Annotated in this window: 330 protein-coding genes, 5 tRNA genes, 8 pseudogenes and 2 riboswitches (2 of these 345 running past the window's edge); of the genes and pseudogenes, 125 read left to right on the plus strand and 218 right to left on the minus strand. The window is 71.0% G+C overall.

Annotation, left to right across the window (positions count from 1 at the left end; genetic code table 11):
* The 4 genes from secA to GTY58_RS13465 form a co-directional block, all read right to left on the minus strand.
* Positions 1-1,078, minus strand: partial view of a preprotein translocase subunit SecA gene (gene secA / locus GTY58_RS13450; RefSeq protein ID WP_010984001.1) — the 5' portion only. It extends 1,685 nt beyond the left edge of the window; only the first 1,078 of its 2,763 coding nucleotides appear in the window; it begins with the start codon at positions 1,076-1,078; its stop codon lies off the left edge, out of view.
* 97 nt (positions 1,079-1,175) lie between these two features.
* Positions 1,176-1,544 carry a hypothetical protein gene (locus GTY58_RS13455; RefSeq protein ID WP_042493018.1) on the minus strand — a complete coding sequence of 123 codons (369 nt, stop codon included), beginning with the start codon at positions 1,542-1,544 and terminating at the stop codon, positions 1,176-1,178.
* Between the two features lie 219 nt (positions 1,545-1,763).
* Positions 1,764-3,695 carry an acyl-CoA dehydrogenase family protein gene (locus GTY58_RS13460; protein ID WP_037652084.1) on the minus strand — a complete coding sequence of 644 codons (1,932 nt, stop codon included), beginning with the start codon at positions 3,693-3,695 and terminating at the stop codon, positions 1,764-1,766.
* Between the two features lie 136 nt (positions 3,696-3,831).
* On the minus strand, positions 3,832-4,641 hold the full coding sequence (locus GTY58_RS13465) for an endo-1,4-beta-glucanase (RefSeq protein ID WP_010984004.1): 810 nt from the start codon (positions 4,639-4,641) through the stop codon (positions 3,832-3,834).
* Positions 4,642-4,865: 224 nt separating this feature from the next.
* Here GTY58_RS13465 and GTY58_RS13470 point away from each other — a divergent pair, with 224 nt between their 5' ends.
* Together GTY58_RS13470 and GTY58_RS13475 are read left to right on the plus strand one after the other, a co-directional pair.
* Positions 4,866-5,879, plus strand: coding sequence for a LacI family DNA-binding transcriptional regulator (locus tag GTY58_RS13470; RefSeq protein ID WP_010984005.1), 1,014 nt, complete (start codon positions 4,866-4,868; stop codon positions 5,877-5,879).
* Between the two features lie 215 nt (positions 5,880-6,094).
* On the plus strand, positions 6,095-8,137 hold the full coding sequence (locus GTY58_RS13475; RefSeq protein ID WP_037652051.1) for a glycoside hydrolase family 31 protein: 2,043 nt from the start codon (positions 6,095-6,097) through the stop codon (positions 8,135-8,137).
* Positions 8,138-8,192: 55 nt separating this feature from the next.
* On the opposite strand, the gene GTY58_RS13480 is transcribed toward GTY58_RS13475, so the two are convergent.
* From GTY58_RS13480 to GTY58_RS13510, 7 genes are all read right to left on the minus strand, one after another.
* Positions 8,193-8,906, minus strand: a complete 714-nt coding sequence (locus tag GTY58_RS13480) for a hypothetical protein (RefSeq protein ID WP_010984007.1) — start codon at positions 8,904-8,906, stop codon at positions 8,193-8,195.
* 35 nt (positions 8,907-8,941) lie between these two features.
* The gene (locus GTY58_RS13485) at positions 8,942-11,140 is read right to left on the minus strand and encodes a glycoside hydrolase N-terminal domain-containing protein (RefSeq protein ID WP_010984008.1); all 2,199 of its coding nucleotides are present in this window, start codon (positions 11,138-11,140) and stop codon (positions 8,942-8,944) included.
* Complete coding sequence (locus GTY58_RS13490; RefSeq protein ID WP_010984009.1) at positions 11,137-13,116, minus strand: beta-galactosidase; 1,980 nt, start codon at positions 13,114-13,116, stop codon at positions 11,137-11,139. Before GTY58_RS13490 ends, GTY58_RS13485 begins: the two co-directional genes overlap by 4 nt.
* On the minus strand, positions 13,116-15,335 hold the full coding sequence (locus tag GTY58_RS13495; RefSeq protein ID WP_010984010.1) for a sialidase family protein: 2,220 nt from the start codon (positions 15,333-15,335) through the stop codon (positions 13,116-13,118). Before GTY58_RS13495 ends, GTY58_RS13490 begins: the two co-directional genes overlap by 1 nt.
* 170 nt (positions 15,336-15,505) lie before the next feature.
* Complete coding sequence (locus GTY58_RS13500; RefSeq protein ID WP_010984011.1) at positions 15,506-16,441, minus strand: carbohydrate ABC transporter permease; 936 nt, start codon at positions 16,439-16,441, stop codon at positions 15,506-15,508.
* Positions 16,438-17,523: an ABC transporter permease subunit gene (locus GTY58_RS13505; RefSeq protein ID WP_010984012.1), complete on the minus strand. Its 1,086-nt coding sequence runs from the start codon at positions 17,521-17,523 to the stop codon at positions 16,438-16,440. Before GTY58_RS13505 ends, GTY58_RS13500 begins: the two co-directional genes overlap by 4 nt.
* 4 nt (positions 17,524-17,527) lie before the next feature.
* Positions 17,528-19,210, minus strand: coding sequence for an extracellular solute-binding protein (locus GTY58_RS13510; RefSeq protein ID WP_010984013.1), 1,683 nt, complete (start codon positions 19,208-19,210; stop codon positions 17,528-17,530).
* 366 nt (positions 19,211-19,576) lie between these two features.
* Here GTY58_RS13510 and GTY58_RS13515 point away from each other — a divergent pair, with 366 nt between their 5' ends.
* Positions 19,577-22,441: a glycoside hydrolase family 3 C-terminal domain-containing protein gene (locus tag GTY58_RS13515; RefSeq protein WP_010984014.1), complete on the plus strand. Its 2,865-nt coding sequence runs from the start codon at positions 19,577-19,579 to the stop codon at positions 22,439-22,441.
* 187 nt (positions 22,442-22,628) lie between these two features.
* Here the strand turns inward: GTY58_RS13515 and GTY58_RS13520 are convergent, their stop codons facing one another.
* The 3 genes and pseudogenes from GTY58_RS13520 to GTY58_RS13530 all read right to left on the minus strand — a co-directional run bounded on the left by GTY58_RS13520 (position 22,629) and on the right by GTY58_RS13530 (position 28,477).
* Positions 22,629-24,074, minus strand: coding sequence for an aldehyde dehydrogenase family protein (locus GTY58_RS13520; RefSeq protein WP_010984015.1), 1,446 nt, complete (start codon positions 24,072-24,074; stop codon positions 22,629-22,631).
* A 209-nt stretch (positions 24,075-24,283) separates the two neighbouring features.
* Positions 24,284-25,953, minus strand: a pseudogene (locus tag GTY58_RS13525) (PucR family transcriptional regulator).
* Positions 25,954-26,068: 115 nt separating this feature from the next.
* Positions 26,069-28,477 carry an ATP/GTP-binding protein gene (locus GTY58_RS13530; protein ID WP_037652056.1) on the minus strand — a complete coding sequence of 803 codons (2,409 nt, stop codon included), beginning with the start codon at positions 28,475-28,477 and terminating at the stop codon, positions 26,069-26,071.
* Positions 28,478-28,792: 315 nt separating this feature from the next.
* Between GTY58_RS13530 and gabT the strand changes: the two genes are divergently transcribed.
* Both gabT and GTY58_RS13540 read left to right on the plus strand, forming a co-directional pair.
* Positions 28,793-30,127: a 4-aminobutyrate--2-oxoglutarate transaminase gene (gene gabT, locus GTY58_RS13535; protein ID WP_010984019.1), complete on the plus strand. Its 1,335-nt coding sequence runs from the start codon at positions 28,793-28,795 to the stop codon at positions 30,125-30,127.
* A gap of 147 nt (positions 30,128-30,274) precedes the next feature.
* Positions 30,275-31,129, plus strand: coding sequence for a phosphatase PAP2 family protein (locus tag GTY58_RS13540; protein WP_078234459.1), 855 nt, complete (start codon positions 30,275-30,277; stop codon positions 31,127-31,129).
* On the opposite strand, the gene GTY58_RS13545 is transcribed toward GTY58_RS13540, so the two are convergent.
* From GTY58_RS13545 to GTY58_RS13575, 8 genes and pseudogenes are all read right to left on the minus strand, one after another.
* On the minus strand, positions 31,068-32,810 hold the full coding sequence (locus GTY58_RS13545; RefSeq protein WP_107082999.1) for a glycoside hydrolase family 18 protein: 1,743 nt from the start codon (positions 32,808-32,810) through the stop codon (positions 31,068-31,070). The genes GTY58_RS13540 and GTY58_RS13545 overlap by 62 nt on opposite strands.
* A gap of 271 nt (positions 32,811-33,081) precedes the next feature.
* Complete coding sequence (locus GTY58_RS41625) at positions 33,082-33,564, minus strand: hypothetical protein (RefSeq protein WP_338059019.1); 483 nt, start codon at positions 33,562-33,564, stop codon at positions 33,082-33,084.
* Positions 33,464-34,501, minus strand: a pseudogene (locus tag GTY58_RS13550) (FAD-dependent oxidoreductase); the annotation flags it as partial. The pseudogene GTY58_RS13550 and the gene GTY58_RS41625, both read right to left, overlap by 101 nt.
* Before the next feature lie 28 nt (positions 34,502-34,529).
* Complete coding sequence (locus GTY58_RS13555; RefSeq protein WP_010984024.1) at positions 34,530-35,330, minus strand: ABC transporter permease; 801 nt, start codon at positions 35,328-35,330, stop codon at positions 34,530-34,532.
* The gene (locus GTY58_RS13560) at positions 35,331-36,272 is read right to left on the minus strand and encodes an ABC transporter permease (protein ID WP_037652061.1); all 942 of its coding nucleotides are present in this window, start codon (positions 36,270-36,272) and stop codon (positions 35,331-35,333) included.
* Positions 36,272-37,435, minus strand: coding sequence for an ABC transporter ATP-binding protein (locus tag GTY58_RS13565; RefSeq protein ID WP_010984026.1), 1,164 nt, complete (start codon positions 37,433-37,435; stop codon positions 36,272-36,274). The genes GTY58_RS13560 and GTY58_RS13565 overlap by 1 nt, the downstream gene beginning before the upstream one ends.
* Complete coding sequence (locus GTY58_RS13570) at positions 37,432-38,679, minus strand: spermidine/putrescine ABC transporter substrate-binding protein (RefSeq protein WP_010984027.1); 1,248 nt, start codon at positions 38,677-38,679, stop codon at positions 37,432-37,434. The genes GTY58_RS13565 and GTY58_RS13570 overlap by 4 nt, the downstream gene beginning before the upstream one ends.
* A gap of 79 nt (positions 38,680-38,758) precedes the next feature.
* The gene (locus GTY58_RS13575) at positions 38,759-40,282 is read right to left on the minus strand and encodes a gamma-aminobutyraldehyde dehydrogenase (protein ID WP_010984028.1); all 1,524 of its coding nucleotides are present in this window, start codon (positions 40,280-40,282) and stop codon (positions 38,759-38,761) included.
* A gap of 207 nt (positions 40,283-40,489) precedes the next feature.
* Here GTY58_RS13575 and GTY58_RS13580 point away from each other — a divergent pair, with 207 nt between their 5' ends.
* On the plus strand, positions 40,490-41,053 hold the full coding sequence (locus GTY58_RS13580; RefSeq protein WP_171033195.1) for an NADAR family protein: 564 nt from the start codon (positions 40,490-40,492) through the stop codon (positions 41,051-41,053).
* A gap of 22 nt (positions 41,054-41,075) precedes the next feature.
* Here the strand turns inward: GTY58_RS13580 and GTY58_RS40645 are convergent, their stop codons facing one another.
* The gene (locus tag GTY58_RS40645; RefSeq protein WP_010984030.1) at positions 41,076-41,402 is read right to left on the minus strand and encodes a DUF4190 domain-containing protein; all 327 of its coding nucleotides are present in this window, start codon (positions 41,400-41,402) and stop codon (positions 41,076-41,078) included.
* Positions 41,403-41,661: 259 nt separating this feature from the next.
* On the opposite strand from GTY58_RS40645, the gene GTY58_RS41330 reads away from it, so the two are divergent.
* The 3 genes and pseudogenes from GTY58_RS41330 to GTY58_RS13595 all read left to right on the plus strand — a co-directional run bounded on the left by GTY58_RS41330 (position 41,662) and on the right by GTY58_RS13595 (position 44,342).
* Positions 41,662-41,790 (plus strand): hypothetical protein, encoded by a 129-nt coding sequence (locus tag GTY58_RS41330; protein WP_261172585.1) that lies wholly within the window; start codon positions 41,662-41,664, stop codon positions 41,788-41,790.
* Positions 41,791-42,496: 706 nt separating this feature from the next.
* Positions 42,497-43,629: pseudogene (locus tag GTY58_RS13590) on the plus strand (adenosine deaminase).
* A 32-nt stretch (positions 43,630-43,661) separates the two neighbouring features.
* The gene (locus GTY58_RS13595; protein WP_010984032.1) at positions 43,662-44,342 is read left to right on the plus strand and encodes a glycerophosphodiester phosphodiesterase; all 681 of its coding nucleotides are present in this window, start codon (positions 43,662-43,664) and stop codon (positions 44,340-44,342) included.
* Positions 44,343-44,461: 119 nt separating this feature from the next.
* Here GTY58_RS13595 and GTY58_RS13600 read toward each other — a convergent pair whose 3' ends face one another.
* Both GTY58_RS13600 and GTY58_RS13605 read right to left on the minus strand, forming a co-directional pair.
* On the minus strand, positions 44,462-46,135 hold the full coding sequence (locus GTY58_RS13600) for a sigma-70 family RNA polymerase sigma factor (protein ID WP_037652065.1): 1,674 nt from the start codon (positions 46,133-46,135) through the stop codon (positions 44,462-44,464).
* A 273-nt stretch (positions 46,136-46,408) separates the two neighbouring features.
* A complete protein-coding gene (locus tag GTY58_RS13605) occupies positions 46,409-46,936 on the minus strand; it encodes a hypothetical protein (RefSeq protein ID WP_037652067.1) in 528 nt (175 codons plus the stop codon).
* 123 nt (positions 46,937-47,059) lie between these two features.
* Here GTY58_RS13605 and GTY58_RS13610 point away from each other — a divergent pair, with 123 nt between their 5' ends.
* The 4 genes from GTY58_RS13610 to GTY58_RS13625 all read left to right on the plus strand — a co-directional run bounded on the left by GTY58_RS13610 (position 47,060) and on the right by GTY58_RS13625 (position 51,643).
* The gene (locus GTY58_RS13610; RefSeq protein ID WP_037652091.1) at positions 47,060-47,524 is read left to right on the plus strand and encodes a hypothetical protein; all 465 of its coding nucleotides are present in this window, start codon (positions 47,060-47,062) and stop codon (positions 47,522-47,524) included.
* Between the two features lie 95 nt (positions 47,525-47,619).
* Complete coding sequence (locus tag GTY58_RS13615) at positions 47,620-50,148, plus strand: ATP-dependent Clp protease ATP-binding subunit (RefSeq protein WP_010984036.1); 2,529 nt, start codon at positions 47,620-47,622, stop codon at positions 50,146-50,148.
* Positions 50,149-50,390: 242 nt separating this feature from the next.
* Positions 50,391-50,975, plus strand: coding sequence for a PadR family transcriptional regulator (locus GTY58_RS13620; protein WP_078234493.1), 585 nt, complete (start codon positions 50,391-50,393; stop codon positions 50,973-50,975).
* A gap of 230 nt (positions 50,976-51,205) precedes the next feature.
* Positions 51,206-51,643, plus strand: coding sequence for an OsmC family protein (locus GTY58_RS13625; protein WP_010984038.1), 438 nt, complete (start codon positions 51,206-51,208; stop codon positions 51,641-51,643).
* A 270-nt stretch (positions 51,644-51,913) separates the two neighbouring features.
* On the opposite strand, the gene GTY58_RS13630 is transcribed toward GTY58_RS13625, so the two are convergent.
* Positions 51,914-53,104: an MFS transporter gene (locus GTY58_RS13630; RefSeq protein WP_037649786.1), complete on the minus strand. Its 1,191-nt coding sequence runs from the start codon at positions 53,102-53,104 to the stop codon at positions 51,914-51,916.
* 203 nt (positions 53,105-53,307) lie between these two features.
* Here GTY58_RS13630 and GTY58_RS13635 point away from each other — a divergent pair, with 203 nt between their 5' ends.
* Together GTY58_RS13635 and GTY58_RS13640 are read left to right on the plus strand one after the other, a co-directional pair.
* Complete coding sequence (locus GTY58_RS13635; RefSeq protein WP_010984040.1) at positions 53,308-56,103, plus strand: hypothetical protein; 2,796 nt, start codon at positions 53,308-53,310, stop codon at positions 56,101-56,103.
* A 133-nt stretch (positions 56,104-56,236) separates the two neighbouring features.
* On the plus strand, positions 56,237-57,199 hold the full coding sequence (locus GTY58_RS13640) for a nitronate monooxygenase (protein ID WP_037649705.1): 963 nt from the start codon (positions 56,237-56,239) through the stop codon (positions 57,197-57,199).
* Positions 57,200-57,401: 202 nt separating this feature from the next.
* On the opposite strand, the pseudogene GTY58_RS13645 reads toward GTY58_RS13640, so the two are convergent.
* Positions 57,402-58,283 (minus strand): annotated as a pseudogene (locus tag GTY58_RS13645) (SulP family inorganic anion transporter); the annotation flags it as partial.
* A gap of 658 nt (positions 58,284-58,941) precedes the next feature.
* Here GTY58_RS13645 and GTY58_RS13650 point away from each other — a divergent pair.
* Positions 58,942-59,469, plus strand: a pseudogene (locus GTY58_RS13650) (transposase); the annotation flags it as partial.
* Here GTY58_RS13650 and GTY58_RS39595 read toward each other — a convergent pair.
* The 3 genes from GTY58_RS39595 to GTY58_RS13660 form a co-directional block, all read right to left on the minus strand.
* Positions 59,355-59,669 carry a hypothetical protein gene (locus tag GTY58_RS39595; protein ID WP_037649709.1) on the minus strand — a complete coding sequence of 105 codons (315 nt, stop codon included), beginning with the start codon at positions 59,667-59,669 and terminating at the stop codon, positions 59,355-59,357. The pseudogene GTY58_RS13650 and the gene GTY58_RS39595 sit on opposite strands and share 115 nt — an antisense overlap.
* 339 nt (positions 59,670-60,008) lie before the next feature.
* Positions 60,009-61,199 carry an extracellular solute-binding protein gene (locus tag GTY58_RS13655; RefSeq protein WP_010984045.1) on the minus strand — a complete coding sequence of 397 codons (1,191 nt, stop codon included), beginning with the start codon at positions 61,197-61,199 and terminating at the stop codon, positions 60,009-60,011.
* Between the two features lie 250 nt (positions 61,200-61,449).
* Complete coding sequence (locus GTY58_RS13660) at positions 61,450-62,889, minus strand: gamma-aminobutyraldehyde dehydrogenase (RefSeq protein ID WP_010984046.1); 1,440 nt, start codon at positions 62,887-62,889, stop codon at positions 61,450-61,452.
* 174 nt (positions 62,890-63,063) lie between these two features.
* On the opposite strand from GTY58_RS13660, the gene GTY58_RS13665 reads away from it, so the two are divergent.
* From GTY58_RS13665 to GTY58_RS13695, 7 genes are all read left to right on the plus strand, one after another.
* Complete coding sequence (locus GTY58_RS13665) at positions 63,064-63,579, plus strand: Lrp/AsnC family transcriptional regulator (protein ID WP_037649711.1); 516 nt, start codon at positions 63,064-63,066, stop codon at positions 63,577-63,579.
* Positions 63,564-64,943 (plus strand): aspartate aminotransferase family protein, encoded by a 1,380-nt coding sequence (locus GTY58_RS13670; protein WP_010984048.1) that lies wholly within the window; start codon positions 63,564-63,566, stop codon positions 64,941-64,943. Before GTY58_RS13665 ends, GTY58_RS13670 begins: the two co-directional genes overlap by 16 nt.
* A gap of 258 nt (positions 64,944-65,201) precedes the next feature.
* A complete protein-coding gene (locus tag GTY58_RS13675; protein WP_010984049.1) occupies positions 65,202-65,939 on the plus strand; it encodes an ATP-binding cassette domain-containing protein in 738 nt (245 codons plus the stop codon).
* On the plus strand, positions 65,921-67,315 hold the full coding sequence (locus tag GTY58_RS13680; protein ID WP_010984050.1) for a hypothetical protein: 1,395 nt from the start codon (positions 65,921-65,923) through the stop codon (positions 67,313-67,315). Before GTY58_RS13675 ends, GTY58_RS13680 begins: the two co-directional genes overlap by 19 nt.
* 90 nt (positions 67,316-67,405) lie before the next feature.
* Entirely contained in the window at positions 67,406-67,813 is a 408-nt protein-coding gene (locus GTY58_RS13685; protein WP_010984051.1) for a VOC family protein, read from the plus strand.
* Between the two features lie 26 nt (positions 67,814-67,839).
* Positions 67,840-68,958 (plus strand): LOG family protein, encoded by a 1,119-nt coding sequence (locus tag GTY58_RS13690; protein ID WP_010984052.1) that lies wholly within the window; start codon positions 67,840-67,842, stop codon positions 68,956-68,958.
* Between the two features lie 177 nt (positions 68,959-69,135).
* The gene (locus tag GTY58_RS13695; protein WP_242432151.1) at positions 69,136-69,780 is read left to right on the plus strand and encodes an LAETG motif-containing sortase-dependent surface protein; all 645 of its coding nucleotides are present in this window, start codon (positions 69,136-69,138) and stop codon (positions 69,778-69,780) included.
* Between the two features lie 120 nt (positions 69,781-69,900).
* Here GTY58_RS13695 and GTY58_RS13700 read toward each other — a convergent pair whose 3' ends face one another.
* The 10 genes from GTY58_RS13700 to rpsB all read right to left on the minus strand — a co-directional run bounded on the left by GTY58_RS13700 (position 69,901) and on the right by rpsB (position 80,666).
* On the minus strand, positions 69,901-70,938 hold the full coding sequence (locus GTY58_RS13700; RefSeq protein WP_010984054.1) for an ABC transporter ATP-binding protein: 1,038 nt from the start codon (positions 70,936-70,938) through the stop codon (positions 69,901-69,903).
* Positions 70,939-72,627, minus strand: coding sequence for an iron ABC transporter permease (locus GTY58_RS13705; RefSeq protein WP_078234458.1), 1,689 nt, complete (start codon positions 72,625-72,627; stop codon positions 70,939-70,941).
* The gene (locus tag GTY58_RS13710) at positions 72,603-73,688 is read right to left on the minus strand and encodes a thiamine ABC transporter substrate-binding protein (RefSeq protein ID WP_010984056.1); all 1,086 of its coding nucleotides are present in this window, start codon (positions 73,686-73,688) and stop codon (positions 72,603-72,605) included. The genes GTY58_RS13705 and GTY58_RS13710 overlap by 25 nt, the downstream gene beginning before the upstream one ends.
* A gap of 80 nt (positions 73,689-73,768) precedes the next feature.
* Positions 73,769-73,874: riboswitch (TPP riboswitch) on the minus strand.
* Between the two features lie 24 nt (positions 73,875-73,898).
* Positions 73,899-75,005: a 23S rRNA (adenine(2503)-C(2))-methyltransferase RlmN gene (gene rlmN, locus GTY58_RS13715; protein WP_010984057.1), complete on the minus strand. Its 1,107-nt coding sequence runs from the start codon at positions 75,003-75,005 to the stop codon at positions 73,899-73,901.
* Between the two features lie 285 nt (positions 75,006-75,290).
* The gene (locus GTY58_RS13720; protein ID WP_010984058.1) at positions 75,291-75,701 is read right to left on the minus strand and encodes a hypothetical protein; all 411 of its coding nucleotides are present in this window, start codon (positions 75,699-75,701) and stop codon (positions 75,291-75,293) included.
* Between the two features lie 257 nt (positions 75,702-75,958).
* Positions 75,959-77,137, minus strand: coding sequence for a phosphatidate cytidylyltransferase (locus tag GTY58_RS13725; protein ID WP_010984059.1), 1,179 nt, complete (start codon positions 77,135-77,137; stop codon positions 75,959-75,961).
* Positions 77,137-77,694, minus strand: a complete 558-nt coding sequence (gene frr / locus GTY58_RS13730) for a ribosome recycling factor (RefSeq protein WP_010984060.1) — start codon at positions 77,692-77,694, stop codon at positions 77,137-77,139. Before frr ends, GTY58_RS13725 begins: the two co-directional genes overlap by 1 nt.
* 153 nt (positions 77,695-77,847) lie before the next feature.
* Positions 77,848-78,606, minus strand: coding sequence for a UMP kinase (pyrH, locus tag GTY58_RS13735; RefSeq protein WP_010984061.1), 759 nt, complete (start codon positions 78,604-78,606; stop codon positions 77,848-77,850).
* 200 nt (positions 78,607-78,806) lie between these two features.
* Positions 78,807-79,643 carry a translation elongation factor Ts gene (gene tsf / locus GTY58_RS13740; RefSeq protein WP_010984062.1) on the minus strand — a complete coding sequence of 279 codons (837 nt, stop codon included), beginning with the start codon at positions 79,641-79,643 and terminating at the stop codon, positions 78,807-78,809.
* Between the two features lie 96 nt (positions 79,644-79,739).
* Positions 79,740-80,666 carry a 30S ribosomal protein S2 gene (gene rpsB, locus GTY58_RS13745; RefSeq protein WP_010984063.1) on the minus strand — a complete coding sequence of 309 codons (927 nt, stop codon included), beginning with the start codon at positions 80,664-80,666 and terminating at the stop codon, positions 79,740-79,742.
* A gap of 280 nt (positions 80,667-80,946) precedes the next feature.
* Between rpsB and GTY58_RS13750 the strand changes: the two genes are divergently transcribed.
* Entirely contained in the window at positions 80,947-81,627 is a 681-nt protein-coding gene (locus GTY58_RS13750; protein ID WP_237528783.1) for a M23 family metallopeptidase, read from the plus strand.
* Between the two features lie 114 nt (positions 81,628-81,741).
* Here GTY58_RS13750 and GTY58_RS13755 read toward each other — a convergent pair whose 3' ends face one another.
* The 18 genes and pseudogenes from GTY58_RS13755 to proS form a co-directional block, all read right to left on the minus strand.
* Positions 81,742-82,299, minus strand: a complete 558-nt coding sequence (locus tag GTY58_RS13755; protein ID WP_037649722.1) for a TetR/AcrR family transcriptional regulator — start codon at positions 82,297-82,299, stop codon at positions 81,742-81,744.
* Between the two features lie 186 nt (positions 82,300-82,485).
* Positions 82,486-83,328: an RNA polymerase sigma factor WhiG gene (gene whiG, locus GTY58_RS13760; RefSeq protein ID WP_010984066.1), complete on the minus strand. Its 843-nt coding sequence runs from the start codon at positions 83,326-83,328 to the stop codon at positions 82,486-82,488.
* A gap of 272 nt (positions 83,329-83,600) precedes the next feature.
* Positions 83,601-84,746, minus strand: a complete 1,146-nt coding sequence (gene dprA, locus GTY58_RS13765) for a DNA-processing protein DprA (protein WP_010984067.1) — start codon at positions 84,744-84,746, stop codon at positions 83,601-83,603.
* The gene (locus GTY58_RS13770; protein WP_010984068.1) at positions 84,743-86,368 is read right to left on the minus strand and encodes a YifB family Mg chelatase-like AAA ATPase; all 1,626 of its coding nucleotides are present in this window, start codon (positions 86,366-86,368) and stop codon (positions 84,743-84,745) included. Before GTY58_RS13770 ends, dprA begins: the two co-directional genes overlap by 4 nt.
* Entirely contained in the window at positions 86,368-86,814 is a 447-nt protein-coding gene (locus GTY58_RS13775) for a YraN family protein (protein ID WP_048894316.1), read from the minus strand. The genes GTY58_RS13770 and GTY58_RS13775 overlap by 1 nt, the downstream gene beginning before the upstream one ends.
* Before the next feature lie 107 nt (positions 86,815-86,921).
* Complete coding sequence (locus GTY58_RS13780; protein WP_003965949.1) at positions 86,922-87,230, minus strand: DUF2469 domain-containing protein; 309 nt, start codon at positions 87,228-87,230, stop codon at positions 86,922-86,924.
* Positions 87,231-87,285: 55 nt separating this feature from the next.
* Positions 87,286-87,761 (minus strand): annotated as a pseudogene (locus tag GTY58_RS13785) (NUDIX hydrolase).
* A gap of 103 nt (positions 87,762-87,864) precedes the next feature.
* Entirely contained in the window at positions 87,865-88,608 is a 744-nt protein-coding gene (gene lepB, locus GTY58_RS13790) for a signal peptidase I (RefSeq protein WP_010984071.1), read from the minus strand.
* A gap of 79 nt (positions 88,609-88,687) precedes the next feature.
* Positions 88,688-89,650 carry a signal peptidase I gene (gene lepB, locus GTY58_RS13795; protein WP_107083033.1) on the minus strand — a complete coding sequence of 321 codons (963 nt, stop codon included), beginning with the start codon at positions 89,648-89,650 and terminating at the stop codon, positions 88,688-88,690.
* Positions 89,535-90,617, minus strand: coding sequence for a signal peptidase I (lepB, locus tag GTY58_RS13800; RefSeq protein WP_010984073.1), 1,083 nt, complete (start codon positions 90,615-90,617; stop codon positions 89,535-89,537). The genes lepB (GTY58_RS13795) and lepB (GTY58_RS13800) overlap by 116 nt, the downstream gene beginning before the upstream one ends.
* Entirely contained in the window at positions 90,610-91,326 is a 717-nt protein-coding gene (gene lepB / locus GTY58_RS13805; protein ID WP_010984074.1) for a signal peptidase I, read from the minus strand. The genes lepB (GTY58_RS13800) and lepB (GTY58_RS13805) overlap by 8 nt, the downstream gene beginning before the upstream one ends.
* Before the next feature lie 45 nt (positions 91,327-91,371).
* Positions 91,372-91,722 (minus strand): 50S ribosomal protein L19, encoded by a 351-nt coding sequence (rplS, locus tag GTY58_RS13810; protein WP_010984075.1) that lies wholly within the window; start codon positions 91,720-91,722, stop codon positions 91,372-91,374.
* A 135-nt stretch (positions 91,723-91,857) separates the two neighbouring features.
* Positions 91,858-92,706: a tRNA (guanosine(37)-N1)-methyltransferase TrmD gene (gene trmD / locus GTY58_RS13815; RefSeq protein ID WP_010984076.1), complete on the minus strand. Its 849-nt coding sequence runs from the start codon at positions 92,704-92,706 to the stop codon at positions 91,858-91,860.
* Positions 92,706-93,266 (minus strand): ribosome maturation factor RimM, encoded by a 561-nt coding sequence (gene rimM, locus GTY58_RS13820; RefSeq protein WP_010984077.1) that lies wholly within the window; start codon positions 93,264-93,266, stop codon positions 92,706-92,708. The genes trmD and rimM overlap by 1 nt, the downstream gene beginning before the upstream one ends.
* 108 nt (positions 93,267-93,374) lie before the next feature.
* Positions 93,375-93,614, minus strand: a complete 240-nt coding sequence (locus GTY58_RS13825; protein ID WP_005479813.1) for an RNA-binding protein — start codon at positions 93,612-93,614, stop codon at positions 93,375-93,377.
* Between the two features lie 2 nt (positions 93,615-93,616).
* On the minus strand, positions 93,617-94,045 hold the full coding sequence (rpsP, locus tag GTY58_RS13830; protein ID WP_010984078.1) for a 30S ribosomal protein S16: 429 nt from the start codon (positions 94,043-94,045) through the stop codon (positions 93,617-93,619).
* A 282-nt stretch (positions 94,046-94,327) separates the two neighbouring features.
* On the minus strand, positions 94,328-94,924 hold the full coding sequence (locus tag GTY58_RS13835; protein ID WP_010984079.1) for a hypothetical protein: 597 nt from the start codon (positions 94,922-94,924) through the stop codon (positions 94,328-94,330).
* A gap of 261 nt (positions 94,925-95,185) precedes the next feature.
* On the minus strand, positions 95,186-96,601 hold the full coding sequence (gene proS, locus GTY58_RS13840; RefSeq protein WP_010984080.1) for a proline--tRNA ligase: 1,416 nt from the start codon (positions 96,599-96,601) through the stop codon (positions 95,186-95,188).
* Between the two features lie 232 nt (positions 96,602-96,833).
* On the opposite strand from proS, the gene GTY58_RS13845 reads away from it, so the two are divergent.
* A complete protein-coding gene (locus tag GTY58_RS13845) occupies positions 96,834-97,697 on the plus strand; it encodes a methyltransferase type 11 (RefSeq protein WP_010984081.1) in 864 nt (287 codons plus the stop codon).
* Positions 97,698-97,782: 85 nt separating this feature from the next.
* Here GTY58_RS13845 and ffh read toward each other — a convergent pair whose 3' ends face one another.
* The 5 genes and pseudogenes from ffh to GTY58_RS13870 all read right to left on the minus strand — a co-directional run bounded on the left by ffh (position 97,783) and on the right by GTY58_RS13870 (position 105,445).
* Positions 97,783-99,333: a signal recognition particle protein gene (ffh, locus tag GTY58_RS13850; protein WP_010984082.1), complete on the minus strand. Its 1,551-nt coding sequence runs from the start codon at positions 99,331-99,333 to the stop codon at positions 97,783-97,785.
* A gap of 140 nt (positions 99,334-99,473) precedes the next feature.
* Positions 99,474-101,929, minus strand: a pseudogene (locus tag GTY58_RS13855) ([protein-PII] uridylyltransferase).
* Between the two features lie 26 nt (positions 101,930-101,955).
* Positions 101,956-102,294 (minus strand): P-II family nitrogen regulator, encoded by a 339-nt coding sequence (locus GTY58_RS13860; protein WP_010984084.1) that lies wholly within the window; start codon positions 102,292-102,294, stop codon positions 101,956-101,958.
* On the minus strand, positions 102,291-103,631 hold the full coding sequence (locus tag GTY58_RS13865) for an ammonium transporter (protein ID WP_010984085.1): 1,341 nt from the start codon (positions 103,629-103,631) through the stop codon (positions 102,291-102,293). The genes GTY58_RS13860 and GTY58_RS13865 overlap by 4 nt, the downstream gene beginning before the upstream one ends.
* Positions 103,632-103,969: 338 nt before the next feature.
* Positions 103,970-105,445 carry a hypothetical protein gene (locus GTY58_RS13870; RefSeq protein WP_010984086.1) on the minus strand — a complete coding sequence of 492 codons (1,476 nt, stop codon included), beginning with the start codon at positions 105,443-105,445 and terminating at the stop codon, positions 103,970-103,972.
* 448 nt (positions 105,446-105,893) lie between these two features.
* On the opposite strand from GTY58_RS13870, the gene GTY58_RS13875 reads away from it, so the two are divergent.
* Positions 105,894-106,556 carry a bifunctional DNA primase/polymerase gene (locus tag GTY58_RS13875; protein WP_010984087.1) on the plus strand — a complete coding sequence of 221 codons (663 nt, stop codon included), beginning with the start codon at positions 105,894-105,896 and terminating at the stop codon, positions 106,554-106,556.
* A gap of 89 nt (positions 106,557-106,645) precedes the next feature.
* On the opposite strand, the gene ftsY is transcribed toward GTY58_RS13875, so the two are convergent.
* Entirely contained in the window at positions 106,646-107,854 is a 1,209-nt protein-coding gene (gene ftsY / locus GTY58_RS13880; RefSeq protein ID WP_037649727.1) for a signal recognition particle-docking protein FtsY, read from the minus strand.
* A gap of 109 nt (positions 107,855-107,963) precedes the next feature.
* Here ftsY and GTY58_RS13885 point away from each other — a divergent pair, with 109 nt between their 5' ends.
* Together GTY58_RS13885 and GTY58_RS13890 are read left to right on the plus strand one after the other, a co-directional pair.
* Positions 107,964-109,436 carry a cytosine permease gene (locus tag GTY58_RS13885; RefSeq protein WP_010984089.1) on the plus strand — a complete coding sequence of 491 codons (1,473 nt, stop codon included), beginning with the start codon at positions 107,964-107,966 and terminating at the stop codon, positions 109,434-109,436.
* A 46-nt stretch (positions 109,437-109,482) separates the two neighbouring features.
* Positions 109,483-110,463 (plus strand): LLM class flavin-dependent oxidoreductase, encoded by a 981-nt coding sequence (locus GTY58_RS13890; protein ID WP_010984090.1) that lies wholly within the window; start codon positions 109,483-109,485, stop codon positions 110,461-110,463.
* An 86-nt stretch (positions 110,464-110,549) separates the two neighbouring features.
* On the opposite strand, the gene GTY58_RS13895 is transcribed toward GTY58_RS13890, so the two are convergent.
* The 4 genes from GTY58_RS13895 to GTY58_RS13910 form a co-directional block, all read right to left on the minus strand.
* Positions 110,550-111,962, minus strand: a complete 1,413-nt coding sequence (locus tag GTY58_RS13895) for a sugar porter family MFS transporter (protein WP_010984091.1) — start codon at positions 111,960-111,962, stop codon at positions 110,550-110,552.
* A 262-nt stretch (positions 111,963-112,224) separates the two neighbouring features.
* Positions 112,225-115,833 (minus strand): chromosome segregation protein SMC, encoded by a 3,609-nt coding sequence (smc, locus tag GTY58_RS13900; RefSeq protein ID WP_010984092.1) that lies wholly within the window; start codon positions 115,831-115,833, stop codon positions 112,225-112,227.
* A gap of 208 nt (positions 115,834-116,041) precedes the next feature.
* Positions 116,042-116,245: a hypothetical protein gene (locus tag GTY58_RS13905; RefSeq protein ID WP_037649730.1), complete on the minus strand. Its 204-nt coding sequence runs from the start codon at positions 116,243-116,245 to the stop codon at positions 116,042-116,044.
* A 380-nt stretch (positions 116,246-116,625) separates the two neighbouring features.
* Positions 116,626-116,907 (minus strand): acylphosphatase, encoded by a 282-nt coding sequence (locus tag GTY58_RS13910; protein ID WP_010984093.1) that lies wholly within the window; start codon positions 116,905-116,907, stop codon positions 116,626-116,628.
* A 150-nt stretch (positions 116,908-117,057) separates the two neighbouring features.
* Here GTY58_RS13910 and GTY58_RS13915 point away from each other — a divergent pair, with 150 nt between their 5' ends.
* Positions 117,058-117,993: a CAP domain-containing protein gene (locus GTY58_RS13915; RefSeq protein WP_010984094.1), complete on the plus strand. Its 936-nt coding sequence runs from the start codon at positions 117,058-117,060 to the stop codon at positions 117,991-117,993.
* A 178-nt stretch (positions 117,994-118,171) separates the two neighbouring features.
* Here the strand turns inward: GTY58_RS13915 and GTY58_RS13920 are convergent, their stop codons facing one another.
* Positions 118,172-118,756 carry a flavodoxin family protein gene (locus GTY58_RS13920; RefSeq protein WP_037649732.1) on the minus strand — a complete coding sequence of 195 codons (585 nt, stop codon included), beginning with the start codon at positions 118,754-118,756 and terminating at the stop codon, positions 118,172-118,174.
* Between the two features lie 134 nt (positions 118,757-118,890).
* Between GTY58_RS13920 and GTY58_RS13925 the strand changes: the two genes are divergently transcribed.
* The gene (locus GTY58_RS13925) at positions 118,891-119,304 is read left to right on the plus strand and encodes a helix-turn-helix domain-containing protein (RefSeq protein WP_010984096.1); all 414 of its coding nucleotides are present in this window, start codon (positions 118,891-118,893) and stop codon (positions 119,302-119,304) included.
* A 21-nt stretch (positions 119,305-119,325) separates the two neighbouring features.
* Here the strand turns inward: GTY58_RS13925 and GTY58_RS13930 are convergent, their stop codons facing one another.
* The 9 genes from GTY58_RS13930 to GTY58_RS13970 form a co-directional block, all read right to left on the minus strand.
* On the minus strand, positions 119,326-120,603 hold the full coding sequence (locus GTY58_RS13930; protein WP_037649733.1) for a serine hydrolase domain-containing protein: 1,278 nt from the start codon (positions 120,601-120,603) through the stop codon (positions 119,326-119,328).
* 137 nt (positions 120,604-120,740) lie between these two features.
* Positions 120,741-121,601, minus strand: a complete 861-nt coding sequence (mutM, locus tag GTY58_RS13935) for a bifunctional DNA-formamidopyrimidine glycosylase/DNA-(apurinic or apyrimidinic site) lyase (protein WP_010984098.1) — start codon at positions 121,599-121,601, stop codon at positions 120,741-120,743.
* Positions 121,602-121,661: 60 nt separating this feature from the next.
* On the minus strand, positions 121,662-122,492 hold the full coding sequence (rnc, locus tag GTY58_RS13940) for a ribonuclease III (protein WP_010984099.1): 831 nt from the start codon (positions 122,490-122,492) through the stop codon (positions 121,662-121,664).
* Positions 122,493-122,511: 19 nt separating this feature from the next.
* Entirely contained in the window at positions 122,512-122,685 is a 174-nt protein-coding gene (gene rpmF / locus GTY58_RS13945; RefSeq protein WP_007493396.1) for a 50S ribosomal protein L32, read from the minus strand.
* Positions 122,686-122,687: 2 nt separating this feature from the next.
* Entirely contained in the window at positions 122,688-123,341 is a 654-nt protein-coding gene (locus GTY58_RS13950) for a YceD family protein (RefSeq protein ID WP_010984100.1), read from the minus strand.
* Positions 123,342-123,481: 140 nt separating this feature from the next.
* Positions 123,482-124,573, minus strand: a complete 1,092-nt coding sequence (locus GTY58_RS13955; protein WP_010984101.1) for an ATP synthase F0 subunit B — start codon at positions 124,571-124,573, stop codon at positions 123,482-123,484.
* A 149-nt stretch (positions 124,574-124,722) separates the two neighbouring features.
* Positions 124,723-125,202 (minus strand): pantetheine-phosphate adenylyltransferase, encoded by a 480-nt coding sequence (coaD, locus tag GTY58_RS13960; RefSeq protein ID WP_010984102.1) that lies wholly within the window; start codon positions 125,200-125,202, stop codon positions 124,723-124,725.
* Between the two features lie 26 nt (positions 125,203-125,228).
* Positions 125,229-125,816, minus strand: coding sequence for a 16S rRNA (guanine(966)-N(2))-methyltransferase RsmD (gene rsmD, locus GTY58_RS13965; RefSeq protein WP_010984103.1), 588 nt, complete (start codon positions 125,814-125,816; stop codon positions 125,229-125,231).
* 39 nt (positions 125,817-125,855) lie between these two features.
* Positions 125,856-129,083, minus strand: a complete 3,228-nt coding sequence (locus tag GTY58_RS13970; RefSeq protein ID WP_010984104.1) for a helicase-related protein — start codon at positions 129,081-129,083, stop codon at positions 125,856-125,858.
* Positions 129,084-129,469: 386 nt separating this feature from the next.
* Between GTY58_RS13970 and GTY58_RS13975 the strand changes: the two genes are divergently transcribed.
* Positions 129,470-131,308 carry an HSP90 family protein gene (locus GTY58_RS13975; RefSeq protein ID WP_010984105.1) on the plus strand — a complete coding sequence of 613 codons (1,839 nt, stop codon included), beginning with the start codon at positions 129,470-129,472 and terminating at the stop codon, positions 131,306-131,308.
* A complete protein-coding gene (locus tag GTY58_RS13980; RefSeq protein ID WP_171033192.1) occupies positions 131,305-134,241 on the plus strand; it encodes a tetratricopeptide repeat protein in 2,937 nt (978 codons plus the stop codon). The genes GTY58_RS13975 and GTY58_RS13980 overlap by 4 nt, the downstream gene beginning before the upstream one ends.
* 150 nt (positions 134,242-134,391) lie before the next feature.
* Here the strand turns inward: GTY58_RS13980 and GTY58_RS13985 are convergent, their stop codons facing one another.
* Complete coding sequence (locus GTY58_RS13985; protein ID WP_010984107.1) at positions 134,392-136,107, minus strand: DAK2 domain-containing protein; 1,716 nt, start codon at positions 136,105-136,107, stop codon at positions 134,392-134,394.
* 387 nt (positions 136,108-136,494) lie between these two features.
* Here GTY58_RS13985 and rpmB point away from each other — a divergent pair, with 387 nt between their 5' ends.
* Entirely contained in the window at positions 136,495-136,680 is a 186-nt protein-coding gene (gene rpmB, locus GTY58_RS13990; protein WP_004924906.1) for a 50S ribosomal protein L28, read from the plus strand.
* A gap of 139 nt (positions 136,681-136,819) precedes the next feature.
* Here the strand turns inward: rpmB and GTY58_RS13995 are convergent, their stop codons facing one another.
* Entirely contained in the window at positions 136,820-137,782 is a 963-nt protein-coding gene (locus GTY58_RS13995) for a thiamine-phosphate kinase (protein ID WP_010984108.1), read from the minus strand.
* Positions 137,783-138,027: 245 nt separating this feature from the next.
* Between GTY58_RS13995 and GTY58_RS14000 the strand changes: the two genes are divergently transcribed.
* Positions 138,028-138,261: an Lrp/AsnC ligand binding domain-containing protein gene (locus GTY58_RS14000; protein ID WP_010984109.1), complete on the plus strand. Its 234-nt coding sequence runs from the start codon at positions 138,028-138,030 to the stop codon at positions 138,259-138,261.
* A 20-nt stretch (positions 138,262-138,281) separates the two neighbouring features.
* A complete protein-coding gene (locus GTY58_RS14005) occupies positions 138,282-138,773 on the plus strand; it encodes a DUF3515 domain-containing protein (protein ID WP_010984110.1) in 492 nt (163 codons plus the stop codon).
* 15 nt (positions 138,774-138,788) lie between these two features.
* Here the strand turns inward: GTY58_RS14005 and GTY58_RS14010 are convergent, their stop codons facing one another.
* The 3 genes from GTY58_RS14010 to GTY58_RS14020 form a co-directional block, all read right to left on the minus strand.
* Positions 138,789-139,946, minus strand: coding sequence for a D-alanine--D-alanine ligase family protein (locus GTY58_RS14010; RefSeq protein WP_010984111.1), 1,158 nt, complete (start codon positions 139,944-139,946; stop codon positions 138,789-138,791).
* A gap of 137 nt (positions 139,947-140,083) precedes the next feature.
* A complete protein-coding gene (locus GTY58_RS14015; protein ID WP_010984112.1) occupies positions 140,084-141,094 on the minus strand; it encodes an NAD(P)H-dependent glycerol-3-phosphate dehydrogenase in 1,011 nt (336 codons plus the stop codon).
* Positions 141,091-141,891: a lysophospholipid acyltransferase family protein gene (locus GTY58_RS14020; RefSeq protein WP_010984113.1), complete on the minus strand. Its 801-nt coding sequence runs from the start codon at positions 141,889-141,891 to the stop codon at positions 141,091-141,093. The genes GTY58_RS14015 and GTY58_RS14020 overlap by 4 nt, the downstream gene beginning before the upstream one ends.
* A 144-nt stretch (positions 141,892-142,035) precedes the next feature.
* Between GTY58_RS14020 and cofC the strand changes: the two genes are divergently transcribed.
* Together cofC and GTY58_RS14030 are read left to right on the plus strand one after the other, a co-directional pair.
* Entirely contained in the window at positions 142,036-142,686 is a 651-nt protein-coding gene (gene cofC, locus GTY58_RS14025) for a 2-phospho-L-lactate guanylyltransferase (protein ID WP_010984114.1), read from the plus strand.
* Between the two features lie 9 nt (positions 142,687-142,695).
* Complete coding sequence (locus GTY58_RS14030; protein ID WP_010984115.1) at positions 142,696-142,899, plus strand: hypothetical protein; 204 nt, start codon at positions 142,696-142,698, stop codon at positions 142,897-142,899.
* Between the two features lie 86 nt (positions 142,900-142,985).
* Here the strand turns inward: GTY58_RS14030 and GTY58_RS14035 are convergent, their stop codons facing one another.
* From GTY58_RS14035 to leuC, 4 genes are all read right to left on the minus strand, one after another.
* A complete protein-coding gene (locus GTY58_RS14035) occupies positions 142,986-143,639 on the minus strand; it encodes an HU family DNA-binding protein (protein WP_010984116.1) in 654 nt (217 codons plus the stop codon).
* A gap of 137 nt (positions 143,640-143,776) precedes the next feature.
* On the minus strand, positions 143,777-144,007 hold the full coding sequence (locus tag GTY58_RS14040; protein WP_037649738.1) for a hypothetical protein: 231 nt from the start codon (positions 144,005-144,007) through the stop codon (positions 143,777-143,779).
* A 287-nt stretch (positions 144,008-144,294) separates the two neighbouring features.
* On the minus strand, positions 144,295-144,888 hold the full coding sequence (gene leuD, locus GTY58_RS14045) for a 3-isopropylmalate dehydratase small subunit (RefSeq protein WP_010984117.1): 594 nt from the start codon (positions 144,886-144,888) through the stop codon (positions 144,295-144,297).
* Between the two features lie 6 nt (positions 144,889-144,894).
* Positions 144,895-146,328 (minus strand): 3-isopropylmalate dehydratase large subunit, encoded by a 1,434-nt coding sequence (gene leuC, locus GTY58_RS14050; protein WP_010984118.1) that lies wholly within the window; start codon positions 146,326-146,328, stop codon positions 144,895-144,897.
* A 191-nt stretch (positions 146,329-146,519) separates the two neighbouring features.
* Between leuC and ndgR the strand changes: the two genes are divergently transcribed.
* The gene (ndgR, locus tag GTY58_RS14055) at positions 146,520-147,236 is read left to right on the plus strand and encodes an IclR family transcriptional regulator NdgR (protein ID WP_010984119.1); all 717 of its coding nucleotides are present in this window, start codon (positions 146,520-146,522) and stop codon (positions 147,234-147,236) included.
* Between the two features lie 73 nt (positions 147,237-147,309).
* Here ndgR and GTY58_RS14060 read toward each other — a convergent pair whose 3' ends face one another.
* Positions 147,310-147,807, minus strand: a complete 498-nt coding sequence (locus GTY58_RS14060) for a DUF4188 domain-containing protein (RefSeq protein ID WP_010984120.1) — start codon at positions 147,805-147,807, stop codon at positions 147,310-147,312.
* A gap of 81 nt (positions 147,808-147,888) precedes the next feature.
* Here GTY58_RS14060 and GTY58_RS14065 point away from each other — a divergent pair, with 81 nt between their 5' ends.
* The gene (locus GTY58_RS14065; protein WP_010984121.1) at positions 147,889-148,533 is read left to right on the plus strand and encodes a MerR family transcriptional regulator; all 645 of its coding nucleotides are present in this window, start codon (positions 147,889-147,891) and stop codon (positions 148,531-148,533) included.
* Between the two features lie 49 nt (positions 148,534-148,582).
* On the opposite strand, the gene GTY58_RS14070 is transcribed toward GTY58_RS14065, so the two are convergent.
* From GTY58_RS14070 to GTY58_RS14110, 9 genes are all read right to left on the minus strand, one after another.
* Positions 148,583-148,655: transfer RNA gene (locus GTY58_RS14070), tRNA-Glu, on the minus strand.
* A gap of 20 nt (positions 148,656-148,675) precedes the next feature.
* Positions 148,676-148,747: transfer RNA gene (locus GTY58_RS14075), tRNA-Gln, on the minus strand.
* A 21-nt stretch (positions 148,748-148,768) separates the two neighbouring features.
* Positions 148,769-148,841, minus strand: a tRNA-Glu gene (locus tag GTY58_RS14080).
* Between the two features lie 62 nt (positions 148,842-148,903).
* Positions 148,904-148,976: transfer RNA gene (locus GTY58_RS14085), tRNA-Glu, on the minus strand.
* Positions 148,977-149,018: 42 nt separating this feature from the next.
* Positions 149,019-149,090: transfer RNA gene (locus GTY58_RS14090), tRNA-Gln, on the minus strand.
* A 91-nt stretch (positions 149,091-149,181) separates the two neighbouring features.
* The gene (locus tag GTY58_RS14095) at positions 149,182-149,916 is read right to left on the minus strand and encodes an HAD family hydrolase (protein WP_037649795.1); all 735 of its coding nucleotides are present in this window, start codon (positions 149,914-149,916) and stop codon (positions 149,182-149,184) included.
* Positions 149,917-150,450: 534 nt separating this feature from the next.
* Positions 150,451-151,965: a glutamate--tRNA ligase gene (gltX, locus tag GTY58_RS14100; RefSeq protein ID WP_010984123.1), complete on the minus strand. Its 1,515-nt coding sequence runs from the start codon at positions 151,963-151,965 to the stop codon at positions 150,451-150,453.
* The gene (locus GTY58_RS14105; RefSeq protein ID WP_010984124.1) at positions 151,958-152,734 is read right to left on the minus strand and encodes a fumarylacetoacetate hydrolase family protein; all 777 of its coding nucleotides are present in this window, start codon (positions 152,732-152,734) and stop codon (positions 151,958-151,960) included. The genes gltX and GTY58_RS14105 overlap by 8 nt, the downstream gene beginning before the upstream one ends.
* A 165-nt stretch (positions 152,735-152,899) precedes the next feature.
* Positions 152,900-153,088: a hypothetical protein gene (locus GTY58_RS14110; RefSeq protein WP_037649747.1), complete on the minus strand. Its 189-nt coding sequence runs from the start codon at positions 153,086-153,088 to the stop codon at positions 152,900-152,902.
* A 601-nt stretch (positions 153,089-153,689) separates the two neighbouring features.
* Here GTY58_RS14110 and GTY58_RS14115 point away from each other — a divergent pair.
* From GTY58_RS14115 to GTY58_RS14150, 8 genes are all read left to right on the plus strand, one after another.
* Positions 153,690-157,526 carry a nitrate- and nitrite sensing domain-containing protein gene (locus tag GTY58_RS14115; protein ID WP_010984126.1) on the plus strand — a complete coding sequence of 1,279 codons (3,837 nt, stop codon included), beginning with the start codon at positions 153,690-153,692 and terminating at the stop codon, positions 157,524-157,526.
* A gap of 9 nt (positions 157,527-157,535) precedes the next feature.
* Complete coding sequence (locus tag GTY58_RS14120; protein WP_010984127.1) at positions 157,536-157,949, plus strand: roadblock/LC7 domain-containing protein; 414 nt, start codon at positions 157,536-157,538, stop codon at positions 157,947-157,949.
* Between the two features lie 111 nt (positions 157,950-158,060).
* Entirely contained in the window at positions 158,061-158,459 is a 399-nt protein-coding gene (locus GTY58_RS14125) for a DUF742 domain-containing protein (RefSeq protein WP_010984128.1), read from the plus strand.
* Complete coding sequence (locus tag GTY58_RS14130; RefSeq protein WP_010984129.1) at positions 158,440-159,018, plus strand: ATP/GTP-binding protein; 579 nt, start codon at positions 158,440-158,442, stop codon at positions 159,016-159,018. Before GTY58_RS14125 ends, GTY58_RS14130 begins: the two co-directional genes overlap by 20 nt.
* Positions 159,019-159,415: 397 nt before the next feature.
* On the plus strand, positions 159,416-162,661 hold the full coding sequence (locus GTY58_RS14135; RefSeq protein WP_010984130.1) for a nitrate- and nitrite sensing domain-containing protein: 3,246 nt from the start codon (positions 159,416-159,418) through the stop codon (positions 162,659-162,661).
* 10 nt (positions 162,662-162,671) lie between these two features.
* Positions 162,672-163,085 carry a roadblock/LC7 domain-containing protein gene (locus GTY58_RS14140; protein ID WP_010984131.1) on the plus strand — a complete coding sequence of 138 codons (414 nt, stop codon included), beginning with the start codon at positions 162,672-162,674 and terminating at the stop codon, positions 163,083-163,085.
* Positions 163,086-163,181: 96 nt separating this feature from the next.
* Positions 163,182-163,766: a DUF742 domain-containing protein gene (locus GTY58_RS14145; protein WP_010984132.1), complete on the plus strand. Its 585-nt coding sequence runs from the start codon at positions 163,182-163,184 to the stop codon at positions 163,764-163,766.
* Positions 163,747-164,328: an ATP/GTP-binding protein gene (locus tag GTY58_RS14150; protein ID WP_026248371.1), complete on the plus strand. Its 582-nt coding sequence runs from the start codon at positions 163,747-163,749 to the stop codon at positions 164,326-164,328. Before GTY58_RS14145 ends, GTY58_RS14150 begins: the two co-directional genes overlap by 20 nt.
* Positions 164,329-164,746: 418 nt before the next feature.
* Here GTY58_RS14150 and GTY58_RS14155 read toward each other — a convergent pair whose 3' ends face one another.
* From GTY58_RS14155 to GTY58_RS14170, 4 genes are all read right to left on the minus strand, one after another.
* A complete protein-coding gene (locus tag GTY58_RS14155) occupies positions 164,747-164,941 on the minus strand; it encodes an acyl-CoA carboxylase subunit epsilon (RefSeq protein WP_010984134.1) in 195 nt (64 codons plus the stop codon).
* A 57-nt stretch (positions 164,942-164,998) separates the two neighbouring features.
* A complete protein-coding gene (locus GTY58_RS14160; protein ID WP_171033235.1) occupies positions 164,999-166,531 on the minus strand; it encodes an acyl-CoA carboxylase subunit beta in 1,533 nt (510 codons plus the stop codon).
* A gap of 217 nt (positions 166,532-166,748) precedes the next feature.
* Entirely contained in the window at positions 166,749-169,070 is a 2,322-nt protein-coding gene (locus tag GTY58_RS14165; RefSeq protein ID WP_037649800.1) for a polysaccharide lyase 8 family protein, read from the minus strand.
* Between the two features lie 73 nt (positions 169,071-169,143).
* Positions 169,144-169,653, minus strand: coding sequence for a hypothetical protein (locus tag GTY58_RS14170; protein ID WP_010984137.1), 510 nt, complete (start codon positions 169,651-169,653; stop codon positions 169,144-169,146).
* 237 nt (positions 169,654-169,890) lie between these two features.
* Here GTY58_RS14170 and GTY58_RS14175 point away from each other — a divergent pair, with 237 nt between their 5' ends.
* On the plus strand, positions 169,891-170,511 hold the full coding sequence (locus tag GTY58_RS14175) for a YceI family protein (protein ID WP_010984138.1): 621 nt from the start codon (positions 169,891-169,893) through the stop codon (positions 170,509-170,511).
* A 109-nt stretch (positions 170,512-170,620) separates the two neighbouring features.
* Here GTY58_RS14175 and GTY58_RS14180 read toward each other — a convergent pair whose 3' ends face one another.
* Together GTY58_RS14180 and GTY58_RS14185 are read right to left on the minus strand one after the other, a co-directional pair.
* Positions 170,621-171,991, minus strand: coding sequence for a hypothetical protein (locus GTY58_RS14180; protein ID WP_010984139.1), 1,371 nt, complete (start codon positions 171,989-171,991; stop codon positions 170,621-170,623).
* Positions 171,992-172,096: 105 nt separating this feature from the next.
* Positions 172,097-175,132, minus strand: coding sequence for a glycoside hydrolase family 3 N-terminal domain-containing protein (locus GTY58_RS14185; protein WP_010984140.1), 3,036 nt, complete (start codon positions 175,130-175,132; stop codon positions 172,097-172,099).
* 236 nt (positions 175,133-175,368) lie between these two features.
* Between GTY58_RS14185 and GTY58_RS14190 the strand changes: the two genes are divergently transcribed.
* Entirely contained in the window at positions 175,369-177,237 is a 1,869-nt protein-coding gene (locus GTY58_RS14190) for a ricin-type beta-trefoil lectin domain protein (RefSeq protein WP_037649748.1), read from the plus strand.
* 7 nt (positions 177,238-177,244) lie between these two features.
* On the opposite strand, the gene cimA is transcribed toward GTY58_RS14190, so the two are convergent.
* The 9 genes from cimA to GTY58_RS14235 form a co-directional block, all read right to left on the minus strand.
* Positions 177,245-178,849: a citramalate synthase gene (gene cimA, locus GTY58_RS14195; RefSeq protein WP_010984142.1), complete on the minus strand. Its 1,605-nt coding sequence runs from the start codon at positions 178,847-178,849 to the stop codon at positions 177,245-177,247.
* Between the two features lie 288 nt (positions 178,850-179,137).
* Positions 179,138-180,460, minus strand: a complete 1,323-nt coding sequence (locus tag GTY58_RS14200) for an MFS transporter (protein ID WP_037649802.1) — start codon at positions 180,458-180,460, stop codon at positions 179,138-179,140.
* Between the two features lie 72 nt (positions 180,461-180,532).
* Positions 180,533-181,762, minus strand: coding sequence for a PD40 domain-containing protein (locus tag GTY58_RS14205; RefSeq protein WP_107083029.1), 1,230 nt, complete (start codon positions 181,760-181,762; stop codon positions 180,533-180,535).
* Between the two features lie 549 nt (positions 181,763-182,311).
* Positions 182,312-182,932, minus strand: a complete 621-nt coding sequence (locus GTY58_RS14210; RefSeq protein ID WP_010984145.1) for a TetR/AcrR family transcriptional regulator — start codon at positions 182,930-182,932, stop codon at positions 182,312-182,314.
* Positions 182,933-182,943: 11 nt separating this feature from the next.
* Positions 182,944-183,984: an agmatine deiminase family protein gene (locus GTY58_RS14215; RefSeq protein WP_010984146.1), complete on the minus strand. Its 1,041-nt coding sequence runs from the start codon at positions 183,982-183,984 to the stop codon at positions 182,944-182,946.
* Between the two features lie 9 nt (positions 183,985-183,993).
* Positions 183,994-185,664, minus strand: a complete 1,671-nt coding sequence (locus GTY58_RS14220; RefSeq protein ID WP_010984147.1) for an urease subunit alpha — start codon at positions 185,662-185,664, stop codon at positions 183,994-183,996.
* Positions 185,661-186,344, minus strand: coding sequence for an urease subunit gamma (ureA, locus tag GTY58_RS14225; protein ID WP_010984148.1), 684 nt, complete (start codon positions 186,342-186,344; stop codon positions 185,661-185,663). The genes GTY58_RS14220 and ureA overlap by 4 nt, the downstream gene beginning before the upstream one ends.
* Positions 186,345-186,581: 237 nt before the next feature.
* The gene (locus GTY58_RS14230; protein ID WP_010984149.1) at positions 186,582-187,670 is read right to left on the minus strand and encodes a branched-chain amino acid aminotransferase; all 1,089 of its coding nucleotides are present in this window, start codon (positions 187,668-187,670) and stop codon (positions 186,582-186,584) included.
* 266 nt (positions 187,671-187,936) lie between these two features.
* A complete protein-coding gene (locus GTY58_RS14235) occupies positions 187,937-188,980 on the minus strand; it encodes a 3-isopropylmalate dehydrogenase (RefSeq protein ID WP_010984150.1) in 1,044 nt (347 codons plus the stop codon).
* A 153-nt stretch (positions 188,981-189,133) separates the two neighbouring features.
* Between GTY58_RS14235 and GTY58_RS14240 the strand changes: the two genes are divergently transcribed.
* Complete coding sequence (locus tag GTY58_RS14240) at positions 189,134-190,693, plus strand: metallophosphoesterase family protein (RefSeq protein ID WP_037649752.1); 1,560 nt, start codon at positions 189,134-189,136, stop codon at positions 190,691-190,693.
* Between the two features lie 105 nt (positions 190,694-190,798).
* Here GTY58_RS14240 and GTY58_RS41335 read toward each other — a convergent pair whose 3' ends face one another.
* Both GTY58_RS41335 and GTY58_RS14245 read right to left on the minus strand, forming a co-directional pair.
* On the minus strand, positions 190,799-190,930 hold the full coding sequence (locus GTY58_RS41335) for a hypothetical protein (protein ID WP_010984152.1): 132 nt from the start codon (positions 190,928-190,930) through the stop codon (positions 190,799-190,801).
* A 418-nt stretch (positions 190,931-191,348) separates the two neighbouring features.
* Positions 191,349-191,888 carry a GNAT family N-acetyltransferase gene (locus tag GTY58_RS14245; protein ID WP_037649754.1) on the minus strand — a complete coding sequence of 180 codons (540 nt, stop codon included), beginning with the start codon at positions 191,886-191,888 and terminating at the stop codon, positions 191,349-191,351.
* Between the two features lie 122 nt (positions 191,889-192,010).
* On the opposite strand from GTY58_RS14245, the gene GTY58_RS14250 reads away from it, so the two are divergent.
* The gene (locus GTY58_RS14250; RefSeq protein WP_010984154.1) at positions 192,011-192,880 is read left to right on the plus strand and encodes an alpha/beta hydrolase; all 870 of its coding nucleotides are present in this window, start codon (positions 192,011-192,013) and stop codon (positions 192,878-192,880) included.
* Between the two features lie 7 nt (positions 192,881-192,887).
* On the opposite strand, the gene pruA is transcribed toward GTY58_RS14250, so the two are convergent.
* Positions 192,888-194,519: an L-glutamate gamma-semialdehyde dehydrogenase gene (gene pruA, locus GTY58_RS14255; RefSeq protein ID WP_010984155.1), complete on the minus strand. Its 1,632-nt coding sequence runs from the start codon at positions 194,517-194,519 to the stop codon at positions 192,888-192,890.
* A 145-nt stretch (positions 194,520-194,664) separates the two neighbouring features.
* Positions 194,665-195,591 (minus strand): proline dehydrogenase family protein, encoded by a 927-nt coding sequence (locus tag GTY58_RS14260; RefSeq protein WP_010984156.1) that lies wholly within the window; start codon positions 195,589-195,591, stop codon positions 194,665-194,667.
* Between the two features lie 165 nt (positions 195,592-195,756).
* Here GTY58_RS14260 and GTY58_RS14265 point away from each other — a divergent pair, with 165 nt between their 5' ends.
* Positions 195,757-196,956: a helix-turn-helix domain-containing protein gene (locus GTY58_RS14265; RefSeq protein WP_010984157.1), complete on the plus strand. Its 1,200-nt coding sequence runs from the start codon at positions 195,757-195,759 to the stop codon at positions 196,954-196,956.
* A gap of 56 nt (positions 196,957-197,012) precedes the next feature.
* On the opposite strand, the gene GTY58_RS14270 is transcribed toward GTY58_RS14265, so the two are convergent.
* Positions 197,013-198,491, minus strand: coding sequence for a hypothetical protein (locus tag GTY58_RS14270; protein WP_237528787.1), 1,479 nt, complete (start codon positions 198,489-198,491; stop codon positions 197,013-197,015).
* Between the two features lie 130 nt (positions 198,492-198,621).
* A complete protein-coding gene (locus GTY58_RS14275; protein ID WP_010984159.1) occupies positions 198,622-199,212 on the minus strand; it encodes a TetR/AcrR family transcriptional regulator in 591 nt (196 codons plus the stop codon).
* Between the two features lie 97 nt (positions 199,213-199,309).
* On the opposite strand from GTY58_RS14275, the gene GTY58_RS14280 reads away from it, so the two are divergent.
* On the plus strand, positions 199,310-200,869 hold the full coding sequence (locus GTY58_RS14280; RefSeq protein WP_037649759.1) for an MFS transporter: 1,560 nt from the start codon (positions 199,310-199,312) through the stop codon (positions 200,867-200,869).
* A 241-nt stretch (positions 200,870-201,110) separates the two neighbouring features.
* Complete coding sequence (locus tag GTY58_RS14285) at positions 201,111-204,125, plus strand: helix-turn-helix transcriptional regulator (RefSeq protein WP_010984161.1); 3,015 nt, start codon at positions 201,111-201,113, stop codon at positions 204,123-204,125.
* A 112-nt stretch (positions 204,126-204,237) separates the two neighbouring features.
* On the opposite strand, the gene serA is transcribed toward GTY58_RS14285, so the two are convergent.
* The 6 genes from serA to GTY58_RS14315 form a co-directional block, all read right to left on the minus strand.
* Entirely contained in the window at positions 204,238-205,827 is a 1,590-nt protein-coding gene (gene serA / locus GTY58_RS14290) for a phosphoglycerate dehydrogenase (RefSeq protein ID WP_010984162.1), read from the minus strand.
* Between the two features lie 267 nt (positions 205,828-206,094).
* The gene (gene ilvC, locus GTY58_RS14295) at positions 206,095-207,096 is read right to left on the minus strand and encodes a ketol-acid reductoisomerase (RefSeq protein ID WP_010984163.1); all 1,002 of its coding nucleotides are present in this window, start codon (positions 207,094-207,096) and stop codon (positions 206,095-206,097) included.
* Between the two features lie 119 nt (positions 207,097-207,215).
* A complete protein-coding gene (gene ilvN, locus GTY58_RS14300; protein ID WP_010984164.1) occupies positions 207,216-207,743 on the minus strand; it encodes an acetolactate synthase small subunit in 528 nt (175 codons plus the stop codon).
* A gap of 20 nt (positions 207,744-207,763) precedes the next feature.
* Entirely contained in the window at positions 207,764-209,620 is a 1,857-nt protein-coding gene (locus GTY58_RS14305) for an acetolactate synthase large subunit (RefSeq protein ID WP_037649761.1), read from the minus strand.
* Between the two features lie 225 nt (positions 209,621-209,845).
* Entirely contained in the window at positions 209,846-212,812 is a 2,967-nt protein-coding gene (locus tag GTY58_RS14310; RefSeq protein WP_042494376.1) for an EAL domain-containing protein, read from the minus strand.
* A gap of 402 nt (positions 212,813-213,214) precedes the next feature.
* Positions 213,215-214,156, minus strand: a complete 942-nt coding sequence (locus GTY58_RS14315; RefSeq protein WP_010984167.1) for a 2-hydroxyacid dehydrogenase — start codon at positions 214,154-214,156, stop codon at positions 213,215-213,217.
* Between the two features lie 75 nt (positions 214,157-214,231).
* Between GTY58_RS14315 and GTY58_RS14320 the strand changes: the two genes are divergently transcribed.
* A complete protein-coding gene (locus GTY58_RS14320; RefSeq protein ID WP_037649762.1) occupies positions 214,232-215,230 on the plus strand; it encodes an aldo/keto reductase in 999 nt (332 codons plus the stop codon).
* 269 nt (positions 215,231-215,499) lie between these two features.
* Positions 215,500-216,663: a PQQ-dependent sugar dehydrogenase gene (locus GTY58_RS14325; protein WP_010984169.1), complete on the plus strand. Its 1,164-nt coding sequence runs from the start codon at positions 215,500-215,502 to the stop codon at positions 216,661-216,663.
* Between the two features lie 16 nt (positions 216,664-216,679).
* Here GTY58_RS14325 and GTY58_RS14330 read toward each other — a convergent pair whose 3' ends face one another.
* The 14 genes from GTY58_RS14330 to GTY58_RS14395 form a co-directional block, all read right to left on the minus strand.
* The gene (locus GTY58_RS14330; RefSeq protein ID WP_137951387.1) at positions 216,680-216,901 is read right to left on the minus strand and encodes a DUF6191 domain-containing protein; all 222 of its coding nucleotides are present in this window, start codon (positions 216,899-216,901) and stop codon (positions 216,680-216,682) included.
* Between the two features lie 47 nt (positions 216,902-216,948).
* On the minus strand, positions 216,949-220,035 hold the full coding sequence (locus GTY58_RS14335) for a helix-turn-helix transcriptional regulator (protein WP_037649804.1): 3,087 nt from the start codon (positions 220,033-220,035) through the stop codon (positions 216,949-216,951).
* A 383-nt stretch (positions 220,036-220,418) separates the two neighbouring features.
* Positions 220,419-220,622 carry a hypothetical protein gene (locus GTY58_RS14340; RefSeq protein ID WP_037649766.1) on the minus strand — a complete coding sequence of 68 codons (204 nt, stop codon included), beginning with the start codon at positions 220,620-220,622 and terminating at the stop codon, positions 220,419-220,421.
* Positions 220,623-220,823: 201 nt separating this feature from the next.
* Positions 220,824-221,435, minus strand: coding sequence for a hypothetical protein (locus GTY58_RS14345; RefSeq protein ID WP_010984173.1), 612 nt, complete (start codon positions 221,433-221,435; stop codon positions 220,824-220,826).
* 35 nt (positions 221,436-221,470) lie between these two features.
* Positions 221,471-222,046 (minus strand): GNAT family protein, encoded by a 576-nt coding sequence (locus tag GTY58_RS14350; protein ID WP_010984174.1) that lies wholly within the window; start codon positions 222,044-222,046, stop codon positions 221,471-221,473.
* 343 nt (positions 222,047-222,389) lie between these two features.
* Positions 222,390-223,907, minus strand: a complete 1,518-nt coding sequence (gatB, locus tag GTY58_RS14355) for an Asp-tRNA(Asn)/Glu-tRNA(Gln) amidotransferase subunit GatB (RefSeq protein WP_010984175.1) — start codon at positions 223,905-223,907, stop codon at positions 222,390-222,392.
* A gap of 16 nt (positions 223,908-223,923) precedes the next feature.
* Positions 223,924-224,166 (minus strand): hypothetical protein, encoded by a 243-nt coding sequence (locus GTY58_RS14360; protein ID WP_010984176.1) that lies wholly within the window; start codon positions 224,164-224,166, stop codon positions 223,924-223,926.
* A complete protein-coding gene (gene gatA, locus GTY58_RS14365; protein WP_010984177.1) occupies positions 224,163-225,668 on the minus strand; it encodes an Asp-tRNA(Asn)/Glu-tRNA(Gln) amidotransferase subunit GatA in 1,506 nt (501 codons plus the stop codon). Before gatA ends, GTY58_RS14360 begins: the two co-directional genes overlap by 4 nt.
* 5 nt (positions 225,669-225,673) lie before the next feature.
* Positions 225,674-225,970 carry an Asp-tRNA(Asn)/Glu-tRNA(Gln) amidotransferase subunit GatC gene (gene gatC, locus GTY58_RS14370; RefSeq protein ID WP_010984178.1) on the minus strand — a complete coding sequence of 99 codons (297 nt, stop codon included), beginning with the start codon at positions 225,968-225,970 and terminating at the stop codon, positions 225,674-225,676.
* Positions 225,971-226,280: 310 nt separating this feature from the next.
* Complete coding sequence (locus GTY58_RS14375) at positions 226,281-228,617, minus strand: bifunctional diguanylate cyclase/phosphodiesterase (protein ID WP_010984179.1); 2,337 nt, start codon at positions 228,615-228,617, stop codon at positions 226,281-226,283.
* A 236-nt stretch (positions 228,618-228,853) separates the two neighbouring features.
* Positions 228,854-231,046, minus strand: a complete 2,193-nt coding sequence (ligA, locus tag GTY58_RS14380; RefSeq protein WP_010984180.1) for an NAD-dependent DNA ligase LigA — start codon at positions 231,044-231,046, stop codon at positions 228,854-228,856.
* 15 nt (positions 231,047-231,061) lie between these two features.
* Positions 231,062-232,069, minus strand: a complete 1,008-nt coding sequence (locus tag GTY58_RS14385) for a methionine synthase (protein WP_010984181.1) — start codon at positions 232,067-232,069, stop codon at positions 231,062-231,064.
* 106 nt (positions 232,070-232,175) lie between these two features.
* The gene (locus GTY58_RS14390; protein WP_010984182.1) at positions 232,176-232,874 is read right to left on the minus strand and encodes an SDR family oxidoreductase; all 699 of its coding nucleotides are present in this window, start codon (positions 232,872-232,874) and stop codon (positions 232,176-232,178) included.
* A gap of 7 nt (positions 232,875-232,881) precedes the next feature.
* Positions 232,882-233,421: a TIGR00730 family Rossman fold protein gene (locus GTY58_RS14395; RefSeq protein WP_010984183.1), complete on the minus strand. Its 540-nt coding sequence runs from the start codon at positions 233,419-233,421 to the stop codon at positions 232,882-232,884.
* 51 nt (positions 233,422-233,472) lie between these two features.
* Between GTY58_RS14395 and GTY58_RS14400 the strand changes: the two genes are divergently transcribed.
* Positions 233,473-233,796 carry a DUF427 domain-containing protein gene (locus GTY58_RS14400; protein WP_010984184.1) on the plus strand — a complete coding sequence of 108 codons (324 nt, stop codon included), beginning with the start codon at positions 233,473-233,475 and terminating at the stop codon, positions 233,794-233,796.
* Between the two features lie 142 nt (positions 233,797-233,938).
* Here GTY58_RS14400 and mnmA read toward each other — a convergent pair whose 3' ends face one another.
* Positions 233,939-235,069, minus strand: a complete 1,131-nt coding sequence (gene mnmA, locus GTY58_RS14405; protein WP_010984185.1) for a tRNA 2-thiouridine(34) synthase MnmA — start codon at positions 235,067-235,069, stop codon at positions 233,939-233,941.
* A 60-nt stretch (positions 235,070-235,129) separates the two neighbouring features.
* Between mnmA and GTY58_RS14410 the strand changes: the two genes are divergently transcribed.
* Both GTY58_RS14410 and GTY58_RS14415 read left to right on the plus strand, forming a co-directional pair.
* Positions 235,130-235,786 (plus strand): N-acetylmuramoyl-L-alanine amidase, encoded by a 657-nt coding sequence (locus GTY58_RS14410; protein WP_010984186.1) that lies wholly within the window; start codon positions 235,130-235,132, stop codon positions 235,784-235,786.
* Between the two features lie 298 nt (positions 235,787-236,084).
* Positions 236,085-237,581 (plus strand): multicopper oxidase domain-containing protein, encoded by a 1,497-nt coding sequence (locus tag GTY58_RS14415; protein WP_078234454.1) that lies wholly within the window; start codon positions 236,085-236,087, stop codon positions 237,579-237,581.
* A gap of 65 nt (positions 237,582-237,646) precedes the next feature.
* Here the strand turns inward: GTY58_RS14415 and GTY58_RS14420 are convergent, their stop codons facing one another.
* The 3 genes from GTY58_RS14420 to GTY58_RS39600 form a co-directional block, all read right to left on the minus strand.
* The gene (locus GTY58_RS14420) at positions 237,647-238,816 is read right to left on the minus strand and encodes a cysteine desulfurase family protein (RefSeq protein ID WP_010984188.1); all 1,170 of its coding nucleotides are present in this window, start codon (positions 238,814-238,816) and stop codon (positions 237,647-237,649) included.
* Positions 238,817-239,030: 214 nt separating this feature from the next.
* Positions 239,031-239,297, minus strand: a complete 267-nt coding sequence (locus GTY58_RS14425; protein ID WP_010984189.1) for a hypothetical protein — start codon at positions 239,295-239,297, stop codon at positions 239,031-239,033.
* A 39-nt stretch (positions 239,298-239,336) separates the two neighbouring features.
* Complete coding sequence (locus GTY58_RS39600; RefSeq protein ID WP_010984190.1) at positions 239,337-239,504, minus strand: hypothetical protein; 168 nt, start codon at positions 239,502-239,504, stop codon at positions 239,337-239,339.
* 134 nt (positions 239,505-239,638) lie between these two features.
* Here GTY58_RS39600 and GTY58_RS14430 point away from each other — a divergent pair, with 134 nt between their 5' ends.
* Positions 239,639-240,265, plus strand: coding sequence for a TetR family transcriptional regulator (locus GTY58_RS14430; protein WP_010984191.1), 627 nt, complete (start codon positions 239,639-239,641; stop codon positions 240,263-240,265).
* A gap of 136 nt (positions 240,266-240,401) precedes the next feature.
* Here the strand turns inward: GTY58_RS14430 and GTY58_RS14435 are convergent, their stop codons facing one another.
* Together GTY58_RS14435 and GTY58_RS14440 are read right to left on the minus strand one after the other, a co-directional pair.
* Positions 240,402-240,767: a hypothetical protein gene (locus tag GTY58_RS14435; protein ID WP_042493059.1), complete on the minus strand. Its 366-nt coding sequence runs from the start codon at positions 240,765-240,767 to the stop codon at positions 240,402-240,404.
* A 158-nt stretch (positions 240,768-240,925) separates the two neighbouring features.
* Entirely contained in the window at positions 240,926-241,882 is a 957-nt protein-coding gene (locus tag GTY58_RS14440; RefSeq protein ID WP_010984192.1) for a YafY family protein, read from the minus strand.
* A 114-nt stretch (positions 241,883-241,996) separates the two neighbouring features.
* Between GTY58_RS14440 and GTY58_RS14445 the strand changes: the two genes are divergently transcribed.
* Complete coding sequence (locus GTY58_RS14445; RefSeq protein WP_010984193.1) at positions 241,997-242,581, plus strand: TIGR03086 family metal-binding protein; 585 nt, start codon at positions 241,997-241,999, stop codon at positions 242,579-242,581.
* Here GTY58_RS14445 and GTY58_RS14450 read toward each other — a convergent pair.
* The 11 genes from GTY58_RS14450 to GTY58_RS14500 form a co-directional block, all read right to left on the minus strand.
* Positions 242,568-243,428 (minus strand): thioesterase family protein, encoded by an 861-nt coding sequence (locus GTY58_RS14450; RefSeq protein ID WP_010984194.1) that lies wholly within the window; start codon positions 243,426-243,428, stop codon positions 242,568-242,570. The genes GTY58_RS14445 and GTY58_RS14450 overlap by 14 nt on opposite strands.
* A gap of 97 nt (positions 243,429-243,525) precedes the next feature.
* Complete coding sequence (locus GTY58_RS14455) at positions 243,526-244,182, minus strand: trimeric intracellular cation channel family protein (protein ID WP_010984195.1); 657 nt, start codon at positions 244,180-244,182, stop codon at positions 243,526-243,528.
* A gap of 47 nt (positions 244,183-244,229) precedes the next feature.
* A complete protein-coding gene (locus GTY58_RS14460) occupies positions 244,230-245,621 on the minus strand; it encodes a M1 family metallopeptidase (RefSeq protein WP_010984196.1) in 1,392 nt (463 codons plus the stop codon).
* Positions 245,622-245,717: 96 nt separating this feature from the next.
* Entirely contained in the window at positions 245,718-247,244 is a 1,527-nt protein-coding gene (locus GTY58_RS14465) for a dipeptide ABC transporter ATP-binding protein (RefSeq protein WP_010984197.1), read from the minus strand.
* Positions 247,241-248,338, minus strand: coding sequence for an ABC transporter ATP-binding protein (locus GTY58_RS14470; RefSeq protein WP_010984198.1), 1,098 nt, complete (start codon positions 248,336-248,338; stop codon positions 247,241-247,243). The genes GTY58_RS14465 and GTY58_RS14470 overlap by 4 nt, the downstream gene beginning before the upstream one ends.
* A complete protein-coding gene (locus GTY58_RS14475) occupies positions 248,335-249,342 on the minus strand; it encodes an ABC transporter permease (RefSeq protein ID WP_010984199.1) in 1,008 nt (335 codons plus the stop codon). The genes GTY58_RS14470 and GTY58_RS14475 overlap by 4 nt, the downstream gene beginning before the upstream one ends.
* 69 nt (positions 249,343-249,411) lie before the next feature.
* Complete coding sequence (locus GTY58_RS14480) at positions 249,412-251,163, minus strand: ABC transporter substrate-binding protein (RefSeq protein WP_237528788.1); 1,752 nt, start codon at positions 251,161-251,163, stop codon at positions 249,412-249,414.
* Between the two features lie 57 nt (positions 251,164-251,220).
* Positions 251,221-252,219, minus strand: a complete 999-nt coding sequence (locus tag GTY58_RS14485; protein ID WP_010984201.1) for an ABC transporter permease — start codon at positions 252,217-252,219, stop codon at positions 251,221-251,223.
* A gap of 393 nt (positions 252,220-252,612) precedes the next feature.
* Complete coding sequence (locus tag GTY58_RS14490; protein ID WP_010984202.1) at positions 252,613-253,419, minus strand: enhanced serine sensitivity protein SseB C-terminal domain-containing protein; 807 nt, start codon at positions 253,417-253,419, stop codon at positions 252,613-252,615.
* A gap of 144 nt (positions 253,420-253,563) precedes the next feature.
* Complete coding sequence (locus GTY58_RS14495; protein WP_010984203.1) at positions 253,564-254,346, minus strand: enhanced serine sensitivity protein SseB; 783 nt, start codon at positions 254,344-254,346, stop codon at positions 253,564-253,566.
* 152 nt (positions 254,347-254,498) lie between these two features.
* Complete coding sequence (locus tag GTY58_RS14500; RefSeq protein WP_037649769.1) at positions 254,499-255,191, minus strand: AAA family ATPase; 693 nt, start codon at positions 255,189-255,191, stop codon at positions 254,499-254,501.
* A 170-nt stretch (positions 255,192-255,361) separates the two neighbouring features.
* Positions 255,362-255,458: riboswitch (glycine riboswitch) on the plus strand.
* 142 nt (positions 255,459-255,600) lie between these two features.
* Here GTY58_RS14500 and gcvT point away from each other — a divergent pair.
* From gcvT to GTY58_RS14530, 6 genes are all read left to right on the plus strand, one after another.
* A complete protein-coding gene (gcvT, locus tag GTY58_RS14505) occupies positions 255,601-256,719 on the plus strand; it encodes a glycine cleavage system aminomethyltransferase GcvT (protein WP_010984205.1) in 1,119 nt (372 codons plus the stop codon).
* A 145-nt stretch (positions 256,720-256,864) separates the two neighbouring features.
* Entirely contained in the window at positions 256,865-257,242 is a 378-nt protein-coding gene (gene gcvH, locus GTY58_RS14510; protein ID WP_010984206.1) for a glycine cleavage system protein GcvH, read from the plus strand.
* 13 nt (positions 257,243-257,255) lie between these two features.
* Entirely contained in the window at positions 257,256-258,518 is a 1,263-nt protein-coding gene (gene glyA, locus GTY58_RS14515) for a serine hydroxymethyltransferase (RefSeq protein ID WP_010984207.1), read from the plus strand.
* Positions 258,519-258,625: 107 nt separating this feature from the next.
* Entirely contained in the window at positions 258,626-259,993 is a 1,368-nt protein-coding gene (locus GTY58_RS14520) for an L-serine ammonia-lyase (RefSeq protein WP_010984208.1), read from the plus strand.
* A 119-nt stretch (positions 259,994-260,112) separates the two neighbouring features.
* Positions 260,113-260,667 carry a glycoside hydrolase family 25 protein gene (locus GTY58_RS14525; RefSeq protein WP_010984209.1) on the plus strand — a complete coding sequence of 185 codons (555 nt, stop codon included), beginning with the start codon at positions 260,113-260,115 and terminating at the stop codon, positions 260,665-260,667.
* A gap of 10 nt (positions 260,668-260,677) precedes the next feature.
* The gene (locus GTY58_RS14530) at positions 260,678-261,217 is read left to right on the plus strand and encodes an MOSC domain-containing protein (protein WP_078234453.1); all 540 of its coding nucleotides are present in this window, start codon (positions 260,678-260,680) and stop codon (positions 261,215-261,217) included.
* A 52-nt stretch (positions 261,218-261,269) separates the two neighbouring features.
* On the opposite strand, the gene GTY58_RS14535 is transcribed toward GTY58_RS14530, so the two are convergent.
* From GTY58_RS14535 to GTY58_RS14545, 3 genes are all read right to left on the minus strand, one after another.
* Complete coding sequence (locus GTY58_RS14535) at positions 261,270-261,932, minus strand: NAD(P)-binding domain-containing protein (RefSeq protein WP_010984211.1); 663 nt, start codon at positions 261,930-261,932, stop codon at positions 261,270-261,272.
* A gap of 229 nt (positions 261,933-262,161) precedes the next feature.
* On the minus strand, positions 262,162-262,374 hold the full coding sequence (locus tag GTY58_RS14540; protein WP_010984212.1) for an EF-hand domain-containing protein: 213 nt from the start codon (positions 262,372-262,374) through the stop codon (positions 262,162-262,164).
* A gap of 50 nt (positions 262,375-262,424) precedes the next feature.
* A complete protein-coding gene (locus tag GTY58_RS14545; RefSeq protein ID WP_010984213.1) occupies positions 262,425-263,351 on the minus strand; it encodes a MerR family transcriptional regulator in 927 nt (308 codons plus the stop codon).
* Between the two features lie 56 nt (positions 263,352-263,407).
* Here GTY58_RS14545 and GTY58_RS14550 point away from each other — a divergent pair, with 56 nt between their 5' ends.
* The gene (locus GTY58_RS14550) at positions 263,408-264,124 is read left to right on the plus strand and encodes a GNAT family N-acetyltransferase (protein WP_010984214.1); all 717 of its coding nucleotides are present in this window, start codon (positions 263,408-263,410) and stop codon (positions 264,122-264,124) included.
* Here the strand turns inward: GTY58_RS14550 and GTY58_RS14555 are convergent.
* The 6 genes from GTY58_RS14555 to GTY58_RS14580 all read right to left on the minus strand — a co-directional run bounded on the left by GTY58_RS14555 (position 264,091) and on the right by GTY58_RS14580 (position 270,838).
* Complete coding sequence (locus GTY58_RS14555; RefSeq protein WP_010984215.1) at positions 264,091-265,287, minus strand: YncE family protein; 1,197 nt, start codon at positions 265,285-265,287, stop codon at positions 264,091-264,093. The two genes, GTY58_RS14550 and GTY58_RS14555, sit on opposite strands and share 34 nt — an antisense overlap.
* A complete protein-coding gene (locus GTY58_RS14560) occupies positions 265,287-266,108 on the minus strand; it encodes a polysaccharide deacetylase family protein (RefSeq protein ID WP_244905205.1) in 822 nt (273 codons plus the stop codon). Before GTY58_RS14560 ends, GTY58_RS14555 begins: the two co-directional genes overlap by 1 nt.
* A 362-nt stretch (positions 266,109-266,470) precedes the next feature.
* A complete protein-coding gene (locus tag GTY58_RS14565; RefSeq protein ID WP_161271975.1) occupies positions 266,471-267,055 on the minus strand; it encodes an ATP-binding protein in 585 nt (194 codons plus the stop codon).
* Positions 267,056-267,328: 273 nt separating this feature from the next.
* Positions 267,329-268,096, minus strand: a complete 768-nt coding sequence (locus GTY58_RS14570) for an enoyl-CoA hydratase/isomerase family protein (protein ID WP_010984218.1) — start codon at positions 268,094-268,096, stop codon at positions 267,329-267,331.
* An 80-nt stretch (positions 268,097-268,176) separates the two neighbouring features.
* On the minus strand, positions 268,177-269,418 hold the full coding sequence (locus GTY58_RS14575; RefSeq protein WP_010984219.1) for an Ig-like domain-containing protein: 1,242 nt from the start codon (positions 269,416-269,418) through the stop codon (positions 268,177-268,179).
* A gap of 190 nt (positions 269,419-269,608) precedes the next feature.
* Complete coding sequence (locus GTY58_RS14580) at positions 269,609-270,838, minus strand: Ig-like domain-containing protein (protein WP_010984220.1); 1,230 nt, start codon at positions 270,836-270,838, stop codon at positions 269,609-269,611.
* A 156-nt stretch (positions 270,839-270,994) separates the two neighbouring features.
* Here GTY58_RS14580 and glgX point away from each other — a divergent pair, with 156 nt between their 5' ends.
* The 8 genes from glgX to GTY58_RS14620 all read left to right on the plus strand — a co-directional run bounded on the left by glgX (position 270,995) and on the right by GTY58_RS14620 (position 285,653).
* The gene (gene glgX, locus GTY58_RS14585; protein ID WP_010984221.1) at positions 270,995-273,244 is read left to right on the plus strand and encodes a glycogen debranching protein GlgX; all 2,250 of its coding nucleotides are present in this window, start codon (positions 270,995-270,997) and stop codon (positions 273,242-273,244) included.
* 180 nt (positions 273,245-273,424) lie between these two features.
* On the plus strand, positions 273,425-275,272 hold the full coding sequence (locus GTY58_RS14590; RefSeq protein ID WP_037649778.1) for an ABC transporter ATP-binding protein: 1,848 nt from the start codon (positions 273,425-273,427) through the stop codon (positions 275,270-275,272).
* Entirely contained in the window at positions 275,269-277,131 is a 1,863-nt protein-coding gene (locus tag GTY58_RS14595) for an ABC transporter ATP-binding protein (RefSeq protein ID WP_010984223.1), read from the plus strand. The genes GTY58_RS14590 and GTY58_RS14595 overlap by 4 nt, the downstream gene beginning before the upstream one ends.
* Before the next feature lie 21 nt (positions 277,132-277,152).
* Complete coding sequence (locus GTY58_RS14600) at positions 277,153-278,874, plus strand: ABC transporter ATP-binding protein (protein ID WP_010984224.1); 1,722 nt, start codon at positions 277,153-277,155, stop codon at positions 278,872-278,874.
* Complete coding sequence (locus tag GTY58_RS14605; protein ID WP_010984225.1) at positions 278,871-280,637, plus strand: ABC transporter ATP-binding protein; 1,767 nt, start codon at positions 278,871-278,873, stop codon at positions 280,635-280,637. The genes GTY58_RS14600 and GTY58_RS14605 overlap by 4 nt, the downstream gene beginning before the upstream one ends.
* 402 nt (positions 280,638-281,039) lie before the next feature.
* Positions 281,040-283,082 carry a M4 family metallopeptidase gene (locus GTY58_RS14610; protein ID WP_037649779.1) on the plus strand — a complete coding sequence of 681 codons (2,043 nt, stop codon included), beginning with the start codon at positions 281,040-281,042 and terminating at the stop codon, positions 283,080-283,082.
* Between the two features lie 297 nt (positions 283,083-283,379).
* Positions 283,380-285,044 carry a M4 family metallopeptidase gene (locus GTY58_RS14615; protein WP_010984227.1) on the plus strand — a complete coding sequence of 555 codons (1,665 nt, stop codon included), beginning with the start codon at positions 283,380-283,382 and terminating at the stop codon, positions 285,042-285,044.
* 102 nt (positions 285,045-285,146) lie between these two features.
* Entirely contained in the window at positions 285,147-285,653 is a 507-nt protein-coding gene (locus GTY58_RS14620) for a DUF1990 domain-containing protein (RefSeq protein ID WP_010984228.1), read from the plus strand.
* An 18-nt stretch (positions 285,654-285,671) separates the two neighbouring features.
* Here the strand turns inward: GTY58_RS14620 and GTY58_RS14625 are convergent, their stop codons facing one another.
* Positions 285,672-286,142, minus strand: a complete 471-nt coding sequence (locus GTY58_RS14625) for an ATP-binding protein (protein WP_037649781.1) — start codon at positions 286,140-286,142, stop codon at positions 285,672-285,674.
* Between the two features lie 223 nt (positions 286,143-286,365).
* Here GTY58_RS14625 and GTY58_RS14630 point away from each other — a divergent pair, with 223 nt between their 5' ends.
* Positions 286,366-287,220, plus strand: coding sequence for a helix-turn-helix transcriptional regulator (locus GTY58_RS14630; RefSeq protein WP_010984230.1), 855 nt, complete (start codon positions 286,366-286,368; stop codon positions 287,218-287,220).
* A gap of 11 nt (positions 287,221-287,231) precedes the next feature.
* Complete coding sequence (locus GTY58_RS14635) at positions 287,232-287,420, plus strand: DUF397 domain-containing protein (RefSeq protein ID WP_010984231.1); 189 nt, start codon at positions 287,232-287,234, stop codon at positions 287,418-287,420.
* 100 nt (positions 287,421-287,520) lie between these two features.
* On the opposite strand, the gene GTY58_RS14640 is transcribed toward GTY58_RS14635, so the two are convergent.
* Together GTY58_RS14640 and GTY58_RS14645 are read right to left on the minus strand one after the other, a co-directional pair.
* Positions 287,521-288,024 carry a hypothetical protein gene (locus GTY58_RS14640; RefSeq protein ID WP_137865251.1) on the minus strand — a complete coding sequence of 168 codons (504 nt, stop codon included), beginning with the start codon at positions 288,022-288,024 and terminating at the stop codon, positions 287,521-287,523.
* Positions 288,025-288,207: 183 nt separating this feature from the next.
* Positions 288,208-290,844, minus strand: coding sequence for a glycosyltransferase family 1 protein (locus tag GTY58_RS14645; protein ID WP_010984232.1), 2,637 nt, complete (start codon positions 290,842-290,844; stop codon positions 288,208-288,210).
* 466 nt (positions 290,845-291,310) lie between these two features.
* Between GTY58_RS14645 and GTY58_RS14650 the strand changes: the two genes are divergently transcribed.
* From GTY58_RS14650 to glgB, 5 genes are all read left to right on the plus strand, one after another.
* Positions 291,311-292,519, plus strand: a complete 1,209-nt coding sequence (locus GTY58_RS14650; protein WP_010984233.1) for a S8 family peptidase — start codon at positions 291,311-291,313, stop codon at positions 292,517-292,519.
* Between the two features lie 246 nt (positions 292,520-292,765).
* Positions 292,766-294,871 carry an alpha-1,4-glucan--maltose-1-phosphate maltosyltransferase gene (locus GTY58_RS14655; RefSeq protein WP_010984234.1) on the plus strand — a complete coding sequence of 702 codons (2,106 nt, stop codon included), beginning with the start codon at positions 292,766-292,768 and terminating at the stop codon, positions 294,869-294,871.
* Positions 294,868-296,586, plus strand: coding sequence for a maltose alpha-D-glucosyltransferase (treS, locus tag GTY58_RS14660; RefSeq protein ID WP_010984235.1), 1,719 nt, complete (start codon positions 294,868-294,870; stop codon positions 296,584-296,586). Before GTY58_RS14655 ends, treS begins: the two co-directional genes overlap by 4 nt.
* Before the next feature lie 100 nt (positions 296,587-296,686).
* Entirely contained in the window at positions 296,687-298,087 is a 1,401-nt protein-coding gene (locus GTY58_RS14665; RefSeq protein WP_010984236.1) for a hypothetical protein, read from the plus strand.
* Positions 298,088-298,139: 52 nt separating this feature from the next.
* Complete coding sequence (glgB, locus tag GTY58_RS14670) at positions 298,140-300,656, plus strand: 1,4-alpha-glucan branching enzyme (protein ID WP_010984237.1); 2,517 nt, start codon at positions 298,140-298,142, stop codon at positions 300,654-300,656.
* Here glgB and GTY58_RS14675 read toward each other — a convergent pair.
* From GTY58_RS14675 to GTY58_RS14695, 5 genes are all read right to left on the minus strand, one after another.
* Positions 300,653-302,071, minus strand: coding sequence for a cytochrome P450 (locus GTY58_RS14675; RefSeq protein ID WP_037651521.1), 1,419 nt, complete (start codon positions 302,069-302,071; stop codon positions 300,653-300,655). The two genes, glgB and GTY58_RS14675, sit on opposite strands and share 4 nt — an antisense overlap.
* Positions 302,072-302,125: 54 nt before the next feature.
* Positions 302,126-304,390: an AAA family ATPase gene (locus tag GTY58_RS14680; protein ID WP_042493072.1), complete on the minus strand. Its 2,265-nt coding sequence runs from the start codon at positions 304,388-304,390 to the stop codon at positions 302,126-302,128.
* 201 nt (positions 304,391-304,591) lie between these two features.
* Positions 304,592-304,906, minus strand: coding sequence for a thioredoxin domain-containing protein (locus GTY58_RS14685; protein ID WP_010984240.1), 315 nt, complete (start codon positions 304,904-304,906; stop codon positions 304,592-304,594).
* Positions 304,907-304,920: 14 nt separating this feature from the next.
* Positions 304,921-305,349, minus strand: coding sequence for a MerR family transcriptional regulator (locus GTY58_RS14690; RefSeq protein WP_010984241.1), 429 nt, complete (start codon positions 305,347-305,349; stop codon positions 304,921-304,923).
* A gap of 43 nt (positions 305,350-305,392) precedes the next feature.
* Positions 305,393-305,908 (minus strand): Lrp/AsnC family transcriptional regulator, encoded by a 516-nt coding sequence (locus GTY58_RS14695; protein WP_171033190.1) that lies wholly within the window; start codon positions 305,906-305,908, stop codon positions 305,393-305,395.
* 118 nt (positions 305,909-306,026) lie between these two features.
* On the opposite strand from GTY58_RS14695, the gene GTY58_RS14700 reads away from it, so the two are divergent.
* Both GTY58_RS14700 and prcB read left to right on the plus strand, forming a co-directional pair.
* A complete protein-coding gene (locus GTY58_RS14700) occupies positions 306,027-306,923 on the plus strand; it encodes an SDR family oxidoreductase (protein ID WP_010984243.1) in 897 nt (298 codons plus the stop codon).
* 227 nt (positions 306,924-307,150) lie between these two features.
* Positions 307,151-308,005: a proteasome subunit beta gene (gene prcB, locus GTY58_RS14705; protein WP_010984244.1), complete on the plus strand. Its 855-nt coding sequence runs from the start codon at positions 307,151-307,153 to the stop codon at positions 308,003-308,005.
* 138 nt (positions 308,006-308,143) lie between these two features.
* Here prcB and GTY58_RS14710 read toward each other — a convergent pair whose 3' ends face one another.
* Positions 308,144-309,871, minus strand: a complete 1,728-nt coding sequence (locus GTY58_RS14710; RefSeq protein WP_010984245.1) for an MFS transporter — start codon at positions 309,869-309,871, stop codon at positions 308,144-308,146.
* Between the two features lie 149 nt (positions 309,872-310,020).
* Between GTY58_RS14710 and GTY58_RS14715 the strand changes: the two genes are divergently transcribed.
* Positions 310,021-310,638, plus strand: a complete 618-nt coding sequence (locus GTY58_RS14715) for a TetR/AcrR family transcriptional regulator (protein WP_010984246.1) — start codon at positions 310,021-310,023, stop codon at positions 310,636-310,638.
* A 78-nt stretch (positions 310,639-310,716) separates the two neighbouring features.
* Here the strand turns inward: GTY58_RS14715 and GTY58_RS14720 are convergent, their stop codons facing one another.
* Complete coding sequence (locus GTY58_RS14720; protein ID WP_037651564.1) at positions 310,717-312,126, minus strand: cation:dicarboxylase symporter family transporter; 1,410 nt, start codon at positions 312,124-312,126, stop codon at positions 310,717-310,719.
* Between the two features lie 172 nt (positions 312,127-312,298).
* Here GTY58_RS14720 and GTY58_RS14725 point away from each other — a divergent pair, with 172 nt between their 5' ends.
* The 6 genes from GTY58_RS14725 (at position 312,299) to GTY58_RS14750 (ending at position 319,391) form a co-directional block, all read left to right on the plus strand.
* Positions 312,299-313,996 carry a sensor histidine kinase gene (locus GTY58_RS14725; protein ID WP_010984248.1) on the plus strand — a complete coding sequence of 566 codons (1,698 nt, stop codon included), beginning with the start codon at positions 312,299-312,301 and terminating at the stop codon, positions 313,994-313,996.
* Positions 313,993-314,670 (plus strand): response regulator, encoded by a 678-nt coding sequence (locus tag GTY58_RS14730; RefSeq protein WP_010984249.1) that lies wholly within the window; start codon positions 313,993-313,995, stop codon positions 314,668-314,670. The genes GTY58_RS14725 and GTY58_RS14730 overlap by 4 nt, the downstream gene beginning before the upstream one ends.
* Positions 314,671-315,100: 430 nt before the next feature.
* Positions 315,101-316,438, plus strand: a complete 1,338-nt coding sequence (locus GTY58_RS14735; protein ID WP_107082916.1) for an extracellular solute-binding protein — start codon at positions 315,101-315,103, stop codon at positions 316,436-316,438.
* Between the two features lie 32 nt (positions 316,439-316,470).
* Positions 316,471-317,364: a sugar ABC transporter permease gene (locus tag GTY58_RS14740; RefSeq protein ID WP_042494377.1), complete on the plus strand. Its 894-nt coding sequence runs from the start codon at positions 316,471-316,473 to the stop codon at positions 317,362-317,364.
* 1 nt (position 317,365) lies between these two features.
* Positions 317,366-318,205 (plus strand): carbohydrate ABC transporter permease, encoded by an 840-nt coding sequence (locus GTY58_RS14745; RefSeq protein WP_010984252.1) that lies wholly within the window; start codon positions 317,366-317,368, stop codon positions 318,203-318,205.
* Between the two features lie 553 nt (positions 318,206-318,758).
* Positions 318,759-319,391, plus strand: a complete 633-nt coding sequence (locus GTY58_RS14750) for a hypothetical protein (protein ID WP_037651570.1) — start codon at positions 318,759-318,761, stop codon at positions 319,389-319,391.
* A 42-nt stretch (positions 319,392-319,433) separates the two neighbouring features.
* Here GTY58_RS14750 and GTY58_RS14755 read toward each other — a convergent pair whose 3' ends face one another.
* On the minus strand, positions 319,434-320,459 hold the full coding sequence (locus GTY58_RS14755; protein ID WP_010984254.1) for an ATP-dependent 6-phosphofructokinase: 1,026 nt from the start codon (positions 320,457-320,459) through the stop codon (positions 319,434-319,436).
* A 196-nt stretch (positions 320,460-320,655) separates the two neighbouring features.
* Here GTY58_RS14755 and pta point away from each other — a divergent pair, with 196 nt between their 5' ends.
* From pta to pyk, 3 genes are all read left to right on the plus strand, one after another.
* Positions 320,656-322,746: a phosphate acetyltransferase gene (gene pta / locus GTY58_RS14760; protein WP_010984255.1), complete on the plus strand. Its 2,091-nt coding sequence runs from the start codon at positions 320,656-320,658 to the stop codon at positions 322,744-322,746.
* Positions 322,743-323,960 (plus strand): acetate kinase, encoded by a 1,218-nt coding sequence (locus GTY58_RS14765; protein WP_010984256.1) that lies wholly within the window; start codon positions 322,743-322,745, stop codon positions 323,958-323,960. The genes pta and GTY58_RS14765 overlap by 4 nt, the downstream gene beginning before the upstream one ends.
* A 73-nt stretch (positions 323,961-324,033) precedes the next feature.
* Positions 324,034-325,464, plus strand: a complete 1,431-nt coding sequence (pyk, locus tag GTY58_RS14770; protein WP_010984257.1) for a pyruvate kinase — start codon at positions 324,034-324,036, stop codon at positions 325,462-325,464.
* A 186-nt stretch (positions 325,465-325,650) separates the two neighbouring features.
* Here the strand turns inward: pyk and GTY58_RS14775 are convergent, their stop codons facing one another.
* The 4 genes from GTY58_RS14775 to GTY58_RS14790 all read right to left on the minus strand — a co-directional run bounded on the left by GTY58_RS14775 (position 325,651) and on the right by GTY58_RS14790 (position 329,955).
* Positions 325,651-326,844 (minus strand): hypothetical protein, encoded by a 1,194-nt coding sequence (locus GTY58_RS14775; protein ID WP_237528792.1) that lies wholly within the window; start codon positions 326,842-326,844, stop codon positions 325,651-325,653.
* 94 nt (positions 326,845-326,938) lie between these two features.
* A complete protein-coding gene (locus tag GTY58_RS14780; protein ID WP_010984259.1) occupies positions 326,939-327,505 on the minus strand; it encodes a DUF6114 domain-containing protein in 567 nt (188 codons plus the stop codon).
* Between the two features lie 194 nt (positions 327,506-327,699).
* A complete protein-coding gene (locus tag GTY58_RS14785; protein ID WP_010984260.1) occupies positions 327,700-328,344 on the minus strand; it encodes a DUF6230 family protein in 645 nt (214 codons plus the stop codon).
* Between the two features lie 624 nt (positions 328,345-328,968).
* Positions 328,969-329,955 carry a tetratricopeptide repeat protein gene (locus GTY58_RS14790; RefSeq protein ID WP_010984262.1) on the minus strand — a complete coding sequence of 329 codons (987 nt, stop codon included), beginning with the start codon at positions 329,953-329,955 and terminating at the stop codon, positions 328,969-328,971.
* A gap of 236 nt (positions 329,956-330,191) precedes the next feature.
* Here GTY58_RS14790 and GTY58_RS14795 point away from each other — a divergent pair, with 236 nt between their 5' ends.
* Positions 330,192-330,827 carry a TetR/AcrR family transcriptional regulator gene (locus tag GTY58_RS14795; protein ID WP_010984263.1) on the plus strand — a complete coding sequence of 212 codons (636 nt, stop codon included), beginning with the start codon at positions 330,192-330,194 and terminating at the stop codon, positions 330,825-330,827.
* 161 nt (positions 330,828-330,988) lie between these two features.
* Here the strand turns inward: GTY58_RS14795 and GTY58_RS14800 are convergent, their stop codons facing one another.
* The 4 genes from GTY58_RS14800 to GTY58_RS14815 form a co-directional block, all read right to left on the minus strand.
* Entirely contained in the window at positions 330,989-332,689 is a 1,701-nt protein-coding gene (locus tag GTY58_RS14800) for a methylmalonyl-CoA mutase family protein (protein WP_010984264.1), read from the minus strand.
* Positions 332,690-332,765: 76 nt separating this feature from the next.
* A complete protein-coding gene (locus tag GTY58_RS14805) occupies positions 332,766-333,104 on the minus strand; it encodes a DUF3817 domain-containing protein (protein ID WP_010984265.1) in 339 nt (112 codons plus the stop codon).
* 65 nt (positions 333,105-333,169) lie between these two features.
* On the minus strand, positions 333,170-333,679 hold the full coding sequence (locus GTY58_RS14810) for a MarR family transcriptional regulator (protein ID WP_037651531.1): 510 nt from the start codon (positions 333,677-333,679) through the stop codon (positions 333,170-333,172).
* A gap of 249 nt (positions 333,680-333,928) precedes the next feature.
* Positions 333,929-335,572 carry an FAD-dependent monooxygenase gene (locus GTY58_RS14815; protein WP_037651533.1) on the minus strand — a complete coding sequence of 548 codons (1,644 nt, stop codon included), beginning with the start codon at positions 335,570-335,572 and terminating at the stop codon, positions 333,929-333,931.
* A 352-nt stretch (positions 335,573-335,924) separates the two neighbouring features.
* Between GTY58_RS14815 and GTY58_RS14820 the strand changes: the two genes are divergently transcribed.
* From GTY58_RS14820 to GTY58_RS14850, 7 genes are all read left to right on the plus strand, one after another.
* Positions 335,925-337,049: a SchA/CurD-like domain-containing protein gene (locus tag GTY58_RS14820; RefSeq protein WP_010984268.1), complete on the plus strand. Its 1,125-nt coding sequence runs from the start codon at positions 335,925-335,927 to the stop codon at positions 337,047-337,049.
* Positions 337,050-337,122: 73 nt separating this feature from the next.
* The gene (locus tag GTY58_RS14825; protein ID WP_010984269.1) at positions 337,123-337,566 is read left to right on the plus strand and encodes a cupin domain-containing protein; all 444 of its coding nucleotides are present in this window, start codon (positions 337,123-337,125) and stop codon (positions 337,564-337,566) included.
* Positions 337,563-338,828, plus strand: a complete 1,266-nt coding sequence (locus GTY58_RS14830) for a beta-ketoacyl-[acyl-carrier-protein] synthase family protein (protein WP_010984270.1) — start codon at positions 337,563-337,565, stop codon at positions 338,826-338,828. Before GTY58_RS14825 ends, GTY58_RS14830 begins: the two co-directional genes overlap by 4 nt.
* Positions 338,828-340,078, plus strand: coding sequence for a ketosynthase chain-length factor (locus tag GTY58_RS14835; RefSeq protein WP_010984271.1), 1,251 nt, complete (start codon positions 338,828-338,830; stop codon positions 340,076-340,078). Before GTY58_RS14830 ends, GTY58_RS14835 begins: the two co-directional genes overlap by 1 nt.
* Before the next feature lie 13 nt (positions 340,079-340,091).
* A complete protein-coding gene (locus GTY58_RS14840; protein ID WP_037651535.1) occupies positions 340,092-340,349 on the plus strand; it encodes an acyl carrier protein in 258 nt (85 codons plus the stop codon).
* Position 340,350: 1 nt separating this feature from the next.
* A complete protein-coding gene (locus GTY58_RS14845) occupies positions 340,351-340,830 on the plus strand; it encodes an SRPBCC family protein (RefSeq protein WP_010984273.1) in 480 nt (159 codons plus the stop codon).
* 79 nt (positions 340,831-340,909) lie between these two features.
* Entirely contained in the window at positions 340,910-341,236 is a 327-nt protein-coding gene (locus GTY58_RS14850; RefSeq protein WP_010984274.1) for a TcmI family type II polyketide cyclase, read from the plus strand.
* A 94-nt stretch (positions 341,237-341,330) separates the two neighbouring features.
* Here the strand turns inward: GTY58_RS14850 and GTY58_RS14855 are convergent, their stop codons facing one another.
* From GTY58_RS14855 to GTY58_RS14885, 7 genes are all read right to left on the minus strand, one after another.
* The gene (locus tag GTY58_RS14855) at positions 341,331-342,365 is read right to left on the minus strand and encodes a methyltransferase (RefSeq protein ID WP_042493082.1); all 1,035 of its coding nucleotides are present in this window, start codon (positions 342,363-342,365) and stop codon (positions 341,331-341,333) included.
* Positions 342,366-342,411: 46 nt separating this feature from the next.
* Entirely contained in the window at positions 342,412-343,470 is a 1,059-nt protein-coding gene (locus tag GTY58_RS14860) for a right-handed parallel beta-helix repeat-containing protein (RefSeq protein ID WP_010984276.1), read from the minus strand.
* 245 nt (positions 343,471-343,715) lie between these two features.
* The gene (locus GTY58_RS14865; RefSeq protein ID WP_010984277.1) at positions 343,716-344,348 is read right to left on the minus strand and encodes a TetR/AcrR family transcriptional regulator; all 633 of its coding nucleotides are present in this window, start codon (positions 344,346-344,348) and stop codon (positions 343,716-343,718) included.
* Positions 344,345-345,025 (minus strand): DUF4166 domain-containing protein, encoded by a 681-nt coding sequence (locus GTY58_RS14870; protein WP_010984278.1) that lies wholly within the window; start codon positions 345,023-345,025, stop codon positions 344,345-344,347. The genes GTY58_RS14865 and GTY58_RS14870 overlap by 4 nt, the downstream gene beginning before the upstream one ends.
* On the minus strand, positions 345,022-345,774 hold the full coding sequence (locus GTY58_RS14875) for a hypothetical protein (RefSeq protein WP_010984279.1): 753 nt from the start codon (positions 345,772-345,774) through the stop codon (positions 345,022-345,024). Before GTY58_RS14875 ends, GTY58_RS14870 begins: the two co-directional genes overlap by 4 nt.
* 165 nt (positions 345,775-345,939) lie before the next feature.
* Positions 345,940-346,233, minus strand: a complete 294-nt coding sequence (locus GTY58_RS14880) for an MTH1187 family thiamine-binding protein (protein ID WP_010984280.1) — start codon at positions 346,231-346,233, stop codon at positions 345,940-345,942.
* Positions 346,230-346,574, minus strand: coding sequence for a DUF3817 domain-containing protein (locus GTY58_RS14885; RefSeq protein WP_010984281.1), 345 nt, complete (start codon positions 346,572-346,574; stop codon positions 346,230-346,232). Before GTY58_RS14885 ends, GTY58_RS14880 begins: the two co-directional genes overlap by 4 nt.
* Before the next feature lie 176 nt (positions 346,575-346,750).
* On the opposite strand from GTY58_RS14885, the gene GTY58_RS14890 reads away from it, so the two are divergent.
* The 4 genes from GTY58_RS14890 to GTY58_RS14905 all read left to right on the plus strand — a co-directional run bounded on the left by GTY58_RS14890 (position 346,751) and on the right by GTY58_RS14905 (position 349,398).
* A complete protein-coding gene (locus GTY58_RS14890; protein ID WP_010984282.1) occupies positions 346,751-347,383 on the plus strand; it encodes an AIM24 family protein in 633 nt (210 codons plus the stop codon).
* A gap of 1 nt (position 347,384) precedes the next feature.
* On the plus strand, positions 347,385-348,035 hold the full coding sequence (locus tag GTY58_RS14895) for an AIM24 family protein (protein WP_037651538.1): 651 nt from the start codon (positions 347,385-347,387) through the stop codon (positions 348,033-348,035).
* Positions 348,032-348,829, plus strand: a complete 798-nt coding sequence (locus tag GTY58_RS14900) for an AIM24 family protein (RefSeq protein WP_010984284.1) — start codon at positions 348,032-348,034, stop codon at positions 348,827-348,829. Before GTY58_RS14895 ends, GTY58_RS14900 begins: the two co-directional genes overlap by 4 nt.
* 92 nt (positions 348,830-348,921) lie before the next feature.
* The gene (locus GTY58_RS14905; RefSeq protein ID WP_010984285.1) at positions 348,922-349,398 is read left to right on the plus strand and encodes a MarR family transcriptional regulator; all 477 of its coding nucleotides are present in this window, start codon (positions 348,922-348,924) and stop codon (positions 349,396-349,398) included.
* Positions 349,399-349,510: 112 nt separating this feature from the next.
* Here GTY58_RS14905 and GTY58_RS14910 read toward each other — a convergent pair.
* The 3 genes and pseudogenes from GTY58_RS14910 to GTY58_RS14920 all read right to left on the minus strand — a co-directional run bounded on the left by GTY58_RS14910 (position 349,511) and on the right by GTY58_RS14920 (position 353,172).
* A pseudogene (locus GTY58_RS14910) lies at positions 349,511-350,760 on the minus strand (MFS transporter).
* A gap of 182 nt (positions 350,761-350,942) precedes the next feature.
* The gene (meaB, locus tag GTY58_RS14915) at positions 350,943-351,899 is read right to left on the minus strand and encodes a methylmalonyl Co-A mutase-associated GTPase MeaB (RefSeq protein ID WP_010984287.1); all 957 of its coding nucleotides are present in this window, start codon (positions 351,897-351,899) and stop codon (positions 350,943-350,945) included.
* A gap of 70 nt (positions 351,900-351,969) precedes the next feature.
* Positions 351,970-353,172, minus strand: a complete 1,203-nt coding sequence (locus tag GTY58_RS14920) for an acetyl-CoA C-acetyltransferase (RefSeq protein ID WP_010984288.1) — start codon at positions 353,170-353,172, stop codon at positions 351,970-351,972.
* A 148-nt stretch (positions 353,173-353,320) separates the two neighbouring features.
* Here GTY58_RS14920 and mce point away from each other — a divergent pair, with 148 nt between their 5' ends.
* From mce to GTY58_RS14955, 7 genes are all read left to right on the plus strand, one after another.
* Positions 353,321-353,761: a methylmalonyl-CoA epimerase gene (gene mce, locus GTY58_RS14925; RefSeq protein WP_037651540.1), complete on the plus strand. Its 441-nt coding sequence runs from the start codon at positions 353,321-353,323 to the stop codon at positions 353,759-353,761.
* A 255-nt stretch (positions 353,762-354,016) separates the two neighbouring features.
* Positions 354,017-357,865 (plus strand): polarized growth protein Scy, encoded by a 3,849-nt coding sequence (scy, locus tag GTY58_RS14930; protein WP_037651542.1) that lies wholly within the window; start codon positions 354,017-354,019, stop codon positions 357,863-357,865.
* A 182-nt stretch (positions 357,866-358,047) separates the two neighbouring features.
* Positions 358,048-358,986 carry a cellulose-binding protein gene (locus GTY58_RS14935; protein ID WP_010984291.1) on the plus strand — a complete coding sequence of 313 codons (939 nt, stop codon included), beginning with the start codon at positions 358,048-358,050 and terminating at the stop codon, positions 358,984-358,986.
* An 88-nt stretch (positions 358,987-359,074) separates the two neighbouring features.
* Positions 359,075-360,025 carry an ATP-binding cassette domain-containing protein gene (locus GTY58_RS14940; protein WP_010984292.1) on the plus strand — a complete coding sequence of 317 codons (951 nt, stop codon included), beginning with the start codon at positions 359,075-359,077 and terminating at the stop codon, positions 360,023-360,025.
* A 2-nt stretch (positions 360,026-360,027) separates the two neighbouring features.
* Entirely contained in the window at positions 360,028-360,798 is a 771-nt protein-coding gene (locus tag GTY58_RS14945) for an ABC transporter permease (RefSeq protein WP_010984293.1), read from the plus strand.
* Between the two features lie 180 nt (positions 360,799-360,978).
* Positions 360,979-362,310, plus strand: coding sequence for an ABC transporter ATP-binding protein (locus tag GTY58_RS14950; protein ID WP_010984294.1), 1,332 nt, complete (start codon positions 360,979-360,981; stop codon positions 362,308-362,310).
* A 25-nt stretch (positions 362,311-362,335) separates the two neighbouring features.
* Complete coding sequence (locus GTY58_RS14955; RefSeq protein ID WP_010984295.1) at positions 362,336-363,205, plus strand: ABC transporter permease subunit; 870 nt, start codon at positions 362,336-362,338, stop codon at positions 363,203-363,205.
* 29 nt (positions 363,206-363,234) lie between these two features.
* On the opposite strand, the gene GTY58_RS14960 is transcribed toward GTY58_RS14955, so the two are convergent.
* The gene (locus GTY58_RS14960) at positions 363,235-363,567 is read right to left on the minus strand and encodes a hypothetical protein (RefSeq protein WP_010984296.1); all 333 of its coding nucleotides are present in this window, start codon (positions 363,565-363,567) and stop codon (positions 363,235-363,237) included.
* Positions 363,568-363,787: 220 nt separating this feature from the next.
* Between GTY58_RS14960 and GTY58_RS14965 the strand changes: the two genes are divergently transcribed.
* Positions 363,788-364,816: an LLM class flavin-dependent oxidoreductase gene (locus GTY58_RS14965; RefSeq protein ID WP_010984297.1), complete on the plus strand. Its 1,029-nt coding sequence runs from the start codon at positions 363,788-363,790 to the stop codon at positions 364,814-364,816.
* A 96-nt stretch (positions 364,817-364,912) separates the two neighbouring features.
* On the opposite strand, the gene GTY58_RS14970 is transcribed toward GTY58_RS14965, so the two are convergent.
* Complete coding sequence (locus GTY58_RS14970) at positions 364,913-365,305, minus strand: SCO5389 family protein (protein ID WP_010984298.1); 393 nt, start codon at positions 365,303-365,305, stop codon at positions 364,913-364,915.
* A 243-nt stretch (positions 365,306-365,548) separates the two neighbouring features.
* Here GTY58_RS14970 and nucS point away from each other — a divergent pair, with 243 nt between their 5' ends.
* Positions 365,549-366,220 (plus strand): endonuclease NucS, encoded by a 672-nt coding sequence (gene nucS, locus GTY58_RS14975; protein ID WP_010984299.1) that lies wholly within the window; start codon positions 365,549-365,551, stop codon positions 366,218-366,220.
* Between the two features lie 127 nt (positions 366,221-366,347).
* On the opposite strand, the gene GTY58_RS14980 is transcribed toward nucS, so the two are convergent.
* The 4 genes from GTY58_RS14980 to GTY58_RS14995 all read right to left on the minus strand — a co-directional run bounded on the left by GTY58_RS14980 (position 366,348) and on the right by GTY58_RS14995 (position 371,421).
* The gene (locus GTY58_RS14980) at positions 366,348-368,891 is read right to left on the minus strand and encodes an ATP-binding protein (protein ID WP_010984300.1); all 2,544 of its coding nucleotides are present in this window, start codon (positions 368,889-368,891) and stop codon (positions 366,348-366,350) included.
* A gap of 403 nt (positions 368,892-369,294) precedes the next feature.
* On the minus strand, positions 369,295-369,618 hold the full coding sequence (locus tag GTY58_RS14985; RefSeq protein WP_010984301.1) for an STAS domain-containing protein: 324 nt from the start codon (positions 369,616-369,618) through the stop codon (positions 369,295-369,297).
* A 145-nt stretch (positions 369,619-369,763) separates the two neighbouring features.
* On the minus strand, positions 369,764-370,612 hold the full coding sequence (locus tag GTY58_RS14990) for a 3-hydroxyacyl-CoA dehydrogenase family protein (protein ID WP_010984302.1): 849 nt from the start codon (positions 370,610-370,612) through the stop codon (positions 369,764-369,766).
* A 167-nt stretch (positions 370,613-370,779) separates the two neighbouring features.
* Positions 370,780-371,421: a TetR/AcrR family transcriptional regulator gene (locus tag GTY58_RS14995; RefSeq protein ID WP_010984303.1), complete on the minus strand. Its 642-nt coding sequence runs from the start codon at positions 371,419-371,421 to the stop codon at positions 370,780-370,782.
* 80 nt (positions 371,422-371,501) lie between these two features.
* Here GTY58_RS14995 and GTY58_RS15000 point away from each other — a divergent pair, with 80 nt between their 5' ends.
* The 3 genes from GTY58_RS15000 to GTY58_RS15010 are packed head-to-tail and all read left to right on the plus strand — an operon-like array spanning position 371,502 to position 373,651.
* Positions 371,502-372,284 carry an ATP-binding cassette domain-containing protein gene (locus GTY58_RS15000; RefSeq protein ID WP_010984304.1) on the plus strand — a complete coding sequence of 261 codons (783 nt, stop codon included), beginning with the start codon at positions 371,502-371,504 and terminating at the stop codon, positions 372,282-372,284.
* Between the two features lie 31 nt (positions 372,285-372,315).
* A complete protein-coding gene (locus GTY58_RS15005) occupies positions 372,316-373,065 on the plus strand; it encodes an ABC transporter permease (RefSeq protein WP_010984305.1) in 750 nt (249 codons plus the stop codon).
* A gap of 13 nt (positions 373,066-373,078) precedes the next feature.
* Complete coding sequence (locus tag GTY58_RS15010) at positions 373,079-373,651, plus strand: cob(I)yrinic acid a,c-diamide adenosyltransferase (protein WP_010984306.1); 573 nt, start codon at positions 373,079-373,081, stop codon at positions 373,649-373,651.
* Here GTY58_RS15010 and GTY58_RS15015 read toward each other — a convergent pair.
* Positions 373,648-374,193 carry a hypothetical protein gene (locus GTY58_RS15015; protein WP_037651550.1) on the minus strand — a complete coding sequence of 182 codons (546 nt, stop codon included), beginning with the start codon at positions 374,191-374,193 and terminating at the stop codon, positions 373,648-373,650. The genes GTY58_RS15010 and GTY58_RS15015 overlap by 4 nt on opposite strands.
* Positions 374,194-374,345: 152 nt before the next feature.
* Between GTY58_RS15015 and GTY58_RS15020 the strand changes: the two genes are divergently transcribed.
* The 3 genes from GTY58_RS15020 (at position 374,346) to GTY58_RS15030 (ending at position 378,133) form a co-directional block, all read left to right on the plus strand.
* Positions 374,346-375,530, plus strand: a complete 1,185-nt coding sequence (locus GTY58_RS15020) for a histidine kinase (protein WP_010984308.1) — start codon at positions 374,346-374,348, stop codon at positions 375,528-375,530.
* Positions 375,527-376,168 (plus strand): response regulator transcription factor, encoded by a 642-nt coding sequence (locus GTY58_RS15025; protein ID WP_010984309.1) that lies wholly within the window; start codon positions 375,527-375,529, stop codon positions 376,166-376,168. Before GTY58_RS15020 ends, GTY58_RS15025 begins: the two co-directional genes overlap by 4 nt.
* 141 nt (positions 376,169-376,309) lie before the next feature.
* Positions 376,310-378,133, plus strand: a complete 1,824-nt coding sequence (locus GTY58_RS15030) for a glycoside hydrolase family 18 chitinase (protein ID WP_010984310.1) — start codon at positions 376,310-376,312, stop codon at positions 378,131-378,133.
* A gap of 72 nt (positions 378,134-378,205) precedes the next feature.
* On the opposite strand, the gene GTY58_RS15035 is transcribed toward GTY58_RS15030, so the two are convergent.
* The 13 genes from GTY58_RS15035 to GTY58_RS15095 form a co-directional block, all read right to left on the minus strand.
* Entirely contained in the window at positions 378,206-378,652 is a 447-nt protein-coding gene (locus GTY58_RS15035) for a DUF2550 domain-containing protein (protein ID WP_037651552.1), read from the minus strand.
* Positions 378,653-378,790: 138 nt separating this feature from the next.
* Positions 378,791-379,165, minus strand: coding sequence for a F0F1 ATP synthase subunit epsilon (locus GTY58_RS15040; RefSeq protein ID WP_010984312.1), 375 nt, complete (start codon positions 379,163-379,165; stop codon positions 378,791-378,793).
* 110 nt (positions 379,166-379,275) lie between these two features.
* Entirely contained in the window at positions 379,276-380,712 is a 1,437-nt protein-coding gene (atpD, locus tag GTY58_RS15045; protein ID WP_010984313.1) for a F0F1 ATP synthase subunit beta, read from the minus strand.
* Positions 380,712-381,629 (minus strand): F0F1 ATP synthase subunit gamma, encoded by a 918-nt coding sequence (locus tag GTY58_RS15050; RefSeq protein WP_010984314.1) that lies wholly within the window; start codon positions 381,627-381,629, stop codon positions 380,712-380,714. Before GTY58_RS15050 ends, atpD begins: the two co-directional genes overlap by 1 nt.
* A gap of 21 nt (positions 381,630-381,650) precedes the next feature.
* A complete protein-coding gene (gene atpA / locus GTY58_RS15055) occupies positions 381,651-383,240 on the minus strand; it encodes a F0F1 ATP synthase subunit alpha (RefSeq protein WP_010984315.1) in 1,590 nt (529 codons plus the stop codon).
* A gap of 129 nt (positions 383,241-383,369) precedes the next feature.
* A complete protein-coding gene (locus tag GTY58_RS15060; protein WP_010984316.1) occupies positions 383,370-384,191 on the minus strand; it encodes a F0F1 ATP synthase subunit delta in 822 nt (273 codons plus the stop codon).
* Positions 384,188-384,730: a F0F1 ATP synthase subunit B gene (locus GTY58_RS15065; protein WP_037651554.1), complete on the minus strand. Its 543-nt coding sequence runs from the start codon at positions 384,728-384,730 to the stop codon at positions 384,188-384,190. The genes GTY58_RS15060 and GTY58_RS15065 overlap by 4 nt, the downstream gene beginning before the upstream one ends.
* 39 nt (positions 384,731-384,769) lie before the next feature.
* Positions 384,770-385,012 carry an ATP synthase subunit C gene (locus GTY58_RS15070; RefSeq protein WP_010984318.1) on the minus strand — a complete coding sequence of 81 codons (243 nt, stop codon included), beginning with the start codon at positions 385,010-385,012 and terminating at the stop codon, positions 384,770-384,772.
* A gap of 68 nt (positions 385,013-385,080) precedes the next feature.
* Complete coding sequence (gene atpB, locus GTY58_RS15075) at positions 385,081-385,890, minus strand: F0F1 ATP synthase subunit A (RefSeq protein WP_010984319.1); 810 nt, start codon at positions 385,888-385,890, stop codon at positions 385,081-385,083.
* A 222-nt stretch (positions 385,891-386,112) separates the two neighbouring features.
* On the minus strand, positions 386,113-386,526 hold the full coding sequence (locus GTY58_RS15080; RefSeq protein ID WP_010984320.1) for a hypothetical protein: 414 nt from the start codon (positions 386,524-386,526) through the stop codon (positions 386,113-386,115).
* A 290-nt stretch (positions 386,527-386,816) separates the two neighbouring features.
* Positions 386,817-387,764, minus strand: a complete 948-nt coding sequence (locus tag GTY58_RS15085) for a 3-hydroxybutyryl-CoA dehydrogenase (RefSeq protein WP_078234449.1) — start codon at positions 387,762-387,764, stop codon at positions 386,817-386,819.
* A 91-nt stretch (positions 387,765-387,855) separates the two neighbouring features.
* Positions 387,856-389,208, minus strand: coding sequence for a crotonyl-CoA carboxylase/reductase (gene ccrA / locus GTY58_RS15090; RefSeq protein ID WP_010984322.1), 1,353 nt, complete (start codon positions 389,206-389,208; stop codon positions 387,856-387,858).
* A 140-nt stretch (positions 389,209-389,348) separates the two neighbouring features.
* On the minus strand, positions 389,349-389,852 hold the full coding sequence (locus tag GTY58_RS15095) for a hypothetical protein (RefSeq protein WP_010984323.1): 504 nt from the start codon (positions 389,850-389,852) through the stop codon (positions 389,349-389,351).
* 205 nt (positions 389,853-390,057) lie between these two features.
* Between GTY58_RS15095 and GTY58_RS15100 the strand changes: the two genes are divergently transcribed.
* The 3 genes from GTY58_RS15100 to GTY58_RS15110 all read left to right on the plus strand — a co-directional run bounded on the left by GTY58_RS15100 (position 390,058) and on the right by GTY58_RS15110 (position 409,291).
* A complete protein-coding gene (locus GTY58_RS15100) occupies positions 390,058-402,009 on the plus strand; it encodes a type I polyketide synthase (RefSeq protein WP_079121367.1) in 11,952 nt (3,983 codons plus the stop codon).
* Between the two features lie 148 nt (positions 402,010-402,157).
* Positions 402,158-407,881, plus strand: coding sequence for a type I polyketide synthase (locus tag GTY58_RS15105; RefSeq protein WP_010984325.1), 5,724 nt, complete (start codon positions 402,158-402,160; stop codon positions 407,879-407,881).
* 195 nt (positions 407,882-408,076) lie between these two features.
* The gene (locus GTY58_RS15110; RefSeq protein WP_010984326.1) at positions 408,077-409,291 is read left to right on the plus strand and encodes a cytochrome P450; all 1,215 of its coding nucleotides are present in this window, start codon (positions 408,077-408,079) and stop codon (positions 409,289-409,291) included.
* A gap of 470 nt (positions 409,292-409,761) precedes the next feature.
* Here GTY58_RS15110 and GTY58_RS41340 read toward each other — a convergent pair whose 3' ends face one another.
* The 5 genes from GTY58_RS41340 to GTY58_RS39610 form a co-directional block, all read right to left on the minus strand.
* Complete coding sequence (locus GTY58_RS41340) at positions 409,762-420,603, minus strand: type I polyketide synthase (RefSeq protein WP_010984327.1); 10,842 nt, start codon at positions 420,601-420,603, stop codon at positions 409,762-409,764.
* 58 nt (positions 420,604-420,661) lie between these two features.
* Positions 420,662-434,719 carry a type I polyketide synthase gene (locus tag GTY58_RS15120; protein WP_010984328.1) on the minus strand — a complete coding sequence of 4,686 codons (14,058 nt, stop codon included), beginning with the start codon at positions 434,717-434,719 and terminating at the stop codon, positions 420,662-420,664.
* Positions 434,720-434,864: 145 nt separating this feature from the next.
* Positions 434,865-446,684 carry a type I polyketide synthase gene (locus tag GTY58_RS39605; protein ID WP_010984329.1) on the minus strand — a complete coding sequence of 3,940 codons (11,820 nt, stop codon included), beginning with the start codon at positions 446,682-446,684 and terminating at the stop codon, positions 434,865-434,867.
* Between the two features lie 5 nt (positions 446,685-446,689).
* The gene (locus GTY58_RS15155; protein WP_042493092.1) at positions 446,690-461,215 is read right to left on the minus strand and encodes a type I polyketide synthase; all 14,526 of its coding nucleotides are present in this window, start codon (positions 461,213-461,215) and stop codon (positions 446,690-446,692) included.
* 22 nt (positions 461,216-461,237) lie between these two features.
* Positions 461,238-461,373 carry the 3' portion of a type I polyketide synthase gene (locus GTY58_RS39610; protein ID WP_193427513.1) on the minus strand. Its footprint extends 18,311 nt past the window's final position, so the window shows 136 of its 18,447 coding nt (coding positions 18,312-18,447); the start codon falls outside the window, past its right edge; the stop codon is at positions 461,238-461,240.

Consider the following 461,373-nt stretch of genomic DNA (forward strand, 5'->3'; position numbering starts at 1 on the left):
CCTCGTTGTAGCGGCGGCCGGCCAGGATGCGGCCCGTGTGCTCGTCGACGATCAGTACCTCGCCGTCCACGACGACGTAGTCCTTGTCCTTCCTGAAGTGCTCCTTGGCCTTGAGGGCGTTGTTGAGATGCCCGATCAGCGAGGTGTGCTCGGACTCGTACAGGCTCTCGATGCCGAGCTGGTCCTGGAGGTACTCGACACCGCGGTCCAGGATCGCCACGGTGCGCTTCTTCGGGTCGTACTCGTAGTCGTGGGTGGTCCGCAGATGGGCGAGGCGGTCCTTGTCGGCCGGGGTGACGAACTGCTCCTCCTGGACCCGTACGCCCCGCATCCGCGTGACCAGCTTGGCGAAGGCCCCGTACCACTGGGTGGGCTGGTCGGCCGGGCCCGAGATGATCAGGGGCGTGCGGGCCTCGTCGATGAGGATCGAGTCGGCCTCGTCGACGATGGCGAAGTGGTGGCCGCGCTGGACGAGTTCGTCCTGCGACCAGGCCATGTTGTCGCGCAGATAGTCGAAGCCGAACTCGGTGTTGGTGCCGTAGGTGATGTCGCAGGCGTACTGCGCGCGCCGCTCGGCGGGCGTCGACTGTGACTTGATGACGCCGACGGTCAGGCCCAGGAAGCGGTACGCCCGTCCCATCCACTCGGCGTCGCGCTCGGCGAGGTAGTCGTTGACCGTGACGAGGTGGACCCCCTTGCCGGTCAGGGCGTTCAGATAGACGGGCAGGGTGCCGACCAGGGTTTTGCCCTCGCCGGTCTGCATCTCCGCGATGTTGCCGAAGTGGAGCGCCGCGCCGCCCATGAGCTGGACGTCGAAGTGACGCATGCCGAGGGTGCGCCGGGCCGCCTCGCGCATCGTGGCGAAGGCCTCGGGCAGCAGGTCGTCGAGGCTCTCGCCGTCGGCGTGGCGCCGGGTGAACTCGGGAGTGAGTGCCTGGAGTTCCTCGTCGGTCAGCGCCTTGAATTCTTCCTCCAGGGAGTTCACCTGTGCCGCGATGCGCTGCAAACGGCGCAGGATTCGCCCTTCACCGGCCCGCATGATCCTGCCGGTGATGTTGTCGAGACCGAGAACCGGCATCGGAATTACCCCCACTGACCACTCATGACCGCTCGATAAGCGCTCGATAATCACCCGGCAACCGCTCGACAAACGCTCGACAAACGCTGGACAAGCTCTAGATCGAGTCCGCCAGCATCCGGATCCAGTGGTTGGCCCGCTGGAGAATGTGGACGCCCTGCTGATTCGCCTTGATCACCTCGCGCAGTACCGGGTCCTTCGCGTACGCCACGGAGCCGCGGAACAGCTGCTGGATGACGGGCCGTTCGCCCGGCCGGCCCGCGTCCAGCAGGGCGTCGACGTCCCGCAGGTCGATCCGCCGCACCGGCATCGGGTCGAAGGTGGCGACGGGCGGCCTCGGTTCCTCGTCGACCAGGGCGAGCGCGCAGTCGTTCAGGAGGACGGCGAGCGCGTCCCGGTGCGCCTCGAAGGTCTCCGGTGCCGTCTGGCGCAGTTTCTCCGCCAGGGGCACGACCTCGTTGCGCACGGTCCGCAGGGCCTTTACCAGATCTGTCGCGTCGAGCTGGTGGCGCGCGTCCCCCCGGGCACGCGTCAGCTGTACGGAAATTCCATGACTGTGTTCTTCCCCGACACCTTGGCGCATCTGCTGTCCCCGTTCGCCATTCTGCTCATTGTTGACGCACAACTCCGGTGCGGCAAGCGGCAGAATGACGGACGGGACGACAGTTCACGGGCGGGGAAAAGGTCAGCGAATGGGGCGGTGGACGTTTTCCCGTTTCGCCGCTCCCGGGGTCGCGTCCGCGATCCACGGGCCTTCGCCGGACGGGTCGATGACCCCTTCCTCCAGCCATGCGTAGGTGCCCGACAGGACGCCCTCGACCACCTTGCGGTCGAGGTCGTCGGTGTTGGACCACAGACGGCCGAAGAGCTCCTCGACGCGGATCCGGGACTGGCGGCAGAAGGCGTCGGCGAGCTGGTACGCCTCGCGGCCGTGGTCCCCCTCCTTGCGCAGGAGTTCGGCGCGTACGCACGCCGCGCTCATCGCGAAGAGTTCCGCGCCGATGTCGACGATCCGACCGAGGAAGCCCTGTTTGGTCTCCATACGGCCCTGCCAGCGCGACATGGCGTAGAAGGTGGAGCGGGCCAGCTTGCGCGCGCCGCGTTCGACGTAGCGCAGATGCGGCGACAGGTCGACCTCGCGGCGGAACTCGCCGTACGCACCCGGGATCTGCCCCTGTCCCGCGACCAGCTTCGGCAGCCACTTGGCGTAGAACACCCCGGCGTTCGCGCCGGCCTTCGCCTTGTCGGACAGGGACTTGTCCGGGTCGATCAGATCGCCGGCCACCGAGAGATGGGCGTCCACGGCCTCGCGGGCGATCAGCAGATGCATGATCTCCGTCGAGCCCTCGAAGATGCGGTTGATGCGCAGGTCGCGCAGGATCTGCTCGGCGGGGACCGCGCGCTCGCCCCGGGCCGCGAGCGACTCGGCGGTCTCGAAGCCGCGGCCGCCGCGGATCTGGACCAGTTCGTCGGCCATCAGGCAGCCCATCTCGGAGCCGTACAGCTTGGCGAGGGCCGCCTCGATGCGGATGTCGTTGCGGTTCTCGTCCGCCATCTGCGAGGACAGGTCGACGACGGCCTCCAGCGCGAACGTCGTCGCCGCGATGAAGGAGATCTTCGCGCCGACCGCCTCGTGGAAGGCCACCGGCTTGCCCCACTGCTCGCGCGCCGCCGACCACTCGCGGGCGATCTTCAGACACCACTTGCCGGCGCCGACGCACATCGCGGGCAGGGAGAGACGGCCGGTGTTCAGCGTGGTCAGGGCGATCTTCAGGCCCGCGCCTTCCGGGCCGATGCGGTTCGCGGCCGGGACGCGGACCTGGTGGAAGCGGGTGACGCCGTTCTCGAGGCCGCGCAGGCCCATGAACGCGTTGCGGTTCTCGACCGTGATGCCCTCGGACCCGGCCTCGACGACGAAGGCGGTGATGCCGCCCTTGTGGCCCTCGGACTTCGGTACGCGGGCCATGACGACGAGCAGGTCGGCGACCACGCCGTTCGTGGTCCACAGCTTCACTCCGTCGAGCACGTAGTCGTCACCGTCCGGGACCGCGGTGGTCGCGAGCCGCGCCGGGTCGGAGCCCACGTCCGGCTCGGTCAGCAGGAAGGCGGAGATGTCGGTGCGGGCGCAGCGCGGCAGGTACGTGTCCTTCTGCTCCTGGGTGCCGAAGAGTTTCAGCGGCTGCGGTACTCCGATCGACTGATGCGCGGACAGCAGCGCGCCGAGCGCCGGGTTCGCCGAGCCGACCAGGGCGAGCGCCTTGTTGTAGTACACCTGCGTGAGGCCGAGGCCGCCGTACTTGGTGTCGATCTTCATGCCGAGGGCGCCGAGCTCCTTGAGCCCGTTGACGGTCTCGTCGGGGATCCGCGCCTCGCGCTCGATCCGGGCCGAGTCGATCTCCGTCTCGCAGAAGTCGCGCAGCTTGGCGAGGAACTCCTCGCCGCGCTGCGCGTCCTCGTCGGCGGGCATCGGGTGCGGATGGATCAGGTCGAGCCGGAAGCGGCCGAGGAACAGCTCCTTGGCGAAGCTGGGCTTGCGCCAGTCCTGTTCACGCGCGGCCTCGGCGACCTGACGCGCCTCACGTTCAGTGACCGTTGGCTGGTGGGGTGTGGCGGACATGAGGCTCACCTCGCCGCGAATAGGGATCTTGGGCGTGTTCGTTACCGACCGGTGCTACTCGATCGTATGTACCCGATTACGGGCTGCCCCACCAGTCTTCGCGCAGCGTTCGCCGGATGCGCGCCGACTACGCCAGTCAGCCGATGTCCACCGAGTACGCCTTGGTGTCCAGTCGGCCCGCGCCCTTGAAGACCTCGGTGCCCGCCTCGATGCCGGAGACGTACTTGTCGTCGCTCAGCAGCTTGCGGCGGACCAGGGCCTGGGTGAAGTCGTCCAGGTCGAGCGTGGCCTTGGTGGTGTTCGTACGCCGTACGAAGGAGTACACCTTCCAGCCGATGTCGCCCTGGTAGATGTCCCACATCGCGCCGCCGAGGCTGACGCTGCCGTACTTGGTGCCCAGCGGGCCCGCGCCGCCCTGGCGGTTGAGCCAGACCATGATCTCGTCGGTGGGCTGGTCCTGCCAGTCCGCGTTGTTCTTGGCGTGCAGCCACAGGTCGTACGCGACGTTCATCGTGCCGGGACCGGCGCCGACCGAGAAGTCCCAGGTGGTCCTCACGCTCTTGCGGTCGCCCACCCGGACGGGCAGACCCGTCGCCGCCTTGTCCGCCTTCCAGCCCCAGTGCCAGCCGAGGACACTGCTCGCGTAGGACTTCACGTCGTAGTCGTGCCCGGCGGAGTTGTTGGCCCAGGAGTAGTCCGTGCCCCAGGAGATCGTGGAGCCGGACCGGGAGTCGTCCCAGACGCACTGGGTGCCGGTGGCCTTGTCCTGGCCCCAGAGGTTGTTGTTCACGTAGTACTTGCCGAGCGTGATCGTGTCGAAGGCCGCGCACTTCTTGCCGGTCTCGCCCGCCTGGGCGACGGTGACGCCGGCGGCGGCCGCGAGGACGACCGTGGTGGCGACCAGGGCCCTCGCCTTCTTGGACAGGCGCGGTCTGCGATGCTGCATCAGGGGTCCTTCCGGGGGACGGTCTGCTTACGCCCCTCAGTGGCCGCCGGATCTTCCGGAGGTTGCCACGGCCGGCGTGGAAATTGTGCCCGGAATTAATTGTCGAAGCGCTTCGACAGCCTATGGACAGCCCTTCCTCGCCGAGCTACTGTCGAGCCACCCTCACTCCCCTTATCCGCAATGCGCGCACTGTCGAAGCGCTTCACACAAGCTTGGAGAGCTGGATGGTCACCCTCGCCGAGGTCGCCCAGCACGCCGGAGTCTCGGCGAGCACGGTGAGCTATGTCCTCAGCGGCAAGCGGTCCATCTCCGTGGGCACCCGCCGGCGGGTCGAGCAGAGCATCCAGGAGCTCGGCTACCACCCGAACGCGGGGGCCCGCGCCCTGGCGAGCAGCAGGTCGAACATCATCGCGCTGATGATCCCGCTCCGCACGGACATGTACGTCCCCGTGATGATGGAGATCGCCATCGCGGTGGCGACCAGCGCCCGCACCCACGGGTACGACGTGCTGCTGCTCACCGGCGAGGAGGGTCCCGACGCGGTGCGCCGGGTCACGGGCAGCGGGCTCGCCGACGCGATGATCCTGATGGACGTCGAGCTCGACGACGAGCGGCTGCCGCTGCTGCGCAGCACCGACCAGCCGTCCGTGCTCATCGGACTGCCCGCCGACACCTCCGGACTGACCTGCGTCGACCTGGACTTCGGCGCGACGGGCGCCCTGTGCGCCGGGCATCTGGCGACGCTCGGCCACCGTGACATCGCTGTCATCGGCGAGGCGCCCGCGGTCTACGAACGGCACACGGGCTTCGCCGAGCGCACCCTCGACGGGCTCCGCTCCCGCTCGCGGGAGCTGGGCCTGCGCGTGCTGCACCGGCCGTGCGAGGGCGGCTACGACGCGATGGCCCTGACGCTCGCCCGGATCTTCGACGAGCGCCCGAGCACCACGGGGTTCGTCGTGCAGAACGAGTCCGCCGTGGAACCGCTGCTCGCGCTGCTGCGCCGGCAGGGACGGGCCGTACCCGAGGACGTCTCCGTGATCGCCATCTGCCCGGACCAGGTCGCCACGCAGGCCTCGGTGCGGCTGACGTCCGTGGCCATCCCGGCCCAGGAGATGGGACGGCACGCGGTGGAGCACCTGGTCGCGAAGCTGAACGGGCACGGCGAGGACGAAGTCGTGCTGATCGCACCCGAGCTGACGGTACGGGCGAGCACGGGACCGGCACCGACCGCCGCCTGACCCGCCACCGCCCCGCTCGACCGCCGCGCCTCACACCCGACCGCCTCCTCCCTCACCCACCGCCGCCCCACTCGACCGCGCGCCCCCACCTGACCGCCCGACCGCCGCGCCCCCGCCTGACCGCCGCGTCTCCAGCCTGACCGCCGCGTCTCCAGCCTGACCGCCGCGCCACTCCAGGGCACCCCCATGTCTGCACTCGTTCAGGAGCACTCCACGTGAATCAGCCTGCCGAAAACCAGCCCCAGGTCAGCCTTGCCCAGTCCTCCCCGACCGTCGGCACGTTCCGCGAGCGGGACGGCGCGCTGGAGTGGAGCGGCCGCACGGAGACCGTGCGCGTCGAGCCCTGGGGCCCGGACGCGGTCCGGGTCCGCACCCGGCTCGGCGGCCCGGTCCTGGAGGGGCTGCCGGGCGCCCTCCTCGACGAGCGGCCGTCGACGCCGTACACCCTCAAGATCGAGGACGGGCGGGGGACGCTGACCGTCGGCGCGCTGACCGTCGAGGTCGACGCCGAGGGCCTGCTCCGCTTCGTGCGCACGGACGACGGTGGAGAACTCCTCGCCGAGGAGCGGGCCCACTTCTGGTGGCCGGGCTCGCGGCTGTACACCCCGGCCGGCGGCGGCCGGCACCGCCTGGAACAGCGCTTCGCCGCCTACGAGGGTGAGCGGCTGTACGGCCTGGGCCAGCACCAGCACGGGCTGTTCGACCAGAAGGGCGCGGTGCTCGACCTGGTGCAGCGCAACGCCGAGGTGACCATCCCGGTGCTGACCTCCAGCCGCGGCTACACCTTCCTGTGGAACAGCCCGGCCATCGGCCGCGTGGAGCTGGCGGGCAACGGCACGCGCTGGGTGGCGGACTCGGCCCGGCAGATCGACTACTGGATCACCGCGGGCGACCCGGCCGACGCCCAGCGCCGCTACAGCGCGGTGACCGGCCGTACGCCGATGCTGCCGGAGTGGGCGGCCGGCTTCTGGCAGTGCAAGCTGCGCTACCGCACCCAGGACGAACTCCTCGCGGTGGCGCGGGAGTACAAGCGGCGCGGCCTGCCCCTCGACGTCATTGTCTGCGATTTCTTCCACTGGACCCACCTGGGCGAGTGGAAGTTCGACCTCGATCAGTGGCCGGACCCGGCGGCGATGGTGGCGGAGCTGGCGGAACTCGGCGTCGAACTGGTGGTGAGCGTCTGGCCGTCGGTCTCGCCACTGAGCGAGAACCACCAGCTCATGGAGCAGCGCGGCTACTTCATCGGCACCGAGTACGGCCCCATGGCCCATGCCGACTGGCCCGACAAGGGAGTCGCGTCGACGGTCCAGGTGGCCTTCTACGACGCCACGAACCCCGAAGCGCGCGAGTTCGTGTGGTCGAAGGTGCGGGACAACTACCTGAAGCCGTACGGCATCAGGTCGTTCTGGCTGGACGCCTGCGAGCCGGAGCTGAAGCCGGGCTTCCAGGAGAACCTGCGCTACTACGCGGGGCCCGGTCCGGAGACGGGCAACCTGTATCCGCGCGAGAACTCCCGCACCTTCTACGAGGGCATGCTCGCCGCCGGCGAGACCGAGGTCGTCACCCTCAACCGCTCGGCGTGGGCGGGCAGTCAGCGCTACGGCGCCGCCCTGTGGTCCGGCGACATCGGCACCGACTTCGCGACTCTGCGCCGCCAGATCGCGGCCGGTCTCAACACGGCCCTGTCCGGCATCCCCTGGTGGAACACGGACATCGGCGGCTTCCACGGCGGTGACCCGGACGATCCGGCGTACCGCGAGGTCATGGTGCGCTGGTTCCAGTTCGGCGCGCTGTCCCCGCTGATGCGCCTGCACGGCTTCCGCGACCCGGGCACGCCGCTCGGACCCGGGATGACCGGCGGCCCCAACGAGGTGTGGTCGTACGGCGAGGAGGCCGGCGCGATCCTGGAGAAGTACCTGCGGCTGCGCGAGCGGCTGAAGCCGTACGTCCTCGACGTCATGCGCGCCGCGCACGAGGAGGGCCTGCCCGTGATGCGGCCGCTGTTCCTGGAGTTCCCCGAGGACCGGGCCGCCTGGTCGGTGGACGACGCCTATCTCTTCGGACCCGATCTCCTGGTCGCGCCGGTCCTCACGGCGGGCGCGACGTCCCGGACCGCGTACCTCCCGGCGGGCGCGTGGTGGACGGACGCGTGGACGGGTCAGGAGTACGAGGGCGGCACGGCCGTGACCGTCGACGCTCCGCTGGACCGCATCCCGCTGTTCCTGCGGGACGGGGCGCGGCTGCCGGTGGCGGAGTGACGCGTGTGGCCGGTCCCACGGGGGGACCGGCCACTCCTTCATGCTCTCCGGGGGATCAGCTGCTGCTGACGCTCAGACTGTTGGTGGTGAAGTCCAGGCCGCCCGACGAGGACGTGATCTCGAAGCCGAACTGCACGTCACCGATGGTCACATTGCCGAACCAGCCCTTGGTGTCCTTGATCCACTTCAGGATCGGGAGGACGTTCACGGTGCCGGAGGACGAGTCCGAGGTGCGCAGGAACGAGAAGACGTCGTTCGAGCCGTTGTTGCCCTTGTAGACGGTCCAGGTGTGACCGCCCAGCGTCAGGTTGCCCTGGGAGGTGCCGAGCGCGCCGACGGCTCCGTTGTAGTTCACCCAGAGCATGACCTCGTACTTGTAGGCCGTGTCCCAGATGTCGTACGACGTGTTGTACGCGCCGGAGGACGGGACCGTGACGTTGTAGCTGCTGCTGAGCGATCCGAGTGAGGTGATCGACTTGTTGATCACCTTCTTGGCGTTCGGGTAGGACTTGATGCCGCCAGTGTTCGGGTGGTTGGCGTTGACGCCCCAGTTGGTGCCGGAGTTGGCCCAGATGCACTGGCTGCCCGCGCCGGAGCCCCAGATGTTGTTGTAGAGCGTGTAGCCGTTCAGGGTCGTGTTGCCCCACTGGTCGCAGGAGCTCCAGACCGCTGCCTGGGCGGGGGCGGAGGCGAGGCCGATGGTCGCGCCGAGCGCGAGCGCGGGGGCGATCAGGGCTTTGGTGACCTTGCTGAGCGTGCGTGGTGCCATGGTGTCCCTTCCATGGGTGGGGGGAGTGCCTGGTGCTACTGCGGCCCCAGGGTGAGGACGCAGTCCTCTCCGGCGACGAGATCGAGGGGTCGTGCGCCGGAGGAAGTCCTGAGGTCGACGCGCAGGGTGCGCGTCGGGCGGATGACGGCCGTGCGCTCCCCGGGGCCCCAGGTCAGGTCGACCTCGGCGCCGAAGCGGGTGCGGACGCCGCGCAATCGGCCCGTCGGATACGCGGTCGGCAGGGCGGGAAAGAGGACGAGCCGCCCGGGCGTGGACTGGATCAGCGCCTCGATGATCACGGCGGGCAGCGTGTGGGCGGCGTCCGCGTTGTAGACGTGGCGGTTCGGGTAGTGCCCGCTCATCAGGGAGACATGGAAGAAGTCCCCGGCCAGTACGTTGCCGAGGGCGCCCGCCACCCGGTCGGCGTCGCGCAGCCGGGCCGCGATCAGGGCGTGGTGGAGGTGGCCGTGCGCGGAGTCGTTCTCGGCGCCGCGCAGTTCGAGGGCGCGATGGGCGGCGGCGGCGAGTTCGGGGGTGTCGTACGGGTTGATCTCGTCGAGGGGCCAGACCCCGTAGAGGTGGCTCAGGTGCCGGTGGTCGTAGGTGTCGTCGAGACCGGGCCAGGCCCACTCGGCGAGGGCGCCGTCGGCGTTGACGCGGTGCGGGGGCAGCCGGTCGGCGAGCGCGCGCAGGCGCTCGGCGTCGGGTCCCGGGTGGTAGTGGGCCGCCGTGAGGAGGGCGTGCCGCGCCGCCGAGAGGTCCATGGCGGCGTTGAGGGTGATCCAGCTCGCGTTCGCGGGACGGTTCTCCGGGGAGTACGACGGCACGACGACGAGATGACCGTTCTTGTCGGTCCGGGTGAGGAAGTCCTCGTAGAAGTACGCCACTTCGGCGAGCGCGACCGCCAGCCGCGGGTCGCGCGCCCCGCTCGTCTCGTCATGGTCCACGAGGGGCTTCAGGAGCCAGTCGGCGCCCGCGGTCCACACATGCAGGGGGTACTCGCGGCTGAGGTGGTAGATGTGCCCGGACTCACCGTCGGTGTGCGCGGGGGCGACGACGCCACGGGTACCGAAGATCGCCCGGGCGTTGTCGCGCCAGTGCGGCAACTGGCCGTGCACCAGGGCGGCATGAGCCTCGGAGACCTCCGGGAGGGCGGCTGCGGCGGCCGACGCCGTCTGCAGATTGACATTGGCGTCGGTGGTGAAGGCCCCCGCCCACGCGGTGTCCCAGTCCCCGGTCCACAGGCCGGTCAGCCGTGGGGGAAGCATCCCGGCGGAGGACAGGAGGTGGTAGCGGCCGGCCGCGAAGAGGCGTTCGAGGAGGGCGGGGCTCTTCGGGCGGCGGACCAACTCCGAACCAGGGAGGGCGCGTTCGGTGGGGTCGGCGCCGAGGTCCAGACCCGCGCGGAGGTAGGCGGTGCGGTGGAGGGCGGTGTGGCGGGCCAGGAGGTGGGGGTACGCGTCCTCCTCGTCACCGGGCAGCAGGGCGCGCAGTTCCCTGGCCTCGGCCAGGACGTCCAGCTCCCCGGTGTGCCGCCGTACGCGGGTGAGCAGGAGCAGCGAGGCCGCCCCCTCGACCCGCAGACCGGGCAGCGCCGTCCGGGTCCGGCCGCCGCTCACCACGGCGAGCGTCACGCCCGTGTACGCCAGGTCGCCGCCGGGGTAGCGGGCCCGCAGGGTGAGGAGGGCGCCCTCGGAGGTGAGGACGGCGCCGTGCCCCACCGCCAGGTCCCTCGGCGCGCCCGGCAGCCGGTGGTCCAGCGTCACGTCGAGGGTGAGGCCGGGTCCGGTCACGCGCTGGACCACGACGTCGTCGGCGCGGGAGACGAAGACCTCGCTGCGGCCGCCGCCGTCGGCGCCGACGACTCCGGTGGTGAAGTCGACATGGCGCCGGTACGAGCGCCGCTCGGGGGCCGGGCGGCGCAGCCGTATCCGGAACGCCGGGTGGAAGGGCCGCACCCACAGCAGCGGCCGACCGTCGGTGAAGTCCTCGCCGGCCGTGGTGTCGCCCGCCAGCAAGCGGTCCTGGAGGCCGGGGAGCCGGTCCGCCAGCGCGGGCGGGCCGGCGTCCGCGCTGCCGTTGGGGCGGATCAGGGTGTGATGATTGACGATGACACGGTCATCGTTCGGATCACCGAACACCATGACGCCATGGCGGCCGTTGCCACTCAGGAAGGCGTCCTCCCAGCGGGTGGCGGGGGCGGCCTCCCAGGTGCCGTGCACGGGCTCGCTCATGGCGCCGCCTCCAGTACCGCCGCGCCGTACCGCCCCAGCTCCACGGCATCGACGACGTCCTCGCCGGTCAGCAGGTCGCGGTGGCGTCCGGGTACCGGCACGGTCACCGTGTCCCGCCCGTGGTGGAGCAGGAACAGTAGCTCGCCCCGGCGTACCGCCTCCACGCCCGCCGGGAGGTGGTCGAGCGCCGGCCGTACGCCCGCGTCCTCGGCGATCCCGGCGAGCAGCGGCCACAGCGCCGCCGGCTCGGGAAGGGTGGACAGGTACCAGGCGCGGCCCTTGCGCAGTACGGCCGGAAGACCGTCCAGCTCGCCCCCCTTGTAGGGGATGACGGCGTAGGCCTCGTCCGCGGCCTCGATCTCCTCGGACCACAGAGTGCCGCGGAAGCCCTCTACGCCGACCTTCTCGTCGGCGTCGAGCGGCCACCATTCGTGCAGGGTGCGGATGCCGAAGAGCTTCCGCAACCGCTCGTCCATGCCGCCCTGGCGCACCCGGTCGTCCTGGTCGGCGACGCCGGTCAGGAAGCCGGAGACCACGGTGCCGCCACCCCGTACGTATGCGACGAGGTTGTCGATCGCCGTGTCCGTCAGGAGATACAGCTGCGGGAGGACGACCAGCTTGTACGCGGACAGGTCGTGCTCGGGGTGGGCGAAGGAGGCGGTGACGTTCGCTTCCCACAGGGCGCGGTGCCAGGCGCGTACGACCGCGGGGTAGTCGACCTCGCCGGACAGCCGACCGTCCTGCCCGCTCGCCCACCAGGCGTTCCAGTCGAGCAGTACGGCGACATCGGCACCCGTGACCCGAGTGTCCGCCACCTTCTCGCTCAGCAGGGCGAGTTCCGCCCCGATGCGCTTGACCTCCTGGAAGGTGCGGCCCCGCTCCCCCGCGTGGCTGACCATTCCGGAGTGGAACTTCTCGGCGCCCTGCCGGGACTGTCGCCACTGGAAGTAGCAGACGGCGTCGGCGCCGCGGGCCACGGCCTGGAGCGACCAGAGACGGTTGAGGCCGGGCGGCTTGGGGTGGTTGACCCCGCGCCAGTTGACCGGGCCCGCCGCCTGCTCCATGACCATCCAGGGGCCGCCGCGGGCCTGCGAGCGGGTCATGTCGTGGATGAGCGCACCGTACTGACCGCCCAGCGGATCGCGCGGGTCCGGATAGCTGTCGACCGAGACGACGTCCTCCCGGCCGGCCCACGCCCAGGCGTCCTGGCCCTGCCAGAACGGCATGAAGTTGCTGGTCACGGGGATGTTCGGGGTGTGCCGGGCGACGATGTCACGTTCGGCGACGAAGCACTCCATGAGTGCGTCGGAGGTGAAGCGCTTGAAGTCGAGCACCTGGGTGGGGTTGTTCATGTAGTGGGCGTGGCGCGGCGGGAGGATGCCTTCCCAGTCGTCGTAGCCCTGGCTCCAGAAGGCCGTGCCCCAGGCCGTGTTGAGTGCGTCGAGCGTGCCGTACCTGCCCTGGAGCCAGCGGCGGAAGGCGGTGGCCGCCTCGTCGCCCCAGTCGTAGGTGCAGTACTCGTTGTTGATGTGCCACATCGTGAGGGCGGGATGGCCGCCGTAGCGGGCGGCGAGGTCCTCGGTGATGGCGGCGGCGTAGCGCCGGTAGACGGCACTGGAGTGGGCGAAGTGCTGGCGGCCGCCCCACCACTCGATGCGGCCGTCCTCGTCGCGGGGCAGGGTCTCGGGGTGCAGGCGCCCCATCCAGGGCGGGGGCGAGGCGGTGGGGGTGGCCAGGACGACGCCGATGCCGTTCTCGTGCATCAGGTCCATGAGCCGGTCGAGCCAGCCGAACTCCCTCGCCCCCGGGGTGGGTTCGAGCTCGGCCCAGGAGAAGACGCCGACGGTGACGGAGTTGACGCCGGCCTCCTTCATGAGGCGTACGTCCTCCTGCCAGACCTCCTCGGGCCACTGCTCGGGGTTGTAGTCGCCACCGAACAGGATGCGGCCCCGGGTGGCATCCGTGAGCCCGGGCATCAGACCGGCTCCCCGTACTGGATGCCGCGCCCGTTGGTGGCGAGGTAGACCCGGCCGTGGATGCGCGGGTCACCGACGACGGCCTCGCCGATCCACCCCCACTGGTGGGCGTCGTCGTTGATCCGGACCCATGTCCTGGCGGCGTCGTCGGAGCGGTAGACGGCGGTGATGGTCTCCGTCGAGCCGACCTGGTAGATCGCCGGGTAGTCGGCGCCGTCGGCCGCCTTGCCGAAGCCGAGGGTGTACGAGGCCCAGCAGCTGTCGATCCTGGCGAAGGTGTCCCCGCCGTCGGTGGACCGGTAGAGCCCGTTCCATTTGGCGGAGAGCCACAGGTCGCCGCTTCGTCCCGGCGCCGCGACCAGCTTGAACTGGCTGTCGCCGGAGGGCAGTCCGCCCGCACGGGCCGTGAACGAACGGCCACTGTCAGTGCTGGCGTATAGCGTTCCATTGTCGAAGTCGTAGGCGTAGAAGCGCGTCGGATCGGCCGGGTCGGCGACCGGTGTGGCGCCCTTCGGGAAGGAGGAGACCTCGGACCAGCTCGCGCCGTTGTCCGTCGAGCGGTGGGCCGCGTACGTCGTGCCGTCCCAGTGCACGAAGGACCACAGCAGTGTGCCGCCGTCGGCACTGGTGGCGATCGGTCCCGGTGCGTCCTTGGCGATGTCGGGCTGGGCCTCGAAGGGCGCCCAGGTCCGCCCGCCGTCGTGGGAGTACGCGCCGTTGCCGTGGTCGCCCCAGCCCGTGCGGACGACATACGCCGGCCTGGCCGCGGCCTGCGCGAGTCCCGTCGCCGACCCGAACACGGGGTTCGTCGCCATGCCGCGCGACGGAGACGCCGTGAGCCGCTCGTGGTACATCACACCGATGTCCCCGAGTCCGCTGATCAGGTGTGCCTCCCCGACCGGGGGCGAGATCAGTTGGCGCACGGCGCTCTCCTCCAGGCCGCGGATCCGCGGTGCCCAGCGCTTGAGGTCGCGGGTGCCGTAGAGGGTCGCGCCGGTCCCGTACACGACGTGCTGGGAGTCGTACGGGTCGACCGCGAGCGCCTGGATCCACCAGCCGAACTTCGGCTTGTCGTCGCCCCAGTCGAGGAAGGGAGTCTCGGACACGTCGAACACGGCGGCGTCCTTGAGGGACGTCCAGGTACGGCCGCCGTCCGTGGACCGGAAGACCGTGTCGCCGTCGGCCCAGCGGTTGTTGGTGGAGACGACGAGGGTGCCGGGGCGGCGGGCGTCGACGGCGACCCCGCCGTAGGCGAAGGTGTCCGCCGAGCCGTCGCTCGTCGTCCCGCCCGGCTTCACCGGGGTGACCTCGGTCCACGTCCCCGTGGCGGTACGCAGCTTGTGCACGCTGCCGTCGGACTGGCCGCCCGGGCCGGGTGCGTCGCCGTACGTCACGTACAGCTCGCGGGTGTGCGTGTCGTACGCGGCGCGGAGCGGGACCTTGGCGGAGGTGCCGGAGGGCCGGCCGGGGACGGCCCCCCAGGTCGTGCCGTCGGCCGTGCGGTACAGGTTCGCCGTGCCCGAGGTGCCGTCGCCGTCACCCCAGCCGGCGTAGACGGTGCGCCCGGCGGCGACGAGGAACACGACTCCCTGCCCGGAGGAGTTCGCCTTCGCCGGGAAGGCGGTCGCGGCTGCCCAAGTGGCGCCCCGGTCGGTCGACTTGAGCAGCCCGTCGTGCCGCGTGCCCAGCCAGAGGGTGTCGCTGTCGCGCGGGTCGACGAGGAGTCGCTCACCGGCGCCGCGGCCGTCCTCGTTGCCGCCGAGCTTCACGGTCAGGTCGGTGCGGGTCCAGGTGGCGCCGCGGTCCTCGGAGCGCAGGACCGCGCCGTTGCCCGCCCACGACTGGGCGTAGGTGCCCACGGCGAGGTAGAGCCGGTCCGGGTGCGTGGGGTCGACGGCCATCGCCTCGACGCCGAGGAGGTTCCAGTCGTCCCAGCCGAGGTGGTCGATGAGCGGGGTCCAGCGGGCGCCGCGGTCGTCCCAGCGGTAGGCGCCGCCGATGTCGGTCCGGGCGTAGGCGAGACCGCGTACGGAGGGGTGGAAGAGCACGCCGGTGACGAAGCCGGTGCCCCCGATGACGGCGTTGCGCCAGCGGTACGACGGGCCGGCGGTGGTTTCGGCGGCGTGCGCCTGGGACCCCACGGCGGGGACGGCCGTGAGCGCGGCGGCCGCGGCGGTCCCGGCGAGGACGGTTCGTCTGCTCGGGCGGGGCGTGCGCATGACATACCTCGTTCTGGGAGAGGGGAGTTCTGGAGAGGCGGGGGGAGCGCCCCTTCTCTCAGGGGCTCGAGGCTGTGACATCGTGCGGCTCCGCCGCGTGGGCGCGACCAGCCACCCACTGCCCGCGGTGAACGGACGCCCCGCGGCTCCCCGGCACTTCCAACCGGGCGTCAGCCCTTCACCGCGCCGGTCAGCATGCCCTTCTTGAAGTGCCGCTGGACGAAGGGCGAGAGAACGGCGACCGGCAGCAGGGCCAGCACCATGACGGCCATCTGGACGGCGAGTGCGGACACCTGGCCCGTCTTGATGGCCTGGCCCATGCCGACCGGTGGCTCCTGCTTCTGGACGAGCTGGATCATGACGTTCTGCAGCGGCATCATGTCCTGGTCGCTCAGGTAGATCGACGCGTTGAACCAGGCGCTCCAGTAGCCGACGGCGTAGAAGAGCGTGATCACGGCGATGACCGCGCGGGACAGCGGCATCACGATCTGCCAGAGGATCCGCCAGTCCCCCGCGCCGTCGATCCGCGCGCTGTCGACGAGCTCCTGCGAGATACCCATGAAGAACCCGCGCAGCACCAGGATGTTGAAGACACTGATGGCGCTCGGCAGGATGAGCGCGAGATACGTGTCCGTCAGGCCCAACGACTGCACCAGCAGATACGTGGGGATGAGGCCTGCGCCGAAGAACATCGTGGCGAGCAGGGTCATCAGGAACCAGCGGTGCCCGACCGACCCGATGCGGGACAGCCCGTACGCCGCTAGGACGGACACCGTCATCGAGAACAGCGTGCCGACGAGGGTGACGCCCAGGCTGACGAGGGTGGCGCAGGTGACCTGACCGCCGCTCAGCAGCTCCTGGTAGGCAATGAAGCTGATGCCCTTGGGGATGACCACCAGGCCGCCGGCGTCGGAGATGACCTTCTTCGAGGACAGGCTGGTGACGATGACGATCCACAGCGGGAACAGGACGCCGAGGCAGGCACCGGCCAGGGCAATGCCCTTGCCCGCGAGCCCGGCCTTGCCGGGCTCCTCCTCCCAGACGGGCCTCGGCGGGGCGGCCCAGCGGCCGGGGGCCTTCGGCCGTTGTTCGGTCACGGTGCTCACTTCTTGTACACCCCCTGCTCGCCCATGAGATGGGCGACCTTGTTCGCGGCGAGGACAAGGCCGAGGCTGACCACGCCCTTGATCAGGCCCGCCGCCGCCGCGTAACTGAAGTCCTGGTTACGGACGCCGTTCCACCACACGAAGGTGTCGAGGACGTCCGACGCGCCCGGCCCGACCGCGTCGCGTTGCAGCAGGATCTGCTCGAAGCCGACCGTGAGCGCGTCACCGACGCGCAGCACCAGCAGCAGGGCGATCACCGGGCGCAGCGCGGGCAGCGTGACGTGCCACATCCGGCGCCATCGCCCGGCCCCGTCCATCGCCGCGGCCTCGTACAGGTCGGGACTGACGGAAGCCAGCGCGGCGAGGAAGACGATGATGCCCCAGCCCGCGTCTTTCCAGACTCCCTCGGACGTCACCAGGAATTTGAAGATCCCCGGGTCGGTCATGAGGTCGAAGCCCTCATACCCGTGCTGCCGCAGGGTCTGCGCGATGATGCCGGCGCCACCGAAGATCTGCTGGAAGACGGTGATGACCAGCACCCAGGAGAAGAAGTGCGGCAGGTAGAGGATCGCCTGCGACACCGCCCGCACCCGGGGCCTGATCACGCTGTTGATGAGCAGCGCGAGCAGGATCGGGATGGGGAAGAAGAGCAACAGCTGGAGGGAGAACAGGACGAAGGTGTTCTGGACGGCGTTCCAGAACGCCGAGTCATCGAGGATCCGGGTGAACTGCTCGAAGCCCACCCAGGGGCTCTCGAAGATGGCGACGAAGCCGTTGTCGCTGATGTACGGGTCGTACTCCTGGAAGGCGACGACGTTGCCCAGGATCGGTATGTAGTTGAAGACCAGGACCAGCAGGACGGCCGGCAGGGTCATCAGGATCAGCGTGCGGTCCCGCTTGAGACGGGTCCTGAGAGTGCCGCCCTCCGAGGCCTTCTTCAAGGCTTTCTTCGACGCCTTGGAGACAGCGGCGGGCCTGGCGGCCTTGGCGGACCCGCTCCCGCCGTCGGACGGCTCGGCGGTGTCCGTCGCCGAGGACGGATCGGTGCGCGCGGCGGCGCCCGGCGTGGTGCTGTGTGCCACGTCGTCACCCCTGCGCGGATCCGCTGTCGTCCAGCAGCTTCTTGTACCAGTCCCGCAGCTTGTCGCCGCCCTGGCTCTTCCAGTCCGACACCGCCTGCTGCATGTCGCTGATCTTCTTGCGGCCGCGGACGACGTCGTCCTCCAGATCCTCGAAGTCGTTGGAGAGGTTGGTGTAGCGAGCCGGTTCGGTGACCTGGAGTCCGAAGAAGGAGGACTTCTTGGTGAAGGCGCCCATCCGCTGCTGCCACTCCACCTGTTCCTTGGCGATGTCCGGGAAGTCGGGGTGCGCGATGGTCGGGGCGGGGCTGGCGAGCATGACGTAGGCGTTCAGGACCTCCAAGTTGCCCTGGTCGGTCTTGACCGGCATGCCGTCCTTGACGGTGTAGTGCGTGCCCTCCACCCCGTAGTTGGTGAGCATGTACTCCTTGGTGCCGTACGGGGCGGCGGTGACGTTCGCGGCGGCCAGCACATCGTGGATCACGGCCTTCGACGCCTTCTTGTTGATGAAGGCGAAGATGCCCGCGGGCGACCCGCACCACAACTGGGGATCGCCCCCGTCGTGGCCGAAGATGTCCATGCCCGCGATGCGGAAGTCCTTGTTCTGGGTGGCCTGTTCGGCCATCTTGCCCCACCAGTCCGAGATGTTCTGGTTGTACATCAGGACCTGGCCGTCGGTGAAACGCTGGCCCGCGTTGCCCTGGTTCTTCGCCTTGGCATCGGGGTGGACGACACCCGCGGCGTACAGCTTGCGCGTCCACTCCAGCGCTTCGAGGTACTCGTCGGTCTCGACGCGGTAGATCAGTTTGCCGTCGACGAGGTTCCAGCCGAGCGGCTTCTCGCTTCCGGAGAGCACACCGAAGATGCCGAAGGCCGTCCACTTCATGTCGTCGCAGGCCCACACCTTCGCCTTGGCGTCGGTGATCTCCTTGGCGAGGGCCAGGAACGCGTCGGCGGTGGTGGGGAGTTCGTACCCCTTGTCGTCGAAGACGTCCTTGCGGTAGAAGGGCACGATGCCCGGGACGGTGGGCGCGGGCTGGGGCAGGCCGCGCAGCTTGCCGCCGAAGATGGAGTACTGCCAGGCGTCGCTCGGGATGGCGGCGAGGTTCGGGTAGTCCTTGATCTTGTCGCCGGAGAGGTACGGGCCGAGGTCGGCCATCTTGCTGATGATGGCGCTGGGTATCTTGCCGCCCATGTTCCAACTGGGGATCACCACGACGTCCGGCATGTCGCTGGAGGCGAGGACCGCGCCCAGCTTCTCGTCGTACGTGTTGCCGTCCTGGTTCTGCCAGACGATGTTGGCGCCGATCTTCGCGTTCATCGCCGAGTAGTAGGGGTTGCTGCTCTTCGGCGGCGAGCCCCAGAACGGTGACATGATCTTGATGGTGCTGCCCTTGCCGAGCTTCCGAGGCACTGAGGTCTTCAGGTCTGCGAGCGAAAGCTCGCTGGTGAAGCCGAGGGCGGAGCCGTTCTTCGACGCGATGTCCGGCGTCACCACGTTCTGCGCCACGAAGGCGGGAAGGATCTTCTGCGCACCCTTGCCCGAGGTCGTGCCCTCCTTGGAGCCGCTGTCCGACCCGCCGCAGGCGGCGAGCAGCGGCATCCCTCCGGCGACCGCCGCGGCGGCGACCGCCGTGGAAGCGAGGAAGCTTCTCCGGCTGGGGGCGGAGGTGGCGGAGTTCGGCGTCATTGCGTCAACCCTTCATGGCGCACCAGGACACCCGGCGGAAGAGCCGTCGGCTGCGGTGTCTTGAGTGGAACTGCTGGCTGAGCGGAAGCGGTGGACATCGGAGGGATGTGAGCACGCGAGGCGTTCTCCCCGAGTCGAAGCGCTTCGATGTTGCTGCGAGGTTAAGTGAACCGCTGGGGGTGCACAAGGGTCGATTCCAAGATTCCTCCGAGGTGTGGAGGACGGGACCCGCCTCTTCTGTCGCCTCAAATCACCGCCAGGAAACGGAGTTGTTGCGCCGGGATGTCTTGACACCCACCCCTTCGTCGAATGAGCATCGAAGCGCTTCGAAAGCCTCCCGTCGCTCCATCGCAAAGGGATCTCCACGTGACCGCACAAACGCCGCCTACGCCGTCTTTCCGTGATCCGCGGCTGCCGTTCGCGAAGCGCGTCGACGACCTGCTGGCGCGGCTCACGCTCGATGAACGCATCGCGTTCCTGCACCAGTTCACGCCCGCCGTCGAGCGCCTCGGCATCGCCGCGTTCCGCACCGGCCAGGAAGCGCTGCACGGGGTGGCCTGGATGGGCCCGGCGACGGTGTTCCCGCAGGCCGTGGGCCTCGGCGCGACCTGGAACGACGACCTGGTACGGCGGATCGGCGAGGCGGTCTCGGCCGAGACCCGTGCGATGCGCGCCCGCGACGACCGGGTCGGCCTCAACGTCTGGTCCCCCACGGTCAATCTGCTGCGCCACCCGCTGTGGGGCCGGGGCGAGGAGGGCTACTCGGAGGACCCGAGGCTGACCTCGGCGATCGCGACGGCGTACACCCGGGGGCTGCGCGGCGACCACCCCACCTACTGGCGCACGGCGCCCGTCCTCAAGCACTGGCTGGCCCACAACAACGAGACGAACCGCGACACCACGTCGTCCTCGGTCCGCCCGCGCGTCCTGCACGAGTACGACCTGCGCGCCTTCCGCGAGACGGTCGAGGCGGGCGCGGTGGCCGGTGTGATGCCCGCGTACAACCTGGTCAACGGCCGCCCCAACCACGTCTCGCCCTATCTGCGCGAGCACCTGCGCACCTGGACGGACCAGGAACTGCTGGTCTGCTCGGACGCGGGTGCGCCCTCCAACCTGGTCGACTCCGAGCACTACTTCGACACCCACGAGGAGGCGACGGCGGCGGCGGTCCTGGCCGGCGTCGACAGCTTCACCGACCACGGCACGGACAGCTCCAAGATCGTCGAGCGGGTCCGCGGCGCCCTGGTCCAGGGCCTGTTGAGCGAGGCCGACATCGACGAGGCGGTCCGCCGCCAGCTCGCGATCCGTTTCCGGCTCGGCGAGTTCGACCCGCGCCTCGACCCGTACGCCGGCACCTTGGACTTCGACACCGCGGCCCATCGCGCGCTCGCCCGGGAGTCCGCGGAGCAGGCGGTCGTCCTGCTCAAGAACGAGGGACTGCTGCCGCTGGGCCCCGAGGTGCGCATCGCGGCCGTGGGCCTCCTCGCCGACGAGTGCAAGCTCGACTGGTACAGCGGCACCCTGCTGCACCGCTCCACCCCGCTGGAGGGCCTGTACGAACGCTTCGGCGCCGACCGCGTCAACTTCGCGGAGGGCGTGGACCGCGTACGTCTGAGGACGTCGTCGGGCGCCTTTCTGCGGGTGCCCGTGGCCGAGAACGCGGCCGAGGTCACGGCCGACGAGGCGCGCGGCGCCGAGGGCGCGCTGGACCCGGCACTGCTCGCGGGCCGCACCGACCTGCCTCCGCTCACGACCGACGCCGTCGGCAGCGAACTCGCGCTGATCGACTGGGGCGAGGGCGTGCTGACGCTGCGCGCGCCCGACGGCCGTTACCTCTCGGTCGCCGACGACGGGTACGTACGCGCCTCCGCGGACCAGCCGGGCGGCTGGGTCGTCCAGGAGACGTTCCGCCTCGAACCTTCCGAATCCCATGACAACGGCCACCTCCTGAAGCACACAGGGACGGGCAGGTACGTCTGTGTCGCCGCCGACGGCGTGAAGGTTGCCGCTCAGGAGCCGCGGGACGCGGAGATCTTCGAACTGGAGTCGACCGAGCGCGGCGAGGACGCGGTGACGCGCGTCGCCGCCGCGGCGGACGTGGTCCTGGTGTTCGCGGGCAACGATCCGCACATCAACGGCCGGGAGACCGAGGACCGTACGACGCTGCGGCTGCCCGCCCACCAGGAGCGGCTGCTGCGCGCCGCCCGCGCCGCGAACCCGGCCACCGCCCTGGTCCTGGTCTCGGCGTACCCGTACGCGGTGGACCACGCCGACCTCCCGGCCGCCCTGTGGACCGCGCACGGCGGCCAGGCCGCGGGCACCGCGCTGGCCCGCGTCCTGTCCGGCGACGTCTCCCCCGCGGGCCGGCTCCCGCAGACCTGGTACGCGGACGACGCGGACCTGCCCGGCCTCCTCGACTACGACGTGATCGGCAGCCGCCAGACGTATCTGTACTTCGAGGGCACGCCCCTGTTCCCGTTCGGCCACGGCCTGTCGTACGCGTCGTTCGCGTACGAGGGGCTCGAACACCGCACGGACGAAGACACGGTGCGGGTCTCCTTCACCGTCACCAACACGGGCTCCCGGGCGGCGGACGAGGTGGCCCAGCTCTACATCCGGGCGGTGGACCCGTCCGTCCCGCGCCCGCGCCGCGAACTGGCCGCCCACCGCCGCCTGCGCCTCGCCCCCGGCGCCTCGGCGGAGCTGGCCTTCGCACTCCCGTCGGCCGCCTTCGCGTTCTGGGACGTGGCGCACGGCCGCCGACGGGTGGAGCCGGGGTCGTACGAACTCCTGGTCGGCGCGTCGAGCGAGGACATCCGGCTGCGTACGACGATCGAGCTGACCGGCGAGGCGGCGGCCCCCCGCGCCGTACGTGCGCTCGGCCTGAAGGCGGCCGACTTCGACGACCAGCGGAACACCGAGATCGTCGACCGTACGAAGGTGTCGGGCGACGCGGTGACACCGCTGGACGGCGGGACGGGCGAACTCGTCTTCCGCGCCTGCGACTTCGGGGCCGGTGTCTCGGGCGTCAGCGCGGATCTCGCGGGCGAGGGCGTCGTCGAGATCTCCCTGGCCGGCGGCCCGCCACCGGCGGTGCTGACCCTGCCCCCGACGAAGGGGCCGTACGACTACACCACCGTGACGGCCGCCTTCGCCGCGGACGGCGTGCACGACGTCCACCTCAGGCTGCGCGGCCCGCTGCGGCTGGCGCAGGTCGGCTTCTCCGGTTGAGGGTCCGGAACAGGCCGGCACGGCAGAAAGGGGTCCGGCGCCGGAAGGCATCGGCGCCGGGCCCCGCTCACGACACCCACCCTACATGAAAACGATTGTCACAAGCTGGAGTGACCCCGGGCGTCGCACGACAACGGCCGGAGCCCCCGCACAGCGGGCTCCGGCCGTTGAAGTCGGTGCGGGCGGGTCAGAGGGCGAGGCCCGTCAGGACCAGCACCCGCTCGTAGGTGTAGTCGTCCATCGCGAACTTCACGCCCTCGCGGCCGACGCCTGACTGCTTGACGCCGCCGTAGGGCATCTGGTCGGCGCGGTAGGACGGCACGTCGCCGATGACGACACCGCCGACCTCCAGGGCACGGTGGGCCCGGAAGGCGGCCTGGAGGTCGTGCGTGAACACACCGGCCTGGAGCCCGTACTTCGACTCGTTGACGGCGGCGAAGGCGGCCGCCTCCCCCTCCACCTTCTGCACGGTGAGGACGGGCCCGAAGACCTCCTCGCACGAGAGCGTCACGTCGGCCGGCACATCGACGAGCACGGTCGGCGCGTACGAGGCACCCTCGCGCTTGCCGCCCGTCAGCACCCGGGCACCGGCCTGCGCGGCCTCGTCCACCCACGACTCGACGCGCTTGGCGGCGTCCTCGCTGACCAGCGGGCCGACTTCGGTCGCGTCGTCCGACGGGTCACCGGTGACCTGGGCCTCGACGGCGGCGACGACCCGGGGCAGCAGCCGCTCGTACACCGACGCGTCCGCGATCACCCGCTGCACGGAGATGCAGGACTGCCCGCCCTGGTAGTTGGAGAAGGTGGCGATACGGCCGGCGGCCCAGTCCAGGTCCGCGTCGCTCGCGTAGTCGGCGAGCACGACCGCCGCGCCGTTGCCGCCGAGCTCCAGCGTGCAGTGCTTGCGCGGCACCGAGTCCATGATCGCGTAACCGACCTTCTCGGACCCGGTGAAGGAGATGACGGGCAGCCGCTCGTCCTGGACGAGAGCGGGCATCCGGTCGTTCGACACGGGCAGGATGCTCCACGAACCGGCGGGCAGGTCGGTCTCGGCGAGCAGGTCACCGATGACGAGACCCGACAGCGGCGTCGCGGGGGCGGGCTTCAGGATGATCGGCGCGCCGGCCGCGATCGCGGGGGCGACCTTGTGGGCACACAGGTTGAGCGGGAAGTTGAACGGCGCGATGCCGAGCACGACACCCTTCGGGAACCGCCGGGTCAGCGCCAGCCGGCCCTGGCCGCCCGCGTCGGTGTCGAGCCGCTGAGCCTCGCCACCGTTGAACCGCCGGGCCTCCTCGGCCGCGAACCGGAACACGGAGACGGCACGCCCGACCTCCCCGCGCGCCCACTTGATCGGCTTGCCGTTCTCGGCGGAGATCAGCTGGGCGATCTCCTCGGTGCGCTCGACGAGCCGCTTGCTGACGTGGTCGAGGGCGGCGGCACGCACATGCGCCGGGGTGGCGGCGAACTCGTCGCGCACGGCGTACGCGGCGGCCACGGCCTCCTCGGTCTGCGCCTCGGTGGGCACGGAGACCTTGCCGACGAGCCGCCCGTCCCACGGAGAGGTGACGTCGAAGGTGGTCTCACCGGTGGCCTGGCGGCCGGCGAGCCAGAAGGCGTGGGTGGCTGCCACATTCTCGTTTGGCATAGCGTGAATCCCGGCCCTTCCGAGGTTGAGGTGTGCTGGGCTTTTCGGGTCCACGGTAGGGCCGGGACGGCGAGGGATCGTTTGTCCGAGTCGTAGCACTCCCCCACCCGAACGCGACGCTTTGGCGCGGTCGCCGGACTCCGCCGGGCTCGCCCGGGGTCACACCCCCCGGCAGCGCCCGCGCCGACGCCGGTTCACTCTCCCGCCGCGGCCGTCGTCTTCAACGCCAGCCACAGCTCCATCCGCACATCCGGATCGTCCAGCGACCGCCCCAGAATCTCCTCGACCCGCCGCATCCGGTACCGCAGCGTATGCCGGTGCACCCCCAGATCGGCCGCGGCCGCGTCCCACTGCCCGTGCCGCGACAGCCAGGCGCGCAGCGACGCCACGAGATCGCCCCGCCCCGTCGCGTCGTGCTCGCGCAGCGCCCGCAGCAGCCCGTCCGCGAACGCCCGCACCGCGTCGTCCGCGAGCAGCGGCAGTACGGACCCGGCCGCCAGCTCCTCGTGCTCGACGAGGAAACGTCCACGGCGCCGCGCCACCGACAGCGCCTGCTCGGCCTGCTTGTACGCGGCCCCCGCCGCGATCGGTCCCGCCGGCGCCGACAGCCCCACGACCAGCTCGTCCTCGTCGGTCACGGGCTGCTCCCGCGTCGCGGCCCGCGCCGCCTCCAGCGCCGCCGCGTACTCCCCGCAGGCGGCGACCGCGGCGCCCCCGTCCACGGCGAGCACCACGAGCCGCTCCCCGTCGGGCACGAGCAGCACGGACTCGCCGGACCGGGCGGCGGCGGACTCGACGATCTCCGCGAGGCCGCCGAGCGGGTCCCCGTTGGTCTCGGGCACGGCGACGGCGGCGGGCGAGCGCTTCGTGGGCGCCACGCGCGCGTGCCTGTCGGCATGCGCCCGCGCGGCCGACGCGGACGCCGACTCGGCCAGGATCAGCCGGAACGGAGCGTCGAGCAGGGCACCGTACAGATCCCCGGCGACGGCCCGGGCGTGATCGGACTCCCCGGCCAGCAGCATGCGCAGGACGGCCGCCCCGATCCGCTGTTCGGCGGCGTGCAGCGAGCGCGACCGCTCGGTGGTCAGCGTGAGCAGGGCGATCGCGGAGTGCACGGCGTACCGCTCGGCGGTGCCGAGGGCGGCGGCCGTGCCGACGGCGAGCGCGGCGCGCGGCCGGCGGCCGGTGCCGAGCGAGTGCAGCTCGACGCGGTCCTCGTTGTCGGGCGCGCCGACCACCGCGCTCGCGGGCGCCGGCCGCTCCCGCAGCCGCTCCACGTCCGGGGTGATCCGGGCGGCCCGTCGGCCCGCCCACTCGGGTGCGGTGGCGACGACGGCGCCCGAGGCGTCGTACAGCAGCCGTCCCAGCCGTCGACCTGTCCGGCCAGCGCGGTGAGCAGCCCCTCGGCCCCACCGCCCAGCGCCTGCTTGGTCAGCTCGCGCTGGGCGGCGAACCCTGCCGTGACCGCCCGGTACTGGTCGGCGGCGATGGCCGCGGAGACGGCCTTGCTGATGGCGAGGAAGGGCGTGCGCCGGGGCACTTCGAGCAGCGGCAGCCCCTCTTTGTCCGCCGCGTCGACGAGCGCCTCGGGGATCTCCTCGTAGTTGACCCCGACGGCGAAACCGAGCCCGACCACGCCCGCGCCCGCCAGGCGCTTCACATAGCGCCGCATGACCTCGGGATCCTCCGCGTCCAGTTTGAGCGCGGTGATCAGCAGCAGTTCCCCGCCCTCCATGTAGGGGACGGGGTCGGCGAGCTCGCTGACGTGCGCCCAGCGGACGGGCACATCCAGGCGGTCCTCGCCCGCTCGCACGGTCAGCTTGAGCGCGGAGTGGTGGACGAGCGAGGCGAGCGTGGGGGGCATGAGGCCTTCAGGTCTGTGTGATCTTTGTGATCTTTTGGCCGCTGCGTATGAACGACCTGTGTCGATTCTGCCTCACCGTACGGTCCGACCGTGACGTTACATCCAGACGTCCAGGTCAGCCCCGTAGATCCACGAGCAGCGGCGGCGCGTGCTCGCCCGCGACGCTGGTGAGCGACAGCACCGCGTGGCCCGGCGGCACCTCGTGCGCCAGCTCGGACGCCGACCACCGCTCCCGCTCGACCTGCCGTACGGTCACCGCGTCCGTGGTCACGGCCTTGCCGGTGACCAGCTTGCGCAGGGCGTGGATGGCCCGCGTCATCGGCTGGTCCGCGAAGACCGTGTGCTGGGCCACGTCACGGGTCTCCACCCACTCGGTGCCCCAGGCGTGGGCGAACCGGCTGCCGTCCCACGTCGTGACGCCGGAGAACGCCATACGGCAGCCGACCGCCCCGTACAGCGGCCCGTGCAGCGCCTCGGGCACGTCGCCGATCGTGCGCAGCGCGAGGACCACTCCGGCGTTCTGGGAGCGCAGGCGCTGCATGCCGCGTACGGATTCGGTGGTCGGCGTCCCGGTGGCGTCGTCGAGGACCAGACAGACGAAGTGGGCCCGCTCCCCGGCCCGCTCCCCGCCCCGCACCACGGCGGTGAACTGGGCCAGCACGAGCCGTGCGATCAGCCGGGACGCCTCCTCGTGCCCGCGCTCGGGCAGATCGACGCGCACCCGCAGCGGATGATGGACCACGGACCGCAGTGAGAACGGCCGGATCCCGCTGTCCGTACCGCCGCCGCCGAAGAACGCGGCGAAGACCGGCCGGTCGAGCAGCGCGAGCCGGTCGGCGAGAGCCGGTCCGGCGTCGGCCGCGCTCCCGGCCTGCCGGATGCGGGCGTCGAGTTCCCGGCGCATCACGGCGTGTTCGTCCCCCGCCAGCGCCTCCCGCAGGGACGACAGCGCCGCCGGCTCGCCCTCCAGAAGCTCCCGCAGCACGGGCAGCGCCGGGAACCGTCCGTGCACCGCCCGGTAGGGGCCGAGCAGTTGGGCGAGCGCGGTGGCGGCACGCCGGCCGTCGACCGTGTCGAGGTCTCCGACCAGGCCTTCGGCCAGGAAGGACGCCACCTCGTCGGGGTCGTCGGAATCCGCGTACGGGTCCAGGTCGTGGACGGAGGAGGGATCGCCGATCTTGACGACCACGTCGAACGCCGAGTCCGGGCCGAGGGGCGTGCCGGCGGCGGCGACCACGACGACGGCGCACCGTCCGGTGAGCGCTCGCAGGGTGAGCGACTCGACGAGGGGCCGGACCAGCTGGCGGGTCTTGCCGGAGCCGGACGGACCCACCGCGAGGAGTGAGGTGCCGAGGGTCTCGGCGTCGAGGGCCGCGCCGGCCCCGCGGTAGACGAGCGGCGTACGGTCCCCGGCCGACCAGCGCCCGATGCGCACCTGGCCTTCGAGCACGTCGTGGCGTGCGGTGCGGGCCGGCAGGTCCCGGGCGCCGGACGGGTGGACCCAGGCGGCGGCGCCCCGGCGCAGCACGGTGTCGCTGAAGGCGGCGAGGCGCGCGCCGTCCCGCTTCGCCGCGTTCCACGCGTGCCGGACACGGGCGCAGTCCACGTCGTTCATCCGGCCGGAGAGCACCTCTCCGGAGAGCAGGTCCGCCGCCTGGTGCTGCCCCGCGTCATGGAGTTCGGGCCACTGGGCGGGTGGCCGGGGGGCGGCCGGGGTCTCGGGCGCCCGGCCGCGGCCGCGCGCGGCCAACCGTTCCCTGGCGAACGGCCACCAGTCGCCGATCCTGGCGAAGGGCCACAGGACCAGCAGGGTGATCAGCGCGTACAGACCGTCGGTGACCAGCTGCGACTGGAACACCTCGTAGCCGCCGGTGAGCAGGGCCGTGACGGAGAAGAGGGGTGCGACGACCGGCAGTGCGTCCCAGCCGACGCCGGGGAAGGCGCGGGGGAAGACGAAGGTCAGCGTGAGCAGGGCGCCCAGGGCGGCCAGCAGGGCGCGCGCGGGCTGCGGCCGGCGGGTGACGTAGTGACGGACCACGTCGGACCAGCTTCCCAGCCGTCCCATGGCGTAGACGAGGACGGCGAAGAACACCCCGGTGTAGACCTCGATGGCCTCCTGCCCCTGCCAGGTCTTCGGCGCGGTGGTGCCGCCCCACCACCAGTCGTCCGGGGTGAAGAGCTTCAGCACGATCCACTGGTAGGGCACGCTGCCGTGGCGCCACAGGGACCAGACGATCAGCGCCACCACCAGCGGCACCGCGAGACCGACGATCGTGACCGGGGAGAGCCGCTGCGCTCCCTTCGCCGGCCGTGGCACCCGGTAGCCGTACCGCCAGATCCCGGGTGCGGCGGCCGGGCGGGGTTCGTCGAGCCAGTCGGCGACGGTGGCCGGGCGGGCCGGGGCCTGCTCGGGCACGGGGGGCGCGCCGCGCGGCATGGGCGGCACGGGTGGTGGGGGTGCGGCGGGTCGTGGCACAGGAGTCGCATGCGTACCCCGTGCGTCCTGCGTCCCGTCGCTGTCCATCGCCCTTGCCCCCTGACCAGCCGCTCCGTGCACCCTCAGCGAGTCAATCTAACGCCCCCGCAGGGGGAGTTCACCGTTTACGCGGCCGGGGCGCCCGGGGATGCGCACCGCCGCGCCCCGGGGTTCTATGTCCACGACGGACAAGCACACACGCCGAAAACGCCCACATGGAGCATGCCCGCTCCCCGTCCCCGGCCCTAGCCTGCGAAGAAAGAAGGCAAGCGTCCGAAAACACCCCGCCGGGAACGTCCCGGCCAGCCGGAAATCCCCGGTGGCCGCACACCCCCGGTTCGCAAGATCATCAGGGAGCCCCTCATGAGCGCACTTCCGCAGGAGCGCCGCGTCGTCACCGCCATCCCCGGCCCGAAGTCGCAGGAGCTGCAGGCCCGCCGTACCGCCGTGGTCGCGGCCGGTGTGGGTTCGGTGCTGCCGGTCTTCACCACGCGCGCCGGCGGCGGCATCATCGAGGACGTCGACGGCAACCGCCTGATCGACTTCGGCTCCGGCATCGCGGTGACGTCCGTGGGCGCCTCCGCCGAGGCCGTCGTACGCCGCGCCTCCGCCCAGCTCCAGGACTTCACGCACACCTGTTTCATGGTCACGCCGTACGAGGGCTACGTCGCCGTCGCCGAGGCGCTGGCCGAGCTCACGCCGGGTGACCACGCCAAGAAGTCGGCCCTGTTCAACTCGGGCGCCGAGGCCGTCGAGAACGCCGTCAAGATCGCCCGCGCGTACACCAAGCGCCAGGCGGTCGTCGTGTTCGACCACGGCTACCACGGCCGTACGAACCTCACGATGGCGCTGACCGCGAAGAACATGCCGTACAAGAACGGCTTCGGACCGTTCGCGCCCGAGGTCTACCGGGTGCCGGTGGCGTACGGCTACCGCTGGCTGACCGGCCCGGAGAACGCCGGTGCCGAGGCCTCCGCCCAGGCGATCGACATGATCAACAAGCAGATCGGCGCCGACAACGTCGCCGCGATCATCATCGAGCCGGTGCTCGGCGAGGGCGGCTTCATCGAGCCCGCGAAGGGCTTCCTCCCCGCCATCAGCAAGTTCGCCAAGGACAACGGCATCGTCTTCGTCGCCGACGAGATCCAGTCCGGCTTCTGCCGCACCGGCCAGTGGTTCGCGTGCGAGGACGAGGGCATCGTCCCGGACCTGATCACGACCGCCAAGGGCATCGCGGGCGGTCTGCCGCTCGCCGCCGTCACCGGCCGCGCCGAGATCATGGACGCCGCGCACGCGGGCGGCCTGGGCGGCACCTACGGCGGCAACCCGGTCGCCTGCGCGGGTGCGCTCGGCGCGATCGAGACGATGAAGGAGCTCGACCTCAACGCCAAGGCGAAGAACATCGAGGCCGTCATGAAGGCCCGCCTGGGTGCCATGGCCGAGAAGTTCGACATCATCGGCGACGTCCGCGGCCGTGGCGGGATGATCGCGATCGAGCTGGTCAAGGACCGCGACACCAAGGAGCCGAACCCGGAGGCGGCCGGCGCGCTCGCCAAGGCGTGCCACCAGGAGGGCCTGCTGGTCCTGACCTGTGGCACCTACGGCAACGTGCTGCGCTTCCTGCCTCCGCTGGTCATCGGCGAGGACCTGCTGAACGAGGGCCTCGACATCATTGAGCAGGCGTTCTCCCGTATCTGACGCCCCACACGTCCCGTATCCGGGGTCCGGGCCGGATTCCGGTGCGGGACGGCAGGGGGCGGAGCGCGTGAAGAACGTGTGCAAGGTGGATGGCGGGACGCGATTCCGGCTGTCGCAGCGGATTTCCCTGCCGTAGGTTCTACCCAGATGAGAGATACACCCCGCCCACAGGGGACTGTGGACGGCTTCGGGCCGAGGCCTCCCCAGCTTCGACCTGGTCGTGCCCTCGCGCACACACCCGGAGCTTCCGGCTCCGGTTCTCCTCACCGATCGGATGGCCGCACGCCCCAAACCCCCCGGGGCGGGCGGCACACCGATCTGGACGGCCGCCCCGGAACCACCCCCCCTGTTCCGGGGCGGCCGACCTTCCTCCTCGGCCTTTCGGCCCTTCTCCTCGCGCTGATCACCTGGCAGGTCGCGGCCCACGGCCCCCTGGCCCGCGCGGACGAACGCCTCAGCGGCACGCTGGTCCGTCCGGGCCGCTTCTCCGAACTCCTCGCCGATCTGGGCAACGCCACGGTCGCGGTACCGGTGCTGGCCGTCGTCCTGGTGTACGTGGCCGTACGCGACCGCCGGGCCGGTGCGGATCGCTGGTGGCTCCCGTCCACGGCCGCGGCGCTCCTGGTGGCGGCCCTCCCGGCCCTGATCGTCCCGCTCAAGGAACTGATCGCCCGCCCGGGACCCCCGGTCATGGGCCCGGGCACGGGCTTCTATCCCTCGGGCCACACCGCCACGGCCACGATCGCCTACGGCACGGCGGCCCTGCTCCTGCTGCCCCGGCTGCACGCCACCTGGGCCCGCCGCACCGTGCTCGCCGCCTCCGTCACCCTGAACCTCGCGGTCGCCGTCGGCCTGATCCGCCGTGGCTATCACTGGCCGCTGGACGTCGTGGCGAGCTGGTGCCTGGGCGCGCTGCTGCTGACGGCGCTCGCGATGTTCCTCAGCCGAAGTACTGGTCGAAGTTCCGCTGGAACTCCCAGCTCCCGAACCGGTCCCAGTTGATCGACCACGTCATCAGGCCGCGGAGCGCGGGCCACGTGCCGTGGGTCGCGTACGAGCCGCAGTCGGTCTTCCTCGTGAGGCAGTTCAGGGTCTTGTTCACCTCCGTGGGGGACACATGGCCGTTGCCCGCGTTCGTCGAGGCCGGCATGCCGATCGTGATCTGGTCGGGGCGCAGCGGCGGGAAGACGTTGTTGGCGTCGCCCGCCACCGGGAAGCCCGTCAGCAGCATGTCGGTCATGGCGATGTGGAAGTCGGCGCCGCCCATCGAGTGGTACTGGTCGTCGAGCCCCATGACCGGACCCGAGTTGTAGTCCTGGACGTGCAGCAGGGTGAGGTCGTCGCGCAGGGCGTGGATCACCGGGAGGTACGCGCCCGCCCTCGGGTCCTGGCCGCCCCACTTGCCCGTGCCGTAGTACTGGTGGCCGAGCTGGACGAAGAAGGTCTCCGGCGCCATGGTCAGGACGAACGTCGAGCCGTACCTCGCCTTCAGGGTCCTCAGCGCCGAGATCAGGTTGACGATCACGGGTGTGGTCGGGCTCTTGAAGTTCGTGTCGCTCGCGTCCAGCGCCAGCGAGTGCCCCTCGAAGTCGATGTCCAGGCCGTCCAGGCCGTACTCGTCGATGATCTTCGAGACGGAGGAGACGAAGGTGTCGCGCGCCGCCGTCGTGGCCAGCTGGACCTGGCCGTTCTGGCCGCCGATCGATATCAGGACCTTCTTGCCGGCCGCCCGCTTCGCCTTGATCGCCGCCTTGAAGTCGGCGTCGTTCTCGACGTTCGGGCACTCGGTGACCGGGCAGCGCGTGAAGCGGATGTCGCCCGAGGTGGTGGAGGTCGGTTCGCCGAAGGCCAGGTCGATGACGTCCCAGCTGTCGGGCACGTCCGCCATGCGCGTGTAGCCGGAGCCGTTGGCGAAGCTCGCGTGGAGGTAGCCGACCAGGGCGTGGGCGGGCAGGTCCGTCGAGCCGCCGCCCGAGCCCGCCGACGTCGTGGCCGGCACCGTCGCCGACTTCGCCGACTCGCCCGCGTCGTTCACGGCCGCGACCTGGAAGCCGTACGCCGTGGCCGGTGACAGACCGGTCACCGTGGCCGAAGTGCCGGTCACGGACCGGGCCTTCACCCCGTCGCGGTAGATCGCGTACCCCGTGGCTCCGGGGACCGCCGACCAGGACAGGGCGACACTCGTGGACGTCACCGTGCCCGCCTTCAGGCCCGTCGGCGCCGCCGGTGGCTGACCCGCGTCCACGCCCGGACCGACCAGGGAGATGTCGTCGGCGTAGTAGGCGCCGGTGCCGTACCAGCCGTGGGTGTAGACCGTGACCTCGGTGGTGGACGGGCCGGTGCGGAACGTGGTGGTGAGCTGCTGCCAGTCGGGGGCGGACTGGGTCCAGGTGGAGACGTCGGTGGTGCCGGTGCCGCTCGCGCCGAGGTAGACGTAGCTGCCCCGGACGTATCCGGACAGGGTGTACTGCGCGTCCGGTTTCACGGTCACCGTCTGCGCGCACTGGGCGTGATCGCTGCCGGCCGGGGTCGCCTGGAGCGCGGAACCTCCGCTCCGTACGGGCGAGTTGACGGTCTTTCCGCTGTCGGCCGCACATGTCCAGGCGTTCAGGCCGGACTCGAACCCGCCGTTGCGTGCGAGGTCCGCGTCGGCCGCGCGGGCGGCCGACGAGAGCGCGGTCATTGCGGGTACGGCCAGGACGGCGGCCGCGCCCACGGCGAGAAGTCTGTGCCGCCGTGGGCGCGGCACGGTGCGTCGGGTGCGGTCCACAAGTGCCTCCGGGCAGGGGGGAAGAGGAGGGTGGAGCGCGCCCAACTTGGTCCAGACCAATTCGGTTGTCAAGACCTCCGGCGGTTACCTGCCGTCAGGGACCGGTGCGAACCGGGGCACAGCGGTGGCGCGGGGCGTACGCCGTTCGAGCGGAACGCGACCCGCCCGCGCGCCACCGCGAGCGTCAGCTGTCGAAGCCCAGACCCAGCCTGTCCATGGCCTTCAGCCAGAGGTTCCGCCGGCCGCCGTGCGCGTCCGCGCGTGCCAGCGACCACTTGGTGAGCGCGATGCCCGTCCAGGCGAACGGCTCCGGCGGGAAGGGCAGCGGCTTCCTGCGGACCATCTCCAGCTCGGTGCGCTCCGTGCGCTCCCCCGCCAGCAGGTCCAGCATCACGTCCGCGCCGAACCGGGTCGCCCCGACGCCGAGGCCCGTGTAGCCCGCCGCGTACGCGACCTTTCCCTGGTGCGCGGTGCCGAAGAACGCCGAGAAGCGCGAGCAGGTGTCGATCGCGCCGCCCCACGCGTGCGTGAAGCGGACGCCCTCCAGCTGCGGGAAGCAGGTGAAGAAGTGCCCGGCGAGCTTGGCGTACGTCTCGGGGCGGTCGTCGTACTCGGCCCGTACCCGGCCGCCGTAGGGGTAGATCGCGTCGTAACCGCCCCACAGGATCCGGTTGTCGGCGGAGAGCCGGAAGTAGTGGAACTGGTTGGCGCTGTCCCCGAGTCCCCTGGCGGTTCTTCCAGCCGACGGCGGCCAGCTGGTCGTCCGTCAGCGGTTCGGTCATCAGCGCGTAGTCGTAGACCGGCACGGTGTACGCGCGCACCCGCTTGATCAGATTCGGGAAGATGTTGGTGCCGAGCGCGACCCGGCGGGCGCGGATCGAGCCGTAGGGGGTGCGTACGGCCATGCCGGCGCCGTACGCCTCGAGGTTCAGGGCGGGTGTGTGCTCGTACACGCGCACACCGAGTCCGAGACAGGCGCGCTTGAGGCCCCAGGCGAGCTTGGCCGGGTGGAGCATCGCGACGCCCCCGCGGTCGTGCAGCCCGGCCAGGAAGGTCGGCGAGTCGACCTGTTCCCGCACCGCCCCGGCGTCCAGGAGATCGATGCCGTCCGCGAGGCCCTTCCGCCGCAGCTTCTCGTACCACGCGCGGAGTTCCTCGGCCTGGTGCGGCTCGGTGGCGACGTCGATCTCGCCGGTGCGCTCGAAGTCGCAGTCGAGGGAGTAGCGGGCGACGGCCGCCTCGATCTCGTCGAGGTTGCGGGCGCCCAGCTCCTCCAGCTTCCCGATCTCGTCCGGCCAGCGGGCGAGGCCGTTGGCCAGACCGTGGGTGAGGGAGGCGGCGCAGAAGCCGCCGTTGCGGCCGGAGGCGGCCCAGCCCACCTCGCGGCCTTCCAGCAGGACCACGTCGCGGCCCGGGTCACGCTCCTTGGCGAGCAGCGCGGTCCACAGTCCGCTGTAGCCGCCGCCGACGACGAGCAGGTCGCAGGTCTCGGCGCCGGTGAGGGCGGGCTCGGGGCGGGGCCTGCCGGGGTCGTCCAGCCAGTACGGAACCGGCTGCGCTTCGGAAAGAGATGTGGTCCAACGACTCATGGCGCTTGGGGCCATGATTTCAACTCCCTACAGGTGAATCGCTTTACGCCTTCTGCCGGTTACGGCGATTGCCGACGACCATTCCGGCCAGAACGAACAGCACGGCGACAAGGAACATGGCCGTACCGATGACATTGATCTGAACGGGTGTGCCGCGCTGTGCCGATCCCCAGACGAACATGGGGAAGGTGACGGTCGAGCCCGCGTTGAAATTGGTGATGATGAAATCGTCGAAGGAGAGCGCGAAGGCGAGCAGCGCGCCCGCGGCGATTCCGGGGGCCGCGATGGGCAGGGTGACCCTGAGGAAGGTCTGCACCGGGCCGGCGTACAGGTCCTGTGCCGCCTGCTCCAGGCGCGGGTCCATCGACATGACGCGCGCCTTGACGGCTGTCACGACGAAGCTGAGGCAGAACATGATGTGGGCGATCAGGATCGTCCAGAACCCCAGCTGAGCGCCCATGTTGAGGAAGAGCGTCAGCAGCGAGGCGGCCATGACGACCTCGGGCATCGCCATCGGCAGGAAGATCAGCGAGTTCACGGCGCCGCGCGCGCGGAAGCGGTAGCGGACCAGGGCGAAGGCGATCATCGTGCCGAGGGCGGTGGCCCCGACGGTCGCCCAGAACGCGATCTGGAGGCTGAGCGAGAGTGAGCCGCACATGTCGGCGACACCACAGGGATCGCGCCAGGCTTCCGTGGAGAACTGCTGCCATTCGTAGTTGAAGCGCCCCTTCGGTTTGTTGAAGGAGAACACCGTGACGACGACGTTCGGCAGCAGCAGATAGCCGAGCGTGAACAGTCCCGCGATGACGACGAGATGATGCTTGAGCCAGCGCACGAAGGGCATTTAGACCAGATCCTCCGTCCCGGACTTGCGGATGTAGAGCGTGACCATGATGAGGATCGCGGCCATGAGGATGAACGAGAGTGCCGCGGCCGTCGGATAGTCGAGAATCCGCAGGAACTGCGTCTGGATGACGTTGCCGACCATGCGGGTGTCCGTGGAGCCGAGGAGATCGGCGTTCACGTAGTCGCCGCTGGCCGGGATGAAGGTCAGCAGCGTTCCGGAGACGACGCCCGGCATCGACAGCGGGAAGGTGACCTTCCGGAAGGTGGTGAACGGCTTCGCGTACAGATCGCCCGCCGCCTCGTGGAGGCGTCCGTCGATGCGCTCCAGCGAGGTGTAGAGCGGGAGGATCATGAACGGCAGGAAGTTGTACGTCAGACCGCAGACCACCGCGAGCGGGGTGGCCAGGACGCGGTCGCCCGCGGTCATGCCGAGCCAGTTGGTGACGTCCAGGACGTGCAGCGAGTTGAGGGTGCCGACGACCGGGCCGCCGTCCGCGAGGATCGTCTTCCAGGCGAGCGTACGGATCAGGAAGCTGGTGAAGAACGGCGCGATGACCAGGATCAGCACGACGTTGCGCCAGCGGCCGGCGCGGAAGGCGATCAGATACGCGAGCGGGTAGCCGAGCAGCAGACACAGGAGCGTGGCGGCGCCCGCGTAGAGCACGGACCGCAGGAACTGCGGCCAGTAGTCGGACAGGGCGTTCCAGTAGGTCTGGAAGTGCCAGGTGACCTTGAAGCCCTCCTCCAGGGAACCCGTCTGCACGGAGGTGGAGGCCTGGTAGATCATCGGCAGCGCGAAGAAGACCACCAGCCACAGGAGGCCGGGCAGCAGCAGCCAGTACGGGACGAGGCGGCCGCGTTTGCGCGCCTTGGGCGACCTGGGCGGCTTCTCGGCGGCGGGCGGGGCGAGCGGCGGCGGGGCGTCGGCGAGGCTCGTCATCACGCGGCCTCTTCCTCGACCGTCTCCACGCCCGCGTCGATGTCCTGCGCGGCGTCCAGACCGAAGGTGTGAGCCGGGTTCCAGTGCAGGACGACGTCGGCGCCGGGGGTGAGCCGGGAGTCGCGGTCGATGTTCTGGGCGTAGACCTCGAACTCGGGGCAGACCGCGCTGTCGATGACGTACTGGGTGGAGACTCCGATGAAGCTGGAGTCGGCGATCTTCCCGGTGATCCGGTTGCGGCCCGCCGGGATCTCGCCCGCGTCGTCGGCGTGCGTGAGGGAGATCTTCTCGGGGCGGACGCCCACAAGGACCTTGCCGCCGGTCGTCGTGGCCGCCGAACATCGCGCCGTGGGCAGCGTGAGCTTGCCACCGCCCGCCCTGAGGACGATCTCGTCGCCGCCCTTGGAGTCGACCTCCGCCTCGATGAGGTTGGAGGTGCCGAGGAAGTTGGCGACGAACGTGGTGTTCGGGTTCTCGTAGAGGTCGGCGGGCGAGCCGAGCTGTTCGACGCGGCCCGCGTTCATCACGGCGACCGTGTCGGCCATGGTCATGGCCTCCTCCTGGTCGTGGGTGACGTGCACGAAGGTGATGCCGACCTCGGTCTGGATGCGCTTGAGCTCCAGCTGCATCTGACGGCGCAGTTTGAGGTCGAGGGCGCCGAGGGGCTCGTCGAGGAGCAGCACCTTGGGGTGGTTGATCAGCGCGCGGGCGACGGCGACGCGCTGCTGCTGGCCGCCGGAGAGCTGGTGCGGTTTCTTGCGCGCCTGCTCGCCGAGCTGGACGAGGTCCAGCATGTCCTCGACCTGCTTCTTCACCGACTTGATGCCGCGCCGGCGCAGGCCGAAGGCCACGTTCTCGAAGATGTCGAGGTGCGGGAAGAGGGCGTACGACTGGAAGACCGTGTTCACCGGTCGCTTGTAGGGCGGCAGGTGGGTGACCTCCTGGTCGCCGAGGAACACGGTGCCGGAGGAAGGTTCCTCCAGTCCCGCGATCATGCGCAGCGTGGTGGTCTTGCCGCAGCCGGAAGCGCCGAGCAGGGCGAAGAACGAGCCCTGCGGCACGGTCAGGTCGAGCGGTTGCACGGCGGTGAAGGAGCCGTAGGTCTTGCTGATTCCGGAGAGGCGGACGTCGCCGCTGTTGTCCGTGTTGTTCATCGTCGTCACGCCCCTGTGAGCTTCGCGAACTTCTGCTGATAGGCCGTCTCTTCCTTCGAGCTCAGTGAGCGGAAGGCATGGGACTTGGCCTGCATGGCCTTGTCGGGAACGATCAGCGGGTTGTCCGCCGCCGACTTGTCGATCTTGGCAAGATAGGGCTGCACTCCCGCGACCGGGCTCACGTAGTTGATGTAGGCGGCGAGTTCGGCGGCCGGCTCCAGCTCGTAGTAGTAGTCGATGAGCCGCTCCGCGTTCGTCTTGTGACGCGCCTTGTTGGGGATCAGCATGTTGTCGGTCGACGTCATGTATCCGCTGTCGGGGATCACGTAGCCGACGTCGGGGTTGTCCGCCTGGAGCTGGACGATGTCGCCCGCCCAGGCGATGCAGGCGGCGAAGTCGCCCTTGCTGAGGTCGGACGTGTAGTCGTTGCCGGTGAAGCGGCGGATCTGCCCCTTGTCGACGGCCTTCTGGAGACGGGCGATCACCGCGTCGTAGTCGTCGTCCGTGAACTTCGCCGGGTCCTTGCCCATGTCGAGCATGGTCATGCCGACGCTGTCGCGCATCTCGGTCAGGAAGCCGACGCGGCCCTTGAGCTTGGGGTTGTCGAGCAGGTCGGAGACCGACTTCACCTCGACACCGTCGAGCGCCTTCTTGTTGTACGCGATGACGGTCGAGATGCCCTGCCACGGGTACGAGTAGGCGCGTCCGGGATCCCAGTCGGGGGCGCGGAACTGGTCCGACAGGTTGGCGAAGGCGTGCGGCAGGTGGGACGGGTCCAGTTTCTGGACGTAGCCGAGCCGGATCATGCGGGCGGCCAGCCAGTCGGTGAGCACGATGAGGTCCCGGCCGGTGGACTGACCCGCGGCGAGCTGCGGCTGGATCTTGCCGAAGAACTCGTCGTTGTCGTTGATGTCCTCGGTGTACTTGACCTGGATCCCGGTCCGCTTGGCGAAGGCGTCGAGCGTGGGGTGCCGCTTGCCGCTGTCGTCCACGTCGATGTATTCGGGCCAGTTGGAGAAGTTGATCGTCTTCTCCTCGGCCGAATGATCCTCGGCGGAGACGCCGCCCTCGGTCCTGCCCGCCGCGGGGATCCCGCAGGCGCTCAGCGCCCCGAGACCGCCGACCGCGAGCGCGCCGCCGGCGGAGGCGCGCAGCAGCGAACGGCGGGTGAGGGAGGCCCTGCCGTTCCTGAAACTGCGCCGCACCGCGGCCAGTTGGGCCGGGGACAGGCGGTCGGGCTCGTACTGCTCCATGTGCGTGATGCCTTTCCGGTGGAGTGGTTCGGCCTTGGTCGACGGCCGGTGGTGCCACCCGGCGGTAGCCGGAAAACGATTACGGCCGGTCCCCGAAGATCGTGCGGTGCCAGTCCTTTCGGACAATTGCTGTGTTATCGAACATAACGTGCTTGATCTGGGTGTACTCCTCGAACGAGTACGCGGACATGTCCTTGCCGAAGCCGGACGCCTTGTATCCGCCGTGCGGCATCTCGCTGATGATCGGAATGTGGTCGTTGACCCACACGCAGCCCGCCTTGATCTCGCGGGTGGCGCGGTTCGCGCGGTACACGTCCCGGCTCCAGGCGGAGGCCGCAAGCCCGTACGGAGTGTCGTTGGCGAGCCGGATGCCCTCGTCGTCGCTGTCGAAGGGGAGGACCACCAGGACGGGCCCGAAGATCTCGGACTGCACGATCTCGCTGTCCTGGGCGGCGTCGGCGATGAGCGTGGGGCGGTAGTAGGCGCCGTCCTTGAGCTCCTCGGGGATCTCACCGCCCGTCACCACGCGCGCGTAGGCACGGGCCCGGTCGACGAATCCGGCGACGCGGTCACGCTGGGCGTGCGAGACGAGCGGGCCGAGGTCGGTGCCGTGCGCGAACGGGTCGCCGAGACGGACGGTCTCCATCAGGGCGGCGGTGCGCGCGACGAACTCCTCGTAGAGGGGCCTTTGCACATACGCGCGCGTGGCGGCCGTGCAGTCCTGGCCGGTGTTGATCAGCGAGCCCGCGACCGCGCCGTGCACGGCGGCGTCCAGGTCGGCGTCGTCGAACACCACGAAGGGCGCCTTGCCGCCCAGCTCCAGGTGGAGCCGCTTGACGGTGGAGGTGGCGATCTCGGCGACGCGCCTGCCGACGGCGGTGGAGCCGGTGAAGGAGGTCATGGCGACGTCGGGGTGCGCGACGAGGTGTTCCCCGGCGTCCCTGCCCGCGCCCGTGACGATGTTGACGACGCCGTCGGGGATGCCCGCCCGGGTGGCCGCCTCGGCGAAGAGCAGGGAGGTGAGCGGGGTGATCTCGGCAGGCTTGAGGACGATCGTGTTGCCCGCCGCGATCGCCGGGAGGACCTTCCAGGCGGCCATCTGGAGCGGGTAGTTCCAGGGCGCGATGGAACCGACCACGCCGATCGGCTCACGGCGTATGTACGAGGTGTGGTCGCCGGAGTACTCGCCTGCGGACTGGCCCTGCAGATGCCGGGCGGCCCCCGCGAAGAAGGAGGTGTTGTCGATGGTGCCCGGGACGTCGAACTCGCGCGTCAGCTTGAGGGGCTTTCCGCACTGGAGGGACTCGGCGCGGGCGAACTCCTCGGCGCGGTCGGCGAGGACCGCGGCGAAGCGGTGCAGGGCGTCGGAGCGATCGCCGGGCGTGGTGGCGGCCCAGCCGGGGAACGCGGCGCGGGCGGCGGCGACGGCCGCGTCCACGTCGGCGGTGCCCGCCAGCTCGTACCGGTAGACCTCCTCGCCGGTGGCGGGGTCCACGACCGCGTGACGGCGCCCCGAGGTTCCCTTGGCGAACCTGCCCGCGATGTACTGCGCGCCGTCCGCGAAGCGGTCCTGCGCCTGGAAGCGATGGCCCGGATTGTGCATGTCGCTCTCCTCCGCCGTTCACCCCGCAGGGCGGGGGTCGGCGTAGCTCCAGCTTGATTTGACTGCCGATCCTGACAGAGCAATAGGACTCCAACAAGTGATTCCGTTGTTGCCTTTTGGTTACGCGACGGAATCTGTCGACCAGGTGTCGAGTCCTCACGGAAAAGGCAGGACGGAGTGTCAGTGGTGCGTGCCAGACTCGCGTGCATGGGGAAGATCGATTCTTGGGAAGCCCTGGTCAGGGAGGTCCACGCGGGGGCGAGGATCAAGTACCTGCACTTCTGGGGACACCGGCCGCGACCGGACGGACGGGTGGGGGCGAGCTGCCTGAGCCAGTGGTGGCCGTCTCCGTTCACCGTGGACGGCGTGGAGTACACGACGGCGGAGCACTGGATGATGGCGGCGAAGGCTCGGCTCTTCGGGGACGAGGAGGCTCAGCGGCGCGCGATCGAGGCGCCCACTCCCGCGCACGCCAAGAAGGCGGGGCGGCTGGTGCGCGGCTTCGACGAGGCCATATGGGCGCGCGAGCGGTACGGGATCGTGGTCGAGGGCAGCATCCACAAGTTCGCCGCGCACATGGATCTGCAGGCGTTCCTGCTGGGCACGTCCGGGCGGGTGCTGGTCGAGGCGAGCCCCCTGGACCGCGTGTGGGGCATCGGCCTCGCGGCGGACGACGAGCGGGCAGGCGACCCGGATCGGTGGCGGGGCCCGAATCTGCTGGGGTTCGCGCTGATGGAGGCACGGGAACGACTGGCGGCCGGCGACCGCTAGGGCGTGTCCGGTGGCTCGGGACCTAGCGGTCCGCGTGCACGACCAGGGACGTGGAGTAGCTGTCGTCGGTGGTGCTCCACGGGTCGCTGCTGCTCTCCGCGGCGGCGAAGATGATCACCATGAAGGCGACACCGAGCACGATGCCGACCGCTCCGCAGATGATCCCGGCGAGGGCTTGGCCGGCATTCGTCGCCTCTCCCCGGCGCGCTCTGCGGCGGCCGATCACACCGAAGACGACGCTGAGCACGCCCATGACGATGGCGAGCGGCCAGAGACAGAACACGACGGTCGAGATGATGCCGAGCACCAGCGCGGCGGTGCCCATGCCGTTGCTCGGCGGGAGGGGCATCCCCGGCCAGCCGTAGCCGGGTGCGCCCGCGTGGGGTCCGTACGGGGATCCGTGGGCGGGGCCCGCGGGGTAGCCGGGGGCGGGGTGACCGGATCCCGGGTAGCCGGGCCCGGGGTACTGGGGGTAGCCGGGAGCGGGGTACTGGGGGTAGCCGTACGGGACCTGTCCGGGCCCGTCGGGACCGATGGGCGGCGGGGGGACGGGCTCACCAGGGGCCGGCTGGGCGAAGGAGGCGGGGGAAGCAGGGGGTGCGAAGGGGTTGTCCGAACCGCTGACGGGGGCGGCGAACGGGTTGGCGGCGGACGACGGCGGCGTGTGGGCCTGCGGTGGCGTCGGCGGGGCGAAGGGGTTGCCCGACGAGGCCGGTGAGGCGGCAGGCGAGGCCTGAGCGGCGCCGGGTGCGGCGAAGGGGGCGTCGGTGCGTCGGCGGCCGGCGGGGCGAAGGGGTTCTGCCAGAGCGGCGCGCCCGACGCACCCGCGTCGGGCGGCGTGCCCGCGCCCGGCACGGAGACGACGGTGGCCTGGTCGTGCACGGAGGGTGTACCGACACCCGGGACCGCCGTGTCCTGAGGTGCGGGGGCGGTGTCCTGGGACGCGGCGGCGGCGCTGTCACCGGACGACGCCGCGTCCCGGGGCGCGGAAGGGATGCCGTCGCCGTAAACGAGAGTGTCCTGGGGCGATCCAGCGGCGATGTCGGCGTGGAGCCCGGTGTCGTCGTGCGGTACGGCGGGGACGCTGTCGCCCGAGAGCACCGTGTCCTCGGGTGATATGCCGCCGCCGGGCTGCGGTGCCGTGTCCGCCGGGGGTGCCCACGGGTTCGGCTCGGGTCGGGCGTCCTCGACACCCTTGCCCGGATCCACCCGCGGCACGGGTACCGCGTCCGCCTGCTGCGCACCCTGCGCCCTCGCGTCGGCCGGGGTGCCCGGCTCCGGGGGTGCCCACGGGTCCGGCGCGGCGTTCTCCGGTGCCTTGGGCGCCTGAGCGTCGTCGGACATGCGCGGGGTCCCCTCTGTCGTGCGTTCCGTCATGCTACGGCCCGAGCCTCCCTCGCGGGGGCCGCAGCCTACGATGATCCCTGAGTCACCGATCAGCCGATCACCCGCGTCCCGCCCGCAGCCGGTGCGAGGACGCCGTTCCTGGGGAGGAACCCTTGACCGAGCACTTCGACGCCCGTGGCACCCGCGACGCCCAGACCGGGCGCGACCTGCACTCCTTCATCGCCGGACTGCCGAAGGCCGAACTGCACGTGCATCACGTCGGCTCCGCCTCCCCCCGCATCGTCTCGGAGCTGGCCGCCCGCCACCCCGACTCCAGCGTGCCGACCGACCCCGAGGCCCTGGCCGACTACTTCACGTTCACGGACTTCGCCCACTTCATCAAGGTGTACCTGTCCGTCGTCGACCTCATCCGAACCCCCGAGGACGTCCGGCTGCTGACGTACGAGGTCGCCCGTGAACTCGCCCGGCAGCAGGTGCGGTACGCCGAGCTGACCATCACCCCGTTCTCCTCCACCCGGCGCGGCATCGACGAGCGCGCGTTCATGGACGCCATCGAGGACGCCCGCAAGTCGGCCGAGGCCGAGTTCGGGACCGTACTGCGCTGGTGCTTCGACATCCCCGGCGAGGCGGGCCTGGAGTCCGCCGAGGAGACGGTGCGGCTCGCCACCGACGACCGGCTGCGCCCCGAGGGGCTCGTCTCCTTCGGGCTCGGCGGCCCCGAGATCGGCGTACCGCGCCCGCAGTTCAAGCCGTACTTCGACCGGGCGATCGCCGCCGGGCTGCGGTCCGTGCCGCACGCCGGTGAGACGACCGGACCCGAGACGGTCTGGGACGCCCTCACCGACCTGCGCGCCGAACGCATCGGACATGGCACCAGCTCCGCCCAGGACCCGAAGCTGCTCGCCCACCTCGCCGAGCACCGCATCCCGCTGGAGGTCTGCCCGACCTCCAACATCGCGACCCGCGCGGTCCGCACGCTCGACGAGCACCCCGTCAAGGAGTTCGTCCGGGCCGGCGTCGTCGTCACCATCAACTCCGACGACCCGCCGATGTTCGGCACCGACCTCAACAACGAGTACGCGATCGCCGCCCGCCTCCTCGACCTCGACGAGCGGGGCCTCGCCGGCCTCGCCAAGAACAGCGTCGAGGCGTCCTTCCTCGACGCCGCGGGCAAGGCCCGGATCGCCGCCGAGATCGACACGTACACCGCGGCATGGCTCGCGCCCTGAACCACCAGCACGCCACGATCACGAGGGATCCCATGCGCACCGTGACAGCCGTCGCCCACCGTGGCGACCCCTATCGCGTCCGCGAGAACACGATCGACTCGCTGCGTTCCGCGCTCCGGCAGGGCGCGGACGCGGTCGAGATCGACGTACGGCTCACCCGTGACGGCGTTCCCGTGCTGCTGCACGACGAGACGCTGAAGCGGCTGTGGGAGCAGGACCGGCCGCTGCGGTCGCTCTCCTGGGACGAGGTCCGGGGGCTGACGGACGGCGGGGTGCCGACGCTGGTCGACGCGCTGGCGGCCACCGGGGAGAGCCGGGTCATGCTGGACCTGCCGGGTGCCGGCCCCCGGGCGGTGCGCAGGATCGTCGACGTCATCCGGGAGTACGGAGCCGAGGAGCGCGTGTACTACTGCGCCGGGGCCCCGGCCATGCTCGCGGTGCGCGCGGCCGACCCCGCCGCCGAGATCGCCCTGACCTGGACGACGCTCGCACCGCCGCGCCCCGCGCTGCTCGACGCGGTGCGCCCGCGCTGGCTCAACTACCGCTTCTCGCTGGTCGACCGCGAGCTCACGGCACGCGTGCACCGCGAGGGCTATCTGCTGTCGGCGTGGACCCCCGACACCCGCCGTTCGATGCGGCGTCTGCTCGACATGGGCGTCGACGCGATCACGACGAACCGTATCGACGCGTTGTGCGCGTTGCGCAAGGACTGAGTCTCACGAGGCCCGAGCCACGGGGGCCGATTCATGGGGGGCCGATTCATGGGGGGCCGTTCATGGGGGGCCGTTCATGAGGGGGGACTTAGTCACGGGGGGACCGAGTCAATGGGGGTTCAGGGAGTGACGCGGGAGCGCTGCCGTACCGTCGCCGGGTCCGCGGGGGCGGACCGCGTCAGGTACTGCGGCACCGGGGCCGTGTCCTTGCCGTTGTCGCGTACGAGGCCGTAGCGGACGGCGCCCTGTTCGGGCCCCGTGCGGACGTCCTGGGCCGCCTTGCCCCAGGACGAGGTCTCGACGAAGAGGTTGTAGTCGGCGCCGCGCTCGTTCTGGTGGAGGGTGACGGTGCCGTCGATCCAGAAGTACTCGTTCTGCCACATCTGCTGGGTGCCGGACGGCAGTACGGCCAGGCCGGTGGCCGGACCGCCCATCCAGGTCGTGCCGTCCGTGGTGCCGGGCTGCGGATCGTCCATACGGTGGCCGCCGCCCGAGGCGACGTGGAAGAGCCTGCCGTCGAGTCCGGTCCAGGCCGGCATCGCGACGCTCCCCGGACGTTCCTTGGGCTGGATCTGCCACCGGACCCGGAAATAGCCCTCTCCGCTGAGGGTGACCGTCTCGCCGCGATGGGTCAGACCGGTCGCGGGTGCGCCCGTCGCGGTGACGCCCTTCTCGGCACGGCGGGGCAGCACCTTGGGCGGCGTATCCGCCGAGGGCGCGCTGTCGACGGCGTCGACGACAGTGCCGTACAGCGGGACCCGGGTCTTCGACGGGCTCGGGCTGGGGCTCGTGGTGCGGCTGGGGCTCGGCGAGGCGGACCGGGTGACCGACGGCGGGCGCGCCGTGCTCGCCGCCGTCGGCGCGGCGACAGCCCGGCGCGGCGGGTGGTCGGGCGTCTGCGTCACGACGTACACGCCGCCCGCCGCGAAGGTCGCGCCCGCCGTGACCGCGACGGCGGGCTTGCCGAGCACACCGAGCACCTTGGCGGACCAGCCGGCCGACGCCGCCGTGGCGGCCGCCGCCGGTTTGCCGCCGAGCGCCAGCGACAGGGTGAAACCGGCCGGGACCGGAACGAGCGCGATCCCGGCGAGGAGCCGCTCTGCCGGTACGACCGCCTCGCCCGGCCCGGCGCAGTACCCGCAGCCCCGGATGTGCCGGGCCAGCCTCTTGCGCCACACCGAGTCGGGCCGTCCGCTCCAGCGGGCGGTCATGTCACGCAGCTCGGGGCAGGACGAGTCGAGGGCACGCACGATGCCGCGCGCGGTCTCCAGGCGGGCCTTCGTCCGCTGCACCCGTACGGCGGCATGCTGACGGCTGATGCCGACCGCCGCCGCCAGCTCACGCCGGGTCAGTTCGCCCGCGACCTCCAGCCACCACAGGGACAGCAGCTGCCGGTCCTCGGCGTCGAGCCAGCGCACCGCCTCCGCGACCTCACGCCGCTGGCCCTCCAACTGGAGCCGCAGAACGGTGAGTTCGGCGAAGTCCACGGCCTGGTCGCCCGCGCCGTCGGTCAGGGGCTCCGCCGTGCGCCGCCGGGCCCGGTCACGTATCTGCCGCATCGCGATCGCGACCAGCCACGACCGGAAGCTGTCCGGATCGCGCAGCGAGCCGAGGTGGTCGACGGCGCGCAGCATGGTCTCCTGCACGACGTCGTCGACGTCCGCGTGGCCGCCCAGGGCGCGGCCGACGACGTTGTAGACCAGCGGCAGCCAGCCCGCGACCAGCTCGTCGAGTGCCTCCCGGTCACCGGCCTGCGCGGCCGCGATGGTGGAGTGCCACTGCCGCCCGTCCACGTACGTCCCTTTCGATGGCGCGCTGATCAGAGCAGGATGCCCCGAACCAGGTTGGACCTGCCCGTGCGCTATGCCGCAGGTCACAGTCGGCTCGTGGAGCCCTCGGACACCACGCGTGGAGTCCTCGGACACCACAGGAGACGGAGTGCCGCCCTCCGCAATAACAGTTTTTCCTCCCGCCGAAGAACTTTCGCTCCATCCGCCCCGGGGACTCCGGCAACACGTCGGCACGCCAAGGGGGTTGACCGGGGTCGGCGAGGCGGCCGGCGGCGCTCAGGCGGTGACGACCGCGGCCGCGGGCGGGGCGGCCGTGAGCGCCTCCAGCCGCTTGATCTTCTTGCGCAGGACGTACAGCGGGATCACCCCGAAGACCCCGAACGACATGTCGACGACCGACCACCAGAAGGGAATGCCGCGGATCGGACCGCAGATGAGGGCGAGCGGGACGATGCCGGCGCAGCCGATCATGCCGAACTCGACGACCCAGATGTTGCGGACGGGGTCGCGATAGGGGCCGTAGAAGGCGACCGCGATCACGAGGTGCGCGAACGCCAGCCAGTCCGTGCCGTACAGCACGAAGGGGTACTTCGCGTCGGTGGCGTCGAGCCCGCGGCGGACACGCTCGATCCAGTCCATCAGGCCGGGCAGGCGGTCCGGCACGGAAAGGGACCGCAGCAGGTCCTCGGTCCAGCGCAGTTCGTGCACCAGGGGGAAGGCCGTGGCGCCGCTGAGCACCAGGCAGACGACGAAGACGACCAGCCACCCGCGGATGCCCTTGAGAAGGGCGACTCTGTCGCTCATGACTGGAGCGTACCCCCCGACTTGAACGCGTTCAAAAAGCATTCCGGGCCACTTCACCCCGAGGACGCCGTCTGACGTAAGGATGCGTTGACGTCAAGGTGGCTTGATGGCACCGTGGAAGACGTGGCCACTCCTGACGAGCTAGAGCGCCAGTACACGCTGCTGTCCGCCGCGGCGCGTTTCGACGCACTGCGCACACGCGACGCCCTCGCCCCGCCCCCGGACGACGTGGACGACGTGGACGACCTGGGTGACGGGGGCGGCGGGGACGGCGCCGAGCCGGACGAGGCCACCGGATCGGCGGCACCCCTGACCCGCGAGGAAGCCCTTGAGCTTCTCGCGCTCGGCGAGGTGCTCGCCCGCAAGGCGGCCTACGGCCGTCAGCTCTCCGTACGGTCCGCCCGCCGGGCCGGTGCCTCCTGGTCACAGATCGGCGCCGCCCTCGGCACCAGCAAGCAGGCCGCGTGGGAGGCGCACAATCGCTGGATCGACGAACAGGCCAAACAGGACCGGGAAGCCGGACACTGGGGACTGAACGACAAGGAGATCGACGCGGCCCGGACGCTCGCGGGCGAGCTGGACAACTAGGGCATACGTCATGCGCCGCACCCCGGTCCCGCCTCCGCCCCGACCGCCCGTCGTGGCCCTACGACCACCGCACCCTTCCTGAGGAGCGATCAACGATGTTCGAGAGGTTCACCGACCGCGCGCGGCGCGTTGTCGTCCTGGCTCAGGAAGAAGCCCGGATGCTCAACCACAACTACATCGGCACCGAGCACATCCTCCTGGGCCTGATCCACGAGGGTGAGGGTGTCGCCGCCAAGGCCCTGGAGAGCCTCGGGATTTCGCTCGAGGCGGTCCGCCAGCAGGTGGAGGAGATCATCGGCCAGGGCCAGCAGGCCCCGTCCGGGCACATCCCCTTCACTCCCCGTGCCAAGAAGGTCCTGGAGCTGTCGCTCCGCGAGGCCCTTCAGCTGGGCCACAACTACATCGGCACGGAGCACATCCTGCTCGGCCTGATCCGTGAGGGCGAGGGTGTCGCCGCCCAGGTCCTGGTCAAGCTGGGCGCAGACCTCAACCGGGTGCGGCAGCAGGTCATCCAGCTGCTCTCCGGTTACCACCAGGGCAAGGAGAGCACCGTCGAGGGCGGTCCTGCCGAGGGCACCCCCTCCACGTCCCTGGTCCTCGACCAGTTCGGCCGGAATCTCACCCAGGCCGCTCGTGAGTCCAAGCTCGACCCGGTCATCGGGCGCGAGAAGGAGATCGAGCGGGTCATGCAGGTGCTGTCCCGCCGTACGAAGAACAACCCGGTCCTGATCGGTGAGCCCGGTGTCGGCAAGACCGCCGTCGTCGAGGGCCTCGCTCAGGCGATCGTCAAGGGCGAGGTGCCCGAGACCCTCAAGGACAAGCACCTCTACACCCTGGACCTGGGTGCGCTGGTCGCCGGTTCCCGCTACCGCGGTGACTTCGAGGAGCGCCTGAAGAAGGTGCTGAAGGAGATCCGCACCCGCGGCGACATCATCCTGTTCATCGACGAGCTGCACACGCTCGTCGGTGCGGGTGCCGCCGAGGGCGCCATCGACGCGGCTTCGATCCTGAAGCCGATGCTGGCCCGCGGTGAGCTGCAGACCATCGGCGCCACCACACTCGACGAGTACAAGAAGTATCTGGAGAAGGACGCGGCTCTCGAGCGGCGTTTCCAGCCGATCCAGGTGGCGGAGCCTTCCCTCCCCCACACGATCGAGATCCTCAAGGGCCTGCGGGACCGTTACGAGGCACACCACCGTGTCTCCATCACGGACGAGGCCCTGGTGCAGGCGGCGACGCTCGCCGACCGCTACGTCTCGGACCGCTTCCTCCCGGACAAGGCGATCGACCTGATCGACGAGGCGGGTTCCCGGATGCGGATCCGCCGGATGACCGCGCCGCCGGACCTGCGCGAGTTCGACGAGAAGATCGCGGGCGTGCGCCACGACAAGGAGTCCGCGATCGACTCGCAGGACTTCGAGAAAGCCGCCTCCCTTCGCGACAAGGAGAAGCAGCTCCTGGCCGCGAAGGCCAAGCGGGAGAAGGAGTGGAAGACCGGCGACATGGACGTCGTCGCCGAGGTCGACGGCGAGCTGATCGCCGAAGTTCTGGCCGCGTCGACGGGCATTCCCGTCTTCAAGCTCACAGAAGAGGAGTCGAGTCGTCTCCTGCGCATGGAGGACGAGCTCCACAAGCGGGTCATCGGCCAGAAGGACGCCGTCAAGGCGCTGTCGAAGGCGATCCGTCGTACGCGTGCGGGTCTGAAGGACCCGAAGCGTCCGGGTGGTTCGTTCATCTTCGCGGGCCCGTCCGGTGTCGGTAAGACCGAGCTGTCGAGGGCCCTGGCGGAGTTCCTGTTCGGTGACGAGGACGCGCTGATCTCCCTCGACATGTCGGAGTTCAGCGAGAAGCACACGGTCTCGCGTCTGTTCGGTTCGCCTCCCGGTTACGTGGGCTACGAAGAGGGCGGGCAGCTGACCGAGAAGGTCCGCCGCAAGCCGTTCTCCGTGGTCCTGTTCGACGAGGTCGAGAAGGCCCACGCGGACATCTTCAACTCGCTGCTGCAGATCCTGGAGGACGGTCGGCTGACCGACTCCCAGGGCCGGGTCGTGGACTTCAAGAACACGGTCATCATCATGACGACCAACCTCGGCACCCGGGACATCTCCAAGGGCTTCAACCTGGGCTTCGCCGCCCAGGGCGACTCCAAGTCCACCTACGAGCGCATGAAGAACAAGGTCGCGGACGAGCTCAAACGGCACTTCCGCCCCGAGTTCCTCAACCGCGTCGACGACGTGGTCGTCTTCCCGCAACTGACGCGGGACGACATCCTCGCGATCGTCGACCTGATGATCACCAAGGTCGACGAGCGCCTCAAGGACCGGGACATGGGCATCGAACTCGCCCAGTCCGCGAAGGAACTGCTCGCGCAGAAGGGCTACGACCCCATGCTCGGGGCGCGGCCGCTGCGCCGCACGATCCAGCGCGAGATCGAGGACACCCTCTCCGAGAAGATCCTCTTCGGGGAGCTGCGTCCGGGCCACATCGTGGTCGTCGACACGGAGGGCGAGGGCGAGACCAAGACCTTCACCTTCCGCGGCGAGGAGAAGTCGGCCCTGCCCGACGTCCCCCCGATCGAACAGGCAACAGGAGGTGACCGGCCGGGCTCGGGTACGGAGTCCTGACACCGGGCCTTGCGTCCGGCCCCTCCCGCGCCGCGCCGCGCTGGGCGGCGCGGCGCGGGGGGCGGGGGGCTGGCGCGGGAGGGGCCGGGCCGGTCAGCAGCTCGAAGTCATCAGCCTCGGCATCGATTCGTCATCCATCGATTCAAGGTATGCATCGCTTCAAGACATGCATCGCTTCAAGCGTTGCTTCAAGGTATGCATCGCTTCAGGGTATATCGATTCGATGTGGGATGATGGCGGCCATGCTCGAACTCGCGATCCTCGGCTTCCTCGCAGGCGGCCCGCTGCACGGCTACGAACTGCGCCGCCGTATCGCGCAGCTGTCCGGCCACACCACCCCTGTCAGCGACGGCAGCCTCTACCCGGCGATCAACCGTCTGGTGAAGCGGGGGCTGCTGGACCGACGTGTCGAGCCGGGCGCGGCGGCCGCCCAGCGGTACGTGCTGAGCCTGACCGAGGCCGGCCACGCCGAACTGCTTCAGCGCCTGCGGCACCCGGCCGACCAGGCGATCACCGACGGCAGCCAGTTCTTCACGGTCCTGGCCTTCCTCTCCCGGCTGCCGGACATCGCCGACCAGCACGCGGTGCTGCGCCGGCGTCTGGCGTTCCTGGAGGAGCCGGCGAGCTTCTTCTACGACGGCGACCGCCCGGTGCGCGCGGAGGAGGTCGCCGACCCCTACCGGCGCGGCATGATGCGGGTCGCCCGCGCCACCAGCCGTGCCGAACGCGCCTGGCTGCACGAGGTTCTCGACACCCCTGACCAGGCAGGACCTGGTGACGCGCGCACGGCGAACGGCGCGGCTACGCCCGACGAGCACGTCGACTGAGACGCTACGGAGGGTGCACATGCCTGCGTCGGCGATCCCGTGCCTCGCGCCGTTCGCCGTGCGGCCCGTGGCCCGCCCACCCGTCCGCCCACCCGTCCGCCCGTCCGTCCGTCCATCCGTCCGTCCGTCCGTCCGTCCGTCCGTCCGCAGCGCACTCCGCGCACAAGGCTCCACCTCGACCGGACCGACATCCACGGCGGTCTGCGCAGCCCGACACTAATGTCGGCGGCATGACCGAACACACCCTGCGCTCTGTCAGCGTCGAGCGGACCAGCACCGGCCACTTCACCGCGACGAACGTGCGCGGCGGCACGATCGGCTTCGGCACCGGCTCCGATCCCGGCGACACCGACTTCACCCCGGTCGAGCTGTTGCTCGCCGCGATCGGGGGCTGCACCGCGGTAGACGTCGACGTCGCCACCAGCCGCCACGCGGAGCCCACCGGATTCGCCGTCACCGTCACCGGCAACAAGATCAGTGACGAGCTCGGCAACCGGATGACCGACCTCGTGGTCACCTTCTCCGTCGCCTTCCCGGACGGTGAACCCGGCGACCGCGCCCGCGCGATCCTCCCCCGGGCGGTCAAGTCCTCCCACGACCGGCTCTGCACGGTCAGCCGCACGGTCGAGATCGGCACGCCCGTCACCGCGCGGGCCGCGGACACCTGACCCCACCGAAACCGCCCTGGCCGTTCGCGCCCCGCGCCCTCGACCGACTCACTCGGAGCCGGCCAAAAGGATGCCGGCCATCGGGCGCACGCCGCGCTGTCGCCAGGAAGTGCACGGACAAACCGTCGCGACGTCCCTCGGCGGCTGCCGACCGGTCCGCGCCGCAGGCCAGTTGACGGGGATTGACTCGACCGGGCTGGTCCGGCTGACGGCCGGATCCGCCGGCAGGCGAGCGGCGGCGCGGTCCGGCGTGACCGCGTCCGCCCGCGCTCACGTCCTCGCCCGTACCGGCCGCCGGAGCAGGTAGACGGCCGCGGTCGAGACCAGGACGGCCATGCACGCGATGAACACCAGCCCCGCACCCTCCAGGCCGATCGGACCCGTCAGTACCCCCACCCCGATCACCGGCACCGAGATGCCCACGTACGCCACCACGAACAGCGTGGAGATCACTGCGGCACGCCGGTCCGCGGGAGACGCCTCGGCCACCGCCGACAGCGCCCCGCGAAACGCCAGCCCCTGCCCTCCCCCGCCGACGAGCGCGCTCAGCACCACCAGCGACAACAGGTCCCACCGCAGGGCGCCCGCGAGCAGCGCCAGCCCGGCGAAGAGACCGGCACAGCCCAGCGGCAACGACCGCCCCACCCCGACCCGGCCGACCATCAACTGCCCGGCGGTCGAGGCGAAGAAGGCCAGCGCGACGATCAGCCCGACCACCGCGCGGTTGTCCACGCCGAGGGACTGCTCCAGGAACGCCGGGCTGACCGACGTGAACACCCCGAACAGGGCGAACCCCACGAACGATGCGGTCGCCGCGGGCACGAACACCGCCCGCACCTGCGAGGGCAGAGCGGGACGCTGCGGCCGTACCGTGCTCAGCGGCCGCGGCTCCCGAACGGTCTCCGGAAGCCACAGCAGGACGGCGGCCGAGCCGGCCACCAGCGCGAGGTGCACGACGAACGGCAGGTACAGCGGCCAGGCCGCGTACTGCGCGAGCACACCGGCGAGCAGTGGACCGCAGCCCAGCCCGCCCATGTTGGCGGCCGTCGCCACGAACGTGGCCCGGGAGGCGCCGCCGTACGGTGCCAGGTCGATCACGTACACCGTGGCGGCCCCGGTGAACAGGCCGGCGGACAGCCCCGACAGCAGCCGCCCCGCATACAGCCAGCCCAGCCCGGTCGCGCACAGGAAACAGACGGCGCTCACGGCCGCGAATCCCAGACCCGCCAGCAGCACCGGCCGCCTGCCCACGGCGTCCGAGGCGTTGCCCGCCAGCAGCAGCATGCCGATGACCCCGAAGGCGTACACGGCGTACACGACGGTCACCGTCAGCTCGGAGAACCCGAACTTCTCCTGATAGAGGCCGTAGAGAGGGGTCGGCAGCGTGGTGCCGACCATGCACACGGCGAACACCGCCCCGCTGAGCAAACACTGGCGCCACCCTCGGCGATCACCGTCCATGCCGCCGACGGTAGTCCCGCGCACCACCCCGGGCCGGCCGGCCATGCCCGGCGCGCCGCGGGTACGGGAGATTCGATCACGGGTGACTCGATTCTTGTCCTGTGCGGGCGCACTTCCGCGGCACAGGCAACCCACAGGTCCCGTTTCGCTTCCTTCGAGGCGCGAGGGGCCCCCGGTACCGACGGGGCGCCCGCGCTCGAAGTATGAGGAGGGGACCCTTGAACCGCACCCGGCGAATAGGTGTCACCGCCCTGGCCGTGCTCGCGGCCCTGGCGGGCTCACCGGGGCTGGCCCAGGCCCAACAGCCGCCCCAGGCAAAGCCGTTGACAGCGGAGGCCGACAGTCCGCTGCCGCCGGGCTGGCGCGTCACCGGGGAGGGCGTCGCGCGGGAACTGGTCTGGCGGTCGGACAGGGCCGTGCCCGTGGGCGACGCCCGCGTCGAGTTCCACGCGGACGGCCGGCTGCTCGGGGTGCCGAAGGCGGCCAAGGACGGCCACACGTTCCGGCTCGCTCTCGGTAGAGCCACCCCGCTGAAGGACCTTCAAGTCCTGGCGGCCGGACGCCGGTTGGACGCGCCCGCCGGCACCACCGGCACCAAGAAGCCGAGGAACTCCGCGGCGGCCGCGCAGCCCCCGGCCCGGCTCCCGGCGAACTCCGTGGACCCGGGCAGGCCGGGCTCGTACCGCACGGTCACCGGCGAGTACGACCTCGACCCGGTGAAGCTGCCCGGCTTCGCCCAGCCGGTCGAGATGCAGGCCGTCGTCGTCGCACCCGAGGGCGCCACCGGCAAGCGGCCGCTCGCGCTGTTCCTCCACGGCCGCCACACCACCTGCTTCAAGCCCGGTGGGTCCGAGGACGACGTGACCATCGACTGGCCCTGCGCGGCCGGCACGCAGCCGATCCCGAGCCACAAGGGCTATCTGAAGGACCAGAAGCTGCTGGCCTCCCAGGGCTATGTGACGGTGTCGATCTCGGCGAACGGCATCAACGGCCAGGACGGGGACGCCGAGGACGGCGGTGCGCAGGCGCGCTCCTCGCTGGTGCGGCAGCACCTCGCCAAGTGGGCCGGCTGGGCCGCCCACCCGGGCTCCGCCCCGGCGGGCGTGCCCGACGCGGCCGAGGCCGACCTGTCCCGCGTCCTGCTCGTCGGCCACTCGCGCGGCGGCGAGGGCGTCAACCGGGCCGCCATGGACAGCCTCTACCCGCCGCCCGCCGCGCAGGACGGCTACCGGGGCCCGGTGCGCTGGAAGATCCGCGGGACCGTCCTCATCGGACCGACGATCTTCGGCCAGAATCCGGTCGCCGACGTGCCGTCCACGACGATCCTCCCCGGCTGCGACGGTGACGTCTCCGACCTCCAGGGCGAGGTGTACGTCGACGGGACGCGCGGGGTCAGCCGGGGCACCGCCCTGCACAGCGCCGTCTACGTGGTGGGCGCCAACCACAACTTCTTCAACACCGAGTGGACGCCGGGCAAGTCCGAGGCACCCTCCTCCGACGACTTCTGGGACGACCCGGAAGGGCAGCCCGACCCGGTGTGCTCCACGGGCACCCGCACCCGGCTGACCGCCGACCGGCAGCACCAGGCGGGCGCGACCTATATCGCCGCCGCGGCCCGGCTGTTCGTCGCCGGCGACGACCGGGTGCGCCCGCTGCTCGACGGCTCGGGCCGGCGCGCCCCCTCGGCCGACCCGGCCCGCGTGCTGACCCACGCGGTCGGCGCCCGCCGCACGGGCGGCTTCCTGCCCGACGCACCGGTGAAGGTGACCGGCGGCAGGCTGTGCTCGGCGGTCGACCCCGACCCGGCCAGGGCATGCCTGAACCCCGACACCAACGGGTCGTCGCCGCACTTCGCGGGGTGGCAGACGGAGAAGGAGACCGGCCGCGGCGCGGTCGCGCTGAAGTGGTCGACGCCGGGCACGGCGGCGAAGGTCCGCCCCGCCGCTCCGGTGTCCCTCTCCGGTGCGAAAAGCCTGGCGTTGCGCGTGTTCGTGCCGCCGAACGCGACCGGCACCAAGCTGGACGTGGCCGTCACCGACTCCTCCGGCCGCCGGGCCAAGCTCGGCCGGGTCCAGGCCGACGGGCTGCCGGGCTCCGAGCGCACCGCCTCCTACTGGGCGCGCGAGCTGCGCGTCCCGCTGACGGCGGCCACCCGCGCCGGTCTCGACCTGAGGCACGTCAAGTCCCTCGAACTGACCCCGCGTTCACGGTCCGGGCGGGCCTGGCTGATGGATGCCTGGGGCTGGGCCCCCGGTACCCCGGCGGCCAGGGCGGCGACACTGCCGCGCGTCGACATCGGCCGGCTCTCCGTCAAGGAGGGCGACTCGGGCACCCGTACGTACCACATCCCGGTCCAGGTCTCCGGGCACGGCAGCGGCAAGGTCCGCTTCTCCGTCCTCGACCCGGGCACCGGACGGGCCAAGGACAAGCTGATCACGGTACGGCCGGGCAGCAACCCCATCGACGTGCCCGTGAAGGTGAAGGGCGACACGCGCTTCGGCTACGACGAGCAGAACGACCTCATCGCGAAGGCCGTGCGCGGCGCCGTCATCGGCTCGTACCGGGGCGGCGTCACCGCGGTGAACGACGACCCCGCGCCCGCGGTCACCATGACGCCGGTCACGGACCGGGTGACCGAGGGAGGGACGCTGACGTGGCGGATCTCCCTCTCCGAGCCCGCCGACGTGGACGTCTGGCAGCCGGTCCGGGCGCTTCCGGTCACCGAGGGCGCCGAGTTGTCCACCAAGGACGTGGACCCGCAGTGGCTGACGGACCACACCGGTGACCTCCCCGACCCGGAGCGCGCGCTCTCCAAGGCGAACGTGTGGGTGTGGACGAGCATTCCGGCCGGGGCCACCACCGCCGACTTCGTCGTGCCGACGGTGAAGGACCAACTGGCCGAGCCGGCCGAGTCGGTACGCCTCGCGCTGACCGACGACAACGCCGAGCCGCTTCCCGACCACCCCGTGCGGACGGGCACGGTGGTGGACGCGCCGTAGACCGCCCTTGGTAGGGGGCATGGGCAGGGTGACCCATGCCCATGCCCCCTACCGCGCGGGAAGAGCCGCGCGGCTCAGACCTTCAGCCGGGCGCCTTCCCACGCGGGGTGCTCCGGGGGGCATGATGGCGGCTATGGGGCTGTCGACGCGGTTCACGGAACTGTTCGGTGTGCAACACCCGATCGCGCTGGCGCCGATGGGCGGATCGGCCGGCGGTGCCCTGGCGGCGGCGGTCTCTCGCGGCGGCGGGCTCGGCATGCTGGGCGCCGGGGGCGGGGACCGGGAGTGGCTGGCCCGCGAACTGCCACTCGTTGCGCAGGCCGGCGGCAGGCCATGGGGTATCGGTTTCCAGACCTGGGCGATCGACCGCAGCACGGTCGAGCGGGCGTTGGAGCACACCCCCCGGGCGGTGATGTTGTCCTTCGGGGACCCGAGCCCGTTCGCGGAGTGCGTTCGCGCGGCGGGCGCTGTGCTGATCGTTCAGGTGACCGATCTGGACGAGGCCAGGCAGGCGGTCGACCTGGGCGCCGATGTCATCGTGGCCCAGGGCACCGAGAGCGGTGGGCACGGGGCCCGGCAGGGGCGTTCCACGTTGCCGTTCGTGCCGGTCGTGGTGGATCTGGCGGCACCGGTGCCGGTGCTGGCAGCCGGTGGGATCGCCGATGGCCGCGGTGTGGCGGCGGCCCTGGCTCTGGGCGCCGCCGGGGCGCTCGTCGGCACCCGTTTCCAAGCCACGACCGAGGCCCTGGTGGACCCCTCGACCGCCAAGGCGATCGTCGAGGGACATGGCGGGGACACCGAGCGCAACCGGGTGCTCGACATCGCCCGGGGCTCTCGGTGGCCGTCGAAGTACACCGCGCGCACCCTCGGCCACCCCTACCTCGACCGGTGGCGGGGCCGGGAAGCCGAACTCGCCGGGGACCCCCGGGCCCGACAGGACTACCAGCGCGACGTCGCGCAGGGAAACATCCCCTCGCTGCCGGTGTGGGCCGGCGAGGCCATCGACCTCATCAAGGATCTGCCGTCCGCGGCCGATCTCGTCGCCACCCTGGCCGCGCAGGCGGAGGACGCACTCACCCGCGCGGGAAGACGCTGACCGGAGCCGTCCGCCCGGACGGGGGCCGGGCCGGCAGCGCCACTCGCTCCCGGCGTACCGGCTGCGCGCCCGCACCCGTTCGGTCAACGCCGGATCCAGATGCAAAGGCGTCCGGCGTCAGCCCGCCGCGGGCTGCGGCTCGACTCGGCTCGGCTCGGCTCGGCTCGCCCAAGCACACCGATTTCTCCCACCCGGAGGGCGGTCACCGCTCGTCGGCGGGCGGTGGAGCGGCGGTGTCGGGCTTGGGCCGGGCGGGCTGTTCGGCGGTGGTGAGGGGCGTCCACTCCGCTCCGGTGCGCAGCCGGAAGGCGGCGACGGCGGCCTCCACGGTGGGGAAGAAGTGCCGGGGGTCGATGGTGCGGGTGAGCCCATACCGTTCGATCTTGCGCCGTACGGGGTCCTTGAGCTCGGCGAACACGAGGTGTACGTGGTTCGCGTTGAGCGTCTCGTCGAGTTCCTCCAGGACGTCGGCGGCGGTGGTGTCCACGTCCGTCATCGGCTCCGCCGCGATCACGATCCAGCTCGGCCGCGGGTCCGCGTCGGCCAGTCGCCTGATCTCGTCGCGGAAGGCCTTGGCGTTGGCGAAGATGAGCGGGGCGTCGAACCGGTAGATCACCAGGCCCGGCAGTTGCCCGGCCTGTGGGTAGGAGCGGACGTCGTGGTAGCCCTCCAGGCCCTGCACCCGCCCCAGCACGGTGTTGTACGGCCACCAGGCGCGTCGGAAGACGTTGAGGACGGACAGGGCCACGGCGATGGCGATGCCTTCCAGGACGCCGAGCAGGGCCACGCCGGCGAAGGCCGCGATGCACAGCAGGAACTCCGTCCGGCGCTGCCGCCACAGTCGTACCGCTCCCGGGATGTCGGCCAGCGACAGTGACGCGGTGATCACCACGGCGGCAAGGGCCGGCTGGGGGAGGTTGCGGAACAGGCCCGGAGCCAGCACGAGCATGAGGACGATGAGCGCCGCTCCGACGACCCCGGTGAGCTGACTTCTGGCCCCCGCGCGCTCCGCCACCGCCGTACGGGAGCCGCTCGTGCTGACCGGGAAGCCCTGGAAGAGACCGGCCGCCAGGTTGGCCACACCGAACACGTCGTACGCGGTCCTGACCGTCACCTCGACGGTGACCGCGTCGGCCGAGGGGTAGTCGGCCCTCAGCCGCGCCACCAAGTTCCGGATGGACACGCATTCGTCCCGCGGGCCGGGTGACGGGACGTTCCGCGGCTCCGCGGGACCGGCGCGCTCCATCGGCCCGGGGTGGCGGCTCACGGCCTCGACGGGAAGGCGTGCGCCGACTTGAGGAGTCCGCTCTTCGACCGTCATGGCCGCACCGGTCCCATGTCCCACGACCTCCAGACCGCAGAACCCCACCTCTCGCCTCTCGCCACTCGCCACTCGCCACTCGCCACTGTCGCGAGAGGGTCTCTCGCGCTCATTGTCTGCTCGCCCGGACAAGATCGCTCCCTGGGGCCGGGGGGCGGGAAGCCGTGGAGGGAGGCGTCGGCGCCGCGGCCGGCCCGCTGATCGAGGGAACTCGTCATCGTCCCCGTGCGGCGGGCCACCTACTGCTCACCCGGCGTGGCCGAGTGCACATCGTGCGCCCGGTTGCACCGTCTGGTGAGGGTCGTCCGGGGCAGCCCGCCCTTCGCCCTCAGCTGCCGCCCACATCGAAACCGCCCAACTCGCCCTGGCTCAACTGCCCAAACACCTGCGGCGGGGACGGCAGACCCTGATCCGCACCGAACGGCCCGGCGCCTGGGTCGCTGGAGATCACCGACATGCCCGACCTGACCACTTGGCCGAAGGGGATGCGGCTGATCGTCAGAAAGGAACGCCCGCACCCCGGCGCCCAGTTGCGCTTCACCGACCTCGACGGACTGCGGCTGACCTGCTTCGCCACCAACACCCAGGCGGCCAGCTCGCCGACCTCGAACTGCGCCACCGCAGACCGTCCCGCTGCGAGGACCGCATCCGAAACGCCCGCGACACCGGCCTGCGCAACCTGCCCCTGCACGACACCGCACAGAACCGGATCTGGCTGGAGATCATCCCCCTCGCACTCGACCTCCTCGCCTGGATGCCGATGCTCGCACTGACCGGCCAAACCCGCCGCTGGGAACCCAAGAAGCTCCGCCTGCGCCTGTTCTCCGCCGCCGCTCAGCTCGTGAACACCGGACGCCGCCACCGGCTCCGCTTCGCCGTCCGATGGCCCTGGACCGACGTCATCACCCACGCGATCGGCAGGCTCCACAGCCTCCCGATCCCCGGTTGACCAGCCACTTCGACCGTCCCGACGACCCGCAGCGTCTTGCGGGTGATCCTGACCTCCTCGGCGGCTCTGCCGAGCTCGTCCAGCCGTGCGGTCAGCTGCGCGATCTGCTCTCCCGTCGTCTCGGCCTGCGCGGCGATCTCGCGTTCCCGTTCTTCCAGCCGGGCCAGCACCGCCCCGAGGGTCAGCTCCCCGCCGGTCATGTGCTGCGCCAGGCCGCCACATCGATGTCTCAGGTTTCCCAGAGTCCGACGCCACTCCCCGAACCGCCGCCGTCGATGCCTGAACCTCGACGCGACTCATGTGATGAGAACCCGCGACCAAGGCAAGGCGCTTCCGCTCGACATCCCGGTCGCAGCGGCTGAGGAAACGACGGCCCCCGCTCAATCACTGCAACCGCACCCCGGCATAACAGCAGTTCAAACCCCTGTCAGCAGCATCACTGCGTGACCTGCACCGCCACTGCCGAACGCTGAGTCAGTGCCAACTATCCCTCTTTTGTGCCAACTAAAAATCCTCGTCACACGTCGTACGTGGCCCTGTTACAGTCCCACGATCGCGTTCCACCGCTTCGCGAACTCCACGCGCTCCGTGGACGTGATGTCCCGCGCGATCGCCAGGCGCCCCCGCATCGACGCGTCCGGGAAGATCAGCGGGTCCTCGGCGAGGGCGGCGGTGTCCTCGTCCTTGGACGAGGCCAGGATGTCCTGGGCCGCCGGGACGGGGCAGACGTAATTGACCCACGCTGCCAGTTCGGCGGCGACCGCGGGCTCGTAGTAGTGGTCGATCAGCCGCTCCGCATTCGCCTTGTGGCGCGCCAGATTGGGGATCATCAGCGACTCCGCCCAGAGCTCGGCCCCCTCCTGCGGGACGACGAAGTGGATGTCCGGATCGTCCGCCTGGAGCTGGATCACGTCGCCCGAGTACGCCTGACAGGCGAGCACGTCGCCACTGGAGAGGTCCTTGATGTAGTCGTTGCCCGTGAAGCGGCGGATCTGGCCGCTGCGCACATGCTTCTCGACCTGGTCGCAGACCCTGTGGAAGTCGTCCGCCGTCCACCGGGTGATGTCCACGCCGTTGCCCTGCATCAGCAGCGCGAACGCCTCGTCCAGGCCGGACAGGAGTGTGACCCGGCCCTTGAGGTCGCTCGCCCACAGGTCCGACACATGCTTGATCTCGCGGCCCAGCTTGCGGCGGTTGTACGCGATACCGGTGATGCCCGACTGCCACGGCACCGAGAACGTGCGGCCCGGGTCGAAGGCCGGCGAGCGCAGCAGCGGATCGAGGTACCTGGCGACGTTCGGCTGGCGTGCGCGGTCCATTTCCTGGACCCAGCCGAGCCGTACGAAGCGGGCGCACATCCAGTCGCTGATGACGATGAGATCGCGGCCCGTCTGCTGGTGGTTCATCAGGGACGGGCTGATCTTCCCGAAGAACTCGTCGTTGTCGTTGATCTCCTCGACGTAGTCGACGGAGATCCCGGTGCGCTTCTCGAAGGCCTCCAGCGTGGGACGCCGGGTCGTGTCCTTGTCGTCGGTGTCGATGTACAGCGGCCAGTTCGCCCAGGTCAGCCGCTTGTCGCTGACGGACAGGTCCGCGGCGGCACGGTCGCCGGGCTGCACATAGGCGGCGGGCACGCCACAGCCGGCGAGGGCGCCGAGCGCGGTGGTGCCGCCCAGCGCACGCAGGAGGGAGCGGCGGGAGAGCGAGGGCGTCCTAGGAGTCTGGGGCACCCTTGCAGCATGCCGCCCCTGTCCGGGGGCGGGCAATCGACGCTGCGTCGAGCACATCCGCTCCGGCCCGACACCTTGTCGATCATTCCGTGGCCGACGGCACCGGCAGCTGCAACAGCAACAGCCGGACCGCCTGACCGCCGGACCGGCGCCGAGAGGAAACACCCGGGGCCCCGGACGGATCATCTCCCGTCCGGGGCCCCGGCGTTCACGCCCTCAGCCGGCCGACGACGTCAGCCGGCCGGCGACGTCAGCTGTCCAGCGACGTCATCACGTGCTTGATCCGCGTGTAGTCGTCGAAGCCGTACGCCGAGAGGTCCTTGCCGTAGCCGGACTTCTTGAAGCCGCCGTGCGGCATCTCGGCGACCAGCGGGATGTGCGTGTTGATCCACACGCAGCCGAAGTCGAGGGACTTCGACAGGCGCATCGCGCGGCCGTGGTCCTTCGTCCAGACGGAGGAGGCGAGGGCGTAGTCGACGCCGTTCGCCCACTCGATCGCCTGCGCCTCGTCCGTGAAGGACTGGACGGTGATGACCGGTCCGAAGACCTCGTTCTGGATGATCTCGTCGTCCTGCTTGAGGCCCGAGACGACGGTCGGGGCGTAGAAGTAGCCCTTCTCGCCGACCTGGTGACCGCCCGCCTCGACCTTGGCGTGGGCGGGCAGGCGCTCGACGAAGCCGGCGACCTGCTTCAGCTGGTTCGGGTTGTTCAGCGGCCCGTACAGCACGTCCTCGTCGTCCGGCTGGCCGGTCTTCGTGTCGGCGGCCGCCTTGGCGAGCGCGGCCACGAACTCGTCGTGGATGGACTCCTGGACGAGGACGCGGGTGGCGGCCGTACAGTCCTGCCCGGCGTTGAAGAAGCCCGCGACCGAGATGTCCTCGACGGCCTTGGGGATGTCGGTGTCCTCGAAGACGACGACCGGCGCCTTGCCGCCCAGCTCCAGGTGGACGCGCTTGACGTCCTTGGCGGCGGACTCGGCGACCGACATGCCGGCGCGGACCGAACCGGTGATGGAGGCCATCGCCGGTGTCGGGTGCTCGACCATCGCGCGGCCGGTGTCACGGTCGCCGCAGATGACGTTGAAGACACCCTTGGGCAGGATCGAACCGATGATGTCGGCGATCAGGACGGTGGAGGCGGGCGTCGTGTCCGACGGCTTGAGGACGACCGTGTTGCCCGCCGCGAGGGCCGGGGCGAACTTCCACACGGCCATCATCATCGGGTAGTTCCACGGCGCGACCTGGGCGCAGACGCCGATCGGCTCGCGGCGGATGATCGAGGTCATCCCCTCCATGTACTCGCCGGCGCTCCGCCCCTCCAGCATGCGGGCGGCGCCCGCGAAGAAGCGGATCTGGTCCACCATCGGCGGGATTTCCTCGGAGCGGGTCAGCCCGATCGGCTTGCCCGTGTTCTCCACCTCGGCCGCGATGAGTTCCTCGGCCCGCTCCTCGAACGCGTCCGCGATCTTGAGGAGGGCCTTCTGGCGCTCGGCCGGGGTCTGGTCGCGCCAGGCCGGGAAGGCCGCGGCGGCGGCCGCCATGGCGGCGTCGACGTCCGCCTGCCCGGACAGTGGCGCCGTCGCGTACGCCTCACCGGTCGCGGGGTTGACCACCTCGGTGGTCCGTCCGTCGGCGGCGTCACGGAATTCGCCGTCGATGTGGTTACGCAGACGACGCAGCTCGGTGCTCACTGCCGGGCCTCCAAAGTTCGGGAGTACGAGTGTCCAAACGCTGAGACACCCACCCTAATCCGTGCCCCCACGTTTTCAACACCCCCGATCCCGCCAGAACTGCGAAATCCGCAGGCTTCCCTCACGTAAACAACGAATTTCATCGATCGAGCCTTGCGAAACAAACGACTCCTCGTGCACAGTGAGGTCGTGGCCAGTCGAAGCGCAGACCAGAGGGACTCCCGCGAGTCCAGGAACGGCACTCCCCAGCTGGATGCCGTCTCCCTCGCCATCATCGGGCAGCTCCAGGAGGACGGGCGTCGCCCGTACGCCGCGATCGGCAAGGCCGTCGGCCTGTCCGAGGCGGCCGTACGCCAGCGCGTCCAGAAGCTGCTCGACCAGGGCGTGATGCAGATCGTCGCCGTCACGGACCCGCTCACCGTGGGCTTCCGCAGGCAGGCGATGGTGGGCGTCCATGTCGAGGGGGACCTCGACCCGGTCGCGGACGCGCTGACCGCCATGTCGGAAGTCGAGTACGTGGTGATGACCGCGGGCTCGTTCGACATCCTCGCCGAGATCGTCTGCGAGGACGACGACCACCTGCTGGACGTCATCAACAAACGCATCCGGGCCCTGCCCGGCGTGCGCTCCACCGAGAGCTTCGTCTACCTGAAGCTCAAGAAGCAGACCTATATGTGGGGAACCCGATAGCCGTGAGCAAGGACCTCAGCCGAACCGCGTACGACCACCTGTGGATGCACTTCACCCGCATGTCCTCGTACGAGAACGCGCCCGTTCCCACCATCGTCCGTGGTGAGGGCACCTACATCTACGACGACAAGGGCAAGCGCTACCTCGACGGTCTCTCGGGTCTGTTCGTGGTCCAGGCGGGCCACGGCCGCACGGAGCTGGCGGAGACCGCGTTCAAGCAGGCTCAGGAACTGGCCTTCTTCCCGGTGTGGTCCTACGCCCACCCGAAGGCCGTGGAACTGGCCGAGCGCCTTGCGAACTACGCCCCGGGCGACCTCAACAAGGTCTTCTTCACCACCGGCGGCGGCGAGGCGGTCGAGACCGCCTGGAAGCTCGCCAAGCAGTACTTCAAGCTCCAGGGCAAGCCGACCAAGTACAAGGTCATCTCGCGCGCGGTCGCCTACCACGGCACCCCGCAGGGCGCCCTGTCCATCACCGGCCTGCCGGCCCTGAAGGCCCCCTTCGAGCCGCTGGTCCCGGGCGCCCACAAGGTCCCGAACACCAACATCTACCGCGCCCCGCTCTTCGGCGACGACCCCGAGGCCTTCGGCCGCTGGGCCGCCGACCAGATCGAGCAGCAGATCCTCTTCGAGGGCCCGGAGACGGTCGCGGCCGTCTTCCTGGAGCCGGTGCAGAACGCCGGCGGCTGCTTCCCGCCGCCGCCCGGCTACTTCCAGCGCGTGCGCGAGATCTGCGACCAGTACGACGTGCTGCTGGTGTCGGACGAGGTCATCTGTGCCTTCGGCCGCCTCGGCACGATGTTCGCCTGCGACAAGTTCGGCTACGTACCGGACATGATCACCTGCGCCAAGGGCATGACCTCGGGCTACTCCCCGATCGGCGCGTGCATCGTCTCCGACCGCATCGCCGAGCCGTTCTACAAGGGCGACAACACCTTCCTGCACGGCTACACGTTCGGCGGCCACCCGGTCTCCGCCGCCGTGGGTGTCGCCAACCTCGACCTGTTCGAGCGCGAGGGCCTCAACCAGCACGTGCTGGACAACGAGTCCGCGTTCCTCACGACGCTCCAGAAGCTGCACGACCTGCCGATCGTCGGCGACGTCCGCGGCAACGGCTTCTTCTACGGCATCGAGCTGGTGAAGGACAAGGCCACCAAGGAGACGTTCACGGACGAGGAGTCGGAGCGCGTGCTCTACGGCTTCGTCTCCAAGAAGCTCTTCGAGTACGGCCTCTACTGCCGCGCCGACGACCGCGGTGACCCGGTCATCCAGCTGTCGCCGCCGCTGATCTCCAACCAGTCGACCTTCGACGAGATCGAATCGATCATCCGGCAGGTGCTGACGGAGGCGTGGACGAAGCTCTGACCCGCGTAGCGCGGATCCGCGTACCTCAGTCCCTGTACCCCAGGTCCGCCTACCGCTGAACCGCATACCTCTGATCAGCTGATCAACACCGGCCCCGGTGCCGCCCGTTCGAGTGAGAAAGGGCGGCCCGGGGCCGCGTGCTGTCCGGCCCGACGGCCCCGACTCCCTAGCGTGCCAAGTGACCGATCGGCCCTGCCTTCGTTCCCCCGGACGGGGGACTTCGCACGGCTCTTCCGATCTGAACCGAGGTGTACGCCCATGGTGGCCCCGCCGGACAACGACGTGCTCTGGGCACGCACCCTGCACTTCACACACAACGGCTCCCCCGCGCTCAACGGTGTCTCGCTCGGTGTGCGCGTGGGCGAGATCCTCGCCGTCACCGGCCCGCGCGGCAGCGGCAAGACGACGCTCCTGCAGTGCCTGGCCGGACTGCTCCCGACCCAGCGGGGCGAGGTCTGGTTCAACAGCACGCCGGTCCACACCATGGGCCCGCTCACCCGCGAACGGCTGCGCCGCGACCGCTTCGGCTGGATCGACCCGGCCCCCCTGCTGGTCCCCGAGCTGAACGTATGGGAGAACGCCGCCCTGCCGCTCATGCTGCGCGGCACCGGCCGCCGCCGGGCGAAAGCCACCGCCCTGGAGTGGCTGGAGCGCCTCGACATCGGCGACTGCGCCCGCAAGCGCCCCTACGCGCTGGTCCAGGCCGAGCGGCAGCGGGTCGCCATCGCCCGCGCACTGGCCCCCGCCCCCACCGTGCTCTTCGCGGACGAGCCCACCGCCCCGCTGCACAGCGCCGACCGCGCCCATGTGCTGCGGACGCTCACCACGGCGGCCCGCTCGCACGGCATCACGGTCGTCCTGGCCACGGACGACGCGGACACCGCGGCGCTCGCCGACCGGACGGTGGCACTGCGCGACGGACGGCGCGTGCACACCGTCCATCTGCCCCCGGTCGCCGAGACGGAAGGCCGGGCCGCGTGCTCGCTCTCCGTCTAGCCCGCGGGGCCCACCCCCTGGTCCAGCTCCGCAGACTGCTGGTCACGGCGGCGGCCGCGGGCACCGGCTTCCTGCTGCTGGGCACGCTGGGCTACGCGATGGCGCACCCGGACGCCTCGGCTCGCTCGGTGCTGCGGCTGGCGTGGTGCGTGGCGCCGATGGCGGCCACGGTGTACTTCGCGGTCGCCGTGGCCCGTACGGACCCGGGCACCCGCCCGCGCCCGGGCCTCTCGGCGATCGGCCTCGGCCCCGTACGTCTGATGGCCGTCTCGGCCGTGACCACCGCCCTGTCCACCACCCTCGGCTCGATGCTCGCCCTGCTGTTCTTCCTGCATCTGCGCGGCGATCTGACCGGGATGCCGTTCGACGGGGCGGCGGCCGAGTTCCTCGCCGCGGACCAGCCCCTGCCCCTGCCGGGGGCGCTCACCCTGCTGGCCCTGGTGCCACTGGCGGCGTCGGTCACGAGCGCGCTGGTGCTGCGGCCGCGGGGCGAGAAGCAGGCCCGTATGTCCGGCACGTCCACCACGGCCGGCACGTCCCCGACGATCGGCACGCCCCTTACCGCCGGCGCGTCCGCGACGGCCGGCACGCCCACCACCGCAGGCACGACCCCGACGGCCGACACTCCCCCTGCCGCCGACACGGACAGCACGTCCACCGCACCCGGGACAGCCGCCGACAGCCCCACCCCCTCCGCCGCACCCTCCTCCGCCACACCGCACGACGTCCCGGCCGAGCCACTGGACCCGCAGCGCCCCGCCGTGCCCCAGCCGGCCCCCGGCGGTCTCCCCTGGAGCGTGGCCGTGCTCGCCGCCGGTCTCGCCGTCGAGATGTACGCGAGCCAGTCGGGGCCCGCGCCCGGCCTCGCCCTGCCGGGCAGGTTCGCGGACGGACCCGCCGGGGTGCTGGCGGGCTGGACGCTCACCGCAATGGGCCTCGTGCTGGCCGGGCCCGCGATCACGTATCTGTGCGGGTGGCTGCTCCAGGCCCTACGTCCCGGCGCGCTGCGCCTGCTCGCCGGGCGCGTGCTCCAGGAGGAGGCACGGCGGATCGGGCAACCGCTCGGCGTGGTGTGCGCGGTGGCGTCGGGGGCGTACGCGACGGCGACGCTGTACGCCGGGGCTCGGCCGTCCTTCGGGCCGCTCAGCACGCTGGGCGCGCTGCTGGTGACCGGCTGCACCGTCGCGACGCTGGTGACGGCCGCGGTGGAGGCCAAGCACGCGCGCGCGGAGACCACCGCGGCGCTGCTGCGGCTCGGTGCGCCGGCCACCATGCTGCGCAGCGCGGCGCTGCTGCGCGCCGGCGCCCTGGTCGCCGTGTTCGTCCCGCTGACCTGGGCGGTCGCCGAGCTGGCGGCCATGCCGCTGACGGGCTGAGCGGAAATATGGCCGGCGAGCGATGAGTTTCGCGGCGACGCACGGTCCACCTCTCCGTACGGCACACCACACCACCGGGAGAGACCCCTCATGTACCAGCAGATGATCTTCGTGAACCTCGCCGTCGACGACGTCGACGCCTCGAAGAAGTTCTTCACGGAGCTCGGCTACACGATCAACCCGCAGTTCACGACGGACGACTGCGCATGCGTCGTGATCAGCGACACGATCATCGCGATGCTGCTGAGCAAGCAGCGCTACGCCGACTTCACCAAGAAGCGGATCGCCGACCCGACCACGACCAGCGAGGTGCTGCTCTGTCTGAGCGCCGAGAGCCGCGAGAAGGTCGACGAACTGGTCGACAAGGCCCTCGCCGCGGGCGGCACGAGCAGCGGGGAGACCCAGGATCACGGCTTCATGTACGGCCGCTCCTTCGACGACCCGGACGGCCACACCTGGGAGATCGTGTGGATGGATCCGGCGGCGGTCCAGGGCTGAAATCCGGGAGTGCCTAGCATGGGCGGGTGCAGCCGATACCTTCACCCACCGCTTCCCACGACCGTGAGATCGAGTCCCTCGAGGAGTTCGACGAGGTGGTCTCGGAGCGCGGCTCCCTCGCCCGGTACCGCGTACAGGCCGTCGATCTGACGGCCCGTACGCGGGCGCTGCTCACCATGGACTGCGCGGGCGCCGTCTTCCTGGGCTGCCCGATGGACCCCGAGGCGGCGGCGCGCGTACGGGCCACGGGCGCGCTGGTCTTCCCGCCGGTCCCGGGCCTGCCCTTCGACCCGTACCGCGGTCGGCTCTACACCCCGGACGAGCTCTTCGACTCGCTCGACACCGACTACGAGGCGACGCCCGACGCCCGCGCGTACGCCTGGTTCCAGCGGACGAAGGCCGACGGCGACATCTTCGCGTCGATGGTGCGCGCGATCCACGACGACGCCGTCTCGGACGCCCTCGACGAACTCCTCGTCGGCGCGCGGGTGGTGGGCGTGATGGGCGGGCACGCCATGGCACGCGGCACGCGGGAGTACGAGGGCGCGGCCCGGCTCGGCCGTGAACTGGCGCGCGCCGGTTTCACGGTCGCCACCGGCGGCGGCCCGGGCGCGATGGAGGCGGCGAACCTCGGCGCCTACGCGGCCCCCTTCGGGCCCGAGATGCTCACCGAGGCGCTCCAACTCCTCGCCAAAGCAACGTCGTTCACACCGTCCGTGACCGAGTGGGCGCGCGCCGCCTTCGACGTGCGCGAGCGCTGGCCGGCCGGCGGCCCCTCGGTCGGCATCCCCACCTGGTTCTACGGCCACGAGCCGCCGAACGCGTTCGCCGCGCACGTCGCCAAGTACTTCGCCAACGCGACCCGGGAGGACGGGCTGCTGGCCCGCTCGAACGCGGGCGTTGTGTTCCTGCCGGGCGCCGCGGGCACGGTGCAGGAGATCTTCGACAACGCGACCCCCAACTACTACGAGTCCCGGGGCGAACCCACGCCCATGGTCCTCGTCGACCGCACCCACTGGACCGAGCGGCTGCCGGCCTGGCCGCTGCTCCAATCCCTGGCGCGGGAACGCTCGATGGAGTCCCGCATCGCCTTGGTGGACCGCATCGAGGACGCCCCGGGGGCTCTCAAACGCCTCGGTGGTTAATGAGCGGGCAAAGCCGACGGGCATGCCGGACATGCGCATTGACAGTGCTTACCCGTCGCTTATAAACCTGTGAGACTCCTGGGGGTGCTGTTACCGCACGCAGGACCTCCCAACCCCCCGCAGTTGTACTTCCTGTGAAGGGCAATCGTGTCCATATCTCGCCGTACCGCACGTTCTGTGCGAATCCTCGGAGTTGCCTCCGCCACGGCCGCGCTCGCGCTCGGCGTCGCGGGCAACGCAATGGCCTGCAACATCAGTGAGTTCTCCGCCGAAGCCAAGTGCGACGGCACCAAGAGTGTCATCACCGTCAAAGACGTGGACCCCTCCGGCGTACCCGCGGTCGTCTCCGTGTTCCTCGAGAACAACGGCGCCGACGTGAAGAAGATCGGCGAGCAGGAGGTCAAGGGCTCGCGCGAAGGTGTCACCATCACCTTCGACGAGGCCTGGAAGCCGAACGCCGAATACCGCATCCACGTCAAGGCCGGGAACCAGGTCGACGAGGACATCAAGCCGAACCTGACCACCCCGGCCACGGCGTGCAAGACGGAGACGACCCCGCCGGCCACCAAGACCCCGAAGCCGTCGAAGAAGCCGTCGTCCTCGGCGACGCCGTCCGCGACCCCGTCGACGTCGGACAGCAGCACGCCGCCGGCCGCCTCGGACAACGCCCCCTCGCCCGCGGTCGGTGAGTCGAACCTCGCCGAGACCGGTGCGAACTCCAACACCGGCATGATCGCCGGTATCGCCGGCGGCCTGGTCGTCATCGGCGGCGGAGCGGTGTTCTTCGGCATGCGCCGCCGCGGCGCGTCGAAGGCCGGCTGACACCTCCGCACCACCTCTCGTACGCACCTGTGGCCCGCCCCTTCAGCAGGGGCGGGCCACATGTCTGTCCCGCTCGTCGAGAGCAACCGGCCCGGGCGCGTCCGGCGCGCGATCCGCACGCTATGCGCCGGAAGCGCCTCCGAGTACGACGATGTCGGCCACGTCGAACGCCACCCCGACCGTCTCCCCGGGCTCCGGCGCGTCCCGCAGCGCGCACGCCGCTTCCAGTCGCGGTGCGTCGTCCTCCGGCTGGAGGTGCACGGCGACATGGGTGCCCCGGAACGTGCGGGCGGCCACGGTGCAGCGAAGCCCCTCGGTGGCATCCGCCAGCCGCACGCCGGCGGGCCTGACGAGCAGCGTGCCCGGCCCCTGCGGGGACCCCTCCGGCACCGGGACCTTGCCCCACGGCGTGTCGGCGGCCTCCCCGGCGACGGTCGCACCGACCACGTTGTCGAAGCCGAGGAAGCGGGCCACGAACTCGTCGGCCGGCTGCCGCCACACCTCAAGGGGCGTACCGGACTGGGCGATCCGCCCGGCGCGCATCACGACGACCCGGTCCGCGAGCGCGAACGCCTCGCCCTGGTCATGGGTGACGGCGAGCACGGTCGTACCCAGTTCGGTGAACAGTTCCCGGAGTTCGACGACCAGGCGTTCACGCAGCGACCGGTCGAGCTGGCCGAGCGGCTCGTCGAGCATCAACAGCCGGGGACGGGGCGCCAGCGCGCGGGCCAGCGCGACCCGCTGCTGCTCGCCGCCGGAGAGGGAGGCGACGGCCCGCCGCGCGGCGCCCGGCAGCCCGACGAGGTCGAGCAACTCCCGCACCCGGCCCTCCTGTTCGGACCGCGAAGCCCCGTGCATACGGAGCCCGAAAGCGACGTTCCCGCCCACGTCCCGCTGCGGGAACAGTTGATGGTCCTGGAACATCAGACCCACCCCCCGCTTGTGCGGAGGCACCGAGTCCATCGCCCGGCCCCCCAGGACCACCTGTCCCTCGTCGAGCGGCTGGAGCCCGGCGACCGCCCGCAACAGCGTCGACTTGCCGCTGCCGCTCGGCCCGAGCACACACACGGTCTCGTGCTCGGCGACATCGAGGTCGACGGCGTCGAGCACGGCCCGCCCGCCGAAGCGTACGGTCGCGGCCTTCAGGCTCAGCAGCATCTAGAACTCCCCGGTCCGATCGGTACGGACGCGCTCCAGCAACAGCAGTGCCACCGCGCACACCACCATCAAGATCGTCGAAAGGGCCATCGCCTGCCCGTAGTTGAGGTCACCCGCGCGTCCGAGGAGCCGGGCCACGGCAACCGGCAGCGTCGGGTTGTCGGGCCGCGCGATGAAGACCGTCGCACCGAACTCGCCCAGCGACACGGCGAAGGCGAACCCGGCCGCGACCAGCAGCGCCCGCCGCACCATCGGCAGATCGACCTCGCGCCACACCCGCCACGGCGAGGCCCCGAGCACGGACGCCGCCTCGCGCAGCCGTTCGTCCACGGCGCGCAGGACGGGCAGCATGGTGCGGACGACGAAGGGGACACCGACCAGCGCCTGCGCGAGCGGCACGAGAATCCACGAGCCGCGGAGGTTCAGCGGCGGCTTGTCGAGGGCGATCAGGAACCCGAAGCCGACGGTCACGGCGGACACGCCGAGCGGCAGCATCAACAGCGCGTCGAAACCACGCACGAGACGGCCGGCGTCGCGCCGGGTCAGGGCCGCGGCGGCCAGCCCGCCGATCAGCACGGCGACGGCGGTGGCGGCGAGCGCGTACTGCAGAGAGGTGCCGATGGCGGTGATCGGTGCGACGAGGAAGGTCCCGCCGTCGTCGTGCGTCAGCGCCCGGTAGTACGCGAATCCGTGGCCGCCGGGCGCGTCGAACGAGCGCTGGACGAGAACGGCGAGCGGCAGCACCAGGAGTACGGCGACGGTGGCGAGGACGGCGCCGAGCAGCGCCCACTGTCCCGCCCCGCGCGGCCTGCGCGCCGTCATGGATGCGTCCACCAGCCGCAGCGCGGCCTCCCGCCGGCGCACGGTCCCGGCGTGTACGGCGAGGATCGCGCCGACCGCCATGAACTGGATGATCGTCAGCACGGCGGCCGTGGCGAGGTCGAAGATCTCGGAGGTCTGCCGGTAGATCTCGACTTCGAGGGTGGAGAAGGTGGGACCGCCGAGGATCTGCACCACACCGAACGAGGTGAAGGTGAAGAGGAAGACCATCAGCGCGGCCGCCGCCACCGCCGGGGCCAGCGCCGGCAGCGTCACCTTGCGCCAGGCCGCGAACCGGGAGGCGCCGAGCATCCGCGCGGCTTCCTCCTGACGCGGGTCGAGCTGCGCCCAGAGACCGCCGACGGTGCGGACGACGACCGCGTAGTTGAAGAAGACGTGCGCGAGCAGGATCGCCCAGACGGTGGTGTCGAGCCGTACGCCCCACAGCTCGTCGAGGAGTCCCCCGCGGCCCACGAGGGCCAGGAAGGCCGTACCGACGACGACCGTCGGCAGCACGAACGGGACGGTGACGACGGCCCGCAGCACCTGCTTGCCCCGGAAATCGAAGCGTGCGAAGACATATGCGCCGGGGAGCGCGATCAGCAGCGTGAGCGCTGTCGAGGCGAACGCCTGCCAGGTGGTGAACCACAGGACGTGCTGTATGCCGGACTGCGCCAGTACGTCACCGATCCGCCCCCACTGCCAGGCCCCGTCGGCCTTCAGACCACGCGCCACGATCGCCGCGACGGGGTAGGCGAAGAACACCCCGAAGAACGCGACGGGCAGGGCCATGAGCCCGAGCCGCGCCGCGCTCCCACGGGAGAGCCCCTTGCGCGCCGGGGGCTCTACTTCAGTACGAGCGAGGTCCACGACTTGACCCACTGGTCACGGTTGTCGGCGATCTCGGCCGGGGCCAGGGTCTCGGGGCTCTTGGCCGCCGGACCGAACTCGCTGAATTCGGCGGGGACCTGAGCACCCTTGACCACCGGGTACACGAACATGTTCAGCGGCATGTCCTCCTGGAATTCCTTGGTGACGAGGAAGTCGAGGAGCGCCTTGCCGCCCTTGGTGTTCTTCGCGTTGCTCAGCAGCCCCGCGTACTCGACCTGCCGGAAGCAGGTCCCGCTCGCGACCCCGGTGGGCGCGGTCTTCGGCTTGGGGCTGGCGTAGATCACCTCGGCCGGCGGGGACGAGGCGTAGGAGACGACCAGCGGCCGGTCGCCCTTGGCCTTCTTGCCGCCTGCTGAGCCCGAGAACTCCTGGTTGTAGGCCTGCTCCCAGCCGTCGACCACCTTCACGCCGTTGGCCTTGAGCTTCTTCCAGTAGTCGGGCCAGCCTTTGTCGCCGTACTCGGCCGCCGTCCCCAGCAGGAAGCCGAGGCCGGGCGAGGACGTGGCGGCGTTCTCCGTGACGAGCAGGTTCTTGTACCGCGGCTCGACCAGGTCGCCGAAGGAGGCCGGCGGGTCCAGCTTGTGGTCGGCGAAGTACTTCTTGTCGTAGTTGACGCAGATGTCACCGGAGTCGATCGGTGTCACCCGGTGCTTGGCCCGGTCCACCTGGTACTCGGGGCGGATCAGGCCGGAGCCCTTGGCCTCGTACGGCTGGAACAGCCCGTTGTCGAGCGCCCGCGACAGCAGGGTGTTGTCGACGCCGAAGAAGACGTCGCCCTGCGGGTTGTCCTTGGTGAGGATCGCCTTGTTGACCGCCTGCCCGGCGTCGCCATCCTTGAGGACCTTCACCGTGTAGCCGGACTGCTTCTCGAAGTCCTCGAGCACGCTCTTCGAGGCGGCCCACGAGTCATGGCTGACCAGGGTCACCGTCTTGGAGTCGGCGTCGCCGCCGCCCGAGCCGGACGAGCCGCACGCGGACAGCGTGACGAGCCCGAGCCCGGCGGCCAGGGCCGCGGCCGTGAACTTCTTGGTGGTGCTCACCGAATTCCTCCTGGAGTGACCAGGAGAAGACGCGGCCCTGCCCGGGAGCCTCCGACGAGTTCCCGGGCAGGGCGCAACAGCTTGAGTGATGACCGAACTTCCTACCCAGAATGACCTGGGCGAGGTTCAGAGGGTCTGCGGACTCTCCCGCACTCTCAGCGCTGTGGCGCTCCCCTGTCGGAATATGAAGATGTACCTACGCGGGACAGGTTACCGCTCGGTGGCCGCGAGCTGGCCGCAGGCTCCGTCGATCTCCTGGCCACGGGTGTCCCGGACGGTGACCGGCACCCCGTGGGCGGCGATCGCCTCGACGAACGCCTTCTCGTCCTCGGGCCGCGAGGCGGTCCACTTCGAGCCGGGCGTCGGGTTCAGCGGGATCAGGTTGACGTGCACCGGCCTGCCCTTGAGCATCCGGCCGAGGCGGTCACCGCGCCAGGCCTGGTCGTTGATGTCCCGGATCAGCGCGTACTCGATGGAGAGCCGGCGTCCGGACCTGGCCGCGTACTCCCAGCCGGCGTCCAGCACCTCCCGCACCTTCCACCGCGTGTTGACGGGCACGAGAGTGTCGCGCAGCTCGTCGTCCGGGGCGTGCAGGGAGATGGCCAGCCGGCACTTGAAGCCCTCGTCGGCGAACCGGTGGATGGCCGGGACGAGCCCGACGGTCGACACGGTGATGCCGCGCTGCGACAGCCCGAGCCCGTCCGGCTCCGGGTCGGTGAGCGCCCGGATCGCACCGACGACCCGCTTGTAGTTGGCGAGCGGCTCGCCCATGCCCATGAAGACGATGTTGGAGAGACGGGCGGGGCCGCCGGGAATCTCGCCGTCCCTGAGCGCCCGCATGCCGTCCACGATCTGGTGCACGATCTCGCCGGTCGACAGGTTCCGGTCCAGGCCCGCCTGTCCGGTGGCGCAGAACGGGCAGTTCATACCGCACCCGGCCTGGGAGCTGATGCACATCGTCACCCGGTCCGGGTAGCGCATGAGCACCGACTCGACGAGCGTCCCGTCGAACAGCCGCCACAGCGTCTTGCGGGTGGTGTCCTGGTCGGTCGACAGATGCCGCACGACCGTCATCAGGTCGGGAAGCAGCGCCTCCTGGAGCTTGGCGCGGGAACCGGCGGGGATGTCGGTCCACTGCTCCGGGTCGTGCGCGTACCGCGCGAAGTAGTGCTGCGAGAGCTGCTTGGCGCGAAACGGCTTCTCACCGATCGCGGCAACAGCCTCTTTACGCTCGGCGGGCGAGAGATCGGCAAGGTGCCGCGGCGGCTTCTTGGCTCCGCGCGGGGCGACGAAAGTGAGTTCTCCGGGCTTAGGCATGGCTGTACCAGTGTCGCAGATCGAATCGGGTGACCTGGGGGCCGAGCCGGTTGCGCTGGTCACCCCTCATCAACCCCCTCGTCGCCCCTGGTGGCCTCCGGTCGCCCCCGGTCGTCGTGGGACCTTCTCGGGCGGCCCAAAGACGGCCCCCCTGGGAGAAACGCAAAAGGCGGGCACCGGATTGTGTCCGGGCCCGCCTCCACGGGATGTCACGGTCGTCACGGGTGCCGGGGACGCCCGGCCCAGTGCGTGACAAGAACCGCATCACGCAAGGAAAAGCGATCCTTAAGCGACGGTGTCCTCTTCCTTGCAGTTCTTCGGGGCGTAACCGGCCTTCGTGTTACACGCCTTGATGGTCACCTTGGTGCCCTCGGCGAGGTTGCCGGTTTCCCAGTGGGTACAGAAATCCGAGGGAACGCCGCTCGTCGAAACCGTGCGGTCCCACGTTCCGTTCCTGCCGACATCCAGGTAGGACGTGACGGCCCACCCGTCCGCCGTCCAGTCACAGGCCCGGATGGCGTCACCGGGAGTGTTGGTGCTTTCCACCGGGTCCTGGTTGAAATTGCCCCAGTCCTGGAACGAGTTGATCTGCACCGCGATGAGCAGGCCGGTGCCGGCCTGCGCCGGGCTGGCGGCAGCTCCGAGGAACGTCGCGGCGGCAATTGCAGTGACTGCCGGAATCGCTTTCAAGCGCAAGACGGAAATCCCCTTGAATTGTCCACCACGGGCTCTTCAGGACAGCAGAAACCACAGACCTCACAGAGATGGCCCGTAACGGTAATTCGCTGACTTCCCCCGCGCCCGAACCCGTGGTCATGTGGTCGAATTTGGCGCTTGATCATCAAAACTTACTGGCCCGAACATGTCAAGAAGTTTACGAAAGCACCTCCGGGCATACGGGAAGGGGCCGGCTGCCCCATGGACAGCCGGCCCCTCTCCGGAAAAAGCGCAGGTCAGCCAGACCCTACGAAGATCACCAGCAACAACCACACCACCGGAGCCGTCGGCAGCAGCGAGTCCAGCCGGTCCATGATGCCGCCGTGCCCCGGCAGCAGCGTGCCCATGTCCTTGATGCCCAGATCCCGCTTGATCATGGACTCGCCGAGGTCGCCGAGCGTGGCACTGGCGGCGACCGCGAAGCCGAGCACGAGGCCCTGCCACCAGCTGCCGTCGTCGATCAGGAACTCCATGCACAGCGCGCCCGCCACCATCGCGAACGAGACCGCTCCGACCAGGCCCTCGCGGGTCTTGCCGGGGCTGATGCGCGGGGCGAGCCTGTGCTTGCCGAAACGCCAGCCGATCGCGTACGCGCCCGTGTCGCTGACCACGGTGAGCAGCAGGAACGTGAGCACCCGGCGCGGACCGTCGTCGGCCGTGAGCATCATCGCGACGAACGTCGCCAGGAACGGGACGTAGAACGCCGCGAAGACCCCGGCCGTGACGTCCCTGAGGTAGCCCTCCGGTGGTTCCGTCATGCGCCAGACCAGGACGGCGAGCGCGGTGAGCGCCATCGCCACCCACGCGCCCTCGGCACCCCGGACGTATCCGGCGACGACCATCGCCGCGCCGCCGACCGCGAGCGGTACGAGGGGCGCCTTGATGCCCTTGCGCTCCTCGAGCCGTGAGGTGAGCTCCCAAAGGCCCACCACCACGGCGACCGCTATGACCCCGACGAAGACGGCCTTGACGACGAACAACGACGCGACGATCACCACCCCGAGCCCGACGCCGACCCCTATGGCCGCACCCAGGTCACGGCCCGCGCTCTTCTTCTGCGGGGCGGGCGCTGGCTGTGGGGCGTCGGGCATGGGCTCCGGCTTCTGGGGCTGGGCCCCATGGGGCGTCTGGGACCCATAGGGCGACTGAGTCACGTACGGCGTCTGTGACCCGTAGGACGTCGTCTGCGGCGTGTCGTCGCGGAACAAGGGGCCACTCAGCCGAGCGGCCCCCCGGTCGTCATCCTGGTCTCCGCCATGCGCGGGTACGTCGGGCACGATGGGCATGGGGCGAGTCTGCTGCGCGTCATGCGCATCGTACGTGGGACCCGCCGGGGCTGCCCCCTGGGCAGGCCCCTGGTCGGACGGCCCCCAGTACCCGGCTTGTGGCGGCGCCCCCCAGGAAGATTCGTTCATCAGACCTCGAGCAGCTCCGCTTCCTTGTGCTTGAGCAGCTCGTCCACCTGGGCGACGTACTTCGCGGTGGTGTCGTCGAGCTCCTTCTCCGCACGACGGCCCTCGTCCTCGCCGACCTCGCCATCCTTGATCAGCTTGTCGATGGCGTCCTTGGCCTTGCGGCGGACGGAGCGGATCGAGACCTTGGCGTCCTCACCCTTGGTCTTGGCGACCTTGATGTAGTCCTTGCGGCGCTCCTCGGTCAGCTCGGGGAACACCACACGGATGATGTTGCCGTCGTTGCTCGGGTTGACGCCCAGGTCGGAGTCCCGGATGGCCTGCTCGATGTTGCGCAGCGCGCTCTTGTCGAACGGGGTCACCACGGCCATGCGCGGCTCCGGCACCGAGAACGAGGCCAGCTGGTTGATCGGCGTCAACGCGCCGTAGTAGTCGGCCACGATCTTGTTGAACATCGCCGGGTGCGCACGGCCGGTGCGGATCGCGGCGAAGTCCTCCTTGGCGACCACGACGGCCTTCTCCATCTTCTCCTCGGCCTCGAGGAGGGTCTCTTCGATCACCACTTGCTCCTGCGTGTCTTGAGTAGGCCCGGCAGCGGTCCTTGTCGGTCCCCGGCCGGCTGCGTCGCGTCTTCTTCCTGCACGGTTCCGGACCGGCAGGACATTGTCCATCCCCCGGTCAGGGTCCATGGCCCAAAGAGGGGTGGTCCCCGGTCAGTCCCGGCTGCCCTGGTCACCCACGAGTGTGCCGATCTTCTCACCCTTGACGGCGCGCGCGATATTGCCCTCCGCCAGAAGTTCGAAGACCAGGATGGGCAGCTTGTTGTCCCGGCACAGCGTGATCGCGGTCATGTCGGCGACCTTCAGGTCGCGGGTGATGACCTCGCCGTAGCTGAGCGAATCGAACTTGACAGCCTCGGGGTTGGTCTTCGGGTCGGAGTCGTAGACCCCGTCCACGCCGTTCTTGCCCATGAGCAGCGCCTCGGCGTCGATCTCCAGAGCACGCTGGGCGGCGGTGGTGTCGGTGGAGAAGTAGGGCATGCCCATACCGGCGCCGAAGATGACCACACGGCCCTTCTCCAGGTGACGCACGGCGCGCAGCGGGATGTAGGGCTCGGCGACCTGGCCCATGGTGATGGCGGTCTGCACGCGCGAGTCGATGCCCTCCTTCTCCAGGAAGTCCTGGAGAGCGAGGCAGTTCATGACCGTGCCGAGCATGCCCATGTAGTCGGAGCGGGCCCGGTCCATGCCGCGCTGCTGGAGTTCGGCGCCGCGGAAGAAGTTGCCGCCGCCGATGACGACGGCGATCTCGGAGCCGTCGCGCACCACGGCCGCGATCTCACGGGCGATGGCGTGCACCACGTCCGGGTCGACGCCGAGGCCGCCGCCTCCGGAGAACGCCTCTCCGGACAGCTTCAGCAGGTACCGGCCGCGTACTTTGCCGTCGTCGCTCTTGTCGGCCTTGGTGGTCATGGAGATCTCGCCTCTTTTACGTGTCGCACATACGAAGAAGGCCATTGCCGATGGGGTGTCGTTCGCATCCCATACGCGGCAATGGCCTCCTCGTCAGATCTGCTGTAGTCCGCCACGCGCGTGTGCGGGGTGGCATACGCGAATGACGCAGTCGACTGCTGTCGACCCTAGCGGGGTCGCGCGTCGATCGCGGTACGGACTCAGATGCCGACCTTGATGCGCGTGAAGCGCTTCAGGGTGACACCCGCCTCGTCCAGAACCTTCTGGACGGACTTCTTGTTGTCGAGCGCGTACGGCTGGCCAAGCAGCGTGGCGTCCTTGAAGAAGCCGTTGAGGCGACCCTCGACGATCTTCGGCAGGGCGGCCTCGGGCTTGCCCTCGGCGCGGGTGGTCTCCTCGGCGACGCGGCGCTCGGACTCGACGACCTCGGCCGGGACGTCCTCCTTGGAGAGGTACTTCGGCGCGAAGGCGGCGATGTGCTGGGCGACGCCCTTGGCGATCTCCGCGTTCGGCTTGTCCAGCTCGACGAGGACACCGATCTGCGGCGGCAGGTCGGGCATCGTGCGGTGCATGTACGCGGACACGTAACCGTCGGCGTAGGCCGCGAAGCGGTCCAGGACGATCTTCTCGCCCAGGTTGGCGTTGGCCTCGTCGACGAACGCCTGGACCGTCTTGCCGGGCTCGATCTCGGAGGCGAGCAGCGCCTCGAGGTCGGCCGGGGCGGTCTTGGCGACGTGCTCGGCGATCGCGTTGGCGGCGGCCTGGAACTTCTCACCCTTGGCGACGAAGTCCGTCTCGCACTTCAGCTCGACCAGGACACCGGAGGCGTTGTCGTCGGCGATGACGGAGACCACAGCGCCGTTCTCGGCGGAGCGGCCCTCGCGCTTGGCGACGCCCTTCTGGCCCTTGATGCGCAGCGCCTCGACGGCCTTCTCGACGTTGCCCTCGGCCTCGTCCAGCGCCTTCTTGCAGTCCATCATGCCGGCGCCGGTGAGCTCACGGAGCTTCTTGACGTCGGCGGCGGTGTAGTTCGCCATGATTCCTGGAATCTCTCTCGAAGTCTGAAGATCTACGGGCCGAACGGCGGGGGCTTTGTGGGCCCCCGCCGTTCACAACCCGAAGGGGTGAGGGGGTCAGGCCTGCTCGGCGTCCGCGGCCGGGGCCTCGGCAGCGGGGGCCTCAGCGGCGGGAGCCTCGGCAGCGGGGGCCTCGGCGGCCGGCGCCTCAGCAGCGGCCTCGGCCGGCTTCTCGGCCTCGGCGGCGGCCGGAGCCTCAGCCTCGTCGGCCTTCTTCTCGCCCTCGAGCAGGTCGCGCTCCCACGCGGCGAGCGGCTCGCCCGCGGCCTTGTCACCCTCGGCCTTGCCGGCGCCGGAGCGGGCGATGAGGCCCTCGGCGACGGCGTCGGCGATCACGCGGGTGAGCAGGGTGACGGAGCGGATCGCGTCGTCGTTGCCCGGGATCTTGTAGTCGACCTCGTCGGGGTCGCAGTTGGTGTCGAGGATGGCGACGACCGGGATGTTGAGCTTCCGGGCCTCGCCGACCGCGATGTGCTCCTTCTTGGTGTCCACGATCCAGACGGCGCTGGGCACCTTCTGCATCTCGCGGATACCACCGAGGGTCTTCTCCAGCTTGGCCTTCTCGCGCGAGAGCACGAGAAGCTCCTTCTTGGTCAGACCGGAAGCGGCGACGTCCTCGAAGTCGATCTGCTCGAGCTCCTTGAGGCGCTGCAGACGCTTGTAGACGGTCGAGAAGTTGGTGAGCATGCCGCCCAGCCAGCGCTGGTTGACGTAGGGCATGCCGACGCGGGTGGCCTGCTCCGCGATGGCCTCCTGCGCCTGCTTCTTCGTGCCGACGAACATGACCGTGCCGCCGTGGGCGACGGTCTCCTTGACGAACTCGTAGGCGCGGTCGATGTACGACAGCGACTGGAGCAGGTCGATGATGTAGATGCCGTTGCGCTCGGTGAAGATGAAGCGCTTCATCTTCGGGTTCCAGCGACGGGTCTGGTGACCGAAGTGGACGCCGCTTTCCAGCAGCTCCCGCATCGTGACGACGGCCATGGCCGTTCTCCTTGAGTTTCTCGGTTGTGCCGCGTGTGCCGGACGGCACTCGCGCCTGACGCCCGCGTGCGCCTTGCCACTAAGGACCGAGAGGCGCTGACTTCGGCTTTCGTCTCTCGACGGGAGGCCGTTGTCGGGGCGTGCGAAGTCGACCCGGTGACCCGGATCGCCACAAGAAGTGTACGGGACCCGCGAGGTGCCGGGTGACGCCGCTGTCCACAACCGGCGAGTACTCCACAGATCCCGGCCATGGTCGACGTGGATGCGGGACCGTTCTCGCATGCGAGCGAAACGATCTGTGCGTACGTGGCCGGGGTTGCTGCTGGTCCTGACGGTGACCGTCCTGGGCAGCACGGCGTGGGCAAGCGGGGACATGACCGCGCGGCGAACGGGTGCCTCCCCGGGGCCGGAGGTGTCGCGGGCGGCGGGCGCGCCGCCGGGGACGGGCGCTCCTCCAGGGGGTGGCGCGCCCGCGCCACCGGAGGCCGATGGCGCGGTTCCGGCGATCGGCCGCGCGTGGCCCGTGGGTGTACGCCCGTTGGTGGTACGCGGCTGGGAGCCTCCGGCTACGGCGTACGGCCGGGGTCACCGTGGCGTGGACCTGGCGGCGGCCCCCGGCACTCCGGTGCGGTCCGTCGCGGCCGGCCGGGTCTCGTTCGCGGGCCGGGTCGCCGGGCGGGGAGTCGTCTCCGTCGAGCTGACGGGAACGGGCGAGCCGCCCCTGCGCACGACGTACGAACCCGTACGCCCGTCCGTGGAGAAGGGCGACGAGGTGGCGGCGGGCGGGAGCCTGGGCACGCTGGAGCCGACGACCGCCCACTGCTCGACGGCCTGTCTGCACTGGGGCCTGCTCAGAGGCCGGACCTACCTGAACCCGCTGTCACTTCTGCCCGCGTGGCTGCTGCACCGAGGCCCGTCCCGCCTGCTGCCGGTGCTCGGGGTGCCCTTGCCTCGTGCGTAGCCCCAGTCCGCGACACCTCATCCGCGGCCCTGTCCCACGACACCTCATCCGCGGCCCTGTCCCACGACACCTCGTCCGTGGCTCAGCTCGCGGTCTCAGCGCTCGTCCGCGGCCTCAGCCCCGAACTCCTCGCAGGGCCATGGCCACGGCGGCGTCGGTGATCGCCGCGGGATCCTCGGCGGCCCCCAGCTCGATCCGCCGTACCGCGGCGTCGACCACGCCCTGGAGGAGCATCGCGGCCAGCCTCGGCTCCGCATGACCCATCTCCCCCAGCGCCTGCACGATCATCGCGACGAGCCCGCCGTGGGCCGCACGGATCTTCTCGCGCGCCCCGGCGTCGAGCTCGCCGGCGGAAATGGCGACCACGGCCCGGTGCCGCCGGTCTCCGACCAGGGCCAGCTGCTGCCGGACATACGCCTCGACCTTGGCCTCCGGGGTGTCCGCCCGGTCCATCGCCGCCGAGACCTCCGCCGCCCAGACGGGGAAGTCGACCGCGCACAGTTCCTCGACGACGGCCGCCCGCGACCGGAAGTACTCATACACGGAGGAGCGCGCGAGCCCCGTGCGCTCCGCGAGGGCCGGGAAGGTCAGCGCCTCCGTCCCGCCCTCGGACAGCAGGGACCGAGCCGCGTCCAGCAGGGCGGCTCGCTGCATCGACCGGTGCTCGGCCACGGAGGCCGCTCGAATCCTTGGCACGCGTCCACTTTACGGACGGACCGCCGCGGAGGGGAGCCACTCCGGCCACACACTCCGATGCGGCCCCGATGCGGCTCTGCTCGGCGGCAGGGACGATTCAGCAGCTCCGGACCTCTCCCCCGCCCGGATGACGCGCAGGCCTCACCCGGCCGCACACCCCCGTCAGCGACCGAAGCTCGCCAGTTTGGCCCTGAGCTGGAGCACGGACTTCGTGTGGATCTGGCTCACCCGGCTCTCCGTCACCCCCAGCACATTGCCGATCTCGGCGAGCGTGAGCCCTTCGTAGTAGTAGAGCGTGACCACGGTCTTCTCCCGGTCGGGCAGCGTGTTGATCGCCCTTGCCAGGAACCGCCGCAGCTCCCGGTCCTCGGCCACCTCCACCGGGTTGTCGGCGGCGGTGTCCTCCAGCGTGTCCATCAGGCTCAGCCGGTCGCCGCCCTCGCCCCCGACATGCAGCAGCTCCTCCAGGGCCACCACGTTCGCCAGCGACAACTGGCTGAACACGGAGTGGAGTTCGTCCACCGCGATGCCCATCTCGGTGGCCACCTCCCCCTCCGTCGGGGTCCGCCGCAGCCGCGCCTCCAGCGTCGCGTACGCCCGCTCCACGTTCCGCGCCTTCTGCCGCACCGAGCGAGGGATCCAGTCGAGCGCCCGCAGTTCATCGATCATCGCGCCCCGGATCCGGGTGATCGCGTACGTCTCGAACTTGATCTCCCGCCCGATGTCGAACTTCTCGATCGCGTCGATCAGTCCGAACACCCCGGAGGAGACGAAATCCGCCTGCTCCACATTGGGCGGCAGACCGACGCTCACCCGGCCGGCCACGTACTTCACCAGCGGTGAGTAGTGCAGGATCAGCTGCTCCCGCAGCCGTTCGTCCCCCGTCGCCTTGTACGACCGCCACAGCTCGTCGAGCGTCGAGGGAGCGGGCGGGCGCACGCTGCCGCCGTCGCGGGCGGCTGGGGGAATCGCCGCCCGGTCGGACCCGGAGGTGTGCTGGGGCATTCGTCGCCTTGTGCCGTTCTGCCGTGAACTGGGGATGCCTGGGTGACCTGTCGGTCTGATGTCGAGATGCCTGCCTGATTCGGAATTCATGTGAGCGTAGCGTGACTGAAGTGTCGCAGTGCGCGAAGGGCGAGGGATCACCCCCGCGCGAGCCCGCTCCGCCGAGCGCCGCCCGGGGTCCCGCCCATTGCCCTGCGTGACCGCCGACGGTGGCCAACTAAGGGAATTGCCAAGGGTGTCGGGGAGTCGCCCGGACGGCCGTACACGCTCGGTCAGCATCGGCCGCGATCTTGGGAGACCGAGATCAGCGCCTGGCGTGTCAACTTCCAGCGATCGCCGTGTCGTTCGACGAAACCAAGTGATCGGAGTTCGTACAGTCTCCCGACCGCGTCGTCACCCGTCGTGCCCGCTCCGCGAGCGATCTCGTCCGGCGTCGCGGTCCCGTGGCCCGGCAGCGCGGCCAGGACGCGGGCGGCGCCCGGCTCCAGCAGGTCGCGCGGCAGGACGGGGCCTCGCCGGTCGGGGGCCAGCTCGCCCATGTCACCCACCAGTTCGGCCACCTCCGCGGCATCGGAGACCAGGACGGCGTCGCCGCGCAGCAACTCGTGCACCCCGGCGGAGAGCCCGCTGGTCACCGGCCCCGGCACCCCCATGGTGAACCGCCCGAGCCGCTGGGCCGCGCGTGCCGTGACCAGCGCGCCGCTGCGGTAGGCCGCCTCGACGACCACGGTGCCCCGGGTGAGCGCGGCGATGACCCTGTTGCGGAGGATGAACCTGCTCGGCGTCGGATGGTCGCCGGGCGGCAACTCCCCCACGACCAGACCCTGTTCCGCGATCCTGGTGATCAACTCGGTGTGTCCGCGTGGATAGGGCTGGTCGACTCCGCAGGCGAGTACGGCGACGGTGGCCCCGCCGGCCCCGAGCGCACCCCGGTGCGCGGCACCGTCCACGCCGTATGCGCCGCCCGACACCACCACCCATCCGCGCTCGGCGAGTCCCGCGCCGAGGGCGGCCGCCATGTGGGCGCCGTACTCGGTACAGGCTCGCGCGCCGACGACCGCGACGGACCGCAGGGCCCACATCCGCAGGCTCGGCCGGCCACGCACCCAGAGCCCGGTGGGGCGGGCGTCCGCGAGGTCGTCGAGCTGTGCCGGCCACTCCGCATCGCCCGGGCAGACAAAGCGGGCCCCGGCCTGCCGGGCCTCGGCCAGGTCCCGCTCCGGCCTGGCCTGGGCGGCCCGTCCTCTCAGCCCCGCCCAGCGCTTGGCCGACACCCGGGGAAACGGCTCGCCTCCCTCCACCAGCCGCCGGGCAACCGCCACGGCGCCGTACTCCCGCAGCCATCGGCCGCCGATCTCGTCACCGGGCTCGATGATCCGCGTGAGGGCGACACGGGCGAGCCGTTCGTCGTCCGTCATGCCGACGCGCCGATCATCATGGGCACGCCCCGGGGCACCCCGGTGCGCAACTGCAGGGCCAGGGCCACATCCCCGGCGTCGGGCCTGTCGTGCCCGGACAGATCCGCGACCGTCCACGCCACGCGGAGCACCCGGTCCAGGCCGCGGGCGCTCAGCACGCCCCGCTCCAGTCCCCGCTCCGCCTCCTCCATGGCTCCCGGCACGGCCTGCCAGTGGCTGCGCAGCTCCCGTCCGGGCACTTCGCTGTTGGTGCGCCAGGGTGTCCCGGTCAACCGCGTCGCGGAGCGCTCACGGGCGGCTCGCACCCGGTCGGCCACCGCCCGCGTCGACTCGCCCCGGGCCCCGCGCACCGTCAGCTCGGCCCGCGTGACCGGCTCCACCTCGACCCTCAGGTCGACCCGGTCGAGCAACGGTCCCGAGAGCCTGGCCTGGTAGCGGCGGATCGTCGCGGGCGGGCATTCGCACAGGGTGTCCCGTTGCGACAATCGCCCACAGGGGCACGGGTTGGCCGCGAGCACCATCAGGAACCTGGCCGGGAACCGCACCACGCCCGCACTGCGTGCGATCACCACATGCCCTGACTCCAGGGGCTGCCGCAGCGCGTCGAGAGCCTGGCCGCTGAACTCCGGCGCCTCGTCGAGGAAGAGCACCCCTCGATGAGCCAGCGACACCGCGCCCGGCCGGGCGACGCCCTGGCCACCGCCGACCAGTGCCTGCATCGTGGCCGAGTGGTGCGGGGCGCAGTAGGGAGCGGCGTCCACCAGAGGTTTGCCCCCAGGCAGCAGCCCCGCGACCGAATGCACCGCGGTGACCTCCAGCGACTCGTCCCGGCCGAGCCGTGGCAGGACCGTGGGCAGCCGCTCGGCGAGCATCGTCTTGCCGGCTCCCGGCGGCCCTTCGAGGAACAGATGGTGACCGCCGGCGGCGGCCACCTCCACCGCCGTACGCGCCGAGAGCTGCCCGACCACGTCGGCGAGGTCATGGCCGAGGTCGAGAGGCGCGGCGCCCACGCTGTGGATGCCGGTGGCCGCGCCGGTACCGGGCATGCGCAGGCCCGCCAGCAGCGGATCCGGCCGCCCCTGCTCGTCGGGGTCCTCTTCGGGGAACGGCTCATCCGTGAGCACGGCGACCAGCTGCCGGAGGCTGCGTACACCGAGCACGGACACGCCGGGGACCAGCGAGGCCTCGGCCGCGGCGCACTCCGGCACCACCACCTGTTCGTACCCCGCGTCCGCTGCGGCCAGGACCGCCGGCAGGACGCCCCTGACCGGCCGCACCCTCCCGTCGAGCCCGAGCTCGCCGATCATGACGATGTCGGCCAGCACACGCGGGTCGATGCGCTCGGCGGCACCCAGCACGGCGCACGCGACGGCAAGATCGAACCCCGAGCCGCCCTTCGGCACGGATGCCGGGCTCAGACCCACCGTCAGCTTCTTCTGGGGCCACTCGCCGCCGGAGTTGACCACCGCCGACCTGACCCGGTCCTTGCTCTCCGTCAGGCTCTTGTCCGGCAGCCCCACCAGCGTGAACGCCGCGACCCCGGGCTCCAGGCCCGCCTGGACCTCGACCACCACGCCCTCGACGCCGACCAGTGCCACCGAACACGTACGGGCGAATCCCATCACGCCACCCCCCGCACATGCTCCACGACGGGTGCGCCGCGGTCCGGCAGGAGGATGCCGACCAGGTCGATACGGACGCCCCCGGGCGGAGCGCCTCCGTGTTCCTGGACCCAGCGCTCGGCGAGACCGCGCAGACGCTCCGCCTTCGCCGGTGTGATCGCCGCCATCGGGTGTTCGAAGAGGCCTGCCCGGCGGGTCTTGACCTCGCACACGACCAGCGCGTCGCCGTCGCGGGCCACGATGTCGATCTCGCCGGTCCTGCCGCCGCGCCAGTTGCGCTCCAGGACCGTCATCCCGGACTCGGTCAGCCGCCGTGCGGCCAGCGACTCGCCGTACCTGCCGAGTGCGCCGCGTTGCGCGCTCCGCCGTGCGCCTTGCTCGGTGCCCTGCCGCGCGCCGTACTCCGTGTCCTGCCGCGCGCCGTGCTGTGCCTTGCGTGTGCTCATGTCGGCACCACCTCCGGCGCCAACACTGAGCCCGTACCGAGCCCTTTGTGGATCTTGGTGGACAACGCGGTGGTTGTGGACAACCCCGCCACCCACACGAGTGAGACTCAGCCGCCCGGCAGCTCCAGGTCGCTCTTGTTCAGCTCCTCAATGTTCACGTCCTTGAACGTGAGTACGCGCACCTGCTTCACGAAGCGAGCAGGCCGGTACATGTCCCACACCCAGGCGTCCGCCATGGACACCTCGAAGAACACCTCGCCCTGGACCGAGTGCACCTGCATCTCGTAGTCGTTGGTGAGGTAGAAGCGCCGCTCGGTCTCGATCACGTATTTGAACAGACCGACGACATCGCGGTACTCCCGGTAGAGCTTCAGCTCCATCTCGGTCTCGTACTTTTCGAGGTCCTCGGCGCTCATGGCATGTTCCCCTTCAGCCGTGCGTCCCCCTATTGTGCGCCAGCCCCGCGAACCCCTAGACGATTTCGGTGTCGAGGGTCTCGGGCCTGGCGGGGGGACCGTCGTCGAGCAGCCTGCTCAGCAGCTCGGCGACCTGGTCGGATACACCGTCTCATGTGCCTCGGTCAGTTCCTGGCACGTCCACCAACGCGCTCCGGCGACACTGCGCCGTTCCAGTTCCGTCAGGCCCGCGGCCGCCGTGGCCGTCTGGGTCGTACGGGCCAGGTAGTACCACTCGTCCTGGTCCCAGCGGCGCCCGGCGAACGGGAACGAGCACCTGCGCCGCCACAGCACCGGACCCAGCTCGACATCGGTGATGCCGGTCTCCTCGGCGAGTTCCCGCAGGGCGGCCTCCTCGCGCGATTCGTCGCCCTCCAGGCCGCCACCGGGCGTGAACCACCAGTTGTCCGCCGGATCGTCCGGCTCGTGCCCGTGCAGCAGCAGGATGCGCTCCTGCGGGTCGAGAAGGACCACGCGGGCCACCTTGCGCAGGCCGCCCTTGTACGAGTCCTCGACCCCCTCACCCGCGGCGCCCGCGCCGGACTCGTACGACGCGTAGGGCGCGTAGGACTCGTACGCGTCGTGCGACGAAGCCTCAGCGGGCACCGGCGGGCTCCATCCGCGCCCCGCTGCGCCTGCGGCGCGCCCGATTCGCGATCGGGCCGTACGCCGCACCGCCCAGGACCAGCACCGCCCCCCCGACGATCGCGGCGACGACCAGCCGCAGCGGGCCGGGAGAGGACAGGCTTCCCAGGGCCTCGAAGCCCGTAGGGCGCTCCAGCATGCCGTTCATGGGCCACACCACGGCGTCCACCCGGGCCTTCACCCCGCTGCGCGCCACCGTGCCGTCGAAGGCCTCGGTGAGGTGGGCCGTGGAGTCCAGGGAGCCGCTGCGCTCGTCGCCGAGCAGGAACAGCCGGTCCTTGGGGACCGTGACCGTGGGGATCGTCCGGACCTCCGCGGCCTGGCCCTTGGGCAGATACGGCTCCTGGATCTGCTTGCCGTTGACGGTCAGCTTGCCGCCGGTGCAGCAGCCGACCGTGTCGCCGCCGACAGCCACGACCCGCTTGACCATGAGCATGTCGCCCCAGCTCTTCTGCTTGAAGACGACGACGTCACCACGCTTGATGTCGCCTCCGTCGACCCGCTGGGCAAGGACCCGGTCGCCGGCCACGATGGTGGGCGACATCGATGGGGTCGGCACCGTGTACGGCCGGTAGACGACCGCTCCCCAGGCGAACCCGCCGAGGAAGAGCACACAGCCGAGGGCCACGGCCAGTCCCGACAGCGTGCTGCCGAGCCGTCCGTGGCCCTCGTCCGTACGACCGGTCCTGCTCATTCCCGTGCTCCCCAGGTCGGAGAATCGATCCCGCGGCCCGGTGCCGGGCCGCGGAAGATCGGCGATCTGGGACGGCACCCTACCCGGCGGTACCGTCGCTAGAAACCCTCGGGTTTCCGCCGGTAGGACCGCCGGCGAGACGGTGCCTGCGCCACAGGACCAGCGGCACCGCTCCCGCGAGCCCGAGGGCGCCGGGGGCTGCCGCGCTGAGGTTCTGGTCGAAGGCGTCCGGAATCGGCAGCGTGTTCCAGCGGGTGGGCGGCCAGGCGATCACGATGGCGCGGCCGATGACGTTGTCCACGGGCACGAAGCCGTGGTTCTTGTCCTGCTGGTGGTAGCGGGAGTCCAGGGAGTTCTGCCGGTGGTCACCCATGACCCAGATTTTGCCCTTGGGTACCTTCACCTTGAACTGACCGCCCTGGTCGTCCACGCTGCACGGGGTGTTCCCGGCATAGACGAAGGTGTCGTTCAGCGCGTGACCGTTGACCTTCAGGGGGCCGGTGCCCTTGCACTCGACGGTGTCGCCCGCGACGCCGATGACCCGCTTGATGAGGTCCTTCTCGTTCGACGACGGCATCAGGCCGATCCAGCCGAGGACCCGCTGCAGGGGGTTCGGGGTGGCCGTCGGCTCGCCCGCCAGCCAGTTGGCGGGGTCGTGGAAGACGACGACCTCGCCGCGCTCGGGCTCCGAGCCGAACCAGGGGGTCAGCTTGTCGACGAGGACACGGTCGCCCTGCTGGAGGGTGTTCTGCATCGAGTCCGAGGGAATCGAGAACGCCTGTACCAGGAAGGTCTTGATCAGCAGCGCCAGGATCAGCGCGATACCGATGAGGAGCGGGAGTTCCTTCCAGAAGGAGCGCTGCTTCTTGGGCTGACCGCCCTGCTCGCCGCTCTCCCGGGTACCGCCGCCGTCTCCGTCTCCGGAGTCACTCGCGGAGGTCGCGGCGTCTTCCACTGCCGGGGGTACCGTCCCGTCGTGCCGCTCCGGCCGATCTTCGGGGCCATCGTGTCCGGATCGTGCGCCGACCGCCAAATCCCCCACATCCACTCCTCACTCCGTGCCGCCGCCCGCGCCGTAGTCGGCGCAGGCCCACCACTCCCATAACGAGCGGGAGTTCCGCAGGGCTCGGGAGGGGGATCAATCCATATCGATCCGCGGAGGCCACCCTATGCGACGGGCCGAGAGCGGTGGTCACGCCGCCCGGCACGGACGCGTACGTATCCGGTTCCTTCAGGCGCGTCCAGTGGCCCAGGGGCCAGGCGATGACCATGGCGCGGCCCACGACGGAGTCCTCGGAGACAGTACCGCCGTACTGCTCGGTGCGGTGGTAGCGGGAGTCGGCCGAGTTGGCCCGGTGGTCGCCCATGACCCACAGACGCCCCTGCGGCACGGTCACCGAGAAGTCGAACGCCGAAGGTTTGTTTCCCGGGTGAATGTACGGCTCGCTGAGCGGCATGCCGTTGACGGTCACGCGCCCTTGGGCGTCACAGCACTTGACGGTGTCACCGCCGACGGCGACGACCCGCTTGATGAGGTCCTTGTCGTTGTCGGAGGGCAGCAGGCCGATGGCGACGAGACCCTCCTTGACCTGCTTGACGACGACGGGGTCGTTCTTCTTGGTGGTCTTCTCGCCCGCGAGCCAGTTCCCGGGGTCCTTGAAGACGACCACGTCACCGCGCTGCGGCTTGGAGCCGAACCACGGCGTGAACTTGTCGACGAGGACCCGGTCGCCGATCTGGATCGTGTTCTCCATGGAGCCCGAGGGGATCACGAAGGCCTGGAGGAGGAACGTCTTCAGGACCAGGGCTATGAGGACGGCGACACCCACGAGGAGAGGTATCTCCTTGACCGCCGAGCGCCTTCTGCGCCGCTTGACCTTGCGTTGCAGCTTGCGCCGCTCGGCGCGTCCCGGCCGCACGGCACCGCCGGAGGCGCGGCGCGCTCCGGTGGGCAGCAGGTTCTCGGCGGCGCTGCTCGACACACCGCGGGGTTTGCCTCGGTTACCCATGGGCACCGTCCACGGCGGGCACGCGCGCGTAGGCGCCGGGGCGTCGAAGGTGCGTCCCGTGGCCGGCGGGCCAGACGATCCAGTCGGCCCGGCCGACGACTTCACCGACGGGGATCATGCCGCCGCCCGGAGAGCCCAGGTGGTCGCGGGAGTCGCGGGAGTCGCTGCGGTGGTCGCCGAGGACGAAGAGCGTGCCGTCGGGAACGACGACGTCGAAGTCGACATCGGACGGGCTGTCTCCTGGATACAGAAACGACGACTCGTCGACCGGCCGGCCGTTCACCTTGAGCCTCCCCTCCCTGTCGCAGCAGACCACATGGTCTCCCCCTACACCGACAACGCGCTTGACGTAGTCGGCGTCCCCGAAATAGCCGGTGCCGTCGAAGACGACGACGTCACCGCGCTGCGGCTTCGAACCGAAACGGTACGCCAACTTATTTACGAGAACGCGGTCCCCAATCCTCAATGCGCCCTCCATGGAACTGCTGGGGATCTGGAACGGCTGCATCACGAAGTTGCTGAGCGCCAGGAGAAACAGCAGGCAGCTCAGCAGGGTGAGGGTGATCCGCCCGCCCGGGAGCCAGTCGGCGACCCGGGACACCAACGCGAAACGCGACCGGCCCTCCGGCCCCTGTGTGTCCGAGATCTCCTCGGATTCGAAAGGGCTGGAGGAGCGGTCGCGCTCCGTGTGCTGTGCTTCGGTGTCCATCGGGGCCAGATGCTATCCGGCCCCCATGTGAACCTCCGCGCGAGATCAGCTCTCGCGCTTCTCCTTGATCTTCGCGGCCTTGCCGCGCAGCTCACGCAGGTAGTAGAGCTTGGCGCGACGCACGTCACCGCGGGTGACGAGCTCGATCTTCTCGACGATCGGGGTGTGCACCGGGAAGGTGCGCTCGACGCCGACGGAGAACGAGACCTTGCGGACCGTGAAGGTCTCGCGGACACCGGCACCCTGGCGACGGATGACTACGCCCTTGAACTGCTGCACACGGGAGCGGTTGCCCTCGATGACGCGCACGTGGACGTTGACGGTGTCACCCGGGCGGAAGGCCGGGAGGTCGCTGCGCAGCGACGCGGAGTCGACGGAGTCGAGCAGGTGAGACATTTCGTCTGCTTTCTTCGCTGATGCCACAGGTCATCAACGGGAGATAGATGTTCCAGAAGAGGTGCTGCCCGTATCGGGGCGGGCGTCGTGTCCCCCCGTGGCAGGGGCGCGCGCCGGACGACGTACAGCAGCGGCCTATTCTTCCATGGCCTCTGGCCTGCGCCAAAATCGGCCGTGCGGCACTCCGTCGGGATCCGGGAACCAGCCCAGGATCGAGAGCATTTCGCGGTCCTTCTTGTCGAACGCCGAGGGGTCGCAGCGCTCGATGAGGTCGGGCCGGTTGGCGGTCGTGCGCTTCAGGGCCTCGTCGCGGCGCCAGCGGGCGATCCTGCCGTGGTGGCCGCTGAGCAGCACCTCGGGGATCTCCCGGTCGCGCCACGCCGGGGGCTTGGTGTAGACGGGCCCCTCCAGGAGGTTGGCCATGGCGCCGGGTGCGAAGGAGTCGTCCCGGTGCGACTCGGCGTTGCCGAGGACGCCGGGCAGCAGCCGGGCGACAGCCTCCGTGATCACGAGTACGGCCGCCTCGCCGCCGGCGAGCACGTAGTCGCCGATGGAGACCTCGTAGACGGGCATCCGGGTCGCGTACTCGTCGATGACGCGGCGGTCGATGCCCTCGTAGCGCGCGGGGGTGAAGACCAGCCAGGGGCGCTCGGAGAGCTCGACGGCGAGTTCCTGGGTGAAGGGGCGGCCGCTGGGCGTCGGGACGATCAGAGCGGGGCCGTGGGCGTCCGTCTCGTAGCCGTCGGCGAGCACGGAGTCCAGGGCGTCGCCCCAGGGCTCCGTCTTCATGACCATGCCCGGGCCGCCGCCGTACGGAGTGTCGTCGACCGTGTTGTGGCGGTCGTACGTCCACTCCCGAAGATCATGCACGTGCACGTTCAGCTGTCCACGCGCGCGTGCCTTGCCGACAAGGGAGACGTTCAGGGGTTCGAGGTACTCGGGAAAGATCGTGACCACATCGACCCGAAGGGTGCCGTGCCGCATCAGGCGTCTGCCTCCGTGGCGGCCTCGGTATCGGAGGAATCCACTTCGGCCCGGTCGTCGATCAGGCCCGGCGGCGGGTCGATGACCGCCCGCTGCTCCTCCAGGTCGATCTCGACCACGATCTCCTCGACGAACGGGATGTACACCTCGCTGCCGTCGGACCGCTCCACCACGAAGAGGTCCTGCGAGGGCAGGTGCGAGATCTCGGTGATGCGCCCGACCTCCGTCCCGTCCTTCGTGACGACGTCCAGGTCCATCAGCTGGTGGTCGTAGTACTCGTCGGGGTCCTCCGGCACCTCGTCCGGGTCGACCTCGGCGATCAGCAGGGTGTTGCGCAGCGCCTCGGCGCCGTTGCGGTCACGTACGCCCTCGAAACGCAGCAGGAGGCGGCCGCTGTGCACGCGGCCGGTCTCGATGGTCAGCGGTCCGACGGAGGCCGGGTCCGTGGCCAGAACGGCTCCGGGCCCCAGCCTGAGCTCGGGCTCGTCGGTACGTACTTCGACGGTGACCTCGCCCTTGATGCCGTGGGCACGGCCGATCCGTGCGACTACCAGCTGCACTGTGCTTGCTCTCCTGTCGAACGACTGCGAGCCGAAGGCGGCTCGTACGACTACGGGCCGGGGACGGCCCAGTGGCCCTCCCCGGCCCGAGCCGGTGCTGCGTTTACATCAGCGGACGTGATCCACGTCGACGAGGTCGACCCGGACGCCGCGACCGCCGATGGCGCCCACGACGGTGCGCAGGGCACGCGCGGTGCGGCCGTTGCGGCCGATCACCTTGCCGAGGTCGTCGGGGTGGACCCGGACCTCGAGGACGCGCCCACGACGCAGGTCGCGCGAGGCGACCTGCACATCGTCAGGGTTGTCGACGATGCCCTTCACGAGGTGCTCGAGAGCCTCCTCGAGCATGCTCAGGCCTCGGTCGACTCAGACGAAGAGGACTCAGCGGCAGCTTCGTCCTTCTTCTCAGCCTTCTTCTTCTGGGTGATGGCCTCACCCTTGCCCGCGTCGTCGCCACCAAGGGCGTCGAACGACGGGCGCGTGGCCTTCGGCGCGGCCACGAGCAGCGGAGCCGGGGCGGGCTCGCCCTTGAACTTCTGCCAGTCGCCGGTCTTCTTCAGGATCGCGAGGACGGGCTCGGTCGGCTGTGCGCCGACACCCAGCCAGTAGGCGACGCGCTCGGCGTCGACCTCCATGCGGGAGGGGTTCTGCACCGGGTGGTACAGACCGATCTCCTCGATGGCCCGGCCATCACGGCGGGTACGGGAGTCGGCGACGACGATGCGGTAGTGAGGCGAACGGATCTTGCCCAGACGCTTCAGCTTGATCTTGACTGCCACGGAAGTGGTGTCTCCTGGTCTTGACGTGGTTGGGCACGGCGAGATGGCCGCGTGGGGTTGCGGTACCCGAGTGCCCGATGGACGCGTCAGCCGGAGGAGAGAGGGGTCCTATGCGGCTGTCGAGTACAGCTAGCCATTGTGCCACACCCTGCGGGTCGCTCCAGCCGGGTGGGGACGCCGGGCATGCGTCATCGACGCCCGGCTCCTGATGCCGGGCGTCGCCTGCGCACCCCGGGGGCCCACACGTGCCGCTGGGTACGGCTGCCACGAGCAGCCGTCTCCTCAGCTTGCCGCCGCGCCCACCACCTCGGGGATCCGGAACGGCTTGCCGCACCCCCCGCACACGATCGGCGCCTGCGCGAGGACCGACGGGACGACGCGCACATTGCGGCCGCAGTCGCAGACCGCCTTGACGCGGACGCCTCCTCCGGAGGAGCCGTGCCGGGCGGCCGGGCCGCGGAAGCTGCGGGCCGTGTCGGCGGCGGTCGCGGCCGTGTGGGCCTTGAGGGCGCGCTGCAGCCGCTCGATGGTCGGGCGGTAGCGCCGCTTCGCCTCGGGGTTGAGCGTGACCAGGGAGAAGCCACTGCTGGGATGCGGCTCCTCCGGGTGGTCCAGGCCCAGCTCCTCGGCGATCGCGAGAAATCTGCGGTTGTGGTATCGGCCGGCGCGCGAGGTGTCTCGGACTCCACGCGCGGCGGCGATGCCGTGGACTGCTTCATGAAGCAGTCGCTCGAAAGAGAGTTCGTGTCCGCAGGCGGACGACGACTCTCCGATCAGGGACTCCGGCGCGGCAAGATCGGGCAGCTCGGGGTGGTACCGCTGAATGTCGGCCCACGCCTGTGCCAGCTCTGCGGCGAGAACAGGTGGTGTCGTGCTCACGTCGTGACAACGAGCCGGAGTGCCCCTGTGTTCCTATTCCGGGCCATCCCAAATAATTTGCACGTACCCGTCAGTTGCCGCTGATGCGTCCTGACGAGGGCGGGTGCGCTGATCTGCGGAGAAGCCGCACAGCTCGTACCAAGGTGGTGCGTAGTCGCACGTACGCCCCGGCGCGTAGACCAGGTCCGCGCGCCGGGGTACCTGCGGTCATCAGATGCGCAAGGGGCGTTTCGGCCGCTCTCGCCGACGGAGCGACGTACCTCAGTAAGCGCGCGCGACGACGGCGACGTTACCGGGTGCGTCGTCGGCGCCCGGCACCGACCCGTCCTCGGCGACCAGACACCGTACGGACGCAGCGTGCTCGGCCAGCTCGGCCTCGCCCCTCTCGCCGAGGGTCGCCCACGGAATGCGCGCCCAGCCGCCGCCGGCGGCCGCCTCGACGGCCTCCTCGATCGTCGACACGTCCGACGTACGGGATGCGCGGCGCTCGCGCGCCTGCCTCAGAAGGAGCGCCTGGTCCTCCTCGAGGGCCGTGGGCAGCAGCGCGGCCAGCGCGTCCAGCGCCACCGGCTCCTTGCCGCCGGGGATACGGCGCGCCACCATCGCGGTGCCGTTCTCCAGGTCACGGGGGCCGACCTCGACGCGTACGGGCACGCCCTTCAGCTCCCAGTCGACGGCGCGGCGCCCGAAGGGGACGTCGGTGCGGTCGTCCACCTGGACGCGCAGGCCCGCCGCCTTCAGCCGGTCGCCGGTCTCGCGGACCTTGGCCAGAACCGCTTCGTCGCCCTTGATCGCGAGGACGACGACCTGGGTCTGGGCCAGGCGAGGCGGCACCCGCAGGCCGTTGTCATCGCCGTGCATCATCACCAGTGCGCCGATCATGCGCGTGGTGGACCCCCAGGAGGTCTGCCAGACGAGTTCCTGCTTGCCCTCCTTCGACAGGTACTGGGTGTGGAACGCCCTGGCGAAGTTCTGGCCCAGCTCGTGGCTGGTGCCCATCTGGAGGGCCTTGCCGTCGCCCATCATGCCTTCGAGCGTGAGGGTGTTGACGGCACCGGCGAAGCGCTCCTTGGCGGTCTTGCGGCCGAGGACGACGTCCATCGCAAGGACGTTCTCCATGAAGTCCGCGTAGACGTGCCGGTGGATGTGGGCCGCGAAGTCGCGCGCCTCCTCGTACGTGGCGTGCGCCGTGTGCCCCTCCTGCCACAGGAACTCGGTCGTCCGCAGGAACAGACGGGGGCGCAGCTCCCAACGCACCACGTTCGCCCACTGGTTGATCAGCAGCGGCAGGTCGCGGTAGCTCTGTACCCACTTCGAGAAGTAGTCGTTGATGATCATCTCGGAGGTGGGACGGACGACCGCGGGCTCCTCCAGCTCCTTGCCGCCGCCGTGCGTGACCACGGCGAGCTCGGGCGCGAAGCCCTCCACATGGTCGGCCTCCTTGGTGAGGTACGACTGCGGAATCAGCAGCGGGAAGTACGCGTTCTGGGTGCCCGTCTCCTTGATGCGGGCGTCCATCTCCTGCTGCATCCGCTCCCACAGCCCGTACCCGTACGGTCGGATGACCATGGTGCCGCGCACCGGCCCGTTGTCCGCCAGTTCGGCCTTGTTGATCAGATCCTGGTACCAGCGCGGGAAGTCGTCCGCCCGGGGCGTGAGAACGGGTGCCTTTGCCATGGCGCGATGGTACGGGCAGGCCCTCCCGCGCCGGGCATCAATTGTCACCCGCACGTGCCCCTCCGGCGCGTGCCCTGGGCGCGCGCAGACGGCGCACAAGGAGTGGGCCGCAACCCCTGGACGCCACGACGGGCGCGGAGTTTCCTGGCATACGGGGGGAGTGCGAGCGCACTGCACGGGGGCCATGGAATCGGGGCACAGGGGCAACTCTCGGCGGATTGGGGCGCTTTCGATGACACCTACGCTCGTGCGGCAGCACCTACCTCACGCGGGGCCCGCGCCCCGTGTGGACCCGTGTGCACGCGCGCGTGACTGGGCCGAGATCCAGGAGCGGATGCTGGTGCCGCTCTACGAGGCCGTCCACGAGCGGCTCGAGGTGGGCCCCGGCACCCGGCTGCTCGGGCTCGGCTGCGGTTCCGGTCTGGCCCTGCTGACGGCGGCGTCCCGGGGTGCCGCGGTCACCGGTGTCGACACGCGGGTGCCCGAGCGGCTGGCCCTCGCGCGCGAACGGCTGCTGCCCGAGTCGCGGGGCACACGCGCGCGTACGGACCCGCGCATCGTCGACGGCACCCCCGAGGACGCGGCCGCCGCTCCCGGGGAACCCGGGTACAACCTGGTGACCGCCTTCGAGCCGATCGGCTGCGCGACCGGGGACGCCGAAAGGCTCGGCGAACTCCTCGCCGCCGCGACACCGCTCGCCGGGCGCGGGACGCCCGTGGTGCTCGCCGGATGGGGGCCGCCGGAACGGTGCGCCACCTCCTCGGTGCTGCGCGTCGCCACCCGGCTGGCCGATCCGCTGCGCGGTGCGCGCAGTTGGCGCCCCGCGCTCCGCGACGACCTCGAGGAGATCGCCCAGCGGGCCGGCCTCAGGCCGGACGGGTCGGGACGGGTGGCGTGCCCCTTCGGGTACGCCGATGTGAACAACGCGGTACGGGGGCTGCTGTCCACGGGGCTGTTCGACCCGGCGATCACGGCGACCGGCCAGGAGCAGGTGGACAAGGAAGTGACGGAGGCACTGCATCCGCATGTGCGGCAGGACGGGACCGTGTGGATGCCGAACGTCTTCCGCTATCTGATCGCCCGCACGCCCCAGTGATCAGATACCCCCGTACCCGCGGGAACGCGCTGGGGCGCCCCTCCGGAGAGGGGCGCCCCAGCGCCGTACACCACCTGCTCGGGCGTCAGCCCATGAACTTCTTGAACTCGTCCGGCAGCTCGAAGTCCTGGCCGCCCTGCTGGGGCAGGCCGAACGCGTTGCCGCCCTGGTCCGCGGCCTCCTTGCGGGCGGCCTCCTCCAGCTCCTGCTGCCTGCGCTTCATCGGGTTGCCCGAGCGCTGCTTGCCCTTGGCCTGCTTCTGCTTCTTCTTCTGCCGGCCGGGGCCGCCACCCATGCCCGGCATCCCGGGCATACCCGGCATACCGCCGCCCTGGGCCATGCGGGACATCATCTTGCGGGCCTCGAAGAACCGCTCGACCAGGCCCTTGACCGCGCTGACGTCGACGCCGGAACCCTTGGCGATACGGGCGCGGCGCGAGCCGTTGATGATCGTCGGCTCCTGGCGCTCGGCCGGGGTCATCGACTTGATGATCGCGGCCGTGCGGTCGACGTCGCGCTCGTCGAGGTTGTTGATCTGGTCCTTGATCTGGCCCATGCCGGGCAGCATGCCGAGCAGCTTGCTGATGCTGCCCATCTTCCGGACCTGCTCCATCTGGGACAGGAAGTCGTCGAGCGTGAAGTCCTGGCCCTTCTTGGACGCCAGCTTCGAGGCCATCTTCTCGGCCTCTTCTTGGCTGAACGTCTTCTCCGCCTGCTCGATCAGGGTGAGCAGGTCACCCATGTCGAGGATGCGGGAGGCCATCCGGTCCGGGTGGAAGGCGTCGAAGTCGTCGAGCTTCTCGCCGTTCGACGCGAACATGATCGGCTTGCCGGTGACCGAGGCGATCGACAGGGCGGCGCCACCGCGGGCGTCGCCGTCGAGCTTCGACAGGACCACGCCGTCGAAACCGACACCGTCACGGAAGGCCTCCGCGGTGTTGACCGCGTCCTGACCGATCATCGCGTCGACGACGAAGAGGATCTCGTCCGGCGAGACCGCGTCACGGATGTCCGCGGCCTGCTGCATCAGTTCCTGGTCGATGCCGAGGCGGCCCGCGGTGTCCACGATCACGATGTCGTGGACCTTGGTCTTCGCGAACTCGATGGAGTCCTTGGCGACCTTGACCGGGTCACCCACGCCGTTGCCCGGCTCGGGCGCGTAGACCGCGACGCCGGCGCGCTCGGCGACGACGCTGAGCTGGTTGACCGCGTTCGGGCGCTGGAGGTCGGCGGCGACGAGGATCGGGGAGTGGCCCTGGTCCTTGAGGTGCTTGCCGAGCTTTCCGGCGAGCGTGGTCTTACCGGCACCCTGCAGACCCGCGAGCATGATCACGGTGGGCGGGTTCTTGGCGAACCTGAGGCGTCGCGTCTCGCCGCCGAGGATCGTGACGAGTTCCTCGTTCACGATCTTCAGGACCTGCTGGGCCGGGTTCAGCGCCTTGGAGACCTCGGAGCCGAGGGCGCGCTCCTTGACGTTCTTGATGAAGGTCCGGACGACCGGCAGGGCCACGTCCGCCTCGAGGAGCGCGATACGGATCTCGCGGGCCGTGGCGTCGATGTCCGCCTCGGACAACCGTCCCTTGCCCCGCAGGTTCTTGAAAGTGGCTGAGAGGCGATCGGAGAGAGTATCGAACACGGCGCTCGTCGGTCCTCGGAGTCGGGGGCAGTCTGGGTCGCCCTCCAGGGTATCTGGCCGCGTGCGGTCGGGTCTCCACCGCGTGCGTACGAAACCGGGGACGCCGTACACGGCGGAGGGCGCCCCCGGTCCGGCCGGCGCTAAGTGCGCAATGTCTCCTCCAGCGCCCGCGCCACCGTCGCCGCCTCCTCGCCCGGCAGGGGCCCGCCCCTCGTACCGGTGACATAGAAGGCGTCCACGGCGTTCGCGCCCAGCGTCGACACGTGCATGCTGCGCACCCGTACGCCCGACTTCTCCAGCGCCCGCCCGATGCGGTGCAGCAGGCCGGGGGCGTCGTGGGCGCGGACCTCGATGACCGTGGCCAGGTGGGAGGCCGCCGAGGCGACGGTCACATGCGGCGGGGGCGCCACGACACCGCGGCGTCGCGGATAGGCGGCGTCCCGCTCGGCGAGACGGGCCGCGATGTCCAGGGAGCCGTCGAGGGCGCGGACGAGGTCGGCACGCAGCCGGGCGGCCTGCGGCAGGGAGCCGTACTCCGCCGCCACCCGCCAGTTCAGCAGCAGTACGGAGCCCTCGACCCCGTCCGGCAGCGGCAGCGCCCGCAGTTCCGCCGTACGGACCGTGAGCCGGTGCATCGCGAGCACCCCGGCGACCGCCGGCAGTACGCCCGACTGGTCCGGCACCGCGATGAGCAGCTCCACGCCCAGGGGCTCCGGGTCGTCCGGGACCGCGTTGTCGGCCTCGGTGGCCCCCGGTTCGGTCTGGGCACGCAGCGCCAGCACCGGGCCGCCGGTGCGGAAGGCCTCGACGGCGAGACGTTCCTGCTCGGCGGTGGGCGCGGCGGCCTCCGGCTCCTCGGGGGCGTCGCCCGCGAGCACGGCCGAGACCCGCTTCACCAGGTCGGCCACCAGGGAACCCCGCCACGACGACCAGGCGGCGGGCCCGGTGGCCAGCGCGTCGGACTCGGTCAGCGCGTGCAGCAGCTCGAGGGTGCTCTGGGAACCGACCACCTCGGCGACCGCGCGCACGGTCGCCGGGTCCTCCAGGTCACGCCGGGTCGCCGTCTCGACGAGCAGCAGATGGTGGCGTACGAGGGTGGCGAGGACGGCGATGTCCTCGCGGTCGAAGCCGATCCGGGCCGCCACGTCCCGCGCGATGATCTCGCCGGCGACGGAGTGGTCGCCGGGCCAGCCCTTGCCGATGTCGTGCAGCAGGGCGGACACCAGGAGGAGGTCGGGGCGGCCGACGCGGCGGGCCAGTTCGGAGGCGCGGACGGCCGTCTCGATGAGGTGCCGGTCGACGGTCCAGATGTGCACGGCGTTGCGCTGGGGGCGACAGCGGACCCGTTCCCAGTCGGGCAGCAGGCGGGTGATCAGGCCCTCCGCCTCCAGCGCCTCCCAGACCTCGATGGTCGAGGGGCCGGAGCCGAGCAGCGTCACCAGCTGCTCGCGGGCCTCCGCGGGCCACGGGGTGGGCAGGGGGCGCGCGGCGGCGGCCATGCGCCGGACCGCGTGCAGGGAGAGCGGCAGCCCGGACTGGGCGGCCGCCGCGGCGGCGCGCAGCGGCAGTACCGGGTCGCGGTCGGGGCGTGCGGTGCGGGCGAGGACGACCTCGCCGTCCTGCTCGACGACGCCCTCCGCGAGCGGTGAGCGCTCGGCGACCGGCTTTCCGCCGCCGAGCATGGCGCGCAGACGCGGCCGTACGGCGCGCGACCGCAGTACGCGCCCCACTTCGCGCCAGGTCACATCGCTCGCGTACGAGACGACGCGGGCGGCCTCGTACACCTGGCGAAGGAGGGTGTCGGCGTCGAGCAGGCCGAGTTCGGCGGCGACCTGGTCCTGCTCCTGCAACGCGAGCCTGTCGGTGGCGCGGCCGGTGGTGAGGTGGAGGGCGTCACGTACGTCGAGGAGCCGGCGGCGGGCGTCCGTGAGGCCCTCGCGCGGGGCGTCCGCCAGCCAGGACGCGGCGACCGCACGCAGCGCGGTGGCGTCCCTGAGGCCGCCCCTGGCCTCCTTGAGGTCGGGCTCCAGCAGGTACTGCAACTCGCCCTGCCGCTCGGCCCGTTCGGCGCACAGCTCCTGGAGTTCCGGGAGACGTTTCGGTGCCTGGTTGCGCCAGTCCGCGAGGACGGCGGTGCGCAGCCCGGCGGTCAGGGCGAGGTCGCCCGCGAGGTGCCGGGCGTCGAGGAGGCCGAGTTGCACCTTGAGGTCCTCACCCGCGGTCTTGCGTGCTTCGGCGGGCGTACGGACGGAGTGGTCGAGGGCGAGACCGAGGTCCCAGACCGGGTACCAGATGCGGTCGGCGAGGGCGGCGACCGCGCCCTGGTCACCGCCGTCGTGGAGCAGGAGCAGGTCGAGGTCGCTGCGTGGGGACAGTTCGCCGCGGCCGTAGCCGCCGACCGCGACCAGTGACACGCCCCGCGGTCCCGCGCCGCCCGCGTCGAACAGGCCGGTCAGCCAGTCGTCGGTCAGTTCGGCGAGGGCAGCACGGCGCGGCGGCCCGGACCGCGCCCCCTCTGGAGGAGGCGCAGCCGGGCCGCCGCGTAGCCGCTGGGTCCCGAGTCCTCTGCATCCGTACGTACGTCCGTACTCGTCACCCAACGACTCCTGTTCTGTCGGTGCCTTACAGCGCGTCGGGTCCGCGCTCGCCGGTCCGGACCCGGACGGCCGTGTCCACCGGGATGGACCAGACCTTGCCGTCACCGATCTTGCCGGTGCGGGCCGCCTTCACGACGACGTCGATCAGCTGTTCGGCGTCGTCGTCCTCGGCCAGCACCTCGATACGGATCTTGGGGACCAGGTCGACCGTGTACTCGGCGCCGCGGTAGACCTCGGTGTGTCCCCGCTGACGACCGTAACCGCTGGCCTCGGTGACCGTCAGACCGTGTACTCCGAAGGCCTGGAGGGCTTCCTTGATCTCGTCGAGCCGATGGGGCTTCACGACGGCGGTGATGAGCTTCATGCGTCCACCTTCTTGGTCGCCGTGTCCGCGAGAGGGGCGGGGAGGATCCGGGCCGCGCCGCCGCCCGCTCCGCTGAAGTCGTATGCGGTCTCGGCGTGCTCCGCCTGGTCGATGCCGGCGATCTCCTCGTCCTCGGAAACCCGCATCCCGATCGTCTTGTCGATCAGGAAGGCGAGGATCGCGGAGACGACCAGGGAGTAGGCGAGGACCGCGAAGACTCCGGCGCACTGCTTCCACAGCTGGTCGAAGGAGTGGTCGCCGTAGAAGACGCCCGTCGCGTCGGACTGGCCGCCGCCGCTGGCGAAGAAGCCGATGAGCAGGGAGCCCGCGACACCGCCGACGAGGTGGACGCCGACGACGTCGAGGGAGTCGTCGTAGCCGAACTTGTACTTCAGGCCCACGGCCATGGCGCACAGGACACCGGCGATGGCGCCGACGGCGATCGCGCCGAGCGGGGAGACCGCGCCACCGGACGGGGTGATGGCGACCAGGCCCGCGACCGCGCCGGAGGCGGCACCGAGGGTGGTGAACGCGCCGTGGCGGATCTTCTCGTACGCGAGCCAGGCGAGCATCGCAGCGGCGGTGGCGATCTGCGTGTTGATGAACATCAGCGCGCCGACACCGTCGTCGTTGCCGAGCCACGAGCCTGCGTTGAATCCGAACCAGCCGAACCACAGCAGGCCGCAGCCGAGCATGACCAGCGGCAGGCTGTGCGGGCGCATCGGGTCCTTCTTGAAGCCGACGCGTTTGCCGATGACCAGGATGACGCCGAGCGCCGCGGCACCCGCGTTGATGTGGACCGCCGTACCACCGGCGAAGTCGATCACGCCGAGGTCGAAGGCCCAGCCACCGGTGCCCCACACCCAGTGCGCGACCGGGAAGTACACGACCGTGGCCCACAGGGCGACGAACAGGGACCAGGCGGTGAACTTGACGCGGTCGGCCAGGGCTCCGCTTATCAGGGCGGGCGTGATGATCGCGAACATCAGCTGGAAGGTGGCGAAGACATAGACCGGAATGGTGTAACCGGGCCAGAGCTCCACCTTGCCGATCCCGGTGAAGCCGACGAAGTCGGACGTCCAGCCGATGAGCGAACCCTTGTCGGTACCGAAGGCGAGCGAGAAGCCGTACAGCACCCACAGGATGGTGACGATGCCCATGCTGATGAAGCTCATCATGAGCATGTTCAGAGTGCTCTTGACGCGGACCATGCCTCCGTAGAAGAAGGCCAGGCCCGGGGTCATGATCAGTACCAAGGCGGAACAGATGAGCATGAAGCCTGTGTTGGCGGCAGACAGCTTGGGAGCCTCTGCGGCAAGCGTGATGGCTGGTGCCATCGGCGTCTCCTCGTCGTTGGTACGGCCCCGTGCGGGCGAAACCTGAGCGGTCAAGAGGGGTGGGCCGGTTATGCGCCATGAGATTGGCGCAGCGCGGTTTCGGTCGGCGCCCCTCGATGTTTCGCCGCAGTGACGAAGGCGCTGTGCGTGTTACGCGTCCATGAACTGCCTGCTAAGGGCCCGCGCGATCGTTATCGTGGCGCAACCTTCCGAGAAGGCAGAAAACCGGCCGCGGCTGCCATCCGATGACCTGGCATGGGGGAGCCGAGTCGGGCGGTTCGGGATGGCGGCCGCGGCCGGGGACCAAGGGGCCCTTGGGTGGCCGGCGGGACCGGGGGTCATACCGCTTCGGCGGTCTCGGGCAGGTGGACGGCGAGCTGGGCGGTCAGGTCGCCGACCTCGGCGAGATCGCCGAAATCGCGTACGGCCGTGTCGACGGTCTTTCGGATACGAGTGTTCACGCGCTCGGAGCGCACTTTTTTGGCGACTTCCATCGCCTCCTTGGCCAGAACGGCACTCCGCTCGGGCTCTCGCTGGAGCAGGTGCACGGTGGCCATGCCGATGAGGTTCAGTGCGTACGAACGCTGGTGCTCGCTGTCCTTGGCGAACAGGTCGACGGCCTTCTGCATCACGGGCTCGGCCAGGGAGGCGTAGGTGGGGCTGCGGCCCGCGACATAGGCGAGGTCGCGGTAGGAGTGGGAGTTCTCGCCGTGCAGCTCGGCCTCGGAGAAGAAGCGGATCCAGTCGGGCTCGGGCTCGTCGGACTCGAGCGCGTCGGCGAACGTGTCCTCGGCCATGCGGACGGCTCGCTTGCACTTGCCGGGCTGACCCATGTTGGCGTACGCGCGGGCCTCCATCGCATACAGCATGGACTGGGTGCGCGGGCTCGCGCAGTCACGGCTGCCGTACTGGGCGAGATGGATGAGTTCCAGGGCGTCCTCGGGGCGGCCGAGGTGGATCATCTGGCGGCTCATGCTGGAGAGCACGTACGAGCCGAGGGGCTTGTCGCCGGCCTCCTTGGCCGCGTGCAGGGCGAGGACCAAATACTTCTGCGCGGTGGGCTGGAGTCCCACGTCGTAGCTCATCCAGCCCGCCAGCTCGGCCAGCTCGGCGGCGACCTTGAACAGGCGTTTGGTGGTGGCCGCGGGCTGGGGCTCCTGGAGGAGGTCGGTCACCTCGTGCAGCTGGCCGACGACCGCTTTGCGGCGCAGGCCGCCGCCGCACTGGGCGTCCCACTGCCGGAACATCACGGTGGTGGATTCGAGGAGGTCCAGCTCGGGCCTGGACAGCCGGCCGGCGCGGCGCGACGCGGCCAGGGGCTCGGGCTCCTCCCGCGGGGCGGCGGGGCCGGGCACGAGCCAGCGCTGCATGGGTTCGATGAGGGACGGGCCGGCGGCGAGGGCCAGCGACGTACCGAGGAAGCCGCGCCGCGCCAGCATCAGGTCGCTGCGCGAGAACTCGCTGATCAGCGCCACGGTCTGCGGGCCCGTCCAGGGCAGGTCGACGCCGGACACAGACGGTGCCTGGTGGGCGGTGCGCAGTCCGAGGTCCTCGACGGCGACCACACAGCCGAAGCGCTCGGAGAACAGCTCGGACAGGATGCGCGGAATCGGCTCACGCGGGTTCTCGCCGTCGAGCCAGCGCCGGACCCGCGAGGTGTCCGTGGAGATGTGGCTGGCCCCCAGCTGGCGGGCCCGGCGGTTCACCTGTCGTGCGAGCTCGCCCTTCGACCAGCCGCTGCGCACGAACCACGAGCCCAGAAGCTCATTGGGGCGCCTGTCAGCGTTCGTACCGCTTCCGCCGTTGCCGCCCACTGGAACGCCCCCATCCCTGAAACCACTTGTGCGCTGTGTGCGCCAAGCCCTACCAGAATGCCGGTAAACGCGGCCGTCTGTCCGGCGGTTCTCACCCGTCGAACGGTAAGCCGACTTGCCTCCGGCATACCCATGAGCGCATGCATCCCCAGGGCTCGTGCACTCAACGTAATCCCACGATCACGGGTCCAGCCATGGCGATCCCGGAAACGCCACCATTCGCCACCCCTTCGGATGAACTCCCGGCGACTCGTACGCGATTCACTTGACAGTGGACGGCCGGAAGTGGGTGAAGCGGTGCACAAAGAGGCGTGCGCCACCGAGCGCACTACCCGGAGCACCACAGGGCGCCGCCCGGAGCATGCGGCGACCGAGGAGGTCGGTAACGCCGCGTCACGATCCGCTTCCGTCTCGTAACCACCGGCGCGCTGGACCCGTTGGAGGGGGTATGGGCTTCACGATCGGCGGTACGCGCGGAATCCGCGAAATTCGACCCGGCGCCCGGCGCCGTGGCCGCTCGTCGGAGTGCACCGCCGTGGCCGAGTACACCGGACTGTGGGGCTGGGACGTCGTCGCCGGCGCCCGGGCCGCGGCGGGCGCGTGCTCCTGCGGCAGGGCGGAGTGCGTCCGGCCCGGCGCACATCCGCTGGACTTCGCCACTCCCCTGCCCGCCGGCGCGACGCTCGACGAGGTGACCGAGGCCTGGGCCGAGGTCCCCGGCGCCGCCGTGCTGCTGCCGGTCGGCCGCGCGTTCGACGTGATCGAGGTCGCCGAGGCCGCCGGACGGCACGCCCTGGTCCGGCTGGAGCGCATGGGGCTCCCGCTCGGCCCGGTGACCGCGACTCCGGACGGCCGCGCCCACTTCTTCGTCGCCCCGGGCGCGGCGGCCGAACTCCCCGAGTTGCTCTACCGGATGGCCTGGGACGACACCTCCCTCGACCTGCGCGCCCTGGGCCCCGGTACGTACATCACGGCCCCGCCCTCCGACCTCGGCGGTCTCGGGCCGGTGCGCTGGCTGCGCTCCCCCGCGCTCGACTCGGCGACGAACCCGCCCGCCGCGCGGCTGCTCCTGGGGACGCTGGCCTACGTGGCGCATCGATCGCGCGCGTAGCGCCACGCGCGCGCAGACGAAGCGCCCGTCCCCAACCGCAACTCGGGGGCGGGCGCTTCTTCGACCACTTACCAGGTTTCGTAAGTGGGTCACTCTCCGACAAGAGCGTCAACAAACGCCTCCGGCTCGAACGGCGCCAGGTCGTCCGCGCCCTCGCCGAGCCCGATCAGTTTGACCGGCACCCCCAGCTCGCGCTGCACGGCGATGACGATGCCGCCCTTGGCGGTGCCGTCCAGCTTGGTGAGCACGATGCCGGTGATATTGACGACCTCGGCGAAGACACGTGCCTGGACCAGGCCGTTCTGCCCGGTGGTGGCGTCGAGGACGAGCAGTACCTCGTCGAGCGGGGCGTGCTTCTCGACGACGCGCTTGACCTTGCCCAGCTCGTCCATGAGCCCGGTCTTGGTGTGCAGCCGCCCCGCGGTGTCGATGAGGACGACGTCGGCGCCCTCCTCGATGCCCTCCTTGACGGCGTCGAAGGCGATCGACGCCGGGTCGCCGCCCTCGGGTCCGCGCACGGTGCGGGCGCCGACGCGCTCACCCCAGGTCTGCAGCTGGTCGGCGGCGGCGGCACGGAAGGTGTCGGCGGCGCCGAGCACCACATGCTTGCCGTCGGCGACGAGCACCCGGGCGAGCTTGCCGGTGGTGGTGGTCTTGCCGGTGCCGTTGACACCGACGACCATCACGATCCCGGGGGTGTCGAGGTTGGAGTCGGTCCTGACCTCGCGGTCGAACTCGGGGACGAGGAGCTGGAGCAGCTCTTCGCGCAGCAGGCCGCGCAGCTCCTGGGGCGTACGGGTGCCGAGCACCTTCACCCGCTCGCGCAGCCGCTCGACCAGCTCCTGGGTGGGCTGCACGCCGACGTCGGCGGTGAGCAGCGTGTCCTCGATCTCCTCCCAGGTGTCCTCGTCGAGGTGCTCGCGCGACAGGAGCGTGAGCAGCCCCTTGCCGAGCGCGTTCTGCGAGCGGGAGAGCCGGGTGCGCAGCCGCACCAGGCGTCCCGCGGTCGGCTCCGGGACCTCGATCGCCGGGACTTCGACGACGGGTGCCTCTTCGACGGCGACCGGCGCCGCCGCCGACTTGTCCGGGAGATCAACCTCCTCGATCGTTCTGCGCGGTTCGTCGCGCGGCTGCTCGGCCTCGTCGCCGACATGCGGCTCGGCCGGAGGGGCGGTGATGTCGGGCGTCGTGGGGGGCGCCGGGGGCAGCGGCTTCTTGCGGCGACTGCCGATGACGAGCCCACCGAGCGCGCCGAGCACGACCACGGCGATGACTACAGCAAGGATGACGGTTTCCATAACGCGTCCAGTATCGGCCATGGGCCTCGAACCGGCCGAGCTTGCGCGTTCCGCCGAGGGACATAGGCCGTTTTAGTGATGTACTCGGATTAACGTACGATGTCGCCCCATGAGCACCACCGCATCGAACGATGGCGCCCTCGAAACGCACGGCGAGTCCCACGGCCTCGAAACCCGAGGCCTAGACCCCGTCCCCCACTCCGAGCGCACCGCCCGCACCCGGGAACTCCTCCCCACCTGGGTCGCCGCCAATATCAGCGTTCTGCTCCTCAGCATGGGGGCGGGGCTGGCCGTCTCGTACGGACTGAACTTCTGGCAGGCCCTCGTGGTCGGCGTCGCGGCGCCGGTCGTGTCGTACGGGCTGGTCGGCCTCATGGGTATCGCCGGCAAGCGCGGTGGCGCGCCCGGCATGGCCCTGTCCCGCGCGGTCTTCGGCCAGCGCGGCAACCTGCTCCCCGGCGCGCTGATCTGGATCGCCCGCTGGGGCTGGGAGACGATCAACGCGGTGACCGGCGCCTATGCGCTGCTCACCGTCCTGAACATCCTCTTCGGCATCAGGAGCAACACGTTCCTGATCATCGTGACACTGCTGCTCTTCGTCGTCACCACCTTCGTGATCTCCGGCCTCGGGATCAACGCGGTGCGCAGGTGCAACCGGTGGGCGTCCTACCTCTTCGCCGGCTTCTCCGTGCTCGTACTCGGCCATCTGGTCGTCGACACCGACTGGGGCAAGGTCTTCGGGCAGGCGGCGGGCCCCACGCCCCTGATGATCACCGGTGTCGGCGTGATCGCCGCGGGCGGCATCAGCTGGGCTCCCTCCTCCCCCGACTTCACGCGCTATCTGCCGCGTACGGCGTCGTCTGTGGCGATCGTGCGCAACACGGTCGGCGGCGCCGGCGTCGTCGTCCTGCCCATGGTCCTGATGGGTGCGGTCATGGCGGTCTCCACGCCCGATCTGGCCTCGGCGGCCGACCCGGTGTCCTTCCTCGGCGAGATCCTGCCGTTGTGGATCGCGGTGCCGTACCTGCTCATCGCCCTGGTCGGCATGCTGCTGATCAACGCCATGTCGATGTACTCGGCGGGCTTCACCGCGCAGACCCTCGGCTTCCGGGTGCCGCGGCACTGGGCGGTCTCCGTCAACGCGGTGATCTCGCTGGTCTTCGGCGGTGTCCTGATGCTGGTGGCGACCTCCTTCATGGGGTCCTTCATCGCCTTCCTGTCGCTGCTCGCGGTCGCGTTCTCGGCCTGGGTCGGCGTGTTCGGCGCGGACATGCTGCGGCGCCGTGAGTACGACGCCGGGGCCCTGCTCGACACCACGCGCACCAGCGCCTACTGGTACCGGGGCGGCTTCAGCCCGGCCGCGGTCGCCGCGTGGGCGGTCGGCCTGGGCACCGGGCTGCTGTTCACGACGTCCGACTGGTTCACCGGCCCGCTGGCGAGCGGCAACCCGGTCGGCGAGTACGGGCTCGGCTGGGTGGCCACGGTCGTGGTGTCCTTCCTGCTGTACGTCGCCCTGCCCAAGCCCGCGCTCCCGCGGACGCCGGCTCCCGCCACGGAAGAGCCCGCACCCCTGGCTGTCTGACGCACCGTCAGCTACCGTCCCCCTCCACACACGAAGGGGGGCTCCCATGCCCGTGACGGTCGTACGTTTCAACCTCGTCGAGCCCGGCGCGACGCCCGCCTCGCTCAGCGCCCGCTACCGGGCGGCGCTCGAGATGGCCGCGTACGCCGACGACCGCGGGATCACCACCGTGCAGACCGAGGAGCACCACGGCGTCGCCAACAACTGGCTGCCCTCGCCGTTCGCCTTCGCGGGCGCGGTCTTCGGTGCGACCCGGCACATCGCGGTCACCGTCTCGGCGGTCATCGGCCCCCTGCACGACCCGCTGCGACTGGCCGAGGACATCTCCGTGCTCGACCTGCTCAGCGGCGGCCGGCTCATCACGGTGGCGGGGATCGGCTACCGGCCCGAGGAGTACGCCCTCTTCGACGTCGACTGGAAGAGGCGCGGCAGGCTCCAGGACGAGCTTCTGGAGACCGTGCTGAAGGCGTGGACCGGTGAGGAGTTCGAGTACCGGGGCCGTACGGTACGGGTCACCCCGCGCCCGTTCTCGGATCCGCACCCGCTCCTGCTGGTCGGCGGCTCCTCGAAGGCCGCGGCCCGCCGTGCCGCCCGCCTCGGCCTCCCCTTCTTCCCCAGCGCGCATCTGCCGGAGCTGGAGGCGTACTACAAGGACCGGCTCATCGAGTACGGCACCGAGGGCTGGACCATGATGCCGTCGGCCGTGACCCCGCTGCTGCACATCGCCGAGGACCCGGACCGGACGTGGGCCGAGTACGGCGAGTACTTCCTGCACGAGGCACGGACGTACGCCTCCTGGCAGTCCGCGGAGATTCGCTCGGCGGTGAAGTCGGCCGCCACCACGGTCGACGAGCTGCGCGCCGAGGGTGTCTACCGGATCCTCACGCCCGACGAGTGCGTGGCCCAGGGCCTGGACAACCATGTCCTGCATCCGCTGTCCGGCGGGATGCCCGTCGACGAGGGCTGGCGCAGCCTGCACCTGTTCTGCGAAAACGTACTGCCCCGGCTCAAGGACCTCGAGGGCTGAGCCGGGGCGGTACGTCTCTTACGAGTACGAGGAGAGGGGCAGCGGGGACTTGGCCCTTCTCCCCGAGCTTCGGGGAGGGAGGGGGGTCAGCCCATCTCCTCCAGCGCCTTGCCCTTGGTCTCCTTCACGAACTTGAGCACGAAGGGGATGGAGAGCGCGGCGAACACCGTGTAGATGATGTACGTGCCGGAGAGGCTCCAGTCGGCCAGGGACGGGAAGCTCGCGGTGATCGCCCAGTTGGCGATCCACTGGGCCGACGCGGCCACACCGAGCGCGGCGGCACGGATCCTGTTCGGGAACATCTCGCCGAGGAAGACCCAGACCACGACGCCCCAGGAGAGGGCGAAGAAGAGGACGAACACGTGGGCGGCGATCAGGGCCACCCAGCCCTGGGTGGCCGGCAGCTTGCCGTCGACGAGGTCGTACGAGAAGGCCCAGGCCTCCAGCGCGAGACCGATGACCATACCCACGGAGCCGATGATCGCGAGCGGCTTGCGGCCGACCCTGTCGACGAAGATCATGGCGATCACGGTGCCGATGATGTTGATGATCGACGTGGTGAACGAGTAGAGGAACGAGTCCGTCGGGTCGACGCCGACCGACTGCCACAGCGTCGCCGAGTAGTAGAACGCCACGTTGATGCCGACGAACTGCTGGAAGACCGAGAGTCCGATACCGACCCAGACGATCGGCTTGAAGAAGAAGGTGCCGCCGAGCAGGTCCTTGAAGCTCGGCTTCTCCTCGCGGTACATGGCGAGCCTGATCTCCTCCACGCGGGCGTCGAGGTCGATCTCCTTGCCCTCGACCTCTTCGAGCACCTCACGGGCGCGCGCGTCCTTGCCCGCTTCGATCAGATAGCGCGGCGACTCGGGGATCGCGAAGGAGAGCAGACCGTAGAGGACGGCCGGGACGACCATGACGCCGAGCATGACCTGCCAGGCTTCGAGGCCCAGCAGCTTGCCGCGCTGGTCGCCGCCGGCGGCGTTCAGGATGGCCCAGTTGACCAGCTGCGAGATGGCGATGCCGATGACGATCGCGGCCTGCTGGAAGGAGCCGAGACGGCCGCGGTACGCGGCCGGGGCGACCTCGGCGATGTAGGCGGGGCCGATCACGGAGGCCATACCGATGGCGAAGCCGCCGATGACGCGCCAGAACGCGAGGTCCCACAGCGCGAAGGGCAGCGCCGAGCCGATGGCGCTGGCGGTGAACAGCACGGCGGCGATCTGCATGCACCGGATGCGGCCGATGCGGTCGGCTATGCGGCCCGCGGTCGCGGCGCCGACGGCGCAGCCGATCAGCGCGATGGCGATGACCTGGGCCAGGGTCGCGGAACCGATGTCGTACTTGCTCCGGATGGCCTCGACGGCGCCGTTGATCACGGCACTGTCGTAACCGAAGAGGAAGCCGCCCATCGCGGCCGCCGCCGCGATGAAGATGACATGGCCGAGATGCTCGGGATGAGCTTCCCGGGCTCCGGGCGCCTGCGCTGTGCTGGTCACGTAAAACTCCTCGGGCCACCGGCCTCGCTGCCGGGGGTGGGGGCGAGCCCTTCAGTCATGGTTCCAGTGGCGCACAACTTCACGCCGCCCACCACCTGAAGGTAAAAGCAACGTTGCAGAGACTATGCCTTCAAGTAACGAAGTCAATAGGGGGTCCGCTGTGAGTTTTAACGACTCAGAGTTGCACTTACCTTCAAGACTTGAACTCAACCCATGGACAGGATCCGCCTACCCCGAGGACCGGAAGACAAGCCGCGGCGTGTCAGCGCAGCCGCTGGCTGATGACCTTCGACACCCCGTCACCCTGCATGGAGACGCCGTAGAGCGCGTCGGCGACCTCCATCGTGCGCTTCTGGTGCGTGATCACGATCAGCTGCGAGGCCTCCTGGAGCTCCTGCATGATCCGGATCAGCCGCTGCAGGTTGGTGTCGTCGAGCGCCGCCTCGACCTCGTCCATCACATAGAACGGGCTGGGCCGCGCCTTGAAGATCGACACAAGGAGGGCGACGGCGGTGAGAGACCTCTCCCCGCCGGAGAGCAGACTCAGCCGCTTGACCTTCTTGCCCGGGGGCCGCGCCTCGACGTCCACGCCCGTGGTGAGCATGTTGTCGGGATCGGTCAGGATCAGCCGCCCCTCACCGCCCGGGAACAACCGGCCGAAGACTCCTTCGAACTCCCGTGCGGTGTCCCGGTACGCCTCGGTGAAGACCTGTTCGACGCGCTCGTCGACCTCTTTCACCACCTGAAGCAGGTCGGCACGGGTCTTCTTGAGGTCCTCCAGCTGCTCGCTGAGGAACTGGTGGCGCTCCTCCAGCGCGGCGAACTCCTCCAGCGCGAGCGGGTTGACCTTTCCCAGCTGCTGGTACGCCCGTTCGGCTGACTTGAGCCGCTTCTCCTGCTCCGCCCGCGCGAACGGCCGGGGCCGGTTGCGCGGGTGCTCCGGGTCGTCGGGGAGTTCCTCGCCCTCGGCCGCGGGCGAGGGCGGCACGAGCTGATCGGGGCCGTAGTCCGCCACGAGCCCCGCCGGTTCCACACCGAGTTCCTCCAGCGCCTTCGACTCCAGCTGCTCGATGCGCAGCCGCTTCTCGGCGCCGAGAACCTCGCCACGGTGAACGGAATCCGTGAGCTTGTCCAGCTCCGCCTTCAGGTCGCGGCCGGTGCCGCGGGCGGCGGCGAGTTCCTGCTCCCGGCGCGCCTTGGCGGCCTCGGCGGCGGTGCGCTCCTTGTCGGCCCGGCCGAGGGAGACCTCGACGTGCGTGAGCAGCTGGCGCGCACCGGAGGCGACGGCCTCGGCGACGGCCGCCTCGTGTCTGAGCCGCGCCCGCCGCTGCTCGGCACGCGCGCGTGCCTCGCGTTCGGCGCGGGCGGCCCGGTCGAGCGAGTCGGCCCGCCCGGCGAGCCCCTTGACCCGTTCCTCGTGCGTACGCACCTGGAGGCGGGCCTCCATCTCGGTCTGCCGCGCGTTGGCCCCGTCGGCGGCGAGCCGGTCGCGTACGGAGGTGTCCGGCTCCTCCTCGACGGGCATCTCCTCGGCCACGGCGAGCCGTTCGGCCAGTTCCTCGGCCTCCTGTACGGCGCGGTCGAGCGCCTCCTGCGCCCGCGCGACGGCGGCGGCGGTGCGTTCGGCCTCGCCTGCCGCGCCCCGCGCCTGCCCGGCCAGCCGCCCGAGCTGCTGGGCGACGGCGGACTTCTCCCGCTCGGCGGAGCGCCGCCGCTCCCCCAACTCCTCTACCAGCGCCGCCCGTTCCGTGCGCCGCTCGGCGGCCAGGCGCTGCGCCCCGGTCAGCTCCTCGCACCGCACGGCGAGCTCTTCCAGCTCGGCCGCGGCCTCGTCGACGGACGCCTGCACCTCGAGCAGACTCGGCGCCCCGGCGGACCCGCCGTGCGCGAAGTGCGCACCGAGCAGGTCGCCTTCGGCGGTGACGGCGGTCAGCCCGGGCCGCGCGTACACGAGGTCCTCGGCGTCCTCGAGGGTGCCGACGACGACGATGCCGCGCAACAGACGCCGTACGGCGGGCATCAGTTCGGCGGGGCCACGGACGAGATCGGCCGCGTACGGCGGACCGCCGCGGTGCTCCGCAGGGGGTACGTCGGTGTGCGCGGCACCCGGCCGCCGGGCGTGTTCCGGTTCCGGCGCGGGTACGTCGTCGGGGGCGCCGCCCAGCAGCAGCGCCGCCCGGCCCGCGTCCTGTTTGCGCAACAGGCGGATCGCCTCGGCCGCCGAAGCCGGTGTCGACACCGCGATGGCGTCCGCGGCGACGCCGAACGCCGCGGCGAGCGGAACCTCGTAGCCCGGAGTCACCGACAGCAGTTCGGCGGCCGGTCCCAGCAGGCCGCCGAGGCGATCCTTCGCCCCCAACAGCGCGCCCGTACCGTCCTTGCGGCGCAGGCCGAGCGCCAGCGCCTCGCGCCGGGCCGCCGTCGCCGCGCGCCTGCGTTCCGCCGCCGTGACCGCTTCACGGGCCGCCGTCAGGGCGGACTCCGCTTCGGACAGGGCGAGCTTCGCCGCCTCGTGCCGCTCCGCCAGGTCCGCGTCGCCCGCGTCCAGCCCGTCGACCTCGTCCTTGAGCTGCTCGTACTCCTCCTGCGCCGCGACCGCGCGCTCCTGCGCCTCGTCCCGCGCGGACGCGAGCCGGTCGATCTCGGCCTGGGCGGAGGCCGCCCGGGAACGGGCCGCGTTGACCTGCCCGTTGAGGCGGGCCAGCCCCTCGCGCCGGTCGGCGATGGCACGCGCCACGTCCTTCAGGCGCCGCTCCTCGACCGCCAGTTCCCGCTCCAGCTCGGCCCGGTGCTCGACCGTGTCCTCAAGGGCCCGCTCGGCCGCCTCCAGGGCCGCTTCGAGCTCCGCCTCCTGTTCCCGGACCCGTGCGGCCTCGCGCTCCATGTCCTCGGGGTCGCGGCCACGGCGCTCCTCCGCGGGCACGGAGGTGGCGCTCTTCACGCGCGCGTCCGCCAGGGAGACGGTGCCGCGCACTCGCTCGGCGAGCTGCGACAGCTCGTACCAGGTCTGCTGGGCCCGCTGGAGACGCGGCGTCAGCTGCCGCACCTCGTCCTCCAGGAGGGCCTCGCGCTGCAAGGCCCTCTTCAGCTCGGCCTCGGCGGCCTCCTTGCGCTCCTTCAGCGCGGCCTCGTCGGCGACCTCCGTCTGGAGCGCCACCCGCAGGCGTACGAGGTCGTCGGCGAGCAGTCGCAGCCGGGCGTCGCGCAGGTCGGCCTGGATGACGGCGGCCCTGCGGGCGACGGCGGCCTGCCGCCCGAGCGGCTTGAGCTGGCGGCGCAGCTCGTCCGTCAGGTCCTGCACCCGCGCGAGATTGGCCCGCATCGCGTCCAGCTTCCGCAGCGCCTTCTCCTTGCGCTTGCGGTGCTTGAGAACGCCCGCGGCCTCCTCGATGAAGGCGCGGCGGCCCATGGGGTCGGCGTGGAGTACGGAGTCGAGCTGGCCCTGGCCGACGATGACATGCATCTCGCGGCCGATGCCGGAGTCGGACAACAGCTCCTGGATGTCGAGGAGACGGCAGGTGTCGCCGTTGATCTGGTACTCGCTGCCGCCGTTGCGGAACATGATCCGCGTGATGGTGACCTCGGCGTACTCGATGGGCAGCGCGCCGTCCGAGTTGTCGATCGTGAGGGACACCTCGGCGCGGCCCAGCGGCGGACGCCCGGTGGTGCCGGCGAAGATGACGTCCTCCATCTTGCCGCCGCGCAGCGACTTCGCCCCCTGCTCGCCCATGACCCAGCTCAGGGCGTCCACGACATTGGACTTGCCCGAGCCGTTGGGGCCCACGACACAGGTGATGCCCGGCTCGAACCGCAGCGTGGTCGCCGAGGCGAACGATTTGAACCCGCGCAGGGTCAGAGCCTTGAGGTGCACGCCGCCGGACTCTACCTTTCGCTCCGGTCTCACTCCATGAACGCGCGGTTTCGCCCCTGAACGTGCAGGGCACACCATCCGTTAAAGGAAGTGGGGGTGCGCGGGGGAAAGAAAGAAGGGACGCCGAGGAGGCGTCCCTTGCAGATCTGACAACTTAGCGGTTGATACGGGCCGCCCAACCACTGCTGTCATGGTGCCGATGCAGTGATCAGGTGAGCGCAGGCTCCGCCTGGTGTGCGTCGATGCTCTCCAGAAGCGAGTCGTGAGAAGCGGCAGCCGCGAGCGCGTCGTTCTCGGCCTGAATCCGTACGAGCTCGGATTCGAGGTCCTGTACGCGCTGCTGGAGCCGTCGCATCTCGGCGATGAGTCGCGGGTCGGAGCCGCCGACGTAACCGAGAAGCGCCTTTGCCATGATGGATGGTCCTCCACAATGAGTGACCGACCGAAGCGGGGTGGTCGTGAGGGATTCGCACCCGCGATGCTTGGCACTCTTGAGTTCTTGCTGTCGTTCAACCATGCCAAACAGCTAAGGTGCGCGGGGCTTTCAGCGTCTCACCAAAAAGTTTGACGGTCAACACGATCACACCCTGTATTGACGGGCTACCCGCTGCTGCGCGGCCTGCACGGGGCGGCGTCTGCGACTTCTGCGGGCCCTGAGGGCGTGGAGATGATCCTTACCTGGGGAGCCTGCCACGACAAGCGGTTCTTGGCAACCACCAGGCCATTTCTGCTTCAGGCATATGCCGGTGGCATGACATACCGCTTTCGCCTGGGCTCTTGCCGGCAGGACCGTCAGCGGATCAAGAAGCCGTCGTAGCTGCCGCGGGGTGTGTCCCACATCTCTGTGACACCGTCCACCCGCCCGGGCGTGTCGTCCCCCTGGAGCCAGTCGAGCAGCCCCTGGCAACCCTCGCGCGCACCCTCCGCGACGACCTGCACCCGTCCGTCGTCCAAATTGAGAGCAAAACCACTCAGCCCGCCGATCTCCAAGGCCTTGGCCCGCGTGAACCAGCGGAAACCCACACCTTGCACACGTCCGCGCACCCACGCGACGAGCCTCACGTCCTCGTTCATGGGTGCACGCTAACCGGCCAATGTCCCAAGGGGCACATCCTCCCCTGGCGCCATGCTGTACCGTCCCGACCCAATGAATCTCATATGAAACTCACCCGATGGTGTGAGTTCTGTGAGGACGTTGACCGCAAGGACGAGGAAGGCCAGAACATGGGACGCCACCGACGCTCCGCCGCCGGCCGCGCCGCCACCGGCCGCACCAGCGAGGTCACCAAGCCTCGCGGCGACAGCACCGAGAGCTACGGCCCGGAGAACCTGTACGGCTTCGCCGCGGTTCTCGAGGCCGAGCGCGAACAGCGTTCCCACCGTAAGAAGAAGGTCGCGACGCCCGTGCGCACCGGGCTGCTCGGCGTCTCCGCGGCCGTCGCCCTGGGCACGGTGGCGGTGGCCGCCGGAGTACTGCCGGGCGGCGGCAAATACACGGTCGGCGACTCCGACTCGGTGCAGGCCGGCGGTTCCCCCTCGGGCTTCGAGACCCAGCAGGGCGGCACGAACGGCACCGCGGACGACCGCGAGTCCACGTCCACGAGCCGCGGCTCCGACCGCTCGGCCTCGCCGTCCGCCGCCCCTTCGACTCCGTCGAAGAAGCCGTCGACGACGACTCCCTCGAAGAAGCCCGCCCCGACGGCGACCCAGTCCAGGACGGCCACTCCGCCGAGCAAGGCACCGAAGGCTCCGGAGGCCAGCGCCTCGGTGACGGTGTCCACCGAGACCGCGGTCGCGGCCGAGGTGCTCAAGCTAGTCAACGAGGAGCGGGCCACCGCGGGCTGCAGCCCGGTGGCGGCGAACAGCGCACTGTCGCAGCTGGCGACGGCCTTCAGCGAGGACATGGCCGCGCGTGACTTCTTCGACCACACCGACCCCGGCGGCAACGACCCCTGGGACCGCGCGGCGACGGCAGGTGTCACCGGCCTCGGCGGCGAGAACATAGCCCGCGGCCAGGCCACCGCCGAGGCCGTGATGGAGTCGTGGATGAACAGCCCCGGCCACCGCGCGAACATACTGAACTGCGACTTCAAGACGCTGGGCGTGGGAGTGCACTTCGGCGCGGGCGGCCCTTGGTGGACGCAGGACTTCGGGTACTGAGTCAGCTGACGAACGTTCGTAAGCGCGGCGGGCCGACGTGCCGGTCCCGGCCGGCGGTTGGTGGCCGGCCCAGGTTGCGGCGGCCAACGAACGTTCGTACGCCAAACACCGCCGCTCCAGTTAGCTGACGAACGTTCGTCAGCTAACTGGAGCGGCTTACCTGACGAACGTTCGTCAGCTACGCCGCCGCACGCCCCAGCGCGAACACCCGCGCCGCCTCCGCCACCCGGCGGCCGAGGTGCTCGGCGGTGGCGATGTCGGCCTTGTGGACGGCCTCGGGGCCCTCGTCGATGTTCGTCTGGGCGGCGGCGCCGGCGAACACACCGAGACGGTTCAGGTCGGTCTCGGCGGCCGTGCTGCTGTTCCAGCCCGGGTGCAGGCCGAGGTTGATCCAGTTCATGCCGTGCTGCGCCGCCAGGATCTGGAAGAACTGGAGCGTGTGCAGCTTGTCGCCGCTCTTGGAGCCGGAGTTGGTGAAGCCGGCGGCCAGCTTGTCCTTCCAGTCCTGCCCGAACCACCGCTTCGAGGACGCCTCGGCGAAGACGTGGAAGGCGCCGGACGCGGTGCCCATGTAGGTGGGCGAGCCGAAGACGATCGCGTCCGAGGCGTCGAGGACCGCCCACTGCTCCTCGGTGATCTCGTCGACGTTGATCAGGTGCGCCTGGGCGCCGGCCTCGACGGCACCGCTGCGTACGGCCTCGGCGAGGACGGCGGTGTGGCCGTGGCCGGAGTGGAAGGCGATGGAAACGACGGGCGTGGTCACGATGGGGACTCCTTGACAGCGGATCGAGCAGCACTTCACGGGAACCGCTGCTCGCTAGCGATAACCAAAGGAAAGCACTAACTTGCAGTTAGTGCAACCTCCTGGTTAGCGCTGTCTCGGAGTATGCTCATGTCATGGAACCCATCGCGCAGCCCGCCCAGGGCATCGAGAACGGCGACTGTCCGGGTCTCGCGTACGACGTGTTCGCCCGCAGCTGCCCGTCCCGGGGCACGCTGGAGCACGTCACCGGCCGCTGGGGCGCGCTCACGCTGGGCGCGCTGCACGACGGCTCGTTCCGCTTCAACGAGTTGCGCCGCCGTGTCGACGGCGTCAGCGAGAAGATGCTGTCCCAGACGCTGCACGCGCTGGAGCGCGACGGTCTGGTGCACCGCGACGCCCAGGCCACGAACCCGCCACGCGTCGACTACTCGCTCACCCCGCTCGGTCGCGACGTCGCCGAGCGCCTGCTGACGCTCATCCGGTTCGTGGAGGGCCGCATGGACGAGGTACTGGTGGCACGGGAGCGCTACGACGGGGCCCGCGCGTAGCTGGAATCCCGGGCCGGCTTCTCACCTGGCTGCGGGCTGTGCGGGCAGGTTGAAGACGTGCCCCGGGGTGACGATCTTCGTGATCGCCTCGCCGAAGAGTGTGCTGGGCTCGGTGCCGGCGTGGTTGATGTCGGTGTTCAGCAGCACGACGAGGGTTGCCTGCGCCGACGGGAGATAGATGGTCAGGGACTCGTAGCCCGGCAGTGAGCCGTTGTGCCCGATCCAGCCCTGGACGTTGAAGATGCCGAGGCCGTATCCGGCCCCCGGGATCGTGGTGGGGGGCGTGTTGAGCCGTTGCTTCTGCGTGACGGGACTGATCAGGCTGTCACCGTCGGGCAGGATGCCCGTGGCCACCGTGCGCGCCCATGTGCGCAGATCGTCCAGGTCGGAGATCATCGCGCCGGCCGCCCAACCCCAGGAGGGGTTCCAGTCGGTCGCGTTCTCGACCTCGCCGGTCGCGGTCTGGTCCGTGTATCCCTGCGCGTGCGGGTTCGGGAAAGCCGCGTCGGCCGGGAGGGACGTGTGGTTCATGCCGGCCGGCTCCAGGACGTTCTGCCGTATGAAGTCTCCGAGCGGCCGGCCGCCTGCCTTCTCGACGACCAGGCCGAGCAGGATGAGGTTGGTGTTGCAGTAGGAGAACTTCTCGCCCGGCGGGAACAGCACAGGGTGCTTGAAGGCGTAGTCGAGCAGCTGCTGCGGCGTGAACGGGCGCCGCGGGTCGGACGTCAGCGCCTTGAAGAAGCCGTCGTCCTCGGTGTAGTTGAAGAGCCCGCTGCGCATCCCGGCCAGCTCGCGCAGGGTGATCTTGTCGCCGTTGGGCACACCGTCGACGTACTTGCCGATCGGATCGTCCAGGCCCACCTTGTGCTCGTCCACCAGCTCCAGCAGCGCCGTCACGGTGAACGTCTTGGTCTCGCTGCCGATCCGCATGTACAGGTCCGGCGACATCCGCTCGCCGCCGCTCTTGTCCGCGACCCCGAACGACCGTACGTGCTGCCCCTGGTCGGACGTCCACAGGCCCACGGTCACCCCGGGCACGTTCGCCTCGCGCATGACCCGCCGCACGGCCTCGTCGACCTGCTTCGTCACGGCAGGAGTGAGGGTGCGGAAATCACCCGTGGAAGCCGACGCGGAATCGGACGGCGTGGGCGGCTCGACGGCGGTGGCGGAGGCTGTGGCGGCGGCGGTGGCGGAGGCCGGCGCACCTGAGGCGGCCCCGCCCGCGAACGGCACCATGAGCGTCCCTACCGCTATGGCGGTCACGGCGCCCCTGCGCAGTCGTACGGTCGAGTGCGTCATGGGCTGACTCCAGCCAAATAAGGACAAAACCCACAACTATCGTAGGGCGCATTCCCTACCCGGGCCATTCGCCGTGCCACCCGAAGCATGTCCCGCCGGAAGCGCGGCCCCACCCGGCCCCCTGCCCCGTCAACCGCCTACACGGTGACGCGCGGCGCCCGCTGGCACTTGGGGCAGAAGTAGCTGGACCTGTTCATCCACGGCCGTCGCCGCATCGGGGTGGCACAGCGCCGGCAGGGCAACCCCTCACGTCCATAGGCGTCGAGTGAGCGGTCGAAGTAGCCGGACTCGCCATTGACGTTGACGTACAGGCTGTCGAAGCTGGTGCCGCCGACGGCGAGGGCCGCGTTCATCACATCCCGTACGTGGCCCAGGAGTTCGGCCGTACGCGGGCGCGTGAAGCCGGCCGTGGGGCGCTCGTAGTGGATGCGCGCCCGCCACAGCGCCTCGTCCGCATAGATGTTGCCGACGCCGCTGATCAACGACTGGTCGAGCAGGGCCCGCTTGACGGTCGTACGCTTCCGGCGCAGCGCCTCGTGGAAGGCGGCGTCGTCGAAGAGCGGGTCGAGCGGGTCACGGGCGATGTGCGCGATGACGTCGGGCAGACCGTCGGGCGTGGTGTCGTGCAACGAGAGCCCGCCGAAGGTGCGTTGGTCGACGAAGCGGAGTTCGGTGCCGAGGGCGTCGGCGAAGCGCACCCGGATGCGCAGATGCCTCTCGTCGGCACAGTCGTGCGGCTGCACCAGCAGCTGACCGCTCATTCCGAGATGCGCCAGGACGGCCGTGTCGGTCGTCTCCAACGGGAGCCAGAGGTACTTTCCGCGGCGGCTCGGCACCCCGACCCGCCGGCCCTTCAGGCGGTGCGCGAAGTCCTCGCCGCCCGCGGTGTGGCGTCGTACGGCACGTGGGTGCAGCACCTCGACATCGGCGACGGTGCGGTGGGCGACCCACCGCTCCAGGCCTCGCCGTACAACCTCGACCTCGGGCAATTCGGGCATGACGACTCCCCCACGCACCATAGCGCCCGCCCCGGTCGGGGCGGGCGCTCGGTTGACTGATCAGGCGGACGCCGAGGACGCGTCGGCGTTTCCCTGGGCGCGCTCGGCGGCCTCGGCCGCCGTCTGAGCGGCCTGGGCGGCTGCCTTCGCGCGTTCGTCCGCCGCGGAGCGGATCGCACGCCACGCGGACTCCGCGGCCTGCTGTTCCGCTTCCTTCTTGCTGCGGCCGGTGCCGGTGCCGTACGAGACGCCTCCGACGCGGGCGGCAGCAGTAAAGGTCTTCTCGTGGTCCGGGCCGGTCTCCGTGACCAGGTACTCGGGCACGCCGAGCCCCTCGGTCGCGGTGAGCTCCTGGAGGCTGGTTTTCCAGTCCAGGCCCGCGCCCAGATTCGAGGACTTCTCGATCAGCGGATCGAAGAGCCGGTGAACGAGTTCGCCCGCCGCTTCGAGACCCTGGTCGAGATAGACCGCGCCGATCACCGCTTCAAGGGTGTCGGCGAGGATGGATGCCTTGTCCCGGCCGCCCGTGCCCTCTTCGCCCCGGCCAAGCCGGATGAAGGAGCCCAGTTCGAGTCCGCGACCGACCTCCGCCAGCGCACGTGAGTTGACCACCGCGGCCCGCAGCTTGGCCAACTGGCCTTCTGGGAGGTCGGGGTGGGTGCGGTACAGCGTGTCCGTGACCACGAGGCCGAGTACGGAGTCCCCGAGGAACTCCAGACGCTCGTTGGTGGGCAGGCCGCCGTTCTCGTACGCGTACGAACGGTGGGTCAGCGCACGCACCAGAAGGGCGGACTCGAGCTTGTAGCCGAGCCGCCCTTCCAGAAGCGTGTGGGACGAGGCTGTGTTGTCCGCCTTTTTCTTGGCGGTTGAGTCCGCCTTGGCGTCAGACATCAGACCTCTCACCAGCCGCTCAGACCTCGAGGACCTGGCGCTTGTTGTAAGTGCCGCAAGACGGGCACGCAATGTGCTGCAGCTTGGGCTCGTGGCAGCGCTCGCACGCAACCAGGGTGGGGACCGCAGCCTTCCACTGCGACCGGCGGTGGCGCGTGTTGCTGCGCGACATCTTCCGCTTCGGAACAGCCACGGCTACTTCTCCTGCTTCTCGTCGACGTGCGCTGATGGAAGCGCGCCGCCGCTCATCTCGTCCTTCTCGCCGTCTTCGAGTGAACCGGCGAGTCCCTGCAGTGCCGCCCAACGGATGTCGACGGCGTCATGGTGGTGGTCCGGGTCGTCCGCGAGCCGGGCTCCGCATTCGGAGCACAGGCCCGGGCAGTCGTCCTGGCACACCGGCTGCATCGGCAGTGCAAGCACCACCGCGTCACGCAGCACGGTTTCGAGGTCGAACAGGCCGTCCTCGAGAAAGAGCCTGTCCTCGTCTTCCTCGGCGTCGTCGACCGGCTCCGCCTTTTCGCGGCCCCGGTCGTCGGCGTCAGGGTACGAGAACATCTCCTGGAAGTCCGCTTCGAGCTGCTGCTCAAGCGGCTCCAGACACCTTACGCACTCCCCCTCGGCCTGTGCACGGGCGGTGCCTGTGACAAGCACCCCTTCCATGACCGACTCGATGCGGAGCCTGAGCTCCACCGGCGCGCCTTCCGGCACTCCGATGACTCCCTGGATCCCGAGATCCCGGGGAGCGTCGATCGTGCGGGTCAGGCGCTGCAGCGCGCCAGGACGCCGCCCCAGCTCGTGTGTGTCGAACACGAGAGGGTTGCGGTGGTCGAGGCGGGCGTTCAGGGCCATTCCTGCTTTCGATCTTCGAAACTCATGATGTCGCCGCCCTGTGAGTTCCCGGGCAGCTGAGATCGCGGACGTACGCGCGACCGAACAGCCAGGATACTGGACCTTTCGCTCTCGGCCCAATCCGGTGGCGCTCCCGACGCTCAGTGACCGCCGCGCCCCTGTTCGTAGGCCCGCAGCTGCTCCGCACTGATCATGCTGGTGTCGAAGAGGCTGGCCTCGTCCAGGTCGTGTGCCTGCGGCTGGGAGTCGTGCGTCTGCGGCTGGGAGTAGCCCTGCTGCTGGTTCTGGTCGTACGCCGTCTGCTGGTCGTAGCCCTGCTGCGGGTACGCGGCGTACGGGTCGGCCGTCGGCTGGTAGCCGTACGCGTCCTGCTGGCCGTACTGCTGCTGGTAGCCGTAGGGATCGGGGGTCTGCTGCTGGTACGCGTAGGCGTCCTGCCCGCCGTACTGCGGCTGAGCCGGGATCTCAGGGGCCTGGGGGGTCTGGGGCGGTGCCGAGGGCTGGTCGGGGGTGTTGCCGAGGTCCGCCAGACCGGCCAGGTAGTCGGCGTCGCTGGTGTGCTGGACGGGCGTTCCGTCGTCCGTGAGGGCGCCCAGGTCGTCGCTGGCGATGCGGCCGTGCAGCTTCTGCCTGCCGCGGCCGACGGCCTCCAGGGTCTTGGCGAGGACGGCCTCGAAGGCGCCGAGCTTGACGTCGACGTAGGCGTCGGCGTTGTGGCGCAGGGTCTCGGGGTCGTGGCTGCGCTCGGGGGCGTCCTCGTCCTCGAATCCCTGTTCGTCGACGCCGGGCCCGGTGCCGAGGAGCTTCTCGCGGCCGCGGCCGACGGAGCCGAGGGTCTTGGTGAGGACGACCTCGAAGTTGGCGAGCTTGGAGTCGACGTAGTCGTCGGCCTCGGTGCGGATCTCCTCGGCCTCCTGGCGGGCCTCGGAGAGGATGCGGTCCGCCTCGTTCCGGGAGCGGCGGGCGACCTCGGTGTCGGAGATCAGGGAGCCGCGCTCGGCGTGTGCGGTCTCGATGATCCGCTCGGCCTCCTGGCGGGCCCGCTCGACCATCTGTTCGCGGTCGCCGATCAGCTCCTGGGCATGGGCGAGGGAGCCGGGCAGCGCCTCACGCACCTCTTCGAGCATCGAGAGCAGCTCGGCGCGGTTGACCACGCAGGAGGCCGACATGGGCATGGACCGGGCGCCGGAGACCGCCGCGACGATCTCATCAAGCTTCTTCTGCACGTCCACCGTGTGCTCGCCACTCTCTACAGCTTGATGGAGACGGACGGGTCGACTGTACGACCAGTCGGCGGCCACCCGACACCGGGTGACGGGCTGTCAGGTTCCGGGGGCTTCCCGGGAGACCCCTGAGGGCCCCCGGGCCTCCCGCGAGCTTCTCAGTCCTGCTTGAGGCGCCCGTTGAGGGCTTCCAGGACCGCCGGCGGCACCAGATGCGAGACGTCGCCGCCCCAGGCCGCCACCTCCTTGACGAGCGAGGAGGACAGGAAGCTGTAGGTGGGGTTGGTGGGGACGAAGAGGGTCTCCACGCCCGAGAGGCCGATGTTCATCTGGGCCATCTGCAGCTCGTAGTCGAAGTCGCTGACGGCGCGCAGGCCCTTGACGATCGCGGGGATGTCGCGCTGCTTGCAGAAGTCGACGAGGAGGCCGTGGAAGGACTCCACCTCGACGTTCCCGAATTCCGCGGTGACCTGGCGGATCAGCTCGATCCGCTCGTCGACCTCGAACAGGCCCTTCTTGGACTGGTTGATCATCACCGCGACGTGCACCACGTCGTACAGCTTGGAGGCGCGGGCGATGATGTCGAGATGTCCGTTGGTGATCGGGTCGAATGACCCGGGACAGACGGCGCGGCGCAACTGAGGTCCCTCGCTCTCCGGTCCGGTCATCGTGCGTCTTCGCACGTAGAGGCGGCGCGACCGTACCAAAACGTTCCCTCGCCGTAACGACGGGACCGGATCGGCTCGAAGCCGTCCGGCCACCGGAATTCGCCGCCTCTGGTGCTGCGCTCCACGGTGACGAGGGCTTCGCCCGCGAGCCAGCCCCCCGTGCGGAGTGTGAGCAGAATCTCGCGAAGATCGTCGTCCGAGACCGCGTACGGGGGGTCGAGGAAGACGATGTCGTACGGGTCCGCCGACGCCGGAGTCTGGACGATCTGTTCCGCTTTGCCCGCTCTGACCTCGGCGCCGGGGAGGCCCAGCGACTTCACGTTCTCGCGGACGGTGCGGACCGCGCGGGTGTCGGCCTCCACCAGGAGGGTGTGCCCGGCGCCCCGGCTGAGCGCCTCCAGGCCGACGGCGCCGGAGCCGGCGTACAGGTCGAGGACCCGCTCGCCGTCCAGCGGGCCGCCGAGGAGGGCCTGCCAGGTGGAGAAGAGGCCCTCGCGCGCGCGGTCGGAGGTGGGACGGGTGCCGTTGCCCGGCGGGACGGCCAGACGGCGTCCGCCGGCCCGACCGGCGATCACGCGGGTCATGAGGGTCCTTTGCGCTCGTGATGTGTCGGGCCCAGTCTGTCAGCCCTTGTCCAGGTACTGCTCGCGCTCCTCGTCCAGCAAGGCCTCCAGGGCGGTGCGCAGGCCCGGGAGGTGCCCCAGCTCCGGGTCGGCGGCGACCACTGCGGCCGCCTCCTCGCGGGCCTCGGCGATGATCTCCTCGTCCTCGATGACGGCGAGCATGCGCAGCGAGGAGCGGACGCCGGACTGGGCCTGGCCGAGGACGTCGCCCTCGCGGCGCTGTTCGAGGTCGATGCGGGAGAGCTCGAAGCCGTCGAGGGTGGACGCCACCGCGTTCAGCCGCTGGCGGGCCGGGCTCGCCTCGGGCATCTCGGTCACCAGGAGACAGAGCCCGGCGGCCGAGCCACGGCCGACGCGGCCGCGCAACTGGTGCAGCTGGGAGACGCCGAAACGGTCCGCGTCCATGATCACCATCGCGGTGGCGTTGGGCACGTTCACCCCGACCTCGATGACCGTCGTCGCGACCAGGACGTCCCTCTCGCCGGCGGCGAAGCGGCGCATCACGGCGTCCTTGTCGTCGGGCGGCATCCGCCCGTGCAGGACCTCCACCCCCAGGCCCTGGAGCGGGCCCTTGGCGAGCTGGTCCGCGACCTCCAGGACGGCGAGCGGGGGCCGCTTCTCGGCCTCGTCCTCCGGGGACTTCTTCTTGGCCTTCTTGGGGTCGTCCTCCTCGTCACCGATGCGGGCGCACACGACGTACGCCTGATGGCCCTTGCCGACCTCCTCCCGCACGCGCTCCCAGGCGCGCGCGAGGAAGTGGGGCTTGTCGGCGGCCGGGACGACATGGCTGGCGATCGGCGAGCGGCCGGCGGGGAGCTGGTCGAGGACGGAGGTCTCCAGATCGCCGAAGACGGTCATGGCGACGGTCCGCGGAATGGGCGTGGCGGTCATGACGAGCAGGTGCGGCGGCTGCTTGCCCTTGCCGCGCAGGGCGTCGCGCTGCTCGACCCCGAAGCGGTGCTGCTCGTCCACCACGACCAGACCGAGGTCGTGGAACTGCACCTTGTCCTCGATCAGCGCGTGCGTGCCGATGACGATCCCGGCCTCACCGGTGACGAGGTCGAGCAGGGCCTGCCGCCGCGCGGCGGCGCCCATGGAGCCGGTGAGCAGCACGACCTTCGTGGAGTGCTCGGCCCCGCCGAGCATCCCGCCCTCGGCCAGCTCGCCCATCATCTCCGTGATGGAGCGGTGGTGCTGCTGGGCGAGCACTTCGGTGGGGGCGAGCATGGCGGCCTGCCCGCCGGAGTCGACGACGGCGAGCATGGCGCGGAGCGCCACCATGGTGTTGTGGGTCACTGTGAAGTTGTCAGTGACATAAGCGTGGCTCGGGTGACCGACACTGATGCACTGGGCCGGTTTGCGACCTACGTACTCGACGGCTCGAATGCCTCGTCGGAATGTGTTGTATTTCGGGCGCGGGCGCACGCGATCGGCCTTACGGGACAGCCTGAAGGGCGCGTACTCATCAGGGAGCGCCACCGACACATGGAACGCGGCCTTCTCGGGCAGCACTCGCGCCCGGCCCCCCAGCGAACGCACGAGCCAGGCGACATCCTCTGCGAGTCTGAGCGATGCGGAGCGGAGAGAGACGCTCATCCCATCCGCGTGCACCGTGCCGTCAGTGTCCAGAAGCCCTTGCAGGAGCGAGAGACGGTTCTTGATCGACGTGTTCTTGAAGTCCTCGGGAATGAACTTGCCGTGGGACGTCTTACCCCACAGATCCAGCCTGCGCAGAGCCTGGATGACAGGATTCCGCACACCGCCGGAGCGCTGCTTCAGCTGGATGGTGTAGTCGCAGCGGGAACCCGTCACGGGAACCAGCCGGCAGTCAGGTGCCACGGCATCCGCCGCAGCGTCGCGGATCTCGTCATCGACCGTGGACAAACGCAGATTGTGTCGGAATGAGCCGTCGCCCAACAGCAGCCCGAAAAGATAGGGATCCAGTGGCAGGCCGACATCCGGTCCCAGGTCGACCGGGGTCGCGGCAGGGACGTACCACTTTGACGACCCGTTCGCCTTGAACGTGTCGAGGCGGATCTCCCGCGTGGTCATCACCTTGGGCGTCTGGCCACGATGCCACCCGCAACTCGTACCGACGATCCAGAGGTGCTCGTCGTCGCACTCCACGGAACTTCCGTCGGAGAGAACGATGCGCCAGACGTCACGCACTCCCTGGGGGAATACCCCGTCGATCAGTGCGATCTCTCCGTTGGGCACGACAACCTCGTCGCCCTCCCGCAGGTCTCCCATCCGTCGGAAACCCGTGGGGGCCAGCACCAGCGAGTCGAGGGGCTGAGCCTTACCGGAACCCACCTCTCCCTGGAGCAGCCGGTGCATCGGGTGCTCGGTCGCCAGGTCGTCGAAGATCTCCTTGGAGACCTTCTGCTGGCCTTCGGTGAGGGTGAAGGGGAGCTTGGCGTCGAAGGCGGTGAGGAGGCCGTCGGGCTTGGGTTTCCTTGCCGCGGCCGGGAGTTGGGCGTCGGCGTGGCGGCGGCGGGCCAGGGCCACCTGGAGGACGAAGGCCTCGTCCCACTTCAGGCGGGCGCGGGCGTCCTCGATGTCCGCCTTGGTGTGGGGGCGGTGGATCTTCAGGAGGGCCTCGGGCAGGGAGATCAGGCCACGGCCGTCCCGGAGGGAGTCGGGGAGCGGGTCGAGCGCCTCCTGGACGCTCGGCAGCACCGTCTGCACGGACTTGGCGATCTTCCAGGACTCCAGCTTGGCGGTGGCCGGGTAGATCGGGATGAGGGCGCCGGCCCAGCTGTCCACGCTCTCCGCGGCTTCGTCGTCGGCGCCGCGCAGCAGCTCGTACGCCGGATGGGCCAGCTGGAGGCGGCGGTTGAAGACGGAGACCTTGCCCGAGAACATCGCGCGTGTGCCCGGCAGGAGGTCCTTGTGCGGCTTGTGCACGCCGTTGCCGAAGAAGACCAGCTGGAGGCGGCCGCTGCCGTCGGTGATGGTCACTTCGAGGCGCTGGCCCTTGCCGCGGGGTGCCTTGGCCGAGGCGAAGGTGTGCAGGCGGGCGTCGGCGACCTGGGCGACCACCGTCACATGCTCGTCCATGGGCAGGTCGGCGAGGTGGGTGAGCTGCCCGCGCTCCTCGTACCTGCGCGGATAGTGGTGCAGCAGGTCTCCGACGGTGTGCAGGCCGAGGTGCTCGGCCATCACCTTCGCGGTGGCGGGTCCGAGCACCTTCTTCAGTGGTTCTTCGAGCGCGGGCACGAGATCCATTGCACACCACGGCACTGACATTGCCGTATACGCCCTGGAAAGCCGCTGGTCAGACGGCTCGTTCCGGACCCGGTACCGGTCGTCGGGGACCCGTCGCCGGTCCGCGGGGCGGGCCTCGTGGCGTCCGGAGCGTGCGCTCGCAAGGCGCGGGGAGGTCCGCGACGAGGCCCGCGAAGGGAGTCCCCCCGGTCCTTGCACCTTGGCGGAGGAGCTGCCGGGCCGTTCCCGCAGCACGGCGAGCGTGTGCGCCAGGCGACGCGAGGCAGGCAGAAATGCGAGTACAGGGCCTAAGATGGCGCGCCCCGGCCATCCCCTCGCGGTCGCCTCCTCCCGGGACCGCCCGACCCCGCGCCGTCGCCCGTCCCCCCACCAACGGCGCTGCGACGATGGACTCCCAGACCTCACAGTCATCCCAGGCATCCCAGTCACCGCATACGTTCCAGGTCGACCTGCGCGGCCTCGTGGACCTCCTCTCCCATCACCTCTACTCCAGTCCGAAGGTCTATCTGCGCGAGCTGTTGCAGAACGCCGTGGACGCGATCACCGCCCGCCGGACCGAGCAGCCCGAAGCGCCCGCGCGGGTGCGCTTGTACGCGGAGGGCGGCACCCTGCGTGTGGAGGACTCCGGCGTGGGGCTCACCGAGTCCGACGTGCACAGCCTCCTCGCGACGATCGGCCGCAGTTCCAAGCGGGACGACGGCCTCCAGGAGGCCCGCTCCGACTTTCTCGGGCAGTTCGGCATCGGACTGCTGGCGTGCTTCGTGGTCGCCGAGCGCATCCGGGTCGTGAGCCGCAGCGCGCGTACGCCCGACGCGGCGCCCGTGGAGTGGACGGCGGCCGACGACGGCTCGTACACCGTGCGGACGCTGCCGCACGAGGCGCGCCCCGAGCCCGGTACCACCGTGCACCTGGTGGCACGGGCCGGGGCCGCCGACTGGCTGTCCGCGGAGCGGGTCCTGTCGCTGGCGCGGGACTTCGGGTCGCTGCTGCCGTACGACGTCCGGGTGGGCGACGAGGCGATCACCGATCTGCCGGCGCCCTGGGACCGCTCGTACCCGAGCCCCACCACCCGCAGGGTGGCGCTGGCGCGGCACTGCCACGACCTGTTCGGCTTCACGCCCCTGGACTCGATCGAGCTGAACGTGCCGCTCGCCGGGATCCGGGGCGTGGCGTACGTGCTGCCGTCCGCGGTCAGCCCCGCCCAGCGCGCGAGCCACCGTGTGCACCTGAAGGGCATGCTGCTCACCGAGCGCGCCGAACAGCTGCTGCCCGACTGGGCGTTCTTCGTGCGCTGCGTCCTGGACACGGACAGTCTGCGCCCCACGGCCTCGCGCGAGTCGCTGTACGAGGACGAGACGCTGGCGGCGGTGCGGGAGGCGCTGGGCGAGCGGATACGGGCCTGGCTTACGGGTCTCGCGGCCGGTGACCCGGATCGTCTGGCGGCCTTCCTCTCCGTGCACTACCTGGGCGTGAAGTCCCTGGCGCGGCACGACAAGGAGATGCTGCGCACGATGCTGCCGTGGCTCCCCTTCGAGACGACCGACGGGCGGCTGTCCCTGGAGGAGTTCGCGCAGCGGCACCCGGTGGTGCACTTCACGCGGACCGTGGAGGAGTACCGCCAGGTCGCGCCGATCGCGTCCGCGCAGGGCGTCGGGGTCGTCAACGGCGGCTACACGTACGACAGCGAGCTGGTGGAGGCGCTGCCCTCGGTCCGCCCGGGAACGGTGGTGGCCGAGCTGGACGCCGACACGGTCACCGCCCACCTGGACGCGGTCGACCCGGCCGAGGAGCTGGCGCTGTCCGGCTTCCTGTCCGCGGCCCGCGCCAAGCTCGATCCCCTGGGCTGCGACGTGGTCCTGCGTTCCTTCCACCCGCTGTCCGTGCCGGCGCTGCACCTGGACGACCGGGCGGCCCGTCACGAGCAGGCCCGCGCGGAGGCCGAGGAGCAGGCGGACGACCTGTGGGCCGGCATCCTCGGCTCCCTGCGGGGCAGTGCCCCACGCGCGCGTCTGGTGCTCAACCACCTCAACCCGCTGATCCGGCGGATCAGTTCCCTGGACGACCGGGAGCTGATCGGCACGGCCACGGAGTCCCTGTACGGACAGGCCCTGCTGATGGCCCAGCGCCCGCTGCGCCCGGCCGACTCCGCGCTCCTCAACCGCGCTTTCATAGGCCTCCTCGAATGGGCCACCCACCCCAGCTTCCCGGAGGACGGTGCCCGATGAGCCAGACCATGGACTTCGACACGCTGCGCCGGGCGATGGCGGACAACTACGAGCAGCCGGAGGGCCCCGCCCGCAACGCGCGCGCGGAGCAGCTGCTCACCGAGGCGGAGAAGCTGAACATCCCGCTCGCCGTGATCGAGGCGCTCGGGCACCAGCTGAAGGTCTACAACTACAGCTCCGAGAAGGACAAGATGTTCGTCCCCTTCGCGCGTCTGCTGCGCATGTGGGACGAGCGGCCCGAGGACTTCGACGAGTACGAGATCCACTCGCTGCACTGGGTCTTCAAGTGGATGTCGGCGGGCATGCTGGGCCAGCCGCACATCCCGCTCGCCTCCATAGAGAAGTGGCTCGGCGAGATGGAGCACCGCTACCGTCTGGCCGGCCACTCCGAACGAGCGGTGCGCAGCGCCGAGTTCAGCGTCGCGAACCACATCGGGGACCTGGCGCGCGCCGAACGGGCGTACGCCGCCTGGCTGGCCGCCGACCGGGACAGCATGGCCGACTGCCACGCGTGCGAGCTGCACGACCAGGGCTGGTGGCAGGCGCGCAAGGGCGCGGACGCCGACGCCCTGGAGGTGTGGCGCCCGGTCGTGGAGGGCGAGTACGTGTGCGCCCACGAGCCGCACGCGATCCTCGCCTCCTCCCTGGTGCCGCTGTTGCGCCTGGGCCGCCTGGACGAGGCGCGGGCGCACCACCTGCGTGGCTTCAGGCTGATCCGCCCGATGGAGAGCATGCGCGGTGCGTACGCGGACCACGTGGAGTTCTGCGCGCTCTCCGGCAACGAGGCACGCGCCCTCGAACTCCTGGCCGAGCGGCCCGCCTACTTCACGGACTCCGGAGAGCCGCGCAGCAAGCTGGACTTCATGGCCGTGGTGGCCCTGCTGATGGACCGGCTCGTCGAACTGGGCCTCGGCGAGCAGACGGTCCCCGGTCCGGCCGGCCGTGTGTGGAGCGCGCGCGAACTCGCCGCCCACGCGCGCGCGGAGGCGCTCGCGCTGGCCGCCCGTTTCGACGAGCGCAACGGCACGGCCCACGTCAGCGAGCGCGCCCGCGAGCGGATGGACCGGCGCCCGCTGGTGGACCGGCTGCCGCTGGGCGTGCGCTCGACGCGCCCGGCACCGACGGCGCCCCGGCCGCCGGCCGCCCCGGACTCCGCCCCGGCCCCGGCCGTGGAACGGGATCTGCGGGACGTACTGGCCGAGGCACGCGGCCGCTCGGACGCGCTGCGCCCGGACGCCATGGACGCGTGGGCGGCGGTGGCACGCGCCGCCGGGGACCACGAGCTGGACGCCCGCGACCGCGCGGAGATCGCCGACCACGAGGCGATGAGCCGCGGCCCGGAGGGCGCCCCGCTCTTCGAACGGGCGGCCGAGCTGTACGCGGAGGCGGGCGACCCCGGGGAGGCGCTCGCGGCACGCGCGCGTGGAGCGTACGTACGCGCCCTGACGGGGCACTCCGACGACGCGCTGCGGACGATCAACGACCTGCACCGGCAGGTCCGCGCCCTGTTCGCAAAGGACGGGACCGGGGTGCGGCAGACGGCGGCCGTGCTGGTGGGACGGGCGCGCATTCTGGTGCACCGGGTGCATGAGACGGAGGGCGCGGGCACGACCGTGGCCGCCGCCGAGGAGGCCGTACGGGAGCTGCTGGAGTTCGCCGAGCCGCACATCGCACAGGTGCGGCTGGCCTCGCGGGCCGCCGAGGCGCGGGCGATGCTCGGGGAGCTGGCGGCACTCACCGGGGACGCGATGACGGCGGCGGAGCTGCTGGCTCAGGCGGCGGAAGGTTTCCTCGCCGCCGGGCTGCCGTGGTTCGCGGTGGAATACGAGGCGCGGCTCGCCGGGATCGCCCGGGAGCTCGGCGACGCGGTGGAGGCGGAGCGGGCGGCGCGCTCGGCGCTGGAGCACGGTGTGGAGTACCTGGAGCCGGCGGGACAGGCGCAACTGCATCTCCAGCTGGCCGAAGTGCTGGGCACGACGGGGCAGTTCGGTCCCGCCGCGGAGCACGCCCTGGAGGCGGCGCACTGGGCCGACGAGGCGGGCGAGGGCCCGACGTTCGGCGCCTGGGCACGGCACCAGCTGGGTGGTTTCCTCCTCCAGCAGGGGCGGTGGGCCGAGGCGGCGGAGGTGCTGGAGTCCGCGCTGCCCGATCTGACCGCCGAGACGCACGGCGACGGGGCGCTCGTGCAGACCCAGTGGTGGCTCGGCGACTGCCACACCGAGCTGGGGGAGCACCGGGAGGCCGCGGAGCGCTGGCTGCGGGCCGCGGAGATCGCCCGGCACTGGCCGGAGCAGCGTGACCACGCGATGCTGGCGCATCTGGCCGCGGAGGCCCTCGGCCACGCGGGCCTGCCGGCCGAGGCGGACCGGGCGTACACGCGGGCCGGTGACCTCTGGCGCGACCTGGGCAACGTCCACGGCCTGGCACGTGCCCTGCGCGCCCGCGCCTGGCTCGCGGCGCGGGAGGAGGACGAACTCGACCCGGCGCGGGAGCTGATGGCGCAGGCGGTGCGGGAGTGCGAGGCGGCGCTGGAGGGCGCCACCGAGGGCGAGGACGGCGCGCGGGAGCGACTCGTCGCCGAACTCGGCCACACCCACCGGCAGTTCGGCGACCTCGTCGCACGGTCGGTGCAGGACGGGGACCGGGGCGCCGACTTCCAGGGGGCGTTCGAGGAGGCGCTGGGCCACGTCACGCGGGCGGTCGCGGTGTTCGCACCGCTCGGCGCGAGCGCGCTCGACCTGCGTACGGGCGCGGAACTGGCGGCGGGCTGGCTGGAGGCCGACCTCCACCGCCCCGCCGAGGCGACCGCACGCGCGCGTGCGGTCCTCGCGGCCTACGCGAACCGGCAGGAGGCGGACGACGAGACAGCACGGGCGCGGTGCGCGGAGGCGGACCGGATGCTGGAGCTGCTGGGGACGCGGACGGGACAGTGACCCGGGTCGCCGGGTGCCTGTCGCACGGACGGGCACCCGGCACACAGCAGCTCCTGGCCCTTTGCCCCCTGCTCCACGGCCCTTACGTCCCTAACGGCCCTCACGGCCCTCACGGCCCGCACGGCCCGCACGGCCCGCACGGCAGGGCCCTTACTCCACGCCGATCAGCAGCAACGGCCCCTGACGGCCGCCCCGGTACACCACCGTGTCGACCGCCAGGTAGGACTCCCGTACCCGGGATTCCAGATGCGCCGCGATCGACTCCGGAGCCTCGTCGCCGAGCACCAGCGTGACCATCTCGCCGCCCGCCGCGAGCATGCGGTCGAGAATGATCTCCGCCGTCTCCGTGACGTCGGAGCCGATCACCGCCACGTCGTCCTCGATCAGGCCGAGGACGTCCCCGGCCTGGCAGATGCCCGCCATCGTCCAGGACTGCCGTTCCGCGACGGCGACTTCGGCGTAGCGGGTCGCTCCCGCCGCCGACGTCATCGCCACCACGTCCTCGTCGAAGCGCCGCTCCGGCTCGTGCACGGCGAGCGCCGCGATGCCCTGCACCGCCGAGCGGGTCGGGATCAGCGCGACCCGCACCCCTTCCGTCCGCGCCTGCTCCGCGGCCGCCGCGGCCGTGTGGCGCAGCTCCGCGTCGTTCGGCAGCAGGACCACCTCGCGCGCGTGCGCCCGCCGCACCGCGTCCACCAGCTCTCCGCTCACCGGTGGCTCCCCGGCCCGCGCCAGCACGGTGGTCGCCCCGGCCTCCGCGTACAGCCCGGCCAGCCCCTCCCCCGGCACCACGGCCACCACGGCCCGCTGAGCCGGTTCCCGCGGCGGTCGCCCGGCGCCGCCGGTGTGCACGTCCCCGGCCGCGAAGTGGGTGATCCGGATCCGGTACGGCCGTCCCGCCTCGACCCCGGCCTCGACGGCGGCACCGGCGTCGTCGACGTGCACGTGGACGTTCCACAGGCCGTCCCCGCCGACCACCACGAGCGACTCCCCCAGCCCGTCGAGCCGGGACCGCAGCCGGCCCACGGCCGCGTCATCGGCTTCGAGCAGATAGATCACCTCGAACGCGGGCCCGCCCTCCGCCGGGGGTCCGTCCCCGCACTCCCCCGCGTCGGGACGCCCCGCCGCGGCCTCGTCGTCCACGCGCGCGTGGACGACGGCCCCCGAGGCTCCCGGCGCCTCCCCCGTGAAGGTCTGCACCAGAGCCGCCAGCACCGCCACCAGCCCCCGCCCGCCCGCGTCCACGACCCCGGCACGCCGCAGCACGGCCAGCTGACCGGGTGTCGCCGCCAGCGCCGCACAGGCACCCTCGTACGCCGCGCGCGCGACCGACCCGCAGCCGTCCTCGGCCCCGGTGGCCGCGTCGGCGGCGGCCGAGGCGACGGTGAGGACGGTGCCTTCCACGGGGTGCGCGACGGCCTCGCGCGCGGAGTCGGCCGCGTGCCGCAGCGCGAGCCGCAGGCCCTGCCCGTCGGTGTGCGCGGTCTCACTGTCGGCGGCGAGCACCTGGGCCATACCGCGCAGCAGCTGCGCGAGGATCGTCCCGGAGTTCCCGCGGGCGCCAATCAGCGCACCGTGCGCCATGGCCTGGACCGCGTCGGCGAGCGTCGGCCGCCCCGGCCCGGCGGAAGCGGCGTCGGATGTCCCGCCCACGGCGCCCATGGCGTCGTGCCCGGCGAAGACCGCCTCGACCGCCGTGGCCGCCGACTCCACGGTCAGATAGAGGTTCGTCCCGGTGTCCCCGTCGGCCACGGGATAGACGTTGATGGCGTCGATCTCCGCCCGCGCCCGCCCCAGCGCCTGAAGCGCGAGACCGCACCAGGTGCGCACCGCGAGAGCATCGAATGTCTGCGGCACCTGCGGCACCTGCGCCTCCTTGAGCTGCTGGACTGGACGCAGCGTAGACCCAGAGCGGGGCCGTTCCGGAAGAGGGCCGCAAGAGCGCCGCGAGACCGCCGGGGCGAGGGCCGTGACGAAGCCGCTGGCAAGGGCGCGGGCCGGCCGCGGTCAAGGGCCGGGACGAGAGCGAAGGGGGCCCGGAGGAGGGGCCGCCGGGGTGGTCCGGCTCCGGGGCCCAGGTCGGAGCCCCTCGCAGCCATGGTAGTTTCGTTCCACGGACGCAGTCGTTGTATGCTGCTCCGGTTGCCCGATCTGATCGGGCCTTCCCCCTGGCACCGCCACTCAGATCCTCCGATCTCGATTCCGGCATGCCGGGATCAACCGTAAGTGCATCTGAAGTCTTTGGAGTGACCCGTGGCTGCCAACTGCGACGTCTGCGGCAAGGGGCCGGGCTTCGGCAACAACATCTCGCACTCCCACCGCCGTACGCCCCGTCGCTGGAACCCGAACATCCAGCGTGTGCGTACCGTGGTGGGCGGGACGCCGAAGCGCGTGAACGCTTGCACCTCGTGCATCAAGGCCGGCAAGGTCTCGCGCTGACGTTTCTTTAGCGCGCGGCCACTGCTGGTTCGCTGCTCAAAGCCGGTCCACTCGTGGACCGGCTTTTTGCTGTGCCGACATACGGCCGAGCCGCGTCCACCCCGGAAACCCGGGGCCGGACGCGGCTCGACGGCACTCCCTACTCGATGTCCCCGAAGTGGTCCCAGCCCCCCTTGCTGGACCACGGCGCCCCGTCCACGGTGACCTGCGGCAGCGCCGACGGGTTGAGGACCTCGCCGATCACCTTCCAGCGGGCGGGCAGCTTCACGTCCGGCGGGAAGGTCGCCACGATCGCGTGGTCCTCGCCGCCGGTCAGCACCCACTGGATGGGGTCGACCCCGACGGCCTGGCCGATGTCGTTCATCTGGGTCGGGATGTCGATGGCGCCGGAGCGGATGTCGATCCGGACCTTGCTCGCCTCGGCGATGTGCCCCAGGTCGGCGATCAGCCCGTCGCTCACGTCACACATCGCCGTCGCGCCGAGCCCGGCGGCCGCGGGACCGGCGTGATACGGCGGCTCGGGGCGCCGGTGCGCCTCGACGAACGCGCGCGGCGAACGGAAGCCGCGCGAGAGCACCGCGTGCCCGGCCGCGGACCAGCCCAGCCAGCCGGTCACGGCGACCACGTCGCCGGGCTGCGCCCCGCCCCGCGTCACCGGCTCGTGATTACGCAGATCGCCGAGCGCGGTGATCGCCACGGTGATCGTGTCCCCGCGCACCACATCCCCGCCGACCACGGCCGCGCCCGCGACCTGGCACTCGTCACGCAGGCCGTCCATCAGCTCGGACGGCCAGGTGGCGGGAAGTTCCGCGGGTACGACCAGACCGAGCAGCAGCGCGGTCGGTACGGCGCCCATGGCGGCGATGTCCGCGAGGTTCTGCGCCGCCGCCTTGCGTCCGACGTCGTACGCCGTGGACCAGTCGCGGCGGAAATGCCGGCCCTCCAGGAGGATGTCGGTGCTCGCCACCACCCTGCGGTCGGGCGCGGCTACCACCGCGGCGTCGTCGCCGGGGCCGACCCGGACCGCCGGAGTGGTGGTCAGGCGCGAGGTGAGCTCTCGGATGAGCCCGAACTCCCCCAACTCGCCAACGGTGCCCTTCATTGTCGTATTGCCCCTTCTATACCTGTCTGCGCTGTACCTGTCCGCGCTGCGGCTTGCGTGCCGTCGTCGGTGCGGTCGCGAGCCGTCGATGTCCTCGGTACGGTCGAGTCGACCGTCAACTTGTGTCGCCCGGATCTTCCGGCGTGCACGCCACAGCCCCCGCGGGTCTCCCCGCAGCGAGCGACGACGCGATACCGTGGCGTTCCTTTTCCCCACATGATCCTCGTGGCCGCCCTGGAGGTTCCGTGGTACAGGCGTACATCCTGATCCAGACGGAGGTCGGCAAAGCGTCGACCGTCGCCGAGACGATCAGCAAGATCCCGGGGGTGATCCAGGCCGAGGACGTGACAGGACCGTACGACGTCATCGTGCGGGCCCAGGCCGAGACGGTCGATGAACTCGGCCGCATGGTCGTCGCGAAGATCCAGCAAGTGGACGGCATCACCCGTACCCTGACCTGCCCGGTGGTGCACCTGTAGCCCCCGTCTACCCTTGGCCGGTGGACTTCTCCCGTCACCGGCCCAACACTTTCTTCGGGCTGCCCGTGCTCGCACTGCTGATCGCCGCCACGGGCTGCTCCTCGGCAGACGACAACGCCTCGGCCACGGTTCCCAGCCCGGACGCGAAGGTCACCGAGCTGTGCCAGAACCTGGACAAGGTGCTGCCGAAGAAGGTGGACGGCCTCGAGCGGAAAGATCCCGAGCCCCGGTCCGCGCTGACCGCGGGCTGGGGAAGCCCGGCGATCATACTGCGCTGCGGTGTGGAACGGCCCGCCGAGATGCTCGACCCGAAGGCGTCCACCACCGAGGTGAACGGCGTGGGCTGGCTGGTGCGGGAGCACGACGACGGCTCCTACGTCTTCACCACCAGCCTGCGCAGGGCATATGTCGAGGTCCGGCTCTCCGCGGAGCAGGCGAAGAACGGCGCCGGTTCGCTCGTCGACCTCGCGAAGCCCATCAAGAAGGCGATCCCCGAAGGGATCGCCGACTGACGTACGGGTGGACGACTAACGCAAGCCCGTCGAACGCCGCAGCGCCGCCTCCACCAGACGGTCGACCAGCTCCGGGTAGGCGATACCGCTCGCCTGCCACATCTGCGGGTACATCGAGATCGGCGTGAAGCCGGGCATCGTGTTGATCTCGTTGATCACGAAATCGCCGTCCTCCGTGAGGAAGAAGTCCGCGCGCACCAGGCCCTCGCAGGAGGTGGCCTCGAAGGCCTCCACGGCGAGCCGCCGCACCTCGGCGGTCTCCTCCGGCGTCAGCGGCGCCGGCACGATGCCGGGCGTGGAGTCGATGTACTTCGCCTCGAAGTCGTAGTACGCGTGCGACTGGGCCGGGGGGATCTCGGCGGGGACCGAGGCACGCGGCCCGTCCTCGAACTCCAGGACCCCGCACTCGATCTCGCGGCCGCGCAGCAGCGCCTCCACGATGATCTTCGGGTCGTGCCGCTGTGCCTCCGCGACCGCCTCGTCGAGGCCGGCGAGGTCGTCGACCTTGGTGATGCCGATCGAGGAACCCGCGCGTGCGGGCTTCACGAACAACGGCCAGCCGTGCTCACCCGCGAAGTCGACGATCTTCCTGCGGGCGGCGGACTCGTCGCGCTCCCATTCGCGCGGCCGGATCACCACGTACGGGCCGACCTTCAGCCCGAAGGAGGTGAACACCCGCTTCATGTACTCCTTGTCCTGGCCGACCGCCGAGGCGAGGACGCCCGCGCCGACGTACGGGACGCCGGACAGCTCCAGGAGGCCCTGGAGGGTGCCGTCCTCGCCGTACGGGCCGTGCAGCACGGGAAAGACCACGTCGACCTCGCCCAGCGCCTTGGGGACCGATCCCGGCTCGCTGTAGACGACTTCGCGGTTGGCCGGGTCGACGGGCAGGATGACCCCGCCCTCGTTCGACTCGGCGAGTTCCTCGACGCTGGGCGTACGGCGGTCGGTGATCGCCATCCGCTCCGGCTCGTCGGCGGTGAGCGCCCAGCGGCCGTCCCGGGTGATGCCGATCGGCAGGACGTCGTACTTCGTCCGGTCGATGGCGCGCAGGACGGCGCCGGCGGTGACCACGGAGATCCCGTGTTCGGAGCTGCGACCGCCGAATACGACGGCCACACGCGGCTTGCGAGGCGGCTGCTCGGGGCTCTGGGGGAGGTTCTCGGTGCTCATATCGCGTTGAGAGTACCCGCTGGTACGGCGGTGAGTCAGCGCCCCACGGCGGCCGTTGTCCAGCATCGCGCGGACGGTCGCTCAGCGTCGTACCGGCCGTTGCGGAGCGTCGCGCACGACCGGTCGCTCGCGGTCGCTCAGCGCCGCTCCGGCTTCGCGCTGCGCGACATCAGCTCCTTGAGGGCGACGACCGGCGGCTTGCCCTCGTGGACGATGCCGACGACCGTCTCCGTGATCGGCATGTCGACGCCGTGTCTGCGGGCCAGATCCAGCACGGACTCACAGGACTTGACGCCCTCGGCGGTCTGCTTGGTGACCGCGATGGTCTCCTGGAGGGTCATGCCCCTGCCGAGGTTGGTGCCGAAGGTGTGGTTGCGCGAGAGCGGCGAGGAACAGGTCGCCACCAGGTCGCCCAGGCCCGCGAGACCGGAGAACGTCAGCGGGTCCGCGCCCATGACCAGGCCGAGCCGGGTGGTCTCCGCGAGTCCCCGCGTGATGAGCGAGCCCTTGGCGTTGTCGCCCAGGCCCATGCCGTCCGCGATGCCGACGGCGAGCCCGATCACGTTCTTGACCGCGCCGCCGAGTTCGCAGCCGACCACGTCGGTGTTGGTGTACGGGCGGAAGTACGGCGTGTGGCAGGCGGCCTGGAGGCGCTGGGCGACGGCTTCGTTGGCACAGGCGACCACGGCGGCGGCCGGCATGCGGGCGGCGATCTCCCGGGCGAGGTTGGGCCCGGTGACCACGGCGATACGGTCCGCGCCGACCTTGGCGACGTCCTCGACGACCTCGCTCATCCGCATCGCGGAGCCGAGTTCGACGCCCTTCATGAGGGAGACGAGGACCGTGTCGGGTGCGAGCAGCGGCACCCATTCGGCGAGGTTCCCGCGCAGGGTCTGCGAGGGGACGGCGAGCACGGTGAAGTCGGCGGCGCGCGCGGCCTCGGCGGGGTCGGTGGTGGCCCGCAGGTTCTCCGGGAGTTCGACGCCCGGCAGGTAGTCCGGGTTCGTACGCGTGGAGTTGACCGCGTCGGCGAGTTCGGCGCGGCGCGCCCACAGGGTGACGTCGCAGCCCGCGTCGGCGAGCACCATGCCGAAGGCCGTACCCCACGATCCGGTCCCGAAGACGGCTGCCTTGACCGGCGTGCTCACGTGCTCTGCTCCTCTTCCTGCTGTGCCCTCTGTTGCGCTTTCTGCTGCGCCTGCGCTCTTTCGTAGGCCGCGGTCCGCCGGCGCTGTTCGATGCGCACCTGGCGCGGGTCGTAGGGCCTCTCGGGCGCCTTCTCGCCGCGGATCTCCTCGAGCTGCGCGGTGACGGCCGCCATGATGACCTCGGTCGCCTCCTTCAGGAGGTCCGGGCTCATCTCCCGGTCGTAGAAGCGCGTGAGGTCCACCGGCGGGCCCGCGAGCACGCGGTGGGTCTTGCGCGGAAGGAGGTTGGGCTTCTTGGCATACGGCGGCAGCAACTCGTTGGCGCCCCACTGGGCGACCGGAATCACCGGGCACTTGGTCTGCAGAGCGACGCGGGCGGCACCGGTCTTGCCGGTCATCGGCCAGCCGTCGGGGTCGCGGGTGAGGGTGCCCTCGGGGTAGAAGGCGACGCATTCGCCGCGCTCCACGGCGTCGATCGCGGCCCGGAAGGCGCTCAGCGCATCGGTGCTCTCGCGGTACACGGGGATCTGCCCGGTGCCCCGCATCGCGGCCCCCACGAATCCCTTCTTGAAAAGCCCGGCCTTCGCCAGGAATCGCGGAACCCGCCCGGTGTTGTACTGATAGTGGGCATACGCGAAGGGGTCGACGTGGGAATTGTGGTTGACCGCGGTGATAAATCCGCCCTCGACCGGAATGTTCTCCATTCCGCGCCAGTCCCGCTTGATCAGAACCACCAGTGGCGGTTTGCAGAGGACCGCTGCGAAGCGGTACCAGAAGCTGATTCTGCGGCGGGGCACGCGGACACCTTCCTCTAGGGCCTGGGGGGCCGCACAAGTGTCGCCCCAGGCCGCCTGTCTGTCGAGAACACCGTACGCCCCGGCACCGTGCGCCCCATGGGGGCCGGGTCACAATGGGCGCGACAAGGGAGGGACGGAGCGCTCGTGCAGTGGACCTTGGTCGTACCCCTCAAAGCCCTGGCGCGGGCCAAGAGCAGGCTTGCGGACACCGCCGGGGACGGACTGCGCCCCGGACTCGCCCTCGCCTTCGCGCAGGACACCGTGGCGGCCGCGCTCGCCAGCGCCGCGGTCCGCGATGTGGCGGTCGTCACGGGCGATCCGGTCGCCGGACGCGAGCTGGCCGCGCTCGGGGCCAGGATCGTCGCCGACGAACCGGCGGGCGGGCTGAACGCCGCGCTGGCGCACGCGGCCGCGGTCGTACGCTCCGGGCGCCCCGACAGCGGCGTCGCGGCCCTGAACGCCGATCTGCCCGCGCTGCGCCCCGCGGAATTGGCCCGGGTACTGGAAGCGGCCGTCGAATTCCCGCGCGCTTTCCTCCCGGATGCCGCCGCAATCGGTACGACTTTGCTGGCCGCCGCTCCGGGTCGCGAATTGCTCCCCGCTTTCGGTACCGATTCCCGGGCCCGTCATCGCGCCTCGGGGGCCGTGGAACTCGGTCTGGGCGGGGTGAACTCCGTACGCCAGGACGTGGACACCGGCGCCGACCTGCGCGCGGCGCTGGCACTGGGGGTGGGCCCGCGCACGGCAGCGGCGGCGGCCCGGCTGCTGATCCCGGGCCCCCAGGGGGATCGATAGGCTGCCACCATGCAGGCGACCGCGTACACGTACGACTCCGAGACCCGCAGCGGCCAGGTGCTGCTCGACGACGGCACCCCCCTGCCCTTCGACGGCCCCGCGTTCGACGCGGGCGGGCTGCGGCTGCTGCGCCCGGGGCAGCGCGTGCGGATCGAGGTGGACGGCGAGGGCGACGCCCGGCGCATCACCCTGGTGACCCTGCAGACGTTCTGAACGTCCCCGGACACGCCGCGGGCCGGGCTCCCGAGGGGAGCCCGGCCCGGCGCGTGAGTGCCCTGTGCCCTTGCCTGCCTTGCTGTCTAGCGGGCGGTGGCCTTCTTGGCGGTGGTCTTGCGCGCTGTCGACTTCTTGGCGGGGGCCTTCTTGGCCGTCGCCTTCTTCGCCGGGGCCTTCTTGGCCGTCGCCTTCTTGGCGGTGGTCTTCTTGGCCGCGGCCTTCTTGGCGCCCGCCGTGGTCTTCTTGGCGGTCGTCTTCTTCGCCGTCGCCGTGGTCTTCTTGGCGGCGGGCGCGGCCTTCTTGGCCGTGGTCTTCTTGGCGGTGGTCTTCTTCGCGGCCGCCGTCGCCTTCTTGGCGGTGGTCTTCTTGGCCGCGGCCTTCTTGACCGTGGCCGAAGCGGCGCCGGTCAGGCTGCCCTTGGGCGCCTTCTTGACCGAGACCTCACCACCGCGCGGGAGCTTCTTCGACCCGCTCACCAGGTCCTTGAAGCCCTGGCCGGCGCGGAAGCGCGGCACGGAGGTCTTCTTGACCCGAACGCGCTCCCCGGTCTGCGGGTTGCGGGCGTAGCGGGCCGGACGGTCCACCTTCTCGAAGGAACCGAAGCCGGTGACCGAAACCCGGTCCCCGCCGACCACCGCGCGGACGATGGCGTCCAGTACGGCGTCGACCGCGTCGGCGGCCTGCTGACGGCCGCCGACCTTGTCCGCGATCGCTTCTACGAGCTGCGCCTTGTTCACGTCTTCCCCTTCGGAGACCTTGCCAGAACGTAAGTGTTCAAGCGTTTTCGCACGTTAGGCAGATATATACCGCAAATCAAACACGAAACGGGCTAATCACCCTTGTGCCGCAACGAACTCGGCAGTCTCGGACTTGTTCAGCGTTCCTCTTCGGGGATTCGACCCTCGTCGAGGTCGGTCATGAACCGCTCCAGACGCCTTGTCGCATCGGCGAGATCGTGTTTGGCCACGGCCGTAATGACCAGCAGCTTCCGGGTCAGCGCCATCCGTACGCCCTCCGGGACTTGCAGTGCGCGCACTGTTGTGTGCGCTTCCTTGAGTTGGGCCGCGACTGCCGTATAGAGCTCGAGTTGGCCGTCGTGTTCCATGCACAGATTGTGCCATCTGGGGCGAGTTGTCGCCTGCGCAGGGGGCAACTACCGCCTCAAACGGCCTTCCGGGCACCTGCCGAAGCCGCGATGTCAAGACTCGGGTACCCGGCCAACACCCCTTGTAACGTGGGAAGTTGGCAGCCCGATCGAGGCGTGCGGGGCGGTTCGGACGCAGACATGGCTGTACCCCCAACCGTCCACGATTGGGGGTACAGACAGGGGTTGCGGGTGGCCGAAACCAGTCGTCGGAAGGCCCGTCGACGGGCCTTCCGACGGCCCGGGGATCAGACCTGGAGCGTCCGCGGCTTGTGCGACGGCCGCTTGGCCTCGTACGTCGCGATGTCGCCCTCGTTCTGGAGGGTGATGGAGATGTCGTCCAGGCCGTTCAGCAGCCGCCAACGGGCGTTCTCGTCGAGCTCGAAGGCCGCCGTGATGCCCTCGGCGCGCACCTCACGGGCCTCCAGGTCGACCGTGACCTCGGCCTGCGGGTCCTTTTCGGTGAGTTCCCACAGCGCGTCCACGATCTTCTGCTCCAGAACCACTGTGAGCAGGCCGTTCTTGAGCGAGTTGCCGCGGAAGATGTCGGCGAAGCGCGAGGAGATGACGGCCTTGAAGCCGTAGTTCTGGAGCGCCCACACGGCGTGCTCGCGCGAGGAACCCGTACCGAAGTCGGGGCCGGCGACCAGGACCGTGGCACCCGTGCGCTCGGGCCGGTTGAGGATGAAGGACTCGTCCTTGCGCCAGGCCTCGAACAGCCCGTCCTCGAAACCGTCCCTGGTGACCTTCTTGAGCCAGTGGGCGGGGATGATCTGGTCGGTGTCGACGTTGCTGCGGCGCAGCGGGACGGCCCGGCCGGTGTGCGTGGTGAATGCTTCCATGGCTTCTCAGACTCCAGCGGGCGTACGGGCGGCGTTCTCGTCGGCCAGGTCGGCCGGGGAGGCCAGGTGGCCGAGCACGGCGGTGGCGGCGGCGACCTGCGGCGACACCAGGTGCGTACGGCCGCCCTTGCCCTGCCTGCCTTCGAAGTTGCGGTTGGAGGTGGACGCGGAGCGCTCACCGGGGGCCAGCTGGTCGGGGTTCATGCCCAGACACATCGAGCAGCCCGCGTGCCGCCATTCGGCGCCGGCCTCCTTGAAGACCACGTCCAGGCCCTCGGAGACGGCCTGGAGACCGACCCGCGCCGAGCCGGGGACGATCAGCATCCGTACGCCGTCGGCGACTTTGCGGCCCTCGACGATCGCGGCGGCCGCACGCAGGTCCTCGATGCGGCCGTTGGTGCACGAACCTACGAAGACGGTGTCGACCTTGATGTCGCGCAGCGGCTGCCCGGCGGTCAACCCCATGTATTCCAGGGCCTTTTCGGCGGCGAAGCGCTCCGAAGCGTCCTCGTACGAAGCGGGGTCGGGGACGGACGCCGAAAGCGGCGCGCCCTGGCCGGGGTTGGTGCCCCAGGTGACGAACGGCGACAGCGCGGCGGCGGCGATGACGACCTCGGCGTCGAATTCCGCGTCCTCGTCCGACTTCAGGGTCTTCCAGTACGCGACGGCGGCGTCCCACTCCTCGCCCTCGGGCGCGTGGGCACGGCCCTTGAGGTACGCGAAGGTGGTCTCGTCGGGGGCGATCATGCCCGCGCGGGCGCCGGCCTCGATCGACATGTTGCAGATGGTCATCCGGGCCTCCATCGAGAGCTTCTCGATGGCGGAGCCGCGGTATTCCAGGATGTAGCCCTGGCCGCCGCCGGTACCGATCCTGGCGATGATCGCCAGGATCAGGTCCTTGGCGGTGACGCCGTCGGGCAGCTCGCCGTCGACGGTGATGGCCATGGTCTTGGGGCGGGCCAGCGGCAGCGTCTGGGTGGCCAGCACGTGCTCGACCTGCGAGGTGCCGATGCCGAACGCCAGCGCGCCGAAGGCGCCGTGCGTGGAGGTGTGGGAGTCGCCGCAGACGACCGTGGTGCCGGGCTGGGTCAGGCCCAGCTGCGGGCCGACGACGTGCACGACGCCCTGCTCGACGTCGCCGAGCGAGTGCAGGCGCACGCCGAACTCGGCGCAGTTCTTGCGCAGCGTCTCCAGCTGGGCCCGGGAGACCGGGTCCGCGATGGGCTTGTCGATGTCGAGGGTCGGGGTGTTGTGATCCTCGGTGGCGATGGTGAGGTCGAGACGGCGCACCGGACGCCCCGCCTGGCGCAGACCGTCGAAGGCCTGCGGACTGGTCACCTCGTGCAGCAGGTGCAGATCGATGAAGAGGAGGTCGGGCTCGCCCTCGGCGCGCCGGACGACATGGTCGTCCCAGACCTTCTCCGCGAGTGTCCTACCCATCGCTTTCCCTCCGGCCGGCCTGTGTCGGCGCCGGCCCAACTAGAGATCTTCGGGGCGGCAACGCTCGTACCCCTCGTACCGCGCGTCCGCCGCCGGGCCCGTTGGTCTGCGGGCCGCTGTATCTACCAGGGTGGCGTGTTCCACGCGAAATTGAACTTGCGTTTCACAGAGTGAGACGCGAGTATCGTTGCATGGACAACAGTAGCGGCGTCGGCGTGCTGGACAAGGCGGCCCTTGTCCTGAGCGCCCTGGAGTCCGGCCCGGCCACCCTCGCGGGACTGGTGGCAGCGACCGGACTGGCACGGCCCACGGCACATCGCCTGGCCGTGGCACTTGAACACCACCGCATGGTGGCGCGTGACATGCAGGGCCGTTTCATTCTCGGGCCCCGGCTGGCAGAGCTGGCCGCGGCGGCGGGCGAGGACCGTCTGCTGGCGACGGCGGGCCCGGTGCTCACCCACCTCCGGGACGTCACGGGCGAGAGCGCGCAGCTCTATCGCCGCCAGGGCGACATGCGGATCTGCGTCGCCGCGGCCGAGCGCCTGTCGGGCCTCAGGGACACGGTCCCGGTCGGCTCCACGCTCACCATGAAGGCCGGTTCCTCGGCGCAGATCCTGATGGCCTGGGAGGAGCCGGAGCGCCTGCACCGCGGCCTCCAGGGCGCCCGCTTCACGGCGACGGCCCTGTCGGGCGTACGGCGCCGGGGCTGGGCCCAGTCGATCGGCGAGCGCGAGCCGGGTGTCGCGTCCGTCTCCGCCCCCGTACGCGGCCCTTCCAACCGGGTGGTGGCCGCCGTGTCCGTCTCCGGCCCCATCGAGCGTCTGACCCGCCACCCGGGCCGTATGCACGCCCAGGCGGTCATCGACGCCGCCGGGCGCCTGTCCGAGGCCCTGCGCCGCACGGGCTGACCTGAGCGATCGAGTACGTCATCGGGGGCGGGCCCGCCTCAACGCCGCGGCAGGCCCTCCCCCGGCATCCCCCTCAGGCGGACCGGTGCGCGAACCGGTCCTTCGCCCGCCGCCCCCGCTTCTCGACGGGCAGCACCCCGTGCGCGGCCGCAAGCCCGAAGGGCGGCATGTCCGCGTAGATCGACTCGTACGACCCCTCGGGCGCGACATACGTCTCGTGCCACAGCCCCACGTGCCCGCGCGCCTTTCCCGCGCGCTCCTTGCGGTTGATGATCGCCCAGGCCCGGTGGTGGAACATGTCGGGTGACGTCGCGTACGCGTAGAGCTTCTCTTTGGACTCCCAGTACTGGACCACGTAGTAGGTCCGCGGTGAGGCCGTCAGCAGCACATGGCCGAGCAGTCCGCGGCTCCGGTCCCGCGTCAGCTCGCGCAGCATGCGCGGCATCGCGAGGAAGACCGGCAGCCACTGGTGCACGGCCCAGAGGTGGTTGATGCGCATGCCGATCAGCAGCACGACCACGTCCCCCTCGGCGGCTGCGGTGGTGCGGCCCGCGACGGGCTTGGCGAACATGGCGGCCCCCTGTGTTGGTGAAGGGCACTATCCAAGGCCCCGTGCTTGGATAGTGACGCTAACCAAGGAAGGGCGCAAGAGATGCGGCTGGCCGAGTTGAGCGAGCGGAGCGGTGTACCCCTCGCGACGATCAAGTACTACCTGCGCGAAGGCCTGTTGGCGCCGGGCCGGCGCATCAGCGCGACCACCGCCGAGTACGACGAGGGCCATCTGCGCCGGCTGCGCCTGGTCCGGGCGCTGATTCAGGTCGGCCGGGTCCCGGTGGCGACGGCCCGGGAGGTCCTGGGGCACGTCGACGACGACTCCCTCGGCCGCACGATCCGGCTGGGAGCGGCCCTGTGGGCGCTGCCGCAGGTTCCGGAGCCGGACGAGGAGGACGAGAACGTCCGGGCCGCGCAGCACGAGGTGGATCAGCTCCTGCGGACGCTGGACTGGACGACCGCCCAGAACCTGAGCAGCATCTCTCCCGCGCATCGTTCGCTGGTCGTGGCCGTGGCCACACTCAGGCGGCTCGGCTACGCCTGGGACGCCGAACTGATGGCGCCGTACGCCCAGTTGATGCATCAGGCGGCCGTCCGGGACCTGGACTTCGTGGAGACCCATCCGTCGGAGGCCGAGAAGGTCGAGACCGCGGTCGCGGCGGCGATCCTCTTCGAACCGGTGCTGCGCGCGTTGCACCGGCTGGCGCAGGAGGAGGAGTCGGCGCGGCGGTACGGCATCGAGTGAGCGGGAACGGCGAAGGCCCCCCACCGAAGTGGAGGGCCTTCGCCTCACGTACCCCCGACCGGATTCGAACCGGCGCTACCGCCTTGAGAGGGCGGCGTGCTAGGCCGCTACACAACGGGGGCAAGGACCACGAGTGATCCAGCTGGGCTACCAGGACTCGAACCTAGAACAACGGAACCAGAAACCGTCGTGTTGCCAATTACACCATAGCCCAATGGTGGTCTAGACCACCGAGTACCCCCGACCGGATTCGAACCGGCGCTACCGCCTTGAGAGGGCGGCGTGCTAGGCCGCTACACAACGGGGGCCCTAGCGATCCTGCATGAGAGTCAGCGGGTGCGACCCGGACTGCCCCCCTGGGAAGGATCTGTACCCCCGACCGGATTCGAACCGGCGCTACCGCCTTGAGAGGGCGGCGTGCTAGGCCGCTACACAACGGGGGCCTTGCAGAGTTGGTTCTCTGCGATGCAGATAAGCTCTGCGAGCTGGCCTACCAGGACTCGAACCTAGACTAACGGAACCAGAAACCGTCGTGCTGCCAATTACACCATAGGCCACTGAAACGCAATCCCTTGCGGGGATCTTGTTTTAGCTTGCGCCTCCGGTTTCCGGCCTTTCGGCCCGCTCCCCGGCGGCGCAGAAAGAACATTACCCGAAGGTGGACGGCACTCCAAAACGGGTATCCGCGCCGAGGACGGCGGGGAGTTCGGCCAGCGACGCGATCCGGTGCGGGCCGGTGGACGCGACGGCGGTGGCGGTGTGAGCGCCGTCGCGGTCGATCCAGACGGAGAGCAGTCCGGCCTCGGCGGCGCCGCGGCCGTCGATCTCCGGGTGGTCCCCGACGTACGCGACCTGGTGCGGCGGCAGCCCGAGCGCGTCGCAGGCCGCGTGGAAGGCCTCCGCGGCGGGCTTGGAGACGCCGAGCTCGGCCGCGCACAGGACGGCTTCGAAGCGGTGGTGCACGCCGAGGACCCGGAGCTTGCGGTCCTGGACGTGGAGGCTCGAGTTGGACAGGACCGCGTGCCGGTGACTGGCGGCGAGGGCGTCCAGGACGGGCAGTACGTCCGGGAAGAGGGCCCAGGCGGCCTCGTAGTACGCGACGTAGCGCTGGAACCAGTCGTCGGCCTCGGTGTCGGTCAGCGGCTGCCCGAGGAACACCCGGACGCGTTCGCGGCGCTGGCCCTCCCAGTCGGTCTCTCCCGCCGAGAACCTCAGCCACTGCTGGTCGGTGACCTCCCGCCAGCGTGCCAGGGCCTGCTCGACGGACTCGTATCCGTCGAGCAGGCCCTCGGCCGCCAGATGTTCGCGCATCCCGGCTCGGTCCGCGGCGCCGTAGTCGAAGATCGTGTCGTCGATGTCCCAGACCACGGCGCTGATGTCCATGAGCCGACGGTAACCCGGGGGTGGGCGCCGCGTCGGCCGGTTGACGGCAGTCGTGCCGGTCAGGGTCAGGCCGGGGCCCTGGGCGTCGTCCTGGTCGGCGGTGCGCAGCACGGTCGCCGTCCGCGTGGTCGCCGTACCCGTGGGGAAGTCGGTGAGCAGTGGTTCGTGCGTGCCGCGGTTCTCGCGGATCAGACAGCCGTCGGCGAGGCGGTCCCGGCCGGCCGGGACCGTGAGGGGACGGTTCGTGGCGCGGTCGTGGACGCCGGCGGGTCCAAAGGCGCCGCAGGACCGGTACAGCCAGGTGTTGACGGCCTGGGTGGCGCTGGGCGTGCGGGGCGCGCCGGTGGCGACGCGGGCCCGGCCGGCACGGCGCACGACAGCGCCGCGGCCCCGCTGAGGCAAGCCTTCGTGAACGGGTCACCGCTCCAGGAGCGGCAGTTCGCTGGAGGGGGGAACTCCGGATGACGGCTCGGAGCATACGAAGGGGGCGGCGTCCGGACCGGACGCCGCCCCCTTCGTGCCTGCGCTGTGCGGCTACGCCGTCAGCTTCGCCAGTGCCGCGTCGACGCGGGCCAGCGTCTTCTCCTTGCCCAGGATCTCCAGGGACTCGAAGAGCGGCAGGCCGACCGTGCGGCCGGTGACGGCGACGCGGACCGGGGCCTGCGCCTTGCCGAGCTTGAGGCCGTGCTCCTCGCCCGCCGCCAGGACGGCTTCCTTCAGGGACTCCGGAGACGTCCAGTCGGCCGCCTCCAGCTTCTCCCGGGCCGTGCGCAGCAGTGCGTCCGAGCCCTCCTTCATGGCCTTCGTCCAGGACGCCTCGTCGAAGACCGGCTCCGGCAGGAACAGGAAGTCGACGTTGTCGGTGATCTCGGAGAGGACCTTGAGGCGGGACTGCGCGTACGGCGCGATGACCTGCCACTTCGCCTCGTCGAAGTCCTCGGGCGCCCAGTTGGCGAACGGGGCCTTCAGCCACGGCCGGCAGCGCTCGGTGAAGTCCTTCACATCGAGCAGCCGGATGTGGTCGGCGTTGATCGCCTCGCACTTCTTCAGGTCGAAGCGGGCCGGGTTGGGGTTCACGTCCTTGACGTCGAAGGCGGCGACCATCTCGTCGATCGTGAAGATGTCGCGGTCCGCCGAGAGCGACCAGCCAAGGAGAGAGAGGTAGTTGAGCAGGCCCTCCGGGAGGAAGCCGCGCTCCCGGTAGAGGTTCAGCGAGGCCTGCGGGTCACGCTTGGAGAGCTTCTTGTTGCCCTCGCCCATGACGTACGGCAGGTGGCCGAACTCCGGCACGGACTTCGCGATGCCCAGCTCGATCAGCGCCCGGTAGAGGGCGACCTGGCGGGGAGTGGAGGAGAGCAGGTCCTCGCCGCGCAGGACGTGGGTGATCTCCATCAGCGCGTCGTCGACCGGGTTGACCAGCGTGTACAGGGGCGCGCCGTTGGCTCGTACGATCCCGTAGTCCGGGACGTTCTCCGGGAGGTACGTGATGTCGCCGCGGACCAGGTCCGTGAAGGTGATCGGCTCGTCGGGCATCCGGAACCGGACGATGGGCGTGCGGCCCTCGGCCTCGTAGGCGGCCTTCTGCTCGGCCGACAGCTCCCGGCAGTGTCCGTCGTAGCCGGACGGCTTGCCGGCGGCGCGGGCGGCGTCGCGGCGGGTGTCCAGCTCCTCCGTCGAGCAGTAGCAGTGGTACGCGTAGCCGCCGTCGAGGAGCTTCTGGGCGACGTCCTTGTAGAGGTCCATCCGCTGCGACTGGCGGTACGGCGCGTGCGGGCCGCCGACGCCGGGGCCCTCGTCCCAGTCGAAGCCCAGCCAGCGCAGCGAGTCCAGAAGCTGCTCGTACGACTCCTCGGAGTCACGGGCCGCGTCGGTGTCCTCGATGCGGAAGACGAAGGTGCCGCCGGTGTGGCGGGCGAACGCCCAGTTGAACAGGGCCGTACGGACCAGGCCCACGTGGGGGTTGCCGGTCGGGGAGGGACAGAAACGTACGCGTGGGGGCACCCCCTCTCCGAGCGGAGTCGAGGACTTGGGGGAGTTCGCGTTAGCCACGCTTGATCACCTTGTTGGTGAGAGTGCCGATGCCTTCGATGGTGACGGCGACCTCGTCGCCGACGTTGAGGGGGCCGACCCCAGCCGGGGTGCCCGTGAGGATCACGTCGCCGGGGAGCAGCGTCATGGCCTCGGTGATGTTGACGATCAGATCCTCGATCGAGTGGATCATCTCGCTGGTGCGGCCGAGCTGCCGCTGTTGCCCGTTGACCGTGAGCTGGATGGTGACGTCGCTCGGGTCGAGGTCCGTCTCCACCCAGGGGCCGAGCGGGCAGGAGCTGTCGAAGCCCTTGGCCCGGGCCCACTGCTTCTCGCGCTTCTGGACGTCACGCGCGGTGATGTCGTTGGCGCAGGTGTAGCCGAGGATGACGTCCTTGACGCGCTCACGCGGTACCTCGCGGCACATGCGGCCGATGACCACCGCCAGCTCGGCCTCGTGGTGCAGCTCGTTCGAGAAGGACGGGTACTGGATCGGGTCGCCGGGGCCGATCACCGAGGTCGACGGCTTGAAGAAGGCGAACGGGGCGTCGGGCACCTCGTTGCCCAGCTCCTTGGCGTGCTCCGCGTAGTTGCGGCCGAAGGCCACGACCTTGTTGGGGAGCACGGGCGGCAGCAGGCGCACCTTGTTGAGGGGAACCTTCGTACCGGAGAGCTCGAAGTCCGCGAACGGGATGCCCTTGATGATGTCGAGGACGAGCTCGTCCGGCTTGTCGCCCTCGACCGCGCCGAAAGCGACGTTGCCGTCGATGGAGAATCTGGCGATGCGCACGGGATCCTTGCGCCCCTCACTGAGCTGGCTGGAGTCTGACGCTCCAGGCTAACGCGGTGGGGGCGGCAGGCTCGCGCATTACCGGCGGGCGCCCTCGGAGCCGTGCGCGATCACGCCCGCCCATTCACAGGGAACACCTTGAGCGGGCGGCGCCCGGTGCGCGTACTACTCCGCGACGGAAGCCGTGACGGGGGCCTCCATCAGGATGGTGCGTCGGGGATTGGCGGTCTGGGTGGGAAGATCGACGGAGTGTTCCGGCTGGTCCGGCGTGTGCAGCTCGTCGGCGTCGGTGAGGTGCGCCAGCGTGGTGCGTCGCGGGTTGGCTATGTTGCGGAACATCGTCGTCGTCTTCACTGGAGTTCGTGACCTCGTCGGTACGGGCGCCGGGCAGGGTCCAAGGACCGCCGCAGAAGCGCAGGTTGTCGGATTCGCCATCCCTGTAAAGCGTCAGGCTAAACATTCAATTCCCTGGCGAAGGCGTGAAGAGGTCATGATCCCCGTGTGAGTTTGCTCACTGACTACTGGGCAAAAGGGTCAATCCGGACCGCCAACTCCTCGCGACGAAACGGACATTGCCCCACTGAAGCGCGCATTCCGCTCCTGATCATGGCGACTGGGACACCCTGCGCACCTCGATGACTCGCCCGCTTATGCCCGATATATATAAGTCCACTTTCTACGTCTCGTGACGCTCCCCTCACAAGGGGTCACGGTCGTCACGGGCTCGCCCATGGGCCTTGTTGGAGATCCGGCACTGTGCTGGAATTCCACGGACCGCCGCGGGATCGAGATCCGGCGCGCAGGGGCGCAACGCAGCGCCAGTGGCGGCGGGAAGGGGGAGCCCAGCGCCGGTCACTCACGACCACCATGGGTGCGCATTGAGGGCACTCCCACGACGCCGACACCGTCCCGCCGTTCACGCGGAGGGACGCCTGGTCCAGAGGTTGCGACGCTAGTGCAGGGACGTTTCAAGAGGGATGGCAGCGCTTCGGCGGAGCCGGAGCCGCACGGCGGGACCGACCGCGGTTCCTCGCCCCAGCACGCCCAGAACCCGGGACCGGGTGAGGCCGGCAAGAGCGGTGGGCGCACCGGTGCGCCCAAGGCCCCCACTCCACCCGCGAAGCCGACGAGCAGCGGCCCCAGCAGCGGCTCGCGCGTAGCTCTGCGCAACTGGCGCATCTCCACGCGTCTGGTCTCGCTGCTCGCGCTCCCCGTGGTCGCCGCGACCTCGCTCGGCGCGCTGCGCATCAGCGACTCCATGGACGAGATCCAGCAGCTCGACAACATGAAGCTGCTGACCGACATGACCAAGCAGGCGACCGAGCTCGCCGCCGCGCTCCAGGACGAGCGCGACCAGTCGGCAGGTCCGCTGGCGCACGGCGCCACGGCCACCGACTTCACGGTCAAGGGCGTCCGCCAGAAGACGGACCGCGCGCGCTCCGCCTTCCTCTCGGGCACCCAGGAGATCGACGACGCCAGCGGCAACGGCCAGCTCTCCGGCGTCCGCGACAGCGTCGTGGGTCTGGCCGGTGAGCTGAGCAACCTGAGCAGCATCCGCAACGTCGCCTACAAGGACTCCGAGAACGCCACGCAGACGGTCGAGGGCTACCACCGCCTCATCACCCAGCTGCTCGGCCTCTCGCAGGACATGGCCGAGGCGACCAGCAACCCGGAGATGATCCAGCGCACGCGCGCCCTGGCGGCCTTCTCGACCGCCAAGGAGTACGCGTCCGTGCAGCGCGCGGTCATCGCGGCGTCGCTGCCCGCGAGCAACAACACCTTCGGCAAGCTCTCCGAGAACGACCGCCAGTACGCGCTCTCGGCCCTGGACAGCCAGGAATCCGAGATATCGAGCTTCAACAGCATCTACGGCGACGGCTACGAAGATCTGACGAAGCCCATCGACAGCGGCAACCCGACCATCGAGGCCGCCGACGAGTACGCGAAGCGCGCGCTGAGCGACAAGAACGGCATCCGCCAGCAGAACAAGCGCTCGTACAAGGACTGGGTCGACGACGACTCGGCCAAGCTCGAGCAGATGTCGAAGATCGAGCTCACCCTGCTCAACCAGATGGAGCAGAAGGCCCGCGAGCTGCGCAACCAGTCCGAGCAGGAAGCGATCATCTCGGGTGCGCTGATCCTCATCGTCCTCGGCGTCTCGCTCGTCGGCGCCTTCGTCGTGGCCCGCTCCATGATCCGCTCGCTGCGCCGGCTCCAGGACACCGCGACCAAGGTCGCCCAGGACCGCCTGCCCGAGCTGGTCAGGCAGCTGTCCGAGTCCGACCCGCAGGACGTCGACACGTCCGTGGAGTCGGTCGGTGTGCACTCCAAGGACGAGATCGGCCAGGTGGCCGCGGCCTTCGACGACGTGCACCGCGAGGCCGTACGACTCGCCGCCGAGCAGGCCCTGCTGCGAGGCAACGTCAACGCGATGTTCACCAACCTCTCGCGCCGCTCCCAGGGCCTCATCCAGCGTCAGCTCTCGCTCATCTCCGAACTGGAGTCCCGCGAGGCCGACCCGGACCAGCTGTCCTCCCTGTTCAAGCTCGACCACCTCGCGACCCGCATGCGCCGTAACGGTGAGAACCTCCTCGTGCTCGCCGGTGAAGAGCCCGGCCGCCGCTGGACCCGCCCGGTCCCGCTGGTCGACGTGCTCCGCGCCGCCGCCTCCGAGGTGGAGCAGTACGAGCGCATCGAGCTGTCCTCGGTCCCGACCACCGAGGTCGCGGGCCGGGTCGTCAACGACCTCGTGCACCTGCTCGCCGAGCTGCTCGAGAACGCGACGTCGTTCTCCTCCCCGCAGACCAAGGTCAAGGTCACCGGTCACGCGCTGCCCGACGGCCGCGTTCTGATCGAGATCCACGACACCGGCATCGGCCTCTCCCCCGAGGACCTCGCGGCGATCAACGAGCGGCTCGCGGCGCCGCCCACCGTGGACGTGTCGGTCTCCCGCCGCATGGGTCTGTTCGTGGTCGGCCGTCTGTCGCAGCGCCACGGCATCCGCATCCAGCTGCGTCCGTCCGACTCGGGCGGTACGACCGCGCTCGTCATGCTTCCCGTCGATGTCGCCCAGGGCGGCAAGAAGGTTCCGGGCAAGCCGGGCCAGGGCGCTCCCGGCATCGGCGGCCCGGCTGCCGCACAGGCCTCGGCCGGTGTGGCCGCGGCCCGTCGCGGCGGTCAGTCGGGCAGTCCGAGCCTCGGCGCCGGTGCCCCCGCGGGCAACGCCGGCCGTATCGGTGCGGCTCCGCAGCGCGGACAGGTGGGTGCCGGTCAGGGCCCGCGTGCCGCACTGCCCGGCAGCAACCAGGGCGGACGTCCCGGCGCGCCGGGCGGAGCCCGGGGTCCGCAGCAGGGTCCGGCGGCACCGCAGCAGGGCCGGCCGGCCCCCGCGGGTGCCGGTGCGGGTGCCGGTGCCTTCGGGCAGAACGCGCCGGGCGCCCCGCAGGGCCTCCAGGCGGCGCAGGCCTTCAACGAGGGCCCGGCGGCCACCCGTCAGGGCGGCTTCGGCGACGGCGGTTCCGGCACGCGCCGGGGCGGCGGCTTCGGCGACAGCACCCCCGCGGCCGCACCCCCGCAGCAGCCCCAGCAGCCTCAGCAGCAGCCCAAGGAGTCCCGTCGCCGCAGGCCGCAGCTGCCGGGTCGCGGTGGCCCGCGGGCCGAACTGCCCGGCGGCAGCGCCCAGCCGCGCACGCCCAGCTGGAGCGACGAGAACGCGCAGCCGCCGGTGCCGCGCGCCTCGCTCGACGCCCCCCGCGGCCACGAGGAGCCGGACGCGCTGTCCGCCACCTCCCGGCTGCCGCGCGTCGACGACCGCCAGGGACCCGGCGCGACCTCGGAGATCCCCCGGATCGACGACCGCCAGGGACCCGGCGCCACTTCTGAGTTCGCCCGTCCCGACTTCGACACCACGCGCCCCGGCGCGGAGGCGCCGCAGGGCGGCAACGGGCAGTTCGGCCGCCCGGACATGTTCGGCACCGGCAACCAGGCGGCACCCACGAACCGGTTCCCGGCTCAGGGCCGCCCCCAGGACGCGTCGCCCACCGGACAGCCGCCGGCCTACGGCGGCTCCCAGGACCCGTCGGCCACCGGCCAGTTCGCGACGCCGGGCTACGACGGTTCCGGCACGGGTCAGTACGCGACGCCGGGCTACGACGCGTCCGGCACGGGTCAGTACCCGGCGCCGGGCCAGGGCAACCGCCAGGACTCCTCGTCCACGGGCCAGTTCGAGCGGCCGCAGGCCGGTGGCCCCGCCGACTTCGGTGTCCCCCGGCCGCCGGCCCCGCAGCGTCCCGCGCGTCCGCAGCAGCCCGAGGCGCTGCCGCCGGCGGCGGGTCCCGGCGACGGGCGTACGCCGCTGTACGACACGCTGGAGACCAACTGGTTCCACGGTCAGCAGGGCCAGCAGGGCCAGCAGCAGAGCAACGGCTCGGCGCAGGCCCCCCAGCAGCAGCCGCAGTCACCTGCGGCCCCCCAGCGTCCGGCCCCCACGCCGGCCGCCTCCTCCTGGCGCAGCACGCCGAACGACGATCTCGTCAAGCAGGCCGAACGCGTCCGTCAGCCGTCGGCGGGCGGGGTCACCACCTCCGGCCTGCCGCGTCGGGTCCCCCGCGCGAACCTCGTCGCGGGTACGGCTCAGCAGCAACAGCACCAAGCAGGTCCGCAGGTCTCGCGTGCGCCCGATGACGTACGCGGCCGGCTGACCAATCTCCGTCGGGGCATCCAGCAGGGTCGCCAGGCCGGTACCGGCCAGACCGGCAGCTTCCCCAGCCCCACTCACCAGCAGGAGCGTTAGTTGAGCCCGATGAGCCAGGCCGCACAGAATCTGAACTGGTTGATCACCAACTTCGTGGACAACACCCCCGGGGTGTCCCACACCGTCGTCGTGTCCGCCGACGGACTCCTTCTGGCCATGTCCGAAGGCTTCCCGCGCGACCGCGCAGACCAGCTCGCGGCCGTCGCGTCGGGGCTCACCTCGCTCACGGCCGGGGCGTCCCGGATCTTCGAGGGCGGCACGGTGGCCCAGACGGTCGTCGAGATGGAGCGCGGTTTCCTCTTCCTGATGTCCGTCTCGGACGGCTCGTCGCTCGCGGTCCTCTCCCACCCGGAGTGCGACATCGGCCTCGTCGGCTACGAGATGGCACTCCTGGTCGACCGTGCGGGTGCGGTGCTCACGCCGGACCTGCGCGCCGAACTCCAGGGCAGTCTGCTCCACTGACCGGCCCCGGTCCACACAACTCACGAAATCACCGTCCGGCCGCCACAATCCCCCCACCGGCCCCTGTCAGACGGCACGACTGACCGACTTGCTGTCCCGCCCGGAGGATTCATGACCCCGCCCACCGCCTCTCATGATCCGTACGCACAGTCGTACGGGGACGAGGGCGACCAGCCGTTGGTTCGTCCGTATGCGATGACCGGCGGCCGGACCCGGCCGCGTTACCAGCTCGCCATAGAGGCGCTGATCAGCACGACGGCCGACCCGGCCCAGCTGATGGGGCTGCTCCCCGAGCACCAGCGGATCTGCCACCTGTGCCGTGAGGTGAAGTCGGTGGCGGAGGTGTCGGCGCTCCTGTCCATGCCTCTCGGTGTGGCACGGATTCTTGTCGCGGACCTCGCCGAGGCCGGACTTGTCGCCATCCACCAGCCGGGCGGCGACGAGAACAACGGCGGTGCACCGGACGTGACACTGCTCGAAAGGGTGCTCAGTGGACTTCGCAAGCTCTGACGGCGGGGGGCGGACGACCACCTCCGCCAAGATCGTGGTGGCCGGCGGCTTCGGCGTGGGCAAGACCACGTTCGTGGGCGCCGTCTCCGAGATCAACCCGCTGCGCACCGAGGCCGTCATGACGTCCGCGTCCGCGGGCATCGACGACCTCACCCACACCGGGGACAAGACCACCACCACGGTGGCCATGGACTTCGGCCGCATCACGCTCGACCAGGACCTGATCCTGTACCTGTTCGGCACGCCCGGCCAGGACCGCTTCTGGTTCATGTGGGACGACCTGGTCCGCGGCGCCATCGGCGCGGTGGTCCTGGTCGACACCCGCCGTCTCGCCGACTGCTTCCCCGCGGTCGACTACTTCGAGAACAGCGGTCTGCCGTTCGTCATCGCCCTCAACGGCTTCGACGGGCACCAGCCGTACAACCCCGAAGAGGTACGCGAGGCTCTGCAGATCGGTCCGGACGCGCCGATCATCACGACGGACGCCCGGCACCGCGCGGACGCGAAGTCGGCGCTGATCACGCTGGTCGAGCACGCGCTCATGGCCCGTCTGCGATAGCACTCGAAGCACACCCCTGATACCACGCAAGTCGGCGACGCCATACGGCAGTTGTCGTAGATACGCTGGAGCCGACTGTGTCCTTTGACACGGTCGGCTCCGGCGTTCATAACGTTTCGACAGAGATCTCGGGTGGTATCACCACGCGTCGCGTTCGTTCGGTCTCGCTGCGCTCACAAAAGCCCCGCCTTTTGGCGGGGCTCGCTCTTTATGACCGTTTTATCAGGGGCCTCCAGCGAGCGGAATCCTCCCTTCCGAGTGTTTGGAAGAGCGCCGCTTGACGTGCTGGAATGCCTGAACTGCCCATTAGTCAAAGACGTACTCAGTCAACGACGTACTGGGCTCTGGAGACACCGCGGCACAACGTTGGTGCCGACGCCGAGAGGTTGTTGGTCGAGTGAGGCGAAGCAAGAACGGTCCCGAGCCGTCGGCACGGGGCAACTTCACCCCGCCGCCGCGGGGAGGGGTACCCGCACAATCCGGCCCCGAGCCGGCGGCGGTGGTCGCGCCCAGCGGCAGCCGTCTCTCTCCGCGCAACTGGCGCGTGCCGACCAGGCTGAACGCGATCCTGCTCATACCCGTGCTGGTCGGCCTGGTCATGGGCGGCTTCCAGGTGAAGGGCTCGATCGACACCTGGCAGGAAGCCCGCGACGCCGAGAAGGTCGCGAAGATCGTGGCGTCCGCCGGTGAATACGCCGAGGCGCTGCTCAACGAGCGCGATGTGTCCGCCGCCCCGCTCCTCAAGGGCGACCGGAACAACGCGACGGTCAAGAAGGCCCGCGCCCTCACCGACCAGAAGGCCGACGCCTTCCACCAGGAAGTCGTCGGAATGCCGGCCAAGGCAGGTCTCCAGCGCCGGCTGGGCCTGGTGGAGAAGGCCGAACCGCAGCTGGAGCAGATCCGCAAGGCGGCCTACACGACCGCCATGGACCCGGTGAAGACCGAAGAGGGTTACGTCACCGTCGAGCACCTGCTCATGGAGTTCTCCAACGAGCTGGGCCTGGGTACCGGCAACATCACCAGCTACGGCCGTACCGTGTACGCCATCGCGCTGGCCAAGGGCGCCGAGTCGCTGGAACGCTCCATCGGCCTGCACCTGCTGATCAAGCCCAGCAGCGACGAGAAGATCCGCGCCCAGCAGATCACCTCCTTCACCTCGTACGCGTACCTCGAGCAGATCGCTCTTCAGGAGTACGTCTCCGGCGGCACCGAGCAGGACTACGCCCGGCTCACCCAGGTGATGAAGCAGAAGACCGCTGCGGGCAAGGCCAAGCTCGCCGAGGCCAAGAGCAGGACCGAGGCCGCGGGCGGCACCTTCGTGGCCCCGCCGGCCCTGGACAAGATGATCCAGGCGATCGGCAGTGGCGCCACGCCCGCCGCCCTCGCCCAGCAGGGCATCACCCCCACGACGTGGATGTCCGCCGCGACCCTCAAGTTCGACGGCTACAGCCAGGTGGAGAAGGAACTCGTCGACCGGGCCGTCAACGACGCCAACGACATCGCCTCCAGCGCCCAGCGCGACGCCTACATCAACGGCGCCATCGTCGTCGTGGCCCTGCTCGCCGCGTTCATCCTCGCCGGCCTCATGGCCCGCCAGATGAGCCGCTCGATGCGCCAGCTGCGCAACGCGGCCTTCAATGTCGCCGAGCAGCGCCTGCCGATGCTGGTCGACCAGCTGTCCCGTACGGACCCGGGACGCGTCGACACCCGCGTACAGGCCATCCCGATCACCACCACGGACGAGATCGGCGAAGTCGCCCGCGCCTTCGACCAGGTCCACCGCGAGGCCGTACGACTGGCCGCCGAGCAGGCCCTCCTGCGAGGCAACATCAACGCGATCTTCACCAACCTCTCGCGCCGCAACCAGTCGCTGATCGAGGGCCAGCTGACCCTGATCACCGACCTGGAGAACAACGAGGCCGACCCGGACCAGCTGGAGAACCTCTTCCGGCTGGACCACCTCGCGACCCGTATGCGCCGCAACGGCGAGAACCTCCTGGTCCTCGCCGGCGAGGAGCCCGGACGCCGCTGGGACCAGCCGGTCCCGCTGGTCGACGTGCTGCGCGCCGCCTCCTCCGAGGTGGAGCAGTACGAGCGCGTCGAGCTGTCCGGCGTCCCGGAGGCCGAGATCCACGGCCGCGCCGTGACCGACCTCGTGCACCTGCTCGCCGAGCTCCTGGAGAACGCCACCACGTTCTCCTCGCCGCAGACCAAGGTCCGCGTCACCGCGACCCGTCTCCCGGACGGCCGCATCATGGTCGAGATCCACGACAAGGGCATCGGCCTCACCGCCGAGGACTTCGCGGACATCAACCACAAGCTGGCCAACCCGCCGACCGTGGACGCCGCGATCTCCCAGCGCATGGGTCTGTTCGTGGTCGGCCGCCTGTCCGACCGGCACGGCATCCGCGTCCAGCTGCGCCCCTCGGGCGAGCAGGCCGGCACGACCTCGCTGGTCATGCTCCCCGACGTCATCACCCACGGTGGCGGTGGCGAGCAGCAGGTGCAGCGCGACGAGTTCACGGTCTCGCAGATCATCCCGGAGCAGCAGAACTTCGCGGGAGGCGGCGAAGCCTTCCAGGTGGAGCCGATGCGTACGGCCGCGGAGCTGGGCTTCGACGACAGCCGCTACACCGAGGTCCCCGACGACATACGGGAGCTGGACCCCGTCGGCCGCTCGCTGATGCGCGAGGAGCGCCGGGCGGCCCTGGAGGCCCAGGCACACGGCCCGCAGGACGGTTCCGAGGGGCAGCGCTACCAGGACGAGTTCGACGCGTCGCAGCAGCCGGCCTACGGCAACGGGCAGAACGGGTACCCGGAGCAGCAGGCGGGGTACGACCAGCAGACGGCGTACGAGGAGCAGCAGCAGCCTGCGTACGAGGAGCCGTACTTCGCGCCGAACGGCGACTTCTCCCAGACCGGGGAGTTCCCGGCCACCGGAGAGTTCGCGCCGAACGGTGACTTCGCCTCCAACGGCGGCTATCCGGAACCCTCGTACGCGGAGCCGAACCAGGAGAGCAACTCGGGTGGCGGGCGCACCGCCTCGGAGACGTTCTCGGCCTTCGACGAGCCGTCCTACCAGGATGACTGGCCGAAGCAGGACGACTACCAGAGCGGGTACCGGTCCGAGTACGCTCCGGAAGCGGAATCCTCGCAGGCCGCTGACGTGAGTGAGCGGGACCACGTAGGCTTCACCCGTCCGGGACCGGCCCCCTCCGCCGCCCACGCACTGACCGACGCCGGTCTGCCCCGCCGCGGATCCACCGGGAACGGCAACGGCAACGGCCCGCAGCGCGTGAGCCCGGACCCGTCGGCGGCCCCTGCCGGGACCGAGACGGGCGGCATGGGCAGCAACTGGCGCTCCTCGAACGACGAGCGCTGGCAGCAGGCCTCGCAGCTGAAGAAGCCCAAGGCCGGCGGAGTTACCTCCTCCGGACTGCCGCGACGGGTACCCAAGGCCAACCTGGTCGAGGGAACCGCGGATTCGACCCCCCAGGGCGGCCCCCAGGTCTCCCGCGCTCCCGAGGACGTCCGGGGCAGGCTGAGCAACCTGCGCCGGGGCGTGGAGCGGGGACGCAATGCAGGTAGTGACACGAACGGCCAGGGCCTCGGTCCTGATAGCACCTACAACCAGGAGCGTTAGTGTGAGCCCGATGAGCCAGGCGGCGCAGAACCTGAACTGGTTGATCACCAACTTCGTGGACAACACCCCTGGGGTGTCCCACACCGTGGTGGTCTCCGCCGACGGACTCCTTCTGGCGATGTCCGAAGGCTTTCCCCGTGACCGCGCCGACCAGCTCGCGGCCGTCGCGTCCGGTCTGACCTCGTTGACCGCGGGTGCCTCCCGCATCTTCGAGGGTGGCGCTGTGAATCAGACGGTTGTGGAGATGGAGCGGGGATTCCTCTTCCTCATGTCCATTTCCGATGGTTCGTCGCTCGCGGTCCTCGCACACCCGGAGGCGGACATTGGCCTCGTTGGGTACGAGATGGCCCTTCTGGTGGACCGTGCCGGTACGGTTCTGACCCCGGACCTTCGGGCGGAGCTCCAGGGCAGCCTTCTCAACTAGCAGACAGACGGTACGTTTTGGCGTCCCGGGGCCTTAAGGTTTCGGGACGCGGCTTCCACGTGATGGGTGCCCGGTGCAGTTGGAGGAGGAGAGAGAGTGGCAACACCCCCAGGCGGTTCGTCTTCGGGCAACTGGTCCTACGGCCCCGGCCAGGGCCAGGGTCAGGGTGAGCAGAACCGGTACAACTTCCCCTCCGCACCCAGCCCGCGGCGTCAGCCGTACGCACCCCAGGGCCCCCAGGGTCCCGGTCCCTCGCCGTACGACCAGCCGTCGGCGCCGCGCATCCAGCCCGTGCAGCCACAGCGACGCTCCCCCGAGCCGGCGCCCGCAGGGTCGTCGAGCAACCCCCTGGTGCGCCCGTACGCCATGACGGGCGGCCGCACCAGGCCGCGGTACCAGCTCGCCATCGAGGCGCTGGTGCACACCACTGCGCAGCCGCACCAGATGCAGGGGCAACTGCCCGAGCATCAGCGGATCTGCAACCTCTGCCGAGAGATCAAGTCGGTCGCCGAAGTCTCGGCGCTGCTCACGATCCCCCTCGGCGTGGCCAGGATCCTCGTCGCCGACTTGGCGGAGGCGGGCCTGGTCGCCATCCATCAGCCCGGCGGCGACGAAAACGCCGGTGGCCAGCCAGACGTGACTTTGCTCGAAAGGGTGCTCAGTGGACTTCGCAAGCTCTAGCGGAGGGCCTTCCCGCTCCACCACGTCCGCGAAAATCGTGGTGGCAGGCGGCTTCGGCGTGGGCAAGACCACGTTCGTCGGTGCCGTCTCGGAGATCAATCCGCTGCGCACCGAGGCCGTCATGACGTCCGCGTCCGCGGGCATCGACGACCTCACCCACACCGGGGACAAAACCACCACCACGGTGGCCATGGACTTCGGCCGCATCACCCTGGACCAGGACCTGATCCTGTACCTGTTCGGCACGCCCGGCCAGGACCGCTTCTGGTTCATGTGGGACGACCTGGTCCGCGGCGCCATCGGCGCGATCGTCCTGGTCGACACCCGCCGTCTCGCCGACTGCTTCCCCGCGGTCGACTACTTCGAGAACAGCGGTCTTCCCTTCGTGATCGCCCTCAACGGCTTCGACGGCAACCAGCCGTACAACCCGGACGAGGTGCGCGAGGCGCTCCAGATCGGCCCCGACACCCCGATCATCACGACGGACGCCCGCCACCGCGCGGACGCGAAGTCGGCGCTGATCACGCTGGTCGAGCACGCACTCATGGCGCGACTCCGCTAGCGCATCCGCGCGCGGTAGCAGCAGAAGGGGGCGCCCTCTCCGGTCGGAGAGGGCGCCCCCTTCTGTCGGTCCGGTGTGCCGGTCCGCTCTGTCGGTCCGCTCTGTCGGTCCGCTCTGTCGGTCCGCTCTGTCGGTCCGCTCTGTCGGTCCGCTCTGTCGGTGACCGCTCTGTCGGTCCGCTCTGTCGGTCCACGGCAACGGGACGTGAGCCGACACCGCCCGGGTCCCCCGCGCCGGAAAACCGCGGTCGGGGGCGGCAGCGGCAGCGGGACGTACGACAGCGGCGCCCGACCCCCGCCGCCAGAGCCACCGCCGTCGGGGCCACCGCCACCAGGGCACAGCCGTCGGGGCACAAGCAGAGGGGCCCCTCACCCAAGTGGGTGAGGGGCCCCTCTGGCCTACGGCTGAGCGGCGCGGCCTAGCCGTGCCAGCTGTGCGGTGCCCGGAAACCCGGCTCGCGCTCCAGGCGGCGCCAGCCCGCCTTCGGGCGGCCACGGCGGGCCGGCGAGGCGGCGGGGGCGGTTGCCGCGCGAGCCAGGAGGATGGCCGTGATGGCGGCCACTTCCTCGGGCTCGGCGTGGCCCTTCTCGACGCGAATGTCAGGCGGGTTCATGGGCTTCAGTCTCCGTGGATGAGGTTTCCGCGGGGGTACCGCGGAGGATCCGCAGGGTTACTGCGGCGGGTTGCCGTGCTTGCGGGAGGGCAGATCCGCGTGCTTGGTGTGCAGCATCGCGAGGGACTTGATGAGCACCTCGCGGGTCTCCGCCGGATCGATGACGTCGTCGACCAGGCCGCGCTCCGCGGCGTAGTACGGGTGCATCAGCTCGGCCTTGTACTCCTTGACCATGCGGGTCCGCATGGCCTCCGGATCCTCGGCCTCGGCGATCTGACGGCGGAAGATCACGTTCGCGGCGCCTTCCGCGCCCATCACGGCAATCTCGTTGGTCGGCCACGCGTAGGTGAGATCGGCACCGATGGACTGGCTGTCCATGACGATGTACGCGCCTCCGTACGCCTTGCGCAGGATCAGCGAAATCCGCGGCACGGTCGCGTTGCAGTACGCGTAGAGCAGCTTCGCTCCGTGCCGGATGATTCCGCCGTGTTCCTGGTCGACTCCGGGGAGGAACCCCGGGACGTCCAGGAGGGTCACGATCGGGATGTTAAAAGCGTCACACATCTGGACAAAGCGCGCAGCTTTTTCGCTCGCCTCGATGTCCAGGACCCCGGCCAGGGTCTGCGGCTGGTTGGCGACGATGCCCACCACACGGCCGTCGAGACGGGCCAGTGCGCAGATAATATTGCGGGCCCAGCGCTCGTGGATCTCGAGGAAGTCCCCGTCGTCCACCAGCTCCTCGATGACCTTGGCCATGTCGTACGGCCGGTTGCCGTCCGCCGGGACCAGGTCCAGCAGGACGTCCGAGCGCCGGTCGGCCGCGTCGCTCGACTCGGCGTGCGGCGGGTTCTCCCGGTTGTTCTGCGGAAGCATCGACAGCAGGTAGCGCACCTCAGCGAGGCACGTCTCCTCGTCGTCGTAGGCGAAGTGACAGACGCCGCTCGTCTCGGCGTGCACATCGGCGCCGCCGAGGCCGTTCTGGGTGATCTCCTCGCCCGTCACCGCCTTGACCACGTCCGGCCCGGTGATGAACATCTGCGAGGTCTCGCGGACCATGAACACGAAGTCCGTCAGGGCGGGCGAGTACGCCGCGCCGCCCGCGCACGGGCCCAGCATCACGCTGATCTGCGGGATCACGCCCGACGCCTTGGTGTTGCGCTGGAAGATGCCGCCATAGCCCGCGAGAGCGCTGACACCCTCCTGGATGCGGGCGCCCGCACCGTCGTTCAGGGAGACCAGCGGGGCCCCGGCCGCGATGGCCATGTCCATGATCTTGTGGATCTTCGTGGCGTGGGCCTCGCCGAGAGCGCCGCCGAAGATGCGGAAGTCGTGCGCGTAGACGAAGACCGTGCGGCCCTCGACCGTGCCCCAACCGGTGATCACACCGTCCGTGTACGGCTTCTTGGCCTCCAGGCCGAACCCGGTCGCCCGGTGCCGGCGCAGCTGCTCGACCTCCTGGAAGGACCCCGGGTCGAGCAGCAGCTCGATGCGCTCCCGGGCGGTCAGCTTGCCCTTGGCGTGCTGCGCGTCGGTCGCCTTCTCGCTGGGGCCGGCCAGCGCCTGCGCGCGGATCTCGTGCAGTTCGGCCACGCGCCCGCGCGCGTCCGTCGGCTCACCCGACGTCTCACCCGGCGTCTCGTCCAAAACGGTCATGTAGCGACCTTACGAAGCCCACGAAGAAAAGCGAGCCGTCGACTCCGTACAGTCTCCGGCCCGTTTTCCTGGTGCCCCTGAACAGAACCCCACGCGCATGCAGCCGATCTGACTGCTCAGAGGGGTTGTTGCTTGTAGGAGCCCAACAAAGTCCTCAGCTGAGAGTCACCTCACATTTGTGCGTGGCACATGCCATCCCTGGAGTGACACGGACCCTCAGTCGGCGGCCGGCGGCGACGATGTCGACGGCCGGATCCGCGCGGACGACCCGCCCTACGGGATGATCCCAGACGATCTCCAGGGGCTGTCCCGTGCGCGACGGCTCGCTCACGCAGAGCGTAGCGGTCCGGCCCCGGCGGCGGACGAGCACGCTCGCGGCCGCCGAGGCGGCCAGCGGGCCCGCCGTGCCGGCCGACCAGAAGTTGGCCGCCGTGAGGGCCAGGGAGCCGACGTGGACGGCCTGCCGGCGGGCGTCGTTGGCGAGGACCGACAGCCGGTGGCGGTCGGCCGCGTGGGCGGCGACCTGCGCGCGGCTCGCGCCGGGCAGCAGGACGTAGGCGTACGTCGCGTCCACGGGGTCCGTGCCGTGGTCCAGCCACAGCGTCTGCCAGCGCCGGGTGCGACGCTCGGTCGTACTCGTGGTGTTGATGTCGGACCAGGCGCCGGTGCGGTCCTCGCGGAGGGCGCGCAGCTCGCCGCCGGCGGGCAGCACCCAGCCGCCGTGGCCCTCCAGGTGCGCCCAGCCGTGCCCCCGGACGAAGGCCTGCGTGCCGCCCTCTCCCAGATTGCGGTTGTCCACCACCGTCTCGACCGGTACGCCGTCCCTACAGGTGATCCCCGCGCCCAGACAGATCACGGAGTCCGCCACACAGAACCACGACTTGCGGGCCTCCAGCGTCGATCCGAGCCCCTTCACCTGCTGGCCGACCGCCGCGTACACGCCGTCCGTCACGCCGCCGACCCACCGCACGGCCGGTTTCGGCTCACCCCACTCGCCGCCCGCCCGGTCGGCGAGCCGCTTGGTGGACACGGTCGTTCCGGGCAGCCGGTACCAGTCGACGGTGGGCCAGTACCAGTCCGTGTACTGGTCGGTCCGGCCGCTCCACCAGAGGAGCATTCCGGCGCCGGTGTGCCAGCCGCGGGGGTTCTCGCCGTTGCCGCATTCGTACGAGGCGATCCGTTCGGAGGACATGGAGATGTTCGCGGCGAAGCCCCGGCCCCGGTGGACGGCGCGGTCCATGTGGGCGAAGAGGTGGTGCCCGGCGGGCTCGGGAGCGGCACGGACGCCGGAGTCCGCGACGGCGTGCAGCCGGGCCAGGTCCGCGACCCCGAACTGGGGTGCGGTCAGGATCGGCGTGACGTCGTCCCGTTCGATCCACCCTTTGATCCGAGCGTGCCACCGTGCGCGCTCCTGAGGGCCCGCGCCGCCCGCGAGCAGCGCGATCGCGGCGATCAGCGCCTGCCCGTGGAAGTGGTCGCCGCGCATGACGTGCAGGTCGTCGCTCTTGAGGTAACCGCGGCTGATGGCCCGCCCGTTGACGCTGTCCATGACCAGGCCGTCATGGATGAGGGGCGCGTAGGCCTGCTCGACGCTGTCGAGGATGATCTGCCGGTTCGGATCGGTGACGTCCCAGGTGGAACCGGCGAAAAGGCTGAACAGCCGGCCCAGCCCGTCGAGCAACACCTGTCCGTACGTTCCCGAGTAGGCGACCCAGGTGTGCTGGACGAACGAGCCGTCCGCGTAGAGCCCGTCGCCCTGGGTGACGTACGGGAAGACGGGCGAGAGGGCGTCGCGGGCGAGGGCGATCCTGTCGGGGGCCCGGCCCAGGATGCCGCTGAGGGCGACGCCGCGGCAGAGGTCGACGCGGTTGGCGCCGGTGGAGGTGCCGGAGTAGTCGCGGAGCATGTCGTCGGGGATGAAGTGGCCGACGGCGGCGCAGGCGGCGGCTCGCCGCGCGGCCGAGAGCCGATCGTGCAGGGCGGCGACGATGTCCATGAGGAGGCGGGGGCTGCCGATCTGCCACTCCCACCAGTTGCCGTAGCGGGTGGTGGTCGGGTTGTAGACGGTCGCGCTCACGTGGTCGAGGCCCCGGACGATGTCCGCGAGCAGGCCCGCGTCGCCGGTCGAGCCGGTGCCTTCCTGGACGTAGGCCTGGGTCATCGTCCAGAGCCGGCTGTAGCTCTGGGTGATGCCGGAGGGCGGGTCGAAGGGGTGGCCGGGCCAGAGGGAGGCGGCGGCCGGGGCCATGGTGGCGCGGTAGCCGCGGGCCAGTTCCCCGGTGCGGCGCAGGCGGGAGGCGTAGGGCTCGGCGGTGGGGTCGTATCCGGCGCCGAGGGCGAGGACGAGCCAACGGCGCCGGAGGGTGTCGTACTCGTCGTCGGCGTACGCGGACGGGGCGCCGGTGGCGGTGACCGTGGCCGTGATGCCGGCCGCCAGGACCGCTGCGCGGAGGAACGTACGGCGGTTGGGAGTCATGTGCATGCCGTGTACCACCCCGGCGGCCGGAGCGGAACCAGGCGCCCCGTACGCGTACTGCGAGTGGCGGGGGTCAGCAGCCGCCGCAGTTGTAGTAGAGGACGTCCCAGTGGTTGCCCTCGTCGGCGTAGATGTTGCCGGAGCCGGACCGGTACTGCGGGGCTCCGTCCCCGCGCAGGCCGATGTAGGTGAAGGTGTTCTTGATGTAGGTGGTGACGCAGGTGCTCTTGCCGTAGTCGAGCTTGTAGCCGTTCCAGTGCGAGTACGTGCCGCTCGCGTGGCCGGTCTCCGTGCCGCCGGTGATGTTGAGCGCGCACCCGGTGGCCTGCTTGAGGGTCTGGGCGCCCTGCGCGGTGGCGAGGTTGAGCTGCTCGAAGGACGTACAGCTGGGGTTGTTGCGGTCGGAGCAGCCGCCGGAGGAGGACCAGGTGATGCCTGCCCCGCGGAACATCGAGGTGGCGGTGGCGTGGCTGATCTTGGTGACGGCGAAGGCGTCGGTGGCGGTACCGACGACGGCGACGCCCGGGGCGACGACGAGGGCGAGGGCGGTCAGGGCGGAGCGGAATTTCCTGCGGAACTGCATGGGGAACCCTTCCTGCGGACGGCCGTGCTTGCCGACTTTTCTGTGGGGCGGCTGTGCAGGTGGCGCAGGGAGATGGTGCCCGACCTCTACGCGCGTCCGCCAGAGGGCGGGGCCGACGAGCGCGGCGTAACGTCGTGAACGCGCAGCGGATTAAGTTGAAACCCGTACGGAATAGGTCTACCGTCTCCCCTGTTGACCTCGTTGAACGTTAAACAGTCTCTCCCCAAGGAGCACGTCATGGGTATCTTCGGCCGCAAGAACACGACCGACACGACCAGCACGACCGCGACCGCCCCCACGGCCGCCGTGAGCCCGGAGCTGGCCGCGCTGACCGGCACCTACACGATCGACCCGGCGCACACGACGATCGGCTTCGTCGCCCGGCACGCGATGGTCACGAACGTCAAGGGCGGCTTCCAGGAGTTCGAGGGCACCCTGCACCTGGACGGCGGGGACCCGGCCAAGTCCAGCGCCGTGATCGAGGTCAGGATGGACAGCATCGACACCGGCTCGTCGGACCGCGACACCCACCTCAAGAGCTCGGACTTCTTCAAGACGGACGAGTTCCCGACGATGACCTTCCGCTCCACCAAGGCGGAGGCGCTGGGCGGTGACGACTACCGGATCACCGGTGACCTGTCGCTCCTCGGCGTCACCAAGCCGCTCAGCATCGACCTGGAGTTCAACGGCGCGGCCAGGGACCCGTTCGGCAACGAGCGCGTCGGCTTCGAGGGCAAGACGGAGATCCTGCGTTCGGAGTGGGGCCTCACGTGGAACGCGGCGCTGGAGACGGGCGGGGTGCTGGTGTCGGACAAGATCAAGCTGGTGTTCGACATCTCGGCGATCAAGCAGGCGTGACGTCCGGCCCCGTCCGCCGCTCCATGGCGCCCGGTGTCACGGCAGGACTCCGGAAGCCCACGGTCCAACGGGGCGGCGGCGGCCTCGGCGTCATCGATGTCGGCGGCGGTCAGAAGCCCCCGCCGAAGTCCCCGCCGCCCCCGAAGTCCCCGCCACCGCCCCCGCCGTCACCGAAGCCTCCGCCGAAGTCGCTCGCGTCGAAGTCCGCACCCGAGACGTCGCCGCCCGCGTAGCCGCCGGAGCCGAAGTCGCCGTACCCGGAGCCGTAGTCGGACGCGTACGACGGACTGGACATCATGCCGCCGAGCAGCGTGCCGACCAGCAGCCCCGGCAGGAGTCCGCCGCCGAAGTAGCCGCCCGCCCAGGGGCCGTAGGCCGGGCCCGCGTCCCAGTACGGGCGGCGGCCGTACTCCGTGTCGACCTCGCGGACGGCCGGGGCGAGTCCGTCGGACAGGCGCGCCCGGTCCGCCGCGCAGACCGGGACCTCGCGGGGCGCGCCGCCCGCGGGCGTCCACGTCGCGTCGGTGACCGACGGGCCGTGCCGCGGGTCGAAGAAGCAGGGCGCGCGGCGCTCCGGCAGCGGGCGGCCCTCCCGGCGGGCGGCGAGCTGCGCGAGCGAGAAACGGCCGTCCTCCAGCGCCTCGGTGACGGCGCGTACGTCCTCCGGGCGCTCAGCCGCCGCCATGGACGACTTCGCCCGCTCGTACGCGTCCAGCGCACGCTCGTAGTCCGCGCGCATCGCGTCGTCCGCGCCCGCCTCGGCCGGGTGGAAGTCCAGGCGGTCCAGCTCCTCACCGAAGGCCGTGATGTCCTCGTCGACCACCACGCGCAGCTTGTCCAGCGCCGCCCGCTGTTCCTCCTCCTTGCGGCGGCGGTTGCGCCGGACCAGCGTGTACGCGCCGGCCCCACCGGCCACCAGGACCGCGCCGACCCCGATCAGGGAGGTCGACGACACCCCGCCGCCGCCCGAGGAGTCCCAGCTCGACGGTGCCGAGCCGCCCATGTTCCTGAGCGCGCGGTCCGTGAAGTCGTTCAGCTGGGTCTTGGTGTCCTCGCCCTGCACGCTCTTGACCAGGTTCTGCACAGCGGAGCGGGACAGCACCGCGGAGTCGGCCCGCGCGTCGAACCGGTCGCCCAGGCGGATCGCGTACAGGCCCGTGACGCCGGTGTCCGTACGGAGATCGGTGAAGAGATTCCGCGTCGGGAAGCCGGCCGGCAGGACGGCCACGAAGACCGGCTTGTCGGCGTCCTCGATCTTCTTGGCGAGGGCGTCCGCGTCCGCCGCGGACAGCTGCGCGGACGCCGCCGGGTCCACGTACACCGGGCTCTCGCGAAGGGCCTCGGCCACGGCCGACACGCTCGTGGCCGCATGCCCCGGGGGCGCCCCGGTGGACAGCACCGCCAGAGCGGCCGCCACCAGCGCGATCAGCGACAGGAAGAGCCCGCGGAGCCGGACTCCTGGGAGTAGCACGGCCTTCATACCATCGAACCTACCCGAAGGTAGGCAAAACTGGACATCGAACCTGGTGGGCGGGTGCAGGCCGCGCGGGTGCACCGACCACCGGGGGCTGAGGGCCGAGGTGCGTCAGGCGGCCCGGTAGGCCTCCGTCAGCTTCGCGACCGCCGCCCCGTACTTCCCGGTCAGCAGCAGATGGTCCGCGTCGGCGAACGGCCCCGCGACCGCCGCGGTGATCCCCGGTCCCGATCCGGCCTTCTGCTGGACGAGCAGCCGCGCCTTGCCGACCAGAGCGCGTCCGGCCTTGCCGGAACCGGTCCTCTCGGCCACCGCCGCCGCGACCGCCAGTGCCTTCAGCGTCGCCGCACCGCCGGCCGGCACCTTCGTCAGCGTGGTCAGACCCCAGCCGTACGGGAACTGCGGATCGTACGTCGTGTCACCGACGTTGATCGGCAGCTGGGCCTCCGACTTCGGCCAGGTGACCGGGAGTTGACCGGTGAACGCCCGCTTGCCGTACAGCACGTCGGCGACGCCGTCGCCCTCCGTGCCCGGCAGCCAGGACGCGACGAGCGCGTCGATGTCGCCGAGCCGGTCGCCGATCAGCTGGGGCCGTCCGGAGACGATCAGCACCGCGCACTTCATGGCGCCGCACACCTTGTCCACGGCGGCCTTGTCCGCGGCGGTCAGCTCCAGGTCGTTGCCGTTGCCGACGTCGCCGACGCCCTCGGCGTACGGGGTCTCGCCGACGACGACCACGCCGACGTCGTAGCCGCTGGTGGGCGCCGACGCGTCCTTCGAGTAGGTGACGGCGCCCCCGGAACCCGCGGCCTTGCGCATTCCGTCCAGGATCGTCGTGCCGTCGGTGTGCTTCCCTGAGGAGCCCTGCCAGGTGATCGTCCAGCCGCCGGTCTGGTTGCCGAGGTCGTCGGCGTTCGAACCGGCGACGTAGACCTTCTGCGACTTCTTCAGCGGCAGCACCCCGCCCGCGTTCTTCAGCAGCACCTGCGACTCGGCGGCCGCCTCACGGGCCACGGCGCGGTGCGCGGACGAGCCGATCCGCGACGCGCCGCTCGTGTCCGCGTACGGCTTCTCGAAGAGGCCGAGCTTGAACTTCTGGGTGAGGATGCGGGATACGGCGTCGTCCACCCGCTTCTGACTGACGCGGCCGGCCTTCACCTCGTCGATCAGCGTCGTACGGAAGTCCTTGTACTCGTACGGGACCATGATCATGTCGAGGCCCGCGTTGATGGACGTACGGACGTCGGACGCGTAGTCGCCGGGGATCTGGTCGATGGCCTTCCAGTCGCTGATGACGAAGCCGTCGAAGCCCATGCGGTCCTTCAGCACCCCGTTGATCATGTCCGCGCGGGCGTGCATCTTCACCGCGCCCTGGCCGTCGCCGAGGATGTCGAGCGACGAGTACGAGGGCATGACCGAGCCGATACCGCGGTCCACGGCGGTCTGGTACGGCGCGAGCTGCACCGCCTCCAGCTCCTGCCGGGTGACCTTGGTGACGCCCTGGTCGATGGTGTACGTGCCCGTCGTGGACGAGCCGTACGCGGTGCCGCCGTCGCCGACGAAGTGCTTGGCGGTGGCCAGCACCTTGTCGTCGTCCTTCAGGTCCTTGCCGTCACGGGCACCCTGGAGGCCCTGGATGACCGTCTCCATGGACTTGACGAGGGCCGGGTCCTCGCCGAAGGACTCGTACGAGCGGCCCCAGCGCTCGTCGCGCGTCACGCACAGGCAAGGGGCGAAGTCCCATGGGATGCCGGTGGCGCGGACCTCGGCGGCGGTCACCGCGCCGGTCCGCCGGGCGATCCCAGGATCCCTGGACGCCCCGATGCCGATGTTGTGCGGCATGATCGTCGCGCCGGTGAGGTTGTTGTGGCCGTGCACGGCGTCCACGCCGTAGATCAGCGGGATCTGGAACCGTGTCGCCTGCGCCCGGAGCTGGAAGGCGTCGATCATCTTCGCCCACGCCTCGGGGGTGTTGGGCGTCGGGGTCGAGCCGCCGCCGGACAGGAGTGAGCCGAGGTCGTACGCCGCGATGTCGCCCTGCGCGGTGAGCGCGCCGCGTTCGGCCTGGGTCATCTGCCCGGCCTTCTCCTCCAGGGACATGCGCGAGACGAGGTCGGCGACCCGCTTCTTCACCGGCAGCTTCGGGTCCAGATACGGCAGCCCGTGCGCGTCGATGACGACCTGCGGGGTCTCGGCGGGGGCCTTCGCGCCGGTGACCGTGAGCTTCAGGGGGATCGTCTCGGCGGGTTCTGCGGACCTGTCCTTGAGCGTGGGCACCTGGATCGTGCGCGAGGTGCCGGACGCCGTGCCCGCCGGGAAGGTGACCGAGCCCTTGACCGGGGTGTAGTCCTTGCCGGATTCCGCGGTACCGCCCGTCGCCTCGTACGCGACGGTCACCGGCTCGTCGATCGGGGCGGAACCGGTGGTGGCGACGGAGACCCGCACGTCGGCCGTGCGGCCCTCCTTCACCGGGTGAACGGCGGAGTCGGTGACCACGGAGGCCCGCAGCGACTGATCGCCCCTGCCGTACAACTCGACGCCGTCCATGGCGAACTGGCCCTTGACGCCGGCCGGAAGCGTGACGGCGTACCCCCACATCCCGGTGAGGCCGAGGACCTGGTCGATGCCGCCGACGGGCTGGTAGTCCGTACGGTAAGTGAAGTCGGTGAACGGGATCTCGATCTGCTTCCAGCCGGTGAAGTCGTCGGTGAAGGACGTCGTCCACAGCTCGGAGGCCTCGCCGTTGGCGCCGCCGTCCTTGATCTCGAAGGCGACCTTCTTGCCGTTGCCCCGGCCGTCCCACCAGAAGCGGATGCCCTGGTGCGCGGACCAGTCGTGGGCGGGCCGGTCGAAGGCGAAGTCGTGGGTGAAGCCGCCGTAGCCGCTGATGTCGTACGTGCCGGTGAGGACTTTGTCGCCCTCGGGCGCGTCGGCGCGGGCGGTCAGGGCGAGCTGGGGCGGGTCGTCGGTGTCGCCGCCCCAGGTGAAGATGCCCTCGGCGGGCGGACTGGCGAAGGGGACTTCGCCCTCGAACTGGTCGACGGGGACGGGCGCCGGGTCGTCCGCGCCGACGGCGGCCGCGGCTCCGGCAAGGGGCAGCAGCCCGGTGAGCATGGCGGCCGAGACGAGCAGGGCGGTTCTTCGCATGGACCTTCCCTCGACTCTCTTCGTGCTCTTACGACTTAGATCACGGCGTGAGTTAACTGGTGCCCCGTGCGGCCGTCAAGACTTCACGTCAGAACAGGTACACACCCGATCTCCGGCTGGATCAGGGCTGTTGTGCTTTCAGCCCTTGAACACGCAACCCCTTGACGCGCGTCCGCGGCCGTCATTTACTCACGCCTCGCACGCCCCACTCCCCCACCCCAGAAGGGCGACGCGCCATGAGGAGATCCACTCGGGCGGCCCGGCTTCTGCTCGCCGGGCTGCTCAGCACCGCCGGGCTGACCGCCGTCTCGACCGCGCCCGCGCACGCCGCGGGCGAACAGGTCACCGCCTGGCTGACCACGACGGACGACACCGGCGGACGCCATGTCGTGCGCGGGCTCCAGGCCCAGACGCCGTTCGCCTTCCAGTCCGGCAGCGGCGGCAGCGGCGAGAACATCACCGTGGACGAGAACACCCGGTACCAGACATTCACCGGTGGCGGCGCGTCCTTCACGGACACCGCGGCCTGGCTGATGAACAGCAGCGGGGCGCTGTCCGCGACGACCCGGAACGCGGCCATGACCAAGTTGTTCTCGCCGACGGACGGGATCGGGCTGTCGTTCCTGCGCAATCCGATGGGCGCCTCCGACCTGGCGCGGTACGGGTACTCGTACGACGACGTGCCGGCCGGGCAGACCGACCCCAACCTGACGAGCTTCTCCATCGCGCACGACCTCGCCGACGTGGTGCCGCTCACCAAGCAGGCGCTCCAGCTCAACCCCTCTCTGACGGTCATGGCCTCGCCATGGACGGCGCCGGCCTGGATGAAGGACAGCGGCTCGCTCAACGGGGGCTGGCTGAAGTCGGAGGACTACGGGGCGTACGCCAACTACTTCGTGAAGTACCTTCAGGCGTACAAGGCGCAGGGCGTCAACGTCTCGTACGTGACCGCGCAGAACGAGCCGACGTGCTGCTCGGGTTACCCGTCGATGAGCTGGAACGCCAGCGGGCTCGCGTACTTCACCAAGAGCGAGCTGCTGCCGAAGCTCCAGGCGGCGGGCCTGACGACCAAGGTCCTCGCGCACGACTGGAACTGGGACGTCTACGACTCCTACGCGGCCTCGACGGTCGACGACGCGGCGGTGCGTTCGCACCCCAACTTCGGCGGGATCGCCTGGCACGGCTACGGCGGTGACATCGCCAAGCAGACGTCCGTGCACAACCAGTACCCGACCCTCGACGCCTTCGGCACCGAGCACTCCGGCGGCACCTGGATCGCCAACCAGCAGCGCGAGGACATGTCCAACATCATCGACTACACCCGGAACTGGGCGAAGTCGGTGACCAAGTGGTCGCTCGCCGTGGACCAGAACATGGGCCCGCACAACGGAGGTTGCGGCACCTGCACGGGTCTGGTCACCGTGCACAACGGGGACGGCGCGAGCGGGACCGTCGACTACACGGTCGAGTACTACACGATGGGTCACCTGACGAAGTTCGTCCGCCCGGGTGCGCAGCGCGTCGCGTCGACGGCGAGTGCGTCGGTGCCGAACGTGGCGTGGCGCAATCCGGACGGTTCGAAGGCGCTGATCGCGTACAACGACGCGTCGACGGCGAAGACGGTCACCCTCAACTGGGGCTCGCAGCACGCGACGTACTCGCTGCCCGGCAAGACGTCGGCGACGTTCACCTGGTCGGGGACCCAGTCGGGCGGCGGCGACCAGACGGGCTCGTTCGTGGGGCTCGCGGGCAAGTGCCTGGATGTGGCGAGCAGTTCGTCCGCGAACGGGACGGCGGTGCAGCTGTACGACTGCAACGGCTCGACCGCCCAGCGCTGGACGGTGAAGGCCGACGGTTCCGTGCAGGCCCTCGGCAAGTGCCTGGACGTCACCTCGGCCTCGACGGCCGACGGCGCGAAGATCCAGCTGTACGACTGCAACGGCACGGCGGCCCAGCGATGGTCGTACAACGCTTCGACGGGTGATGTGGTCAACACGGCCGCCGACAAGTGCCTCGACGTGACCGGCAACTCCTCGGCCAACGGCGCCCGCGCGCAGATCTGGTCCTGCACGGGCGCCGCCAACCAGAAGTGGAAGCTCCAGTGAGTCCGGACTACTCGGCCGGCTCCACGCCGGCCCGCAGCAGGCCGTACGTGTAGGCGTCCTCCAGGGCCTGCCAGGACGCGGCGATCACGTTCTCCGCGACACCGACCGTCGACCATTCACCGGTGCCGTCGGAGGTGGAGATGAGCACGCGGGTCGTGGAGGACGTGCCGTGCTTGCCCTCCAGGATGCGGACCTTGTAGTCCACCAGCTCCAGCTTGGCGAGCTGGGGGTAGATCATTTCGAGGGCGACGCGCAGGGCCCGGTCGAGGGCGTTGACCGGGCCGTTGCCCTCGGCGGTGGCGACGATCCGCTCGCCCTTGGCGAAGAGCTTGACCGTGGCCTCGTTGGCGTGGGTGCCGTCCGGGCGGTCCTCGACGATCGCCCGCCAGGACTCGACCTCGAAGTACGTGCGGGCCTTGCCCTCCGCCTCCGCGCGCAGCAGGAGTTCGAAGCTCGCGTCCGCCGCCTCGTACGTGTAGCCCTTGAGCTCGCGCTCCTTCACCCGCTCCACGACCCGGCCGACCAGCTCGCGGTCGCCGCTGATGTCGACGCCGAGCTCCTTGCCCTTGAGCTCGATGGAGGCGCGGCCCGCCATGTCGGACACCAGCATCCGCATGGTGTTGCCGACCCGCTCGGGGTCGATGTGCTGGTACAGGTCCGGGTCGACCTTGATCGCGGAGGCGTGCAGGCCCGCCTTGTGCGCGAAGGCCGAGACACCGACGTACGGCTGGTGCGTGGAGGGGGTGAGGTTCACGACCTCGGCGATCGCGTGCGAGATCCTCGTCATCTCGCGCAGCGCGCCTTCGGGGAGCACCTTCTTGCCGTACTTCAGCTCCAGGGCCGCCACCACCGGGAACAGGTTGGAGTTGCCGACCCGCTCGCCGTACCCGTTCGCCGTGCACTGCACATGGGTCGCGCCCGCGTCCACCGCGGCCAGCGTGTTCGCCACCGCGCAGCCCGTGTCGTCCTGGGCGTGGATGCCGAGCCGGGCACCGGTGTCCGCGAGGACCGTGGCGACGACCGCCTGGACCTGGGCGGGGAGCATGCCGCCGTTGGTGTCGCAGAGCACGACCACATCGGCGCCGGCCTCGGCCGCGGCCCGTACGACCGCCTTCGCGTACTCCGGGTTCGCCCGGTAACCGTCGAAGAAGTGCTCACAGTCGACGAAGACCCGGCGCCCCTGGGAGCACAGGTACGAGACCGTGTCGCGGACCATCTCCAGGTTCTCGTCGAGCGTCGTGCGCAGAGCCAGTTCGACATGGCGGTCGTGCGACTTGGCGACCAGGGTGATCACCTGGGCGCCCGCCTCCAGCAGCGCCTTGACCTGCGGGTCCTCGCTCGCCTTGGCGCCCGCGCGGCGCGTGGCTCCGAAGGCCACCAGCTGGGCGTGCTTGAAGTCGATCTCCTGCTGGGCGCGGGCGAAGAACTCGGTGTCCCGCGGGTTGGCGCCGGGCCAGCCGCCCTCGATGAAGCCCACGCCGAAGTCGTCCAGGTGCCGTGCGATGGCCAGCTTGTCGGCGACCGTGAGGTTAATGCCCTCGCGCTGTGCGCCGTCGCGCAGGGTCGTGTCGAAGACGTGGAACGAATCGTCGAGTTCGCTGGTTTCCGTCATGGTCTCTGGCTCCTGATGTTGGATCTCGGTCTACCGGAATGACCGGTTCCACCGTCCCCCGATGGCAATGATCCCTCGCGCTCCCTTCCCGGCATGAGGTGGGGCCGGGAAAAAGAAAAACCCCTCGCGGGTGCGAGAGGTCTGCGCGCGGGTCGAGGACGACGGTGTCCGCCCGTACGTAGTGGTACGTGGCGGTCACTGCGGACCGGCGCGCCTGCTGCCAATAATCATGGCGAACGAGAGCACGGGGGCAGTCTGGCACAGACCGCCCCCGCGCTCACCGGTGTCTCAGGATGCGAGCCGGGCCGTCCGCTCGTGCGAAGACTTCCGGCCGTCGCCGACACGGTGGAGATCCACGTCCCGGGTCTCCCGCATGGTGACGTACACCACGAGGGAGACGGCGGCACAGGCCGCCACGTACCAGTAGAAGCCGGACTCGATCCCGCCGTCCTTGAACCACAGGGCGACGTACTCCGCCGTCCCGCCGAAGAGGGAGTTCGCGAGGGCGTAGGGCAGGGCGACGCCCAGGGCACGGACGCCGGTGGGGAACAGCTCCGCCTTGACCACCGCGCTCAGCGCCGTGTACGGCGTGATCATGACCAGTGCGAAGAGCGCGAGCCCGAAGGCCGGCCAGAAGCTGTCCACCTTCGACAGGAGGGTCATCACCGGGACCGTCAGGAAGGTCGCGCAGACACCGAAGGTGATCAGCATCGGGCGGCGGCCGATCCGGTCGGAGAGGGCTCCGGCCAGCGGCTGGACGCAGGCGAAGACCAGCAGCGCGCAGAAGGAGACCAGGGTGGCCGTCTGCTTGGGCAGGCCCGCCGTGTTCGAGAGGTACTTCGTGAGATACGTCGTGTACGTGTAGTAGGCGAGCGTGCCGCCCATGGTGAGTGCGACGACGAGGAACGCCTCACGGCGATGCTCCCACAGGGCGCGCAGCGAGCCCTTCTCGCCGACCGCGGCGTCGCCGTCGGCCGACTCCTCGTACACCTCGCTCTCCAGCATGGTGCGCCGCAGGTAGAAGACGACTGCCGCGCCCGCCGCGCCGACGACGAACGGGATCCGCCAGCCCCAGCCGGCCAGCGCGTCCTCGGACAGGGTGCGCTGGAGGATGATCAGCAGGGCGAGGCCGATCAGCTGACCGACCGTCATCGACACGTACTGGAAGCTGGAGGCGAATCCGCGCTTCTTCGGGTCGGTCGCCTCGGTCATGTAGGTGGCGCTGGCCGCGTACTCACCGCCCACCGAGAGCCCTTGCAGCAGGCGAGCGAGGAGCAGCACGAACGCGCCGCCGTAGCCCGCGACGGCGTACGTCGGCGCGATCGCGATGAGGACCGCGGACGCCGACATCAGCGTGACCGTCAGGGTCAGCGCGGTCTTGCGGCCCCTGCGGTCGGCGACTCTGCCCAGCAGCCAGCCGCCGACCGGGCGCATGAAGAAGCCGACCGCGAAGATGCCGGCGGTGTTCATGAGCTGGGCCGTGGGGTTCCCGTCAGGGAAGAAGGCCCCCGCGAAATACGTGGCGAAGCTGGCGTACACGAACCAGTCGAACCACTCCACCATGTTGCCGGCCGAGCCGACCCAGATCGTCTTCCAGTGCTCTCGTCCCATGAGTGCCATGAGCGGTAACGTGCCCGCTGATCACGGCCGCGACAAGAGCGCCTCGGGTTTCGTTCATTGCGTTCACGCCTCGGGGGAACCCAGTCGGCGCAGGAACACGTCCACCGTGCCGTTGGTGTCGCCCGGGACGAGGTCGGGCGAGGCGGAGTCGAAGGCGACCGCTGTGCCGTCCGGGTTGACGGACGGGTTGCCGGCCGCCCGGTCGTTGCGGTGTCCTCGGGTGTCGACGCTGATCAACCGCGTTCTGCCGGTGGCCAGGTCGCGCAGGTACACGGCCGGCACGCCGCGGGAGCCGCGGATTCCGGCCGAGACGTACGCGAGGTGCAGCCCGTCGCCGCTCAGCGCGGCCTCGGCGGTGTAGGCGTGCCGGCCCGCGCCCTTGACCAGGCGGGTGGTGCCCGCGTCGAGGTCGCGGACGAAGACGTTCACGGTGCCGTTGGTGTCGCCGGGGGCGAGGTTCGAGGCGTAGGAGTCGAACGCGACGTGCCGTCCGTCGGCGCTCAGCGACGGGCCGGTGGAGGCGCGGTCGGCCGGGCGGCCGTGCCGTCCCACGGACGCCTTCTCCAGGGTGCCGGTCTCCAGGTCGCGCACATAGATGTCGCTGTCGTTGGCCGGGCCGCCCGGATGCGGGATCGACGACTGGTAGGCGACATACCGGCCGTCCGCGCTGATCGACGGACGCACCGCCGCCCGGGATCCGTCCGCCGAGTCCGGGCTGACCTGCTCGATCGTGCCGTCGTAGATGCGGTAGCGGTAGACGCGCGGCTGCTCCACGTGGTCCGGCGTGGCCGGCAGGGTGGCGCTGAAGGCCATCCACTGGCAGTCGGCGCTCATCGCGGGCTGCCCCGCCCAGGTGAAGGGGACGCCCTGGTAGCCGTGACTGGCGTACGAGAGCTTGCCGACAGGGGTGTTGCGCACGTAGACCGAGGGCGTGGTGCCGCCGGCCGGCGTGCGGTCGGAGACGAAGGCGATCATCCGGGCGGTGTGGCAGGCCGAGGGGTCGTACGAGCGGGCGGCCCCCATGTTGTAGCTGACGCGTTCGCTGTTGCGGTAGGCGTCGGACACGCCGTTGTGGTCGGTGCTCCAGACGGGTCCGTCGCTGGTGTACACGACGCCGCCCTTGGAGGTCAGCTGCGGGCGGTACGAGGGGTCGTCGATCTGGGCGCCGTCGAGGGTGACGCTGACGCGTTCCGTCGTGGGCACCGGGTCGTCGGCGGCCGCCGGGTACGCGGCGAGAGCCGTGAGACAGACGGCGAACAGGAGCGCGGGGGCGGTTCTCGTGCGCGGGTGCATGCTTTCTCCTCCGGTCGGCGGGTGCGGCGTACGAAGCGCTGTCAGCGCGGTGGTCGGTGTTGCCGGCATGTCGGTGTTGCCGGGCACCAGGCCGTCGGACGTCGAACCGATCACGGCCGCCCGCCCGTCGGTCGGCGCTCACGGCGCCGGCGGGGCCGTCGAGCCCGCCGGGGCCGCCAGGGCCGTCGGCAGCGGCAGCCCGTCGGCCCCGCCGAACGGCGGGTGACGGGCGGCGGGTGGCGGGTGGCGGTGCGGATGTGCAGGAGGGCAGGGCCCCCCGGGGTCCACTGCCGCGGCCGGTGCGTCGGCGACGCGGCGCGGGCGGCCGGCGCTTCAGGTCACGTAGACGCTCAGGTCGCGTGAATACGCGCCGCCCTTGGCGTCGAGGACGCCCTCAGGGCGTTTGCTGGAGACACGCGCGGCCATGGACATGGTTTCCCCCCGGAACCTTGTCTTTCCCCCCGGCCCCGCACCGAGGGCTCACCGGGATGCAACCGCATCACCCACCCCGGGTCAATGCGCTCGTTTACGTACAACCCGGACGGGTGATCAGGTGTCCGCGAGACCCGGTCGCCCCAGCGACTCATCGAGGAACTCCCGTACGTGGCCGAGAATCTGCCCCCGGTCCGTGCCGCGGAGGCCGATCGCCACGTGGATGGAGAAGCCGTCGAGCAGCGCGCGCACCCGGGCCGCGAGGCGGTCCGGGTCCACGGGGCGGAACTCTCCCCGGGAGACCCCCTCCGCGAGCAGTGCCACCAGGTCGCGGTGCCAGGCGCCCTCGATGGCCGCCTGTCGCTCGCGGCCCTGCTCGTCGGCGTTCTGCGAGTGGTTCCAGACCTCCAGCCAGAGCGTCCAGTGCGGGTCGCGATGGCCGTCGGGCACATACAGGTCGACATACGCGTCCAGCCGTTCGCGGGCCGGGGCCGTCCGCGTGAGGAGCCGCCCGCGCTCGATGCCGAGGCGGCCCTCGCTCCACTCCAGGGTCTGGAGCAGCAGCTCGTCCTTGGAGTGGAAGTAGTAGAGGAGATGGCCGCTGCTCATGCCGACCTCGCGGCCGAGCGCCGCCATGGTGAGCTTCTCCAGACCGCGCTCGGCGATCATGTCCATGGCGGCGGCGAGGACCTCCTCGCGCGGCGGCGCGTTCTTCCGCGCCCGGCCCGCACCGGCCATCGTCCGACTCCTCAGTTCTTCGGCTGCTGCTGGGTGATGCAGTGGATGCCCCCGCCTCCGGAGAAGATCGTACGGGCGTCCACCAGGGTCACCGTCCGCTCGGGGAACAGGCGGCGGAAGATCCCGGCCGCGGTCTCGTCGCGCGGATCGTCGAAGCCGCAGAGCACGACGCCGCCGTTGCACAGGTAGTGGTTGATGTAGGAGTAGTCGGCCCAGTGGCCGTCCGCCTCCAGGACCGTCGGGGCGGGCACCTCGACGACCTCGATGCGCCGGCCGTGCGCGTCGGTCGCCGCCTTCAGCAGGCCGATGACCTCCTTGCTGACCTCGTGGTCGGGGTGGGCCGGGTCCGGCTGGTGGTGCGCGACGACGACGCCGGGGCGGGCGAAGGCGGCGACGATGTCGACATGGCCGAGGGTGCCGAAGCCGTGCGGCGGGTAGTCGCCGGTCAGTCCGCGCGGCAGCCAGATCGCCTTGCTGGTCCCGAGGTGGGCGTGGATCTCCGTCTCGACCTGCTCGCGGGTCCAGCCGGGGTTGCGCTCGGCACCGAGCTGCACGGTCTCCGTGAGCAGGACCGTCCCCTCGCCGTCGACGTGGATCGCGCCGCCCTCGTTGACCAGCTTCGAGGCGTACGTCTTCGCGCCGGCGAGGTCACCGACGTACGCGGCGATCTTCGCGTCGTGCTCCCAGCGGGCCCAGCTCTGGGCGCCCCAGCCGTTGAACGTCCAGTCGACGGCGGCGAGTCCGCCCTTCCCGTCGGTCAGGAAGGTGGGACCGATGTCGCGCATCCAGGCGTCGTCGAGGTCGCGTTCGACGGTGTCGATGCCCGGGCCCAGCAGGTCTCGCGCCTCGGCCGACCGCCCCGGCCCGCACACGACGGTGACCGGCTCGAAGCGGCGTATCGCGCGGGCCACATCCGCCCAGGCCCGGCACGACTCGGCGAGGTCGTCGGGGTGGTCGAAGGTGGGGTTGGGGCCCGGCCACGCCATCCAGGTGCGCTCGTGCGGGGTCCACTCGGCGGGCATGCGGAAGCCGTCGGCGGCGGGGGTGCTCATGGCGGGTCCTTAGAGGAAGTACAGGCGGTTGAGGGAGACCGAGTCGGCGGGCTCGGAACGGATCGGGTCGCCGTCGAGGGTGACCAGGCCGGTGCGCTGGTCGACGTCGACCGCTCCGGTGCGGGAGTTGAGGCGCAGGTCGGCGGGGCCGATGCCGCGGGTGCCGCGCACGGCGACCCTCCGTCGGCGGGTCGGCATCCGGTCGTTGCCCTGGTCGAGCGCCGCCTGCGCCACGAAGGCCACCGAGATCTCGGCGGGCGTCGCCCCGTGCGCCCCGAACTGCGGCCCGAGGACGAGGGGTTCGCAGGTGTCGGTCGCGGCGTTCGGGTCGCCCACGACCCCGTACGCGGGGAAGCCCGACTTGAGTACGAGCTGCGGCTTGGCGCCGAAGAACTCCGGGCGCCACAGCACGATGTCGGCGAGCTTGCCGACCTCGATCGAGCCGACCTCGTGGGCGAGCCCGTGCGCGAGGGCGGGGTTGATGGTCAGCTTGGCCAGGTAACGCAGGACGCGCGCGTTGTCGTGGTCCTCGGGGGCGCCGAACTCGGCCTTCATCTTCCCGGCCATCGCGAAGGTCCGTCGCACGGTCTCGCCCGCCCGCCCCATGCCCTGCGCGTCCGACGAGGTGATGCCGATCGCGCCCAGGTCGTGCAGCACGTCCTCGGCGCCCATGGTCCCGGCCCGGATCCGGTCGCGGGCCATGGCGGCGTCGCCGGGCAGGTCGGGCTTGAGGTCGTGGACGGAGACGATCATCCCGTAGTGCTCGGCGACCGCGTCCCGGCCGAAGGGCAGGGTCGGGTTGGTGGACGAGCCGATGACGTTCGGGACGCCCGCCATCTTCAGCACGTTCGGTACGTGCCCGCCGCCGCAGCCCTCGATGTGGAAGGCGTGGATGGTGCGCCCGTCGAGGACCCGCAGGGTGTCCTCGACCGAGAGGCACTCGTTCAGTCCGTCGCTGTGCAGGGCGACCTGCACATCGTGCTCCTCGGCGACGCGCAGCGCGGTGTCGAGGGCACGGGTGTGGGCGCCCATGTCCTCGTGGACCTTGAAGCCGGACGCGCCGCCCTCGGCGAGTGCCTCGACCAGGGGCGCCGGGTCGGACGACGAACCCCGGCCCAGGAAGCCGATGTTGACCGGCCAGGCGTCGAAGGCGCTGAACGCGTGCCGCAGCGCCCAGGGCGAGTTGACGCCGACGCCCCACACGGGCCCGAACTCCTGGCCGATGACCGTGGTCACGCCGGAGGCGAGGGAGGCCTCCATGATGCGCGGCGACAGCAGGTGGACGTGGGTGTCGACGGCTCCGGCGGTGGCGATCAGCCCCTCTCCGGAGACGATGGACGTGCCGGTGCCGACCACGACGTCGACCCCGGCGAGGGTGTCGGGGTTCCCGGCCCGTCCGATCGAGCAGATCCGGCCTTCCCGGATCCCGATGGACACCTTCCGGATGCCCTGCGCCGCGTCGATCACGACGACATTGCTGATGACGACGTCACAGGTGTCGCGGACGGCCGCGGCCTTGAGGTGCAGTCCGTCGCGGGCGGTCTTGCCGAACCCGGCGAGGAACTCGTCCCCGTACTGCTGGGCGTCGGACTCGACGCGGATCGTCAGCCCCGAGTCGCCGAGGCGGACCCGGTCGCCGGCCCGGGGGCCGTGGGTGGCGGCGTATGCGTAGGGATTCATCGCTGCTCGACTCCGAGATATCCGCAGGCGGCGGCCCTGCGCAGGGCCTCTTCCTTCGCCCCAGGCGCGTCCAGCGGCCCGTCGACCAGACCGGCGAACCCGATCGCGATCCGGTCGCCGCCGACGGGCACGAGCCCGATCTCGACGCTCTCCCCCGGCCCGAACCGCACCGATGAGCCCGCGGGCACGGCCGCCCGCATGCCGTAGGCGGCCGCGCGGTCGAAGTCGAGCCGCGGGTTGGCCTCGAAGAAGTGGAAGTGGGAGGTGACGGAGACGGGCACGGTGGCCGTGTTGGTGACGAGCACCCGTACGACGGCCTCGGGCTCGGTGTGTTCCGGCCCCGGCAGCAGCGCGCCCGGAGCCTGGTCGCCCAGCCCTCCCCCGATCGGGTCGGTCACCACCGCGAGCCGCGAACCGTCGTCGAAGACAGCCTCGACATGCACCTCGGTGACGATGTCGGCGACGCCCGGCAGTACGTCGTCCGGGCCGAGCACGGCTCGCGCGGCGGCGATCGCCTCGGCGAGCCGGCGCCCGTCCCGGGCGGCCTCACAGACGGTGTCGGCGATGAGAGCGGTCGCCTCCGGCACATTGAGCCGAAGACCGCGCGCCCTGCGCGCCCGGGCCAGCTCCGCGGCCCCGAAGAGCAGCAGCCGGTCACGTTCCGTGGGGGTCAGCCGCACGTGAACGACACCTCCTTGCGTTTCCGCGATTTAGAGCACCACTCTAACCACGACACTCGCCGAACGGGAACATTGATCCATGAACTTGGGTCATGTCACATTGAACACTGCTCAAACATCGCGCCGGCCGACCTCGCCGATCACCCGCAAGCCCCCGGGTACACGACAGGGCCGCCGCGGACCCTTGAGTCCGCGGCGGCCCTGAACAGCCATGAGTGAGGGCGAGGCCCTGTCGGTCTAGCCCAGCGGGTGCATCCAGCCGTGCTTGTCCTCGCCGATGCCGCGCTGGATGTCGAGGAGGGCCTCGCGCAGCTTCAGGGTGACCTCGCCCGGCTCACCGCCCGAGTGCTGCCACTCGGCGCTGCTGCGCTTGACCGTGCCGACCGGCGTGATGACCGCGGCCGTACCGCAGGCGAAGACCTCGGTCAGCGTGCCGTTCTCGGTGTCGGCCTGCCACTGGTCGATGGAGACGCGGCCCTCCTCGGACTCGTAGCCCAGGTCACGGGCGACCGAGAGCAGGGAGTCGCGGGTGACGCCCGCGAGGAGGGAGCCGGTCAGGGCGGGCGTGATGATCTTGTTCCCGTACACGAAGTACAGGTTCATGCCGCCGAGCTCCTCCACCCACTTGTGCTCGACCGCGTCGAGGTACGCGACCTGGGCGCAGCCCTTCTCGGCGGCCTCGGCCTGCGCGAGCAGCGACGCGGCGTAGTTGCCGCCGGTCTTGGCGTCACCCATGCCGCCGGGGACGGCGCGCACGCGGTCCTCGGAGAGCCAGATCGAGACCGGCTTCACGCCGCCCGGGAAGTACGCGCCCGCCGGGGACGCGATGACGAGGAAGAGGTACTCGTTGGCGGGCTTCACGCCCAGGCCGACCTCGGTCGCGATCATGAACGGGCGCAGATAGAGGGATTCCTCGCCGCCGTGCGCCGGCACCCACGACGCGTCCTGCTGGACCAGCACGTCGCACGCCTCGATGAACGTCTCGACCGGCAGCTCCGGCATTCCGAGGCGGCGGGCCGAGGCCTGGAAGCGCTTGGCGTTCATGTCGGGGCGGAAGGAGGCCACCGAGCCGTCGGGCTGGCGGTACGCCTTCAGGCCCTCGAAGATCTCCTGCGCGTAGTGCAGGACCATGGTGGCCGGGTCGAGGGAGAGCGGGGCGTACGGAACGAGCTGGCCGTCGTGCCAGCCGCGTCCCTCCGTCCACTTGATCGTCACCATGTGGTCGGTGAAGTGGCGGCCGAATCCGGGGCTGGCCAGGATCGCCTCGCGCTCCGCGTCGGAGAGCGGACTGGCGGAGGGCTTGAGCTCGATCGTGGGCGTCGTCATGAGTGGTTGTCCTTCACCGGTTGTGTGTGGCGGGCCGCGCTCACGCCCGTACCGCCAGTGGCCAGTGCGTGGACGTCCGAGCATTCCCTCATTCCGCGGCTCCGCGTTCGATTATCGCTCGCGGTTCGCCGTGGCTGTGAACGGTGTGCGTGCGGCCCAGGGAAGTGCCCAGGGGTTGATGGTGGCACCCGGCGAGGGCATAGGAAAAGCCGCCGGGTGCGGATGCGACCCGGCGGCTGTCTCTCAAAGGGCAGTGGCGCGGCGGGTCAGCCTGCTACTCGTACGGTGAGCGCGTCACCGATCTCGTCGGTGCTGCGGGCGGGCTTGCCCACACGCTCCGCGAGGTCGGCGGAGACGGCCTCCTCGATACGCGCGGCCTCGGCCTCGTAGCCGAGGTGGCGCAGCAGGAGGGCGACGGACAGGATCGTGGCGGACGGGTCCGCCTTGCCCTGGCCGGCGATGTCGGGTGCCGAGCCGTGCACGGGCTCGAACATCGACGGGTACGCGCCGGACGGGTTGATGTTGCCGGAGGCGGCGACTCCGATGCCGCCGGAGATCGCCGCGGCGAGGTCGGTGATGATGTCACCGAAGAGGTTGTCGGTGACGATCACGTCGAAGCGCTCGGGCTGCGTGACGAGGTAGATGGTCGCCGCGTCCACGTGCATGTACTCGGTGGTGACGTCCGGGAACTCCTCGCCCACCTTGTTGAAGATGTCCGTCCACAGGTGACCGGCGTGCACGAGCACGTTGTTCTTGTGGACGAGCGCCAGCTTCTTGCGGGGGCGGGCCTGGGCGCGGGCATAGGCGTCGCGCACCACGCGCTCGATGCCGAAGGCGGTGTTCAGCGAGACCTCGGTGGCGACCGCGTGCGGGGTGCCGGTGCGGATGGTGCCGCCGTTGCCGGTGTACGGGCCTTCGGTGCCCTCGCGCACCACCACGAAGTCGATCTCGGGCTGGCCGGCGAGCGGGGTCTCGACGCCGGGGAGCAGCTTCGAGGGCCGCAGGTTGACGTGGTGGTCGAAGGCGAAGCGCAGCTTGAGCAGGAAGCCGCGCTCCAGGACGCCGGACGGGACCGACGGGTCGCCGATCGCGCCGAGCAGGATCGCGTCGTGCTGCTTCAGGGCGTCGAGGTCGGCGTCGGTGAGGGTCTCACCGGTGGCGTGGTAGCGCCGGGCGCCGAAGTCGAACTCCTTGGTCTCCAGCTTCACGTCCGAGGGAAGGGCGGCGGAGAGGACCTTGAGCCCCTGGGCCACGACCTCCTGGCCGATGCCGTCACCGGGAATCACTGCGAGATTGATGCTGCGAGCCATGACGGCACCGTACTCCTTGTCCCATGGGATGACACGGGGTGTCCGCGATACGGACACATCGGGGTGGCCGTACACGCCTCACGGGTCAATCCGTCGGCTGCCGTTCACCCGTACGTTTGGCGGTCGTTGGGCTTCGCTGGGAAGTTCACCGGCATGGACACCCCGAACGTCGGCATCCCCGAGCGGCTCGCGCGCCGTATGAGCATGGCGGAGCAGTACGAGTACCTGCGTACGAAGCTGTCCCGGCGTGGCGTGCTGCTGACCGCGGGCGGGGTGGCCGGCGGGCTGCTGACCGGCTGTGCCGGGTCGGGCACGGCAACCGGTACCCCGTCGTCCGCGCCCGCCACCGGGACGGTGCACGGCTCCGCCGTGGCCCCCTTCGGCCGCCATCTCGCCTTCGGCGCGGATCCGAAGACACAGATGCGGATCTCGTGGCAGGTGCCGCTCGCGGTCCAAAAGCCGTATGTACGGGTGGGGCTGAAGCCCACCGACCTGAGCCGGAGGATGGCGGCCGAGGTCCGGGATCTGCACACGCCGGGGCTGACCGGGCAGCGGTTCGCGGTGGACCAGTACTACCTGCACGCGGCCCTCGACGGCCTCAGGCCCGGTACGCGGTACTACTACGGGGTCGGGCACGACGGCTTCGACCCGGCGTCCCGGGAGCGGCTGTCCACGGTCGGCTCCTTCCGTACGGCGCCCGCGGCTCCGGAGACGTTCGTGTTCACCGCCTTCGGCGACCAGGGGGTGAGCTACGACGCGCTCGCCAACGACAAGGTGATCCTCGGCCGCCACCCGTCCTTCCACCTCCACGCGGGCGACATCTGCTACGCGGACACGACCGGGCACGGCGAGGAGTCGGACATCTACGACCCCCGGGTCTGGGACCAGTTCCTCGCGCAGACCGAGTCGGTGGCGAAGTCGGTGCCGTGGATGGTGACGACCGGCAACCACGACATGGAGGCGTGGTACTCGCCGAACGGGTACGGCGGCCAGTCGGCGCGCTGGACGCTCCCGGACAACGGCTTCGACCCGCAGAAGGCGCCGGGCGTCTACTCGTTCACCTACGGCAATGTCGGGATCGTGGCGCTGGACGCGAACGACGTGTCGTACGAGATTCCCGCCAACAAGGGCTTTACGGGCGGTCGGCAGACGGCCTGGCTCGACCGGCGGCTCGGCGAACTGCGCGCGTCGGCCTCGGTGGACTTCGTCGTGGTCTTCTTCCACCACTGCGCGTACTCGACCTCGACGCACGCCTCCGACGGCGGCGTGCGGGACGCGTGGCTGCCGCTGTTCGCCAAGCACCAGGTGGACCTGGTGATCAACGGGCACAACCATGTGTACGAGCGGACCGACGCCATCAAGGGCGGCCGCGTCGGCAGGGCGGTCCCGGTCGGCGCGTCGACCGACCCGACGCGGGACGGGATCGTGTACGTCACGGCGGGCGGCGCGGGCAAGAGCCTGTACAGCTTCCCCGACGGGGTCAAGGACAGCTACGAGGGGAACGTGGCCGACCGCGAGTCCGTGGACACCTTCCACTGGACCGAGGCGCGCCATCGCAAACACGACACCGTGGAGTGGTCTCGGGTGCGCTACACCGGCTTCTCGTTCCTCTCGGTGGAGGCGGAGACCGGCGCGGCGGCGAAGCTCAAGGTGTCGGCGCTGGCGCAGAGCGGCGAGCGGATCGACTACTTCGAGGTGCGGCGCGGGGCGTGAAGGTCCGAGGTGCGGTGCGGGGCGTGAGCCCATGGCTCACGGCCGCGCCGCACCCCGTGCGGGCGCGGCTCCCGGCTACCTGGTGATGCCCAGTGAGGGCGGGGTTCAGTGCCCGGTCTTCCCGCCGTTGTCCCGGCGGTCGAGGGCGCGCTGGAGGGCTGCGGCGGCGTTCTTGCGGTCGGATTCGCTCGCAGGGGAGATGTGACGGACTCGGCGGCGGACGGTCGTCTCGGCCATGGGAAATCGACTCCTTCGAAATTCCGGGAGCGGAAAGGGGTTACGAGACGCCGGATGGGGCGGGGAGCGGTGCCGCAGGGGTTGCCTGCCAGGGGCTCCGGCTCACGACCGCCATTCGCTTGATCGAGCGAGACGTTCGGCTCCTACAAAACTAAGCGAGAGGCGCGCATCTGTCTCTACAGTTAGTCGGACTTCCTACTATCTGAGACGGCGGATCGGGTCACACTCGCCTGACCTGCGGTGATTGTTCGGGCGGCATCACCCGCCGCGGGATGCAGCCGCAGGGCAGCGACTCCCTGGCCGGCGCCCGGTCCGGGACCGTCCCGGACCGCGACCGCCCGCGACGGCGACCAGCCCGCCCCCGCCGACGCCGAGGCCTCTCCCCAGACCGGGCGCGTTCCCGTGCCGGGCGTCTTCGTCAGAGCACGTCACCGTCGCGCCAGTCGAAGACCAGGTCGTACGCCGGGTCGAGGGGGCCGGCCCCCGCGGCGCGCACGAAGGTGCTGCCTTCCTCCCCCGGCAGGCGCACGATGCCGTCGGGGCCGAGCGCGCCGATCCGGCCCGGCCAGACCTGCCAGCCCCGGGCCGCGTACAGGGCGGCCCCCTTCTCGCTCGCCGAGAGCGCCCCGAGGTCGTACGCCCCCTCCACGATCCGCTCCAGCTCGGCCATCACCCGCCCGCCCAGACCGCTCCGGCGTGCCTCGGCACGGACCCCGACCGCCTCCACGTAGCCGACGCGCAGCGAGCGGCCGCGGTGCAGCACGCGGCGCTGAATGACGGAGCCGTGGGCCGCGAGCCCCCGCGCGTCGTACACGAGGACGTGGAGACCACCGAGCCCGTGGTCCCAGTCCTCGTCGTCAAAGCCCCCCTCGAAGGCGCCGTCCAACAAGGAGCGGACGGAACGGAGTTCGGCGGCGGTGAGATCCACGGTATGGGCGGTACGGAGTCGGATGGCCATCGGCCCAGTATCGCGGACACCCACCACCACCTAACCCCTCATTAACTCTTGACTGGTTAGATATGGGCGTGGTGGACTGAACGCCACCACCAAAAAGGGTTTCAGAGGTTAGGGGCGCGTACATGACCACGCACCGGATCCACCACCGCACCGCCACCGTCCGCGGCCACGAGATCCACTACCGGGAGGCGGGGCCGGCCGGCGCCCCGGTACTGCTCCTGCTGCACGGCTTCCCGACCAGTTCGCACATGTTCCGCGACCTGATGCCGCTCCTCGCCGACCGCTACCACCTGGTGGCTCCCGACCACCTGGGCTTCGGCCGCTCGTCGGCGCCGGCCGCCACGGAGTTCCCGTACACGTTCGCCGGACTGGCCGAGATCACGGACGAGTTCACCGAACAGCTCGGCCTGAAGGAGTACGCGCTCTACATCCAGGACTACGGCGCCCCGATCGGCCTGCGGCTCGCGCTCGCGCACCCCGAGCGGGTGACGGCGATCATCACCCAGAACGGCAACGCGTACGAGGACGGGCTGGGCGCCGAGGCCTGGGCACCCGTCCTCGCCCTGATCGCGGAGCGCACACCCGCGACCGAGGAGCCCGTCCGCGCGCTCAGTGGCCCCGAGGGCATCAAGTGGCAGTACCTGCACGGCGTCCCGGACCCCACGCTGGTCAGCCCGGACGCGTACGAACACGACGCGGCGCTGATGGCCCGCCCCGGTCAGTCCGAGATCCAGCTCGACCTGATCTCCGACTACGGCTCCAACTTCGCCCTCTATCCGGCGTTCCAGGAGTACTTCCGCACCAGCCAGGTCCCGCTCCTCGCGGTGTGGGGCGGCCACGACGAGATCTTCGTCCCGGCGGGCGCCCTCGCCTTCCAGCGCGACCTCCCGACGGCCGAGATCCACCTCCTGCCCACCGGCCACTTCGCCCTGGAGACACACGCGGGCCAGGTCGCCGCCCTGATGGACGACTTCCTGGCCCGGCGGGTGTGACTGGACGTCAGCCCATGTGCGGGTACGTGTAGTCGGTCGGCGGGACCAGCGTCTCCTTGATGGCGCGGGTCAGCGTCCAGCGCATCAGGTTCTGCGGGGCGCCCGCCTTGTCGTTCGTGCCCGAGGCACGGCCGCCGCCGAAGGGCTGCTGGCCGACGACGGCGCCGGTCGACTTGTCGTTGATGTAGAAGTTGCCCGCGGCGTAGCGGAGCTTGTCCATCGTGTACGCGGCCGCCGCACGGTCGTTGGAGACGACCGCACCCGTCAGCGCGTAGTCCGAGGCCGACTCCATCTGGGTCAGCATCTCGTCGTACGCGTCGTCCTCGTAGACGTGCACGGCGAGGAACGGGCCGAAGTACTCGGTCTTGAAGACCTCGTTCTCCGGGTCCGAGCACTCGACGACCGTCGGGCGCACGAAGTAGCCGACCGAGTCGTCGTACTCGCCGCCCGCCACGATCGTGCAGGTCGGGTCCGACTTGGCGCGGTCGATGGCCGCCTTGTTCTTGGCGAACGAGCGCTCGTCGATGACCGCGCCGACGAAGTTCGACAGGTCGGTGACGTCACCCATGGTCAGGTAGTCGACCTCGGCCGCGAACTCCTCCTTGAAGCCGGAGTTCCAGATGGAGGCCGGAAGGTAGGCGCGGGAGGTCGCGGAGCACTTCTGGCCCTGGTACTCGAAGGCACCGCGGGTCAGGGCGGTCTTCAGGACCGCGCGGTCGGCGCTCGGGTGCGCGACCAGGAAGTCCTTGCCGCCGGTCTCGCCGACCAGGCGCGGGTACGAGCGGTACTTCTCGATGTTGTTGCCGACCGTCTTCCACAGGTACTGGAAGGTCTTGGTCGAACCCGTGAAGTGGATGCCCGCGAGATCGCGGTGCTCCAGGGCGACCTTGGAGACCTCGATGCCGTCACCGGTGACGAGGTTGATGACGCCCTTGGGCAGGCCCGCCTCCTCCAGGAGCCGCATCAGCAGCACGGCGGCGTGGGTCTGCGTCGGGGACGGCTTCCACACGACCACGTTGCCCATGAGCGCCGGAGCCGTCGGCAGGTTGCCCGCGATCGCCGAGAAGTTGAACGGGGTGATCGCGTAGACGAAGCCCTCGAGCGGGCGGTGGTCGAGGCGGTTCCAGACGCCCGGCGAGTTGGCCGGGGGCTGCTCGGCGAGCAGGTCGCGGGCGTACTTGACGTTGAAGCGCCAGAAGTCGACCAGTTCGCACGGACAGTCGATCTCGGCCTGCTGGGCGGTCTTCGACTGGCCGAGCATGGTGGAGGCGGCGAGGGTCTCGCGCCACGGGCCGGACAGCAGCTCGGCGGCGCGCAGGATGATCGCGGCGCGGTCGTCGAAGGACATCGCGCGCCAGGCCGGGGCGGCGGCCAGCGCGGCGTCGATCGCGTCCTGCGCGTCCTGCTGCGTGGCGTGCGCGCCGGTGCCGATGACGGCCTTGTGGTTGTGCGGCTGCACCACCTCGAAGCGCTCACCGCCGCCGAGCCGCTTCTCGCCGCCGATGGTCATCGGCAGCTCGATCGGGTTCTCGGCCAGCTCCTTGAGCTTGGCCTCCAGACGGGCGCGCTCGGGCGAGCCGGGGGCATAGCCGTGCACCGGCTCATTGACGGGGGTGGGGACCTGGGTCACAGCATCCATGGGTTCCGTAACTCCTAACTGAGCGGGTGGGTCAGCCCTTGGTGAGAATCGAGCGGGCACTGTGCTGTTCCGGGGGACGCAGCACCTGACAGTGGCTGCGCCACGGGCCGGACTCCCGGCAGCGCGTCCGGGTGATCGTCATCTCTCAACCTCGGGTCAGCATGCTGCGGGCGAAAAAGCGCAGGTTGGCCGGCTTCTCCGCGAGGCGGCGCATGAAGTAGCCGTACCAGTCGGTGCCGTACGCCGTGTACACCCGCATCCGGTGGCCCTCGGCTGCCAGGCGCAGGTGCTCCTCGCCGCGGATGCCGTACAGCATCTGGAACTCGTACTCGTCGAGCTTGCGTCCGGCGCGGCGGGCCAGCTCCTGGGCGATGGAGATGAGGCGCGGGTCGTGGGACCCGATCATCGGGTACCCCTCACCCTCCATGAGGATCCTCAGGACACGGACGTACGCCTTGTCGATCTCGGACTTCTGCTGGTACGCGACCTCGGCGGGCTCCTTGTACGCCCCCTTCACGATACGCACCCGGCTGCCGTTCGCGGCGAGGCGGCGGGCGTCGGCCTCGGTACGGAAGAGGTACGCCTGGATGACGCAGCCGGTCCCCGGGAAGTCCTTGCGGAGCTCCTCGTGGATGGCGAACATCGAGTCGAGGGTGGTGTGGTCCTCCGCGTCCAGCGTGACGGTCGTGCCGATGGCGGCGGCGGCCTCGACGACCGGGCGGACATTGGCGAGGGCCAGCTCGTGACCGCCGTCCAGCGCCTGCCCGAACATCGACAGCTTGACGGACATCTCGGCCTGGGTGCCGAGGTCCAGCTCCTTGAGGCGGCCGATCAGTTCGAGGTACGCGTCCCGGGCGGCGTACGCCTGCTCGCGGGTGGTGATGTCCTCGCCGACGACGTCGAGGGTGACCTCGAGCCCCTTGGCGGCGGAGTCCTGGACGACCGGCACCACTTGGTCGACGCTCTCGCCGGCGATGAAGCGGGCGACCACCTGCTTGGTGCCGGGGGCCGCCGACACGAAGCGGCGCATGCGGTCGCTGCGCGACGCGGCGAGAATCACGGGACCCAGCACGGGGCACCTCCAGAACAAGCGTGACCAAGAGGCCGTCACCCGACCATTCGGGTACGGCCCGGAGAACCACCGTGAAACCTAAGGATCTCTCCGATGGTCTGCCATCGACAGCTGTCACGCATCCGTGCCCTGGATCTCAGACATTTGTATGAGGGCGCTCGGGAAATGCGGGAGAATGCCCGAGTGAAGGCCGATTACAAGGGTGACTACCAGGAGCTGGTCGACGAGATCTCGGCGCTCCTGGGCGCCCCCGCGACGCTGGAGAACCGGGACTTCGAACTGATCGCCTTCGCCGCCTACGACAGTGACGGCGACGGCGGCTTCGACGAGGCGACCCTGGACCCGGTCCGCACCCGTTCGATCCTCACGCGCCGCTCGACCCCGGCGGTGCGGAAGTGGTTCGAGGGCTTCGGTATCGCGCAGGCGGCCGGCCCGGTCCGGATCCCGCCGACCCCGGAGGCGGGGGTCCACCGGGGCCGCGTCTGTCTGCCGGTACGCCATCGGGGGGTGGTGCTGGGCTATGTGTGGCTGCTGGACACCGATCCGGGGCCGTCCACGGAGCAGCTGGCCGCCGCCATGGAGGTCGCCGCCCGTATCGGCGCGCTCCTCGGCGACGAGGCGCAGGCGGGCGCGGACCTGACCCGTGAACTGCGGGCGGTGCTCACCGCGGAGCGCGGCTGGCAGCGGGACATGGCGGTCGCGGAGCTGCGTACGGCCCTCGGTCCGCGCGGCGACAGCCTGCACACGGTGGTCTGCGTGGCCCCCTGGCCCTCCGCCGACCCGGACGACGCGCCTTCGGTGCGTACGGTGCCGGGGGCGACCGCGCTGTGCACGGTGCCGTGGGGGACGACCGCGCAGAGTCTGGCGCTGCTGGTGCGGCTGCGCTCGGCGGACGTCCTGACGCCGGCGCTGACCGCGGCCGCCCGGCTGCTGGAGCGCGCCCGGGGCGGCACAGCGGCGGCGGCCGGGGTCGCGGTCGCCCGCAGCGGGCTCGTCGAACTGGGCACCGCCTGGCAGGAGGCGTCGGCCGCCGCGCGTGCGGTGCTGGCGGAGCCGCGGCTCGGGCCGGTCGCCGAGTGGGCGTCCATCGGCCCGTTCCGGCTGCTGACCGCGCTCCCTCCCAAGGCGGCGCACGACCCCGCCGTACGCACCCTGCTCTCCCCCGCCCACCGCGAACTGGCCCGCACGGCCGAGGTGTACCTGGACTGTGCGGGCCAGGCGGGCCGCACGGCGGCGGAGTTGGGCATCCACCGGCAGACGCTCTACTACCGCCTGTCACGCGTCGAACAGCTCACGGGCCTGGACCTGGACGACGGCGAGGACCGGCTGCTGCTGCACATGGCGTTGAAGGGGGCGCGGCTTTGAGGGCGGGGCGCTAGCGCTCCGCTGTAAGTGCCCGTCGCGGCGCCCGGTCGTCCCCCTCACCCGTTCTCGGGCTCGCCCTCTGCCTCGTCCTCGTCCTCGTACAGACCCTCCAGCCCGCTGACGCACTCCTCGGCGACCGTGACGGCGAACCGCGGGCAGGTCCAGGCCTCCGGGCTGGGGCACTCCTCGGGTGGCGGGAACTCCTCGGGCGCGTAGAAGTGGAGCATGGCGTCGCGGAACTCCTCGTACCGCAGCGGCGGGTGCTCGTCGTCGTGCGCGCAGCGCTCGAGGCGGGGTGCGGCGGCGACGGTACGCAGGGTCGCGAGGACGCCGCGGACCACCGACAGGGGCGGGCTCGGATACGAGATCTCCGTCGCCTGGTGGGCGGCGAGCAGCAGCACCGCACGTTCCCGCCCGTCGGCCCGCTCGTGGCGGCGGGCGGCCCACAGGGCCAGATCGTCGGCGTACTCCTCGTTCCAGCTGTGGTGGGCGAGCCGCTCCACGATCCTCGCGATCTCCAGCCGTCCGTCGGCCCGCAGGTACTCGGCGTCCAGGTGGGAGGTGTCGCGGTTCCCGAAGAGCACCTCGCGCCGCTCGCGCAGCATCGTCAGTGTCCTGTCCGCGACCTCCGCCATGAAGACCGGGCACAGTACGTGCTCCAGCGGAGCGCCCCGCCCCGACTCGGTACGGTCGCGTTCGTACCTGCCGCGCCCACCGGCGCTGCTCAGGCGGACGCCGAGTTCCGCGGCGTCCGGGCCGCTGTCGGGCAGGGTCGCATGCCACTCGTGGGCGCAGGACGCGGCGGCGAAGTGCGGCAACGCCTTCTCGACCGCTTCGGCCAGGTCGTCGAGGACGGATTTCGTACGCACCATTCCGGAGACGGCGTACCAGGTCACCGCCCTGACGACCAGCAGATGTCCGGCGCGGTCCGCCGGTTCCGCGCACGAGAGGTTCGACGCCTGCGAGGAGATCTCGTCGTCGATGTCGGTCCCCGGGTGGGGGTAGCCGTGCAGCAGCGCCGACAGCGTGTCGATGGTGTCCTGGGCCTCGGCCGGCAGACGGGGCGGCACATCTGTGACCGATCCCGGGTCGACGACGTCCAGGGCGATCCGCGCGAATCCGGCGACGTTCGGCGGGCAGAGCCATTCGTCCCGGGGCCGTTGCCCCTCCCGGTCGGCGCGCTCGTCGGCGAGCGGGGCCAGTTGCTCGGTCAGATACGGGTCGTCCTCGGCGTCATGGACCTGGTACGGGTGGGACGCGTGGTCGCACGGCCGGTCGCGCAGCGCCTCGTCGGCGGCCTCCAGCGCGGCGACGGCGGCCGTGGTGACGCCCTCGCCCGGAAGCCAGTTGACGTAGGGGGCCATCACCAGCAGCCCCAGCGTCCACACGTACGCCGCCCCACCGCCGGGGTCGGCGGCGAGGCGGGCCGCGCAGTCGAGGACCGTCCGGTCGTACTGGTCGTTGTAGTAGTCGCGGTGGTTCTCGCGGACTTCGTCCCAGGACCGGGAGAGCTCATCGAGCGACGTGCCGTTCATGTCCATCACGATCTTCACGACGCGCCGCCGGGCACGGGAGTTCCGCCGCGGGTCCGGCGATCCGGTCGTCGTCGGACAGCGGCGAAGCCGGCTGCTCGGTCGTCGGCCGGACAGCGGCGAAGCCGGCTGCTCAGCCCGTCGGCTTGGCGGCCGCCTCGATCACGCGTCGCAGGCCCGCGGTGAGTCCCTCGGCCGTGGACGCGCTGTCGGGATCGAAGAGCCACTGGAGGCACAGTCCGTTGAGCAGCGTCTGGTAGAAGCCGCCGAGCGTCCGCAACGCCTCGTCGTCGACGTCCTCCTCGCGACCGCCCATGAACATGGGGATGAGGCCCCGGCGCCCCTCGTCCTGGGCCTTGACCAGGTGCTCGCGGACCGTGGGAAGCCGGTCGGCGTTGGTGACCACCTCGAAGGTGAGCAGCCAGATCGGGCGGGCCTCGGTGAAGGACCTGATGACGCCCCTCCAGGCTTCCTCGAAGCGTTCGAGGGAACCGGGCTCCCCCGTCGCGGCGCCTTCGTCGAACGCCCCGAACGTGTCGCCGACGTTCGAGATCAGATCGACGTACGCCTCCGCGAGCAACGCGTCCTTGGACCCGTAGTGGTAGCCGATCGAGGCCAGGTTGGTCCCCGACTCCTTCACGATGTCGCGCGCGGTCGTGCGCACGAACCCCTTCTCCACCAGGCAGCGCTTGGCGCCCTCGAGCAGATCCTCACGGTGTCCCATGCCCGCCACCCTACAACCGGGACAGACAAGCGTCCTAGACACATGACTTATACAATTGTTCTAGACAAGCGTTTAAGACGCCCGTATGGTTCCTGGCATGACGAACCCGACGAGCACGACCCCCGCACCCGGCGCACCTGGCACCCGGGCCGGCCGCCGTGAATGGACCGCCCTCTGCGTCCTGATGCTCCCTCTGCTCCTGGTCTCGATGGACGTCTCGGTCCTCTACTTCGCGATCCCCTCGATCACGGCGGACCTGGAGCCGAGCAGCACCCAACAGCTGTGGATCTTCGACATCTACGCGTTCGTGCTCGCCGGCCTGCTGATGACGATGGGCTCGCTGGGCGACCGCATCGGCCGCCGCAAGCTCCTCCTGATCGGCGCCGCGGCCTTCGGCACGGCCTCGCTGGTGGCCGCGTACGCGAACAGCGCCGAGACCCTGATCGCGGCCCGCGCGGTCCTCGGCATCGGCGGCGCGACCCTGATGCCGTCGACGATGGCGATCGTGCGCACGATGTTCACCGACCCCGGGCAGCGGGCGAAGGCCGTCGGCCTGTGGTCGGGTGTCATGACGGCCGGCATCGCGCTCGGCTCGGTGATGAGCGGTGTCCTCGTCGAGTACTTCTGGTGGGGCTCGGTCTTCCTGGTCAACCTGCCGGCGATGGCGCTGCTCCTGGTCCTCGGCCCGATCCTGCTGCCGGAGTCGAAGAACCCGGACCCGGGCCGCTTCGACCTCCTGAGCGTGCCGCTGTCGATGGCGGCCGTACTCCCGGTGATCTACGGGCTCAAGGAGATCCCTTCCGAGGGCTGGCACGCCTCGTACGTGGTGTGCGTGACGGTGGGTCTGCTCTTCGCCGCCCTCTTCGTCCACCGCCAGCGCACGGCCGCGTCGCCCCTGATCTCACCGGCCCTCTTCCGGGCCCACGGCTTCACCCCCGCCATGGTCCTCAACCTCATCTCCTGCTTCGCCATGCTGGGTTCGGCCTTCTTCACCACGCAGTACCTCCAGTCCGTCCTCGGCAACAGCCCGCTCGAGGCGGCCCTGTGGTCACTGCTCCCGTCGGTGCTGATCGGCTTCGCGGCACCCGTGACCACCCAGCTCGTACAGAAGGGCGTGAACCGCGCGTACGTCGTCAGCGCCGGGTTCGTCGTCGCCGCGGGCGGCTACGGGATGCTGGCGCTCGCCGGTACGGACTCGATGTGGCTGGTGCTGGCCGGGGCGGGTGTCCTCGCCTCCGGGATCGTCACCGTGATGTCCCAGATGATGGACCTGGCGATGGGCGCGGCACCGTTGGAGCAGGCGGGCGCGGCCTCTTCGCTGATGGAGACGAGCGCGGAGTTCGGCGGCGCGCTGGGCATGGCGGTCCTGGGTTCCATCGGCACGGCGGTCTACCACCACGAGATCCCGGCCTCGGCCCCGGCTCCCGCCCACGAGACGCTGGGCGCGGCGCTGGCGGTGGCACAGGAGCTGCCGGGCGGCGCGGGCACCGCACTGATCGCGGTCGCGCGGGACGCGTTCACCAGCGGTATGCAGGCGGCGGCGCTCGCCGGGGCGGTACTCCTGCTGGGCGCGGCGTTCCTGGCGACGGCGACGCTGCGGAAGGTGGCCGTGCGCGAGAGCGAGTCCGCGACGCCGGAACAGGTGCCCGCCGCCTGACGGCACCACCGGTGGGCCCGAGCCGGTTCCGGAGGAGCGGCTCGGGCGCACCGGCATGCTCGGGCCCACTCGACGTACTCGGGCCCACTCGACGTACTCGGACCCACCGACGTACTCGGACCCACCGACGTACTCGGGCCCCCCGGCGTAAGGAGCCCGGCCCCGGCCCCGGCGCACCGCCGCCCGTCCGCCCCCAACGCGGCCCGCCCACCCCCACGACCCCGCGTGCCAGGATGGACCCGTGCCGCAGCTCCCGCCTTCCGTCGAGACCCCGTTCATCGGCCGTGCAGCCGAACTCGCCCGCCTCACCGGCGTACTCGACCGCGCCCGCGGCGGCGACCCCCGCGCCGTACTCGTCGCAGGCGACGCCGGCGTGGGCAAGACGCGCACCCTCGCCGAAGCCGCCGCACACGCCACCCGCACCGGCATGACGGTCCTCACCGGCCACTGCGTCGACCTCGGCGACGTGGGTCTGCCCTACCTCCCGTTCACGGAAATCCTCGGCACCCTCGCCACCGACGACCGCCTCGCCCCCGCCCTGGCAGCCCACCCCGCCGTCGACCGCCTCCTCGGCGGCGGAGCCGACGGCAGCCGGCTCCAGCTCTTCGAGAGCGTCGCCGCCCTCCTCGCCGACCTCTCCGAACACGGCCCCCTCCTCCTCGTCCTGGAGGACCTCCACTGGGCCGACCAGTCCTCCCGCGACCTCCTCCGTTTCCTGCTCAGCCGGGGCGTGCTCCAACTCCCCACGGCCGGCGCCCCCGCCCACCGCCTCGCGGTCTTCGCCTCGTACCGGGCGGACGACCTCCACCGCCGCCACCCGCTGCGCCCCCTGCTCGCCGAGCTCGTACGGCTGCCCGCCGTCGACCGCCTGGAGCTGCGCCCGATGGCCGACGCCGAGGTCACCCGCCTCGTCCGTGCCCTGCGCGCCGGCCCGCTCCCCGACACCACGGTCCGCCGGATCGTCGAACGCGCCGAGGGCAACGCCTTCTACGCGGAGGAACTGCTGGCCGCCACCACCGACACGGCCACCGGGACGGGCGAGCCCCCGCACGAGTCCATGGACGGCCCCACCCCGGCGCTGCCCAGCGGCCTCGCCGACGTTCTCCTCATCCGGCTGGAACAACTGTCGGACACGGCCCAGCAGGTGCTGCGCACGGCCGCGGTCGCCGGCCGCCGCGTCGAGCACGACCTGCTGCGCGAGGCCGTCCAACTCCCGGACGACGAACTGGAGTCGGCACTGCGCGAGGCGGTCGGCCGCCAACTCCTCGTCCCGGACGACCGCGACACCTACTCGTTCCGCCACGCCCTCACCCGCGAGGCGGTCTACGCGGACCTGCTGCCGGGCGAACGCGTGCGACTGCACCGCACGTTCGCGGGGCTCCTCACCGCCGCGGGCCGACACGACGGCCCACCCGGCTCTCACCCCGCCAAGACCGCCGCCGAACGCGCCCACCACTCCCGCGAGAGCCACAACCTCCCCGACGCGCTCAGCGCCTCCCTCGAAGCCGCCGACCACGCCCAGCGGCTCGGCGCGCCCGCCGAGGAGCTGAGCCACCTCGAGGCGGCGCTGGAGCTGTGGCCGGCCGTGGCCCCCGCGGACCGCCCCACCACGCCCGGCCTGGACACGGTGACGCTCACGCTGCGCGCGTCCGCGGCGGCCGCGCACGCCGGCGAGAGCCACCGCGCCGTCTCCCTGACCCGCGCCGCCCTCGCCCGCGCCGGCACGGACACGGACTCGGAACTCGCCGCCCGCGTCCGCTACACCCTCGCCGGCAACCTGATGCGCGTCGACAGCCTCAAGGCCGCGTTCACCTACAGCAGCGAGGCGCTCGCCATGATCCCCGCCGAGCCCCCGTCCCGTACCTGGGTGTGGGCGGCGGCCACCCACGCCATGGCCGCGCGCTACGTGGGCGAGGACGAGGACGCCGGGCGGGTGGCCCGGCAGGCCCTGGCCGTCGCCGAGCGGCTCGAACTGGCCGACGCCCAGGCCGACTTGATCGTCTCCCTGGTCGGCCTGGACGGACACGACCGGCGTACCCCCGAGGGCCGGGACCGGCTGCGGCAGGCCCGCGAACTGGCCCGCCGCGCGGGCAACGTGTCGGTCGAGATGCGCGCCCTGTTCAACCTGGCCATCGGCGCCTACGAGACCGGCGCGCTGGACGACTGCCTGACCTGGCTGTCCGACGGACTGGACCGGGCGAGCCGCACCGGGCTGCTGTCCTCGCCGTACGCCCTGGAGCTGCGCTACCTCCAGTCCCTGATCCTCTACACCCTGGGCCGCTGGGACGAGTGCGCCCGGGCGGCCGCCGCCGACGCCGAACGGCTGCCCGCGGCAGCCGGATTCGCCATCGGCCCCGCGCTGTATGTGGCGCTGGCCCGCGGCGAGCGGTCCGCCGCCGACCGCGCCCAGGCGCTCCTCGACGGGCCGTCCGAGTGGATGGCCACGCTCGTGGCCGGCATCGTGCTGACCGACGCCGCGGCCCTGCGGGGCGATCCGGAGGCGGCCGTCGAGCGCGTCCACGGCACGCTGGCCGCGCTGGCCGACGGCGCGGTCAACGAGCGCCCGGACGTCGGCGTACGGCTTGCCGCGCTCGCCCTGGCCGCGGTCGCCGACGCGGCCGAGGAGGCGCGCCTGACCGGCGACGCGGCGACCGTCCGCCGCTGGACGGACACCGCGGCCGAGCTGCTGGAGCTGGCCCGCACCACGGCCGACCGGGGCGAGGACGGAACCGAGCAGGGCCCCGAGGGCGTGGCCTGGCTGGCCCGCGCCGAGGCGGAGTGGACGCGCACGGTGTCCGGTCCGGACGTGGTGGTGTGGGAGAAGGCGGTGACCGCGTTCGCGTACGGCGATCCGTACGAGCGGGCGCGTTGCCGGCGCCGGCTGGCTCAGGCGCTGCTCGCGGCGGGCCGTCGCGAGGAGGCCGCCGAGCAGGCCCGGGCGGTCCGCGAGACCGCCACCCTCCTCGGCGCCGCGCCCCTGCTCGACGCCGTGGAGACGCTCGTCCGCCGCGGCCGCCTCGCCGAGACCTCACCCGCGGCGGACGGCACCGCGGTACTGACGGCCCGGGAGAACGACGTACTCCGACTGCTGGCCCGCGGCCGCACCAACCGGCAGATCGGTGAGGAGCTGTTCATCACGGGCAAGACGGCGAGCGTCCACGTCTCCAACATCCTGGCGAAGCTGAGCGCGGCGAGCCGCACGGAAGCCGTCGTGATCGCGTACCGGGAGGGGCTGCTCGAACCGGAGCCGACCTGACGGCTCACCCGAGCGCTCCACGGCCCGCGCAACACAGTGGGGGCCCGGCCACCACAGGTGACCGGGCCCCCACTTCCGTACGACGAACCGTCAGATCCCGTACGACGAACCGTCAGACGAGGTTGACCGACCGCGCCGAGGTCGCGCCGATCTCCTCCGCCAGCTCCGTCAGCACGTTCTGCGACACGGTGTCGTCGACCGTGAGCACCGCGAGGGCCTCGCCGCCGGCGACCGCGCGGGACACCTGCATGCCCGCGATGTTGATGCCGGCCCCGCCGAGGATGCGGCCGAGCGTGCCGACCACACCCGGGCGGTCCGTGTACTTGAGGACGACCATGTGGTCGGCGAGCGCCAGATCCACGTCGTACTCGCCGACGGCCACGATCTTCTGGTGGTGCTTCGGACCGGCCAGCGTGCCGGAGACCGACACCTCCTCGCCGTTGCCGAGCGTGCCGCGCACGGTGATGACGTTGCGGTGGTCCGAGGACTCCGAGCTGGTCGTCAGGCGGACCTCGACGCCGCGCTCCTGCGCGAACAGCGGGGCGTTGACGTACGACACGGTCTCGTCGACGACATCCTCGAACACGCCCTTGAGCGCGGAGAGTTCGAGCACCTTCACGTCGTGCTGGGTGATCTCGCCGTACACCTCGACGTCGAGGCGGACCGCGACCTCGCCCGAGAGGGCGGTGAAGATGCGGCCGAGCTTCTCGGCGAGCGGCAGGCCCGGCTTGACGTCCTCGGCGATGACGCCGCCCTGGACGTTCACCGCGTCCGGGACCAGCTCACCGGCGAGGGCGAGACGGACGGACCGGGCGACGGAGATACCGGCCTTCTCCTGCGCCTCGTCCGTGGAAGCACCGAGGTGCGGGGTGCAGACGACCTCGTCGAGCTCGAAGAGCGGGGAGTCCGTGCAGGGCTCCTTCGCGTACACGTCGAGGCCGGCACCGGCGACGCGGCCCTCCTTGAGCGCCGAGAACAGCGCCTCCTCGTCGACGATCCCGCCGCGCGCGGCGTTGACGACGCGCACCGTCGGCTTGACCTTGCGCAGCGCCTCGTCGCCGATGAGACCGAGGGTCTCGGGGGTCTTCGGCAGGTGCACGGTGATGAAGTCGGAGACCTCGAGCAGCTCGTCGAGGGAGAGGACCTTCACGCCCATCTGCGCGGCCCGGGCAGGCTGCACGTAGGGGTCGTAGGCGACGACCTTCATGCCGAAGGCCGACATGCGCTGGGCGACGAGCGCGCCGATGCGGCCGAGGCCGACCACGCCGAGGGTCTTCTCGGCCAGCTCGACGCCCGTGTACTTGGAGCGCTTCCACTCGCCGTTCTTCAGCGCGGAGTTGGCCTGCGGAATGTTGCGCGCGGTGGCCAGGAGCAGACCGCAGGCCAGCTCGGCGGCGGTCACGATGTTCGAGGTGGGGGCGTTGACGACCATCACGCCGGCCTTGGTGGCGGCGGAGACGTCCACGTTGTCCAGGCCGACGCCGGCTCGTGCGACGACCTTCAGCTTCTTGGCGGCGGCGACCGCCTCGGCGTCGACCTTGGTGGCCGAGCGGATCAGGATGGCGTCCACGTCGGCGATCGCCGGCAGCAGCTCGGCGCGGTCCGCGCCGTTGCAGTGCCGGATCTCGAAGTCCGGGCCAAGGGCGTCGACGGTCGCGGGCGACAGCTCTTCAGCGATGAGTACGACAGGTTTCGAGCTCACGTGAGTCCTCACAAGTCCAATGCGGACGGCCGTCCCGACGGCCGCAGGCGGTGGAGGGGTGCTTGCCGCGTGGAAGACGCACGACGTTGTGGGCCTGAACGCGTATGTAGTGCAGCAGTCTAGTGGCGTCGCGGACGTCGCCTTACGCCGCTGCGGAAGGATCACCCGTCCGTGGCTGGACGGGGTGGACAACGGCCTGTTCCCAGGCGTTACCCGGGGTTCGACGAAGGGGCCGGAGCGTCACGCTCCGGCCCCTCGCCGTCGGGCTTACGCCTCTTCGTCGTTCACCCAGCTCATGAGCTTGCGCAGCTCCTTGCCGGTGGTCTCCAGGAGGTGGTTCTCGTCCTGGGTCTTGTACTCGTTGTACTTCTTCAGACCGCCGTGGTACTCGTCCATCCAGGCCTGGGCGAACGTGCCGTCCTGGATCTCGGCGAGGACCTTCTTCATCTCGGCCTTGGTGGCGTCCGTGATGATGCGGGGGCCGGTGACGTAGTCGCCCCACTCGGCGGTCTCGGAGATCGACCAGCGCATCTTCTCCAGGCCGCCCTCGTACATGAGGTCGACGATCAGCTTCAGCTCGTGGAGGCACTCGAAGTACGCGATCTCCGGCTGGTAGCCCGCCTCGGTCAGCGTCTCGAAGCCGGCCTTGACCAGCGCGGCCGTACCACCGCAGAGAACCGCCTGCTCACCGAACAGGTCGGTCTCGGTCTCCTCGGTGAAGGTCGTCTTGATGACGCCGGCGCGGGTGCCGCCGATGCCCTTCGCGTACGAGAGGGCGAGCGCGAAGCCGTTGCCCGTCGCGTCCTGCTCGACGGCCGCGATGCACGGAACGCCGCGGCCCTCCTCGTACTGGCGGCGGACCAGGTGGCCCGGGCCCTTGGGGGCGACCATGCACACGTCGACGCCGGCCGGGGGCTTGATGAAGCCGAAGCGGATGTTCAGGCCGTGGCCGAAGAACAGCGCGTCGCCGTCCTTGAGGTTGTCCTTGATGGACTCCTCGTAGACCTGGGCCTGGATCGGGTCCGGGACGAGGATCATGATGACGTCGGCCTCGGCGGCGGCCTCCGACGGCGTCACCACGCGCAGGCCCTGCTCCTCGGCCTTCGCCTTGGACTTGGAGCCCTCGTGCAGACCGACGCGGACGTCGACACCCGAGTCACGCAGCGACAGCGCGTGGGCGTGGCCCTGGCTGCCGTAGCCGATGACCGCGACCTTGCGGCCCTGGATGATGGACAGGTCGGCGTCGGCGTCGTAGAACAGCTCGGCCACTTTGGGTTCTCTCCTTGGTGTGCAGGTGATGCGTCCCACCGTATGCCGGTGAGGTGACGGGAAGTTTCGGGGTCTCGGAATGCGGGCGGCCGACGACTGACGACCGCCCGTTTCCAGACTTACGCGGATCGGTCCAGCGCGCGCAGCGAGCGGTCCGTGATCGAACGTGCCCCACGTCCGATCGCGATCGTTCCGGACTGGACGAGCTCCTTGATGCCGAACGGCTCCAGCATCTTGAGCATGGCCTCCAGCTTGTCGCTGCCGCCGGTGGCCTCGATGGTGACGGCCTCCGGGGAGACGTCCACGGTCTTGGCGCGGAACAGCTGGACGATCTCGACGATCTGGGAGCGCGTCTCGTTGTCGGCGCGCACCTTCACCAGAACGAGTTCGCGCTGCACGGCCGCGGACGGCTCCAGCTCGACGATCTTCAGGACGTTGACGAGCTTGTTGAGCTGTTTGGTGACCTGTTCGAGCGGCAGTGCCTCGATCACGTTCACCACGATGGTGATGCGGGAGATGTCGGGGTGCTCGGTGACACCGACGGCGAGCGAGTCGATGTTGAAGCCGCGCCGGGAGAACAGGGCGGTGATCCGGGCGAGGACACCGGGCTTGTTCTCGACGAGGACGGAGAGGGTGTGCTTGCTCATGGTTCTGACTCGGCTCTCTCTCAGTCGTCTTCGTTGTCGCCGAAGTCGGGGCGGACGTCCCGGGCGAACATGACCTCGTCGTTGGAGGTGCCTGCGGCGACCATCGGCCAGACCATCGCGTCCTCGTGGACGATGAAGTCGATCACGACGGGGCGGTCGTTGACGGAGTTCGCCTCCGCGATGACCTTGTCGAGGTCGTCCGGGGACTCGCAGCGGATCGCGTAGCAGCCCATGGCCTCCGACAGCTTCACGAAGTCGGGGACGCGGGTGCCGGCGCTCGGCTGCTTTCCGTCCGCGCCCGGGCCGCTGTGCAGCACGGTGTTGGAGTAGCGCTGGTTGTAGAAGAGGGTCTGCCACTGGCGGACCATCCCGAGGGCGCCGTTGTTGATGATGGCGACCTTGATCGGGATGTTGTTCAGGGCGCAGGTGGTGAGCTCCTGATTGGTCATCTGGAAGCAGCCGTCGCCGTCGATCGCCCAGACCGTACGGTCCGGCTGACCGGCCTTGGCGCCCATCGCGGCCGGGACCGCGTAGCCCATCGTTCCGGCGCCGCCGGAGTTCAGCCAGGTCGCGGGCTGCTCGTACTTGACGTAGTGCGCGGCCCACATCTGGTGCTGGCCGACGCCCGCCGCGAAGATCGTGCCCTCCGGGGCGAGCTGCCCGATGCGCTCGATGACCTGCTGCGGCGACAGCGAGCCGTTGTCCGGCTGCTCGTAGCCCAGCGGGTACGTGTCGCGCCAGCGGTTCAGGTCCTTCCACCAGGCGGTGTAGTCGCCGGCGTGGCCCTCGCTGTGCTCCTTCTGCACGGCCTGGACCAGGTCGGCGATGACCTCGCGGGCATCTCCGACGATCGGCACGTCCGCGGCGCGGTTCTTGCCGATCTCGGCCGGGTCGATGTCGGCGTGCACGATCTTGGCGTACGGGGCGAAGCTGTCCAGCTTGCCGGTGACGCGGTCGTCGAAGCGGGCTCCGAGGGCGACGATCAGGTCGGCCTTCTGCAGCGCGGTGACGGCGGTGACCGCACCGTGCATGCCCGGCATTCCCACGTGCAGCTTGTGGCTGTCGGGGAATGCGCCGAGCGCCATCAGGGTGGTGGTGACGGGCGCTCCGGTGAGTTCTGCGAGGACCTTCAGCTCGGCGGTGGCCTTGGCCTTGAGGACGCCGCCGCCGACGTAGAGGACGGGCCGCTTGGCCTGGGTGATCAGCTTGGCGGCCTCGCGGATCTGCTTGGCGTGCGGCTTGGTCACCGGGCGGTAGCCGGGCAGGTCCGGGGTGGGCGGCCACTGGAAGGTGGTCTGCGCCTGGAGGGCGTCCTTGGCGATGTCGACGAGGACCGGGCCCGGACGGCCGGTGGAGGCGATGTGGAAGGCCTCCGCGATCGTCCGCGGGATGTCCTCGGCCTTGGTCACCAGGAAGTTGTGCTTGGTGATCGGCATGGTGATACCGACGATGTCCGCCTCCTGGAAGGCGTCCGTACCGATCGCCTTGGACGCGACCTGCCCGGTGATCGCCACGAGCGGCACCGAGTCCATGTGGGCGTCGGCGATCGGGGTCACCAGGTTGGTGGCACCCGGGCCGCTGGTGGCCATGCACACGCCGACCTTGCCGGTGGCCTGCGCGTAGCCGGTGGCCGCGTGACCCGCGCCCTGCTCGTGCCGGACGAGCACGTGCCGCACGCGCTTCGAGTCCATCAGCGGGTCGTAGGCCGGGAGGATCGCGCCGCCGGGGATACCGAATACCGTCTCCGCCCCGACCTCCTCGAGCGAGCGGATGAGGGACTGCGCGCCCGTGACGTGCTCGGGGGCGGACTGCTGTCCTCCGGAACGGGGCCGCGGCTGCGGATGGTGGGCCCCGGTGGCCTGCTCGGTCATCGGCATTCTCTTCTCGATGCTGAGGGTTTTTGCGAGGTTTGTACGGTGTTGAACTGGTGCCTGTGCAACAAAAAACCCCTCGTGCCGTGAGGCAAGCGAGGGGAGCGCGCCGGGTGCGGTCGCTGGGTGTTCCGGGTCGTCCGGTACTTCACCAGCTCAGCCGACGCGCTTTCCAAGTACGAGAATTCGGGTGCGCATGGCATTGACCCTCCCCCCGGCACGCACCGACTGTCAAGTGGGTGGGACGGGAGTCTCATTATGTGAGCGGAGGGCCGTACCGCCACCGAACACGACCGGCACACCAGGCGTGTACACCCCGGCACCCCCGCCCGCGAAGGCGGGCTCGGCCGGTCCGTGGGGCACCGGGTACTGCCCGGTGGCCAGGGCCCGGCGCAGCCGGTACTCGTCGAGCGGGCCGGAGAAGGCCGTGCCCTGCCCGTGCGTGCAGCCCATCGCACGGAGAGCGAGCACCTGCTCGGGCAGGTCCACCCCGTCGGCCACGGACTGCAGCCCGAGGTCGCTGGCGATGCGCAGCAGCCCGCTGGTGATCTTGTGCAGCCGCGCGGACTCCACCACGCCCTCGACGAGGCCACGGTCCAGTTTCAGTACGTCCACGGGGAGCCTGCGCAGGGCCGTGATGGCCGCGTAGCCGCTGCCGAAGCCGTCCAGGGCGATCCGGACGCCGATCCGCCGCAGCGCGCTCAGCCTGCGCTCCAGCTCGTCCAGGGAGACCCGTGGGTCGGTGTCGGACAGCTCGATCACCAGGGCGCCCGAGGCGAGCCCGTGCCGGGTCAGCAGGGCCTCCACGGAGCCGAGGGGCAGGGAGCGGTCCAGCAGACGGCGGGCGCTCATCCGGACGCCGACGGGTACGGCGAGGCCGGTGGCGGTGCGCTCGGCGGCCTGCTCGACGGCCTCCTCGAGGATCCAGCGGCCCAGCTCGGCGGCCTTGTCGCTGTCCTCGGACACGCGCAGGAACTCGGCGGGCGTGAAGAGCACGCCCTGGGAGGAACGCCAGCGCGCCTGGGCGGTGACCGAGGTGATCCGGCCGTCCTCCAGCGACACCACGGGCTGGTGCAGCAGCGCGAACTCGCCGTCGTGCAGAGCGGCGCGCAGCCGGGTGGCCAGCTCCGCCTTCCGTACGACGTCCTGCTGCATCTGTGGCGCGTACAGCTCGACGCGGCCCTTGCCGGCGGCCTTGGCCCGGTACATGGCGAGGTCGGCGTTGCGCAGCAGGTCACCGGCGCCGAGGCCCGGCTCGGCGAAGGCCACGCCGATGGACGCGGCGACCCGGACATCGTTGCCGCCGATGGCGTACGGCTGCGAGAGGGTGACCCTCAGCCGGTCGGCGAGCTCCATGATGTGGCCTTCGCGGGCGGTGCGGTCGCGGGTGCCGTCGCCGACGATGAGGGCCGCGAACTCGTCGCCGCCGAGCCGCGAGGCGGTGTCCCCGTACCGGACCGCGTCCTGGAGTCTGCGGGCGGCCTGGACGAGGAGCTCGTCGCCGGCCTGGTGCCCGATCGTGTCGTTGACCGCCTTGAAGCCGTCGAGGTCGATGAAGAGGACGGCCGTGCCGCGGTCGGAGGTGCGGCGGCCGGAAAGCGCCTGCTGGACGCGCTTGGTGAACAGGGCGCGGTTGGGCAGGTCGGTGAGCGGGTCGTGCTCCGCGTTGTGCTGCAGCTGCGCTTGCAGGCGCACCCTTTCGGTCACGTCCCGGCTGTTGAAGATGAGACCGCCGTGGTGCCGGTTGACGGTCGACTCGACGTTCAGCCAGCCGCCGTAGCCGGACTTGAAGCGGCACTCGATGCGGGTGGTGGGTTCCTCGGTGTGGCTGGCGGCGAGGAAGCGGCGCACCTCGTGCACCACGCAGCGCAGGTCCTCCGGGTGGATGAGCGAGGCGAGCTCGGTCCCGACGAGGTCCTCGGCGGGCCGCCCGTACACGCCCGCGGCGGCCGGGGAGACGTACCGGAGGATGCCGTTGGGCGCGGCGATCATGATCACGTCGCTGGAGCCCTGCACCAGGGAGCGGAAGTGGTTCTCCTTCTGGGCCAGCTCCTGGGTGAGGGTGATGTTGTCGAGCAGCATGATGCCCTGGCGCACGACGAGGGCGAGCACGACGGCGCCCGCGGTGATGAGCACCACTCGGTCGACGTTGCGGCCGTTGAGCATGTTGTAGAGGATCCCGAGCGTGCAGACGGCGGCGGCGAGATACGGCGTGAGGGCGCCCAGCGATCCGGCGATCGGGCGGGTGGCCGGATACCGGCTGTGACCTCCGTCCTGGAGGGGTGCGCGCGGCCGGTCGCCCGGGTGGCCCGGTGGGCGAGGCCCCGCAGGCCGTGAGCCCGCCGGCCGTGGCCCCGGCACGTGCTCGTGCACCACGCGTGCGTGCCCGCTCTCCCGCTGCCCGAACCGGACGCCGACCCAGGGGGCGTACGCGAGGAGCAGCGAGCCGGCGAACCAGCCGGCGTCGAGGAGCTGGCCCGAGCGGTAGTTGTCGTGCAGCAGGGGCGAGGTGAACAGGGCGTCGCACATCACGGTCAGGGCCAGCGCGCCGATCGCGGTGTTCACCGCGGAGCGGTTGACCGCCGAGCGCCTGAAGTGCAGGGCGAGAACCATGCTGACCAGGGCGATGTCGAGCAGTGGATACGCGAGCGAGAGCGCCGTGTGCGCGACGCTCGGCCCGTCGAACTTCGCCGCCTGGGCGAGTGCGAGGCTCCAGGAGAGCGTGAGCAGCGAGCCGCCGATCAGCCAGGCGTCCAGGACGAGACACACCCAACCTGCTTTGGTCACGGGCCGTTTGGCGAGCACCAGCAGCCCCACGATGGCGGGCGGCGCGAAGCAGAGGAAGAACAGGTCGGCGTAGCTGGGGCTGGGCACGGGGTGGTGGAGAATCACCTCGTACCACCCCCAAACCCCGTTGCCCAGTGACGCCATGGCGGAGGAGAGCGCGAACAGCAGCCATGCGAGTCGGAAGCGGCTGCGACGCGTGCGCGCATAGAGGAGGCAGGAGACCGCCGCGGTACCCGCCGCGGCGCTCAGCCCGAAGTCGCCCATGACGAGTGCGACCCTCTGGGAGCCCCAGCCGAGCGCGGAACCGAGGGCGTATCCCGCGCACACCAGGGCCAGTACGAGTTGCGGGACCAGGCTCGTCCCGCCGCCGAGTGCCGGCTGGCGGACAAGCAGCGCCCCGGGGGAGCTCACCGGGCCCACCGGGCCCGGGCCGCTGCGGGGTCCCGCAGGTCCGGCGCCGGCTGTGCGTGCCGCTTGCGACCGCCGGGCCTGCGCTGGTGATGGCCACCGAGGCCGCGTCTGCGCGCCGCCGCACACCAGGGTCGCCGTCGGCCGCCCCGCCGCGTCGGATCGTTGGTCCATGGACCGTGCATCATCCGTCGCCCCCCTCGCAGTCTGAAATGTCCATCCCCGGCGCCGAATGGTGCGCGGCGCAGCCCCTGTCGGGACGATACACCAGTCTCGTCACTCAGGGACATAGCTTCTCTACGCTCCGTGACGATCAACGGGGGAACGGAAACTGCCCGCATCCAGGGAACTGCGGAGGGTGCCCGAAGTGGACGGGAGGCCAACCGGACACCAACGGGAGGTGACTTACGCACCCGTGGTGAGAACCAGGTTGTCCAGCGGTTCTCCGCGCGCGAAACGGTTCAGCTGCGCCACCAGGAGCCGCTTGGCGCGCGGCAGGAACGCGGAGGTGGGGCCGCCGGTGTGGGGGCTGATGAGCACCCCCGGCGCATGCCACAACGGGTGCCCCGCCGGCAGCGGTTCGGGGTCGGTGACGTCAAGTGCCGCCTGGATGCGGCCGCTCTCCAGCTCGGTCAGCAGCGCCTCGGTGTCGACGACGCCCCCGCGGGCGACGTTGACCAGCAGCGCACCGTCCTTCATCCGGGCCAGGAAGTCCGCGTTGACCAGGCCTTTCGTCTGTTCTGTGAGGGGCGTGACGACCACCACCACATCGGCGTCCAAAAGAAGTTCAGGCAATCGGGAGATGGGATGCACGGGGCCGCGCGCCGTCTCGCGTCCCGAGCGCGCGACGCGCGCCACCCGCGCGAGCTCGAACGGCGCGAGCCGGTCCTCGATCGCGCTGCCGACCGAGCCGTACCCGACGATCAGAACGGACTTGTCGGCGAGCGCCGGACGGAACCCGGAGCGCCACTCCTCCCGGTCCTGTCCCCGTACGAAGTCGGGGATGCCCCGGAGGGAGGCGAGGATCAGCGTCAGTGTGAGCTCCGCGGTGCTGGCGTCGTGCACCCCACGCGCGTTGCACAGCTGCACGCCCTCGGGCAGCAGTCCGAGGCCGGGCTGGATGTGGTCGATGCCGGCGGAGAGCGTCTGTACGACGCGTACGGACGTCATCTCCGGCAGGGGGCGCAGCGCGATCTCGGCGCCCTTCATGTAGGGCACGACATAGAACGCGCAGTCGGCGGGGTCCGCGGGGAACTCCTTGCCGCCGTCCCAGAAGCGGTAGGTGAGGTCCTCGGGGAGGCCGTCGATCTCCTCCGCGCGAAGCGGGAGCCATACGTCGGAAGTCATGGTCAGGAGGCTATGCGAAGCGTCCGGCACCGCATTGGTTAGTTTGGGGTGCCAGGAGAGGGAGGGTTCGGCCACGTGGAGCGCAGGACTATCGGCGCGGCGACGCTCGATGTGGGGGCCGTCGGACTCGGATGCATGCCGATGAACTGGGCGTACACCGGTTCGCGGCAGCGGGGCGACGAGTCGCTGCGGACCGTGCACCGGGCGCTCGACGTGGGCGTGACGCTGCTCGACACCGCCGACATGTACGGCCCGTTCACCAATGAGCTGCTGGTGGGGCGGGTGCTGAAGGAGCGCCGCTCCGAGGCCTTCGTGTCGACCAAGGTGGGCCTGCTGGTGGGCGACCAGCACATCGTGGCCAATGGGCGCCCCGGCTATGTGAAGCGGGCGTGCGACGCCTCGCTGCGCCGCCTCCAGACGGACGTGATCGACCTCTACCAGCTGCACCGCGCGGACCCGGAGATTCCGGTCGAGGAGACATGGGGTGCGATGGCGGACCTCGTCCGGGCCGGGAAGGTACGGGCGTTGGGGCTGTGCGCGGTGGGCGCGCGTTCCGCCCGCCGCTCCGGGGCACGGCTGCACGACGCCACGATCCGGCAGCTGGAGCGGGTGCAGCAGGTGTTCCCGGTGAGCGCGGTGGAGGCCGAGCTGTCGGTGTGGTCGAAGGAGGCACTGGACGCGCTGCTGCCGTGGTGCGCGGCGCGCGGGGTCGGCCTGCTGGCCGCGATGCCGCTCGGCAACGGCTTCCTGACCGGCACGCTCACGCCCGGCGAGGGCTTCGAGCCGGACGACCTGCGGGCCCGGCACCCCCGCTTCACGGCGGAGATGATGGCCGCGAACCAGCCGATCGTGGTGGGCCTTCGGCGCATCGCCCGGCGGCACGGGGACGAGGTCACACCCGCGCAGGTGGCGCTGGCGTGGCTGCTGGCGCAGGGCCCGCACGTGGTGCCGGTGCCGGGGGCGAAGCGGGCACGGTGGGTGGCCGAGAACGCGACCGCGGCCGGGCTGCGCCTGACGGCAAGGGACCTGGCGGACGTGGCGGCCCTGCCCGCGGCACGGGGGTCCTGGGACTGAGTGCGGGTCCGCGGCCCGGGTGCCGGGGCCGACGGGTCCGCGACGCGGGGGCCCGGAACGGAATGGTGGGGGCCGGCCGCCTGGGACTCGGATCCGGCCGCCTCGGGCGCGACCGGCCCGGTGCGGAGCGGCATGATCCGGCCGCCTCGGACGCGGCGGGCCGGGGCCCGGCCGTGGTGGGTTCCGGGATTCGGGGCCGGCGATCGGGAACCCAGGAGGCGCGTGCGGTGTAAGACAGGTAGAAGCCCCACGTCGAAGGGACCACGATCGTGCAACGTCGAGCTGCGGCGGCCGTACTGGCCGCGGCCTCCCTCCTGCTGGCGTCCGGCTGTTCCTCCGGCGACGGAGGAACCCCGGGCGCGGACAGGAGCACCTCACCGGGCCGTACGGCGCCGGGGTCGTCGTCCTCCGGGAAGACGGCGGAGGCAACCCCGCCCGCGAAGGGCTCGGTGAAGGTGGTGCGCACGGTCGCCCAGGGTCTGAAGACCCCCTGGGGCCTCGCCCCGCTGCCCGACGGCGATCTGCTCGTCACCTCCCGGGACGACGGGACGATCACGCGGATCGACGAGAAGACCGGCAAGAAGACGGAGTTGGGCTCGGTGCCGGGCGTCTCCGCCGCCGGCGAGGGCGGCCTCCTGGGCATCGCCCTCTCCCCGTCGTACGCCTCGGACCACATGATCTACGCGTACTTCACGACGGCGTCGGACAACCGCATCGCCCGCCTGCTGCACGAGGAGCACAAGCCGTCGGGCGAGCAGCTGGGGGCACCGGACACGGTCTTCAAGGGCATCCCCAAGGGGTTCATCCACAACGGTGGCCGGATCGCGTTCGGCCCGGACAACATGCTCTACGCGGGCACGGGTGAGTCGGGCAACCGCGGCCTGGCCCAGGACAAGAAGTCCCTGGGCGGAAAGATCCTCCGCATGACGCCGGAGGGCGAACCGGCGCCCGGCAACCCCTTCGGTGACTCGGTCGTGTACTCGTACGGCCACCGCAATGTCCAGGGCCTGGCCTGGGACGACAAACAACGCCTGTTCGCCGCGGAGTTCGGCCAGGACACATGGGACGAGCTGAACGCGATCAAGCCGGGCGGCAACTACGGCTGGCCGGACGCCGAGGGCAGGTCAGGCGACGCGAAGTACCGCGACCCGATAGCCCAGTGGCACACCGCCGAGGCCTCCCCCAGCGGCATCGCCTACGCCGAGGGCTCCCTCTGGATGGCGGGCCTGCGCGGTCAGCGCCTGTGGCGGGTCCCGCTGAAGGGCACCGAGGCCTCGGCGGCCCCCCAGGCCTTCCTGAAGGGCACCTACGGCCGACTGCGCACGGTGGTCCCGGCGGGCGACGGCAAGCTGTGGGTGACGACGAGCGAGACGGACGGCCGGGGCACACCGGGGAAGGGGGACGACCGGATCCTGGAGCTGCAGGTGACGTAGGAAAGGCTCGCGGGCCTCAGTCCTCACCGGGCTCCGGGGCGGCGGCGGGCTCCGGGGCCGCGGGCGGCTCCGGAGCCGCGGGGGGCTGCTTCGGCGGGCGTACGACGACCTTGCCCGAGGACAGGTCTATGGGCCCTCTTCCGGGGTCGCCGTCGTTCACATCCGTTCGGCTGAGTTCCAGGCGCTTTCTCTCGTCATTGGTGTGCTTACGGCCTGGTGCGAAGAGTTCCTCGAACATGTTGAACACAGGGCCTCCCTCGGCCGGGATCCGTTCCAGCGTATGTCTCACCCCGCCGCCGGGGCAGCGGGTGCCTCGGGCGGGAACAACCGCATCCGATGCGCCAGCGCCGCCGCCTCCCCCCGCCCCGCGACGCCCAGCTTGGCCAGGATGTTGGAGACGTGGACACTCGCCGTCTTGGGGGAGATGAACAGTTTCTCGGCGATCTGGCGGTTGCTGCGGCCGGCGGCGACCAGGCGCAGCACGTCGCGCTCCCGGCTGGTCAGCCCGAGCGCCTCGGCCGGGTCGGCGGGCGGGCTCTGCCGCGTCGTCCCGGACAGGGTGAGCCGGGCGCGCTGGGCGAGCAGGGCGACCGATTCGGCGAGCGGGCGGGCGCCGAGGTGGTCGGCCACCGCCCCGGCCAGGCGCAGCAGTTCCGTGGCGCGGGCGCGGGCGTCGTCGTCCGCGCCGGAGGCCAGCAGGGACTCGGCGAGGCGGTGGCGGACGCGGGCGAGGTCGTAGGGGCGCTCCAGCGGTTCGAAGGCGGTGACCGTCTCGGACCAGTCCCGTGGGGTCCCGGCGCCCTCGGCGCGCAGCAGCTCGGCGCGCAGCCAGTGCCCGTAGGCCTGCCAGACGGGCACGTTCGTGGCGAGTGTCTTGGCGGCCTTGTGGATGTCTTCGAGAACCTCGCCACGCCCCGGCTCGGCGCCGGGCAGGCCGAGGGCGTCCGCCTCCGCGGTGGCGGCGGCCAGCAGCAGCGGCCAGCCGTAGCGCTGGGTTCCGGGCGGGAAGCCGGTGTCCAGCGCGGCGGCGAGTTCGGCCCGGGCATCCAGGAGGCGGCCCTCCGCCGCGGCGACGCCGATCGCGATGCGGCCGAGCGGCAGGGCGTGCTGGGGCATGGTGTCGTGGGTGCCGAAGTGTTCGCGGGCGGCGGTCAGTTGGCGGCGGGCCACGGTCAGGTCGCCGCGGGAGAGGGCGAAATGGGCGTGCAGCGTGGCGTGGAAGCCGCGGCGTTTTGCGCTCTGGCCGACGCGCTCCGAGCTGATCGCGGCTTCACCGGCCTCGTCCCAGCGACCGAGGGAGTGCAGGGATTCGGCGAGGTTGCCCCACACCAGGGCCTCGATGTCCAGCAGACCGAGCCGCCTGGCGAGGCCGACGCCTTCCTTGAGGACGCGGACGGCTTCCTGGGAGCGGCCGATGCCTTCCAGGTGGGACGGCAGGTTCACATGGAGGCGGCCCAGCACGGCGGCGTCGCCGAGCGCCTTTGCCTGTTCCTTGACCTCGTGCAGCTCGGTGAGCCCCGCCTCGATGTCGCCCGCTTCGACGAGGAGCCCGCCCAGGGTGAGCCGCGCGTTCAGCTCGATGTCCCGGGCGCCCACCATGCGCGCGTACTCCACGGCGCGCTCGGCGGCCATGAGCGCGTCGGGTCCCGGCTCGTGCACCATCGACCAGTTGGCGACGGTGGCGAGCACCTCGGCGTGCACCTCCGAGGGCGGTAGGCCCCGGACCAGTTCCTGGGCGGTGGCCAGCTCCTTCCAGCCGTCGCCGCGGGCCGTGGTCTGCACCAGCCGGGAACGCTGGGCCCAGAACCAGGCGGCGCGAAGGGGGTCCCCACGGCCCGAGCCGGACGGCGAGTTCGGGTGGTGATCGTCCTCGTCCTCCAGGAGGCGCAGGGCCCGCCTGGTGATCTTCAGCGCGCGTTCGCGTTCCCCGCACAGGCGGCCCGCGACGGCGGCCTCGGCCATCAGGTCGAGGTAGCGCAGGGGGGTGGTGGCCGGGTCGCAGCCGCAGGGCGGATAGACCTCGGCGTAGTCGACGGGGCGCAGGCCGGCCCGTATCGAGTCGGGGGCCAACTCCCACAGCTCCATCGCCCGCTCCAGGAGCCGCAGTTGCTCGGCGTGTGCGTGCCGGCAGCGGGCCTCGACGGAGGCGTCGAGGACGGCGGGCAGCGCCTTGGCCGCGTCGTGGGCGTGGTACCAGTAGCTGGCCAGGCGAGCGGCGCGCTCGTCGGCCGGTACGAGTGCGGGATCGGCCTCCAGGGCCTCGGCGTAACGCCTGTTGAGGCGGGAGCGCTCGCCGGGCAGCAGGTCGTCGCTGACGGCCTCGCGGACCAGGGAGTGGCGGAAGCGGTAGCCGTCGCCGCCGGGTGCGGCGATGAGGATGTTGGCGCCGACGGCGGCACGCAGCGCCTCGATGAGGTCGTCCTCGGCGAGCCGGGCCACGGCGGCCAGCAGCCGGTACTCGACGGTGGAACCGCCCTCGGCGACGATCCGGGCGACCCGCTGCGAGCTCTCGGGCAGCCCCTCGACGCGTACGAGGAGGAGGTCGCGGAGGGAGTCGGTGAGGCCGGTGCAGCAGCCCTCGTGGGCGGCGACGGCGAGTTCCTCCACGAAGAAGGCGTTGCCGTCGGAGCGTTCGAAGATGTCGTCGACCTGGGCGGGGTCGGGTTCCGCGGCGAGGATGCCGGCGATCTGGCGGCCGACCTCGGTGCGGTTGAAACGGGCGAGTTCGATGCGGCGGACGGTGCGCAGGCGGTCGAGTTCGGCCAGGAGGGGGCGCAGGGGGTGGCGGCGGTGGATGTCGTCTGCGCGGTAGGTGGCGACGACGGCCAGGCGGCCGCTGCGCAGGGTGCGGAAGAGGTAGGCGAGGAGATGGCGGGTGGAGGCGTCGGCCCAGTGCAGGTCCTCCAGGAGGACGACCACCGTGCGGTCGGCGGCGAGGCGCTCCAGGAGGCGGGCGGTGAGTTCGAAGAGGCGGGCCGTTCCCTCCTCGTCGTCCCGGGGGCCGCGCCTGGCCTCGCCCAGCTCGGGCAGCAGGCGGGCCAGCTCCGCCTCCTGGCCCGCGGCCGCGGCGGCGAGTTCGTCCGGGAGCTGTCTGCGCAGGGCGCGCAGGGCGGTGGAGAACGGGGCGAACGGCAGCCCGTCGGCGCCGATCTCGACGCAGCCGCCGACCGCCACGACGGCGCCGGTACGGCCGGCCGCGGTGGCGAACTCCTCGATCAGCCGTGTCTTGCCGACCCCGGCCTCACCGCCGAGCAGCAACGCCTGCGGCTCGCCCGCGGCGGCACGGGTGAGCGCGTCGGCGAGTGCGCCCAACTCTGCGGCGCGGCCGACGAACACGGGACTGACGGACCTGGTCTCCACGGTCCCGAGCATCGCACGGGGGTCGGACAACGGGGCAGCGAATATCGGCGGGCGGGCGGCAACGGCCGGTGCGCCACCGACACCGAGGCCGGCGAGGACGGCGGACGCGTCGCCGATGCCGACGACGGCAGACGCGCCACCGGTGCCGACGACGGCAGACGCGTCGATGCCGGCGGCGGCCCGGACGGCCGGCACCGACATCGACGGGGCGGTGTCCCCCGACGGCGCCCCCGCCCGGGACCGGCCGACCCCCGTACGGCCGGTCCCCCTGCGGCTGTCCTCCCGGGACCCGCCGGTCCCGGTACGGCCGTCCTCCCGAGGTCGGCCGATCCCCGTACGGCCGTCCTCTCGGAGCCCCGGGCCCGCGCCGCCCGGCGGCTCCCCCGCGCTCGTGTTCACGCGGCGCGGGCGAACCGCGGCCGGCGGGGACGGTTGCTATGGGACGTGGACTGTCCCTCCGTGTCGGGTTCCCCGGCGGCGGCCTTGCGGGCGTCGCGGGCGTCGCGGCGCAGGCGGAGGGCCTCGCGGACGAGACGGTGGTTCTGCGCCTCGCGGATCAGGTCGGCGGAACGGATCTGGTGGAGCTCGTACTCGAACATCTCGTGTCCCTCGTGAAGAGTCGGTTTCCGGCTTCGCTTGTTGCGATGCCTCAACTTTCGTCTCCAAGGCGGGTGTGCCACATCGGGAGAGTTCCGCATCTTGCACGCGCGAGGGGCCTTAGATCCGCCGTGGGTGTCCTACGGCGGACCTAAGGCCCCTCAGAACGCGCTAAGTACGTGCTCCGGCCCTGCTCGGGAGGATCAACTCGCCGACGGCAGGCCCAGGATGATGTCGGTGTACTTCGCGACCGCGAGCAGCAGACCGATCACACCGAGGGCGACGCCGCCCCAGGCGACCGACTTGATCCACGCGGGCTGCGGCTTGCCGGGGGCACCGAACGCGGGCCGGGCGAGCACCACGACGCCGACGATCAGCGCGGCGAGCGCGAACAGCCCGCCGATCAGCGCGGTCGTGGCCCAGGCATCGCCGTAGACCTCCTTGACCTGCGTGGCGACGGTCGCCGACGACGAGGTCCCCAGCTGGCCGACCAGGGTCTCGCGCGCGGCGGCCACGGTGGCGACCCAGCTGCCGGTGAGCGACACGAGGCCGAGCCCGGCGGAGACGACGGCGCCGGCGCCCTGCCCCACGCCGGAGGGGCCCTCCTGGGTGTCCCCCCGAAGGCCGTCGACCTCGTCGTCGGCCACCTCGGACTCGTCGGACTCGTCGGCCGCGGCCTCGGCGTCGGTCTTCGCCTCGGTGGCCTCGGTGGTCTCGGTGGACTTTTCGACCTTGGTGGTGTCCACCTTTGCCTCGTCGCTCTTCGCCTCGGTGCCGGTCTCTGCCCCGGCCTCGTCAACTGTCTTGGTTCCCATGTCTGGCACCGTACGGACGCTCTCTGAGAGGTTTCTTAATGATCGTTGTGAGTGGTACGCGCGCGTGCCGCCCGCCACTCGGGCGCGAGCACCGACCACACCTCGGTGTCCTGGCGCACGCCCCGGTGGACGGAGTTCCCCCGAAGCACGCCGTCGCGGCTCATGCCCAGTCGCCGCGCCACCTTGATGCTCGGTTCGTTGGCGGACGACGCCCGCCACTCCACACGGTGGATGCCGCGCCCGTCAACCGCCCAGTCGATGAGCACCCGCATCGCGCGGGTGACGAGCCCCCGCCCGCTCCCGGCGGGTTCCAGCCAGCAGCCGACCTCACAGGTGCCGTTCACGGCGTCGAAGACGCGGAAGAGCACGCCGCCGACGAGCTTCCCGTCCAGCCACAGTCCGTGCAGGCCGCCGTTGTCGGTGGCGCGTTTGTCGGCCCAGGTCCGCAGGACGGCCCGCGCGGAGTCGACGTCCGTCGCGCCCACCCCGAACGGGATGTGCCGCGTGATGAACTCGCGCCCGCGGTCGAGGTGCGCCAGAAACTCCTCGGCGTGCCAGGGTTCCAGCGGACGCAGTTCGGCGCCGTCGTCACCCAGCGATATCGCGTACATCCCGCTGCCGCTCCTTCATCAGTACGTCCGCCGGCGCGTCGCCGGCGCACACGCCGTCCGCGTCGGACATGTCGGCCGCGTCAGCCCCTCGTTGTCCCCGCGTCGTCCCGGAATGGTCCCACGGGACGCGTGGGCGGCCCCGGCGTGCGCCCGGTTCGGTGCCGCGGCGCCGCAGGCACCTGTCGAGGCGGCGCGCCGGCCGCCGGTCGGCGCGCCGGGCAGATCCATGAGGGCGGGGCGCCAGGAGGGTGCGCACTCAGTCGTCCCCGTGGGGCGTCCGGGGGCATACCTGGGGGGTGCATCGGAACCGATGCACCCCCCAGGGCTTGCAAAAAGGCGGAACTCAGCCCTCGCTGACGCCGAGCTTCTCCAGGATCAGCTCCTTGACGCGGGCCGCGTCGGCCTGGCCACGGGTGGCCTTCATGACGGCGCCGACCAGGGCGCCGGCCGCGGCCACCTTGCCGCCGCGGATCTTGTCCGCGACGCCCGGGTTGCCCGCGATGGCCTCGTCGACGGCGGCGGTCAGGGCGCCCTCGTCGGAGACGACCTTCAGACCGCGCTTCTCGACGACCTCGTCCGGAGTGCCCTCGCCCGCGAGGACGCCCTCGATGACCTGGCGGGCCAGCTTGTCGTTGAGCTCTCCGGCGACGACGAGCTGTGCCACCCGGGCGACCTGCGCCGGGGTGATGGGCAGGTCCTCCAGGGCCTTGCCCGACTCGTTGGCGCTGCGGGCCAGTTCGCCCATCCACCACTTGCGGGCGGACGCCGCGTCGGCACCGGCCTCGATCGTGGCGACGATCGGGTCGATGGCACCGGCGTTGAGGATCGACTGCATGTCGTGGGCGTTGACGCCCCACTCCTCGCGCAGCCGGTTACGACGCGCCAGCGGCTGCTCGGGCAGGCCCGCGCGCAGCTCCTCGACCCACGCGCGGGACGGGGCGACGGGGACGAGGTCGGGCTCCGGGAAGTACCGGTAGTCCTCGGCCTCCTCCTTCACCCGGCCCGAGGTCGTGGACCCCGTGTCCTCGTGGAAGTGGCGGGTCTCCTGGATGATCGTGCCGCCGGAGTTCAGCACCGCGGCGTGCCGCTGGATCTCGAACCGGGCCGCACGCTCCACGGAGCGCAGGGAGTTGACGTTCTTCGTCTCGGAGCGCGTGCCGAACTTCTCCCGGCCGTGCGGGCGCAGGGAGAGGTTCACGTCGCAGCGCATCTGCCCCATCTCCATGCGGGCCTCCGACACACCGAGCGCCCGGATGAGCTCGCGCAGCTCGGCGACGTACGCCTTGGCGACCTCGGGAGCACGCTCTCCCGCACCCTCGATCGGCTTGGTGACGATCTCGATGAGGGGGATGCCCGCGCGGTTGTAGTCGAGCAGGGAGTGCGAGGCGCCGTGGATACGGCCGGTCGCGCCACCGACGTGCGTCGACTTGCCGGTGTCCTCCTCCATGTGGGCACGCTCGATCTCCACCCGGAAGACCTCGCCGTCCTCCAGCTGCACGTCGAGATAGCCGTTGAAGGCGATCGGCTCGTCGTACTGGGAGGTCTGGAAGTTCTTCGGCATGTCCGGATAGAAGTAGTTCTTCCGGGCGAAGCGGCACCACTCGGCGATCTCGCAGTGCAGCGCGAGACCGATCTTGATGGCGGACTCGACGCCGATCGCGTTGACGACCGGCAGTGCGCCGGGCATGCCGAGGCAGGTCGGGCAGGTCTGCGAGTTGGGCTCGGCGCCCAGCTCGGTGGAACACCCGCAGAACATCTTGGTCTTGGTGCCGAGTTCGACATGGACCTCGAGGCCCATGACGGGGTCGTACGACGCCAGGGCGTCCTCGTACGACACCAGCTCGTCGGTCGTGGTGGTCACGGTGAAAACTTCCCTCTCAGCCCAGCAGGACGTCGTCGTCGCCCAGGCGCTTGAGCTCCCGGTAGAGGATGGCGAGGCCGGTGACGATGGCGGCGGCGGACACGGCCGCGTCGATGAGGCGCAGCGTGTCGCTCTCGAGGCGGGCCTTCTTGGCCTGCTTGGCGACCCCGATCACACCGAACGCGGTGGTCGCGATGGACAGGTACGTACCGGACTTGGACTTCTTGAAGCCCTTGGCCTTGGTCAGTGCGGTGCTCACAGCGACGGTGCCTCCTCGATCAGCGGGTGCCCCCACTTTTCCACGAAGGCGGCCTCGACGGCGGCGCCGACCTTGTACAGCCTGTCGTCCTTGAGCGCCGGGGCGATGATCTGCAGGCCGACCGGGAGGTTGTCCTCGGGCGCGAGACCGCAGGGCAGCGACATGGCGGCGTTGCCCGCGAGGTTGGTCGGGATGGTGCACAGGTCCGCGAGGTACATCGCCATCGGGTCGTCGGCGCGCTCGCCGATCGGGAAGGCGGTGGTGGGCGTGGTCGGGGAGACGATCACATCCACCTGCTCGAACGACTTCTCGAAGTCGCGGGTGATGAGCGTACGGACCTTCTGGGCGCTGCCGTAGTACGCGTCGTAGTAGCCGGAGCTGAGCGCGTACGTGCCGAGCATGATGCGGCGCTTGACCTCGTCGCCGAAGCCCGCCTCGCGGGTGAGGGCGGTGACCTCCTCGGCGGAGCGCGTCCCGTCGTCACCCACGCGCACGCCATAGCGCAGGCCGTCGAAGCGCGCGAGGTTGGAGGAGCACTCGGACGGCGCGATCAGGTAGTACGCCGACAGGGCGAGGTCGAAGGACGGGCAGTCCAGCTCGACGATCTCGGCGCCCAGCTCCTTGAGGAGGGCGACGGACTCGTCGAAGCGCTGGAGCACACCGGCCTGGTAGCCCTCGCCGCGGAACTGCTTGACGACGCCGACGCGCATGCCCTCGACGCTGCCGTTGCGGGCGGCCTCGACGACCGGCGGGACCGGGGCGTCGATGGACGTCGAGTCGAGCGGGTCGTGCCCGGCGATGACCTCGTGCAGCAGGGCCGCGTCCAGGACCGTACGGGCACAGGGGCCGCCCTGGTCGAGGGAGGACGAGAACGCCACCATGCCGTAGCGGGAGACCGCGCCGTACGTCGGCTTCACGCCGACCGTGCCGGTGACGGCGGCCGGCTGGCGGATGGAGCCGCCGGTGTCGGTGCCGATGGCGAGGGGGGCCTCGAAGGAGGCGAGGGCGGCGGAGGAGCCACCGCCGGAGCCACCGGGGATACGGCTGAGGTCCCAGGGGTTGCCGGTGGGGCCGTACGCGCTGTTCTCGGTGGAGGACCCCATGGCGAACTCGTCCATGTTGGTCTTGCCGAGGATGACGACGTCGGCGGCCTTCAGCTTCTTGGTGAGGGTCGCGTCGTAGGGCGGGATCCAGCCCTCGAGGATCTTCGAACCGACGGTGGTCGGGATGCCCTCGGTGGTGAAGATGTCCTTGAGCGCGAGCGGGACGCCGGCCAGCGGGCCGAGCTTCTCGCCGCGCTCGCGCTTCTCGTCGACGGCGCGGGCCTGGGCCAGCGCGCCCTCGCGGTCGACGTGCAGGAAGGCGTGCACCTTCTCGTCGACGGCGTCGATGCGGGCGAGGTGGGCCTCGGTGACCTGGACGGCCGTGAGCTCGCCGGAGGCGACCTTCGCGGCGATCTCGGCGGCGGTGAGCCTGATGATGTTGACGTTGGTGTCCGTCATGGTGATTAGTCCTCCCCCAGGATCTGCGGCACCTTGAAACGCTGCTGCTCCTGGGCCGGGGCGCCGGAGAGCGCCTGCTCGGGGGTGAGCGACGGACGGACCTCGTCCGCGCGCATGACGTTCGTCAGCGGCAGCGGGTGAGAGGTCGGCGGTACGTCTTGGTCGGCGACCTCGCTGACGCGGGCGACCGCGCCGATGATGTCGTCGAGCTGGCCGGCGAAGTGGTCGAGCTCTTCCGCCTTCAGCTCCAGACGCGCCAGCCGTGCGAGGTGGGCGACCTCCTCGCGCGTGATGCCAGGCATGCAGCGATCCTCTGGGGTGAGAGTGTGTGGTTTGGGCCCAATCCTATGGGGCGGCCGCGGGTGCCCGCGCACGGGCTTGTCCGGGCCCTCTCACCGATCCGGCGGACGGGCGGCTCGCGGGCGACGGGCAACGCCCACGGGAATGCCCACGGGAATGCCCACGCGGTCAGCGGAACGTCACTGGCGGTTCCGGCGATGCGAACGTCACGCGCCGTACGGACGGGTACGGGCGTACAGACGATGCAGGCGGTACGGACGTCACGGGCCGTACGGACGGGTACGGGCCGTACAGACGGCGCGGACGGGAGAACTATTCGTCCGTCGCCGCCGCGGGCAACGCCGCCGTCGGCCGCTGCCACCCCCGCGATCCCCGCGCCCGCAGCCACGCCGTCGCCTCGTCCGCCGGCATCGCCGCGGCCACCAGCCAGCCCTGGACGGCGTCGCAGCCCAGGTCCCGCAACCGCTCCCATGTCTCGTCGTCCTCGACGCCCTCCGCGACGACCAGCAGCCCCAGCGAATGGGCGAGATCCACCGTGCAGCGCACGATCGCCGCGTCCTGCGTGTCGACGGCCAGCCGGGCCACGAACGACCGGTCGATCTTCAGCTCGCTGACCGGCAGCCGCCGCAGGTGCACGAGCGAGGAGTACCCCGTGCCGAAGTCGTCCAGCGACATCTTCACCCCGTGCCCGGTGAGCCCGGCGAGCGTGTCCGCCGCCCGCTGCGGGTCCTCCAGGAGCACGTGTTCCGTTATCTCCAGCTGCAGCGCCCCCGCCGGAACCCCGTGCCGGGCCAGCCGGGCCGCCACCGAACCCGCGAAGCCGGGGGTGTGGACGTCACGCGGCGAGACGTTCACGGCCACCGGCACCCGCAGACCCTGCGCCCGCCAGCGCGCCACCTGCCCGAGCGCCGTCTCCAGCACGTACTCCGTCAGATGCGGCATCAGCCCCGACGACTCGGCGATGGCGATGAACTCGTCCGGCGGCACCTTGCCGCGCTCGGGGTGCACCCACCGCACGAGCGCCTCCAGACCGGCGACCTGCCCGTCGAAGCGCACCTTCGGCTGGTAGTGCAGCTCCACGTCGCCGGCGTCCAGCGCCCGGCGCAGGTCTCCCAGCAGGCCGAGCCGGTCCGGTGTGTTCGAGTCCCGCTTGGACTCGTACACCTCCACCCCCGTACGGTCCCGCTTCGCCTGGTACATCGCGACGTCCGCGCGTTGCAGCAGCCCCTCCGCGTCCAGTGCGTGGTCGGGGAAGACGGCGAGCCCGGCGCTGGCCTCCAGGACGAGCGTGAGCCCGTCGAGGTCGAGCGGCGAGCCGAGGGCTGCGACCAGGTTGCGGGCGACCCGGGTGGCGGACGTCGTGGAGTCCGCGACGGGAAGTAACACGGCGAACTCGTCACCCCCGAGCCGCGCGGCCTCCGCTCCGCGCGGCAGGGCGAGCCGCAGCCGGTCGGCTATCTGCAGCAGCAGCCGGTCGCCGGCGAGGTGACCGAGCGTGTCGTTCACCGCCCGGAAGCGGTCGAGGTCTATCAGCAGCAGGGCGGAGCGCGCCCCGATGCGTTCGGCGTCGTCCAGCGCCGTCCAGGTCCGCTCCAGCAGCCACTGCCGGTTGGGCAGCCCGGTCAGCGGGTCGCGCAGTTGTTCCTCCGCCCGGGCCCGGGCTATCCACAGGGTGGAGTCGAGGGCGATGAGGGGGATGGCGAAGAGCGGCAGCAGGAGCGGGAGCGCGTCGGCGACGACGCAGATCAGCGGCGCGATGCCGAGCAGCGCGACCGCGAGGAGTCCCTGTCTGACCAGGGCGGTGCGGGCGACCGTGGGCACACCGCCGGTGCGCGGCGTGTGCACGTACCAGACCAGTGTGCGGGTCACCGCGAGATAGGCGACCGCGACCAGCGCCAGCTCGGGCACGGTGTAGACGGTCCAGCTCTGGGGGTCCCAGGGCGTCTCGACGGACGGCACGCGCCCGAACGCGGCCAGCACCAGCGCACCCGCGCCGATGCCGAGGAGGTCGACCGAGCCGTGCAGCACGCCCCCTCGCCAGCGGTCGCGTCGGGCTATGCCGACGAGGACGACGACGGTGAGGCTGACCATCCCGGCCGGCACCCAGCCGTACAGCAGCAGGACGGCGAGGGTGAGGGCGGCACCGGAGCCCGTGCCGCCCCACCAGCGGGCGCGGCCGAGCGCGACCAGGTGGCCGACGATGACGCCGGTGAGCACGGCCAGGGACCAGCCGACGGTGCCGGACGGGAAGAGCGCGTGGTTCCAGGTGAACGCCCGGTAGAAGCCGGCGCCGAGCACGAAGCCCGCCGTCGCGACGACGGCCGCGGGCAGCGCGGGCCAGGACAGGTGTCGCTCGGAGTCGGGGCCGGACGTCCCGGGGCCCTGCCCGGCGCCCAGCGCTCCGCTGCCGGGGGCGGCGGTGAGCGGCATGACGCCGGGGGCGTTCCCCCGCGCCGGTCCGCGTCCGTCCACGCCCGCGAGCCCCGAAGTGCGCGCCACGCGGCGGATTCCGCCGGGCTCCCGGCTGCCTCCCCACACGCGGCTCCGTTCGACCGGGGCGACCCCTGTGGGCCGCCGAGACCCCCATCGCCATGCGCCGGACCTCCGGCGCAGCCGTGAGTCCGGGGCGGCGCTCTCGGTCGGTTCCATTCCCGTCCCTCTCACAGCCGGCAGTGCCCACGCGACGCGGCCCGAGTCCATTCAACTGCCGTCAACTGCCAACGGCACCGCGTCTGAAAACCCACCACGCGTCCGGGCACGGCAGGCGCACACCTCAACAGTAGGCCGCAGAAGGCTTCCACGGGCAGCGGTCGTCGACGGTTGCCCGAATGCGACCCGGCCACCCGTATGCATCTGGTATGCGCCGAACGGGTGGCCTTCAACCGCTACTCCTCGGTCGGAAGTGCGACTTCCGCAGCGGCTTCCGGTCCTTGCTCGAGCAGAACGGCGAATCCGGCCTCGTTCAGAACGGGAACCTTCAGCTGCATCGCCTTGTCGTATTTCGATCCAGGATTGTCACCTACGACAACGAAAGACGTCTTCTTCGAAACCGAACCGGTGACTTTCGCCCCGCGGCTCTGCAGGGCCTCCTTCGCGCCGTCCCGCGTGTGGTGTTCGAGCGTTCCGGTGACGACGACCGTGAGTCCTTCGAGCGGGCGCGGCCCCTCGTCCTCTCCGGAGCGCTCGTCCTCCATGCGGACGCCGGCGGCCTTCCACTTTCGGATGATCTCCCGGTGCCAGTCCTCGGCGAACCACTGCTTGACCGCGGCGGCGACGATCGGGCCGACACCGTCGGTGTCCTTCAGCTCCTCCTCGGTGGCCTGGTCGATGCGGTCGATCGAGCGGAACGCGCGCGCCAGCGCCTCGGCCGCGACCGGCCCGACGTGGCGGATCGACAGACCGGTCAGGATCCGGGCGAGCGGGCGCTCCTTGGCGGCCGCGATGTTGTCCAGCATCGAGATCGCGTTCTTCCGCGGCTCGCCCTGCTGGTTGGCGAAGACCGTGGCGACCTTCTCCTCGCCCGTCTTCGGGTCCCGCTTGGGCAGGCCGCTGTCCTGGTCGAGGACGTACGCCTTGATGGGCAGCAGCCGTTCGATGGTGAGGTCGAAGAGGTCGCCCTCGTCGAGCAGCGGCGGCTCGGCGGGCTCCAGCGGCTTGGTGAGGGCCGCCGCCGCGACATATCCGAACTGCTCGATGTCGAGCGACTTGCGGCCCGCGAGATAGAAGAGCCGCTCCCGCAGCTGGGCCGGACACGTGCGCGCGTTCGGGCAGCGCAGGTCGACGTCGCCCTCCTTGGCCGGCGCCAGCGGCGTACCGCACTCGGGGCACTCGGCGGGCATCACGAACGCGCGCTCGGTGCCGTCGCGCAGGTCGACGACCGGGCCGAGGATCTCCGGGATGACGTCACCGGCCTTGCGCAGCACCACCGTGTCCCCGATGAGGACGCCCTTGGCCTTGACGACGTCCTGGTTGTGCAGGGTGGCGAACTCGACCTCCGAGCCCGCGACCGTGACCGGCTCCACCTGCGCGTACGGCGTGACCCGGCCCGTACGCCCCACGCCCACGCGGATGTTGATGAGCTTGGTGTTGACCTCCTCGGGCGCGTACTTCCAGGCGATCGCCCAGCGCGGCGCGCGGGAGGTGGAGCCGAGGCGGCCCTGGAGCGGGATCTCGTCGAGCTTCACGACCACGCCGTCGATCTCGTGCTCCACGGAGTGGCGGTTCTCCCCGTAGTACGCGATGAACTCCCGTACGCCGTCGAGGTCGTCGACCACTCTGGCGTACCGGGTGGTCGGCAGGCCCCACTCGCGCAGCAGCTCGTACGCCTGGGAGAGCCGGTCGATGTCGAAGCCCTGCCGGGCGCCGATGCCGTGGACGACCATGTGCAGCGGGCGGGTCGCGGTGACCCGCGGGTCCTTCTGGCGCAGTGAACCCGCCGCCGCGTTGCGCGGGTTGGCGAAGGGCTTGTCGCCGGCCTCCACCAGACGTGCGTTGAGCTCCTCGAACTTCTCCATCGGGAAGTAGACCTCGCCGCGGATCTCCACGAGGTCCGGGATGCGGTCGCCCTTGAGACGGTCCGGAATCTCCGCGATCGTACGGACGTTGGGCGTGATGTCCTCGCCCGTGCGGCCGTCGCCGCGGGTCGCCGCGCGCGTGAGGCGGCCGTGCTCATACGTGAGGTTGACGGCGAGGCCGTCGACCTTCAGCTCGCACAGGAAGTGGTAGTCGGAGGTGCCGACGTCCTTGGCGACGCGCTCGGCCCAGGCGGCCAGCCCCAGGTCGTCGAAGGCGTTGTCCAGGGAGAGCATGCGCTCACGGTGCTGGACGGCCGTGAACTCCGTCTCGTACCCGCCCGCGACCTTCTGGGTCGGTGAGTCGGGCGTGCGCAGCTCGGGGTACTCCTCCTCCAGTGCCTCGAGGGAGCGCAGGAGGGTGTCGAACTCCGCGTCGCTGACGACGGGGGCGTCCTTCACGTAGTACCGGAAGCGGTGCTCCTCGATCTGCTCAGCGAGCTGCGCGTGCTTCTCCCGTGCCTCGGCGGGTACCGATGTGGGCTGTGCGTGCTGTTCGCCGGCCACCGTGTTGTCCTCCCGTTACTCAGGGTTGTCCGCGAGTGATCTCGCCGCCCGGACGCAGTGGGCGAGCGCCTGGCGCGCGTACGCCGGAGAAGCGCCCGCGAGCCCGCACGACGGAGTGACCGTGACCGCCTCCGCGAGAAGCCCCGGATGCAGCCCCAGCCTGCGCCACAGCGTCCTGACACCCATGACGCTACCGGCAGGGTCTGACAATGGGCCGTCCGTCCCCGGCACGACACCGGCGAGCAGCTTCGTCCCCCCTTCCACGGCTTCCCCGATCACGTCGTCGTCACGCTCGGTGAGCAGCGAGAAGTCGAAGGAGACCGCCGCCGCGCCCGCCCTGCGCAGGAGGGCGAACGGGACGTCCGGTGCGCAGGAGTGCACCACGACCGGTCCCTCCCCGTGCACCCCGACGACGTCCCGGAGCGTGGCCTCGACGGCCTGCCGGTCGACGGCCCGGTGGGTGCGGTAGCCGCTGGCGCTCTTCACCTGCCCGCGCAGTACGGCGGTGAGCGAGGGCTCGTCGAGCTGGAGCACGAGCTGTGCGCCCGGGATGCGCCGTCGCACCTCTTCGAGATGGCTGCGCAGCCCCTCGGCGAGCGAACCGGCGAGATCCCGGCAGGCGCCGGGGTCCGACAGCGCCACCTCGCCGTTCTTCAACTCCAGCGCGGCGGCCAGGGTCCAGGGCCCCACCGCCTGCACCTTGACCGGCCCCTCGTACCCCTGGGTGAACTCCTCCAGCGCGTCGAGGTCCTCCCCCAGCCAGGAGCGGGCCCGCTTGGTGTCCCGCCCCGGCCGGTCCCCGATCCGCCAACCGCTGGGCTCCACGCGCGCGTACAGCTCGACGAGCATTCCGGCGGTGCGGCCGATCATGTCGGCGCCGGGCCCCCGGGCGGGCAGCTCGGCGAGGAAGGGGAAGTCCTCGACGGATCCGGTGACGGTCTTGGCGGTCTCCCGCGCGTCACCGCCCGGCATGGAGCCGACCCCGGTGGCGGAACCGAACCTGAACTCGCTGTTTTCACTCACCCCGGAAGCCTAAGCCTCCGGCGGGGGGGGCGGTTTCAGGGTGCCGCCGTCCGTGCCGGGGTGCCCGGACGGACCGACGGCACCGACCTGCGCCGAGGAACCGCCGTCAGTGGCCCGGCCGCACCGTCAGGTCGTTGACCTCCGCGTCCCGGGGCAGGTCCAGGGACATCAGGATCGTCGTCGCGACCGACTCGGGGTCGATCCACTTCGCCGCCTCGTACTCCTTGCCCTCCTGCTGGTGGACCTTGGCCTGCATGGGGCTCGCGGTGCGGCCGGGGTAGACCGAGGTGACCCGGATCCCGTTCGCGTGCTCCTCCTCGCGCAGGGCGTCCGCCAGGGCCTTCAGACCGTGCTTGGAGGCCGCGTACGCCGACCAGTCGGCGTGGGCGTTGAGACCCGAGCCCGAGTTCACGAACACCACCTGGCCGTGGGCCAGGCGGAGTTGGGGCAGGAAGTGGCGGGTCAGCTCGGCGGGGGCGATCAGGTTGACGTTGAGCTGGTGGCGCCAGGACTTCGGGGTCAGCTCGCCCACCGGGCCGAGATCGACCACGCCCGCGATGTGGAGCAGGGAATCCACGTGGTCCGGCAACGTCTGGTGCGAGAACGCCCAGGACAGCTTGTCGGGGTCCGCCAGGTCCCCGACCAGGGTCTTCGCCCCGGGGAACGCCGCCGCCAGTTCCTTCGCGCGGCCCGCGTCGCGCGCGTGGAGCACGAGTTCGTCCCCGCGCGCGTGCAGACGGCGGGTCACTGCCGCGCCGATGCCGGAGCCCGCCCCGGTGATCACATGTGTAGCCATGCCGGCCATGCTCGCATCAGACGGTGCCGAACGACTCCTCGAGGTAGGCCAGCGCGCCCACCGGCTCCTCGGCGAAGAACACCAGGTCCGTGAGGGGGCAGGGCAGGAACCCCTCGTCCTCCATGCGCCGGAACTGCTCCTTCAGGCCGTCGTAGAAGCCCGCGGTGTTCAGCAGCACCACGGGCTTGTCGGTGTGACCGTGCTTCTTCAGCTCCAGGATCTCCGTCGCCTCGTCCAGCGTCCCGGTCCCGCCGACCATGATCACAACGGCGTCGGCCCGTTCCAGGAGCAGCGCCTTGCGCTCCGCGAGGTCACGGGCGATGACCATCTCGTCGGCGCCTGCGCGGGCCTTGGCGGCGAGGAAGTCCACGGAGACCCCGAGGAGCCGGCCGCCCGCCTCCTGCACACCGTCGGCGACCACCTTCATGAGACCGACGTCGGAGCCGCCCCACACCAGTGTGTGCCCGCCCTTGCCGAGCAGTTCCGCGAACTCCCGCGCGGGGCGCGTGTAGCGGTCGTCGAGGTCGGCGGCGGAGAGGAAGACGCAGATTTTCATGGTTTTACCGTACGCGGGAAGAACCCCGGCCCCGCGAGCGCTTTCGCGGGTATGGCTGAAGGACACACGATCACGATCGAGCAGGGCACCGAGCGCGTCCGCGTGGTGCACGGCGACCAGGTCCTGGCGGAGAGCGACCGGCCCCTGCTGCTGCGGGAGACGGGCTGCCCCGTGCGCTACTACCTCCCGCCGGAGGACGTACGCCTGGACCTGCTGAAGCCCTCGGAGACCCACACGCACTGCCCCTTCAAGGGCACGGCCTCGTACTGGTCCCTGCCGGACGCGGCGGACCTGGTGTGGGCCTACCCGGAACCCAAGCCGGACGTCGCGCAGATCAAGGACCATCTCTGCTTCTACGAAGTCGAAGTGGCCTGACGAAGTCGAAGTGGCCTGACGTGCGCGCACGCACGCCTGGCACGCGTCCCGGGGCGCACGCACGCGTGGCCGCGTCCCGGGGCGCACGCACGCGTGGCACGCGCCTCGGGCCGCCCGTCTGCGTAGGCGTGCGGATGCGTGCTTACGCCACCGCGGTCGCCGTCCGCGTCGTCGTCGCGATCGTCGCCGAGCCCACCACGCGCGTGCCGTCGTACAGCACGACCGCCTGGCCGGGGGCGACGCCGCGGACCGGCTCCGCGAAGGTGACCTGAAGCTCGCCGTCGACCAGCTCGGCCGTCACCTGTGTCTCGCCGCCGTGAGCGCGGAGCTGGGCCGTGTAGGTGCCCGGGCCCGTCGGGGCGGCGCCGCACCAGCGGGGCTTGATCGCCGTCAGGGCGGTGACGTCCAGGGCGGCCGCCGGGCCCACCGTCACCGTGTTGTCCACCGGGGAGATGTCCAGCACGTAGCGCGGCTTTCCGTCGGGCGCCGGGGTGCCGATGCGCAGCCCCTTGCGCTGGCCGATCGTGAAGCCGTACGCGCCCTCGTGGGAGCCGACGACCGACCCGGACTCGTCGACGATGTCGCCCTCCGCCTTGCCCAGACGGTTCGCCAGGAAGCCCTGGGTGTCGCCGTCCGCGATGAAGCAGATGTCGTGCGAGTCCGGCTTCTTGGCGACCGCCAGGCCCCGGCGCTCGGCCTCCGCGCGGATCTCGTCCTTCGTCGTGACCGTGTCGCCGAGCGGGAACAGCGCGTGCGCGAGCTGGCGGTCGTCGAGGACCCCGAGGACGTACGACTGGTCCTTGGCCATGTCGGAGGCGCGGTGCAGCTCGCGGGTGCCGTCCTCGCGGACGATCACCTGTGCGTAGTGGCCCGTGCAGACCGCGTCGAAGCCGAGCGCCAGCGCCTTGTCGAGCAGCGCCGCGAACTTGATCTTCTCGTTGCAGCGCAGACACGGGTTCGGGGTGCGGCCGGCCTCGTACTCGGCGATGAAGTCCTCGACCACGTCCTCGCGGAAGCGCTCGGCGAGGTCCCAGACGTAGAACGGGATGCCGATGACGTCCGCGGCGCGGCGGGCGTCGCGCGAGTCCTCGATGGTGCAGCAGCCACGCGCTCCGGTGCGGAACGACTGCGGGTTCGCGGACAGCGCGAGGTGCACGCCCGTCACGTCGTGACCTGCTTCCGCCGCGCGGGCGGCGGCTACGGCGGAGTCCACTCCGCCCGACATGGCGGCAAGGACGCGGAGGCGGCGGGGGCGCTGCGGGGTCTCAGTCATAACCCCTCCAGAGTAAAGGGCGGCGGGAACCGAAGCCCGCGCGTATGCGTTCACGATCACATGGGGGAGACGAAGGGCGGGGACGCGGACCGTCGCATCGGGCGCCGGGCCCTGCTGATCGGCGGGGCCGCGGCCGCCGTGGGCACGGCGGTGCTCGCCCGCGAGGAGCTGGCGCACCTGTGGTGGCGGCTGCCCGGCGTGGAGAAGCCGCGGGTGGCGGGCGCGGTGGACTTCCGGGGCGCGCAGTGGGTGGCGGCGTCCTCGGCGAACTGGCGGCGGGCGGACCGGCCCGACGACTACGCCGTGGACCGCGTGGTCGTCCATGTCACCCAGGGCAGCTTCAAGAGTGCGGTGAAGGTCTTCCAGGACCCGGGGCACGGCGCTGCCGCGCACTACATCGTGCGCAAGGACGGCCACATCACGCAGATGATCCGCGAACTGGACGTGGCGTTCCACGCGGGAAACCGGGAGTACAACGAGCGGAGCGTCGGCATCGAGCACGAGGGCTTCGTGGAGAGCGCCTCGTCGTTCACGGACGCGATGTACGAGGCGTCGGCGCGGCTGACGGCCGGGATATGCGGGCGGTACGGCATACCCGTCGACCGCGCGCACATCATCGGGCACGTGGAGGTGCCGGGCACGGATCACACGGACCCCGGGCCGCACTGGGACTGGGACCGGTACCTGAAGCTCGTACGGCGGGCTCGGACCGCCTGAGCAGCGTCGCCGCTGCCCACTCGACACCACCGGCGCGAAGGGGCAAGCGCTTGCCACGCCGGAACGCAACCCTCAAGAGATGTGACGCAGATCACGAACGCCCCATGTTGTGAGTGGCCTCCGCGAAGCGTGTGTCCGATGCGTCCCGCGCCGTGGACACGACCTGCGGTCCGTCAACTTGGCTTTTTTTCAACGGAGTTGAGCCATCTCGCGACTCAGGGGGCCTGCACAGCGTGCACGGCCCTCTCCTAATCACGGCCCAGTCTTTACATAGCCCTTAGGTCAAGCATCCCGGGCTATGACTCACACCACACAGCCCGCTTCCGGAGCGGGCAGAGGCAAGGGCATGCACCGGCGGAAGTTCCTCGGCGGAATGGCCGGGGCCGGCTTCGCGGCGGTGGCGGCGGGCGGCGCGGCCCTCGCGTACCTGACCGACGCGGGGCAGAACCGGGCGGGGGCGGCGAGCACCACGCTGACCATTCCGGAGCTGCTGGAGGGCACCACGTCGGACGGCACCACGACGTTCACCCTGGAGGCCAAGACCGGCACCAGCGAGGTGCTCAGCGGAGTGACCAGCACCACCGCGGGCTACAACCAGTCGTTCCTCGGCCCCACCATGAAATGGACGTCCGGCGACACCGTCCTGCTGAACATCACCAACAGCCTGGACGCGGACACCACGGTCCACTTCCACGGCGCCCACATCCCGCCCAAGATGGATGGCGGCCCGCAGAACGCCTTCGCCGCGGGGGAGACCTGGTCGCCCACCTTCACCGTCAAGGACGAGGCCAAGACGCTCTGGTACCACCCGCACGCCCTGGGCACCACCGCCGAGCAGGTCACGCGCGGCCTGGCCGGCATGATCATCGTCGAGGACGACTCGGACGCCTCGGCCGCCCTCCCCAGCACCTACGGCACCGACGACATCCCGATCATCCTCCAGTGCCTGGCCGCCGACAGCAGCGGGGACGTCAAGTACGACCTGACCGGCTATCTGTCCGGCGGCCTGAGCTACCCCCTGCTGTGCAACGGCACCAACGTCGACGCCACCACGCTCGCCTTCACCGCCACCAAGTCCCGCACCCGGTTCCGGCTGCTCAACGCCTCACCGTCCGACATCATCACCGTGCAGCGCGGCGACGGCGGGACGCTGACCCAGATCGCCACCGACCAGGGGTATCTGACGGAGGCCGCCGAGGTGGAGTCCATCCGTCTGGTGGCGGGCGCGCGCGCCGAGTTCGTCATGGACCTCAGCGACGCGGTGACGCTCCAGGCCGTCGTCACCACGGGCTGGGTCCGCGGCGGCAGCGGCACGTACGACTTCCTCACCGTCACCCCGGACGCCTCGGACACCCCCGACGCCCTGCCGAGCAGCCTCAACACGATCACCCGCTACGACACCACCGACTTCGCCGCCCGGACCATCACGCTCGGCCAGAGCGGCGCGAGCATGCTGATCAACGGCTCGGCCGGCACGACCATGGCGGCCATGGCGATGATCAGCACCACCCTCGACGCCGAGGAGATATGGACCGTCACCAACAGCACCCAGCTGGAACACTCGTTCCATCTGCATGATGTGCCGTTCCAGCTGATCTCCATCAACGGAGAGGAGCCGACGGGCGTCGATCTGGGCTGGTTCGACACCTACGAGGTCGTCGGCGGCGGCACCATCAAGATCGCCATGCAGTTCACCGACTTCGCGGACGACACCTACATGTACATGCTCCATTGCCATCTGCTCCAGCACGAGGACGAGGGCATGATGGCCTCGCTCATGGTGACGGAGAGCTAGGGCGCTGAAGCCCTGTCCGGTACGGCGGGGCGGCAGGTACGGCGGGTACGGCAGGTGCGGCGGCGTCAGCTCAGGCCCGCCGTCCGTGCCCGCTCCACCGCGGGGCCGATCGCCTTCGCCACCGCCTCCACATCCGCCTCCGTGGAGGTGTGGCCGAGGGAGAAGCGCAGGGTGCCGCGGGCCAGGTCCGGGTCGGTGCCGGTGGCCAGCAGGACGTGGCTGGGCTGGGCGACGCCTGCGGTGCAGGCGGAGCCCGTGGAGCACTCGATGCCCTGGGCGTCCAGCAGCAGGAGCAGCGAGTCGCCCTCGCAGCCGGGGAAGGTGAAGTGCGCGTTGGCCGGGAGGCGGCCCGCACCGGACGGGTCACCGCCGAGGATCGCCTCGGGCACGGCCCCCCGCACGGCGTCGACCAGATCGTCGCGCAGGGCGCCGATCTCGCGGGCGAACCACTCGCGCTGCTCGGCGGCGAGCCGTCCCGCGACCGCGAAGGACGCGATCGCGGGCACGTCGAGGGTGCCGGAGCGCACATGCCGCTCCTGACCACCGCCGTGCAGCACGGGTACGGGGCTGTACTCGCGGCCGAGCAGCAGCGCGCCGATGCCGTACGGGCCACCGACCTTGTGGCCGGAGACGGTCATCGCCGCCAGGCCCGAAGCGCCGAAGTCGACCGGGACCTGGCCGAAGGCCTGGACGGCGTCGGCGTGCAGCGGGACCCCGAACTCCCCGGCAACATCGGCGAGTTCCCGGACCGGCATGACCGTGCCGATCTCGTTGTTGGCCCACATGACCGTGGCGAGGGCGACATCGTCGGGGTTGCGGGCGATGGCCTCGCGCAGCGCTTCGGGGTGGACGCGGCCGTAGGTGTCGACGGGGAGGTACTCGACCGTGGCGCCCTCGTGCTCGCCGAGCCAGTGGACGGCGTCCAGGACGGCGTGGTGCTCGACGGGGCTGGCGAGGACGCGGGTACGGACCGGGTCGGCGTCGCGGCGGGACCAGTACAGGCCCTTGACCGCGAGGTTGTCGGCCTCGGTACCGCCGGAGGTGAAGACGACCTCGCTGGGGCGGGCGGCGAGGGCCTCGGCGAGGGTTTCGCGGGCCTCCTCGACCGTGCGCCGCGCGCGGCGGCCGGAGGCGTGCAGGGAGGAGGCGTTGCCCGTGACGCTCAGCTGGGCGGTCAGTGCCTCGACCGCTTCGGGGAGCATCGGCGTGGTCGCGGCGTGGTCGAGGTAAGCCATGATGAGCCCGATTCTACGGGCCCTGCGGGTACCGGCCTCGGCCCCCCACGGCCGGCCGTCGCCGTCGACCGCGGCTTCGAGGAGAGCCGCAAGGGAGGCAAGGCGGGCAAGGGGCGAGCAAGGCGGCCGGGGATTCGGCCGCGGCCCGTCGTCCACGGGCCCCCAACGGCCGATGACGGCGTGGGTTCCGGCTACACGGCTCGGGCCGGCAGCCCTAGAAGCTCCACGAAACCGTGTGGTCCAGTTGCATCGCGACCACCAGGACGGCCAGGTCGGCCACGCCCAGGCCAAGGCCCAGGAGTGCGCGGCCCCGGCGCTGCGTGCCGCGCCACAGGGCGACGGCCGCCAGGGCGATGGCGGTCGGGCCGAGGACGATGTTGAGGGCGAGGATGCCGATCAGGCCCAGGACGAAGGACGCCACGGCCATGCCGTCGGCGTCCCGCGCGGGAGTGCGGCTGGTCGATGTGGCGGTGAGTTCCATGATGCGGTCAGCTCCCGGGAGCAGGTGACGGTCGATGGATCAGTTGGTCGAGGTGCGTCGCCGGTGACCGTGCCGCTCGCGGATCGCGAAGACCACGAGCCACAGGCCGATGACGGCCGCGGCGACAAGGGAGACGGAGAGCGGGGCGTGGGCCACGGCGCCCAGCACGACGCCCAGGAGCAGGAGTGCGGCGACGAGGAACAGCATGGGATGGGATGCCTCTCGTGAGGTGCTCGCGTGACATTTGAGTGAACGCTTGTAGTAACACTTGTTCACTGACTCTTGAGTCTAGCGCGCTTCCCGACTTTTCAATTACAGAGAACAGTTGTTAACTGCATGGTATGAGTCACACCCTCGGCATCCGGCAGGCCCAGAAGCAGAAGACCCGGCAGTCGCTCCTGGACGCCGCGTTGGCCCTGCTGGAGGAGCAGAGCCTGAGCAGCCTGGGTCTGCGCGAGGTCACCCGCGCCGTCGGGGTCGCACCGACCGCCTTCTACCGGCACTTCCGCTCGACGGCGGACCTCGGCGTCGCCCTCGTGGAGGAGGCGCTGGGCAGCCTGCACCTGATGATCGGGAACACCGTCTCCGACGCCGGCGACAGCGAGGAACGCATAGCGCGCGCCGTCGAACTGATCGCCCGCCATGTCGCCGCGCACCCGGCGCACGTCCGTTTCATCGCCCGGGAGCGGCACGGCGGCGTCCAGCCGGTGCGGGAGGCGATCGCGGAGCAACTGGCCCGGTTCGCCGAGGAGGTCAAGGTCGAGCTGGCCAAACACCCCGAGTCCGCGGGGTGGAGCGACGACGATCTGCTGATGCTCGCGGGCCTGTACGTCGACCAGATGCTGATGACGGCCTCGCTCTTCCTGGAGGCACTGGAGGGGCCGGAGGAGGAACGGGAGCGCGTCGCCAGGGTGGCGACCCGCCGGATGCGGCTGATCAGCATCGGGCGCCGCCACTGGCTGGGCTAGGGCCTGTCGTTTTCGGCCCAGCCCGGAAGACCCGCCCCAGACCCGCCCTCGCGGGCCCGCACGTACGGGAGCGGCGCGCCCGTGCACCGAGCGCGCCGCCCCCGCCCGCAGGGGATCCCCCGGCGGAGATCCCGGGTCAGCCCTGGGCCTGCTGCCCCTGGCCGCCCTGCCCGCCGCCGCCCTGCCCCCCGCCGGGGCCGCCGCAGCCTCCGCGCCCCCCGCCACCGGGGCCGCCGCTCGGCATGCCCGACGGGGCGCCCGACGGGGCCTTGCCGGTGGCCTTCCCCGTCGGCGCGCCGGAGGGAGCGCCCGAGGGCGCACCGGACGGCGCACCGCTGGGCCGCCCCGAGGCACCGCCGCTCGGCATGCCGGACGGCGGCTGACAAGTGCTCTGCCCCGAGGTGCCGCTGTTGGAGGAGGACGAGTCGCCCGAGCCGCAGGCCGCCAGCAGCGGTGCGACGGCCAGCAGGGCCACGACAGGGACAAGACGGACACGCTTCATGAGGCCAACTCCCGAGCGATGAGCGGATCTGAGGCGGGAATGCAATCAACGGCCTCTAAGACTTCTGTGAGTCAGCTCTGTGCCCAGCCTGTGCAAAAGGCAAAGCCGACCTCAACAGATCCCGCTGACCAGCGCATACGCACATCCGCTCGCCGTACTCACTGGTACAGCTCCGTGACGGAGGCCGCCGCCCGCGCCAGTTCCTCCCGCACCTCGGGCGGCGCGACGACCTCCACCAGGTCGGAGAACATGAGCAGTTGACGTGCCTCGCGGACGAAGCCGTACGACAGCCGTGCCGTCACCCACTCGCTCTCGCCGTCGTCCTCCGGCAGGGCGGCGAGCGAGGAGGCGTTCAGGCGCCGGAACATGTCGAGCCGGTCGCGCCGCACCCGGACCGTGACCTCGATCCCGCCCGGCCGCTCCTCGACCTGCCGGCGCAACACCTCCCAGGCGTCGGCGAGTTCGACGCCCGGCCGCCGTCGTACCGGATCCGCCAGCAGGGTCGCCGAGCGCACCCGGTCCGCGCGGAACAGCTGCGGCTTCGCGCGCCGGTCGGCGACCAGGTACCAGACGCCCGCCTTGGAGACGAGCCCGTACGGGTCGACGGTGTACGTGTGCGGCTGTGCGTCTCCGCCGTGCCGGTAGCGCAGCCGCAGCCTGCGGTCGGCGAAGACCGCGTCCTGGAGCGTCTCCAGGTCGACGACGGGCTGCGGGCCGCCCTTCCAGCGGGTCGCGTCGACGAGGACGCGCCGGCTGGTGGCCTCGGCGGCCGGCCGGTGCGGCGCGGGCAGCGCGGTCATCACCTTGCGCAGGGCCGAACCGAGCGCCGCGTCCAGGCCGAGCGCGGCGTGTGCGCCCTGCGCCGCCAGGATGAACAGGGCGCGGGACTCGTCGGCGGTCAGTCCCGTGACGTCCGTACGGAACCCGGCGAGGAGTTCGATCCCGCCGTGCCGCCCGCGTTCGGCGTACACCGGGACCCCGGAGGCCGACAGTGCCTCGATGTCGCGGTAGATGGTGCGCACCGACACCTCCAGCCGGGTGGCGAGTTCGTGCGCGGGGACCCGGCCTCGGGTCTGCAGCAGGAGAAGGATCGAGAGCAGGCGGTCGGACTTCACCGCACCAGAATCCCGGTCGTCGGCCGGGCCACGCAAATGTTGACGGGAACTGTCAGGTTATGCGGCGAACCTGGGGGCACAGCAACAGCCGGACCCACGGAAGAGACACCAGTGATGAACACCGACCCCCGCCCCCTGTACGCCCGCGCCGCCGAGCAGATCGCCGCGCTGATCAGGACCGTGCGCCCGGAGCAGCTCGCCGGTCCCACGCCGTGCGGCGAGTTCGACGTACGGACGCTGCTGTCCCACATGGCCGGCGGCACCCGCCGGATCGCCGTGGTCGGCGCGGGCGGCGACGGTCTCGCCGTGCGGCCGTTCGTGGACGGCGTGCCGGACGACGGCTGGGTGGCGGCGTACGACGAGGTCAGGGCGGAGGTCGAGCAGAGCTGGGCGGACGACGCCCGGCTGGACGCGCTGGTGCACGTGCCCTGGGGCGAGGCGCCGGGCCGTATCGCCCTGTCGGGATATGTGATGGAGGCCGTCACCCACACCTGGGACCTCTCCGAGGCCCTCGGCCGGCCGCTCGGACTCGACCCGGAACTGGCCGAGTTCGCGCTCGCCATCGCCCATCGGGTACTGCCCGACGAGCAGCGCGGGGACGACGTGCCCTTCGACTCGGCGGCGCCGGCCCCCGAGGGAGCCGACGCGTACGAGCGACTGGCGGCCTGGCTGGGCCGCCGTTCCCTCAGCCGAGCCTGACCCGCGCCAGCTGCCGGGACTGCGCGACCAGCCGGTCCGCGCTGTCCCATACCTCGGCGTCCTCCTCCAGGAAGCCGCCGGCGAGGTTACGTGTGGTGATCGACACCCGGAGCGGGCCCGGCGCGGGGCGGGACCGCACGTGCACCGTCAGTTCGACGGTCGGCACCCAGCCGGACAGGCCCAGCTCGAAGGCGGTCGGGGGCAGCGCGTCCACCGCGAGCAGCAGGGAGAGGGGGTCCGGGTCGCGGCCGTCGGCGAGGCCGAACCAGGACCGCATCTCGCCCTTGCCGGACGGCGCGCCGAGCGCCCAGCCCAGGGTCTCCGGGTCCAGCTTGAGCATCAGCCGGTCGGTGATGGCGGAGCTGCCGGGGACCGGGGCGGGGCCGTCTTCGGGCCCGAAGCACTGGTCCATCGGCGGGAGTGCGGGCGGCCGCGCGGTCGTACGGACGTCGTCGGGCAGCGTGTCGAGGTCGCCGTACGAGGCGAGGACACGGATCCGCTCCACTTCGCGGCCCTCTTCGTCGTACTGGAAGAGCGAGGCCTGGCCGGTGGAGAGGGTGCGACCGGTGCGGACGATGTCCGTGCGGATCACGGCCGGGCCCGGCTGGGAGGCCGTCAGGTAGTGCGCGGAGATCGTGAACGGGTCGGCGTGCGGCAGGGCGTCGGACAGGGCGCGGCCCAGGACGGCCAGGAGATAGCCGCCGTTGACGGCGCTGATGATCGTCCACCCGGCGGAGAGGTCGATGTCGTAGACGCCGGGTTCGCGCAGGGTGACCGCGGTGTCGCGGTCGAACTCACTGTCACCGATCGAGGCCCGTACGGCCTGCAGGGGAGATGCTTCAGGCATACCTGAACGGTACAACAGGAAATTACTAAGCAGTAGCTTTTTATGTTGCGGCCAGATGACATCCCTGGGACCCCAGGGGTCCCAGGGCCCTGGGGGGCTACTCCTCCGTCACGGTCGAGCGCCGGTGCCAGGCGCGCGGCGCCCGCCAGTGGAAGCGCATCGCGAGCAGCCGCAGGACGAAGGCGGTGATCACCGCGAACCCGCTGGTGAACGCGTTCAGCGCGTCGTAGTGGATACACAGGACGATCATCGTGGCGCCGACGATCGCGGGCACCGCGTACAGATCCCGGTCCCAGCGCAGCAGGGAGGGGACCTCGTTGGCGAGGACGTCGCGCAGCACACCGCCGCCGACCGCGGTGGCGAGACCGAGGGCCGCCGAGGCGGTGAGGTTGAGCCCGTAGTCGTACGCCTTCACCGTGCCGGCGACGCAGAACAGGCCGAGCCCGGCCGCGTCGAAGACGTTCACGCCGAGCTGGATGCGCTCCACCTGCGGGTGGAGGAAGAAGACGAGCAGGGCGGCGAGCAGCGGGGTGAGGAAGTACCCCAGGTCCGTGAAGGCCGCCGGGGGCACCGCCCCGATGATCAGGTCGCGCAGCAGCCCTCCGCCCAGCGCGGTGACCTCGGCGAGTACGGCGATGCCGAAGACGTCGAAGTTCTTGCGGACGGCCAGCAGGGCGCCGGAGATCGCGAAGACGAAGATGCCGATCAGGTCGAGCGTGTGCTGGACGGAGGGGCTGAACAGTTGTTGGAGCACCCGGACATTCTCACCTGTCAGCGGGTGTGAACCTTACAAAGCAAGGCTTACAGGGTGGGCTTGCCCGTGGTGAACAGCCAGGTCTGGAAGAGGTCGTCCAGCTGTCGGCCGGAGATCCTCTCGGCGAGGCGGATGAAGTCGCCGGTGTTCGCGTTGCCGTGTTTGTGCAGCTTGGTCCAGGCGGGCAGCAGCTTGAAGAAGGCGGTGTCGCCGATGCGCTCGCGCAGCATCTGGAGCGTCATCGCGCCGCGCTGGTAGACGGCGGAGGCGAACATGGTGTCGCGCTGCGGATCGGCGACCTTGATCTGCCAGAAGGCCGCGTCGGCGGGCCGGGCGTCGTATCCGGCCCGGAACGAGTCGTGCGCCGAGCGGATGCCCTTGTGCTCGGACCACAGCCACTGGGCGTAGGTCGCGAAGCCCTCGTTGAGCCAGATGTCCTTCCAGCGCTCCACCGACACGGAGTCGCCGAACCACTGGTGGGCCAGCTCGTGCACGATGGTCGACTCGGAGCGCACGGCCGAGTACGCGGGCTTCGACTGGACCTCCAGCGAGAAGCCGGCCTGCGGCATGTCGTCGACGATCGCGCCGGTCTCCTCGAAGGGGTACGGCCCGAAGATCTGCGACCAGTAGTCGGTGGCCTCGGCGGTCACGGCGTAGACGTCGACGGTGTTGCTGTTCGCGAGCACCGGGTCGATGGCGACGTAGACGGGCGTACCCGCGGGGGTCCGCCCCGTCTTCACGTCGAACTTGCCGATGGTCGCGGTCGCGAGATACGTCGCCATGGGCTTGCTCTCACGCCAGTGCGTGACGGTGGTGTCGCCCTTGTCGCGCGTCGATATGAGGCGCCCGTTGGAGATGCCCGTCAGGCCCTTGGGGGCCTTGATGCGGATGTCGTACGTGGCCTTGTCGGCGGGGTGGTCGCTGGACGGGAACCAGGTGGAGGCGGCGTTGGGCTCGCAGGCGACGAAGACGCCGTCCGCGGTCTTCATCCACCCGTAGTCGGAGCCGAAGACGATGGGGCCGCCGAGGGGTTGGGGGACACCGCCGTAGGTGACGGTCACCGTGAAGGTTCTGCCCTTCGGCAGCGCGCCACGCGGGGTGACGCGGATCTCGTCGCCCTCGCGCGTGAACTCGGCGCGTCTGCCGTTCACTTCGACCTTCGTGACGTCGAGCTTCTGGAGGTCCAGGTCGAAGGAGGACAGGCGCTGGGTGGCGCGGGCCGTGAGGGTCGTACGGCCGTCGAGACGGTCGGTGTCCGGGTTGTACGCCACGTCGAGGTCGTAGTGGCGTGCGTCGTAACCGCCGTTGCCGAGCTGGGGGAAGTAGGAGTCGCCGATGCCGTCGGCGCCCGGGGTCGGGGCGGAGGAGGCGGCGATGACAAGAAAGGAGGCCGCCGCGGTCGCGAGGGCCCCCAGTCGTGCCGAACGGGAGAGTGCCATGAGTCGTCCCTTCGAGCGTGTTCCGATCAGACGGACACGCCAGACTCTGCACTCTCCCGTTTAGACATGTGCATGACTTTACCAAGTCGTCATGGCCTACTTGTCGGTTGACTCCTGACGGCCCGACTCCGCTTCCGCCGACTCGGCGGCGGGGTCTTCGTCGACGGGGTCTGCGACAGCGGGGTCTGCGACAGCGGCGGGCTCGTCGGCGGTGTCGGCGTCGGCGGGCTCGGCGGACTCCGCGACCGTCTCCGCGACGGCTGCCTTCTCGACCGTCTCCGCAGCGACCGCCTTCTCGGCGACAGCCTTCTCGACCGTCTTCTCGGCGACAGCCTTCTCGACAGCCTTCTCAGCCGCCTTCTCGGCGACCGTCTCCTCGACAGCCTTCTCAGCCGCCTTCTCGGCGACCGTCTCCTCGACAGCCTTCTCAGCCGTCTTCTCAGCCGTCTTCTCGGCGACCGCAACGTCGGCCGTCTTCGCCGGCGTCTGCGGAGTCTCCCCCACCGACACCACCTCGATCGCCTCCCTCGCCGCCGAGAGCAGCACCGTGTCCTGCGGCGCCTGGTCCTCCGCGTTCTCCGGGTGGTGGCAGGCGACCTGCTGACCGGGCTTCAGCTCCAGCAGCGGCGGCTCGGTCGTCCGGCAGATCTCCGTCGCCTTCCAGCACCGCGTGTGGAAGCGGCAGCCGCTCGGCGGCGAGATCGGCGAGGGCACGTCACCCTTGAGCAGGATGCGCTCGCTCTTGGCACCCCGGCGCTTGGGGTCCGGGACCGGCACCGCCGACATCAGGGCCTTGGTGTACGGGTGCATCGGCGCCTCGTACAGCGAGGTCCGGTCGGCGAGCTCGACGATCTTGCCGAGGTACATCACGGCGATACGGTCCGAGACATGGCGGACGACGGAGAGGTCGTGCGCGATGATCACGTACGTCAGGCCCAGCTCGGACTGGAGGTCGTCCATCAGGTTCACGACCTGCGCCTGGATCGACACGTCCAGCGCCGAGACCGGCTCGTCCGCCACGACCAGCTTCGGCTTCAGCGCGAGCGCGCGGGCGATGCCTATGCGCTGGCGCTGGCCGCCGGAGAACTCGTGCGGGTAGCGGTTGAAGTGCTCGGGGCTCAGACCCACCAGCTCCAGGAGCCGCTGGACCTCCTTCTTCACGCCGCCCTCGGGCTCCACGCCCTGGAGCCGGAACGGCGCCGAGACGATCGAGCCGATGGTGTGCCGCGGGTTCAGCGAACCGTACGGGTCCTGGAAGATCATCTGGATGTCCCGCCGCAGCGGACGCATCCCGGCCGTGCTCAGCCGCGTGATGTCCTTGCCCTCGAACTCGATGGTGCCGCCGGTCGGGTCCTGGAGCCGGGTGATGACCCGTCCCATGGTCGACTTGCCGCAGCCCGACTCGCCGACCACGCCCAGGGTCTCGCCCCTGCGCACCTCGAAGTCGATGCCGTCGACGGCCTTCACCGCGGCCACCTGACGCTGCAGGATCCCCTTCTTGATGGGGAAGTGCTTGGTCAGCCCCTGGACCTTGAGCAGGACGTCGCGCTCCTCGGGAGCCGACCCCTGGTGCGGGACCTTCGCGGCGGGCTCGGTCGCGTCCGCTTTCTTCGTCTCACTCACAGCTTCGGCGCAATCTCTTCGGTCCAGATCCGCGTACGGTCCTCCTGCGAGAGGTGGCAGGCGGACCAGTGTCCGCCGCCGACCTGCTGCAGTTCGGGGCGCACGGTGCGGGTGACGTCGCCCTTGGGCACGTCCGCGTACGGGCAGCGGGGGTGGAAGGCGCAACCCGAGGGGACGTTGATGAGGCTCGGCGGCTGACCCTTGACCGGGATGAGCCGGTCGGACGTGTCGCGGTCGATGCGGGGCATCGAGCCGAGCAGACCCCAGGTGTACGGGTGCTGCGGCTGCTCGAAGATCTCGTCGACCGGGCCGCGCTCCACGCACCGGCCGCCGTACATCACCAGGACGTCGTCGGCGATCTCGGCGACCACGCCGAGGTCGTGGGTGATCAGGACGACCGCGGAGCCGAACTCCTTCTGCAGATCCCGGATGAGGTCCAGGATCTGCGCCTGGACGGTCACGTCGAGCGCGGTCGTCGGCTCGTCGGCGATCAGCAGTTCGGGGTTGTTCACCAGCGCCATCGCGATCATCGCGCGCTGGCGCATACCGCCGGAGAACTCGTGCGGATAGCTGTCGACACGCTTGGCCGGCTCGGGGATGCCGACCCGGTCGAGCATCTCGACCGCACGCTTGCGCGCGACCTTCTTGCTGACGTCGTGGTGGACCCGGTACGCCTCCACGATCTGGTTGCCGATCGTGTAGTACGGGTGCATCGCGGACAGCGGGTCCTGGAAGATCATCGCCATCTCGCGGCCGCGGAGCTTGCGCACCTCGTCCGGGGCGGCGGACACCAGTTCCTGGCCGTCGAGCCAGATCTCACCGGACATCTGCACGTTCTTGCCGCGCGCGCCGAGCCGGTGCAGACCCATGATCGCCAGCGAGGTGACGGACTTACCCGAGCCCGACTCGCCCACGATGCTGAGGGTCTTGCCCTTCTCCACCTGGAAGCTGAGCCCGTCGACGGACTTGACCAGACCGTCGTCGGTGGGGAAGTGCACCTTGAGGTCGCGGACCTCGAGGAAGGCACGGGGCGCGTCCGAGGGCGAGCGGGTGGGCTCCCCCACGGCGGCGCCGGTCTTGGACAGTTCGGTCACGAGAGCCTCACCCGCGGGTCGGCGGCTGCGTACAGCAGGTCCACCAGGAGATTTGCGATCACTACGAAGAAGGCGGCGAGCAGGGTGACGCCAAGGATCGGGGGCAGGTCGTTGTCCTGGATCGCCTTCACGGCGTACTCACCGACACCGTGCAGCGAGAACACCGACTCGGTGATCAGCGCACCGCCGAGCAGCAGCCCCAGGTCCATGCCGAAGACCGTGATGATCGGGGTCAGCGCGGCCCTGAGACCGTGCCGGACCACGACGTTGCGCTCGCGCAGACCCTTGGCGCGAGCCGTGCGGATGAAGTCCTCGTTCATCGTCTCCATCATGCCCGAGCGGGTCAGCCGCGCGTAGATGGCGGAGTACAGCAGAGCGAGGGAACACCACGCCGGGAAGAGCGTGTTGGCCCACTGCGCGGGATTCTCGGTGAACGGGACGTACGTACGCCCGAAGATCGGCCACTGGTAGGTGAAGAGCAGCAGCGCGAGGTTGCCCGTGAAGAACATGGGCAGCGAGACACCGGCGAGCGCGACCCCCATGAAGGTGCGGTCGAAGAACGAGCGCGGCTTGAGCGCGGAGATCACGCCGACCGCCACACCGGACAGCAGCCACAGCACGGCCGCGCCGGCGGCCAGTGAGATCGTCACCGGAAGGCGCGAGGTGAGCTGCGGCCAGACCGCGACATGGGTCTTGAAGGAGTAACCGAAGCACGGCGCGTCACAGTGCGCCGTGGTGGGCCCCAGGTCATAGGTGGCGCCGGACACGATCCCCTTGATGAAGTGCCAGTACTGGACGTACAGGGGCTGGTCCAGACCGAGGTTGTGCTTGACGGTCGCGATGTCCGCGGCGGTGGGGCTCTTCCCGATGTACTGCTGAGCCAGTTGGTCGGCGGTCTGGCCGGCCATCCTCGGCAGCAGGAAGAAGATCGCAAAGGTGACCGCGGTGACGACCAGCAGCAGGATCACTGCCGCGAACGTCCGACGGAGGATGTACGAGATCACGGGGATCGGCGCTGGTGCCCGCGGGCCGCGAAGCCCGCGGGCACCAATGCCTTCACCTGCCTTCCGGGGCTACTTCTTGGTCGAGCCGATGTTGAGGTAGTCGTACTGACCGCTGAAGGCCGCCGTCGACACCAGGTTGGTGTACGTCGTCGGGCGGTACAGCAGGACCTTGAAGTAGGTCAGCGGAACGAGGACCGCCTCGTCCATGGTCTTCTTGTCGATCTCGGTGTAGAGGGCGTCGCGCGCGGTCTTGTCCTCGGTACCGATCGCCTTGCCCAGCAGCGAGTTGACGTCCTTGTTGTCGAACTGGGAGAGGTTCACGTTGCCCGAGGAACCGATGGCGCTGCCGTTCAGGACCTGCTGCAGGAAGCCGTAGCCGGACGGCCAGTCGGCGCCCCACTGCATCATGATCAGACCGAGGTTCTGCTTCTCGGTGAACTTCGGGACACCCGCGTAGTCGGTGAAGTACTTGCCCGACGGGTACTGCTTCAGGCTGGCGTCGATGCCGACCTTCTTCAGCGAGTTGATGATCGCGGTCGCCGCGTCGATCTCCTGCGGACGGTCGCTGCGCGCCGAGATGTTGGTCTTGATCGACGACTTGCCGCAGGCCTTCAGCTGCTCCTTGGCCTTGGCCGCGTCACCCTTGTTGCCGGAGGTGGCGTAGACGTCCGACTTCTCGTAGCCCGGGATGTCCGGCGGGAGGACGGTGGAGGCGATGTCACCGCGGATCGGGCCGCCCTCGGCGGTCTGCACCGAGACCTTGTCGATCGCGTACTGCACGGCCTTGCGGCACTCGAGCTTGTCGAACGGCTTCACCTTGGTGTTGATCGCCATGTAGACGAGACGGCCACCGTAGGTGTTGTCGGTGTTGGCCTTCTTCTCCGCGGAGTTGACGACCTGCGCCTGCGTCGCGGCCTGGACACCCGTACCACCCAGGTCGATCGCGTCGCCGGCCTGGACGTCCTTGTCGATGGTCTCGGCGTTGACCTTCAGGTTGACCACGATCTTTTCCGGGTACTGCTTGCGCAGCGGGTCCGTCTTCGGGTCCCAGTTCTCGTTGCGGACGAGGACGGCCTGCTTGCCGTCGTCGTAGCTCTGGAACTTGTACGAGCCCGAGGACACGATGCTCTTGACGTAGTCGATGCCCTTGTCCTTGGACTGGGGCACCGGAGCCGTCTGCGGCGCCGCGACCAGGTAGTCGAACTCCTGGAAGGCGCGGTTGAGCTTGAAGACGATCGTGGTGTCGTCCGGCGTCTCGATCGACTTCAGGCCCTTGGCGCTCTTGTCCTTGTAGGGACCCTTGTACTTGTCGCCGCCCACGAGGAACTGCTGGAAGTAGTTCGGGCCGAGGGAGAGCACGTCACGCGCGAAGTTGGAGCGCTCGACGGCGTACTTGACGTCCTTCGAGGTGATCGCGGTGCCGTCCTGGTACTTCAGCCCCGAACGGAGCTTGTACGTCCAGGTCTTACCGCCGTCGCTCGGCACACCCGCGCTCGCGGCGAGGTCCGGGACCAGCTCGTTGCCCTTCTCGCCCGGGGCGGGCTTGAAGGTCATCAGCGGACGGGCGTACAGCCGGCTGAGGTTGTACATGTACGCGTAGTACGTGTTGCCGGGGTCGAAGGAGTCCGGGACATCGGAGTACTCGTAGGTGACCGTGCCCCCCTTCTTGGTGGAGGCGTTGACGACGTCCTTGGTCGCTGCGTTGGCCCCAGCCGACTTCGAGTTGTTGTCATCCTTGTTGTCATCGGCCTTGCTGCAGCCTGCAACCAGCAGACTCGCACTGCCGATGGCCGCAATCGCGGCCAGCGCTGACCTTCGCATGATGGTCGGGTTCCCCTCCATTGTCGGAAACTTGATATGCCCTCGGAGCGGCCGGTCTCAGCGGCTGCGCGGGTCGAGAGCGTCGCGGAGACCGTCGCCCAGCAAGTTGAACGCCAGCACGGTCACAAAGATGGCGAGGCCAGGCACGATCATGTACTGCGGGTCCACCTGGTAGTAGGTGACCGCTTCCCTGAGCATCCCGCCCCAGGACGCCTGCGGGGGCTGGATACCGACCCCGAGGAAGCTCAGGGACGCCTCGAAGAGAATGTTGGTCGGGATGAGCAGCGTCGAGTAGACGATGATCGGGCCGACCAGGTTCGGCAGCAGCTCCCGGAAGAGGATGTACGGACCCTTCGCGCCCATGCCGCGGGAGGCGTCGACGAACTCCCGCTCGCGCAGGGCCAGCGTCTGCCCCCGGACGATACGTCCCAGGTAGGGCCAGTTGAAGAAGCCGATGACGAAGATCAGGACGCTGAGGTGGAGCGGCAGCCCTTCCATACCGAAGGCGCCGCCCTGGAGCGTTGCGGAGATGGCGATGGCGAACAGCAGGAGGGGGAAGGCGAGGAAGGTGTCCATCAGCCGGCTGATGATCGTGTCGACCCGTCCGCCGTAGTAGCCGGCCACCACGCCGAGGATCGCGCCGATCACGTTGGACAGGATCGTGGCACCGAACGCGACGACCAGCGAGACCCAGGAGCCCTCCAGGACGCGGGTGGCGATGTCGCGTCCGAACTTCGGCTCCACACCCAGCGGGTGGTCTCCGCTCATGCCGCCGAAGCTTCCCTTGGGAAGGGAGGTGTTCGGGTCGATCAGGTCCTGGTTGAAGGCGTTCGGGTCAAGACCCAGCAGGGCCTGGATGGGGCGGGAGAGCACCGCGACCAGGATCAGCAGGATGACGATGACGCCGCCGACGACGGCCACCTTGTCCCTCTTGAAGCGGGACCAGGCGATCTGCCCCAGGGAACGGCCCTCGATCTGCCCCTTCTCGGCGCCGACGAGCACAGCCTCCGGCTGTGCCTCGGCTGCCGCCCCGGTGGTCTCGATCGGTGCGGTCACAGTGACCCGACCCCTCTCGCCGGTGGTGACCGGCCTACGCCCGCCGCTGTCTGCGGCTTGGTTCACTTGCGCGCCGAGCGGCGACCGCAGATGATGCGGCCCGATCGCCCGGCTGATTCGTCGACTTTCACCAGCTCACAGAATTGAAGAATCTGTGTCTGCCTGGGGAGTCTTCAGCGAGTCGTCGATCACGTGCCAGACCTGACGACGAAAGTATGCGCAACCGTGATGATGTCAGAGGGATTCCGTTATCCGAACGCGGGGTAATAGCCTTCGGACACAGGGCAGTTGGGACACACCGGCAATATGGTGACGAACAGGATCATCCGCCGTCATCTACGCGCGAAGAAGGCCGTGACCCACTGTGACCGCCGCCAGGGGCGCGGCAGCCGGTCAGTACCCGCCGCGGGCCGGCGGGTATCCGTACCCGCCCGCCGCCGGGGCCGGTGCCGGTGCCGGGGCCGCGTGGGCCTCACGGTCGTAGAAGGGACGGGCGTTGGCGCGCAGCCACATCGCGACCGGGTCGTACGCGTCGGACATCGCGACGGTCGAGACGGGCAGTCCGTCCGGGACCGCGCCGATGGACTGCTGCATCATCCCGCGCACGGAGTCGACGGCCGGCGGCGACGTGTCGTACACATCGAGGCCGATGGCCAGATAGGGCGCGCCGAGGGCGGGCTGCACCCAGGCGCGGCGCAGTGAGCGCACGGCGGGCGTGCGGTGCGCGTTCTGCGTGAGCAGGGCGTAGAACTGGGGGACCTCGATGCCCGGTTCGGAGAGCCGGAGCGGGCCGGCCGGCTGGCGCTCCAGGCCCGTGGCGATCCGGCGCAGGTCCAGCCAGGGGATGCCGACGCCGCCGCCGGGGGCGTGCGGGTTCAGCCAGAGGCCGAAGTGGTCGGGGTAGAGGGTGCGGGCCACGTCGAGGCCGTCGACCACCTCGTACGATCTGTTCCAGCCGCTGGCCGAGAGCTCCTGGGCGGAGGTGACGCAGGGCGCGTAGCCGTAGCCGTCGACCTCCATGTTCCCGTACTGGGCGTCGGGCGAACCGGCCTGACCGTGCCACAGCAGCATCCAGATCTGGCCGGCCGACGGGGTCGCGAGCGCACGAAGGAGCGCCTCGTAGGCGTCGTAACGCCCGGGCGTCACCTGGCGCAGCATGTGCTCGACCTGCCCGGCCGCGGCCGTGCCCGACGCGCTCACCTTCTACCGCCCCTTCGCGACAAACTCACGACAACGTCATCCCCGCTCAACACCTCGACCGAGCCATGAAACCAGCTTAAGCGGCGATCCTGACAGCGACTTGGCCCCACGTCGCCCGAGGTGTCGCCGCCGGCGGCCGGCCGGTCAGTACCCGTGCTGGTAGAACGGCCGCACCTGGGCCCGCATCCACTCGCCCACCGGATCCTGGGCCACGTCCAGGAAGACCATGTTCACCGGGCGGTCCACCGGCACCCGGCCCAGCGCGCGGCCGAGGGCGTCCAGCGGGAGCGTACGGGCGTCGGCCTCCCACGAGGACAGTTCGACGCCGATGAACATCACCGGGTCGGAGGTCTCGATGGCGGCCATGCAGCGGCGGGCGCTCACCACGATGCCGGTCTCGGCGAACTCGGCTGAGGCCGCCGCGAGGAAGTCCACCGGGTCGTCCTGCCAGTCCGGCTCGAACAGCCGCACCCGGCCGCCGCTCGCGGGCCCGTCGAGAGGGGTCCGGCCGACCCGGCACAGTTCGGCGACCGCGTCCGGCGGCAGCGGCACGCCCACCACGCCGTCCGGGTTGACCGCGATGCCGACCTGCGGCGGCAGCCCGCGCGCGAACTCCACGGCGGGCGCGATCGTGTACGACATGTGGTTGCCGACGACCTGGCGGAACTGCTCCTCGGAGCTGAAGACCGGGACGAACGCCTGGCCGTCGAGCTCCAGCGTGGGCAGGTCGAGCGGGCCGCTGTGCGGTCCGCCCCCGCCGGGCAGCGGCACCCAGACGAAACTGTGGCCGAGGACCTCCACGATCCGGGCGCCCGTCGACGGCGACGCGGGTACGCCGAGGGACGCGGAGAGCACCTCCTCCAGTTCGTTGCCGGGCCATCCGCCGTGCGAATGGGAGTGCGGGTGCGCCTGTGCCGGGATGTCCATCTGTCTACCGCCTGCTGTGAACCGCCGTTGAACCGCTGTTTCGGCTGGAAACAGTAGTGGGTGAGCGGGGCGCCGGGAGAGGCCGGACGGTCGGACCGCTCCCGGGGCTCGTGCTGTTGCTGCCGCTCGGGCCGGTGCGCGCGGCTGTGCGCTCAGGCCGCCGTCGCCACTCCGGCCGCGAAGTCGATGCGGTTCAGTACGTCCGCCGCCGTGCGGTCCATCAGGATCGCCGAACCACAGCCCTCGGGCAGATTCCCCTTCTCCACCGAGCGCAGCAGGTGACCCGCCGCCTTGCGGTGCCTGAGGAACGCGTAGCGCGAGACGCCCCGGCCGCGCTCGCGCTGCCCGTCCAGCGCGGTGCCCACCGTGACGTCGAGGAGCAGCAGGTGCAGCGTGCCGCCGCGGCGGCGGGCCTCGCGGGCGAGCCAGCGGCGCACCCAGGCCTGCGTACCGCAGTCGTGCACGACGACGCCCGCGCCGGAGCGCAGCGCGCGGCGCAGTCCCGCGTAGTGGGCCAGCCGGACCAGCGGCCGGTAGACCGCGTACGGCAGGAAGCCGGCCAGCCGGGTGTCCCAGCGGTCGCGGGTGTCCTGGGAGTCGACACGGGCGCCCCGCACCGCCCGGCGCATCAGCGTCGACTTGCCGCTGCCGGGCAGGCCGGTGACCACGACGAGATCGGCCGCGCCGAAGGTGAGTCCGTGCGGGCTGCGGCCCGCGCGGTCACGCAGGTCGCGGACGACGGCCGCCGGCTGCGGGCCGCACGCGTCCCGGGCCGGTACTCCGGGCTGCTCGGGCAGCGCGATGCCCGAGGTCGTCGCGTACGCCGTAATCCTCTTCACCGTGATCGTCCTCCCCAGTGGGTCTGGAGTCCCATCCCCGTCGAGTGTAAAGAGAAGGTAATGCGCGATGCCTCTCGTTTCCGTACTCGGAGTGCCACAGGCCGGTTACAGATGCGGCCCTGCCGCGCGCGGACGATGCGTGCAATGATGTGCCCGCCAACTGCATACCGGCCGCTTGAATCCGCGCGGGAGAGTTCCGGGTACGTGTGCCCGGACGCCGAAGGAGCAAGTCCCTCCCTTGAATCTCTCAGGCCCCGTTACCGCGCGGGCGAGGCACATCTGAAAAGCGGGCCGCTGTCCAGTGGCTCCACCCAAGGTGCAAGCCAGTGACCCGTGACGGTCATGGCGAACCTCTCAGGTTCCGATGACAGATGGGGAGGAACGACCTCGCCGTCATGCCTTGGGAGCACCACCGATGAGCAGCAACGCACCCCGTCACACCGCGCTCGATGCCCTGCATCGCTCGCTGGGCGCGACGATGACCGACTTCGCAGGGTGGGACATGCCCCTGCGCTACGGCTCCGAGCGCGACGAGCACCTCGCCGTCCGCAGCAAGGCCGGTCTCTTCGACCTCTCCCACATGGGCGAGATCACCGTCACCGGCCCCGGGGCCGCCGCGCTCCTGAACTACGCGCTGGTCGGCAACATCGCCTCCGTCGGCGTCGGCCGCGCCCGCTACACCATGATCTGCCGGGCCGACGGCGGCATCCTCGACGACCTGATCGTGTACCGGCTCCAGGAGCAGACGTACCTGGTCGTGGCCAACGCCTCCAACGCCCAGGTCGTCCTGGACGCGCTCACCGAGCGGGCCGGCGGCTTCGACGCGGTCGTGCGCGACGACCGTGACGCGTACGCGCTGATCGCCGTGCAGGGCCCGGAGTCCCCCGGCATCCTCAAGTCGCTGACCGACGCGGACCTGGACGGCCTCAAGTACTACGCGGGTCTGCCGGGCACGGTCGCGGGCGTCCCGGCGCTCATCGCCCGCACCGGCTACACGGGTGAGGACGGCTTCGAGCTGTTCGTCGACCCCGCGGACGCCGAGAAGCTGTGGCAGGCGCTGACCGAGGCGGGCGCCCCGGCCGGGCTCGTCCCCTGCGGTCTGTCCTGCCGGGACACGCTGCGCCTGGAGGCGGGCATGCCGCTGTACGGGCATGAGCTGAGCACCTCGCTCACCCCCTTCGACGCGGGGCTCGGGCGGGTCGTGAAGTTCGAGAAGGAGGGTGACTTCGTGGGGCGCGAGGCGCTCACCGAGGCCGCCGCCCTGGCCGAGAAGAACCCGCCGCGCGTCCTCGTCGGACTGATCGCCGAGGGCCGCCGGGTGCCGCGTGCCGGGTACCCCGTCGTCGTCGGCGGCGAGGTGATCGGCGAGGTCACCTCCGGCGCCCCCTCCCCCACGCTGGGCAGGCCGATCGCGATGGCGTACGTCGACGCCGCGCACGCGGCGCCGGGCACGGCCGGGGTCGGCGTGGACATCCGGGGCAGCCACGAGCCGTACGAGGTCGTGGCGCTGCCGTTCTACCGGCGCCAGAAGTGACACTGGGCACGTCTTCCCCGCCTCACCGGGCACGTCTTCTCTGATCACCGAGCGCGTTCTCCCTGATCAACGACAGTCCCCCGGGCATGCCCACCAGCAGTCCCCCGTTCACCACCACTCCCCCGCGTACAGGAGAATTCACGCCATGAGCAACCCCCAGCAGCTGCGCTACAGCAAGGAGCACGAGTGGCTGTCGGGCGCCGAGGACGGCGTCTCGACGGTCGGCATCACGGAGCACGCGGCCAACGCGCTCGGCGATGTCGTGTACGTCCAGCTCCCGGAGGTCGGTGACACGGTGACCGCGGGCGAGACCTGCGGCGAGCTGGAGTCGACCAAGTCGGTCAGCGACCTGTACTCCCCCGTGACGGGCGAGGTCGTCGAGGCCAACCAGGACGTGGTGGACGACCCGTCGCTGGTGAACTCCGCTCCGTTCGAGGGTGGCTGGCTGTTCAAGGTACGCGTCGCGGAGGAGCCGAAGGACCTGCTCTCCGCGGACGAGTACACCGAGTTCTCCGGCTCTTAAGGATCCGTATCTGATGTCGCTTCTGAACACGCCTCTGCACGAGCTCGACCCGGACGTCGCCGCCGCCGTCGACGCCGAGCTGAACCGTCAGCAGTCCACCCTCGAGATGATCGCCTCGGAGAACTTCGCTCCGGTCGCGGTCATGGAGGCCCAGGGCTCGGTCCTCACCAACAAGTACGCCGAGGGCTACCCGGGCCGCCGCTACTACGGCGGCTGCGAGCACGTCGATGTGGTCGAGCAGATCGCCATCGACCGGGTCAAGGAGCTGTTCGGCGCCGAGCACGCCAACGTCCAGCCGCACTCGGGCGCCCAGGCCAACGCGGCCGCCATGTTCGCGCTGCTCAAGCCCGGCGACACGATCATGGGTCTGAACCTCGCGCACGGCGGGCACCTGACCCACGGCATGAAGATCAACTTCTCCGGCAAGCTGTACAACGTGGTCGCGTACCACGTGGACGAGACCACCGGCCAGGTGGACATGGCCGAGGTCGAGAAGCTGGCCAAGGAGTCCAGGCCGAAGCTGATCGTGGCCGGCTGGTCGGCGTACCCGCGCCAGTTGGACTTCGCCGCGTTCCGCCGGATCGCGGACGAGGTCGGCGCGTACCTGATGGTCGACATGGCGCACTTCGCCGGCCTGGTGGCGGCGGGTCTGCACCCGAACCCCGTGCCGCACGCCCATGTCGTGACCACGACCACGCACAAGACGCTGGGCGGCCCGCGCGGTGGCGTGATCCTGTCGACGGCCGAACTGGCCAAGAAGATCAACTCCGCGGTCTTCCCGGGTCAGCAGGGTGGTCCGCTGGAGCACGTGATCGCCGCCAAGGCCGTCTCCTTCAAGGTCGCCGCCTCCGACGACTTCAAGGAGCGCCAGCAGCGCACGCTGGACGGCGCCCGCATCCTGGCCGAGCGTCTGGTCCGGGACGACGTCAAGGCCGTGGGCGTGGACGTCCTCTCGGGCGGCACGGACGTGCACCTGGTCCTCGTCGACCTGCGCGACTCCGAGCTGGACGGCCAGCAGGCCGAGGACCGCCTCCACGAGGTCGGCATCACGGTCAACCGCAACGCCATCCCGAACGACCCGCGCCCGCCGATGGTGACGTCCGGCCTGCGCATCGGTACGCCGGCCCTCGCCACCCGCGGCTTCCAGGCCGCGGACTTCACCGAGGTCGCGGACATCATCGCCGAGGCGCTGAAGCCGTCCTACGACGCGGACGCCCTCAAGGCCCGGGTGACGGCACTGGCGGACAAGCACCCGCTGTATCCCGGTCTGAAGTAGTTCATCCCTCGGGGCACCGTGCACACTGGGACGTGAGCGCGGTGCCCCGCCCCTTGGGCCGGTCCGGTCGGGCCCCCCTTGTTCCACCCCCGTTTTGAGGAGTCACCGTGGCCATCTCCGTCTTCGACCTGTTCTCGATAGGCATCGGCCCGTCCAGCTCCCACACGGTGGGCCCGATGCGGGCGGCGCGCATGTTCGCCCGCCGGCTGCGCAACGAGGAGCTGCTGGACCCGGTGGCCTCGGTCCGCGCCGAGCTGTACGGCTCGCTGGGCGCGACCGGGCACGGTCACGGCACGCCCAAGGCGGTGCTGCTCGGCCTCGAGGGCGCGTCCCCGCGGACGGTCGACGTGGAGGGCGCGGACGACCGGGTGGCGACGATCAAGGAGTCGGGGCGGATCAGGCTCCTCGGCGAGCACGAGATCGCGTTCGACTTCTCCGAGGACCTGGTCCTGCACCGCCGCAAGACGCTCCCGTACCACGCGAACGGCATGACCCTGTGGGCGTACGACGCCTCGGGCGCCGAACTGCTGTCGAAGACGTACTACTCGGTGGGCGGCGGCTTCGTCGTCGACGAGGACGCGGTGGGCGAGGACCGCATCAAGCTGGACGACACGGTCCTCAAGTACCCCTTCCGGACCGGTGACGAGCTGCTGCGGCTCACCCGGGAGACGGGTCTGTCGATCTCCGCGCTGATGCTGGAGAACGAGCGGGCGTGGCGCACCGAGGAGGAGATCCGCGAGGGGCTCCTCGGCATCTGGCGGGTCATGCAGGCGTGTGTGTCGCGCGGCATGTCGCGCGAGGGCATCCTGCCGGGCGGTCTGAAGGTGCGCCGCCGGGCGGCGGTCTCGGCCCGCCAGCTGCGCGCCGAGGGTGACCCGCTGGCCCGTGCCATGGAGTGGATCACGCTCTACGCGATGGCGGTGAACGAGGAGAACGCGGCCGGCGGCCGGGTCGTGACGGCCCCGACGAACGGCGCCGCGGGCATCATCCCGGCCGTGCTGCACTACTACATCAACTTCGTGCCGGGCGCGGACGAGGACGGGGTCGTACGCTTCCTGCTCGCGGCCGGCGCCATCGGGATGCTCTTCAAGGAGAACGCGTCCATCTCCGGCGCGGAGGTCGGCTGCCAGGGGGAGGTCGGCTCGGCCTGCTCGATGGCGGCCGGCGCACTGGCCGAGGTCCTCGGCGGCACTCCCGAACAGGTCGAGAACGCGGCCGAGATCGGCATGGAGCACAACCTCGGCCTCACCTGCGACCCCGTCGGCGGCCTGGTCCAGATCCCGTGCATCGAGCGCAACGGCATGGCCGCGGCGAAGGCGGTCACCGCCGCCCGCATGGCCATGCGCGGCGACGGCTCCCACAAGGTGTCCCTCGACAAGGTCATCAAGACGATGAAGGAGACCGGCGCGGACATGTCGGTCAAGTACAAGGAGACGGCGCGGGGCGGCCTCGCGGTGAACATCATCGAGTGCTGAACCCGCCTGCGCGCCGCCGTTCACAGGGTCATGGTTTCCGTTCCCGGGCGGGATCACTCGTGCAAAGGTGGGTACAGGCATCAACTCCTGTACCCCCACCCGCACTTCAGGGAGCCCCCATGCTGCGAGGCATCGACGTGAGCGCGTACCAGTCGTCCGCGTACGACACCGACGGCCTCTCCTTCGTCTTCATCAAGGCGACGGAGGGCCGTTCGTACGTCAACCCGAAGCTGACGGCTCAGGTGAAGACGGCTCGCGACGCCGACTGCGTGGTCGGTTTCTACCACTTCCTGTGGCCCGGCAACATCACGGCCCAGGCCGAGTACTTCGTGAGCAAGGCTCCGGAGAAGGCGGGCGACCTGCTCGCCGTCGACTGGGAGACGACGGGCGACGGCACCCACGCGACGAACGCCGAGAAGGACCGGTTCATCCGCGAGCTCAAGGAACTGCGGCCGAATCACCGTGTGGTCCTGTACACGAACCGGAATTTCTGGCTGAACATCGACACCACCTCGTACGCGGGTGACGGGCTCTGGATCGCCGACTACGTCACCGCGGGCAAGCCGCGCATCAAGGCGAAGTGGCGTTTCCACCAGTACACCGATCACCCCGTGGACAAGGACGTCGCGGACTTCGACACCCTCGCCGACCTGCGGGACTGGGCCACCCCATAGGCTGCCCGGTATGGGTGGGACAGTGGCTGCGGTGAGCAGCAACGGGACGTACACGTTCACCAAGCCGAACCGGGAAAGCATCACGCTGCTCGCCGGGCTGGGGGTCGAGGGCGATGTGCACGCCGGTGTGACCGTCAAGCACCGGTTCCGGATGCGAAAGGATCCTTCGCAGCCGAATCTGCGCCAGGTGCACCTGATGCACGAGGAACTCTTCGAGGAGCTGCGCGGCGCCGGATTCACCGTCGCGGCCGGGGAACTCGGCGAGAACGTCACCACCCGGGGCATCGATCTGCTGGGGCTGCCGACCGGTGCCCTGCTGCACATCGGGGACGAGGCCGTCGTCGAGGTCACGGGGCTGCGGAATCCCTGCGCCCAGATCGACACCTTTCAGAAAGGCCTGCTCAAGCAGGTGGTGGGCAGCGACGACGGTGCCGTCGCCTTCAAGTCCGGGATCATGAGCGTCGTGCGGGCGGGCGGGGTGGTGCGGCCCGGGGACTCGATCGAGGTCGAGTTGCCGGACGGGCCGCACCTGCCGCTCCGGACCGTCTGACGTCAGGCAGGCCGCGGCGGCCGGCGCCGGACGGTCCGCGCGTCCCGCGGCGTCACGCGCGGAAGTCCGCCGGACGCTCCGGGGACGCCTCCGCCAGTGCCTTCGTCACCGCGTCGCGGCCCTCCTGGAGGCCGTAGACCGGGGTTCCCGGCTGCTGGCGCCAGGACTCGTCCAGGGTGCCCGCGTCGACCGTGTCGAAGCCGAGTTCGTCGATCAGGTCCCGTACGACCTGCTTCGCGGCCGCGTCGTCGCCCGCGACCGGGAGGGCCAGGCGGTCCGGGGCGCCCGCAGGCCGCGCGCGGTCGAGGATGTCCTGGGCGTAGGTGCCGTTGAACGCCTTGACGACGGTGTGACCGAGCTGCCGGGCGGTCCAGCGGCTCTCCGTCAGGCCCTCGTCCTCGATCGCGTCGATCTTCCCGTCCCGCTGCCGCGGGTAGTAGTTGCCGGTGTCGATCACGGCCACGTCGTCCGCGGCGCCGTCGAGGATCCCGGAGGGCAGGTCCGGTACCGCCTTCAGGGGGATCGTGACCACGACGACCGCCGCGCCGCGCGCCGCCTCCTCGACCGGCACGGGCGTCGCCCCGGTCTCCTCGGCCAGTGCGGTGAGGGTCCCCGGTCCGCGCGAATTGGCCACGGAGACGTCGTGGCCGAGGGCGGTGAGCCGCCGGGTGAGGTTGCCGCCGATGTTGCCCGCGCCGATGATGCCGATCTTCATGACAGGCCCTTCCGGAGTTGACGCTCCTGATGAGAGGCGTCAACTCCCGGGACGTACGGGCTATTCCACGGCGTACGGCATCCGGGTGACGGGTGCCGGGCGACGGGTGCCGGGCGACGGGCGACGGGCGACGGGCGACGGGCGACGGGCGACGCCATCCTGCCTCTTCGCCGGCAGGCATGCCGAAGGGGCGCCCGCCGAACCCGGTGGGCGCCCCTTTCCGTGCGACTCACTTGTTCAGGTGGGTCCAGAACTCGTCGAACGAGAGGACCTTGTCCCCGTTGAGGTCGCGGCTGGCGATGATGGCCGATGCCACCGACTCCGTGACGTTCCAGTCGCCACCCTGGGCCAGGGCGGTCTTGAACTCGGCGGCCGTGATAAAGCCGTCACCATCCGTATCGATCCGCTCGAACTGCTTGCGTGCTTCCTCGACGTCCGCCACCGGATCCGCCCCTTTTCTCGTACCTTGCTGTCCTACTGACGCAGGTCAGATTAACGGCCCGGCCGAGCCCTCAGTGCGGCGACCACCCAGCCGAACTCCTCCCGGTGCGCGGGCAGGGGTCCGCCGCCCTTCACCACGGCGAGCAACTCGCGGTATCGGGCCACCCGGTCGTTGGACGTGGCCTCCAGCCGTTCCAGCACGGCGGCCCGGTCGGCGGCCCCGTCGGCCTCGCCGAGCAGCTCCCGCAGCACCTCCTCCGCCTCCGGCGCCTCGGGGGCGATCCCCCGCTGCCGCGCGTCGGCCGCCAACTGGACGAGGCGCCTGACGAACCACAGGGAAGCGCCGGCCGGGCTGTCGTGACCGCGGTCGGCCGCGTTGAACTCGGCCGCCGCCCGCATCTGCGCCCGGAACTCCGGGTCCTGCAACAGTTCGACCAGCTCCACCCAGGCGTCCACCTGCTCGGGCGTGGGCTCGTCCGGCAGGTCCACGGCGGTGTTCCGCATCCGCTCGCGGATCACCGGATCCGCCGTGTCGAGCCCGCGGAACATCTCGTCCGCGAACTCCTCCAGAATCCGCCTCCGCTCGGCGGCCGACAGTCGCGCCAGCTTGTTCATCAGTGTCATCTCCTCTGCGGTCGAACCGCGTCGCGCCACGGTCGACAGCACCGCCCGGGTCACCTTCAGCGCACGGATCTGCGCGTCCAGCGCCGTCACATGCGTGGCCGCCACCTCCGCGACCGTCGTCTCGCCGGCCAGCACCTCGCGCACGTCGTCGAGGCCGAGGCCCAACTCCCGCAGGGTGCGGATGAGTTCGAGCCGGGCCACGGACCCGGCGTCGTACAGCCGGTAGCCGCCCGAGGAGCGCGTGACCGGTGGCAGGGCGCCCTCGTCCGACCAGTAGCGGATGGTGCGCACCGACAGGCCGGTGCGCCGCGCGAGCTGTCCGATGGTGAACAGTCCGGTGCCGTCATCGATCATGTCTGCGAGTCTGGGCCTTCCAGCGGGTGGAGACTCAAGCGGGGAGAAGGGGCGGAATGACGGACGCTCTGCGGGACATTCTGGACGCGGCGGCCCGAGGGGTCTTCCCGCCCGCCGACGGCGGCATCACCGTCGTACCCCAGCACTCCCACCGTGACGCCGGTGTCCTCGCCTTCACCGCGCACTCCGTCGTCTTCACCGACGAGGACCCCGCCTGGGTGTACGACACCCTGCGCGCACTCGACTGCGACGCGCTCGCGGCGACGATGAACCCGCGGTTCCTGGCCGCGTTCATGGAGCGCACGGGCCGTACGACCGACACCATCGACCTGATGACGGTTGCCCCGCCGCTGCCGGACGGCCCTCCGCTCGCGCTGAGGGAGATCGACGATCCCGGCCATCCCCGGGCCGTCCGGGCGCGCACGCGGCGGGACGGCATACGGGTGTGGGCCGCCGACGGGGGCGTGCTCGTCCTGGGGCGTGGGATCGGGGGGCGGTTGGAGGCCGCGGTCGAGGTGGACGAGGACGTACGGCATCGGGGGCTGGGGCGGACGCTCGCCACGGCGGCGCGGCACCTGGGCGGCGGCGAACCGGTGTGGGCGCAGGTGGCCGCGGGGAACGCCCGCAGTGCGCGGGCGTTCCAGGCGGCGGGCTATCGACCGGTGGGCGCGGAGGCCCTGCTCAGCGCGTCGCCCCAGTCGCCCCAGTCGCCTCAGTCGCCCCAGTCGCCTCGGTCGCCTCAGCGGAAGATGCCCGTGTGGCCCAGTGAGTAGCGGCCGGGCTGTGGGTAGACCGCGAGCCCGTGCGGGCCGCTGCCGACCTTGATGCGGGCGAGCTGGACACCGGTGCGGGTGTCGATGGCGTACACCTCGGAGTTGTAGCGGCCGGACAGCCACAGCACCTTGCCGTCCGCCGAGACGCCGCCCATGTCGGGGCTGCCGCCGCCCGGCAGGTTCCACTTCTTGGTCAGCCTGTCCTCGGCGAAGTCGAAGACGGAGATGGTGCCCTCGCCGCGGTTGGAGATGTACATCTCGCGCGAGTCGCGGCTGACGTACAGGCCGTGGCAGCCCTTGCCGGTGTGCAGGAACCTCGGCTCGCCGAACGTGTCGCCGTCCAGGACCCACACGCCGTCGGCCATCATGTCGGCGACATAGAACTTCTTGCCGTCGGGCGAGATCTTGACGTCCTGCGGCATGGCGCCGTCGAACGGGAGCTTCTGCTGCCCGATCACCTTCATCCGCTCCGTGTCGACCTTCAGCAGCTCGCCGCTGAACTCGCACGACACGATGAAGTAGCGGCCGTCGAGCGAGAAGTCGGCGTGGTTGACGCCGTAGCAGCTGACCGGCACGGTCTTCATCCGCTTCATGGTGTGCGCGTCCCGGAAGACCAGCTCACGGTCGAGGGAGGCCATCACGATCGCGTACGTGCCGTTGGGCGTGAAGTACAGGTTGTACGGGTCGTGCACGTCGACGGCCTTGCCCACCTCGCCGGTCTTCGGGTCGATGGGGGTGAGGGAGTTGCCCCTGTCGTTGTTGACCCACAGCGTCTTCATGTCCCAGGACGGGACGACGTGCTGGGGCTGGGCGCCGACCGGGATCGTCTCGATGACCTCGTAGGTGCTCGGGTCGATGACGGTGACGGTGTTGGAGTTGGTGTTGGGGACGTAGACCCGCGACGGGAAGTCCTTGACCACGGGGGAGAGCCTGCCGGGGCGGTCGGCGGCGTAGACGTCCTTCGGGTCGAGTACGGGCGGCATGCCGGGCAGGCCGTCGACCACCGGCTTCTTCTCGGCGGGGGGTACGGCGGCCTTGGTGGCGAGGGCCTCGTCCGCCCGGTCCCTGGAGTCGCCGTCGCAGCCCGCCAGCAGGGCGAGGGACACGAGGGCGGCGCCGGCGGCCAGGGTGCGCCTGAGGTGCTTCTCGATGGGGTGGTGCATCAGCTCAGCAGCTCCGTGGTGGTCACCGCGCGCAGTCCGCGGCGGTCGAGTTCGTGCAGGAGGGCGGGGAGCGCGGCGACCGTGTCGGCGTACCCGAAGTGCAGGCTCACCACGGATCCGGGCCGGACCCCGCCGAGGACCTGGCGGGTGACGGCGGGGGCGCCCGGCGAGGTGAAGTCGAGGGAGTCGACGTCGTACGACAGGACGTGCGGGTAGCCGACGCGGCGGGCCACCCGTTCGACGAGCGGCGAGGCACGGGAGGTGCGGGAGGGGCGGAACCAGGTGCCGATGGAGCCGGTCAGCCGCCGCAGCCGGTCCGCGCAGCCGAGGATCTCCGCGTACGCGTCCGGCTCGGACATCGCGTTGATGTCGATGTGGCGCAGGGTGTGGTTGCCGAGGTCGTGGCCGCCGTCGAGGATGCGGCGGGCCATGCCCGGGTGCTCGTCGAGCCAGGTGCCGACGGCGAGCACGGTGACCCGGGCGCCCGCGCTCTCCGCCTCGCCGAGGAGCTTCTCGGCGACGGCGGGGTCGCCCTGGCCGTGGAAGCTGAGCGCGACCCGGGGGCGGGTGCGCGGGCCGTGGGTGATCTGGGCGGGCTGCCCCGGGAAGGCCCGGGGGGCGGGGGCGGAGACGGGGCTGCTGGGTGCGTGCGGGATGCCGGGTGCGCGGGAGCTTCCCGCGTGGGACGTTCCGGTCGCCCGGGAGGCGGACGCCGGGTGTGCGCCGGCGCCGGTGGCGGAGCCCCCGGTGGCGAGCGCGCCGGCCGCGGCGAGCCCCGCGCCCGCGCGCAGCGCCGAGCGCCGGTTCGGCGCCGCGCGCACGACGACTGTCGCACTGTCCGGCTCACTGTCCGGCTGAGGGAGGGGGGCGGGCGTGGTCACCCGCACCATTTAAGGGCGAATGATGCTGAAAACCGATGATTGGACCGTTTGACGGGGATGCGGGTCGCTCGGCCGCGGCGCCCTCCGGGGACACAGAAGCCCCGACCGCTGGGCGGCCGGGGCTCTTGCGGGCGTCGCGGAACGAGTTGGGGTGTGAACCACGGCGCCTGCGACGACCGTGGCCCGGGTCAATGGGTGGATGTCGCGTGTTCGACTATCGCAGACCAGTCGGTTGATCCAAAAGCGATTCCCCCACGGATTCGCACACGGAACCGAATCTGTGGGGCAACTGCGGGCGGGCGTCAGCGGTCGGCGACGCGCATCTCGAACCAGGTCGTCTTGCCGCGCGGCAGCAGATCGACGCCCCAGCGGTCGGCGAGCGTGTCGACGAGGAAGAGACCACGGCCGCTCAGATCCATCTCCTGAACGGGCATCAGACAGGGCAGGCCGCGGGAGGGGTCGCGGACCTCGATACGGATCCACCCGCGGCGGCGGCGCATCCGGAGTCCGAAGACGCGTGCGCCGGTGTGCCGTACTGCGTTGCCGACGAGTTCCGAGACGAGCAGCACCGCGTCCTCGGTCATCTTCGGCGAGAGCCCCCAGTGGCGCAGCACGACGACTTGCGCGAGCCGTCGTGCCGTGGCCGCGGACTCCGGGCGGGACGGCAGCGGCACCTCCGCCTCCGCCGGGTTGCCGAACAGCTCCAGTGCCTTGAGCGCCCGTTCATCCTCGACCGCGGGCGACCAGCGTGCCGCGGTCGCACTCGCGTGCTGCCGCGGCGGTTCGATACCCTCCAGCCCCGCCATGCCTCCATGATGGCCGCCCGGAGGGGCCTTGGGGGGCGTTCCGAAGGAATACACCCCCCGGAATCCCCCATTCCGCACCATTCGGAAGGCATATGCCAGAAGCAATTCAGGGGCGTCCGCGGCCCAACTGACCTGCGAAAACGACCCCCTTCAGGGCAATCGCCCGAGCCCCCCGACAAGGCGGACTTAAGGTTGCGTTAAGGCTCCCATAAACCGCCCCTTCGGGGGACCCGGGTGAGACATCGCGTCAACTGCAAGGGGATCAGCGGAATTTGGTGAACAATTTTCACCTCTGATCCGGGCCCCGGTCCGCGCCCTGATCCAAGCTCCGGTCCGAGCCCCGGTCCGAGCCCCTCAGAGGAACTTCGCCTTGCCCGGCCCTTCCTCCACGAAGCTGCGCATCCCGCGCTCACGGTCCTCCGTGGCGAACAGGCCCGCGAACCAGTTCCGTTCGACCGCGAGTCCGGTGTCGATGTCCGTCTCCAGGCCGACGTCGATCGACTCCTTCGCCGCCCGCAGCGCGAGGGCCGGGCCCTGCGCCAGCTTCGCGGCCCAGGCGTGCGCCTGCTCGTACACCTCCCCGACCGGAACCACCCGGTCGACCAGGCCGAGCGCCAGCGCCTCGTCCGCCTTGACCATCCGGCCCGTGAAGATCAGGTCCTTGGCGCGCGAGGGACCGATCAGCCGGGACAGGCGCTGGGTGCCGCCCGCGCCCGGAATCAGGCCGAGCAGGATCTCCGGCTGGCCGAGCTTCGCGTTCTCGGCGGCGATGCGGTAGTCCGCGCAGAGCGCCAGTTCGCAGCCCCCGCCCAGCGCGTACCCGGTGACGGCGGCGACGACCGGCTTGGGGATGCGGGTGACGGCGGTGAAGGAGTCCTGCAAGGCCCGGGAGCGTACGACCATCGCCGTATGGTCCATGGCCTGCATCTCCTTGATGTCCGCGCCCGCCGCGAACACCTTCTCCCCGCCGTACAGCACCACCGCGCGCACGTCCTCGCGGCGCGTGGCCTCTTCGGCGAGTTCCTTGAGCCGGTCCTGGGTGGCGACGTCCAGCGCGTTCATCGGCGGACGGTCGAGGCGGATGGTGCCGACGCCCTCGGCGACTTCGAGATGCACAGTCATGAAGGAAGGTTAACGGCGACTAACGACAACGGGCCCGGTGTGCTGAGTCACAGCACACCGGGCCCGTACCGCACGAGCGCTTACGCGATCCACTTCTCCCAGGACATGTTCCAGCCGTTGAGCCCGTTGTCGGGCGCGACCGTCCGGTCGTGGGAGTTCTTCACGATCACCACGTCGCCGATCATCGAGTGGTCGAAGAACCAGCCGGCCGGCACACTGCGGTCGCCGCCGCCGCGCACGTCGCGCAGCCCTATGCAGCCGTGGCTGGCGTTGTAGTTGCCGAAGGCGCCGCCACCCCAGTAGTTGCCGTGGATGAAGGTGCCGGAGTTGGTCAGGCGCTGGGCGTCGGGCACGTCCTTGATGTCGTACTCGCCGCCGTAGCCGACCGTCTCACCGTTCATCCGGGTCACCCGCAGGCGCTCGCTGATGACCATCTGGCCGTTCCAGGTGTCGTAGCCCGGCTTGCCGGTGGTGATGGGGATCGTCTTGTAGACCTTGCCGTCGCGCTTGACGACCATCTTGTGGGTCTTGGCGTCGACCGTGGAGACCTGGTCGCGGCCGATCGTGAAGGTGACGGTCTTGGCCTGCTTGCCGTAGACGCCGGGCCGGCCCTCGACGCCGTCGAGGTTGAGGTTCACGGTGACCTTGGTGCCGGACTTCCAGTACTCCTGGGGACGGAAGTCGAGGCGGTCGTTGCCGAACCAGTGGCCCTTGACGTCGACGGCCGGCTCGGTCTTGATGGTGATCGCCTTCTCGACGTCCTCCGGGTGCGTGATACCCCGGGTGAAGTGGACGGAGAACGGCATGCCCACACCGACCTTGGCGCCGTTGTCGGGCGTGTAGATGCCGACGAAGGTGTTCTTCGGGGTCAGCGTGGTGAACGCGGACTCCTCGGCGGACTCGTGTCCGTCGGCGTCCTTCGCCACCGCGTGGACCTTGTACTTGGTGGCCGAGGCGAGGTGGGTCGAGGGCGTCCAGCCGGCGCCCCCGCCGGTTATCTTGCCGTCGACCGGATTGCCCTTGGTGTCCTCGACCTTGACCTCGGTCAGCTTGCCCTTGGCCGCGGTCACCTTGAGGGCGCCGCTGGTCGCCACGTCGTCGGCGCCGTCCTTCGGGGCGATCGTCACGACGGCCTGCGAGGACTTGGTGTCCGCCTGCCCGGAGTCCTTGCCCTTGCCGTCGCCTGACCCGGAGTCCGAGCCTCCGCCCCCGCCGCACGCAGTCACCGCGAGCAGCAGAACGCCCAGCAGCAGTGCCAGGATTCCCTTGCTCCGGTGGCTGTGCGCGTCAACCGACGCCCCCGATATCGGTCGCCCGTTCACGATCCTTCTCCCCTCGCACGGCCTGATGAGGCCCGCACTCCAGCGCGACCCGTGCGCGCACTGCGCAAATTAATCACACGGCCCGGCCCGATGACTCCCCGCGATTGTCACTGTTCAGTCCCAACTTCAACTGAACCAGCGCCCGCTGGAGTCCGCTGGAGTTCGTCTGCGCGCGTACCCCTTTGTCGGGCTACTTCACCGCGGCGCCCGCTTTCCACTCCTTCCAGCCCATGTTCCACCCTCCGAGGCCGTTGTCGGGAGCGACCTTTTTGTCATTGCTGCGGACGACCTCCACGACGTCACCGATCAGGGTGCGGTCGAAGAACCAGCCCGCCGGGGTGTCCGAGCTGCCGCCCTTCACATCGCGCAGGCCCACACAGCCGTGGCTGACATTGGTGTTGCCGAAGGCGTCCGGCGCCCAGTAGTTGCCGTGCAGGAAGGTTCCGGAGGCGGTGAGGCGGATGGCGTGCGGGACGTCCGGGATGTCGTACTCCCCGCCGAAGCCGACCGTGCGGCTGTTCATACGGGTCACTTCCAGCATCTCCATGACCACCATCTTCCCGTTGTACGTCGTCGTCTTCGGGGCGCCCGCGGTGATCGGAACGGTGGCGAGCAGCTCGCCCTCGCGGCGGACCTCCATGGTGTGCTCGACCGCGTCGACGAGCGAGACCTGGTCGCGGCCCACGGAGAAGGAGACGGTCTTGTACTGGAGTCCGTAGACGCCGGGCGCGCCCTCCACGTCCCGCAGGTTCAGCCCGACGGTGACCTTGGTGCCGGGCTTCCAGTACTCCTGGGGCCGGAAGTCGAGGCGGTCCTTGCCGAACCAGTGCGGGCGGATCTCCACGGCCGGCTTGGCACTCACACGGATCGCGCGTTCGACGGCGGCCCGGTTCACGATCTCCCGGTTGAACTCCAGGGAGACGATCATTCCGGTGCCGACGGTCGACCGGTTCTCGGGAGTGACGTACCCGATGAACCGCTCGTCGGGGACGAAGGTGGTGAAGGTCGTGTGGCGCGCGGAGCGGTGTCCGCGCTCGTCGAGGGCGACCGCGTCGACCCGGTACTTGGCGGCGAGCGCCAGCCGCTTGTCGTCGGGCTGCCAGCTCTGGCCGTCGCCGGAGATGTGGCCGGGCACCGGGGAGTCCTGTGCGTCCTGGGACTTGACGACCTTCACCGATTCGAGCCGGCCGCCGGGCACCCGCACCTTCAGCGGCTGGTCGGCGTGTACGGCCTTGCTGTCGTCGTCCGGCCAGACGTGGATCACATCCTCGGCCGCAGGGGGTTTGCCGAACACCTCGTCGACTCCGTGGGAGATTCCGGGGGAAGTGCAGGCGGAGGCGCCGGCCAACAGGCCCGCCCAGGTCAGTACGGCGGCCAGGGCGGCCCCTGCGCGCCGCGCGCGCCGTGTCTGTACATGCATCACGACGGGCCCAACGACCGTGCCCCTCCTGGGGAAACGTGAGTGCGAGGCAAGCTCTGGGCAGAACAGTGGGGAGGACGACGCGACAGGGAGCCGCGGCCGGGACGCCGTGCGCCCTTTTCCACGCCGTCCCACGGAGCCGCGGGAGGCCGACCGGTGTCGAGCGCAGCCGAGCAGGAGGCAGTACAGGAGGAGCGCGCGGGTGAAGAACATGCCGCGCGCCCGGCCGCCGTGCTGAACGGCAGGCGGCCCGCGGCGCCCGCCCCACCCGTGTGGCCGGGCGCCCCCACCCCGCTCGGAGCGCGCTTCAGGACCGGGCCCGACGGGGTGACGGGCACCAACTTCGCCCTGTGGGCGGGCGGCGCGGAGGCGGTCGAGCTGTGCCTGTTCGACGAGACGGGCGCGGAGATCCGCGTCCCGCTCACCGAACTCACGCACGAGATCTGGCACGGCTTCGTCCCCGGTGTACTGCCCGGGCGCCGCTACGGCTATCGGGTGCACGGCCGCTGGGACCCGTGGACGGGCGCCCGCTGGAACCCGGCGAAGCTGCTCCTCGACCCGTACGCGCGCGCGGTCGACGGCGACTTCAGCCTGCCGCCGGAGGTGTACGGGCACGTCCGGGACTGGCCGCAGCAGCAGGTCGCGGACACCGTGCGCGACGACCGGGACTCGGCGCCGTACGTCCCCAAGGGCGTCGTCGTCCACGATGACGACGACTGGGCGGACGACCACCGTCCGAAGACGCCGTGGGCGGACTCGGTGATCTACGAGCTGCACGTACGGGGATTCACGAAGACGCATCCCGGGATCCCGGAGGAACTGCGCGGCACCTACGCGGGACTGGCGCACCCGGCGGCGATCGAACACCTCGTCGGACTCGGCGTGACGGCCGTCGAGCTGCTTCCGGTGCACCAGTTCGCCCACGAGGACCACCTGCTGCGCAAGGGCCTGCGCAACTACTGGGGCTACAACTCGATCGGCTACTTCGCCCCGCACGCCGGCTACGCGGCCGCCGGGACGAACGGACAGCAGGTCGGTGAGTTCAAGCGGATGGTGCGCGCCCTGCACGCGGCCGGGATCGAGGTCATCCTCGACGTGGTCTACAACCACACCGCGGAGGCGGGCGAACTGGGCCCGACGCTCTCGCTGAAGGGGATCGACAACCGGGGCTACTACCGCCTCCAGCCCGACGCCCGCCGGTACGCGGACTACACGGGCTGCGGAAACACGCTGCACGTGGTGCAGCCGCACGTCCTGCGCCTGATCACGGACTCGCTGCGGTACTGGGTGACGGAGATGGGCGTGGACGGCTTCCGGTTCGACCTGGCCGCGGCCCTGGCCCGATCGATGCACGACGTCGACATGCTCTCCCCGTTCCTCGCGGTCATCGCACAGGACCCGGTGCTGCGCCGGGTGAAGCTGATCGCGGAACCGTGGGACGTCGGCTCCGGCGGCTACCAGGTGGGCGCGTTCCCTCCCCTGTGGACGGAGTGGAACGACCGCTACCGGGGCGCCGTACGGGACTTCTGGCGAGGCGCGCTGCCGGACGTGCGGGACCTGGGCTACCGGCTGTCGGGGTCGAGCGACCTGTACGCGTGGGGCGGCCGTCGGCCCTACGCGTCCGTCAACTTCGTGACGGCCCACGACGGTTTCACGCTCCGGGACCTCGTGTCGTACGAGCGCAAGCACAACGAGGCGAACGGCGAGGGCAACCGGGACGGCAGCGACGACAACCGGGCGTGGAACTGCGGGGCGGAGGGCGAGACGGACGACGAGCGCGTACGGTCCCTGCGCCGCCGTCAGCTGCGGAACCTCCTGACCACCCTGCTCCTGTCGACGGGCGTGCCGATGCTGGTCGCGGGCGACGAGCTGGGGCGCACGCAGCGCGGGAACAACAACGCCTACTGCCAGGACAACGAGATCAGCTGGGTGGACTGGGAACTGCTGGAGGAGCCCGGCTGGCGGGCGCTGCGCGACCTCACCGCCCGGCTGATCGCACTGCGGCACGCCCATCCCGTGCTGCGGCGGCGCGCGTTCTTCTCCGGGCGGGCGCATTCGGCGGACGGCCTGCGGGACCTGGCGTGGTTCACGCCGCGCGGGGCGGAGATGACGGAACGGGACTGGTACGCACCGGCGGCGACGCTCGGCATGTATCTGTCCGGGCGGGACATACCGGGGCGCGACGCTCGGGGCGTGCCGGTGGTGGACGACAGCTTCCTCGCGGTGCTGCACGCCGGACACCGGCCGGTGAGCTTCGTACTGCCCGGGCCGCCGTGGGCCGAGCGGTACGAGGTCGTCGTCGACACCTCCCGCGAGGACCAGGCCGCGGCACCGGGGACGGCGCACCGGGCGGGGGCGACGGTCACGGTCGCGGCCCGGGCGGTGCTGTTGCTGCGGGTGGGGTGAGCGCGGCCGCCGGCGCCGACGGGTGAACGGCGTCGGCCGATCGGTCGATGGTGCGGTACGCCCCTTGTGGGCAGCCGGGGTTCGATCCCTCGAACGTGCAGGTCCCAGGACCGGCGGCCGCCTCTGGTCCGGCCAAAACTCGGTGGGCGCTGTCAGTGCCGAACCGTAGGCTCGCTCCTGATGTCCACCACACTCGCAGCCGCCGAAGACCGCTCCGACCACGCCGGCCGTTCGTCCGTGCGCACTCTCCTGCGCCTGTGGCCGTATGTGCGGCCGGTGCGCGTACGGCTGTTCACCGCCGCCCTCGTGGCGGTCGTGGCCTCCTGTACGGGCCTGGTCATCCCGCTCGTCCTGAAGTGGCTGGTGGACGGGCCGGTGGCGGACCGGGACACCCGTGGCATCTGGCTCGGGGCGCTGTATCTGCTGCTGCTCGGGTTCGCCGAGGCGCTGCTGTTCGGGCTGCGGCGCTGGCTGGTGGCGCGGCCGCTGTCGCGGGTCGAGGCGGACATGCGGGCGGATCTGTACCGCCATCTCCAACGGCTTCCGGTCGCCTTCCACGACCGCTGGGCCTCCGGCCAGCTGCTGTCGCGGGGCACGACGGATCTGATGCTGCTGCGGATGTTCCTCGCGTTCCCACTGACGTTCCTGCTGGTCAACGGCGTGACGATCCTCGTCGGCGTGATCATCATGCTGGTTCAGGACTGGACGCTCGGGCTGGTGATCCTGGGCCCGGCCATCCCCGTGGTGATCATGTGCGCGCTGTTCGAGCGGCGGTACGCGGAGGTGGCGCGGCGGGCGCAGGACCAGGTGGGCGATCTGACGACGGTGGTCGAGGAGAGCGTGCTCGGCATCCGCATCGTCAAGGGCTTCGGCCGCCACCGCAGCCAGGCCCGCGCGTTCCGTGAGCTGACCCGGACCCTGCGCGGCACGGAGCTGGCGAAGGCCCGGCTGCTCGCCGCGATCTGGGCGGTCATCGTCACCCTCCCGGAACTGGCCATCGGCGCGGCACTCGTCCTCGGCACGATCCAGGTGGCCGATGGGGACCTGTCGGCGGGCACCCTGGTCGCGTTCCTGTCCACGGCCCTGGCCCTGCGCTGGCCCGTCGACTCGATCGGCTTCCTCCTCGCGATGAGCCAGGAGGCGGCGACGGCGACGGAGCGGTATTTCGAGGTGATGGACGCGGAACCGGAGTCGGCCGACGCCGTCGCCGCCCCGGCCGCCCCGGCCGGCGCCGACGGCCTGCGGTTCCACGACGTCCGCTTCCGCTACCCCGACGCGCCCTCGGACGCGCCGCCCGTCCTCGACCGCGTCGACCTCCACATCCGCCCCGGCGAGACGATGGCCCTGGTCGGCGCCACCGGCACCGGGAAGACCACCCTGACCGCGCTCATCCCCCGCCTGCACGAGGTCACGTCGGGCCGGATCACCCTGGACGGCGCGGACATCACGGCCATGCCCCGGCAGGCGCTGCGCGAACTCGTCGCCGTCGCCTTCGAGGAGCCCACCCTCTTCTCGGCGACCGTCGGCGAGAACGTCCTGATGGGTGCCGACGACAGCGCGGGCGAGCAGGAGCTGGACCGCGCCCTCGCCGTCGCCCAGGCCGACTTCGCGCACGCCCTCCCGCAGGGCACCGCCACCCAGGTCGGCGAGCAGGGCCTCAGTCTCTCCGGCGGCCAGCGTCAGCGCCTCGCCCTGGCCAGGGCGGTCGTGGGCCGCCCCCGCTTCCTCGTTCTCGACGACCCCCTGTCCGCCCTGGACGTCCACACGGAGGCCGCCGTCGAGGCCGCCCTGCGCCGGGTGCTCGCCGAGACCACCGCCCTGGTCGTGGCGCACCGCCCGTCCACGGTGCTGCTCGCCGACCGTGTCGCGCTGCTCTCCGGCGGCCGCATCGCCGCCGTCGGCACCCACCAGGAACTGCTGCGCACGAACGCCGAGTACGCCCATCTGATGTCCGGGGCGGACCGTGCGGAGGAAGCGGAGGAAGCAGAGAAAGCGGAGGAAGCAGAGGAATTGGAGGCCGACCGATGACGGCGCCGACGACGACCGCGCCCGACCTGACCGACGACGGCGAGGACCCCGTCGGCACACCGGGCGGCGGCGACCCCTTCGACCGGGACACCCTCCCCACGCCCCCGGGCGCGACGGGCGCCCTGCTGCGCTCGCTGCTGGCACCGCTCAGGGCCCGCGTCGTCGTGACGAGCGGGCTGCTCCTGCTCCAGCAGGCGGCGGTGCAGCTGGGCCCGCTGCTGGTCGCCTACGCCATCGACAGCGCCGTACCGGCGTTCCGGCGCGACGACCACGGCCCGCTGATCGCGGTGGGAGTGGCGTATCTGCTGTGCGCGGCGCTCTCCGGCGGCCTCCAGTACGCGTTCATCCTGGCGTCCGCGCGCGTCAACCAGGACGTGCTGCTCGACCTGCGCGGCCGGATCTTCCGCCATGCGCAGGCCCTGAGCATCGACTTCCACGAGCGCTACACCTCGGGGCGGCTGATCTCCCGCTCGACGACGGATGTCGAGTCGCTGCGCGAGCTGCTCAGCGAGGGCCTTCAGGAACTGATCGCGGTCATCCTGTCGTTCGTCTACATCTCGGCGATGCTGCTGTGGCTGGACCTGGGCCTGGGCGCGGTGGCGGTCGCCTCGTTCGGGCCGCTGTATCTGCTCGTACGGCTCTACCGGCGCCGTGCGGGACGGGTGTACCGCCTGCGTTCGACGGCGATCGCGGCGGTCATCGTGAAGTTCGCGGAGACGATGAACGGCATCCGGCCGGTGCGCGCGTTCCGCCGCGAAGCGGTGAACGACGCGGACTTCCGCGTGCTGAACGGACGCCACCAGCGCACCAACGGCGACGCTTTGCTGGAGATGGCCCGCTATGTCACCGGCTCCCGTCTGGTGGCCAACACGGCGGTGGCGGGGATCGTGCTGTGGGGCGCGTACCGGGTGTCGTCGGGCTCGCTGGAGCTGGGCGTGCTCGCGGCCGCCGTGCTCTATCTCCGCCGGCTGTACGACCCCATCGACCGGCTCGGCATGTTCCTCAACTCGTACCAGTCGGCGGCGGCCTCGCTGGAGAAGATCGCGGGGCTGCTGGCGCAGACGCCGTCGGTGCCGGAGCCCTCCGAGCCGCGCGCCCTGCCCGCCCTGGAGTCCGCGCACCCCGGCCGCGAGGTCGTGTTCGACGCCGTCCGCTTCACGTACCGCACGGGCGGGGAGGTGCTGCCCACCTTCTCGCTGACGCTGCCCGCCGGGCAGACGGTCGCCGTGGTCGGCTCGACCGGCGCCGGCAAGTCGACCCTCGCCAAGCTGCTCGCCCGCTTCTACGACCCCTCCGCCGGGCGGGTGCTGCTGGACGGGGTCGACCTGCGCGAGCTGACGGTTCCCGAGCTGCGGCGCGGTGTGGTGATGGTGACGCAGGAGGCGTTCCTGTTCTCCGGCACGGTCGCCGAGAACATCGCCATCGGTCGCCCCGACGCGACCCGGGAGGAGATCGAGCGGGCCGCGAAGGCGATCGGCGCCCACGACTTCATCAGTGCGCTGCCGGACGGCTACGACACGGACGTCCGCAAGCGGGGCGGGCGCATCTCCGCGGGCCAGCGCCAGCTGGTCGCGTTCGCACGGGCGTTGCTGGCCGACCCGGCGGTGCTGATCCTCGACGAGGCGACCAGCTCGCTGGACGTTCCCGGTGAACGGGCGGTGCAGCGGGCGATGCTGACGGTACTGAAGGGCCGGACGGCGGTCGTGATCGCGCACCGGCTGTCGACGGTGGAGATCGCGGACCGGGTACTGGTCATGGAGCACGGCCGGATCGTCGAGGACGGCAGCCCGGCCGAACTTGTCGCGGGCACGGGCCGGTTCGCGGATCTGCACCGGGCCTGGCGGGACAGCCTGGTGTGACGGGCAGGAGCTGGGGGGCGGATGATCGACGCGTACGAGGACCCGGGGGACCCGGACTGTCGCGGTGGCGGCCGGTATCTGTGGTGGCTGGTCATGCGGCAGCGGGGCCGGTGCGCCGCCGGGGCGCTGTTCGGCAGTACGTGGATGGTGCTGCTGGCGGCGACGCCGTATCTGATGTCCCGCGCGATCGACGACGGGCTGGCACCGGGCGACCGGACCGCGCTGATCGGCTGGACGGCGGCCCTGTTCGCGGTCGGGGCGTTCAACGCCTGGCTGAGCATCATGCGGCACCGCACGATGACCCGGGTCCGGATGGACGCCAACTTCCGCACCGTCAAGGTCGTCGTCGGGCAGGCGGTCCGGCTGGGCGCCGCGCTGTCGCGTCAGGTCGGGGCCGGGGAGGTCGTCACGATCGGCGTGGGCGACGTCCAGACGATCAGCCAGTCCCTGACCGTCGTCGGCCCCGGCGTCGGTGCGGTCGTCGCCTACACGGTCGTCGCCGGGCTGCTGCTGTCCGTCTCGCCGCCACTGGCCGCGGTGGTGCTGCTCGGGGTGCCGCTGATCGCCGTGCTCGTCGGTCCGCTGATGGGGCGGCTTCAGGGCGCGGAGACGGAGTACCGCGAGCGGCAGGGCGTGCTGACCGAGCGGATCGGGGACCTCGCGGGCGGTCTGCGGGTCCTCAACGGCCTGGGCGGCAAGGGGCTGTTCGCGGACGCGTTCCGCCGGGACTCGCGGCGGCTGCGGGAGCAGGGCTACCGGGTCGGGGCGGTGACCAGCTGGATCGAGGCGCTCGGGGTGGGCCTGCCGACGCTGTTCCTCGCCGTGGTGACCTGGCTGGCGGCCCGGCTGGCCGCGCGCGGGGACATCACGGTGGGCGAGTTGGTGTCGGTGTACGGCTATGTCGCGGTCCTGGTGGGGCCGGTGGCGTTCTTCATCGAGTGCGGCTACCAGCTCAGCCGGGGCGTGGTGGCCGCGCGGCGCGTCGTGCGCTTCCTGAGCCTTGCGCCCCTCGCGGACGACGGCACGGCCGACGCGCCCGCGGAGCCGTCCGTGCTGTCCGACCCGGAGTCCGGGGTCCGGGTGGTGCCGGGCCGGCTGACCGCGCTCGCCGGGGCCCGCCCCGCCGATGCCGCGGAGGTGGTCGACCGCCTCGGCCGGTACGCGCCGTCGGCCGCCACCTGGGGCGGGGTGCGGCTCGACGCCGTCGCGCTGGGGCAGGTCCGCGAGCGGATCCTGGTCGCCGACAACGAGGCCGATCTGTTCGCGGGTCCGCTGCGCGATCTGGTGGGCGGCAGACGGGGACCGGACGGCTGGGACGAGGCGGCCCTCGCGCGGGCCGTGCACGCGGCCGCGGCCGACGACATCGTCCTCGGTCTGCCGGACGGGCTCGAGACGGCCGTGACCGCGCAGGGCCGCACCCTCTCCGGCGGCCAGCGGCAGCGCGTACGGCTGGCGCGGGCGCTGCTGGCCGACCCCGAGGTGCTGCTGGCCGTCGAGCCCACCTCCGCGCTCGACGCCCACACCGAGGCCACCGTGGCGGACCGGCTGCACACCGCGCGCAGCGGCCGTACGACCGTCGTGACCACCACCTCTCCCCTCGTGCTCGCCCGGGCGGACACCGTGTACTACCTGGTCGACGGGAAGGTGGCCGCGAGGGGCAGCCATCGCGAACTCCTGGGCGGGGAGCCCGGGTACCGGGCGCTGGTGGCCCGGGACGCGGACGCCGAGGAGGCCCTGCGGTGACGACCGGAACTTCTGGACACCTGCCCGTCGCGGAACCGGCCGGTGTGCGGCGGGCCGCCGTCCGTCTGGTCCGGGCCGACGGGCGCGCCTTCGCCGCCGTGCTGGTCCTGAACGCGCTGGCCGCGGGCGCCGGGCTGGCCGGGCCGTGGCTGCTCGGGCGCATCGTCGACGGGGTCGGGGCCGGAGGCGGGGTGCGGGCCGTGGACCGGCTGGCGCTGGGCATCCTGCTGTGCTCCCTCGCGCAGCTGCTGCTGGCCCGCTGGGCCCGGTACGTGGGGCACCGCTTCGGGGAGCGGACGCTCGCCCGGGTGCGCGAGGAGTTCGTCGACCGGACGCTGGCGCTGCCCGCGTCGGTCGTGGAGCGGGCGGGCACCGGCGATCTGACGGCCCGTGGCACCGCCGACGTGGCCGCCGTCGGCACCACCTTGCGCGATGTCGGACCCGATCTGCTCATCCACACCCTCGAGGCGCTGTTCCTCCTCGGTGCGGTGTTCGTCCTCGCCCCGCTGCTGGGCGCCTTCGGCGTGCTCGGTCTGACCGGCATCTGGTGCGCGCTGCGCTGGTATCTGCGGCGGGCCCGGGACGGCTATCTCGCCGAGGGCGCGGCCACCTCGGAGGTCGCCGAGATCCTCGCGGCGACGGCGTCGGGGGCCCGTACCGTCGAGGCGTTCGGGCTTCAGGAGCGGCGGATCGGCGCGAGCCGGGAGGCGCTGGAGACGTCCCGGCGCACCCGGCTGTACACGCTGTATCTGCGCACCGTGTTCTTCCCGGTGGTGGAGGTGTCGTACATCGTGCCCGTGGCCGGGGTGCTGCTGATCGGCGGTGCGCTGCACGCGCGGGGTGTGATGAGCCTGGGTGCGGTGGTGGCGGCGGCGCTGTATCTGCGCCAGCTCGGCGAACCGCTCGACCAGATCCTGATGCGGGTCGAGCAGTTGCAGAGCAGCGGCGCCTCCTTCGCCCGGGTGGAGGGCCTGGCCCGGGCGCCGCGGAGCGGTCCGGCCGACTCGGCCGCGCCGGCGGACGACCGGATCGACGTGACCGGGGTGCGCTACGCGTACGAGCGTGGGGGCGAGGTGCTGCGCGGCGTCGACCTGACCGTGCGTCCCGGGGAGCGGCTGGCCGTCGTCGGCCCGTCCGGCGCCGGCAAGACCACACTGAGCAGGCTGCTCGCGGGCGTCGACGCGCCGAGCGCGGGCACGGTGACGGTGGGCGGGGTGCCGGTCGTCGGCCTCGAGCCGGAGCGGCTGCGCCGGCAGGTCGTCCTCGTCACCCAGGAGCACCATGTCTTCCTCGGCACGGTCCGCGACAACCTGCTGATCGCCGAGCCCTCGGCCACGGACGACGCGTTGTGGGCGGCTCTCGCCGCGGTCGGCGCCGACGGCTGGGTGCGCGAGCTGCCGGACGGCCTCGGCACCGTCCTGGGGTCCGGTGGTTGTGCCACGGACGGCTCACAGGCTCAGCAACTGGCGCTGGCCCGGGTGGTGCTGGCGGATCCGCACACGCTGATCCTCGACGAGGCCACCGCGCTGCTGGATCCGACGACCGCCCGCCACACCGAGCGCGCGCTGGCGGCCGTACTCGAAGGGCGGACCGTCATCGCCATCGCCCACCGGCTGCACACGGCGCACGACGCGGACCGGGTGGCCGTGATGGAGGACGGCCGGCTGACCGAACTCGGCACCCACGAGGCCCTGGTGGCGGCGGGGGGCGCGTACGCGGCGCTGTGGCATTCGTGGCACGGCGACGAGCCGTCCCCGTCCTGAATCCGGGATCGTCGGGCGGCCTTGTACGCCTTTGCGACGGTCTCCGGCAGGACACTCCTGACCGGACTTCTGAACGGACTTCTGACCGGACTTCTGAACGGTCCGTATACCGAACATGACTTACCGGACAACGGACGATTTCCGGCCAAATCCTTGATGCGCCCCTGACAGAAAGCGCGGTCTCCTGACACTCTTCCCACGGCCACCTCACAGCAAGCACACAGCTCGACCGCTGTGCCGCGGCCGTGCGTTCCCCATGCACCACCCCGAGCACCACCCATGCACCACCCCATGTACCTGGTTCCGCGTAACGCCAAGTTCCGCCCTGTTCTGCCCGGACGGGTGACCATCGTCCGGTCTCCCCTGGCCGCGCGACCCGCGGCCACGCAGAAGGAGTCAGTGTTGAGTAGCAGTTCCTCCCACAGACGCACCTCCCACATCCTGCGTCGTCGCGCCGGGGCAGTCGCCCTGGTGGGCGTCACCGCCCTGCTCGCCGCGGCCGTCCAGTCGGGCGCCGCCAACGCCGCCCCCGACCAGGCCCCCACGGGCAAGGTCAAGCCGGGCGCCGTCACCCTGAAGCTCACCCCGTCCCAGCGCGCCGAGCTGATACGCGACGCCAACGCGGCCAAGGCGGACACCGCCAAGGATCTGGGCCTCGGAGCCAAGGAGAAGCTCGTCGCCCGCGATGTCCTCAAGGACCACGACGGCACGGTCCACACCCGCTACGAGCGCACCTACGACGGACTGCCGGTCCTCGGCGGCGACCTGGTCGTGGACACCTCGAAGTCGGGCAAGACCGAGCGGGTCGTCAAGGCGACGAAGGCGGCCATCAAGCCGGCCTCCCTCAAGCCGCAGATCGCCTCCGCCAAGGCCGAGCAGCAGGCCCTGACCGCCGCCAAGTCCGCCGGTTCGAAGAGCACCAAGGCGGACCGCGCGCCCCGCAAGGTGATCTGGGCGGCCGACGGCAAGCCGACCCTCGCCTACGAGACCGTCGTCGGCGGCCTCCAGGACGACGGCACCCCGAACCAGCTGCACGTCATCACCGACGCGGCCACCGGCAAGAAGCTCTACCAGTACCAGGGCATCAAGAACGGCATCGGCAACACCCAGTACAGCGGCCAGGTGACCCTGACGACCACACAGTCGGGCTCCACCTACACGCTGAACGACGGAGCGCGCGGCGCCCACAAGACGTACAACCTGAACCACGGGTCGTCCGGCACCGGCACGCTGTTCTCGCAGACGAACGACACCTGGGGCAACGGCACCACGTCGAACGCCGCGACCGCCGGCGCCGACGCGCACTACGGCGCCGCCACGACCTGGGACTTCTACAAGACCACGTTCGGCCGCAGCGGCATCAAGAACAACGGCGTCGGCGCGTACTCGCGGGTCCACTACGGCAACGCGTACGTCAACGCCTTCTGGGACGACAGCTGCTTCTGCATGACGTACGGCGACGGCTCCGGCAACGCCGACCCGCTGACCTCGCTGGACGTGGCGGGCCACGAGATGAGCCACGGCGTCACCTCGAACACGGCCAACCTGAACTACAGCGGTGAGTCCGGAGGCCTGAACGAGGCGACCTCCGACATCTTCGGCACGGGCGTGGAGTTCTTCGCGGCGAACTCCTCCGACGTCGGTGACTACCTCATCGGCGAGAAGATCGACATCAACGGCGACGGCACCCCGCTGCGCTACCAGGACAAGCCCAGCAAGGACGGCGCGTCCAAGGACAGCTGGTACTCGGGCATCGGCTCGATCGACGTCCACTACTCGTCGGGTCCCGCGAACCACTTCTTCTATCTGCTGAGCGAGGGCAGCGGCGCCAAGGTCATCAACGGCGTCAGCTACAACTCGCCGACGTCGGACGGCCTTCCGGTCACCGGCATCGGCCGCGACAAGGCCCTGCAGATCTGGTACCGGGCACTCACCACCAAGTTCACCTCGACCACCAACTACGCGGCGGCCCGCACCGGCACCCTCGCGGCGGCGGGTGAGCTGTACGGCACGACGAGCACCGAGTACAAGGCGGTGCAGGACGCGTGGGCGGCCGTCGCGGTCGGTGCGCGCTCCGGTGGCGGCGGCGGTGGCGGTACCTCGTACGAGAGCACGACCAAGGTATCGATTCCGGACAACGCGGGGGCGGTGACGTCCTCGATCACCGTCACGGGCCGCACCGGAAACGCGCCGAGCAATCTTCAGGTCACCCCGAACATCACGCACACCTGGCGTGGTGACCTGGTCATCGACCTGGTGGCCCCGGACGGCTCGACGTACCGCCTGAAGAACTTCAGCTCGTCCGACTCCGCGGACAACGTGACCGACACCTACACGGTCAACGCGTCCTCCGAAACCGCCAACGGCACTTGGCAGTTGAAGGTCCAGGACCAGGCGGCGCAGGACGTCGGCACCATCAACAGCTGGAAGCTGACGTTCCCGTAGACCCCGCTTGACGCAGGGCACAGGACAGGGCGTCGCCCCGGTGGTTCAACTCCCCGGGGCGGCGCCCCCTTTGCTGTGCCCTGACCTCTCCTTGGTTGCCGCCATACCCAAGATCAGGTCCGCATTGCGTACACGGATCTTCACCCAACGGACGATTTTCAGCCAACGTTCCTTTGGGGTCATGACATGTACGCGCCCTAGGTGTCACTCTTCCACCGCACGGCTCACCCGCACCGCAACTTCACCCGTCCGTACGGCTACCCCACGTCGTTCGGCCGCCCCCACAAAGGAGCTTGCGTGACCTCCCTCTACGCGCGTCACAAGCGCACCACTCTGGCCATCGCCACCGCTGTCGCCGCCGGAGCCCTGCTCGCCACCGGTGTGACCACCGGTGCCTCTGCCCAGACCCCGGTGTCCGACGCCGGCAAGAAGGCCACCCTCGCCGGCGCCCCGCTCCAGCTGTCCGCGGCGGCGCGCACGTCCCTCATCAAGAAGGCCGAAGCCGCCACGCCGGAGACGGCCCAGCAGATAGGCCTCGGCACCAAGGAGAAGCTGGTCGTCAGAGACGTCGTCAAGGACGCCGACGGCACGCTGCACACGCGCTACGAGCGCACGTACAACGGACTGCCGGTCCTCGGCGGCGACCTGGTCGTCCACCAGTCGAAGTCGGGCACGACCGAGGGCGTGACCAAGGCGACGAAGGCGACCATCAAGGTGGCCTCCCTCAAGCCGCAGATCACCTCCGCCAAGGCCGAGAAGCAGGCCCTGACCGTCGCCAAGTCCGCCGGCTCGGAGAAGACCTCGGCCGACCGGGCGCCGCGCAAGGTGATCTGGGCGGGCAACGGCAAGCCGACCCTCGCCTTCGAGACCGTCGTGGGCGGCCTCCAGGACGACGGCACCCCGAACCAGCTGCACGTCATCACCGACGCGGCCACCGGCAAGAAGCTCTACGAGTACCAGGCCATCGAGACCGGCACCGGCAAGACCCTCTACTCGGGCACGGTCACCCTCAACACCACGCTGTCGGGGTCGACGTACCAGCTGACCGACGGGACGCGCGGCAGCCACAAGACGTACAACAAGTCGCACACCACCACCTCCTCCGCGGGCACCTTGTTCACCGACGCGGACGACACGTGGGGCACCGGCGCGGCCTCCAGCTCCACCACCGACCAGACCGCGGCCGCCGACGCCGCGTACGGCGCGCAGGTGACGTGGGACTTCTACAAGAACACCTTCGGCCGCAGCGGCATCAAGAACAACGGCGTCGCCGCCTACTCCCGCGTCCACTACGGCAACGCGTACGTCAACGCGTTCTGGGACGACAGCTGCTTCTGCATGACCTACGGCGACGGCTCGGGCAACACCCACCCGCTGACCTCGCTGGACGTCGCGGGCCACGAGATGAGCCACGGCGTCACCGCCAACACCGCGGGCCTCAACTACAGCGGTGAGTCCGGCGGCCTGAACGAGGCGACCTCCGACATCTTCGGCACGGGCGTCGAGTTCTACGCGGCCAACTCGTCCGACGTCGGCGACTACCTCATCGGCGAGAAGATCAACATCAACGGCGACGGCACCCCGCTGCGCTACATGGACAAGCCCAGCAAGGACGGCGGCTCGGCGGACTCCTGGTCCTCCAGCGTGGGCAACCTCGACGTGCACTACTCGTCGGGTGTCGCGAACCACTTCTTCTACCTCCTCTCGGAGGGCAGCGGTTCGAAGACGATCAACGGGGTCACCTACAACTCCCCCACGTCCAACGGCTCCACGGTCACGGGCATCGGCCGGGCCAAGGCCCTGCAGATCTGGTACAAGGCTCTGACGACGTACTTCACGTCGACGACCAAGTACGCGGCCGCCCGCACGGGCACCCTCTCGGCGGCCTCGGCGCTGTACGGCTCCACCAGCACCGAGTACAAGGCGGTGGCGGCGGCCTGGTCGGCGGTCAACGTCAGCTAGTCGACTGGCCGGCTGGTCGACTGATCGACTGATCGGCCGTATTTCGCACAGGGCGGCACCCGGAGAGAAGGTGACTCCGGGTGCCGCCCTAGGCTGTGCCCCATGTCCTTCACGTACGAGGATGTCGGCGCGACCCGTGAGAACGGGTACTGCCCGCCGGGATTCCACTCCCTGCACGTGCGCACGCGCATAGGCGAGGGCGAAGAGGTGTTCCGCCGGGCGTCCCACGCGGTCGTCACCTGGGAGATGCACCGCGCCATGGGCGTCGGTATTGACGCGTCCGCGGACGCGGCCGCCCCGGGGGTCGACGTCACGGTCTCCCTGGCCGGCATGATCAAGGCCCCGTGCCGGGTGGTCTGGACGGTCGACGAACCCCGCCGCGCCGGCTGGGCGTACGGCACGCTTTCCGGCCACCCCGAGTGCGGCGAAGAAGCCTTCGTCGTGAACAGAACGGGCGACGGCACGGTCTGGCTCACGATCACGGCCTTCAGCCGCGCGGCCAAGTGGTACGCCCGAGCGGGCGGCGCGGCGACGCGAGGCTTGCAGCACGCGTACGCGCGGCGGTGCGGGGTGGTGCTGCGGAGGCTGTGCGAGTCGGTTGCGGACTGAGTGCCCGACTCGCCCGTCCTACACGCGGCGCTCCGCCACCGCCCTCCTCCTTCCCACTTCGAACCACAGCAGCTTCCCGGCACCGTGCCCCATCTGGTCATCGCCGAGGCGCCAGCCGCCCCACCAGTCCGCGTACTCCTGTACGAGGAAGAGACCGCGCCCACCAACGGCGTCCACCGGCGCGCACGGGACACGGTCTCCGGGCGGCCGGTCGAAGGGGGCAGGAATGTGCGGACTGCTGTCCCACACACCGACCCGCAACCGTCCTCCTCCCAGCGCCGTCAGCCGCAGGGATGCAGGCCCTTTGGCGTACCGGTAGGCGTTGGTGACGAGCTCGGAGGTCAACAGCTCGACGACATCGACGACTTCACCCATACCGTGCCCGGACAGCGTGGCCCGCACGGTCATACGTGCGACGCGTGCGGCGCGGGGGTCATGGGGCAGGCGAAGGGCGTATACCCAGGTGTCGGGCGGGGTTACGGTGACCATGAACGGCTCCGGAGTGGAAGGGGCTTGGGCTCGCTCGACGGCAGCGCCGCGCGGTGGCAGTGCCAGGGCTGTGGTGCGCTTCCGGCTTATCGGCGCGGGAGGTTGAGCGACGTGGGACACACCATAGAGGGCGTGATGTGATACTTAACATCGAACGAAGGTGATGATTCATAATTCCCTCCTGTGGGTGACCCGCAGGAACACACCGCCGAGAGAGGGCCCAGTGCCGCCCAGCACCACTCCCACACTGCGCCAACAACGACTGGGCTCCGAGCTGCGCAGGCTCAGGGAGCACTCAGGACTGACATCCACCGCTGCCGCGGACCTGCTTGGCCTCAAGCAGGCTCAGGTCAGCAGCATCGAGGCCGGCCGCTACGCCGTCAGCGCCGACCGCGTACGCACCTTCGCCCGCACATACAGCTGCGCCGACCCGGCTCTGATCGAGGCGCTGGCCGAGATGACCGGGGGCCGTACCCGGGGTTGGTGGGACGAGTACCGGGAGTATCTGCCCGCCGGATTGGCCGATCTCGCCGAACTGGAGCACCACGCAACCGAGTTGCGCGTGGCCCTGTCCCTGCACATCCCTGCCCTGCTCCAGACCACGGACCACGCCCGAGCCATGCTCCGCGAAGCGGTCCCGCCCTTCCTGCCGTACGAGCTCGAGCACCGCCTGTCGTACCGCATCAAGCGGCAGGAGATCCTGAACCGCTCGGCCCCACTCCCCTACACGGCACTTCTGCATGAGGCGGCCCTGCGCATGCAGTACGGGGGCGCGGACGTCGCCCGGGATCAGCTCGCCCACCTGCTGGAGCGGAGCGAGCAGGACAACATCACCATCCGCGTCATCCCCTTCACCTCGCCGCATTTCCCCGGCAACGGCCAGTCCTTCGACTACGCGGTCGGCCCGACCCCCCAGCTCGACACGGTCCAACTGGACACCCACCACGGCGGCTGCGAATTCCTGGACACGGAAGCACAGTTGGCGAAATACCGGACCGTGCTGGACCGCATGGAAAACTGCGCTCTCGAACCCGCCGAGTCACGCAAGTTCATCGAGCACATCATGCAAAGCCACTGAAAGGGGCCGACGTGCACATATCCGCCTGGCAGAAGTCCACCTACAGCCCCGACGGCTCGAACTGCGTCTACGTCGCCGCCACCCCCACCGGAACCGTTCACCTCCGCGAAAGCGACGACCCTGACGTCATCCTGACCACCACCCGCAACCCGCTGCTCTCCCTCATACGCTCCCTCAAAGAAGACAGCCAACGACGCTGACACCCCAAACAGCTGACCCAGGCGCCCTGGGCCGCCGGTTCGGTGTCGCACAACTCTCAGAGCTGCAATACAGCCGGAAGATTCTTAGGGTTTCCATAAGTCAGGATTCTATTTCTCGCCCACTGCCAACCACCTTGCCCACACGCAGAGCGAATTGCATGGACCCAAAGAAAGCCTCCCCCGTACCGCTACTGCAAGAAAATTTATACTCGCCCTCACGGACCACATCGCAGATCATTCCAGCGTTTCCGAGCCATGCCGCACGCTCGCCGAACTTGCCCCGCCAACAGTTCCAGACTTGAAGGGTAGAACCCTTCTCGGCGTTGACTCCCATATCAACGACAGATGGCGCCGCATCCATCCAAAATACCAACCCGGGGTGCGACCTTCCTTCAACCGAAAGCACCCCTTCGCCGACCTGAAGGCAGACCCCCTGAACCGGCTCATCGACAAAGCCGGAGAACTCGAGTCGAATCTTGGAAGTCTCTACTCCTACGGGAATTCGATAGGCCATATGGATCATTTCGCCATCGCGTTCGACAGGACGGCCGCCCGACTCCTGGAATAGTTCATCCAGCTTGCGAGGAGCAGCTGCACCGTTCATTAGGTTCTCTTTTCAGACATCTACCTGTGGGTCAGGCTCGTCGACCCGTCGGCCGGCTCGTCCGCGGTCGTCGTAGAGGTTCAGGGACCCCAGTCGTCCGCCGACTGGGGTCGGGGTCTGAACCTGGCGGCTACGCAGCAGTGAGTCGTGAAACTCGTATGCGTAGCCGTGCCCTTGAGGGTGTCACCGCAGCAAAACCCCAGCCCCCTCCCCCACATCCTCCGATGGCACCGCCACCAGCCCCAGTTCCGCGCTCGTCGCCAGGAGGCGGTGGGTCGGCAGGATGCGGACCGTGTAGCCGAAGGGGCCCGTGCGGTCCAGGGACAGGGGGCCCTCGTACACCCGTCGTCCCTCCAGGTCCGGGCCGCCCACCGGTTTCAGGGGGACCGCCGTCGCGTCCGTGATGCGGTCCTGCCCGTCCACCCGGCCCGCGACCGCCTGGACCTCGACGTCGTCCGGGTCGAGGTCGCCGAGGCCCACGCGGACCCGTAGTGACAGCGTCGTGCCCAGCTCCGCCGTCGTCGTCGCCACCGAGGTCTCCACATGGTCGACGGTGACCCGCGGCCAGGCCGCCCGTACCCGGGACTTCCAGGTCGCGAGCTCCCGTGCCGGTTCCGGGGTCAGCGCCCGGTGCGCGAGGGCCGCGGGGGTGTAGAGACGCTCCACGTACTCGCGCACCATGCGCCCCGCCAGCACCTTGGGACCCAGATGCGTCAGTGTCTGGCGGACCATCTCGATCCAGCGGTCGGGCAGACCGGCCTGGCCCCGCTCGTAGAAGCGGGGGGCGACGCGCCCTTCCAGCAGGTCGTACAGTGCCGTCGCCTCCAGGTCGTCCCGGCGGTCCTCGTCCGTCGCGGTGCCGTCCGCCGTCGGGATCGCCCAGCCGAAGTCCGGCTGGAACCACTCGTCCCACCAGCCGTCGAGCACCGAAAGGTTCAGGCAGCCGTTGAGCGCGGCCTTCATCCCGCTCGTCCCGCACGCCTCCAGCGGGCGCAGCGGGTTGTTCAGCCAGATGTCGCAGCCCGGGTACAGCTTCTGCGCCATCGCCATCCCGTAGTCCGGCAGGAACACGATGCGGTGCCGGACGCGCGGGTCGTCAGCGAACCGCACCAGCTCCTGGACCAGGCGTTTCCCGCCGTCGTCCGCCGGGTGCGCCTTGCCCGCCACCACGATCTGCACCGGGCGCTCGGGGTGCAGCAGCAGGTCCATCAGCCGGTCCCGGTCCCGCAGCATCAGCGTCAGCCGCTTGTACGAGGGGACCCGGCGCGCGAAGCCGATCGTCAGGACGTCCGGGTCGAGCACCCCGTCGATCCAGCCGAGTTCGGCCGTGCCCGCCCCGCGCTGCCGCCAGGACGCGCGCAGCCGCTCCCGCACCTCGGTCACCAGTTGCTCCCGCAGCACCCGCCGCAGGTCCCAGATGTCCTGGTCCGGAATCTCCGCCACCGCGTCCCAGCGCTCCGAGCCGCCCACCGTCATCGCGTCCTCGGTGCGCTGGGCGCCGATCTGCCGCGCCCCCAGCCGGAACACCTCCGGGGCCACCCAGGTCGGCGCGTGCACCCCGTTGGTCACCGAGGTGATCGGCACCTCGTCCGGGTCGAAGCCCGGCCACAGGCCCGAGAACATCTCCCGGCTCACCTGACCGTGCAGCAGCGAGACGCCATTGGCGCGCTGGCCCAGCCGCAGGCCCATCACCGCCATGTTGAAGAGGTTGGGTTCGCCGCCCGGGTACGTCTCCATGCCGAGCCCCAGGATCCGCTCCACGTCGATCCTCGGAAGTTCCGCGTCCGGGCCGAAGTGGCGGGCCACCAGCTCCCGGTCGAACCGGTCGATGCCGGCCGGGACCGGCGTGTGGGTCGTGAAGACCGTCCCCGCCCGCACCGACTCCAGGCCCGCGTCGAAGTCCAGCCCCGTGTCGCAGAGTTCGGCGATCCGCTCCAGGCCGAGGAAACCCGCGTGCCCCTCGTTGGTGTGGAAGACCTCCGGCTCGGCATGACCGGTCAGCCGGCAGTACGTGCGGACCGCGCGCACCCCGCCGATGCCCAGCAGCATCTCCTGGAGCAGCCGGTGCTCGCTGCCGCCGCCGTACAGCCGGTCGGTGACACCGCGCTCACCGTGGTCGTTCTCCTCGACGTCCGAGTCGAGCATCAGCAGCGGTACGCGGCCCACCTGGGCCAGCCAGATCCGGGCCTGGAGCCGCCGCCCGCCGGGCAGGGCGAGGGAGACCTGGGCCAGGGCGCCGTCGTCCTCGCGCAGCGGCACCACCGGCAGTTCGTGCGGGTCGAGGACGGGATAGTGCTCCTGCTGCCAGCCGTCGCGGGACAGCGACTGGCGGAAGTAGCCGTGCCGGTACAGCAGGCCCACCCCGATCAGGGGCACGCCCAGGTCGCTGGCCGCCTTCAGATGGTCCCCGGCGAGGATGCCGAGGCCGCCGGAGTACTGCGGCAGCGCGGCCGTGACGCCGAACTCCGGTGAGAAGTAGGCGATGGCGGCGGGCAGTTCGGCCGCGCGGGACGGGGCCTCGGCCTGCGACTGGTACCAGCGGTCGCCGGTCACGTAGTCGGTGAGATCGTCGGCGGCCGCGCCCAGCCTGCGCAGGAAGCGGCGGTCCTCCGCCAGCTCCGCGAGGCGCGCGTGCGGGACGCTGCCGAGCAGCCGTACGGGATCGCCGTCCGACGCCGCCCAGCGCTCGGGGTCCACGGACTGGAAGAGCTCACGGGTCTCCGCATGCCACGACCAGCGCAGATTTCGCGCCAGATCGCTGAGCGGGTGAAGGGCGTCGGGGAGTACGGGACGTACGGTGAACCTACGGATGGCCTTCACGAGTTCCACCTTCACGGAGGACGTACGGAGGACGTACGAAGGGCGTACGGAGGACATGCCCGGTTGAGGGCCGCACCTCCTCGTGCGGCCCTTGTTCACCCACGACGGTAGCGGTGCGGGCGCCTCGGCAACTACGGCGCATGAAGCGCGCCCCCTGCCCGTCGCTCCCCCTTCGGCAGAAATTCACCGCGGCCTTCACAACACGTGCCCGCCACGGGCCATCACGTGCCCGCCGCGGGCCATCGGGTGCCCGCCACGGGCCGCCACGCGCGCCCCACGGGCAAGACGAGCGCCCCCTGGGCCATTCGTGCGCCCCTCTCACGATATGGCCGATTCCGCCCGCCTGCGCGACCTTGTGGCGGTTCACACCGCACGAGAGGCTGCCCAGTGGCGTGTCGGCCCGGGCCGTCCGGACGCGGGCGAAAACCGGTCGGAGCACGCCGAGTCGAGGAGGGGAACCCAAGCCATGGCACGGACGAGCAGCGCTCGTCTGCGCTGGGCAGGAGGCCTGACCGCGGTCACCACCGCCGCGGTGCTTTCGGCCGTCACCCTGCCCGCGCAGGCAGCCCCGCAGGGGCGGATACTCGGCGCCGGCGATCCCGGTTCCGTCAGCGGAAGTTACCTCGTGACACTCAAGGGGGGAACGAGCGCGCCCTCGGCGGCCGGCAAGAGCGTCGCCGGGAAGTACGGGGCGAGGATCAGCCACATCTACGGTGCCGCCTTGAACGGCTATGCGGTGCAGGCCAATGAGAAGCAGGCCCGGCGGCTCGCGGCGGACCCCCGCGTGGCCTCGGTGGCGCAGGACACCGAGGTCGCTCTCGACCACTACCAGAAGAACCCGCCCTCCTGGGGCCTGGACCGGATCGACCAGAACGACCTGCCGCTCGACCACGGCTACACCTGGCCGGAGTCCTCGGGCGCCGGCGCCGGCGTGACCACGTACGTCATCGACACCGGTATCCGCGTCACCCACCGGGACTTCGGCGGCCGGGCGAGCTACGGCTGGGACTTCGTCGACGGCGACCGGACGGCGGGCGACGGCAACGGGCACGGCACGCATGTCGCCGGAACGATCGCGGGCACCACGTACGGGGTCGCCAAACAAGCCAAAGTCGTCGCGGTACGCGTTCTCGACAACGAGGGCTCCGGCACCACCGCCCGAGTCATCGCCGGCATCGACTGGGTGACCAGGCACGCGAAGAAGCCCGCCGTGGCCAATCTGAGCCTGGGCGGCTTCGCCAACGCGCAGCTCGACGCCGCCGTACGCAACTCCATCGCCTCCGGCGTCACCTACGCGGTCGCGGCCGGGAACGACGGACTCGCGGCCGGCCTGTACTCCCCGGCCCACGTGAAACAGGCCATAACTGTCGGCGCCGGCGACCGGAAGGACGCCCGTGCGAGCTTCTCCAACTGGGGCCCGCGCCTGGACCTGTTCGCCCCGGGCGTGGCGATCACCTCCGCCTCGAACGCGAGCGACACCGCGAAGGCCACCTTCTCCGGTACGTCGATGGCGACGCCGCACGTCACCGGCGCGGCAGCGCTCGAACTGGCCGCGCATCCCGAAGCCACACCCGCCCAGGTCAGCAAGGCGCTCGCCGCCCGGGCGGCCACGGGGAGAATCTCGGGCGGCGGCCCCGGCTCACCGGACAAACTGCTCCAGGTGAACAGCCCTTGACCCGGTTTTGACCGCTCTTAACCGGACACGCGTACCCTGACCGGCCTCGCCCACACCGGGTAAGGCCGGTCTTCTGCGCACCTCACCGCACACGGCTGGTCTTGTGTGTAGACATACGCGTGAGTAGTTAACAAAGTGCCGGATTGCCCACCCGAATAGGGTGGGAAGGCTCCTCCGGTACACCCGCAGGCCCCACCTCCCCACACCCTCATCCGCCCACCCACGTTGATGCGGACAGGAGCGGTCATGCCCGCAACGCACCACTCGCCGGCACCCCCGGCGTCCAGTACCGACTCACCCCCCATACGCAGGGGCGACGCCGGTCCACCCGCCCCGGAGACACCCTCCGCGGGCACCACCCCCGGCATCGGACGCATCCCCGTCCTCGACATCCGTCCGCTCGTCGACCACGGGCGCCGCCCGGCCAAAGCGGTCGTCGGTGAGGAGTTCGAGGTCTCCGCCACGGTCTTCCGCGAAGGCCATGACGCGGTCGCCGCCAATGTCGTCCTCACGGATCCGCAGGGCCGCAGCGGCCCCTGGACCCCCATGCGCGAACTCGCCCCCGGCACCGACCGCTGGGGCGCCACCGTGTCCGCGACCGCCGCCGGCCGCTGGACGTACACCATCGAGGCCTGGGGCGATCCGGTCACCACCTGGCGCCGTCACGCCGGGATCAAGATCCCGGCCGGGATCGACACCGAACTCGTCCTCGCGGAGGGCGCGGGCCTGTACGAGCGGGCGGCCGCCGGAGTACCGAAGAGCAAGGGCAGGCGGGAGGTGATCCTCGCCGCCGCCGACGCCCTGCGCGACACCGGGCGCCCCGCCGCGTCCCGGCTCGCCGCGGCGCTCACTGCCGAGGTGGACAAGGTTCTCGCGCGGCATCCGCTGCGTGAACTGCTCACGTCGTCGGAGCCGTTGCCGCTGCTGGTGGAGCGGGAGCGGGCGCTGTTCGGTTCCTGGTACGAGTTCTTCCCGCGTTCGGAGAGCGGCCGCGTGGACCGGCCGGTGCACGGCACGTTCCGTACGGCGGCCGAGCGGCTGCCCGCCATCGCGGAGATGGGCTTCGACGTCGTCTACCTCCCGCCGATCCACCCCATCGGCAGCACCTTCCGCAAGGGCCCCAACAACACCCTGTCGGCGGCCGCCCACGACGTGGGGGTGCCCTGGGCGATCGGCTCGCCCGAGGGCGGTCACGACGCGGTCCACCCGGACCTCGGGACGATCGAGGACTTCGACGTGTTCGTGCGGCGGGCCCGGGGCCTGGGCCTGGAGATCGCCCTCGACTTCGCGCTTCAGTGCTCTCCCGATCATCCGTGGGTGGAGAAGCATCCGGAGTGGTTCCATCACCGTCCGGACGGGACGATCGCGTACGCGGAGAATCCGCCGAAGAAGTACCAGGACATCTATCCGATCGCGTTCGACCGGGACATGCCGGGGCTGATCGCGGAGACGGTGCGGATCCTGCGGTTCTGGATGGGCCATGGGGTGCGGATCTTCCGGGTGGACAATCCGCATACGAAGCCGGTGGTGTTCTGGGAGCGGGTGATCGGGGAGGTCGGCCGGACGGATCCGGATGTGATCTTCCTGGCGGAGGCGTTCACGCGGCCGGCGATGATGCGGGCGCTGGCGGCGGTCGGTTTCCAGCAGTCGTACACGTACTTCACCTGGCGCAACAGCAAGCGGGAGCTGACGGAGTACCTGACCGAGCTGTCGGGGGAGGCGGCGGCCGTTATGCGGCCGAACTTCTTCGTCAACACCCCGGACATCCTGCATGAGTTCCTCCAGCGTGGCGGGCGGCCGGCCTTCGAGGTGCGGGCGGTGCTGGCGGCGACGCTGTCGCCGTCGTGGGGGGTGTACTCCGGCTACGAGCTGTGCGAGAACACCCCGGTGCGCGGCGGGAGCGAGGAGTACCTCGACTCGGAGAAGTACCAGCTCCGCCCGCGGGACTGGGCGGCGGCCGAGCGCGAGGGACGCAGCATCGCACCGCTGATCACCTCGCTGAACGAGATCCGGCGGCGCAGCCCCGCCCTTCGTCAACTGCGCGACCTGCACTTCCACCACACCGACAAGGAAGAGGTGATCGCCTACTCGAAGCGCAGTGGATCGAACACGGTTGTGGTGGTGGCGAACCTGGATCCGCACCACACCCAGGAGGCGACGGTCTCGTTGGACATGCCGCAACTCGGTCTGGACTGGGCCGCGTTCGTGCCGGTGCGCGACGAGCTCACCGGGGAGAGCTACCACTGGGGCAGGGCCAACTATGTGCGTCTGGAGCCGGGGCACCGGCCCGCGCACGTTCTCACCGTCCTGCGACCGTCCTCACCGCAGATCGGAGGGTCACCCACACGATGATCGTCAACGAGCCCGTCCCGGACACCTTCGAGGACACGCCCGCCAAGGACCGCGATCCGGAGTGGTTCAAACGCGCCGTCTTCTACGAGGTCCTGGTCCGCTCCTTCCAGGACAGCAACGGCGACGGTGTCGGCGACCTGAAGGGCCTGACCGCCAAGCTGGACTATCTGCAGTGGCTGGGCGTGGACTGCCTGTGGCTGCCGCCGTTCTTCAAGTCCCCCCTGCGCGACGGCGGCTACGACGTCTCCGACTACACCGCGGTGCTGCCCGAGTTCGGTGACCTGGCCGACTTCGTCGAGTTCGTGGACGCGGCCCACCAGCGCGGCATGCGCGTGATCATCGACTTCGTGATGAACCACACCAGCGACCTGCACCCGTGGTTCCAGGAGTCCCGCAGCAACCCCGACGGCCCCTACGGCGACTACTACGTGTGGGCCGACGACGACAAGCAGTACCAGGACGCCCGGATCATCTTCGTCGACACCGAGGCCTCCAACTGGACCTTCGACCCGGTCCGCAAGCAGTACTACTGGCACCGCTTCTTCTCCCACCAGCCCGACCTCAACTACGAGAACCCGGCGGTGCAGGAGGAGATCGTCTCCGCCCTGCGGTTCTGGCTCGACCTCGGCATCGACGGCTTCCGCCTCGACGCGGTGCCGTACCTGTACCAGCAGGAAGGCACCAACTGCGAGAACCTGCCGGCGACGCACGAGTTCCTGAAGCGGGTGCGCAAGGAGATCGACACGCACTATCCGGACACGGTGCTGCTCGCGGAGGCGAACCAGTGGCCGGAGGACGTGGTCGACTACTTCGGCGACTTCCCCTCGGGCGGCGACGAGTGCCACATGGCGTTCCATTTCCCGGTCATGCCGCGGATCTTCATGGCGGTGCGGCGTGAGTCGCGGTATCCGGTGTCGGAGATCCTGGCGAAGACGCCGGCGATCCCGTCGAGCTGCCAGTGGGGCATCTTCCTGCGCAACCACGACGAGCTGACCCTGGAGATGGTCACCGACGAGGAACGCGACTACATGTGGGCGGAGTACGCCAAGGATCCGCGGATGCGGGCCAACATCGGCATCCGCCGGCGTCTGGCGCCGCTGCTGGACAACGACCGCAACCAGATCGAGCTGTTCACCGCGCTGCTGCTGTCGCTGCCCGGCTCGCCGATCCTCTACTACGGCGACGAGATCGGCATGGGGGACAACATCTGGCTCGGTGACCGGGACGCGGTGCGCACTCCGATGCAGTGGACGCCGGACCGCAACGCGGGTTTCTCGTCCTGCGACCCGGGGCGTCTGTATCTGCCCACGATCATGGATCCGGTCTACGGGTACCAGGTCACGAACGTGGAGGCGTCGATGTCGTCGCCGTCCTCGCTGCTGCACTGGACCCGGCGGATGATCGAGATCCGTAAGCAGAACCCGGCGTTCGGCCTCGGCTCGTACACCGAACTCCAGTCCTCGAACCCGGCCGTCCTCGCGTTCCTGCGGGAGGCCCCCTCGACCGGGGGGAACGGGGACGACCTGGTGCTGTGCGTGCACAACTTCTCCCGGTTCGCGCAGCCCACGGAGCTGGATCTGCGGGCGTTCAGCGGCCGTCATCCGGTCGAGCTGATCGGCGGTGTCCGCTTCCCGGCCATCGGGGAACTCCCGTATCTGCTGACCCTGGCAGGCCACGGCTTCTACTGGTTCCGGCTCCGCAAGGACGCCGTCTAGAACCTCGGGCGGGGCGGATAACACCGACCCGCCCGGGGCACCCATCAGTAAAACCCCGAATCCCCAGGACTCCGGGTCCCTGGGGAAAGGACGCGACGCCATGTCGGAAGCCGTCACTCGTGCCACCAGGACAAGTCCCGGGCTCCTTGCGTCCCTCGATCCACTGCTGCGGGAGTGGCTGCCGCGGCAACGCTGGTTCGCGGGCAAGGGGCGGCCGGTCACCGGGTTCTCACTGGTCGCGGCCACCGAACTGCTGCCGCCCACCGCCAAGTTGGGCCTGCTCCACCTCCTCGTACGGGCCCATCAGCCGGATGTCCCCACCCACGGCGCGATGACGCACCCCGGGGACTGCTACCAGCTCCTGATAGGCGTGCGCGAGGCGCTGCCACCCCGGCTGGCGCCCGCGCTCATCGGACATCCGGACGACGGTCCGCTCGCCGGGCGGACCGTGTACGAGGCTCTCCACGACCCCCGCCCCGCCGAAGTGCTCCTCGAAGCGCTGCGGGCACGGGCCCGCATCGGCGAACTGCGCTTCGAACGCGATACGCGGCAGGAGATACCCGACGGACTGATGCCGCGCCTGATGACCGCGGAACAGTCGAACTCCTCGATCGTCTATGGAGATACGTTCATCCTGAAGCTGCTGCGCCGGATCGTGCCGGGCGTCAACCCCGATCTGGAACTGCCGTTACTGCTCGCCCGCGAGGGCTGCCCCCGGGTGCCCGCGCCGACGGCCTGGCTGCTCGCCGACCTCGAAGGCCCCGACGACTCGTACGTCCTCGGCGTACTCCAGCCCTTTGTGAAGGGCGCGGCCGACGGCTGGGAACTGGCGCTGCGTGAACTGGCCAAGGGCGAGGACTTCAGCACCCAGGCGCGGGCGCTCGGGCGCGCGACGGCCGAGGTGCACACCGCGCTGGCCCGCGCGACGCCCCCGGTCACCCTGGGACACGCACAGGTGCGGCTGCTGGTCGACGGCATGACGGAGCGCCTGGAGGCGGCCGCGCAGGCGGTGCCCACGCTGCGGACGTACGCGCCCGGCCTGCGGTCCGCGTTCGAGACGCTGGGCGAGCTGGCCGCCGAGGGACGCACCTGGAACGCCCAGCGCATCCACGGCGACCTGCATCTGGGCCAGTGTCTGCGGTCGCCGTCCGGCACCTGGTCGCTGATCGACTTCGAGGGCGAGCCGTCGAAGTCGCTGGCCGAGCGCCGGCTGCCACAGCCCGTCGCGCGGGACGTGGCCGGCATGCTCCGCTCCTTCGACTACGCGGCCCACTCGCACGAACCCCGGGTGCCCGGCTGGGCGGACACCTGCCGGGCCGCGTACTGCACCGGCTACGCCGAGATCTCCGGGCTCGATCCCCGTACCGACCCCGTGCTGCTGCGCGCCTACGAGACGGACAAGGCGGTCTACGAAGTCGTCTACGAGGCCCGGCACCGCCCCGAGTGGCTGCCGGTGCCGATGGCGGCGGTACACCGGCTGTCCGCCGACGCCGCACCGTGAACCTCCGCGCCACCCTGCTGACCTTGCCGACCCTGCCGAGGAGGCACTCGCCGTGATCCCCCGTCCTCCGTCCGACGACCGCGCGAACCAGAACGGTGACGGTTCGAAGAAGACCGGTGCGAAGAAGACCGGTGCGAAGAAGGCGGCTGCCGCGAAGAAGACGGCTGGGAAGAAGGCCACGCCGGCGGCGAAGGCGACGGCCGCGAAGGGGGCGGTGACGAAGAAGACCGGGAAGGGGAAGGCGACCGCCAAGAAGGCCGTGGCCGACAAGGCCGCCGCCAAAGCGACCGTTCCCCAGCAGGCCGTTCCCAAGCAGGCCGTGTCCAAGAGGGCCGTGTCCAAGAAGGCCGTGCCCAGGAAAGCCGTGGTCAAGGCGGCCCTCGACATCCCCGAAGCGCCCGTCTCCCCCGCCGTCGCCCCCGACGACCGCGACCGGCTCCTGTCCGGCACGCACCACGCCCCGCACTCCGTGCTCGGCGCGCATCCCGTGCCCGGCGGGGTCGCCTTCCGCGTGCTGCGCCCGTACGCGCTGTCCGTCACCGTCGTCACCGACGACTTGCGCACCGAGCTGCACGACGACGGCGCCGGCTTCTTCACCGGCCTGCTGCCGCTGCGCGCCGTACCGGACTACCGGCTGCACGTGGCCTACGAGGGCACGGTCCACGAGACCGAGGACGCCTACCGCTTCCTGCCCGCGCTCGGCGAGCTGGACCTGCACCTCATCAACGAGGGCCGGCACGAGGAGCTGTGGACGGCGCTCGGCGCCGAACCGATGACGCACCAGGGCGTGCCCGGCACCCGCTTCACCGTCTGGGCGCCGAACGCGCGCGGCGTCCGACTGGCCGGCACCTTCAACTTCTGGGACGCCACCGCCTTCCCCCTGCGCTCGCTGGGCTCCTCCGGCGTGTGGGAGCTGTTCGTGCCCGGCGTCGGCGAGGGCGAGCTGTACAAGTTCGAGATCACCCGCCCCGACGGCTCGAAGACCCTGCGCGCCGACCCCGTGGCCCGCCGCACCGAGGCCCCGCCCAGGACCTCGTCGATCGTGCACGCGTCGCACTACGCGTGGGCGGACGAGGCGTGGATGGCCGCGCGCGGCGAGCGTCCCGTGCACGAGTCGCCGTTCTCCGTGTACGAGGTCCACCTGCCGTCCTGGCGGCCAGGACTGACGTACCGTCAACTCGCCGAACAGCTCCCCGCCTACGTCGCCGACCTGGGCTTCACCCACGTCGAGTTGCTGCCCGTCGCGGAGCACCCCTTCGGCGGCTCCTGGGGTTACCAGGTCACCGGCTTCTACGCCCCCACCGCCCGCCTGGGCACCCCCGACGACTTCAAATACCTCGTCGACGCCCTGCACCGGGCCGGCGTCGGCGTCCTGATGGACTGGGTGCCCGCCCATTTCCCCCGCGACGACTGGGCCCTGGCCGAATTCGACGGGCGGCCGCTCTACGAGCACGAGGATCCGCTGCGGGCCGCGCACCCCGACTGGGGGACGTTGGAGTTCGACTACGGACGCCGGGAAGTGCGCAATTTCCTCGTCGCCAACGCCGTGTACTGGTGCGAGGAATTCCATATCGACGGGCTGCGCGTGGACGCCGTCGCCTCGATGCTCTACCTGGACTACTCCCGCGAGGAAGGGCAGTGGAGCCCGAACGAGTTCGGCGGCCGGGAGAACCTGGACGCGGTCGCCTTCCTCCAGGAGATGAACGCCACCGTCTACCGGCGGGTGCCCGGCGTGGTCACGATCGCCGAGGAGTCCACCGCCTGGGAGGGCGTCACCCGCGCCACACATGACAACGGCCTCGGCTTCGGCCTGAAGTGGAACATGGGCTGGATGCACGACTCCCTCGGCTATGTGCAGCACGAGCCCGTGCACCGCAGGTTCCACCACCACGAGATGACCTTCTCCATGGTGTACGCCTACAGCGAGAACTACGTCCTGCCCATCTCCCACGACGAAGTCGTGCACGGCAAAGGCTCACTGGTGTCGAAGATGCCGGGCGACTGGTGGCAGCAGCGGGCGACCGAGCGGGCCTATCTCGGCTTCATGTGGGCCCATCCGGGCAAGCAACTCCTCTTCATGGGTCAGGAGTTCGCCCAGGGCGCGGAGTGGTCCGAGACCCACGGGCCCGACTGGTGGCTGCTCGATCCGGCGTACGGTGCCGAGCCCGACCACCGGGGCATGCGGGATCTGGTGCGGGACCTGAACACCGTCTACCGTCACGAACCCGCTCTGTGGGAGCGCGACACGGACCCGTCCGGCTTCGCCTGGGTCACCGGCGACGCCGTCGAGGACAACGTCTTCGCCTTCCTGCGCCACGCCGCCGACGGCACCCCGCTCCTCGCCGTCAGCAACTTCTCCCCGGTCGTCCGCCACGACTACCGCCTCGGTGTCCCCGACGACATCCCCGCCTGGCACGAGACGCTCAACACCGACGGCGCCCGCTACGGCGGCAGCGACGTCACCAACCCGCACCCGGTGAAGCCCGAACCGCAGGGCCGCCACGGCCGCCCGGCGAGCATCCGGCTGACCCTGCCCCCGCTCTCCACGCTCTGGCTGCGACCGGCCTAACCCGCCCTTCCCGTACCGGTCATCAGCCGGCGCAGCGCCGACAGCAGGCCTCTGGAGCGGTGGTCGGCGGTGGGCGCGGTGTCCGGTGCCTCGCCGTCGTGCCGGGGCGGCGGCACGGGGTGGGACTCCGACGGCGTCCCCCTCAGCTCGTAGCGGACCGGGAGCAGCCGCAGACCTCGTACGACCGGGCCGGAGCGCCAGGGCAACTGGTCGGCCGGAAGGGTGAGTTCGGCCTTGGTGAAGTGGTCGAAGATCCGGCCCACCGCCGTGGTCACGATCATGCCCGCCAGCTCGCGGGCCGCGCCGGGGCACTGGTGCTGTCCCGCTCCCCAGCCCAGATGGGCGCGGGTGCTCGCGGTGGCGTCACCGAGGGGGGAGGTGCCGATCGTCAGCAGGTCCTGGTGGGCGGCCGCGGCTGACGGGGAGACGACGTCGCCCGCCCTGATCCAGAAGGCGCCGAGGCGCACGTCCCCGGCGGCGAAGCGGAAGCACATGTTGGCCACCGGCGGGTTGACCAGCGCCACGCGGTGGAAGGTCTCGCCGAGGTGCCCGTCCGACACGCTGCGGCGGACGGTGGCGTTGCCGCGCAGCACCTCCAGCAGGGTGTTCATGACCATGTTGCCGGTGATGTCGTTGAGGTAGACGGCGTTCATCAACAGCTCGCGGCCGAGCTGCTCGTCGGTCATGCCCGGGTCGGCGAGGAGCAGGTACGAGGTGAGGTCGTCGCCGGGGCGCTGTCTGCGGTGGGCGGCGAGCCGGGTCATGACAGCGGCCGCGCGGTCGGTGGCGGGGCCCGCGTCCGGGCCGCCGTCGAGCATCCGCCACAGGTCCATGACCAGCTCGTCGCCGAGTCCCACCGGACAGCCGAACAGCTTGCCGGTGACCATCAGCAGCAGCGGTCTGGTGTACTGCGCGCCCAGATCGGCGTACCCGGCGGAGCCCGATTCGGCGGCCAGCAGGGCGATGAGTTCGTCCGCGTACCGGGCGACGGCCGCCCGCAGTTCCCACCCCTGCGGGCTGTGCCCGTCCTGGAAGGGGCGCAGGGCCGAGTGGTGGGTCAGCCGGGCCGCGTGGTGCTCGTCGCCGTCCAGGAACATGGTCTGCCGCACCTCGTAGCCCGCGAGCAGGGGCCAGTCGCGCGGCAGTTGCCCCTGTGCGCGCGCCCGCCAGTACCGGATGTCGCGCCGCCACTGGCTGTCGTCGCGCAGCACCTCCAGGACCTCGTGGTAGTCGAGGACCAGCCAGACGGGCACGCCCATCAGGCCGACCGGCGCGACCGGGCCGTACGTCCGCCGCAGCCGCTCGTACACGCCGGCCGGGTCGGCGTCGAACTCCGATGTCAGCAGAGGTTCCACGCGCAGTGACTCGAGCCTGGGGCTGCCGGCCGGGGCGGTCGCGTAGGGCTGGGCTTCCATACCGCTACGCATACCGCACCGGCCGTGCACGAGCGGTGACCGGAGCCTTAACTGTTACCGCTTGGTAATACCCGGGGCGGGTGTGCCGTCGGCCGGGTGCGGCTCCCCGTCCGCCAACGCCTTCGGCAGCTCGCCCGTGTGCAGCACACCCAGCCGCTGGGTGGCGCGGGTCAGCGCGACGTACAGGTCGCTGGTGCCGTAGCGGGCCGGCTCGACCACGAGCACCGAGTCGAACTCCAGGCCCTTGGACTGGCGCGGATCGAGGAGGACGACCGTGTGGGTCAGATCGGGCTCGGCGCCCGCCGTGACGCCGTCGAGGCGTGCCGCCAGCTTCCGGTGCAGCTCGCGCGGTGCGATCACCGCGAGCCGCCCCTCCGCCGGGGTCAGCTCGGCGACCGCCTCGGCGACGGCACTGGGCAGGTCGTCGGTGGCGCGCACCCAGGGCCGTACGCCCGTCGACCGCACGGAACTCGGCGGCTCGAAGCCGGGCCGCTCGGCCCGGACCACGGCCGCCGCCATGTCCATGATCTCGGACGGCGTGCGGTAGTTGACGGCGAGGCGCGTGTGGTCGAAGCGGTCCTGGACGTAGGGGGCGAGGATCTCCTCCCACGAGCCGACGCCCGCCGCCTCGGCGGTCTGCGCCGGGTCGCCGACCAGGGTCATCGAGCGGGTCGGGCTGCGCCGCATCAGCAGCCGCCACGCCATCGGCGACAGTTCCTGCGCCTCGTCGACGATGATGTGGCCGAACGCCCAGGTGCGGTCGGCCGCCGCGCGCTCGGCGGCGCTGCGGTGGTCCTCCTCCTCGTGCCGCTCGGCGAACCGCTCGGCGTCGATGATGTGGTGCGCGGACAGAACCTCGGAGTCCTCCTCGTCCTTGTCCTCGAACTCATATGTACGCGAGGCGTACGACACGTCCAGCACGCCCTGCGCGTACGCGACCTGGGTGTTCCGTTCGCGGTCGGCGAGGGCGCGGGCCAGCCGGTCGTCCTCGCCGAGCAGTTCGGCCGCCTCGTCGAGGAGCGGTACGTCCGCCGTGGTCCACGCCCGGGTGACCGGACGGCGGATCGCGGCCGCGTCCTCGGCGGACACATACCCCTCGGGCTCGGCGAGGAAGTCCGCGACCAGCCGCTGCGGAGTCAGCCTCGGCCACAACCGGTCGATGGCCGACCAGACTTCGCGGTTCTCGGCCAGCTCGTCCCGGATCTGGGTGATGTCGGCGGCGTCCAGCAGGTTGGAGCCGTCGAAGGGGTCCGTGCCGATCCGCTCGGCCACCATGTCGGTGAGCGTGTTGAGGATGTGGCCCTCGAAGTACTCGCGGGCCACGTTGTGCGGCAGCTTCGCCTCGCGCGTGCGGTCGCGGGCGACGCGCACCAGACCGTCGTCGAGCATCAGCACGTCCCGGTCGTGCTCGATGGTGATCACCGGGTCGGGCAGCGCCTGCCGGTCGCGTACGACCTCGGCGAGCACCTCCGCCATCTCGGCGCGGCCCTTGACCGCGGACGCCCGCGGATTGTCGGCCGCCGTCGCCTTCACACCGGGGAACAGCTCGCCGACCGTCGCCAGGAGCACGCCCGTCTCGCCTAGCGAGGGCAGCACCTCGCCGATGTAGCCGAGGAAGGCGGGGTTGGGGCCGACGATGAGGACGGCTCGCTTGGCGAGCAGCTCCCGGTACTCGTAGAGGAGAAAGGCGGCCCGGTGCAGGGCGACGGCCGTCTTGCCGGTGCCCGGGCCGCCCTCCACGACCAGCACCCCGCGGTGCGGCGCACGGATGATCCGGTCCTGCTCGGCCTGGATGGTCTGCACGATGTCGCTCATCCGGCCGGTGCGGGCCGAGTTGAGCGCGGCGAGCAGCACGGCGTCGCCCGTCGGGTCCTCGTGGCCGGTCCTCGTGGCGTCGCCGAGGTCGAGGAGCTCGTCGTGCAGGTCGGTGACCCGGCGCCCGTCGGTGGTGAGGTGCCGGCGGCGGCGCAGGCCCATCGGGGTGTGCCCGGTGGCGAGGTAGAAGGGGCGGGCGACCTGGGCCCGCCAGTCGATCAGGATCGGGGTGTGCTCGGTGTCGTCGGCGCGGATGCCGATGCGGCCGATGTGGTGGCTGACCCCCGAGGTGAGGTCGATCCGGCCGAAGCAGAGCGATTCGTCGACCGCGTTCAGCGCGGCGAGCAGCCCCGAGCGCTCGGCGACGAGGACGTCCCGTTCCAGCCTGGCCTGCATGGGCGTGTTGCCCTGCGCGAGCGCGTCCGTGACGGAGACCTCGGTGACACCGCGCAGGGCGTCCACGCGCGCGTACAGTCCGTCGATGAATTCCTGCTCAAGCCGCAATTCATCGTCGGTAAATACCGCGCCGGCCGTGCTGCCTTCTGTGTTAGAGCCGCTGTTTGACAATTCCGCTCCCGCCCGGATATACTGTGCCCAGTGAACTTCTTTGCGACCTCATTCCATTGAAGTCGCGAACTCTTGAATATACGCAAAGAAATCCCCCGAGCGCAATTGCGCTCGGGGGATTTCTTGTGGTCGGGCGGGTTACAGCACGTCGGCCAGCTCCTCCAGCAGCCGCCGCTTGGGCCGGGCCCCCACCATCGACTTCACGGGCTCACCGCCCCGGAACACCATGAAGGTGGGCATCGACAGCACCTTGTACGCGTTCGTCGTCTCCGGGTTCGTGTCCACGTCCAGCTGGACCACCTTGAGCCGGTCGCCCTCCTCGAAGGCGAGGGAGCTGAGAACCGGCCCCATCTGCCGGCACGGCGGGCACCAGTCCGCCGTGAACTCCACCAGCACGGGCAGGTCCGCGCCGATCACCTCCGCCTCGAAGTCCGCATCCGTCACTTCGGTCACGCCCGCCGCCTTGATCACCGCGTCTGCCCTCCCAGTTCGCACACGGGCTCCGGACCGCCCGGAACCCCCGCCTCGGCCGCCAGCTCGTCGCGGGCCAGCTCGGCCCGCGCCAGCTGGTCGCCGACCTGCGCCCGCACGGCCTGCAACTCGCCGATCAGCGCGTCGAGTTCGCCGAGCTTGCGCCGGTACACCGCGAGCGACGCCGGGCACGAGTCGCCCTCCGGGTGGCCGGCCCGCAGACACTCCACGAAGGGCCGCGTCTCCTCCAGGTCGAACCCGAAGTCCTGGAGCGTCCTGATCTGCCGCAGCAGCTTCAGGTCGTCCTCGTCGTACGTGCGGTAGCCGTTGCTGCCCCGCCGCGCGGGCAGCAGTCCCCGCGACTCGTAGTAGCGCAGGGTGCGCGTGGTGGTCCCGGCCCGCGTCGCCAGCTCGCCGATTCGCATGCCCCCGAACGTAGTCCTTGACGCCGACGTCAAGGCAACACCGTCAGTGCGGCGGCAGCAGCGGCTTCCGCTCCACCGGGGAGGAGAGCACGATCGACGTGGTCGTGCGGCCCAGCGCCGAGGTCTGTTCGAGGATCTCCTCCAGGTGGAGGGTGTCCGCTACGGCGACCTTGAGGATCCAGCAGTCCTCGCCGACGACGTGGTGCACCTCGGTGATCTCGGGGCGGGCCAGCAGTTCCAGAGTCCGGGGGTGCCTGAGGCTGTACCCGGCGTGCGGGTTCACGCGGATGAAGGCCCGGACGCCGTAGCCGAGCCGGGCCGGCGAGACATGGGCGCCGTACCCGGTGATCGCGCCCGCCGCCTCGAGCCGCCGCACCCGCTCCGCGACGGCCGCCGGGCTCAGCCGCACCCTCCGCCCCAGCTCGCTGAGCCTGATCCGGCCGTCGCTCTGAAGGAGCTCCAGGATCTGCCGGTCGAGGGCGTCGAAGGCCACCGACGTTTCGTGGGCGGCGGCTCGCGGATGCCGTGGTTCTTTCGGTGCCGAGGCCGCATCTCCCATGGTTCCCCCTTCAGACCTGTCACGTGGAACGGGAGAATTATGGCCTGTTCCGTCGGCCTGATTCGGCGGCTCGTTTCGCCGGCTCGTTTCGTCGGCCTGATTCCTTTGGAGGGGTGCTGTGCGTGAAGTGTGCGTCATTGGCGGGAACCGGTATTTCGGGAAGCGGCTCATCGCCCGGCTGATGGCCGCCGGAGACCGCGTCACCGTCATCAACCGCGGTTCGTCGGCACCGCCGCCCGGCACCATTCATCTCGTCGCCGACCGCAATGAGGAGAGATCCCTGGAAAGCGCGCTGGGCTCGCGCACCTTCGACGTCGTCGTCGACCAGGTCTGCTACACCCCGCGCCAGGCGGCGATCGCCCGCCGCGTCTTCGCCGGCCGCACCCGGAGGTATCTGATGACGTCGACGGTCGAGGTGTACGAGTACGAGGACTCCCCCGCGCCGGTGCGCGAGGACGCCCTCGACCCGCGTACGGTCGCCGTCGACCTCGACCTCCCCTGGGACGACCCGCAGTTCCTCGACAGCAACTACGGCGAGGGCAAGCGTCAGGCCGAGGCGGTCCTCGCGGCGGACCCCGCCTTCCCGTACGCCGCCGTACGCGTCGCCCATGTGCTGGGCGGCGACGACGACTTCACGGGCCGTCTCGCCCACTACGCCGAGCGGATGCGCACCGGCGAGCCCATCGCCGTCCCCGCCGTGAACCACCCGGCGACCTACATCCATGTGGCGGAGATCGCCGACTTCCTCGCCTGGGCGGCGGGCGCCGACTTCGGCGGGCCGGTCAACGCGGCGTCCCACGGACCGCTCACCACCGAGGAACTGTGCGCGGCGGTGGCCGCGCACATACCGGGCGGGACGGCCGTGTTCCGGGAGGTGGAGGTCGGCGAGGTCTCCCCCTTCTCCTTCGCCCGCTCCTACGCGATGGACAACTCCCGGGCCGAGCGTCTCGGCTTCACCTTCGGCGACGCGAGTGAATGGCTGCACCGGGCCGTCGCCGAGACGCTCGGCAGATAGTCCGGGAGAAGGGTCGGGAGACAGACCGGGAGACAGACCGGAAGACAGACGGGCAGAGCCACCGTCACCACCACCGCCACCGCCACCGCCGCCACGCCACCGCCACCGGCGGGCGTTTCCGGGGCTTCCGCTCACGGTAGGAAGCGGTTGTGCGCAGACCGACCGGGCAGACGGGCGAGGCGGACGAGGCGGACGAGGCGGACGAGGCGGACGACGAGGGGAGACGCATGGCACAGCGCGACACCGGTGGCCGGTTGGGGGCGGAGTTCTTCACCCCCGGGGACTCGTCCTTCACCGCGTTCCTGGCAGCCCACCGTCCGGCATTACTGAGCACCCGCGGCCTCCTCCCGGACGGCGTCCGGGCCGCGCCCGACCGTGTCCCGCACGGCACCACGGTCCTGGCCCTCGCCTACCGCGACGGCGTGCTGATCGCCGGCGACCGCAGGGCCACCATGGGGAACCTGATCGCACAGCGGGACCTGGAGAAGGTGCACCCCGCGGACGACTACACGGCGGTCGCGTTCGCCGGCACCGTGGGACTCGCGCTGGACATGGTGAAGCTCTACCAGGTCGAGCTGGCGCACTTCGAGAAGGTCGAGGGCGTCCCGATGACCCTCAGGGCGAAGGCGACCCGGCTGGCCGGCATGATCCGGCAGAACCTCGGCCAGGCCATGCAGGGCCTCGCCGTGGTCCCGCTGCTCGTCGGATACGACCTCGCGGCCCGCGCCGGCGAACACGGCCGCATCTTCAGCTTCGACGTCACCGGAGGCCCGTACGAGAAGACGGACTTCCACGCCGAGGGCTCCGGCTCCCCGTACGCCCGGGGCGCGTTGAAGAAGCTGTTCCATCCGGGCATGTCCCGGCGTGAGGCGGCCCTGGCCGCGCTCCAGGCGCTCTACGACGCGGCGGACGACGACTCGGCCACCGGCGGTCCGGACATCAGCCGCCGGATCTTCCCCGTGGTGTCCGTCATCACGGAGGACGGCTTCGAGCGGCTCCCGGAGTCCGAGACGGAGGACCTGAGCCGGGAGATGGTCGAACAGCGCCACACCCGCCCGGACGGGCCCACCGCCGCCATGTGAGCGGCTGTGGGGGCGCTCCCTGGACGTACGAACCGGGGGCGCTCCCTGGACGTAGGAATGTGCCGTGCCGTGCCGGTGGATCCGGCACGGCACGGCACGGTGGCGCATGGGGTGAAGAGGCGGCGGGCGGGGCCGGGGTCAGCGAGCCTCGCTGTCCACCAGCTCTTCCTCCTCCTGCTTCCGCCCCTGCCCTTGCTCCTGCTCCTGCTCCTGCTCCTGCTCCTGCTCCTGCTCAACCTCCCGCACGGCGGCTTCCTTGCGCGGCAGCAGCACTCCCACCAGTACCGTCCCCACGCCCAGGACCACCGCGCCGACCAGGCTGGTGTGGGCGACCGAGTCCGCGAACGCGGAGCCGACCGCGTCCGCCATCTGCCGGGCGCCGTCGGCGAGTTGGCCCGACTGCACCTTCAACCGCGCGGCCTGTTCCGTGCTCCCCGCCTGCGCCGCCTGCTCGCCGAGGTGTCGCGCCTTGTCGCCGATGCCCCGCGCCACCGCGTAACCGGCGCCGACCGAGTCCTGCGCCTGGCTCAGCGCGCTCGCGGGCAGCTTGCTGCCGGTGGTCGCGTCCGAGAGGTGCGAGGAGTACGAACCGGCCAGGACGGACCCGAGGATGGCGATGCCGAGCGAGCCGCCCAGCTCCAGCGAGGTGTCGTTGACGGCGCCGCCCACCCCCAGCTCGGCCTCCGGGAACGCCCCCATGATCGCGTCCGTGCAGGGCGACAGCGCGAGCCCGATCGCGAGGCCCAAGATGACGAGGGGGAGGACGAAGTCGCCGTACGACGATGCCGCGTCGACCCGGGTGAGCAGCGCGAGCGCGGCCGTGCCGCCCACCATGCCCGCCGTCACCGTGATCTTCATGCCGACGCGCGGGGTGAGGTAGCCGGTCAGCGCCGAGCCGACGAACACGGCCCCGGCGAGCGGCAGCATGCGCACCCCGGTGTCCAGGGCGTCGTATCCGAGGACGAACTGGAGGTGCTGGGTGAGGTAGTAGAAGGCGCCGAACACCGCCAGGAAGAAGAGGGCGACGGCGAGGTTGGAGCCCGCGAAGCGGCGGTGCGCGAAACGGCGTACGTCCAGGACGGGGCGCGGGTGACGCAGCTCCCAGCCGATGAAGAGGACGAAGCCGACGCCCGCGGCGACCGCGGCCGTGACCGCCTTGACGCCCCAGCCGAAGTGCGGCCCCTCGATGATCATGTAGACCAGCGAGCCGATCCAGACGACGGACAGCAGTCCGCCGACGTAGTCGATGCGGTGGTGGTGGGCGGCCCTGGACGGCGGCACGAGGACGAACGTACCGATGACGGCCACGAAGGCGATGGGCACGTTGATGAGGAACGTGGACGACCAGCCGTGGTTCTGGAGCAGCGCGCCCGCGACCAGCGGGCCCGCCGCGATCGCGAGGCCCGCCGTGGCGGTCCACAGGGTGATCGCCTTCGCCCGTTCGGCGCGCGGGAAGGTCGCGGCGAGCAGGGAGAGCGTGGCGGGCATGATCAGCGCGGCGCCGACGCCCATGACGGCCCGGGCCGCGATGACCCCGGTGGCGCTGTCGACGAGCGAGCCCGCGACCGCTCCGCCGCCGAAGACGACGAGCCCGAGCACGAGCGCGCCCCGGCGGCTGTACTTGTCGCCGATCGCGCCGAGCAGCAGCATCAGCGCGGCGTACGGGACGGTGTAGCCGTCGATGACCCACTGGAGGTCGGCGCTGGACAAGCCGAGGTCCTGGGTCATGTCGGGGGCCGCGACCGTGAGGGCGGTGTTCGCCATCACGATGATCAGCAGACTCAGGCAGAGCACGAGCAGTGCCCACCAGCGCCGGGCGTAGGGCCGGTCCATCCTCTCGACCGGTTCGTTCATGACGAGACGCATGGGTACGGTTCGCCCTTCCTCAATCGACTTGCACAGTGGAGTGCAAATGCACAACCATGTGCAATGTACGTCGTTGCACAATGCTGTGCAAATGGAGGAGGTGAAGCCCTTGCGGAGGAACGGCGAACCCCGGCCGCGAGGCAGGCAGAATGGCTGACATGACCACGGGTAACACCAGCCGCGCCGACGCCAACCGCCGCCGGATCCTCGATGTCGCGCTCGCCGAGCTGCTGCGCGACCCCGATGCGTCCATGGACCAGATCGCCCGGGTCGCGGGGGTCGTACGGCGCACCGTGTACGGGCACTTCCCGAGCCGTGAGGCGTTGATCAGCACCCTGGTCGACGGCGCCGTCGAAGCGGTCGCGGCCGCGCACGCGGCGGGCCGGGAGAGCGTGGCGGACCCGGCCGAGTCGCTGGCCCGCTCGACGCTCGCGGTGTGGGAGATCGCCGACCGGTACCGGATCCTGGTCGCGCTCGCCCAGCGCAGCGTCACCGTGCAGGGCATCCGGGACCGCCTCACGCCGGTCCGTCAGGCGTGCGTGGAGTTGCTCCGGCGCGGCCTGGAGCAGGGGGTGTTCGAGTCGCCGCTGCCGGCTGCGGCCCTGGCGTACGTGCACGAGCAGATGCTGTTCGCGCTCATGGAGGCGGTGAACGACGGCCTGCTGGCAGCCGAAGAGGCGGGCCGCTCCGCCGCGGTCACGATGCTGACCGCGGCGGGCGTACCCGCCTCCCGCGCCACCGGACTGGTGGCGAAGCTGAGCGACTGACCACTGCTGCCGGGCAGAGTGGAACCGAGCGGCCGGGCCTACGGGGGAGTGACCCAGCCGCTCGGAGTGGTGGGGGAACTACGCCTTGGCGAGTTCCTTCTCGCCGCCCTGCTCGGGCACCTCCGCGCGGACGTCGTCCTCGGCGTCGTCCAGCAGCGTCTTCTCGTCGAAGGGCAGCTCACCGGCGAGCACACGGTTCACCCGCTCCTTGTCGACCTCGCCGGTCCAGGTACCGATGAGCAGCGTCGCCACGGCGTTGCCCGCGAAGTTGGTGACGGCGCGGGCCTCGCTCATGAAGCGGTCGATGCCGATGATCAGGCCGACACCGTCGACCAGCGCGGGCTTGTGCGACTGGAGACCGCTGGCCAGGACGGCGATGCCGGAACCGGAGACACCGGCGGCACCCTTCGAGGCGATCATCATGAAGAGCAGCAGACCGATCTGCTGGCCGATGCTCATCGGCTGGTCCATCGCGTCGGCGATGAACAGCGAGGCCATGGTCAGGTAGATCATCGTGCCGTCGAGGTTGAAGGAGTAGCCGGTCGGCACCGTGATGCCGACGACCGGGCGGCTGACGCCCAGGTGCTCCATCTTCGCGATGAGCCGCGGCAGCGCGGACTCGGACGACGAGGTGGAGACGATCAGCAGGAACTCCCGGCCGAGGTACTTCAGCAGCTGGAAGAGGCTGACCTTCGCCACCAGCTTCGTCAGCGTGCCGAGCACCACCACGATGAACAGGAAACAGGTGATGTAGAAGCCGAACATGATCGTGGCCAGCGCCTTGAGCGCGTCCATGCCGGTCTCACCGATGACGGCCGCCATGGCGCCGAAGGCACCCACGGGCGCGGCCCACATGATCATGCCGAGGATACGGAAGACCAGCTTCTGGATGTGCTCGACCCCGCGCAGCACCGGCTCACCGGTACGCCCCATGGCCTGGAGCGCGAAGCCCACGAGCAGCGCCACGAGCAGCGTCTGGAGCACCTGGCCCTCGGTGAAGGCCGAGACGAAGGTGGTCGGGATGATCCCGAGCAGGAAGTCCACGGGTCCTTCCGCGGCGGCCTCCGCCTGGGTGTGCCCCACACCCTTCACGGCCTCGGTCAGGTGCATCCCGCTGCCCGGGTGGACGATGTTGCCGACGACCAGGCCGATGGCCAGCGCCACGAACGACATCGCGATGAAGTAGCCGAGCGCGAGCCCGCCGACCTTGCCGACCTTGGCGGCCTTCCGCACCGAGCCGACGCCGAGCACGATCGTGCAGAAGATGATCGGCGAGATCATCATCTTGATCAGCGCGACGAAGCCGGTGCCGATCGGCTTGAGCTCCTTGGCGAAGTCCGGCGCGGCGAACCCGACGGCGATGCCGAGAGCCACCGCGACGATCACCGCGATGTAGAGATAGTGGGTGCGGTCCCGCTTGGCGGCGGGTGCGGCAGGTGCCGTTTGGGCTGTGCTCACGGCTGCCCTCCTTGACGACGTCGTCGGCATCATCCGGCGTGCGGCTCACGTCCGGGGGGAGATCGGTGTCCGGAAAAGTCACTCCCGGACCGATGGCCCGGAAACGCACTCCGGGGTTGCGGCGACTATGCCCCGCCGCTGTGAGGGCGGTCACCCTTTCGTGCATTTAGTTCATGCTTATACGTAGGGGCAGACTGATCCCATGCGCTTCCCCCACGTGCCCCGACCCCGCAGCCTGGCGGGTCAGCTCTTCGCCATGCAGGCCGTGCTGATAGCGGTGCTCGTGGCCGGATACGCGCTCTTCACCTACGTCAGCGACCGCAGCCAGGCCGAGGAGGCGGCGAGGCGGCAGACCATGGCCGTCGCCCGGTCGGTCGCGGACGCCCCGTCCGTGCGCGCGGCGATCCGCACCTCCGACCCGTCGGCCGCCCTTCAGCCGTACGCGCTCCAGGTACAGCGGCACACCGGCGTCGACTTCGTCACGATCATGAATCCGCGGGGCATCCGCTGGACCCACCCCAACCCCGACCTGATCGGCGAACGCTTCCTCGGTCACACGACCCGAGCCCTGAAGGGCGAGTCCTTCACGGAGACGTACACGGGCACGCTCGGCCCGTCCGTCCGCGCCGTCACCCCGATCCGTGACGGGACGCGGATCATCGGCCTGGTCAGCGCGGGCATCAAGGTGGAGGCGATCACGAAGCGGGTCCAGGACCAGGTGACGGCCCTGATCGGCGTCGCCGCGGGCGCCCTCACCCTCGGCGGCATCGGCACCTACGTGATCAACGCCCGGCTGCGCCGCTCCACGCACGGCATGAACGCGGCCGAGCTGAGCCGTATGCACGACTACCACCAGGCCGCGCTGCACGCCGTACGCGAGGGTCTGCTGATGCTGGACGGCCAGTTCCGGGTGGCACTGATCAACGACGGGGGCCGGGAGCTGCTGGGGGTGACGGGGGACGTGATCGGCCGCTCGGTGGCGGAGCTGGGCCTGCCCGCGGCGCTGACGGGCGCGCTGCTGTCGGCGGAACCGCGGGTGGACGAGGTCCATCTGACGGCCGCGCGCGTCCTGGTCGTGAACACCTCGCCGGTCTCGGGCGGCGAGCGCCGCGGCACCGTCGTCACCCTGCGCGATGTGACCGAACTTCAGTCGCTGATGGGCGAGTTGGACTCCGAGCGCGGCTTCACCACGGCGCTGCGCTCACAGGCGCACGAGGCCGCCAACCGTCTGCACACCGTCGTCTCGCTGATCGAGCTGGGGCGCGCGGAGGAGGCCGTCGACTTCGCCACGGCGGAACTGGAGCTGGCCCAGGCCCTGACGGACCATGTGGTCTCCGCGGTCAGCGAGCCGGTCCTCGCCGCCCTGCTGCTGGGCAAGGCGGCACAGGCGAACGAGCGGGGCGTGGAGCTGGTGGTGTCGGAGGAGAGCGCCCTCGACGACGGTCTGCTGCCGCCCTCGCTCCCGGCCCGGGACCTGGTGACGATCCTCGGCAACCTGATCGACAACGCGGTGGACGCGGCCCAGGGCTCGATGCGGGCGCGGGTGACGGTGACGGTGTTCACCGACGCGTCGGGGCTGGTGCTGCGGGTGGCCGACACGGGCGCGGGAGTGGATCCGGCGTACGCGGAGGCGGTGTTCCAGCGGGGCTGGTCGACGAAGCCGGCGACCGCGTCCGGCGGCCGGGGGCTGGGGCTCGCCCTCGTCCGGCAGGCCGTCGCCCGCCACGAGGGGAAGCTGACGGTCGCGGAGGCGGACGGCGGCGGGGCGGAGTTCGAGGTGCGGCTGCCGTTGCCTACGGTGGGTCCGGCCGGAGCCGCCGGCGGATCCGAGCCCACCCGCCGACACGGTGGTGCGTCCGAGCCCGCCCTACCCGCCTTGCCTGGAGGCGACGACGTATGACCGAGCCCATTCGCGTACTGGTCGTGGAGGACGACCCGGTGGCCGCCGACGCGCACGTCATGTACGTCGGCCGCGTCCCCGGTTTCACGGCGGTCGGCAAGGCGCACACCGGTGCGGAGGCGCGGCGCGCGCTGGACCGTACGCCGGTGGACCTGCTGCTCCTGGATCTGCACCTGCCGGACGTGCACGGCCTGCAACTGGCCCGCTCCCTGCGGGCCGCCGGCTATCACGCGGACGTGATCGCGGTGACCTCGGCGCGGGACCTGGCGGTGGTGCGGGAGGGTGTGTCGCTGGGGGTGGTGCAGTACGTGCTGAAGCCGTTCACCTTCGCGACGCTGCGGGACCGGCTGATCAGATACGCCGAGTTCCATGCGGCGGCGGGCGAGGCGAGCGGCCAGGAGGAGGTGGACCGGGCCCTGGCGACCCTGCGGGCACCGGGCCCGGCGGCCCTGCCGAAGGGCCTGAGCGCACCGACCCTGGAACGGGTGACGCGGGCTCTGCGGGACTCGGCCGAGGGGCTGACGGCCGCGGGGGTGGCCGAGGCGGTGGGCATCTCCCGGATCACGGCACGGCGGTATCTGGAGCACCTGGTCGAATCCGGGCGGGCCGGGCGGAGTCCGCAGTACGGGCAGGTGGGGCGGCCGGAGTTGCAGTACCGGTGGGTGAAGGGCTGACCGCACGGACGTCCGCCGCCGGGAAGCACGACGACGCGGCCGCTCACCTTTCCGACGGGGAGGCGCTTATGTGAGGGGCACCTCGTCGAGCGCGTACGTCCCGGTGGGGGCGACGCGCGCCGACCCCGCGGGGTACGCGGCCCAGCCGGGATCAGGCAGTACCTTCCACGGCCCGTTCATCGCCCATCGGGACGACCGGGGGCGGTAGAGCCGAAGCCCGTGGAGCAGTCCGGGCCTTCACCCGGGCCGACGCCTTCCTCAAAGCCGCTCAAGTCCGGGCCGCTGCACATGCATTGACCTGACTAGACCATTCCTCTTACCTTCACCGGGCAGCCGTCTTGGCCACAACGACGTAGGCCAGTAGGAGGTCGTGCCCGTGCGCCCCACCGCCGCCCGCCCCCGCACCACTGCCCCGCTTCTTCTCGCCGCCCTGCTCACCGTCTCCGCCGGCGGTGCCCTCACCGCCTGCGGCAGCGGTTCCGGAAGTGATCCGGACACGGTGAAGGTCTCCTTCAAACAGTCCATGGACAACTCGATCAAGGTCACGGACACCTACCTGGCCGGCATCAAGAAGCAGTTCGAGAAGGAGAACCCCGGCAAGAAGGTCGAACTCGTCCCCATCAAGGCCCCGGACTCCGAGTACTACACGAAGGTCCAGCAGATGATGCGGTCCCCGAAGACCGCCCCCGACCTGGTCTACGAGGACACCTTCCTCATCAACTCGGACATCACCAGCGGCTACTTGAAGCCCCTCGACCCCTACCTCGCCAAGTGGCGGGACTGGGACCAGTTCCTCGACACGGCCAAGGCGGCCGCCAAGGGCGAGGACGGGAAGACGTACGGCGTCCCCGACGGCACCGACACCCGGGGCCTCTGGTTCGACAAGGGCGTCTTCGAGAAGGCCGGTCTGCCCGCCGACTGGCAGCCGAAGACCTGGGACGAGGTCCTCTCCGCGGCTCGTACGATCAAGAAGAAGGTCCCCGGCGTCACCCCGCTGAACGTGTACACGGGCAAGCCGGCGGGCGAGGCCGCCACGATGCAGGGCTTCGAGATGCTGTTGTACGGGACGGGCGACGGCACGGCGGACCCCCTGTACGACACGGCCACCAAGAAATGGATCACCGCGGGCCGGGGCTTCAAGGACGCCCTCCGTTTCGTCGAGACGGTCTACCAGGAGAAGCTCGGCCCCGATGTCTCCGACGCCCTCGACCCGAACTTCTCGACCGCGGTCCGCGGTGAACTGCTGCCCAAGGGCAAGCTCGGCATCGACCTGGACGGCTCCTGGCTCCCGCAGGACTGGCTGAAGGGCAGCGGCCACGAGTGGCCCGAGTGGTCGAGCAGGCTCGGCCTCGCGGCCATGCCGACGCAGGACGGCCGGGCACCCGGCAAGGTGAGCATGTCCGGCGGCTGGACGTGGTCGATCCCGGCGAAGGCCGGCAACCCCGACCTGGCGTTCAAGTTCATCGAGACGATGCAGACGGCGGCGAACGCACGGAAGTGGTACATCGCCAACTCCGGCATCGCGGTGCGCAAGGACGTCGCCGAGGACCCCGCTTACACGAAGGCCCAGCCCGGCATCAAGTTCTTCACGGACCTGGTCGCCAGCACGCACTACCGCCCCGCGTACCCGGCGTACCCCAAGGTCTCGACCGCCATCCAGGAAGCCATGGAGGGCGTGACCACGGGTGACATGTCGGTCGACAAGGCGGCGAGCGGATACGACGAAGCGCTGAAGACGGCCACGAACAACCAAGTGATCGAGAAGTGAGCGCGGACACCCGAGCCGCCCCGGGCCGCCCCCTGACCGGGAAGGCCGCCGCCCCTCGCCGGAAAGGCGCCCGCCGCTCCCTGGTCCGCGCCCTCCCGGCCGCCCCCGCCGTCGTCCTCCTGGTCCTCTTCCTCGCGGGCCCGATCGGCTACTGCGCGTACATCGCCTTCACCGATCTCCAGCTCACGGGCCAGGCCCACGCGTCGTTCGTCGGTTTCGACAACTTCCGGGCGGCGTTCAAGGACGAGGCGTTCCTGAACGCGGTCTGGCTGACACTCGTCTTCACGGTGCTGTCGTCGCTGGTCGGCCAGAACACGCTGGGCCTGGCGCTCGCGTCGCTGATGCAACGGGCGTCGAAGCCGATGCGTACGCTCGTCGGCGGGATCGTCATCACGGCGTGGGTGCTGCCGGAGGTGGTGGCGGGGTTCCTGCTGTACGCGTTCTTCCGGCGGGAGGGCACCCTGAACGCCATCCTCGACGGGCTTCACCTCCCCTCCCAGAACTGGCTGTTCACGCTGCCGATCCTGGCGGTCTCCTTCGCGAACGTATGGCGGGGAACGGCCTTCTCGATGCTGGTCTACTCGGCGGCGCTGAACGAGATCCCCAAGGAGATCACGGAGGCGGCGGAAGTAGACGGGGCGGGCGGCTGGCGCCGCATGTGGCACATCACGCTGCCGATGATCCGCCGGTCGATCGGCACCAACCTGATGCTGAACACCCTCCAGACCCTGTCCGTCTTCGGCCTGATCTGGGTGATGACGAGAGGCGGCCCTGGAAACAGAAGCCAGACGCTCCCCCTGTTCATGTACGAACAGGCCTTCCAGAAGAGCATGATCGGCTACGGGACCGCGGTGGCGCTCCTGCTGCTGGTGGTCGGCTCGCTGTTCTCGCTCGTCTATATGCGGCTGCTGCGGACGGAGGTCTGAGATGCCGCGCACTCCCGCCTCCCGCCGCACGGCCCACCGGCTCGCGGCGGACGCCGGCCTGCTCGTCGTGGCGGCGGCCTTCGCGCTCCCCCTGGCCTGGGTGGTGCTGTCCTCGCTGGACGCGCACGCCGGACTCGAGGTGAAGGTGCCGGACGGCCTGACACTGGACAACTTCGACGCGGTCCTCAAGCCGGACATCACCTTCACGCCACTGCTCAACAGCCTGATCCTGTGCGGCGGGGCGACGCTCCTGACGGTGGCGTGCGCGGCGCTCGCGGCCTACCCGCTGTCGCGGTTCCGGTCGCGGCTCAACAGGCCGTTCCTGCTGACGATCCTGTTCGCGACGAGTCTGCCGATCACGGCGGTGATGGTTCCGGTGTACGCGCTGTTCGTACAGGTGAATCTGATCGACACCCTCCAGGGGACGATCTTCTTCTTCGCGGCCTCTCAACTCCCCTTCGCCATCTGGCTGATGAAGAACTTCATGGACGGAGTGCCGAAGGAACTGGAGGAGGCGGCGTGGACGGACGGAGCGTCGTCGTTCCAGTCGCTGATCCGGGTCGTGCTGCCCCTGATGGGGCCGGGCGTGGCGGTGGTGACGGTCTTCGCGTTCGTGATGATGTGGGGCAACTTCTTCGTGCCGTTCATGCTGCTGCTCACGCCGGACCAGATGCCGGCGTCGGTGAGCATCAACGACTTCTTCGGGAATCGGGGGACGGTGGTGTACGGGCAGCTGGCGGCGTTCTCCGTCATCTACTCGACGCCGGTGATCCTGCTGTACGTGCTGGTCGCACGGCGGTTGGGCGGGGGATTCGCGCTGGGCGGGGCGGTCAAGGGGTGACGGGACGGGAGTGACGGGGCGCTCGGGTGACTCGGCGGACACGAGCCCGGATGCCGGTGCGGTCGTACGGCTCACACGGGTTGCCGGGGCCGGGGCGGGCTGCGCAGACGTCCGGATCGCGCCGGACGTTCTCCCTCCTTGACAGGTCCGATCGCCGCGTTGATCATGACGTACTCGCCCTCGATGTCGACCCGCACCGGCGACGCCCGCGGCACCCCGCCGGCGCCCGGCGGCAGAGGCCGGGGGCGCGGAGCCGCTCGCGAATATGCCCCTCTACCTTGCCGTTCCCCCGCCCACGCCCCCTCCAGGCGTCCACTCCGGCCACCCGCGGAAACCGTTCCGCCCCGCCTCACACGGGCGACAAGTCGGCCCCCGGCCAGCCGGCCCCGGCGGCCGAAACCGTATGTTCCTACAATCAGTGATTGTGGCCGAACAGACCGTAGTCACCGCAGTCCGGCGCCCATAGCTTGTGCGCGTGCACCCACCGCAGGCCCACCAGCCCACCCCGCCCTTCAACGCCCTCGCCGCCCGCAGACTGCGCTCGGCTCTCGGCATGGGGCCCGAGCATGTCGCGTACGGCATGCGTGCGTCGTACGGGCTTCCCTACGTCACTCCCGATCTCGTCGTCGCCTGGGAGCGCGGGATCACCGCGCCGAGTTCCCCCGAACTCACCGCGCTCGCGGGGGTGCTGTGGTGCTCGCCGGGCGAACTCATCGGCGCGCCGCGGACGTTGCGCGAGCACCGGGTCGCGCACGGTCTCGCCGCCGAGGACGTCGCGCGGGCCGTCGGGCTCGAACTCCTCGTGTATCAGCGGATGGAGGAGACCGACGAGTGGCGCGGCAACGAGCGGCAGTCGTCCGCACTCGCCGATCTGCTCGAACTCTCGCTGCCCGACTTCATCACGGTGACCGGACGCGACGCGAAGCTGGCGGAGCTGCTGCGCAGCGCGGTCACGACGCGCTGGCAGGCGTATGTGCGGCCGGTCGGCAAGATGGTGCCCCTGGACCGGCGCCTGCTGGAGGACGCGCTCCAGGAGCTGCACCACGCCTATCAGGGGCAGATGGTCGCCACCCTCAGCTGGGGCGGCGGCGGCCCGGCCGCCGACGAGGCCGGCGACGCGGGCCGCGACTTCCTCGACCGGATCGTGGAGAACTTCTGGTCGACGGTCCAGCGGAGCACGTATTGAGGTGACCTACGGAGGTCGGCGCACCTACCGGGGCACAGGGATCTAGAAGACCGACTCCGCCTCGTCCATCCGGTCCTTCGGCACCGTCTTCAGCTCCGTGACCGCCTCCGCCAGCGGCACCATCTGGACGTCCGTGCCGCGCAGCGCCGTCATCCTGCCGAAGTCCCCGCGGTGCGCGGCCTCGACCGCGTGCCAGCCGAAGCGGGTCGCGAGCACCCGGTCGTACGCGGTCGGCGTGCCGCCGCGCTGGATGTGGCCGAGAATGACCGGCTTGGCCTCCTTGCCGAGGCGGTGCTCCAGCTCGGCCGCGAGGGCCGTGCCGATGCCCTGGAAGCGCTCGTGGCCGAACTGGTCGATCGCGCCGTGGCTGTAGTCCATGCTGCCCACGACGGGGTGCGCGCCCTCGGCGACGCAGAGGACGGCGAACTTCTTCCCTCGGGCGAAGCGCTCCTCGACCATCTTCACCAGGTGGGCGGGGTCGAAGGGGCGCTCCGGCAGGCAGATGCCGTGGGCGCCGGCGGCCATGCCGGACTCCAGGGCGATCCAGCCCGCGTGGCGGCCCATGACCTCGACGACCATCACGCGCTGGTGGGACTCGGCGGTCGTCTTGAGGCGGTCCATCGCCTCCGTGGCGACGCCCACGGCCGTGTCGAAGCCGAAGGTGCGGTCCGTGGCGGAGATGTCGTTGTCGATCGTCTTCGGGACGCCGACGACCGGCAGGCCCGCGTCCGAGAGCATGCGGGCGGCGGTCAGGGTGCCTTCGCCGCCGATGGGGATCAGCGCGTCGATGCCGAACTCGCGGGCCATGTCCTGCGCGTTCTCGCAGGCCTCACGCAGGCGGTCGCGCTGGAGCCGGGAGGAGCCGAGGATGGTGCCGCCGCGGGCGAGGATGCCGCTGACCGCGTTGAGGTCGAGGGCGCGGTAGCGGCCGTCGAGCAGGCCCGCGTAGCCGTCCTCGAAGCCGATGACCTCGTCGCCGTACATCGTGACCGCTCGGTGCACGACCGACCGGATCACTGCGTTCAGGCCTGGGCAGTCGCCGCCTGCGGTGAGTACTCCGATACGCATCGTGCTGTGTCTCCTGCTCGCTGTTGACACCGGTGAGCCAGTCCGATTGTTTCACGCCTCACAGGTGGTCGCCGCTCCCACCTGTTGACGGGCGCCTTATCCACCCGCAGAGGTACTGTCAAGGGGGTTCCACCCGGCACGGCGGGTGATTTTCGCGGCCTCGAGCCCCTCACACGAAACGGAACGGAGAGCACGCGTGACGCGCAGCGTGTACGTGACCGGAATCGACCGCGGCGACGGCCGCCAGGTCGTCGAGCTGGGGGTCATGGAGCTTCTGACCCGCCAGGTCGACCGGGTGGGGGTGTTCCGCCCGCTTGTGCACGACGGTCCCGACCGCCTCTTCGAGCTGCTGCGCGCCCGCTACCGGCTCGCCCAGGACCCGGCGACCGTGTACGGCATGGACTATCACGAGGCGTCCGCGCTCCAGGCCGAGCAGGGGACCGACGAGCTGATGTCCACGCTGGTCGACCGGTTTCATCTGGTCGCGCGCGACTACGACGTCGTCCTCGTCCTCGGCACGGACTTCGCCGACACCCAGTTCCCCGACGAGCTGGCCCTCAACGCCCGCCTCGCGAACGAGTTCGGCGCGGCCGTGATCCCCGTGGTCGGCGGGCGCGGGCAGACCGCCGAGTCGGTGCGCGCCGAGACCCGTAACGCCTACCGCGCGTACGAGGGGCTCGGCTGCGACGTCCTCGCCATGGTGGTGAACCGGGTGGCCCGAGAGGACCGCGAGGAACTGGCCGCACGGCTCGATTCCCTTCTCGCCGTGCCCTGTTACGTACTCCCGGACGAGCCGGCGCTCTCCGCGCCGACGGTCGCGCAGATCACGCACGCCCTGGGCGGCAAGGTGCTCCTCGGCGACGACTCGGGGCTCGCCCGGGACGCCCTCGACTTCGTGTTCGGCGGTGCGATGCTGCCGAACTTCCTCAACGCGCTGACCCCGGGGTGTCTGGTGGTCACCCCGGGCGACCGCGCCGACCTGGTGGTGGGCGCGCTCGCCGCGCACAGCGCGGGCACCCCGCCGATAGCCGGTGTGCTGCTCACCCTCGACGAGCGGCCCAGCGACGAGGTCCTCACCCTGGCCGCCCGGCTCGCGCCCGGCACCCCGGTGGTCTCGGTGGCCGGCACCAGCTTCCCCACCGCGGCCGAACTGTTCTCCCTGGAGGGGAAGCTGAACGCGGCGACGCCCCGCAAGGCGGAGACCGCACTCGGCCTGTTCGAGCGGTACGTCGACACCGGCGACCTGCTGAAGCGGGTGTCCGCCCCGAGCAGTGACCGGCTCACGCCGATGATGTTCGAGCACAAGCTCCTGGAGCAGGCCCGCTCCGACAAGCGGCGCGTCGTGCTGCCCGAGGGCACCGAGACGCGCGTCCTGCACGCCGCCGAGGTGCTGCTGCGCCGGGGCGTGTGCGATCTGACGCTGCTCGGCCCGGTCGACCAGATCCGCAAGAAGGCCGCCGACCTGGGCATCGATCTGGGCGGCTCCCAGCTGATCGACCCGGTGACCTCACAGCTGCGGGACTCCTTCGCCGAGAAGTACGCCCAGCTCCGGGCCCACAAGGGGGTCTCGGTGGAGCTGGCCTACGACGTCGTCGCCGACGTCAACTACTTCGGGACGCTGATGGTGCAGGAGGGGCTCGCCGACGGCATGGTGTCGGGCTCCGTGCACTCCACGGCCGCCACCATCCGGCCCGCGTTCGAGATCATCAAGACCAAGCCGGACACGAAGATCGTGTCGTCCGTCTTCTTCATGTGCCTCGCCGACAAGGTGCTGGTGTACGGCGACTGCGCGGTCAACCCCGACCCGAACGCCGAGCAGCTGTGCGACATCGCCGTCCAGTCGGCCGCCACCGCCCGGCAGTTCGGGGTGGAGCCGCGGATCGCGATGCTGTCGTACTCGACGGGTACGTCCGGTTCGGGCGCCGACGTCGACAAGGTGCGCGAGGCGACGGAACTGGTCCGGCTGCGCCGCGACGACCTGAAGATCGAGGGACCGATCCAGTACGACGCCGCCGTCGAGCCGTCCGTCGCGGCGACCAAGCTGCCGGGCTCGGACGTCGCCGGGCAGGCGTCCGTGCTGATCTTCCCGGACCTCAACACCGGCAACAACACCTACAAGGCCGTGCAGCGCTCGGCCGGCGCGATCGCCGTCGGCCCGGTCATGCAGGGTCTGCGCAAGCCCGTCAACGACCTGTCCCGCGGCGCCCTCGTGCAGGACATCGTGAACACCGTCGCCATCACCGCGATCCAGGCCCAGTCCCCCCACGAGAAGGCGACCGCCCAGTGAGCCCGACCCGCGTCCTCGTCCTCAACTCCGGCTCCTCGTCGGTGAAGTACCAGCTGCTCGACATGCGGGACAGCAGCCGGCTGGCCGTGGGTCTGGTCGAGCGCATCGGTGAGGGGACCTCCCGGCTGAAGCACACGCCGCTCACCACGGGTGTCTCCCGGGAGCTGACCAGCCCGGTCGCCGACCACGCGGCCGCCCTCAAGACCGTCGCCGAGGAGCTGGCGAAGGACGGGCTCGGCCTGGACTCCCCCGAGCTGGCGGCGATCGGCCACCGCGTGGTGCACGGCGGCAGGTCCTTCACCGAGCCGACCGTCATCGACGACGACGTCCTCGCCGAGATCGAGCGGCTGATCCCCGTGGCGCCGCTGCACAACCCGGCCAACCTCACCGGCATCCGCACCGCCATGGCGCTGCGCCCGGACCTCCCCCAGGTCGCCGTCTTCGACACCGCCTTCCACACGACGATGCCGGAGTCGGCGGCGCGCTACGCGATCGACGTGAAGACGGCCGACGAGCACCGCGTCCGGCGCTACGGCTTCCACGGCACCTCGCACGCGTATGTGTCCCGGGCGACCGCGAAGCTCCTGGGCAGGGCGCCGAAGGACGTGAACCTGATCGTGCTGCACCTGGGCAACGGCGCCTCCGCGTCGGCCGTGCGCGGTGGGCGCTGCGTGGACACCTCCATGGGGCTGACCCCCTTGGAGGGGCTGGTGATGGGTACGCGCTCCGGTGACATGGATCCGGCCGTCATCTTCCATTTGATGCGGGTCGGCGGAATGTCCACGGACGAGGTCGACACTCTGCTCAACACGAAGAGCGGTCTGATCGGCCTGTGCGGCGACAACGACATGCGGGAGATCCGCCGCCGTGTCGACGAGGGCGACGAGCAGGCGGCGCTCGCCTTCGACATCTACATTCACCGACTGAAGAAGTACATAGGCGCCTACTACGCGGTCCTCGGCCGGGTGGACGCGGTCGCGTTCACGGCCGGGGTCGGCGAGAACGCGGCCCCGGTGCGCGCGGCCGCGATCGCGGGCCTGGAGGAACTGGGGCTGGTGGTCGACAGCGAGCGCAACGCCGTACGGAGCGACGAGCCGCGGATCGTCTCGCCCGAGGACGCGCGGGTCGCGGTCGCGGTGGTGCCGACCGACGAGGAACTGGAGATCGCCCAGCAGACGTACGCCCTCGTGGGCACGGCGCACCACCTCACCTGAGCGGCACCGCGCCCCTTTGTATCTTCCACCAGACGGAATATTCCGTAGCGAAACAAACCGATAGGATCGCCCTATGCGCCGTTCGAAAATCGTCTGTACTCTCGGCCCCGCGGTCGACTCCCACGAGCAGCTCGTCACGCTGATCGAGGCCGGCATGAACGTGGCCCGCTTCAACTTCAGCCACGGCACGCACGCCGAGCACCAGGGCCGGTACGACCGGGTCCGGGCCGCGGCCGCCGAGACCGGCAAGGCCATCGGTGTCCTCGCGGACCTCCAGGGCCCGAAGATCCGGCTGGAGACCTTCGCCGAGGGTCCCGTCGAGCTGGTGCGCGGTGACGAGTTCATCATCACCACCGAGGACGTGCCGGGCGACAAGCACATCTGCGGCACGACGTACAAGGGCCTGCCCGGGGACGTCTCCAAGGGCGACCAGATCCTCATCAACGACGGCAACGTCGAGCTGCGGGTCGTCGAGGTCGACGGGCCGCGGGTCAAGACGGTCGTCATCGAGGGCGGCGTGATCTCCGACCACAAGGGCATCAACCTGCCCGGCGCGGCCGTGAACGTGCCCGCGCTGTCCGACAAGGACATCGAGGACCTGCGCTTCGCCCTGAAGATGGGCTGCGACCTGGTCGCGCTGTCCTTCGTGCGCGACGCGAGCGACGTGAAGGACGTCCACAAGGTGATGGACGAGGAGGGCCGCCGGGTCCCCGTCATCGCCAAGGTGGAGAAGCCGCAGGCGGTGGAGAACATGGAGGCCGTCGTCGCGGCCTTCGACGGCGTGATGGTGGCGCGCGGCGACCTGGCCGTCGAGTACCCGCTCGAGAAGGTCCCGATGGTGCAGAAGCGCCTCGTGGAGCTGTGCCGCCGCAACGCCAAGCCGGTGATCGTCGCGACCCAGATGATGGAGTCGATGATCACCAACTCCCGCCCGACGCGCGCCGAGGCGTCCGACGTGGCCAACGCGATCCTCGACGGCGCGGACGCGGTGATGCTGTCCGCCGAGTCGTCGGTCGGCGCCTACCCGATCGAGACGGTCAAGACGATGTCGAAGATCGTCACGGCGGCGGAGGAAGAGCTGCTGTCGAAGGGCCTGCAGCCGCTGGTCCCCGGCAAGAAGCCCCGTACGCAGGGTGGTTCGGTCGCCCGCGCGGCCTGCGAGATCGCCGACTTCCTGGGCGGCAAGGGCCTGGTGGCCTTCACCAAGTCGGGCGACACCGCCCGTCGGCTCTCCCGCTATCGCGCGGCCCAGCCGATCCTGGCCTTCACCACGGACGAGGGCACGCGCAACCAGCTCGCACTGAGCTGGGGCGTCGAGTCCCACGTCGTGCCGTTCGTGAACAGCACCGACGAGATGGTCGACCTGGTCGACTCCGAGCTGCAGAACCTGAAGCGGTTCAACGACGGCGACGTCGTCGTGATGACCGCCGGCTCGCCCCCCGGCGTCCCGGGCACGACGAACATGGTGCGAGTGCACCACCTGGGCGAGGGCAAGCGCGCCTGACCCGACCTGTGTACGCGCTGGAGGGCGCCCCCTGCGTGCGGGGGGCGCCCTTCGGCGTTTCACTTCGACCATGCTCCGCCGCGCCGCGAACGCCGCCGCACAGAGCTGTGGCCGGGTTCCTCGCGGTCCTGCGAGGAACCCGGCCACAGCTCTTGATGCGGCTCCCGGACGGGTCGGTGGGCGGCGTCAGCCGGTGATGTACTGGTGGAGCCCCGGCACGTGCAGCGTTCCGCCGAACTGGCCGGCCTGGATGACCGTCACTTTGGTGAAGTAGATCAGCGGGATGTTCAGCGGCGGGGGGTTCTCCGGGTCGAACGTGACCGGGATCAGGCCGAACAGATTGCCGGAGATGCTCTCCGTGTACATGATCGTCTTGCCGTCACTGATGGTGGACTTCGTGCCCTCGCCCGCCTGGACGTGGTAGGTCTTGCCGCCGTCGCCGACGACGAGCTGGTGCAGGTCACCGATCTCGGTGCCCTGGGAGATCACGTACTTCAGGACCTTTTTGACCTTGCCGCCGGCCGTGCGCACCTTGACGACGCCCTGGTAGTCGGCACCCTCGAGCTTCAGCGAACTGGCCTTGAGCGTCCAGGGGTCGTCGGGCAGGTTGATGCTGTTGTCGATACCGCCCTGGTCGTCGGTGGCGGCCTTGCAGTCCTTCGGGTCCGTGGTGGAGCTCGCGGACGCCGACGGGCTGGGGGTGGCCGAGGAAGTGGCCTCGTCGGCCGCTTCCTTCGCCTTCTCCGTGGCGTCCTCGGCCGCCTTCGACGCCGTGTTCGTCGCGTCCTGCGCGGTGTCCTTGACCGTGTCGGTGACCTTGTCGGTCGTGTCCTTGACGGTGTCGGAGGTGTCCTTGCTCGCGCTCGCCGAGGCGGAGGCCGTCGGGGTGGGGGTGGCGCTCGCCGACGGGCTGTCGGGGGTGAGGACGTCCTTGATCGCGTCGCCGATTTCCTCGAGCACGTTGCCGCTGCTCTCGGACGCCGACGGGGTCGCCGTGGACGTGTCGCCGCCCGACGACTTGTCCGACGTACCGGCGGAAGACGAGGACGCGGACGCGGACGCGGACGGCGTGGGCTCGGCCTTGTCGTCGGAACCTGAATCCGACGAAGAGGTCTTGTCCGAGGACGCGGAGGCCGAGGGGCTCGGCTCCGCCGAGTCGCCCTTGTCCGACGCGTCGTCGGACGCGGAGGCGGACGGTGACGGCGTGGCCGACGCGGACGCGCCGTCCTCCAGGGCGGCGACGCAGTTCTTGTACTCGTCGGCCAACTCGCTCTTGGACAACGGCTGGTCGTCCGCCTGGGCGAGCGTCGGCGTGAACCCCATGCCCATGAGGACCGCCGTCGGCATCGCCGCGATGGCTATCGCCTTGCCGGCAGGCATGTGGAACCTGGTGAACAGCGGCTTCCTGGGGGCCGCGTGGCGCGGTCCCGATCTCACCTGCGCCAGGGCCGAAGAGCTCTCGCCATGGACCTCATCAGCCGACACGGTACCCCCCGTTGGAGTCCTCGGCCCCGGCGCCGTGCACGGGGTCCGGCAAAGGGTGTGGCTCACCGGGCCCACCGGCGGCGTTCTCCGGAGCCGTTCCCGCCCCGCCGTCGCCCGCGGGGTCCTGGCTCGCGGCACGCCGCCCGGCGTCCGCTGCCGGCTTGCCCGGCGCCCAGGAAGCGGACAGAGCGCCGCCGATCAGCGCGAACAGGAAGCCCAGGATGAAGCCACCGATGTTGGAGACCACGAGGGACACCAGAGCGAGGACGATCGCGGCGACGCCGGCGAAGATGCGCGTGGCCTGCTGGAACCACATGGTCAGGCCCAGCGTGAACAGCAGGACGCCGATGATGAGGGAGCCCGCACCCGCCGTGGTCGCCATCGCGATCGACATCGTGCCCAGCTTGAGGGTGGCGTACGGGAAATAGGCGATCGGCACCCCGCCGAGCATGGTGAAAAGGCCCGCCCAGAACGGCCGACTGCCCCGCCAGTCACGGAATCGCAGACGCAGCCGGGTGAAGCTCCCGGCGCTCTGGACCGAAGTCTCGGCACTCATGGAAAACAGCTCCCTGGGTCCGGTGGAAGTACGTACCGGCTCGGCCGTAGGCGTGGAGAAGCCGGAAGATCTGAGTCTGTGAGAGTGCCCGACGCAAAGCGCCGGGCGGGGCGGCGTTCGGGGCGGAGAAGCGACGGCTTCCCCGCCCCCCTGGCCAGCTCAGCTGTCCAAGGACGCCCCTACGGCGCAAGCCGTCAGAAGCACTCCATCTTGGAGTCGGTACCGAGACGCATCTTCAGGCCGCTGAGCTTGAAGGTGCCGGCGGTGGTCGCCCACGCCGTCTGCTCGACGCCGTAGAGGTCGGCGGACTCCGCCTGCTGGGCGAAGCCGCCCGGCAGCGCGTTTTCGCCGCTCTTCACGGCAGGACCCCTGGTCTTGTCCTTGACCGCCACACCGATGTCGATGTTCTTGAACGTCGCGTCGGCGTCAAGCTGGGCGACATCGATGTAGAGCTTCTCGGCCTCGACCTTGTGCTTGTCGTCCGGCCCCGCGTCCAGACGGAGGTAGATCGTCTTCCCTATGAGGGGGATCTCCGTCTTGACCGACTGGCACATCTTCGTGATCTCGGCCGTGTCGAACGACGAAATCGCGACCGGACGGACCGTCTTGGTCTTTCCGTCGGTCGACGTGTAGCCACTGTCGATACCGCCGTACTGGGCGAAGCCATCACCGTGCAGATGATCGGCACTGACCTTGAACTCCTGGCCGGAAACGCTGAACGACGCGGCCAGCGCACCCTGCGCAAGCCCGACACCAACGCAAGCAGCCGCTGCGACGCTGGGCACCATGACCACAGCGAAGCGCTTCCATCTGGTCCCGCCACGCACCTGGGACTCCATATTTCCTCCTTCTCGGACGTACATCTCCTGGCCCTGGCTGCCTCCTGACGGCGGCTCAACCGGGCAGGGATGGGAGAAGTGCTACGTCCTCGGGAAGGAGAGCGCAGGTACTCGGAGGCACGTACTGCGCCCGAATCACCGGCGATCACCCCCGAGCGACAACCACTGGTCGCGCCTGACACACATCACGCACAACCTGCCGGACAGGCTCCACCGGACGGCGGAGACCCCCCTGTCCAGGAGCCGGCGCCACTGGCCGCCGTCTCCTGCTCGGTGGGGACCCAGGAAAACCCGTTGACCCGGCTGGCTGGCGGGGTACGGCAATGGACCGAGCGTCGCCGATCGTGGTCCATTCTCGCCGCCCCCGCAAGGGGGTTCGTTACTCGCTAGTAACGGGCGGATAACCGAACAACGACCCGCAGATATCGGCCGACAACTCTGGGTGGCGCAAAGGGAGCTGACAGATACGTTGAAGTATGGACAGAATCCGACAGATCCCCGCCCGTGACTTACTCCAAGTAACAGCGGCCGCGATTACCAAGATTTGGTAAAACGCGACCGCACTGTCACTTCGGCAGCAGAATTTTCACTCGGCCACCATGACTCCCAGCGTTTAGCGACTGGTCAGAACAACGCCCGGGCCAGCGCCCGGCGGGCCGCCGTCACCCGGGGATCATCGGCGCCGACGACCTCGAAGAGCTCAAGAAGCCGCAGCCGTACGGCGTCCCGGTCGTCGCCCGCGGTGCGCTGCACCGTCTGGATCAGCCGCCCGAACGCGTCGTCGACATGCCCGCCCACCAGGTCCAGGTCGGCGGCCGCGATCTGCGCCTGCGCATCGCCGGGCTTCTCGGCGGCCTCCACGCGGACCCGCTGCGGGTCCGCGTCCTGCACCCGCTGCAACAACTCGGCCTGGGCGAGGCCCAGCCTGGCCTCCGTGTTGCCCGGATCGTCGCTCAGGACGTTCTTGTACGCCTGCACCGCGCCGCCGAAGTCGCCCGCGTCCAGGGCCTGTACGGCGGCTTCGAGCAGCGCGTCGTAGGGGCCGGCCGGAATCGGCGGGGCCTCCTGGGCGGCACCCGGCTCGGCGTCGGTGGCGACGGTCAGCCCGGTGAGCCCGAAGCGCTGCTCCGCGACCTCGACGAGCTGGTCGAGTGTGCCGCGGATCTGCTGCTCGCCCGCCGCACCCTGGAAGAGGGGCAGCGCCTGCCCGGCGACGACCGCGAACACGGCCGGAATCCCCTGGACGCCGAACTGCTGCATCAGCATCTGGTTCGCGTCGACGTCGATCTTGGCGAGGACGAACCGTCCGTTGTACTCGACGGCCAGCCGCTCCAGGACCGGGCTCAACTGCTTACAGGGCTCGCACCACTCGGCCCAGAAGTCGATGACGACCGGGACCTCGGTGGACCGCTGCAGGACATCGCGCTCAAAACCCGCCTCGTCTACGTCGATGACGAGGCTCGATGGAGGCACAGCAGAGACGGCTGTACCCCCGCCGCCCTGCCTGGCCGCTTCGGCGCGCGCCTGCTCCGCCTTCGCCTTGGCCTCCTGGGCCGCCTTCACCGCGGCGAGGTCGACGACTCCGCTCATGGACATGTTCCGTGGCTGCATGAGTACATCCTCCCCCTTCCGCGCCCGCGTGTGAAAAGCGTTGTGAAAGCCAGACTTGGCACATGATGATCGGCGCCGGGTCCCCACCTGGCGCCAGTGGTCGTCGCTCGCGTGCGAGTCACCGCGCACGAGCTTTCGCTACGAGTCGTAGCGTAACTGTCCCCGGGGGCCCGTGTGACCCACCCCCCGGTGATCTCCCTCACCACTTCACACGATCGCCGGATATGGTCGCCGACATGCAGTGCCGCACCTCCGCCCCCCGTACGGGGCGTCCACGCAGCGCCGCCGCGGACGCCGCGATCCTGGCGGCGACGCGGGAGGCGCTGGTCGAACTCGGCTGGTCGAAGCTCACCCTCGGAGACGTGGCGACCCGCGCCGGGGTTGCAAAGACGACGCTCTATCGCCGCTGGGCGGGCAAGAACGAGCTCGTGGTGGACGCCGTGGCCGAACTCTTCGACGAGCTGGAACTGCCCGATCTGGGCAGCCTGGCCGCGGACATCGAGGGAGTCGTCCTTCAGTTCGCGGCGATCCTGGCCCGCCCGGAGGCGCGGAGCGGGCTGATGGCGGCCGTCGCCGAGTCGACGCGCGACGACGCCCTGCGCGAGCGGATCCGCGCCTCGATCGTCGACCGCCAGAAACGGCTCGTCCTGGCCGGCCGGTCCCGCGCCCAGGCCCGCGGGGAGCTGCCGCCCGAGGAGGACGCACAGGAGGCGGCCCGCACCGTGGACCTGATCTTCGACATGGTGGCGGGTGCGGTGGTCCACCGCACCCTGGTGAGCGCGGAGCCGGTGGACGCGGCCTGGGCCCAGTCCTTCACCCGGATCCTGCTGCTGGGGCTCGCCGGGGCGTCAGCCGGCCCGCACGGCGCCTGAGGACGACGCCGTACGGGCCGTAGCGCGGTGCGGGGCCGCACACAGGGCCCGCACCGGGCGCCTGAACGTCTGACACCTGACTTCTGACGCCTGACTTGTGGCGCCTGACTTGTGGCGCCTGACTTGTGACGCCTGACTTCTGGCGCCCGACTTGTGGCGCCTCAGAAACCGGCGGGCTCCGTGTAGACCCCCCACTCCTCCCGGAGGACATCGCAGATCTCGCCCAGCGTGGCCTCCGCGCGGACCGCGTCCAGCATCGGGGCGATCATGTTCGACCCGTCGCGCGCGGCGGCGAGCATCGCGTCCAGGGCCGCGGTTACGGCCGTGTCGTCGCGCCCCGACTTCCGCTCGCCCAGCACCCGCACCTGCTCGCGCTCCACCTCGTGGCTGACGCGCAGGATCTCCAGGTCGCCCGTCACGGACCCGTGGTGGACGTTGACGCCGACGACCCGCTTGTCGCCCTTCTCCAGCGCCTGCTGGTACTGGAAGGCCGACTCGGCGATCTCCCCGGTGAACCAGCCGTCCTCGATGCCGCGCAGGATGCCGGAGGTGATGGGCCCGATCGGGTGCCGCCCGTCCGGGTGGGCCCGCAGCCCGCGCTCCCTGATCTGTTCGAAGATCTTCTCGGCGTCGGCCTCGATCCGGTCGGTCAGCTGCTCCACGTACCAGGAACCGCCCAGCGGATCGGCCACGTTGGCGACGCCCGTCTCCTCCATCAGCACCTGCTGGGTGCGCAGGGCGATCTCGGCCGCCTGCTCGGACGGCAGGGCGAGGGTCTCGTCGAGGGCGTTGGTGTGCAGCGAGTTCGTCCCGCCGAGCACCGCGGCGAGGGCCTCCACGGCCGTCCGTACGACGTTGTTGTACGGCTGCTGCGCGGTGAGCGAGACGCCCGCGGTCTGGGTGTGGAAGCGCAGCCACTGCGCCTTCTCCGACTTCGCCCCGTACACGTCCCGCAGCCAGCGCGCCCAGATGCGCCGCGCCGCACGGAACTTGGCGATCTCCTCGAAGAAGTCGACGTGCGCGTCGAAGAAGAAGGAGAGCCCGGGCGCGAACACGTCCACGTCCAGGCCGCGGCTCAGCCCCAGCTCCACGTATCCGAAACCGTCGGCGAGGGTGTACGCCAGCTCCTGGGCGGCCGTGGCACCGGCCTCCCGGATGTGGTACCCGGAGACGGACAGCGGCTTGTACGCGGGGATCTTCGAGGCGCAGTGCTCCATCAGGTCGCCGATGAGCCGCAGATGGGGCTCGGGCTGGAAGAGCCACTCCTTCTGCGCGATGTACTCCTTGAAGATGTCGGTCTGGAGGGTGCCGTTGAGGACGGAGGGGTCGACGCCCTGCCGCTCGGCCGCGACCAGGTACATGCAGAAGACGGGCACGGCGGGCCCGCTGATCGTCATCGACGTCGTCACGTCACCCAGCGGGATGTCCTTGAACAGGACCTCCATGTCGGCCGCCGAGTCGATCGCGACCCCGCAGTGCCCGACCTCGCCGAGCGCGCGGCGGTCGTCGGAGTCGCGCCCCATGAGCGTCGGCATGTCGAAGGCCACGGACAGCCCACCGCCGCCGTTGGCGAGGATCTTCTTGTAGCGCTCGTTGGTCTGCTCGGCGTTGCCGAACCCGGCGAACTGCCGGATGGTCCAGGTCCGGCCCCGGTAGCCGGTCGGATACAGACCGCGCGTGAAGGGGTACTCACCCGGCCAGCCGATCCGCTCGAAACCCTCGTACGCGTCCCCGGGCCGGGGCCCGTACGCCGGCTCCACGGGATCGCCGGAGAGCGTGGTGAAATCGGCCTCGCGCTTGCGTGAGGCGTCGTAGCGGGCCTGCCAGCGTCGGCGGCCTTCCTCGATGGCGTCAGCGTCCATACCCACGAATTTACTAGGACGTCCTAGTAAATGTCGATGGGGGACCGCCGTACGTGTACCCGTACGGCGGTGGCTACTAGGCCTTCGCGACCGCGGGAGCGTCGTCCGCGACCCTCGGCTCCAGCTCGCGGGAGATCCTGCGCTCCACGAAGAACGCGGCCGTCGGGATCGTGCCCGCCAGCAGCACCCACAGCTGCTTGGCGACCGGCCACTTCGCCTTGGCGCCCAGGTCGAAGGCGAAAACGAGGTAGACGACGTAGAGCCATCCGTGGGCGATGGCCACGACCCGGGTGAAGTCGGCGGCGCCGTCGACGTCGAAGCCGTACTTGGCGATCATGCTGAGACACAGCAGGACCAGCAGCACGCCGGTGACGTAGGCCAGGACGCGGTAGCGGGTCAGCACGCTCTTTTTCATGCGTACGAGCGTAACCGCCGGTTTGGGCCGATCTTGCGCCGCCCCCGAGGACGTACGGCGGTGTCCTACTCCTCGTCGAAGTCGTGCGCGGCGATGCGCAGCGGGCGCAGCATCGCGAAGATCTCCGCGCACTCCTCCCCGTCGTAGGCACCGAGCCCGAAGTCCATCGCCATCAGGTCGCGGGTCGCCGCGTCGCAGACCTCGCGGCCCTTGTCGGTGATCGAGGCGAGGGTTCCGCGCCCGTCGTTCGGGTTGGGGCGCTTGTCGACGAGCCCGGACGTCACCAGCCGGTCCACGGTGTTGGTGACGGACGTCGGGTGCACCATCAACCGCTCGCCGATCTTGGACATCGGCAGCTCGCCCGCCTTGGAGAAGGTGAGCAGCACCAGCGCCTCGTACCGCGCGAAGGTCAGCCCGTACGGCTTGACGACCGCGTCGACCTCCGCCAGCAGAATCTGGTGCGCGCGCATGATCGAGGTGATCGCGGCCATGGACGGCACGTTTCCCCAGCGCTGCTTCCAGTGTTCGTCGGCGCGCGCGATGGGATCGAAGGCGAGACTGAGGGGCTTCGGCACGGCAATAGACCTTACCGGCCGGTCATATCGCGGTCAGCCCCGTCTCGCCCTTCGGTCGCCGCCCGTCCGTACGCCCGGCCGCCCCGGCCGGCAGTTGCGCGGCGGGCCGGCCCCCGCGCCCCCGCGCGCGAGACTCGAACGCCTCGCGCGCGGGGGCGCGGCCGGCACCGCCGTACTCACCGCGCTCGACGAGCCCGCCACCACGGCGGTGCCCGCCGAGCGCCCGCGGCCGGCGGCGTGTGCGATCCCTCAGGCCAGGTCCAGCAGGGAGGCCATGATCTCGTACAGCGTCGCCTCCGGTTCGGCCAGCGGGCCCTCGGACCGCCACGCCACATACCCGTCGGGCCGCACCAGCACCGCGCCCCGCGGCGTCGTGCCGTGGAGTTCGGCCCAGTCCGTGCCGTTCTCGGGGACGAGCTCGGCGTGCGGGTCCTTGCCGATGCGGTACGAGTCGAGGCTTACGGCGAGGCGCTCGGCAACGCTGGTCGCCGCCCGGTGCCAGGCGTCCTCGGCAGCCCCGCTGAGCAGGACGAACGAGCGCTCGTACAGATCGAGCGTGGAGGTGCGGGCGCCGGAGCGCAGGAGCCACATGTGCGGGGCGCGGCTGCCGGGTTCGCCGGCCATGGCCATCTGCTCGGGCACGACCGGGCCCGCCGGGTCGGCGCCGATGACGGCGCCACGCGGATAGCGGTAGCCCAGGGCCACCTTGAGGACACCGCCCTGACGTCCGCCGCCACCGCCGCCCGCGCCGGGAGCGGGGGCGTAGCCCGGATGGCTGTGTTCCGCGGAACGGGCCGAGGCCCGCGCGCTCGTCGCCTGCGCCACTGGGAGACGCTCGGCCTCGTAGGACTGGAGCAGCCCGGGCCCGGCCCACCCGTTCAGTACGGCGGCGAGCTTCCAGGCGAGGTTGTGTGCGTCCTGGATACCGGTGTTGGAGCCGAACGCCCCGGTCGGCGACATCTCGTGGGCGGAGTCCCCGGCGAGGAAGACCCGTTCCGACGCGTACCGCTCGGCGACCCGCTCCGCCGCGTGCCAGGGCGCCCTGCCGGTGATCTCGACGTCCATGTCGAGATCACCGACGGCCCGGCGGATGTGGGAGACGCACCGCTCGTCGGTGAAGTCCTCCAGCGTCTCGCCCTGCTCGGGGTGCCAGGGAGCGTGGAACACCCACTTCTCCACGTTGTCCACGGGCAGGAGCGCGCCGTCCGCCTCCGGGTTCGTCAGGTAGCAGCAGATGAAGCGCCGGTCGCCCACCGCGTCCGCGAGTGCGCGGGAGTTGAAGGTGATGCTCACGTTGTGGAACAGGTCTCCGGGGCCCGTCTGGCGGATGCCCAGGCGCTCGCGGACCGGGCTGCGCGGCCCGTCGGCCGCGATGAGGTACTCCGCCCGCACCGTGGTGTGCGCGCCGGTGTCCCGGTTCTTCATGAGCGCGGTGACGCCCTCCGCGTCCTGGTCGAAGGAGAGCATCTCGGTGGAGAACCGGATGTCGCCCCCGAGGCCGCGGGCGGACTTCAGCAGCACCGGCTCCAGGTCGTTCTGACTGCACAGACACCATCCGCTCGGGCTGAAGCGGGCCAGGCCGCCACCCGGGTCGATCTCCTTGAACAGCCACTCGCCCTCGTCGTCGGTCAGGGACGAGGTCTGCAGGATGCCGTGGTTGTCCGCCAGGGTCGACGCGGCCTTGCGGATCGCTTGTTCGGCCCCGGCCACCCGGAACAGCTCCATCGTGCGCACGTTGTTCCCGCGCCCACGCGGGTGCTTCGAGGTGCCCGCGTGTTTCTCGACCAGCATGTGCGGGATGCCGAGCCGGCCGAGGAACAGCGAGGCGGACAGACCCACCAGGGATCCCCCCACGATGAGAACCGGCACGTGGTGGTCGACTTCTTCGTTCATCAATGCCTCCAGCAGCGGACCCCGGCTACAGGGCTTCCATGGACCCCCGGCTACAGGGAGTCCATGCCCCGACGGGAGGGGTTCGCTCGCCCCATTCACCCGGCTGGTTCAGCCTCTGTTCCACCCGCTTCACCCGTGCGGTTTCACCCGCTTCACCCGTGCGGTCACCCACGTGGTTCACGCGACTCGCGCGATGCTCCGGGCCGACCCACGATCGGGATCCGGGCTGATCGCCGTCCCCGACACCGGGGGCGTACCCGGGCATCCGGCGATCGGCCCTGTGAATCCACGACGCCTGACGCTGCTTCACAAGGCTTGGCGCCCGGGCTGTCCCTAAGGAGATGGGTGCTGGATGACAACTTCGGAACGTGTATCGCAGTCCGCGTTCGACGGCTCCCGGCTGCGGGTCGTCCTGCTGCTGGACCTCCATGACGGCGCCCAGAAGCAGTTCCTGGAGGCCTACGAACAACTGCGCAACCAAGTGGCCTCCGTGCCGGGCCACATCAGCGACCAGCTGTGCCAGTCGATCGAGAATCCCTCGCAGTGGCTCATCACCAGCGAGTGGGAGAGCGCCCCGCCCTTCCTGGCGTGGGTGAACAGCGAGGAACACGTCGAGACGGTCCAGCCGCTGCACAGCTGCGTCCGGGACACGCGGTCCCTGCGCTTCAGCGTTCTGCGCGAGACGGGGAACATCTCCGCGCCGCTCCCCCAGTCGGAGAAGGGCCGCCTCCAGGCGACGGCACGGGTGGGCGACGGCGTCGTGCGCCACGCCCTCACCTTCACCGTGAAGCCGGGCAGCGAGCCGATGGTCGCCAAGATCCTCGCCGGATACTCCTCGCCGCAGGCGCAGGTCGACGAGAACACCCGACTGCGCCGCACCTCGCTCTTCATGCACGGCAACCGGGTGGTACGCGCCATCGAGGTGGAAGGCGACCTGATGGCCGCCCTGCGCCATGTGTCCCGGCAGCCCGAGGTCATGGCGGTCGAGGAGGCCATCAACCCCTATCTGGAGCAGGACCGGGACCTCAGCGATCCGGGATCGGCCCGGGTCTTCTTCACCCGGGCGGCGCTGCCCGCGGTGCACCATGTGTCGGTCGGCACCGGCGAGCCGTCGGACGTGGAGCGGCACGCGCTGTTCTACCCGGCCAAGAGCGGGTCCGGCATGGCCCTGGCCCGGCTGCTCGCCCGCGAGGACGAGGCGGCGGCCGACGACCCCGCCAACCCCATCCACTGCAGCACCATCTTCCAGCGCGACGACATCGTGGTCCGTCTGGTCGATGTGCGGGGCAGCATCGAGGACGACCCCGTCCTGGCCCTCGGTCTCAAGGGCGACCGCAACGGCGCGGTCCTGTCCCGCCTGCTCGACGCCGACGCGCTCGGCGTCGACGGTGCGCCGACGACCGAGAAGGAGATCTCGCGCTTCCTCGAGCGGTCCGACATGCAACTGATCACCGACCGCAGCTCATCAGCCTCCTGACCGGAGCGTCCGGCCCGGTCCGCGGCCGGACGCGCACTACGCCGTCGGCACACATCAACTGGAGGAACCGCACATGACCACGCCCCGCCCACGCATCGTGGACCTCAGCGAGACCGAGCCCAACACCAGGCGCGGAGGTGATCTGCGCGCCATGCTCACGCCCACCGCGGTGGGCGCCAAGAGCGGCTTCATGGGCCTCGCCATCGTGCAGCCCGGCGAACGCATCGGCGAGCACTACCACCCGTACTCCGAGGAGTTCGTCTACGTCGTGAGCGGTCGGCTCGAAGTCGACCTGGACGGCGAGACGCACCCGATCCAGCCCGACCAGGGCCTGCTGATTCCCATCAACATGCGGCACCGCTTCCGCAACGTGGGCGACGTGGAGGCCCGCATGGTCTTCCACCTGGGCCCGCTGGCGCCGCGCCCCAAGCTCGGCCACGTCGACACCGAGGAGACCGACGGCCTGGAGGGAGCCGGACAGGCGATGACACCACAGCGAACCGAGGCCGTGTCATGACCCGGCGCGTGGCGGTCACCGGCGTCGGCATCGTCGCCCCGGGCGGTGTGGGCGTCCCGGCGTTCTGGGACCTCCTGGCGAACGGCCGCACCGCGACGAGGGGCATCACGCTCTTCAACCCGGAAGGTCTGCGTTCGCGTATCGCGGCCGAGTGCGACTTCGACCCGGCCGCCCACGGAATCGACGCGGCGGCCGCTGAGCGCGCCGACCGCTATGTCCAGTTCGCCATGGTCGCCGCCAGGGAGGCGGTGGGCGACGCGGGACTCGGCCCGGAGAAGGAAGACCCCTGGCGCATCGGGGTGTCCCTGGGCACCGCCGTCGGTGGCACCACGCGCCTCGAACACGACTATGTCGCGGTGAGCGAGACCGGCCGGCGGTGGGATGTCGACCACCGCCTGGCCGACCCCCATCTGCACCGCGCGTTCTCACCCAGCACCCTCGCCTCCGAGGTGGCCGAACAGTTCGGTGCCCACGGCCCGGTGCAGACCGTCTCCACGGGCTGCACCTCCGGCCTCGACGCGATCGGCTACGCCTTCCACGCCGTACAGGAGGGACGGGTCGACGTGTGCATAGCGGGCGCTTCGGACTCGCCGATCTCACCCATCACGATGGCGTGCTTCGACGCCATCAAGGCGACCTCCCCGAACAACGACGACCCCGAGCACGCGTCCAAGCCGTTCGACAAGCACCGCAACGGGTTCGTCATGGGCGAGGGCGGAGCCGTCCTGATCCTGGAGGAGCTCGAACACGCGCGGGCCCGTGGCGCACGTGTGTACTGCGAGATCGGCGGCTATGCCACCTTCGGCAACGCCTACCACATGACCGGCCTCACCCGTGAGGGTCTGGAGATGGCGCGTGCGATCGACGGCGCCCTCGCGCACGCCCGGTTGGACGGCTCCGACATCGACTACGTCAACGCCCACGGCTCCGGCACCCAGCAGAACGACCGGCACGAGACAGCCGCCGTGAAACGGTCCCTGGGCGACCACGCGTACCGGACGCCGATGAGTTCGATCAAGTCGATGGTGGGCCACTCCCTGGGCGCCATCGGTGCGATCGAGGTCCTGGCCTGCGTCCTGGCTCTCGTCCATCAGGTCGTGCCGCCCACGGCGAACTACACGACCCCGGACCCCGAGTGCGACCTCGACTACGTGCCGCGCACCGCACGGCAGGTCAAACTCCGCAACGTGTTGTCCGTCGGCAGTGGCTTCGGCGGCTTCCAGTCCGCGGTGGTGCTGACCCGCCCAGATGGGAGGACCTGATGAAGCCGCAGCAAAAACGGCGTGCCGCCATCACCGGCATAGGCGTCGTCGCCCCCAACGGACTGAGCACCGAGACCTTCTGGAAGTCCACCGAGAAGGGCCTCTGTGTACTGGACCGGGTGACCCGCGAGGGGTGCGACCATCTGCCCCTGCGGATCGCCGGCGAGGTCCGCGGATTCGACCCGGTGGCGCTGATCGAGGAGCGGTTCCTCGTCCAGACCGACCGGTTCACCCACTTCGCGATGGCCGCCGCCGACCTCGCCCTGGAGGACGCCCGGCTCGGCCGCACCTACACCGGCGACGAGCCGTTCGGGATCGGCGTGGTCACCGCCGCGGGGTCCGGCGGCGGCGAGTTCGGGCAGCGCGAACTGCAGCGGCTGTGGGGACAGGGGCCCAGATTCGTGGGCCCGTACCAGTCCATCGCCTGGTTCTACGCGGCCAGCACCGGCCAGATCTCCATCAGGGGCGGCTTCAAGGGACCGTGCGGCGTCGTGGCCAGCGACGAGGCCGGCGGTCTGGACGCCCTGGCGCACGCCGCCCGAGCCGTCCGGCGCGGCACCGACGTGGTCGTGGCCGGTGCCGCCGAGGCTCCGCTGGCTCCGTATTCGATGGTCTGCCAGCTCGGCTACGAGGACCTCAGCACCAGCGACGACCCGGCCTGCGCCTACCGGCCCTTCACCGGCGCTGCCTGCGGATTCGTGCCCGCCGAGGGGGGCGCCATGCTCGTCGTCGAGGAGGAGACGGTCGCACGGGGCCGGGAGGCCGCGATCCGGGCCTTCGTCGCCGGGCACGGTGCGACGTTCACCGGCGCGTCCTGCTGGGCGCAGTCCCGGGAGGGTCTGGCGCACGCGATACGCGACGCGCTGAACGAGGCCCGGTGCGCGCCCGAGGAGATCGACGTCGTGTTCGCGGACGCGTTCGGCGTACCGGAGGCCGACCGTGCCGAGGCGCTGGCGATCGCCGACGTCCTGGGCGCACAGGGCCGGCGCGTGCCGGTGACGGCACCCAAGACCGGCATCGGCCGGGCGTACTGCGGAGCGCCGGTGCTGGACGTGGCGGCGGCGGTGCTCGCCATGGAACACGGTCTCGTACCGCCCACCCCGAACGTCTTCGACCCCTGCTACGACCTCGACCTGGTGACCGGGAGCGCTCGCCCCGCCGAGCTGCGCACGGCGCTGGTCCTCAGCCGGGGACTCATGGGCTCGAACGCAGCGCTGGTGCTGCGGCACGGCGCTCATGCCCTCTCATGAGAAGGAGAAAGAGATGGACAACCAACTGACCGTCCAGGAGCTGGCCGCTCTGATGAAGAAGGCGGCCGGCGTCACGGTGGACGTGAAGGAGCTGGAGGACCGGCTCGACTCCGGCTTCGCCGAGTTCGGGCTCGACTCGCTCGGCCTGCTGGGCATCGTCGGGGAGCTGGAGAACGGCCACGGCGCGGTGCTTCCCCCCGACGCGGAGCGCTGCCGGAACCCGCGCGAGTTCCTCGACCTCGTCAACAACAACATCGTCGCTGGAGCCTGATGTGTCTGGACACACCGAGAACGACATCATCATCGCCGCCCCCCTGGACCTCGTCTGGGACATGACCAACGACATCGAGAGCTGGCCGCAGCTGTTCAGCGAGTACGCGTCCGTCGATGTCCTGAGCCGGGAGAACGGCACGACCACCTTCCGCCTCACCATGCACCCGGACGAGAACGGCAAGGTCTGGAGCTGGGTCTCGGAACGGACGCCCGACCGGGAGAAGCTGACGGTCACGGCCCGCCGCGTCGAGACCGGCCCCTTCGAGTACATGAACATCAGGTGGGTGTACTCGCAGACCCCCGACGGCACCAGGATGCACTGGACGCAGGACTTCGCGATGAAGCCCGAAGCTCCCGTCGACGACGCCTGGATGACCGACAACATCAACCGCAACTCGGTCGTCCAGATGGAACTCATCCGGGACAAGGTCGAACAGCACGCCCGCGAGCGCAGGACCGCTTCCGTCACCACCGACTGATCCCCGACGCCGGACCGGCCGCGGACCGCCCCCTTCGGGCGGTCCGCCCGGCTTGGCGCCGACGAAAGGAAGTTCCCCCATGCACCAAGCCCTGATCGTGGCCCGGATGGCGCCGGGTTCGGCCCCGGACATCGCGAAGGTGTTCGCGGAGTCCGACAGCGGCGAACTGCCGCACCTCGTGGGCGTCACCCGCCGCACCCTGTTCCAGTTCAACGACGTGTACATGCACCTGGTGGAGGCGGACCGGCCGCCCGGCCCCGCGATCGCCGAGGTGGCCGGCCACCCGGCCTTCCGGGACATCAGCGACAGGCTCTCCACCTACGTGAGCGCGTACGACCCGACGACGTGGCGCAGCCCGAAGGACGCGATGGCCCAGGAGTTCTACCGCTGGGAACGCGAGAGCTGAGGGCCTGATAGGCCTGACACGTGACAAGGGCCCGCCCCCGGCATCAGCCGGGGGCGGGCCCTTGTCACGTGTCAGGGTCACGTGTCAGGTCGGGTCAGGCAGGTACGGTGCATTCGAACGCGTGCAGGTACGCGTTGACCGGCCGGATCTCACCGACGGTCAGACCGGCCTCCGTCATGCGGGTGACCAGGCTTTCCTTGGTGTGCTTGGCTCCTCCGACGTTGAGGAGCAGCATCAGGTCCATGGACGTGGTGAACTTCATCGACGGGGTGTCGTCGACGAGGTTCTCGATGATGACGACCCTGGCTCCGGGGCGGGCCTTCGTCATCACGTTCCGCAGGGTTCTGCGGGTGCTGTCGTCGTCCCATTCCAGGATGTTCTTGATGATGTACAGGTCGGCCTCGACCGGGATCTCCTCGCGGCAGTCCGCGCCGACGATCCGGGCCCGCGCGGCGAGCGGGCCGCCGTCACGCAGCCGGGGGTCCGCCTTCTCCACCACGCGGGGCAGGTCGAGCAGGGTTCCCCGGATGTCCGGGTGCTTCTCCAGCAGGCTGGCGAGCACATGTCCCTGGCCGCCGCCGATGTCGGCGACCGTCGACACGCCGGTCAGGTCGAGGAGCTCCGCGACGTCCCGCGCCGACTGCTCGCTGGACGTGGTCATGGCCTGGTTGAAGACCTGGGCGGAGTCGTGCGCGTCCTCGTGCAGGTAGTCGAAGAACCCCTTGCCGTACAGCTCGTGGAAGACGCTGCCGCCCGACCGCACCGCCTCGTCGAGCCGCGGCCAGGCGTCCCAGGTCCAGGGTTCGGTGCACCAGAGGGAGATGTACCGAAGGCTGTGCGGATCGTCTTCGCGCAGCAGCCGGGACATGCTGGTGTGGACGAACCGTCCGTCGTCGTTCTGCGCGAAGATGCCGTAGCAGGACAGGGCCCGGAGCAGCCTCAGCAGGGGCCGCGGCTCGGTGCCCAGCACGGCCGCGAGTTCTTCCGCGGTGGCGGGCTTCTCGCCGAGCGCGTCGGCGACGCCGAGCTTGGCCGCCGCCCGGACGGCCGCGGCGCACGCCGCCCCGAAGACGAGCTCCCTCAGCTGCATGGCCGGGGCCGGCTGGGGGGCGGGACTCACTGTGGTCATTTACCGTCTCGATTCGCTTGGTCGAGCAGACAGGCGGGCCGGCCGGTCAGCACATGCCCGCGGGTTCGGAGCGCTGACACGAGTTGTGCTCGAACTTGTTGCCGGTGCCGGTGTCCCGGTTGGCCAGGTCGGCCGTCGAATTACCCGACAGCACGTTGTCCCGGATGACATTGCGCTTGTTCGGCGTGCCGACGAAGCTCTTGTACAGCACCACTCCGCCGGAGAACACGGACTTGCCCACGTTGTCTCGGATGTCGTTGTACTCCACGACCGTGTCCTCGGTACCGGTGAGAACAATTCCGGACCCCTGGATGTAGGGCAGCCGAGCCGTCTTCGCGCAGTATTTGTTGTTCTCGTGGACGCCATTGCCCCGAATGGCCAGGGCTCCGGCGTGCGGCTTGCCCTCGTCGCCTACGGCGAACAGCCCGCTGCAGTTCGCGCTGAGTTCGTTCTCCTCGACGGTGACATTCCGCAGACGCCTGACGGTGAGTCCGATCCGGTTGCCCTCCAGCCTGTTGTGGCGGACGACGGTGCCCCGCGTGTCCGTGGCGCCGGCCTCGGTGTCCACCGTGTTGGAGAGGAACACGCCCGACTCGGCGTTTCCCCGGGCGACGTTTTCCTCGAGCACGCTCCGGACGGACCGCTCGATGGCGATGCCCCAGTTCTTGTTCTTGTCTGCGGCCACGTCCCGCACGGTCAGCTTGTCGGTGTTGGACGCCCACAGGCCGTTCTTCTTGTAGCCGGTCAGCGTGAGCGAGCGGACGCTGGTACGCGTGACGGGGTGGGCGGACGTGCCCTCGACGCAGATCCCGTTGCCGGCGGCCGCGCACTTGTCGGCGGCCCTGGTCGCCGCCGGCATCAGCACGGTCCGCTCCCCCGCCCCGCGGATGGTCAGACCGGACTTCGTGACGAGGACGCTCTGATGGTAGGTGCCGGGCGAGATGACAATGGTGTCGCCCGACTGCGCGGCATCGACCGCTTTCTGGATCGATTCCCCCGGATGCACGACATGAGCAGTCGCGGCATTGGCCGCCGGGATACAGCTCAGTCCCGACGCCACCACGATTGCGGCGCAACCGAGGTATGCGAAATCTTTTTTGTTCATGGGTCGAAGTTATGGTCCATCAATCCGACCCGCCATGTGTGGTCACCCGTTTACTGCACGTCGGGCGCGAATGGCCCAATCCGGAGCCTGAAAGGGCGTCATGACCCCTCTGTTCAGGAGGGCCGGGGCCATAAATCCGGCTTCGTCTATTTCGAGTTCGGCCGGGGTGGCCGAGGCCGGAATGGTGAAGCGGCCGGAGTGGTGAGGCGGCCGGAGGGTTCCAGCCCCGGCGCCGGTGCGCGGGGTCAGCCGCGGGTGGCCCGGCGCAGGGTGTGGCGGACCGCGCGCTGGGCGACCGGGCCCAGGTCCTCCAACGCCGTCAGCAGGAGTGCCAATTGGTCCAGTGCCGCGAGGGCGGCCCCGGCCCCTTCCGCGTCCACCCCCTCGTACAGCTCGATCCCCACGAACGACGCCGCCACCGCCCGCGCCAGCCCCGCCGGGTCGGCGAACTCGCCCAGCGGGGTCGGGGTCAGGACGCGGGTCAGCACCTTCTCGATCTCCGCGATCCAGAGGTCGAGGCCGGCCGCCGTCGCGGGTGCGAGGCGTGGCTGCGTCTGGGCGCCGGCGAGCAGCTGGCCGAGCATCGCCACATGGCCCTCGGCCTTCTCCTGCTCGTGCAGCTCGCGGCCCAGCGCGAGGAGCTCGGCCAGGGTGGCGACCTCGTCCAGCCGTGCCCGGTAGCGCGCCACCACCTGCTCTGCGCCGTGCCGGCAGGCCGCGGCCAGCAGTTCGTCCACCGATCCGAAGTGGTAGAAGACGAGCGCCTGGTTGACTCCGGCGGCCGCGGCGATCGCACGGGCGGACGTCTTGGCGATCCCCTGCTCGGAGAGCGCCCGCAGCGCTCCTTCGAGGAGCTTCGTCTTCGTCGTCTCGCTCACGCCCGCCGCTCCTCGCGGACGGGACGCAGGCCGGGGCGCACGCCACAGGTGCGGATGTCCGTGTAGTCGGCCTCGAACGACCCCTCGTAGCCGAAGAGCGGGCCGACGTACCGGTTCACGACCCGGACCTGGATACGGAAGCGGCCCGTCCGGTCGTCGAAGGACTCGCGTACCTGAGCCTCGCCGCCGATGAGTTCGGGGACCCGGACGTCGACCGGCCCCTCGCGGAAGCGGTGTTCGCCCGAGCGGATCAGCAGCGAACCGTCGGGCTCGGCGCGGAAGTGCAGGTCGCTGGCGAGGTGCTGGTGCGTGCCGAGGTAGTCGAGGACGCGGTCGCCCTTGGGGCTCAGCACCATCTGGGCGTCGAAGCGGCGGGGGCCGCCGGGGAGGTCGAAGGTGCGCACGAACGTCACCGTCTCACGGCCGAAGGTGTCCTTGTACGGCACGTTCTCGATGGTGAACGGGATCCGCCGGCCCGCGCGCGGGACCAGGATGTTGCGAGTGCCGCCGAGGGCCAGGAACGGCTTCACGAAGCGCCCGCCGTGCCAGATGCGCTCCATGACGCCCCGCCCGGTGCAGGCCTCGCCGCTCGTGAGGCCCACCGAGAAGCGGCGCCGCAGTTCGGGGTGGAGGCGGTCGAAGTCCGCGCCCATCACCGTACGGAAGATCGACGTCATGACTGCCGCTCCAGGGTGGCGAGAAGGCGGGGTGCGCGCGTGCGGGTGGGCGGGGTGCGCAGACAGCGGCGGGCGGCCGGGGTGCCGGGCGCGGGCGGCAGGAACAGGGCCAGCGCTACGGCCACGCTCGCCAGCAGCGGCATCGCGTAGCAGAGCATCGGCGCGAAGGGGCCGGTGAGCAGGAGGAGCCGGCCGAAGCCGAAGCCCGTGCAGCCCGCGGCGATCACCAGGACACGCAGGGCCAGTTCGGCGGCCCAGCGGCGCAGCGCCCGCTCCGGTGTGATGCCGCGCTCCAGCCAGAGGCGCAGGCGGTCGAAGGACCAGGCCGTGGCCCAGCCCATCAGGGGGCGGAACAGCAGGCGGTCGGTGGCGACTCCGACCAGGCCCCATCGCGGGCGGTAGTCGTAGCCCGTGAGGAAGCGGATCCCGTCCCCGTCGGGAACGTAGCGCCAGTAGCCGCTTCCCTCGGCGAGCAGGGAGAGGGGGTGCGGGGAGGCGAAGCGCAGGGCGGAGGTGCGGGTGCCGTCCGGGCGCTCCTTCTCACCGGCGGACACGCCGGTTCCGGCGATCGTCAGGAACGGCAGTACGCGGGTCGCGTACCGGAAGCGCTGCGGCTCGCCCTCCCCGCGCGCGAGGTAGTCGATCTCGGTGAACCGCAGGTCCCAGCGCTGGTGGCGCGCGGGGTCCTGGGTGTGGGTCCAGAGGTCGTCCAGGTCGCGTCGTATGCGTGTCTCTATGTAGAGCCCCATCCGGAATCCCCCAGGTCAGTGGCTACTGCGCGGCTTCTTTTGAGCGAGTGCTCAAATGCCTGGCCCTGAAGATACAGCTGTTTGAGCGACTGCTCAAACAGTCGGGCGCAAGAGAACCCCGGCCCAGGAGGACCGGGGTTCCGCGCAGAAGGGGTGCCTCTGGGCCTATGCGGACAGGTGGCGCTCCACCGTTTCCACCTTGGAGGTGAGGCCGTCCGACACGCCCGGGCGGATGTCCGCCTTCAGGACGAGGGAGACACGCGGCGCTCGCTCCTCCACCACGGCGACGGCGCGCTTGACGACGGCCATGACCTCGTCCCACTCGCCCTCGACCGACGTGAACATCGCGTCGGTGCGGTGGGGCAGGCCCGACTCGCGCACGACCCGGACGGCGTCCGCGACGTACTCCCCCACGTCGACGCCGACGCCGAGGGGGGTGACGGAGAAAGCGACGATCATGCGTTCACCGTCCCTTCCCGGCGGGCGCGGGAGGCGATGACCGCGTCCTCGGCCTCGCGCTTGAGCTTGCGCTCGGCGAAAAGGCCGCCGAAGGGCGGGATCGCCAGCAGGAAGTAGCCGGCGGCCTTCTTCTTGGACCACTTGGCGCGGTTCCAGGCGTCCGCCCAGAAGATCACGTAGAAGGTGAACAGCAGGCCGTGGATCAGGCCCATCGGGAAGACAGCGTCGAACTCGGTCGTCCGCTTCAGCACCGAGCAGACCAGCAGGATCGGGAACGAGATGGCCTCGGGCAGCGAGATGAGCCTGAGTCGGTGGAGTGCGGCTGCGGTCTTGACGTCCACGGGCAGGAAACCTTCGTCGTCGGGGCACCGGTGATCACCTTGTGAACGAGCGCACAAGGCCGCACCCATTCTGACACCCTCCCCGTCGCCCCTCGCTTCAGGGCCTTCTCACGGTCCTTGTCCCCACATAGGACCTGTCGGCGGCACCCCGCTGCGGTTACCTTCACACCGTGGCGATGTTCCGACTTCAAGGCAGCAAGGTGCTGGCCGTCGACATGACCGGGGACGCCGTGAAGGCGAAGAACGGGTCGATGGTCGCCTACGACGGCCAGATGGCGTTCAAGAAACTGAGCGGGGGCGGTGAGGGGATCCGGGGGATGGTGACCCGGCGGCTCACCGGCGAGCAGATGACATTGATGGAGGTGAAGGGGCAGGGGACCTGCTGGTTCGCGGACCGGGCTTCCGAGATCAACCTGGTGAGCCTTCAGGGGGACAAGCTGTACGTCGAGTCGAGCAATCTGCTCGCGACCGACGCCGGGCTGCGGACGGGTACGTCCTTCACCGGCCTGCGCGGCGCGTCGCAGGGCAACGGCCTGTTCACGACGACCGTCGAGGGGCACGGCCAGGCGGCGATCATGTCGGACGGCCCCGCGGTGGTGCTGCGCGTGAGCTCGCAGTACCCCCTGACGGTCGACCCCGGGGCGTACATCGCGCACCAGGGGAACGTGCGGCAGTCCTTCCAGTCCGGTGTGACGTTCCGCACGTTCATGGGTGAGGGCGGCGGCGAGGCCTTCCAGATCCGCTTCGAGGGTGACGGGCTGGTCTACGTACAGCCCAGCGAGCGCAACACGATCGCGGGGGATGTGTGACATGCCCTTCCGCGAGATCAACTCCAAGATGATCGAGGCCACCGTCGCCCCGGGCCAGCGGCTGTTCAGTCAGCGCGGCGCGATGCTCGCCTACAAGGGCGAGGTGTCCTTCACGCCCAACGTCCAGGGCGGCCAGGGCGGTGTGATGTCGATGCTCGGCCGCCGCATGGCGGGCGAGGCCACTCCGCTGATGACGGTGGAGGGCAGCGGCACGGTGTTCTTCGGGCACGGCGGCCATCACATCGAGGTGATCAACCTCACGGGCGACACCTTGTACGTCGAGGCGGACCGGCTGCTCGCCTTCGACGGCACCCTTCAGCAGGGCACGATGTTCATGGGCTCGCAGGGCGGGGTCATGGGCATGGTCCGGGGCCAGGTGACGGGCCAGGGGCTGTTCACGACCACGCTCAAGGGTCATGGCGCGGTCGCCGTGATGGCCCACGGCGGGGTCATCGAGGTGCCGATCACCCCGCAGCGCCCGGTCCATGTCGACCCCCAGGCGTACGTGGCGCACCACGGCGACGTACGCAACAAGCTGTCCACGGCGCTCGGCTGGCGCGACATGGTGGGCCGCGGCTCGGGCGAGGCGTTCCAGCTGGAGCTGAGCGGCAGTGGTGCGGTGTACGTCCAGGCGTCGGAGGAGAAGCTGTGAGCGCGTACGGGGCCGCGGGCCCGGTGATCCACGACCCGATGACGCTGCCGGTCGACGACAACGTCAACAAGTACACCTTCTGCGTGGAGCTCAAGGGGAGCCAGTGGTTCCTGCAGAAGGGCAAGATGATCGCCCACTACGGCTCGATCGATTTCAACGGCATCGGACACGGCCGGCTCGACCGGCTCGTCCGTACGTCGTTCCATTCGCCACTGCACGCGAGCGACTGGGTCGTGGCGGAGGGCTCCGGCAAGATGCTGCTCGCCGACCGGGCCTTCGATGTGAATTCGTACGACCTGGACGACGGCAATCTGACCATTCGCTCCGGCAACCTGCTCGCTTTTCAGCCAAGTCTCGCGCTCAAGCAGTCGATCGTGCCGGGCTTTCTGACGCTGATCGGAACCGGCAAGTTCGTGGCCGCGTCCAACGGTCCGGTGGTGTTCATGGAACCGCCGATCCGGGTGGACCCGCAGGCGCTGGTCGGCTGGGCCGACTGCCCCTCGCCGTGCCATCACTACGACCACGGGTACATGACGGGCGTCATGGGCGGTCTACGTGCGATGACAGGCCTGGGCGGGGCCTCCGGGGAGGAGCACCAGTTCGAGTTCGTGGGGGCCGGCACCGTGCTGCTCCAGTCCACGGAGACACTCATGGCCGAGCAGGCCATGGGGGCGGTCCCGCAGGAGCCCGGAGTACCGGGCGGTGGCGGGGTGCCTGGTCACCAGGGACAGCAAGCCGGCGCACCGCGTCTTCCCGGACAGCTGGGGGACCTCCAGCGTCGCTTCGGGCTGTGAGCGGTAGTCTGCGGAGTGTGACGTCGAACGCGTGCGCACAGTCACACCACCCTCACTAGTTCGCCTTTCAACCTTTTAGGTAGACTTCATTCATGGAGACCGAGACGGCCACGCGCTGGCTGACCGATGCGGAGCAGTGCGCCTGGCGCACCCACCTGGAGGTCAACAGGCTGTTGACGTACCAGCTCGAGAGGGACCTGCAGCCGTTCAGCCTGACAATGAACGACTACGAGATCCTGGTCAATCTCTCCGAGTCGGAGGGCGTGCGGATGCGAATGAGCGACCTCGCCGCCGCCACCCTCCAGTCCAAGAGCCGCCTCTCGCACCAGATCACCCGTATGGAGAACGCGGACCTGGTACGCCGCGAAAACTGCGAGTCCGACCGGCGGGGACTGTTCGCGGTCCTCACCGAGCACGGCATGGAGACCATGCGGAAGGTGGCGCCGCATCATGTGGCGTCCGTGCGGAGGCACTTCATCGACCTCGTCTCGCCGGAGGCGCTGGAAGAGCTCCACAAAACCCTGCGGCCCGTCGCCGAACACCTCCGCGCACAGCGGGGCAAGCCGTAGCGCTCCGCGGGGAGAGCGTTCCGGGAACCCGCCTGCGGCGGCCGGTCGCGCCCCCGCCGCGGAACCGCGACATGCCGCTGCCCCGCCCCCCTTTCGGGGTGCGGGGCAGCGGTCATGCACGGGTCGTTCCTGCCGCATTTCCGGGGGCTTCCCGCCGCGTCGTCTCCCCGCGTGCGCCCCGTGCCGAGAGCAGGCCGGCCGCGATGGCCACCGTCCCCGAGACCGCGAAGCACAGCGCCGGGGACACGTGGCCCACCAGCAGACCCACCCCCGCGGCGCCGCCCGCGTTCCCGGCGTTCACCGCCGTGTTGACCCAGGCGCCCGCCCGGGTGCGGTGGCCGGGCGGGGCCGCGTCATCGGCGATCAGGTAGGACGTGGTGAGGGCCGGGGCGACGAAGAAGCCGGCGCAGGCCACGGCCAGGGCCAGGGTGCCGAGGCCGGAGCCAGCCCCGCGGCGAGCAGGGCGAGGCCCAGGCCACAGGCCTGCAACGGCAGGCGCACCCGTGCGGACGTACGCCAGTCGACGGCGCCGTTGAGCAGGCCGCCCAGCGCGCTGCCCAGGGACAGCGCGGCGAGCACCCAGGCCACCACGTCGTCCCCGTGACGGTGCTGCTGGGCGAAGGCCATGACGAGGAGGTCGACGGCGCCCAGGGACAGGCCGACGCCCGTCGCGACGACGACGGGCTGCACGAGCGCGCGCCCACCCCGGGGCCGGCCCCCGGAGCGCGCCGCCGGCTTCGCCGCGGCCGGCCGTACGCCCGCCACGACGGGCGACAGCGCGAACGCGAGGGTTCCGGCCCACACCAGCAGGGCGCTCAGCGCGACCCCGGCGGCCGGCGGCGCGCACCGGACGACCACGCCGACCAGCAGCGGCCCGGAGACGAAGAGGATCTCCTCCGCGACGCCGTCCAGACTGTACGCCCGCTGCAACAGCAGTTTGTCCTCGACGACTTCGCCCCAGACGGCACGCATCGTGGGGCCTAGAGGTGGCGTGCAGGCGCCCGCGGCGGCGGCCGGCGCGCCGAGTGCCACCGACGGCGCTCCCGGCAGCCAGGCCGCCGCCGCGAAGGCCGCGAGCAGGCCGGCGTAGAGCGAGGCCATGGGGATCAGGGCACGGCGGGGGCCGTACCGGTCGATCAGGGCCGCCCTGGCGGGCGACAGGACCACGCTCATCGCGCCGAACAGCGCCATGACCGTGCCGGCCACGGCGTACGACCCGGTCCCCCGGGCCACCGTGAGCGTCATGGCCAGGGAGACGACGCCGTACGACAGCCGGCCGACGAGGGCGGCCGTGAAGGTGCGGCGGGCGTGGGGGATGCGGAGGAGCGCGGCGTACGAGGGCCGCGCAGATGACGCAGACATATGGACTTGTTCCTCGACAGCGAGGCGGAAAGGGGACGCCGTGGTGCCGCGACGACCGCAGCCGGACTGCTGCTTGCCCGTCGCGGGACCGGGCGGGCCCTATGCCAAGAGGAGGAACATGCGGTGCAACCTAACAGCGGGCGCTCGGAGTTGACCAGGGGAAGAGCTTCTCGCCCCTCACCTCAGCCCTCCGTCACGCCCTCCACCAGTGAATCCGCGGCCCGATAGGGGTCCAGCTCCCCCGCCACGATCCGCTCCGCGAGCGCGCTGAGGCGGCGGTCGCCGTGCAGGTCGCCGATGCGCCGGCGCAGAGCCGTGACCGCGATCGTCTCGATCTCCTGGGAGGCACGGGCGAGGCGGCGCTCGGTGAGGACCCCGTGCTCCTCCATCCACGCCCGGTGCTTCTCCAGCGCCTCGACCACCTCGTCGATGCCCTCACCACGCGCCGCGACCGTCTTCACGATCGGCGGGCGCCAGTCCCCCGGGCCCCGCGACTCCCCCAGTCCCAGCATGTGGTTCAGCTCACGTGCCGTCGCGTCGGCGCCGTCCCGGTCCGCCTTGTTGACGACGTACACGTCACCGATCTCCAGGATTCCGGCCTTCGCCGCCTGGATGCCGTCGCCCATCCCGGGGGCGAGCAGCACCACCGACGTGTCCGCCTGTGAGGCGATCTCCACCTCCGACTGCCCGACGCCCACCGTCTCCACCAGGATCACGTCACAGCCCGCCGCGTCCAGCACCCGGATCGCCTGCGGAGCCGCCCAGGCGAGACCGCCCAGGTGTCCGCGCGTCGCCATCGAGCGGATGTAGACACCCGGGTCCGACGCGTGCTCCGACATCCGGACCCGGTCCCCGAGCAGCGCGCCCCCGGAGAACGGGGAGGACGGGTCGACGGCCAGCACCCCGACCCGCTTCCCGGCCTTCCGGTACGCCGTCACCAGCGCGGACGTGGACGTCGACTTGCCGACGCCCGGCGACCCCGTCAGGCCCACCACGTAGGCGTTGCCCGTCAGCGGCGCCAGGGCCTCCATGACCTCCCGGAGCTGCGGGGACGCCCCCTCCACCAGGGAGATCAGCCGGGCCACGGCCCGCGGCCGACCTTCCCTGGCCTGGGCCACCAGCGAGGAGACGTCCTGCATCACAGCTCCGTTCAGCGTCGTACAGAGGTCGTACAGAGGTCGTACAGAAAGGGCAGACGTGTCAGACGTGTCAGACCTTGGGTACCCGCACGATCAGCGCGTCACCCTGCCCGCCGCCACCGCACAGCGCCGCCGCGCCCACGCCGCCGCCCCGCCGCTTCAGCTCCAGCGCCAGGTGCAGCACGAGCCGGGCACCGGACATGCCGATCGGGTGTCCCAGGGCGATCGCGCCCCCGTTGACGTTCACCTTTTCGGTGGACACCCCGAGGTCCTTCATCGACTGCACCGCGACCGCGGCGAAGGCTTCGTTGATCTCGATCAGATCAAGATCGTCGACCGCGAGACCCTCCTTCTTCAGCGCGTGCTGGATCGCGTTGGACGGCTGCGACTGCAAAGAGTTGTCCGGTCCCGCCACATTCCCGTGGGCGCCGATCTCCGCGATCCACTCCAGGCCGAGCTCCTGCGCCTTGGCCTTGCTCATCACGACCACGGCCGCCGCACCGTCCGAGATCTGCGAGGAGGAACCGGCCGTGATCGTGCCGTCCTTGGTGAAGGCGGGCCGCAGCTTGCCGAGCGACTCGGCCGTCGTCTCGCCGCGGATGCCCTCGTCCTGGCTGAAGACCACCGGCTCACCGCGCCGCTGCGGAATCTCCACGGGCGTGATCTCGGCCTCGAAGATCCCGTTCTTCTGCGCGGCGGCGGCCCGCTGGTGCGACAGGGCGGCCACGGCGTCCTGGTCCGCGCGGCCGATCCCGAGCCGCGTGTTGTGCTTCTCCGTGGACTCGCCCATGGCGATGTTCTCGAAGGCGTCCGTCAGACCGTCGTACGCCATGGCGTCGATCATCTGGACCGCGCCGTACTTGTAGCCCTCACGGGACTTCGGCAGCAGATGCGGGGCGTTGGTCATGGACTCCTGACCACCGGCGACGACGACATCGAACTCACCGGCGCGGATCAGCTGGTCCGCGAGCGCGATCGCGTCGAGCCCGGACAGACACACCTTGTTGATCGTGAGCGCCGGGACGCTCATCGGAATGCCCGCCTTGACCGCGGCCTGGCGTGCCGGGATCTGCCCCGCCCCGGCCTGCAGCACCTGGCCCATGATCACGTACTGCACCTGGTCGCCGCCGATCCCCGCACGGTCGAGGGCGGACTTGATCGCGAAGCCGCCGAGGTCGGCTCCGGAGAAGGACTTCAGCGAGCCGAGCAAACGGCCCATCGGGGTGCGTGCACCCGCGACGATCACCGAGGTCGTGCTGTTCGTTCCAGACATGAGGTGCGATCCCCTTACCGGCCTGCACAGCCGAGGAGTGAACGAGGGTTTACTTGAATGTACTGAGCGGTAGGCCACCCGTCATCCGGCGTGGAGTGTGATCGCGCGCACGTTGCGTAACCACCTCCCGGAGCGCTGCACTGACTCCATGCTGACGCGAATCGACCACATCGGGATCGCCTGTTTCGACCTCGACAGGACCGTCGAGTTCTACCGGGCCACATACGGCTTCGAGGTGTTCCACTCCGAGGTCAACGAAGAGCAGGGCGTGCGCGAGGCCATGCTCAAGATCAACAACACGGACGACGGGGGCGCTTCCTACCTCCAGCTCCTGGAACCCACCCGCGAGGACTCCGCCGTCGGGAAGTGGCTGGCGAAGAACGGAGAGGGCGTTCACCACATTGCTTTCGGTACGGCGGATGTGGACGCGGACGCCGCCGACATCAGGGAAAAGGGCGTACGCGTCCTGTATGACGAGCCCCGGCGGGGCTCCATGGGGTCCCGGATCACGTTCCTGCATCCAAAGGATTGCCACGGAGTACTGACAGAACTGGTCACTTCGGCGGCTGTTGAGTCACCTGAGCACTGACTCCCGTACATATGGGCCGGTAGGGTTGGGGGCGGTCGCCGCTCAACCAGGGCGACCGGTTCCTGCCTTACGGCGGGAACCGGGTCCTGTCCGAGGGCAGGATCCCAGGCCGGGGTCCGGTTTCGGGGGACGAGCGTCGGGGCAGCAGCCCGTGCTCCGCCGTTGATCTGACACCATTCCCCGGGGGCCCCGTTCGGCGGATGGACGGAGCTCGTTTGGAGAGACTTGCGACCAGGGGACGGATGGGACCGCGCAGTGCGGGGCTACGAAAGCCAGGAGCGAGAGCCGGCGGCTGACGTCGACCATCTCACTCGGTTCGAGGCCGAGATGGATCGGCTCAAGACCGAGCGGGAAAAGGCGATCCAGCACGCCGAGGATCTCGGCTACCAGGTCGAGGTACTGCGCGCCAAGCTGCACGAGGCGCGGCGCACGCTCGCGTCCCGGCCTGCTTATGAGAGCGCCGACCTCGGCTATCAGGCCGAGCAGTTGCTCCGTAACGCCCAGATCCAGGCCGATCAGCTGCGCGCCGACGCCGAGCGCGAGCTGAGCCAGGCCCGCGCGCAGACGCAGCGGATCCTTCAGGAACACGCCGAGCAGGCGGCCCGGCTCCAGGCGGAGCTGCACACGGAGGCGGTCACCCGCCGCCAGCAGCTCGACCAGGAGCTGGCCGAGCGCCGGCAGACCGTCGAGTCGCACGTCAACGAGAACGTGGCGTGGGCCGAGCAGCTGCGGGCCCGCTCCGAGCAGCAGGCCCGCCGGCTCGTGGAGGAGTCGCGGGCCGAGGCCGAGCAGGCGCTGGCCGCCGCCCGCGCCGAGGCCGAGCGGATCGCCGCCGAGGCCCGGCAGCGGCTCAACACCGACGCCGAGTCGGCCCGCGCGGAGGCGGAGGCGCTGCTGCGCCGGGCCCGCACGGACGCCGAGCGGCTGCTGAACGCCGCGTCCACGCAGGCCCAGGAGGCCACGGACCACGCCGAGCAGCTGCGCAGTTCCACGGCGACCGAGTCGGACGCCGCCCGCCGGCAGGCCTCCGAGCTGAGCCGGACCGCCGAGCAGCGCATGACGGAGGCCGACGCGGCGCTGCGCGAGGCGCGGGCCGAGGCCGACAAGGTGCTCACCGAGGCCAAGGAAGCCGCGGCCAAGGCGCTGGCGAGCGCGGAGTCGGCCAACGAGCAGCGCACCCGTACCGCGAAGGAGCAGGTCGCCCGGCTGGTCAGCGAGGCCACCAAGGAGGCCGAGACCACCAAGGCCTCGGCCGAGGAAGTGGTCGCGGACGCCAAGGCCGAGGCGGAGAAGATCCTCACGGAGGCGGCGGACAAGGCCCGCAGCCTGACCGCCGAAGAGACCGCGTCCCAGCTCACCAAGGCGGCCCGGACGGCCGAGGACGTCCTGAACAAGGCGTCCGAGGAAGCCAAGTCGACCACCAAGGCCGCGACCGAGGAGGCCGAGCGCATCCGCCGTGAGGCGGAGACCGAGGCGGACCGGCTGCGCGCCGAGGCGCACGACATCGCCGAGCAGCTCAAGGGCACGGCGAAGGACGACACCAAGGAGTACCGCGCCAAGACGGTCGAGCTCCAGGAGGAGGCGCGCCGGCTGCGCGGCGACGCCGAGCAGCTGCGCGCCGACGCGGTCGCCGAGGGCGAGCGCATCCGCTCCGAGGCCCGGCGTGAGGCCGTCCAGCAGATCGAGGAGGCGGCCAAGACCGCCGAGGAGCTGCTGGCGAAGGCGAAGGCCGACGCGGACGAGCTGCGTACGGCGGCCACGACCGACAGCGAGAAGGTCCGCACCGAGGCCATCGAGCGCGCCACGACGCTGCGCCGCCAGGCCGAAGAGACCCTGGAGCGCACCCGGAACGAGGCGGAGCGGCACCGCGCCGAGGCCGTCGAGCAGTCCGAGGCGATCAAGGAGGACGCCGAGCGGGCCGCCCGTGAGCTGCGCGACGACAGCGAGCGCGCCATAGAGGCCCGCCGGGCCGAGGCCGCCGACGAGCTGACCCGGCTGCACACCGAGGCCGAGCAGCGGCTCGCCTCGGCCGAGCAGGCGCTCAGCGACGCCCGCGCGGAAGCCGAGCGCATCCGCCGCGAGGCCGCGGAGGAGGCGGACCGGCTGCGGACCGAGTCCGCCGAGCGGATTCGTACGCTCCAGGCGCAGGCCGAGACCGAGGCCGACCGGCTGCGGACGGAGGCCGCGGCGGACGCGTCCACCTCGCGGGCCGAGGGCGAGGCCATCGCCGTACGGCTGCGGTCGGAGGCGGTGGCGGAGGCCGAGCGGCTGAAGTCGGAGGCGCAGGACACCGCCGACCGGGTACGGGCGGAGGCGCAGGCCGCGGCCGAGCGGCTGGCGGCCGAGGGCGCGGAGACGCTGGCGGCCGCCCAGGAGGAGGCCACCCGGCGCCGTCGCGAGGCCGAGGAACTCCTCGGCTCCGCGCGCCAGGAGGCCGACCAGGAGCGTCAGCGGGCCCGCGAGCAGAGCGAGGAACTCCTCGCCGTGGCGCGCGCCCGGGTCGAGGAGGCACAGGCCGAGGCGGTCCGGCTGGTCGAGGAGGCCGACCGGCGCGCGACGGAGATGGTCGCGAACGCCGAGCAGACCGCGCAGCAGGTGCGGGACTCGGTGGCCGGGCTGCACGACCAGGCGCAGGAGGAGATCGCCGGGCTGCGCAGTGCCGCCGAGCACGCGGCGGACCGTACGCGCACCGAGGCGCAGGAGGAGGCGGGCCGGGTCCGCGCCGACGCGTACGCGGAGCGGGAGCGGGCCACCGACGACGCCAACCGCATCCGGCGGGAGGCGGCCGAGGAGACGGACGCCGCCAAATCCCTCGCGGAGCGCACGGTTTCGGAGGCGATCGCCGAGTCCGAGCGGCTGCGTTCGGACGCCGCCGCGCACGCCCAGCGGGTGCGCACCGAGGCGTCGGACGCCATCGCCAACGCCGAGCAGGACGCTTCCCGTACCCGCGCGGAAGCCCGCGAGGACGCGAACCGCATCCGTTCGGACGCGGCCGAACAGGCGGACACCCTCATCACCGAGGTGACGGCGGAGGCGGAGCGGCTCACGGCGGAGACCAACGTCGAGGCCGAGCGCGTACGGGCCGAGTCCGTGGCCAAGGCCGAGAAGCTCATCTCGGACGCGACCGGGGACGCGGAGCGGCTGCGTGCCGAGGCCGCCGAGACGGTCGGTTCCGCGCAGCAGCACGCCGAGCGGATCCGCAGCGAGTCCCAGCGGCTGAAGGCCGACGCCGAGGCGGAGGCCGAGCGGGTGACCACGGCCGCGCGCGCGGAGGCCGAGCGGACGCTGGACGAGGCCCGCAAGGACGCCAACAAGCGGCGCTCCGAAGCGGCCGAGCAGGTCGACACGCTCATCACGGAGACGGCCGCCGAGGCGGACAAGCTGATCTCCGAGGCTCGGCAGACCGCGCAGAAGACCACGGCGGACGCCGAGGGCCAGGCCGACACGATGGTGGGTGTCGCTCGGAACGAGGCGGAGCGGCTGGTCTCGGAGGCGACGGTCGAGGGCAACTCCCGGGTGGAGCGGGCCCGTACGGACGCGGACGAGCTGCTCGTCGGCGCCCGCCGGGACGCGACCGCGATCAGGGAGCGCGCGGAGGAGCTGCGCGACCGCATCACGAGCGAGATCGAGGAGCTGCACGAGCGGGCGCGGCGCGAGTCGGCCGAGACGATGAAGTCGGCGGGCGAGCGGTGCGACGCGCTGGTGAAGGCCGCCGAGGGCCAGCTCGCCGAGGCGGAGGCGAAGGCGAAGGACCTGGTCGCGGAGGCCAATTCCGAGGCGAGCAAGGTACGCATCGCCGCCGTGAAGAAGGCCGAGGGGCTCCTCAAGGAGGCCGAGCAGAAGAAGGCCAGCCTCATCTCGGAGGCCGAGCAGATCAAGGTCGAGGCGATCCGTGAGGCGCGGGCCGCCGTCGAGGAGGGCAAGCGGGAGCTGGAGGTCCTGGTGCGCCGGCGCGAGGACATCAATGCGGAGATCTCCCGTGTCCAGGACGTCCTGGAAGCGTTGGAGTCTTTTGAGGCCCCGTCCGGCGGCAAGGACGGAGGCGTCAAGGCGGGTGCCGCAGCGGGCGCGACTCGTTCGGGTGGCAAGGTGTCAGAAGGCTAGCCAGAGGTGTCGATTCTGTGCTTGCCGGGAGGTTTAACACAGCTCCTGGCAAGCGCTCCGACAGTTAGCCACCCAAAAGGAGTGTCATTCTCCAGATCAAACACGCATCCGCTCGATGACACGCCGCTTTGACCCCTAGGATTCCTTCTATCACCTCACCGGTCTCATTCGACAGGAACCCCATGAGCGACACTTCCCCCTACGGCTTCGAGCTTGTCCGGCGTGGGTACGACCGCGCTCAGGTGGACGAACGCATCTCGAAGCTCGTCTCCGACCGTGACAGCGCTCTGGCCCGTATCACTGCTCTGGAAAAGCGCATTGAGGAACTCCACCTCGAAACGCAGAACGCCCAGGCCCAGGTCACCGACGCCGAGCCGTCGTACGCGGGTCTCGGCGCGCGCGTCGAGAAGATCCTCCGCCTCGCCGAGGAGGAGGCGAAGGACCTGCGCGAGGAGGCCCGTCGCGCTTCGGAGCAGCACCGTGAGCTCGCCGAGTCGGCGGCCCAGCAGGTGCGCAACGACGCAGAATCGTTCGCTGCGGACCGCAAGTCCAAGGCGGAGGACGAGGGCGTCCGGATCGTCGAGAAGGCCAAGAGCGACGCCTCCCAGCTGCGCCAGGAGGCGCAGAAGGACGCGCAGTCGAAGCGGGAGGAGGCGGACGCCCTCTTCGAGGAGACCCGCGCCAAGGCCGCGCAGGCCGCCGCCGACTTCGAGACGAACCTGGCCAAGCGCCGCGAGCAGTCCGAGCGCGACCTGGCCTCGCGTCAGGCCAAGGCCGAGAAGCGTCTCGCGGAGATCGAGCACCGCGCGGAGCAGCTGCGCCTGGAGGCCGAGAAGCTGCGTACGGACGCCGAGCGCCGCGCCCGCCAGACGGTGGAGACGGCTCAGCGCCAGGCCGAGGACATCGTGGCCGACGCGAACGCCAAGGCCGACCGCATCCGCTCGGAATCCGAGCGCGAGCTGGCCGCCCTCACCAACCGCCGCGACTCGATCAACGCGCAGCTCACGAACGTCCGCGAGATGCTCGCGACACTCACGGGCGCGGCGGTGGCCGCGGCCGGCACGCCGTCGACCGACGACGAGCCGATCTCGCGCGGGGTTCCGGCCCAGCAGTCCCGGTAACACCTGAGCACCGCGCTCATCGAGCGCACCGGCACAGCCCCCCGCCACTCCGGTGGCAGGGGGCTTTGTCCCGTTCTAGCGTGAGCGCATGATCGAGCTGGACGGGCTGACCAAGCGGTACGGCGAGAAGTTGGCGGTCGACGACCTCACCTTCTCCGTCGAGCCGGGCATCGTGACGGGCTTCCTCGGCCCCAACGGTGCCGGGAAGTCCACCACCATGCGCATGATGCTCGGGCTCGACCGTCCCACCGCGGGTGACGTCCTGATCGACGGGCGGCATTACGACCGTCTCAAGAACCCGCTCAAGTACATCGGCGCCCTGCTGGACGCCAAGGCGATGCACGGCGGGCGCAGCGCCTTCAACCACCTGCTGTGCCTCGCGCAGAGCAACGGCATCCCCAAGGCGCGGGTGCACGAGGTCCTCGACATGGTCGGGCTGACCGCGGTCGCGAAGAAGAAGGCGAAGGGCTTCTCCTTCGGCATGGGGCAGCGGCTCGGCATCGCGGGTGCGCTGCTCGGCGATCCGCGGATCCTGATGTTCGACGAGCCCGTCAACGGTCTCGACCCCGAGGGCATCCACTGGATCCGCAACCTGATGAAATCGCTGGCCTCGCAGGGCCGTACGGTCTTCGTCTCGTCCCATCTGATGAGCGAGATGGCGCTGACCGCCGACCATCTCGTCGTGATCGGCCAGGGCCGGCTGCTCGCCGACACGTCCATGGCCGACTTCATCCAGCAGAACTCGCGGTCGTACGTCCGGATCCGTTCTCCTCAGCGCGAGCGGCTCCTCGACGTGCTGCACGGGGCGGGGATCACGGTCGTCGAGACCGGCGGCGGCACGCTGGAGGTGGACGGCGGCAAGTCCGAGCTCATCGGCGAGCTGGCCGCCGGGCACCAGATCGTGCTGCACGAGCTGAGCCCCCAGCAGGCTTCCCTGGAAGAGGCGTTCATGCGGCTGACCGCGGAGTCGGTGGAGTACCACGCGCATCCGCAGGGCCCGCCCCAGGACTGGGGCGACGCCTGGAAGAAAGGGGCCTGAACATGTCCGCGGCGCAGGTCGTCCGCTCCGAGTGGACCAAGATCCGGTCGGTGGCGTCCACGGTGTGGACGCTCTCCCTCGCCGTGGTCGTCACCATCGCCCTCGGCATGCTGATCTCGGCCCTGGCCGGGAACGAGTTCGACAAGATGGACCCGCGGGACAGGCTCTCCTTCGACCCCACGTTCATCAGTTTCGCCGGGATGAGCCTCGGCCAGCTCGCGATGATCGTGTTCGGGGTGCTCGTCGTGTCGAACGAGTACAGCACGGGCATGATCCGCAGCTCGCTCGCCGCGGTCCCCCAGCGCGGCACGTTCCTGTTCAGCAAGATCGCGGTGGCGGCGGGACTCGCCCTCGTCGTCGGCATCGTCACCAGCTTCGCCGCGTTCTTCCTCGGGCAGGCGATGCTCGGCTCCCACCGGGCGTCGATCAGCGACACGGGAGTGCTGCGCGCGGTCATCGGCGGCGGCCTCTACATGACGCTCATCGCCATGTTCTCGATGGGTGTGGCCGCGATGCTGCGCTCGCCGATGCTGTCGCTGGGCATCCTGATGCCGTTCTTCTTCCTGATCTCCAACGTCCTGGGCAATGTCTCCGCCACGAAGAAGATCGGCCGATTCCTGCCCGACCAGGCCGGCAGCAAGATCATGCAGGTCGTGACGCCCCTCGGCGACGACACTCCGTACGGTCCCTGGGGCGGGCTCGGGATCATGGTGCTGTGGGTGGTGCTGGCGCTCGCCGGGGGCTATGCGCTGCTCAAGAGACGGGACGCGTGAGCGGCCTGAGGCCGCTCGGACCCACCCTGACCAGGCACGACCCGTACCTGACAAAGACACACCTCTGTGACCTGCGGATTTTTACATCCTCTTGAGTGGAACCGTCAGCGCCCCGCTATCCTCCTAACCCTTACGGGGGCGTGCGCCCCGACGTCCTGAACCTTTCGATGGGTGCGGAGAATGATCGAGGCAGTCGGCCTGACGAAGCGCTACGGCGACAAGACAGCCGTGTACAACCTTTCCTTCCAGGTGCGACCGGGCTCCGTCACCGGCTTCCTCGGGCCCAACGGCTCGGGCAAGTCCACGACCATGCGGATGATCCTCGGCCTGGACAACCCCACCTCCGGTCAGGTGACGATCGGCGGCTACCCGTACCGCAGGCTGCCCAACGCCCCCCGGCAGGTCGGTGCGCTCCTCGACGCCAAGGCCGTGCACGGCGGCCGGCACGCCCGCAACCACCTGCTCTCCCTGGCCCAGCTGTCCGGCATCCCGGCCCGCCGGGTGGACGAGGTGCTCGGCGTGGTCGGCCTCCAGGACGTGGCCCGCAGGCGCTCCAAGGGCTTCTCCCTCGGCATGGGCCAGCGGCTCGGCATCGCCGCCGCGCTCCTCGGCGACCCCCAGGTGCTGCTCTTCGACGAGCCGGTCAACGGTCTCGACCCCGAGGGCATCCTCTGGGTGCGCAATCTGATGAAGTCCCTCGCGGCGGAGGGCCGTACGGTCTTCGTCTCCTCGCACCTGATGAGCGAGATGGCGCTGACCGCCGACCACCTGATCGTGATCGGCCGCGGGCAGCTGCTGGCCGACATGAGCATCCGCGACTTCATCTCGGCCAACTCCGCCGACTTCGCGCGCGTCCGCACTCCCGAGACCGACCCGCAGCAGCGCGAGAAGCTGACGGCCGCGCTGACGGAGGCGGGCGGACATGTGCTGCCCGAGCTGGACGGCGCGCTGCGCGTGACCGGGCTGCCGCTGCCGCGCATCAGCGACCTCGCGCACTCCTCCGACGTACGCCTGTGGGAGCTGTCGCCGCATCAGGCGTCGCTGGAGGAGGCGTACATGCGGATGACGCAGGGCGCCGTCGACTACCGCTCCACGATCGACGAGAAGGCCGGTCTCCAGCAGCCGCTGCCGCCGGGCGTGCAGCCGCCGATGCCCGTGCCGGGGCAGGGCCAGCCGGGCTGGTACGCCCCGCCGTCGCCCCAGCAGGGCGGGCAGCCGTTCGCGATGCCGCAGGGGCAGCCGCTGCCGCAGGGCCAGGCCGCGGCGGGCCCGTACGGCGCTCCGTACGGCGCCCCGGCCGCGCCCGCCGCACAGGCGCCGGGCGGCCCCAACCCGTACGCGCAGCCCGCAGCCTCAGGCCCCGGTCCAGCCCGCCCAGGCGCCCGTGGCTCCCGCGGTCCCTGCGGCCTCGGCCGTGCCCCCCAGCGCCCGCTCAGGCCCCCGCGCAGCCGAGCGCCGCACCCGCACAGCCCGTCGCGGCCCCCGCCGCGCCCTCCGCCGCTCCCGACCTGAACAAGCGCGACAGCGAGGACAACCGATGAGCACGCCCCAGCCCCCGATGCCGCAGCCGGCCGCGCCCGCCCCCACCTGGCAGGCGGCGTCCGGTGGTTCGTACACCTCGCCGATCCCGATCATCCGCACCCACCTCGGGCATGCGCTCGCCTCCGAGTGGACGAAGATCAAGTCGGTCCGCTCCACGATCTGGACGCTGGGCGTCTTCCTGTTCCTCGTGATCGGCATCGGTCTGGGCGCCGGCGCCCTCGTCTCCGGTTCCGACACGGACATGCACGGTGATTCGCCGCTGGCGCTGGGCTTCTTCGGTCTGCTGCTCGGCAGCATCTGCATCATCACGCTCGGCGTGCTCACCACCGCCTCCGAGTACGGCACCGGAATGATCCGGACCACGATGGTCGCCTGCCCCACCCGCTCCCGGGTGCTGCTGGCGAAGTCCGTCGTGTTCTTCGCCGTCGCGTTCGTGGTCACCACGGTGAGCGCCTCGTTCGTCGCCTTCGCGCAGTCGGCGATGCTGGAGGGCAGCGGTGCGGGCACGCCCAGCGGCGGGGAGTGGCTGAAGGGCACGGTCGGCGTCGGCCTCTACGTCGCGCTGCTCGGGCTGCTCTCGCTGATCGTCGGCTCCATCATCCGGCACTCGGCGGGTGCCATCACCATCATGATCGGCGTCCTGCTCGCCCCGCTGGTCATCGCGATGTTCATGTTCGCGGACTCGCTGCGGGACCTCCAGCAGGCCCTGTTCGAGTACTCGATCCCGAACCAGCTCGCGGTCTTCTACGACAACTCGCTCAGCGGGTCGGGGCCGTCCGGCTGGGACCCGCTGTGGATCATGCTGGGCGTGACGGCCGTCGCGTTCGGCGGCGCGTACCTCCTGCTGGAGAAGCGGGACGTGTAGGCCCCCTGGGAACGAACGCTCGAACCCGGTCAGAACCTGGGCGCGTTACGGGACCGCTGCACCCGCAGGGTGCGGCGGTCCTTCGCGTTCCAGCACGCCTTGTGCCAGTGGCGCCGGTCGTCCACGCCCGCGTGCTCGGGCCAGGCCACCACATGCGGGACGCCGGAGGGGATCATCTGGTCGCAGCCGGGGCAGCGGTAGGTCTTGCCCTCCGCGCTGGCGCCCGCGACGTGGCGCACGCTCCACTCCTCGCCCTGCCAGCTCTCCGTGGACTGCCAGCCGCCGTAGCGGCCGGAGCGCTCCTCCGCCGCGCTCCCGCCGGACGAGCCGGCACCCTTCGGACGGTTGCGACGCGGGGACACAGGACACCTCACGGAGCTATACAGGGAGCACGGGCGGCATCCAGCCTACGCGCCGCCTCCTGGGGTACTCCTCCTCCACCGACCGGCACAGACCGCCCTCCCGTCGGCGCATTCTGCAGACAATCCGCAAATCTCTCCGCCAAGCCGTGTCTTCGGCACATGTCAGGCAGTTATGCCGGGTGGGGAGCTCCGTGTCGGAGCCAAGGAAGCAGGAAGTGCCATGCACGTAGGAAGTTTTGTACTGGCGGCCCAGTTCCCGGGGCAGGGCCAGGGGGAGGCGCTGCACCGCGCGGTGCGGTCGGCCGAGGTGGCCGAGGAGGCGGGTCTCGACACGGTGTGGTTGGGCGAGCACCACTTCGTGCCGTACGGGACGTGCCCGTCGGCGATCACCCTCGCGGCTCTGCTGCTCGGCCGCACCCGGCGGATCCGGGTCGGCACGGCGGTCAGCGTGCTGCCCACCGTCCACCCGGTGGCGCTGGGCGAGCAGGCCGCGCTGCTGCACCTCACCTCCGGCGGGCGGTTCTCGCTGGGCGTGGGACGCGGCGGACCCTGGGTGGATCTGGAGGTCTTCGGTTCGGGTCTCGAGGCGTACGAGAAGGGGTTCCCGGAATCACTCGATCTGCTGGTGCGCTGGTTGCGCGAGCCGTCCGTCGCGGGCACGGGGGAACGATTCACCTTCCGTGAAGTCCCGGTCGTCCCCCGGCCGTCGGAGTCGCTGACGGACGCCTCGGGGCCCGAGGTCGTCGTCGCCTGCACCTCGCCGGCCAGCGTCCGGCTCGCGGCCGAGCGGGGGCTGCCGATGCTGCTCGGGATGCACGTCGGGGACGAGGAGAAGGCCGGAATGGTCGCACTGTGGCGGCAGCACGCGCGCGCCAGCGGGCTCGGCGCGGGCGAGATCGCGGGTGCCGCCCATGTCTCGGCGGGCATCTGCCAGATCGCCGACCGGCGCACCGACGCCGTCGAGACGCTGACCAAGGCGATGCCGGGCTGGCTGCGGCAGGGGCTCGACGCCCATGTGACGGTGGACGGTCGGCCCCGCGCGATGCGGGACCCGCTGGCGTACACCGAACTGCTCTGCGGACTGCACCCGGTGGGCAGCCCCCGGCTGTGCGCCGACCGGCTGGCGGCGACCTCGGAGCGGACCGGCATCTCCCGCTTCGCGCTGCTCGTCGAGGGCTCGGGCGACCTCGCGGCCACCGAGGAGAACGTACGCCGGCTCGGCACCGAGGTACTTCCCCACCTCGGCTGAGCGAGCCCGCCAAGTGGCGCGCCCCGAGGGGAGCTTGCCGCCCCGTACAGATGCACCTCCCGCATACGGAGCGGCAAGCCGTGCGCCATCGCCGGGTCAGCAGTCCCTGAACTCCGGGGACTGGTTCAGCAACTGGCTGCGGACCGAGGTGAAGCGTGCCAGCTTCTGGTCCACCGAGGTGTCCAGCGGGAACACCGCAACCCGGTGGCAGTTCTGGAAGGCCAGTCGCACTCCGAAGTGCCGCTGAAGCGCGCCGCGTATCGCGTCACTCGCGAGCGCACGCAGCAGCTGGCCACGCGCCTGCTCGTCCGGCGGGGGCGTCTGGTTGTCGGCGAACGCGCCGCCGTCCACCTTCAGCTGGGCCACCAGGGAGCTGATCATCTCCCATGCGTAGGGCAGGGAGGTCCGGACGCAGTCGACGAAGTCAGCTTCGTCGACCTCGCCTCGCTCGGCCTGTTCGAGTAGGGCCGGTGAGACGTCGAGCGACATGGGTTCTCCTCTCGGACCCCCTGTGGAGCGGGGGCTGACGGACAGGGAGGGAGTTCGCGATTTCGAACACGCTGCGTACGCGCGTCGCGACCTCCCGTTTATACGGTAAGCAACGGACGGTGACGGCACCAGGAGAATGCGAACACAGAGAACTCTCAATGGGCACACAATCGGCCACGACCGAACAGGCGTCTTCCAGGGCGAATCGCGTGCACCACTGCCCGTCGAGTAGCGTTGCCGACCATGCGTCTCGTCATTGCCCGCTGTTCCGTGGACTACGCGGGCCGGCTCACCGCCCATCTCCCGTCCGCCCCCCGTCTCATCCTGGTGAAGGCGGACGGCAGCGTCTCGATCCATGCGGACGACCGGGCCTACAAGCCCCTCAACTGGATGTCGCCGCCCTGCACGCTGAAGGAGGGGTCGGGGGACGAAGAGGGCGTCTGGACCGTCATCAACAAGGCGGGCGAGAAGCTCATCATCACGATGGAGGAAATCCTCCACGACTCCTCGCACGAACTCGGCGTGGACCCCGGCCTGATCAAGGACGGCGTGGAAGCGCACCTCCAGGAACTGCTCGCCGACCGCATCGAGACGCTCGGCGACGGCTACACGCTGATCCGCCGCGAGTACATGACCGCCATCGGCCCGGTCGACATCCTGTGCCGGGACGCCACCGGGCAGACCGTCGCGGTGGAGATCAAGCGGCGTGGCGAGATCGACGGCGTGGAGCAGCTCACCCGCTATCTGGAGCTGCTGAACCGCGACCCGCACCTCGCGCCGGTGCGCGGCGTCTTCGCCGCACAGGAGATCAAGCCGCAGGCCCGCGTGCTGGCCACGGACCGCGGCATCGGCTGCACGGTCCTCGACTACAACGCCATGCGCGGCATCGAGGACGACAAGCTCCGGCTGTTCTGAGCACTCCGGTACGAGTCAGGTTCAAGTCCGGTACGCCTCACCTACGACCGAGGGCCGAGTCCGAAAGCGGACCCGGCCCTCTTGTATTCGGTACGTGGATTCCGTACGCGACTGTCGTGCGCGGCCGTCAGATCACCGGGTCCGAGTCGCTGGGCGACCCGGCGCCGCTGCTCTGCGGTGCGCTCGCCGTACCGCTGCCGGTGGCGGGAGCACTGGAGGACGCCGGGCCGCTGGCCGAATCCGTCGTCGACGGGGCCGTCGTAGTCGGCGGCGGTGTGGTGGTCGCCGGAGGCGTGCTGGTCGGCGGGGTCGTCGTCGGGTTGCTGGTCGTCGGCTTGGACGACGTCGGCGGCTTGGTCGTCGGCGACTTCGAGGGCGACTTGGACGGCGACGTCGACGGGGTGGTCCCCTTCGTTCCGGTCGGGTCGTCCGAGGGCCGGGCGCTGGCCGACGGGGCCGGGTCGTCCGCCGTCCCGTAGGTGCCGTCGGGACCCGGGTCCGTGGGCACGCCTGCGACGCCCGAGTCGCCGGTGTCCTTCCTCGGCTTGTCCGCACCGAGGCTGTCGTCGTCGATGCCCTGGCTGGCCGACGGGTTGACGCCGACCTTCTCGGCCGGCGGGTCGTCGTTGTTGTTGGACGTCATGCCGAGCGTGACGACGGTGCCGAGCACCCCCGCCAGCAGCACACCGGCGCCCGCGGCCACCAGGTTGCGCCGGGCGCCGCCGACGATGCCCTTGACGGAGACCGGGCCCTGCCGGGCGGGCGTGGGCTCGGTCCGGTGGGTGACCAGGGTCGTACCGTCGCCGGACGGCTCGGGCAGTCCGAAGCCGGCCGGTACCCCGCCGGGCGGCGACGCCGACTCCTCGTAGCGCGCGTCCGGCACCTCCTCGCCCGCCGCCGTGCGCCCGCCGGGCAGTGCCGCCCCGGAGCGGTCGGCGACCAGGGCGAGGGCGCGGCGGCCGGCGACCGTGCCGCGCTTGTCGGCGAGGGCGCCGCGCAGCCCGATGGAGGCCTCCAGCTCGGCGCGGGCCCGGTCGAGCTGGCCGCAGCAGAGCGCGAGGATGCCCAGTTCGTGGTGGAAGTAGGTCTGGTCGCCGACCTCGCCGGCGAGCCGGGACGCCTCGGCGCCGGCGCGCAGCGCGCGCTCCCAGGCGCTCCAGTGCAGCCCCGCGGCGAACGCGGGGGTGGCGTGGCGGGCCAGCAGTACGGCGGCGCTCTCCTCGTTCTCGCCCGGGGGCGTGGTGAGCGGCACCAGGACGGTGAGCGCGGCGAGCACGGCGTCGGCCTCGGCCGAGACGCGCTCCGGGGTCACCGAGGGGTGCCCGGCCCACCAGGCGTAGTGCTGGGCGGCGGCGAGGGCGCGGGCGTCGGCCCCGGTCGCGTATCCGGCGGCCTCCAGCTGGGCCTGCACACCGGCCGCGAGCCGGTAGCGGGAGCCGACCGGCGAGACGAGCGCACAGCTCAGGAGCTCGGCGAGCGCGGCGTCGGCGTGGGTGTCGTCCACGAGGGCGGGCAGATGCGTCTGGTGCGGCACCTCGCCGCCGAGCGCGACGGCGAACTTGAGGGTCTCGCGGGCCGACGCGCTCAGCCGCGAGGCGAGCAGTGAGGCGGGCGCGGCACCCTCGGCGAGGGACGGCAGGGGCAGGTCGTGACCGTCTTCGGCGTCCGACGGCGCGTCGGGGGTGTCTCCCGGTTCGAGCGAGGCCGAGAGCCTCGGGGACGGCGCGTCGTCGTAGAAGCCGAGCGAGTCGAAGGCGTTCGGGTCGGCGCGCAGCTCGTCGCGCTGCCGCAGCAGCGCTCCGGCCTGCATGAAGCGCAGGGGAAGACCCTCGGACTCGAACCAGAGGTCGCCCGCCCAGTTCGACTCGTCCTCGGTGAGGACCCGGCCGACCGCGCGCTCGAGGAGTTCGAGGCCGCCCGCGCGGTCGAGGCCGCCGAGGAAGACCTCTTCGAGCAGGGAGTCGGCGGAGGGCGCCGGTACATCGGGCGTGGCCGAGATCAGGAAGGCGCACTCGGGCGTGGCGTCGAGCAGCTCGTCGAGCGCGCTGCCGCCGAACTCCACGTCGTCCAGGACGACGACCGCGCCGATCTCGTGGACGAGCCGGAGCAGTTCCTCCCGCTCCGGCCGGTGGAGATCGCTCTTGTAAACGGCGGCGAAGAGGTCGTGGAGGAGGTCGCTCGCGGTGCGCCGGTAGCCGGTGAGGCGGACGACGCCGTCGGGGGCGAGGTCCGCGCAGTCCTCGGCCACGGCGTCCAGCAGGACGGTGCGGCCGGAGCCGGCGGGGCCGGTGAGGCGGACGGAGCGGCCGCGCGCGAGGAGCCGTACGAGCCGCTCGCGCTCCTCCTGGCGCTCCAGGAGCGGCAGCCGGGGCCGCGCCGGTCCGGGCGGGACGGGCGGCTGGGCGGCGCGGGCGGTCTCGGCGCGCTCGGCCGGAGCGAACTTCACCGGCCGGGGTGGCCGCTCGCCCGGCGGGCAGGCCTCTATCTCGCTGCCGTCGACGGGGTTGACGGTGAGCAGGTAGTCGCCCGAGACGAGCTGGACGGTGCGGGCGACCACCGGCGTGTGCTGTCCGAAGTCTGAGGTGAGGGAGTCCCGCGGCGGGCGCTGGCGCGGCGTTTCGCCGTCACCGTCATGGCCGTACTCCTCGGGTTCCTGGTTGTTCGGGTCCATAGGTCCAAGCCCCCCAAAAGCGTCGTGTGCGGGTTCTGTCTTCGGTCTCCCGTCGTCCGCCCCAAGGGTGGGCCGCGCGGCGTCCGGCGCGTGCGATCGCAAAGCGCCGGAAGGTCCTCGTAGCGGAGCTACCAGGGCCTTTCGGCAACGCCGCGAGCGTGCGTGCCAGGCGTCGCGCGGCAGACGGGAGTCCGGAGACAGGACCCGAGCCCCTCCCGGCCTTGCTGCACACCGCGCTGTCGCTTCTGGTCCGGTGCCCGCTCGAGGGTTTCCGGCGGCGGGCAGCCGAACCCTAAACCTTTGCACAGTATCTCGGAACAGTCGGGGTACCGGGCCGTCCGAGACGTCACAGCTTCGTGAGGATTGGTGCGCGGCGTACGTTTCACCCCCCGGTGGGGTGGTGTCACACCCGGGGCAGTGACTCGACCCCGATGCCGCCCTCGATCGCCAGGATCCGGTGCAGCCGGGTGGCCACCAGCAGGCGCTGCATCTGCGGTGGTACGTCGCGCAGCACGAGCCGTCTGCCGCAGCGTCCGGCCCGCCGGTGGGCTCCCATGATCACCCCGAGTCCGGTGGCGTCCCATGAGTCCAGTTCGGACAGGTCGAGAATCAGGTCACCGACTCCGTCGTCGACGGCCGAGTGCAGGACCGTTCGGGCGTCCGCCGCGCTGCGGACGTCGAGGCGGCCCCCGACGACCAGCTCGGCGTGGTCGCCCCTGATATGCATATGCGCTCCCCGAGAGTGCGTTGGCGTGCTCCGCGACAGTGGTTGTGCAACGTCTGACTGCCCCAATGGCGGTCAGGTTGCCGTCTGTAAGCGAACCGATACCGAATTCACTCCATGGAGTGAGGCCCCAGGGGGCGCGCCCGGTTCAGTGCTTGTAGAAGCCCTGCCCGCTCTTGCGTCCGATGTCACCGGCGTCAACCATCCGGCGCATCAGCTCCGGCGGGGCGAACTTCTCGTCCTGGGACTCGGTGTAGATGTTGCTGGTGGCGTGCAGCAGGATGTCGACGCCGGTGAGGTCGGCGGTGGCGAGGGGGCCCATGGCGTGACCGAAGCCCAGCTTGCAGGCGAGGTCGATGTCCTCGGCGGTGGCCACGCCCGATTCGTACAGCTTCGCCGCCTCGACGACGAGCGCCGAGATGAGACGGGTCGTCACAAAACCGGCGACATCGCGGTTGACGACGATGCAGGTCTTGCCGACGGACTCGGCGAACTCCCGCGTGGTGGCGAGGGCCTCGTCGCTCGTCTTGTAGCCGCGGACCAGCTCGCACAGCTGCATCATCGGGACCGGCGAGAAGAAGTGCGCGCCGACGACGCGCTCCGGGCGCTCCGTCACCGCGGCGATCTTGGTGATCGGGATGGCGGAGGTGTTGGAGGCGAGCACGGTCTCGTCCCGCACGATCTTGTCGAGCGCGCGGAAGATCTCGTGCTTGACCTCCAGCTTCTCGAAGACGGCCTCGACGACGATGTCGGCGTCGGCGACCGCGTCCAGATCGGTGGTCGTGGTGATGCGCGCGAGGGCGGCCCCGGCGTCGTCGGCCGACAGCCTGCCCTTGCTGACGAACTTGTCGTACGAGGCCTTGATGCCGTCGGTGCCGCGGGTCAGCGCCTCGTCGGTGACGTCGCGCAGGACGACGTCCCAGCCGGCCTGGGCGGAGACCTGGGCGATACCGGAACCCATGAGTCCGGCTCCGATGACGGCGAGCTTCCCTGTCACTCCGACTCCCCTTAGCACGCTGTTTATGTTGCCTCTCCGGCGGACCTTAGCGGTCGTGAGGGCCTGTGCGAACGGGGAAGAGACGCGTGTCACGTCTCACGGCATGAGACACCTGTCACTTGACGATCCGGCACGGGGACGCGTCCCGCCGGCACCGCGCCGACGGCTCAGCCCGCCTCCCGCACGGCATAGTTGAGCACCCTCTCGCTGAACAGCTCCTCCATGTCGTCGAGTAGACCGAGGGCCTCACGGGAGACCTCGCCGGGGGAGCGGCCGGCCATCATCTCGCGCCCGATGAGCGCCAGCAGCGTGGTGTGCGCCCAGCCGATCTGACCGGCCATCAGCGACGGCATCGGGTCGTCCGGATCGGCGCCGGTCTCCGTACGCAGGGTCTCCTCGAGGAGTTCGAGGCTCTGCTGGTTCATGTGCCCCAGACGGGCGCGGAGTCCGGCCGCCGCCTCGACGACTTTCATAAAGCGGTCATATCCCTCGAAGAGGCCCACCTGGGGCGAGACCGCCTCCACCTCGCCGCGCAGCTCGCGCAGTACCGCGGCGGCCGCGGACTCGCCCGTGTCGCGGGCGCGCACAAAACGCGAGAGGCGCGCGACGCTGCCCTTGGCCCGGTCGAGGAAGAGGTCCTCCTTGGCCTGGAAGTAGTTGTAGACGGTGTTGACGGAGACGTCGGCCGCCTCGGCGATCTCGGCGATCGTCACCTCGTCGAACCCGCGCTCCAGGAACAGCCCCGTGGCCACATCCGAGATGTGCTGCCTGGCCTGCCGCTTCTTCCGCTCCCTGAGCCCCTCTGCCATGCCCCCATCGTAGCTTTGCTGGGTCCGCTGAAATTTTGGTGTCATTGCAAAATTGCAGGGACTCTGTTTTTCTTGACGGCATGGCAATCATCAGTACGGCCGGTCTGGCCCGTACCTTCCGGACGAAACGCGGCCCGGTCGAGGCGGTGCGCGGCATCGACCTCACCGTGCGGCCGGGCGAGATCCTCGGCTTCCTCGGCCCGAACGGAGCCGGGAAGACCACGACCCTGCGCATGCTCACGACCCTGCTGCCGCCCACCGGCGGTGCGGCCACCGTGGCCGGCTGCGACCTGGTCTCGGACCCCGTCGGAGTGCGCCGGGCCGTGGGGTACGTGGCGCAGTCCGGCGGTGTCGACCCGAATGTCACCGCGCGGGAGGAGCTGGTCACGCAGGGACGGCTGTACCGCCTGACCAGGCTCCAGGCGTCGGAGCGCGCCGCGGAACTGGCGCGTGACCTGGATCTGGCGGACCTGCTGGACCGCCGGACGGCGGCGCTCTCCGGCGGCCAGCGGCGGCGCCTCGACATCGCGATGGGGCTCACGCACCGCCCCCGGGTCCTGTTCCTCGACGAACCGACGACGGGGCTCGACCCCGGCAGCCGGGCCGACCTCTGGGACCTGGTCCGCCGTCTGCGCGACGAGCACGGCACCACGGTCTTCCTGACCACGCACTACCTCGACGAGGCGGACGCGCTCTCCGACCGGCTCGTGATCGTCGACAAGGGCGTCGTGGTGGCCGAGGGCACGCCGAGCGCGCTGAAGCTGGCGCACGGCGGCTCGATCGACGCGACGCTCCAGGACACGTTCCTCGCCATCACCGGCCGGGGCCCCTCGCCCGCCGACTCCGCCCCCGTAGCCGTATAGACATCCGCACCCGTAGCCGCTGAGGAACCCGATGCTCTTCCAGGACACCGCGCTGATCTACGGGCGCTACGCCCGCCAGACCCTGCACTCCAAGTTCCAGATCTTCTTCGGCATGCTGATGCCGCTGCTCTACCTGCTGCTGTTCGGACCGCTCCTGACCCATCTGCCGCTGGGATCGCACGGCAGTTCCTGGCAGGTGCTGGTGCCCGGCCTGCTGCTTCAACTCGGCCTGTTCGGCTCCCTGTTCTCGGGCTTCTCGATCATCTTCGAGAAGAACTACGGCGTCGTGGAGCGGATGCGCGTCACCCCCGTCAGCCGTCTCGCCCTGCTCCTCGGCCGGGTACTGCGCGACGCCACCCTGCTGGTCTTCCAGGCAGTGCTGCTGGTGCTCACCGCGCTGCTCATGGGGCTGCGGGCGCCGCTCGCCGGGATGCTCATCGGGTTCGCGTTCGTCGCGCTGCTGGCCGTCTCCCTCAGCTCCCTGTCGTACGCGGTGGCGCTGAAGGTCGACCGGCCGCAGGAGTTCGGCCCGATCATCAACGCGGTCTCCCTGCCGTCGATGCTGCTGTCGGGCCTGATGCTGCCCATGACCCTCGGGCCCGACTGGCTCGACGTCCTGTCCCACGTCATGCCGCTGCGCTATCTGGTGGACGCGATCCGGGACGCGTACCTCGGCCAGTACGCGACCTCGGCCATGCTGTACGGCGTCCTGGTCGCCCTCGGCTTCGCGACGCTCGCCGTGACGGTGGGCACACGGGTGTTCCGGACGGCCGGAGCGTAACTACGCTGGTCGCATGGTCAATCTGACGCGCATCTACACGAGGACCGGCGACCAGGGCACGACCGCCCTCGGCGACATGAGCCGGGTCGCCAAGACCGATCCCCGGATCTCCGCCTACGCCGACGCCAACGAGGCCAACGCCGCCATCGGTACGGCGATCGCGCTCGGCGGGCTCGACGAGGAGATCGTCAAGGTCCTCGTCCGGGTGCAGAACGACCTGTTCGACGTGGGCGCGGACCTGTCGACGCCGGTCGTCGAGAACCCGCAGTTCCCGCCGCTGCGCGTCGAGCAGTTCTACATCGACAAGCTGGAGGCGGACTGCGACCTCTTCAACGGCGAGCTGGAGAAACTGCGCTCCTTCATCCTGCCCGGCGGCACGCCCGGCGCGGCACTGCTGCACCAGGCGTGCACGGTCGTACGACGGGCGGAGCGCTCGACGTGGGCCGCGCTGGAGGTCCACGGAGAAGACATGAACCCGCTCACCGCGACCTACCTCAACCGGCTGTCGGACCTGCTCTTCATCCTTGCCCGCACCGCCAACAAGGGCGTCGGGGACGTGTTGTGGGTGCCGGGCGGAGAGCGCTAGCGGAGCTTGGCCCGTTTTTGCTTCGGGAACAGCGTGTAGCTGAGGGCGATGATCACGTTGATGCCGATCAGCCACACCATCCTCATCTGCCACATGCGCAGTGAGTCGGTCTCGCCGCCGGAACCGACGTACCAGATCGCGGCCTGAAGCAGCGCCGTCGCGACGACGGCCGCGAGGATCCAGCGCCCCGCCACCCGCCACTCGTGGACGGCGCGGGCCACCCCGTACTTCGGCGGCCTGACCGGCGGTGGCCCGCCCGCGAACCGGTGGGCCACCCGGGCGTCGGCCCACTTGATCGTGGAGTGGCCCAGGCCCACGGTGAAGCCGATGTAGACGGCGGCGAGACCGTGCTTCCAGTCGGGCTCCGCGCCGTTCCTCAGGTCGATCGCGGTGACAGCGAACAGGACGACTTCGAGCAGCGGCTCGCACAGCAACAGGGCCAGGCCGGTGCGCGGCATCCTGAACGCGTAGCGGAAGGTCAGTCCCGCGGCCAGCAGCACCCAGAAGGCCACTTCACAGGCAATGACGAGTGTGACGATCACGGCTCGCTCCTCTCGGTCACCCTTCCAGACTCCCGGCGGCGCGGACCCGGATCGTCGTCGCCAGTGAGGAAACGGCACTGCATCCTTCGATGTAGCGGCGGACCGTCCCCCAGGATCAGGCGACACGCGGGTGCGCCGTGTTGGATGGACTCATGGCCGTACGACTCCCCCGCCCCCACCACCACGACGTGCGCATCGCGGTGGGCGGGCTCCTCGGGGGGCTGCTGCTGTGGGGGCTCGGCCTCAGTCCACGGAACCCGCACGACAGTGTCGTGCTGTGGCCGGCGCACTGGGCGGTGCTGGTCCCGCTCGTCGTGACGGCCGGCTGCGAGCTGCTGCGCAGGACCCGGCCGCGGGCGGCCCTGCTGATCGGCACGGCCGCCGTGGTCGCCGACACGGTGACCCTGGGCAGCGTGGTCACCGTCGTGATGTTCACGGACCTCATGTACGCGGCCGTCCTGTACGGCACCCCCGCCTCCGCCCGCCGGCTGCCCTGGCTCACCGGGCTGCTCACCGTGATCGGCGGGGTGGGGCCGGCCGCCGTCTGGGGCGACCCCGACGGCCTGCTGATCGGTGTCGGCGTCGGCGTGGTGGCATTCGCGCCCGCCGCCACCGGCTCGGTCGTCCGCAACCACCGCGAGGCCGCCGAGGCCGCCCGGCTGCGCGCCGAACAGACCGCCCTGCTCGCCGAGATGGACCGCTCCCAGGCGGTCACCGCCGAACGCGCCAGGATGGCTCGGGAGTTGCACGACATGGTCGCCAACCACCTGTCGGCGATCGCCATCCACTCCACCGCCGCGCTGTCCATCGACGAGCCGGGGACCTCCCGGGAGGCGCTCGGCGTCATCCGGGAGAACAGCGTGGCGGGACTCGCCGAGATGCGGCGGCTGATCGGGATCCTGCGCGACGGCGACGGCGAGGGGGAGCCGGTCGCGACCCCGACCCTCGACGGGCTCGCCGCGCTCGTCGACGGCGCCCGGACCAACGGCCTCGACGTCACCCTCGACGCCGACCCCGGCCGGGTTCCCGCCCCGGTCGAGCTCGCCGCCTACCGCATCGTCCAGGAGTCCCTGACCAACGCCCTCAAGCACGCCTCCCCCGGCCGGGTCGCCGTCACGCTCGCCGCGCGGGACGGCTCCCTCGCCGTGCGGGTGACCAGCCCCTACGGCGACCGGGACGGGCCGCGCGCGCCCGGCTCGGGGGCCGGCCTGGTCGGGATGCGGGAACGCGTCGCCCTGCTGCACGGAACGTTCGAGGCGGGCCCCGAGAACTCCGGCCGGGGCACGGTCTGGACCGTACGCGCCACCCTTCCGATCACCCATGGAGGAACCGAATGATCCGCGTGCTCGTCGCCGAGGACCAGTCCGCCGTACGGGCCGGGCTCGTCCTCATCCTGCGCAGCGCGCCCGACATCGACGTGGTCGGCGAGGCCGCGGACGGCGAGCAGGCGGTCGCGCTCGCCCGTGAACTCCGGCCGGATCTCGTCCTCATGGACGTGCAGATGCCGCGTCTCGACGGGGTGTCCGCCACCCGCCGGGTCGTCGCCGAGAACCTGGCCGACGTACTGGTCCTCACCACCTTCGACCTCGACGAGTACGTCTTCGGGGCGCTGCGCGCGGGCGCCTGCGGGTTCCTGCTGAAGAACACCGAGGCGCGCCAGCTGCTGGAGGCGGTCCGCACCGTCGCGCGGGGCGAGGGGCTGATCTCGCCCGCGGTCACCCGCCGGCTGATCGCCGAGTTCGCCGCGAAGCCCGTACGGGAGCCGGGGCCCGACCCGGTGATCCTCGACGTCCTCACCCGGCGGGAGCGCGAGGTCCTGTCCTGCCTCGGCCGGGGGATGTCCAACGCGGAGATCGCGGCCCGGCTCGACATGGCGGAGGCGACCGTGAAGACGCACGTCAGCCGCCTGCTGGGGAAGCTGGAGCTGCGCAGCCGGGTCCAAGCCGCCGTGCTCGCGCAGGAGTTGGGGGTCTGAGGCAGAGCCCGTGCGCACTGGTCCAGACCTATTGACCTATGGTCCAGACCTTTCTATTCTCGCCGCACTGCGCTTGCGCTCAGTCATGACCACGACACCCCCGGGCGCGCCGAAGGTCAACATCAGAAGAGGAGGCGCAGCATGCGCTTCGGACACAGAGCCGTGGCAGGGTTCGCCACCCTGCTGCTCCCGCTCGCCGGCCTGGTGGGGCTCGCAAGCCCCGCCCAGGCCGCAGGCTCGGCCACCGCCACCTACGCCAAGACCCAGGACTGGGGCACCGGCTTCGAAGGCAAGTGGACCGTCAAGAACACCGGCACCAGCAGCATCAGTTCCTGGACGGTCGAGTGGGACTTCCCCTCCGGTACGTCCGTGACCTCGGCCTGGGACGCGGACGTCACCAGCTCCGGCACCCACTGGACCGCCAAGAACAAGTCCTGGAACGGCACCCTCGCCCCCGGCGCCTCCGTCTCCTTCGGCTTCAACGGCGCGGGCTCCGGATCCCCTTCCAACTGCAAGCTGAACGGCGACAGTTGCGACGGCGCCACCACCCCCGGCGACGCCGCTCCCTCCGCACCGGGCACCCCGACCGCCTCCGGCATCACCGACACCTCGGCGAAGCTGTCCTGGACGGCGGCCACGGACGACAAGGGCGTCAAGAACTACGACGTCCTGCGCGACGGCGCCAAGGTCGCCACCGTGACGACGACCTCGTACACGGACACCGGTCTGACCGCCGGCACCGACTACTCGTACACCGTCCAGGCCCGTGACACCGCCGACCAGACCGGCCCGGTCAGCGGCGCGGTCGCCGTGCACACCACCGGCGGCGGCACGACTCCCCCGCCCACCGGCTCCGCCGTCAAGCTCGGCTACTTCACCGAGTGGGGCATCTACGGCCGCAACTACAACGTCAAGAACCTGGTGACGTCCGGCTCCGCGTCGAAGATCACGCACATCAACTACGCCTTCGGCAACGTCACCGGCGGCAAGTGCGCGATCGGCGACTCCTACGCCGACTACGACAAGGCCTTCACCGCCGACCAGTCGGTCAGCGGCGTCGCCGACACCTGGGACCAGCCGCTGCGCGGCAACTTCAACCAGCTGCGCCAGCTGAAGGCCAAGTACCCGAACATCAAGGTGCTGTGGTCGTTCGGCGGCTGGACCTGGTCCGGCGGTTTCGGCGCGGCGGCGGCGAACCCGGCCGCGTTCGCCCAGTCCTGCTACGACCTCGTCGAGGACCCGCGCTGGGCCGACGTCTTCGACGGCATCGACATCGACTGGGAGTACCCGAACGCCTGCGGTCTCTCCTGCGACACCAGCGGCTCGGCGGCCTACAAGAACCTGATGTCGGCGCTGCGCGCGAAGTTCGGTTCGAACAACCTGGTCACCGCGGCCACCACCGCCGACGGCTCCTCCGGCGGCAAGATCGACGCGGCCGACTACGCGGGCGCCGCCCAGTACGTCGACTGGTACAACGTGATGACGTACGACTTCTTCGGCGCCTGGGACGCCCAGGGCCCCACCGCCCCGCACTCGCCGCTCACCTCGTACAGCGGCATCCCGAAGGCCGGCTTCACCACGGCCGACGCGATGGCCAAGTTCAAGGCGAAGGGCGTGCCCGCGAGCAAGCTGCTGATCGGCATCGGCTTCTACGGCCGCGGCTGGACGGGCGTCACCCAGGACGCTCCGGGCGGCACGGCCACGGGCCCGGCGGCGGGAACGTACGAGCAGGGCATCGAGGACTACAAGGTCCTCAAGACGTCCTGCCCGGCCACCGGCACGATCGCCGGTACGGCCTACGCGCACTGCGGCAGCAACTGGTGGTCCTACGACACCCCGGCGACCATCGGTACGAAGATGGCGTGGGCCAAGAGCCAGGGCCTGGGCGGCGCGTTCTTCTGGGAGTTCAGCGGTGACACCGGCAATGGCGAGCTGGTGAGCGCCATCAACAGCGGACTCGGATAACCCTCACGCCACGTTGACGCTCCCCCAGACTCCGTCCGGGGGGGACCCCACCCAGCGAGTGAATGTGGCCTTTCAGGCCACATTCACTCGCTGTCCGGGCGGGGCTGCCTCCAGCCACGCGAGAAATCCGGTCAGCGCGTCTTCGCTCATCGCGAGCTCGAGACGCGTGCCCCGGTGGAGACAGACAAGGATCACGGCGTCGGAGAGCAGCGCCAGCTCCTCCTCGCCCTCGGGGGCGCGGCGGCCGGCCACCTCGATCGCCGAGCGTTCCAGGACGCGGCGCGGGCGGGGGGCGTAGGAGAAGACGCGGTACCACTCGATGCGGTCGCCGTTGTAGCGGGCGACGCCGTAGCTCCAGCCCTTGCCGTTCGAGTCGCCCTTCTCGGGGACGTCCCAGCGCAGACTGCAGTCGAACGTTCCGCCGGAGCGCTGGATCAGCCGGCGGCGGAGACCGAAGACGAAGAGCCCCACCACTACGAGCGCCACTACCAACCCGCACACAGTCAGAGCGAGGACCATCGACACCGACCTCCTCGTCTCCTAGGTAAAACAGGTAACGGAACGGAAAAAAGCACCCGCATCGCCTCAGCCGCGGCCCGGTCTGGATTGCTCCAGTCCCGGCCGCGGCTGAGTCACGTCATGACGTGCGCGCTGGGGTCAGCGCGCCGACACCGCACGCAGTCGGACGTCCGCGCGACGCTCGGCGGTGGCATCACCCTCCGCCTTCGCCCGCTCGAGCTCCCGCTCCGCGCGCTGGGCATCGATCTCGTCCGCAAGCTCGGCGATCTCGGCCAGCAGCGACAGCTTGTTGTCGGCGAACGAGATGAAACCGCCGTGCACCGCGGCGACGACCGTTTCACCATCACTCGTACGAATGGTCACCGGGCCCGATTCCAGCACACCGAGCAGCGGCTGGTGACCGGGCATGACGCCGATGTCGCCGGACGTGGTGCGCGCCACGACCAGGGTGGCCTCGCCGGACCAGACCTGGCGGTCGGCGGCGACCAGCTCGACGTGCAGCTCAGCAGCCAAGGTGGCTCCTCGGGTCACCACCCGGCGGGTCTGCCGGGTGTTGGGTCAAATTCTAGTAGGCGTACATGAGGGGGTGGGACGCACCCACCCCCTCATGGTGAGCACGGGGCTCAGGAGACGCCGAGCTCCTTGGCGTTGGCCTTGAGGTCCTCAATGCCACCGCACATGAAGAACGCCTGCTCCGGGAAGTGGTCGTACTCGCCGTCGATGATCGCGTTGAACGCGGTGATCGACTCGTCCAGCGGGACGTCCGACCCGTCGACGCCGGTGAACTGCTTGGCGACGTGGGTGTTCTGGGACAGGAAGCGCTCCACGCGACGGGCGCGGTGGACAACGAGCTTGTCCTCCTCGCCGAGCTCGTCGATACCGAGGATCGCGATGATGTCCTGGAGGTCCTTGTACTTCTGCAGAACCGTCTTGACGCGCATGGCGGCGTCGTAGTGGTCCTGCGCGATGTAGCGCGGGTCCAGGATGCGGGACGTGGAGTCCAGCGGGTCCACGGCCGGGTAGATGCCCTTCTCGGAGATCGGACGGGAGAGAACCGTCGTCGCGTCGAGGTGGGCGAACGTGGTGGCCGGGGCCGGGTCGGTCAGGTCGTCCGCGGGGACGTAGATCGCCTGCATCGAGGTGATCGAGTGACCACGGGTCGAGGTGATGCGCTCCTGGAGGAGACCCATCTCGTCGGCCAGGTTCGGCTGGTAGCCCACCGCGGAGGGCATACGGCCGAGCAGGGTCGACACCTCGGAACCGGCCTGGGTGAAGCGGAAGATGTTGTCGATGAAGAACAGCACGTCCTGCTTCTGCACATCGCGGAAGTACTCCGCCATGGTCAGACCGGCCAGGGCCACGCGCAGACGGGTGCCCGGGGGCTCGTCCATCTGGCCGAAGACCAGGGCGGTCTTGTCGATGACGCCCGAGTCCGACATCTCCTCGATGAGGTCGTTGCCCTCACGGGTGCGCTCACCGACACCGGCGAACACGGAGACACCGTCGTGGTTGTTGGCGACGCGGTAGATCATCTCCTGGATGAGCACCGTCTTGCCGACGCCGGCTCCACCGAACAGACCGATCTTTCCACCCTTGACGTACGGGGTGAGAAGGTCGATGACCTTGACGCCGGTCTCGAACATCTCGGTCTTCGACTCGAGCTCGTCGAAGCGCGGGGCCTTGCGGTGGATGGACCAGCGCTCGCCGTCGTACTTCTCGTCGACGTTCAGCACCTCACCGAGGGTGTTGAACACCTTGCCCTTGGTGAAGTCGCCGACCGGGACGGTGATGCCCGTACCGGTGTCGGTGACCGCGGCCTGGCGGACCAGACCGTCGGTGGGCTGCATGGAGATGGTGCGGACCAGGCCGTCACCCAGGTGCTGGGCGACCTCCAGGGTCAGCGTCTTCTTCTCGCCGGCGTTGGCCGGGTCGGCCACCTCGACGTGAAGGGCGTTGTACATGTCCGGCATCGCGTCGACGGGGAATTCCACGTCGACGACCGGGCCGATGACCCGGGCGACGCGGCCCGTGGCAACGGCCGTCTCAACTGTCGTCGTCATTACCTGTCACTCCCCGCGGTCGCGTCGGCCAGGGCGCTGGCGCCACCGACGATCTCGCTGATTTCCTGGGTGATTTCGGCCTGGCGGGCCGCGTTGGCAAGGCGGGAGAGCGTGTTGATCAGCTCGCCCGCGTTGTCGGTGGCCGACTTCATCGCACGACGCGTGGCGGCGTGCTTGGAGGCAGCCGACTGGAGCAGCGCGTTGTAGATACGGCTCTCGACGTAGCGCGGCAGCAGGGCGTCGAGGACGTCCTCCGCCGACGGCTCGAAGTCGTACAGCGGACGGATCTCGCCCTGTGTGGACGACTCCTCCGCCACCTCTTCGAGGCTGAGCGGCAGCAGGCGGGCGTCGATCGCCGTCTGCGTCATCATCGAGACGAACTCGGTGTAGACGATGTGGAGTTCGTCCACGCCGCCGTCCGCCGTCTCCTTCTCGATGGCCTCGATGAGCGGACCCGCGACCTTCTTGGCGTCCGCGTACGTGGGCTCGTCGGTGAAGCCCGTCCACAGCTCCGTGACCTTGCGCTCACGGAAGTTGTAGTGGGCGGCACCACGGCGGCCGACGATGTACGTGTCGACCTCCCTGCCCTCGGCCTCGAGCCGCGCGGTCAGCTGCTCCGCCGCCTTGATGGCGTTGGAGTTGAACGCGCCGGCCAGGCCGCGGTCGCTCGTCAGGAGCAGCACCGCGGACCGGGTGACCGTCTCGGCCTGGGTGGTCAGCGGGTGCTTGGTGTTCGAGCCGGTGCCGACCGCCGTGACCGCGCGGGTGAGCTCGGTCGCGTACGGCGTGGAGGCCGCCACCTTGCGCTGCGCCTTGACGACACGCGAGGCGGCGATCATCTCCATCGCCTTGGTGATCTTCTTGGTCGCGGTGACGGATCGGATGCGACGCTTGTAGACCCGGAGCTGGGCTCCCATGAGTCAGGTCCCTTCCTTACGTCACTTGCCGGCGGCCGGAACGTCTTCGCCGAGAAGCTTGCCGTCCGAGGTCTCGAACTGCTTCTTGAAGTCCGCGATGGCGTCGGCGATGGCCGTGAGGGTGTCGTCCGACATCTTGGCGCCCTCCTTGATGGAGGTCATGAGTCCCTGGTACTTGCGGTGCAGGAACTCCAGCAGCTCCTTCTCGAAGCGGCGGATGTCGGCGACCGGTACGTCGTCCATCTTGCCGGTGGTGCCGGCCCACACGGAGACGACCTGGTCCTCGGTCGGCATCGGCTGGTACTGAGCCTGCTTGAGCAGCTCGACCATGCGCTGACCGCGCTCCAGCTGGGACTTCGACGCGGCGTCCAGGTCCGAACCGAAGGCGGCGAACGCCTCCAGCTCACGGAACTGGGCGAGGTCCACGCGAAGACGACCCGAGACCTGACGCATCGCCTTGTGCTGCGCGGAACCACCGACTCGGGAGACGGAGATACCGACGTTCAGCGCGGGGCGCTGACCGGCGTTGAACAGGTCCGACTCCAGGAAGCACTGGCCGTCGGTGATGGAGATGACGTTGGTCGGGATGAACGCCGACACGTCGTTCGCCTTGGTCTCGACGATCGGCAGACCCGTCATCGAACCGGCGCCCATGTCGTCGGAGAGCTTCGCGCAGCGCTCCAGCAGACGGGAGTGCAGGTAGAAGACGTCACCCGGGTAGGCCTCGCGGCCCGGCGGGCGGCGCAGCAGCAGGGACACGGCGCGGTAGGCGTCGGCCTGCTTCGAGAGGTCGTCGAAGATGATGAGGACGTGCTTGCCCTCGTACATCCACTGCTGGCCGATGGCCGAACCGGTGTACGGCGCCAGGTACTTGAAGCCGGCCGGGTCGGACGCCGGGGCGGCGACGATGGTCGTGTACTCCAGCGCGCCGGCCTCTTCCAGGGCACCGCGCACGGAGGCGATGGTGGAACCCTTCTGACCGATGGCGACGTAGATGCAGCGAACCTGCTTCTTCGGGTCGCCGGTGCGCCAGTTGTCACGCTGGTTGATGATCGTGTCGACGGCCAGGGCGGTCTTGCCGGTCTGGCGGTCACCGATGATCAGCTGACGCTGGCCACGGCCGATCGGGGTCATCGCGTCGACGGCCTTGTAGCCGGTCTCCATCGGCTCGTGCACCGACTTGCGGTCCATGACCGTGGGGGCCTGCAGCTCGAGGGCGCGACGACCGCTGGTCTCGATCTCGCCGAGGCCGTCGATCGGGTTGCCGAGGGGGTCGACGACGCGGCCGAGGTAGCCCTCGCCCACGGCGACGGACAGCACCTCACCGGTGCGGTGCACCGGCTGGCCCTCCTCGATACCGCTGAACTCGCCGAGGACGACCGCACCGATCTCGCGCTCTTCCAGGTTCAGCGCGAGGCCGAGAGTGCCGTCCTCGAACTTCAGCAGCTCGTTGGCCATGGCCGAGGGGAGACCCTCAACCTTGGCGATACCGTCGCCGGCGACGGTGACCGTGCCGACCTCCTCGCGCGAGGCCGCGTCCGGCTTGTACGACTGGACAAAGTTCTCCAGCGCATCCCGGATCTCCTCCGGCCGGATCGTGAGCTCCGCCATCTGGGTTCCCTGCTCTCCTTGTTGGGCCCGAAGTTTCACTTTGGGGGGATGGGGACTCCCCCTGAAAAGAGGTGAATCCTCTGCACGGCCCAACCAGGGCCGTCGGTACTACTAGGTATTGAGTTGCTGCTAGCTCGCCATGCGGCGGCGGGCGTCCTCGAGCCGGTCCGCGATGCTGCCGTTGATGACCTCGTCGCCGACCTGCACCCGCATCCCGCCGAGGACCTCGGGGTCCACGTCGATGTTGAGGTGCATCTGACGGCCGTAGAGCGTCGCGAGGGCGGCGCCGAGGCGCTGCTTCTGCGTGTCACTCAGCGGGACCGCCGTGGTGACGACCGCGACCAAGCGGTCGCGGCGCTCGGCGGCGAGCTTGGACAGGGACTCGAGTCCCGCCTCCAGGCTACGTCCACGCGGCGTGGTCACAAGGCGCGTCACGAGACGCTCGGTGGTCGCGGTGGCCCGGCCGCCGAGCAGGCTGTGCACCAGCTCGCTCCTGGCCGCCTTGTCGGCGGTGCGGTCGGTCAGCGCGGCCCGCAGCGCGGGGTTCGACGAGACGATCCGGCCGAACCGGAACAGCTCGTCCTCGACGTCGTCGAGCACGCCCGCCCGCTGGGCCGCCGTGAGGTCGGCGATGTCCGCCAGCTCCTCGACGGCGTCCACCAGGTCGCGGGACTGCGACCAGCGGGAGCGCACCATGCCGGTGACCAGGTCGGTGGCGGGGCCGCCGATCTGGCTGCCGAAGAGGCGACCGGCCAGCTCGGCCTTGGCCTCGGCGGCCTGCGCCGGGTCGGTGAGGACCCGACGCAGCGACACCTCGCGGTCGAGCAGCGCGGTGACGGCGGCCAGCTCGTCGGCGAGCTGGACCACGTCCACGGACGTCGAGTCCGTCAGCGCATCGAGACGCTCACGTGCGGCAGCGGTTGCCTCGCGGCTCGCTCCGTGTGCAGTCATCGAGTCGCCTCGGCCTTCTCCTCGAGCCCGTCGAGGAAGCGGTCGATGACACGGCTCTGCCGGGCGTGGTCCTCGAGGGACTCACCGACGAGCTTGCCGGCCAGGTCGGTGGCGAGCGTGCCCACGTCCTGGCGCAGCGCCTGCGCGGCGGCCTTGCGGTCGGCCTCGAGCTGGGCGTGGCCGGCAGCGATGATCTCCTCGCGCTGCCGCTGGCCTTCCGCACGCATCTCGGTGATGAGCGTGGCGCCCTGCTCCTGCGCCTCCTGGCGCAGACGCGCGGCCTCGTGCCGAGCCTCGGCGAGCTGAGCCTTGTACTGCTCGAGCACGCTCTGGGCTTCGACCTTCATGGCCTCGGCTTCTTCGATACCGCCTTCGATCGCGGCACGACGCTCTTCCAGAACCTTGTTGATGTTCGGGAGGAGCTTCTTGCCGAGGACGAAGAAGACGATCGCGAAGGCCAGAAGGCCGATGACGAGCTCCGGGACCTCCGGAATGAGGGGATTCTGGGCTTCCTCAGCAGCCAGCTGTACCAGGATCACATCTGTGCCTTCCGTCAAAGTTTCGCGTCAGAGACCGGATCAGGAAGGGTAGACAAAGCCCATGACCAGGCCGATCAGGGCCAGCGCCTCACAGAGCACGAAGCCGAGGATCTGGTTCTGGCGGATCAGGCCGGCCGCCTCGGGCTGGCGGGCGAGGGCCTGGGTGCCGTTACCGAAGATGATGCCGACGCCGACGCCCGGGCCGATGGCGGCGAGGCCGTAACCGATCGCACCGAGGTTGCCCTGGATGTTGACCGCGGCGAGGGTCTGGAGAGCGGACATGCCGTTTCTTCCTTCTTTTTCACGGGCCGGTGGGGGTTGGCCACCGGATGTTCGGGGGGGTGCCGTGCTCAGTGGTGCTCGGCGAGAGCGCCCTGGATGTAGCTGCAGGACAGCAGGATGAAGACGTAGGCCTGAAGCGCCTGGATGAACAGCTCGAAGACCGTCATCACGAGGACCATCAGGAACGAGACGCCGGCGTAGGCGATGCCGATGCCGTTGAGCAGGTACCAGCTGGCGATGGTGAAGATCAGCAGCAGTACGTGCCCGGCGAACATGTTGGCGAAGAGCCGGACCGCGTGCGTGAAGGGCCGGATGAGCAGGTTCGAGAGGAACTCGAAGAACATGACCACCGGGAACACCGGGCCGAGCGACTTGTCGTAGCCCGTGATGTTCTTGAAGGCGCCGACGAAGCCGTGCTTCTTGAACGTCAGGCTCACCCAGAGCACATAGACGACCGCTGCGAGGCCCGCCGGGAAGGCGATGATCGAGGTCGCCGGGAACTGCGCGACCGGGATGATCGACCAGATGTTCATCATCCAGACGAAGAAGAACAACGAGACCATGAGCGGGACGTACTTGTCGCCCTCCCGCTTGCCGAGCGTCTCGTAGACGACCCCACGACGAACGAAGTCGTAGCCCAGCTCACCGATCATCTGGAGCTTGCCCGGGATCAGCTTCGGCTTGTTGAAGGCCGCCCAGAAGAACCCGATGACGATGATCGTGCTCAGCAGTACCAACAGGATCGGCTTGTTGAACTCGAAGCCGCCGACCGTGAAGATCGGCTCGAAGACGAAGGAGTGCAGACCGGGGGTCGGGAAACCGCACCCTTCGAAAATATGACAATCGGTCTCGAAGGCGAGCGTCTTGGCATCACTCACCGCGAGCTCCTTCAGCGTGGCGCATGGGTACGGCAACCTCAATGTGTCGGCGCGGCCTGCGACCGCGGAACGGCACTGGACTGGACTTGCGGATATGGGGGCGGCGACTGGGCTCCGAGCCAAAAGGCGTCACAGGCACGGCTACCACCCACGCCAGCTCTGCCACAGTTGTGGCGAGACCATAGCAAATGAGCGGAGGCCCCTTTACACCGGCCCTACAGGTCACGACGGCGTCCGAGCGGAGTCCGGCTCCACGTAGAGGACCTTGGCCTTCATGTGGGATCGCACCTGTGCAGCGATCCACACCAGGGTGGCCGCAAGCAGGGTCAGGGCGAAGCACTTGGGATTGAACACCGAGGTGCCCCTGAAGATGGTCAACAGGATCATCAGGAGCAGGATCTGCGTGGTGTAGAGCAACAGCCCCATCATCTGGAACAGGTGGGGCAGCGAGCGCGCGGTCCGCAGCAGCACCACAAGGCCGCTGCACATGAACAGCAGAACAAGAACGGTGCCGAAGCCGGCGCCTAGCGCACCCTTGCCACCGGCCACGGCGGCACTGACCGCGACTCCCACCACGCCCGCGGCAGCGGTGGGCAGAGCACAGTGCAGGAGCGTTCGGGCGTCGTTGGACTGCATTGCGGCAGCTCCTCCGGCGAAATCTTGGGGGGGGTTCGTTTCGGTCGTCGAGAGATGACCCTAGCCCGAGGTGAACGAGGCGTGCCTCGTACGGGCGGCCTGTCTCGCTCCGGCCGCCCCAATATATCTCGGGTTCTCGTGAACCGTATCACAAACTATTTGATGCAGTCTTTACCCGGAAGTGTGCTCACCGTCACACGAACGGGCCATGCGGTAGCTCAGCGAGATGACACCGCGGGTGTGGACTTGGTATGCGCGCGTGATCGCGAGCGCGGGCGGTGCGCGCGTGCTCAGTACGTGTAGAAACCCTGCCCGGACTTCCTGCCGAGCAGGCCGCCGTCGACCATGCGGGACAGCAGCGGGGGAACGGCGTGCGTGGGCTCCTTGAACTCCTCGTACAGGGCCGTGCCGATGGCCGCGACGGTGTCCAGGCCGATGAGGTCGGCCAGTGCCAGCGGTCCCATGGGGTGCGAGCAGCCCAGTGTCATCGCTTTGTCGATGTCCTGCGCGCCGGCGAATCCCGCCTCGCACATCCTGATCGCGGACAGGAGATAGGGGATCAGCAGGGCGTTGACCACGAACCCGGAGCGGTCGCCGGCGTGGACGACCTGCTTGCCGAGCACCGTGGTGGCGAACTCCGCGGCGATGCGCCGGGTGCGGTCGCGGGTGAGCAGCGAACCGATCACCTCGACCAGGGGCAGCACGGGGGCCGGGTTGAAGAAGTGCAGGCCGAGGACCTGGCCGGGGCGGTCGGTCGCGCGGGCCAGCCGCATGACGGGAAGGGCGGAGGTGTTGGTGGCGAGGATCGCCTCCGGGTCCTCGACGGCCCTGTCCAGCGCCTGGAAGATCCGCAGCTTCGTGGGCTCGTCCTCGGGGGCCGCCTCCAGGACCAGTTGCCGGTCGCGGAAGGCGGCGAGGTCGGTGGTGAAGGAGACGCGGGCGAGCGTCTCTTCGCGGGCCGTGTCGCTGATCCTGTCCTTGCGGACGGCGTGGGCGAGGGAGCGTTCGAGCCGGCCGCGGCCCCGGGCCAGCCCGTCCTCGCCCGAGGACGTGACCAGTACGTCGAGCCCGGCCCGGGCGCACACTTCGGCGAGGCCCGCGCCCATCACTCCGCAGCCGACCACGCCCACGCGCCGGATCGCCCGCGCGGCGGCGGACTCCTCGGTCGCCTCGGGCTCGGTCGCCTCGGGCGCGGACGTGGTCACGGGGGTCGGGGAGGCCGCCGTCGCAGTGCTCATCACATCTCCTTCGCGCCGGGCACGGCCCGACGGGCTCTCTCGGCCGATTACCAGCGTCTTCACGACAGGCGTACGGGAACTGGAGGCGCTCTCAGCCGGCCTGTCGCGTCGGTGTGAGTCCGCGCAGCGGGTTGAGGCGTTCCTCGCCCAGGTCGGCACGGCGTTCGGGGTCCGTCACGCCCTGGCCGGGGCCCGATGCCAGGCACAGGACTCCGACCTTGCCGATGTGCTGGTTCGTCTGGACCGACCGGGCGGCCTCGCCGATCTCCTCCAGGGGATAGACCGCGGACAGCGTCGGCACGATGCGGCCGAGGGAGACGAGGCGGTTGCACTCCCATTGTTCCTGGAGGTTCGCCGCGTGGCTGCCGATGATTCGCTTGAGTTTCATCCACAGGTAGCGGTTGTCGTAGCCGTGCTGGTAGCCGGTGCTGGAGCCGCAGGTCACCACCGTGCCGCCGCGCCGGACCACGAAGACCGAGACCGCGAAGGTGGCACGGCCCACGTGCTCGAAGACGATGTGCGGGTCCTCCCCCACCCGTTTGCGGATGGCGGTCCCGAGCCGCTTGCCCACCTCGATCACCGCACGGGGGTCGTCGGCCGTGCGGTCGTCGAGGCCGATGTCCTGGCGGTCGATGACCACGTCGCAGCCGAGTCTGCGGGCCGCCTCCGCCTTGGCGGGCGAGCTGACCACGCCGACCGGGATGCCGCCGCCGTTCTTGACGAGCTGCACCGCGTACGCGCCGAGTCCGCCGGCGGCGCCCCAGATCAGTACGACGTCGCCCTGCTTGAAGCGGGCGCCCCGGTCGCCGACGAGCATCCGGTACGCGGTTCCCGCGCACAGGGGGTTGCAGGCCGCCTCCTCCCAGCTGAGGTGGGCCGGCTTGGGGATCAACTGGCTTGCCCTGACGACCGCGTAGTGGGCCAGGCCGCCGAAGTTGGTCTCGAAGCCCCAGATCCGCTGCTCGGCGCCGAGCATCCCGTCGGCCTGCGTGGCCGGTTCCTGGTCGTCGGGCTGGACGCAGCTCATCACCACGTGGTCGCCGATGCCCCAGCGCCGTACGCCGGAGCCCACGCGCACGATCACGCCCGCCCCGTCGGAACCGATCACGTGGTACGGCAGATCGTGGCGTCGGGCCCAACCGCCCTGCGTCGCGAACTGCCGCAGGAAGCGGAACGTGGAGACCGGCTCGAACATCGCCGACCACACGGTGTTGTAGTTGACCGCGCTGGCCATGACCGCGACCAGCACCTCGTCCGGCGCCAGTTCGGGCATCGGGACCTGGCCGACGCGCAACGACTTGCGGATGTCCTTGTCGGCGACTCCGTCGAACATCCGGGCGTCCTCGGCCTGGATGTACGCGGCGGTGTACTCCCCGGGCAGCGGCGCGCGCTCCAGCTCCTGCGGCGGCGCGCCCGCACGTACCGCTTCGGTCAGCAGGGTCATGGTTCACCTTTCCCGGGGGTCACGTAGCCCGAGCGTCGATCCGTATGCGTGGGTCCACGGCGTTCCGCTGTTCCGTCCTTACCGAATTACCGCGGCTCCGAATTACCGAATGGCCGGGATCCTGGGGACCGCTCGGTGGGTCACGCCTCGCGGTGGCAGTGCACCTCGTCCGCGGGGATCCAGTCGCCTTCGTCGAACTTGATGAAACCGCGTTTGACGTAGTGCTTCTCGTCGACGATTTCGTACTGCTCCTTGAGCAGGAAGGACTTGCCGAATCCGAAGCATTCTCCGGTGAACGCGAGATAACCGTCCTGCCAGCCCTCGGAGGTCAGCAGGGTGCGGTTTCCCCAGTCGTCGTAGTAGTAGCCGGAGAACGACGATTCCGACTCGACCCACTGGACGACGAAGCGGCCGGTGAGGTCGTGCGCCTCGACCCGCTGCGTCATCTCGTAGGCGTGCCCGTGGAAGGTGGACGCGGTGTTCCAGGCGGCCGTGCCGGTCGTGGCCGGGTCGGCGGTGAAGTTGGTCCACTCCGCACGGAAATCACCGAGCAGGAAATCCAGATCCCGCATCTTCTCCGGGGCCGGCGGCCTGGTGAATTCCTGCTCGGCCGAAGTTTCGGCTTCCTTCTCAGAAACGCTCATTGCGGAATACACTCCAGTTCCTCGTCACGGCACGGGAATTCGCCGAATGCTAGGCACGGCCGCACCCCTAGCGCCAACCCCTACCCGGCCGCATTCCCGGGCGAGGCCGCTTCTGGGGTGGCTGAGGGGACGCGGCTAGGGGCGAGCCGTCCGTACCTTCGCCCTCGAAGGGCGCGGTTTGCCAATCTCTCAGGCAGGTTCACAGGTGACGAACGAAGCGCAGCTGGTTGATTACCTCAAGAAGATGGCAGCCGATCTGCGGCAGGCCCATCGGCGCATCAAGAAACTTGAGGCCGACGACACCGAGCCCATAGCGATCGTCGGGATGGCCTGCCGGCTGCCCGGCGGTGTCGGCTCACCCGACCAGCTGTGGGACCTCGTCCGGCGCGGTGAGGACGCCGTCACCGGCATGCCGACGGACCGCGGCTGGGAGCTCGGGGAGCTTTACGACCCCGACCCCGACCACCCGGGCACCTCGTACGCCACCGAGGGTGGATTCCTGCGCGGGGCCACCGAGTTCGACGCGGAGTTCTTCGGCGTCTCCCCGCGCGAGGCGCTGGCGATGGACCCGCAGCAGCGGCTGCTCCTGGAGACCGCCTGGGAAGCCCTGGAGAACACCGGTCTCGATCCGCGGTCGCTGGCCGGCTCGCGCACCGGTGTCTTCACCGGGCTGATGTACCACGACTACGCCTCGGGTCCCGGTGCCCTGCCCGACGAGGTCGAGGGCTATCTGAGCACCGGTATGGCCGCGAGTGTGGCCTCGGGCCGGATCTCGTACTTCCTCGGCCTCGAGGGGCCGGCCGTCACCCTCGACACCGCGTGCTCGTCCTCGCTGGTGGCGCTGCACCTCGCCGTGCAGGCGCTGCGGGACGAGGAGTGCGACCTGGCGTTGGCGGGTGGCGCGACGATCATGTCCACCCCCGCCACCTTCGTGGAGAACTCGCGGCAGCGCGGCCTCGCCCGCGACGGCAGGTGCAAGTCGTTCGCGGCCGCCGCCGACGGTGTCGGCTGGGGCGAGGGCTCCGCGCTGCTCGTGGTGGAACGGTTGTCGGACGCCCGTCGCAGGGGCCACCAGGTGCTCGCGATCGTCCGCGGCAGCGCGGTCAACCAGGACGGCGCGTCCAACGGTCTCACCTCCCCCAACGGGCCCTCGCAGCAGCGGGTCATTCAGCAGGCGCTGGCCTCGGCGCGGCTCGGCGTCGCGGATGTCGACGTGGTGGAGGCGCACGGTACGGGGACGACGCTGGGTGATCCGATCGAGGCACAGGCGCTGCTGGCCACCTACGGCCGGGAGCGGAGCGCCGAGCAGCCGCTGTGGCTGGGCTCGGTCAAGTCGAACATCGGGCACACGCAGGCCGCCGCGGGTGCCGCCGGGATCATCAAGATGGTCCAGGCGATGCGGCACGAGCAGCTGCCGAGGACGCTGCACGTGGACCGTCCGACGCCCGAAGTGGACTGGTCCGAGGGCGCGGTGGAGCTGCTGACCGAGAACCGCCCGTGGCCGCGCGGCGACCGCCCCCGCCGGGCGGGGGTGTCCTCGTTCGGGATCAGCGGCACCAATGTGCACGTCATCCTGGAGGAACCGGCGCCGGCGGATCTCGACGCGGACGGCCCGGCCGGGGCGAGCGGCTCGGCCGGCGCGGACGGCCCGGCCGGCGCGGACGGCTCCGTCACTTCCATCGCCTCCGGCACCTCCGACACTTCCGGCGCTTCCATCGCCTCCGGCGCTTCCGTCGCCGGAGCGCAGGTCGTGCCGGTGGTTCTGTCGGCGGCCACGCCCGCGGCGCTGCCCGCCCAGGCCGCCCGGCTGCACGCGCACCTGCTCGACCACCCCGATCTGCCGCTCGACGACGTGGCCTGCGCGCTCGCCACGACCCGTACCGCCTTCGAGCACCGGGCGGTGCTGCTCGCCGGGGACCGCGCGGAACTGCTGGACTCGCTGGCCGAGCTGGGGCGGGGAGGCAGTCCCGCCGGGCTGGTGAGCGGACTCGCCGGCGAGGTGCGCGGCGCGTTCCTGTTCACCGGGCAGGGAGCTCAACGTCCCGGCATGGGGCGGGAGTTGTACGAGGCGTTCCCGGCGTACGCCCGCGCGCTGGACGCCGTCTGTGCCGAGCTGGACGCCCGGCTCGACCGGCCGCTGCTGCCGCTGCTGCTGGCCGCCCCGGACAGCGAGGAGGCGCGGCTGCTGGACCGTACCCTCTACACCCAGTCGGCGACCTTCGCCCTCGGGGTGGCCCTGTTCCGGCTCCTCGAGGAGTGGGGTGTGCGTCCGCGGCTGCTGTCCGGGCACTCGGTCGGCGAGCTGACCGCGGCCCATGTCTCGGGCATGCTGTCGCTGGCCGACGCCAGTGAACTGGTCACCGCCCGGGGGCGGTTGATGCAGGAACTGCCCGAGGGCGGGGCGATGGTCTCCGTGGCGGCGACCTGGGACGAGGTGCTGCCCCTGCTGGCCGGGCACGAGTCGGTGGCCGGTGTCGCGGCGGTCAACGGGCCGGGTTCCGTGGTGGTGTCGGGCGACGAGGACGTCGTCACCGCCGTCGCGGCGCACTTCACCGGCCTGGGGCGCAGGACCCGGCGGCTCCCGGTGAGCCATGCGTTCCACTCGCCGCTGATGGACCCCGTGGTCGACCCGCTGCGGCAGGTCGCCGCCCGGCTGACGTTCGGTCCCCCTGCCATTCCGGTCGTCTCCAGCGTGACGGGCACCCTCCTGGAGCCGGCCGCGTGGGCGGACCCGGCGTACTGGGCGCGGCAGGCGCGCGAGCCGGTCCGCTTCCACGACGTGGTGCGCGCCCTCGACGCCGAGGGCGTCACCGTGTTCCTCGAACTCGGGGCCGATGCCGCGCTCACCTCCATGGCCGAGGAGACGCTCGCGTCCATGGCCGAGGAGACGCTCGCGGAAACCGGCACCGCCGGCGCGGTCGTCGCACCGGCGCTGCGCCGCAACCGGCCGGAGGTCCGCACCCTGACGGCCCTGCTGGCCCAGGCGCACACGGCCGGTGTGCCGGTGGACTGGGCGGCGTTCTTCGCCGGGCGGGCGGGACGGCGGGTGCCGCTGCCGACGTACGCCTTCCAGGGCACCCGGTACTGGCTGCGCGGCGTGCCCGGGGCCGGCGACATGGCCGCGGCGGGGCTGGCCCCCGCGGAACACCCGCTGCTCGGTGCCGTGCTGGTGCCGGCGGCCGGGGGCGGCCGGCTGTTCACCGGCAGGCTGTCCACGGACAGCCTGCCGTGGCTGGCGGACCACGCGATCGGCGACACCGTTCTGCTGCCGGGCACCGCCGTCGCCGAACTGGCGCTGTGGGCCGGGACGTACCTCGGCCTCGACTCGGTCGGGGATCTCACGCTGGAGCTTCCGCTCGTCCTGCCGTCGAGCGGCGGCCTGCGCGTCCAGCTCGCCGTGGGTGCTCCGGACGAGTCCGGCGAGCGTGAGTTCGCCCTGTACGCACAGGCCGAGGAGTCCGCCGAGGAGGTGTGGACGCGGCACGCCGGCGGCACCCTCACCACGGCTCGTACGCGTCCCGGAGACGAGCTGACGGCCTGGCCGCCCGCCGGGGCCGAGGAGCTGGACGTCGACGGCTTCTACGCGGACCTCGCGGACGCCGGTTTCCAGTACGGCCCGGCCTTCCAGGGGCTGCGCGCGGTGTGGCGGCGGGGCGAGGAGGTGTACGTTGAGGTCCGGCTGCCCGACGAGGTGGCCACCGGCGCCGGGGAGTTCGGGCTGCATCCGGCGCTCGCCGACGCCGCACTGCACGCGTCCGCGTTCGTGCCGGGCGAGTTCGGCCGGGAGCAGCGGGGCAGGCTGCCGTTCGCGTGGCGCGGGGTGGCGCTGCACGCGGCCGGTGCGTCGTTCCTGCGCGTTCGGCTGACGCCGACCGGCGCCGACTCGCTCTCCCTGTTCTTCGCCGACGCCGCCGGTGAGGCCGTGGCGACGGTGGACTCCCTGGTGGTGCGGCCCGCCGGGCGGATCGCGGCGCCGGACGGTGCCTCGGACGCCTTGTTCGTGCCGTCGTGGGCTCCGGTCGGCGCGGCCGAGCCGGAGGGCCGCTGGGCGGTGCTCGGTTCGGGGCCGCTCACGGGGCTCGCGGGCGCCGAGCGTCACCCCGGCCTGGCGGGGCTCGGTGCCGCGCTGGACGCGGGTGCCGGGATGCCGGAGTTCGTCGTCGCCACGGCCGGCCCGTCCGAGGGCTCGGGTGGCGCGGACGCGGCGGACGACCTCGCCGGGCAGGAGCGCGACCTTGCCGGGCAGGCGCACGACCTCGCCGGGCGGGCGCTGGACCTGGTGCGGTCGTGGCTGGCCGACGAGCGGTTCGCCGACTCGCGGCTGGTGGCGGTGACCTGGAACGCGGTGGCCGTGGGTGAGGGCGACCCGCTCGACCCGGTGCAGGCGGCCGCGTGGGGCCTGCTGAGCTCGGCGGTGACCGAACACCCGGGCCGGATCGTCCTCGTGGACGTCGACGGCACGCCGCGGTCCCTGGCGGCGGTGCGCTCGGCGGCCGGCTCGGACGAACCCCGGGTCGCCCTACGGGACGGCAGGGCCTTCGCTCCGCGCCTGACCCGGGCCGTGGCGGACGACGCCGTGGCAGGCGACGCCGTGCCGCGGGAGATCGATCCGCACGGCACCGCCCTCATCACCGGCGGCACCGGCACCCTCGGCGCCCTCCTCGCCCGCCACCTCGTCACCCGGCACGGGGTGACCAGCCTGCTGCTCACCAGCCGACGCGGACCCCACGCCCCCGGCGCCACCGAACTCGTAGCCGAACTCACCGCAGCCGGCGCCCACGTCACCGTCACCGCCTGCGACACCACCGACCCCGAACAACTCGCCACCCTCCTCACCACCATCCCCACCGAACACCCCCTCACCACCGTCATCCACACCGCAGGCACCCTCGACGACGCCACCACCACGAAGCTGACCGACACCCAACTCCACACCGTCCTCCAACCCAAGATCGACGCAGCCACCCACCTCCACCACCTCACCCTCCACCACCCCGTCACCACCTTCGTCCTCTACTCCTCCGCCGCCGGACAACTCGGCACCGCAGGACAAGCCAACTACGCCGCCGCCAACACCTACCTCGACGCCCTCGCCCACCACCGCCGCACCCACGGACACCCCGCCACCTCCCTCGCCTGGGGCTTCTGGAACCAACGCAGCGACATGACAGCCGAGGTCGACGAGCAGACGCGGCGCCGGATGGCCGGTGCCGGGGTGCTGCCGATCTCCGAGGAGCAGGGGGCGGCCCTGTTCGACGCGGCGCTCGCGCTGGACGCTCCGGTCGCCGTGCCGCTGCCGCTGGATCTCGGCGCGCTGCGGGCGCAGGCGGCCGTGGGCACCCTGCCGCCGCTGTTCCGGGGCCTGGTGCGGGCGCCGGTGCGCCGGGCGGCCGGTGCGGTCGACGGAGCCGGTGCGCAAGGGGCGTTCGCGGCCCGGCTGCGGGCGCTGCCGCGGGCGGACCAAATCCGGCTGCTGGTGGACCTCGTACGGACCCACGCGGCCACCGCGCTCGGCCATCCGACGCCCGACGGGCTGGATGCGCGGCGGACCTTCCGGGAGCTCGGTTTCGACTCCCTGGCCGCCATCGAGCTGCGCAACGGCGTGGGTGCCGCGACCGGTCTCCGGCTGCCCGCGACCCTGGTCTTCGACCACCCGACGCCGTCGGCCGTGGCGGAGGTCCTGCTCGGCGAGCTGACCGGCGGGCAGGAGGCGTCGCCGGCACCCCGGGCGTCCGCCGCCGTCGAGCCCGGGGAGCCGATCGCGATCGTGGGCATGGCGTGCCGTTATCCCGGCGGGGTGGCCTCGCCGGAGGAGCTGTGGGAGCTGGTCGCCGCAGGGCGGGACGCGATCGGTGACATGCCCGAGGACCGCGGCTGGAACGTGGAGGAGTTGTACGACCCGGAGCTGGCCCGGCCGGGCACCTCGTACGTGCGGGAGGGCGGCTTCCTGTACGACGCGGCCGAGTTCGACCCGGAGTTCTTCGGGATCTCGCCGCGTGAGGCGCTGGCGATGGACCCGCAGCAGCGGCTGCTCCTGGAGACGTCGTGGGAGGCGCTGGAGCGGGCCGGCATCGATCCGCGGGCGGTGCGCGGCAGCCGGACCGGGGTGTTCGCCGGGGTGATGTACCACGACTACGGCGCCGACCAGGCCGTACTGCCCGAGGAGGTCGAGGGGTTCATCGGGACCGGCTCGGCCGGCAGTGTCGCCTCGGGGCGGATCGCGTTCACGCTGGGTCTGGAGGGTCCCGCGGTCACGCTCGACACCGCGTGCTCGTCCTCGCTGGTGGCGCTGCACCTGGCGGCGCAGGCGCTGCGCACCGGTGAGTGCGACCTGGCGCTGGCCGGGGGCGTGACCGTGATGTCGACGCCGGGTGTGTTCGTCGAGTTGTCCCGGCAGGGCGGGCTGTCCCCCGACGGCCGCTGCCGGTCCTTCGCCGAGAGCGCGGACGGTACGGGCTGGGGCGAGGGTGCCGGGCTCCTGCTGGTCGAGCGGCTGTCGGACGCCCGCCGCAACGGGCACCCCGTGCTGGCGGTCGTCCGGGGCACCGCGGTCAACCAGGACGGCGCCTCCAACGGGCTGACCGCGCCCAACGGGCCCGCGCAGCAGCGGGTGATCGAACAGGCGCTGGCGAACGCGCGGCTCGGTGGCGCCGACGTCGACGTGGTGGAGGCGCACGGGACGGGGACGACGCTGGGCGATCCGATCGAGGCGCAGGCCCTGCTGGCCACCTACGGCCGGGAGCGGAGCGCCGAGCAGCCACTGTGGCTGGGGTCGGTGAAGTCCAACCTGGGCCACACGCAGGCGGCGGCCGGGGCCGCGGGCATCATCAAGATGATCATGGCTATGCGGTACGGGGTGCTGCCGAGGACGCTGCATGTGGACCGGCCGTCGCCCGAGGTGGACTGGTCCCCGGGCACCGTGGAACTGCTCACCGAGGAGCGGGAGTGGCCGGACGCGGGCCGTCCGCGCCGGGCCGCCGTGTCCTCGTTCGGGATCAGCGGCACCAACGCCCATGTCATCCTCGAACAGCCGCCTGCCGACGACGAGCCCGGGACATCCGGGACGGTTCCGGGCGGCGTGGTGCCGTGGGTGCTCTCCGGGCACGACCGGGCCGCGCTGTACGCCCAGGCCGAGCGGCTCGTCGCGCATGTGGCGGCGCGTCCCGAGCTGTCCGTGGCCGATGTCGGCAGGACGCTGACGGGCCGGGCCCGGCTGTCCCACCGCGCGGTGGTGCTGGGCGGCGACCGGGACGAGCTGCTGGCCGCCGCGGCCGGGCTGGCGCGCCGGGCCGGGGAGCCGGACGAGGCGCTGCCGCCGGGTGTGGTCGAGGGGTCCGTGCTCGGCGACGACCGCGTGGTGTTCGTCTTCCCCGGCCAGGGCGCCCAGTGGGCGGGGATGGCGGCGGAACTGCTGGTCTCCGCACCGGTGTTCCGGGCCCGGATCGAGGAGTGCGAGGAGGCGCTGCGCCCGTACGTCGACTGGTCGCTGCTCGCCGTCCTGCGGCAGGAGCCGGGCACCCCGCCCTGGGACCGGGTGGACGTGGTGCAGCCCGCGCTGTGGGCGGTGATGGTGTCGCTGGCGGCGCTGTGGCGTTCGTACGGCGTCGAACCGGACGCGGTGCTCGGGCACTCGCAGGGCGAGATCGCGGCCGCCTGTGTCTGCGGGGCGCTGGACCTCGCCGACGGCGCCCGGGTCGTCGCCCTGCGCGCCAGGGCGATCGGCTCGACGCTCGCGGGGCGGGGCGGGATGGTGTCGGTGGCGCTGCCGTCGGCGGCGGCCCGGGAGCTGATCGCCGGGTGGCCGGGGCGCGTCTCGGTGGCCTCGGTCAACGGTCCCGTCAGCACCGTGGTGGCCGGTGATCCCGACGCGCTCGACGAACTGCTCGCCCGCTGCGCCGACGACGGCGTGCGGGCCCGTCGCATCCCGGTCGACTACGCCTCCCACACATCCCAAGTGGCGGAGATCGAGGGCGACCTGGCCGCCGAACTGGCGGGGCTGACGCCGCGTTCGTCGGCGATCCCGTTCTTCTCCACCCTCACCGGGGCCCCGCTCGACACCGCGAAGCTGGACGCCGGCTACTGGTATCAGAACCTGCGTCACACCGTGGAGTTCGAGGCGGCGACCCGCGCGGCACTCGACCAGGGCTTCACCGTCTTCGCCGAGATCAGCCCGCACCCCGTGCTGGTGCCCTCGGTCCAGGACACGATCGACGATACGGGCCGGACCGCGGTGGCGGTGGGCTCGCTGCGCCGGGACGACGGCGGCGCGCGGCGCTTTTTCACCTCGGCCGCCGAGCTCGGTGTGCTGGGCGTCGGCGTCGACTGGCCGGCGGTGTTCGACGGCACCGGGGCCCGGCAGGTGGACCTGCCGACCTATGCGTTCCGGCGCCGCCGGTTCTGGCTGGAGTCCCGCCGCGGCGCGGGCGATCTGTCCGCGACCGGTCTCGAGGCGGCGGGCCATCCGCTCCTCGGCGCGGCCGTGTCGCTGGCGGGCGGCGAGGGCGTGCTGCTCACCGGCCGGCTGTCCGGGCGTAGCCATCCGTGGCTGCTCGACCACGCCGTCTCCGGCACGGTCCTGCTGCCCGGGACCGCCTTCGTGGACCTGGCGATCCGGGCGGGCGACCACCTGGGCCGTCCCCATCTGGAGGAACTGACCCTCCAGGCACCGCTGTTGCTGGGCTCCGGCCCCAAGGACGAGGTCACGGTGCAGGTCCGGGCCACCCCGGACGGCGAGACGGGCACCTGCACGGTCACCGTCCACTCCCGTACCGGCGAGGACGACTGGACGCTGCACGCGACCGGCACCCTCGGCCTGGACGCGCCCGAGGAACCCGCGCCGGATCCGGCGTGGCCGCCGGCCGGCGCGGAGCCGGTCGACACGGAGGGCGTCTACGACGGACTCGCCGAGGGCGGCTACCACTACGGCCCCGCCTTCCAGGGCCTGCGCGCGGTGTGGCGGCGGGACGGCGAGCTGTTCGCCGAGATCCGGCTGCCCGACGGCGAGCGGGAGGAGGCCGCGCACTACGGCGTCCACCCGGCCCTGCTGGACGCCGCGCTGCACGCCATGGTGCTCGCCGGCGACCAGGAGGCGGGCGTGAAGCTGCCGTTCTCCTGGACCGGGGTGCACCTGTACGCGACCGGCGCCACCGCGGCCCGGGTGCGGCTCACCCCGTCCGGGGACCAGCTCGCGCTGCTGCTCACCGACGAGACGGGCCGCCCGGTCGTCTCGGTACGGTCGCTGGTGACCAGGCCCGCCGCCCTGGCCGCCCCCGGCCGGTCCACGGGCGGCGCGCTGGAGGAGGCGCTGCTCCACCTCCACTGGACCCCCCTGACCGTCACGGTTGACGAGCCGGCCCCGTCGTACGCGCTGGTCGGCGCCGACCTGTTCGGGCTGGCGGGCGACCGTGCCGGCGTACGGGTGGGGGCGGATCTCGACGAGCTGGGCGCGGCCGACGGGCCGGTCCCGGACATCGTGGTGCACTGCCTCGCCCCCGGTGCGCCGGGCGATCCCGCGGCGGCGGCGCACACGGCCGCCCAGGAGACGCTCGACCGGGTCCGTGCCTGGCTGGCCGACGAGCGGTTCGGCTCCGCGCGGCTGGTGTTCGTGTCCTCGGGCGCGGTCGCGGCGGGCGACGACGAGGATGTCACCGACCTGGGGAACGCGGCGAGTTGGGGCCTGGTGACCTCGGCGGTGTCCGAGCACCCGGACCGGTTCGCGCTGGTCGACCTGGACGGCACGGCCGAGTCCCGGGAGGTGTTCGCGGCGGCGCTGGGGTGCGCGGAGCCCCGGCTCGCGATCCGCGGCGGCACGGTCACGGCGCCCCGGCTGGCCCGCGCCCAGGCGCATCCGGCGCTGCTGCCGCCGCCCGGCCCGACGCCGTGGCGGCTGGAGAGCACCGGCCGCGGCACGATCGAGAACGTGGCGCTGGTCCCCTGCCCCGAGGTCCTGGACCCGCTCGGTCCCGGCCAGGTCCGTATCGCCGTCCACGCGGTCGGGCTGAACTTCCGGGACGTCGTCGTCGCGCTCGGCATGGTCGAGGGGCAGAACGGCATCGGCGGCGATGTCGCCGGAACGGTCCTGGAGACCGGTGCCGGGGTGGGCAACGTCGCGGTGGGTGACCGGGTGCTGGGGCTGTGCTCCGACTCGTTCGGGCCGGTCGCGGTGTGCGACCACCGTTTTCTGGCCCCGATGCCGGACGGCTGGTCGTACGAGCAGGCGGCGGCCGTTCCCATCACGCATCTCACGGCCTACTACGGTCTGGTGGACCTGGCGGACGTGCAGCCGGGCGACTCGGTGCTGGTGCACGCGGCGGCCGGCGGGGTCGGCATCGCGGCCGTGCAGCTGGCCCGTCATCTGGGCGCCGAGGTCTACGGCACCGCCAGCCCCGGCAAGTGGCGGACGCTGCGCGACCACGGGCTCGACGCCGGGCACATCGCCAACTCACGGACCCTGGAGTTCGAGCAGTGGTTCATGGAGGGCAGCAGCGGCTGCGGCATGGACGTCGTACTGGACTGTCTGGCCGGTGAGTTCGTCGACGCCGGGCTGCGGCTGCTGCCGCGCGGCGGACGGTTCCTGGAGATGGGCAAGACCGACAAGCGCGACCCGGCGCGGGTCGCCGCCGCGTACCCGGGCGTGGCCTACCAGGCGTACGACCTGATGGAGGCGGGCCCCGACCGGATCCAGGAGATGCTGGTCGCGGTGCTGGAGCTGTACCGCGCCGGGGTGCTGGTGCCGCCGCCGGTCACCACGTACGACCTGCGCCGGGCCCGTGAGGCGATGCGGGACCTGAGCCAGGCGAAGCTGGTCGGCAAGGCCGTGCTCACCGTGCCGCGGGGGATCGATCCGCACGGCACCGCCCTCATCACCGGCGGCACCGGCACCCTCGGCGCCCTCCTCGCCCGCCACCTCGTCACCCGGCACGGGGTGACCAGCCTGCTGCTCACCAGCCGACGCGGACCCCACGCCCCCGGCGCCACCGAACTCGTAGCCGAACTCACCGCAGCCGGCGCCCACGTCACCGTCACCGCCTGCGACACCACCGACCCCGAACAACTCGCCACCCTCCTCACCACCATCCCCACCGAACACCCCCTCACCACCGTCATCCACACCGCAGGCACCCTCGACGACGCCACCACCACCACACTCACGGACACCCAACTCCACACCGTCCTCCAACCCAAGATCGACGCAGCCACCCACCTCCACCACCTCACCCTCCACCACCCCGTCACCACCTTCGTCCTCTACTCCTCCGCCGCCGGACAACTCGGCACCGCAGGACAAGCCAACTACGCCGCCGCCAACACCTACCTCGACGCCCTCGCCCACCACCGCCGCACCCACGGACACCCCGCCACCTCCCTCGCCTGGGGCTTCTGGAACCAACGCAGCGACATGACGGGCCACTTGGGCGACGCCGAGGTGGAACGGATGGAGCGGGCGGGCATGCGGCCGCTGGACAACGAGGAGGGGCTCGCGCTGTTCGACCTGGCGTGCGGGGCCGACGTACCGCTCCAGGTGATCACCCGGCTGACGGCGTCGGCGCTGCGGGCCGACCCGGACAGCGTTCCGCCGCTGTTCCGCGGTCTGGTGCAGGGCACCTCGCGGCGGGTGGTGCGGTCCGGCGGCGACGGGGCCGAGCTGCGGACGCGGCTGACCGGGCTGCCTCCAGCCGAGCAGCTTCGCAGGCTGCTGGACCTGGTCCGTTCGAACGCGGCCACCGTGCTCGGCCACGCCTCGGCCGGGGCGATCGCGGCGGAGCAGTCCTTCAGCGAGCTCGGCTTCGACTCGCTGACCGCCGTGGAGTTCCGCAACCGACTCGGCGCGGCCACGGGTCTGCGGCTGCCGGCCACGCTCGTCTTCGAGCATCCGACGCCGGCCGCGCTCGCCGGGGAACTGCTCACGCAGCTCGCCCCGGCCGGGCTCTCCGGCGCCGAGGCCGCCCTCTCCCAGGTCGACGCCCTGGAGGCCGCCCTCGCGGCGGTCACCGCTGACGACGGGGACCGCGACCGGGTCACCCGGCGGCTGCGCGGGCTGCTGGCGCAGTGGAGCACGGGCGATGCCGAACCGGCCGCGGCGGACGCCCTCGACGACCTCGACGCGGCCAGCACCGACGACCTCTTCGACGCGATCGACCAGGGGTTCGGTCTCTGACCGACGGCACAGACCCGGTCCTTCGACCGGACCGGACCCTGCCCTTCGACCGGCCCGGACCGAACCAGACCGGATCGGACCGGATCGACCCGGATCAGTCCGATCAGTCCCGATCGGCCGGGCACACCTCACCAAGGAGCTGTAGCGAATGTCCGACGAGGAGAAGTTCCGCGACTACCTCAAGCGGGCCGTCACCGAGGCACGCGGACTCCAGCGCCGGCTGCGCGAGGTCGAGGACAAGGCGCGCGAGCCGATCGCGATCGTCGGCATGGCGTGCCGGTTCCCCGGCGGGGCCCAGACCCCGGAAGACCTGTGGCACATGGTGTCCGAGGGCGTGGACGCGATCTCGGGCTTCCCCGACGACCGCGGCTGGGACCTGGACCGGCTGTACCGCACCGACGCCGAGGAGTCCGGCGCCTCCACCACACTGGAGGGCGGATTCCTGCACGGCGCGGGCGAGTTCGACGCGGACTTCTTCGGGATCTCCCCGCGCGAGGCGATCGCGACGGACCCCCAGCAGCGGCTGCTCCTGGAGACCTCGTGGGAGGCGCTGGAGCGGGCCGGGGTGGACCCGCGATCCCTGCGCGGCAGCGTCACCGGGGTGTACTTCGGCGGTACGGGCGGGGACTTCGCCGGTCTGCTGGCCGCGTCGCCGCAGGCACTGGACGGCTACATGCTGACCGGCACCTCCAGCAGCGTGCTCTCCGGCCGGGTCTCGTACGTGCTCGGTCTGGAGGGGCCCGCGGTCACGGTGGACACGGCCTGCTCGTCCTCGCTGGTCTCCATGCATCTGGCCGTGCAGGCGCTGCGCAAGGACGAGATCTCGCTGGCCCTGGCCGGCGGTGTCTCGGTCCTCGCGACGCCCGGCGCGTTCCCCGAGTTCTCCCGCCAGGGCGGGCTGGCCTCCGACGGCCGCTGCAAGGCGTTCTCGTCCGACGCCGACGGCACCGGCTGGGGCGAGGGGGTCGGTGTCCTCGTCCTCGAACGGCTCTCCGACGCCCGGCGCGCCGGACACCCGGTGCTGGCCGTCGTACGGGAGACCGGCATCAACCAGGACGGGGCCAGCAACGGCCTCACCGCGCCCAGCGGCCCCGCGCAGCGCCGCCTCATCCTGCGCACCCTCGACGACGCCGGGCTGGCCACCGCGGACATCGACGTGGTGGAGGCGCACGGCACCGGTACGAAACTCGGTGACCCCATCGAGGCACGAGCGCTGCTGGCCACCTACGGCCAGGACCGGCCGGCCGACCGGCCCCTGTGGCTGGGCTCCATCAAGTCCAACATCGGCCACACCCAGTACGCGGCCGGCGTCAGCGGCGTGATCAAGACGGTCATGGCGCTGCGGCACGGCGTCATGCCGAAGACCCTGCACGTGGACGAGCCGACGCCGCACGTGGACTGGTCCTCGGGTGCGGTGCGACTGCTGACCGAGAACCGCCCGTGGCCCGGCCACGGCCGCCCCCGCCGGGCCGCCGTGTCCTCCTTCGGCGTCAGCGGCACCAACGCGCATCTGATCCTGGAGCAGGCGCCCGAAGCGGCCGGGGCGACGGACTCGGCAACGGACTCGGAGACGGAGTCGGAGTCGCAGTCGAAGTCGGAGGAGCACGGTGCGGTCGTGACGCCGCCGTTGATCCCCTGGGCGATCTCCGGGCGGGGTGAGGCCGCGCTGCGTGCGCAGGCCCAGCGGTTGCTGGACCGTCTCTCGGAGCGTCCTGACCTGGAGCCGCTGGACGTGGGCCTCGCGCTGGCGCGGACGCGGTCGGCGTTCGAGCAGCGGGCGGTGGTGCTGGGAGCCGACCGGACGGAACTGGTCGCGGGGTTGCGGTCGGTGGCCGAGGGGGCCGCCGTCGGCGCCGGCGTGGTGGCGGGGCGTGCCGCCGAGTCAGGTGTGGTGTTCGTGTTCCCGGGTCAGGGGTCGCAGTGGGTGGGGATGGGGCGGGAGTTGTGGGACGCCTCGCCGGTGTTCCGTGCGCGGATGGAGGAGTGCGGCCAGGCGCTGAGTCCGTACGTCGACTGGTCGTTGAGGGATGTGGTGTTCCGGGACGCGGGGGATCCGTTGTGGTCTCGGGTGGATGTGGTGCAGCCGGTGTTGTGGGCGGTGATGGTTTCGCTGGCGGCGGTGTGGCGTTCGTTCGGGGTGGAGCCGGCCGCTGTCGTGGGGCATTCGCAGGGTGAGGTCGCTGCGGCGTGCGTGGCCGGTGGTCTGTCGCTGGAGGATGGCGCCCGGGTGGTGGCGGTGCGGTCGCGGCTGGTGCTGGAGAAGCTGTCCGGTAAGGGCGGCATGGTGTCCGTTGCGCTGCCGGTCGGGGACGTCGAGGAGCGGCTGGCGCGGTTCGAGGGCCGGATCGGTGTCGCGGCCGTCAACGGGCCCACCTCCGTCGTCGTCTCCGGTGAGCCCGACGCACTCGACGAACTCCTCGCGGAATGTGAGGAGTCGGGGGTACGGGCCCGTCGTATCGCGGTGGACTACGCCTCCCACTCCGCGCAGGTCGACGCCCTCAACGACGACCTGCTCGCCGAACTCGCCGACATCCGGCCCAAGTCGTCCACCGTCGCCTTCCACTCCACGGTGACCGGCGAGCAGGTGGACACCTCCGGGCTCGACGCCCGCTACTGGCTGCGCAACATGCGGGAGACCGTCGCCTTCGAGGCCGCGGTGCGCGCCACCCTCGACGAGGGGCACCGGAACCTGCTGGAGATCAGCCCCCATCCCGTGGTGACCATGGCCGTTCAAGAGGTCATCGACGCGGCGGGCGTCATGGCCCAGGTGTCCGGCTCCGTGCGCCGCGACGAGGGAGGCCTCGGCCGGCTGCTGACCTCGCTGGCCGAGGCGTACGTCGCGGGCGCGCCCGTCGACTGGGCGCGGGTGTTCGACGGCACCGGCGCGCGGCCGGTGGACCTGCCCACGTACGCCTTCCAGCGGCAGCGGTACTGGCTGCGCCTGCCGTCCGCCGGGTCCGGCGACGTGACGTCCGTCGGTCTGCGCTCCCCCGGACATCCGCTGCTCGGGGCCGCCGTGGAGCCCGCCGAGTCCGACGGCCTCGTACTGACCGGCCGGGTCTCCCTGCGCGAGCACCCCTGGCTGGCCGACCACCGGGTCATGGGCACGGTCCCGCTGCCGGGAACCGCGTTCGTGGAGCTGGCCGCGACGGCGGGCGACCTCGTCGAGTGCCCGCACATCGAGGAACTGACCATGCAGGCCCCCCTCACGCTGCCCGAGACCGGTGGCCTGGACCTCCAGCTCACGGTGAGCGCACCGGACGAGACCGGGCGGCGCGAGATCGGGTTCTTCGCCCGCGCGGACGACGAGATCGCGGCGGCCGCCTGGACGCGGCACGGCACGGGCGTCCTGTGCCCGGCCGGTCCCGTACCGGAGGCGGCACCGGCCGTCTGGCCGCCGCGCGGTGCCGAGCCGGTCGAACTCGGCGACCTGTACGGGCAGTTGGCGGACGGGCCGTTCGCCTACGGGCCCGCCTTCCATGGGCTGCGGGCTGCCTGGACCCGGGACCGGAAGGTCTTCGCGGAGGTACGGCTCCCCCAGGAACTGCACGAGCAGGCGGGTGAGTACCTGCTGCATCCGGCGCTGCTCGACGCGGCGCTGCACGCGGTGGGCCTGGGCGAACTGCTGGACACCGGCGGGCAGCCGCTGCGCCCGTTCGCCTGGAACGGTGTGTCCGTGCACGCCACCGGTGCCACCGCTTTGCGGGTGACCCTGACGCCGGCGGGGGCGAACGCCGTGTCGCTGTACGCCGCCGACGGCACCGGTGCCCCGGTCGTCACGGTCGGTTCGCTGCTGCTGCGGCCGGTCGACGTGACGGAGCCGGGGGCCCGGCCGCCGGCCGCCGCGCACTCCTCGCTGCTGTCCCTGACGTGGACGCCGGTTCCGTTGCCCGCCGTCGGTGCCGTGCCCTGGGCGGTGCTGGGGGACCGGCCGTCGTGGGCGGGCCCGGACTCCGGTGCCGTGTGCCACGCCGACCTGGACGCGCTCGCGGCGTCGGTCGCCGCGGGTGACCCCGTGCCCGGCTTCGTCGTCCTGGATCCGGCGGCCGGGGGCCGCGACGACGACGGGCATCCCGCCGTCGCCCGGGAACGTGCCGCGCGGGTGCTGGAGTCGGCGCGGGCGTGGGTCTCCGAGGACCTCGACGAACGGCTCGCCCCGGTGCCGCTGGTGGTGGTCACCAGGGACGCGGTGGGCACCTCGGCGGACGATCCGGTGACCGGCCTCGGCTCCGCCCCGCTGTGGGGCCTCGTGCGGTCGGTCCAGTCGGAGAATCCGGGGCGTTTCGTGCTGCTGGACACCGACGGCGACCCCGAGTCCGGACGGTCCGTGCCGGGCGCGGTCGCGTCGGGAGAACCCGAGATCGCGTTGCGCGGCGGGTCCGCGCTGGTCCCGCGGTTGAGCCGGATGGCGGTCACCGAGCTCCCCGACCCGACGCCCGGTACGCGGCCCGGTACGGGGGGTACGGGACTCGACGACGTGCCCGGTACGGGACTCGACGTGCCCGGTACGGGACTCGACGCGCTCGACCCGTCCCGCACGGTGCTCGTGACCGGGGCGACGGGCGGTCTGGGCACGCTGGTCGCCGGCCATCTCGCCGAACGGCACGGCGTACGCCACCTGTTGCTGCTGAGCCGGCGCGGCCCGGAGGCGGAGGGCGCCGAGGAGCTGGTCGGCCGGCTGGAGAAGCTGGGCGCCACGGTGACGCTGGTCGCCTGCGACGCCGCGGACCGCGAGGCGCTGGCCGCCGTACTCGCCGGGATTCCCGCCGCACATCCGCTGACCGCGGTGGTGCACTGCGCCGGAACCGCCGAGAACGCGCTGCTGGCAGCGCTGACCCCGGAGCTGATCGACCGGGTCTTCCGCGCCAAGGTGGACGCGGCGGTGCATCTGCACGAGCTGACCGAGGGCCTGGACCTGTCCGCCTTCGTCCTGTTCTCCTCGATCGCGGGCACCCTCGGCGGCACCGGGCAGGGCAACTACGCGGCCGCCAACACGTTCCTGGACGCGCTCGCCCGGCACCGGCGCGGGCGCGGTCTGCCGGCCACCTCGCTGGGCTGGGGGCTGTGGGCGGCCGAGCGCGGCATGGGCGGCGGTCTGACCGACGCGGCCTCGGCGGGCACTCCCATGCGCGGGGTGTCCGCGCTGCCCTCCGACGAGGGCCTCGCCCTGTTCGACCTCGGCTGGCGCTGCGCCGAGCCCGTGGTGTTCCCCGCTCGCCTCAACGGGGCCGCGCTGCGCGCCCAGGCCGCCGCCGGCTCCCTGCCGCCGGTGCTCCGGGGGCTCTTCCGCGGCCCGGCCCGGCGGACGGCGGAGGCCGGCGGTCAGGACTCGGGCGCCCAACTGCGGCGTCGGCTCGCGGAGCTGATGCCGGTCGAGCGGCAGGAGACCCTGCTGGCCCTCGTACGCGACCGGATCGCCGCCGTGCTCGGGCACGCCTCCTCGGACCGGATCGAGACGGACCGGCCGTTCCGCGACCTCGGCTTCACCTCACTGACCGCGGTGGAGCTGCGCAACCGGCTGAACGCGGCGACCGGACTCCGACTGCCCGTGAGCCTGGTCTTCGACTATCCGACGCTGGGCGAACTGGTGGAGTTGCTGGCGGGGAAGCTGGTCCCGGACGGCACCGAACCGGCCGCGCGGCCCGAGGACGACCGGGAGGCGGCCGTGCGCCGCACCCTGCTGTCCATCCCGCTCGCCCGGCTGCGCGAGCACGGACTGCTCGACACGCTGCTGGCCCTCGCCGACGACGGCGGGGCGCAGCCGGAGGCGGCCGACCGCAGCGACGAGATCAAGTCCATGGACGTGGCCGCGCTGCTCGCCATGGCCAGGAGCACCACCGCGAGCTCCACCGCGAGCACCACCGCTCAATAGCCGGGCCCGTCCGGCACGTTGTGCGAGTGGGGCCCCATAGGGGACGGGGCTAGGGGCGGGGCGTGCATAGCCTGCACGCACGGAGGCCTGTGAACCCTCGCCACGTCCGACAACCCTCGCCATGTCCGACAACCCTCGCCACGTCTGATAACCCTCGCCACGTCTGACAACCCTCACGAATCTGGAGAGCTTTCCATGGCCGAAGCGCCTTCCGAGCCCATCGCGTTCCCGTTCCCCGACCCGCCGTCGGTCTGCGAGCTGCCTCCCGAGCTGGCGGAGATCCGCGACGGCCAGTCCGTGGTGGAGGTGAAGTTCCCCGACGGCATCAGCGGATGGATGGTGACCAAGCACGCCGATGTCCGCAAGGTGCTGGTCGACTCCCGGTTCAGCAGCAAGGTGATGGCCACCGCGGCCGCCGCGATGTCGGAGACCGAGACCGGCAAGCTGATGAACGAGTCGCTCGTCGGCATGGACGCGCCGGAGCACACGCGGCTGCGCAAGCTGGTGACCAAGGCGTTCACCGCGAGGCGGGTGGAGACGCTGCGGCCCCGCATCACGGAGTTGGTCGGCCAGCTGCTCGACGAGCTGGAGACGCTGCCCCGCCCGGTGGACCTGGTCAAGAACTTCTCCGTGCCGCTGCCGGTCCGGGTGATCTGCGAACTCCTCGGCGTACCGGCCGGGGACCAGGACACCTTCCACGCCTGGTCGAACGCGCTGCTCGGGGACTGGCAGCAGGTGGTGGAGAAGGAGGCCGCGACGGTCTCGTTGGTGAACTACTTCGGCGAACTCATCGCGGTGAAGCGGGAGAATCCCGCCGACGACCTGATCAGTGAGCTGATCGCGATCAGCGACGGGGACAGCACGCTCACCGAGCGCGAGATCATCGCGCTGAGCATCGGCATTCTCAGCGCGGGCCACGAGACGACCGCCAACCAGATCAGCATGTTCCTGGTGACGCTGCTGCACAATCCCGAGGAGCTCGACAAGCTGCGGGACAACCGCGAGGCGATCCCGAAGGCCGTCGACGAGCTGCTCCGCTTCGTTCCGCTCACCACGACCGGCGGCATCATTCCCCGGCTCACCACGGCGGAGGTGGAGCTGAGCGGCGGCCAGGTGCTGCCCGCCGGCGCGGTGGTCCTGCCCGCGGTCGCCACCGCGAACCGGGACCCCGAGGTGTTCGAGGACGGCGAGCGGCTGAACGTGACGCGGGAGAACAATCCGCATCTGGCCTTCGGCGCCGGTATCCACCACTGCCTCGGGGCGCAGCTCGCCCGCATCGAGCTCCAGGAGGCGCTCGGCGCGATCCTGGACCGGATGCCCCAGGTGCGGCTCGCGGTGCCGGAGTCGGAGCTGCGGCTCAAGTCCGCGTCGATCATCCGCGGCCTCGAGAGCCTGCCCATCACCTGGTGACATCCGGCACCGCACCGCGGCGACCAGCGGGCCCAGCAGGTTCACCAACCTGCTGGGCCCGCTGACTTCTGCCTGCCGGCAGAGGACAGAGGACAGTGGGCGGGAGCCGCAGGGTAGGAGTCGCCGGGCGTGAGCCGCCGGGCGGGGGTCGCCGGGCGGGAGCCGGTGGAGAGGTCAACGGGCTGGAGCGGCCCCAGGGTTGGAGTCGTCGGGCGGAGGCCAGCGCCCTGCCGGGCACGAGCCGGCGGCCAGGAGTCGGCGGGCAGGAGCCGCAGGTCGGTAGCTGGCGGCCCCGAGCCGCAGGGCACGAGCCGCAGGGCACGAGCCGCAGGGCATGAGCCGTCGGCTCCCGCCCTGCCCCCCGCTCCCCCTCAGCGCGGGCACCCGGCATGCCCGCGTGCCGGCGTACCGGTGTATGCGACGGGCCGTGCTCCGGTGAAGGAGCACGGCCCGTCGGCCGGAGGAGGGGCCTACGCCTCGTGGCGCGTCAGCCACTCGTGCACGGCGGCCGCCGTGACGTCTCCGTTGCCCTCCAGCATCGTGTAGTGGTTGCCCGGCACGTCGATCGCTTCGTGGGGAAGCGGCCAGGCGGCCTGCCACTGCTCGGCCGGCGGCTGCACCTCGCCCGGCTCGATGCCGTAGCACTCCGAGGCCCGTACGAGCAGGGTCGGCGTCGCGATCTCCTTGGGCTGCCAGTGCTCGAACATGCCGAAGTACGCGGCCATCGCCGTGAGCCTCGTCCCGGTCATCTGCCCGAAGTCCTTCTCCAGCTCGACGGCCTTCGACTCCATCACCGGCACGATGTACGAGGTGGCGTCGTAGCCGGCCATGTAGCTGTCGATCAGGACCAGGCCCCGGGGCGCCAGTCCCCGGTCCTCCAGCCTGGACGTGACCTCGTGGGCGATCCGGCCTCCGGAGGAGCGGCCGGCCAGCACGAACGGTTCGCCGTCGACCAGTTCCTCGATGAGCCGCAGGGCGTACTCGGCCGCCGCGTCCACGTCGGCCGCGACCGGCTGCCCGGTGACGAAGCCGGGGAGCATCAGCGACCACACGTCACGGGTTCCGCGCAACGGCGTGGCCATGCTGACCAGTTCCTGGTTGCTCGCCCACACGGACTGTGAGGGGAACCCGATGATCTTCGGGTACTGCGCCCCCTCACCGAGCCGGACGAGGCTCGGGCCGCCCTTGACCTCCTGCGGGTCGGAGAAGCTCACCCGCAGGTCGACCGAGTTCCGCAGCACGCTGTGGCCGAGGTCGAGCCGGCCCAGCTCGTTCGAGCGCCGGTACAGCGCCTCCACTCCGTTGATCACCGCCAGGTCGCCGAGCGCGTCCGCGCCACGGCCGCTCCCGGTGTCCTCGGCCGGCCCGGCGGCCGCCTGCCCCGCCGCCGGAGCGGCGGCCATCGGTGCCGCCGGGGTGCCCAGCTGCTCGCTGAGTTCGGCGGCGAGCGCGAGGGGCGTCGGATGGTCGAAGACGACCGTGGACGCGAGGCGCAGCCCGGTGCGCTCGTTGAGCCGGTTGCGCAGTTCGACCGAGGTCAGCGAGTCGAAGCCCAGCTCCACGAAGCCGTGGCCGTCCTCGATCGCCTCGGCACCGGAGTGCCCGAGCACCTGCGCGACCTCGCCGCGGATCAGCTCGGCCAGCAGGGCCTGCCGTTCCGCCTGGTCCGCCGCGGCCAGTTGCTCGTGCAGGTGCGAGGTGGCCCGTACGTCGGACCGGGCGGCCCGCCGCTGCGGAGCGCGCACCAGGCCGCGCAGCAGCGGGGGTACCTGCTGCTCGCTCGCCGCCCGCGCCGCCGTGGTGTTCAGCCGCATCGGTACGAGGAGGGCTTCCTGGCCGGCGCCGAGGGCCCGGTCGAAGGCCTCCATGCCGGACTCGGCGGTGAAGGGGGTGACCCCGCCGCGGGCCATCCGGGCGCGTTCGGCCCGGCCGAGGTCGCCGCCCATGCCGCCGGGCTGCTCCCACCAGCCCCAGGCGAGGGCGGTGCCGGGCAGTCCGGCCTCGCGGCGGTGCGCGGCGAGGGCGTCCAGGAACGAGTTCGCCGCCGCGTAGTTGCCCTGCCCCTGGCTGCCGAGCAGTCCGGCGGCCGAGGAGAAGAGCACGAACTCCCGCAGCGGGGCGTCCTGGGTCAGCTCGTGCAGATGCCAGGCCGCGTCGGCCTTGGCCCGCAGGACGGTGTCGAACCGGTCCGGGGTGAGCGACTCGACCGTGCCGTCCGCCAGCACACCCGCGGTGTGCACGACCGCGGTCAGCGGCCGGTCGGCCGGGATGTCCCGCAGCAGCACGGCGAGTGCGTCCCGGTCCGAGACGTCGCAGGCCAGGATGCGGGTGTCGGCGCCGAGTTCGGTGAGTTCGGCCAGCAGGGCGGCCGCGCCGGGCGCGCGCTCGCCGCGGCGGCCGGCCAGCACCAGATGCCGGACGCCGTGTGCGGTCACGAGGTGACGCGCGACCACCGCGCCGAGCGCTCCGGTGCCGCCGGTGACCAGCACGGTGCCGTCGGGGCCGAAGCCAGGGGCGCCGTCCGCCGGTCCGGTGTGCCTGGCCAGCCGGGGCACGCAGGGCGAGCCGGCGCGCAGGGCGAGTTGCGGTTCACCGGTGCCGAGCGCCTTGGGCAGGGCCCGGTAGGAGGCGGGGTCGTCGTCGAGGTCGATCAGGACGATCCGGTCCGGGTGCTCCGACTGTGCCGTCCGCACCAGGCCCCACACGGCCGAGGCCGCCACGTCCTCGGTACGGTCCGTGCCGGCGGCCGGGACGGCGCCCCGGGTCAGCAGCAACAGCTTGGAGCCTGTGAGGCGTTCGTCGGCGAGCCAGTGCTGAATGACCTCCAGTACCCGGTGTACGGCGTCATGGGTGGCGGCGACGATGCCGCCCTGGTCCCCGCCGAAGCAGGACATCGCCACCACGGAGGGGGCGGGCTTGCCCGACTCCACGGTGTCGATCAGGGATTGCGGGTCGAGGTACGGCGTCCCGGTCAGGCCGGCTTCGACGAGCCGCGGGCGGATCTCCAGCGGGTCGAAGCCGAGCATCGCCCATTCGCCGGAGACCTCTCGGGAGCCGAGGGGCACCGGGGTCCACTTCAGGTCGAACAGCGCGTCCTGGCGGGGTGCGGAGGCGGTGAACTGTTCCAGCGCGGGGTCCCGCATCGTGAGCGACCCGACCGTGGCGATCGGCAGTCCTGACTCGTCGTTGACCAGGACGGACACTTCGCCCCGGCCCACCGGAGCGAGGTGGACGCGGGCGACGGTGGCGTGGGTGGCGTGCAGTCGTACTCCGGTCCAGGCGAACGGCATGCCTCCCTTGACCGCCTCCCGGTCGGGGGTGCCGCCGAGGACGCCCAGGGCGAGTGGCTGGAGTGCGGCGTCCAGCAGGGCCGGGTGCACTCCGAAACCGCTGTCGGCGTCGCCCGCCTCCTCGGGGAGCCGAACCTCGGCGTACAGGTCTCCGTCCTTGGTCCACAGTGCCCGCAGGCCCTGGAAGACCGGGCCGTAGGTGAATCCGGCCTCGGCCATGTCCGGGTAGAAGTCCTCGACGGCGACGGCGGTGGAGCCGTCGGGCGGCCATACCGTCATCGGCTCCGCGTCGGGTTCCGCTCCCGTGTTCTCGGCGAGTACGCCGCTGGCGTGCCTCAGCCAGGGCTGGTCGTCGCCTTCGCCGTCGGGCCTCGAGTGCAGGGTGATGGCGCGCCGGCCGGTCTCGTCGAGGCCGCCGACCAGCACCTGGACGGCGCGACCGCCCTGCTCGCCCAGCACCAGTGGTGCCTCCAGGGTGAGTTCCTCGATCAGCTCGCAGCCCACCTGTCCGCCGGCGCGCAGCGCGAGTTCCACGAACGCGGTACCCGGCAGCAGCGCGGTGCCCAGCATCGCGTGATCGGTGATCCAGGGCTGCGTGGCCAGGGAGAGCCTGCCGGTGAACAGGAATCCGTCCGAGTCGGGCAGCGCCACTCCGGCGCCGAGCAGCGGGTGTCCGGTCGCCGTCAGTCCGATGCTCGCGGGGTCGCCGCTGCCGGTCGTGCGCGAGTCCAGCCAGTAGCGCTTGTGCTGGAAGGCGTAGGTGGGCAGTCCGACGGTGCGGGCGCCGGTGCCGGCGAACAGCCCGGACCAGTCGACCGGGGCACCGCTCGCGTGGATCCGGCCGAGCGCGAGGGTCAGGCAGTCCGCTTCGGGGCGTTCGGGGTGCAGTACGGGCACGCACACGGCGTCGGCGCCGGTGTGGTCGAGGGTCTCCTCGGCCATCGCGGTCAGCGCACCCCGCGGACCCAGCTCGAGGAACCTGTCCACACCCCGCGCCAGCACCGTCGCCACACCATCGGCGAAACGAACGGCCTCCCGCACATGCCGCACCCAGTAGGCGGGAGTGGTGAACTCGGCGTCCGCCATCCCACCCGTCACATTCGACACCACCGGGATACGCGGCGGACGGAACTCCACCGCGGCGAGCGTCTCCGCGAACTCCGCCAGCATCGGCTCCATCCGCGCGGAGTGGAAGGCGTGACTGACCGCCAACTGCTTGGTCCGCCTGCCCTGTTCAGCAAACGCTTGGGCGAGCGCGGTCACCGGCTCCTCATCACCGGACAGCACCAGCGAACGGGGCCCGTTCACCGCAGCCACCGACACACCCCCGGGAAGCACCGGCAGCTCGTCCTCGGCCGCCTCGACAGCGACCATCGCACCGCCCTCCGGCAGCGCCTGCATCAACCGGCCCCGCGCCGCCACGATCCGGCACGCATCCGCCAGCGACCACACCCCCGCCACATACGCCGCCGCCAGCTCACCGATCGAATGCCCCAGCAGCACATCCGCCCGCACACCCCACGAACCCACCAGCTCGAACAGCGCCACCTCCAACGCGAACAAACCGGCCTGCGTGAACACCGTCCGGTCCAACGCCGGCGCATCGGTGAACACGACCTCCTTCACCGGCCGCTCCAGCAACAGATCCAACTGCGCACACACCCCGTCGAACGCAGCCGCGAACACCGGGAAACGCTCGTACAGCTCACGCCCCATACCAAGCCGCTGCGCACCCTGACCGGTGAACAGGAACGCCGTCCCGCCCTCCCCGGCCACACCCCGCACCATCCCCGCCGCGCCCGCACCCTCCGCCAACGCGGCCAACTGGACCAGGAAGTCCTCCCGATCCCGCCCCGTCAGAACAGCCCGGTGCTCCAGACCCGCACGCGTCACCGCCAACGACAGACCCACGTCGGCCGGCCGCAGATCGCTCCCCCGTACGTGGTCGGCAAGCCGTCGGGCCTGCGCCCGCAACGCCTCCTCCGACCGCGCCGACACCACCCACGGCACCAGCAACCCGTCAACCGCAGACACCGGCGTCCGTTCCTCGACCGACGGCGCCTGCTCCAGAATCACGTGCGCGTTCGTGCCGCTGATCCCGAACGAGGACACGCCCGCCCGGCGCGGCCCGTCGGTCTCCGGCCACTCCCGCCCCTCCGTCAGCAGCTCCACCGCGCCCGCGGACCAGTCCACCTCGGGGGTCGGCTCGTCCACGTGCAGGGTCTTGGGCAACAGGCCGTTGCGCAGGGCCAGTACGGACTTGATGACACCGGCGACACCGGCGGCGTACTGGGTGTGGCCGATGTTCGACTTCACCGAACCCAGCCACAGCGGACGGTCCGCCGGACGGTCCTGACCGTACGTCGCCAGCAACGCCTGTGCCTCGATCGGGTCGCCGAGCGACGTCCCCGTGCCGTGCGCCTCCACCATGTCCACGTCCGCCGCCGACAACCCGGCCGAAGCGAGCGCCTGCCGGATCACCCGCTGCTGCGACGGACCGTTCGGCGCCGTCAGACCGTTCGACGCACCGTCCGAGTTCACCGCCGAACCCCGCACCACCGCCAGCACCGGACGCCCGTCCCGCACCGCGTCCGAAAGCCGCTGCACGGCCAGCATCCCGACACCCTCGCCCCAGCCCGTGCCGTCGGCACCGGCGGCGAACGCCTTGCACCGGCCGTCTCCCGCGAGACCGCCCTGCCGCGAGAACTCGACGAAGGCTCCCGGCGTGGCCATGACGGTCACACCGCCGACCAGCGCCAGGTCGCACTCGCCGCCCCGCAGCGCCTGCCCTGCCAGGTGCAGGCTGACCAGCGAGGAGGAGCACGCGGTGTCGACCGTGACGGCCGGGCCCTCCAGGCCCAGGGCATAGGCGACCCGGCCCGACATCACGCTGCCCGACGCCCCGGTGAGGGCGTAACCGCCGCCTGCCTCGGACGAGTTCATCAGGACGGTCGTGTACTCCTGCGGGGTGCCGCCGACGAAGACGCCGGTGCGGCTGCCGCGCAGGCCGACCGGATCGAACCCGGCGCGTTCCAGCGCCTCCCACGAGGTCTCCAGCAACAACCGCTGCTGCGGATCCATCGCCAGTGCCTCACGCGGCGAGATCCCGAAGAACGCCGCGTCGAAGTCGCCGGCCTCGGCCAGGAAGGCACCCTGCCGGGCTCCGCCGGACTCCTCGATGAAGGCGTTCATGGCCAGGCCGTGCCAGCCTCGGTCGGCGGGGAAGTCCGTCATCTCGTCGCGGCTGTCGACGAGCAGACGCCAGAGGTCCTCGGGACCGCGCACCCCGCCGGGGAAGCGGCAGGCCATGCCCACGATCACGATCGGGTCGTCGTCGGTCGTCCGCAGGACCGGCAGTGCCGTCTCCGTGGCGCTGTCGAAGAGCTTCTCGTGCAGGTGCCCGGCGAGACGCTGCGGTGTGGGGTGGTCGAAGACGAGGGTGGCGGGCAGGCGCAGGCCGGTGGCCGTGTTCAGCCGGTTGCGCAGTTCCATCGCGGTCAGGGAGTCGAATCCGAGGTCCCGGAACGGCCGCCCGGCCGTGATGTCGTCCGTCGTCCGGTGGGTGAGCACGGTCGCCGCTTCGGAGCGGACGAGTTCGAGCAGCCGGTCGTGCTGTTCGGGGGCGGTGAGCCCGGCCAGGGTCTGGCGCAGGGCGGAGTCGGTGCCGTCGTCGGGCGCGGGCTCGGAGTCCTCGCTCAGCGCGCGGGCGACTTCGGGGATGTCCTCGATCAGCGGGCGGCGCCGGGCGATGGTGTAGCCGGGGGTGAAGCGCGCCCAGTCCATGTCGGTGACGGTCAGCGCCGTCTCGTCCTGCTCCAGCGCCTGTCGCAGGGCCTTGATGGCCAGTGCCGGTTCCATCGCCCGCACACCGCGGCGCGCCAACTGCTCCTCGGTGCCGTCGGCCGCCATGCCGGTGGCTTTCCAGCCGCCCCACGACACGGACGTCGCGACCAGACCGCGCGCCCGCCGGTTCCACGCCAGCCCGTCCAGATAGGCGTTCGCCGCGGCGTACGCACCGGTTCCCGCGCTGCCCCACACGGCGGCGCCGGAGGAGAACAGGACGAACGCCTCCAGGGTCAGCTCCGCGGTCAGGGCGTCGAGGTTGCGGGCGCCCCGCGTCTTGGCGGAAAGGACCGTCTCGTAGTGCTCGGGGGTGGCGGTGGCGAGTTCCGCGTAACCGGATACGCCGGCGGTGTGGAAGACGGCGGTGAGGGGGTGCTCCGCCGGGATGCCGGCGATCACGTGGCCGAGGGCGTCGCGGTCGCTCACGTCGCACGCGGCGAACGTCACCTCCGCACCCAAACCGCCCAACTCCGTGGCCAGTTCGGCAGCACCTTCTGCCTGCTCGCCACTACGGCTGACCAGCAGCAGACGCTCGGCGCCCTCCTTCGCCAGCCAACGGGCCAGATGCGCACCGATGCCACCGGTGCCGCCGGTGATCAGCACCGTGCCGTGAGGGTTCCAGTCGCGTACGGGTGCCGGGTTCGCACCCAGCGGAGCCCGCACCAGACGCCGGGCATACGCACCCGACGACCGCACCGCTACCTGATCCTCACCCTCCCCCGCCGCCAACACGGCAGTCAGCCCGGAAGCAACCCGCTCGTCCCACACCCCCGGCACATCGACCAGACCACCCCAACTGCCCGGCTGCTCCAGACCGGCCACCTGACCCAGCGCCCACACCTGCGTCTGCACCGGGTGCACCACATCCTCCGCACCCACCGACGCGGCACCCTGCGTCAACACCCACAACGGCGCCTCGACCCCGGCATCCGCCAAAGCCTGGACGAGCGTCACCGTCGCGACAGGCGCGGCCTCCTCATCCCAACCCAACAGCGACACCACACCCGACACCTCACCGGCTCCGGTAAGGCGCCCGGCCAGAGCCTCACGGCCCTCCTCCGCCTCCCACGCCAGTACGACGACCTCGGCGCCGGCCGCCTCCAGCGCCCGCCGGACCTCCTCGACCGGCCCCGCGCCACCCGGCGTCACCACCAGCCACGTCCCCGACAACCGGCCCACCGACGGCACCGTCACCGAACGCCACACCGTCCGATACCGCCACGAATCCAGCACCGACCGCTCCTGACGCCCCCGGCGCCAAGCCGACAACGCCGGGACCACCGGCTCCCACACCTCAGGCTCCGCGCCGTCGACGAGCGCGGCCATGCCTTGGAGGTCCGCGTTCTCCACCGCGCCCCAGAAGGCCGCGTCCACCGGATCGACGACGCCGTCCGCACCGGGCGCCACCACGTCCTCGATCCAGTAGCGCTCGTGCTGGAAGGCGTACGTCGGCAGATCGACCCGGCGCACCGGCATCCCGGCGAACAGCACCGACCAGTCGACGGGAGCGCCCGCCACGTAAGCCTCCGCGAGCGACGTCAGGAAGCGGTCCGCACCGCCCTCGTCACGGCGCAGCGACCCCACAGCGGTACCGGTGCCGAACACGCCTTCCTGGGTTTCCTGGATCGCCACGGTCAGTACGGGGTGGGGGCTGGACTCGACGAAGACCTGGTATTCCTGTTCGGCGAGCAGCCGCACCACCGGCTCGAACCGGACCCGCTCCCGCAGATTCGTCACCCAGTACCGCGCGTCGAGCCCGGAGGTGTCCAGCCGCTCCCCGGTCACCGTCGAGTAGAAGGCGACGGCGGACGACTTGGGCCGGATGTCGGCGAGTTCGGCGAGCAGGTCGTCGTTGAGGGCATCCACCTGCGCGGAGTGGGAGGCGTAGTCCACCGCGATACGACGGGCCCGCACCCCCGACTCCTCACATTCCGCGAGGAGTTCGTCGAGTGCGTCGGGCTCACCGGAGACGACGGCGGAGCCGGGCCCGTTGACGGCCGCGACACCGATCCGGCCCTCGAACCGGGCGAGACGCTCCTCGACGCCCTCCACCGGCAGCGCAACGGACACCATCCCGCCCTTGCCGGACAGCTTCTCCAGCACCAGCCGCGACCGCACGGCCACCACCCGCGCCCCATCCTCCAGCGACAGACCACCCGCCACACACGCCGCAGCGACCTCACCCTGCGAATGCCCCACGACCGCGGCCGGCTCCACCCCGAACGAACGCCACACCGCCGCCAGCGACACCATCACCGCCCACAGCACCGGCTGCACCACATCCACCCGGGACCACAACGGATCCCCCGCGTCCCGGAACACCACATTCCTCAGCGACCAGTCGACGTACGGACTCAGCGCCTGGCCGCACTCCTCCATCCGCGCACGGAACACCGGCGAGGCGTCCCACAAATCCCGCCCCATCCCCACCCACTGCGACCCCTGACCCGGGAACACGAACACCACACCGGTTCCGGCGTCGCCGGTTCCCCGGACCAGGCCGGGCACGTCGAGTCCGTCCGCGAGGGCGGTGAGTCCGGTGGGCCGGTCTCCGCTACGTGCGCCCTGTCCGGCGAACAGCACCGCGCGATGCGCGAGTTTCGACCGGCTCGCCAGGAGTGAGTGGGCCACGTCCGCGGTTCCGAGGCCGGGGTGGGCGTCGAGGTGTGCCTGAAGTCGTCCGGCCTGCGCCCGCAGGGCCGCCTCCGTCTGCCCGGAGATCAGCCACGGCACGGTGGCGGGGCTCGTGGTGAGGGGCGGCTCCGGCGCGTCGACCGGCTGCGGCTCGGCGGAGTCCTCCTCGGGGGCCTGCTCGAGGATCACGTGGGCGTTCGTGCCGCTGATACCGAACGAGGACACGCCCGCCCGGCGCGGACCGCCCGTCTCGGGCCACTCCCGCCCCTCCGTCAGCAGCTCCACCGCACCCGCCGACCAGTCCACCTGGGTGCTGGGCTTCCCGACGTGCAGGGTCTTGGGCAGTACGCCGTTCCGCAGCGCGAGCACGGTCTTGATCACACCGGCGACACCGGAGACGGCCTGGGTGTGCGCGATGTTCGACTTGAGCGAGCCGAGCCAGAGCGGCCGGCCGTCGTGCCGGTCCTGGCCGTACGTGGCCAGCAGCGCCTGTGCCTCGATCGGGTCGCCGAGCGACGTCCCCGTGCCGTGCGCCTCCACCATGTCCACGTCCGCCAGCGCCAGTCCGGCGTTGGCGACCGCCTGCCGGATCACCCGCTGCTGCGAGGGACCGTTCGGCGCGCTCAGACCGTTCGACGCGCCGTCCTGGTTCACCGCCGACCCGCGGATCACCGCCAGGACGGGGTGACCGTTGCGCCGCGCGTCCGCAAGGCGTTCCAGCAGGACGACGGCGGCGCCCTCGCCCCAGCCGATCCCGTCCGCGTCGTCGGAGAAGGCCTTGCACCGGCCGTCCGCGGCCAGGCCGCGCTGCCGGGCGAAGGTCACGAACGCCGAGGAGGTGGCCATGACCGCGACGCCGCCGGCCAGTGCCAGTGAGCAGTCCCCCTGGCGGAGTGACTGAGCGGCGGAGTGCAGGGCGACCAGCGAGGACGAGCACGCCGTGTCGACCGTGAGTGCGGGGCCCTCCAGACCGAGTACGTAGGACACCCGGCCGGACATCACGCTCGCCGAGCCGCCCGTGATCGCGTATCCCTGGTCGGTCGGCGAGTTCATCAGCTTGACCGTGTGCTCGATGGCCGTACCGCCGACGAACACCCCCGTTCGGCTGCCCCGCAGCGTGTGCGGGTCGATGCCCGCCCGTTCCAGCGCCTCCCACGACGTTTCCAGGAGCAGCCGCTGCTGCGGGTCCATGGTCAGCGCCTCACGCGGCGAGATCCCGAAGAAGCCGGCGTCGAAGTCGCCCGCGCCGCGCAGGAACGCCCCTTCCCGGGTGTACGTCGTCCCCGGCCGGTCGGGGTCGCTGTCGAAGAGCGAGGAGAGGTCCCAGCCCCGGTCGTCGGGGAATCCGCTCACCCCGTCGGCACCGTCCATCACCATCTGCCACAGCTGCTCAGGTGAGTCGACGCCGCCGGGCAGCCGGCAGGCCATTCCCACGACGGCGAGCGGTTCCCGCGCCCGGTCCTGGCTGTCCTGGAGCTGCTGTCGAGTCTGTTGCAGTTCGGCCGTGACTCGGCGCAGATAGGTACGGAGTTTGTCCTCGGTCATCGTGAAACCCCACTCTGGAGCGGTTGAAAGCCCGACAGATGCCTGCTCGTCCGCCTGATCAGGACACGCCTAGGTCGCGGTCGATGAAGTCGAAGATCTCGTCGTCCGTCGCGGCTTCGAGATCGGTGGTGTCCTGCTCGGCGGCTCCGGTGCCGGTGCCGAGCTGGGTGATGAGGTCGCGGAGATGGTCGACGATGTCCTCGCGGGCCCGGGCATCGGGTGCGACGCTGTTCAGCGCCTCGCCGATCCGGGTCAGCTCACGCCGGATGTCGAGGACGTCGGCGATGCCCTGCTGCCCGTCCTGGGCCAGCCCGGCGCGGAGGTGTTCGGCGATGCGCTGCGGGTTGGGGTGGTCGAAGACGAGCGTGGCCGGCAGCCGCAGTCCGGTGGCCTTGGACAGCCGGTTGCGCAGGTCCATCGCGGTCAGCGAGTCGAAGCCGAGTTCCTTGAACGGCCTGGTCGGCGTGATCTCCGCCGTCGACCCGTGCGCCAGCACCTGGGCCGCCTCGCCGCGCACCAGCCCCAGCAGCGTGGCCTGCCGCTCGGGGTCGGTCAGCCCGGCCAGACGCTTGCGCAGATCCGCGCCGGCCGCCCCGTCCTCCGGGCCGTCCTCGATCTCCTCGGCGTCACGCAGTACCTGTGCCGCCTCGGGGATGTCCTCGATGAGCGGGCGGCGCCGGGCCATCGCGTATCCCGGAGTGAACAGCGCCCAGTCCATGTCGGTCACCGTCACCGACACCTCGTCCTGCTCCAGCGCCTGCCGCAACGCCTGCACCGCCAGCACCGGATCCAGCAGCCGCACACCCCGACGCGACAACTGCTCCGCCGTGTCCCCCACCGCCATCGCCGTCGCCTGCCAACCGCCCCACGACACCGACGTCCCCGCCACACCACGCGCCCGCCGCAACCGCACCAGACCGTCCAGATAACCGCCCGCGGCCGCATTCGCACCATTACTGCCACTGCCCCACACCGCAGCCCCGGAGGAGAACACCACGAACGCCTCCAACTCCACACCGAGCTCGGCGGTCAACTCGTCCAGATGACGAGCGCCCGCGATCCTGGCGGCGGTCTGCGTGTCGAGGTCGGTCACGTCGAGGTCGGCCAGCGGTCCGTGACCGGCGACTCCGGCGGTGTGGAAGACGGCGGTGAGGGGGTGCTCCGCCGGGATGCCGGCGATCACGTGGGCGAGGGCGTCGCGGTCGGTCACGTCGCACGCGGCGAACGTCACCTCCGCACCCAACCCGCCCAGTTCCGCGGCCAGTTCGGCAGCACCCTCGGCCCGCTCACCACTACGGCTGACGAGCAGCAGACGCTCGGCGCCCTCCTTCGCCAGCCAGCGCGCCAGATGCGCACCGATGCCACCGGTGCCGCCGGTGATCAGCACCGTGCCATGGGGGTTCCAGTCGCGTACGGGTGCCGGATTCGCACCCAGCGGAGCCCGCACCAGACGCCGCGCATACGCACCCGACGACCGCACCGCTACCTGATCCTCACCCTCCCCCGCCGCCAACACACCAGCAACCTGAGAGGCCACCCGCTCGTCCCACACCTCCGGCACATCGACCAGACCACCCCAACTGCCCGGCTGCTCCAGACCGACGATCTGCCCCAGCGCCCACACCTGCGTCTGCACCGGACGGATCTCATCGCCCGAGTCCACGGACGCGGCTCCGCGGGTCACCACCCACAGAGGGGCCGCCGACTCGATGTCGCCATGGGCCTGGATGAGCGTCAGTGTCGAGGCGACCGCGGTGTGTTCGTCCCAGGCGAGCAGCGAGACCACGCCCGCCGCCTCGGGAGTCCCGGCGAGCCGTTCGGCCAGCTCCGCCCGGTCCGTCCCCGCCTCGATCGCCAGGACCACGACCTCGGCACCGGCGCCGGCGAGGGTCCGCTCCATCCGCTCGGTCGGCGCACCGTCGCTCGGGGCGACCACCAGCCACGTGCCCGACAGCCGTGCCGAGAGGGGCCGATCGTTCGTGCGCCATTCGGTGCGGTAGCGCCACGAGTCGAGTGTCGTCTGCTTCCGGCGGCCCTTGCGCCAGGCCGACAGCGCGGGCAGCCAGGCCTCCGCGGCGGCGGCCGGGTCGGGCCCGGTGCCGCCGGATGTGTCGAGCACCTCGGTGAGATCGGCGAGATCCTCACGTTCCACGGCATCCCAGAACGCGGCGTCCATCGCGTCCGCCGAGGCCTCCTGGATCTCGCCTCCGACGGAGACGCCTTCGAGCCAGTAGCGCTGGTGCTGGAAGGCGTAGGTCGGCAGGTCGACCCGGCGGGCCCCGGTGCCGGCGAACAGCACCGACCAGTCGACGGGCGCGCCCGCCACGTAGGCCTCGGCGAGCGAGGTCAGGAGACGGTCCGCGCCACCGTCGTCACGCCGCAACGACCCCACCGTCACCACAGCCCGGTCCGCGACCTCACCGGTCTCGGCCACCGCCATCGTCAACACCGGATGCGGACTCGACTCGACGAAGACCGAACTCCCCTTCTCCGCCAACAGCCGCACCACCGGCTCGAACCGCACCCGCTCCCGCAGATTCGTCACCCAGTACCGCGCGTCCAGACCGGACGTGTCCAGCCGGTCGCCGGTCACCGTGGAGTAGAAGGCGACCGTGGACGACTTGGGCCGGATGTCGGCGAGTTCGGCGAGCAGGTCGTCGTTGAGGGCGTCGACCTGCGCGGAGTGGGAGGCGTAGTCCACCGCGATACGACGGGCCCGCACCCCCGACTCCTCACACTCCGCGAGGAGTTCGTCGAGGGCGTCGGGCTCCCCCGAGACCACCACCGAGGTGGGCCCGTTCACCGCCGCGACACCGATCCGGCCCTCGAACCGGGCGAGACGCTCCTCGACGCCCTCCACCGGCAGCGCAACGGACACCATCCCGCCCTTGCCGGACAGCTTCTCCAGCACCAGCCGCGACCGCACCGCCACCACCCGCGCCCCGTCCTCCAGCGACAGACCACCGGCCACGCACGCCGCAGCGACCTCACCCTGCGAATGCCCGACCACCGCAGCCGGGTCCACCCCGAACGAACGCCACACCGCCGCCAGCGACACCATCACCGCCCACAACACCGGCTGCACCACATCCACCCGGGACCACAACGGATCCCCCGCGTCCCGGAACACCACATCCCTCAGCGACCAGTCCACCAACGGCGACAACGCCCGCTCACACGCCACCATCGACTCGGCGAACACCGGCGAGACATCCCACAAATCCCGCCCCATCCCCACCCACTGCGACCCCTGCCCCGGGAACACGAACACCACCCGGCCACCGGCGGCGGTGGTGCCCGACACGACGCCGGCGTCCGGCTCCCGCGCGGCGACCGAGCGCAAACGGTCGAGCAGGCCGGCCGCGTCGCCGCCGAGCACCACCGCACGGTGTTCCAGGTTCGCTCGCGTCGTCGCCAGCGAGAACGCCACGTCGGTGACGTCGAGGCCCGGCTCGCGCTCCACCAGGCCGCCCAGGCGCCCGGCCTGGCCGCACAGGGCGCCGCTCGACCGGCCCGAGAACACCCACGGGACGACCGGCGTCACCAGTGCGGGTGCTGCCGGGGCCGCCTCGTCGGGCGCGGCCGGTGTCTCCTCGGCGGCGGGCGCCTCCTCGATGATCACGTGGGCGTTCGTGCCGCTGATGCCGAACGAGGACACGCCCGCCCGGCGCGGACGCTCCCCCTGCGGCCACTCCCGCGCCTGGGTCAGCAGCTCCACCGCACCGGCGGACCAGTCCACCTTGGGGGTCGGTTCGTCCACGTTCAGGGTCTTGGGCAACAGGCCGTTGCGCAGGGCCAGTACGGACTTGATGACGCCCGCGACACCGGCCGCGGCACCCGTGTGCCCGATGTTGGACTTCACGGAGCCGAGCCACAGCGGCCGGTCGGCCGGTCGCTCCTGACCGTACGTGGCCAGCAGCGCCTGGGCCTCGATCGGGTCGCCCAGCGTCGTCCCCGTACCGTGCGCCTCCACCATGTCCACGTCCGCCAGCGCCAGTCCGGCGTTGGCGACCGCCTGCCGGATCACCCGCTGCTGCGAGGGACCGTTCGGCGCGCTCAGACCGTTCGACGCACCGTCCTGGTTGATCGCGCTGCCACGGATGACGGCGAGCACTTCATGACCGTTGCGGCGCGCGTCCGAGAGCCGCTCGACGACCACCATGCCGACGCCCTCGCCCCAGCCGATGCCGTCGGCGGCGGCCGCGAAGGCCTTGGTGCGGCCGTCCACCGAGAGTCCGCCCAGCGTGTCGAACTCCGCGAACGCGCCCGGGGTGGCCATCAGACCGACGCCGCCGGTCAGGGCGAGCGAGCACTCACCGCCGCGCAGCGCCTGGGCGGCGAGGTGCAGGGCGACCAGCGAGGACGAGCACGCCGTGTCCACCGTCACCGCGGGCCCCTCCAGGCCGAGGGTGTAGGAGATGCGCCCGGACATGACGCTGCCGGAGGAACCGGTGACGGCGTAGCCCTGGCTGGCCGGCGAGTTCATCAGGAGCGCGCCGTACTCGACGGCCGTACCGCCGACGAAGACGCCGGTGTCGCTGCCCCGCAGTGAGTGCGGATCGATGCCGGTGCGCTCCACGGCCTCCCACGACGCTTCGAGGAGCAGCCGCTGCTGCGGGTCCATCGCCATCGCCTCACGCGGCGAGATCCCGAAGAAGCCGGCGTCGAAGTCGCCCGCCTCGTGCAGAAATCCGGCACGGCGGAGGCTGGCGAGGTTCCACCGGTCCCAGCCGCGGTAGGAGGGGAAGTCGGACATCCCGTCCTTGTTCTCCACCACGACCTGCCACAGGTCCTCCGGCGAGGAGACTCCGCCCGAGTAGCGGCAGGCCATGCCAACGATGGCGAGGGGTTCGTCGGCATCGGCCCGTACGACGTCGGCGGCCGGGACGAGGTCCGGCCCGGCGCCGATCAGTTCGGTGCGCAGGTGGGCGGCGAGCTGCCGCGGGTTGGGGTAGTCGAAGACGAGGGTCGCGGGCAGCCGCAGACCGGTGGCGGTGTTCAGCAGGTTGCGCAGTTCCATCGCGGTCAGCGAGTCGAACCCGAGTTCCTTGAACGGCCGCTCCGGAGTGATCTCGGCCGTGGAGGAGTGGGCCAGGATGCGGGCCGCCTCGCCGCGCACCAGGTCCAGCAGCAGATCGAGCTGCTCGGCCTGGCCGAGCGCCGCGAGCTCCGTCCGGAGGGCCGAGCCCGCCGAGTCGTCACCGAGCACGTCGGCGGAGTCCTCGCTCAGGACGCGGGCGACTTCGGGGATGTCCTCGATCAGGGGACGGCGCCGGGCCATCGTGTAGCCGGGGGTGAAGCGTTCCCAGTCCATGTCGGTGACCGTCAGCGCGGTCTCGTCCTGCTCCAGCGCCTGTCGCAGGGCCTCGACGGCCCGTGCCGGGTCCATCGGACGGACGCCGCGGCGCGCGAGCTGCTCGGCGGTGTCGTCGGTGGCCATGCCGGTGGCCTTCCAGCCGCCCCACGACACGGAGGTCGCGGCGAGGCCGCGGGCCCGGCGGTCCCATGCGAGTCCGTCCAGGTACGCGTTGGCCGCGGCGTAGCCGCCGTTGCCGGCGCTGCCCCAGATCGCGGCTCCGGAGGAGAACACCACGAAGGCGTCCAGTTCGAGGCCGCGTTCGGTGGTGAGCTCGTCCAGGTGACGGGCGCCGAGGGTCTTGGCGGCCATCTGTGCGTCCAGGTCGGCGAGGTCGAGTTCCCGTACGGTGCCGTAGCTGGCGACTCCGGCGGTGTGGAAGACGGCGGTGGGCGGGTGCTCGGCGATCACGTGGGCGAGGGCGTCGCGGTCGGTCACGTCGCACGCGGCGAACGTCACCTCCGCGCCCAAGCCGCCCAGTTCCGCGGCCAGTTCGGCAGCACCCTCGGCCCGCTCACCACTACGGCTGACGAGCAGCAGACGCTCGGCGCCCTCCTTCGCCAGCCAGCGCGCCAGATGCGCACCGATGCCACCGGTGCCGCCGGTGATCAGCACCGTGCCATGAGGGTTCCAGTCGCGTACGGGTGCCGGGTTCGCGCCCAGCGGAGCCCGCACCAGACGACGGGCATACGCACCCGACGACCGCACCGCTACCTGATCCTCACCCTCCCCCGCCGCCAACACACCAGCGAACCCGGAAGCAACCCGCTCGTCCCACACCTCCGGCACATCGACCAGACCGCCCCAACTACCCGGCTGCTCCAGACCGACGATCTGCCCCAGCGCCCACACCTGCGTCTGCACCGGACGGATCACATCGCCCGACCCCACCGAGGCGGCGCCATGCGTCAGGACCCACAACGGCGCCTCAACCCCGGCATCCGCCAAGCCCTGAACCAACGTCACTGTCGCGGCGGGTGCGGCCTTCTCGTCCCAGCCCAGCAGCGACACCACACCGGACAGTTCACCGGCTTCGGCCAGGCGCCCGGCCAGCGCCTCGCGGCCCTCCTCCGTCTCCCACGCCAGTACGACGACCTCGGCGCCGGCGCCGACCAGGGCCTCCTCGATCCGCTCGGCCGGAGCACCTTCGCCGGGGGCGACCACCAGCCACGTGCCCGACAGCCGGCCCGCCGACGGCACCGTCACCGAACGCCACACCGTCCGGTACCGCCACGAATCCAGCACCGACCGCTCCTGACGCCCCTTGCGCCAAGCCGACAACGCCGAGAGCACCGGCTCCCACGCCTCCGGGTCCGCACCGTCGACCAGCGCGGCCACGCCCTGCACATCGGCGCGCTCCACCGCACCCCAGAAGGCCGCGTCCACCGGGTCGACGACGCCGTCCGTACCGGGCGCGGCCGCGTCCTCGAGCCAGTAGCGCTGGTGCTGGAAGGCGTACGTCGGCAGCCCGATCCGGCGGGTTCCGGTGCCGGCGAACAGCACCGACCAGTCGACGGGAGCACCGGCGACGTGTGCCTCGGCGAGTGACGTCAGGAGACGGTCCGCGCCACCGTCGTCACGGCGCAGCGACCCCACCGTCACCACAGCCCGGTCCGCGACCTCACCGGTCTCGGCCACCGCCATGTTGAGTACGGGGTGCGGACTGGCTTCCACGAAGAGTCCGTGCGCCTGGTCGGCGAGCAGCCGCACCACCGGCTCGAACCGGACCCGCTCCCGCAGATTCGTCACCCAGTACCGGGCGTCCAGACCGGACGTGTCCAGCCGCCCCCCGGTCACCGTGGAATAGAAGGCGACCGTGGACGACTTCGGCCGGATGCCGGCGAGTTCGGCGAGCAGGTCGTCGTTGAGGGCATCCACCTGCGCGGAGTGCGAGGCGTAGTCCACCGCGATACGACGGGCCCGCACCCCCGACCCCTCACACTCCGCAAGGAGCTCATCCAGTGCCTCGGGCTCCCCCGAGACCACCACCGAGGTGGGCCCGTTCACCGCCGCGACACCGATCCGGCCCTCGAACCGGGCGAGACGCTCCTCGACGCCCTCCACCGGCAGCGCAACGGACACCATCCCGCCCTTACCGGACAGCTTCTCCAGCACCAGCCGCGACCGCACGGCCACCACCCGCGCCCCGTCCTCCAGCGACAGACCACCCGCCACACACGCCGCAGCAACCTCACCCTGCGAATGCCCGACCACCGCAGCCGGCTCCACCCCGAACGAACGCCACACCGCCGCCAGCGACACCATCACCGCCCACAACACCGGCTGCACCACATCCACCCGAGACCACAACGGATCCCCCGCGTCCCGGAACACCACATCCCTCAACGACCAGTCCACCAACGGCGACAACGCCCGCTCACACGCCACCATCGACTCGGCGAACACCGGCGAGACATCCCACAAATCCCGCCCCATCCCCACCCACTGCGACCCCTGACCCGGGAACACGAACACCACACCGGTGTCCGTGCCGTTGCCACGGATCACGGCCGGGGAGATGGCGGCTTCGGCGACGGCGTTCAGCCCGCGCGTGAGTTCCTCCGAGGTGCTGCCGAGTACCACCGCACGGTGTTCCAGGTTCGCTCGCGTCGTCGCCAGCGAGAAGCCCACATCCAGCGGGGCCGCCTCGGGACGCCCGGCCAGGTGCTCGGCCAGCCGTGCCGCCTGAGCCCGCAACGCCGCCTCGGTACGCCCCGACACCAGCCACGGCACCGGCCCGCTCAACGCCGGACGCCCCTCCGCCCCCGGCGCCTCCGCGGACCCCGGCACCTCCGCACCCTCCGGCTCCGGCGCCTGCTCCAGAATCACGTGCGCGTTCGTGCCACTGATCCCGAACGACGACACACCCGCCCGGCGCGGACGCTCCGCATCCGGCCACTCCCGCGCCTGCGTCAACAGCTCCACCGCACCCGCCGACCAGTCCACCTGCGGCGTCGGCTCGTCCACATGCAGCGTCTTCGGCAACAGGCCGTTGCGCAGGGCCAGTACGGCCTTGATGACGCCCGCCACGCCGGCCGCGGCACCCGTGTGCCCGAAGTTGGACTTCACGGAGCCGAGCCACAGCGGCCGGTCGGCCGGACGGTCCTGCCCATAGGTGGCCAGCAGCGCCTGGGCCTCGATCGGGTCGCCCAGCGTCGTCCCCGTACCGTGCGCCTCCACCATGTCCACGTCGGCGGCCGACAGACCGGCGTTCGCCAGCGCCTGCCGGATCACCCGCTGCTGCGAAGGCCCGTTCGGCGCGCTCAGACCGTTCGACGCGCCGTCCTGGTTGATCGCGCTGCCACGGATGACGGCGAGCACTTCGTGACCGTTGCGGCGCGCGTCCGAGAGCCGCTCGACGACCACCATGCCGACGCCCTCGCCCCAGCCGGTGCCGTCCGCGGATGCCGCGAAGGCCTTGCAGCGGCCGTCGCCCGCCATACCGCCCAAGGTGTCGAACTCCGCGAACGCGCCCGGCGTGGCCATGATGGTCACACCGCCGGCCAGGGCCAGCTCGCACTCGCCGTTGTTCAGGGACTGAGCGGCTAGGTGCAGGGCGACCAGCGAGGACGAGCACGCCGTGTCCACCGTCACCGCGGGACCCTCCAGGCCCAGCACGTACGACACCCGGCCCGACATCACGCTGCCGAGCGCACCGGTCATGCCGTAGCCGCCGCCGGCCTCGGCCGAGCCCATCAGCACCGCGGGGTAGTCCTGCGGGCCGCCGCCGACGAACACTCCGGTGGAGCTGCCTCGCAGCGACCACGGATCGATACCGGCCTGCTCCACCGCCTCCCACGACGTCTCGAGGAGCAGCCGCTGCTGCGGGTCCATCGACGCCGCCTCACGCGGCGAGATCCCGAAGAAGGCGGCGTCGAACTCCCCTGCCTCGTGCAGGAAACCGGCCTGGCCGACCGCGGGTGCGCCCCAGCGGTCCCAGCCGCGATCGGTGGGGAAGTCGGACAGTTCGTCGCGGCCTTCGACGATCAGCCGCCACAGGTCGTCGGCGTCGCGCACGCCACCGGGGTAGCGGCAGGCCATGCCGACGATCGCGAGCGGTTCGTCGTCCACCGGCCGGACGGCCGGTGCCGCGGGTCCGGCTGTCCCCGGCAGACCGTCCACCAGCTCGGTACGCAGCAGGGCCGCCAGCTGTTCCGGGTTGGGATAGTCGAAGACGAGCGTGGCCGGCAGTCGCAGTCCGGTGGCCTTGGACAGCCGGTTGCGCAGGTCCATCGCGGTCAGCGAGTCGAAGCCGAGTTCCTTGAACGGCCTGGTCGGCGTGATCTCCGCCGTCGACCCGTGCGCCAGCACCTGGGCCGCCTCGCCGCGCACCAGCCCCAGCAGCGTGGCCTGCCGCTCGGTCTCCGTCATCGCGGCGAGCCGCTCCCGCAGACCCACGCCTGCCGAGTCCAGGGTCTCCCCGGCCCCGGCCGCCCCACTCAGTGCCTCACCGGCTTCGGGGATGTCCTCGATGAGCGGGCGGCGCCGGGCCATCGCGTATCCCGGAGTGAACAGCGCCCAGTCCATGTCGGTCACCGTCACCGACACCTCGTCCTGCTCCAGCACCTGCCGCAACGCCTGCACCGCCAGCACCGGATCCAGCAGCCGCACACCCCGACGCGACAACTGCTCCGCCGTGTCCCCCACCGCCATCGCCGTCGCCTGCCAACCGCCCCACGACACCGACGTCCCCGCCACACCACGCGCCCGCCGCCGCCGCACCAGACCGTCCAGATAACCGCCCGCGGCCGCATTCGCACCATTACTGCCACTGCCCCACACCGCAGCCCCGGAGGAGAACACCACGAACGCCTCCAACTCCACACCGAGCTCGGCGGTCAACTCGTCCAGATGACGAGCGCCGAGAACGCGGGCGGAGAGCACGTCGGTGAAGTGCTCGGGGGTGGCGGTGGCGAGTTCCGCGTAACCGGATATACCGGCGGTGTGGAAGACGGCGGTGAGGGGGTGCTCCGCCGGGATGCCGGCGATCACGTGGGCGAGGGCGTCGCGGTCGCTCACGTCGCACGCGGCGAACGTCACCTCCGCGCCCAAGCCGCCCAACTCCGTGGCCAGTTCGGCAGCACCTTCTGCCTGCTCGCCACTACGGCTGACCAGCAGCAGACGCTCGGCGCCCTCCTTCGCCAGCCAACGGGCCAGATGCGCACCAATACCGCCGGTACCACCCGTGATCAGCACCGTGCCATGGGGGTTCCAGTCGCGTACGGGTGCCGGGTTCGCACCCAGCGGAGCCCGCACCAGACGACGGGCATACGCACCCGACGACCGCACCGCTACCTGATCCTCACCCTCCCCCGCCGCCAACACGGCAGTCAGCCCGGAAGCAACCCGCTCGTCCCACACCCCCGGCACATCGACCAGACCACCCCAACTACCCGGCTGCTCCAGACCGGCCACCTGACCCAGCGCCCACACCTGCGTCTGCACCGGGTGCACCACATCCTCCGCACCCACCGACGCGGCACCCTGCGTCAACACCCACAACGGCGCCTCGACCCCGGCATCCGCCAAAGCCTGGACGAGCGTCACCGTCGCGACAGGCGCGGCCTCCTCATCCCAGCCCAACAGCGACACCACACCCGACACCTCACCGGCTCCGGTAAGGCGCCCGGCCAGAGCCTCACGGCCCTCCTCCGCCTCCCACGCCAGTACGACGGCCTCGGCGCCGACCGCCTCCAGCGCCCGCCGGACCTCCTCGACCGGCCCCGCGCCCCCCGGCGTCACCACCAGCCACGTCCCCGACAACCGGCCCACCGACGGCACCGTCACCGAACGCCACACCGTCCGATACCGCCACGAATCCAGCACCGACCGCTCCTGACGCCCCCGGCGCCAAGCCGACAACGCCGAGAGCACCGGCTCCCACACCTCAGGCTCCGCACCGTCCACCAGCGCGGCCACGCCCTGCACATCGGCGCGCTCCACCGCACCCCAGAACGCGGCATCCGCCGGGTCGTCGGAGAAACCGCTCTGGCCGGGCAGCGCAACGTCGTCGAGCCAGTAGCGCTGGTGCTGGAACGCGTAGGTCGGCAGATCGACCCGGCGCACCGGCATCCCGGCGAACAGCACCGACCAGTCGACGGGAGCGCCCGCCACGTAGGCCTCCGCGAGCGACGTCAGGAAGCGGTCCGCGCCACCGTCGTCACGCCGCAACGACCCCACTGTCACCACAGCCCGGTCCGCGACCTCACCGGTCTCGGCCACCGCCATCGTCAACACCGGATGCGGACTCGACTCGACGAAGACCGAACTCCCCTTCTCCGCCAACAGCCGCACCACCGGCTCGAACCGCACCCGCTCCCGCAGATTCGTCACCCAGTACCGCGCGTCCAGACCGGACGTGTCCAGCCGCTCACCCGTCACCGTCGAGTAGAACGCCACCGACGACGACCGGGGCTGAATGTCCGCGAGCTCCCTCAACAGATCCTCGTTGAGGGCATCCACCTGCGCGGAGTGCGAGGCGTAATCCACCGCGATACGACGGGCCCGTACCCCTGACTCCTCACATTCCGCAAGGAGTTCATCCAGTGCGTCGGGCTCACCGGAGACGACGACGGAGCCGGGCCCGTTGACGGCCGCGACACCGATCCGGCCCTCGAACCGGGCGAGACGCTCCTCGACCTCCCCGACCGGCAGCGCAACGGACACCATGCCGCCCTTGCCGGACAGCTTCTCCAGCACCAGCCGCGACCTCACGGCCACCACCCGCGCCCCGTCCTCCAGCGACAGCCCACCCGCCACACACGCCGCAGCGACCTCACCCTGCGAATGCCCCACGACAGCGGCAGGCTCCACCCCGAACGAACGCCACACCGCCGCCAGCGACACCATCACCGCCCACAACACCGGCTGCACCACATCCACCCGGGACCAGGACGGAGTGCCCTCCTCCTGCCGCACCACGGCGAGCAGCGACCAGTCGACGTGCGGGGCCAGTGCCTCCCCGCACTCCTCCATCCGTGCGCGGAACACCGGTGCGGAGTCCAGCAGCTCCGCCGCCATCCCCACCCACTGCGACCCCTGACCCGGGAACACGAACACGACGCCGCTGTCGGCGGTGGCTCGGCCGGCCACGACACCCGCGACGCCCGCACCGTCCCCGCTGTCGGCGACCGACCGCAGTCCGGCGATCAGTTCGTCGCGGTCGGCGCTCACCACCACCGCCCGCTGTTCGAAGGCCGAACGGGTCCGCGCCAGCGAGAAGCCCACATCCAGCGGGGTCGCCTCGGGACGCCCGGCCAGGTGCTCGGCCAGCCGTGCCGCCTGAGCCCGCAACGCCGCCTCGGTACGCCCCGACACCAGCCACGGCACCGGCCCGCTCAACGCCGGACGCCCCTCCGCCCCCGGCGCCTCCGCGGACTCCGGTACCTCCGCGCCCTCCGGCTCCGGCGCCTGTTCCAGGATCACGTGCGCGTTCGTGCCACTGATGCCGAACGAGGACACACCCGCCCGTCGCGGGCCGTCCGTCTCCGGCCACTCCCGCGCCTGCGTCAACAGCTCCACCGCACCCGCCGACCAGTCCACCTGCGGCGTCGGCTCGTCCACATGCAGCGTCTTCGGCAACAGGCCGTGCTGGAGCGAGAGAACGGCCTTGATCACTCCGGAGACGCCGGCCGCGGCCTGGGTGTGTCCGATGTTGGACTTCAGGGTGCCGAGCCACAGCGGCCGGTCGGCCGGGCGGTCCTGGCCGTAGGTCGCGAGCAGCGCTTCGGCCTCGATCGGGTCGCCCAGCGTCGTCCCCGTGCCGTGCGCCTCCACCATGTCCACGTCGGCGGCCGACAGACCGGCGTTCGCCAGCGCCTGCCGGATCACCCGCTGCTGCGAAGGACCGTTCGGCGCGCTCAGACCGTTCGACGCGCCGTCCTGGTTCACCGCCGACCCGCGGATCACCGCCAGGACGGGGTGACCGTCCCGGCGCGCGTCGGTCAGGCGCTGGACGGCGAGTACGCCCGCCCCTTCGCCCCAGCCGGTGCCGTCGGCGGACGCGGCGAAGGCCTTGCAGCGGCCGTCGCCCGCCGATCCGCCGGTCGCCGAGAACTCCGCGAAGATCGACGGGGTGACGAGCACCAGCACGCCGCCGGCCAGCGCGAGATCGCATTCGCCGGTGCGCAGCGACTTGACGGCGAGGTGCAGGGCGACCAGCGAGGACGAGCACGCCGTGTCCACCGTGACCGCGGGACCCTCCAGGCCCAGCACGTAGGAGATCCGGCCGGACAGCACACTGCCGGGGGCGCCCGTCAGCGCGTAACCGCCCGCTCCCTCGGCCGAGTTCATCACCAGCGCGCCGTACTCCTGCGGGGCTCCGCCGATGAACACGCCGGTGCGGCTTCCCTTGAGCGTGGCGGGGTCGATGCCGGCCCGCTCCAGTGCCTCCCACGACGTTTCCAGGAGCAGCCGCTGCTGCGGGTCCATCGCCATCGCCTCACGCGGCGAGATGCGGAAGAAGGCGGGGTCGAAGTCGCCGGCGTCGTGGAGGAAGGCACCCGTACGGGCGGTGGGGATGTCCCAGCGGTCCCAGCCGCGGTCGGTGGGGAAGCCCGACATGGCGTCGCGGCCTTCCGTGATCAGCCGCCACAGGTCCTCGGTGTCGCGGACACCGCCCGGGTAGCGGCAGCCGATGCCCACGATGGCGAGAGGTTCCGCGGAGGCCGTGGTGAGCCGCTGGTTCTGCTGCCGAAGCCGCTCGTTCTCCAGCAGCGAGGCCCGCAGCGCGTCGACGACCTCCGACATGGAACTGTTCATGCTCAACTCCCACTCAAGTGTTTCGTCATCGCGCAAGGACAGGCCCTTTTGCAGGCTATGGGGCCGGGAGCTGGATCCCGGCCCCAGTTCTGGACCGCGAACACCCCTAAGTTCTGGGTGGGGTGGCCCGCGGCGGAGGCCTCCGTCAGGACAGCCCGAACTCGTCGTCGAGCAGGGACACGAGCTCCTCCGCGCTCACCGAGTCGAGGTCGGAACCGTCCGCCGCTTCCTCGTCCCCGGCCTCTTCCAGCGTCGCCAGGAGCACCCGTAGCCGGGTCGCCATCGCTCCGCGGTCGTCGGCGTCCGGGTTCATCGACCGGACGGCGCTCTCCAGGCCGCGCAGGGCGAGCAGGGCCGGGTCGGTGGCGCCGGCCGTGTCCAGCCGCATGCCGGTCAGCAGATGGGCGGCGAGGACCCGGGTGTTGGGGTGGTCGAAGACGAGGGTCGCGGAGAGCCGTACGCCGGTGAGGGTGCTGAGGCGGTTGCGGAGGTCGACGGCCATCAGGGAGTCGAAGCCGAGGCTCTTGAACGCCTTGGTGACCGGTACGGCGTCCGCCGACGGCAGGGCGAGCACCGAGGCGACCTCGGCGCGGATGAGGTTCTCCAGGGTGGTGGTCCGGTCGTCCTGCGGCAGGGGGCGCAGTCGGTCGCGCAGGCCGGAGGGGCCGTGGGCGAGTCCGCTGGTGCGGCGTCGTGGCGCCGGGACCAGGGCGCGCAGGGCGCCGGGCAGGGCGGCCCGGTCGGCGGTGGACAGGCCGCCGGGTTCGAAGCGGAAGGGCAGCAGCTCCGGTTCGCCGGTGGCGTGGGCGGCGTCGAAGAGGGCCAGGCCGTCGTCGGGGGCCAGCGGCAGCATGCCCGCGCGGGCGATGCGCCGCAGGTCGGCGGCGGCCAGCTGGGCGGTCATGCCGGCGCTGCTCTCCCAGGGGCCCCAGGCGAGGGAGAGGGCGGGCAGGCCGTCGGCCCGTCGCCGTCGGCACAGGGCGTCGAGGTAGGCGTTGGCGGCGGCGTAGGCGGACTGTCCGCCGCCGCCGAGGGCGCCGGCGAGGGAGGAGCAGACGACGAAGGCGCGCAGGCCGAGGTGTGCGGTGAGGTCGTGCAGGTTCACCGCCGCGTCGATCTTCGGCCTGAGGACGCGGTCGACCTGTTCCCCGGTGAGTGTGCCGAGCAGTCCGTCGTCGACGACGCCCGCCGCGTGCACCACTGCGGCCAGGGGTGCCTCCTGGGGGATCGCGTCGAGTACGGCGGCCAGGGCGTCCCGGTCGGCCGCGTCACAGGCGACGACGCGTACGTCGGCTCCCGCGTCGGCGAGGTCCCGGCGGAGTTCGGCGGTGCCGGGCGCGGCCTCGCCACGGCGGCCGGCGAGCACCAGGTGGCGTACGCCGTGCTCCTGGACCAGGTGCCGGGCGAGCAGGCCACCGATCATGCCGCCGGCCCCGGTGATCAGGGTGGTGCCGTCGGCCGGCCAGGGCCGGCCCTGCGGCGGGGTGTCGACGGGGTGGCGGGCGAGCCTCGGTACGAGGGTCGTGCCGGCCCGGATCGCGAACTGCGCGGCGTCCGCGGTGTCGCCGGAGTCGCCGGTGCCGTCGAAGTCGTCGGAGTCGTCGGTGCCGTAACCGGAGGCCTGTACGAGCGCCTGGGCCCGGGTGAGGTCCGCGAGGCCGGTGTCGGTGTCGAGGTCGACCAGGAGCAGCCGGTCCGGGTGTTCCAGCTGGGCGCTGCGGGCCAGTCCCCACACCGCGCTCTGCGCCAGGTCCCGTACGCCTTCGCCGGGTCGGGCCTCGACGGCGCCCCGGGTGCACAGCACCAGCCGTGACTTGACGAAGTGTTCGTCCTCCACCCAGGTGCGGAGGGTGTCGAGCGCCGCGTGCACGGCCGTACGGGCCGCGTCCGCGTCGAAGCCGGTGGGGGTGCCGGGGGCGCAGGGGAACAGGACGTGGTCGGGGGCCGGTCCGCCTTCGGCGAGGTGCCGGCGCAGGGCGTCGAGGTCCGGGTAGGGGTCGATGTCCGGGGCGTCGGTGACGGCGGGGCCCACCACGGCCCAGCGGACCGCGGGGTGGCCGGCCGCCTCGGGCTCCGGGGCGGGGGTCCAGTCCATGCGGAACAGCGACGAGGCCGCGACCGACGTGCCCAGCTGGGCGCGGGAGACGGTGCGCAGGCTCAGTCCGCCGACGGAGACGAGCGGCTGTCCGTCGCCGTCCCAGAGGGTGGCGGCCACTTCGTCGGTGCCGGGGCCTGCCGCGAGGAGGATGCGGCAGGCGGTGGCGCCGGGGGCGGGCGCGGACACGTTCCGCCAGGAGAAGGGCAGGAACGGGCCGCTGTCGCGGGCGGCGGAGGGCAGGAACGCGAGGGTGTGCAGGGCCGCGTCCAGCAGTGCGGGGTGGACGCCGAAGGCCTTGGCGTCGTCGGTGGTCTGCGGGGGCAGGGCGACCTCGGCGTAGATCCCGTCGCTGTGGCGCCAGGCCGCGGTCAGGCCCTGGAACACCGGTCCGTAGGCGGTGCCGGTGGTGGTCAGGTCCGCGTAGAAGTCCTCGAGGCGTACGGGTTCGGCGCCGTCGGGCGGCCACACGGCGGGCGGGGTGGCCGGCTGCTCGGGGGGCGGGCCGGCGGCGAGCAGTCCCTCCGCGTGTTTGGTCCACTCGGTGCCGGAGGCTGCACGGGAGTAGACCGCGACCGGCCTGCTTTCCTCCCGGGTGGTCTCGCCGACGACGACCTGGACGGTGACGCCGCCGTGTTCGGGCAGGATCAGCGGGCTGTGGACGACGAGTTCCTCGACCTCACCGGCGTCGAGGCGGCTGCCCGCCCACAGGGCGAGTACGAGGAAGCCGGTGCCGGGGAACAGCACGGAGTCCAGGATCCGGTGGTCGGCCAGCCAGGGCTGGGCGGCCAGGGAGAGTTCGCCGGTGAACAGGGTGTCGCCGCCGGAGGCCGAGCCGACCATGGCGCCGAGCAGGGGGTGTCCGGTGCCGTCCAGGCCGGCCGAGGAGAGGTCACCGCGGTCGGCGGTGGACTCGGCGGGCCAGTAGGCCGTGCGCTGGAAGGCGTAGGTCGGCAGGTCCGCCCGCCGGGCGCCGGTGCCTTCGAAGACCGCGTCCCAGTCCACGGTGACGCCGTGCACATGGGCGCGGGCCAGTGCGGTCAGGAGGGTCGTCGGTTCCGTGGCGTCGCGCCGCAGCAGTGCGGCGCACACCCCGGTGGGGGCGGTGTCGAGGCAATCCTCGGCCATCGTGGTGAGCGTCGCGTCGGGACCCAGCTCCAGGAAGCCGGTGACGCCCGCGCCGACGAGGGCGTCGACCCCGTCGGCGAAGCGGACGGTGTGCCGGGCGTGCCGCACCCAGTAGCGCGGGTCGGCGAACTCGTCGGCGCCGAGGACGGCTCCGGTGAGGTTGGAGACGACGGGGATGCGGGGTGGAGCGAAGGACAGGCCTGCGACCAGCTCGGCGAACTCGTCGAGCATCGGCTCCATCAGCGGCGAGTGGAAGGCGTGGCTGACGCCGAGGCGGCGGATCCGGCGGCCCCGCTCGGTGAAGTGCGCGGTGAGCGCGTCCACGGACGCGGCGGCGCCGGAGAGCACCACCGAGCGGGGGCCGTTGACGGCGGCGATGTCCACGGTGTCCGCGTGCTCGCCCAGGACGGCGGTGAGGGCCTCGGTGGCCTCCCGCTCGTCGGCCTGGACCGCGAGCATGGCTCCGCCCGGCGGCAGGGCCTGCATCAGGCGGCCCCGGGCGACCACGAGCCCCGCGGCGTCGGCGAGGTCCAGGGCACCGGCCGCGTGGGCGGCCGCGATCTCGCCGACGGAGTGCCCGAGGAGGTAGTCGGGGACCACGCCCCACGACGCGAGCAGCCGGAACAGGGCCACTTCGAGGGCGAAGAGCGCGGGCTGGGTGAGCGCGGTCCGGTCGAGTTCGGCGGCCTCGGCGGTGAACACCGTCTCGCGCAGCGGCCTGCCGAGCAGCGGGTCGATGTGCGCGCAGACCTCGTCGAAGGCCCGGGCGAACGCGGGGAACGTCTCGTACAACTCCCGGCCCATGCCGGGGCGTTGGGCGCCCTGTCCGGGGAAGAGCAGCGCGAGGCCGCCCTCGCCGGCCGTGCCGAGCAGCAGTCCGTCCGGGGTGCGCCCCGCCGCGAACTCCGCGAGCCGGGTGAGTGCGTCGTCCCGGTCGGTGACGGGCAGCGCGGCCCGGTGTTCCAGGGCGGTGCGCCGGGTGGCCAGGGAGTGGGCGACGTCGGTGACCGAGTCCTCCGTCCGCTGACGCAGATGGGTCAGCAGGGTCTTCGCCTGGGCGCGCAGGGCCTGTTCGTCGTGGCCGGACAGCAGCCACGGGGTGAGCGGCAGCGCGGTGGCCGCCGCGGGGGCGGGGTCCGGCTCCGCGGCCTGTTCGAGGATGACGTGGGCGTTGGTGCCGCTGACCCCGAAGGAGGACACGCCGGCCCGGCGGGGGCGGCCGGTCTCCGGCCACGGGCGGGTCTCGGTGAGCAGGTCCACGGCGCCCGCGGTCCAGTCGACGTGCGGGGTCGGTTCGTCGATGTGGAGGGTGCGCGGCAGTACGCCGTGGTGCAGGGCCTGCACCATCTTGATCACTCCGCCGACGCCGGCGGCGGCCTGGCTGTGCCCGAGATTGGACTTCAGGGAGCCCAGCAGCAGCGGCCGGTCCTCGGTCCGGTCCCGGCCGTAGGTGGCGAGGATGGCCTGGGCCTCGATGGGGTCGCCGAGGGTGGTGCCGGTGCCGTGTGCCTCGACGGCGTCGACGTCGGGGGCGGTCAGCCCGGACCGTTCCAGCGCCTGCCGGATCACCCGCTGCTGCGACGGCCCGTTGGGCGCGGTCAGGCCGTTGGACGCGCCGTCCTGGTTGACGGCGCTGCCGCGCAGCACGGCGAGCACCCGGTGGCCGAGCCGGCGGGCGTCGGAGAGCCGCTCGACGGCGAGGACGCCGACGCCCTCCGCCCAGCCGGTGCCGTCGGCACCGGCGGCGAAGGCCTTGCAGCGGCCGTCGGGTGACAGGCCGCCCTGCTTGGCGAAGTCGTCGAAGAGGAACGGGCTGGTCATCACCGCGACGCCGCCGGCGAGGGCGAGGTCGCAGTCGCCGCTCCGCAGCGCCTGGGCGGCCGTGTGCAGGGCGACCAGCGAGGACGAGCACGCCGTGTCCACCGTCACCGCGGGCCCCTCCAGGCCCAGCACGTAGGAGACGCGTCCGGACACCACGCTGGTGGACGCGCCGGTCACGCCGTACCCGGCGAGCGCCTGTGAGCCGCGGGGGAACAGGCTCGTGTATCCGGAGGTGGCCGCGCCGACGAAGACGCCGGTACGGCTGCCGCGCAGGGTGCCGGGCGCGATCCCGGCACGTTCGAGGGCCTCCCAGGACGTCTCGAGGAGCAGCCGCTGCTGCGGGTCCATGGTCAGCGCCTCCCGCGGGGAGATCCCGAAGAACGCGGCGTCGAACTCCGCGACACGGTCGAGGAATCCGCCCTGCTGCGGCACGGAGCCGTCGGCGGGTGCCCCGGTGCTCCAGCCGCGGTCCTCCGGGAAGCCGGAGACGGCGTCCCGCTCGCCGATGACGAGGTCCCACAGCTGCTCGGGCGAGGTGATGCCGCCCGGGTAGCGGCAGGCCATGCCGACGATGACGAGGGGTTCGTCGTCGGTGCGGGCTACCGCGGGCACGGGGGCCGCGGGGGCGGCGGGTTCGGCGAGATCACCGAGGAGTTCGGCGGCCAGGAAGTCGGCCAGCTCGCTCGGCGTCGGGTGGTCGAAGACGACGGTGACCGGCAGCCGGAAGCCGACGGCGCCGGTCAGCCGGTTGCGGAACTCCACGGCGGTCAACGAGTCGAAGCCGAGCTCGCGGAACGGCGCCGTCGAGCCGACCGCGTCGGGGTCGGAGTGCCCGAGCACGGTGGCGACATGGGAGCGGACCAGCTGGAGCAGGATCCGCATGCGTTCGGTGCCGGTGAGCGGGGTCAGGCGCTCGCGCAGGGATCCGCCGCCGGTGTCCGCCGGCCGGCGTCCGGCGCGGCGGGCGGGCGTGGGCACCAGCGCCCGCATGATGGGCGGCACCCGGCCCGACGTCCCGGCGAGCGCGGCGGGGTTGAGTTTCGCGGGCACCAGCTGGGCGCTGCCGGTGCGGCAGGCCAGGTCGAACACCGCGAGGCCTTCGTCGCTGGTCATCGGCACGATGCCGCCGCGGCTCAGGCGCCGCATGTCGCGGTCGTCGAGGTGGCCCGACATCTCGCTGCGCTGTGCCCAGAAGCCCCAGGCGAGGGAGAGTCCGGGCCGCCCGTGGGCCCGCCGGTGGGCGGCGAGGGCGTCGAGCATCACGTTGGCGGCGGCGTAGTTGCCCTGGCCGGGGGCGCCCATGGTGCCCGCCATGGACGAGAACAGCACGAAGGCGCCGAGGTCGAGGTCCTTGGTGAGTTCGTGCAGGTTGAGTGCGCCGGTCACCTTGGGCCGCAGTACGGCCCTCGTGCGGTCGGCGGTGAGGGACTCGACGAGGCCGTCGTCCAGCGCCGCCGCGGTGTGCAGTACGGCGGTGAGGGGGCGTTCGGCGGGGATGTCCGCGAGCAGCGCGGCGAGTTGGCCGCGGTCGGCGATGTCGCAGGCCGCGACGGTCACCTGGGCACCGGCCGCGGTCAGTTCCGCGGCGAGTTCGCTCGCGCCGGGGGCGTCCGGGCCGCGCCGGCTGGTCAGCAGCAGGCTGCCCACCCCGTGCTCGGTGACCAGGTGGCGGGCGAGCAGCGCGCCGAGCATGCCGGTGCCGCCGGTGATCAGGACGGTGCCGTGGGCGGGGAAGGGCTCGCCGGGGAGGGTGAGCACCGCCTTGCCGATGAGCGCGGCCTGGCTCAGCGCCCGGAAGGCGGCGCGGGTGTCGCGGATGTCCCAGGTGTTGAGGTGCGGAGGCGCAAGGACGCCGCTCTCGAACAGCTCGGCGAGGATGCCCAGCATGGCGTGGATGCGGTCGAGCCCGGCTTCCGGAAGGTCGTACGCCTGGTAGGCGACGCCCGGGTATGCCTCGGCGACCTGTGCCGGGTCGCGCTTGTCGGTCTTGCCCATCTCCAGGAAGCGGCCGCCCCGGGGCAGCAGCCTGAGGCCCGCGTCGACGAACTCGCCGGCCAGGCAGTCGAGTACGACGTCCATGCCGCGGCCGCCGGTGGACTCCAGGAACCACTGCTCGAAGTCGAGGGTCCGCGAGTTCGCGAGGTGCGCGGCGTCGAGCCCGCAGGCGCGCAGCGTGTCCCACTTGCCGGGGCTCGCCGTGCCGTAGACCTCGGCGCCGAGGTGGCGGGCGAGCTGGACGGCCGCGCTGCCGACGCCGCCGGCCGCGGCGTGGATCAGCACGGACTGGCCGGGCCGGAGTCCGCCGAGGTCGACGAGTCCGTAGTACGCGGTCAGGTAGGCGACGGAGACCGAGGCGGCCTCCTCGAAGGTCCAGCCGTCGGGGATGCGGTGGACGGTGCGTTCGTCGGCGACGGTCACCGGGCCGAAGACCTCGGTGGACAGGCCGAACACCCGGTCGCCGACGCGGTGGTGGGTGACCTCGGCGCCGGTGCCGGTGACGACACCGGCGACTTCGCCGCCGAGTCCGGTCAGGCCGGGCACCAGGTCGAGGGCGACGACGACGTCCTTGAAGTTGATGCCGGCGGCGCGGACGGCGATCCGCACCTGCCGGGGTCCGAGCGGTTCGAGTGCCTGCGGGTACGGGACCGCCGTGAGGCCCTCGATGGTGCCGGGCCTGGTGTTCTCCAGGCGCCAGGCGGGCTCCCCGGCCGGGGGCAGGATGGTGCCGGCGGGATCCCAGCGGGCCAGGCTCGGGGTGCGTACCTGGCCTTCGCGCAGGGCGAGTTGTTCCTCGCCGGACGCGAGCGCCGCGCCGAGCGCCGCTCGGGACCCGGCGGCCGTGTCGAGGTCGAGGAGGCCGAAGCGTCCGGGGTGTTCGTTCTGCGCCGAGCGCAGCAGTCCCCAGACTCCGGCGGCGGCGAGGTCGGTCACGTCCTCGCCGGCCGTGGCCGCCACCGCGCCGCGGGTGACCACGACGAGCCGGGTGTCGTCGAGCCGCCCGTCGGCGATCCACTCCTGGAGGAGGGCGACGGTGTCGACGACCGGTTCGCCGACCCGGTCGGTGGAGCCGTCGCCGGCGACCGGGAGCAGCGCGGTGACGGCGGCGCCGTCCGCGGCGACGAGCGCGGCCAGCTCCTCGGTCCCGGCGGCGAGCGGGGTGCCGGGCAGGGCGTCGCACAGCCCCAGCGGGTCGGCCCCCAGCACGACGCAGCGCGGGGCGGGCTCCTCGGCCCGGACGGTCTTCCAGTCGAGCCGGTACAGCGCGTCGGCGCGTACGGTGCTCAGCGCGGCCTCGGTCATCCGGCGTACGACGAGGGTGTCGACCGAGACGACCGGTGCGCCGGCCTCGTCGGCGAGCAGCAGCGTGATCCCGTTCTCGCCGCGCCGGGACAGCCGTACGCGCAGCCGCGAGCAGCCGGTCGCGTGCAGCCGTACGCCGGTCCAGGAGAACGGCATGCCCACGCCGCCGTCGTCGTCGCCCCAGGTGAACATGGCGTGCAGGGCCGCGTCGAAGAGCGCCGGGTGCAGGCCGAAGCGCTCGGCCGCGGAGCGCTGGTCGGCGGGCAGGGCCACTTCGGCGTACACCTCGCCGTCGCGGTGCCAGACCCGGCTCAGGCCGCGGAACTCGGGCCCGTACTGGTAACCGGCCGCGGCCATGCGGTCGTACATCCCGGAGATGTCCACGGCCTCGGCGCCCTCGGGCGGCCAGGTCCCGGTGATCCCCTCGGGTTCCTCGCCGGGTTCGGCGACGAGGACGCCGGACGCGTGCCGGGTCCAGACCGTGTCCGCCGAGGCGTCGTCGGCACGGGAGTACACGCTCACCGCGCGGGCCCCCGTCTCGTCGGCCGCCTCGACCTGTGCCTGCACCACGACCGCGCCGCTCTCGGGCACCACCAGCGGGGTGTGCAGGGTCAGTTCCTCGATCCGGCCGCAGCCGACCTGGTCGCCCGCGAGCACGGCCAGCTCCACGAAGCCGGTGCCCGGGAAGATCACCCGGTCGGAGACGCCGTGCCCGGCCAGCCAGGTCTGGGCGCGCAGGGAGAGCCGGCCGGTGAGCACGGCGCCGTCGCCGTCGGCCATCCGGACCAGGGCTCCGAGCAGCGGGTGGTCGACCGAGGACAGGCCGACCGAACCGACGTCACCGGTGCGGTCGCCGGCCTCGGTCCAGTAACGGGTGCGCTGGAAGGCGTAGGTGGGCAGTTCCACGGTGCGGGCGCCGGTGCCGGCGAACACCGCGGGCCAGTCGACGCGGACCCCGCCGAGGTGCGCCTTGGCCAGCGAGGCCGTCATCCGGCCGAGGCCGCCCTCGTCGCGGCGCAGGGACTCCACCACGACGCCGGACGCCCCGGCGGCGTCGACGGTCTGTTCGACGCCCATCGCCAGCACCGGGTGCGCGCTGGACTCGACGAACGCGCTGTGCCCCTCGGCGAGCAGCGCGCGCACGACCGGTTCGAAGAGCACCGGCGCGCGCGTGTTGTCGTACCAGTAGCCGGCGTCCATGGCGGCGGTGTCCAGCCGGCCGCCGGTCACCGTCGAGTACAGGGGTACGGTCCCGGTGCGCGGCGCGACCGGCGCCAGCAGGTCGAGGAGCCGCTCGCGCAGGGGGTCGACCAGGGCGCAGTGCGTCGGCACGGTGGCGGCGACGATCCTGGCGCGCACGTTGTCGCGGGCGCACTCGGCGATGAACTCGGCGAGGGCGTCGTCGTCTCCGGCGACCGCGACGATCCGGGGCCCGTTGACGCCGGCCACGGACAGCCGGTCCGCCCAGCGGGTCAGTCGCTCGCGCACCTCGTCGGCGGGCAGGGCGACGGAGGCGACGGCGCCCTTGCCGACGAGGGTCTCGGCCAGGAGTGCGCTGCGCAGGCAGATCACCCGGGCCGCGTCCTGAAGGGTCAGTCCGCCCGCGACATGGGCGGCCGCGATCTCGCCCTGCGAGCTGCCGACGACGGCGTCGGGCTCCACCCCGTAGGAACGCCACAGCTCCGCCAGCGACACCATCACGGTGAAGAGCACGGGCTGGATGACCTCGATGCGTTCCATCGAGGCGGCGCCGGGCTTCTCGCGCAGCACGTCGAGGACCTTCCAGTCCACGAACTCCTCGATCGCCGCCGCACACGCGGCCGCCTTCGCCGCGAACACCGGTGAGGTGTCGAGGAGTTCGCGGGCCATGCCGGCCCACTGCGAGCCCTGCCCCGGGAACACGAAGACGACCTTGCCGTCGACGGGCGGTGAGCCGCGCAGTACCCCTTCGGCGGGGCGGTCCGTGGCGAGCGCGTCCAGCGCGTCGAGGAATCCGTCCCGGTCGGCGGCGAGCACGGCGGCCCGGTGCTCCAGGCCGGTGCGGGTGACGGCGAGGGAGAGGGCCACGTCGGCGTCGCTCGCGCCGGGACGGGCCAGCAGGTGCTCGCGCAGGGCACGGGCCTGCGCGCGCAGCGCGGGCTCACCGCGGGCGGAGAGCACCCACGGGAGGAGTGGCGGGGCGGTCGCCCCGGGCGCCTCTCCGGGGGTTTCCTCCGGTGCTTCTTCGGGCGTTTCTTCGGGAGCCTGCTCCAGGATCACGTGCGCGTTGGTGCCGCTGATGCCGAAGGACGACACCGCGGCCAGGCGGGGGGTGTCGGAGGCGGGCCAGGGGCGGGCCTCGGTGAGGAGTTCGACGGCGCCCGAGGACCAGTCGACGTTCGGGGTGGGCTCCTCGGCGTGCAGGGTCCTGGGCAGCAGGCCGTGCCGCAGCGCCTGCACCATCTTGATCACACCGCCGACGCCGGCGGCGGCACCGCTGTGCCCGATGTTCGACTTCAGGGAGCCCAGCCACAGCGGCCGCCCCGCCGTTTTGGCCTGCCCGTACGTGGCCAGCAGCGCGTCCGCCTCGATCGGGTCGCCGAGGCTGGTGCCGGTGCCGTGCGCCTCGACCACGTCGACCTCGGCGGGCGACACACCCGCGTTGGCCAGCGCCTGCCGGATCACCCGCTGCTGCGAGGGCCCGTTGGGCGCGGTGAGACCGTTGGACGCGCCGTCCTGGTTGACGGCGCTGCCGCGCAGCACCGCGAGCACCCGGTGACCGAGCCGGCGGGCGTCGGAGAGCCGCTCGACGGCGAGGACGCCGACGCCCTCGCTCCAGCCCGCGCCGTCGGCCGCCGCCGAGAACGCCTTGGAGCGGCCGTCGGGGGCCAGCGCGCGCTGCCCGGACAGGGCCACGTGGACCGCGGAGGTGGACAGTGTCGTCGCGCCGCCGGCCAGGGCGAGGTCGCACTCCCCGCTCCGCAGCGCCTGGGCGGCGAGGTGCAGGGTCACCAGCGAGGAGGAGCAGGCGGTGTCCACGGTGACGGCCGGGCCCTCCAGACCCAGCACATACGAGATCCGGCCGGAGAGCACGCTGTTGGAGGTGCCGGTGGAGCCGTAGCTGTCCAGACCGTCCGGGGCGGCGGCCAGCAGGGTGCCGTAGTCCTGCTGGTTGAGTCCGGCGAAGACGCCCGTACGGCTGCCGCGCAGCGCGTGGATGTCGAGGCCGGCGTGTTCCAGCGCCTCCCAGGAGGTCTCCAGGAGCAGTCGCTGCTGGGGGTCCATGGACTGCGCCTCGCGCGGGGAGATGCCGAAGAAGGCCGCGTCGAAGGAGGCGATGTCCTCGACGAACCCGCCCGCCTCCGCGTAGCAGGTGCCCGGGTGGTCGGGGTCGGGGTGGTGGAGGCCGTCCAGGTCCCAGCCGCGGTCGGTGGGGAAGGGGCCGATCGCGTCCGTCTCGTCGGTGACCAGCCGCCACAGGTCCTCGGGCGAACTCACCCCGCCGGGGTAGCGGCAGGCCATCCCGACGATCGCGATCGGCTCGGTGCCCTGCGACTCGATCTCGGTCAGTCGCTGGCGCGTCCGGTGCAGATCCGCGCTGACCCGCTTGAGATAGTCACGAAGCTGCTGCTCGTTGGCCATCGGACTCAGTCCTTTCCGAATTCCGCGTTGATGAAGTCGAAGAGCTCTTCATCCGAGGCGGAATCGAGCTTGCTGGTGATGTCGCCGTCGTCGGCTTCGAGTTCGTCCGCGCTCCAGGCGGAGGCCAGCCGGCGCAGCCGGGCCGCGAGCTGTTCGCGGGTGGCCCGGTCCGGTGGCGAGGTGGCGAGCGCGGCTTCGAGATGGTCGAGCTGGGTGAGCGCCGGCAGCGGAGCCCCGGCGACCGACCGCAGGACCTTGCTCTCCAGGTGCTCGGCGAGCGCGGTCGCCGTGGGGTAGTCGAAGACGAGCGCGGCGGAGAGCTGGACGCCGGTCGCGGCGATCAGGCCGTTGCGCAGCTCGACCGCGGTGAGCGAGTCGAATCCCAGCTCCCGGAAGGGGAGTTTGGCGTCGAGCGGGGCGTCGGCCGCGTAGTCCAGTACGGCGGCCACCTGCCGGTGGATCAGATCCAGCAGCAGCTGTCGCCGCCCGCTCTCGGACTGCTCGGCCAGCTGCTGCGCGAAGGACTGCCCGGCCGCCCGCGCACCGGCCGCCGAGGCCCTGCGCAGGGGTGCGCGGACCAGGCCGCGGAAGGGTGCGGGCAGGGTCGCCTCGGCCGCCTTCCCGCGCAGTACGGCCTTGTCGAGGCGCATGGGTACCAAGGTGGTCGCGTCCGAGTTCCACGCCGCGTCGAACAGGGCGAGACCCTGCCGCGGGGTGAAGGCGAGGACGCCGGCCTGGGCCATCCGCCGCCGGTCCACGTCGGAGAGGTGCGCCGACATGCCGGCCGTGGTCTCCCACAGGCCCCAGGCGAGCGAGGTCGCCGGCAGGTCGGCCGCGCGCCTGCGGTGGGCGAGTGCGTCCAGGAAGGCGTTGGCCGCCGCGTAGTTGGCCTGGCCCGCGCCGCCGAAGGTGCCGACGCCCGAGGAGAACAGCACGAAGTGGGACAGCCCGAGGTCCGCGGTCAGCTCGTGCAGATGCTGCGCCGCCTCGGCCTTGGGCCGCAGCACGGTGTCGATCCGGTCGGGGGTCAGGGTGGTGAGGACTCCGTCGTCGACGACTCCGGCGATGTGTACGACGGCGGTCACGGGGTGCTCGGCCGGTACGTCCGCCAGCGCGTCGGCCAGGGCGGCGCGGTCGGCGGTGTCGCAGGCCGTGAAGGTCGCGTCGGCGCCCGCCTCGGCAAGGACTCGGCCCAGTTCGGCCGCGCGCGGGTCGTCGGGGCCCCGCCTGCTGAGCAGCAGCAGGTGCCGCACGCCGTGCGCGGTCGCCAGGTGCCGCACGATCTCGGTGCCGATGCCGCCGGTCGCGCCGGTGACCACCACCGTGCCGTGTTCGCCTCCCGGGCCGCGTTCCGCCGGACCGTCGGTGGGCCGTTCGGTGACCTGGGCCAGCCGGGGCACGAGCACCTGGCCGTCCCGGACGGCGAGTTGCGGTTCGGCCTCGGTCAGTGCGGTTCCCACGGCGGCGGCGAGCAGTTCGGCGTCCGCGTCGCGGCCGCCGAGGTCGGCCAGGACGAACCGCTCCGGGTGCTCCGCCTGCGCCGACAGCAGCAGTCCGCGGGCCGCCGCCTGCGCCGGGTCGACCGGGGTGCCGTCCCCGGTGGACACGGCCGCGCGGGTGACGAGGACGAACCGGGCCCCGGCCAGGCGGCCGTCCGCGAGCAGTTCCTTGACCAGCTCCAGGGTGCGGTGGGTGGTGTGCCGCATGGACTCGACGGTCGCGCCGGGTTCCGTGTCCACGGACAGGACGACGAGCCCGGGCGCGGCGCCGTGCTCCGTGGAGCGGCCGAGGGACGCGAGGTCCGGGTGGGCCTCGACTTCGGCGCCCTGGGTGGCGACGAGCGCCTTGGCCAGGCCGTCCGCGCCGACGACGGCCCAAGGGCCGGCCGGTTCGGGAGCCACGGCCGCCACGGGTGTCCAGGTCAGGCGATAGAGCGAGTCAGGTCCGGTGGGGGCGCCGGCGGGCGTCGTGGCGGGCGCGGTGCCCGTCCGTACGCCGACGCGGTCCACCGAGAGCACCGGCTCGCCCTCCGCGTCCGACAGCAGCACGGCTACGGCGCCCGGGCCCGAGCGGGTCAGCCGGACCCGCAGCTCGGTGGCGCCGGTGGCGTACCGGGTCACCCCGGCGAAGTGGACCGGCTCGCCGGCGAGTTCGGTGATCAGGTCCGTCAGGCCCGCCAGCAGCTCGGGGTGCAGACCGAAGCGGTCGGCGTCGCCCGCCTCCTGCTCGGTCAGCACCAGCTCGGCGAACAGCTCGTCCGCCCGGCGCCACACCGCGTCCGCGCCGACGGGTTCGGCGTCGGCGGGCGGCCAGGCGGCGGGGTCGGGCTCGGGCCGGGCGGCCGCACCGCCGACGGTGCCGTGCGCGATCCGCGTCCAGGACTCGTCCCCGGCGTCACCGGAGTCCGTGGGCCCCACGTGGAGGGTGAAGTCCCGGTCGCCGTCCTCGTCCGGCGCCGCCACCACGAGTTGCAGCGGGGCGTGCGGTCCGCCGGGCAGCGCGGCGGGGACGTCGAGTTCGGCGATCCGGTCGCAGCCGAGGCTGCCGGCCGCCCACAGCACCAGATCGAGGATGTCGCCGCGGGACGGCGGCCGTTCTTCGTCGATGCCGGGCAGGCTGCCGCTGAAGAGCGACCCGCCGGTACCGGGCAGCGGCACGGCCGCCGTGAGCAGCGGGTGCCCGGTGCCCGCCAGGCCCGCGCCGGCCAGCGCCTCGACGCCGCCCGTGGGCGCGTCCAGCCAGTACCGCCGGTGCTGGAACGCGTACGTGGGCAGTTCCACCCGGCGGGCGCCGGTGCCGTGGAAGAACGCGGGCCAGTCGACGCGGCCGGTGCGCACGTGCAGCCTGCCGAGCGCGGTGAGCAGGGTCCGTACCTCGTCGCGGTCGCGGCGCTGGACGGCGATGCCGGTGGCGCCCGCCCCGGCCGACTCCTTCGCCATGGCGGTCAGCACGCCGTCCGGGCCCAGCTCCAGGAAGGTGGTCACCTCCTCGCCGAGCAGGCTGTCCACTCCGTCCGCGAACCGCACGGTCCCCCGCACCTGCCGCGCCCAGTAGGCGGGGTCGCACAGCTGCTCGGCGGTGGCCGGCTTGCCGGTCACGTTGGAGACGACCGGCAGTTCGGGCTCGGCGAAGGTCACCTGGGCCAGTTCGCGCTCGTACGCGGCGAGCATCGGTTCCATCAGCGGCGAGTGGAAGGCGTGGCTCACGGTGAGCCGCTTGGTGCGCAGCCCCGCCTCGGCGAGCCGGGCACCCGCCGCCGTGACGGCCTCCTCCGTGCCGGACAGCACCATCGAGGCCGGGCCGTTGACGGCGGCGACGGACACCTCGTCGAACGCGTCGCCGAGCAGCGCGGACACCACGTCCTCGGCCGCGGCGACGGACAGCATGGCGCCGCCCTCGGGCAGTTCCTGCATCAGCCGGGCGCGGGCGGTGACCACCCGGGCCGCGTCGGCGGTGGACCAGACGCCGGCCACGTGCGCGGCGGCGAGCTCGCCGATCGAGTGGCCGAGCACGGCGTCGGGCCGTACGCCCCAGTGCTCCAGCAGCCGGAACAGCGCCACCTCCACGGCGAACAGGGCCGGCTGTGTGTAGAGGGTCTGGTCGATCAGCGCGGCCTCGGGCGAGCCGGGCTCGGCGAACACGACCGAGGCCAGCGGGCGCGGCAGATGGCGGTCGAGGGCGGCGCACAGCTCGTCGAAGGCCGACGCGAACGCCGGGAAGGCCGCGTACAGGGCGCGGCCCATGCCGGTGCGCTGGGCGCCCTGGCCGGTGAAGAGGAAGGCGAGCCGGCCCTCGGCGCGCTCCTCGGCGACGGCGCCCGCGGACAGGTCCGTGAGGCCGCGGCGCAGTTCGTCCGGGTCGGCGGCGACGAGCACCGCCGCCCGGTCGAGGACGCTGCGGGTGGTGGCCAGGGAGTGGGCGAGATCGGTGACGCCGTGCCCGCCCTCGTCGAGGAGGGCGGTCAGCCGGGCGGCCTGGTCACGGAGGGCGTCCTGGGTGCGGGCGGAGACGACGACGGGGACGGGGCGGCCGGCGGTGGGGACGGAGACGCCGGGGGCGGGGCGCCCGGTGTCCGTGTCGGCCCGCTCGTCGGTGGGCTCGTCGGCCCGCTCGTCGGTGGACTCGCCGGCGGGCTCGTCGGGTGCCTCCTCCAGGGTGTCGGGTGCCTCCTCCAGGATCACGTGCGCGTTCGTGCCGCTGATCCCGAACGCCGAGACGCCCGCGCGGCGCGGTGCGCCGTCCCGTGGCCACTCCTGGGCCCGGTCGAGCAGTTCCACCGCCCCGGAACTCCAGTCGACGTGCGGACTCGGGGCGTCCACGTGCAGGGTGCGGGGCATCAGTCCGTGCCGCATCGCCTGCACCATCTTGATGACTCCGGCGACGCCCGCGGCGGCCTGGCTGTGCCCGATGTTGGACTTGACCGAGCCCAGCCGCAGCGGCCGGCCGGCCGGGCGGTCCTGGCCGTAGGTGGCGAGCAGCGCCTGTGCCTCGATCGGGTCGCCGAGCGTCGTGCCCGTACCGTGCGCCTCGACCACGTCCACGGCCGAGGCGGGCAGCGCCGCGTTGACCAGCGCCTGCCGGATGACCCGCTCCTGGGCGGGGCCGTTGGGCGCGGTGAGGCCGTTGGACGCGCCGTCCTGGTTCACCGCGGAGCCGCGGACCACCGCGAGGACCGGGTGTCCGAGCCGGCGGGCGTCGGACAGCCGCTCCACGAGCAGCACACCGGCGCCCTCACCGAGCGAGAACCCGTCCGCGGCGGCGGCGAACGGCTTGCAGCGGCCGTCGGCGGCCAGTCCGCGCTGCCGGCTGAACGCCACGAAGGAGGTGGGGTCCGGCATGACGGTGGCACCGCCCGCGATCGCCAGGTCGCACTCGCCGTCCCGCAGCGCCTGCGCGGCCAGGTGCAGCGCGACCAGCGAGGAGGAGCAGGCCGTGTCCACGGTGAGCGCGGGTCCCTGGAAGCCGAGCGAGTACGAGATCCGCCCGGAGGCGACGTTGGCGGACGCGCTGACGAGGTAGCCCTCCATGCCGTCGGTGGAGCCGCGCAGCCGGGTCCCGTAGGCCTGGTCGGTCAGACCGACGTACACCCCGGTCCTGCTGCCGCGCAGCGACCTCGGGGCGATGCCCGCGCGTTCCAGCGCCTCCCAGGACGATTCGAGCAGCAGCCGGTGCTGCGGGTCCATGGCCTGGGCCTCGCGCGGCGAGATGCCGAAGAAGCCCGGGTCGAAGTCGCCCGCGCCGTGCAGGAATCCGCCGTGGCCGACGTAGCTGGTGCCCGGCCGGTCGGGGTCGGCGGCGTCGACGAGTCGGCCGAGCGGCCAGCCGCGGTCGGTGGGGAACGGGGTGATCAGGTCGGCCTCGTCGCGCACGGCGCGCCACAGGTCCTCGGCGGAGGCGACGTCGCCGGGGTAGCGGCAGGCCATCGCGACGATGGCGATCGGGTCGTCCTGGTCGACGCGTACGACGGTGGCGGGTTCGGCCGGTACGGCGGCCTCGGGGGTGAGGCCGCGGGCCAGGAAATCCGCCAGTTCGGCGATGGTCGGGTGGTCGAAGACCATGGTGGCGGGCAGCCTGAGGCCGGTCGCGGTGCTCAGCCGGTTGCGCAGTTCGACCGCGGTGAGCGAGTCGAAGCCGAGCTCCTTGAGCGCGCGGGCGGGGTCGACGGACCGTGCGTCGGCGTGGCCGAGTACGGCCGCGGCCTGTTCGCGCACCAGGTCGCGCAGGGCCGCCGTGCGCTGGGGTCCGGTCAGTGCGGCCAGCCGTTGGGCGAGCGGGGAGGCGGCGGTGTCGGGCGCGGTGTCGTCGGTGGCCGGTTCGGGGCGGGCCTCGGGCAGTTCGGTCAGGAGGCGGGTGGGCCGCTCGAAGGTGAACTGCGGGGTGAACCGCTCCCAGTCGACGTCGACGAGCAGCAGCGAGGACTCGCCCTCCGCGAGCACCGCGGCGAGCGCGGAGACGGCGAGGTCCGGGTCGATGAGGGGCAGGCCCTTGCGGGAGAGGGTGTCGAAGACCGGGTCGTCGGCCATGCCGCCGCCCGCCCAGGGCGCCCAGGCGAGGGACACGGTGTGCACGCCGGCCGCGCTGCGGGCCTCGGCACGGGCGTCGAGCACGCCGTTGGCGGCGGCGTAGACGCCGTGGTCGCCGGCGCCCCAGGAGGCGCTGATGGAGGAGAAGTAGACGACGGCGTCGAGCTGTTCGGGGTCCAGGGCCGCTTCCAGGTGGGCGATGCCGGTCACCTTGGCGGCCATCGCCTCGGCCAGGTCGTCGGGCCCGGCCTCGGCCAGCGGGCCGAGCCCGCCGCCGCCCGCGGTGTGCACCACGGCGCCGATCGGGTCGCCGTCGCGCTGCGCCTCGGCGACCATCGCGGTCACCTGGGCCGGATCGGCGAGGTCGCAAGAGAGCAGGGTGACCTTGACGCCGAGCCCGGTGAGTTCGGTGACGAGCGCGTCGGCGCCGGGTGCGAGCGGGCCGCGCCGACTGGTGAGGACGAGGTGTTCCGCGCCCTCGCGGGCCAGCCAGCGGGCGACCCGCCGGCCGAGCGCTCCGGTGCCACCGGTCACGAGCACGGTGCCGCGCGGCCGCCAGCCCGTGCCGGCCGTGGCGCGCGGGGTGGCGCGTACGAGGCGGCGGCCGAAGACGCCCGACGGGCGCAGCGCCACCTGGTCCTCGCCGTCGAGGCCCGCGAGCACCGCCGCGAGACGGTCCGCCGTGCGGTCGTCGAGGGGGTCGGGCAGATCGACGAGGCCGCCCCAGGTGCCCGGGAACTCGAGCGCGGCGACCCGGCCGAGGGCCCATACGGCGGCCTGTTCGGGGTGGACCGGTCCGGCGTCGTCGTCGGTGGTGACGGCGCCGTGGGTCAGGCACCACAGGGGCGCGGTGACCCGGGCGTCGGCGAGCGCCCGCAGCAGGGCGAGGCTGAGCGCCGCGCCCGCCGGGACGACGGGCCGCTCCGGGTGCGGCGAACCGTCGATGCCGGTCAGCGAGACCACACCGGCCGGCTCCGTGCCGCCGAGGGCGCCGCGGAGGGCGGTGGCCAGGGTGGTGGGGTCGGAGCCGGGGTCGACGGCGAGCACCACGAGCTGTTCGGCGCGTTCCCGCAGGAGGGCGGTGACGGCGGCGGTCACCGGGTCGTCCGCGGTGCCGCCGGTGGTGGCGCCGGTCACCGGCTCGTCCGTGGTCCCGGTCCCGGTCAACGGTTCGTCCGTGGTCCCGGTCCCGGTCGGCACCACGAGGAGCCAGGTGCCGGGCAGCGTACGGCGCTCCGGCTCGGGCAGCCGGCGCCACTCGATGCGGTAGCGCCAGGACTCGACGGCGGCCCGCTCCTTGCGGTCGCGCCGCCAGGCGGACAGGGCCGGTACGAGCTCGCGCAGCGGCTGTTCGTCGGCGAGGCCGAGCGTGCCGGCCAGGGTGGGCAGGTCCTGTTGGTCCACGGCCTGCCAGAACCGCTCGTCCTGCGGGTCCTGGGCCACCGCCGGGCGGGCCGCCGGCCAGTAGCGGGTGCGCTGGAAGGGGTAGGCGGGCAGTTCCACCGGTGTGCCGTGCCGGCCGGGGAAGGCGGGCGTCCAGTCCACGGGGACGCCGTGCGTCCACAGTTCGGCCAGTGCCGTGCGTACGCGCTTCAGACCGCCCTCGTCGCGGCGCAGGGTGCCCGTCACCACCGGTTCCGCTCCGGCCAGTTCGGCGGTCTCGGTGAGTGCGGCGCCGAGCACCGGGTGCGGGCTGACCTCGACGAAGACGTCGTAGCCCTGCTCGGCCAGGGCGGTGACGGACGGTTCGAGGAGCACCGGTTCGCGCAGGTTGCGGTACCAGTAGGCGGCGTCGAGGCCGGTGGGGTCCTGCCAGTCGGCGGTCACGGTGGAGAAGAACGGGATCTGTCCCGGCCCCGGCCGGACCGGGCCGAGGGCGGTCATGATCTCGTCCTCGATCCGCTCCACCTGCGCGGAGTGCGAGGCGTAGTCGACGTCGATGCGCCGGACCCGGACGTCCTGGTCGCGGGCGTGGGCCACCAGGTCGTCCAGGGCGGCGGGTGCGCCGGAGAACACCACCGCGGAGGGGCCGTTGACGGCCGCGACGGAGACCTGTCCGTCCCAGCGCGGCAGCCACCGCTCGGCCTCGGCGAGGGGGATGCCGACGGAGACCATGCCACCCTCGCCGACGAGCGCGCGGAGCGCCTGGGCGCGCAGCGCGACCACGCGCGCCGCGTCGTCCAGGGACAGCGCCCCGGCCACGCAGGCCGCCGCGATCTCGCCCTGCGAGTGTCCGGCCACCGCGGCGGGCACCACGCCGTACGAGCGCCACAGCGCCGCCAGCGACACCATGACCGCGAACAGCACCGGCTGGACGACGTCCACGCGCTCCAGGGGCGTGCCCGAGCGCACGAGCTCGGTCACGGAGAAGCCCGTGTACGGCGCGAGGGCGCGCTCGCACTCGGCCCAGCGGGCGGCGAACTCCGGTGCGGTGTCGAGGAGTTCGGCGGCCATGCCGGGCCACTGTCCGCCCTGCCCGGGGAAGACGAAGACCGGGCCGCGTCCGGCGGCCCGGCGGGCCACGCCGGTGACCGTGGAGCCGGCGGGCTCCCCGGCGGCGATCGCGCGCAGCGCCTCGGTGAGCTCGCCGTGTCCCGCGCCCAGCGCGACGGCCCGGTGCTCGAAGTCCGACCGGGAGGTCAGCAGGGCGTGCCCGACGGCGGCGGCGGGCAGCTCCCGCTCGGCAAGACGGGCGGCCAGGCGGGCGGCCTGGGCGCGCAGCGCCTCGGGGGTGCGGGCGGAGAGCACCCACGGGAGGAGCGGTGGGGCGGTCGCCCCGGGCGCCTCTCCGGGGGTTTCTTCCGGCGCTTCTTCGGGCGCTTCCTCGGGCGTTTCTTCGGGCCCCTGTTCCAGTACGACATGTGCGTTGGTGCCGCTGACTCCGAACGCCGACACCCCCACCCGGCGTGGCTTCCCGGTGTGCGGCCACTCTCGGTTCTCGGTGAGCAGTCCCACCGTCCCCGCCGACCAGTCCACCTCGGGCGTCGGCTCGTCGACGTGCAGGGTTCGCGGCAGTACGCCGTGCCGCAGGGCCTGCACCATCTTGATCACGCCGCCGACCCCGGCCGCGGCCCCGCTGTGCCCGATGTTGGACTTGAGCGACCCCAGCCACAGCGGCTGTCCGGCCGGCCGGTCCCGCCCGTAGGTGGCCAGGACCGCCTGCGCCTCGATCGGGTCGCCGAGCGTCGTGCCCGTACCGTGCGCCTCGACGGCGTCGACGTCGTCGGCGGACAGTCCGGCGGCGGCCAGCGCCTGCCGGATCACCCGCTGCTGTGCTCCGCCGTTGGGCGCGGAGAGCCCGTTGGAGGCGCCGTCGGAGTTGACGGCGCTGCCCCGGACCGTGGCGAGGACGCGGTGTCCGTTGCGCCGCGCGTCGGAGAGCCGCTCCACGACCAGGACGCCCACGCCCTCGGCCCAGTTGGTGCCGTCGGCACTCGCGGCGAACGCCTTGCAGCGGCCGTCGGCGGCGAGCCCGCTCTGCCGGGCGAAGTCGACGAACGCGCCCGGCGTGGAGATGACGGAGACGCCGGTGGCGAGCGCGAGGTCGCACTCACCCTGGTGCAGGGCGCCCACGGCCATGTGCAGGGCCACCAGTGAGGAGGAGCACGCCGTGTCCACGGTGACCGCGGGCCCGTGCAGGCCGAGGGTGTAGGCGATCCGGCCGGAGATGACGCTCGCGGCGGTGCCGGTGGTCAGGTATCCGTCCGCCTCCGGGGCCCCTTCCAGCACCACGCCGTAGTCCGAGCCCGCGGCGCCGGCGAAGACTCCGGTGCGGCTGCCGCGCAGGGCCGCCGGGTCGAGGCCCGCGCCCTCCAGGGCCTGCCAGGACACCTCCAGGAGCAGTCGCTGCTGGGGGTCCATCGCGGTCGCCTCACGCGGGGAGATGCCGAAGAAGGCGGCGTCGAAGTCGGCGGCGTCGGGCAGGAATCCGCCCTTCATGGCGAGGTCCGGTGCCAGGCGGCGCAGGGCGGGCAGGTCCCAGCCGCGGTCGGTGGGGAAGTCGCCGACGCCGTCGCGTCCGCAGTGGACGAGGTCCCACAGGTCCTCGGGTCCGCGTACGCCGCCGGGGTAGCGGCAGGCCATGCCGACGATGGCGATCGGGTCGTCGTGGTCGGCCGTCGGGGCGACCTCGTCCTCGTGCTGTCGTACGCCGGACAGTTCGGCCAGCAGATGTGCGGCGACCGCCTGCGCGGTGGGGTGGTCGAAGACGAGGGTGGCGGGCAGCCGCAGCCCGGTCTCGGCGGCGACGCGGTCGCGGAACCGTACGGCCGCCAGGGACTCGAAGCCGAGGTCGCGGAACGGGCGTACGGGATCGATGGCGGCGCCGGAGGCGTGGCCGAGCACGGCGGCGGCCTGCGCCCGGACCAGTTCGAGGAGTTGGTGTTCCCGGTCGGCGGCGGGCGCGAGGACCACTTCGGCGGTCGGGGGTGCGGGCAGGGCGCGGACCTCGGGCAGGTCGGCGACGAGCGGGCGGGGGCCGCGCCCGGTGAGGACGGGGTGGAACAGGCTCCAGTCGACGTCGACGACGGCGCAGACGGGGTCGTCGGCGTCCAGGGCCTCGGCCAGCGCGGACACGGCGAGGTCGGCGGGGAGCGGCAGCAGGCCGGGGACCGGTGACGCCCCCGTGTCCGCCGGTGTCTCCCAGGGGCCCCAGCCGACGCAGGTGCCGGGGCGGCCGTCGAGGGTGCGGCGCTCGGCGAGGGACTCCAGGGCGGCGTGCGCGACGGTGTGCACGAGGTCCTCGGCGCCGCCCCAGGTGCCGGCGACGGTGGACAGCAGCACGAAGGCGTCCAGGTCCGCGTCGTGGAACAGCTCTTCGAGCCGTACGACGGTACGCAGCCGGTCCTGGACGGCGCGGGCCGGCCCGGCGGCGGTGAGGGCGTCCGGCGTGGACGGGCCGTCCGGGTCGATGCCGCTGAGGTGGACGACGGCGGTCACCGACGCCGTCTCCAGCGGGCCCAGGTCCCACTCGGTGACGGTGCACGGTCCGCCCGCCGCGGCGAGGACGGCGGCGTCGGGCAGGGGCGTGCCGGGGCGGTGCGCCAGCAGGAGCGTGCGAGCGCCGCCGCCGGAGAGGTACTGGAGGAGTTCCGGTGTGACGCCCGCGATGTCCCCGGTGATCAGGACGGTTCCGCCGGTGCGCCAGGCACGCTGCCGCCGGGGGCGCTGGGCGGGCAGCAGCTTCCTGGCGAAGACGCCGCCCGGCCGTACGGCGAGTTCGTCCTGGTCGCCGGGTGCGGCGAGGACGGCCGCGAGCAGCCGCAGGGAGCGCGCGTCGAGGCCGGCGGGCAGGTCCACCACGCCGCCGCCGGAGTGCGGGACCCGGCCGAGCCCCCACAGGAGGGCTGGGGCGGCACCGGGCACGGCCTCGGTGTCGACGGAGACGGGCGCCTGGTGGCGTACACTGGCGGGGCGCGCACCCCGGCCTCGGAGGGCTGAACGAGGGGCCAGGCGGGTCCAGCGGGTCGCGGACTCCGCGGGAAGCGCGAGCACGCCCGCGACGGGCCGGTCCTCGGGCAGCCGCGCGAGGGCGGGAGCGAGGCCGGGCCCGGCGGTCAGCAGCACCGCCCGCTCCCCCAGGGCCTCGGCGACCCGCGCTCCGTCGCCGTGACCGTCACCGTCGCTGTCGCCGTCGGGGGCGACGACCAGCCAGGTGCCGGTCGGCCGCGCGTCGGTGTCGACGTCCGGGTACGGCGTCCAGCCGACCCGGTAGCGCACGCGTCCGGTCCGGTCGGCCGGTTCGGCGGTGCGTGGTGCCGCGGGGGTGGCGGGCAGCCAGTAGCGCTCGCGCTGGAAGGCGTAGGTGGGCAGGTCGGTGCTGGTCGCGCCGCGGGCGGCGAGCGGGGTGTCCCAGTCGACGGCCACGCCGTGCACGTGCAGTTCGGCCAGCGCGGACAGGAACGTGGCCGGCTCGGGCCGGTCGTGCTGGAGGGTGGGGACGAGGGCCACCTCGCGGCCCGGGTCGCCGAGGCTCTCGCGCGCCATCGCGATGAGCGCTCCGCCGGGCCCCAGTTCGAGGCAGGCGGTGACGCCCTGGGCGCCGAGCCAGCGGATGCCGTCGTGGAAGCGCACCGTCTCGCGGACCTGGCGGACCCAGTACTCCGGCCAGTTCGCCTCGGGCGGGACGGGTGCGCCGGTCAGGTTGGAGACCATGGGGATGCGGGGCGGGCGGTGTTCGAGGCCCTCGGCGACCTCGCGCAGCCGCGCCAGCATCGGTTCCATGTGGACGGAGTGCGCGGCGTGGCTGATGGGCAGCTTGCGCGTCTTGCGCCCGCGCTCCTCGCACCGGGCGCGCACCCGCTCGACGGCGTCCGCGTCACCGGAGACCACCACGGACCGGGGTCCGTTCACCACGGCGATGGTCGCCCGGTCGCCGACGTCGGCCCGCGCGATGAGTTCGGCGAGTTCCGTCTCGGAGGTCTCGACGGCGACCATCGCGCCGTCGGTGCGCAGGGTCTGCACGAACCGGCCGCGCGCCGCGACGAGGGTGCAGGCGTCGTCCAGCGAGAGCACCCCGGCGCAGTGCGCGGCGGCCAGCTCGCCGGTGGAGTGCCCGAGGACGAAGTCGGGGACGACACCGGCGTGTTCGACCAGCCGGAACAGCGCGACCTCCAGCGCGAACACCGCGGCGAGCGCGTACCCGGTCTGCTCGATCAGCGGCAGTCCGTCCACGACGCGCCCGTCGAGGATGTCGTCGAGCGGGTGGGCGAGTTGCGGGTCGAGCCGGTCGCGCACCTCGTCGAAGGCGCGGGCGAACACCGGGAAGGTCTCGTACAGTTCCCGCCCGATGCCCGCCCGCTGCGAGCCCTGGCCGGTGAACAGGAAGGCGACGGGGCCGCTCGGCACGGTCCGGCCGCGTACGACGCGGGGGTCGGGCTCGCCCGCGCCGAGGGCGGCCAGGGACGTGAGGAGTTCGGTGCGGTCGGCGCCGAGCACGACGGCGCGGTGCGCGAGCCGGGCGCGGCCACGGGCCAGGGATCGGGCGATGTCCAGCGGGCGCCGTCCGGGGTCGCCGTCGGCGTACCGGTGCAGCCGCCGTGCCTGGGCGCGCAGCGCCTCCTCGCTCGCGGCGGACAGCGTCCACGGGACGGGGGCGGCGGGCGAGGTGTCGGGGCCGGGCTCGGGTGCGCCGTCCGCGCCGCTCGCGGCGGGGTCGTGTTCGAGGACGACGTGGGCGTTGGTACCGCTGATGCCGAAGGAGGAGACGGCCGAGCGGCGCGGCCGGCCGGTGCTCGGCCAGGTCTGTTCCTCCGTCAGCAGCCGTACGGCGCCCGCCGACCAGTCGACCTGGGGTGTGGGTTCGTCCACGTGCAGGGTGCGCGGCAGCAGTCCGTGCCGCATCGCCAGCACCATCTTGATGACTCCGGCCATGCCGGCCGCGGCCTGCGTGTGACCGATGTTCGACTTGACCGAGCCGAGCCACAGCGGCTCGTCCCCGGCCCGGTCCTGGCCGTAGGTGGCCAGCAGGGCCCCCGCCTCGATGGGGTCGCCGAGCCGGGTTCCGGTGCCGTGCGCCTCGACCGCGTCGACCTGGCCGACGCTGAGCTGGGCGTCGGCGAGGGCCTTGCGGATGACGCGGCGCTGGGCGGGACCGTTGGGCGCGGTCAGTCCGTTGGAGGCGCCGTCCTGGTTGACGGCCGTGCCGCGGACGGTGGCCAGGACGGGCAGGCCCTGTTCCCGGGCCGTGGACAGCGGCTGGAGCAGGAGCACGCCGACGCCCTCGCCCCAGCCGGTGCCGTCGGCCGCCGCGGCGAACGCCTTGCAGCGGCCGTCGCCCGCCATCCCGCCCTGCTCCGCCATCTCGGCGAACAGCTGGGGTTCCGCCATCACCGCGGCACCGCCGACGAGCGCGAACGAGCACTCCCCCGAGCGCAGGGCCCGTACCGCGAGGTGCAGGGCGACCAGGGAGGAGGAGCAGGCGGTGTCGATGGTGATCGCGGGCCCCTGGAGGCCGAGCGAGTAGGCGATCCGGCCGGAGGCGACGCTGCTGGTGGTGCCGGTCAGGACCAGGCCCTTGACCTGGTCGAGGAGTTCACCGTCGCGCGGGCCGTACTTCTGGTCGGCCATGCCGACGAACACCCCGCCGTCGGCGCCGCGCACCGTGGTGGGGTCGAGGCCCGCCCGCTCCAGGACCTCCCAGGAGGTCTCCAGGAGCAGCCGCTGCTGCGGGTCCATCGCCAGCGCCTCACGCGGCGAGATGCCGAACAGCCCGGCGTCGAAACCGGCCGCGTCGGCGAGGAAGCCGCCCGCGAGGCGGAAGTCGCCGCGCAGGTGGCCGGTGCGCCAGCCGCGGTCGGTGGGGAACCCGGAGATGGTGTCGGTGCCGGTGCGCACGCACTCCCACAGGTCCTCCGGGGAGGCGATGCCGCCCGGGAAGCGGCAGCCCATCGAGACGACGGCGATGGGTTCGGCGGCGCCCGCCTCCAGTTCCTGCACCCGCTGCCGGGTCCGCTTCAGGTCCGCGGTGACCCGCTTGAGATAGTCGACGAGCTTGTCGTCATCCACCACTGCGATCAACTCCGTATGTGTACTAGGCGAGATCGCCGAATTCGCTGTCGATGAACGCGAGCACTTCCGCCGCGGAGGCCGTCTGGAGCGAGGAGTCCTCGCCGCCGCCGTCCGGCGCGGAGCCGGCCTCGGCCTTGCGCAGGATCCGGCGCAGTCGT

Origin of the sequence: Streptomyces sp. SID5469 (assembly GCF_009862865.1) — a bacterium.
GTDB classification, from domain to species: Bacteria; Actinomycetota; Actinomycetes; order Streptomycetales; family Streptomycetaceae; genus Streptomyces; species Streptomyces avermitilis.

Coding starts and splice junctions, on each gene's coding strand:
- GTY58_RS13555 (WP_010984024.1), bottom strand. CDS start 35,330: ATGCCCTTCGTGCGCTGGCTCAAGCATCATCTCGTCGTCATCGCGGGA.
- GTY58_RS39605 (WP_010984329.1), bottom strand. CDS start 446,684: ATGGCCAACGAGCAGCAGCTTCGTGACTATCTCAAGCGGGTCAGCGCG.
- GTY58_RS14330 (WP_137951387.1), bottom strand. CDS start 216,901: ATGTTCGAGGAACTCTTCGCACCAGGCCGTAAGCACACCAATGACGAG.
- leuD (WP_010984117.1), bottom strand. CDS start 144,888: ATGGAAGCATTCACCACGCACACCGGCCGGGCCGTCCCGCTGCGCCGC.
- GTY58_RS14775 (WP_237528792.1), bottom strand. CDS start 326,844: ATGCCTGCCGGCAAGGCGATAGCCATCGCGGCGATGCCGACGGCGGTC.
- GTY58_RS15000 (WP_010984304.1), top strand. CDS start 371,502: ATGGCAATCATCAGTACGGCCGGTCTGGCCCGTACCTTCCGGACGAAA.
- GTY58_RS39600 (WP_010984190.1), bottom strand. CDS start 239,504: ATGCTGTTCCTCGTCGCCGCACTCCTGCTCCTGGGCGTCGTGCTGGGC.
- GTY58_RS14240 (WP_037649752.1), top strand. CDS start 189,134: ATGGACACCCCGAACGTCGGCATCCCCGAGCGGCTCGCGCGCCGTATG.
- GTY58_RS14820 (WP_010984268.1), top strand. CDS start 335,925: ATGACAACTTCGGAACGTGTATCGCAGTCCGCGTTCGACGGCTCCCGG.
- GTY58_RS14280 (WP_037649759.1), top strand. CDS start 199,310: ATGACGAACCCGACGAGCACGACCCCCGCACCCGGCGCACCTGGCACC.
- GTY58_RS14230 (WP_010984149.1), bottom strand. CDS start 187,670: ATGACGACGCCCACGATCGAGCTCAAGCCCTCCGCCAGTCCGCTCTCC.
- atpA (WP_010984315.1), bottom strand. CDS start 383,240: ATGGCGGAGCTCACGATCCGGCCGGAGGAGATCCGGGATGCGCTGGAG.
- GTY58_RS13930 (WP_037649733.1), bottom strand. CDS start 120,603: ATGACGCACTCGACCGTACGACTGCGCAGGGGCGCCGTGACCGCCATA.
- GTY58_RS14675 (WP_037651521.1), bottom strand. CDS start 302,071: ATGGAAGCCCAGCCCTACGCGACCGCCCCGGCCGGCAGCCCCAGGCTC.
- GTY58_RS14170 (WP_010984137.1), bottom strand. CDS start 169,653: ATGCAGTTCCGCAGGAAATTCCGCTCCGCCCTGACCGCCCTCGCCCTC.
- gatC (WP_010984178.1), bottom strand. CDS start 225,970: ATGCCTGGCATCACGCGCGAGGAGGTCGCCCACCTCGCACGGCTGGCG.
- GTY58_RS14965 (WP_010984297.1), top strand. CDS start 363,788: ATGCACGTAGGAAGTTTTGTACTGGCGGCCCAGTTCCCGGGGCAGGGC.
- mce (WP_037651540.1), top strand. CDS start 353,321: ATGCTGACGCGAATCGACCACATCGGGATCGCCTGTTTCGACCTCGAC.
- GTY58_RS13700 (WP_010984054.1), bottom strand. CDS start 70,938: ATGCTGCTGAGCCTGAAGGCCGCGACCGTACGCTTCGGCGGGCGGGCC.
- GTY58_RS13595 (WP_010984032.1), top strand. CDS start 43,662: ATGCGCACCGTGACAGCCGTCGCCCACCGTGGCGACCCCTATCGCGTC.
- proS (WP_010984080.1), bottom strand. CDS start 96,601: ATGGCAAAGGCACCCGTTCTCACGCCCCGGGCGGACGACTTCCCGCGC.
- GTY58_RS14690 (WP_010984241.1), bottom strand. CDS start 305,349: ATGCGAATCGGCGAGCTGGCGACGCGGGCCGGGACCACCACGCGCACC.
- GTY58_RS14995 (WP_010984303.1), bottom strand. CDS start 371,421: ATGGCAGAGGGGCTCAGGGAGCGGAAGAAGCGGCAGGCCAGGCAGCAC.
- tsf (WP_010984062.1), bottom strand. CDS start 79,643: ATGGCGAACTACACCGCCGCCGACGTCAAGAAGCTCCGTGAGCTCACC.
- GTY58_RS14205 (WP_107083029.1), bottom strand. CDS start 181,762: ATGCACCCGCGCACGAGAACCGCCCCCGCGCTCCTGTTCGCCGTCTGT.
- GTY58_RS14955 (WP_010984295.1), top strand. CDS start 362,336: ATGAGCACGCCCCAGCCCCCGATGCCGCAGCCGGCCGCGCCCGCCCCC.
- GTY58_RS15070 (WP_010984318.1), bottom strand. CDS start 385,012: ATGTCCGCTCTCCAGACCCTCGCCGCGGTCAACATCCAGGGCAACCTC.
- GTY58_RS14590 (WP_037649778.1), top strand. CDS start 273,425: ATGTCCACCACACTCGCAGCCGCCGAAGACCGCTCCGACCACGCCGGC.
- GTY58_RS14095 (WP_037649795.1), bottom strand. CDS start 149,916: ATGGACATCAGCGCCGTGGTCTGGGACATCGACGACACGATCTTCGAC.
- GTY58_RS13770 (WP_010984068.1), bottom strand. CDS start 86,368: ATGGGATTCGCCCGTACGTGTTCGGTGGCACTGGTCGGCGTCGAGGGC.
- GTY58_RS14935 (WP_010984291.1), top strand. CDS start 358,048: ATGAGCGACACTTCCCCCTACGGCTTCGAGCTTGTCCGGCGTGGGTAC.
- meaB (WP_010984287.1), bottom strand. CDS start 351,899: ATGCAGGACGTCTCCTCGCTGGTGGCCCAGGCCAGGGAAGGTCGGCCG.
- GTY58_RS14870 (WP_010984278.1), bottom strand. CDS start 345,025: ATGACGTCGATCTTCCGTACGGTGATGGGCGCGGACTTCGACCGCCTC.
- whiG (WP_010984066.1), bottom strand. CDS start 83,328: ATGCCCCAGCACACCTCCGGGTCCGACCGGGCGGCGATTCCCCCAGCC.
- GTY58_RS14270 (WP_237528787.1), bottom strand. CDS start 198,491: ATGAACGGCACGTCGCTCGATGAGCTCTCCCGGTCCTGGGACGAAGTC.
- GTY58_RS14715 (WP_010984246.1), top strand. CDS start 310,021: ATGGCTGACATGACCACGGGTAACACCAGCCGCGCCGACGCCAACCGC.
- GTY58_RS14600 (WP_010984224.1), top strand. CDS start 277,153: ATGATCGACGCGTACGAGGACCCGGGGGACCCGGACTGTCGCGGTGGC.
- GTY58_RS41340 (WP_010984327.1), bottom strand. CDS start 420,603: ATGACCGAGGACAAACTCCGTACCTATCTGCGCCGAGTCACGGCCGAA.
- GTY58_RS14875 (WP_010984279.1), bottom strand. CDS start 345,774: ATGGGGCTCTACATAGAGACACGCATACGACGCGACCTGGACGACCTC.
- mnmA (WP_010984185.1), bottom strand. CDS start 235,069: ATGACTGAGACCCCGCAGCGCCCCCGCCGCCTCCGCGTCCTTGCCGCC.
- GTY58_RS13865 (WP_010984085.1), bottom strand. CDS start 103,631: ATGGCACCAGCCATCACGCTTGCCGCAGAGGCTCCCAAGCTGTCTGCC.
- GTY58_RS13885 (WP_010984089.1), top strand. CDS start 107,964: ATGAGCACCACCGCATCGAACGATGGCGCCCTCGAAACGCACGGCGAG.
- GTY58_RS14550 (WP_010984214.1), top strand. CDS start 263,408: ATGACGGACGCTCTGCGGGACATTCTGGACGCGGCGGCCCGAGGGGTC.
- GTY58_RS14345 (WP_010984173.1), bottom strand. CDS start 221,435: ATGGGAACCAAGACAGTTGACGAGGCCGGGGCAGAGACCGGCACCGAG.
- GTY58_RS14445 (WP_010984193.1), top strand. CDS start 241,997: ATGAACACCGACCCCCGCCCCCTGTACGCCCGCGCCGCCGAGCAGATC.
- GTY58_RS14425 (WP_010984189.1), bottom strand. CDS start 239,297: ATGGAACTCACCGCCACATCGACCAGCCGCACTCCCGCGCGGGACGCC.
- GTY58_RS14495 (WP_010984203.1), bottom strand. CDS start 254,346: ATGGACATCCCGGCACAGGCGCACCCGCACTCCCATTCGCACGGCGGA.
- GTY58_RS14620 (WP_010984228.1), top strand. CDS start 285,147: ATGTCCTTCACGTACGAGGATGTCGGCGCGACCCGTGAGAACGGGTAC.
- GTY58_RS14180 (WP_010984139.1), bottom strand. CDS start 171,991: ATGAAGGCCGTGCTACTCCCAGGAGTCCGGCTCCGCGGGCTCTTCCTG.
- pyk (WP_010984257.1), top strand. CDS start 324,034: ATGCGCCGTTCGAAAATCGTCTGTACTCTCGGCCCCGCGGTCGACTCC.
- GTY58_RS13630 (WP_037649786.1), bottom strand. CDS start 53,104: ATGGACGGTGATCGCCGAGGGTGGCGCCAGTGTTTGCTCAGCGGGGCG.
- GTY58_RS14410 (WP_010984186.1), top strand. CDS start 235,130: ATGGGGGAGACGAAGGGCGGGGACGCGGACCGTCGCATCGGGCGCCGG.
- GTY58_RS41335 (WP_010984152.1), bottom strand. CDS start 190,930: ATGGCCGAGACGACCGTCCGCCGCCGAGTCCGTCACATCTCCCCTGCG.
- GTY58_RS14030 (WP_010984115.1), top strand. CDS start 142,696: ATGCAGGCGACCGCGTACACGTACGACTCCGAGACCCGCAGCGGCCAG.
- GTY58_RS14265 (WP_010984157.1), top strand. CDS start 195,757: ATGCGGGAGAATGCCCGAGTGAAGGCCGATTACAAGGGTGACTACCAG.
- GTY58_RS14725 (WP_010984248.1), top strand. CDS start 312,299: ATGCGCTTCCCCCACGTGCCCCGACCCCGCAGCCTGGCGGGTCAGCTC.
- GTY58_RS14920 (WP_010984288.1), bottom strand. CDS start 353,172: ATGTCTGGAACGAACAGCACGACCTCGGTGATCGTCGCGGGTGCACGC.
- GTY58_RS13490 (WP_010984009.1), bottom strand. CDS start 13,116: ATGCCCGGGCTCACGGATGCCACCCGGGGCCGCATCCTGTTCGGTGGC.
- GTY58_RS14580 (WP_010984220.1), bottom strand. CDS start 270,838: ATGCATGTACAGACACGGCGCGCGCGGCGCGCAGGGGCCGCCCTGGCC.
- GTY58_RS14850 (WP_010984274.1), top strand. CDS start 340,910: ATGCACCAAGCCCTGATCGTGGCCCGGATGGCGCCGGGTTCGGCCCCG.
- GTY58_RS14625 (WP_037649781.1), bottom strand. CDS start 286,142: ATGGTCACCGTAACCCCGCCCGACACCTGGGTATACGCCCTTCGCCTG.
- GTY58_RS14730 (WP_010984249.1), top strand. CDS start 313,993: ATGACCGAGCCCATTCGCGTACTGGTCGTGGAGGACGACCCGGTGGCC.
- GTY58_RS14785 (WP_010984260.1), bottom strand. CDS start 328,344: ATGGAGTCCCAGGTGCGTGGCGGGACCAGATGGAAGCGCTTCGCTGTG.
- dprA (WP_010984067.1), bottom strand. CDS start 84,746: ATGACGGACGACGAACGGCTCGCCCGTGTCGCCCTCACGCGGATCATC.
- glyA (WP_010984207.1), top strand. CDS start 257,256: ATGTCGCTTCTGAACACGCCTCTGCACGAGCTCGACCCGGACGTCGCC.
- GTY58_RS13470 (WP_010984005.1), top strand. CDS start 4,866: ATGGTCACCCTCGCCGAGGTCGCCCAGCACGCCGGAGTCTCGGCGAGC.
- GTY58_RS14430 (WP_010984191.1), top strand. CDS start 239,639: ATGAGTCACACCCTCGGCATCCGGCAGGCCCAGAAGCAGAAGACCCGG.
- cimA (WP_010984142.1), bottom strand. CDS start 178,849: ATGACGGAAACCAGCGAACTCGACGATTCGTTCCACGTCTTCGACACG.
- GTY58_RS13530 (WP_037652056.1), bottom strand. CDS start 28,477: ATGGACAGCGACGGGACGCAGGACGCACGGGGTACGCATGCGACTCCT.
- GTY58_RS14215 (WP_010984146.1), bottom strand. CDS start 183,984: ATGAGCACCCCCGCCGCCGACGGCTTCCGCATGCCCGCCGAGTGGACC.
- GTY58_RS40645 (WP_010984030.1), bottom strand. CDS start 41,402: ATGCCCCTCCCGCCGAGCAACGGCATGGGCACCGCCGCGCTGGTGCTC.
- GTY58_RS14420 (WP_010984188.1), bottom strand. CDS start 238,816: ATGGCTTACCTCGACCACGCCGCGACCACGCCGATGCTCCCCGAAGCG.
- GTY58_RS15025 (WP_010984309.1), top strand. CDS start 375,527: ATGATCCGCGTGCTCGTCGCCGAGGACCAGTCCGCCGTACGGGCCGGG.
- GTY58_RS14175 (WP_010984138.1), top strand. CDS start 169,891: ATGGGTATCTTCGGCCGCAAGAACACGACCGACACGACCAGCACGACC.
- GTY58_RS14985 (WP_010984301.1), bottom strand. CDS start 369,618: ATGCATATCAGGGGCGACCACGCCGAGCTGGTCGTCGGGGGCCGCCTC.
- ilvN (WP_010984164.1), bottom strand. CDS start 207,743: ATGAGCAAGCACACCCTCTCCGTCCTCGTCGAGAACAAGCCCGGTGTC.
- GTY58_RS13845 (WP_010984081.1), top strand. CDS start 96,834: ATGACACCTACGCTCGTGCGGCAGCACCTACCTCACGCGGGGCCCGCG.
- GTY58_RS15010 (WP_010984306.1), top strand. CDS start 373,079: ATGGTCAATCTGACGCGCATCTACACGAGGACCGGCGACCAGGGCACG.
- GTY58_RS14525 (WP_010984209.1), top strand. CDS start 260,113: ATGCTGCGAGGCATCGACGTGAGCGCGTACCAGTCGTCCGCGTACGAC.
- nucS (WP_010984299.1), top strand. CDS start 365,549: ATGCGTCTCGTCATTGCCCGCTGTTCCGTGGACTACGCGGGCCGGCTC.
- GTY58_RS13625 (WP_010984038.1), top strand. CDS start 51,206: ATGACCGAACACACCCTGCGCTCTGTCAGCGTCGAGCGGACCAGCACC.
- GTY58_RS14535 (WP_010984211.1), bottom strand. CDS start 261,932: ATGAAGATCGGCATCATCGGCGCGGGCAACATCGGCGGCAACCTCACC.
- GTY58_RS14780 (WP_010984259.1), bottom strand. CDS start 327,505: ATGAGTGCCGAGACTTCGGTCCAGAGCGCCGGGAGCTTCACCCGGCTG.
- GTY58_RS14375 (WP_010984179.1), bottom strand. CDS start 228,617: ATGGAACCGACCGAGAGCGCCGCCCCGGACTCACGGCTGCGCCGGAGG.
- GTY58_RS13995 (WP_010984108.1), bottom strand. CDS start 137,782: ATGAAGGGCACCGTTGGCGAGTTGGGGGAGTTCGGGCTCATCCGAGAG.
- GTY58_RS14390 (WP_010984182.1), bottom strand. CDS start 232,874: ATGGCCGGCATGGCTACACATGTGATCACCGGGGCGGGCTCCGGCATC.
- GTY58_RS15035 (WP_037651552.1), bottom strand. CDS start 378,652: ATGGTCCTCGCTCTGACTGTGTGCGGGTTGGTAGTGGCGCTCGTAGTG.
- ndgR (WP_010984119.1), top strand. CDS start 146,520: ATGGACAACAGTAGCGGCGTCGGCGTGCTGGACAAGGCGGCCCTTGTC.
- GTY58_RS15020 (WP_010984308.1), top strand. CDS start 374,346: ATGGCCGTACGACTCCCCCGCCCCCACCACCACGACGTGCGCATCGCG.
- rsmD (WP_010984103.1), bottom strand. CDS start 125,816: ATGACCCGCGTGATCGCCGGTCGGGCCGGCGGACGCCGTCTGGCCGTC.
- GTY58_RS14340 (WP_037649766.1), bottom strand. CDS start 220,622: ATGTTCGAGTACGAGCTCCACCAGATCCGTTCCGCCGACCTGATCCGC.
- GTY58_RS14400 (WP_010984184.1), top strand. CDS start 233,473: ATGGCTGAAGGACACACGATCACGATCGAGCAGGGCACCGAGCGCGTC.
- GTY58_RS14010 (WP_010984111.1), bottom strand. CDS start 139,946: ATGAGCACCGAGAACCTCCCCCAGAGCCCCGAGCAGCCGCCTCGCAAG.
- GTY58_RS14305 (WP_037649761.1), bottom strand. CDS start 209,620: ATGCCGATGACCGAGCAGGCCACCGGGGCCCACCATCCGCAGCCGCGG.
- GTY58_RS14710 (WP_010984245.1), bottom strand. CDS start 309,871: ATGCGTCTCGTCATGAACGAACCGGTCGAGAGGATGGACCGGCCCTAC.
- GTY58_RS39595 (WP_037649709.1), bottom strand. CDS start 59,669: ATGACCGGCGGGGAGCTGACCCTCGGGGCGGTGCTGGCCCGGCTGGAA.
- GTY58_RS14840 (WP_037651535.1), top strand. CDS start 340,092: ATGGACAACCAACTGACCGTCCAGGAGCTGGCCGCTCTGATGAAGAAG.
- GTY58_RS15060 (WP_010984316.1), bottom strand. CDS start 384,191: ATGACTGCACACGGAGCGAGCCGCGAGGCAACCGCTGCCGCACGTGAG.
- GTY58_RS14860 (WP_010984276.1), bottom strand. CDS start 343,470: ATGAACAAAAAAGATTTCGCATACCTCGGTTGCGCCGCAATCGTGGTG.
- GTY58_RS14435 (WP_042493059.1), bottom strand. CDS start 240,767: ATGAAGCGTGTCCGTCTTGTCCCTGTCGTGGCCCTGCTGGCCGTCGCA.
- GTY58_RS13675 (WP_010984049.1), top strand. CDS start 65,202: ATGGTGGCCCCGCCGGACAACGACGTGCTCTGGGCACGCACCCTGCAC.
- GTY58_RS14945 (WP_010984293.1), top strand. CDS start 360,028: ATGTCCGCGGCGCAGGTCGTCCGCTCCGAGTGGACCAAGATCCGGTCG.
- GTY58_RS13560 (WP_037652061.1), bottom strand. CDS start 36,272: ATGACGAGCCTCGCCGACGCCCCGCCGCCGCTCGCCCCGCCCGCCGCC.
- ftsY (WP_037649727.1), bottom strand. CDS start 107,854: ATGGAAACCGTCATCCTTGCTGTAGTCATCGCCGTGGTCGTGCTCGGC.
- GTY58_RS14570 (WP_010984218.1), bottom strand. CDS start 268,096: ATGACTGTGCATCTCGAAGTCGCCGAGGGCGTCGGCACCATCCGCCTC.
- GTY58_RS13980 (WP_171033192.1), top strand. CDS start 131,305: ATGAGCCAGACCATGGACTTCGACACGCTGCGCCGGGCGATGGCGGAC.
- GTY58_RS14315 (WP_010984167.1), bottom strand. CDS start 214,156: ATGACTTCCGACGTATGGCTCCCGCTTCGCGCGGAGGAGATCGACGGC.
- GTY58_RS14755 (WP_010984254.1), bottom strand. CDS start 320,459: ATGCGTATCGGAGTACTCACCGCAGGCGGCGACTGCCCAGGCCTGAAC.
- GTY58_RS13540 (WP_078234459.1), top strand. CDS start 30,275: ATGAGAGATACACCCCGCCCACAGGGGACTGTGGACGGCTTCGGGCCG.
- GTY58_RS15110 (WP_010984326.1), top strand. CDS start 408,077: ATGGCCGAAGCGCCTTCCGAGCCCATCGCGTTCCCGTTCCCCGACCCG.
- GTY58_RS13780 (WP_003965949.1), bottom strand. CDS start 87,230: ATGAGCGCCGAGGACCTCGAAAAGTACGAGACCGAGATGGAGCTGAAG.
- gabT (WP_010984019.1), top strand. CDS start 28,793: ATGAGCGCACTTCCGCAGGAGCGCCGCGTCGTCACCGCCATCCCCGGC.
- GTY58_RS13615 (WP_010984036.1), top strand. CDS start 47,620: ATGTTCGAGAGGTTCACCGACCGCGCGCGGCGCGTTGTCGTCCTGGCT.
- GTY58_RS13605 (WP_037652067.1), bottom strand. CDS start 46,936: ATGAGCGACAGAGTCGCCCTTCTCAAGGGCATCCGCGGGTGGCTGGTC.
- GTY58_RS14555 (WP_010984215.1), bottom strand. CDS start 265,287: ATGCACCACCCCATCGAGAAGCACCTCAGGCGCACCCTGGCCGCCGGC.
- GTY58_RS15095 (WP_010984323.1), bottom strand. CDS start 389,852: ATGAGCGTTTCTGAGAAGGAAGCCGAAACTTCGGCCGAGCAGGAATTC.
- GTY58_RS13860 (WP_010984084.1), bottom strand. CDS start 102,294: ATGAAGCTCATCACCGCCGTCGTGAAGCCCCATCGGCTCGACGAGATC.
- GTY58_RS14905 (WP_010984285.1), top strand. CDS start 348,922: ATGGAGACCGAGACGGCCACGCGCTGGCTGACCGATGCGGAGCAGTGC.
- GTY58_RS14665 (WP_010984236.1), top strand. CDS start 296,687: ATGTCGGAAGCCGTCACTCGTGCCACCAGGACAAGTCCCGGGCTCCTT.
- GTY58_RS13580 (WP_171033195.1), top strand. CDS start 40,490: ATGGGGAAGATCGATTCTTGGGAAGCCCTGGTCAGGGAGGTCCACGCG.
- GTY58_RS13875 (WP_010984087.1), top strand. CDS start 105,894: ATGGGCTTCACGATCGGCGGTACGCGCGGAATCCGCGAAATTCGACCC.
- GTY58_RS14940 (WP_010984292.1), top strand. CDS start 359,075: ATGATCGAGCTGGACGGGCTGACCAAGCGGTACGGCGAGAAGTTGGCG.
- GTY58_RS13465 (WP_010984004.1), bottom strand. CDS start 4,641: ATGCAGCATCGCAGACCGCGCCTGTCCAAGAAGGCGAGGGCCCTGGTC.
- GTY58_RS14530 (WP_078234453.1), top strand. CDS start 260,678: ATGGGTGGGACAGTGGCTGCGGTGAGCAGCAACGGGACGTACACGTTC.
- gcvT (WP_010984205.1), top strand. CDS start 255,601: ATGAGCAGCAACGCACCCCGTCACACCGCGCTCGATGCCCTGCATCGC.
- GTY58_RS14275 (WP_010984159.1), bottom strand. CDS start 199,212: ATGGGACACCGTGAGGATCTGCTCGAGGGCGCCAAGCGCTGCCTGGTG.
- GTY58_RS14750 (WP_037651570.1), top strand. CDS start 318,759: ATGGGGCCCGAGCATGTCGCGTACGGCATGCGTGCGTCGTACGGGCTT.
- GTY58_RS14460 (WP_010984196.1), bottom strand. CDS start 245,621: ATGGCACTCTCCCGTTCGGCACGACTGGGGGCCCTCGCGACCGCGGCG.
- GTY58_RS14640 (WP_137865251.1), bottom strand. CDS start 288,024: ATGAACGGTGCAGCTGCTCCTCGCAAGCTGGATGAACTATTCCAGGAG.
- pruA (WP_010984155.1), bottom strand. CDS start 194,519: ATGGATGCTGTGACCCAGGTCCCCACCCCCGTCAATGAGCCGGTGCAC.
- GTY58_RS13750 (WP_237528783.1), top strand. CDS start 80,947: ATGCGAGCGAAACGATCTGTGCGTACGTGGCCGGGGTTGCTGCTGGTC.
- GTY58_RS14970 (WP_010984298.1), bottom strand. CDS start 365,305: ATGTCGCTCGACGTCTCACCGGCCCTACTCGAACAGGCCGAGCGAGGC.
- GTY58_RS14065 (WP_010984121.1), top strand. CDS start 147,889: ATGCGGCTGGCCGAGTTGAGCGAGCGGAGCGGTGTACCCCTCGCGACG.
- GTY58_RS14060 (WP_010984120.1), bottom strand. CDS start 147,807: ATGTTCGCCAAGCCCGTCGCGGGCCGCACCACCGCAGCCGCCGAGGGG.
- GTY58_RS15085 (WP_078234449.1), bottom strand. CDS start 387,764: ATGAGCACTGCGACGGCGGCCTCCCCGACCCCCGTGACCACGTCCGCG.
- GTY58_RS13495 (WP_010984010.1), bottom strand. CDS start 15,335: ATGCGCACGCCCCGCCCGAGCAGACGAACCGTCCTCGCCGGGACCGCC.
- GTY58_RS13975 (WP_010984105.1), top strand. CDS start 129,470: ATGGACTCCCAGACCTCACAGTCATCCCAGGCATCCCAGTCACCGCAT.
- GTY58_RS14835 (WP_010984271.1), top strand. CDS start 338,828: ATGAAGCCGCAGCAAAAACGGCGTGCCGCCATCACCGGCATAGGCGTC.
- GTY58_RS13480 (WP_010984007.1), bottom strand. CDS start 8,906: ATGGCACCACGCACGCTCAGCAAGGTCACCAAAGCCCTGATCGCCCCC.
- GTY58_RS14895 (WP_037651538.1), top strand. CDS start 347,385: ATGCCCTTCCGCGAGATCAACTCCAAGATGATCGAGGCCACCGTCGCC.
- trmD (WP_010984076.1), bottom strand. CDS start 92,706: ATGCGGCACGGCACCCTTCGGGTCGATGTGGTCACGATCTTTCCCGAG.
- GTY58_RS13905 (WP_037649730.1), bottom strand. CDS start 116,245: ATGGCAAAGGCGCTTCTCGGTTACGTCGGCGGCTCCGACCCGCGACTC.
- GTY58_RS13775 (WP_048894316.1), bottom strand. CDS start 86,814: ATGAGCACACGCAAGGCACAGCACGGCGCGCGGCAGGACACGGAGTAC.
- rlmN (WP_010984057.1), bottom strand. CDS start 75,005: ATGCCTAAGCCCGGAGAACTCACTTTCGTCGCCCCGCGCGGAGCCAAG.
- GTY58_RS14165 (WP_037649800.1), bottom strand. CDS start 169,070: ATGACTCCCAACCGCCGTACGTTCCTCCGCGCAGCGGTCCTGGCGGCC.
- GTY58_RS13635 (WP_010984040.1), top strand. CDS start 53,308: ATGAGGAGGGGACCCTTGAACCGCACCCGGCGAATAGGTGTCACCGCC.
- GTY58_RS14595 (WP_010984223.1), top strand. CDS start 275,269: ATGACGGCGCCGACGACGACCGCGCCCGACCTGACCGACGACGGCGAG.
- GTY58_RS14335 (WP_037649804.1), bottom strand. CDS start 220,035: ATGCTCGGGACCGTGGAGACCAGGTCCGTCAGTCCCGTGTTCGTCGGC.
- rpsB (WP_010984063.1), bottom strand. CDS start 80,666: ATGGCCGTCGTCACGATGCGGGAGCTGCTGGAAAGCGGCGTCCACTTC.
- GTY58_RS14190 (WP_037649748.1), top strand. CDS start 175,369: ATGAGGAGATCCACTCGGGCGGCCCGGCTTCTGCTCGCCGGGCTGCTC.
- pyrH (WP_010984061.1), bottom strand. CDS start 78,606: ATGACCACCAAGGCCGACAAGAGCGACGACGGCAAAGTACGCGGCCGG.
- GTY58_RS14235 (WP_010984150.1), bottom strand. CDS start 188,980: ATGGCTCGCAGCATCAATCTCGCAGTGATTCCCGGTGACGGCATCGGC.
- GTY58_RS13510 (WP_010984013.1), bottom strand. CDS start 19,210: ATGACGCCGAACTCCGCCACCTCCGCCCCCAGCCGGAGAAGCTTCCTC.
- GTY58_RS15080 (WP_010984320.1), bottom strand. CDS start 386,526: ATGCAGTCCAACGACGCCCGAACGCTCCTGCACTGTGCTCTGCCCACC.
- GTY58_RS14185 (WP_010984140.1), bottom strand. CDS start 175,132: ATGCGAAGAACCGCCCTGCTCGTCTCGGCCGCCATGCTCACCGGGCTG.
- GTY58_RS14480 (WP_237528788.1), bottom strand. CDS start 251,163: ATGCGAAGGTCAGCGCTGGCCGCGATTGCGGCCATCGGCAGTGCGAGT.
- GTY58_RS15030 (WP_010984310.1), top strand. CDS start 376,310: ATGCGCTTCGGACACAGAGCCGTGGCAGGGTTCGCCACCCTGCTGCTC.
- treS (WP_010984235.1), top strand. CDS start 294,868: ATGATCGTCAACGAGCCCGTCCCGGACACCTTCGAGGACACGCCCGCC.
- GTY58_RS13570 (WP_010984027.1), bottom strand. CDS start 38,679: ATGGAGCAGTACGAGCCCGACCGCCTGTCCCCGGCCCAACTGGCCGCG.
- GTY58_RS14650 (WP_010984233.1), top strand. CDS start 291,311: ATGGCACGGACGAGCAGCGCTCGTCTGCGCTGGGCAGGAGGCCTGACC.
- GTY58_RS15005 (WP_010984305.1), top strand. CDS start 372,316: ATGCTCTTCCAGGACACCGCGCTGATCTACGGGCGCTACGCCCGCCAG.
- GTY58_RS14200 (WP_037649802.1), bottom strand. CDS start 180,460: ATGGGACGAGAGCACTGGAAGACGATCTGGGTCGGCTCGGCCGGCAAC.
- lepB (WP_010984071.1), bottom strand. CDS start 88,608: ATGAGCAGGACCGGTCGTACGGACGAGGGCCACGGACGGCTCGGCAGC.
- GTY58_RS13575 (WP_010984028.1), bottom strand. CDS start 40,282: ATGCACAATCCGGGCCATCGCTTCCAGGCGCAGGACCGCTTCGCGGAC.
- GTY58_RS14800 (WP_010984264.1), bottom strand. CDS start 332,689: ATGGACGCTGACGCCATCGAGGAAGGCCGCCGACGCTGGCAGGCCCGC.
- GTY58_RS14140 (WP_010984131.1), top strand. CDS start 162,672: ATGAGCCAGGCGGCGCAGAACCTGAACTGGTTGATCACCAACTTCGTG.
- rnc (WP_010984099.1), bottom strand. CDS start 122,492: ATGTCTGACGCCAAGGCGGACTCAACCGCCAAGAAAAAGGCGGACAAC.
- GTY58_RS14395 (WP_010984183.1), bottom strand. CDS start 233,421: ATGAAAATCTGCGTCTTCCTCTCCGCCGCCGACCTCGACGACCGCTAC.
- rplS (WP_010984075.1), bottom strand. CDS start 91,722: ATGTCTCACCTGCTCGACTCCGTCGACTCCGCGTCGCTGCGCAGCGAC.
- GTY58_RS14415 (WP_078234454.1), top strand. CDS start 236,085: ATGACTCACACCACACAGCCCGCTTCCGGAGCGGGCAGAGGCAAGGGC.
- GTY58_RS14830 (WP_010984270.1), top strand. CDS start 337,563: ATGACCCGGCGCGTGGCGGTCACCGGCGTCGGCATCGTCGCCCCGGGC.
- GTY58_RS14120 (WP_010984127.1), top strand. CDS start 157,536: ATGAGCCAGGCCGCACAGAATCTGAACTGGTTGATCACCAACTTCGTG.
- GTY58_RS15120 (WP_010984328.1), bottom strand. CDS start 434,719: ATGAACAGTTCCATGTCGGAGGTCGTCGACGCGCTGCGGGCCTCGCTG.
- GTY58_RS13915 (WP_010984094.1), top strand. CDS start 117,058: ATGGGACGCCACCGACGCTCCGCCGCCGGCCGCGCCGCCACCGGCCGC.
- GTY58_RS14155 (WP_010984134.1), bottom strand. CDS start 164,941: ATGAACCCGCCTGACATTCGCGTCGAGAAGGGCCACGCCGAGCCCGAG.
- GTY58_RS14790 (WP_010984262.1), bottom strand. CDS start 329,955: ATGCAGCCACGGAACATGTCCATGAGCGGAGTCGTCGACCTCGCCGCG.
- GTY58_RS13685 (WP_010984051.1), top strand. CDS start 67,406: ATGTACCAGCAGATGATCTTCGTGAACCTCGCCGTCGACGACGTCGAC.
- mutM (WP_010984098.1), bottom strand. CDS start 121,601: ATGCCCGAATTGCCCGAGGTCGAGGTTGTACGGCGAGGCCTGGAGCGG.
- GTY58_RS13925 (WP_010984096.1), top strand. CDS start 118,891: ATGGAACCCATCGCGCAGCCCGCCCAGGGCATCGAGAACGGCGACTGT.
- GTY58_RS14950 (WP_010984294.1), top strand. CDS start 360,979: ATGATCGAGGCAGTCGGCCTGACGAAGCGCTACGGCGACAAGACAGCC.
- lepB (WP_010984073.1), bottom strand. CDS start 90,617: ATGGGTAACCGAGGCAAACCCCGCGGTGTGTCGAGCAGCGCCGCCGAG.
- GTY58_RS14720 (WP_037651564.1), bottom strand. CDS start 312,126: ATGCCGACGACGTCGTCAAGGAGGGCAGCCGTGAGCACAGCCCAAACG.
- GTY58_RS14815 (WP_037651533.1), bottom strand. CDS start 335,572: ATGAACGAAGAAGTCGACCACCACGTGCCGGTTCTCATCGTGGGGGGA.
- GTY58_RS14795 (WP_010984263.1), top strand. CDS start 330,192: ATGCAGTGCCGCACCTCCGCCCCCCGTACGGGGCGTCCACGCAGCGCC.
- GTY58_RS15105 (WP_010984325.1), top strand. CDS start 402,158: ATGTCCGACGAGGAGAAGTTCCGCGACTACCTCAAGCGGGCCGTCACC.
- gatA (WP_010984177.1), bottom strand. CDS start 225,668: ATGACGGACACCAACGTCAACATCATCAGGCTCACCGCCGCCGAGATC.
- GTY58_RS13460 (WP_037652084.1), bottom strand. CDS start 3,695: ATGTCCGCCACACCCCACCAGCCAACGGTCACTGAACGTGAGGCGCGT.
- lepB (WP_010984074.1), bottom strand. CDS start 91,326: ATGGACACCGAAGCACAGCACACGGAGCGCGACCGCTCCTCCAGCCCT.
- GTY58_RS13910 (WP_010984093.1), bottom strand. CDS start 116,907: ATGAACGAGGACGTGAGGCTCGTCGCGTGGGTGCGCGGACGTGTGCAA.
- GTY58_RS14745 (WP_010984252.1), top strand. CDS start 317,366: ATGCCGCGCACTCCCGCCTCCCGCCGCACGGCCCACCGGCTCGCGGCG.
- GTY58_RS13890 (WP_010984090.1), top strand. CDS start 109,483: ATGCCCGTGACGGTCGTACGTTTCAACCTCGTCGAGCCCGGCGCGACG.
- GTY58_RS14040 (WP_037649738.1), bottom strand. CDS start 144,007: ATGGAACACGACGGCCAACTCGAGCTCTATACGGCAGTCGCGGCCCAA.
- prcB (WP_010984244.1), top strand. CDS start 307,151: ATGGCACAGCGCGACACCGGTGGCCGGTTGGGGGCGGAGTTCTTCACC.
- GTY58_RS14655 (WP_010984234.1), top strand. CDS start 292,766: ATGCCCGCAACGCACCACTCGCCGGCACCCCCGGCGTCCAGTACCGAC.
- GTY58_RS13545 (WP_107082999.1), bottom strand. CDS start 32,810: ATGACCGCGCTCTCGTCGGCCGCCCGCGCGGCCGACGCGGACCTCGCA.
- GTY58_RS13485 (WP_010984008.1), bottom strand. CDS start 11,140: ATGAGCGAGCCCGTGCACGGCACCTGGGAGGCCGCCCCCGCCACCCGC.
- GTY58_RS14880 (WP_010984280.1), bottom strand. CDS start 346,233: ATGATCGTCGCTTTCTCCGTCACCCCCCTCGGCGTCGGCGTCGACGTG.
- GTY58_RS14350 (WP_010984174.1), bottom strand. CDS start 222,046: ATGTACGCGATATCGCTGGGTGACGACGGCGCCGAACTGCGTCCGCTG.
- leuC (WP_010984118.1), bottom strand. CDS start 146,328: ATGGGTAGGACACTCGCGGAGAAGGTCTGGGACGACCATGTCGTCCGG.
- GTY58_RS13950 (WP_010984100.1), bottom strand. CDS start 123,341: ATGGCCCTGAACGCCCGCCTCGACCACCGCAACCCTCTCGTGTTCGAC.
- GTY58_RS14980 (WP_010984300.1), bottom strand. CDS start 368,891: ATGGACCCGAACAACCAGGAACCCGAGGAGTACGGCCATGACGGTGAC.
- GTY58_RS14565 (WP_161271975.1), bottom strand. CDS start 267,055: ATGGTGCGGAATGGGGGATTCCGGGGGGTGTATTCCTTCGGAACGCCC.
- GTY58_RS14220 (WP_010984147.1), bottom strand. CDS start 185,664: ATGAATCCCTACGCATACGCCGCCACCCACGGCCCCCGGGCCGGCGAC.
- GTY58_RS14805 (WP_010984265.1), bottom strand. CDS start 333,104: ATGAAAAAGAGCGTGCTGACCCGCTACCGCGTCCTGGCCTACGTCACC.
- GTY58_RS13620 (WP_078234493.1), top strand. CDS start 50,391: ATGCTCGAACTCGCGATCCTCGGCTTCCTCGCAGGCGGCCCGCTGCAC.
- ccrA (WP_010984322.1), bottom strand. CDS start 389,208: ATGACCCTGCTGACCGAAGCGGTACGTGCGGGCGCGCCGCCGCAGGAG.
- GTY58_RS14245 (WP_037649754.1), bottom strand. CDS start 191,888: ATGGCCATCCGACTCCGTACCGCCCATACCGTGGATCTCACCGCCGCC.
- GTY58_RS14250 (WP_010984154.1), top strand. CDS start 192,011: ATGACCACGCACCGGATCCACCACCGCACCGCCACCGTCCGCGGCCAC.
- GTY58_RS15050 (WP_010984314.1), bottom strand. CDS start 381,629: ATGGGAGCCCAGCTCCGGGTCTACAAGCGTCGCATCCGATCCGTCACC.
- GTY58_RS13725 (WP_010984059.1), bottom strand. CDS start 77,137: ATGAACGAATCTTCCTGGGGGGCGCCGCCACAAGCCGGGTACTGGGGG.
- GTY58_RS14545 (WP_010984213.1), bottom strand. CDS start 263,351: ATGATCGATGACGGCACCGGACTGTTCACCATCGGACAGCTCGCGCGG.
- GTY58_RS13970 (WP_010984104.1), bottom strand. CDS start 129,083: ATGGATCTCGTGCCCGCGCTCGAAGAACCACTGAAGAAGGTGCTCGGA.
- atpD (WP_010984313.1), bottom strand. CDS start 380,712: ATGACGACGACAGTTGAGACGGCCGTTGCCACGGGCCGCGTCGCCCGG.
- GTY58_RS14825 (WP_010984269.1), top strand. CDS start 337,123: ATGACCACGCCCCGCCCACGCATCGTGGACCTCAGCGAGACCGAGCCC.
- GTY58_RS14210 (WP_010984145.1), bottom strand. CDS start 182,932: ATGGCCGGTGCGGGCCGGGCGCGGAAGAACGCGCCGCCGCGCGAGGAG.
- GTY58_RS14695 (WP_171033190.1), bottom strand. CDS start 305,908: ATGGGAGATGCGGCCTCGGCACCGAAAGAACCACGGCATCCGCGAGCC.
- GTY58_RS13825 (WP_005479813.1), bottom strand. CDS start 93,614: ATGCTCGAGGAGGCTCTCGAGCACCTCGTGAAGGGCATCGTCGACAAC.
- gcvH (WP_010984206.1), top strand. CDS start 256,865: ATGAGCAACCCCCAGCAGCTGCGCTACAGCAAGGAGCACGAGTGGCTG.
- GTY58_RS14450 (WP_010984194.1), bottom strand. CDS start 243,428: ATGCCTGAAGCATCTCCCCTGCAGGCCGTACGGGCCTCGATCGGTGAC.
- GTY58_RS13640 (WP_037649705.1), top strand. CDS start 56,237: ATGGGGCTGTCGACGCGGTTCACGGAACTGTTCGGTGTGCAACACCCG.
- GTY58_RS14855 (WP_042493082.1), bottom strand. CDS start 342,365: ATGACCACAGTGAGTCCCGCCCCCCAGCCGGCCCCGGCCATGCAGCTG.
- GTY58_RS14890 (WP_010984282.1), top strand. CDS start 346,751: ATGTTCCGACTTCAAGGCAGCAAGGTGCTGGCCGTCGACATGACCGGG.
- GTY58_RS14125 (WP_010984128.1), top strand. CDS start 158,061: ATGACCCCGCCCACCGCCTCTCATGATCCGTACGCACAGTCGTACGGG.